383 protein-coding genes, 5 tRNA genes, 4 pseudogenes and 1 riboswitch are annotated in these 418,856 nt (G+C 73.1%); of the genes and pseudogenes, 165 read left to right on the top strand and 227 right to left on the bottom strand.

What is annotated here, in order from left to right:
- Positions 1 to 593: 593 nt before the first annotated feature.
- Entirely contained in the window at positions 594 to 1,592 is a 999-nt protein-coding gene (trpS, locus tag ACF09E_RS24610; protein ID WP_392207062.1) for a tryptophan--tRNA ligase, read from the top strand.
- Here trpS and ACF09E_RS24605 read toward each other — a convergent pair.
- Positions 1,559 to 2,623 (bottom strand): GlxA family transcriptional regulator, encoded by a 1,065-nt coding sequence (locus tag ACF09E_RS24605; RefSeq protein ID WP_392207060.1) that lies wholly within the window; start codon positions 2,621 to 2,623, stop codon positions 1,559 to 1,561. The two genes, trpS and ACF09E_RS24605, sit on opposite strands and share 34 nt — an antisense overlap.
- Before the next feature lie 45 nt (positions 2,624 to 2,668).
- Between ACF09E_RS24605 and ACF09E_RS24600 the strand changes: the two genes are divergently transcribed.
- On the top strand, positions 2,669 to 3,259 hold the full coding sequence (locus ACF09E_RS24600) for a cysteine hydrolase family protein (RefSeq protein ID WP_392207058.1): 591 nt from the start codon (positions 2,669 to 2,671) through the stop codon (positions 3,257 to 3,259).
- 16 nt (positions 3,260 to 3,275) lie between these two features.
- Here the strand turns inward: ACF09E_RS24600 and proC are convergent, their stop codons facing one another.
- The 5 genes from proC to ACF09E_RS24575 all read right to left on the bottom strand — a co-directional run bounded on the left by proC (position 3,276) and on the right by ACF09E_RS24575 (position 6,874).
- Positions 3,276 to 4,085 carry a pyrroline-5-carboxylate reductase gene (gene proC / locus ACF09E_RS24595; RefSeq protein WP_392207056.1) on the bottom strand — a complete coding sequence of 270 codons (810 nt, stop codon included), beginning with the start codon at positions 4,083 to 4,085 and terminating at the stop codon, positions 3,276 to 3,278.
- An 85-nt stretch (positions 4,086 to 4,170) separates the two neighbouring features.
- Positions 4,171 to 4,908, bottom strand: coding sequence for an ABC transporter permease (locus tag ACF09E_RS24590; RefSeq protein WP_392207053.1), 738 nt, complete (start codon positions 4,906 to 4,908; stop codon positions 4,171 to 4,173).
- Positions 4,905 to 5,771: an ABC transporter ATP-binding protein gene (locus ACF09E_RS24585; RefSeq protein ID WP_392207051.1), complete on the bottom strand. Its 867-nt coding sequence runs from the start codon at positions 5,769 to 5,771 to the stop codon at positions 4,905 to 4,907. The genes ACF09E_RS24590 and ACF09E_RS24585 overlap by 4 nt, the downstream gene beginning before the upstream one ends.
- A 204-nt stretch (positions 5,772 to 5,975) precedes the next feature.
- Positions 5,976 to 6,515 (bottom strand): hypothetical protein, encoded by a 540-nt coding sequence (locus ACF09E_RS24580; RefSeq protein WP_392207049.1) that lies wholly within the window; start codon positions 6,513 to 6,515, stop codon positions 5,976 to 5,978.
- A gap of 35 nt (positions 6,516 to 6,550) precedes the next feature.
- Positions 6,551 to 6,874 carry an SH3 domain-containing protein gene (locus ACF09E_RS24575; protein WP_392207047.1) on the bottom strand — a complete coding sequence of 108 codons (324 nt, stop codon included), beginning with the start codon at positions 6,872 to 6,874 and terminating at the stop codon, positions 6,551 to 6,553.
- A 157-nt stretch (positions 6,875 to 7,031) separates the two neighbouring features.
- On the opposite strand from ACF09E_RS24575, the gene ACF09E_RS24570 reads away from it, so the two are divergent.
- A complete protein-coding gene (locus tag ACF09E_RS24570; RefSeq protein ID WP_392207045.1) occupies positions 7,032 to 9,233 on the top strand; it encodes a PQQ-binding-like beta-propeller repeat protein in 2,202 nt (733 codons plus the stop codon).
- 76 nt (positions 9,234 to 9,309) lie between these two features.
- Here ACF09E_RS24570 and ilvD read toward each other — a convergent pair whose 3' ends face one another.
- From ilvD to ACF09E_RS24550, 4 genes are all read right to left on the bottom strand, one after another.
- Positions 9,310 to 11,163 carry a dihydroxy-acid dehydratase gene (gene ilvD / locus ACF09E_RS24565; RefSeq protein WP_392207043.1) on the bottom strand — a complete coding sequence of 618 codons (1,854 nt, stop codon included), beginning with the start codon at positions 11,161 to 11,163 and terminating at the stop codon, positions 9,310 to 9,312.
- Positions 11,164 to 11,289: 126 nt separating this feature from the next.
- Positions 11,290 to 11,901 carry a TetR family transcriptional regulator gene (locus tag ACF09E_RS24560; protein WP_361861160.1) on the bottom strand — a complete coding sequence of 204 codons (612 nt, stop codon included), beginning with the start codon at positions 11,899 to 11,901 and terminating at the stop codon, positions 11,290 to 11,292.
- On the bottom strand, positions 11,898 to 12,734 hold the full coding sequence (locus ACF09E_RS24555; protein WP_392207041.1) for a sugar phosphate isomerase/epimerase family protein: 837 nt from the start codon (positions 12,732 to 12,734) through the stop codon (positions 11,898 to 11,900). Before ACF09E_RS24555 ends, ACF09E_RS24560 begins: the two co-directional genes overlap by 4 nt.
- Positions 12,735 to 13,015: 281 nt before the next feature.
- Positions 13,016 to 13,948 (bottom strand): Ppx/GppA family phosphatase, encoded by a 933-nt coding sequence (locus tag ACF09E_RS24550; RefSeq protein ID WP_388801297.1) that lies wholly within the window; start codon positions 13,946 to 13,948, stop codon positions 13,016 to 13,018.
- 41 nt (positions 13,949 to 13,989) lie between these two features.
- On the opposite strand from ACF09E_RS24550, the gene ACF09E_RS24545 reads away from it, so the two are divergent.
- Positions 13,990 to 14,817 carry a hypothetical protein gene (locus ACF09E_RS24545; protein ID WP_392207039.1) on the top strand — a complete coding sequence of 276 codons (828 nt, stop codon included), beginning with the start codon at positions 13,990 to 13,992 and terminating at the stop codon, positions 14,815 to 14,817.
- Positions 14,818 to 14,875: 58 nt separating this feature from the next.
- On the opposite strand, the gene ACF09E_RS24540 is transcribed toward ACF09E_RS24545, so the two are convergent.
- On the bottom strand, positions 14,876 to 16,675 hold the full coding sequence (locus ACF09E_RS24540) for a hypothetical protein (RefSeq protein WP_392207037.1): 1,800 nt from the start codon (positions 16,673 to 16,675) through the stop codon (positions 14,876 to 14,878).
- Positions 16,676 to 16,836: 161 nt separating this feature from the next.
- On the opposite strand from ACF09E_RS24540, the gene radA reads away from it, so the two are divergent.
- Together radA and disA are read left to right on the top strand one after the other, a co-directional pair.
- Entirely contained in the window at positions 16,837 to 18,237 is a 1,401-nt protein-coding gene (radA, locus tag ACF09E_RS24535; RefSeq protein ID WP_388801306.1) for a DNA repair protein RadA, read from the top strand.
- Between the two features lie 410 nt (positions 18,238 to 18,647).
- The gene (disA, locus tag ACF09E_RS24530; RefSeq protein WP_073907793.1) at positions 18,648 to 19,772 is read left to right on the top strand and encodes a DNA integrity scanning diadenylate cyclase DisA; all 1,125 of its coding nucleotides are present in this window, start codon (positions 18,648 to 18,650) and stop codon (positions 19,770 to 19,772) included.
- Between the two features lie 171 nt (positions 19,773 to 19,943).
- Here the strand turns inward: disA and ACF09E_RS24525 are convergent, their stop codons facing one another.
- On the bottom strand, positions 19,944 to 20,792 hold the full coding sequence (locus tag ACF09E_RS24525; protein WP_392207035.1) for a hypothetical protein: 849 nt from the start codon (positions 20,790 to 20,792) through the stop codon (positions 19,944 to 19,946).
- Between the two features lie 248 nt (positions 20,793 to 21,040).
- Here ACF09E_RS24525 and ACF09E_RS24520 point away from each other — a divergent pair, with 248 nt between their 5' ends.
- The 6 genes from ACF09E_RS24520 to cseC all read left to right on the top strand — a co-directional run bounded on the left by ACF09E_RS24520 (position 21,041) and on the right by cseC (position 26,376).
- Positions 21,041 to 21,712, top strand: a complete 672-nt coding sequence (locus tag ACF09E_RS24520) for a phosphatase PAP2 family protein (RefSeq protein ID WP_392207033.1) — start codon at positions 21,041 to 21,043, stop codon at positions 21,710 to 21,712.
- A gap of 33 nt (positions 21,713 to 21,745) precedes the next feature.
- The gene (locus tag ACF09E_RS24515; protein ID WP_392207031.1) at positions 21,746 to 22,690 is read left to right on the top strand and encodes an A/G-specific adenine glycosylase; all 945 of its coding nucleotides are present in this window, start codon (positions 21,746 to 21,748) and stop codon (positions 22,688 to 22,690) included.
- Positions 22,691 to 22,946: 256 nt separating this feature from the next.
- Positions 22,947 to 23,519 carry a SigE family RNA polymerase sigma factor gene (locus ACF09E_RS24510; protein ID WP_361858215.1) on the top strand — a complete coding sequence of 191 codons (573 nt, stop codon included), beginning with the start codon at positions 22,947 to 22,949 and terminating at the stop codon, positions 23,517 to 23,519.
- On the top strand, positions 23,507 to 24,268 hold the full coding sequence (locus tag ACF09E_RS24505) for a hypothetical protein (protein ID WP_392207029.1): 762 nt from the start codon (positions 23,507 to 23,509) through the stop codon (positions 24,266 to 24,268). Before ACF09E_RS24510 ends, ACF09E_RS24505 begins: the two co-directional genes overlap by 13 nt.
- 42 nt (positions 24,269 to 24,310) lie before the next feature.
- Positions 24,311 to 25,015 (top strand): two-component system response regulator CseB, encoded by a 705-nt coding sequence (cseB, locus tag ACF09E_RS24500; RefSeq protein ID WP_392207027.1) that lies wholly within the window; start codon positions 24,311 to 24,313, stop codon positions 25,013 to 25,015.
- Between the two features lie 44 nt (positions 25,016 to 25,059).
- Positions 25,060 to 26,376, top strand: coding sequence for a two-component system sensor histidine kinase CseC (gene cseC, locus ACF09E_RS24495; RefSeq protein WP_392207025.1), 1,317 nt, complete (start codon positions 25,060 to 25,062; stop codon positions 26,374 to 26,376).
- Positions 26,377 to 26,499: 123 nt separating this feature from the next.
- On the opposite strand, the gene ACF09E_RS24490 is transcribed toward cseC, so the two are convergent.
- Positions 26,500 to 28,083: an MDR family MFS transporter gene (locus ACF09E_RS24490; protein ID WP_392207023.1), complete on the bottom strand. Its 1,584-nt coding sequence runs from the start codon at positions 28,081 to 28,083 to the stop codon at positions 26,500 to 26,502.
- A 101-nt stretch (positions 28,084 to 28,184) separates the two neighbouring features.
- Between ACF09E_RS24490 and ACF09E_RS24485 the strand changes: the two genes are divergently transcribed.
- The gene (locus ACF09E_RS24485; protein WP_361858119.1) at positions 28,185 to 28,742 is read left to right on the top strand and encodes a helix-turn-helix domain-containing protein; all 558 of its coding nucleotides are present in this window, start codon (positions 28,185 to 28,187) and stop codon (positions 28,740 to 28,742) included.
- 16 nt (positions 28,743 to 28,758) lie between these two features.
- Here ACF09E_RS24485 and ACF09E_RS24480 read toward each other — a convergent pair whose 3' ends face one another.
- Positions 28,759 to 29,463, bottom strand: a complete 705-nt coding sequence (locus ACF09E_RS24480; RefSeq protein WP_392207021.1) for a M23 family metallopeptidase — start codon at positions 29,461 to 29,463, stop codon at positions 28,759 to 28,761.
- A 474-nt stretch (positions 29,464 to 29,937) separates the two neighbouring features.
- On the opposite strand from ACF09E_RS24480, the gene ACF09E_RS24475 reads away from it, so the two are divergent.
- Positions 29,938 to 32,964, top strand: coding sequence for an NACHT domain-containing protein (locus ACF09E_RS24475; protein ID WP_392207019.1), 3,027 nt, complete (start codon positions 29,938 to 29,940; stop codon positions 32,962 to 32,964).
- A gap of 85 nt (positions 32,965 to 33,049) precedes the next feature.
- Here ACF09E_RS24475 and ACF09E_RS24470 read toward each other — a convergent pair whose 3' ends face one another.
- Entirely contained in the window at positions 33,050 to 35,572 is a 2,523-nt protein-coding gene (locus ACF09E_RS24470) for an ATP-dependent Clp protease ATP-binding subunit (RefSeq protein WP_388801337.1), read from the bottom strand.
- A 495-nt stretch (positions 35,573 to 36,067) separates the two neighbouring features.
- Between ACF09E_RS24470 and ACF09E_RS24465 the strand changes: the two genes are divergently transcribed.
- Positions 36,068 to 36,658, top strand: coding sequence for an SCO3374 family protein (locus ACF09E_RS24465; protein WP_392207017.1), 591 nt, complete (start codon positions 36,068 to 36,070; stop codon positions 36,656 to 36,658).
- Here ACF09E_RS24465 and ACF09E_RS24460 read toward each other — a convergent pair.
- From ACF09E_RS24460 to ACF09E_RS24415, 10 genes are all read right to left on the bottom strand, one after another.
- Positions 36,637 to 36,972 carry an Lsr2 family protein gene (locus ACF09E_RS24460; RefSeq protein ID WP_030324199.1) on the bottom strand — a complete coding sequence of 112 codons (336 nt, stop codon included), beginning with the start codon at positions 36,970 to 36,972 and terminating at the stop codon, positions 36,637 to 36,639. The two genes, ACF09E_RS24465 and ACF09E_RS24460, sit on opposite strands and share 22 nt — an antisense overlap.
- Before the next feature lie 186 nt (positions 36,973 to 37,158).
- Positions 37,159 to 37,704 carry an amino-acid N-acetyltransferase gene (locus ACF09E_RS24455; protein WP_361858104.1) on the bottom strand — a complete coding sequence of 182 codons (546 nt, stop codon included), beginning with the start codon at positions 37,702 to 37,704 and terminating at the stop codon, positions 37,159 to 37,161.
- A gap of 29 nt (positions 37,705 to 37,733) precedes the next feature.
- The gene (locus tag ACF09E_RS24450) at positions 37,734 to 38,165 is read right to left on the bottom strand and encodes a BlaI/MecI/CopY family transcriptional regulator (protein WP_392207014.1); all 432 of its coding nucleotides are present in this window, start codon (positions 38,163 to 38,165) and stop codon (positions 37,734 to 37,736) included.
- Positions 38,166 to 38,286: 121 nt separating this feature from the next.
- A complete protein-coding gene (locus ACF09E_RS24445; RefSeq protein ID WP_198955885.1) occupies positions 38,287 to 38,460 on the bottom strand; it encodes a hypothetical protein in 174 nt (57 codons plus the stop codon).
- Positions 38,461 to 38,474: 14 nt separating this feature from the next.
- The gene (locus ACF09E_RS24440; protein WP_392207106.1) at positions 38,475 to 39,047 is read right to left on the bottom strand and encodes a hypothetical protein; all 573 of its coding nucleotides are present in this window, start codon (positions 39,045 to 39,047) and stop codon (positions 38,475 to 38,477) included.
- A 145-nt stretch (positions 39,048 to 39,192) separates the two neighbouring features.
- Positions 39,193 to 39,999: a type III pantothenate kinase gene (locus tag ACF09E_RS24435; protein WP_388801350.1), complete on the bottom strand. Its 807-nt coding sequence runs from the start codon at positions 39,997 to 39,999 to the stop codon at positions 39,193 to 39,195.
- A complete protein-coding gene (gene nadC / locus ACF09E_RS24430) occupies positions 39,999 to 41,024 on the bottom strand; it encodes a carboxylating nicotinate-nucleotide diphosphorylase (RefSeq protein WP_392207012.1) in 1,026 nt (341 codons plus the stop codon). Before nadC ends, ACF09E_RS24435 begins: the two co-directional genes overlap by 1 nt.
- Positions 41,025 to 42,719, bottom strand: coding sequence for an L-aspartate oxidase (locus tag ACF09E_RS24425; protein ID WP_392207010.1), 1,695 nt, complete (start codon positions 42,717 to 42,719; stop codon positions 41,025 to 41,027). It abuts the gene before it with no gap.
- Positions 42,716 to 43,801, bottom strand: a complete 1,086-nt coding sequence (panC, locus tag ACF09E_RS24420; RefSeq protein ID WP_392207008.1) for a pantoate--beta-alanine ligase — start codon at positions 43,799 to 43,801, stop codon at positions 42,716 to 42,718. Before panC ends, ACF09E_RS24425 begins: the two co-directional genes overlap by 4 nt.
- Positions 43,798 to 44,763 carry a Rossmann-like and DUF2520 domain-containing protein gene (locus tag ACF09E_RS24415; protein WP_392207006.1) on the bottom strand — a complete coding sequence of 322 codons (966 nt, stop codon included), beginning with the start codon at positions 44,761 to 44,763 and terminating at the stop codon, positions 43,798 to 43,800. Before ACF09E_RS24415 ends, panC begins: the two co-directional genes overlap by 4 nt.
- Before the next feature lie 125 nt (positions 44,764 to 44,888).
- Between ACF09E_RS24415 and ACF09E_RS24410 the strand changes: the two genes are divergently transcribed.
- Positions 44,889 to 46,100, top strand: a complete 1,212-nt coding sequence (locus tag ACF09E_RS24410) for a threonine aldolase family protein (protein WP_392207004.1) — start codon at positions 44,889 to 44,891, stop codon at positions 46,098 to 46,100.
- Between the two features lie 91 nt (positions 46,101 to 46,191).
- Here the strand turns inward: ACF09E_RS24410 and ACF09E_RS24405 are convergent, their stop codons facing one another.
- Complete coding sequence (locus ACF09E_RS24405; RefSeq protein WP_392207002.1) at positions 46,192 to 46,404, bottom strand: hypothetical protein; 213 nt, start codon at positions 46,402 to 46,404, stop codon at positions 46,192 to 46,194.
- Between the two features lie 137 nt (positions 46,405 to 46,541).
- On the opposite strand from ACF09E_RS24405, the gene ACF09E_RS24400 reads away from it, so the two are divergent.
- On the top strand, positions 46,542 to 47,624 hold the full coding sequence (locus tag ACF09E_RS24400; protein ID WP_392207104.1) for a DUF5937 family protein: 1,083 nt from the start codon (positions 46,542 to 46,544) through the stop codon (positions 47,622 to 47,624).
- Between the two features lie 64 nt (positions 47,625 to 47,688).
- Here the strand turns inward: ACF09E_RS24400 and ACF09E_RS24395 are convergent, their stop codons facing one another.
- Together ACF09E_RS24395 and ACF09E_RS24390 are read right to left on the bottom strand one after the other, a co-directional pair.
- Complete coding sequence (locus tag ACF09E_RS24395) at positions 47,689 to 48,366, bottom strand: response regulator (protein WP_392207000.1); 678 nt, start codon at positions 48,364 to 48,366, stop codon at positions 47,689 to 47,691.
- A gap of 18 nt (positions 48,367 to 48,384) precedes the next feature.
- Positions 48,385 to 49,593 carry a sensor histidine kinase gene (locus ACF09E_RS24390; RefSeq protein WP_392206998.1) on the bottom strand — a complete coding sequence of 403 codons (1,209 nt, stop codon included), beginning with the start codon at positions 49,591 to 49,593 and terminating at the stop codon, positions 48,385 to 48,387.
- A 97-nt stretch (positions 49,594 to 49,690) separates the two neighbouring features.
- Here ACF09E_RS24390 and ACF09E_RS24385 point away from each other — a divergent pair, with 97 nt between their 5' ends.
- Positions 49,691 to 50,833 (top strand): SAM-dependent methyltransferase, encoded by a 1,143-nt coding sequence (locus ACF09E_RS24385; RefSeq protein ID WP_392206996.1) that lies wholly within the window; start codon positions 49,691 to 49,693, stop codon positions 50,831 to 50,833.
- A 4-nt stretch (positions 50,834 to 50,837) separates the two neighbouring features.
- Positions 50,838 to 51,980, top strand: a complete 1,143-nt coding sequence (locus tag ACF09E_RS24380; RefSeq protein WP_388801375.1) for an NADH-quinone oxidoreductase subunit D — start codon at positions 50,838 to 50,840, stop codon at positions 51,978 to 51,980.
- A gap of 47 nt (positions 51,981 to 52,027) precedes the next feature.
- Here the strand turns inward: ACF09E_RS24380 and ACF09E_RS24375 are convergent, their stop codons facing one another.
- The 5 genes from ACF09E_RS24375 to ACF09E_RS24355 all read right to left on the bottom strand — a co-directional run bounded on the left by ACF09E_RS24375 (position 52,028) and on the right by ACF09E_RS24355 (position 56,155).
- The gene (locus tag ACF09E_RS24375; RefSeq protein WP_392206994.1) at positions 52,028 to 52,516 is read right to left on the bottom strand and encodes a GNAT family N-acetyltransferase; all 489 of its coding nucleotides are present in this window, start codon (positions 52,514 to 52,516) and stop codon (positions 52,028 to 52,030) included.
- Positions 52,513 to 53,586, bottom strand: coding sequence for a hypothetical protein (locus tag ACF09E_RS24370; RefSeq protein ID WP_392206992.1), 1,074 nt, complete (start codon positions 53,584 to 53,586; stop codon positions 52,513 to 52,515). The genes ACF09E_RS24375 and ACF09E_RS24370 overlap by 4 nt, the downstream gene beginning before the upstream one ends.
- Before the next feature lie 130 nt (positions 53,587 to 53,716).
- Complete coding sequence (locus ACF09E_RS24365; protein ID WP_392206990.1) at positions 53,717 to 54,721, bottom strand: ABC transporter substrate-binding protein; 1,005 nt, start codon at positions 54,719 to 54,721, stop codon at positions 53,717 to 53,719.
- A 17-nt stretch (positions 54,722 to 54,738) separates the two neighbouring features.
- Positions 54,739 to 55,467 (bottom strand): ABC transporter permease, encoded by a 729-nt coding sequence (locus ACF09E_RS24360; RefSeq protein WP_392206988.1) that lies wholly within the window; start codon positions 55,465 to 55,467, stop codon positions 54,739 to 54,741.
- A 1-nt stretch (position 55,468) separates the two neighbouring features.
- Positions 55,469 to 56,155 carry an ABC transporter permease gene (locus tag ACF09E_RS24355; RefSeq protein WP_388801390.1) on the bottom strand — a complete coding sequence of 229 codons (687 nt, stop codon included), beginning with the start codon at positions 56,153 to 56,155 and terminating at the stop codon, positions 55,469 to 55,471.
- Positions 56,156 to 56,298: 143 nt separating this feature from the next.
- On the opposite strand from ACF09E_RS24355, the gene ACF09E_RS24350 reads away from it, so the two are divergent.
- Positions 56,299 to 57,300 carry an ABC transporter ATP-binding protein gene (locus ACF09E_RS24350; protein ID WP_392206986.1) on the top strand — a complete coding sequence of 334 codons (1,002 nt, stop codon included), beginning with the start codon at positions 56,299 to 56,301 and terminating at the stop codon, positions 57,298 to 57,300.
- A 6-nt stretch (positions 57,301 to 57,306) separates the two neighbouring features.
- Here the strand turns inward: ACF09E_RS24350 and ACF09E_RS24345 are convergent, their stop codons facing one another.
- Complete coding sequence (locus ACF09E_RS24345; RefSeq protein ID WP_392206984.1) at positions 57,307 to 58,419, bottom strand: alpha/beta hydrolase; 1,113 nt, start codon at positions 58,417 to 58,419, stop codon at positions 57,307 to 57,309.
- Positions 58,420 to 58,584: 165 nt separating this feature from the next.
- Here ACF09E_RS24345 and ACF09E_RS24340 point away from each other — a divergent pair, with 165 nt between their 5' ends.
- The 6 genes from ACF09E_RS24340 to ACF09E_RS24315 all read left to right on the top strand — a co-directional run bounded on the left by ACF09E_RS24340 (position 58,585) and on the right by ACF09E_RS24315 (position 63,447).
- Positions 58,585 to 60,438: a phosphatidylglycerol lysyltransferase domain-containing protein gene (locus ACF09E_RS24340; RefSeq protein WP_392206983.1), complete on the top strand. Its 1,854-nt coding sequence runs from the start codon at positions 58,585 to 58,587 to the stop codon at positions 60,436 to 60,438.
- A gap of 28 nt (positions 60,439 to 60,466) precedes the next feature.
- Positions 60,467 to 61,327, top strand: a complete 861-nt coding sequence (gene folP / locus ACF09E_RS24335; protein WP_392206981.1) for a dihydropteroate synthase — start codon at positions 60,467 to 60,469, stop codon at positions 61,325 to 61,327.
- The gene (locus ACF09E_RS24330) at positions 61,324 to 61,800 is read left to right on the top strand and encodes a nuclear transport factor 2 family protein (protein ID WP_392206979.1); all 477 of its coding nucleotides are present in this window, start codon (positions 61,324 to 61,326) and stop codon (positions 61,798 to 61,800) included. The genes folP and ACF09E_RS24330 overlap by 4 nt, the downstream gene beginning before the upstream one ends.
- Before the next feature lie 144 nt (positions 61,801 to 61,944).
- Complete coding sequence (folB, locus tag ACF09E_RS24325; protein ID WP_015034453.1) at positions 61,945 to 62,304, top strand: dihydroneopterin aldolase; 360 nt, start codon at positions 61,945 to 61,947, stop codon at positions 62,302 to 62,304.
- Positions 62,301 to 62,900, top strand: coding sequence for a 2-amino-4-hydroxy-6-hydroxymethyldihydropteridine diphosphokinase (gene folK, locus ACF09E_RS24320; protein ID WP_361853721.1), 600 nt, complete (start codon positions 62,301 to 62,303; stop codon positions 62,898 to 62,900). Before folB ends, folK begins: the two co-directional genes overlap by 4 nt.
- A 61-nt stretch (positions 62,901 to 62,961) precedes the next feature.
- Positions 62,962 to 63,447, top strand: a complete 486-nt coding sequence (locus ACF09E_RS24315; RefSeq protein ID WP_392206977.1) for a DUF3180 domain-containing protein — start codon at positions 62,962 to 62,964, stop codon at positions 63,445 to 63,447.
- Position 63,448: 1 nt separating this feature from the next.
- Here the strand turns inward: ACF09E_RS24315 and ACF09E_RS24310 are convergent, their stop codons facing one another.
- The 8 genes from ACF09E_RS24310 to dacB all read right to left on the bottom strand — a co-directional run bounded on the left by ACF09E_RS24310 (position 63,449) and on the right by dacB (position 71,995).
- The gene (locus tag ACF09E_RS24310; RefSeq protein WP_392206975.1) at positions 63,449 to 63,979 is read right to left on the bottom strand and encodes an SMI1/KNR4 family protein; all 531 of its coding nucleotides are present in this window, start codon (positions 63,977 to 63,979) and stop codon (positions 63,449 to 63,451) included.
- Between the two features lie 85 nt (positions 63,980 to 64,064).
- Positions 64,065 to 64,574 carry a hypothetical protein gene (locus ACF09E_RS24305; RefSeq protein ID WP_392206973.1) on the bottom strand — a complete coding sequence of 170 codons (510 nt, stop codon included), beginning with the start codon at positions 64,572 to 64,574 and terminating at the stop codon, positions 64,065 to 64,067.
- A 72-nt stretch (positions 64,575 to 64,646) separates the two neighbouring features.
- Positions 64,647 to 65,252, bottom strand: coding sequence for a GTP cyclohydrolase I FolE (gene folE / locus ACF09E_RS24300; RefSeq protein ID WP_392206971.1), 606 nt, complete (start codon positions 65,250 to 65,252; stop codon positions 64,647 to 64,649).
- 98 nt (positions 65,253 to 65,350) lie between these two features.
- Positions 65,351 to 67,369, bottom strand: a complete 2,019-nt coding sequence (ftsH, locus tag ACF09E_RS24295; protein WP_392206969.1) for an ATP-dependent zinc metalloprotease FtsH — start codon at positions 67,367 to 67,369, stop codon at positions 65,351 to 65,353.
- 172 nt (positions 67,370 to 67,541) lie between these two features.
- Positions 67,542 to 68,081 carry a hypoxanthine phosphoribosyltransferase gene (hpt, locus tag ACF09E_RS24290; RefSeq protein WP_392207102.1) on the bottom strand — a complete coding sequence of 180 codons (540 nt, stop codon included), beginning with the start codon at positions 68,079 to 68,081 and terminating at the stop codon, positions 67,542 to 67,544.
- Positions 68,082 to 68,122: 41 nt separating this feature from the next.
- On the bottom strand, positions 68,123 to 69,142 hold the full coding sequence (gene tilS, locus ACF09E_RS24285; RefSeq protein WP_388801419.1) for a tRNA lysidine(34) synthetase TilS: 1,020 nt from the start codon (positions 69,140 to 69,142) through the stop codon (positions 68,123 to 68,125).
- 209 nt (positions 69,143 to 69,351) lie between these two features.
- Positions 69,352 to 70,500 (bottom strand): zinc-dependent metalloprotease, encoded by a 1,149-nt coding sequence (locus ACF09E_RS24280; protein ID WP_392206966.1) that lies wholly within the window; start codon positions 70,498 to 70,500, stop codon positions 69,352 to 69,354.
- Positions 70,501 to 70,591: 91 nt separating this feature from the next.
- On the bottom strand, positions 70,592 to 71,995 hold the full coding sequence (dacB, locus tag ACF09E_RS24275; protein ID WP_392206964.1) for a D-alanyl-D-alanine carboxypeptidase/D-alanyl-D-alanine-endopeptidase: 1,404 nt from the start codon (positions 71,993 to 71,995) through the stop codon (positions 70,592 to 70,594).
- A 102-nt stretch (positions 71,996 to 72,097) separates the two neighbouring features.
- Between dacB and ACF09E_RS24270 the strand changes: the two genes are divergently transcribed.
- Together ACF09E_RS24270 and ACF09E_RS24265 are read left to right on the top strand one after the other, a co-directional pair.
- Positions 72,098 to 72,589 carry an inorganic diphosphatase gene (locus ACF09E_RS24270; RefSeq protein WP_024758444.1) on the top strand — a complete coding sequence of 164 codons (492 nt, stop codon included), beginning with the start codon at positions 72,098 to 72,100 and terminating at the stop codon, positions 72,587 to 72,589.
- Positions 72,590 to 72,779: 190 nt separating this feature from the next.
- Positions 72,780 to 74,462 carry a threonine/serine exporter ThrE family protein gene (locus ACF09E_RS24265; RefSeq protein ID WP_388801430.1) on the top strand — a complete coding sequence of 561 codons (1,683 nt, stop codon included), beginning with the start codon at positions 72,780 to 72,782 and terminating at the stop codon, positions 74,460 to 74,462.
- 160 nt (positions 74,463 to 74,622) lie between these two features.
- On the opposite strand, the gene ACF09E_RS24260 is transcribed toward ACF09E_RS24265, so the two are convergent.
- A complete protein-coding gene (locus tag ACF09E_RS24260; RefSeq protein WP_392206962.1) occupies positions 74,623 to 75,336 on the bottom strand; it encodes a DedA family protein in 714 nt (237 codons plus the stop codon).
- A 151-nt stretch (positions 75,337 to 75,487) separates the two neighbouring features.
- On the opposite strand from ACF09E_RS24260, the gene ACF09E_RS24255 reads away from it, so the two are divergent.
- The 3 genes from ACF09E_RS24255 to ACF09E_RS24245 all read left to right on the top strand — a co-directional run bounded on the left by ACF09E_RS24255 (position 75,488) and on the right by ACF09E_RS24245 (position 78,980).
- Positions 75,488 to 75,856, top strand: a complete 369-nt coding sequence (locus ACF09E_RS24255; RefSeq protein ID WP_148003620.1) for a YbjQ family protein — start codon at positions 75,488 to 75,490, stop codon at positions 75,854 to 75,856.
- Between the two features lie 371 nt (positions 75,857 to 76,227).
- Positions 76,228 to 77,514, top strand: a complete 1,287-nt coding sequence (locus tag ACF09E_RS24250) for an ion channel protein (protein WP_392206960.1) — start codon at positions 76,228 to 76,230, stop codon at positions 77,512 to 77,514.
- Between the two features lie 44 nt (positions 77,515 to 77,558).
- On the top strand, positions 77,559 to 78,980 hold the full coding sequence (locus tag ACF09E_RS24245) for a glutamate decarboxylase (RefSeq protein WP_392206959.1): 1,422 nt from the start codon (positions 77,559 to 77,561) through the stop codon (positions 78,978 to 78,980).
- A 50-nt stretch (positions 78,981 to 79,030) separates the two neighbouring features.
- On the opposite strand, the gene ACF09E_RS24240 is transcribed toward ACF09E_RS24245, so the two are convergent.
- The 7 genes from ACF09E_RS24240 to ACF09E_RS24210 all read right to left on the bottom strand — a co-directional run bounded on the left by ACF09E_RS24240 (position 79,031) and on the right by ACF09E_RS24210 (position 86,201).
- Positions 79,031 to 80,407 carry an exo-alpha-sialidase gene (locus ACF09E_RS24240; RefSeq protein WP_392206958.1) on the bottom strand — a complete coding sequence of 459 codons (1,377 nt, stop codon included), beginning with the start codon at positions 80,405 to 80,407 and terminating at the stop codon, positions 79,031 to 79,033.
- Positions 80,408 to 80,498: 91 nt separating this feature from the next.
- Positions 80,499 to 81,263 (bottom strand): ABC transporter permease, encoded by a 765-nt coding sequence (locus ACF09E_RS24235; RefSeq protein WP_392206957.1) that lies wholly within the window; start codon positions 81,261 to 81,263, stop codon positions 80,499 to 80,501.
- Complete coding sequence (locus tag ACF09E_RS24230) at positions 81,260 to 82,240, bottom strand: ATP-binding cassette domain-containing protein (RefSeq protein ID WP_392206956.1); 981 nt, start codon at positions 82,238 to 82,240, stop codon at positions 81,260 to 81,262. Before ACF09E_RS24230 ends, ACF09E_RS24235 begins: the two co-directional genes overlap by 4 nt.
- 193 nt (positions 82,241 to 82,433) lie before the next feature.
- Positions 82,434 to 83,048, bottom strand: coding sequence for a PadR family transcriptional regulator (locus tag ACF09E_RS24225; protein WP_392206955.1), 615 nt, complete (start codon positions 83,046 to 83,048; stop codon positions 82,434 to 82,436).
- A gap of 74 nt (positions 83,049 to 83,122) precedes the next feature.
- Positions 83,123 to 83,665: a DinB family protein gene (locus tag ACF09E_RS24220; RefSeq protein WP_361861789.1), complete on the bottom strand. Its 543-nt coding sequence runs from the start codon at positions 83,663 to 83,665 to the stop codon at positions 83,123 to 83,125.
- A gap of 104 nt (positions 83,666 to 83,769) precedes the next feature.
- A complete protein-coding gene (locus tag ACF09E_RS24215; RefSeq protein WP_388801450.1) occupies positions 83,770 to 85,227 on the bottom strand; it encodes an aldehyde dehydrogenase family protein in 1,458 nt (485 codons plus the stop codon).
- Positions 85,228 to 85,328: 101 nt separating this feature from the next.
- Entirely contained in the window at positions 85,329 to 86,201 is an 873-nt protein-coding gene (locus ACF09E_RS24210) for a helix-turn-helix transcriptional regulator (RefSeq protein WP_148003630.1), read from the bottom strand.
- A gap of 306 nt (positions 86,202 to 86,507) precedes the next feature.
- Here ACF09E_RS24210 and ACF09E_RS24205 point away from each other — a divergent pair, with 306 nt between their 5' ends.
- Complete coding sequence (locus ACF09E_RS24205) at positions 86,508 to 87,005, top strand: ATP-binding protein (RefSeq protein WP_392206954.1); 498 nt, start codon at positions 86,508 to 86,510, stop codon at positions 87,003 to 87,005.
- Between the two features lie 96 nt (positions 87,006 to 87,101).
- Here the strand turns inward: ACF09E_RS24205 and ACF09E_RS24200 are convergent, their stop codons facing one another.
- From ACF09E_RS24200 to ACF09E_RS24170, 7 genes are all read right to left on the bottom strand, one after another.
- Complete coding sequence (locus tag ACF09E_RS24200; protein WP_173861569.1) at positions 87,102 to 87,314, bottom strand: DUF397 domain-containing protein; 213 nt, start codon at positions 87,312 to 87,314, stop codon at positions 87,102 to 87,104.
- Between the two features lie 231 nt (positions 87,315 to 87,545).
- Positions 87,546 to 88,358 (bottom strand): hypothetical protein, encoded by an 813-nt coding sequence (locus ACF09E_RS24195; protein ID WP_392206953.1) that lies wholly within the window; start codon positions 88,356 to 88,358, stop codon positions 87,546 to 87,548.
- Complete coding sequence (locus ACF09E_RS24190) at positions 88,355 to 89,086, bottom strand: SigE family RNA polymerase sigma factor (protein ID WP_392206952.1); 732 nt, start codon at positions 89,084 to 89,086, stop codon at positions 88,355 to 88,357. The genes ACF09E_RS24195 and ACF09E_RS24190 overlap by 4 nt, the downstream gene beginning before the upstream one ends.
- A gap of 121 nt (positions 89,087 to 89,207) precedes the next feature.
- The gene (locus tag ACF09E_RS24185; protein WP_392206951.1) at positions 89,208 to 89,849 is read right to left on the bottom strand and encodes a hypothetical protein; all 642 of its coding nucleotides are present in this window, start codon (positions 89,847 to 89,849) and stop codon (positions 89,208 to 89,210) included.
- 233 nt (positions 89,850 to 90,082) lie between these two features.
- Positions 90,083 to 92,152 carry an FUSC family protein gene (locus ACF09E_RS24180; protein ID WP_392206950.1) on the bottom strand — a complete coding sequence of 690 codons (2,070 nt, stop codon included), beginning with the start codon at positions 92,150 to 92,152 and terminating at the stop codon, positions 90,083 to 90,085.
- A 430-nt stretch (positions 92,153 to 92,582) separates the two neighbouring features.
- The gene (locus tag ACF09E_RS24175; protein ID WP_392206949.1) at positions 92,583 to 93,812 is read right to left on the bottom strand and encodes a DUF2786 domain-containing protein; all 1,230 of its coding nucleotides are present in this window, start codon (positions 93,810 to 93,812) and stop codon (positions 92,583 to 92,585) included.
- Positions 93,809 to 94,198, bottom strand: a complete 390-nt coding sequence (locus ACF09E_RS24170; protein ID WP_148001339.1) for a helix-turn-helix domain-containing protein — start codon at positions 94,196 to 94,198, stop codon at positions 93,809 to 93,811. The genes ACF09E_RS24175 and ACF09E_RS24170 overlap by 4 nt, the downstream gene beginning before the upstream one ends.
- Before the next feature lie 291 nt (positions 94,199 to 94,489).
- Here ACF09E_RS24170 and ACF09E_RS24165 point away from each other — a divergent pair, with 291 nt between their 5' ends.
- From ACF09E_RS24165 to ACF09E_RS24155, 3 genes are all read left to right on the top strand, one after another.
- Positions 94,490 to 95,101, top strand: coding sequence for an NAD(P)H-binding protein (locus ACF09E_RS24165; protein ID WP_392206948.1), 612 nt, complete (start codon positions 94,490 to 94,492; stop codon positions 95,099 to 95,101).
- A 159-nt stretch (positions 95,102 to 95,260) separates the two neighbouring features.
- Positions 95,261 to 96,166: an ABC transporter ATP-binding protein gene (locus ACF09E_RS24160; protein WP_392206947.1), complete on the top strand. Its 906-nt coding sequence runs from the start codon at positions 95,261 to 95,263 to the stop codon at positions 96,164 to 96,166.
- The gene (locus ACF09E_RS24155) at positions 96,160 to 98,313 is read left to right on the top strand and encodes an FtsX-like permease family protein (protein WP_392206946.1); all 2,154 of its coding nucleotides are present in this window, start codon (positions 96,160 to 96,162) and stop codon (positions 98,311 to 98,313) included. Before ACF09E_RS24160 ends, ACF09E_RS24155 begins: the two co-directional genes overlap by 7 nt.
- A 147-nt stretch (positions 98,314 to 98,460) precedes the next feature.
- Here the strand turns inward: ACF09E_RS24155 and ACF09E_RS24150 are convergent, their stop codons facing one another.
- Together ACF09E_RS24150 and ACF09E_RS24145 are read right to left on the bottom strand one after the other, a co-directional pair.
- Entirely contained in the window at positions 98,461 to 99,054 is a 594-nt protein-coding gene (locus tag ACF09E_RS24150) for a GNAT family N-acetyltransferase (RefSeq protein WP_392207100.1), read from the bottom strand.
- Between the two features lie 178 nt (positions 99,055 to 99,232).
- On the bottom strand, positions 99,233 to 99,457 hold the full coding sequence (locus ACF09E_RS24145; RefSeq protein WP_392206945.1) for a zinc-binding dehydrogenase: 225 nt from the start codon (positions 99,455 to 99,457) through the stop codon (positions 99,233 to 99,235).
- A 1-nt stretch (position 99,458) separates the two neighbouring features.
- Here ACF09E_RS24145 and ACF09E_RS24140 point away from each other — a divergent pair, with 1 nt between their 5' ends.
- Complete coding sequence (locus ACF09E_RS24140; protein ID WP_392206944.1) at positions 99,459 to 99,752, top strand: response regulator transcription factor; 294 nt, start codon at positions 99,459 to 99,461, stop codon at positions 99,750 to 99,752.
- A 194-nt stretch (positions 99,753 to 99,946) separates the two neighbouring features.
- Complete coding sequence (locus tag ACF09E_RS24135) at positions 99,947 to 101,647, top strand: bifunctional 3'-5' exonuclease/DNA polymerase (RefSeq protein WP_392206943.1); 1,701 nt, start codon at positions 99,947 to 99,949, stop codon at positions 101,645 to 101,647.
- 115 nt (positions 101,648 to 101,762) lie between these two features.
- On the opposite strand, the gene ACF09E_RS24130 is transcribed toward ACF09E_RS24135, so the two are convergent.
- Together ACF09E_RS24130 and ACF09E_RS24125 are read right to left on the bottom strand one after the other, a co-directional pair.
- Positions 101,763 to 103,055, bottom strand: coding sequence for a hypothetical protein (locus tag ACF09E_RS24130; protein WP_392206942.1), 1,293 nt, complete (start codon positions 103,053 to 103,055; stop codon positions 101,763 to 101,765).
- Between the two features lie 149 nt (positions 103,056 to 103,204).
- Positions 103,205 to 103,714, bottom strand: a complete 510-nt coding sequence (locus ACF09E_RS24125) for a SigE family RNA polymerase sigma factor (RefSeq protein WP_392206941.1) — start codon at positions 103,712 to 103,714, stop codon at positions 103,205 to 103,207.
- Positions 103,715 to 103,877: 163 nt separating this feature from the next.
- Between ACF09E_RS24125 and ACF09E_RS24120 the strand changes: the two genes are divergently transcribed.
- Positions 103,878 to 104,258 (top strand): DUF6479 family protein, encoded by a 381-nt coding sequence (locus ACF09E_RS24120; protein WP_361847712.1) that lies wholly within the window; start codon positions 103,878 to 103,880, stop codon positions 104,256 to 104,258.
- Between the two features lie 43 nt (positions 104,259 to 104,301).
- Positions 104,302 to 105,171, top strand: coding sequence for an RNA polymerase subunit sigma-70 (locus ACF09E_RS24115; RefSeq protein ID WP_392206940.1), 870 nt, complete (start codon positions 104,302 to 104,304; stop codon positions 105,169 to 105,171).
- Positions 105,172 to 105,193: 22 nt separating this feature from the next.
- Here ACF09E_RS24115 and ACF09E_RS24110 read toward each other — a convergent pair whose 3' ends face one another.
- The 5 genes from ACF09E_RS24110 to ACF09E_RS24090 form a co-directional block, all read right to left on the bottom strand.
- A complete protein-coding gene (locus tag ACF09E_RS24110) occupies positions 105,194 to 105,886 on the bottom strand; it encodes a pyridoxamine 5'-phosphate oxidase family protein (RefSeq protein ID WP_392206939.1) in 693 nt (230 codons plus the stop codon).
- Positions 105,887 to 106,050: 164 nt separating this feature from the next.
- Positions 106,051 to 106,124 (bottom strand) — tRNA-Thr (locus ACF09E_RS24105).
- 85 nt (positions 106,125 to 106,209) lie between these two features.
- A complete protein-coding gene (locus ACF09E_RS24100) occupies positions 106,210 to 107,760 on the bottom strand; it encodes an alpha/beta hydrolase (RefSeq protein ID WP_392206938.1) in 1,551 nt (516 codons plus the stop codon).
- 93 nt (positions 107,761 to 107,853) lie between these two features.
- On the bottom strand, positions 107,854 to 109,056 hold the full coding sequence (locus ACF09E_RS24095) for a DNA polymerase III subunit delta' (protein WP_392206937.1): 1,203 nt from the start codon (positions 109,054 to 109,056) through the stop codon (positions 107,854 to 107,856).
- A gap of 82 nt (positions 109,057 to 109,138) precedes the next feature.
- The gene (locus ACF09E_RS24090) at positions 109,139 to 109,312 is read right to left on the bottom strand and encodes a hypothetical protein (protein ID WP_388801502.1); all 174 of its coding nucleotides are present in this window, start codon (positions 109,310 to 109,312) and stop codon (positions 109,139 to 109,141) included.
- A gap of 162 nt (positions 109,313 to 109,474) precedes the next feature.
- Between ACF09E_RS24090 and ACF09E_RS24085 the strand changes: the two genes are divergently transcribed.
- Both ACF09E_RS24085 and ACF09E_RS24080 read left to right on the top strand, forming a co-directional pair.
- Entirely contained in the window at positions 109,475 to 110,692 is a 1,218-nt protein-coding gene (locus ACF09E_RS24085; RefSeq protein WP_392206936.1) for a histidine kinase, read from the top strand.
- Positions 110,680 to 111,324 (top strand): response regulator, encoded by a 645-nt coding sequence (locus ACF09E_RS24080; RefSeq protein ID WP_392206935.1) that lies wholly within the window; start codon positions 110,680 to 110,682, stop codon positions 111,322 to 111,324. Before ACF09E_RS24085 ends, ACF09E_RS24080 begins: the two co-directional genes overlap by 13 nt.
- Positions 111,325 to 111,524: 200 nt before the next feature.
- On the opposite strand, the gene ACF09E_RS24075 is transcribed toward ACF09E_RS24080, so the two are convergent.
- From ACF09E_RS24075 to ACF09E_RS24030, 10 genes are all read right to left on the bottom strand, one after another.
- Complete coding sequence (locus ACF09E_RS24075; protein WP_392206934.1) at positions 111,525 to 113,930, bottom strand: FtsX-like permease family protein; 2,406 nt, start codon at positions 113,928 to 113,930, stop codon at positions 111,525 to 111,527.
- The gene (locus ACF09E_RS24070; RefSeq protein ID WP_392206933.1) at positions 113,927 to 114,883 is read right to left on the bottom strand and encodes an ABC transporter ATP-binding protein; all 957 of its coding nucleotides are present in this window, start codon (positions 114,881 to 114,883) and stop codon (positions 113,927 to 113,929) included. The genes ACF09E_RS24075 and ACF09E_RS24070 overlap by 4 nt, the downstream gene beginning before the upstream one ends.
- 98 nt (positions 114,884 to 114,981) lie before the next feature.
- Positions 114,982 to 118,341 carry a dTMP kinase gene (gene tmk, locus ACF09E_RS24065; RefSeq protein WP_392206932.1) on the bottom strand — a complete coding sequence of 1,120 codons (3,360 nt, stop codon included), beginning with the start codon at positions 118,339 to 118,341 and terminating at the stop codon, positions 114,982 to 114,984.
- Between the two features lie 145 nt (positions 118,342 to 118,486).
- Complete coding sequence (gene topA, locus ACF09E_RS24060; protein WP_392206931.1) at positions 118,487 to 121,330, bottom strand: type I DNA topoisomerase; 2,844 nt, start codon at positions 121,328 to 121,330, stop codon at positions 118,487 to 118,489.
- Positions 121,331 to 121,567: 237 nt separating this feature from the next.
- The gene (locus ACF09E_RS24055; RefSeq protein ID WP_361860285.1) at positions 121,568 to 121,765 is read right to left on the bottom strand and encodes a hypothetical protein; all 198 of its coding nucleotides are present in this window, start codon (positions 121,763 to 121,765) and stop codon (positions 121,568 to 121,570) included.
- Between the two features lie 696 nt (positions 121,766 to 122,461).
- Entirely contained in the window at positions 122,462 to 124,036 is a 1,575-nt protein-coding gene (locus ACF09E_RS24050) for a methyltransferase (RefSeq protein ID WP_392206930.1), read from the bottom strand.
- Positions 124,037 to 124,327: 291 nt separating this feature from the next.
- Positions 124,328 to 125,032, bottom strand: a complete 705-nt coding sequence (locus tag ACF09E_RS24045) for a small secreted protein (RefSeq protein ID WP_392206929.1) — start codon at positions 125,030 to 125,032, stop codon at positions 124,328 to 124,330.
- Positions 125,033 to 125,232: 200 nt separating this feature from the next.
- Positions 125,233 to 127,542: a sodium-translocating pyrophosphatase gene (locus tag ACF09E_RS24040; RefSeq protein ID WP_392206928.1), complete on the bottom strand. Its 2,310-nt coding sequence runs from the start codon at positions 127,540 to 127,542 to the stop codon at positions 125,233 to 125,235.
- 296 nt (positions 127,543 to 127,838) lie between these two features.
- On the bottom strand, positions 127,839 to 128,297 hold the full coding sequence (locus ACF09E_RS24035; protein WP_361860570.1) for an ATP-binding protein: 459 nt from the start codon (positions 128,295 to 128,297) through the stop codon (positions 127,839 to 127,841).
- Positions 128,298 to 128,312: 15 nt separating this feature from the next.
- Positions 128,313 to 128,666, bottom strand: coding sequence for an STAS domain-containing protein (locus ACF09E_RS24030; RefSeq protein ID WP_361860573.1), 354 nt, complete (start codon positions 128,664 to 128,666; stop codon positions 128,313 to 128,315).
- Between the two features lie 82 nt (positions 128,667 to 128,748).
- On the opposite strand from ACF09E_RS24030, the gene ACF09E_RS24025 reads away from it, so the two are divergent.
- The gene (locus ACF09E_RS24025; RefSeq protein ID WP_392206927.1) at positions 128,749 to 131,454 is read left to right on the top strand and encodes a DEAD/DEAH box helicase; all 2,706 of its coding nucleotides are present in this window, start codon (positions 128,749 to 128,751) and stop codon (positions 131,452 to 131,454) included.
- A gap of 40 nt (positions 131,455 to 131,494) precedes the next feature.
- Here ACF09E_RS24025 and ACF09E_RS24020 read toward each other — a convergent pair.
- From ACF09E_RS24020 to ssd, 7 genes and pseudogenes are all read right to left on the bottom strand, one after another.
- Positions 131,495 to 131,722: pseudogene (locus ACF09E_RS24020) on the bottom strand (Rv3654c family TadE-like protein); the annotation flags it as partial.
- 104 nt (positions 131,723 to 131,826) lie between these two features.
- Positions 131,827 to 132,213, bottom strand: coding sequence for a TadE family type IV pilus minor pilin (locus tag ACF09E_RS24015; protein ID WP_392206926.1), 387 nt, complete (start codon positions 132,211 to 132,213; stop codon positions 131,827 to 131,829).
- Positions 132,200 to 132,337, bottom strand: coding sequence for a DUF4244 domain-containing protein (locus ACF09E_RS24010; RefSeq protein WP_392206925.1), 138 nt, complete (start codon positions 132,335 to 132,337; stop codon positions 132,200 to 132,202). Before ACF09E_RS24010 ends, ACF09E_RS24015 begins: the two co-directional genes overlap by 14 nt.
- A 251-nt stretch (positions 132,338 to 132,588) precedes the next feature.
- Positions 132,589 to 133,347 (bottom strand): type II secretion system F family protein, encoded by a 759-nt coding sequence (locus tag ACF09E_RS24005; RefSeq protein WP_392207098.1) that lies wholly within the window; start codon positions 133,345 to 133,347, stop codon positions 132,589 to 132,591.
- Positions 133,348 to 133,361: 14 nt separating this feature from the next.
- Complete coding sequence (locus tag ACF09E_RS24000; RefSeq protein ID WP_392206924.1) at positions 133,362 to 134,255, bottom strand: type II secretion system F family protein; 894 nt, start codon at positions 134,253 to 134,255, stop codon at positions 133,362 to 133,364.
- Positions 134,252 to 135,418 (bottom strand): TadA family conjugal transfer-associated ATPase, encoded by a 1,167-nt coding sequence (locus tag ACF09E_RS23995; protein ID WP_392206923.1) that lies wholly within the window; start codon positions 135,416 to 135,418, stop codon positions 134,252 to 134,254. Before ACF09E_RS23995 ends, ACF09E_RS24000 begins: the two co-directional genes overlap by 4 nt.
- The gene (gene ssd, locus ACF09E_RS23990; RefSeq protein ID WP_392206922.1) at positions 135,415 to 136,560 is read right to left on the bottom strand and encodes a septum site-determining protein Ssd; all 1,146 of its coding nucleotides are present in this window, start codon (positions 136,558 to 136,560) and stop codon (positions 135,415 to 135,417) included. The genes ACF09E_RS23995 and ssd overlap by 4 nt, the downstream gene beginning before the upstream one ends.
- A gap of 451 nt (positions 136,561 to 137,011) precedes the next feature.
- Here ssd and ACF09E_RS23985 point away from each other — a divergent pair, with 451 nt between their 5' ends.
- Positions 137,012 to 137,878, top strand: a complete 867-nt coding sequence (locus tag ACF09E_RS23985) for an HAD-IB family hydrolase (RefSeq protein WP_392206921.1) — start codon at positions 137,012 to 137,014, stop codon at positions 137,876 to 137,878.
- Between the two features lie 360 nt (positions 137,879 to 138,238).
- Here ACF09E_RS23985 and ACF09E_RS23980 read toward each other — a convergent pair whose 3' ends face one another.
- Positions 138,239 to 139,057 carry an oxidoreductase gene (locus ACF09E_RS23980; RefSeq protein ID WP_361847559.1) on the bottom strand — a complete coding sequence of 273 codons (819 nt, stop codon included), beginning with the start codon at positions 139,055 to 139,057 and terminating at the stop codon, positions 138,239 to 138,241.
- A gap of 102 nt (positions 139,058 to 139,159) precedes the next feature.
- Between ACF09E_RS23980 and ACF09E_RS23975 the strand changes: the two genes are divergently transcribed.
- Positions 139,160 to 140,146, top strand: coding sequence for an ATP-binding protein (locus tag ACF09E_RS23975; RefSeq protein WP_392206920.1), 987 nt, complete (start codon positions 139,160 to 139,162; stop codon positions 140,144 to 140,146).
- Here the strand turns inward: ACF09E_RS23975 and ACF09E_RS23970 are convergent.
- The gene (locus ACF09E_RS23970; protein ID WP_392206919.1) at positions 140,134 to 141,465 is read right to left on the bottom strand and encodes a hypothetical protein; all 1,332 of its coding nucleotides are present in this window, start codon (positions 141,463 to 141,465) and stop codon (positions 140,134 to 140,136) included. The genes ACF09E_RS23975 and ACF09E_RS23970 overlap by 13 nt on opposite strands.
- Before the next feature lie 313 nt (positions 141,466 to 141,778).
- Between ACF09E_RS23970 and ACF09E_RS23965 the strand changes: the two genes are divergently transcribed.
- The 6 genes from ACF09E_RS23965 (at position 141,779) to ACF09E_RS23940 (ending at position 149,847) form a co-directional block, all read left to right on the top strand.
- Positions 141,779 to 144,133 carry a SulP family inorganic anion transporter gene (locus ACF09E_RS23965; RefSeq protein WP_392206918.1) on the top strand — a complete coding sequence of 785 codons (2,355 nt, stop codon included), beginning with the start codon at positions 141,779 to 141,781 and terminating at the stop codon, positions 144,131 to 144,133.
- A 243-nt stretch (positions 144,134 to 144,376) separates the two neighbouring features.
- Entirely contained in the window at positions 144,377 to 146,332 is a 1,956-nt protein-coding gene (gene acs, locus ACF09E_RS23960) for an acetate--CoA ligase (protein ID WP_361847571.1), read from the top strand.
- Between the two features lie 265 nt (positions 146,333 to 146,597).
- Positions 146,598 to 147,992 carry a Na+/H+ antiporter NhaA gene (gene nhaA, locus ACF09E_RS23955; RefSeq protein ID WP_392206917.1) on the top strand — a complete coding sequence of 465 codons (1,395 nt, stop codon included), beginning with the start codon at positions 146,598 to 146,600 and terminating at the stop codon, positions 147,990 to 147,992.
- Between the two features lie 57 nt (positions 147,993 to 148,049).
- Positions 148,050 to 148,547, top strand: a complete 498-nt coding sequence (locus ACF09E_RS23950) for a phage holin family protein (RefSeq protein WP_073908084.1) — start codon at positions 148,050 to 148,052, stop codon at positions 148,545 to 148,547.
- Positions 148,544 to 149,482, top strand: a complete 939-nt coding sequence (locus tag ACF09E_RS23945; protein WP_361847578.1) for an alpha/beta hydrolase — start codon at positions 148,544 to 148,546, stop codon at positions 149,480 to 149,482. The genes ACF09E_RS23950 and ACF09E_RS23945 overlap by 4 nt, the downstream gene beginning before the upstream one ends.
- A 167-nt stretch (positions 149,483 to 149,649) precedes the next feature.
- Positions 149,650 to 149,847, top strand: coding sequence for a hypothetical protein (locus ACF09E_RS23940; RefSeq protein ID WP_392206916.1), 198 nt, complete (start codon positions 149,650 to 149,652; stop codon positions 149,845 to 149,847).
- A 65-nt stretch (positions 149,848 to 149,912) separates the two neighbouring features.
- Here the strand turns inward: ACF09E_RS23940 and ACF09E_RS23935 are convergent, their stop codons facing one another.
- The 3 genes from ACF09E_RS23935 to nth all read right to left on the bottom strand — a co-directional run bounded on the left by ACF09E_RS23935 (position 149,913) and on the right by nth (position 153,021).
- Positions 149,913 to 151,112: a MarP family serine protease gene (locus ACF09E_RS23935; protein WP_361847584.1), complete on the bottom strand. Its 1,200-nt coding sequence runs from the start codon at positions 151,110 to 151,112 to the stop codon at positions 149,913 to 149,915.
- A gap of 87 nt (positions 151,113 to 151,199) precedes the next feature.
- The gene (locus ACF09E_RS23930) at positions 151,200 to 151,901 is read right to left on the bottom strand and encodes a CoA pyrophosphatase (RefSeq protein WP_361847587.1); all 702 of its coding nucleotides are present in this window, start codon (positions 151,899 to 151,901) and stop codon (positions 151,200 to 151,202) included.
- A 79-nt stretch (positions 151,902 to 151,980) separates the two neighbouring features.
- Positions 151,981 to 153,021, bottom strand: a complete 1,041-nt coding sequence (gene nth / locus ACF09E_RS23925) for an endonuclease III (protein WP_392206915.1) — start codon at positions 153,019 to 153,021, stop codon at positions 151,981 to 151,983.
- A gap of 359 nt (positions 153,022 to 153,380) precedes the next feature.
- Between nth and ACF09E_RS23920 the strand changes: the two genes are divergently transcribed.
- Positions 153,381 to 154,055, top strand: coding sequence for a Crp/Fnr family transcriptional regulator (locus ACF09E_RS23920; RefSeq protein ID WP_015034542.1), 675 nt, complete (start codon positions 153,381 to 153,383; stop codon positions 154,053 to 154,055).
- Positions 154,056 to 154,131: 76 nt separating this feature from the next.
- Here the strand turns inward: ACF09E_RS23920 and ACF09E_RS23915 are convergent, their stop codons facing one another.
- The 5 genes from ACF09E_RS23915 to ACF09E_RS23895 all read right to left on the bottom strand — a co-directional run bounded on the left by ACF09E_RS23915 (position 154,132) and on the right by ACF09E_RS23895 (position 157,575).
- Complete coding sequence (locus tag ACF09E_RS23915; protein WP_361847593.1) at positions 154,132 to 155,016, bottom strand: prohibitin family protein; 885 nt, start codon at positions 155,014 to 155,016, stop codon at positions 154,132 to 154,134.
- A 114-nt stretch (positions 155,017 to 155,130) separates the two neighbouring features.
- Positions 155,131 to 155,961: an MBL fold metallo-hydrolase gene (locus tag ACF09E_RS23910; RefSeq protein ID WP_392206914.1), complete on the bottom strand. Its 831-nt coding sequence runs from the start codon at positions 155,959 to 155,961 to the stop codon at positions 155,131 to 155,133.
- The gene (locus ACF09E_RS23905) at positions 155,958 to 156,824 is read right to left on the bottom strand and encodes an NUDIX hydrolase (RefSeq protein WP_392206913.1); all 867 of its coding nucleotides are present in this window, start codon (positions 156,822 to 156,824) and stop codon (positions 155,958 to 155,960) included. The genes ACF09E_RS23910 and ACF09E_RS23905 overlap by 4 nt, the downstream gene beginning before the upstream one ends.
- Positions 156,825 to 156,949: 125 nt before the next feature.
- Positions 156,950 to 157,420, bottom strand: a complete 471-nt coding sequence (locus ACF09E_RS23900) for a RidA family protein (RefSeq protein ID WP_361847602.1) — start codon at positions 157,418 to 157,420, stop codon at positions 156,950 to 156,952.
- Positions 157,417 to 157,575: a DUF4177 domain-containing protein gene (locus ACF09E_RS23895; RefSeq protein WP_015034547.1), complete on the bottom strand. Its 159-nt coding sequence runs from the start codon at positions 157,573 to 157,575 to the stop codon at positions 157,417 to 157,419. The genes ACF09E_RS23900 and ACF09E_RS23895 overlap by 4 nt, the downstream gene beginning before the upstream one ends.
- A 122-nt stretch (positions 157,576 to 157,697) precedes the next feature.
- Between ACF09E_RS23895 and ACF09E_RS23890 the strand changes: the two genes are divergently transcribed.
- Positions 157,698 to 158,660 carry an ArsA family ATPase gene (locus tag ACF09E_RS23890; RefSeq protein WP_388801578.1) on the top strand — a complete coding sequence of 321 codons (963 nt, stop codon included), beginning with the start codon at positions 157,698 to 157,700 and terminating at the stop codon, positions 158,658 to 158,660.
- A 218-nt stretch (positions 158,661 to 158,878) separates the two neighbouring features.
- Positions 158,879 to 160,186, top strand: a complete 1,308-nt coding sequence (locus tag ACF09E_RS23885; protein ID WP_392207096.1) for an ArsA family ATPase — start codon at positions 158,879 to 158,881, stop codon at positions 160,184 to 160,186.
- 88 nt (positions 160,187 to 160,274) lie between these two features.
- On the opposite strand, the gene ACF09E_RS23880 is transcribed toward ACF09E_RS23885, so the two are convergent.
- Positions 160,275 to 160,619 (bottom strand): WhiB family transcriptional regulator, encoded by a 345-nt coding sequence (locus ACF09E_RS23880; protein ID WP_015034550.1) that lies wholly within the window; start codon positions 160,617 to 160,619, stop codon positions 160,275 to 160,277.
- 416 nt (positions 160,620 to 161,035) lie between these two features.
- Between ACF09E_RS23880 and ACF09E_RS23875 the strand changes: the two genes are divergently transcribed.
- The gene (locus ACF09E_RS23875; protein ID WP_392206912.1) at positions 161,036 to 163,282 is read left to right on the top strand and encodes a transglycosylase domain-containing protein; all 2,247 of its coding nucleotides are present in this window, start codon (positions 161,036 to 161,038) and stop codon (positions 163,280 to 163,282) included.
- Between the two features lie 79 nt (positions 163,283 to 163,361).
- Here the strand turns inward: ACF09E_RS23875 and ACF09E_RS23870 are convergent, their stop codons facing one another.
- Positions 163,362 to 163,826, bottom strand: coding sequence for a GatB/YqeY domain-containing protein (locus ACF09E_RS23870; RefSeq protein WP_361847611.1), 465 nt, complete (start codon positions 163,824 to 163,826; stop codon positions 163,362 to 163,364).
- A gap of 74 nt (positions 163,827 to 163,900) precedes the next feature.
- Between ACF09E_RS23870 and ACF09E_RS23865 the strand changes: the two genes are divergently transcribed.
- Both ACF09E_RS23865 and ACF09E_RS23860 read left to right on the top strand, forming a co-directional pair.
- On the top strand, positions 163,901 to 164,839 hold the full coding sequence (locus tag ACF09E_RS23865; RefSeq protein ID WP_388801586.1) for a metallophosphoesterase: 939 nt from the start codon (positions 163,901 to 163,903) through the stop codon (positions 164,837 to 164,839).
- A 134-nt stretch (positions 164,840 to 164,973) separates the two neighbouring features.
- Positions 164,974 to 165,047 (top strand) — tRNA-Pro (locus ACF09E_RS23860).
- A 178-nt stretch (positions 165,048 to 165,225) separates the two neighbouring features.
- Here ACF09E_RS23860 and ACF09E_RS23855 read toward each other — a convergent pair.
- Together ACF09E_RS23855 and ACF09E_RS23850 are read right to left on the bottom strand one after the other, a co-directional pair.
- Complete coding sequence (locus tag ACF09E_RS23855) at positions 165,226 to 165,927, bottom strand: class I SAM-dependent methyltransferase (protein ID WP_392206911.1); 702 nt, start codon at positions 165,925 to 165,927, stop codon at positions 165,226 to 165,228.
- Between the two features lie 104 nt (positions 165,928 to 166,031).
- The gene (locus tag ACF09E_RS23850) at positions 166,032 to 166,496 is read right to left on the bottom strand and encodes a glycine-rich domain-containing protein (RefSeq protein WP_392206910.1); all 465 of its coding nucleotides are present in this window, start codon (positions 166,494 to 166,496) and stop codon (positions 166,032 to 166,034) included.
- 187 nt (positions 166,497 to 166,683) lie between these two features.
- Here ACF09E_RS23850 and ACF09E_RS23845 point away from each other — a divergent pair.
- A pseudogene (locus ACF09E_RS23845) lies at positions 166,684 to 167,975 on the top strand (helix-turn-helix domain-containing protein).
- Positions 167,976 to 168,092: 117 nt separating this feature from the next.
- Here ACF09E_RS23845 and ACF09E_RS23840 read toward each other — a convergent pair.
- Positions 168,093 to 168,971: a glycosyltransferase family 2 protein gene (locus tag ACF09E_RS23840; protein ID WP_392206909.1), complete on the bottom strand. Its 879-nt coding sequence runs from the start codon at positions 168,969 to 168,971 to the stop codon at positions 168,093 to 168,095.
- A 278-nt stretch (positions 168,972 to 169,249) separates the two neighbouring features.
- Here ACF09E_RS23840 and ACF09E_RS23835 point away from each other — a divergent pair, with 278 nt between their 5' ends.
- Complete coding sequence (locus tag ACF09E_RS23835) at positions 169,250 to 170,455, top strand: protein kinase (RefSeq protein WP_392206908.1); 1,206 nt, start codon at positions 169,250 to 169,252, stop codon at positions 170,453 to 170,455.
- Between the two features lie 41 nt (positions 170,456 to 170,496).
- Here the strand turns inward: ACF09E_RS23835 and ACF09E_RS23830 are convergent, their stop codons facing one another.
- From ACF09E_RS23830 to ACF09E_RS23820, 3 genes are all read right to left on the bottom strand, one after another.
- A complete protein-coding gene (locus ACF09E_RS23830; RefSeq protein WP_392206907.1) occupies positions 170,497 to 170,775 on the bottom strand; it encodes a hypothetical protein in 279 nt (92 codons plus the stop codon).
- Between the two features lie 206 nt (positions 170,776 to 170,981).
- Entirely contained in the window at positions 170,982 to 172,001 is a 1,020-nt protein-coding gene (locus ACF09E_RS23825; RefSeq protein ID WP_392206906.1) for a YdcF family protein, read from the bottom strand.
- A gap of 20 nt (positions 172,002 to 172,021) precedes the next feature.
- Entirely contained in the window at positions 172,022 to 173,605 is a 1,584-nt protein-coding gene (locus ACF09E_RS23820) for a tetratricopeptide repeat protein (protein ID WP_392207094.1), read from the bottom strand.
- A 153-nt stretch (positions 173,606 to 173,758) separates the two neighbouring features.
- Here ACF09E_RS23820 and ACF09E_RS23815 point away from each other — a divergent pair, with 153 nt between their 5' ends.
- Positions 173,759 to 174,790, top strand: a complete 1,032-nt coding sequence (locus ACF09E_RS23815) for an Lrp/AsnC family transcriptional regulator (protein WP_392206905.1) — start codon at positions 173,759 to 173,761, stop codon at positions 174,788 to 174,790.
- 57 nt (positions 174,791 to 174,847) lie between these two features.
- On the opposite strand, the gene ACF09E_RS23810 is transcribed toward ACF09E_RS23815, so the two are convergent.
- On the bottom strand, positions 174,848 to 175,681 hold the full coding sequence (locus tag ACF09E_RS23810) for a class I SAM-dependent methyltransferase (protein WP_392206904.1): 834 nt from the start codon (positions 175,679 to 175,681) through the stop codon (positions 174,848 to 174,850).
- 62 nt (positions 175,682 to 175,743) lie between these two features.
- Between ACF09E_RS23810 and ACF09E_RS23805 the strand changes: the two genes are divergently transcribed.
- Both ACF09E_RS23805 and ACF09E_RS23800 read left to right on the top strand, forming a co-directional pair.
- Positions 175,744 to 177,588: a prolyl oligopeptidase family serine peptidase gene (locus tag ACF09E_RS23805; RefSeq protein WP_392206903.1), complete on the top strand. Its 1,845-nt coding sequence runs from the start codon at positions 175,744 to 175,746 to the stop codon at positions 177,586 to 177,588.
- A gap of 56 nt (positions 177,589 to 177,644) precedes the next feature.
- On the top strand, positions 177,645 to 178,385 hold the full coding sequence (locus ACF09E_RS23800; RefSeq protein WP_361847638.1) for an SURF1 family protein: 741 nt from the start codon (positions 177,645 to 177,647) through the stop codon (positions 178,383 to 178,385).
- Positions 178,386 to 178,562: 177 nt separating this feature from the next.
- Here the strand turns inward: ACF09E_RS23800 and ACF09E_RS23795 are convergent, their stop codons facing one another.
- The 7 genes from ACF09E_RS23795 to ACF09E_RS23765 all read right to left on the bottom strand — a co-directional run bounded on the left by ACF09E_RS23795 (position 178,563) and on the right by ACF09E_RS23765 (position 185,406).
- Positions 178,563 to 179,954: a hypothetical protein gene (locus ACF09E_RS23795; RefSeq protein WP_392206902.1), complete on the bottom strand. Its 1,392-nt coding sequence runs from the start codon at positions 179,952 to 179,954 to the stop codon at positions 178,563 to 178,565.
- A complete protein-coding gene (locus tag ACF09E_RS23790; protein WP_392206901.1) occupies positions 179,951 to 180,775 on the bottom strand; it encodes a SigE family RNA polymerase sigma factor in 825 nt (274 codons plus the stop codon). The genes ACF09E_RS23795 and ACF09E_RS23790 overlap by 4 nt, the downstream gene beginning before the upstream one ends.
- A gap of 261 nt (positions 180,776 to 181,036) precedes the next feature.
- The gene (locus ACF09E_RS23785) at positions 181,037 to 182,095 is read right to left on the bottom strand and encodes an aspartate-semialdehyde dehydrogenase (RefSeq protein ID WP_392206900.1); all 1,059 of its coding nucleotides are present in this window, start codon (positions 182,093 to 182,095) and stop codon (positions 181,037 to 181,039) included.
- Positions 182,092 to 183,372 carry an aspartate kinase gene (locus tag ACF09E_RS23780; RefSeq protein WP_015034573.1) on the bottom strand — a complete coding sequence of 427 codons (1,281 nt, stop codon included), beginning with the start codon at positions 183,370 to 183,372 and terminating at the stop codon, positions 182,092 to 182,094. The genes ACF09E_RS23785 and ACF09E_RS23780 overlap by 4 nt, the downstream gene beginning before the upstream one ends.
- Positions 183,373 to 183,668: 296 nt before the next feature.
- A complete protein-coding gene (locus ACF09E_RS23775) occupies positions 183,669 to 184,331 on the bottom strand; it encodes a DUF5063 domain-containing protein (protein ID WP_361847648.1) in 663 nt (220 codons plus the stop codon).
- A gap of 35 nt (positions 184,332 to 184,366) precedes the next feature.
- Complete coding sequence (recR, locus tag ACF09E_RS23770) at positions 184,367 to 184,966, bottom strand: recombination mediator RecR (protein WP_041662562.1); 600 nt, start codon at positions 184,964 to 184,966, stop codon at positions 184,367 to 184,369.
- A gap of 104 nt (positions 184,967 to 185,070) precedes the next feature.
- Positions 185,071 to 185,406 (bottom strand): YbaB/EbfC family nucleoid-associated protein, encoded by a 336-nt coding sequence (locus ACF09E_RS23765; protein ID WP_015034576.1) that lies wholly within the window; start codon positions 185,404 to 185,406, stop codon positions 185,071 to 185,073.
- A gap of 267 nt (positions 185,407 to 185,673) precedes the next feature.
- Between ACF09E_RS23765 and ACF09E_RS23760 the strand changes: the two genes are divergently transcribed.
- Positions 185,674 to 186,378 (top strand): SLATT domain-containing protein, encoded by a 705-nt coding sequence (locus ACF09E_RS23760; protein WP_392207092.1) that lies wholly within the window; start codon positions 185,674 to 185,676, stop codon positions 186,376 to 186,378.
- 114 nt (positions 186,379 to 186,492) lie between these two features.
- Here ACF09E_RS23760 and ACF09E_RS23755 read toward each other — a convergent pair whose 3' ends face one another.
- The 3 genes from ACF09E_RS23755 to ACF09E_RS23745 form a co-directional block, all read right to left on the bottom strand.
- On the bottom strand, positions 186,493 to 187,143 hold the full coding sequence (locus ACF09E_RS23755) for a hypothetical protein (RefSeq protein WP_361847652.1): 651 nt from the start codon (positions 187,141 to 187,143) through the stop codon (positions 186,493 to 186,495).
- Positions 187,144 to 187,372: 229 nt separating this feature from the next.
- On the bottom strand, positions 187,373 to 188,080 hold the full coding sequence (locus ACF09E_RS23750; protein ID WP_392206899.1) for a GntR family transcriptional regulator: 708 nt from the start codon (positions 188,078 to 188,080) through the stop codon (positions 187,373 to 187,375).
- Positions 188,081 to 188,170: 90 nt separating this feature from the next.
- Positions 188,171 to 189,535 (bottom strand): aspartate aminotransferase family protein, encoded by a 1,365-nt coding sequence (locus tag ACF09E_RS23745; RefSeq protein ID WP_361847658.1) that lies wholly within the window; start codon positions 189,533 to 189,535, stop codon positions 188,171 to 188,173.
- Between the two features lie 187 nt (positions 189,536 to 189,722).
- Here ACF09E_RS23745 and ACF09E_RS23740 point away from each other — a divergent pair, with 187 nt between their 5' ends.
- Together ACF09E_RS23740 and ACF09E_RS23735 are read left to right on the top strand one after the other, a co-directional pair.
- A complete protein-coding gene (locus tag ACF09E_RS23740; RefSeq protein WP_392206898.1) occupies positions 189,723 to 190,346 on the top strand; it encodes a DJ-1/PfpI family protein in 624 nt (207 codons plus the stop codon).
- A complete protein-coding gene (locus ACF09E_RS23735; RefSeq protein ID WP_392206897.1) occupies positions 190,343 to 190,798 on the top strand; it encodes a MarR family winged helix-turn-helix transcriptional regulator in 456 nt (151 codons plus the stop codon). The genes ACF09E_RS23740 and ACF09E_RS23735 overlap by 4 nt, the downstream gene beginning before the upstream one ends.
- A 14-nt stretch (positions 190,799 to 190,812) precedes the next feature.
- On the opposite strand, the gene ACF09E_RS23730 is transcribed toward ACF09E_RS23735, so the two are convergent.
- The 3 genes from ACF09E_RS23730 to ACF09E_RS23720 are packed head-to-tail and all read right to left on the bottom strand — an operon-like array spanning position 190,813 to position 191,977.
- Positions 190,813 to 191,256 (bottom strand): PIN domain-containing protein, encoded by a 444-nt coding sequence (locus ACF09E_RS23730; protein ID WP_209495575.1) that lies wholly within the window; start codon positions 191,254 to 191,256, stop codon positions 190,813 to 190,815.
- Positions 191,253 to 191,519, bottom strand: a complete 267-nt coding sequence (locus ACF09E_RS23725; protein ID WP_392206896.1) for a CopG family transcriptional regulator — start codon at positions 191,517 to 191,519, stop codon at positions 191,253 to 191,255. The genes ACF09E_RS23730 and ACF09E_RS23725 overlap by 4 nt, the downstream gene beginning before the upstream one ends.
- A 41-nt stretch (positions 191,520 to 191,560) precedes the next feature.
- Positions 191,561 to 191,977: a hypothetical protein gene (locus tag ACF09E_RS23720; RefSeq protein ID WP_392206895.1), complete on the bottom strand. Its 417-nt coding sequence runs from the start codon at positions 191,975 to 191,977 to the stop codon at positions 191,561 to 191,563.
- A 157-nt stretch (positions 191,978 to 192,134) separates the two neighbouring features.
- Between ACF09E_RS23720 and ACF09E_RS23715 the strand changes: the two genes are divergently transcribed.
- Positions 192,135 to 192,971, top strand: coding sequence for a helix-turn-helix domain-containing protein (locus ACF09E_RS23715; RefSeq protein WP_392206894.1), 837 nt, complete (start codon positions 192,135 to 192,137; stop codon positions 192,969 to 192,971).
- A complete protein-coding gene (locus tag ACF09E_RS23710; RefSeq protein WP_392206893.1) occupies positions 192,968 to 193,147 on the top strand; it encodes a DUF397 domain-containing protein in 180 nt (59 codons plus the stop codon). The genes ACF09E_RS23715 and ACF09E_RS23710 overlap by 4 nt, the downstream gene beginning before the upstream one ends.
- A gap of 4 nt (positions 193,148 to 193,151) precedes the next feature.
- On the opposite strand, the gene ACF09E_RS23705 is transcribed toward ACF09E_RS23710, so the two are convergent.
- From ACF09E_RS23705 to ACF09E_RS23690, 4 genes are all read right to left on the bottom strand, one after another.
- Positions 193,152 to 194,072: a glycoside hydrolase family 19 protein gene (locus ACF09E_RS23705; RefSeq protein ID WP_392206892.1), complete on the bottom strand. Its 921-nt coding sequence runs from the start codon at positions 194,070 to 194,072 to the stop codon at positions 193,152 to 193,154.
- A 197-nt stretch (positions 194,073 to 194,269) separates the two neighbouring features.
- Positions 194,270 to 195,115 (bottom strand): VCBS repeat-containing protein, encoded by an 846-nt coding sequence (locus ACF09E_RS23700; RefSeq protein WP_361861762.1) that lies wholly within the window; start codon positions 195,113 to 195,115, stop codon positions 194,270 to 194,272.
- Positions 195,116 to 195,251: 136 nt separating this feature from the next.
- Positions 195,252 to 196,223 carry an FG-GAP repeat domain-containing protein gene (locus ACF09E_RS23695; RefSeq protein ID WP_392206891.1) on the bottom strand — a complete coding sequence of 324 codons (972 nt, stop codon included), beginning with the start codon at positions 196,221 to 196,223 and terminating at the stop codon, positions 195,252 to 195,254.
- Between the two features lie 241 nt (positions 196,224 to 196,464).
- Positions 196,465 to 197,406 carry an NADP-dependent oxidoreductase gene (locus ACF09E_RS23690; protein ID WP_392206890.1) on the bottom strand — a complete coding sequence of 314 codons (942 nt, stop codon included), beginning with the start codon at positions 197,404 to 197,406 and terminating at the stop codon, positions 196,465 to 196,467.
- Positions 197,407 to 197,594: 188 nt separating this feature from the next.
- On the opposite strand from ACF09E_RS23690, the gene ACF09E_RS23685 reads away from it, so the two are divergent.
- Both ACF09E_RS23685 and ACF09E_RS23680 read left to right on the top strand, forming a co-directional pair.
- Positions 197,595 to 199,238, top strand: a complete 1,644-nt coding sequence (locus tag ACF09E_RS23685; protein WP_392206889.1) for a substrate-binding domain-containing protein — start codon at positions 197,595 to 197,597, stop codon at positions 199,236 to 199,238.
- Positions 199,239 to 199,242: 4 nt separating this feature from the next.
- Positions 199,243 to 201,129: a serine/threonine-protein kinase gene (locus tag ACF09E_RS23680; RefSeq protein ID WP_392206888.1), complete on the top strand. Its 1,887-nt coding sequence runs from the start codon at positions 199,243 to 199,245 to the stop codon at positions 201,127 to 201,129.
- Positions 201,130 to 201,201: 72 nt separating this feature from the next.
- On the opposite strand, the gene ACF09E_RS23675 is transcribed toward ACF09E_RS23680, so the two are convergent.
- On the bottom strand, positions 201,202 to 202,485 hold the full coding sequence (locus tag ACF09E_RS23675) for an adenylosuccinate synthase (RefSeq protein WP_361856546.1): 1,284 nt from the start codon (positions 202,483 to 202,485) through the stop codon (positions 201,202 to 201,204).
- Positions 202,486 to 202,627: 142 nt separating this feature from the next.
- Between ACF09E_RS23675 and ACF09E_RS23670 the strand changes: the two genes are divergently transcribed.
- On the top strand, positions 202,628 to 203,425 hold the full coding sequence (locus ACF09E_RS23670; protein ID WP_392206887.1) for a diacylglycerol kinase: 798 nt from the start codon (positions 202,628 to 202,630) through the stop codon (positions 203,423 to 203,425).
- 144 nt (positions 203,426 to 203,569) lie between these two features.
- On the opposite strand, the gene ACF09E_RS23665 is transcribed toward ACF09E_RS23670, so the two are convergent.
- The 18 genes from ACF09E_RS23665 to ACF09E_RS23580 form a co-directional block, all read right to left on the bottom strand.
- Positions 203,570 to 204,757: a cytochrome P450 gene (locus ACF09E_RS23665; RefSeq protein ID WP_392206886.1), complete on the bottom strand. Its 1,188-nt coding sequence runs from the start codon at positions 204,755 to 204,757 to the stop codon at positions 203,570 to 203,572.
- 122 nt (positions 204,758 to 204,879) lie between these two features.
- Positions 204,880 to 205,542 (bottom strand): response regulator transcription factor, encoded by a 663-nt coding sequence (locus ACF09E_RS23660; RefSeq protein WP_361856555.1) that lies wholly within the window; start codon positions 205,540 to 205,542, stop codon positions 204,880 to 204,882.
- On the bottom strand, positions 205,539 to 206,852 hold the full coding sequence (locus ACF09E_RS23655) for a sensor histidine kinase (RefSeq protein WP_392206885.1): 1,314 nt from the start codon (positions 206,850 to 206,852) through the stop codon (positions 205,539 to 205,541). Before ACF09E_RS23655 ends, ACF09E_RS23660 begins: the two co-directional genes overlap by 4 nt.
- Before the next feature lie 86 nt (positions 206,853 to 206,938).
- On the bottom strand, positions 206,939 to 209,161 hold the full coding sequence (locus ACF09E_RS23650; protein WP_392206884.1) for an FG-GAP repeat domain-containing protein: 2,223 nt from the start codon (positions 209,159 to 209,161) through the stop codon (positions 206,939 to 206,941).
- 92 nt (positions 209,162 to 209,253) lie between these two features.
- Positions 209,254 to 210,123, bottom strand: coding sequence for an alpha/beta hydrolase (locus ACF09E_RS23645; RefSeq protein ID WP_392206883.1), 870 nt, complete (start codon positions 210,121 to 210,123; stop codon positions 209,254 to 209,256).
- Between the two features lie 114 nt (positions 210,124 to 210,237).
- Positions 210,238 to 211,491 carry a kynureninase gene (gene kynU / locus ACF09E_RS23640; protein WP_392207090.1) on the bottom strand — a complete coding sequence of 418 codons (1,254 nt, stop codon included), beginning with the start codon at positions 211,489 to 211,491 and terminating at the stop codon, positions 210,238 to 210,240.
- A 43-nt stretch (positions 211,492 to 211,534) separates the two neighbouring features.
- Entirely contained in the window at positions 211,535 to 212,395 is an 861-nt protein-coding gene (locus ACF09E_RS23635; RefSeq protein ID WP_388801666.1) for a tryptophan 2,3-dioxygenase family protein, read from the bottom strand.
- A 119-nt stretch (positions 212,396 to 212,514) separates the two neighbouring features.
- Positions 212,515 to 213,441: a DUF3152 domain-containing protein gene (locus ACF09E_RS23630; protein WP_392206882.1), complete on the bottom strand. Its 927-nt coding sequence runs from the start codon at positions 213,439 to 213,441 to the stop codon at positions 212,515 to 212,517.
- A 111-nt stretch (positions 213,442 to 213,552) separates the two neighbouring features.
- Positions 213,553 to 213,966, bottom strand: a complete 414-nt coding sequence (locus tag ACF09E_RS23625) for a DUF3151 domain-containing protein (protein WP_361856576.1) — start codon at positions 213,964 to 213,966, stop codon at positions 213,553 to 213,555.
- A 57-nt stretch (positions 213,967 to 214,023) separates the two neighbouring features.
- Positions 214,024 to 215,478, bottom strand: a complete 1,455-nt coding sequence (locus ACF09E_RS23620) for an MFS transporter (RefSeq protein WP_392206881.1) — start codon at positions 215,476 to 215,478, stop codon at positions 214,024 to 214,026.
- Between the two features lie 185 nt (positions 215,479 to 215,663).
- Positions 215,664 to 216,851: a MalY/PatB family protein gene (locus ACF09E_RS23615; protein ID WP_392206880.1), complete on the bottom strand. Its 1,188-nt coding sequence runs from the start codon at positions 216,849 to 216,851 to the stop codon at positions 215,664 to 215,666.
- Between the two features lie 86 nt (positions 216,852 to 216,937).
- A complete protein-coding gene (gene fbaA, locus ACF09E_RS23610; RefSeq protein WP_187621791.1) occupies positions 216,938 to 217,960 on the bottom strand; it encodes a class II fructose-bisphosphate aldolase in 1,023 nt (340 codons plus the stop codon).
- Between the two features lie 222 nt (positions 217,961 to 218,182).
- Positions 218,183 to 218,722, bottom strand: a complete 540-nt coding sequence (pyrE, locus tag ACF09E_RS23605) for an orotate phosphoribosyltransferase (protein ID WP_209495598.1) — start codon at positions 218,720 to 218,722, stop codon at positions 218,183 to 218,185.
- Between the two features lie 23 nt (positions 218,723 to 218,745).
- On the bottom strand, positions 218,746 to 219,531 hold the full coding sequence (locus tag ACF09E_RS23600; protein ID WP_392207087.1) for an aldose 1-epimerase: 786 nt from the start codon (positions 219,529 to 219,531) through the stop codon (positions 218,746 to 218,748).
- A gap of 24 nt (positions 219,532 to 219,555) precedes the next feature.
- Complete coding sequence (locus ACF09E_RS23595; protein WP_392206879.1) at positions 219,556 to 220,536, bottom strand: SRPBCC family protein; 981 nt, start codon at positions 220,534 to 220,536, stop codon at positions 219,556 to 219,558.
- 120 nt (positions 220,537 to 220,656) lie between these two features.
- On the bottom strand, positions 220,657 to 222,333 hold the full coding sequence (locus tag ACF09E_RS23590; RefSeq protein WP_392206878.1) for a polyamine aminopropyltransferase: 1,677 nt from the start codon (positions 222,331 to 222,333) through the stop codon (positions 220,657 to 220,659).
- A gap of 75 nt (positions 222,334 to 222,408) precedes the next feature.
- Positions 222,409 to 222,927 (bottom strand): DUF2617 family protein, encoded by a 519-nt coding sequence (locus ACF09E_RS23585; RefSeq protein ID WP_361856279.1) that lies wholly within the window; start codon positions 222,925 to 222,927, stop codon positions 222,409 to 222,411.
- A gap of 355 nt (positions 222,928 to 223,282) precedes the next feature.
- Positions 223,283 to 223,534 (bottom strand): hypothetical protein, encoded by a 252-nt coding sequence (locus ACF09E_RS23580; RefSeq protein ID WP_392206877.1) that lies wholly within the window; start codon positions 223,532 to 223,534, stop codon positions 223,283 to 223,285.
- A gap of 100 nt (positions 223,535 to 223,634) precedes the next feature.
- On the opposite strand from ACF09E_RS23580, the gene ACF09E_RS23575 reads away from it, so the two are divergent.
- Positions 223,635 to 224,804, top strand: a complete 1,170-nt coding sequence (locus tag ACF09E_RS23575; RefSeq protein WP_392206876.1) for a pyridoxal phosphate-dependent aminotransferase — start codon at positions 223,635 to 223,637, stop codon at positions 224,802 to 224,804.
- A gap of 79 nt (positions 224,805 to 224,883) precedes the next feature.
- On the opposite strand, the gene ACF09E_RS23570 is transcribed toward ACF09E_RS23575, so the two are convergent.
- A complete protein-coding gene (locus ACF09E_RS23570; protein WP_361856286.1) occupies positions 224,884 to 225,417 on the bottom strand; it encodes a YbjN domain-containing protein in 534 nt (177 codons plus the stop codon).
- Positions 225,418 to 225,590: 173 nt separating this feature from the next.
- Positions 225,591 to 228,182: an ATP-dependent chaperone ClpB gene (gene clpB, locus ACF09E_RS23565; protein ID WP_392206875.1), complete on the bottom strand. Its 2,592-nt coding sequence runs from the start codon at positions 228,180 to 228,182 to the stop codon at positions 225,591 to 225,593.
- A gap of 122 nt (positions 228,183 to 228,304) precedes the next feature.
- Between clpB and ACF09E_RS23560 the strand changes: the two genes are divergently transcribed.
- Positions 228,305 to 228,709, top strand: a complete 405-nt coding sequence (locus ACF09E_RS23560) for a pyridoxamine 5'-phosphate oxidase family protein (RefSeq protein ID WP_392206874.1) — start codon at positions 228,305 to 228,307, stop codon at positions 228,707 to 228,709.
- Between the two features lie 113 nt (positions 228,710 to 228,822).
- On the opposite strand, the gene ACF09E_RS23555 is transcribed toward ACF09E_RS23560, so the two are convergent.
- Entirely contained in the window at positions 228,823 to 229,143 is a 321-nt protein-coding gene (locus tag ACF09E_RS23555) for a hypothetical protein (protein ID WP_030323603.1), read from the bottom strand.
- A 367-nt stretch (positions 229,144 to 229,510) separates the two neighbouring features.
- On the opposite strand from ACF09E_RS23555, the gene ACF09E_RS23550 reads away from it, so the two are divergent.
- Positions 229,511 to 230,515 (top strand): helix-turn-helix transcriptional regulator, encoded by a 1,005-nt coding sequence (locus ACF09E_RS23550; protein WP_361856302.1) that lies wholly within the window; start codon positions 229,511 to 229,513, stop codon positions 230,513 to 230,515.
- 43 nt (positions 230,516 to 230,558) lie between these two features.
- Positions 230,559 to 231,032: a hypothetical protein gene (locus ACF09E_RS23545; protein WP_392206873.1), complete on the top strand. Its 474-nt coding sequence runs from the start codon at positions 230,559 to 230,561 to the stop codon at positions 231,030 to 231,032.
- Positions 231,033 to 231,120: 88 nt separating this feature from the next.
- Here the strand turns inward: ACF09E_RS23545 and ACF09E_RS23540 are convergent, their stop codons facing one another.
- The 4 genes from ACF09E_RS23540 to dnaK are packed head-to-tail and all read right to left on the bottom strand — an operon-like array spanning position 231,121 to position 235,299.
- A complete protein-coding gene (locus ACF09E_RS23540; protein ID WP_015034631.1) occupies positions 231,121 to 231,564 on the bottom strand; it encodes a heat shock protein transcriptional repressor HspR in 444 nt (147 codons plus the stop codon).
- A 4-nt stretch (positions 231,565 to 231,568) separates the two neighbouring features.
- Positions 231,569 to 232,750: a molecular chaperone DnaJ gene (gene dnaJ, locus ACF09E_RS23535; RefSeq protein WP_361849674.1), complete on the bottom strand. Its 1,182-nt coding sequence runs from the start codon at positions 232,748 to 232,750 to the stop codon at positions 231,569 to 231,571.
- Between the two features lie 57 nt (positions 232,751 to 232,807).
- Entirely contained in the window at positions 232,808 to 233,452 is a 645-nt protein-coding gene (grpE, locus tag ACF09E_RS23530) for a nucleotide exchange factor GrpE (protein ID WP_361849676.1), read from the bottom strand.
- The gene (dnaK, locus tag ACF09E_RS23525; RefSeq protein WP_388801709.1) at positions 233,452 to 235,299 is read right to left on the bottom strand and encodes a molecular chaperone DnaK; all 1,848 of its coding nucleotides are present in this window, start codon (positions 235,297 to 235,299) and stop codon (positions 233,452 to 233,454) included. The genes grpE and dnaK overlap by 1 nt, the downstream gene beginning before the upstream one ends.
- A gap of 254 nt (positions 235,300 to 235,553) precedes the next feature.
- On the opposite strand from dnaK, the gene ACF09E_RS23520 reads away from it, so the two are divergent.
- Both ACF09E_RS23520 and ACF09E_RS23515 read left to right on the top strand, forming a co-directional pair.
- A complete protein-coding gene (locus ACF09E_RS23520) occupies positions 235,554 to 236,042 on the top strand; it encodes a sugar transferase (RefSeq protein ID WP_361849680.1) in 489 nt (162 codons plus the stop codon).
- A 129-nt stretch (positions 236,043 to 236,171) separates the two neighbouring features.
- The gene (locus tag ACF09E_RS23515) at positions 236,172 to 238,448 is read left to right on the top strand and encodes a (Fe-S)-binding protein (protein WP_392206872.1); all 2,277 of its coding nucleotides are present in this window, start codon (positions 236,172 to 236,174) and stop codon (positions 238,446 to 238,448) included.
- Positions 238,449 to 238,540: 92 nt separating this feature from the next.
- Here the strand turns inward: ACF09E_RS23515 and ACF09E_RS23510 are convergent, their stop codons facing one another.
- A complete protein-coding gene (locus tag ACF09E_RS23510; protein WP_392206871.1) occupies positions 238,541 to 239,389 on the bottom strand; it encodes a hypothetical protein in 849 nt (282 codons plus the stop codon).
- Positions 239,390 to 239,625: 236 nt separating this feature from the next.
- Between ACF09E_RS23510 and ACF09E_RS23505 the strand changes: the two genes are divergently transcribed.
- Positions 239,626 to 240,519, top strand: coding sequence for a Yip1 family protein (locus ACF09E_RS23505; protein WP_392206870.1), 894 nt, complete (start codon positions 239,626 to 239,628; stop codon positions 240,517 to 240,519).
- Between the two features lie 210 nt (positions 240,520 to 240,729).
- Positions 240,730 to 242,163, top strand: a complete 1,434-nt coding sequence (locus ACF09E_RS23500; RefSeq protein WP_392206869.1) for a recombinase family protein — start codon at positions 240,730 to 240,732, stop codon at positions 242,161 to 242,163.
- A 123-nt stretch (positions 242,164 to 242,286) separates the two neighbouring features.
- Here the strand turns inward: ACF09E_RS23500 and repSA are convergent, their stop codons facing one another.
- The 9 genes from repSA to ACF09E_RS23455 form a co-directional block, all read right to left on the bottom strand.
- Positions 242,287 to 243,687 (bottom strand): replication initiator protein RepSA, encoded by a 1,401-nt coding sequence (gene repSA, locus ACF09E_RS23495; RefSeq protein ID WP_392206868.1) that lies wholly within the window; start codon positions 243,685 to 243,687, stop codon positions 242,287 to 242,289.
- 5 nt (positions 243,688 to 243,692) lie between these two features.
- The gene (locus ACF09E_RS23490) at positions 243,693 to 243,872 is read right to left on the bottom strand and encodes a hypothetical protein (RefSeq protein WP_392206867.1); all 180 of its coding nucleotides are present in this window, start codon (positions 243,870 to 243,872) and stop codon (positions 243,693 to 243,695) included.
- A 92-nt stretch (positions 243,873 to 243,964) separates the two neighbouring features.
- Entirely contained in the window at positions 243,965 to 244,516 is a 552-nt protein-coding gene (locus ACF09E_RS23485) for a GGDEF domain-containing protein (protein ID WP_392206866.1), read from the bottom strand.
- A 5-nt stretch (positions 244,517 to 244,521) separates the two neighbouring features.
- Positions 244,522 to 244,833 carry a SpdD-like protein gene (locus tag ACF09E_RS23480; protein WP_392206865.1) on the bottom strand — a complete coding sequence of 104 codons (312 nt, stop codon included), beginning with the start codon at positions 244,831 to 244,833 and terminating at the stop codon, positions 244,522 to 244,524.
- 11 nt (positions 244,834 to 244,844) lie between these two features.
- Positions 244,845 to 245,000: a hypothetical protein gene (locus ACF09E_RS23475; protein ID WP_341624572.1), complete on the bottom strand. Its 156-nt coding sequence runs from the start codon at positions 244,998 to 245,000 to the stop codon at positions 244,845 to 244,847.
- A 19-nt stretch (positions 245,001 to 245,019) separates the two neighbouring features.
- The gene (locus ACF09E_RS23470) at positions 245,020 to 245,208 is read right to left on the bottom strand and encodes a mobile element transfer protein (RefSeq protein WP_392206864.1); all 189 of its coding nucleotides are present in this window, start codon (positions 245,206 to 245,208) and stop codon (positions 245,020 to 245,022) included.
- Between the two features lie 20 nt (positions 245,209 to 245,228).
- Complete coding sequence (locus tag ACF09E_RS23465; RefSeq protein ID WP_392206863.1) at positions 245,229 to 245,921, bottom strand: DUF2637 domain-containing protein; 693 nt, start codon at positions 245,919 to 245,921, stop codon at positions 245,229 to 245,231.
- Between the two features lie 77 nt (positions 245,922 to 245,998).
- Positions 245,999 to 247,348 carry an FtsK/SpoIIIE domain-containing protein gene (locus tag ACF09E_RS23460; RefSeq protein ID WP_392206862.1) on the bottom strand — a complete coding sequence of 450 codons (1,350 nt, stop codon included), beginning with the start codon at positions 247,346 to 247,348 and terminating at the stop codon, positions 245,999 to 246,001.
- A gap of 2 nt (positions 247,349 to 247,350) precedes the next feature.
- Complete coding sequence (locus tag ACF09E_RS23455; RefSeq protein WP_392206861.1) at positions 247,351 to 247,683, bottom strand: hypothetical protein; 333 nt, start codon at positions 247,681 to 247,683, stop codon at positions 247,351 to 247,353.
- A 151-nt stretch (positions 247,684 to 247,834) separates the two neighbouring features.
- On the opposite strand from ACF09E_RS23455, the gene ACF09E_RS23450 reads away from it, so the two are divergent.
- Together ACF09E_RS23450 and ACF09E_RS23445 are read left to right on the top strand one after the other, a co-directional pair.
- Positions 247,835 to 248,701: a GntR family transcriptional regulator gene (locus tag ACF09E_RS23450; RefSeq protein WP_392206860.1), complete on the top strand. Its 867-nt coding sequence runs from the start codon at positions 247,835 to 247,837 to the stop codon at positions 248,699 to 248,701.
- A complete protein-coding gene (locus ACF09E_RS23445; protein WP_392206859.1) occupies positions 248,688 to 249,380 on the top strand; it encodes an HAD family hydrolase in 693 nt (230 codons plus the stop codon). The genes ACF09E_RS23450 and ACF09E_RS23445 overlap by 14 nt, the downstream gene beginning before the upstream one ends.
- 1,067 nt (positions 249,381 to 250,447) lie before the next feature.
- On the opposite strand, the gene ACF09E_RS23440 is transcribed toward ACF09E_RS23445, so the two are convergent.
- Both ACF09E_RS23440 and dcd read right to left on the bottom strand, forming a co-directional pair.
- Positions 250,448 to 250,957 carry a phosphoribosyltransferase gene (locus ACF09E_RS23440; protein ID WP_392206858.1) on the bottom strand — a complete coding sequence of 170 codons (510 nt, stop codon included), beginning with the start codon at positions 250,955 to 250,957 and terminating at the stop codon, positions 250,448 to 250,450.
- A 13-nt stretch (positions 250,958 to 250,970) separates the two neighbouring features.
- Positions 250,971 to 251,546: a dCTP deaminase gene (gene dcd / locus ACF09E_RS23435; RefSeq protein ID WP_017240230.1), complete on the bottom strand. Its 576-nt coding sequence runs from the start codon at positions 251,544 to 251,546 to the stop codon at positions 250,971 to 250,973.
- A 401-nt stretch (positions 251,547 to 251,947) separates the two neighbouring features.
- Between dcd and ACF09E_RS23430 the strand changes: the two genes are divergently transcribed.
- Positions 251,948 to 252,018, top strand: a tRNA-Gly gene (locus ACF09E_RS23430).
- 62 nt (positions 252,019 to 252,080) lie between these two features.
- On the opposite strand, the gene ACF09E_RS23425 is transcribed toward ACF09E_RS23430, so the two are convergent.
- A complete protein-coding gene (locus tag ACF09E_RS23425) occupies positions 252,081 to 252,914 on the bottom strand; it encodes an L-threonylcarbamoyladenylate synthase (protein WP_392206857.1) in 834 nt (277 codons plus the stop codon).
- A 231-nt stretch (positions 252,915 to 253,145) separates the two neighbouring features.
- Here ACF09E_RS23425 and ACF09E_RS23420 point away from each other — a divergent pair, with 231 nt between their 5' ends.
- From ACF09E_RS23420 to ACF09E_RS23405, 4 genes are all read left to right on the top strand, one after another.
- Positions 253,146 to 254,156, top strand: coding sequence for an aldo/keto reductase (locus ACF09E_RS23420; protein WP_392206856.1), 1,011 nt, complete (start codon positions 253,146 to 253,148; stop codon positions 254,154 to 254,156).
- Between the two features lie 38 nt (positions 254,157 to 254,194).
- Positions 254,195 to 254,614 (top strand): SRPBCC family protein, encoded by a 420-nt coding sequence (locus ACF09E_RS23415; protein WP_392206855.1) that lies wholly within the window; start codon positions 254,195 to 254,197, stop codon positions 254,612 to 254,614.
- A 115-nt stretch (positions 254,615 to 254,729) separates the two neighbouring features.
- Positions 254,730 to 255,674 carry an RNA polymerase sigma-70 factor gene (locus ACF09E_RS23410; protein ID WP_392206854.1) on the top strand — a complete coding sequence of 315 codons (945 nt, stop codon included), beginning with the start codon at positions 254,730 to 254,732 and terminating at the stop codon, positions 255,672 to 255,674.
- An 81-nt stretch (positions 255,675 to 255,755) separates the two neighbouring features.
- A complete protein-coding gene (locus tag ACF09E_RS23405; RefSeq protein ID WP_392206853.1) occupies positions 255,756 to 256,949 on the top strand; it encodes an NAD(P)/FAD-dependent oxidoreductase in 1,194 nt (397 codons plus the stop codon).
- Positions 256,950 to 257,017: 68 nt separating this feature from the next.
- On the opposite strand, the gene sigJ is transcribed toward ACF09E_RS23405, so the two are convergent.
- Positions 257,018 to 257,965 carry an RNA polymerase sigma factor SigJ gene (sigJ, locus tag ACF09E_RS23400; RefSeq protein WP_392206852.1) on the bottom strand — a complete coding sequence of 316 codons (948 nt, stop codon included), beginning with the start codon at positions 257,963 to 257,965 and terminating at the stop codon, positions 257,018 to 257,020.
- A 150-nt stretch (positions 257,966 to 258,115) separates the two neighbouring features.
- On the opposite strand from sigJ, the gene ACF09E_RS23395 reads away from it, so the two are divergent.
- From ACF09E_RS23395 to ACF09E_RS23370, 6 genes are all read left to right on the top strand, one after another.
- A complete protein-coding gene (locus ACF09E_RS23395) occupies positions 258,116 to 258,595 on the top strand; it encodes a hypothetical protein (protein ID WP_392206851.1) in 480 nt (159 codons plus the stop codon).
- Between the two features lie 109 nt (positions 258,596 to 258,704).
- Positions 258,705 to 259,115, top strand: a complete 411-nt coding sequence (locus tag ACF09E_RS23390; RefSeq protein WP_392206850.1) for a VOC family protein — start codon at positions 258,705 to 258,707, stop codon at positions 259,113 to 259,115.
- Between the two features lie 31 nt (positions 259,116 to 259,146).
- Positions 259,147 to 259,587 carry a helix-turn-helix transcriptional regulator gene (locus ACF09E_RS23385; RefSeq protein WP_392206849.1) on the top strand — a complete coding sequence of 147 codons (441 nt, stop codon included), beginning with the start codon at positions 259,147 to 259,149 and terminating at the stop codon, positions 259,585 to 259,587.
- Between the two features lie 98 nt (positions 259,588 to 259,685).
- The gene (locus ACF09E_RS23380; protein ID WP_392206848.1) at positions 259,686 to 260,177 is read left to right on the top strand and encodes an iron chaperone; all 492 of its coding nucleotides are present in this window, start codon (positions 259,686 to 259,688) and stop codon (positions 260,175 to 260,177) included.
- A 364-nt stretch (positions 260,178 to 260,541) separates the two neighbouring features.
- The gene (locus ACF09E_RS23375; protein WP_148002268.1) at positions 260,542 to 260,745 is read left to right on the top strand and encodes a cold-shock protein; all 204 of its coding nucleotides are present in this window, start codon (positions 260,542 to 260,544) and stop codon (positions 260,743 to 260,745) included.
- A 134-nt stretch (positions 260,746 to 260,879) separates the two neighbouring features.
- Positions 260,880 to 261,293 carry an SCO5918 family protein gene (locus ACF09E_RS23370; RefSeq protein ID WP_392206847.1) on the top strand — a complete coding sequence of 138 codons (414 nt, stop codon included), beginning with the start codon at positions 260,880 to 260,882 and terminating at the stop codon, positions 261,291 to 261,293.
- Here ACF09E_RS23370 and ACF09E_RS23365 read toward each other — a convergent pair.
- Both ACF09E_RS23365 and ACF09E_RS23360 read right to left on the bottom strand, forming a co-directional pair.
- A complete protein-coding gene (locus tag ACF09E_RS23365) occupies positions 261,278 to 261,637 on the bottom strand; it encodes a hypothetical protein (protein WP_388801774.1) in 360 nt (119 codons plus the stop codon). The two genes, ACF09E_RS23370 and ACF09E_RS23365, sit on opposite strands and share 16 nt — an antisense overlap.
- Positions 261,638 to 261,676: 39 nt before the next feature.
- Positions 261,677 to 262,276 carry an MBL fold metallo-hydrolase gene (locus ACF09E_RS23360; RefSeq protein WP_361849713.1) on the bottom strand — a complete coding sequence of 200 codons (600 nt, stop codon included), beginning with the start codon at positions 262,274 to 262,276 and terminating at the stop codon, positions 261,677 to 261,679.
- A 221-nt stretch (positions 262,277 to 262,497) separates the two neighbouring features.
- Between ACF09E_RS23360 and ACF09E_RS23355 the strand changes: the two genes are divergently transcribed.
- Positions 262,498 to 263,460: a GlxA family transcriptional regulator gene (locus ACF09E_RS23355; RefSeq protein WP_392206846.1), complete on the top strand. Its 963-nt coding sequence runs from the start codon at positions 262,498 to 262,500 to the stop codon at positions 263,458 to 263,460.
- Positions 263,461 to 263,470: 10 nt separating this feature from the next.
- On the opposite strand, the gene ACF09E_RS23350 is transcribed toward ACF09E_RS23355, so the two are convergent.
- The gene (locus ACF09E_RS23350) at positions 263,471 to 263,998 is read right to left on the bottom strand and encodes a hypothetical protein (protein WP_392206845.1); all 528 of its coding nucleotides are present in this window, start codon (positions 263,996 to 263,998) and stop codon (positions 263,471 to 263,473) included.
- Positions 263,999 to 264,266: 268 nt separating this feature from the next.
- Between ACF09E_RS23350 and ACF09E_RS23345 the strand changes: the two genes are divergently transcribed.
- From ACF09E_RS23345 to ACF09E_RS23335, 3 genes are all read left to right on the top strand, one after another.
- Positions 264,267 to 265,730 carry an APC family permease gene (locus ACF09E_RS23345; RefSeq protein ID WP_392206844.1) on the top strand — a complete coding sequence of 488 codons (1,464 nt, stop codon included), beginning with the start codon at positions 264,267 to 264,269 and terminating at the stop codon, positions 265,728 to 265,730.
- Positions 265,727 to 266,164: a hypothetical protein gene (locus ACF09E_RS23340; RefSeq protein ID WP_392206843.1), complete on the top strand. Its 438-nt coding sequence runs from the start codon at positions 265,727 to 265,729 to the stop codon at positions 266,162 to 266,164. Before ACF09E_RS23345 ends, ACF09E_RS23340 begins: the two co-directional genes overlap by 4 nt.
- 99 nt (positions 266,165 to 266,263) lie before the next feature.
- Positions 266,264 to 267,223 (top strand): D-2-hydroxyacid dehydrogenase family protein, encoded by a 960-nt coding sequence (locus ACF09E_RS23335; protein ID WP_392206842.1) that lies wholly within the window; start codon positions 266,264 to 266,266, stop codon positions 267,221 to 267,223.
- 88 nt (positions 267,224 to 267,311) lie between these two features.
- Here ACF09E_RS23335 and ACF09E_RS23330 read toward each other — a convergent pair whose 3' ends face one another.
- From ACF09E_RS23330 to ACF09E_RS23320, 3 genes are all read right to left on the bottom strand, one after another.
- Entirely contained in the window at positions 267,312 to 267,668 is a 357-nt protein-coding gene (locus ACF09E_RS23330) for a GntR family transcriptional regulator (RefSeq protein ID WP_392206841.1), read from the bottom strand.
- A 2-nt stretch (positions 267,669 to 267,670) separates the two neighbouring features.
- Complete coding sequence (locus tag ACF09E_RS23325; RefSeq protein ID WP_392206840.1) at positions 267,671 to 268,663, bottom strand: hypothetical protein; 993 nt, start codon at positions 268,661 to 268,663, stop codon at positions 267,671 to 267,673.
- Positions 268,664 to 268,853: 190 nt separating this feature from the next.
- Positions 268,854 to 269,729, bottom strand: a complete 876-nt coding sequence (locus tag ACF09E_RS23320) for an alpha/beta fold hydrolase (protein WP_392206839.1) — start codon at positions 269,727 to 269,729, stop codon at positions 268,854 to 268,856.
- A gap of 248 nt (positions 269,730 to 269,977) precedes the next feature.
- On the opposite strand from ACF09E_RS23320, the gene ACF09E_RS23315 reads away from it, so the two are divergent.
- The gene (locus tag ACF09E_RS23315) at positions 269,978 to 271,579 is read left to right on the top strand and encodes an ABC-F family ATP-binding cassette domain-containing protein (protein ID WP_392206838.1); all 1,602 of its coding nucleotides are present in this window, start codon (positions 269,978 to 269,980) and stop codon (positions 271,577 to 271,579) included.
- Here ACF09E_RS23315 and cobN read toward each other — a convergent pair.
- Complete coding sequence (gene cobN, locus ACF09E_RS23310) at positions 271,576 to 275,190, bottom strand: cobaltochelatase subunit CobN (protein ID WP_392206837.1); 3,615 nt, start codon at positions 275,188 to 275,190, stop codon at positions 271,576 to 271,578. The genes ACF09E_RS23315 and cobN overlap by 4 nt on opposite strands.
- Before the next feature lie 39 nt (positions 275,191 to 275,229).
- Positions 275,230 to 275,355: riboswitch (cobalamin riboswitch) on the bottom strand.
- Between the two features lie 101 nt (positions 275,356 to 275,456).
- On the opposite strand from cobN, the gene ACF09E_RS23305 reads away from it, so the two are divergent.
- Genes ACF09E_RS23305 through cobJ form a run of 3 tightly spaced genes read left to right on the top strand, consistent with a single transcriptional unit; the run spans position 275,457 to position 278,901 of the window.
- Positions 275,457 to 276,761 carry a cobalamin biosynthesis protein CobG gene (locus tag ACF09E_RS23305; protein ID WP_392206836.1) on the top strand — a complete coding sequence of 435 codons (1,305 nt, stop codon included), beginning with the start codon at positions 275,457 to 275,459 and terminating at the stop codon, positions 276,759 to 276,761.
- Positions 276,758 to 277,411 (top strand): precorrin-8X methylmutase, encoded by a 654-nt coding sequence (locus tag ACF09E_RS23300; protein WP_361856619.1) that lies wholly within the window; start codon positions 276,758 to 276,760, stop codon positions 277,409 to 277,411. The genes ACF09E_RS23305 and ACF09E_RS23300 overlap by 4 nt, the downstream gene beginning before the upstream one ends.
- Positions 277,408 to 278,901 (top strand): precorrin-3B C(17)-methyltransferase, encoded by a 1,494-nt coding sequence (gene cobJ / locus ACF09E_RS23295; RefSeq protein ID WP_392206835.1) that lies wholly within the window; start codon positions 277,408 to 277,410, stop codon positions 278,899 to 278,901. The genes ACF09E_RS23300 and cobJ overlap by 4 nt, the downstream gene beginning before the upstream one ends.
- A gap of 21 nt (positions 278,902 to 278,922) precedes the next feature.
- On the opposite strand, the gene ACF09E_RS23290 is transcribed toward cobJ, so the two are convergent.
- The 4 genes from ACF09E_RS23290 to ACF09E_RS23275 form a co-directional block, all read right to left on the bottom strand.
- Positions 278,923 to 279,441, bottom strand: coding sequence for a hypothetical protein (locus ACF09E_RS23290; protein WP_392206834.1), 519 nt, complete (start codon positions 279,439 to 279,441; stop codon positions 278,923 to 278,925).
- Between the two features lie 26 nt (positions 279,442 to 279,467).
- Complete coding sequence (locus tag ACF09E_RS23285) at positions 279,468 to 281,096, bottom strand: alpha/beta hydrolase (RefSeq protein ID WP_392206833.1); 1,629 nt, start codon at positions 281,094 to 281,096, stop codon at positions 279,468 to 279,470.
- Between the two features lie 7 nt (positions 281,097 to 281,103).
- Positions 281,104 to 281,403, bottom strand: a complete 300-nt coding sequence (locus ACF09E_RS23280) for a hypothetical protein (RefSeq protein WP_392206832.1) — start codon at positions 281,401 to 281,403, stop codon at positions 281,104 to 281,106.
- Between the two features lie 205 nt (positions 281,404 to 281,608).
- Positions 281,609 to 283,132, bottom strand: a complete 1,524-nt coding sequence (locus ACF09E_RS23275; RefSeq protein WP_392207085.1) for a serine hydrolase — start codon at positions 283,130 to 283,132, stop codon at positions 281,609 to 281,611.
- A 248-nt stretch (positions 283,133 to 283,380) separates the two neighbouring features.
- Between ACF09E_RS23275 and ACF09E_RS23270 the strand changes: the two genes are divergently transcribed.
- A complete protein-coding gene (locus ACF09E_RS23270) occupies positions 283,381 to 285,792 on the top strand; it encodes a PA14 domain-containing protein (RefSeq protein WP_392206831.1) in 2,412 nt (803 codons plus the stop codon).
- Positions 285,793 to 285,799: 7 nt separating this feature from the next.
- Here the strand turns inward: ACF09E_RS23270 and ACF09E_RS23265 are convergent, their stop codons facing one another.
- Positions 285,800 to 286,522, bottom strand: a complete 723-nt coding sequence (locus ACF09E_RS23265) for a cobalt-precorrin-6A reductase (RefSeq protein ID WP_392206830.1) — start codon at positions 286,520 to 286,522, stop codon at positions 285,800 to 285,802.
- Here ACF09E_RS23265 and ACF09E_RS23260 point away from each other — a divergent pair.
- Complete coding sequence (locus tag ACF09E_RS23260) at positions 286,517 to 287,662, top strand: cobalt-precorrin-5B (C(1))-methyltransferase (RefSeq protein WP_392206829.1); 1,146 nt, start codon at positions 286,517 to 286,519, stop codon at positions 287,660 to 287,662. The genes ACF09E_RS23265 and ACF09E_RS23260 overlap by 6 nt on opposite strands.
- 113 nt (positions 287,663 to 287,775) lie before the next feature.
- Here ACF09E_RS23260 and ACF09E_RS23255 read toward each other — a convergent pair whose 3' ends face one another.
- Entirely contained in the window at positions 287,776 to 288,489 is a 714-nt protein-coding gene (locus ACF09E_RS23255; protein ID WP_392206828.1) for a hypothetical protein, read from the bottom strand.
- 63 nt (positions 288,490 to 288,552) lie between these two features.
- Between ACF09E_RS23255 and ACF09E_RS23250 the strand changes: the two genes are divergently transcribed.
- Positions 288,553 to 288,627 carry a 50S ribosomal protein bL37 gene (locus ACF09E_RS23250; RefSeq protein ID WP_383431233.1) on the top strand — a complete coding sequence of 25 codons (75 nt, stop codon included), beginning with the start codon at positions 288,553 to 288,555 and terminating at the stop codon, positions 288,625 to 288,627.
- A gap of 57 nt (positions 288,628 to 288,684) precedes the next feature.
- On the opposite strand, the gene cobM is transcribed toward ACF09E_RS23250, so the two are convergent.
- Both cobM and cbiE read right to left on the bottom strand, forming a co-directional pair.
- On the bottom strand, positions 288,685 to 289,434 hold the full coding sequence (gene cobM / locus ACF09E_RS23245) for a precorrin-4 C(11)-methyltransferase (RefSeq protein WP_392206827.1): 750 nt from the start codon (positions 289,432 to 289,434) through the stop codon (positions 288,685 to 288,687).
- Positions 289,431 to 290,657: a precorrin-6y C5,15-methyltransferase (decarboxylating) subunit CbiE gene (gene cbiE / locus ACF09E_RS23240; RefSeq protein ID WP_392206826.1), complete on the bottom strand. Its 1,227-nt coding sequence runs from the start codon at positions 290,655 to 290,657 to the stop codon at positions 289,431 to 289,433. The genes cobM and cbiE overlap by 4 nt, the downstream gene beginning before the upstream one ends.
- A 172-nt stretch (positions 290,658 to 290,829) precedes the next feature.
- Between cbiE and ACF09E_RS23235 the strand changes: the two genes are divergently transcribed.
- From ACF09E_RS23235 to ACF09E_RS23220, 4 genes are all read left to right on the top strand, one after another.
- A complete protein-coding gene (locus tag ACF09E_RS23235; RefSeq protein ID WP_392206825.1) occupies positions 290,830 to 291,918 on the top strand; it encodes an LLM class flavin-dependent oxidoreductase in 1,089 nt (362 codons plus the stop codon).
- Between the two features lie 4 nt (positions 291,919 to 291,922).
- Entirely contained in the window at positions 291,923 to 292,546 is a 624-nt protein-coding gene (locus tag ACF09E_RS23230) for an FMN reductase (protein WP_392206824.1), read from the top strand.
- Between the two features lie 61 nt (positions 292,547 to 292,607).
- Entirely contained in the window at positions 292,608 to 293,033 is a 426-nt protein-coding gene (locus ACF09E_RS23225) for a universal stress protein (protein ID WP_392207083.1), read from the top strand.
- A gap of 50 nt (positions 293,034 to 293,083) precedes the next feature.
- A complete protein-coding gene (locus tag ACF09E_RS23220) occupies positions 293,084 to 293,455 on the top strand; it encodes a VOC family protein (protein ID WP_392206823.1) in 372 nt (123 codons plus the stop codon).
- A 44-nt stretch (positions 293,456 to 293,499) separates the two neighbouring features.
- Here ACF09E_RS23220 and ACF09E_RS23215 read toward each other — a convergent pair whose 3' ends face one another.
- From ACF09E_RS23215 to ACF09E_RS23185, 7 genes are all read right to left on the bottom strand, one after another.
- Positions 293,500 to 294,363, bottom strand: a complete 864-nt coding sequence (locus ACF09E_RS23215) for an ABC transporter permease (RefSeq protein ID WP_392206822.1) — start codon at positions 294,361 to 294,363, stop codon at positions 293,500 to 293,502.
- Positions 294,360 to 295,394 carry an ATP-binding cassette domain-containing protein gene (locus tag ACF09E_RS23210; protein WP_392206821.1) on the bottom strand — a complete coding sequence of 345 codons (1,035 nt, stop codon included), beginning with the start codon at positions 295,392 to 295,394 and terminating at the stop codon, positions 294,360 to 294,362. The genes ACF09E_RS23215 and ACF09E_RS23210 overlap by 4 nt, the downstream gene beginning before the upstream one ends.
- Before the next feature lie 142 nt (positions 295,395 to 295,536).
- Positions 295,537 to 295,941, bottom strand: coding sequence for a hypothetical protein (locus ACF09E_RS23205; protein WP_392206820.1), 405 nt, complete (start codon positions 295,939 to 295,941; stop codon positions 295,537 to 295,539).
- A 111-nt stretch (positions 295,942 to 296,052) separates the two neighbouring features.
- Positions 296,053 to 296,484, bottom strand: a complete 432-nt coding sequence (locus tag ACF09E_RS23200; protein WP_392206819.1) for a RidA family protein — start codon at positions 296,482 to 296,484, stop codon at positions 296,053 to 296,055.
- On the bottom strand, positions 296,481 to 297,833 hold the full coding sequence (locus ACF09E_RS23195; RefSeq protein ID WP_392206818.1) for an MFS transporter: 1,353 nt from the start codon (positions 297,831 to 297,833) through the stop codon (positions 296,481 to 296,483). Before ACF09E_RS23195 ends, ACF09E_RS23200 begins: the two co-directional genes overlap by 4 nt.
- A 49-nt stretch (positions 297,834 to 297,882) precedes the next feature.
- Entirely contained in the window at positions 297,883 to 298,356 is a 474-nt protein-coding gene (locus ACF09E_RS23190; RefSeq protein ID WP_392207082.1) for an RrF2 family transcriptional regulator, read from the bottom strand.
- A 65-nt stretch (positions 298,357 to 298,421) separates the two neighbouring features.
- Positions 298,422 to 299,768, bottom strand: coding sequence for a PLP-dependent aminotransferase family protein (locus ACF09E_RS23185; RefSeq protein ID WP_392206817.1), 1,347 nt, complete (start codon positions 299,766 to 299,768; stop codon positions 298,422 to 298,424).
- A 195-nt stretch (positions 299,769 to 299,963) separates the two neighbouring features.
- On the opposite strand from ACF09E_RS23185, the gene ACF09E_RS23180 reads away from it, so the two are divergent.
- The 8 genes from ACF09E_RS23180 to ACF09E_RS23145 all read left to right on the top strand — a co-directional run bounded on the left by ACF09E_RS23180 (position 299,964) and on the right by ACF09E_RS23145 (position 308,058).
- Positions 299,964 to 300,806 (top strand): alpha/beta fold hydrolase, encoded by an 843-nt coding sequence (locus ACF09E_RS23180; RefSeq protein ID WP_392206816.1) that lies wholly within the window; start codon positions 299,964 to 299,966, stop codon positions 300,804 to 300,806.
- A gap of 37 nt (positions 300,807 to 300,843) precedes the next feature.
- The gene (locus ACF09E_RS23175) at positions 300,844 to 301,275 is read left to right on the top strand and encodes a hypothetical protein (RefSeq protein ID WP_388801853.1); all 432 of its coding nucleotides are present in this window, start codon (positions 300,844 to 300,846) and stop codon (positions 301,273 to 301,275) included.
- Between the two features lie 13 nt (positions 301,276 to 301,288).
- Entirely contained in the window at positions 301,289 to 301,726 is a 438-nt protein-coding gene (locus ACF09E_RS23170) for a hypothetical protein (RefSeq protein ID WP_392206815.1), read from the top strand.
- A 4-nt stretch (positions 301,727 to 301,730) separates the two neighbouring features.
- Positions 301,731 to 302,852, top strand: coding sequence for an endonuclease/exonuclease/phosphatase family protein (locus ACF09E_RS23165; RefSeq protein WP_392206814.1), 1,122 nt, complete (start codon positions 301,731 to 301,733; stop codon positions 302,850 to 302,852).
- 18 nt (positions 302,853 to 302,870) lie between these two features.
- Complete coding sequence (locus ACF09E_RS23160) at positions 302,871 to 303,107, top strand: DUF2630 family protein (protein ID WP_319315630.1); 237 nt, start codon at positions 302,871 to 302,873, stop codon at positions 303,105 to 303,107.
- A 105-nt stretch (positions 303,108 to 303,212) separates the two neighbouring features.
- Positions 303,213 to 305,174, top strand: coding sequence for an FUSC family protein (locus tag ACF09E_RS23155; protein ID WP_392206813.1), 1,962 nt, complete (start codon positions 303,213 to 303,215; stop codon positions 305,172 to 305,174).
- A gap of 197 nt (positions 305,175 to 305,371) precedes the next feature.
- The gene (locus ACF09E_RS23150; protein WP_392206812.1) at positions 305,372 to 306,847 is read left to right on the top strand and encodes an APC family permease; all 1,476 of its coding nucleotides are present in this window, start codon (positions 305,372 to 305,374) and stop codon (positions 306,845 to 306,847) included.
- Positions 306,848 to 307,068: 221 nt separating this feature from the next.
- On the top strand, positions 307,069 to 308,058 hold the full coding sequence (locus tag ACF09E_RS23145) for a hypothetical protein (protein ID WP_392206811.1): 990 nt from the start codon (positions 307,069 to 307,071) through the stop codon (positions 308,056 to 308,058).
- Positions 308,059 to 308,095: 37 nt separating this feature from the next.
- On the opposite strand, the gene ACF09E_RS23140 is transcribed toward ACF09E_RS23145, so the two are convergent.
- Positions 308,096 to 310,162 carry a PhoX family protein gene (locus tag ACF09E_RS23140; RefSeq protein ID WP_392207080.1) on the bottom strand — a complete coding sequence of 689 codons (2,067 nt, stop codon included), beginning with the start codon at positions 310,160 to 310,162 and terminating at the stop codon, positions 308,096 to 308,098.
- Between the two features lie 257 nt (positions 310,163 to 310,419).
- Here ACF09E_RS23140 and ACF09E_RS23135 point away from each other — a divergent pair, with 257 nt between their 5' ends.
- From ACF09E_RS23135 to ACF09E_RS23125, 3 genes are all read left to right on the top strand, one after another.
- Entirely contained in the window at positions 310,420 to 312,534 is a 2,115-nt protein-coding gene (locus ACF09E_RS23135; protein WP_392206810.1) for a VWA domain-containing protein, read from the top strand.
- A 234-nt stretch (positions 312,535 to 312,768) separates the two neighbouring features.
- Entirely contained in the window at positions 312,769 to 313,956 is a 1,188-nt protein-coding gene (locus ACF09E_RS23130) for a 4-hydroxybenzoate 3-monooxygenase (RefSeq protein WP_392206809.1), read from the top strand.
- A 326-nt stretch (positions 313,957 to 314,282) separates the two neighbouring features.
- The gene (locus tag ACF09E_RS23125; RefSeq protein ID WP_392206808.1) at positions 314,283 to 316,001 is read left to right on the top strand and encodes a methyltransferase; all 1,719 of its coding nucleotides are present in this window, start codon (positions 314,283 to 314,285) and stop codon (positions 315,999 to 316,001) included.
- Between the two features lie 4 nt (positions 316,002 to 316,005).
- Here the strand turns inward: ACF09E_RS23125 and ACF09E_RS23120 are convergent, their stop codons facing one another.
- Positions 316,006 to 317,118 carry an ATP-binding protein gene (locus ACF09E_RS23120; protein WP_392206807.1) on the bottom strand — a complete coding sequence of 371 codons (1,113 nt, stop codon included), beginning with the start codon at positions 317,116 to 317,118 and terminating at the stop codon, positions 316,006 to 316,008.
- A complete protein-coding gene (locus ACF09E_RS23115) occupies positions 317,115 to 317,771 on the bottom strand; it encodes a response regulator transcription factor (RefSeq protein WP_392206806.1) in 657 nt (218 codons plus the stop codon). Before ACF09E_RS23115 ends, ACF09E_RS23120 begins: the two co-directional genes overlap by 4 nt.
- 88 nt (positions 317,772 to 317,859) lie before the next feature.
- Between ACF09E_RS23115 and metG the strand changes: the two genes are divergently transcribed.
- Positions 317,860 to 319,464 carry a methionine--tRNA ligase gene (gene metG / locus ACF09E_RS23110; RefSeq protein WP_392206805.1) on the top strand — a complete coding sequence of 535 codons (1,605 nt, stop codon included), beginning with the start codon at positions 317,860 to 317,862 and terminating at the stop codon, positions 319,462 to 319,464.
- Positions 319,465 to 319,533: 69 nt separating this feature from the next.
- Here the strand turns inward: metG and ACF09E_RS23105 are convergent.
- The 4 genes and pseudogenes from ACF09E_RS23105 to ACF09E_RS23090 form a co-directional block, all read right to left on the bottom strand.
- Positions 319,534 to 319,755, bottom strand: a pseudogene (locus tag ACF09E_RS23105) (DoxX family protein); the annotation flags it as partial.
- A gap of 136 nt (positions 319,756 to 319,891) precedes the next feature.
- Positions 319,892 to 320,458, bottom strand: a complete 567-nt coding sequence (locus ACF09E_RS23100) for a Uma2 family endonuclease (RefSeq protein WP_361850649.1) — start codon at positions 320,456 to 320,458, stop codon at positions 319,892 to 319,894.
- 167 nt (positions 320,459 to 320,625) lie between these two features.
- Positions 320,626 to 320,835, bottom strand: coding sequence for a DUF397 domain-containing protein (locus tag ACF09E_RS23095; protein WP_388801887.1), 210 nt, complete (start codon positions 320,833 to 320,835; stop codon positions 320,626 to 320,628).
- A complete protein-coding gene (locus ACF09E_RS23090; protein ID WP_392206804.1) occupies positions 320,832 to 321,707 on the bottom strand; it encodes a helix-turn-helix domain-containing protein in 876 nt (291 codons plus the stop codon). Before ACF09E_RS23090 ends, ACF09E_RS23095 begins: the two co-directional genes overlap by 4 nt.
- Before the next feature lie 154 nt (positions 321,708 to 321,861).
- On the opposite strand from ACF09E_RS23090, the gene ACF09E_RS23085 reads away from it, so the two are divergent.
- The 8 genes from ACF09E_RS23085 to ACF09E_RS23050 all read left to right on the top strand — a co-directional run bounded on the left by ACF09E_RS23085 (position 321,862) and on the right by ACF09E_RS23050 (position 327,156).
- Positions 321,862 to 322,293, top strand: a complete 432-nt coding sequence (locus ACF09E_RS23085; RefSeq protein WP_392206803.1) for an ATP-binding protein — start codon at positions 321,862 to 321,864, stop codon at positions 322,291 to 322,293.
- A gap of 341 nt (positions 322,294 to 322,634) precedes the next feature.
- Positions 322,635 to 323,510, top strand: a complete 876-nt coding sequence (locus ACF09E_RS23080) for a helix-turn-helix domain-containing protein (RefSeq protein ID WP_392206802.1) — start codon at positions 322,635 to 322,637, stop codon at positions 323,508 to 323,510.
- A gap of 54 nt (positions 323,511 to 323,564) precedes the next feature.
- Complete coding sequence (locus tag ACF09E_RS23075; protein ID WP_392206801.1) at positions 323,565 to 324,449, top strand: hypothetical protein; 885 nt, start codon at positions 323,565 to 323,567, stop codon at positions 324,447 to 324,449.
- Positions 324,450 to 324,641: 192 nt separating this feature from the next.
- Positions 324,642 to 325,037 carry a hypothetical protein gene (locus tag ACF09E_RS23070; RefSeq protein ID WP_361850666.1) on the top strand — a complete coding sequence of 132 codons (396 nt, stop codon included), beginning with the start codon at positions 324,642 to 324,644 and terminating at the stop codon, positions 325,035 to 325,037.
- Positions 325,038 to 325,157: 120 nt separating this feature from the next.
- On the top strand, positions 325,158 to 325,598 hold the full coding sequence (locus tag ACF09E_RS23065; protein WP_392206800.1) for a hypothetical protein: 441 nt from the start codon (positions 325,158 to 325,160) through the stop codon (positions 325,596 to 325,598).
- Positions 325,599 to 325,695: 97 nt separating this feature from the next.
- On the top strand, positions 325,696 to 326,202 hold the full coding sequence (locus tag ACF09E_RS23060; protein ID WP_392206799.1) for an Imm50 family immunity protein: 507 nt from the start codon (positions 325,696 to 325,698) through the stop codon (positions 326,200 to 326,202).
- Entirely contained in the window at positions 326,189 to 326,608 is a 420-nt protein-coding gene (locus ACF09E_RS23055) for an Imm50 family immunity protein (protein WP_392206798.1), read from the top strand. Before ACF09E_RS23060 ends, ACF09E_RS23055 begins: the two co-directional genes overlap by 14 nt.
- A gap of 14 nt (positions 326,609 to 326,622) precedes the next feature.
- Positions 326,623 to 327,156 carry an SMI1/KNR4 family protein gene (locus tag ACF09E_RS23050; protein WP_392206797.1) on the top strand — a complete coding sequence of 178 codons (534 nt, stop codon included), beginning with the start codon at positions 326,623 to 326,625 and terminating at the stop codon, positions 327,154 to 327,156.
- 153 nt (positions 327,157 to 327,309) lie between these two features.
- Here ACF09E_RS23050 and aspS read toward each other — a convergent pair whose 3' ends face one another.
- Complete coding sequence (gene aspS, locus ACF09E_RS23045; protein ID WP_392206796.1) at positions 327,310 to 329,118, bottom strand: aspartate--tRNA ligase; 1,809 nt, start codon at positions 329,116 to 329,118, stop codon at positions 327,310 to 327,312.
- A 171-nt stretch (positions 329,119 to 329,289) separates the two neighbouring features.
- On the opposite strand from aspS, the gene ACF09E_RS23040 reads away from it, so the two are divergent.
- Entirely contained in the window at positions 329,290 to 331,419 is a 2,130-nt protein-coding gene (locus tag ACF09E_RS23040) for a SpoIIE family protein phosphatase (RefSeq protein WP_392206795.1), read from the top strand.
- Positions 331,420 to 331,476: 57 nt separating this feature from the next.
- Here ACF09E_RS23040 and ACF09E_RS23035 read toward each other — a convergent pair whose 3' ends face one another.
- From ACF09E_RS23035 to ACF09E_RS23020, 4 genes are all read right to left on the bottom strand, one after another.
- Positions 331,477 to 333,690, bottom strand: a complete 2,214-nt coding sequence (locus ACF09E_RS23035; protein ID WP_392206794.1) for an FG-GAP repeat domain-containing protein — start codon at positions 333,688 to 333,690, stop codon at positions 331,477 to 331,479.
- 305 nt (positions 333,691 to 333,995) lie between these two features.
- The gene (locus ACF09E_RS23030; protein WP_392206793.1) at positions 333,996 to 335,087 is read right to left on the bottom strand and encodes an AI-2E family transporter; all 1,092 of its coding nucleotides are present in this window, start codon (positions 335,085 to 335,087) and stop codon (positions 333,996 to 333,998) included.
- Between the two features lie 425 nt (positions 335,088 to 335,512).
- Positions 335,513 to 336,475: a pirin family protein gene (locus ACF09E_RS23025; protein ID WP_392206792.1), complete on the bottom strand. Its 963-nt coding sequence runs from the start codon at positions 336,473 to 336,475 to the stop codon at positions 335,513 to 335,515.
- Between the two features lie 138 nt (positions 336,476 to 336,613).
- Positions 336,614 to 337,117: an SseB family protein gene (locus ACF09E_RS23020; RefSeq protein ID WP_361861887.1), complete on the bottom strand. Its 504-nt coding sequence runs from the start codon at positions 337,115 to 337,117 to the stop codon at positions 336,614 to 336,616.
- Positions 337,118 to 337,326: 209 nt separating this feature from the next.
- On the opposite strand from ACF09E_RS23020, the gene ACF09E_RS23015 reads away from it, so the two are divergent.
- From ACF09E_RS23015 to ACF09E_RS22990, 6 genes are all read left to right on the top strand, one after another.
- Positions 337,327 to 337,758 (top strand): hypothetical protein, encoded by a 432-nt coding sequence (locus ACF09E_RS23015; RefSeq protein WP_392206791.1) that lies wholly within the window; start codon positions 337,327 to 337,329, stop codon positions 337,756 to 337,758.
- 5 nt (positions 337,759 to 337,763) lie between these two features.
- On the top strand, positions 337,764 to 339,548 hold the full coding sequence (locus ACF09E_RS23010) for an alpha/beta hydrolase (protein ID WP_392206790.1): 1,785 nt from the start codon (positions 337,764 to 337,766) through the stop codon (positions 339,546 to 339,548).
- Positions 339,545 to 340,117 (top strand): hypothetical protein, encoded by a 573-nt coding sequence (locus ACF09E_RS23005; RefSeq protein WP_392206789.1) that lies wholly within the window; start codon positions 339,545 to 339,547, stop codon positions 340,115 to 340,117. The genes ACF09E_RS23010 and ACF09E_RS23005 overlap by 4 nt, the downstream gene beginning before the upstream one ends.
- A 223-nt stretch (positions 340,118 to 340,340) precedes the next feature.
- A complete protein-coding gene (locus tag ACF09E_RS23000) occupies positions 340,341 to 342,170 on the top strand; it encodes an acyl-CoA dehydrogenase (RefSeq protein WP_392206788.1) in 1,830 nt (609 codons plus the stop codon).
- Positions 342,171 to 342,392: 222 nt separating this feature from the next.
- Positions 342,393 to 343,700, top strand: a complete 1,308-nt coding sequence (locus ACF09E_RS22995) for a M18 family aminopeptidase (protein ID WP_392206787.1) — start codon at positions 342,393 to 342,395, stop codon at positions 343,698 to 343,700.
- Positions 343,701 to 343,773: 73 nt separating this feature from the next.
- Positions 343,774 to 344,118 (top strand): hypothetical protein, encoded by a 345-nt coding sequence (locus ACF09E_RS22990; RefSeq protein ID WP_392206786.1) that lies wholly within the window; start codon positions 343,774 to 343,776, stop codon positions 344,116 to 344,118.
- Here the strand turns inward: ACF09E_RS22990 and ACF09E_RS22985 are convergent, their stop codons facing one another.
- A complete protein-coding gene (locus tag ACF09E_RS22985) occupies positions 344,119 to 345,924 on the bottom strand; it encodes an NHL domain-containing thioredoxin family protein (protein WP_392206785.1) in 1,806 nt (601 codons plus the stop codon). It abuts the gene before it with no gap.
- Between the two features lie 57 nt (positions 345,925 to 345,981).
- Between ACF09E_RS22985 and ACF09E_RS22980 the strand changes: the two genes are divergently transcribed.
- Complete coding sequence (locus ACF09E_RS22980; protein WP_392206784.1) at positions 345,982 to 346,473, top strand: LURP-one-related/scramblase family protein; 492 nt, start codon at positions 345,982 to 345,984, stop codon at positions 346,471 to 346,473.
- A gap of 55 nt (positions 346,474 to 346,528) precedes the next feature.
- On the opposite strand, the gene ACF09E_RS22975 is transcribed toward ACF09E_RS22980, so the two are convergent.
- Positions 346,529 to 347,773, bottom strand: a complete 1,245-nt coding sequence (locus ACF09E_RS22975; protein WP_392206783.1) for a trans-sulfuration enzyme family protein — start codon at positions 347,771 to 347,773, stop codon at positions 346,529 to 346,531.
- Positions 347,774 to 347,836: 63 nt separating this feature from the next.
- Here ACF09E_RS22975 and ACF09E_RS22970 point away from each other — a divergent pair, with 63 nt between their 5' ends.
- The 5 genes from ACF09E_RS22970 (at position 347,837) to ACF09E_RS22950 (ending at position 352,924) form a co-directional block, all read left to right on the top strand.
- A complete protein-coding gene (locus ACF09E_RS22970; protein ID WP_392206782.1) occupies positions 347,837 to 349,321 on the top strand; it encodes a PLP-dependent aminotransferase family protein in 1,485 nt (494 codons plus the stop codon).
- A 115-nt stretch (positions 349,322 to 349,436) separates the two neighbouring features.
- A complete protein-coding gene (locus tag ACF09E_RS22965; RefSeq protein ID WP_392206781.1) occupies positions 349,437 to 349,880 on the top strand; it encodes a hypothetical protein in 444 nt (147 codons plus the stop codon).
- A 14-nt stretch (positions 349,881 to 349,894) separates the two neighbouring features.
- Entirely contained in the window at positions 349,895 to 351,352 is a 1,458-nt protein-coding gene (locus ACF09E_RS22960) for a hypothetical protein (RefSeq protein ID WP_392206780.1), read from the top strand.
- A 48-nt stretch (positions 351,353 to 351,400) separates the two neighbouring features.
- Positions 351,401 to 352,009: a hypothetical protein gene (locus ACF09E_RS22955; protein WP_392206779.1), complete on the top strand. Its 609-nt coding sequence runs from the start codon at positions 351,401 to 351,403 to the stop codon at positions 352,007 to 352,009.
- Between the two features lie 66 nt (positions 352,010 to 352,075).
- Positions 352,076 to 352,924, top strand: coding sequence for a histidine kinase (locus ACF09E_RS22950; RefSeq protein ID WP_392206778.1), 849 nt, complete (start codon positions 352,076 to 352,078; stop codon positions 352,922 to 352,924).
- A gap of 193 nt (positions 352,925 to 353,117) precedes the next feature.
- Here the strand turns inward: ACF09E_RS22950 and ACF09E_RS22945 are convergent, their stop codons facing one another.
- Positions 353,118 to 353,915, bottom strand: a complete 798-nt coding sequence (locus tag ACF09E_RS22945; RefSeq protein WP_392206777.1) for a carbon-nitrogen family hydrolase — start codon at positions 353,913 to 353,915, stop codon at positions 353,118 to 353,120.
- A 155-nt stretch (positions 353,916 to 354,070) separates the two neighbouring features.
- Here ACF09E_RS22945 and ACF09E_RS22940 point away from each other — a divergent pair, with 155 nt between their 5' ends.
- A complete protein-coding gene (locus tag ACF09E_RS22940) occupies positions 354,071 to 354,898 on the top strand; it encodes a maleylpyruvate isomerase family mycothiol-dependent enzyme (RefSeq protein ID WP_392206776.1) in 828 nt (275 codons plus the stop codon).
- Positions 354,899 to 354,931: 33 nt separating this feature from the next.
- Here the strand turns inward: ACF09E_RS22940 and ACF09E_RS22935 are convergent, their stop codons facing one another.
- The 5 genes from ACF09E_RS22935 to pdhA (ACF09E_RS22915) form a co-directional block, all read right to left on the bottom strand.
- Positions 354,932 to 356,248, bottom strand: a complete 1,317-nt coding sequence (locus ACF09E_RS22935; protein WP_392206775.1) for a nitrate/nitrite transporter — start codon at positions 356,246 to 356,248, stop codon at positions 354,932 to 354,934.
- Entirely contained in the window at positions 356,245 to 356,886 is a 642-nt protein-coding gene (locus ACF09E_RS22930; RefSeq protein WP_361848803.1) for a GntR family transcriptional regulator, read from the bottom strand. Before ACF09E_RS22930 ends, ACF09E_RS22935 begins: the two co-directional genes overlap by 4 nt.
- A gap of 138 nt (positions 356,887 to 357,024) precedes the next feature.
- Positions 357,025 to 358,434: a dihydrolipoamide acetyltransferase family protein gene (locus tag ACF09E_RS22925; RefSeq protein ID WP_392207078.1), complete on the bottom strand. Its 1,410-nt coding sequence runs from the start codon at positions 358,432 to 358,434 to the stop codon at positions 357,025 to 357,027.
- 31 nt (positions 358,435 to 358,465) lie between these two features.
- Positions 358,466 to 359,446: an alpha-ketoacid dehydrogenase subunit beta gene (locus ACF09E_RS22920; protein ID WP_361848805.1), complete on the bottom strand. Its 981-nt coding sequence runs from the start codon at positions 359,444 to 359,446 to the stop codon at positions 358,466 to 358,468.
- 2 nt (positions 359,447 to 359,448) lie between these two features.
- Positions 359,449 to 360,627, bottom strand: a complete 1,179-nt coding sequence (gene pdhA / locus ACF09E_RS22915; protein WP_361848808.1) for a pyruvate dehydrogenase (acetyl-transferring) E1 component subunit alpha — start codon at positions 360,625 to 360,627, stop codon at positions 359,449 to 359,451.
- A 339-nt stretch (positions 360,628 to 360,966) separates the two neighbouring features.
- On the opposite strand from pdhA (ACF09E_RS22915), the gene ACF09E_RS22910 reads away from it, so the two are divergent.
- The 3 genes from ACF09E_RS22910 to ACF09E_RS22900 all read left to right on the top strand — a co-directional run bounded on the left by ACF09E_RS22910 (position 360,967) and on the right by ACF09E_RS22900 (position 363,383).
- Positions 360,967 to 361,626: a response regulator gene (locus tag ACF09E_RS22910; RefSeq protein WP_392206774.1), complete on the top strand. Its 660-nt coding sequence runs from the start codon at positions 360,967 to 360,969 to the stop codon at positions 361,624 to 361,626.
- Positions 361,627 to 361,799: 173 nt separating this feature from the next.
- Entirely contained in the window at positions 361,800 to 362,252 is a 453-nt protein-coding gene (locus tag ACF09E_RS22905; RefSeq protein ID WP_361848814.1) for a pyridoxamine 5'-phosphate oxidase family protein, read from the top strand.
- A 132-nt stretch (positions 362,253 to 362,384) separates the two neighbouring features.
- Complete coding sequence (locus tag ACF09E_RS22900) at positions 362,385 to 363,383, top strand: phosphotransferase (RefSeq protein ID WP_392207076.1); 999 nt, start codon at positions 362,385 to 362,387, stop codon at positions 363,381 to 363,383.
- Positions 363,384 to 363,419: 36 nt separating this feature from the next.
- Here the strand turns inward: ACF09E_RS22900 and ACF09E_RS22895 are convergent, their stop codons facing one another.
- Positions 363,420 to 365,030 carry a protein kinase gene (locus tag ACF09E_RS22895; protein ID WP_392206773.1) on the bottom strand — a complete coding sequence of 537 codons (1,611 nt, stop codon included), beginning with the start codon at positions 365,028 to 365,030 and terminating at the stop codon, positions 363,420 to 363,422.
- A 275-nt stretch (positions 365,031 to 365,305) separates the two neighbouring features.
- Here ACF09E_RS22895 and ACF09E_RS22890 point away from each other — a divergent pair, with 275 nt between their 5' ends.
- The 6 genes from ACF09E_RS22890 (at position 365,306) to ACF09E_RS22865 (ending at position 373,399) form a co-directional block, all read left to right on the top strand.
- Positions 365,306 to 366,961 (top strand): protein kinase, encoded by a 1,656-nt coding sequence (locus ACF09E_RS22890; RefSeq protein ID WP_392206772.1) that lies wholly within the window; start codon positions 365,306 to 365,308, stop codon positions 366,959 to 366,961.
- Positions 366,962 to 367,381: 420 nt separating this feature from the next.
- On the top strand, positions 367,382 to 368,116 hold the full coding sequence (locus ACF09E_RS22885; protein ID WP_392206771.1) for a hypothetical protein: 735 nt from the start codon (positions 367,382 to 367,384) through the stop codon (positions 368,114 to 368,116).
- Positions 368,117 to 368,212: 96 nt separating this feature from the next.
- Entirely contained in the window at positions 368,213 to 368,938 is a 726-nt protein-coding gene (locus ACF09E_RS22880; protein ID WP_392206770.1) for a PadR family transcriptional regulator, read from the top strand.
- A gap of 219 nt (positions 368,939 to 369,157) precedes the next feature.
- Positions 369,158 to 369,892 carry an ABC transporter ATP-binding protein gene (locus ACF09E_RS22875; RefSeq protein WP_392206769.1) on the top strand — a complete coding sequence of 245 codons (735 nt, stop codon included), beginning with the start codon at positions 369,158 to 369,160 and terminating at the stop codon, positions 369,890 to 369,892.
- Positions 369,889 to 372,753, top strand: a complete 2,865-nt coding sequence (locus ACF09E_RS22870; RefSeq protein ID WP_392206768.1) for an FtsX-like permease family protein — start codon at positions 369,889 to 369,891, stop codon at positions 372,751 to 372,753. The genes ACF09E_RS22875 and ACF09E_RS22870 overlap by 4 nt, the downstream gene beginning before the upstream one ends.
- Positions 372,754 to 372,850: 97 nt before the next feature.
- Positions 372,851 to 373,399 carry a bacterial proteasome activator family protein gene (locus tag ACF09E_RS22865; RefSeq protein ID WP_015034799.1) on the top strand — a complete coding sequence of 183 codons (549 nt, stop codon included), beginning with the start codon at positions 372,851 to 372,853 and terminating at the stop codon, positions 373,397 to 373,399.
- A gap of 181 nt (positions 373,400 to 373,580) precedes the next feature.
- On the opposite strand, the gene ACF09E_RS22860 is transcribed toward ACF09E_RS22865, so the two are convergent.
- The 7 genes from ACF09E_RS22860 to pdhA (ACF09E_RS22830) form a co-directional block, all read right to left on the bottom strand.
- The gene (locus ACF09E_RS22860; RefSeq protein ID WP_392206767.1) at positions 373,581 to 374,567 is read right to left on the bottom strand and encodes an NAD(P)H-quinone oxidoreductase; all 987 of its coding nucleotides are present in this window, start codon (positions 374,565 to 374,567) and stop codon (positions 373,581 to 373,583) included.
- Positions 374,568 to 374,604: 37 nt separating this feature from the next.
- Positions 374,605 to 375,666: a potassium channel family protein gene (locus ACF09E_RS22855; protein WP_392207074.1), complete on the bottom strand. Its 1,062-nt coding sequence runs from the start codon at positions 375,664 to 375,666 to the stop codon at positions 374,605 to 374,607.
- A gap of 20 nt (positions 375,667 to 375,686) precedes the next feature.
- On the bottom strand, positions 375,687 to 377,177 hold the full coding sequence (locus tag ACF09E_RS22850; RefSeq protein WP_392206766.1) for a molybdopterin molybdotransferase MoeA: 1,491 nt from the start codon (positions 377,175 to 377,177) through the stop codon (positions 375,687 to 375,689).
- Positions 377,174 to 378,196: an NTP transferase domain-containing protein gene (locus tag ACF09E_RS22845; RefSeq protein ID WP_392206765.1), complete on the bottom strand. Its 1,023-nt coding sequence runs from the start codon at positions 378,194 to 378,196 to the stop codon at positions 377,174 to 377,176. The genes ACF09E_RS22850 and ACF09E_RS22845 overlap by 4 nt, the downstream gene beginning before the upstream one ends.
- Positions 378,197 to 378,332: 136 nt before the next feature.
- On the bottom strand, positions 378,333 to 379,763 hold the full coding sequence (locus tag ACF09E_RS22840) for a dihydrolipoamide acetyltransferase family protein (RefSeq protein WP_392206764.1): 1,431 nt from the start codon (positions 379,761 to 379,763) through the stop codon (positions 378,333 to 378,335).
- Positions 379,763 to 380,827: an alpha-ketoacid dehydrogenase subunit beta gene (locus ACF09E_RS22835; RefSeq protein ID WP_392206763.1), complete on the bottom strand. Its 1,065-nt coding sequence runs from the start codon at positions 380,825 to 380,827 to the stop codon at positions 379,763 to 379,765. Before ACF09E_RS22835 ends, ACF09E_RS22840 begins: the two co-directional genes overlap by 1 nt.
- Complete coding sequence (pdhA, locus tag ACF09E_RS22830) at positions 380,827 to 381,987, bottom strand: pyruvate dehydrogenase (acetyl-transferring) E1 component subunit alpha (RefSeq protein ID WP_392207072.1); 1,161 nt, start codon at positions 381,985 to 381,987, stop codon at positions 380,827 to 380,829. The genes ACF09E_RS22835 and pdhA (ACF09E_RS22830) overlap by 1 nt, the downstream gene beginning before the upstream one ends.
- Before the next feature lie 177 nt (positions 381,988 to 382,164).
- Here pdhA (ACF09E_RS22830) and ACF09E_RS22825 point away from each other — a divergent pair, with 177 nt between their 5' ends.
- Positions 382,165 to 382,755: an Lrp/AsnC family transcriptional regulator gene (locus ACF09E_RS22825; protein WP_392206762.1), complete on the top strand. Its 591-nt coding sequence runs from the start codon at positions 382,165 to 382,167 to the stop codon at positions 382,753 to 382,755.
- A gap of 56 nt (positions 382,756 to 382,811) precedes the next feature.
- On the opposite strand, the gene ACF09E_RS22820 is transcribed toward ACF09E_RS22825, so the two are convergent.
- Both ACF09E_RS22820 and ACF09E_RS22815 read right to left on the bottom strand, forming a co-directional pair.
- Positions 382,812 to 383,402: a TetR/AcrR family transcriptional regulator gene (locus ACF09E_RS22820; protein ID WP_361853537.1), complete on the bottom strand. Its 591-nt coding sequence runs from the start codon at positions 383,400 to 383,402 to the stop codon at positions 382,812 to 382,814.
- Positions 383,399 to 385,018, bottom strand: coding sequence for a 3-hydroxyacyl-CoA dehydrogenase (locus ACF09E_RS22815; RefSeq protein ID WP_392206761.1), 1,620 nt, complete (start codon positions 385,016 to 385,018; stop codon positions 383,399 to 383,401). Before ACF09E_RS22815 ends, ACF09E_RS22820 begins: the two co-directional genes overlap by 4 nt.
- Before the next feature lie 124 nt (positions 385,019 to 385,142).
- Here ACF09E_RS22815 and paaN point away from each other — a divergent pair, with 124 nt between their 5' ends.
- Positions 385,143 to 386,840 (top strand): phenylacetic acid degradation protein PaaN, encoded by a 1,698-nt coding sequence (paaN, locus tag ACF09E_RS22810; protein ID WP_392206760.1) that lies wholly within the window; start codon positions 385,143 to 385,145, stop codon positions 386,838 to 386,840.
- A gap of 74 nt (positions 386,841 to 386,914) precedes the next feature.
- On the opposite strand, the gene ACF09E_RS22805 is transcribed toward paaN, so the two are convergent.
- From ACF09E_RS22805 to ACF09E_RS22795, 3 genes are read right to left on the bottom strand one after another with little or no spacing between them, the layout of a single operon-like run.
- Positions 386,915 to 387,592: a TrmH family RNA methyltransferase gene (locus ACF09E_RS22805; RefSeq protein WP_392206759.1), complete on the bottom strand. Its 678-nt coding sequence runs from the start codon at positions 387,590 to 387,592 to the stop codon at positions 386,915 to 386,917.
- Positions 387,589 to 388,884, bottom strand: a complete 1,296-nt coding sequence (locus ACF09E_RS22800) for an HTTM domain-containing protein (protein ID WP_392206758.1) — start codon at positions 388,882 to 388,884, stop codon at positions 387,589 to 387,591. Before ACF09E_RS22800 ends, ACF09E_RS22805 begins: the two co-directional genes overlap by 4 nt.
- On the bottom strand, positions 388,881 to 389,762 hold the full coding sequence (locus tag ACF09E_RS22795; protein WP_392206757.1) for a DUF5819 family protein: 882 nt from the start codon (positions 389,760 to 389,762) through the stop codon (positions 388,881 to 388,883). The genes ACF09E_RS22800 and ACF09E_RS22795 overlap by 4 nt, the downstream gene beginning before the upstream one ends.
- Before the next feature lie 112 nt (positions 389,763 to 389,874).
- Here ACF09E_RS22795 and paaA point away from each other — a divergent pair, with 112 nt between their 5' ends.
- From paaA to ACF09E_RS22765, 6 genes are all read left to right on the top strand, one after another.
- Positions 389,875 to 390,942 (top strand): 1,2-phenylacetyl-CoA epoxidase subunit PaaA, encoded by a 1,068-nt coding sequence (gene paaA, locus ACF09E_RS22790; protein WP_392206756.1) that lies wholly within the window; start codon positions 389,875 to 389,877, stop codon positions 390,940 to 390,942.
- Positions 390,939 to 391,226 carry a 1,2-phenylacetyl-CoA epoxidase subunit PaaB gene (gene paaB / locus ACF09E_RS22785; protein WP_148003385.1) on the top strand — a complete coding sequence of 96 codons (288 nt, stop codon included), beginning with the start codon at positions 390,939 to 390,941 and terminating at the stop codon, positions 391,224 to 391,226. The genes paaA and paaB overlap by 4 nt, the downstream gene beginning before the upstream one ends.
- Entirely contained in the window at positions 391,223 to 391,963 is a 741-nt protein-coding gene (gene paaC, locus ACF09E_RS22780; RefSeq protein WP_392206755.1) for a 1,2-phenylacetyl-CoA epoxidase subunit PaaC, read from the top strand. The genes paaB and paaC overlap by 4 nt, the downstream gene beginning before the upstream one ends.
- Positions 391,957 to 392,454: a 1,2-phenylacetyl-CoA epoxidase subunit PaaD gene (paaD, locus tag ACF09E_RS22775; RefSeq protein ID WP_388802024.1), complete on the top strand. Its 498-nt coding sequence runs from the start codon at positions 391,957 to 391,959 to the stop codon at positions 392,452 to 392,454. The genes paaC and paaD overlap by 7 nt, the downstream gene beginning before the upstream one ends.
- Positions 392,455 to 393,558: a 2Fe-2S iron-sulfur cluster-binding protein gene (locus ACF09E_RS22770; RefSeq protein ID WP_392206754.1), complete on the top strand. Its 1,104-nt coding sequence runs from the start codon at positions 392,455 to 392,457 to the stop codon at positions 393,556 to 393,558.
- 118 nt (positions 393,559 to 393,676) lie between these two features.
- The gene (locus ACF09E_RS22765; protein ID WP_392206753.1) at positions 393,677 to 394,810 is read left to right on the top strand and encodes an acyl-CoA dehydrogenase family protein; all 1,134 of its coding nucleotides are present in this window, start codon (positions 393,677 to 393,679) and stop codon (positions 394,808 to 394,810) included.
- Positions 394,811 to 394,902: 92 nt separating this feature from the next.
- On the opposite strand, the gene ACF09E_RS22760 is transcribed toward ACF09E_RS22765, so the two are convergent.
- The 5 genes from ACF09E_RS22760 to ACF09E_RS22740 form a co-directional block, all read right to left on the bottom strand.
- Positions 394,903 to 395,247, bottom strand: coding sequence for a rhodanese-like domain-containing protein (locus ACF09E_RS22760; RefSeq protein ID WP_055599075.1), 345 nt, complete (start codon positions 395,245 to 395,247; stop codon positions 394,903 to 394,905).
- Positions 395,248 to 395,304: 57 nt separating this feature from the next.
- Positions 395,305 to 396,048, bottom strand: a complete 744-nt coding sequence (locus tag ACF09E_RS22755; RefSeq protein ID WP_392207071.1) for a J domain-containing protein — start codon at positions 396,046 to 396,048, stop codon at positions 395,305 to 395,307.
- A gap of 339 nt (positions 396,049 to 396,387) precedes the next feature.
- On the bottom strand, positions 396,388 to 397,878 hold the full coding sequence (locus ACF09E_RS22750; protein ID WP_392207068.1) for a DUF2252 domain-containing protein: 1,491 nt from the start codon (positions 397,876 to 397,878) through the stop codon (positions 396,388 to 396,390).
- A gap of 348 nt (positions 397,879 to 398,226) precedes the next feature.
- Positions 398,227 to 398,886 carry a response regulator gene (locus ACF09E_RS22745; protein ID WP_392206752.1) on the bottom strand — a complete coding sequence of 220 codons (660 nt, stop codon included), beginning with the start codon at positions 398,884 to 398,886 and terminating at the stop codon, positions 398,227 to 398,229.
- Positions 398,887 to 398,923: 37 nt separating this feature from the next.
- The gene (locus ACF09E_RS22740) at positions 398,924 to 400,702 is read right to left on the bottom strand and encodes a sensor histidine kinase (RefSeq protein WP_392207066.1); all 1,779 of its coding nucleotides are present in this window, start codon (positions 400,700 to 400,702) and stop codon (positions 398,924 to 398,926) included.
- A gap of 193 nt (positions 400,703 to 400,895) precedes the next feature.
- Between ACF09E_RS22740 and ACF09E_RS22735 the strand changes: the two genes are divergently transcribed.
- Positions 400,896 to 400,969, top strand: a tRNA-Met gene (locus ACF09E_RS22735).
- Between the two features lie 487 nt (positions 400,970 to 401,456).
- Positions 401,457 to 402,152 (top strand): response regulator transcription factor, encoded by a 696-nt coding sequence (locus ACF09E_RS22730; protein ID WP_392206751.1) that lies wholly within the window; start codon positions 401,457 to 401,459, stop codon positions 402,150 to 402,152.
- A 5-nt stretch (positions 402,153 to 402,157) separates the two neighbouring features.
- Here the strand turns inward: ACF09E_RS22730 and ACF09E_RS22725 are convergent, their stop codons facing one another.
- Positions 402,158 to 403,786, bottom strand: a complete 1,629-nt coding sequence (locus tag ACF09E_RS22725) for a sensor histidine kinase (protein ID WP_392206750.1) — start codon at positions 403,784 to 403,786, stop codon at positions 402,158 to 402,160.
- A 352-nt stretch (positions 403,787 to 404,138) separates the two neighbouring features.
- Between ACF09E_RS22725 and ACF09E_RS22720 the strand changes: the two genes are divergently transcribed.
- Positions 404,139 to 404,489 carry an SH3 domain-containing protein gene (locus ACF09E_RS22720; protein ID WP_392206749.1) on the top strand — a complete coding sequence of 117 codons (351 nt, stop codon included), beginning with the start codon at positions 404,139 to 404,141 and terminating at the stop codon, positions 404,487 to 404,489.
- 139 nt (positions 404,490 to 404,628) lie between these two features.
- On the opposite strand, the gene ACF09E_RS22715 is transcribed toward ACF09E_RS22720, so the two are convergent.
- The 5 genes from ACF09E_RS22715 to ACF09E_RS22695 all read right to left on the bottom strand — a co-directional run bounded on the left by ACF09E_RS22715 (position 404,629) and on the right by ACF09E_RS22695 (position 408,961).
- Entirely contained in the window at positions 404,629 to 405,867 is a 1,239-nt protein-coding gene (locus tag ACF09E_RS22715) for an ABC transporter permease (protein WP_392207064.1), read from the bottom strand.
- 71 nt (positions 405,868 to 405,938) lie between these two features.
- A complete protein-coding gene (locus tag ACF09E_RS22710; RefSeq protein ID WP_392206748.1) occupies positions 405,939 to 406,649 on the bottom strand; it encodes an ABC transporter ATP-binding protein in 711 nt (236 codons plus the stop codon).
- On the bottom strand, positions 406,646 to 407,929 hold the full coding sequence (locus tag ACF09E_RS22705) for a peptidoglycan-binding protein (protein WP_392206747.1): 1,284 nt from the start codon (positions 407,927 to 407,929) through the stop codon (positions 406,646 to 406,648). The genes ACF09E_RS22710 and ACF09E_RS22705 overlap by 4 nt, the downstream gene beginning before the upstream one ends.
- Before the next feature lie 2 nt (positions 407,930 to 407,931).
- Entirely contained in the window at positions 407,932 to 408,525 is a 594-nt protein-coding gene (locus tag ACF09E_RS22700) for a hypothetical protein (RefSeq protein ID WP_392206746.1), read from the bottom strand.
- A 349-nt stretch (positions 408,526 to 408,874) separates the two neighbouring features.
- A tRNA-Leu gene (locus ACF09E_RS22695) sits at positions 408,875 to 408,961 on the bottom strand.
- Between the two features lie 775 nt (positions 408,962 to 409,736).
- On the opposite strand from ACF09E_RS22695, the gene ACF09E_RS22690 reads away from it, so the two are divergent.
- From ACF09E_RS22690 to pknB, 6 genes are all read left to right on the top strand, one after another.
- Positions 409,737 to 410,597 (top strand): FhaA domain-containing protein, encoded by an 861-nt coding sequence (locus ACF09E_RS22690; protein ID WP_388802038.1) that lies wholly within the window; start codon positions 409,737 to 409,739, stop codon positions 410,595 to 410,597.
- A gap of 10 nt (positions 410,598 to 410,607) precedes the next feature.
- On the top strand, positions 410,608 to 411,132 hold the full coding sequence (locus ACF09E_RS22685; RefSeq protein ID WP_148003379.1) for an FHA domain-containing protein: 525 nt from the start codon (positions 410,608 to 410,610) through the stop codon (positions 411,130 to 411,132).
- Between the two features lie 179 nt (positions 411,133 to 411,311).
- Positions 411,312 to 412,793 carry a Stp1/IreP family PP2C-type Ser/Thr phosphatase gene (locus tag ACF09E_RS22680; RefSeq protein ID WP_392206745.1) on the top strand — a complete coding sequence of 494 codons (1,482 nt, stop codon included), beginning with the start codon at positions 411,312 to 411,314 and terminating at the stop codon, positions 412,791 to 412,793.
- A 26-nt stretch (positions 412,794 to 412,819) separates the two neighbouring features.
- Positions 412,820 to 414,259 carry an FtsW/RodA/SpoVE family cell cycle protein gene (locus ACF09E_RS22675; protein ID WP_388802046.1) on the top strand — a complete coding sequence of 480 codons (1,440 nt, stop codon included), beginning with the start codon at positions 412,820 to 412,822 and terminating at the stop codon, positions 414,257 to 414,259.
- Positions 414,256 to 415,722 carry a peptidoglycan D,D-transpeptidase FtsI family protein gene (locus ACF09E_RS22670; RefSeq protein WP_392206744.1) on the top strand — a complete coding sequence of 489 codons (1,467 nt, stop codon included), beginning with the start codon at positions 414,256 to 414,258 and terminating at the stop codon, positions 415,720 to 415,722. The genes ACF09E_RS22675 and ACF09E_RS22670 overlap by 4 nt, the downstream gene beginning before the upstream one ends.
- Before the next feature lie 155 nt (positions 415,723 to 415,877).
- Positions 415,878 to 417,917 carry a Stk1 family PASTA domain-containing Ser/Thr kinase gene (gene pknB, locus ACF09E_RS22665; protein WP_392206743.1) on the top strand — a complete coding sequence of 680 codons (2,040 nt, stop codon included), beginning with the start codon at positions 415,878 to 415,880 and terminating at the stop codon, positions 417,915 to 417,917.
- A gap of 132 nt (positions 417,918 to 418,049) precedes the next feature.
- On the opposite strand, the gene ACF09E_RS22660 is transcribed toward pknB, so the two are convergent.
- Complete coding sequence (locus ACF09E_RS22660) at positions 418,050 to 418,724, bottom strand: class E sortase (RefSeq protein ID WP_392206742.1); 675 nt, start codon at positions 418,722 to 418,724, stop codon at positions 418,050 to 418,052.
- Between the two features lie 37 nt (positions 418,725 to 418,761).
- Positions 418,762 to 418,856, bottom strand: a pseudogene (locus tag ACF09E_RS22655) (class E sortase); the annotation flags it as partial.

Raw genomic sequence — 418,856 nt, 5'->3', positions numbered from 1 at the left:
TGGCGTTGATTTTTGGCACGCTGTTGAGTTCTCAAGGAACGGACGCTTCCTTCGTACTCACCCTCTCGGGCTTTCCTCCGGGCTTTCCCTTCGGTCTTGCGTTTCCGACTCTATCAGATCCTTTCGGCGTCTGATTCCCAGTCAGCGGGATTCGTCTTTCCGGCCGTTGGGCCGTTCCGACGAGTGAGACTTTAGCGGATTTCCTGCCTCCGACGCTAATCGGGGGCTGCGTTCGGGTTTCGAACGCGGATTCCTCATTTCGCAGAAACACACGGAAAGCACGACGGCACGGCAAAGCACCGTCAGCTTCTGTGGATCTTGCGGAATGGCTGTCCGGGGCCGACCGGGGTCGGTGCTCACGTCGGACAACTCGGAGAACCTTACGGATCCGTGAATCCCGTGTCAACCCAGGTCCTCGGGCGTACGCTCCCCGTATGACTACGCGTGCGCACACCACCCAGTGGTGGGCCGCCTGACGGCGGCCCACCACTCGCGCATGCAGCAAGCGGCCGCCGACTCGGCGGCCGTTCGCGTATCCCCCTCCGGGATCCGGCCGTCCGGTCGGCGCACGGAGAAGAGGGAGAACGAACGCGATGACGAGGATCTTCAGCGGGGTCAAACCGACCGGGCACCTGACCCTGGGCAACTACCTCGGGGCCGTCCGGCGGTGGGTCGAGGTCGATCAGTACCGGGCGGAGGCGCTGTTCAGCGTCGTGGACCTGCACGCGCTGACCGTGGAGCACGATCCGGCGCGGGTGCGGCGGCTCAGTCGGCAGGCGGCCACGCTGCTGCTGGCGGCCGGGCTGGATCCGGAGCTCTGCACCCTGTTCGTACAGAGTCATGTGGACGAGCACGCCCGGTTGTCGTACCTCCTGGAGTGCACCGCCACGGACGGCGAGCTCCGGCGGATGGTCCAGTACAAGGAGAAGAGCGTCCGGGCGCGGGGTGCGGGGCAGGGGGTGCGGCTGTCCCTGCTGACGTATCCGGTCCTGATGGCGGCGGACATCCTGGCCTACGGGGCGGACGAGGTGCCGGTGGGTGAGGACCAGACGCAGCACGTGGAGCTCACCCGGGACCTGGCCGTGCGGTTCAACCAGCGCTACGGGCACACCTTCACGGTGCCGCGGGCGACGCGGCCCGAGGTGGCGGCGCGGGTCATGGACCTTCAGGACCCCCGGTCGAAGATGGGGAAGTCGCACGAGAACGGGTCGGGGATCGTCTATCTGCTCGACGATGCGGACACCGTGCGGCGGAAGGTCATGCGGGCCGTCACCGACAGCGGCCGGGAGGTGGCGTACGACCGGGAGGGCCGGCCCGGGGTCGCCAACCTCCTCGACTTGCTGGCGGCGGCGACCGGGGGGAGTCCCTCGGTGCTGGCCGGTGCGTACGGGTCGTACGGATCGCTGAAGAAGGACACGGCGGACGCGGTCGTCGAGCTGCTGCGGCCCGTGCGGGAGCGGCACGCCGAGCTGGCGGCGGACCCCGGTCATGTGGATCGGGTGCTGCGGGACGGGGCGCGGCGGGCCCGGGAGACGGCGCGGCCCCTGGTGGACCGGGCCTATCGGGCGATCGGGCTGCTGCCCGCCGGGTGACGGAAGGCGTTGCGGTAGTCGCGCGGGCTGGTGGCGAGGTGCGAGGCGAAGTGCTGGCGCATCGTGACCTCGCTGCCGAAGCCCGCGCGGCGGGCCACCTCGGGGAGGGGGTGGTCGGTGCGTTCGAGGAGTCTCTGGGCGGCGGCGACGCGCTGGGTGATGAGCCAGTGCAGCGGGGTGGTTCCCGTGGTGGCCTGGAAGTGGCGGGCGAAGGAGCGGGGGGACATGCCGGCGCGGGCGGCCAGGGTCGCGACGGTGTGGGGCTCGTCGAGGTGGGCGAGGGCGTACGCCCGGACGTCGGCCAGGGCGTCCGCGTCGCGGTCGGCCCGGGGGGTGGGGTGCTCGATGAACTGGGCCTGGGTGGCGGCGCGGAAGGGGGCGGTGACCATCGCGCGGGCGATGGCGGCGGCCGCTTCGGCTCCGTGGGCGGTGCGGACGAGGTGGAGGCAGAGGTCGATGCCGGCGGCGGTGCCGGCGGAGGTCCAGACGCCGGTGTCCTCGACGAAGAGGGCGTCGGGTTGGACGCGGACGGCGGGGTGGCGGTCGGCGAGGGTGTCGGCCAGGTGCCAGTGGGTGACGGCGCGGCGGCCGTCGAGGAGTCCGGCGCGGGCGAGGACGAACGCGCCGGCGCAGAGCGAGGCGACCGGGATGCCGGCGGTGTGGGCGCGGCGGAGGGCGTCGAGCACCCGGGGCGGGACGTCGGCGTCGGGGTCCTCGATGCCGGGGACGAGGACGAGGTCGGTGGGGGTGAGGTCGTCGAGCCAGTCGAGGGGGCGGTCGGGGGTGAGGGAGAGGCCGCCGCGGAGGGGGAGGGGGGTGTAGGGGTCCGTCGCCGTCCTGCGGAGTTCGAAGGGCGGGACGCCTCGGGGGGTGCGGTCGTTGCCCCAGACCTCGGTGACCACGGAGACGTCGAAGGCGCGGACGCCCGGGAAGCAGAGGAGGGCGATGCGCTGGGGGCGGGGTGCGGGGGTCTGGGAGGGCGGCACGGTTGGCAGCGGCACGGTTGGCAGTAAACCATCGATCGCTGTCATTCACCCCTCTGGGTGGGTGTGCCGGTCGGCGGCAGGATCGTGGGCATGGAGATCAGGGAGAACGCAGCGCTGGTGGTCGTCGACGTGCAGAAGGGCTTCGAGGAGGAGTACTGGGGGAGGCGGAACAACCCGGCCGCCGAGGAGAACATCGCGGCTCTCATCGACCTGTGGCAGGAGACGGGGCGGCCGGTGGTGTTCGTGCGGCACGACTCGGTGGAGAGCTCGCGGCTGCGGGCCGGTCACGTGGGGAACGACTTCAAGGACTTCGTCGAGGAGCGGCGGGGGAAGGGCAGCGGGCCCGAGCTGCTGGTGACGAAGACGGTGAACTCGGCGTTCTACGGTGCTCCGTCGCTGGACGGGTGGCTGACCGGGCTCGATGTGGTGCAGATCGTGATCGTGGGGATCCAGACGAACATGTGCAACGAGACCACGGCGCGGATGGGCGGGAACCTCGGGTACGAGGTGGTGTTCCCGCTGGACGCGATGCACACGTTCGATCTGGAGGGGCCGTTCGGCTGGTCGCTGGACGCGGACGAGCTGACGCGGGCGACGGCCGTGTCCCTGCACGGGGGGCGGTTCGCGGAGGTGGTGACGACGGAGGACGTCGTGCGGGGGGCGGGCGCCGGGGTCCGGTGACCCCGGCGGGCGGTGGTCAGCCGTTGCCGGAGGCGAGTTCGCGGCTGCGGTCGCGGGCGGCTTCGAGGGCGGCGATGAGGGCGGCGCGGACGCCGTGGTTCTCCAGCTCGCGGATGGCGCTGATGGTGGTGCCGGCCGGGGAGGTGACGGCCTCGCGGAGCTTGACGGGGTGTTCGCCGCTGTCGCGGAGCATCACGGCGGCGCCGATGGCGGCCTGGACGATGAGGTCGTGGGCCTGGGCGCGGGGCAGGCCGAGGAGGATGCCGGCGTCGGTCATGGCCTCGACGAGGAAGTAGAAGTACGCGGGGCCGGAGCCGGAGAGGGCGGTGGCGGCGTCCTGCTGGGACTCGGGGACGCGGAGGGTCTTCCCGACGCCGCCGAAGATCTCCTCGGTGTGGGCGAGGTGCGCGGGGGTGGCGTGGCTGCCGGCCGAGATGACGGACATGCCCTCGTCGACGAGGACGGGGGTGTTGGGCATGACGCGGACGACGGGGGTGCCGGTGGTGAGGCGTTCCTCGATGAAGGAGGTGGGGATGCCGGCGGCGGCGCTGACGATCAGGCGGTCGGCGGTGACGTGGGGGGCGAGCTCGTCGAGGAGGCGGCCCATGTCCTGGGGCTTGACGGCCAGGATGAGGGTGTCGGCGCGCTTGGCGGCCTCGGCGTTGGTGACGGTCTCGACGCCGTAGCGGGCGTGGAGCTCCTCGGCGCGCTCGGAGCGGCGGGCGGTGACCAGGAGGTTCGCGGGGCGCCAGCCGGCGCGGATCATGCCGCTGAGGAGCGCTTCACCGATCTTGCCGGTGCCGAGGACTGCGACGGTCTGGGTCATGGCTCTGTTCACCTCGCCGGAGGGGGGTACGTGTCGTCATCCTCGCACCGGCGGGCGGGGTGGTGTGCGGGTGTCCGAGGGGCGGTCACGCGGTGCGGCGGCGGAGGGTGGCCGCGCCGAGGCCGAGGACGAGGAGCGCGCAGCCGGCGACGACGAGGACGTCGCGGACGAAGTCGCCGGTGGCGTCGGGGTGGTGGAGGACCTGGTTCATGCCGTCGACGGCGTACGACATGGGGAGGGCGTCGGAGAGCGCTTCGAGGGCGGGGGCCATCCGGTCGCGCGGGGTGAAGAGTCCGCAGAGGAGCAGCTGGGGGAAGATCACGGCCGGCATGAACTGGACGGCCTGGAACTCGGAGGCGGCGAAGGCGGAGACGAAGAGGCCGAGGGCGGTGCCGAGGAGGGCGTCGAGGAGGGCGACCAGGAGGAGGAGCCAGGGGGAGCCGGTGACGTCGAGGCCGAGGAGGGCGACGGCGAGGCCGGTGGCGAGGGCGGACTGGACGACGGCGAGGAGTCCGAAGGCGAGGGCGTAGCCGGCGATGAGGTCGGCCTTGCCGAGGGGCATGGCGAGGAGGCGTTCGAGGGTGCCGGAGGTCCGCTCGCGGAGGGTGGCGATGGAGGTCACCAGGAACATCGTGATGAGCGGGAAGATGCCGAGCAGTGAGGCGCCGATGGTGTCGAAGGTGCCGGGGCTGCCGTCGAAGACGAACCGCAGCAGGAAGAGCATGGCGCAGGGCACGAGGAGCATCAGGGCGATCGAGCGCGGGTCGTGGCGCAGCTGGCGCAGGACGCGGGCGGCGGTGGCGAGGGTGCGGGCGGGGTTCATGACCGGGGCTCCTCGTGGGCGGCTCGGGCTGCGGCGGCGTCGACGAGGCGGAGGAAGGCCTCTTCGACGGTGGCGGTGTCGTTGCGTCGGCGGAGTGCCTCGGGGGTGTCGTCGGCGAGGATCTCGCCCTCGCGCATGAGGAGGAGCCGGTGGCAGCGTTCGGCCTCGTCCATGACGTGGGAGGAGACGAGGAGGGTGGTGCCGCGGTCGGCGGCGATCCGGTGGAAGAGCTCCCACAGGTCGCGGCGGAGGACGGGGTCCAGGCCGACGGTGGGCTCGTCGAGGACGAGGAGGTCGGGGGTTCCGAGGAGGGCGACGGCCAGGGAGACGCGGCTGCGCTGGCCGCCGGAGAGCCGGCCGGCGAGGGAGTCGGCGTGGGGGGTGAGGTCGACGTCGGCGACGGCCCGGTCGACGAGGTCGCGGCGGTCGTGGCGGTGGCCGCGGCCGGGGAGGAGGACGGCGGCGAAGTAGTCGAGGTTCTGCTGGACGGTGAGGTCGTCGTAGACGGAGGGGGCCTGGGTGACGTAGCCGATGCGGGAGCGGAGGGCGGGGTCTCCGGCGGGGTGGCCGAGGACCTGGAGGGTGCCGTCGACCTTGGCCTGGGTGCCGACGACGGCGCGCATGAGAGTGGTCTTTCCGCAGCCCGAGGGGCCGAGGAGGCCGGTGATGCGGCCGGCCGGGACGGTGAAGTCGAGGCCGCGCAGGACGGTGCGGTCGCCTCGGACGGCGGTGAGTCCGCGGGCGGCGATCGCCGCGGGCGGGGGTGGGGCGGGGTCGGTGGGGGGTGTCCGGTGCGGGGCGGGGGCGGTCGGGGACCTGGTGCCGCCCGGGTCGGCGGCCTCACCCGCCGAGTAATTCATCATGCGATGAATAGTGCTCCCGGTGCCACCGGGCGTCAAGCGTCCGGCGGCCCCCGCGCGGGCGGTCGCGCGGGCCGCACACGGTCGCAGCCGTTGCGCGGGGCGCGCGGGCCGCACACGTCGTGCGGGGCGCGCAGGTCGCGCGGGTCACGCGGGAACGGCGAAGCCCCCGCGGCGGTGGGCGTCGCGGGGGCTCTTGTCCGGTGATTACTTGCGCTTGGGCTTCTTGCGGGCGGCCGGGTTGCCCGTACGGGAGCCGCGGCGCTTCTCGTACTGGGCGCGGGCCGTGTCGTACTCGGCGCGGCGGAGCCCCTCCCCCGGGGCCTCGACGAAGCAGCGGACGCCGTAGGCGAGGAGCGAGCCGATGAAGCCGATCGCCTTCAGGCTGCGCAGGGACTCCTCGCGGGCCGGGTCGGCGGGCCTGCGGCCGAAGCCCTCCCAGGTCTTGCGGAACGCGATGGGGCTGCAGACCGCGAACATGAGGACGACCAGCATGTTGACGATGCCGCCGACGTCCGCGATCTGCAGTCCCTGGTACGCGAAGCGCAGGACGAGGCAGGCCGCGGCGGCGGCGGCCAGCGAGCCGGCGGCCAGGCCGACGCGGCGGAGCGTGTAGCCGCCGCTGTGGTCGACCCAGGTGGTGCCGAAGAAACGGATCTCCTCGGGCCGGGGCCCGGCCGGGGTGCCGCCCTTCGGGCCGCCGGCCGGTCCGCCGGTGGTGCTGGGGGTCTGCTCGTCGTCGCTCACGCTGTCGATTATCCCCGGGGCGCCGGAGAAGGACCTCAGGCGCAGCGCGGTGCGACGAACCCGTCGCTGCCCGTGCGGACGTACGCGTCGGAGATGTACTCCCCCGGTGCGATGCTGTCCCAGATCTTCGTGGTGCCGTACGGGCCGCTGACCCACTCGCCGTACTTCTGGCAGGAGATCGACACCGTCGCGCCGAGCGGCAGCGTCCGGACGATCGGGTACTGGGTGCTCGGGCCGGAGCGCACGTTGACCCGGTAGCCGGGCGCGACCGTGTAGCGGGTGGCCGCGGCCGTGACCGCCGTCGCGGTCGTCGGGGCTCCGTCGGGCTCGTCGTTCCGGTGGTTCTCGTCCATGATCATGGTGTCCTCCCCCTTGGCGCGAAAGCGCTCTGCGGAGCTTCACTCTCCGCGACGCGCAGGCTAGCAAGCCCCGCCGACATCACGGGGGTCATCGACTAGGCTCCGTCGGGTTCGCGCGGGTGCGCGCGAGTGACGGGGAACCACACGGGGGTGGGCGATGCCGCCGCTGCGCGACACCGGTGCCGACCGGAATGCGGAGCAGCCCGAGTACGCGGGCGGCTACCGCCTCCAGGCATGTCTGGGCGCCGGCGGCATGGGGGTCGTGCACCTGGCCGCCTCCGCCTCGGGGCTGCGGCTCGCGGTCAAGGTCGTGCACGCACGGTACGCGGAGGACCCCGAGTTCAGGGCGCGTTTCCGCCAGGAGGTCGCGGCCGCCCGCCGGGTCAGCGGGGCCTTCACCGCACCCGTCGTCGACGCCGACCCCGATGCCGTGCGCCCCTGGATGGCGACCCTCTACGTCCCCGGGCCCACCCTCGCCGACCAGGTGAAGCGGAACGGTCCGCTGGCCCCGGCCGAGCTGCGCCGGCTCACCGCCGGGCTCGCCGAGGCCCTGCGCGACATCCACCGGGCCGGGGTCGTCCACCGCGACCTGAAGCCCAGCAACGTCCTGCTCACCGACACCGGCCCGAAGGTCATCGACTTCGGCATCTCGCGGCCCGTCGACAGCGACCTGCACACCGAGACGGGCAAGCTCATCGGCTCGCCGCCGTTCATGGCTCCCGAGCAGTTCCAGCGGCCGCGGGAGGTCGGGCCCGCCGCGGACGTCTTCGCACTCGGCTCGGTCCTGGTGCACGCGGCCACCGGCCACGGCCCCTTCGACTCCGACAGCCCGTACATCGTGGCGTACCAGGTCGTCCACGACGAACCCGACCTGACGGGCGTCCCGGCGGAGCTGGCGCCGCTCGTCGCGCGCTGCCTCGCCAAGGAGCCGGGCGACCGCCCGACCCCGGCCCAGATCATGTCGGCGCTGCTGCCGCCCTCGTACGCGGCCGAGGCCTTCATACCGGCGCAGCGCCGCCGGCCCGCGCTGCCGTACGGCGAGGAGTCCGGCCGCGGCGGGCCCGGCCGCGAGGAGCCCGGCCACGCGCCCGCGTGGGACGCCGACACCCCCGTACGCGCCACCGCGCCGGCCCCGCCCCGCCGGCGGCCGCGCCTCGGCCGGGTGCGCCCCGGGTCGCGCCTCGCGCTCGCCGTGGCGGCCGCGGTCGCCCTCACCGGGGCGGGCCTCTACGCGGCCACGAGCCCCCCGGCCGACGCCGGTTCCGACCCGCCCGCGCGGCCCGCCGAGGTGGCCACCGCCTTCGCGGGCTGGCACACCGTCCTCCAGACGCACGGCCCGACCGCCGCGCCCGCGTGCGCGCACGGCGGCGGCGCGCTGTACTGCACGGCCCGGGGCGTAGCGCTCGCCCGGCTCGACCCCGTCACCGGGAAGGCGGCCTGGTCGCGCACCGGGCCGGTCGAGGCGGAGTCCCCCGTCGCGCCCTTCCTCCTCGCCGACGGCCTGGTCGGCGCGGCGGCTCCGGCGGACCGGCTGCGGTCCTACGCCTCCGCCGGCGGAGCGCCGGGCTGGACCGCCGGACGGGCCGGGGTGCCCGAGCTGTCGACGCCGGCCGGTCCGGCCGTCGTGCTGACCGACGGGCGGGGCGGGGTGCGGGCCGTCGGGAGCCGTGACGGCAAGGAGCTGTGGCGGCACGGCCTGGCCGGCTTCGGCGTCCCGCGCACGGGACCGTACGACGCCCCGTCCGGACTCCTCACCGTCTCCGAGACCTCGGCCGACGGAACGCACACGCGCGTGGCCGCGATCCGGCCCGGGACCGGCGAGCAGGTCTGGCAGCGGAACCTGGCGGGGGACCTCGACCCGCTGGGCGGCACCGGCGACGGCGCGCTGCTCCTCGCCTCCCGCTACCAGGGCTCGCTCTTCGACCGCCTGGTCGTGCTCGACCCGGGCAGCGGCGAGGTGCGGACGCTGTCCCTGCCGCACCGGATCGACGTCCGGGGCACCGCCGTGCGCGGGGCGGTCGTCCATCTCCTCGACGCCGACGGGCATCTGACCGCCTTCGACACCGCGGCGCCCAAGGGGCGGGTGCTGTGGGAGCTGGAGACGGGGGCGGGGAACGTGTCCACGCCCGTGACGGGTCCCGGCGACCGGCTCTACTTCTCCGTGCAGGACGGCCGGCTGCTCGCGGTCGACACCGTCCGCGGGTCGCTGATCGGCCAGACCCGGCCTCGACTGCTCAACGGGCGGCTCGCGTACGCGCCCCTGGTGCCGCCGCCGGTGGTCGCCGGCGACCGGGTCTTCGGGACGGCCCCGGACGGGTCGGTGTTCGCGGTGGACGCCCGGGATCCCGCCGCCTGGTGAAGCCCGGCGCACACGAGGACGGCGAGGTACGGGCGTCCGCGCCCGCTCCCCGCCGTCCCTTCGCGTATCTCCGGGCTCAGCCCAGCTTCGACACGTCCCGGACCGCGCCCTTGTCGGCGCTGGTCGCCATGGCCGCGTAGGCCCGCAGCGCCGCCGACACCTTGCGCTGCCGGTTCTTCGGCGCGTAGACGCCGTTCAGCGCCGCGCGGCGGGCGGCGAGGGTCGCCTCGTCGACGAGGAGCTCGATGGAGCGGTGGGGGATGTCGATGCGGATCCGGTCGCCGTCCTCGACGAGGGCGATCGTGCCGCCCGAGGCGGCCTCGGGCGAGGCGTGGCCGATGGACAGGCCGGAGGTGCCGCCCGAGAAGCGTCCGTCGGTGACCAGGGCGCAGGTCTTGCCGAGGCCCCGGCCCTTGAGGAAGGAGGTCGGGTAGAGCATCTCCTGCATGCCGGGGCCGCCGCGCGGACCCTCGTAGCGGATGACGACCACGTCGCCGTCCGTGACCTGCTTGTTCAGGATCTTCTCGACGGCCTCGTCCTGCGACTCGCAGACCACGGCGGGGCCTTCGAAGGTCCAGATGGACTCGTCGACGCCGGCCGTCTTCACGACGCAGCCGTCGGCGGCGAGGTTGCCGTGCAGCACGGCGAGGCCGCCGTCCTTGGAGTACGCGTGGGCCGCGTCGCGGATGCAGCCGCCGGCCGCGTCCACGTCGAGGTCCTCCCAGCGCTCGGACTGGGAGAAGGCGGTCGCCGAGCGGACGCAGCCGGGGGCCGCGTGCCACATCTCGACGGACTCCTCGGTCGGGGAGCCGCCGCGCACGTCCCAGGCGCCCAGCCACTCCTTGATGGAGCGCGCGTGGACGGAGTGGACGTTCTCGTTCAGGAGGCCGGCGCGGTAGAGCTCGCCGAGGATGGCCGGGATGCCGCCCGCCCGGTGCACGTCCTCCATGTAGTACGTGCGGTCCTTGGCGACGTTCGGCGCGACCTTGGCCAGGCAGGGCACCCGGCGCGAGACCTCGTCCATGTCCGGCAGGCCGTAGTCGAGCTCGGCCTCCTGGGCGGCGGCGAGCAGGTGCAGGATCGTGTTGGTCGAGCCGCCCATGGCGATGTCGAGCGCCATGGCGTTCTCGAAGGCCGCGCGGGTCGCGATGGAGCGCGGCAGGACGGAGTCGTCGTCCTCGTCGTAGTAGCGCCGGGTGATGTCGACGACCGTGCGGGCCGCGTTCTCGTACAGCGCCCTGCGGCCGGTGTGGGTGGCGAGCAGGGAGCCGTTGCCCGGCAGGGAGAGGCCGATGGCCTCGGTCAGGCAGTTCATCGAGTTGGCGGTGAACATGCCGGAACAGGAGCCGCAGGTCGGGCAGGCGTTCTCCTCGATGCGGGCGATGTCCTCGTCCGAGATCTTCGGGTTCACGGCGTCGGAGATCGCGTCGACCAGGTCGAGCGTGCGGACCGTGCCGTCGACCAGGGTCGCGCGGCCGGACTCCATCGGGCCGCCGGAGACGAAGACCGTCGGGATGTTGAGGCGCAGGGCGGCCATCAGCATGCCGGGGGTGATCTTGTCGCAGTTGGAGATGCAGATCAGGGCGTCGGCGCAGTGCGCCTCCACCATGTACTCCACGCTGTCCGCGATCAGGTCGCGGGAGGGCAGCGAGTACAGCATGCCGCCGTGGCCCATGGCGATGCCGTCGTCGACGGCGATCGTGTTGAACTCGCGCGGGATGGCGCCGGCGGCCGTGATGGCCTCGGAGACGATCCGGCCGACGGGCTGCAGGTGGGTGTGGCCCGGGACGAACTCCGTGAAGGAGTTGGCGACCGCGATGATCGGCTTCCGGCCGATGTCCGCGCCGGGTACACCGGAGGCGCGCATAAGGGCGCGTGCGCCCGCCATGTTGCGGCCGTGGGTGACTGTGCGGGACCTCAGCTCGGGCATCGTCGCTCGCTCCTCAGTGATGGGGGTGCTTGCTTTCGAGCGTACGCCGACGGACCAAGATCTGGACAGCGCGTCCGTATGACGGACAGGCTGTTCAGCTTTCGGTCACCCGCGGCGGGGTGGGGCTCAGGCCTCGGTGAGGTAGCGCTGGAGGGTCGGGGCGACCATGGCCACGATCTCCTCCGGGTCCACCGAGGCCATCGGCTCGACCTGGATGACGTACCGCAGGATCGCGATCCCGATCATGTGCGAGGCGGCGAGCTCCGCGCGGAACCGGGGGTCCGGTACGTCGAGCTCGTCCGCGATCCGCTCCAGGAGCCGGCGCAGCACGAAGGTCCTGAGCACCTTGGCCGCGGCCTCGTGGGTGAGCGCGGAGCGGACGATCGCGAGGAGCGGGGCGCGGCTGACCGGGTTCTCCCAGACGCCGATGAAGAAGCGGGCGAGGCGTTCGCCGATGGTCTCGCGGGGGCCGCCGACGATGGCGGGGACGACCGTGGCGGGCTCGAAGGAGACCTCGATCGCCGCGGCGAAGACCTCGTCCTTCGTGCCGAAGTAGTGGTGGACGAGGGCCGCGTCGACCCCGGCCGCCTTGGCGATGCCGCGGACGGAGGTCTTGTCGTAGCCGCGCTCGGCGAACTGGGCACGGGCCGCCTCCAGGATGCGGTCGCGCGCGCCGGGCCCGCTCTCCTCCTCGGTACGGGACGGGCGGCCGCGCCTGCGGGGGGCCGGCTCGGTCACCGGGGCGGCACCCGGGACGGGCGGGTGGCCGCGGAGGCGAGGTGGAGGCGGGTGAAGGCGAGGGCCTCGGCGAGGTCGGCCTCGCGTTCGGCGGCTGACATCGCGCGGCGGGTGTTGACCTCGATGACGACGTGTCCGTCGAAGCCGGTGCGCGCGAGGCGTTCCAGGAGTTCGGCGCAGGGCTGCGTGCCGCGGCCGGGCACGAGGTGCTCGTCCTTGGCGGAGCCCTTGCCGTCGGCGAGGTGGACGTGGCCGAGACGGTCGCCCATGCGGTCGATCATCGCGAGGGCGTCGGTGCGGGCGGTCGCGGTGTGCGAGAGGTCGACGGTGAAGTGCCGGTAGTCGTCCTTGGTGACGTCCCACTCGGGGGCGTACGCGAGCATCTCGCGGTCCTTGTACCGCCACGGGTACATGTTCTCGACGGCGAACCGGACGTCGGTCTCCTCCGCCATCCGCCAGATGCCGGTGACGAAGTCCTTGGCGTACTGGCGCTGCCAGCGGAACGGGGGATGCACGACGACCGTGGAGGCGCCGAGGTGCTCGGCCGCGGCACGGGCGCGCTGGAGCTTGACCCACGGGTCGGTGGACCAGACGCGCTGGGTGATGAGGAGGCAGGGGGCGTGCACGGCCAGGACCGGGACCTGGTGGTAGTCGGAGAGCCTGCGCAGCGCCTCGACGTCCTGGCTGACCGGATCGGTCCACACCATGACCTCGACGCCGTCGTAGCCGAGGCGCGCGGCGATCTCGAAGGCCGTCGCCGTCGACTCCGGATAGACCGAGGCCGTCGACAGGGCGACCTTCGCATCCGGGATGCGCACCACTGGTTCTGCCACGGGGACAGGGTACGGGGCCCGCCGGGCGGCAGGGGGGTGGTTCCGGTCACGCCGGGGGCGGGGCACGCGCGCGTGCGCGGGCCCACGGGGGGCGCGCACGCTGGCCCGTCCGCGGGACGGGGGGACGGCGGGGGGCCGGGGCGGCGGGGCCTCGGAAACGGAGGAGGACTGCGGGGGCCCGGGGAGGGCGGAGGACGGCGGGGTCCCCGGGACGGCGGAGCTTCCGGCGGAGTCCCGGGGACGGCGGCTCCGGGGCCCCGGGCCCGTCGGGGGCTCCGCCGCTACTGCTCCGGCAGGTGGTCCAGGCGGCGGAGGATGACGCCCTCGCGCAGCGCCCACGGGCAGATCTCCAGCTCCTCCACGCCGAGCAGGTCCATCGCGCCCTCCGCGACCAGCGCGCCCGCGAGGAGCTGCGCCGCCCTGCCCTCCGAGACGCCCGGCAGCGCGGCCCGCTCGGGGACCGACATGCCGGCCAGCCGCGGGACCCACTCCTCCAGGGAGGCGCGGGTCAGGATCCGCTGGGCGTACAGCCCCTCCCCCGAGCCGGGGGCGCCGGCGATCCTCGCCAGCTGCTTGAAGGTCTTGGAGGTGGCCACGACGTGGTCGGGGCGGCCGGAGCGGCTGAAGTCCCCGACCGTACGGGCGATCTGCGCGCGCACGTGGCGGCGGAGCGCCTTCACGTCGGCGGCGTCGGCCGGGTCTCCCGGGAGCCAGCCGGCGGTCAGCCGGCCCGCGCCGAGCGGCAGGGAGACCGCCGTGTCGGGGTCCTCGTCGATGCCGTACGCGACTTCGAGGGAGCCGCCGCCGATGTCGAGGAGGAGCAGCTTGCCCGCCGACCAGCCGAACCAGCGGCGGGCCGCGAGGAAGGTGAGCCGGGCCTCCTCCTCGCCGGTGAGGACCTGGAGGTCGACGCCCGTCTCGTCCTTCACGCGCGCGAGGACGGCGTCCGCGTTGGTGGCCTCGCGGACCGCGGAGGTCGCGAACGGGAGCACCTCCTCGCAGCCCTTGTCCTCGGCGGCGTGCAGCGCGTCCCGGACGGTCGCGATGAGCCGCTCGACGCCGAAGGGCGCGATCGCTCCCTTCTCGTCGAGGAGTTCGGCGAGCCGCAGCTCGGCCTTGTGCGAGTGCGCGGGCAGCGGCCGGGCGCCGGGGTGGGCGTCCACCACCAGGAAGTGCACCGTGTTCGAACCGACGTCGAGGACTCCGAGTCTCATGGGCGGAACGCTACTGCGCCGACCCGCATACGCTTGGACCTGTGCCAAAGACGAAAAAGGCGAAACCGGGCAAAGACAGTGCGGTCAAGAGCGCCAAGAAGCAGGGCAAGAGCGTGGAGCCGGACGAGAAGGGCCTCGACTTCGCCCGCGCGTGGGTCGAGTTCCCCGACCCGGCGGACGAGGAGCAGATCTTCCGCTGCGACCTGACCTGGCTGACCTCGCGCTGGTCGTGCGTCTTCGGCAGCGGCTGCCAGGGGATCCAGGCGGGCCGGGCCGACGACGGCTGCTGCACGCTGGGCGCGCACTTCTCGGACGAGGACGACGAGAAGCGGGTGGCGACGCACGTGGCCCGCCTCACGCCGGACCTCTGGCAGTTCCACGAGGTCGGTACGGCCTCGGGCTGGACCCAGCTCGACGAGGACGGCGACCGGCAGACCCGCCGCTGGGAGGGCTCCTGCATCTTCCAGAACCGCCCGGGGTTCGCGGGCGGCGCGGGCTGCTCGCTGCACATCCTGGCCCTGCAGGAGGGCCGGGAGCCGCTGGAGACCAAGCCGGACGTCTGCTGGCAGCTGCCGGTGCGGCGCACGTACGACTGGATCGAGCGGCCGGACGACACGAAGGTCCTCCAGGTCTCGATCGGCGAGTACGACCGGCGGGGCTGGGGTCCCGGCGGCCACGACCTGCACTGGTGGTGCACCTCGGCGACGTCGGCGCACGGAGCGGGCGAGCCGGTCTACGTCACGTACCGGCCGGAGCTCACCGAGATGATGGGCGCGGAGGCGTACGAGGTCCTGGCCGGGCTGTGCGAGGCGCGGCTCGCCTCGCAGCTGCCGCTGGTGGCCCCGCACCCGGCCGACCCGCCGCGCTGACGCCCCGGGGCCCTGCCGTCGGCGCCCGCCCGGGGAATCCCCGGGCGGGCGTCCGGTCTCACGAGGAGGACGGCGGCGGTTCCTCCGTCGCCGGCGGCGGCGTGGTCGGCTCGGTCGGGCCCGGGTCCGTCGTGGTCGGCGGGGGCTCCTCCGTGGTCGGCGGTGTCGTCGGCTCGGTGGTCGGCGGTGTCGTCGGCGGTTCGGTCGGCTCGGTCGTCGGCGGTTCGGTCGGCGGCGGTGTCGTCGGTTCCGTCGTCGGCGGGCTCGTCGGCGGCGTGGTGGGTTCGGTCGTCGTCGGCGGGGGTGTTCCGGGGTCGACGGAGACCGGGGGCGGCGGGGTCTCGCCCTGCCCGTCGATCCTGACGACCGCGCCGGAGGGGTTCACCCCGACGCGGGCGCTCCACGCGCCGTGCGGTTGGCGGCGGTGGTCGACGCGGACGGTGACGGTGATCCGCTCGCCCGGGCGGAGGGTGCCGGAGGCGCGGCTCACGTACAGCCAGGGCGCGTCCGTCCACAGCGACCAGTCGACGGGGGACCCGCCGGCCGCGGTGAGGGTGAGCAGCGTCAGGTCGCCGAGGCCACGGGCGGTCACCGTGACCCAGCCCGCGGCGGGGTCGCCCGGTGTCGAGGGGCCGGCGGAGCCGCCGGGACCGGCGGGGCCGCCGGGGCTGAGCACCTCGACGGAGACGTCGGGGGCGCGGCTGCCCCGGGTGAAGCGCGGTTCGGGGGTGGTGCGGGCGTTGCCCGCGTTCTCGTAGCGGTCGTAGGGGCGGCCGTCCGGTCCGGTCGGTTCGTCGGCCTCGCTCGCGCTGACCCGGGAGCCGTCGGAGGCGCTCGGGTCGGCGACGGGGGCGCCCCGGTAGGAGGTCCACAGGGCGAGGACGGGTGCGGCGACGACGGCCGCGACCACGGTGGTCGTCACCGCGCGGGCGCGGAGCCGGTCGCGGCGGGCCACGTGGTCCTTCGGGTCCATCGGGAAGCCGGTCGGCGAGAAGCGCGGGGCGCCCGCACGCGCGCGCGGGACGTGCAGCATCGCCATGTACGCGGCGGCCCTGGGCGCCTCGACCAGCGGGAGCCGGGCCTGCGGGAGCGCTCCGGCGCCGGGCCAGGGCCCGACGGCGCCGACCCGCTCGGCGGCCTTGCGGCAGCGGGGGCAGTCGTCGACGTGCCGGACGAGCTCCGCCCGCAGGGCCGCCGAGAGCAGCACCTGCTGGTCGCCGGTGAGCCGGGCGACGGTGGGGCAGCTGCCGGTCTCGACGACGGCGAGGGCGGCGCGGGTGCGCTCGACCTCGCAGCCGGCGGTGGCGAGGAGTTCGCGGGCGGCGAGCGGGTCGAGGGAGAGGACGGCGGCCACCTGGCGGTGGCTGAGGCCGTGCCGGACGGCGAGTTCGAGGGCCTCGCGCTGCTCGGGGGTGGTGCCGGCGGCCTCGGGCCAGGCGAGCCGGGCGAGCTCGGCGCGGCGCCGCTCGGCGGTCTCCTCGGGGACGCGGGGCGGTTCGGGGGCGGTGACGGCGGGCCGCCCGGTGTGGGCCCCCTGGCGTCGGCGGCGCTGCTCGCCGAGGCTGCGCAGGCAGGCCCAGCGGGCGAGGGCGTACAGCCAGGCCGTGCGGCCGTCCTCGTCCGAGGGGCAGCGGCCGTGGTGGCGCTCGGCGACGGCGAGGACGTCGCCGAGGACGGCGGTGGCGGTGTCGTGGTCGCACAGCACGGAGAGGCAGTACGTGAAGAGGCCGTCGAGGGCGGCCTCGTAGCGGGCCGGGGGCCTCCGGCCGAGCGTGCGCGGTCCCTGGTCCGTGGCGCGGCGCGCGGCCCGGTGTGCGCCGGTGGTGCGTGCGGGGGAGTCCAGCCTGCTGCTCGTCACCGTTCGACCGTAGGCAGCGCGGGGGGCGCTTTTCGTACCGGTCGCGTTCTTCTCATTCTTACGGGTGAAGCTATCGCTCGAAAGGGGACAGGAATCCGGGGTTCCGCTCCGCTGGGGAGACCCGGCGGTCGTTGTCGGTGGGGGCCGCTACGGTGGGCGCCATGGCTGCCCGTACGAAATCGACCAAGGAACGGCCGTCCTACCGCTGCACCGAGTGCGGCTGGCAGACGGCCAAGTGGCTCGGCCGCTGCCCCGAGTGCCAGGCCTGGGGGACCGTCGAGGAGTACGGCGCGCCCGCCGTCCGGACGACCGCGGCGGGCCGGGTCTCCACCGCCGCGCTGCCCATCGGCCAGGTCGACGGCCGGCAGGCGACCGCCCGCTCGACCGGGGTCGACGAGCTGGACCGGGTCCTCGGCGGGGGCCTGGTGCCCGGCGCGGTCGTGCTGCTCGCGGGCGAGCCGGGCGTGGGCAAGTCCACGCTGCTGCTCGACGTGGCGGCCAAGGCGGCCGGGGCCGAGCACCGCACGCTCTACGTCACCGGCGAGGAGTCCGCGAGCCAGGTGCGGCTGCGCGCCGACCGGATCAACGCCCTCAGCGACCATCTGTACCTCGCCGCCGAGACCGACCTGTCGGCCGTCCTCGGCCATCTCGACGCCGTGCAGCCGTCGCTGCTGATCATGGACTCGGTGCAGACGGTCGCCTCCCCCGAGATCGACGGCGCCCCCGGCGGCATGGCCCAGGTCCGCGAGGTCGCGGGCGCGCTCATCCGGGCCTCCAAGGAGCGGGGCATGTCGACGCTGCTCGTCGGGCACGTCACCAAGGACGGCGCGATCGCGGGTCCCCGCCTCCTGGAGCACCTGGTCGACGTCGTCCTCAGCTTCGAGGGCGACCGGCACGCGCGCCTGCGGCTGGTCCGCGGCGTGAAGAACCGGTACGGGGCGACCGACGAGGTGGGCTGCTTCGAGCTGCACGACGAGGGGATCACGGGTCTCGCCGACCCGTCGGGACTCTTCCTGACCCGGCGTGACGTGGCCGTGCCGGGCACCTGCCTGACGGTGACCCTGGAGGGCCGCCGGCCGCTGGTCGCCGAGGTGCAGTCGCTGACCGTGGACTCCCAGATCCCCTCGCCGCGGCGGACCGTCTCCGGCCTGGAGACCTCCCGGGTCTCGATGATGCTGGCGGTCCTGGAGCAGCGCGGCCGGATCAGCGCGCTCGGCAAGCGGGACATCTACAGCGCGACCGTGGGCGGCGTGAAGCTCACCGAGCCCGCCGCCGACCTGGCGATCGCGCTCGCGCTGGCCTCCGCGGCGAGCGACACCCCGCTGCCGAAGAACCTCGTGGCGATCGGCGAGGTCGGGCTCGCCGGCGAGGTCCGGCGGGTGACCGGCGTCCAGCGGAGGCTGGCCGAGGCGCACCGGCTCGGCTTCACGCACGCGCTGGTGCCGTCGGACCCGGGCAAGGTGCCGGCCGGCATGAAGGTGACGGAGGTCGCGGACATGGGCGACGCCCTGCGCGTGCTGCCGCGCGGCCGGCGTGCGAAGGCGCCCGAGGGCGCGGAGTAGGAGGAGGGCCGAGGGGCACGCCGGGAAGACCGGAGGGCGCGCGCCGGGACGGCCCGGTCGGCGCGCTTCGGGACGGCCGGGCCAGCGCCCGCCGGGAGGAGGCCCCGGTCGGCGCTCGCCGGGATGACCGGCAGGCATGCTCCGGGACGGCTCGGTCGGCGCGCTTCGGGACGGCTCGGCCGGCGCTCGCCGGGACGGCTCGGTCGGCGCTCGCCGGAGGGTCGGCGGCGGTCGTTCACACCGCGCCGACGGTTCGCTCCGTACGCTTCGCAAAGACGCGGAGGGTTAGGTCCGCGTCGGGGCGGGGACCCCTTTCGGACCACCGTGATCCATCGGGGGCGGAGGGCGGCGGGGTGGTGTCGCTAGACTTTGCCCTGGTCTCGCCCATCCGTACGAGCCGGAGGAGTGCAGTGGCAGCCAAGGACGGGGCAGCAGCTCCCGGAAAGTCCGGCGCGGGCTCCGGCAACGAAGCGCTGATGCGCGCCGCCCTGAGCGCCGTCGCGCCCGGCACCGCGCTGCGGGACGGCCTGGAGCGGATCCTCCGCGGCAACACCGGCGGTCTCATCGTGCTCGGCCTCGACAAGACGGTCGACTCCATGTGCACCGGCGGTTTCGTGCTGGACGTCGAGTTCGCCGCCACGCGCCTGCGTGAGCTGTGCAAACTCGACGGGGCACTCGTCCTCGACAAGGACATCACCAAGATCCACCGCGCGGGCGTGCAGCTCGTTCCGGACGCCTCCATCCCGACCGACGAGACCGGCACCCGGCACCGCACGGCGGACCGGGTCTCCAAGCAGTGCAACTTCCCCGTCGTCTCCGTCTCCCAGTCGATGCGGCTGATCGCGCTGTACGTGGACGGTGAGCGCCGGGTCCTGGAGGAGTCGGCGGCGATCCTGTCCCGCGCCAACCAGGCGCTGGCGACCCTGGAGCGGTACAAGCTCCGGCTCGACGAGGTGGCCGGCACGCTCTCCGCGCTGGAGATCGAGGACCTGGTCACCGTCCGGGACGTCACCGCGGTCGCCCAGCGCCTGGAGATGGTCCGCCGGATCGCCACCGAGATCGCCGAGTACGTGGTCGAGCTCGGCACCGACGGGCGGCTGCTCTCGCTCCAGCTGGACGAGCTGATCGCGGGCGTGGAGCCGGAGCGCGAGCTGGTCATCCGGGACTACGTGCCGGAGCCGACGGCCAAGCGCTCGCGGACGGTCGCGGAGGCGCTGACCGAGCTGGACGCGCTGACCCACACCGAGCTGCTCGAACTTCCGGTCGTGGCCCGTGCGCTGGGCTACAGCGGTTCGCCCGAGACCCTCGACTCGGCCGTCTCGCCGCGCGGCTACCGCCTCCTGGCCAAGGTGCCGCGGCTGCCGGGCGCGATCATCGAGCGGCTCGTGGAGCACTTCGGCGGGCTGCAGAAGCTGCTCGCGGCCAGTGTGGACGACCTCCAGACCGTGGACGGCGTCGGCGAGGCCCGCGCCCGCAGCGTACGCGAGGGCCTGTCCCGGCTGGCGGAGTCCTCGATCCTCGAACGGTACGTCTGAGTCCGTCCGCGGCGGTCCGGACCGCGGGCGCCGCGGCGGTCCGGCCCGCGGCCGCGGTGCCGGACGGCACGGATCCCGCCGCCGGGCCGGATCGGGTCTCCCGGCGCTCCCCCGGGGGCCGCGGAACGGGTCCCGGTGCGTCCGGGACGCCTCCCCCGCTTCCGGCGCGGCTCAGTCCTTGGCGAGCGTGAACGAGGCCGGCAGCACCTTCGTGCCCGGCATCGTGGCCTCGACGAGGTAGGTCCCGGGAGCGGCCTGGCCCGCCGGGGCGGTGGCGCACCGCGGGGCGCTGCGTCCGCGGTCCCACTCCACGGTGTGGGTGACGGTGGCGCCCGCGGGGACGCGCAGCAGGACCGGGGCGCCGGGGCGCGGGCAGTCCGCCGAGGACCAGACCTCGTCGTCCTGCTTGTCGCTGATCGTCAGCACGGCCGTGCGGGGCCCGAAGTCGGCCTTGCAGTCGGCCTTCGAGGTGTTCCTGGCGACGAGCTGGAAGCGGGGCCGCTCCCCCGCCTCGTAGCTGACCTGGACGCTGCGGAGGGTCAACTGCAGTGTGCCGGAGGGGCAGTTCGGAAGCGGGGAGCCGGCCGGGACCTGCTGTCCCGCGCCGGTGCCCGCGCCGCCGTCGCCGCCCGCGCCGTCGGTGTCGCCGTTCTTGCCGCCGTCGCCGCCGGCGGTCGCGCCCGCGTCCGTACCGGAGTCGGCGCCCGAGCCCGGGTCCGTACCGGAGCCGCCGGAGCCGCCGCTGCCTCCGGTGGCGTCGCCGGAGTCGTCCGACTCGTCGCGTCCGCCCGGCTGTTGGGTGATCGCCTCACCGGTGCCGGAGGGTCCCGGGGTGATGGAGGGAGGGGTGGGAGAGGAGCCGTTGGCCCCGTCGTTCGGCTTCTTCCCGCCCCCGCCGCCGGAGGTGACGGCCCACACGGCGAGGAGTGCGAGAAGCGCCACCAGGCACGCCGCCACCGCCCTCCGTCGCCAGTAGATGGTGGAGGGAAGCGGCCCGACCGGATTGCGCAAAGATCCCACGAGCCGAACCTTACGAGAGATCCGGCCCAACTCCCGCCCCACCCGCCGCTCCAGGCATCAAGTTTTGCCGATGATCACATCCTTCGGTACGGGGAACTTTTCTCGCGGCACCGCCCCGGGAGCCATCCCACGCCACCCGAAAACGGTGCCAACCATGCCGAATCCCCGGCACCCCCACTTTCGTCGGGGGTCGGTGTGGCCGTTGGCCCGGGGCGGGGCACTCCGGATTCCGGTTAGCGTCATGCACCATGAACACCCTCCTCGACCTCTCCGACCGGCTCTACCTCGATGTCGCCGACTTCGCCCATGCGACCCCCCACTGGTTCCAGTGGCTCGCCGAGGTCTGGACCGAGGCCGGACTGCTGTTGTTCGGCGCGCTGTTCCTGGCCGGCTGGTGGCGCTCCCGCGAGGGTTCGAGCCGGGCGATGGCCCTCGCGCTCCTCGCTCCGCTCGCCACGGCGTTCGGGTACGTGGTGAGCGAGTCCCTGAAGTCGCTGGTCGACGAGGAACGCCCGTGCCGCGCCGTCGTCGGAGCGCCCGACGCGCTCATCACCTGCCCGCCGTACGGCGACTGGTCCTTCCCCAGCAACCACTCGGCCATCGCCGGGGCGGCCGCGATCGCCCTCGCGCTCTCCTGGCGCGGGATCGGGTGGCTGACCGTGCCGATGGCGCTGCTCATGGCGTTCTCCCGGGTCTTCGTCGGGGTGCACTACCCGCACGACGTGACCGTCGGCCTGCTCCTCGGCGCCCTGATCGCCTTCCTCGTCATGCGGGCGGCGGTCCGGCCGGTGGGCGCGCTCGTGGAGACGGCCCGGTCGAGCCGGAGCTCGGCCGTGGCGTGGTGCGCGGGGCGCGGACCGTCGGCTCACGCCCCCGCGCGCGCCGAGGACACTCCGCGCGCCCGTCACGGCGCGTACTGATCACCTCGGGGACGTGCCAGGATCGGAGACGCCATGACTTCCATCGACGCTCCCCTCACGCCCGCCGTCCCCGCCGCCGCCGGGGCCCCGGACCTCCCGACGCCCCCCGCCGAGCTGCACGGGCCCGTCCTCGCCTGGTTCGACCGGCACGCCCGCGACCTGCCCTGGCGCCGTCCCGAGGCGGGCGCCTGGGGCGTCATGGTCAGCGAGTTCATGCTCCAGCAGACGCCCGTCGTCCGGGTTCTGCCGGTGTACGAGCAGTGGCTCGCGCGCTGGCCGCGGCCGGCCGACCTGGCCGCCGACGCCCCCGGCGAGGCGGTCCGCGCCTGGGGCCGGCTCGGCTACCCGCGCCGGGCCCTGCGGCTGCACGCGGCGGCCGTGGCCATAAAGGAACGGCACGGCGGCGACGTACCCAGCGATCACGGGCAGCTGCTCGCACTGCCCGGCATCGGCGAGTACACGGCGGCCGCGGTGGCCTCCTTCGCTTACGGACAGCGGCACGCCGTCCTGGACACCAACGTGCGCCGGGTCTTCGCGCGCGCGGCCACGGGCGTCCAGTACCCGCCGAACGCGACGACGGCGGCGGAGCGGCGGCTGGCCCGCGCGCTGCTGCCGGCGGACGAGGCCACGGCCTCGCGCTGGGCCGCCGCCTCGATGGAGCTGGGCGCGCTCGTCTGCACGGCGAAGAACGAGGACTGCGGGCGCTGCCCGATCGCGGAGAACTGCGCCTGGCTGCTCTCGGGGAAGCCCGCGCACGACGGCCCGCCCCGCCGCGGCCAGGCGTACGCCGGGACGGACCGGCAGGTCAGGGGCCGGCTCCTCGCGGTGCTCCGGGAGTCCGCCGACCCGGTGGCGCAGGCGGTCCTGGACGAGGTCTGGGACGAGCCGGTGCAGCGGGCCAGGGCCTTGGACGGCCTGGTCGCCGACGGCCTGGTCGAACCGCTGGACCACGGGCTCTACCGGCTCCCCGTGTCCTGAGCCGAGGGCCCCGGGCCGGCGCCGCGGCCGTCGCCGGGGCCGGGTCCGGGGGTGTCCTCCCGCCGCCGAGCCGGTGGGCGTCCGCCCAGCACCCGGGGGTGCCCGGGCGGCCCCGCCGCCTCCCAACCGCTGTTACACAACCGATGGGTAGCCGTGCGTCCACCGACGGCTGCCCCGCACAACCCCGTGACAAGCGCTCCGTACGGTCGTCGACGACACGAGGAAAAGCTGGTCACGGGGTTCGGAGGCGGTTCGGATGAGGCATGGCGAGGTGCTCGACTTCGAGGAGTACGTACGCACGCGGCAGGACGCGCTGCTGCGCAGTGCGCGTCGTCTCGTGGCCGACCCCGTCGACGCCCAGGACCTCCTGCAGACGGCCCTCGCCCGCACGTTCGGCCGCTGGGACGGCATCGCCGACAAGTCCCTGGCCGACGCCTACCTCCGCCGGGTCATGATCAACACCCGGACCGAGTGGTGGCGCTCCCGCAAGCTCGAAGAGGTCCCCACCGAGCAGCTGCCCGACGCCTCCGTCGAGGACCCGACCGAGCAGCACGCCGACCGGGCCCTCCTCATGGACATCCTGAAGGTCCTCGCCCCCAAGCAGCGCAGCGTCGTCGTCCTGCGGCACTGGGAGCAGATGAGCACCGAGGAGACGGCGGCGGCGCTCGGCATGTCGACCGGTACCGTGAAGTCGACACTCCACCGGGCGCTCGCCCGGCTCCGCCAGGAGCTGGAGAGCCGTGATCTGGACGCCCGCGCCCTGGGCCGGACCGGAGAGCGGACGACCGTACGAGGCGACGAACGGGGGCGGGAGCGGTGCGCGGCCTAGACGGCGAAGCCGACGGCAGAAGACACGACGGCGACGGCGGCATCGACAGCGGTGGCGGCTCCGGCGGCGACGACCGGTACGGAACCGGCCGGCGCCGCCGGCGCCGTACCGCCAAGGCGGCGAGCATCACGGCGGCGGCCGGGCTCGTCGCCGTCGGGCTGTCCATGGCCGCCTGCTCCACCGGCGGAACGGGCTCCCGGGACGAGGGGGCGGCCTCCACCAAGGACCTGGCCGCCGCCGCGCCCACCCCGTCGCCCTCGGCCGACGGCGAGCAGCGGTCCGCCGAGCGGGTGGATCCGATCAAGCTGCTGAAGGCCGACCCGAAGATCGGGGAGCGGTTCAAGGCCGATCTCAAGCCCTGCGTCGCCGACGCGTACCCGGTGGACGCCTCGTACGGGAACCTGACGAACGCGTCCGCGCCGGACGTCGTCGTCAACGTCATGACCTGCGGTGACGCCGTCGGCATCGGCACGTACGTCTACCGGCGGCAGAGCGGCGCCTACGAGAACGTGTTCATGGCGGAGGACGCCGCCGTCTACGCCACGATCGACCGCGGCGACCTCGTCGTCACCAAGCAGGTGTACGCGAAGGGCGACCCGGTCGCGTACCCCTCGGGCGAGGACGTGATCACGTACCGCTGGTCGGGGAACAGGTTCACCCAGCACGACTGGGTGCACAACGACTACAGCCGGGCCGTGGGCGACGGCGAGGTGACCGACCCCGCGCCGAGCGCGCCCCCCGCCGACTGAGCCGTACGCCCCCCACCCGCTGAGATCGTAAGGACACGCACGATGGCCGAAACCCATGTCCTGTTCGTCGAGGACGACGACGTCATCCGCGAGGCCACCCAGCTCGCCCTGGAGCGGGACGGCTTCCGGGTCACGGCCATGCCCGACGGACTCTCCGGACTGGACGCCTTCCGCGCGCAGCGGCCGGACATCGCCCTGCTCGACGTGATGCTGCCGGGCATGGACGGGGTCAGCCTCTGCCGCCGCATCCGCGACGAGTCGACCGTTCCGGTGATCATGCTGTCCGCGCGCGCCGACTCGATCGACGTCGTCCTCGGTCTGGAGGCCGGCGCCGACGACTACGTGACCAAGCCCTTCGACGGGGCCGTGCTCATGGCCCGGATCCGCGCCGTCCTGCGCCGCTTCGGGCACGCGGGCGGCCTCGGTCCCGGCGAGCACGAGGAGGACGGGGCGGACGGCGGCGGGCTGCTCGCCTTCGGCGACCTGGAGGTCGACACCGACGGCATGGAGGTCCGCAGGGGCGGGACGCCGGTCGCGCTGACGCCGACCGAGATGCGGCTGCTCCTGGAGTTCTCGTCGGCGCCGGGCACCGTCCTGTCCCGGGACAAGCTCCTGGAGCGGGTCTGGGACTACGGCTGGGGCGGCGACACCCGGGTCGTGGACGTCCACGTCCAGCGGCTGCGGGCCAAGATCGGCCAGGACCGGATCGAGACGGTCCGCGGCTTCGGCTACAAGCTCAAGAGCTAGGACGGCATGACCCACACGACACCCCCCGAGACGGGCGGGTCCCGGTGAGGCCGTTCCCCCTCCGCACCGGCGTCCGCTGGAAGATCGCCGTCGCGATCGCGGCCGTCGGCGCACTGATCGCGATCACCCTGAGCGTCGTCGTGCACAACGCCGCCCGCATCTCGATGCTCGACAACGCCCGCGAGGTGCAGATGGAGCGGCTGCTCTTCGCCCAGCGGCTGTACGAGACGTCGAAGCCTAAGGAGCCCCGCTTCGGCACGAAGATCAACGACCCGGCGCTGCCCGGCCAGCTGGACCAGCTGATGCGGGACAAGCGCCGCGGCACGTACGTACAGGAGCACCGGCACGGCGGGCCGCCCGACGTGTGGGCGGCGGTGCCGCTCGCCAACGGCGACGTGCTCTCGCTGCACATCCCGTTCGCCGACCGCAGCGCGACGATCATGAACGATCTGGACCGCGCCCTCGTCGTCGGCTCGGTCTCGGTGGTCTTCGGCGGCTGCGCCCTCGGCGTGCTCATCGGCGGCCAGCTCTCGCGGCGGCTGCGGAAGGCCGCCGTCGCGGCCGGCCGGGTCGCCCAGGGGAACACGGACGTGCGGGTCAGGGAGGCCGTCGGCGGGGTCGTACGGGACGAGACCGACGACCTGGCGTGGGCGGTCGACGCCCTGACCGACGCCCTCAACGAGCGGATCGAGGCCGAACGCCGGGTCACCGCGGACATCGCGCACGAGCTGCGCACCCCGGTGACCGGGCTGCTCACGGCGGCCGAGCTGCTGCCGCCGGGGCGGCCGACCGAGCTCGTGCGGGACCGGGCCCAGGCGATGCGGACGCTGGTCGAGGACGTCCTGGAGGTCGCCCGGCTCGACAGCGCGTCGGAGCGGGCGGAGCTGCAGGAGATCGCTCTCGGCGAGTTCGTGGAGCGGCGGGTGCGGGCGCTGGACCCGGAGGTCGTCGTCCGGGTCGTCCACGACTCCTGGGTGAACACCGACCCGCGGCGTCTGGAGCGCGTCCTCGGCAACCTCCTCGCCAACGCCGCCAAGCACGGCAGGCCGCCGGTGGAGGTCACCGTCGAGGGCCGCGTCGTACGGGTCCGGGACCACGGCCCCGGCTTTCCGGGGGCGCTGCTCCGGGAGGGGCCGAGCCGGTTCCGCACGGGGACGAGCGACCGGGCGGGCCAGGGCCACGGGCTGGGCCTGACCATCGCGTCGGGCCAGGCGCGGGTCCTCGGCGCCCGGCTGACCTTCCGGAACGTGGCGTCCGAGGCCTCGCCGAACGGGGTGGGCGGGGCCATCGCGGTGCTGTGGCTGCCGGATCACGCGCCGACGAACACGGGCAGCTTCCCGATCCTGCGGCCGGCGGACTGAGGGACGGCCGGAGCGGTCGGCCGCCGGCGGTCGTGCGCGGGCGAAGGTGTGGACGTGCGGAGGTGGGGCCGGTCCCGACTCGGGACCGGCCCCACCTCCGTACGCGCGTGTCCTCCCCGAGGGTCAGACCTTCTCGGCGACCTTCACCGTGCCGTCGTCCCCGGCGGCCGTCGGGGACGCGGCGGGGCCGGCGCCGCGGAGCGCCACCTCCTTGACGAAGAAGGCGAGGACCAGACCGAGGACGGAGACCGCGGAGGCGACCAGGAAGGCGCCGTGCGTGCCCGTCGCGACCGCGTGCTGGTAGGCCCCGCGGAGCGCCTCCGGCAGCTTGGCCAGGCTGGCCGCGTCGAGCTGGGCCGTCCGCTCGGTGAGGCCGGACCCGCCGCGCGCCGCCATCTCGTCCTGGACGCGGCTCGTGAAGAGCGCGCCCATGATCGCGACGCCGAAGGAGGAGCCGAGCGTCCGGAAGAGGGTGGTGGAGGACGAGGCGACGCCCATGTCCTTCATCTCCACGCTGTTCTGGGCGACCAGCATGGTGATCTGCATCAGGAAGCCCATGCCGGCGCCGAGGACCGCCATGTGGACGCCGGAGACCAGCCGCGAGGTGTCGGTGTCCATCGTGGAGAGCAGGAAGAGACCGACCGTCATGAGCGCGCCGCCCACGATCGGGAAGATCTTGTACTTGCCGGTGCTGGTGGTGAACCGTCCGACGACCAGAGAGACGACCATCATCGACAGCAGCATCGGCAGGAGCAGCAGACCGGAGTTGGTGGCCGAGGCGCCCTGGACGGACTGCTGGAAGATCGGCAGGTAGAGGACCGCGCCGAACATCACGAAGCCGGTGATGAAGCCGATCAGGGACATCAGGGTGAAGTTGCGGCTGCGGAAGATGTGCAGCGGCATGATCGGGTCGCTCGCGCGGGTCTCCACGTAGAGGAACGCGGCGAGGGCGAGCGCTCCGCCGACGGCGAGGCCGACGATGGTGGCCGAACCCCAGGCGTACTCGGTGCCGCCCCAGGTGGTGACCAGGACGATCGCGGTGATGCCGAGCGTCAGCAGCCCGGCGCCGAGGAAGTCGATCCGGGTGCCCGTGGCGCGCTGCTTCTTCGGCAGGTGCAGGACGGTGGTGACCATGGCGAGGGCGACGGCGCCGAGCGGCAGGTTGATGTAGAAGGACCAGCGCCAGCCCCAGTGGTCGGTGATGGTGCCGCCGACCAGCGGTCCGCCGATCATGGCGAGGGCCATCACGCCGGCCATCATGCCCTGGTACTTGCCGCGCTCGCGGGGCGGGATGAGGTCGCCGATGATCGCCATGACGCCGACCATGAGGCCGCCGGCTCCGAGGCCCTGGATGCTCCGGAAGCCGATCAGCTGACCCATGTCCTGGGCCATGCCGCTCAGCGCCGAGCCGATCAGGAAGATCACGATCGAGGTGAGGAAGACGCCCTTGCGGCCGAACATGTCGCCGAGCTTGCCCCAGAGGGGGGTCGAGGCGGCGGTGGCCAGGGTGTAGGCGGTGACGACCCAGGAGAGGTGCTCCAGGCCGCCGAGCTCGCCGACGATGGTCGGCATCGCGGTGCCGATGATCATGTTGTCCAGCATCGCGAGGAGCATCGCGATCATCAGGGCGAGCAGGACGACGCGGACGCTGCGTGGCTGCGGTTCCGTCTCCCCCTGTGCCGGTGTCGCTGTGGCTTGCGTCGTCATGTTCTTCCCTTACTTGCCGCCCGGCTAGTTACTACACTGGGGACGGTAGACCTGTAACTTGCCGGTCGTCAAGTAAGTTCTTTGGAAAGTGGAGGGCAGTCATGGCCCGAGGCAACACCCGCCAGCGCATCCAGGACGTCGCCCTCGACCTCTTCGCGGAGCAGGGCTACGAGAAGACCTCACTGCGCGAGATCGCGGAACGCCTCGACGTCACCAAGGCGGCGCTCTACTACCACTTCAAGACGAAGGAGGACATCCTCGTCGGGATCTTCGAGGACCTGACCCGGCCCATGGACGACCTGATCGCCTGGGCCGAGGAGCAGCCCCGGACCCTGGAGACCCGGCAGGAGGTGCTGCGCCGCTACCAGGTGGCGCTGCGCGCGGCGGCCCCGCTCTTCCGCTTCATGCAGGAGAACCAGGCGACGGTCCGCGAGCTGAGCGTCGGCCTGACGTTCAAGGAGCGGATGCTCGCGCTGACCGGGCTGATCCAGGAGCCGGACTTCCCGATGGTGGACCAGGTGCGCTGCGTCAGCGCGATCTTCACCCTGCACGCGGGCACGTTCTTCATGCAGAACATCGAGGGCGACCCCGAGGAGAAGCACAGGGCCACCCTCGAGGTCGCCCTCGATCTGCTCAACCAGGCCCACCGGGCCTCGTGATGCCGGTTCGTACGGCTCAGATGGAGACGCCGTGGGACCGCAGGAAGGAGGCCGGGTTCACGGCGGAGCCGTAGTTCGGGGTCGTACGGATCTCGAAGTGCAGGTGGGGGCCGGAGGAGTTGCCGGTGTTGCCCGAGAGGGCGATCTGCTGGCCGACGAGGACCTTCTGGCCGATGTGCACCTTGATCTTCGACAGGTGGGCGTACTGCGAGTACGTGCCGTTGGCGTGCTTGACGACGATCGCGTTGCCGTACGCGGGGCCGTCGCCGCCGCCGTTCGGGCCGGCCTTCACGACGGTGCCGGAGCCGGCGACCTTGACGGGGGTGCCGACCGGAACGGCGAAGTCCTGGCCGGAGTGCTTGTGGGCCCACATGGCGCCGCCCTGGTTGTAGCTGGCGCTCAGCGTGTACCCGGAGACGGGCTTGACCCAGGCGGCGGCCTTCTTGGCGGCGACCGGCTTCACGGTCACGGCCTTCTTCGCGGCCGCGGCCTTCGTGGCGACGGCCTTCGCGGCAGCGGCCTTCACCTGGGCGGCGGCGTGCGCCTGGACGTCGGCCTGCTTGGCGACGGCGGCGGACGCGGTGACCGCGACCGGGGCGGCGGCGGCCTTGCCCTCGGCGGCGAAGGCGGACCCGGCTCCGGTCACCATCGTCGCTCCCAGGCCGGCGGCGGCGAGAGCGACGACGGTGACACGGGCGGCGGGGTTCATGCGCTTCGACATACGGGGGAAACCTCCGGGAAGTACGGGACCCGACGCGAACGGTGCGCTGCGTCGGGCTTGCTCATCCTTGGTAACCCGGACCCCGAGCCATCCCAAAACACCCCATCTACGACATCGGCTCGTAGCGATCTCCCGGGAAGTTCAGCTCTTGACGGCCCCGCGGGCCACCTTCGAAATCGGACATAACGGCACAAGAGAACCGGTTTATCCGCATGTCACGGACCGCCGAACCGAGCAGAACGCCGTCTGCCGTCCGGTTCGGGACCCTCGGGGACCAAGGTCCCGCCGGTTCTCTCCCGATCGTCCCGAATCGGCACCAATGGTCAGCACTATTCCGGTTAGTACCCCTCGAAACCCCTGTGCGCCTTGTCACCAGCCGCGGGCCGCCGATGGGATCTGGGTCACGCGGCCCAGCCGTGCGGAGGGCCGTCCCGCACTACGCTGACCGCTTCGGGGAACCACGGGGGGACACACATGGAACCGGCACTCATCGGCACACGGCTCGCCTCGGCCGCGATCGGCCCGATCCTGAAGAAACTGCTGGTCAGCGAGGGTCCGGGGGCAGGACTCACGGGCCGCTCGGAGAAGGTCAGGCTCTCCTCCCTGGTCTCCTTCCGCGGCGAGAGGCGCACGCTGACCGAGAAGGACGTCCGGAAGCTGGCGGACACGCTGGTCCGCCGGTCCGCGGAGGGGCCCGGCGAGCGCCCCTTCCCCGCCGACGAGACCGAGGCCGTCACCGACGCCCTCGCCGCCACCCTCCTCGCCCTCGGCGACCTCGACATGGACGACGTCCAGGCCGTCCGGCTCGGCCACACCGCCCTCGCCCGCCGCCTGCGCGCCGCCGCCCCGGCCCCGGACGGCCTGTCGGCGGACTCGGTCCGCTACCTGGAGTCGCTGACGGAGTGGGCCTGCCTCCACATCCTGGAGTTCTTCACCCAGCGCTCCACGTTCATCGCCCGCACCCTGGTGGAGCAGTCCCGCGGGCAGGGCGAACTCATCGCCAAGATGGACGAGGTCATCCGCCGGGTGCCCCGGGCGGACGGCCGGGACGCCGAGTTCGAGCGGCGCTACCTGACCCACCTGGCGAAGAAGCACGGCCGGCTGACCATCTACGGGGTGGACCTGCGGGACGCACCGGAGAAGTGGCCGCTGGACGTGGCGTACCTGTCGCTGGAGGCGACGGGGGGCCCGGGGCGGACGGGCATGGGCATGGCGGCGGCAGGGGCCGAGACCGCGAGCGCCGGAGCACACGCCTTCGGTGTCTCCTCCGTCGGCGCCCTGTCCGCCGACCCCACCGCGCCCTACCGCCGGGGCGATCCGGTGGACGGCCGCGCCGACCGGATCCTCGCCCACCACGACAGGGTCCTCCTGCGCGGCGCGGCCGGCTCGGGCAAGACCACGCTCATCCAGTGGCTGGCGGTGTCGGCCACCCGTGAGGACCCCGCGGACGACATGGCGTACCTCCGCGGCCGGATCCCCTTCGTCCTCCCCCTGCGCGCCCTCACCCGCCACGGCGAGCGCCTCCCCGCCCCCGACCGCTTCCTCTCCGCCGCCGGCTGCCCGCTCTCCCCACCCGACGGCTGGACCGACCGCGTCCTCACCGCCGGGCGCGGCCTGGTCCTCGTCGACGGCATCGACGAGATCCCCGAGGCCGAACGCGACCGCGCGCGCCGCTGGCTCCGCGACCTGCTCGACGTCTACGACGGCAACCGCTGGCTCGTGACCTCCCGGCCCACCGCCGTGCGCGACGACTGGCTCGCGGCCGACGGCTTCGCCGAACTCACCCTCGCCCCCATGTCCGCCGCCGAGGTCACCACGTTCGTCCAGCGCTGGCACCGGGCCGCCGGGCCGGCCGCGGCGCCGTACGAGCAGCCGCTCCTCGACGCCCTGCGCACGACGGCGGACGTCGCCCGGCTCGCCACCAGCCCCCTGATGTGCGGGCTGATCTGCGCCCTGCACCACGGGAGGCGCGGCTTCCTGCCCCGCGGCCGCAAGGCGCTGTACGAGGCGGCCCTCGCGATGCTGCTGTCGCGCCGGGACCGGGAGCGGGACATGGGGACCCCGTACGGCGTCGAGCTGGGCGACGCGCCCCAGATCCAGCTGATCCAGCGCCTCGCCTACTGGCTGACCCTCAACGGCCGCACCACGATGGACCGCGCGCACGCGGAGTCGGTCGTACGGGAGGCGGTGCCGGCGATCACCGAGGCGGCCGGGTACGACCCCGGCGCGGTCTTCACCCACCTCCTCCACCGCAGCGGTCTGCTGCGCGAGCCGACCGCGGACACGGTCGACTTCGTCCACCGCACCTTCCAGGACTACCTGGCGGCCAAGGCCCTCGTGGACCGCTGGGACATCGGCGTCCTCGTCCGGCACGCGGCGGACGACCAGTGGGAGGACGTCATCCGCATGGCCGTCGGGCACGCCCGCCCGCGCGAGTGCGCGGAGATCTTCGACGAGCTGCTGAAGGCGGCGGAGGCGGCGCCCGACCGCCGCATCCGGCTCCGCGTCCTGGTGGTGGCGGCGACGGCGCTCGACCACGCGACGGAGGTGGCACCGGAGATCAGGGAACGGATCCTGGCCCTCACCGCGGAGGAGATCCCGCCGCGCGGCTCGGAGGAGGCGCGCGAGCTGGCCTCGGCAGGCCGGGCCGTCCTGGACCTGCTGCCAGGGCCGGAGGGCCTCACCCACGAGCAGGCACTGGACGTGGTGATCACCGCGACGCACGTAGCCCACGACGCGACGCTGCCCTACCTCGCCCGCTTCACCGACCACCCCGACCTGGCGGTCCGCTCACAGCTGATGTGGGGCTGGTCCCGCTTCCCGAGCGCGCCGTACGCGGAGGAGATCATCGCGCGGCTCGACCCCCGGCTCCTCGACTTCACGCTCGTCTCCGACGCGCAGGCCTCGGAGATCGTCCGCCTCGGACTGCGCCCGATCAGCCTCGACCTGCGGCCGGGCCTCTCCCCCGACGGCATGGCGGTGCTGCGCGAGGTGATCGCCGGGGCCCGGAGCCTGCAGATCTCGGGGTCCCTCACCCGGCACCTGGGGCCGGCCGCCGCCGAGAGCCTGCTGGAGTCCCTCGTGGTGATCGGACACCCCCGAGGGGGACTGGCCGGGCTCCGCCCTCTCACGCGTCTCCGCGCGCTGGAGCTCTACGGCGAGACGACGGTGGACGAGGCGGACTGGGGCGTCCTGGCCTCCCTGCCGGAGCTGTCGTTCCTCTCGCTGCACGCGCAGACCCTGGCGGGCCTCCCCGCGGGCCTGCGGCTGCCGCGGACGGAGGTGCTCCATGTGCACTGCGGCGAGGAGCCGACCCCGCTCGGCCTCGTCGCGCGGGCCTTCCCGGGCCTGAGCGCGCTGCGGCTGGTGGGAGCCGGTGACGAGGGACCCCACGACCTCACGCCGCTGGCCCCCCTGACGGGGCTCCGCGCCGTCGTGGGCACCCTCAGCCGCTTCACCGGCACCGAGGCTCTCTCCCCCGACGTGGAGATCCGCGGCTGAACCACCGGGCATACGAAAGGGGCGGCCCCGGAACCGTTCAGGTTCCGGGGCCGCCCCTTGGCGCTACCGCTCAGTCGCGGGACGCCTACGCGTCCTTGGACAGGTTCGGGCCCGTGCCGCCCGTCGCCTCGATCGGCGGGGCGTCCGGCAGAGCCGTCTTCTCCTCGCCGCGGAAGGTGAAGGTGCGCTCGTCACCCTCGCCCTCCGTGTCCACGACCACGATGTGACCGGGACGCAGCTCGCCGAAGAGGATCTTCTCCGACAGCGAGTCCTCGATCTCGCGCTGGATCGTCCGGCGCAGCGGCCGGGCGCCCATCACGGGGTCGTAGCCCTTCTTGGCGAGCAGCTCCTTCGCGGACTGGGAGAGCTCGATGCCCATGTCCCGGTCCTTGAGGCGCTCGTCGACGCGGCTGATCATCAGGTCGACGATCTGGAGGATGTCCTCCTGCGTCAGCTGCGGGAAGACGATGATGTCGTCCACACGGTTGAGGAACTCCGGGCGGAAGTGCTGCTTCAGCTCGTCGCTGACCTTGGCCTTCATCCGCTCGTAGTTGGACTTCGTGTCGCCCTGGGCGGCGAAGCCCAGGTTGAAGCCCTTCGAGATGTCCCTGGTCCCGAGGTTGGTCGTCATGATGATGACCGTGTTCTTGAAGTCCACGACCCGGCCCTGGGAGTCGGTCAGGCGACCGTCCTCCAGGATCTGGAGAAGGGAATTGAAGATATCGGGGTGGGCCTTCTCGACCTCGTCGAAGAGGACGACGGAGAACGGCTTGCGGCGCACCTTCTCGGTGAGCTGGCCGCCCTCTTCGTAGCCGACGTATCCGGGCGGCGAACCGAAGAGGCGGGAAACCGTGTGCTTCTCGCTGAACTCCGACATGTCGAGGGAGATCATCGCGTCCTCGTCGCCGAAGAGGAATTCGGCGAGCGCCTTCGAAAGCTCGGTCTTACCGACACCGGACGGACCGGCGAAGATGAACGAGCCACCGGGACGCTTCGGGTCCTTCAGACCGGCACGCGTACGGCGGATGGCCCGCGAGAGGCCGATGACGGCGTCCTTCTGCCCGATGACGCGCTTGTGGAGCTCGTCCTCCATGCGGAGCAGGCGGCTGGACTCCTCCTCGGTCAGCTTGAAGACCGGGATGCCCGTGGCGGTCGCGAGGACCTCGGCGATCAGATCGCCGTCGACCTCGGCCACGACGTCCATGTCGCCGGCCTTCCACTCCTTCTCGCGCTTGGCCTTCGCGGCGAGGAGCTGCTTCTCCTTGTCGCGGAGCGAGGCGGCCTTCTCGAAGTCCTGCGAGTCGATCGCGGACTCCTTGTCGCGGCGGACGCCGGCGATCTTCTCGTCGAACTCGCGGAGGTCCGGCGGCGCGGTCATCCGGCGGATGCGCATCCGGGAGCCGGCCTCGTCGATCAGGTCGATCGCCTTGTCCGGGAGGAAGCGGTCCGAGATGTACCGGTCGGCCAGGGTCGCGGCCTGGACGAGGGCCTCGTCGGTGATGGAGACCCGGTGGTGCGCCTCGTACCGGTCGCGCAGACCCTTGAGGATCTCGATGGTGTGCGGCAGCGACGGCTCGGCGACCTGGATGGGCTGGAAGCGGCGCTCCAGGGCCGCGTCCTTCTCCAGGTACTTCCGGTACTCGTCCAGCGTGGTCGCACCGATGGTCTGGAGCTCACCGCGGGCCAGCATCGGCTTGAGGATGCTGGCGGCGTCGATCGCGCCCTCGGCGGCACCCGCACCCACGAGGGTGTGGAGCTCGTCGATGAACAGGATGATGTCGCCGCGGGTGCGGATCTCCTTGAGGACCTTCTTCAGGCGCTCCTCGAAGTCACCGCGGTAGCGGGAGCCGGCGACCAGCGCGCCGAGGTCGAGGGTGTAGAGGTGCTTGTCCTTGAGGGTCTCGGGCACCTCGCCCTTGACGATGGCCTGCGCCAGGCCCTCGACGACGGCGGTCTTGCCGACGCCGGGCTCGCCGATGAGCACCGGGTTGTTCTTGGTGCGGCGGGACAGCACCTGCATGACCCGCTCGATCTCCTTCTCGCGCCCGATGACCGGGTCGAGCTTGGATTCGCGGGCGGCCTGGGTGAGGTTGCGCCCGAACTGGTCGAGCACCAGGGACGTCGAGGGGGTGCCCTCGGCAGGACCGCCGGCCGTGGCGGCTTCCTTGCCCTGGTAGCCGGAGAGCAGCTGGATGACCTGCTGCCGCACCCGGTTGAGGTCGGCGCCCAGCTTCACGAGGACCTGGGCGGCGACGCCCTCGCCCTCGCGGATCAGGCCGAGCAGGATGTGCTCGGTGCCGATGTAGTTGTGGCCGAGCTGGAGGGCCTCGCGGAGCGAGAGCTCCAGGACCTTCTTGGCACGAGGGGTGAAGGGGATGTGCCCGGACGGGGCCTGCTGGCCCTGACCGATGATCTCCTCCACCTGCTGGCGGACCGCCTCGAGCGAAATCCCGAGGCTCTCCAGGGCCTTAGCGGCGACACCCTCACCCTCGTGGATAAGGCCCAGAAGGATGTGCTCGGTGCCGATGTAGTTGTGGTTGAGCATCCGGGCTTCTTCCTGAGCCAGGACGACAACCCGCCGCGCGCGGTCGGTGAACCTCTCGAACATCGTTAATCGCTCCTCAGAGCGGTCAGTCAGTTAGGGGTCGATCCCCTCCCTGTCCTTCCGCAGCTTAGTCCCGCAAGCGGGGACCGCTCATTCCAACTGCCGACATCCGTCCGGATCACCCCCTCTTCCGCGGGGAGACCTGCTGCCGAACAGCCGACAAATGCTCCAACCCGATGGTGCGAGACGATGTTCCCGCAGGCCAAGTAGTTACCTGCGCCTTCACTACGCCGATGGCGAACGTGAGACGCCGTGGCCCGCGAGTCGCCCCTCTCCACTAGGAATGTCTTACCCGTAAGGACGGACACTCCATGCGGCGCCCCCCGGTTCCCTCCGCTACCAGCGAACACCCTTGCGCGGCCGAATGCACTCGTACGCCCCATCTCGGACACCGTGCGTGCCCGGAACGCGACGCAGGGTCATCGTGGACCGGGATCCGGACGCCCGTCGCATCCGCCCCGGCCGTAACCGATGCGTCCCCGGAGGAGTTCCCCGGGCATGCCCCTCACCGTGCCGCTCCCCCGTACGCCGCTCGATGACGGTGTCGCCCGGTGGTACGAGGACGGGCTCGGCTGGGCGACGGTGCCCGGGCCGCCGGTGCGGCTGGTCACGGGAGTGCGCTTCGACGTCCTGGAGCTGCCCGCCGCAGCCGGCCGCGGTGTACTGCGCAGGGTGGGTCCGGCGACCGGTCCGGTGGCCCTGCTGGGGCGCCGGATGCTGCTGCTGGTGGCCGCGGGGAGCGCGGAGGAGGTGCCCGGCCTGCTCGACTGGCTCGAGTGGGGCGGGATCGCGCTGGACCTCGCCGTACTGGGCACCGACGGCCGGATGACCGCGCCCCTTCCCCCGGGGCGGGGCGGATCCGGCGCGCCGGGCGCCGCCGTGTGGCTGCGGGCCCCGGCACCGGGCCACGAGGTCGAGTCCTCGCTGCCGGCGCTGCGGTCCGCGCCGTGGGGCGAGGGGGCCGCCCCGTGCCTGGTGCGTCTCGTGGCCGCCGCGGCCGCGGAGTGCCACCGGGCGCGGCTGCTGAGTGCCCGGACCGGGGGCCCGGCGGCTCAGCAGCTGACGCCTCAGCGGTTCGCGTCCTCGTAAGCGGCCTTGATGTCGGCGGGAACGCGACCGCGGTCGTTCACGTTCATGCCGTTCTCCTTGGCCCACGCGCGGATCTTCGCGGTGTCCTGGCTGCCCGTCGCCACGGCGCGGCCCTTGCCGCGTCCGCCGGTGGTGCGGCCACCGGTACGACGTCCGCTCGTGGTGTACGGCTCGAGCAGGCCACGGAGCTTTTCCGCGTTGGCGGTGGTGAGGTCGATCTCGTAGGTCTTGCCGTCCAGCGCGAACGTCACGGTCTCGTCCGCCTCGACGCCGTCGAGGTCGTCGACAAGAAGGACCTGAACCTTCTGTGCCACCGGATTTCCTTTCATCGAAAATGCAGTACGCGGAAAGGAAACCGCTTTTCCCGGAAAAACACAAACCCCTGGGAGAGGTTCAGAACCCCGGCACCGCGGGAAACGTGCGCGATTCGGACATAGGGTTCCGCCGGGGTTCCGTCCGGCGTTCCGCGGGGTTCCGCCCGGCGTTCCGCCGGTTCCGGCTCACAGGTGCAGAAGCATCCGGCTGTTGCCCAAGGTGTTCGGCTTCACTCGTTCGAGACCGAGGAACTCGGCGACTCCCTCGTCATAGGAACGGAGGAGCTCGCTGTAGACATCTCCGTCCACCGGGGTCTCACCGATCTCGACGAAGCCGTGCTTCGCGAAGAAGTCGACTTCGAAGGTCAGGCAGAATACCCGCCGCACCCCGAGCCATCGGGCCGTGTGCAACAACTTGTCCAGCACCTGATGTCCTACGCCGGCGCCCTTGAAGTCGGGATCGACGGCGAGAGTGCGGACTTCCGCGAGGTCTTCCCACATCACGTGGAGAGCGCCGCAGCCGACGACCTCGGCGTCCTCGTCGCGTTCCGCCACCCAGAACTCCTGGATGGACTCGTAAAGGGTGACGGTCGCCTTGTCGAGCAGGATCCCGCGCCGGACGAAGGGGTCGACGAGACGGCGGACCGCGGCGACATCTCCGGTACGGGCCCTGCGGACGGTGACGGCTTTGGCGGAGGCCGCGGAGGCGGCCGGGGAAGCGGACGGCGACATGGGGGGACGCTATCGCCCCGGCGCCGCGGTTATCGCTCCTGGCCCCCGGTTTCGCCGGGGCCCTCCTCGGGCGGCGCGGGAGCGGGCGCGGGCAGCGGGTTGTCGCGCTGGACGATGCGGATGGCGTCGTTCAGCGCCTCGCGCTGGTTCGGCGACATCATCCCGAAGAAGGCGACGAGCGCGGCGGCGGGGTTGTCGCTCTGGGCCCAGCCCTCGTTCATCAGCGCGGCCGCGTATGCGGCGCGGGTGGAGACCGCCGTATATCGATAGGCACGGCCTTCGACTTCTCTGCGGACCCAGCCCTTCTGATGGAGATTGTCCATGACGGTCATGACGGTGGTGTAGGCGATGGACCGTTCCTGCTGAAGGTCCTCCAGAACTTCCCGGACGGTCACCGGGCGGTTCCATTGCCAGACGCGCGTCATGACGGCGTCTTCCAGCTCTCCCAAAGGACGGGGCACAACGTCATTTTAGTGCGCAAAGCGGCGACAACAGGTCATTGACCGAAGGAAAACCAACAAAAAGGACGTACGACCTCGAAGGGTCGTACGTCCCGGGTGCCGCGGTGGTCCGTGCGGGCGGTCAGTCCTTGTCCGAGGACTGACGGACGGCCTCGGCGCGGGCGATCGCGGCGTCCACGATCGCGTCCTCCTTGGCCTTGTTCGGGCCGCCCTGGCTCTTGATGATGATGGCCACGATGCCGAAGAAGAACACGGCCATCACGACGGGGGGCACGAGCGCGGATACGTAGTCCATGGCGACCAGACTAGCTATCCGGCGACACGCTCCTCCGGCGGGGGCGGCGGAACGGGCCTCCGGCGCGGCGGGAAGACCTCGGACGGCTTGGGCACCGGGCGCTCGGTCGGCACCGGCGGCCGCGGCTTGGGCTCGTCGGCCGCCGCGCGCCCGCCGGGGAGGGCGAGCAGCCGGGCCCGGGGGGCGGCGGCCGCGGGGGTGGCGGTGGCCTGGGAGACCCGGGCCAGGCGCGCGCGCACCGAGCGCTCGGCGAGGATCTGGCAGCGGGCCAGCAGCGCGGCGGCGGCGGGATTGCGGCGCAGCGCGCGCAGGGCGGCGAGGTCGTCGGCCGCGGGGTCGTACCCGGCGGCGAGGGCGTCCTGGAGGAGCTCCAGGTAGCCGCTGAGCGAACCGGGCAGCGCCTCGCGGTACCGGGCCAGGTCGTCGAAGAGGAAGGCGCGCAGCCGGCCGGCCTCGCGCACCGCCTCGTCCACGGATTCGGCCAGGCGCAGCGCGTCCCGGACGTCCTCGTCCTGGAGGGGGGCGGGGTGGAGGGCGACGGCGAGGGCACGGCGGAGCACACGCAGCTCGTCCGCGCTGAACGCCATGCCGCCGCGGGATCCGTATGGCGTGGGCATGGGCCGACGATACGCGCTAATCGGACAATTTCCTCTTAGCGATCATTCCGGCGCGCCGATGCCGGCGGGGGCGGCGGGGTCGCCCCCGGCCGGGTCGTCCGGGGTGGTGCCGGGCTCACATGCGGGACACGTTGCGCTCGTACACCAGGCGCAGGCCGATCAGGGTCAGCCAGGGCTCGTGGTGGTCGATCTCCTTGGAGTCGGCGAGGACCATCGGCGCGAGGCCGCCGGTCGCGATCACGGTCACGTCCGACGGGTCGCCGGCCGGACCGGCGAGCTCGCGCTTCATGCGGGCGACGACGCCGTCGACCTGGCCCGCGTAGCCGTAGACGATGCCGGACTGCATCGCCTCGACCGTGTTCTTCCCGATGACGCTGCGCGGACGGGCCAGCTCGATCTTGCGGAGCATGGCGCCCCGGACGCCGAGCGCCTCGACCGAGATCTCGATGCCGGGCGCGATCGCCCCGCCCGCGTACTCCCCGCGCGCGGTGATCGCGTCGTACGTCGTCGCGGTGCCGAAGTCGACGACGATCGCCGGGCCGCCGTACAGCTCGACGGCGGCGACGGCGTTGATCACCCGGTCCGCGCCGACCTCCTTGGGGTTGTCCGTGAGGACCGGGACGCCGGTCTTGACGCCCGGCTCCACCAGGACCGCCGGGACGTCCCCGTAGTACCGCCGGGTGACCTCGCGCAGCTCGTGCAGCACCGACGGGACCGTCGCGCAGATGGCGATCCCCTCGATGCCGTCGCTCAGCTCGACGCCGAGCAGCGGGTGCATGCCCATGAGGCCCTGGAGCAGGACCGCCATCTCGTCGGCGGTGCGGCTCGGATCGGTGGAGATCCGCCAGTGCTCGACGATCTCGTCACCGTCGAAGAGACCGAGGACCGTGTGCGTGTTGCCGACGTCGATGGTGAGCAGCATCAGGCCCGCACCTCGCGCAGGTCGAGGCCGATGTCGAGGATCGGGGAGGAGTGGGTGAGGCCGCCGACGGCCAGGTAGTCCACCCCGGTCGCGGCGTACGCGGCGGCGTTCTCCAGGGTCAGCCGGCCCGAGGACTCCAGGACGGCGCGGCCCGCGACGAGGGCGACGGCCTCCTCGGTCTCCAGCGGGGTGAAGTTGTCCAGCAGGATCAGGTCGGCGCCCGCCTCCAGGACCTCGCGGACCTGGTGCATCGTGTCGACCTCGACCTCGATGGGCAGCTCGGGGAACAGCTCCCGCACGGCCTTGAAGGCCTGGGCCACGCCGCCGGCCGCCACCACGTGGTTGTCCTTGACGAGGGCCGCGTCGGAGAGCGACATGCGGTGGTTGACGCCGCCGCCGCAGCGGACCGCGTACTTCTCCAGGGCGCGCAGCCCCGGGGTCGTCTTGCGGGTGTCGCGGACCTTGGCCTTCGTGCCCTCCAGGGCGTCCGCCCACGCACGCGTGGCAGTGGCGATGCCGGAGAGGCGGCACAGGATGTTGAGCGCGCTGCGCTCACCGGTGAGCAGGTCGCGGGTGCGGGCCGTGACGCTGAGGAGCACGGCCCCGGCCTCGACGCGCTCGCCGTCCTCGACGTGCCGCTCGACCTCGAACGCGTCGTCGCAGACGATCGAGAGGACGGCCTCGGCGACGCGCAGGCCGGCCACGACACCGGCCTCGCGGGCGGTGAAGTCGGCGGTGGCGACGGCGTCCTCGGGGACGGTCGCCACGGTCGTCACGTCGACGCCGCCGTCGAGGTCCTCCGCGATCGCGAGGTGGGCGATGTCCTCGACCTGCACGGGGTCCAGGCCGGCCGCCGCCAGGAGCTCGGCGAGCGCCGGGTCGAGCCCGCACTCGAACTCCTCGCCGCCGCCGCAGCCGCAGCCGTCGCCGCAGCCGCCGGCCTCCTCCTCCTCGGAGGACACCGAGTTGATCTGGATGAGAGGGACGTCCACGGGCTGCGGACGGGCTTCCTCGGGCGTGCTCACTTACGGCTCCCTGGGGGCATCGGAGGTGGGGGGAAAGTCGTGCGTGCCGGTCGTCCGGACGTCGAGGGCCCGCTCCGGGGTGAGGCGGACGACGAGGTGCCGGCGCCAGTGCGGATCGTCGCGGTCGGGGCGGTCCTCGCGCCAGTGGCAGCCGCGGGTCTCCTCGCGGCGGCGGGCGGCGGCGACCAGGACGCGGGAGACGCACAGCAGGTTGGTGGTCTCCCAGGCGTCGACGCCGGGCTCGCCGGCCTTGGTGTCGTCGCTGCCGCCCGCGAGGGCGTCGCTGTGCAGGGCGTCGAGGGCCTCGGCGGCCTCCCGCAGGCTGGCCTCCGAGCGCAGGACCCCGGCCCCGGCCGTCATGATCCGCTGGATACGGGTCCGGGCGCCGGCCACCGGCAGCGGCAGGGTCACCGGGGCCGCGTGCAGCACCGGGGCGCCGGCGGCGCGGGGGGCGGCCGCGGTGATGTCGTCGGCGATCCGCTCGGCGAAGACCAGGCCCTCCAGGAGCGAGTTCGAGGCGAGCCGGTTGGCGCCGTGGACGCCCGTACAGGCCACCTCGCCGCACGCGTACAGGCCGGGCACGGTCGTCCGGCCCCGCAGGTCGGTACGGACGCCGCCGGAGGCGTAGTGGGCGGCGGGGGCGACCGGGATCGGCTCCGTGACGGGGTCGATGCCGTGCGAGCGGCAGGCCGCGAGGATCGTGGGGAAGCGCTCCTCCCACATCTCGGCGCCGAAGTGGCGGGCGTCGAGGTACATGTTCTCGGTGCCGCGCTCCTGCATCCGGCGGGTGATCGCCTTGGCGACGATGTCCCGGGGCGCCAGCTCGGCGAGCTCGTGCTGCCCGACCATGAAACGGACGCCGTCGGCGTCGACCAGGTGGGCGCCCTCGCCGCGCACGGCCTCGGAGACCAGCGGCTGCTGGCCCTCGGAGCCGGCGCCGAGGAAGAGCACCGTGGGGTGGAACTGGACGAACTCCAGGTCGGAGACCTCGGCCCCGGCACGCAGCGCGAGCGCGACTCCGTCCCCGGTGGAGACCGCCGGGTTGGTGGTCGCGGAGAACACCTGACCCATGCCGCCGGTCGCGAGGACCACCGCGGGCGCGTGGACGGCGCCGACGCCGTCGTGCTGGCCCTCGCCCATGACGTGCAGGGTCACGCCCGCCGTGCGGCCCTCGGCGTCGGTGAGGAGGTCCAGGACGAGGGCGTGCTCGATGGTGCGCACGCCCCGGTCGCGTATCGCCTCGACCAGGGCGCGGGAGATCTCGGCGCCGGTCGCGTCGCCGCCCGCGTGCGCGATGCGGCGGCGGTGGTGGCCGCCCTCGCGGGTCAGCGCGATCTCGCCGTCGGCGGTCTTGTCGAAGTCGGCGCCGGTCGCGATCAGCCGGCGGACGGCGTCGGGGCCCTCGGTGACGAGGGCGCGGACGGCCCGCTCGTCGCAGAGGCCGGCGCCGGCGACCAGGGTGTCGTCCAAGTGCTGCTCGGGGGTGTCGCCGTCGCCGAGGGCGGCGGCGATGCCGCCCTGGGCCCAGCGGGTGGAGCCGTCGTCGAGCCGGGCCTTGGTGACGACGACCGTGCGCAGCCCGGCGGCGGTGCAGCGCAGGGCGGCGGTGAGGCCGGCGACGCCGGAGCCGACCACGACGACGTCGGCTTCGATGGCCCAGCCGGGCGCGGGGGCGTGCAGCCGTATTCCGGTCACTGGGCGGCTCCGAACGTGGTGGACATGGGGGCTCCGAGGAGGAGGGGGGTGTTGTCGATCAGCCGCGTGGCGCCGACGCGCGCGGCGACGGCGAGGACGGCCTCCCCGTCGTGGTCGTCGGGCACCTCGGTGAAGTCGGCCGGGTCGACCAAGGCCAGGTAGTCGAGGACGAGCGGCGGCCGGGCCCGCGACGCGTCGTCGAGGACGGCGCGGGCCGCGGCCCGCACGGCGTCGGCGCCACAGCCGTCGGCGGCCTGCGCCACCGCGTGGGCGTCGGCGGCGGCCCGGGCCTCGCCGAGCCGGGAGAGGGCGTCGGCGCGGCTCTGGGCGCCGGGCAGGGCCTCGGCACGCGCGCGGAGCGCCTCCTGGGCGGCGAGCCGGTCGCGGGCGGCGAACAGCGCACCGGACAGCGCCAGGGCGGTGCGGCGCTCGTCGGCCGACAGGTAGCGGTTGCGGCTGGAGAGGGCGAGCCCGTCGGTCTCGCGGACCGTCGGCACGCCGACGATCTCGACCGGGAAGTTCAGGTCGCGGACCATCCGGCGGATCAGGGCCAGCTGCTGGGCGTCCTTCTGGCCGAAGAAGGCCAGGTCGGGGGCGGTGAGGTGGAGCAGCTTGGCGACGACGGTCAGCATCCCGTCGAAGTGGCCGGGCCGGGAGGCGCCTTCGAGGAGCTCGCCCATGGGACCCGCGGCGATCCGGACCTGGGGCTCCCCGCCCGGGTAGACCTCGTCGACGGCGGGTGCGAAGACGGCGCTCGCGCCCGCGGCGAAGGCGACGTCGAGGTCGGCGTCGAGGGTCCGGGGGTAGCGGTCGAGGTCCTCGCCGGCGCCGAACTGGAGCGGGTTGACGAAGACGGTGACGACGACGAAGCCCTGGTCGCCGACCCGCTCGCGGGCTGCCCTGACCAGGGAGGCGTGGCCTTCGTGGAGTGCGCCCATGGTCATGACGACGGCGTTCCCGCCGGGGGTCCCGAAGCGGGCCGCGGCGGCGTGGAGCTCCTCGGCCGTGCGGAGGAGCCCGGCCGGCTGGTGGCGGCGGTCGGGCCGGGCGCTCGCGGTGCGGTCGCGGTCGAGCGGGCTCATCGGTCGTCTCCTTGCGGCCCGTCGGCCGCTCCCGCGGCCCCGGTCGTGCCGGCTGGGGGCTCGGCGAGCACGCCCAGCAGGTCCTCGGCCAGCTCGGGCTTGAGCAGGCCGTGCGCGAGCGCGCGGTCGGCGGTCGTGCGGGCCATCGCCAGATAGCCGGCGACCGTGCCGGGGGCGTGCTTGCGCAGCTCGGTGACGTGGGCGGCGACCGTGCCGGCGTCGCCGCGCGCGACGGGGCCGGTGAGGGCCGCGTCCCCGGACCGCAGCGCGTTGTCGAGGGCGGCGCCGAGCAGCGGGCCGAGCATGCGGTCCGGGGCGGCGACGCCGGCCTTGTGCAGCAGTTCCATCGACTGGGCCACCAGGGTGACCAGGTGGTTCGCGCCGAGCGCCAGGGCCGCGTGGTAGAGCGGGCGGGCGTCCTCCGCGATCCACTCGGGCTCGCCGCCCATCTCGATCACCAGTGCCTCGGCCGCCAGCCTCAGCTCGTCCGGCGCGGTGACCCCGAAGGAGCAGCCGGCCAGGCGCTGGACGTCGACGGCGGTGCCGGTGAAGGTCATCGCGGGGTGCAGGGCGAGCGGCAGGGCGCCCGCGCGCCGGACGGGGTCCAGGACCCGGGTCCCGTACCGCCCGGAGGTGTGCACGATCAGCTGTCCCGGCCGGACGGCCCCGGTGTCGGCGAGGCCCTCGGCCAGGCCGGTCAGCGCGTCGTCCGGCACGGTCAGCAGGACCAGGTCGGCGAGGGCGAGGACGCGGGCGGGCTCCACGACGGGGACGTCGGGCAGGAGCTCCGCGGCGCGGCGCCGGGAGGCGTCGGAGACCGCCGAGACGGCGACGGGCCGGTGCCCGGCGAGCCGGAGGGCGGCGGCGAGGGCGGGGCCCACGCGGCCCGCGCCGACGACTCCGACGGTCAGCCGGGCGGGTCGGTCCTCGGCTCGGGGCTCTGGCGCTGCGGGTGCGTTCACGGTGGGGGTGGCCTTCCGTTCCAGTCCTCGGCGGGTACCGGACGATTTCTGGTCATGCTACGCCAGCGTTTCGCGGTGCTCCGTGGCTGTCCACAGGGTGTGGGCGGTGGTGTGATGATCGCTCCATGGAACCTGTGGACGAGGGGGGCACCGTGGACCCGGCGAACGCCGCGGAGGCGGACGAGGAAGCGGCCCGGCTGTACCGGGCGAGGGTCTGGGGCGGCGCCCGGCGGAAGCTGTGGCACACGTCGGTGGACGGCACCGTCGGCACGCGCCTGCGTGAGCTGGCCGACTGGGCCGAGGTCACCGGCCGGGCCGACGGACCGGTCGACACGTACGGGAACGGCCCGGTGGAGGAGCTGGAGGAGCGCGTCGCCGCGGAGCTCGGCCTCCCCGCCGCCGTGTTCTTCCCCACCGGGACGATGGCCCAGCAGGTGGCGCTGCGCTGCTGGGCCGGGCGGACCGGCAGCCCCGTCGTCGCGCTCCACCCGCTCGGCCACCCCGAGGTCCACGAGGGCGGCGCGCTCGGAGCCGTGTCCGGGCTCCGCACCGTCCACCCGACCGACGCCCCGCGGCTGCCGACGGCCGAGGAGGTGCGGGACCATCCGGAGCCGTTCGGGACGCTGATGCTGGAGCTTCCGCTGCGGGACGCCGGTTTCGTGCTGCCGTCGTGGGAGGAGCTGACCGCGGTGGTGGAGGCGGCCCGTGAGCGGGACGCCGTGGTCCACTTCGACGGGGCGCGGCTCTGGGAGTGCCCGACGCACTTCGGGCGCCCGCTCGCGGAGATCGCGGGACTCGCCGACAGCGTCTACGTCTCGTTCTACAAGTCGCTCGGCGGGCAGTCCGGCGCCGTGCTCGCCGGGCCCGAGGACGTCATGGCCGAGGCGCGGGTGTGGCGGCACCGGTACGGGGGTCTGGTCTTCCAGCAGTACCCGGCGGCGCTCTCCGCGCTCCGGGGCCTGGACGAGGAACTGCCCAGGCTGCCCTCGTACGCGGCCCACGCGCGCGTGGTGGCCGCGGCGGTCCGGGAGGCGCTCGCGGAGGCGGGCACCGGATGGTTCCGGGTCCACCCGGAGACTCCGCACACCCACCAGTTCCAGGTCTGGCTGCCGTACGGGGCCGAGGCCCTGACCGCGGCGGCCCTGGCCCAGACCGAGGAGACGGGCACGGTCCTCTTCCGCCGCTGGTTCGCCCCGGGCGCGGGCGGCCCGCCGGGGGTCGCCCTGACGGAACTGACGGTGGGGGAGGCGGGCCTGGAGTGGACGGCGGAGGACGTCCGGGAGGCGGTGCGGGAGTTCTTGTCGAGGGTGGGGCAGAGCGGCTCGAAGGTGGGGTAGAGCGGCCCACCGCGGTCCCGCGCCCGGCGGTCCGGGGCGCCCCGGGGCGGCGCGGTCGGTCCGTCAGCGCCCCTGGGGGCGCGTCGAGCCGTCAGCAGGCCCGGGCCCGGAGGCGCAGCAGCCGGCGCAGGACGGTCCGGAGGCCGCCCCGTACCGGCCGGCCCGCCAGGACCCGCTCGAAGCGGCGCCGGTCGCGGACCGCCCGCAGCACGGCGACGTCGTGGGTGCCGGGCGCCGGCGGGGCCGGCTCGCCGAGCTGCTCGGCGCGGTACGTGTCGAGGAGGTACTGATGCAGCGCGTTCATGGCCCCACCGTGCGCCGCGGCCCGGCACCGTGACCCGTCGTTTGACGGGGGCGGTCAAACGGCGCCCGTCGATTGACGGGGGCCGTCAAACGACACGACAGCTCCGCCGGGCCACCCCGCACCATAGGGGGGTGAGCGTGACCATCGACATCACCGGACTGCCGCACGAGCGGATCACCTTCTGCCCCTCGCCGCTGGCGGAGCTCGGCAACGCCCTGCACGCCCTCGCCGAGCCCGCGCACCACGCCCGGCTGCACGCCTGGACGACCGCCACCTCCGCGGCCCTGAAGCCCGAACTGGCGGACCGGCTGCACGAGGCCGACTTCATGTGGCGGTCCACCCGGTCCGACATCCTGCTGCCCGCCCGGCCCCGCGCGACCCTCGCCGAGGAGCTGGACGACCTCGACCGCATGGACGACGAGAAGTACGTGGGCTCGGCCCTGGAGATCTCCTGCGCGAGCCGCTACTCCGACGGCGCTCCCTCGCCCCTCGTCGACGAGGGGATGCGGCGGCGGGCGCTCGAACTGGCCACCGCGCGCGGTCCGCGCCAGGCCGCGTTCGTGGAGCGGATGCTCGCCGACCCGCCCGGTACGCGCGCGTGGATCCGGCGTCTCCTGGAGGACTGCGACGAGGCGTTCTTCGCCGACACCTGGCGCCGGGTCCAGGTCCAGCTCGCCGCCGACGCCCGCCACAAGACGGAGCTGATGCGCCGCAAGGGCCTGGCCGAGGCCGTCGCCGACGCGTCCTCCGCGATGGTCCTGGAGGAGGACGCGGCGGGCTCCCGGATCGTCGTCGACAAACTGGCCCAGGCCCGAACCAGCGCGGAGGGCACCGGGGTGACGTTCCTGCCGACCGCCTTCGGCTGGCCGCACCTGTTCGCCCTGCACACCCCCGGCTGGCAGCCGGTGATCCAGTACCCGCTGCCCGCCCGCGACCTCGGCGGCGGCGCCCCCGTCGACACGGTCAAGCTGCGCCTGGAGGCGGTCGCCCACCCGATGCGGATCCGGCTGTGCCGCAGCCTGGCCCGCGGCTCGTACTCGACGAGCGAGCTGGCCGACACGTACGGCATCACCGCCCCCGAGGTCTCCCGGCACCTCGCGGTGATGCGGAAGGCCGGCCTGATCACCACCCAGCGGCGCGGCCGGTACGTCCTGCACCAGCTGGACGTCGCCGTCGTCGCCCGCCTCGGCAGCGACTTCCTGGAGAGCGTCCTCCGCTAGCGGCCGCCCGGCCGATGCCCGGCGGGCCCCGGCCGGCCCAGCCGGAGCGGAGCACCCCGCCCGCTCAGCCCGCCGCGCCGCCGCCCGCGCGGACCAGGCCCGTCTCGTACGCCAGGACGACGACCTGGACCCGGTCGCGCAGGCCCAGCTTGGTCAGGATGCGGCCCACGTGGGTCTTCACCGTCGCCTCGGACAGGACGAGACGGGCGGCGATCTCGCCGTTCGACAGGCCCTGCGCGACCAGCATCATCACCTCGCGCTCCCGGTCCGTGAGCCGCCCCAGCTCCTTGTGCTCGGGCTCCTTGCCCGAGGACGGCAGCATCGGCGAGAAGCGGTCCAGGAGCCGCCGGGTGGTCGAGGGGGCCACCACCGCGTCGCCGCTGTGCACCGAGCGGATCGCGCCGAGCAGCTCCGCCGGCGGCACGTCCTTCAGCATGAAGCCGCTCGCCCCCGCCTTCAGTCCCGAGAACGCGTACTCGTCGAGGTCGAACGTGGTCAGGATCAGCACCTTCGGCGCGTCCGGCTGCGAGCAGATCCGCCGGGTCGTCTCCACCCCGTCCAGCCTGGGCATGCGGACGTCCATCAGCACCACGTCGACCGCCGTCGCGCGCAGCACCTCCAGCGCCTCGACCCCGTCGCCCGCCTCCGCGACGACCTCCATGTCCGGCTGGGCGGCCAGCACCATGCGGAAGCCGGTGCGCAGCAGCACCTGGTCGTCGACAAGCATCACGCGGATGGACATCAGTTTCCTTCGGGGTCGTCAGTGAGCGGGCTTGAGAGGGAGCAGGGCGCTGATGCGGAAGCCTCCACCGGGGCGCGGGCCCGCGTCCAGCGTGCCGCCGACCATGCCGACCCGCTCCCGCATGCCGATCAGGCCGTGGCCTCGGCCGTCGGCTCCCCCGTCCTCGTACATCTCCTGCGGCGCTCCCCGTCCGTCGTCCTCGACGAGCAGGCCGAGGCCGTCGTCGAAGTACACCAGCCGGACGCTGGCACCGACGTCGGGACCGCCGTGCTTGCGCGTGTTGGTGAGGGCCTCCTGCACGATCCGGTACGCGGTGAGCTCGACGCCGCTGGGCAGCGGACGGGGGCTCCCCTCGACCGCGAAGTCGACGGTCAGCCCGGCCCCCCGCACCTGCTCGACCAGGTCCTCGATCTGCTTCACGTCGGGCTGCGGCACGTACTCTCCGGCCTCCTGGTGCTCCCCGGTCCGCAGGATGCCGAGGAGCCTGCGCATCTCCGCGAGGGCCTGCCGGCCGGTGGTGGAGATGGTGTCCAGGGCCTGCTTGGCGGTCTCCGGGGAGGAGTCCATGACGTACGCCGCGCCGTCGGCCTGCACCACCATCACCGACACGTTGTGCGCGACGACGTCGTGCAGCTCGCGGGCGATCCGCGCCCGCTCGGCGGCGACCGCGACCTTGGCCTGGGCCTCGCGCTCCTGCTCCAGCCGGGAGGCCCGCTCCTCCAGCTGCGCGAAGTAGGCGCGGCGGGTGCGGAGCGAGTCGCCGAGGACCCAGGCGAGCGCGAACGGGACGGTCATGATGACGGTGAAGAAGACCTGGGCGGGGCCCGACTGCGGGCCCTCCGCCGGCCATCTCAGCTGGGAGAGCGTCGCGGCGCAGAGCCCGCCGGCCAGCGCGAGCCGGGACGCCCAGCGGGGTCCGTCGTGCGCGGCGACGGTGTAGATGATCACGAGCATGGCGAAGTCGGCCGGGAAGGGCTGGAGGCCGAAGGCGAGCTGCGCCAGACCGAGGCCGACCGAGAGGAGGAGCATCTTCTCCGGGGCACGTCGCCGCAGGGCGACGACCAGCGGGAAGAGCACCGCCACGAGGGCGTAACCGGCGGGGTGGCCCCCCACCGAGGCGCCCCCTGACGACACCACCCACAGCATGGAGAACCCCAGGAGGACGACCGCCCAGAAGGTGTCGACGCCCGTGGGGTGTCTGCGGATGAAGTCGTAAAGGCGCTGCACGTCACCCAGAGTAGGGAAGGGAGAAAGGTGCAGGGATCAACCGTGGGGTCGATCCTTGGCGCGGGACCCGTACTCCCCGAGGTGGAGACTGGGGCGCGTGACGGATGAGACGTGTCAGTGGCAGGGGTGGCGGCAGGCCACGGAGCGGGCGCTGTACGGCCCGGGGGGCTTCTATCTGCGGCCCGAGGGGCCCGCGGGGCACTTCCGCACCTCGGTGCACGCCTCCCCGCTGTTCGCGGGGGCGGTGGCCCGGCTGCTCGCGGAGGTCGCCGAGGAGCTGGGGACGTCCGAGGTCGACCTCGTCGACGTGGGCGCCGGGCGCGGGGAGCTGCTGACCGGCGTCCTCGCCGCGCTCGCGGACGGCGACGGCACCCCGGGCGGCTCCACCGGCGGTGCCCGGCGCGGCCCGCACGACCGCGCCCCGGGCGGCACCCCGGGCGGCGGGGCCGCCGGCCGCGTGCCCGCGGGCACGCCCGGCTTCGTCCCCGGCGGCCTCACGGTGCGGGCGTACGCCGTCGAGCGGGCACCGCGGCCCGCCGGGCTCGATCCGCGCGTCGTCTGGACCGATCGGCTGCCCCGCGGCGTGCGCGGGCTGGTCTTCGCCAACGAGTGGCTCGACAACGTGCCGGTGGACGTGGCCGAGGTGGACGCCGCGGGCACGGCCCGGTACGTGGAGGTGCGCGAGGACGGCTCGGAGCGGCTCGGCGGTCCGGTCTCCGGCGCGGACGCGGAGTGGCTGGCCCGCTGGTGGCCGCTGGCGGAGCCGGGGGCGCGGGCCGAGATCGGCCGGCCGCGCGACGAGGCCTGGGCGTCGGCGGTGGCCTCGCTGGCGGCGGGCCGCGCGGTCGCCGTGGACTACGCGCACGTACGGGAGACCCGGCCGCCCTTCGGGTCGCTGACCGGCTTCCGGGCGGGCCGCGAGGTCCCGCCGGTCCCGGACGGCGGCGGCGACCTGACGGCGCACGTGGCGCTCGACGCGTGCGCGGCGGCCGGCGGCGGGGACGGGCGGCACCCGGCCGAGCTGGTCACGCAGCGGGAGGCGCTCGGCCGGCTCGGGGTGTCCGGCGGCCGGCCGCCGCTCTCGCTCGCCTCCGCGGATCCCGCCGCCTACGTCCGCGCCCTCTCCTCCGCCGGGGAGGCCGCCGAGCTCACGGCCCGCGGCGGTCTCGGCGACTTCCTGTGGCTGACCCAGCGGGTCCCGGGCGGGGCGACGGAGCCGCCGGGGCAGGGGGGATACTGACCGCATGACGGAGACGACGGTCGGCATCGGCGGCGCGGCGGAGAGCACCGACATGGTGCTGAACATCGGGCCGCAGCACCCCTCGACGCACGGCGTGCTCCGGCTCCGGCTCGTGCTCGACGGAGAGGTCGTGCGGGAGGCCGAGCCGGTCGTCGGCTACATGCACCGCGGTGCCGAGAAGCTCTTCGAGGCCCGGGACTACCGGCAGATCATCATGCTGGCCAACCGGCACGACTGGCTCTCCGCCTTCTCGAACGAGCTCGGCGTGGTCATGGCCGTCGAGCGGATGCTGGGCATGGAGGTCCCGGAGCGCGCGGTGTGGACCCGTACGCTCCTCGCCGAGCTGAACCGGGTCCTGAACCATCTGATGTTCCTCGGCTCCTACCCCCTCGAACTGGGCGGCATCACCCCGGTCTTCCACGCCTTCCGGGAGCGCGAGGAGCTCCAGGCCGTGATGGAGGAGGTCTCCGGCGGCCGGATGCACTACATGTTCAACCGGGTCGGCGGCCTCAAGGAGGACCTGCCCGCCGGCTGGCTCGGCCGGGCCCGGCAGGCCGTCGCCGACGTCCGCTCCCGGATGGACGTGTACGACCGGCTCGTCCTCGGCAACGAGATCTTCCGGGGCCGTACCCGCGGGGTCGGCGTGCTGTCGCCGGCGTCGGTCCACGCGTACGGGGTGTCGGGGCCCATCGCGCGCGCCTCGGGCGTCGACTTCGACCTGCGCCGCGACGAGCCGTACCTGGCCTACGGGGAACTGAGGGACACCCTGCGGGTCCCGGTCCGCCAGGAGGGCGACTGCCTGGCCCGCTTCGAGTGCCTGCTGGAGCAGACGCACAACGCGCTGGACCTCGCGGACGCCTGCCTGGACCGGATGGCCGAGCTGCCGCCGGGGCCCATCAACCAGCGGCTGCCGAAGGTGCTCAAGGCGCCGGAGGGCCACACGTACGCGTGGACCGAGAACCCGCTCGGCGTCAACGGCTACTACCTGGTGTCCAAGGGCGAGAAGACCCCCTACCGGCTGAAGCTCCGGTCGGCGTCCTTCAACAACATCCAGGCGCTGGTGGAACTGCTGCCGGGGACGCTGGTGGCGGACATGGTGGCGATCCTCGGGTCGCTCTTCTTCGTCGTCGGCGACATCGACAAGTAGCCCGACAAGGAGCCACGTGGCTCGACAGGCGGCGGGGAGCCCGGCGGTCAGCGCTCCCGGCGCATCACGACGTACTCCCGCTCCTCCCGGCCGGGGCGGCGCCGGTCCGCCACCGTCCACCCCCAGCGGGCGTACCGGCCCGTCAGTTCCGGTACGTCGAGGGTCATCAGGAGGGCCGGTCCGGGCGCGGCGGCCGCGAGGAGCGCGTCGTGGAGGCCGCGGCCGATGCCGAGGCCCTGGTGTCCGGGGGCGACGACGAGTTCGGCGAGTTCGAAGGCGGGCTCGGCGCCGGTCAGCACGGTGTCGGTCCAGCCGGCCGCGAACCCGAGGAGGGCGCCGTCGGCGTCGAGCGCGGCCACCGCGGTGAAGTCGTCCCGGCGGTCCGCCGAGTCGAGCAGCCGGTCCACGGTGCGCACCGCGCCGCGCGGCGGCTCGTGCCAGGGGGCGCCGCAGAAGGCCTGGGCGCACAGGGCGAGCAGTTCGTCGCGGTGGCCCGCGGCCTCACCGGCCGGGAGGTCGGCGAGGCGGTGGGTCACGAGTTCACCGCTCCGCGCAGCTCGGCCACGTCGAGCTGCTCGGTCTCGTCGTGCGCGGTCAGGTCGATGACCTGGCCGACCGCCTGCGCCGGGGTCTGCGGGGTGCCCGTGGGGCCGATCGGGGTGAGGAGCGGGGCGCCGAGCGCGGCCTGCGCCGCCAGGGCCTCCTCCAGGACCTCCTCGCCCACGACGTCGGCGAGGTCGGTGTGCTGCACGGCCTCGATCGCGGCCGCCGCCTTCTGCGTACCGAAGAAGTCGAAACCGCCCTCGGGGCGGGCGACGGGCCTGCGGGCCGCGTACGGGACGATCGCGGACGCCGTCGGCACCGCCGGGACCCGCGGGGAGGCGGGCGCGGCCGGCGGGAGCGCGAGGGCGGAGGCGGCCGGGCGGCTGTGCTCGGTTCCGGCGGCCGCCGCGTGCTTCCCCTGCGGTTCCTCCGTCTCCCGGGCCCGCTCGGCGAGGTCCCGCGCGCGGGCGGCCTCGGCGGTACGGCGGGCGTGCTGCGCGGCGGCGTTGCGCGGCAGGTCGCGCAGGGCCAGGGCGGCGCGCCGGTAGGCCTCGGGCGTGGGCGCGGAGCTGCCGGCGGGCAGCGCCTTGACGTCCTCGGCGGCCGCGCCGGACTCCAGCGCCAGGACGCGGGCGCCCTCCAGCGCGCTGGCCCGCTCGGTCTCGGCCGTGGCGTACCGGCGGAGCAGGTCGGCGTGCTCGCCGCGCAGCCCGGCCAGCTCGACGCGCTTGGCGCGCAGCTTCGTGTCGAGCCGGGAGCGCAGCGCGCGGGCCTCTTCGAGGTCGGACTCCAGCTCGGCGACCCGCTCCTCGGCCTTCCACTGGTCGGCGGTGCGGGCGCGGTCGAGCTCGGCGACCCGCAGTCCGGCGCTCCGGTCCCAACTGCGCATGAGGACGGCACCGGTGACGGCGGCGGCCGCCGCCGCGGCCGCGAGCAGCCGGACGACGATCAGGTCACCGGGCAGCCAGGCGGCCGCGGCGCACACGACCGCGGCGCCGGCGACCGCGGAGGGCGGCAGCAGCTTGTGCAGAGGCGGGGAATGGCGGTGGCGTCCACGTGGCATGGCCTGAAATTTACCGTGCGTAGGCGTCGTGTGGGGCGTCGGCCCGGTAATCTCTTGGCCACTTCTCGCCACCGGAAGTGGATATCCGCCGTTCCGGTTCCGTTTCGAGCCGACGCCCCCCGCCCGAGCGCTACTTGTTGAGCAGCCCCTTCGTCTCCAGATAGGCCTTGGCGACGTCCTCCGGCTTCGCCCGCTCGGCATCGACCTTGCGGTTGAGTTCGGCGAGATCCGCTGTGGTGAGCACCTTGGTGATCTTGTCCAGGGCAGCGGCTATCTCGGGCGAACCCGCGTCCTCGGCGTTGACCACGGGCAGCACGTTGTCGGCGTTCTGCAGCTTCTTGTCGTCCTCCAGGAAGACCAGGCCGTAGCTCTCGACGGTGGCGTCCGTGGTGGTCGTCAGGACCAGCTGGTCGACCCCGTCCTTCACGGCCTGCTTGGCCTGCGGGGTGCCGACGCCCTTGGGGTCGACCCCGGTCACGTCGATCCCGTACGTCTTCTTCAGGCCCGGGGCGCAGAAGGGCCGTACGGCGCATTCGTCACCGGCGGCGATCTTCACCTTGAGCTTCGACGCCCCGAGATCGGAAAGCGTCTTCAGCTTGTTCTTCTCGGCGAATTCCCTCGTCACCGCGAACGCGTTCTGATCGACCGCCCCGCCGACCGCGAGCACCTTCAGACCGCGCGGTTCGGCGAGCTTCCGCAGCGCCTCGACGGTGGCCGCCGCATCCCCGGAGGCGACCGGCTTCTCCTCGGGCGCCTTCGGCCCGTTCACCTTCGCGTTGAGGAATTCCGCGATGGTCGCCGCGTATTCGGGGACGACGTCGATCTCGCCCTTCTCCAACGACGGCTCGTACAGCTCGCGATTCTTCACGGTGGTGATGGACACGGAGTATCCGGCGTCCCGCAGCGCCTGGGCGTACAGCTCGGCGAGCACCTTGGCCTCGGTGAAGGCGGCGGCGCCGACCACCAGCGAGCCCTTCCCGCCGCCGGAGGCGTCCGCGTCCCCGGCGCCTCCCGAGCCGTTCTTCTTGCCCTCCTCCAGGCTGTCACCGCCGCACGCGGCCAGTGCGACGGTCAGTGCCGCCGTCCCCAGCACCGCGCCCGCGATACGCGAGACCCTGTTCACGAGATCACCCATCCCCAGTCAGCTTCTGCTCAGTTGCTCGGTTGCTCTTGCCCGGTTGCCCGGTTGCCAAGCCGCTCGGATCGTTGGTCGCGCCGTCGCTCGACGCGCGGGAAGAACAGCCGGTCGGCGCCGACGAGGACGCCCTCCACCAGGAGGGCGAGCAGGGCCACGAGGACCGCTCCCGCGACGACCTGCGCCGTGTCGTAGGTGGCGAAGCCGGCCGTGATGATCCGGCCGAGGCCGCCCTGGCCGACCATCGCCGCGATCGTCGCCGTGGCCACCACCTGGACCGCGGCCGACCGGACCCCGGTCATCACCACCGGGCGCGCCAGCGGCAGTTCGACCTGCCGGAACAGCTGCCCACCGGTCATCCCCATGCCCCGCGCGGCCCGCACCGCCGCCGGGTCCACCTCCCGCATCCCCACGTAGGCGTTGGTGAGCAGCGGGGGTATCGCGAAGAGCACGAGGGCCACGACGGTCGGCACGTACCCGGCGTTCCGCAGGGGGGACACCATGAACAGGGCGAGGACGGCGAAGACCGGGATCGCCCGCCCGACGTTCGACACGTTCACCGCGAGGGCCCCGCCCCGGCCGAGGTGGCCCAGCCAGAGGCCCAGCGGCAGCGCGATCGCCGCGGCGATCAGCAGCGCGGCCCCGCTCACGTACACGTGCTCGGCGAGGCGCTGCCCGACCCCCTCCTCGCCCGTCCAGTGCGCGCCGGTGGTGAGCCAGCCCCAGGCGTCCGTCACCACGCCCATCTCACCCACCCCCCGGCGCGGTCCGTATCCGGGTCCACGGCGTCAGCAGCCGCTGGAGTCCCAGGAGAAGCAGGTCGGCGAGGACGGCGAGGAGCACGCACAGCACCGAGGCGGCGAGCATCTGCGCCTTGAAGAACGTGGGCAGGGCGTCCTCGATGAGATTGCCGAGGCCGCCGCGGCCGACGACCGAGCCGACCGTCGTCAGCGCGATCGTGGAGACCGTCGCCATCCGTATCCCCGCCATCAGCACCGGCAGCGCCAGCGGGAGTTCGACCTCCCACAGCAGGCGCAGCGAGCCGTACCCCATGCCCCGCGCGGCCTCCCGGGTCTCGGCCGGCACGGCGGCGAGCCCCGCGAGCGTGTTCCGCACGAGGATCGTCAGCGCGTAGAGCACGAGGCCGGTCACCACCAGTGCCGAGGACAGCCCGAAGAAGGGCAGCAGCAGGGAGAACATGGCGAGCGACGGCACCGTGTAGAGCAGGGTGGTCAGTCCGAGGACGGGGCCCGCGAGGCGGGGTCTGGCCCGGACGAGCAGCGCGAGGGGCACGGCGACGGCGAGCGCGATCAGCACGGAGGCGACCGTGATTCCCACATGCTGGAGCGTGGCGTCGGTCAACTCCGCGGTGCGCGAGCGCAGGTACTCGCCGCAGATCCAGTCGTTCGTGACCAGACAGTTCGGTGCGCTCATCCGTCCCTCCCCCCGGGTCGCCTATCGTCCGAACGCGTGTCTGACGACCCTAACCCCCGGCACCGACAATCCCCGAGACCCGCCACAATGCGGCAACACGCCCTTCACACACCCCCGGCATCCAGGGGCCAGAATGGGGAACCATGATCCGGTTCGAGCACGTGACCAAGCGGTATCCGGACGGCACGACCGCCGTCGACGACCTCTCGTTCGAGGTGGCGGAGGGCGAACTCGTCACCCTGGTCGGGCCGTCCGGCTGCGGCAAGACGACCACGATGATGATGGTGAACCGGCTCGTCGAGCCGACCTCCGGCCGCGTCCTCGTCGACGGCGAGGACATCGCCGGCGTCGACCCCGTCGCCCTGCGCCGCAAGATCGGCTACGTCATCCAGCAGGTCGGGCTCTTCCCGCACCGCACGGTCCTGGACAACACCGCGACCGTCCCCGCCCTCCTCGGCTGGAAGAAGGCCGCCGCACGCGCGCGTGCCGCCGAACTCCTCGACCTCGTCGGGCTCGACCCGGCCGTCTACGGCTCCCGCTACCCCGCGCAGCTCTCCGGCGGGCAGCGCCAGCGGGTCGGCGTGGCCCGCGCGCTCGCCGCCGACCCGCCGGTCCTCCTCATGGACGAACCCTTCGGCGCCGTCGACCCGGTGGTCCGCGAGCGCCTCCAGAACGAGTTCCTCGCGCTCCAGGCCACCGTCCGCAAGACCGTCCTCCTCGTCACCCACGACATCGAGGAGGCCGTCCGCATGGGCGACCGCATGGCGGTCTACGGACAGGGCCGCATCGAGCAGTTCGACACCCCGGCGACCGTCCTCGGCGCCCCCGCCACCCCGTACGTCGCGGACTTCGTCGGCAGCGACCGCGGGCTCAAGCGGCTCGCCGTCACCCCCGTCACGGAGGCCGACCTCGACCCCGTACCGGCGAAGGAACCCACGGCGGCCGGCGGGCCCGGGAGGGCGGACGGCGACCCCGACCCCGTACCGCTCGGCACCTCCCTCAAGGACGCCCTCGCCGTCCTCCTCCAGCACGACACCGGCCGCCTCACGGTCACCGGCGCGGACGGCCGCCCGCTCGGCGTCCTCACCCCCGAGGGCGTCCACCGCGCCCTGCGCCGCGCGTCGGCCCCCGCCCCGGCCCCCTGAGCGGGCTCAGGTCGCGCTGAGCTTGCCGCTCATCCAGACCAGACCCGGCGGGATCTCGCGGTTCCAGGTGTTGAAGTTGTGGCCGCCGCTCTCCAGCGTGATCGACGAGACCCTCGCCGGGCTCTTCACCCGCTTGATGAACTCCAGCGTGCCCCGCCGGTTGCCCTCGCCCTGCTTCGACGTCGTCACCAGGAACGACGAGGCGCCCGGCGGCCGGTGGTCCAGGCTCCACAGCAGGTCACCGCGCTTGCGCAGCCGGTCGTCCCCGTGGAAGAGGTCACCGGTCGTCACGTCCTCCGCCGCCCGGTAGTACGCCGAGAAGCCCGCCCCCGCGGCGAACCGGCCGGGGTGGTGCAGTGCGATCTTCAGCGCGCAGTACCCGCCCGTGGAGTTCCCCATGAACCCCCAGTTGCGGGGCTTCGTGCCCACCCGGTAGGCCTCCGAGACCGCCTTCGGCAGGTCCTCGGCGAAGAAGGTCTCCGTCTGCGGGCCGCCCGGCACGTCCACGCACTCGGTGTCCCGCGGCGGCGCCACCGTCGGCCGCAGCATCACCAGGATCATCGGCTGCATCCGGCCCTCCTTCGCCTGGAGGTACGCCGTCTTCGGGTACTTGAGGCCCTTGATCAGGTTCTCCGCCGTGCCCGGATACCCCGTCAGCACCACCGAGGCCGGGAAGGTGCGCTTCGCGTACGCGGGCTGGAAGTACTCCGGCGGCAGGTACACGTACGCCGGCGAGACGATCCCCGAACGCTCCCCCGCCACCACGACCTTCTGTATCTGCCCCGCCGTCGCCGGACGGCCACCGCCCGGCACGTCGAGCCCCTGCCTCCCCACCACCCGCAGGTCCTTCGAACCGGCCGCGTGGTCGACGACCACGCCCATGTCCTGCTCCTGGCCGAACAGGTCCGCCCACGAGCCGTAGAACAGGAAGGAACGGTTCGCCGCGAGGCCCACCGCGGCGAACAGCGCGACCTGCGTCACCAGCAGCAGCCCGACCCGCCCCACCACCGCACGCCAGCCGCGACGCGCGAGCCGCGGCCACAGCCAGACCGTGACGAGGAACAGCACCACGGCGAGCACGACCGCCACCACGAGAACTTTGTTGCTGGTGAGACCCATGGGACGACCGAGCCCTCTTTCCGAGATTTTCCTGTGAACCGATGAACCCGACCCCGTACGGCTCCGTCCTAGAAGGCGCACCAACCGGAACGGCCCGCCCGACGCGCCGCAGGGCCCGACCGGAGTCAAGGACCCTTCGCAGGACCACGGGAAGCACGGGAAGCCATGTCTGTCACAGTAGATGGGGACAAATCAGGATTGGTTCCGGTTCGGGTACGCCGGATTCTCCGCGGCCCCCGCCCCGAGAAGGTCCCCGCCCTCGTCGGCACCGCCTGCACCCTGATCGGCCTCATCGACATCGCGGCCGGTGTCTTCCCCCGCTTCCGCGCCAGCCGCATGCACGCCGTCGCCGAAGTCCTCCCCGGCACCCTCGGCCCCCTCTCCGCAGCCCTCTCCCTCAGCGCCGGCGTCCTCCTCCTGCTCCTCGCCCACGGCCTCAAGCGCCACAAGCGCCGCGCCTGGCGCGCCGCCGTCGTCCTGCTCCCCCTCGGCGCCACCGCCCAGTTCATCTGGCGCCACTCCATCCTCGGCGTCCTCCTCTCCCTCGCCCTGCTCGCCCTCCTGCTCCGCCACCGCGGCGAGTTCGCCGCCCTGCCCGACCCCCGCAGCCGCTGGCGCGCCCTCGCCAACTTCGTCGTCATGGGGGCCGGCTCCCTCGCCCTCGGCCTCGTCATCGTCAGCGCCCACCCCCGCCGCGTCATCGGCAGCCCCAGCCTCACCGACCGCCTCGAACACGTCCTGTACGGACTCTTCGGCGTCGAAGGCCCCGTCGGCTACAGCAACGGCGTCGACTGGACCGTCGGCTACTCCCTCGGCGCCCTCGGCATGCTCACCGCACTCACCACCATCTACCTCGCCTTCCGCCCCGAGCACCCCGCCGCCCGCCTCACCGACGAGGACGAGGTCCGCCTGCGCGCCCTCCTCGACCAGCACGGCGGCCGCGACTCCCTCGGCCACTTCGCACTCCGCCGCGACAAGGGCGTCGTCTTCTCCCCCAGCGGCAAGGCCGCCGTCTGCTACCGCGTCGTCTCCGGCGTCATGCTCGCCAGCGGCGACCCCATCGGCGACGTCGAAGCCTGGCCCGGCGCCATCGAACGCTTCATGGACGAGGCCAAAGCCCACTCCTGGACCCCCGCCGTCATGGGCTGCTCCGAGACCGGCGGCCAGGTCTGGACCCGCGAGACCGGCCTCGACGCCCTCGAACTCGGCGACGAGGCGGTCGTCGACGTCGCGGATTTCTCCCTCTCCGGACGAGCCATGCGCAACGTCCGCCAGATGGTCAAACGCATCGAACGCAACGGCTACACCACCCGCGTCCGACGCGTCCGTGACCTCGACCCCGACGAACTCGAAGCCGTCCGCCACGCCGCCGCCGACTGGCGCGGCACCGACACCGAACGCGGCTTCTCCATGGCCCTCGGCCGCATCGGCGCCCCCGGCGACGGCGACGCCGTCATAGCGACCGCCCACAAGACCGACGCCACCGACGCCACCGACGCCACCGGCACCCCCTACGGCGACCTCAAGGCGATCATCCACTTCGTCCCCTGGGGCCCCGACGGCATGTCCCTCGAACTCATGCGCCGCGACCGCTCCGCCGACCCCGGCATGAACGAGCTCCTCATCGTCGCCGCACTCCAGGCCTCCCCCGCCCTCGGCATCGCCCGCGTGTCCCTCAACTTCGCCATGTTCCGCGCGGCCCTCGCCCGCGGCGAGAAGATCGGCGCCGGCCCCGTCCTGCGCGCCTGGCGCGGCCTCCTCGTCTTCCTCTCCCGCTGGTTCCAGATCGAATCGCTGTACAAGTTCAACGCCAAGTTCCGCCCCCGCTGGGAACCCCGCTTCGTCGTCTACCGCACCAGCCGCGACCTCCCCCGCATCGGCTTCGCCGCCATGCAGGCCGAAGGATTCGTGAACCTCGCACTCCCCCGCCCCTTCACCCGCAGGCGCCCCGCCCCGACCCCCCGCCCCTGCGCCCACATCGTCCCCACCCCCTCGGAGCGCGAGGTCCGAGCCGCCTGACCCGGCCCCCGGGCCCTACGCTGGACACATGAGTACGACGATCGACCGGGGTACCGCCCGAGGCCTTCCGGAGTGGGACCGCTGCGCGGTCATGGGCGTGGTCAACGTGACCCCCGACTCCTTCTCCGACGGCGGCCGCTGGTTCGACACCACGGCCGCCGTCAAACACGGCCTCGACCTCGTCGCCCAGGGCGCCGACCTCGTCGACGTCGGCGGCGAGTCCACCCGGCCCGGCGCCAGCCGCGTCGACGAGGACGAGGAACTCCGCCGCGTCGTCCCCGTGGTCCGCGGCCTCGCCGCCGAAGGCGTCACCGTCTCCGTCGACACCATGCGCGCCCGCGTCGCATCCCGCGCCGTCGACGCCGGCGCCGTCCTCGTCAACGACGTCAGCGGCGGCCTCGCCGACCCCGGCATGGTCCCCGCCGTCGCCGCCGCCGAGGTCCCCTTCGTCGTCATGCACTGGCGCGGATTCAGCCAGGACATGAACAGCCTCGCCGTGTACGACGACGTCGTCACCGAGGTCGTCGGCGAACTCCGCACCCGCCTGGAGGCCGTCGTCGACGGCGGCGTCGACCCCGACCGCATCGTCGTCGACCCCGGCCTCGGCTTCGCCAAACTGGCCCCCCACGACCTCGCCCTCGTCGCCCGCCTCCCCGCACTCCGCGCCCTCGGCCGCCCCCTCCTCGTCGCCGCCTCCCGCAAGCGCTTCCTCGGCCACGTCCTCACCCGCGAGGGCTCCGCACCGCCCCCCGCCCGCGAACGCGACGCCGCCACCGCAGCCGTCTCCGCCCTCGCCGCCCACGCGGGCGCCTGGGCCGTCCGCGTCCACGAGGTCCGGGCCACCGCCGACGCCGTACGGGTCGCCCGCGCCGTCGAGGGAGCCGCGTGACCCGCACCGCCGACGAAGCCGCCGTCGAAGCCGCCAACACCGCCTTCTACGAGGCGATGGAGACCGGCGACTTCGAGGGCGTCTCCGCCCTCTGGCTCGACGACGGCGCCACCCCCGTCACCTGCGTCCACCCCGGCTGGCCCGTCCTCACCGGCCGCGGCGAGGTCCTCCGCTCCTACGCCGTGATCATGGCGAACACCGAGTACATCCAGTTCTTCCTCACCGATCTGGAGATCTCCCTCGCCGGCCCCACCGCCGTCGTCACCTGCACCGAGAACATCCTCAGCGGCGGACCCGCCGAGGACGGCGCCGAACTGGGCCCCCTCGTCGGACAGCTCGTCGTCGCCACCAATGTGTTCCGCCACACACCCGAGGGCTGGCGGATCTGGTCCCACCACGCCTCCCCCGTCCTCGCCGACACCACCGACACCGCCGGGACACCGGACGAGGAGCCCGACGGCGACACCCCGTGACCCCGCCGCCACACCCGCCCACGGCGCCGCCCACGCCCCCGCAGGCAAGCCCTGTCGGCCCCCGCAGGTAGATTCGAGACCGGACACCCGGCCGTCCGCACCCGGCTGCGTGCCCACCGAACTACGACAGCAGGAGTGATTCGCGTGGATCGTGTCGCGCTGCGCGGCCTCAAGGCCCGGGGCCACCATGGCGTCTTCCCCAAGGAGCGCGAGGAGGGCCAGACCTTCATCGTGGACCTGGTCCTCGGCCTGGACACCCGCCCGGCGGCCGCCGACGACGACCTGACGAAGACCGTGCACTACGGCGTCGTCGCCGAAGAGGTCGTCGACGTCGTCCAGGGCGAGCCCGTCGACCTCATCGAGACGCTGGCCGAACGCATCGCCCAGCAATGCCTCAGCCACGCCGGGGTACAAGAGGTGGAGGTCGTCGTCCACAAACCGGACGCGCCCATCACCGTGCCGTTCGACGACGTGACCATCACGATCACCCGGAGCCGACGATGAAGCCGATGCAGAGCGACCCCACCGTCCAGCCCGTACCGGCATCCGTCGTCGCCACCGTCGACGCCGCCGACTCGACGCTGTCCAACCCCCGCTGGGCCGTCGTGGCCCTCGGCTCCAACCTGGGCAACCGCCTGGAGACCCTCCAGGGGGCCGTCGACGCCCTCGCGGACACCCCCGGCCTCCGGGTCAAGGCCGTCTCCCCCGTGTACGAGACGGAGCCCTGGGGCGTCGACCCCGACACCCAGCCCTCGTACTTCAACGCCGTCGCCCTCGTGAAGACGACCCTGCCGCCCTCCTCCCTCCTGGAGCGGGCCCACGCCGTCGAGGAGGCCTTCCACCGCGTCCGCGAGGAGCGCTGGGGCGCCCGCACCATCGACGTCGACATCGTCGCCTACGCGGACGTCGTCTCCGAGGACCCCGTCCTCACCCTCCCGCACCCGCGCGCCCACCAGCGCGCCTTCGTGCTCGCCCCCTGGCACGACGTCGACCCCGAGGCCCAGCTCCCCGGCCACGGCACCGTCGCCGCCCTCCTCACCACCCTCGGCCACGACGGCGTCGCCCGCCGCACCGACCTGGAACTCCGTCTGCCCGAGTAGTCGTTACGCTCGGGGCAGACCGCCCCGCGGATCACGACCGACGACCAGGAGAAGGACACCGGTGAAACAACTGCGGCTGAAGGTGCTCGCCGGACTGTTCCTCGTCGCCGGCATCCTCTCCTGGGGTGCGGCACGGCTCTGGGACTCGGTCGGCACCCTGCCCAGCGTGCCCATCGCGGCGCCCATCGTCCTGGCCGTGATCGCGGTCGTCCTCACCGCGACGGCCCTGTCGATCCGGGCCCGCCTCAAGGCCCAGCGCGAGCGCCGCCCCGGCGCCAAGGGCGTGGAGCCCCTGATGGCGGCCCGCGCCGTGGTCTTCGGCCAGGCGAGCGCCCTGGTCGCCGCCCTCGTCGCCGGCATGTACGGCGGCACGGGCGTCTTCCTCCTCGGCTTCCTCGACGTCCCCGCCCGCCGCGACCAGGCCCTCTACGCGGCCCTCTCGGTCGCGGCGGGCATCGCCGTCATCGCCGCCGCCCTCTTCCTGGAGCGGGTCTGCAGGCTCCCGGAGGACGACGACGAGAACGGCCCGGGCAAGGCCCGGGCCTAGCTCAGCGGCAGAGCGCGTCGAGACCCGCCGAGAAGCCCGCGAACTCGGCCTGCGCCTCTCCGACGATCTCCCGAGCACCCCGGCGCGGCGTCGTCGCGAACCGCCCGGCCAGCTCGGCCAGGCCCGCGTCCGGGCGCGGCTCCCGCTCCACGTACAGAGCGGCCTCCATCGGCCCGTAGCCGTCGGCGAGCACCCACAGGAAGTCGGACAGGTTCCCGGCGACGACACCGCGCTCGCCCTCCGACCCCATGAACACCACGGGCTGCTCGGCAAGCGGCTGCCCGGGCCGCACACACCAGATCGCCGCGAGACCGCCGGTCCCGTCCTGTCCGAAGACGCGGTAGTCACCACCGTCGAGCGCGTGGTTGCCGGTCCAGTGCCGGAGCCAGTCGGTGGTCTCCTCGGCGGAGTCGAAGGCGCTGTACGGCTCGAAGTCGACGCCCTCGCCCTCGTCGCCGTAGTCGAACTCGACCCGGGCGACGGCGGCCAACGCGTCAGGAAAGCGGCGGTCGCCGCCGAACGTCTCGATCATGGGCGCAGGCTAGCCGCCCCCACTGACACCACCGGGCGCCGGCCCCGATCCGAGCCCTACCGGGGCTCACGCACGAGGTGCCCGTTCACCAGGAAGGTCGGGTACGGGGCGAGCCGGTACGTGTAGAAGTATCGATGTCCCGGAGAACCACTCGTGGAAAGGCCTGCCGCATGTGGTGAGCGTCCCCACCCGCGTAGTGCCGCAGCGCGTCGGAGAGGTACGAGGAGACCACCCGTACTCGGAAACCGGGCAGGTCCCGTTTCAGAAAGCCGGAAGGCCGAGTGACGGCCTCAAGACGGGCGAGGAGCCCTGTGCACGCCGTCAACGCTGTGGCGTACCGGGCTGCCACGTCCGCCGCGTGCTCCCAGCCGTCCGGTGTCGTCAGCAGCAGATCCGGACTGGCCGAGAACGTCATGTGCTCCGTGACCACGTCGACGGCTGCACGCGCCTTTACCGCCGTCACGTTCACGACCGAGGTCCGCACCGTCCGGTCCCCGTCCAGCGTCCACATGATGCTGCCCGGAGCGACGTTCTTCGCCTGGACACATCCGCCCACCAGGTTCACCAGCATCTTGCTGGTCAGCCCGTACCCCATACCGGTCCCCCCTTGATCAGCGATTCACTCCACTGATCGGGGACGGTATGGAGCAAGGGGGACAGCTCGCTACTAACGGGCCAGTATCAGGGACATAGCCTCAGCACGGGTGCTAGCGTCACGAAGTTGACCGCGTACCGCTGAGGTCGTCGTCTTGGCGCCCGGCTTGCGGATGCCTCGTACCGACATGCACATGTGCTCGGCCTCGATCACGACGATCGCGCCGCGCGCCTCGAGGATCCGCATCAGCGAATCGGCGATCTGCGTCGTCAGACGCTCCTGGACCTGCGGGCGCCGTGCGAAGACGTCGACGAGACGCGCCAGCTTCGACAGGCCCGTGATCTTGCCGGTTTCCGCCGGTATGTAGCCCACATGGGCCACGCCGTGGAACGGGAGCAAATGATGTTCACAGAAGCTGACGAGTTCGATGTCCTTCACGAGCACCATCTCATCGTGCCCGAGATCAAAAGTCGTGGTCAGGACATCCTCGGGCTCCTGGCGCATCCCGGCCAGCAGTTCGCGATACGCACGTGCAACGCGCGCAGGTGTCTTCTGCAAACCCTCGCGGTCCGGGTCCTCGCCGACCGCGATGAGGAGTTCGCGTACGGCTGCCTCGGCGCGCTTCTCGTCGAACTCGCCGATCGTGCCCTCGCCGTCCAGCGTCACCGGGTCGGTCATCTCTGTGCCTCGTTCCGTCTGACTGATGTGCGCGAAATGCCGCGCCCCCACAGGCTAAAACCTGTGGGGGCGCGGCAGCCATTCCGGATCCGGAGGGGTCAGTCCTCCGGGTTGTCCACGGGGGCGATCTCGATGCCCTTCGTGGTGTCGACCGCGGGGGCCGCCGAGCCGTTCGCCGTGTTCGTCAGGGCGAGCTCCTTGGGGGAGAGCACCGGCGGACGCGTGGACGGGGTGCGGCGGGAGGAGCCGGTCCAGGCCGGGCGGGCCGGGCGCTTGACGATGGGGGTGAAGATCTCGGCGATCTCCTCCTTGCCCAGCGTCTCCTTCTCCAGGAGGGCGAGGACCAGGTTGTCGAGGACGTCGCGGTTCTCGACGAGGATCTCCCAGGCCTCGTTGTGCGCGGTCTCGATGAGCTTCTTGACCTCTTCGTCGACCAGCGCCGCGACCTCTTCCGAGTAGTCGCGCTGGTGCGCCATCTCGCGGCCGAGGAAGGGCTCGGTGTTGTCCCCACCGAACTTGATCGCGCCGAGGCGCTCGGTCATGCCGTACTGGGTGACCATCGCGCGGGCCGTGGCGGTGGCCTTCTCGATGTCGTTGGCGGCGCCGGTGGTCGGGTCGTGGAAGACCAGTTCCTCCGCCGCACGGCCGCCCAGCATGTAGGCCAGCTGGTCGAGCATCTCGTTGCGGGTGGTCGAGTACTTGTCCTCGTCCGGCAGGACCATCGTGTAGCCCAGGGCGCGGCCGCGGGACAGGATGGTGATCTTGTGGACGGGGTCGGAGTTCGGCGAGGCCGCCGCGACGAGGGCGTGGCCGCCCTCGTGGTACGCGGTGATCTTCTTCTCCTTGTCCGACATGATCCGGGTCCGCTTCTGCGGGCCCGCGACCACTCGGTCGATCGCCTCGTCCAGTGCCGCGTTGTCGATCAGCTTCTGGTCGCTGCGGGCGGTGAGGAGCGCCGCCTCGTTGAGGACGTTGGACAGGTCCGCGCCGGTGAAGCCGGGGGTGCGTCGGGCGACGGCGCCGAGGTCGACGTCCGGTGCGACCGGCTTGCCCTTCTGGTGGACCTTGAGGATCTCCAGCCGGCCCTGCATGTCGGGGCGGTCGACGGCGATCTGCCGGTCGAAGCGTCCGGGGCGCAGGAGCGCGGGGTCGAGGATGTCCGGCCGGTTGGTGGCGGCGATCAGGATGACGCCGCCCTTGACGTCGAAGCCGTCCATCTCGACGAGGAGCTGGTTGAGCGTCTGCTCGCGCTCGTCGTGGCCGCCGCCGAGGCCGGCGCCGCGGTGGCGTCCGACGGCGTCGATCTCGTCGACGAAGACGATGGCCGGCGCGTTGGCCTTGGCCTGCTCGAAGAGGTCGCGGACCCGGGAGGCGCCGACGCCGACGAACATCTCGACGAAGTCGGAGCCGGAGATCGAGTAGAACGGGACCCCGGCCTCGCCGGCGACGGCGCGCGCGAGGAGCGTCTTGCCGGTTCCGGGGGGGCCGTAGAGCAGGACGCCCTTGGGGATCTTGGCGCCGACGGCCTGGAACTTGGCCGGCTCCTGGAGGAACTCCTTGATCTCGTGGAGTTCCTCGACGGCCTCGTCCGAGCCCGCGACGTCGGCGAAGGTGGTCTTCGGCGTGTCCTTGGTGATGAGCTTGGCCTTGGACTTCCCGAACTGCATGACGCGGGAGCCGCCGCCCTGCATCTGGTTCATCAGGAAGAGGAAGACGACCACGATGAGGACGAAGGGGAGGAGGGAGAGCAGGATCGAGACGAAGGGCGACTGCTTCGTCGGGGAGACGGTGTAGCCCTTCTCGATCTGCCCGGCCTCGAACTTCTCCTGCAGCTTGTCGGCGACGTCGACGCCCTGGGAGCCGATGTAGCTGGCCTGGACCTTGCTGCTGTTGTCGATCTTCTGACCGTCGACGAGCTCGATCTTGATGATCTGCTCGTCACCGGTGGTGACCTTTGCCTGCTTGACCTGGTTCTTGTCGATCGCCTGGACGACCTTGCCGGTGTCCACCGTCTTGTAGCCCTCGGACGAGCCGACGACCTGCATCAGCACGACCACGGCGAGGACGGCCAGCACGATCCACATGACCGGCCCACGGAAGTATCGCTTCACGTCCATCCATACGGAGCGAGATCGCTCCGTCCCTCCTGCCCGTAGGAAAATGCTGCTGTGGGAGCTGCTAGGTGAAAAAGCTGTTCTTCGGACGGTACCTCAGCATCGTCGCCCGCGACCGCCTTCCCGTGGTTCAACGGGGGGAAGGCGGTGCGGGTTCCCCGAACGGCCCTGGCGTTCAGCCGCCGTAGACGTGCGGGGCGAGCGTGCCGACGAACGGAAGGTTCCGGTACTTCTCGGCGTAGTCGAGGCCGTAGCCCACGACGAACTCGTTGGGGATGTCGAAACCGATCCACTTGACGTCGATCGCGACCTTGGCGGCCTCGGGCTTGCGGAGGAGCGTGCACACCTCGAGGGTGGCGGGCTCGCGCGAGCCGAGGTTCGACAGGAGCCAGGACAGGGTCAGGCCGGAGTCGATGATGTCCTCGACGATCAGGACGTGCTTGCCCTTGATGTCGGTGTCGAGGTCCTTGAGGATCCTGACGACGCCGGAGGACTGGGTGCCCGCGCCGTACGAGGACACGGCCATCCAGTCCATGGTGACGGGGGTGGACAGGGCGCGAGCCAGGTCCGCCATCACCATCACGGCGCCCTTGAGGACGCCGACGATGAGCAGGTCCTTGCCCGCGTACTCCGCGTCGATCTTCGCGGCCAGCTCTGCCAGCTTGGCGTCGATCTCTTGCTTGGTGATGAGCACCGACTGGAGGTCGGTGCCCATGTCCTTCTCGTTCACCCGGGTCACTTTCGTTGCAGCGTGCGTCAGCCTTGCCGGATGACCAGTCTGCCACCCTGGCGGCGGGCTTCGACGCGGCCGGGCAGGTTGATGGCCCCCTGGCCGCGCCAGCCGGTGATGAGCCGGTCGACTTCCTCGATGTGGCGGGCGAAGAGCGAGCCGGCGGGGGCGCCCTCGGCGATGACGGCGCGGCGCAGGACGCGGCGGCGTACGGCGGGGGGCAGGCCGTGGAGTTTGGCGCATTCCAGGGCGCCCGCCTCGTCGCGCACGCGGGTCTCGGCGTCGGCGGCCCAGGTGTCGAGGGCGTCGGCGTCGTCGCGGGAGAGCTGGGCCGTTCGGGCGAGGGCTTCGACGACTCCCTTGCCGAGGGCCTTCTCGAGGGCGGGGAGGCCTTCGTGGCGGAGCCTGGAGCGGGTGTAGGCGGGGTCGCTGTTGTGGGGGTCGTCCCAGACGGCGAGTTCCTGTGCGACGCAGGCCTTGCGGACGGTCTGGCGGTCGAGCTGGAGGAAGGGGCGGCGGTAGCGGCCGGAGGCGCCGGAGATGGCGGCCATGCCGGAGAGCGAGCGGATGCCGGAGCCGCGGGCGAGCCCGAGCAGGACGGTTTCCGCTTGGTCGTCGCGGGTGTGGCCGAGCAGGATCGCGGCGGCTCCGTGGCGCTCCGCGGCGTCGTCGAGGGCCGCGTACCGCGCGTCGCGTGCGGCGGCCTCGGGGCCTCCTTCGCGGCCGACGGTGACGGCGACGGCCTCGGAGGGGGTGAGGCCGAGGGCGGTCATGCGTCCGACGACTTCGTCCGCGCGGGTGGCGGAGCCGTCCTGGAGTCCGTGGTCGACGGTGATGCCGCCGGCGCGGACGGGGAGTTTGCGGGCCTCGAAGGCGAGGGCGGAGGCGAGCGCCATGGAGTCGGCGCCTCCGGAGCAGGCGACGAGCACGAGGGGGGTGTGTGCGTCGCGTGCGGGGGCGGGGTCGGTCTGGTGCTCGGTGAGGACGTCGTGGAGTACGCGGCGGACCGCCAGGCGTATCGCCGCGACCGCAGGATGGGGACCCATGTCCGGTGCCCTTCGTGAATGGGGTTGGGGTGCCTCGGTCGGAGTCTTAACGGTCGGAAAGGGGGGTTCGGTCACTCAGAGTGCGTCGATGGTGACAGAAACCCGGCCGTTACCCGAGCATTGCACGCCTCACCCTTGGTCCAGGGTCCCTCGGATGGGTGATTGGCCGGGCGTTCCGACGTGTTCCTGCGTCGTGTGCCGCTCCAGTCTCACGAGTCTGCCTTACGGTGCACCCTCGCGATCCAGTCGGCGGGTGCGGCGATCTCGCTCTTGGTGGGGAGTGTGTTGGGGGAGGTCCACACGCGGTTGAAGCCGTCCATGCCGACCTGGTCGACGACGGCGCGGACGAAGCGCTCGCCGTCGCGGTACTGGCGGAGCTTGGCGTCGAGGCCGAGGAGCTTGCGCAGGGCGAGGTCGAGGCGGGAGGCGCCGCGGGCCCGGCGCTGCTGGAACTTCTCGCGGATCTCGGCGACGGAGGGCACGACCTGGGGTCCGACCCCGTCCATGACGTAGTCGGCGTGTCCTTCGAGGAGGGACATGACGGCGGTGAGGCGGCCGAGGATCTCGCGCTGCTCGGGGGTCTGGACGAGTTCGACGAGGGAGGGGGCGGGTTCGCCCTCCTCGCCCTCGGGGCGTCCGCCGGCGAGGGTCTGGGCGGCTTCGCGGAGGCGTTCGACGACGGTGCCGGGGTCGACGTCGGTGGCGGCGAGGAACGACTGGATTTCGCCCTGGAGGTGGTCGCGGAGCCAGGGGACGGCGGTGAACTGGGTGCGGTGGGTCTCCTCGTGGAGGCAGACCCAGAGCCGGAAGTCGTGCGGGGAGACTTCGAGTTCCCGTTCGACGTGGACGATGTTGGGGGCGACCAGGAGGAGGCGTCCGCCGCCGTCGGCGCCGGCGGGGAGGTCGCGGGTCGCGGGGGCGAAGGTCTCGTACTGGCCGAGGATGCGGGAGGCGAGGAAGGACAGCAGCATGCCGAGTTCGACGCCGGTGACCTTGCCTCCGACGGCGCCGAGGACGGCGTTGCCGGGGGTGGTGGAGCGGCGGTCCTGCATCTTCCCGAGGAGGGGGGTGAGGAGTTCGCGGAAGCCGGCGACGTTGGCCTTGATCCAGCCGGCCCGGTCGACGACGAGGACGGGCGTGTCGGCGATGGTGGCGGGGTCGGTGCCCTCGGGGAACATCCGGGTGTAGGCGCGGACGTGTTCCTCGGAGGCCTTGGCGTGCCTGCGGAGTTCGGCGACGACCTCGCGGGCCTCGTCGCGTCCGACTTCGGGTCCGGGCCGCACGAGGCGGGTCGCGGTCGCGACCGCGAGGTTCCAGTCGACCATCCCTGATGTGCCTGCGCCACCGATGCTCGTCATGCGTCAACCGTACGGTCTCGAAGGCTGTTCGGGGTGGGTTCGGGACGGCTTCGGTGCGGGTCGGGCGGGGGCCGCGCGGGGCCGGGGGCGGTCAGTCCCGTGCGGCGAGGGCGGCGGAGAGCCGGTCGAGGGCGGGCTGGGCCTCGTAGGGGGAGGGGGTGCCGCCGGCGAGGAACGCGAAGGCGAGGAGACGTCCGTCGGCGGTGACGACGGTTCCGGCGAGGGTGTTGACGCCGGTGAGGGTGCCGGTCTTCGCGCGGACGAGTCCGGCGCCCTCGGTGGCGGGCGCGGTGTCGAAGCGGCCGGCGAGGGTGCCGGTGAAGCCGCCGACGGGCAGTCCGGTGAGGAGGGGACGCAGGGCGGGGCGGGCCGGGTCGGCCGCGCGGGTGAGGAGCCCGGTGAGGAGGGCGGCGGAGACGCGGTCGCGGCGGTCGAGTCCGCTGCCGTCGGCGAAGCGTGCTCCGGTGACGGGGAGGCCGAGGCGGGCGAGTTCCTCGCGGACGGCCGTGGCGGCGCCGTCGAAGCCGGCGGGCTTCTTGCGGGCGAGGGCGGTCTGACGGGCGAGGGCCTCGGCGAGGTCGTTGTCGCTGTGGGTGAGGGTGCGCTCGACGAGGTCGGCGAGGGGGGCGGAGAGCGTGCGGGCGAGGGGGGCGGTCCCGGGGGCGCGGCCGGGGGCGGGGGTGCCGGTGACCTTGACGCCCGCGCGGGTGAGGAGGTCGGCGAAGGCGGCGGCGGTGTCGCCGGCGGGGTCGGCGGTGCGGGGGGCGGGGCCGCTGTCGCTGCCGTCGAGGCGTCCTTCGTCGGTCATGAGGGCGACGACGGGGGCGATGTTCTCGTTGGGGCCGATGGGGTGGATGGCGGGGCCCTGGTAGAGGTGCGTGTCGTAGGTGAGGCGTACGGAGGTGTGGCCGCGGGCGGTGAGGGCGCGGGCGGTGGCGGTGGCGAGTGCCGTGAGGCGGAGCCGGTCGAGGGTCGGGTCGCCGCCGCCGGTGAGGGTGACGGTGCGGCCGTCGGCGGTGGCGGTGACGGTGGTGGCGATGCGGTGGTCGGGGCCGAGGGCGGAGAGCGCGGCGGCCGCGGTGGCGATCTTGACGGTGGAGGCGGGGGTCATGGGGGTGGCGGCGCCCGCGCCGTAGAGCTGCTTGCCGGTGGCGGTGTCGACGACGGAGGCGGTGCGCAGCGGGCCGAGGCCGGGGTCGGCGAGGAGGGGTCCGAGGCGGGCGGCGAGGTCCGCGGGGGGTGCGGCGGGGGCCGGGGCGTGCAGGGCGGCGAGGACGCCGGGGGCGCTGGGGGCCGGGGCGGGACGGCGGGGCGGGGCGGGTGCGGGGACGGGGGCGTGATGTGCGCCACCCGCCGCCGGGGCGGCGGCGCGGGCCCGCTCCGCCGTACGCTGACCCGAGTCCCACGGACCGGCCGCGGCCACCGCCACGGCGGCCAGGGCCAGTCCGAGGGCGGCGGAGCCCGCCGTGAGCTGCCACATCCTCGGCTCGGGCATTGCTGACCAGCCCCTTTCGCGATCACACACGTGCGTGAGGGACACTTAATCACCGCGCGTCGTCGCGAGCATTCACTTGTGTTGATTCAGGAGGAGCCACCCGTGGAGTTCGACGTTCTCATCGAGATCCCCAAGGGATCGCGTAACAAGTACGAGGTCGACCACGAGACGGGTCGCATCCGTCTGGACCGTCGTCTGTTCACGTCGACGGCCTACCCGACCGACTACGGCTATGTCGAGAACACCCTGGGTGAGGACGGCGACCCGCTGGACGCGCTCGTCATCCTCGACGAGCCCACCTTCCCGGGCTGCCTGATCAAGTGCCGCGCGATCGGCATGTTCCGCATGACGGACGAGGCCGGCGGCGACGACAAGCTGCTGTGCGTGCCGGCGACGGACCCGCGCATGGAGCACCTGCGGGACATCCACCACGTGGCCGAGTTCGACCGCCTGGAGATCCAGCACTTCTTCGAGGTCTACAAGGACCTGGAGCCGGGCAAGTCGGTCGAGGGCGCCGACTGGGTCGGTCGCGCCGAGGCCGAGGAAGAGATCGAGAAGTCGTACGCGCGGGCCAAGGAGCAGGGCGGCCACTGAGCCGGTCGCCCGGCCGGTGACGAGCTGTCGCTGTGCCGGTGACGAGCCGGTCGCTCGGCTGTTCTCCGGCCGAGCCGGTCCTGTAGTGAACGCGTGAAGGCGGTGCACCCCTTGGGTGCACCGCCTTTCGCACATCCGCCGCACACTCATACTGGAATCCAAGATTCCCGGAGAAGGCGAGGCGGACAGAGTGGTGGCGGAGCCGGACGGCTCGAAGAACGGTGCGCGGAGGGTCGCCGAGGGGGCCCCCGAGGACCGGAAACCGCAGTCGGACGAGGCACGGAGCGCGTTCGTGCCACCGGCGGGGGTGGAGCAGCCCGCCCCGCCGGAGGAGGAGCATCCGACCTCCGAGTTCGCCCTTCCCTCGGGCTTGTCGCCGGAGCCGCCGGCGGAGCAGGAGGGTTCCGCGTTCGCGACGCCGGCCACCTATTCGGCGAAGAACTCGCCGCCGGCCTTCACCCCGGCGTACGGGGTGCCCCTGGTGCGGTTGTCGCAGGACGCGCCGTGGCAGGACCGTATGCGGACCATGCTGCGGCTGCCGGTGGGCGAGCGGCCGGTCCCCGACGCAGCCCGCAAGGAGGACGAGAGCGGCCCCTCGGTGCCGCGCGTGCTCGACCTGACGCTGCGTATCGGCGAGCTGCTGCTGGCGGGCGGGGAGGGCGCGGAGGACGTCGAGGCGGCGATGTTCGCGATCTGCCGCTCGTACGGTCTGGACCGGGTCGAGCCGACGGTGACGTTCACCCTGTTGTCCGTCACGTACCAGCCGTCGCTGGTGGACGACCCGATCACGGCGAACCGGACGGTACGGCGCCGGGGCACGGACTACACGCGGCTGGCGGCGGTATACACGCTGCTCGCGGACATCAACGCGCAGGCGCACGAGGTGACGCCCGAGGAGGCGTACCGGCGGCTCGCGGAGATACGGCGCAACCGGCACCCGTACCCGGGCTGGGTGCTGACGGGTGCGGCGGGCGTGCTCGCGGGCGCGGCGTCGGTGCTGCTGGGCGGCGGTCCGACGGTGTTCTTCGTGGCGGCGCTGGGCGCGGTGCTCGGCGACCGGCTGGCGTGGCTGTTCGCGGGGCGCGGTATGCCGGAGTTCTACCAGTTCCTGGTGGCGGCGATGCCGCCGGCGGCGATGGGTGTGCTGCTGACGATGCTGCACGCGGACCTGAAGCCGTCGGCGGTGATCACCGGTGGCCTGTTCGCGCTGATCCCGGGGCGGGCGCTGGTGGCGGCCGTGCAGGACGGTCTGACCGGCTTCTACATCACGGCCTCGGCCCGGCTCCTGGAGGTCGCCTACTTCTTCGTCGCGATCGTGGTGGGCGTGCTGTCGGTGCTGTACGTCGCCGTGCAGTTCGACGCGCAGCTGAACCCCGAGGGGGTGCTGCAGGCGGAGGAACGGCCGGTGACGCAGATCCTGGCGTCGATGGTGCTGTGCGCGACGTTCGCGGTCCTGTTGCAGCAGTCGCGGGCGACGGTGCTGTTCGCGACGCTGAACGGCGGTGTGGCGTGGGTGATCTACGCGTCGATAGCGGTGACCGCGGACGGGTCGACGGTGATGGCGACCGCGGTGGCGGCCGGTCTGGTGGGTCTGTTCGGGCAGCTGATCGCCCGGTACGAGCACACCTCGTCACTGCCGTACGTGACGGCGGCGATCGGCCCGCTGCTGCCCGGTTCGGCGACGTACTTCGGGGTGCTGGCGATCGCCCAGAACAACCTGGACCAGGGGTTCGCGTCCCTGGCGAAGGCGGCGGCGCTGGCCCTGGCGATCGCGATCGGGGTGAACCTGGGAGGCGAGCTGGCGCGTCTCTTCATGCAGGCTCCGGCCACGGCCGCGGCCCGTCGGGCGGCCAAGCGGACCAGGGGCTTCTAGGGTCCGGGGCGGCGGTGGTCCCTGGGCGGCGGGTCCGGGCCGGTGGCGGGTGCGGGCCGGCGGCGGGTGCTCCGTTGCGCGGGCCGGGCTTACGGACAAGAAGAAGGGCCCCGCACGTCGTGCGGGGCCCTTCTTCTTGTCCGGCCGGTGCGGTCCCGGCTCAGCGCTTGGCGTGCCGGCCGCGGGGCGGGTTGGGGGTGCCGGGGGCGTCGTGGTCACCGGAGGTGCCCTGCTCGCCCGCGGCCTGGCTCTTCTTCGACTGGGAGCGGGCCCGGAGGAACTCGATCACGATCGGGACCACCGAGATCAGGACGATGCCGACGAGGATCATCTCGATGTGCTCGTGCACGAAGTCGATCTTGCCCAGGGAGGCGCCGAGCAGGGTCACGCCCGCACCCCAGAGCACACCGCCGATGATGTTGAACGTGATGAACGAGCGGTAGTTCATCCGGCTGACGCCGGCGATGATCGGCGTGAACGTCCGGACGATGGGCACGAAACGGGCCAGGACCAGGGACTTCGGGCCGTGCTTCTCGAAGAACTCGTGCGCCTTGGTGACGTTCTCCTGCTTGAAGAGCTTGGAGTCCGGCCGGGTGAAGAGCGCCGGGCCCACCTTGCGGCCGAAGAGGTAGCCGACCTGGTCTCCGATGATCGCGGCGGCCACGATCAGCGTGCACACCAGCCAGAGCGGGGTGTCGAGCTTCCCGGTGGTCACGAGGAGGCCGGTGGTGAAGAGCAGCGAGTCGCCGGGGAGGAAGAACCCGATGAGGAGTCCGGACTCGGCGAAGACGATGACGAGGACACCGATCAGACCGAACTCTCCGATCAGATAGTCCGGGTCCAACCAGCTCGGTCCGAGGGCAAGCGTGTTCACGGGTTCCGGGCTCCTGCGATCGGTGGGGGCATGGGGGACGGCTGGCCCCAAGCTATCAACGCGGGTCGGACGCGGCCGGTTCCACCCGGGGCCCACGGGATGCGAAGAAGTCCCGCTCCCCCGAGGCTGGGGGGCCAGGAGGTGTATGCCGATGGGCATCGAGGAGTACGGAGGCGGCCAGGGGTCGCACCCCGACGTACTGGTCGTGACGACGAACGACGTGCCGGGTTTCGAGGTGCGTCAGGTGATCGGTGAGGTCTTCGGGCTCACCGTCCGCTCCCGCCATCTGGGCAGCCAGATCGGCGCGGGGCTCAAGTCGATGGTCGGCGGGGAGCTGAAGGGTCTGACGAAGACCCTCGTGCAGACCCGCAACCAGGCCATGGAGCGGCTGGTCGAGCAGGCGCGGGCGCGGGGCGCCAACGCCGTGCTGATGTTCCGCTTCGACGTGACGGACGCGGCGGACGTGGGCACGGAGGTCTGCGCGTACGGCACGGCGGTGGTCATCGCCCCGCGCGGCTGAGCCCCGGGGCCGCGCCGGAACCTCCCGGGCGCCCCGCGGGGCGCCCGGAGCCGGGGAGCCGCGGGGCGCCCGGAGCCGGGGGGCCGCGCCGGGCGCACGGGTGCGGAGCCCCCGTTCGGAGTACGCCGGTCCGACCGGAGGCGCGGGTGGCTCCACCGGCGTACGCGCCTCCCGTCATGGGCGCGGACACCCCGACCGGCCTATGCCGCTCCGGTCATGGGCGCGGGTACCCCCCGACCGGCCTCACGCCGGCGCGCGCCCGCCCGGCCCGGGTCGCGGGGTCCGCCGGTGCCTGACGCGTGGCGAGCTGCACGTCCGTTCGACCTGAATTTCGGGATGTTGTGCGGCATTTGCTCACTTATGGTGGGTCGGTGGCCACCGATCACGCTTCGCCCACTCCCCCCGCCGCCGACCCCACCCCGCTGCGGATCCTGCTCCCCCAGGTGCTTCCCGCGCTGGCGGTCGGCGTCATGGCGGCCCTGGTGTTCCTGGGGATCAGCGCCCTGGCGGACCAGCTGAAGGACGTCCTCTGGGACGACCTGCCGAGCGCGCTCGGGATCGGTGACTACTCCGCCCTCTGGATCATCGTCATGCTCACGGCGGCCGGCGTCCTCTCCGGGCTCCTCATCTGGAAGTTTCCCGGACACGCCGGGCCGGACCCGGCGGCCGAGGGCCTCGGCGGGAAACCCCTCGCCCCCGGGATCGTCCCCGGGCTCCTGATCGCGGCCACGATCACGCTCGCCGGCGGGGTCAGCCTCGGCCCCGAGAACCCGATCATCGCGTCCAACATCGCCCTGACCTACTGGCTCGGCCGGAAGGCCGCCCCCGCCGTCCCGGGCGCCGCCTGGGTCGTCCTCGCCTCGTCCGCCACCATCGGCGCCCTCTTCGGCACCCCGGTGGCCGCCGCCCTCGTCATCTCCGAGGCCCTCGCCGGCACCCCGGGGCCCGGCTCGCTCTGGGACCGGCTCTTCGCCCCGCTCGTCGCGGCCGGAGCCGGGTCCATGACCACCCAGCTGCTCGCCGAGCCCACCTTCGACATGGGGCTCCCGCCGCTCACCGACCCCGGCTGGGGCGATCTGCTCTCCTCCCTGGTGATCGCCTCCGCCGCGGCCGCCTTCGGCCTCGCCGCCTGCTACCTCTTCCCCTACGTCCACGCCGCCTTCCGGCGCCTGCGCCACCCCCTGCTGATGCTGCCGCTCGGCGGACTCGTCCTCGGCCTGCTGGGCGCCGTCGGCGGACAGCTGACCCTCTTCAAGGGCCTGGACGAGGTCAAGGAGCTCGCCTCCTCGGTCGGCGGATGGTCCTCCGGCGAGCTCGCCAAGCTGGCCGTGGTCAAACTCCTCGCCCTCCTCGTCGCCGCCTCCTGCGGCTTCCGGGGCGGCCGGATCTTCCCCGCCGTCTTCATCGGCGCCGCCTTCGGACTGCTCGCCCAGGCCCTCGTCCCCGAGGTCAGCCCGACGGTGGCCGTCTCCGCCGGGGTCCTCGGCGTCCTGCTCGCGACCACCCGGCAGGGCTGGATCAGCCTGTTCACCGGGGCGGTCATCGCCGGCTCCCCCGCCGTGATCGCCCTCCTCTGCCTGGCCTCCCTCCCTGCCTGGCTGATCGTCACCGGCCGTCCCCAGCTGCAACTCGACGAGCAGGGGCACGCCCTGCGCTGACCCGGCCCCTCTCGACGCGTCCCACCGCACAGAAGGAGTCCCCCATGCCGCTCCACCAGGGTCCCGCCGCCTCCCCCGCCGAGCCCACCCGCCGCCTGGCTCTGAACCCCTTCTTCGGGGAGGCCGCCAACCCGGTCGGCGGCATGACCGAGGCCCCGCCCCACCACCGGCTCCCGGAGAACCCGCTGCCCCCGGCCAGCGCCTACCAGCTCGTCCACGACGAGCTGATGCTCGACGGCAACTCCCGGCTCAACCTCGCCACCTTCGTCACCACCTGGATGGAACCCCAGGCGGGCGTCCTGATGGCCGAGTGCCGCGACAAGAACATGATCGACAAGGACGAGTACCCGCGCACCGCCGAACTGGAGCGCCGCTGCGTCGCCATGCTCGCCCAGCTGTGGCACGCCCCCGACCCGTCCTCCGCCGTCGGCTGCTCCACCACCGGCTCCAGCGAGGCCTGCATGCTCGCCGGCATGGCCCTCAAGCGCCGCTGGGCCAAGCGGAACGCCGACCGCTATCCCGGCACGGCCCGCCCCAACCTGGTCATGGGCGTCAACGTCCAGGTCTGCTGGGAGAAGTTCTGCAACTTCTGGGAGGTCGAAGCGCGGCTGGTCCCCATGGAAGGCGACCGCTTCCACCTCGACGCCGAGTCCGCCGCCGCGCTCTGCGACGAGAACACGATCGGCGTCGTCGCCGTCCTCGGCTCGACCTTCGACGGGTCCTACGAGCCCGTCGCCGAGATCTGCGCCGCCCTCGACGCCCTCCAGGAGCGCACCGGTCTGGACATCCCCGTCCACGTCGACGGCGCCTCGGGCGCCATGGTCGCCCCCTTCGTCGACGAGGACCTGGTCTGGGACTTCCGGCTCCCCCGCGTCTCCTCCATCAACACCTCCGGTCACAAGTACGGCCTGGTCTACCCGGGCGTCGGCTGGGCCCTGTGGCGCTCCTCCGCCGAACTCCCCGAGGACCTCGTCTTCCGCGTCAACTACCTGGGCGGCGACATGCCCACCTTCGCCCTCAACTTCTCCCGGCCGGGCGCCCAGGTCGTCGCGCAGTACTACACGTTCCTCAGGCTGGGCCGGGAGGGCTACCGGGCGGTGCAGCAGACCTCCCGCGACATCGCCCGCGGCCTCGCCGAACGGATCGAGGCGATGGGCGACTTCCAGCTCCTCACCCACGGCGACGAACTCCCCGTCTTCGCCTTCACCACCGCCCCCGACGTCACCTCCTTCAACGTCTTCGACGTCTCCCGGAGACTGCGCGAACAGGGCTGGCTGGTCCCCGCGTACACCTTCCCCGCCAACCGCGAGGACCTGTCCGTCCTGCGGGTGGTCTGCCGCAACGGCTTCTCGGCCGACCTCGCGGGACTCCTCATCGAGGACCTGAACCGCCTGCTCCCCGAACTCCGCAGCCAGTCAGAACCGTTCACCCAGGACCTGGCCGCGGCAACGTCCTTCCACCACTGACCCGCGCCGCGCCGGGACCCGCCGCGCCCGGAGCAGCCGCCCCCCGCCCGTCAGGCGCCCGGCCGGGTTTCGCAGGCCAGGTGGAACGTCGACCAGCGGGCCCCGTCCTCGGTCAGCGCGTAGCCGCAGGGTGAGTTCTCGCGCAGAAGGCCCAGGGGGGTGCGGCGGGTGTGGTGGGAGCCGTCGGCGAGCCGGGCGAACGTCCGGCCCCCGTCGGTGCTCCGGTACCCGGAGAGCTCCGCGCCGATCTCCACCCGCGCGCCGGGTCCGGGCACCGGCAGGCCGAGCAGCGTGCGGGGCTGCTCGCTCGGTCCCGTCGTCCACATCCGCAGCCAGGTCCTGCCGCCGTCCACCGAGCGGTGCAGCGCCCTCATCGGGTTCTTGACGGGCTCCCCGCCCCTCAGCTCCCCCATCTCCGCCGCGTACACCGCGTCCCTGCCCACCGCCACCGCCGTGTACCGGCCGGGCTCCGCGGTCGGGCCGGGCAGCCGGGCGACCGTCCAGCCGCGGCCCCCGTCCCGGGAGACGGCGACCGCCGCCCGCCCCGACCGCGGGTCCGTGCCCGAGACCCACCAGGAGCCGTCGGGCTCCGGCTGCTCCTGGGGGCGGGGGCGGTCGCCGAGGAGCGGCACCCGGGCCAGCGCCCGCCTCCGGCCGTCCTCCGGGGAGACCACCACGAGCCGGTGCCGCCGACAGTCGTCCGGCAGCGCCCCGGCCGGCTCGGCGCAGTCCGTGCCGAGCACCGCCCCGGCGGGTATCTCCGGGGTGGTCCCGACCGTACGGGTGTCGCCCGCCCGCCAGGTCCGTCCGCCGTCCTTCGTGAACCACGTCCGGTCCCGGGGTCCGGCGCCGCCCTCCTCGACGAGCGCCCGCCCGGGGCCGAGGGCCGTCAGCTGCGACGAGACGCCGTCGGTCCCCGTCACCCGGGGCAGCGGGGACCGCCGCAGCACCCATTCCCCCGCTCCGGCGTCCAGGACGGCCACGTGCTGGCGGCAGAAGCCGTTCTCCGGGGCCGCCGGGTCACCGACGCAGGAGGCGAGCAGCGCGAAGCCGCTGCCGTCCCGGGCGAAGCCCAGACTGTGCGCCCGGCCGGGCAGCCCCTCCGTCGAGGGGATCCGGGGCGGCGCCCCGAAGAGCCCCGCATCCGGCTCCCCCGCCGGCCGTCCGCCCGCCGCTCCCGAGGAACCGGGGCCTTCAGGGAATCCCTGCTCCGCCGACGGCCCCGCCCCCTCCGAAGAATCCCGGCCCTCCGGGAAGGCCGAGTCCGACGCGGCGCCCGCTCCCTCCGGTGACCCCCGTCCCGCCGCGGCCCCCGGCCTCCCCGAACCCCCGTCCTCCCCTCCCGACTTCGCTCCCGCGCACCCGCTCAGCACCGCCAGCACCAGCGCCACGACGGCGCCGACGGCTCCTCCCACGCCCCTGCGCATCGCACGTCCCCCTGTCCTCCCCGGGCGGTCCGCGGTGAACCGCTGCCTTCAATACACCGCTCACCGCCTCCGGGTTCCCACCTGCGCGCCACTACTTCCCCAGCCGGCCGAACCTCCGTACCGCCAGCGGGAAGAAGACCGCGACCAGCGCCAGCGGCCACACCACCGCCGCCCAGACATGGCCCGGCTCGCCGCCGGGCCCTCCGAAGAGGTCGCGGACCGCCGTCGCGGTCGCCGACATCGGGTTCCACTGCACGAACGTGCCGAGCCAGCCCGGCATCGACTCGGGCGAGGCGAAGGCGTTGGAGAGGAAGCCGACGGGCCAGACCAGGATCTGCACCGCCTGCACCAGTTCGGCGCGCCCCGCGACCAGCCCGAGGAAGATCCCGATCCACAGCATCGCGAAGCGCAGCAGGAGCAGCAGTCCCAGCGCCCCCAGGGTGTTCCCGAGGCCGCGGTCGGCCCGCCAGCCGATCGCGTAGCCGACGCCGACCATCACGAGCAGTCCCACCGCCGACTGGAGCATGTCGGCCGCCGCGCGCCCGACGAGGACCGCCCCGCCGGTCATCGGCATGGACCGGAACCGGTCGATGACGCCCTTGTTGAGGTCCTGCGTGACCGCCGTCATGGTGCCTTCGAGCCCGAAGACCATGGTCAGCGTGAGCATGCCGGGCACCAGGAAGTCGACGTAGTCCCCGTCGACGCTCCGGCCGCCGCCGACCAGGTAGCCGAACATCAGCAGCATCATCACCGGGAACACGAGCCCGACCAGGACCTGCACGGGCTGGCGCGCCCAGCGCGCCAGCTCCCGGCGGGTCATGGTCCAGCAGTCGCCCACCACGTACGCGGCGCTCATGCCGTCACCTCCTGTGCCACGGCCCGTCGCGGGGCCTCGTCCCGGTCCGTCAGGTGCAGGAAGACCTCGTCCAGGGTCGGTCGCCGCAGGGCGATGTCCTCCGCCTCGATCCCGGCCTCCCCCAGGGCCCGCACGGTCTCGGTGAGCGAGGCCATCCGGTCCGCCACCGGCGCGCTGAGCAGCCGCCGGTCGGCGTCCACGCGCACCCCCGCGCGCGGGACGGGCAGCAGCCCGGCGGCCTCGTCGAGCCGTGCCCCGTCCCGTACGACCACGTCGATGCGGTCCGCGCCGACCAGCGCCTTGAGCTCGCCGGGCGTGCCGTCGGCCACGACCCTCCCCTGGTCCACCACGGAGATCCGGTCGGCGAGCTGGTCGGCCTCCTCCAGGTACTGCGTGGTCAGCAGCACCGTGGTGCCCCCGCCGACGAGCGAGCGGACCGACTCCCAGACCTCACCGCGCCCGCGTGGGTCGAGTCCGGTCGTGGGCTCGTCGAGGAAGAGCACCTCGGGCTCCGTGATGAGCGAGGCCGCCAGGTCGAGGCGCCGCCGCATGCCGCCGCTGAACTGCTTGACCGGCTTGCGGCCGGTGTCGGTGAGGCCGAAGCGCTCCAGGAGCTCGTCGGCCCGCGTGCCCGCGCGCCGCGCGCCCAAGTGGTGGAGCCGCCCGAACATCTCCAGGTTCTGCCGGCCGCCCAGTTCCTCGTCGAGGGCCGCGTGCTGCCCGAGCAGCCCGATCCGCCGCCGCACCTCCCGCGCCTCGGTCCGTACGTCGTGCCCCGCCACCCGCACCAGGCCCTCGTCGTGGCGCAGGAGGGTGGCCATGATCCGTACGGTCGTCGTCTTGCCCGCGCCGTTGGGCCCGAGCAGGCCGTGGACGGTGCCGCGCCGGACCGTGAGGTCGAGTCCGGCCAGGGCCTCCTTCTCGCCGTACCGCTTGCGCGCGCCCTCCACGAGGATCGCGTCCCCGGTCGTTCCCATGTCGTTTCCTCCGTGAATCGACTTAGTCAAATTTGATCAGCCTCCGCCGCCGGAGCAAGGTATGCCCTGCGGGAGGGTTAGTCAAACTTGATTAGCTGTCTTCCTGATCAGTATGTCTCGCCGGCACTTGACCGCGCCGGCTCCCGACCTCTCCGGCACCCGACCGAGCCGCCCCCGACCGCGCCGCACCCGGTCAGGTCGCGTAGGGGTTCTCCTCGCCCTCCGCGAGGACCCCGACGAAGGGGTCGCCCTCGCCGGCGAACACGTACGCCCCGGACTCGATCCGCTCGATCAGCCCGAGCGTCCACTCCTTGCCGGCGTCCGCCGAGTGGACCCACATGTGCATGATCTCGCCGATGTGCCCGAGCTGACCGGGACCGCCCTCCGGCGTGTAGTACTCGGTCACCGCGGCCCGCCACTCGTCCAGCGCCCGCACCCGCCGCCGCAGCAGTTCCGCGGCCTCGTCCCGGGGCAGGTCCACGATGAAGCCGATGCCCGCCGACAGGACGTCCATCTTCTGGTCGTACGTGGTCAGCGCCTCCCGCAGCAACGCGAAGTACTCGTCGAGCCCCTGCTCCGTCAGCTCGTACTCGACGCGGGGCGGCCCGCCCACCGCGCTCGGCGCCACCTCGTGCGCGTGCAGCAGTCCCTGCTTCGCCATCTGCTTGAGCGCGTGGTAGATCGAGCCGGGCTTGGCGTGGGACCACTCGTGCGCGCCCCAGAACTCCAGGTCGTTGCGGACCTGGTAGCCGTGGGCGCGCCCGTGCTGCTTCACCGCACCCAGGACCAGCAGCCGGATCGCCGACATCGCCGTACCTCCTAGTCAATTTTGACCAGGGTACGCGCGCGGTGGCGCCGGGTGGCGGCGCCGACCGCGAGGCCTCAGCCCCGGCCCTGCTCCGCCGCGATCAGCTCGAAGGATCCCTTGCCGTCCAGGGACTCGCGGATGACGTCGGCGTGCCCGGCGTGCCGGCCCGCCTCCTGGACCAGGTGGAGCAGCATCCAGCGGATCGAGACCCGTCCGCCCGCGGGGAACCAGGGCGCCTCGGGCAGCGGGAAGGTGTCGTCCAGGCTCGGCACCGAACGGACGAACTCCTCGGTCTCCTTCGCCACGCCCGCCCAGAACTCCACGATCTCCGGGACCGTCTCCCCCTCCACCAGCCGGAAGCCCTCGCTCCAGGTCTCCTGGCTGCGCTGCCGCTCGTTCGGCTTCTGCTGCGCCAGCCGGAGCCAGTTCAGCTCGACCTCGGCGACGTGCTTGAGCAGCCCGGAGAGGCTGAGCTCGCTGGCACTGGGCCGGCCGGCCGCCTGCTCCTCGGTGAGGCCGAGGAGTGAGCGGCGGATCGCGGCACGCTGGGCCTCGACGAAGTTGAGGAGCGCTCCGCACTCGTCGCCGTGGGTCTCCGTGGGAACGAGAGCCACCATGATGTCCGCCTTCCGTCGCCGAATCGCCGATGCCGTCCGGCCCGGGTGACCCCGGACCTTCTCGACACCCCTCACGCTACGGACCCTTGCGGACAACCACTGTCCTAGAAGGGGAACCGGCTCCGGCCGTGCTGGATCGAGATCCACTTCTGGGTGGTGAAGCTCTCCACCATCGCCTCGCCGTTGAGCCGTCCGATGCCCGAGTGCTTCTCGCCGCCGAAGGGCACGATCGGCTCGTCGTGCACGGTGCCGTCGTTGATGTGGATCATGCCGGTGTGGATGCGCTTGGCCACCCGCACGCCCCGCTCGACGTCCCCCGTGTGGACGGCGCCGCTGAGGCCGTACGGGGTGTCGTTGGCGATCCGGACGGCCTCCTCCTCGCCGTCGAAGGGGACGATCAGGGCGACCGGCCCGAAGATCTCCTGGCCCAGGACCGCCGCGTCCGGGGCGAAGCCGGTGAGGACGGACGGGGAGACGAGGTTGCCGTCGACCGTGCCGTGCAGCAGGGCCGTCGCGCCGCCCGCGACCGTCTGGTCGACGAGCGTGGAGACGGCCTCCGCCTGCTGGGAGTTGATGAGCGGGCCGATGTGGGTGGCGGGGTCGGCCGGGTCGCCGACACGCAGGGTCTTCACCTTCGCCACGAACTTCTCGGTGAACTCCTCCTCGACCGTCCGGTCCACGAGGATGCGGTTGGCGGCCATGCAGACCTGGCCCTGGTGCACGAAGCGGCTGAAGACGGCCGCGTCGACGGCGTAGTCGACGTCGGCGTCGTCGAGGACGATGAGGGCGCTGTTGCCGCCGAGTTCGAGGACGGCGTGCTTGAAGTTCTGCGCGCAGACCGTGGCGACGTGCCGGCCGACCTTGTCGGAGCCCGTGAAGGAGATGACCTTCGGGACCGGGTGGGTCAGGAGCGCGTCGCCGATCTCGGCGATGTCGGTGACGACGACGTTCAGCAGGCCGGCCGGCAGACCGGCCTCCTCCAAGACCTTCGCGACGAGGGTGCCGCCGCAGATCGGGGTGTTCTGGTGCGGCTTGAGGACGACGGCGTTGCCGAGGGCCAGCGCGGGGGCGACCGACTTGATCGACAGCAGGAAGGGGAAGTTGAACGGGGAGATCACACCGACGACGCCGACCGGGACGCGGTAGACGCGGTTCTCCTTGCCGTCGACCGGGGACGGCAGGATGCGGCCCTCGGGACGCAGTGCGAGCTGCACCGCCTCGCGCAGGAACTCCTTCGCGAGGTGCAGCTCGAACGCGGCCTTGAGCCGGGTGCCGCCGAGCTCCGCGACGATCGTCTCGGCGATCTCCTCCTCGCGGTCCTCGACGATCCGCAGGGCCCGCTCGAAGACGAGCCGGCGGGTGTACGGGTTGGTCTCGGCCCACTCCGTCTGGGCGCGCTCCGCCGCGCGGTAGGCGCGGTCGACCTCACCGGCGGTGGCGACCGTGATCGACGCGAGCTTCTCCCCGGTGTACGGGTTGAAGTCGATGATGTCCCAGGAGCCGCTGCCGGGCTTCCACTCGCCGTCGATGTACTGGTGGGCCAGGTCGGTGAAGTGCGACATGGATCGAGACCCCTCTACCCGCTCTACTTCCGCACGGATGACAGAAGTGACGCCGAAACGCCGAATCGTCGGAACTGATGTCACGTCATCGTACTGATGTGTCAGATGAGTTGGAGGAGCCCTCGCAGAAGATCACGGCTTTCGGCCGGATCGGGCCCTTCCTTCTGCAGTCGCTCCATCACCCGCTGGTACTGGCCGACCTCCTCGCGCTTGTCGAGGTAGAGGGCGCTGGTGAGCTGCTCCAGGTAGACGATGTCGGAGAGGTCGGACTCGGGGAAGCTCAGCATCGTGAAGGCGCCGCTCTCGCCGGCGTGCCCGCCGAAGCTGAAGGGCATCACCTGGAGCGTGACGCCCGGGTGCTCGGAGACCTCGATGAGGTGCCTCAACTGGCCGCGCATCACGGACCGGTCGCCGTAGGGGCGGCGCAGCGCGGCCTCGTCGAGGACGGCGTGGAACTGCGGGGCGCGCTCGGAGACGAGGACCTTCTGGCGTTCGAGGCGGAGCGCGACGCGGCGGTCGATCTCGGCGGCGGGGGCGTCGGGCATGCCCCGGGTGACGACGGCCTGGGCGTAGGCCTCGGTCTGCAACAGGCCGTGGACGAACTGCACTTCGTAAACGCGGATGAGGGAGGCGGCGCCCTCCAGGCCGACGTAGGTCTGGAACCAGCCGGGCAGGACGTCGCCGAAGCTGTGCCACCAGCCGGCCACGTTGGCCTCGCGGGCGAGCCCGAGGAGCGAGCCGCGCTCGGCCTCGTCCCCGACCCCGTACAGCGTGAGCAGGTCCTCGACGTCCCGCGCCTTGAAGCTCACCCGACCCAACTCCATACGGCTGATCTTGGATTCGGACGCGCGGATCGAGTAGCCGGCCGCCTCGCGGGTGATCCCGCGCGACTCGCGCAACCGCCTCAGCTGTGAGCCCAGCAGGATGCGCCGCACCACACTCCCGCTCGCTCCGCCCGATTCGCCTGCGGTCACGGCTCCCAGCCTCCCCTTACGGTGTCGAGCCCCCGTCGAGCCCCGGATTCTGCCACCAAACGCTTCAGCGCGTACACATTCGATTACGGAAAGACGGCGAGTTCCGGGCAGTCGCGGAAAGTTCCCCTCCGGCACCGGACGACTTATGCACAGATTAGGCACGTGGACGGACAGGTCCGGCGCGTGCACGTGCATCTGCCCTTGCATCCAGTGGTCGCATTCGGAACCATGGACCCCGCGCAGCCGCGTACTCGTTCGTGTTGTCGTGTTGTCGCACCACAGTCGCGATTCCCGGGAGTGCCTCGCATGGGGACGAATGGATCGACCGTGCTCGAGCCGTTACGGCAGGGCCTTCCGCCGATCGATCCCGGCGCCGTCTCCACCTCCGCCTCCTGCGCTCTGCCCGCGCGGTACGAAGCCGTCCGCGGGGCCCGCAAGTTCACCAGCGCCACGCTCGACCGCTGGGAGCTGACCGAGCGCTTCGACGACGTGGCCCTGGTCGTCTCCGAGCTCGTCACCAACGCGCTGCGGCATGCGGTGCCCTCCGACGCGCCACAGGAGGAAGGCCAGAATCCGCCGGTTCGCCTGCATTTGATGCGCTGGTCCTCACGCCTGGTGTGCGCCGTGCGCGACCCCAGCCGGGAGAGCCCGGAGGCGCGCGGCGGTGAGGAGGACTTCTCCGCCGAGTCGGGCCGGGGGCTGTTCCTCGTGGACTCGTTCAGCGACAGCTGGGGGTGGCATCCCCTGGCCGGCACGCTGCGGGGCAAGGTCGTGTGGGCGCTGTTCCGGGTCGGCCCGGAGTAGCCGCACGCGTCCGCGTACCGACGCGAAAGGGCCCCGGCGGCGAGACCGCCGGGGCCCTCTCCGTGCGGGTACGTGGTCCGCGCACCCGCGACGCACTCACACTAGGTGGTCGAACTCCCCGTCCTTGACCCCGAGCAGGAGAGCTTCGATCTCCGCGGGCGTGTAGACGAGGGCGGGCCCTTCGGGGTGGCGCGAGTTGCGTACGGCAACGTTTCCCCCGGGCAGTTTCGCGAACTCCACGCACGATCCCTGGGAGTTGCTGTGCCTGCTCTTCTGCCACACGACGCCCCGCAGCTCCGTGGCCGCCATGCCGTTGTACGCACGATGCGCATGATGCACTGGTAGCTCCCCGAGTTGCTTGGTGCAGGTGTCAACTTCCTCGGATCATAGCTGTGTTCATATGCCGGTGCATGAGCAGATGCACGTGCACGGGGGGTGGCGTAGCGGCTACGCGACAGAGCGTGCTACCAGCGGGTACAGCGTCCCGGCCGCCCCTCACCCTACGGGTCGCGGCCTCCCGCCGGACGCCCCGCCGTGCCGTCAGGGCCGGTCGCCCCGCGGCAGCAGGGGCAGCTCGGAGAGGACCTTGCCCGCGCGGTCGTACAGCACCGTGGCGACCTCGCCCATCCCCGGCCCGGTGTGCGCGTACCAGACGCCCCAGCCCGGCCGGCCCGGCAGTTCGAGCAGGGTCGCGACCGCCGTGCGGCCCCCGGCGTTCCTCAGCTCGACGCGGCCCGCGGAACGGGTGCCGTAGTAGAGCCCCGAGTGGAAGGCGCCCTTCGGGCCCCCCTCGCTCTGGTGGCTGACGCCCGGAGCGCCCAGGCCGACGTTCCCGTCGGTGACGCTGCGCGTGTTCTCGTAGCCGTCCGGCCCGGTCCAGTGCTTGCCCTCCGCCGTCAGCCAGACCCGCCAGCCCTTCCCGGCGTCCACCCGCTCGCCGGAGGCGACGGTCCTGACCGGGGTCGGCGCGGGCGGACGCGGCGTCGCGCTCGTGCGGACGGGCGGCGAGGAGGTCGGGACCACGGCCGGCGGGACGACGACCCTGGCCGGTCCGCCGGCCGGCGGGGACGGCAGGACGGGGGTCAGGACGACGACGGCCACCACGGCCGTCGCGACCGCGAGCACCGAGCCCGCCGACAGCGCGGTCGTACGGCGCCGCCGGCGCGCCCGGCCCGCACGCCGGACGGCCGCCAGCGGCAGCGGACCCGGGACGACCTCCGCGGCCGCCCGCGCGAACGCCGCGCGGACGTCGGAGTCGGGACGGGGATCGGGGTCCGGACGGGGGTCGGAATCCGGACGGGGGTCGGGATCCGGACGGGGATCGGGAGGCGTCGTCGGCCGTGCGGGGGTCATCGTCGGGCTCCGGTCGGGGCGGGGAGGGGCGGGGCGGGGGCGGCGGCGAGCCCGGGGTGGGCGCGCAGCGCGGCCAGGCCGCGGCGGGCGTGGGTCTTGACCGTGCCGATCGAGCAGTTGAGGACGCTCGCGATCTCCTGCTCGGTCAGATCCTCCCAGTAGCGGAGCACCATGACCGCGCGCTGGCGGGCGGTCAGGTCGGCTAACGCGGCCAGCAGCGCGGTGCGCTGCTCGACCGTCTCCGCGTGCCCCGCGGAGGTGTGGCGCAGCGACTCCGGCAGGACCGGGGTCAGGAGGTGGACGACCCGCTTCCGGCGGACCCGGCTGAGGTTGTTGTTGATCAGCGCCCGGCGCACGTAGAGGTCGACCTCCCCGCGGGGGATCCGCCGCCACCGCGCGTACACCTTGGCCAGCGTCGTCTGCACCAGGTCCTCGGCCTCGTGGAAGTCCCCGGTCAGGAGCCGGGCGGTGCGCACGAGACGCGGCCAGGCGCCGACGGCGAACTCCGTGAAGCCGTCGTCCTCGACGGGGCCGCCGCCCTCGCCCGTACGGCGGGCGGTCCCGGTTCCGGTTCCGGTTCCGCCGGTCCTGTGGCGCGTCCCGGCGGGCCCGCCGATCCCGGTGGCGGAGGCGCCGCGCGCCCCTGCGGCGGCCGGGGTCCCGGTCGGGCCGCCGGCTCCGGGCGTGCCGGTGGCCTCGGTGACCTGGGGGGCGGACTCGTACGGCACGGTGCCGGACCTCGCGATCGGTCGGTGGGCGGTGGACGGTGGAGCGGTCGGCCGCCGGACGGCCGGAAGGGGGTGGCGGGGCCCGCCCCGTGCCGGGCCCCGCCACGTCTCGCTGCCGCGGTCAGCCGCGGCCGGTCGGGACGTCGAAGCCCGGGAGCTCGGCCAGGAGCCGGCCCGCGCGGTCGTAGAGGGTGACGCCGAGGCTGCCGCCGCCGTTCCCCGCCGACGGCCCGGTGTGGGCGTACCAGACGCCCCAGTCCGGCCGGCCCGGGAGCGCGAGGAGGGTGGCGACGGTCCGGTGGCCCTCGGCGTCGCTCAGCTCGACGCGGCCCGCCTTCCGGGTGCCGTAGTAGACCCCGGAGTGGAAGACGCCGGTCGCGTCGCCCTCGCTCTGGTGGCTGACACCGGGCTCGGAGCGGTCGATGTTGCCGTCGACGACGCTGCGGAAGTTCTCGTAGCCGTCCGGGCCCGTCCAGTGCTTGCCCTCGCGGGTCAGCCAGACGGTGAAGCCGCGTCCCGCGTCCACCCGCTGTCCGGGGCGGACGGTGCGGACCGGGTCCCTGTCCGGCGCGACGGCGGCGGCCGGGGTGGCCGCGGGGGCCGCGGGGCGGACCGCTGCGGAGGCGGTGGCGGCCGTGGAGGCCGCGCGGGTCCCGGTCTCCGCGCGGATCCCGGTGGGCGCTCCCACGGCCGACGGTGCCGCGATCGCCACGGCGGCCACGACGGCCACGCCGCCGACGGCCGCCGGCCAGTGCTTCTTCATGCGGTTGCTCCCCGTGATGCGATGTCGGTGGAGGACCGCGTGTGCCGCGCCCCTCTTCCCTCATCAACTCCTCCGGGCCGTATGCCGGATGACATGCTCGCGAAATTCATACGGGGCGGGGCGGGCCGGGCCGGGTGGGCAAGGGTCGGCGGGCCGAGGCGGGGAGCGGGGAAGGGTCGGCGGGGCGAGGCGGGGCAGGGGAGGCCTGGCAGGGGAGGCGGGGCGGACCGGGGCTACCGCGCACGCGCCCGCGTGGAGTCGGTCAGCGCCGTCGTGACCTCGTCCAGGGCCTCCAGGACGAGCACCGCGCCCTTGTGCAGCAGGAAGTGGTCCGGCGCCTCGTCGGACCAGGCGTCGAGGGTCTCGCGCAGCTCGTCCCACTCCGGCGGCCTGCGCTCCCGTACCTGCTTGGCGCCCCGCTCCGTCGCGTGCCGCAGCGCCTCCGCCAGGGTCGCGGCGGCCGGCACGGGCGGGGCGCCCGGCTCCGGCAGGTGCGCCTCCATGAGCATCGCCACCCGCCCGAACTCCGCGAGCGCGTGGTCGGCCTGCTCGGCCGCCGCGTGCGAGAGGCCCCGGTGCCGCACCGGCTCGTGCGTCGCGCGCTCCACCGCCTCCTGCCAGGCGACGCGCGCCGCCCGGGTGTCGAGGAGCGCCTCGCGCACGTCGGGGCTGCCGGGCCCCATCGGGTCGGCGTACCGCGCGACGACGACGGCCGCGTACCGGCCGACCGAGGCCAGCCAGTCCGCGAGCCGGCCGCGCAGCCGGGGCGTCTCCCAGGCCGGGTAGACGGCGTACGCCAGCATCGCGAGGAGCCCGCCGATCAGGGTCAGCGTCACCCGGTCCCGCACGGTCTGGCTGATGCCCACGCCCTCCATGCCGAGCAGGAAGACGACGTACGCGGCGACGAAGACCTGACTCGCGGCGTATCCCGTGCGGATGAACAGGTACATCCCGAAGGCGCAGACGACCGCGAGGCCCGCCGACAGGTACACGCCCGGGTGGGAGGACTGCACGACCGCCGTCGCCAGCGCCACCCCGACGAGGGTGCCGCCGAACCGGGCCACCGAGCGCGCGTACGTCTGGGAGAAGTCCGGGCGCATCACCATCACCGAGGCCATCGGCGCCCAGTAGCCGTGACCGAGGGGGAGGACCGCGCCCAGCAGGTAGCCGGCGGCCGTGACCGCGGAGACGCGGATCGCGTGGCGCAGGACCGGTGAGTCGCGGCGCAGTTCGGCGCGTGCCTTCACCAGGACGAGCGGCGCGAGGCGGACCAGGGAGGGGCGGGTCCGGGCGGTGGCGCCGGGCCCCGAGGTCTCGGTCCTCGGCTCGGCCGTGTCGACCACGTCGCCGAGGAGCGCGACGAGGCGGATCGCGGCGCGGCGCGGCGGCCCGTGCAGGAGCGAGAGGGTGTCGCGGCTGTGGAGCGCGGCGAGGGCGGGTTCGGGGAGGTCGACCGGCTCGCCGTGCCGGATCGCGTGCGCGGCGGCGTCCAGGACGGAGCCCGTCGCCCCGAGCATCTCCCGCACGTGCGCGCGTGCGGGGCCTTCCTCGGGGACGCCGACGGCCGGGTCGGCGAGCGAGGCGAGGACCGGGCGGATGCGTTCGGCGAGGCCGCGGGCGCCGTGCAGCTCCGCGGGGCGGCGGCGGGCCTGCCCGGGCGTCACGGCGGCCGCGCTGCGGGCGTGCATGAGGGGCAGGGGGTCGAACGGGGCGACCGGGTCGTGGCGGAGGCGGCGCGCGTAGTCCGCCTCGGCGGCGAGCGCGTCCGCGAGGGCGTCGCGCTGGGCGCCCCAGGGGCGGACGGGGAGCAGCACGACCAGGGCCGCCTGGACCACGCCGCCGGCGAAGATCATGGCGGCGTGGCCTGCGGCGGTGGCGACGGAGGAGGGGAGGGTGACGGTCACCAGCATGATCGCCACGTTGGAGGAGGCGATCATGCCGGCGGTGGGGCCGGCGGCCCAGGCGAGCCCCGAGAGGAACGTCCAGAGCATCAGCAGGGCGAGGAAGAGGGGCTCGTGGGAGACGGTGAGGTAGCCGAGGAAGGTCGACACGGCGAGGCTGGCGCCGGAGGCCAGGGCGAGGGTGGGGCGGGGGCGCCAGGAGCGCTGGAAGGTGGCGATGGCCGCCTGGAAGGCGCCGAAGGCGGAGGAGGCGGCGACGGCCGGCCCGAAGACGGCGAGCGAGAAGCCGACGACGAGGGCGAGACCGAGGGCGGCGCGGGCGGCGATCACGGGGTCCAGCCGCTGCCGCTCGACGGTGAGCCCGGAGCGGGCGGTCTCCCTCAACGCCCGGAGCCAGCTCATGCCCCGAGCGTATCCGCGATCGGGCATAACCGGGCATTCCGCCCGAGCGCCGGGGTCGCGTGGGCCCGGATCCCGCCGGATCCCACTGGACCTCACCGGGTCCCGCCGGATCCCATCGGGTCCCACCGGATCCGCCACGATCTGGCTGCCGCGCCCGGCCGTCCAGCCCGCCCGACCTGGCGCACCGGCAACCAAGACCAGCCCGGCCCGGCTCACCCGATGTCCAAGGCCAGCCCGGCCTGCCTGCCGCGCCCGGCAACGCAACCCCGCGGCCCCCAAGCCGCGCCAGACCGCCCGGCCCCCGGGCCCGCCCGGCCCCCAGGTCGTGCCGGACCACCCGGCCCTCCCGACCCGTCCGGGCCGGACCGGACCGGACCGGGCCGGGCCGGGCCGGACCGGGCCGGGCCGGGCCGGGCCGGGCCGGCCCGGTTCAGCCGCGGCCCTCCACCCCCCGGCGTCCCGGGTGGAGGCCCGCCCGGTCCGCCGCCGAGGCGCCGTGGTTCCAGCCGTCCTCGTCCCAGGCCGCACGCACGCGCGTGGCGCGGGTCTCCGGGAAGAGTTCGTCCGTGCGGGTGGTGACCGCCAGGTCCCGGGAGGCGAGCGCGGGCAGCAGGGTCGGGGCCTCGGACGCCACCCGGCGGGACGTCGCCGCGAGCCGCGCGCCGAGCCGGTTCGCGTACGCCAGCAGGAACGACTGCCGGAACGACTTCGTGCGCTTCCGGCCGCCCGCCCGCTGCTCGGCCTCCGCCCGCGTCATCGCCGCCGTCCCCTGCACGAGGAGCGACGTGTACAGCAACTCCACCGGGTCGAGGTCGGCCTCGAAGCCGACCACCGTCGAGAAGCCGTACGCCTCGTTCCACACGGCCCGGCAGTGGTTCGCCGTCGCCACCGCGTCGAGCAGGATCGCCTTGGCCTGCTCGTACGGCGGCTCCGCCCCGATCCGGACGGCCCCCGGCGTCTCCGGGGAGGGCGCCCCCGCCGCGAGCGTCGCCCCGTCCAGGCTGTGCCGGGCCATCAGCTCCTGCGCCTTGGCGGTGAGCGCCTCCGCCTCCTCCGGGTACCCCGTCGCCTCCGCCTTCGCGAGCAGCGCCCGGATCCGGGTCAGCATCCGCGGCTCCCCGGCCGCCGCCGGCGGCAGCGCCTCCCCCGGCACCGGGCCGACCGCGTCCAGCCGCGGCAGCCGCACCAGGAGCCGGTACACCTCCAGGACCGTCGTCGCGGACGAGAAGCGGTCCGTCGGCCGGCCGGGCGTCCCGTCCAGTTCGTCGAGCTGGGCCCGCCAGCGGTGCGGCAGCGTCTCGTAGCGGGCCGTCTCGGCCAGGACCAGGCCGCTCAGGAACCGGAGGTGCTCGTCGGAGAGGTCGCGGCGGGCGATCCGTACGAGGTCGGCGGGCTGCCAGCCGCGCGTCCAGAGGGTCCGCAGGAACTCCTCGCCGCGCCGGGTCAGTTCCGCGTCGGCGCCCCGGTCGGCGGCCAGCAGCGACGCCGCCGTGTCGAGGGACGCGTCGTCGTGTGCGTACAGCGCCTCGAAGGCCCTGCCGATCGTGCCCCCGGTGTCGCCGGTGCGGCCGGCGCCGCTCCTGCCGTCGGCGCGGCCGGCACCGCGGGCGTCGCCGGTACCGCGGGCGTCGCCGGTACCGCGGGTGTTCCTGGTGTTCACGCCGTCCTCGCGTCCCATGCCTCGCGCGACCGGGCGATCACCGAGCGGTGATCGAGCGACCAGTCGACGAGCTGCTTGATCAGGTGGGTCATGCTGTGGCCGGTCTCCGTCAGGGCGTACTCGACCTGCGGAGGCGTGGTCGGGTACACCGTCCGCGAGACGAGGCCGTCGCGTTCGAGCCGGCGCAGGGTGAGGGTCAGCATCCGCTGCGAGATCCCGGTGACGAGCCGCTGGAGCTCCCTGAACCGCCGCGGCCCCGCGGCGAGTTCGACGACCACGTGCACGGTCCACTTGTCGCCGAGCCGGTCCTGGACGTCCCGCACCCCGCAGTCCTCCGCGCAGCTCACCAGGGGTTCCGTGGTTACCTCCGTGTGCCCCTCGGACATCGATGTGCCTCCTTACGCGATCTGCCCCGTCCCCCCACGATGGTCTCAGCCACCACGTCCTCACCACGTTCCCAGGGGGAAGCATGCTGCTCGTCACCGGTGTCTCCGGAGCCCTCGGCTCGCTCGTGGCCGACCGGCTCGCGGGCCGGCCGGACGTCGTCCTCGGCACGCGCGCCGGGCTGCTCGGCACCCGCCGCCTCGACTTCGACGCGCCCGGGACGCTGCCGGAGGCCTTCTCCGGCGTGGAGACGCTGCTGCTCGTCCGCGGGCTACGGCGAGGACGACACGGTCGTGGCCCGCCACGAGGCCGCTCTGTCGGCCGCGGAGGCCGCGGGCGTCCGCCACGTCGTCTACACCAGCCTCTCCGGCGACGGCGACCACCTCACGTACGCGCTCGCCCACCGGTGGACCGAGCGGCGGCTGCGGAACTCCCCCGTCCTCGACTGGACGATCCTCCGCAACGGCCTCTACGCCGAGCTCCTGGCCTGGATCGCCCCGCCCGACGCGGAGAACCGGATCACCGGCCCGCTGGGCCGCGGCCGCCTCGCCGCCGTCGCCCGCGCGGACCTCGCCGACATCGCCGTCTCGGTCGCGACGGCCCCGGCCGCCCACCGGAACCGGGTGTACGAGCTGGTCGGCGAGCGCGCCCTCGGCGGCGACGACCTCGCGGCGGCCCTGGGCGCGGTGTACGCCCCCGGCACCCTCGCCGACGCCCGCGCCGCGCTCGCCGCGTCCGGTGCGGCGCCGTTCCAGGTGCCGATGCTGGCGAGCACGTACTCGGCGATCGCCCACGGCTTCCTGGACGGCACGGGGGTGGAGAGCGACCTGCGCGCCCTCCTGGGCGGACGCGAACCGCTCGGCGCGCTGGACGTGTTCGTGAAGGCGGTGCGGGCGGACGGCTGATCCGGCCCGCGGAGGGACGGGGTCGCCGGGGGTGACGTGGGCGTACAGCGTCCGCTCGAAGGAGGGGGACGGGGGACCGGGGGGGGTAGGGCCAGGCATACCCCCGGGACACCCGGCAGTGGTCGTGATCGGCAGACGCGGAAACGGTTCGCTGGAGGCATGACCTCGACGCTCCCGAACGCTCCCACCACACCCGTCACACCGGCCACCACCATCGCCGTACGACTCCGCCGACTCACCCGCCACCACCGGGACGTCCGGGCCCTGGACGGCGTCGACCTCGACTTCCGTGCCGGGACCTTCACCGCCGTCATGGGCCCCTCGGGCTCCGGCAAGTCCACCCTGCTCCAGTGCGCGGCCGGGCTCGACCGGCCGACGTCCGGGCGGGTGGAGGTCGGCGGGGTCGCGCTGGAAGGGCTGAGCGAGCGGCGGCTGACCCTGCTGCGGCGCGACCGGATCGGCTTCGTCTTCCAGTCCTTCAACCTGCTGCCCGCCCTCACCGCCGCGCAGAACGTCGCCCTGCCCCTCCGGCTCGCGGGCCGCCGCCCGGCCCGTGCGGAGGTGCGGGAGGCGCTGGCCCGCGTGGGGCTCGCGGGGCGGGAACGCCGCAGGCCGGGCGAGTTGTCGGGCGGACAGCAGCAACGGGTGGCGATCGCACGGGCGTTGATCACCCGGCCGGCGGTCCTCTTCGGCGACGAACCGACCGGCGCGCTCGACTCCACGACGAGCCGCGAGGTGCTCGACATGCTGCGGGAGCTGGTCGACCGGGACGGTCAGACGATCGTCATGGTCACCCACGACCCGGTGGCGGCGGCCCGCGCCGACCGCGTGGTCTTCCTGGTCGACGGGCGGGTGGCGGGCGAGCTGCCGGGGCCGACGGTCGAGACGGTCGCGGCGCGGATGACCGCGCTGGAGACGACCGCGCCGATGGCCGAGCCGGCGGCCCGCCCGGCGCCGGCTCGCACCGCCGCCACTGGCACCACCGCCGGGAACGTCACCACAGGAAGCAGCACCGCCGGAAGCAGCACCGCCGGAAGCGTCATCCCCGGGAGCGCCGCGTGCTGACCGTCGTCCTCTCCGGCCTCCGCGCCCGCTGGGCCTCCTTCCTCGGCGGGTTCGTCGCCCTCGCCCTCGGCGTCGGTCTGCTCGCCACCACGGGCCTCGGGCTGTCCGCGACCTTCCACGCCCCCGAGCGCCCTCCGCAGCGGTTCGCCTCCTCGCCCGTCGTCGTCCAGGGTCAGGACCGGCTGACGCTCGACGTGCGCCGCGGGCCCGGCACGGCGTCCGTGGCACAGCGACTCGACCGTCCACAGCCTGTGGACGGAGGACTGCTGCGCGAGCTGCGGGCCCGCTGGACCGTCACCACCGGTGACCGGAACCCCTCGGATCCCGCCCCCACCGCCCGCACCGATGCGCCCGACGCCGTCGGCGTCGACGCCCCGGCCGCCGAGGTCAGGGCCCTCGTCGGAGATCGTGCCCAGGTCCTCACCGGTGACGAACGGCGACGCGCCGACCACGACCCCGACCGGGACGCCGACGCGCTCGTCGGCGTCAACGCCCTCCTCGGCACCGCGGGAGGCGTCACCGCCTTCGTCTCCGTCTTCGTCGTCGCCTCCACGTTCGCCTTCGCCGTCGCCCTGCGCCGCCGCGAGTTCGGCCTGCTGAGAACCGCCGGAGCGACTCCGGGACAGATCCGCAGGCTCCTGCTCGCCGAGGCCGCGGCGCTCGGCGTCCTGGCCTCCGCGGCCGGGTGCGCGCTCGGCGCGGCCGGTGCGCCGCTGCTCGCCCGGCTCCTCGTCGACGGCGGCCTCGCGCCCGCGTGGTTCACGGTCGGCGGCCCGGTCTGGCCGTTCCACGCCGCGTTCTGGACGGGCCTGACGGTCGCCCTTGCGGGGGCGCTCGCCGCGTCCCGGCGGGCCGGGAAGGTCGGCCCGACGGCCGCGCTCCGCGCCGCGGACGTCGACACCGACACCCTGCCCGCGGGCCGGGCCGTGCTCGGTACGGGGCTGCTCCTCGGCGGTCTCGGCCTTCTCGTCTGGACGTACGTCACGGACCCGTCCGCGCTGCTCAAGCGGAAGACGTACACGACCCTCCCGATGCTCCTGATCACCGGCATCGCGCTGCTCTCGCCGCTCCTGGTCCGCCCGGTGGCCCGGCTGTCGCGGCTGCCGGGTGCGGTGGGGACGCTGGTGCGGGAGAACAGCGCCGCCTCGGTCCGCCGCACCGCCGCTGTCGCCGCCCCCGTCCTCGTCACCGTGGCGCTCGCCGGAACGCTCTTCGGCTCGGCGACCGGCGTCACGCGCGCGAAGGGCGCCGAGGCGCGCGAGCAGACGACCGCGGAGTACGTGGCGGCCGGCCCCTCGCTGCGGCCGGTGACGGCGCCCCCCGGGGCCGTCGTCTCCCCCACCGGGCCGACCTCCGTCTTCGTACGGGACGGGGACGCGGCGGTCGTGAAGTACGGGGCGCGGGCCGTCGGCGACCCGGCGGCCTTCGCCGCGCTCACCCGGCTGCCCGTGGTCGCCGGCGATCCGCGGGACCTCGACGACCGGTCGATCATCGTCAACGAGGAGTTCGAGAGGCACCGGGTCGGCGAGACCGTCGAGGTCTGGCGGGCCGACGGGACCGGCCCGGTACGGCTCCGGGTCGCGGCCGTCCTCGCGCTCGGCACCGGCGACAACGGCCCGTACGTCACCCGGGCGAACGCCCCGGGCTCCGTCCCCGACCGGATCGACGCGCGCGGCGGCGGTACGGCCGTGATGCACGCCCTGGAGGCGAGCGGCGGCACCGTCGGGACGGCCGACGCGTGGGCCGAGGCCGCGCGCCCGGCCGGCGGCAGCCCGCAGGCCCGGCTCGGCATGGTCCTGGTCCTCGGCATCGCCCTCGTGTACACGGTGATCGGCCTCGCCAACACCCTGCTCATGGCGACCTCCGTGCGCGGCGCGGAACTGGCCTCGCTCCGGCTGGCCGGGGCCACCCGGGCCCAGATCCTGCGGGTGGTGACGGGTGAGGCGGTCCTCGCCGTGGCGATCGGCACCCTGCTGGGCCTCGCGGTGACCGCGCTCGTCCTGGGCACCCTGGGTGCGGCCCTCGCCGCCCTCGCCGCCCCGGTGGTCGCGGCCCTCCCCTGGGGCACGGTCGGCGCGGCGGCCGGTGCGTGCGCGACGGTCGCGGTCGCCGCGTCGGCCCTCCCCGCGTGGCGCCTGACGCGCTGAGCGGCGATGGTGGGACGGACGGGGCGGTGACCGGGGTCGGAGCCGGGTCACCGCCCCGTCCACCGCGGGACGCACCGCCCCGTCCACCGCGGGACGCCCGGATCCCCGGGGACCGGCCGCGCTGCCCGGGGCCGCCCCGCCCCCGGCTCAGACCGTGCGGTCCAGCCCCGGTTCGTCCCCCGCGGACGCGGTCTTCGCCGCTCGCCACTCCGGGGCGAGGACCGACCAGACCTCCTCGTCGTGGCGGCGGCCCCGGTACGGGTGGCTGTCCCTCAGGACCGCGTCCCTGCTCATGCCGAGGCGGCGGGCCACCGCGATGCTCGGCGCGTTGTCGGAGGAGACCACCCACTCGACGCGGTGGATCCCCCGCACCTCGATCGCCCAGTCGATCAGCGTCCGGGCCGCCCGGGTCACCAGGCCCCTGCCGACCGCCGCCGGCTCCAGCCAGCAACCCGCCTCGGCCGTGCCGCGCGCGGTGTCGAGCTGCCGCAGGATCACCGCGCCGACGAGGGTGCCGTCGCTCCAGATGCCGTGGATGCGGCCCGCGTCGGCGGCCGCCTTCTCCGCGTACAGCCGGAGGAACGCCCGGCTGGACTCCAGGTCGGTGACGACGTCCGGCAGGCCGTTGCGCGCGCCGACGAACGCGCGTCCGCGGTCCATGTGCGCCAGGAACTCCTCCGCCTGCCACGGTTCGAGCGGCCGCAGCTCCGCGCCGTCGTCGCCCAGGGATATCGCGTACATCGTCGTCGCCCTCCGGTTCGGGACCGCCACGCGCGGCGGAGGGATCCTCCCACCGTCGGCCCGCCCCCCACCGGGAATTACGCCCGCCCCGACCAGGCCCACCGGCCCACGGCCCACCGGCTCACGGCCCACCGGCTCACGGCTCACGGCTCACGGCTCACGGCTCACGGCTCACGGCTCACGGCAACAGGATCCGCTTCCCGCGCGCGTGCCCCGACTCGCTGAGCTCCTGGGCGCGCGCCGCCTCCTTCAGGGGCAGGGTCCCGGCGTGCCGGACGGCGAGGGTGCCGGCCGCCGCCGCGCGCGCGTGGGCGGCGAGTCCGGCCCGTACGGCCTCGGGGTCGCCCGACGCGCCCGAGAACACGATCCCGTGCTTCTCCGCGTCGGCGTCGGCGATCGTCACGATGCGCTCCCTCCTCGACGTGGACGCGGTCCCCGGCTGGGGCACGACGCTCACGGCGGTGATCCCGCTGGCCGCGCCGGCGGCGCCGGTCGAGGCGGCGCACCCGCTGACGGGCCTCGGCGAGCGGGAGGTGGAGGTCCTGCGGCACCTGGCCCTCGGGCACCGCAACCGGCGGATCGCGGAGGAACTGCACATCAGCGAGTCGACGGTGAAGTTCCACGTGGCCAACATCCTGAACAAGCTGGGCGTCGACTCCCGCGGCGAGGCGGCGGCCCTCTTCCACGCGGCGGCGTGACGCCCGGGCCCCCTCACCCGCCCCCGGGCCCCCTCACCCGCCCCCGGGCCCCCTCGCCCCGCGCCTGGGCCGCTTCTGCCGCCCCGCGCCCGGGCCGCCTCCTGGCCCTACGCCCGGAGCCTCCTCCCTCGCCCCGCGCCGCGCGGCGCGGTGGTTGCCGGGGGCTGTCAGTGGGGGGTGCCAGACTCGCACCCATGACCGAGCGGACCGAGCGCTGGGCACTCGCGCCCGAGGCGGAGGGGGACGGAGCACTGCTCGTGCCCCTCGGCCCGGACGGGCTGCCCGTCGGGGACGTGCGGCGCGAGCCGGACCTGGTCGCGGCCGTACGGGCCAGGCCCGACGTGGCGCGCTGGGTGTGGCGGTCGACGGCCGAGGTGTACCCGCGGCTGCTGGCCGGCGGCGTCAGGGTCGAGCGGTGCTACGACGTGGAGGACGCCGAGCAGCTGCTCCTGGGCCACGAGGGACGGCTCGGCGAACCCCGCTCCGCGGCGGCGGCCTGGGCGCGCCTGCGGAACGCCCCGGTGCCTCCCGACCCTCCGATGCGGCTGGCCGAGCCCGGATCGCAGGACTCGCTCTTCGAGCCGCGGCCGGTCGTCTCCGTCCCGTTCGACGGGCTCCTCGCCGTCTACGCCGAGCAGCTGCGCCGGCACGGCCGGGCGGAGCACCCCGGCAGGATGCGGCTGCTCACGGCCGCCGAGTCCGCGGGGATGCTGGTGGCCGCCGAGATGCACCGGGCGGGCCTGCCCTGGCGGGCGGACGTGCACCGGGACCTGCTGCACGAACTGCTCGGCGAGCGGTACGCGGGCGGGGGCGAGCCGCGCCGCCTGGCGGAGCTCGCCGAGGAGGTCTCGGCGGCGTTCGGGCGCCGGGTCCGGCCGGACCTGCCCGCCGACGTGGTGAAGGCCTTCGCGCAGGCCGGGGTGCGGGTGAGGTCGACCCGCCGCTGGGAGCTCGAAGAGCTCGACCACCCGGCCGTGGCACCGCTGATCGCGTACAAGAAGCTGTACCGGATCTGGACGGCGCACGGCTGGTCGTGGCTCCAGGACTGGGTGCGCGACGGCCGGTTCCGGCCGGAGTACCTGCCCGGCGGCACGGTCAGCGGCCGCTGGACGACCAACGGCGGCGGAGCCCTGCAGATCCCGAAGGTGATCCGCCGGGCCGTGGTCGCGGACGGGGGCTGGCGCCTCGTCGTGGCCGACGCCGACCAGATGGAGCCGCGGGTGCTCGCCGCGATCTCCCGGGACCCGGGCCTGATGGAGGTCGCGGGGCATCCCGACGACCTGTACACCCGGCTGTCGGACCGGGCGTTCTCCGGCGACCGCGACCACGCCAAGATCGCGCTCCTGGGCGCGATCTACGGGCAGACCAGCGGCGACGGCCTCAAGAACCTGGCGGCGCTGCGCCGCCGCTTCCCGCGCGCCGTGGCCTACGTCGACGAGGCGGCGAAGGCGGGCGAGGAGGGCCGGCTCGTCCGGACCTGGCTCGGCCGGACGAGCCCGCGGGCGGTGGGCGCGGGGGACGACGAGGAGGCGGGCCTGCCGCAGGAGGGTGGCGAACCGGCAGTGGAGGAGGCCGAGTTCACCCCGGGGTACGCCTCGGGGAACGCCCGGGCCCGCGGCCGCTTCACCCGGAACTTCGTGGTGCAGGGCAGTGCGGCGGACTGGGCGCTGCTGATGCTGGCGGCGCTCCGGCGCGCGCTCTCCGGCATGCGGGCGGAGCTGGTCTTCTTCCAGCACGACGAGGTGATCGTGCACTGTCCGGCGGACGAGGCGGAGGCGGTCACGGCGGCGATCCGGGCGGCCGGGGACGAGGCGGGCCGGATCGCGTTCGGGGACACCCCGGTGCGGTTCCCGTTCACGGTGGCGACGGTCGAGCGGTACGCGGACGCCAAGTAGGGGCCCGCGGGGGGACGCCGGAAGGGCCCGCGGGGGGCGGAGGAAGGGCCCCGCGGGGGGAGGCCGAAAGGGCCCCGCACGCGGGTGCGTGCGGGGCCCGGGCCGGGTGCGGCGGTCACTTCACGGGCAGGACCTGCCACCTGAGGCTGAGCGCGATCGACCTCAGCTGGTCCATCGTCAGCGCGGGCTCGGGGCGGGTGGCCGCCTCGTGCTGCGTTCCGGCGTTGAAGGCGGACACGACGACGCGGAAGCCCTCCGGCGTCATGGTGTCGGCGGTCCACCAGACGACGCCCTCGCCGCCCTTCTCGCCCGGCTGCTGGGTGAGCTTGACCCGGCGGCCGTCGGGCAGCGTCGTGACGTCGCCGCTGCCGAAGAGGTCGTCGGCCGCGTCCGCCATGTTCTGCTGGACGTTGACCTGGACGAGGCTCTTCCCCTTGCCGTCGTCGACGACCAGGTGGGCGGACTGCCCGCCGCCGTCCCCGTCCGTGACCTGCAGCCCCTGGGGGAGGAGGGAGCGCAGGGTGCTCTGGACGGCGCCGGACTCCGGCTCCCCGTGCCGCCGGGGTGCGTCCGTGCCGCCCGTGCCGCCGTCGCCGGACATGTCCACGTGGGCGGGGAGCTGCGCGGTCAGCGGGGCCCAGCCGTCGGCCGTGACGAGCGCCTTGAGCTGGGCGGGGGTGAAGGGCGGGTTCTCGCGGCTGACGGGAGCGCCCTTCTCGGCGGCCGCGTTGTACTCGCTGACGTCGAGGAGGATGCCGTCCCGGGTGAGCAGGACCGCGCGCCAGGCCTTGGTCTCCTCGCGCTTGTCGGGGTACTCGTACCCCTGGAGGATCATGAGCCGGTCGCCGCCCTGCACGGTCTCCTCGGTGCAGTCGTCATAGGGGACGGCGACCTTGTCGGGGCAGGCGATCTGGTCCTCGCCCGCCTCGCCCGGGCCGGCGCGGAAGAGACCGACGGTGACGGCGGCCCGGCCCTTGCCCTCGTCGTAGACGGCCGTGAGCGACTGGCCGAAGCCGTCGAGCCCGTCGATCTCCCACTTCCCCTCCGGGAGGTTGGACTTGAGGACGGCGGCGATGTCCACGACCGGGATCCGCGCCTCCCCGGGCTTCTGCTTCCCGGGGACGGGGTCGACGCTGGGGGTGGGCCGGGGCGCGGCCACGGAGGAGGCGCCGTCGGAGGGCGACAGCAGCGAACCGCCGTAGACACCACCGACGGTGACGGCCGCGAGCGCGAGGACCCCCGCGCCGACCGCGAGCCGGCGGCGGACCAGCCGGCGCCTGCCGCGCCGCACGCCGCCCTCGACGAGTTCGCGGCGGTCGTCGGCGGCGAAGCCGTCGCCGGTGCGGTGCAGGATCGCGCCGAGCGCGTCCTCGAACCTTTCGTGCTGGGGGCTTTCGTTCTGGGGCATGTCGAACTCACCGTCTCCGGTCAGGGGATGGGGAAGCGTTGCGGGTGGGGGTGCCCGGCTCGGAATGGCAGAGAAGGGACGGGGGGCAGACGGCGAGGCGGGAGCGGAGGGCGGCCGGTGGTCGGTGGTCGCCGGCCGGCGCTCGCGCCTCAGCGGGCGGCGAACTCGGTGATGCTGCCGCCGAGTCGTTCCCGCAGCCTGGTGAGGGCGCGGACGGAACGGGTGCGGACAGCGGCGGAGCTGACGTGCAGGGCGTCGGCGGTCTCCTCGATGCTCCGGTCCTCCCAGTACCGGAGCACGACGACCGCCCGGTCCTTGGGGGCGAGTCCGGCCAGTGCGTCGAGCAGGGCGATCCGGAGCGCCGGGTCCCCGCCGTCGTCGGGGGCGCGGTCGGGGAGCTCGCCGAGCGGACGCTCGGTGGCCGAGCGGCGCCGCTGGTGGCTGAGGAACGTGCGGACGAGCACGGTCTGGGCGTACGCGGCCGGGTTGCCGATCCGGTTGACGCGGCCCCACAGGGCGTACATCCTGCCGAGGGTCTCCTGGGTGAGGTCCTCGGCGAGATGGGTGTCTCCGCTGGTCAGCAGGCATGCCGAGCGGTATAGCGGGCCCGTGCGTGCGGCGGCGAACTCCAGGAACCCGTCCGCGCGGGACTTTCTCATGCCCCTCCCTCCCCTCGCGGCCGCGGGGTGCGGCCGTCGTACACCTCATTGACGCGACGGGGCGGAGGAAATGTTTCAGCGGATCCCGCGGGATTCCCCGGGGATCCCGGGGGCCTGCGCACCCCGGACGTCCAAACCGGCAGAAAAGGGGTAATGCTGGAGTATGAACACTCTCAGCGCAGCCCAGACCCTGGCCGCGGGAGTCTGGCAGTCGGGCCTCGGCCAGGTCATCGGTGGCCTGGTCCTCGTGGCCGTACTGATCGCGGCGTTCTGGCTGGGGACCCGGGTCCGCAACCGCGAGTCCAACCCGCCCAAGCCGGAGGACCAGCCTCACCGGCCGGAGGACGGCGGTCTGCCGGGTGAGGCGTCCGGGTACCGCAGGCCCACCGAGATGCCCCTGACCGACGGCGAGCACCGGCTCATGCCGTACCAGCTCAAGGACGGATCGGAGGCCTCGCCCGACCCGCCGAGCGAGGAGAAGCGCAAGTGGGGCGGAATCTCCAGCGGAGGCTTCGGCAGCGGGGGCACCGGACACGGCGACTGACCCCCCTTTCCGTCCGACCGCGGCCGCGCACGTGGAGGAGAACGTGAACGAGAGCGCCGCCCCGGCACCACCCCGGGACGTCTTCGCCGCAGCTCCCTTCGAGGAGCACCGGGCCCGTCTGCGGGCCGTCGCGTACCGCCTCCTCGGCAGCTCCGAGGAGGCGGACGCGGCGGTGGAGGACGTCCGGAGGACCTGGCCCGACATCCACACCCCGGTCGCCCCCGGCCCGGTGCCGACCCCCTACGACCCCGTCGAGGTCCTGGCCCGCGGCTGCCTGGACCGGCTCCGGTCCCGCGAGTCCCGCCGGGAGCGGCCCTGGGACCCGTGGGATCCCTGGGCGCCGGGCGGACCGCACCACCCCCGCGCCCCGGGCGAACCCCCGCCGCCGACGGCGCTCGACGGACTGACACCGCCGGAGCGCCTCTCGTTCGTCCTGCACGACGAGTTCTCCGTGCCGTACGAGCGGATCGCACCGCTCCTGGAACGCACCCCGGCCGCCGCCCGCAGGCTCGCGGGCCGGGCCCGCTACCGGCTGCGGGAGGCCGAGGAGATGCCGGAGCCGGACCCGCCGCGGCAGCAGACCGCCGTCGCGGCGTTCCTGGCGGCCGCCCGCGCCGGGGACACCGCCGCGTTGCGCGCCCTCCTCGACCCCGACGCCGCCCTGCGGGCCGACGCCGAGGCGGAGCGGACCGGCACGGCGGCCGCGCACGGCGCCGGGGCGGTCGCCGGGGCCGTCGGCCCGCTCGCGGGCACGGCGCGGAAGGCACTGGTGGACGGGGCGGCGGGACTCGCGTGGCCGGCGGAGGGCGAACCACGGCTCGTGCTCGTCTTCACCGTCCTGGAGGACCGGATCACGGCGATCGACGCCCTGGCGGACGAGGACCATCTGAACCGTCTGGAGATCCACGTCTGAACGCCCCGGGCGCCGTCCGCGCTCACTCCCCGAGGACGCGCCCCGCGCGGGAGGCCACATGGCCCGGCGGGACGACGCCGGCGGGCAGCACGGGATCGGTGACCGGCTCGCCGAAGCTGGTCACCACCGGCAGCACCCCGGCCCACAGGCCGAGCGCCGCGTCCTCGGAGTCGCCGTCGTCCGGCGGCCCGCCGCGGGTCTTCACGGAGGCCTCGGTCAGATCGAGCGCGAGCACGGACGTCGCGGCCAGCTCCTTGCGGCTGGGCTGCCGCGCGTACTCCCACTGCCCGGGCGAACTCTGCTCGGTGAGCGCCCGCAGGCCGCGCAGCTTCTCGTCCGGGTCGGTCACGAGACGGGGGACGCCGTAGATCATCGCGCAGCGGTAGTTGACCCCGTGCTCGAAGACGGAACGGGCCAGCACCAGCCCGTCGACATGGGTGACGGTGACGCAGACGGTGGTGCCGGGCGCCTGGACGAGACTGCGGCTCGCGACGGACCCGTGCAGGTACAGCCGGTCGCCGTCGACGCCGTACGCGGTGGGCACCACCATCGTCGTCCCGTCCACGGGCACCCCGAGATGGCAGAGGAACCCGGCCGCGAGCACCGCGTCCAGATCGGCCCGCCGGTGACTGCCCTTCTCCCGCATCCGCCGCAACCGGGTCCGCTCGGTGACCCCGAGCACCCCGTCCCCGCCGACGTCCTCGCCGCCGCCCATGCTTCCCCCAGGTTCCTCGACCGCCTCGGATGATCTCCCCGAGTTCTACGTCCCCGGCCCAACGCCCCGCCACCCGCGCCCACCTGTCGGACCACAGGCCGCCTCCGAGGCCCCCGACAACCAGAAAGCCCAGGTCAGACAATGTCTGACCTGGGCTTGATCTGAGCCGCCTTCGGGATTCGAACCCGAGACCTACGCATTACGAGTGCGTTGCTCTGGCCAACTGAGCTAAGGCGGCACGCCGTCCGGACCCATGGTGGGTGCAGCAGCGACGCCAAGTCTACACAGTTTCCAAGAGTGCTCCGACCACCCCCCGAGAGGGCCTATGAGCAGCGCTTTCCGTCGGCGGGAGGGGTTCCTTCGAGGAGGTAGGTGTTGATCGCCGTGTCGATGCAGTCGCTGCCCCGGCCGTACGCCGTGTGGCCGTCGCCCTCGTAGGTGAGGAGGGTGCCGGAGGAGAGCTGGCCGGCCAGGGACCGGGCCCACTTGTACGGGGTCGCCGGGTCGCGGGTGGTGCCGACGACGAGGATCGGCGCCGCGCCCTCGGCGGTGATGCGGTGGGGGCCGCCGGTGGGCGGGGTGGGCCAGGAGGTGCAGTTCAGGGCCGCCCAGGCCAGGCCCCGGCCGAAGATCGGGGAGGCCTTCTCGAAGGAGGGGACGGCCTTCGCGACGTCGGCGGGGCCGCGGTAGGCCGCCGGCAGGTCGAGGCAGTTCACGGCCGCGTTGGCGAACATCAGGTTGGCGTACGTGCCGTCCGCCTCCCGCTCGTAGTAGCTGTCGGCCAGGGCGAGCAGCCCGGACCCCTCGCCGTCGATCGCCCGGGCGAGGGCCTCCCGCAGCTGCGGCCAGGCGCCCTCGTCGTACATCGCCGCGATCACGCCGGTGGTGGCGAGGGACTCGCCGAGCCGCCGGCTCTCGCCGGTGGGCACGGGCCGGGCGTCCACGTCCCGGAAGAACGTCCGCAGCGCCTCGCCGGCCGCCTCCACGGACCCGGTCCCCAGCGGGCAGTCCGGCTGGGCCACGCAGTCCGCGGCGAACGCCCGGAAGGCGGTCTCGAAGCCGGCCGTCTGATCGCGGTTGAGGTCGATCGCCGGCAGCGACGGGTCCATCGCCCCGTCGAGGACGAGGCGGCCGACCCGGTCCGGGAACAGCTCGGCGTACGTGGCCCCCAGGAAGGTGCCGTACGACGCCCCGACGTAGGTGAGCTTCTCGTCGCCGAGGACCGCCCGCAGGACGTCCATGTCGCGGGCCGTCTCGACGGTGGAGACGTGCGGCAGGATCTCCCGCGACTTCTTCGCGCAGCCCGCGGAGAAGTCCTTGAACGCGGCGCTCAGCGCATTGACCTCGGCGGGGTCGTCGGGGGTCTGGTCGACCTGCGTGAACGTGTCCATCTGGGGCCCCGTCAGGCACTCCACGGGCTCGCTGCGCGCCACGCCGCGCGGGTCGACGGCCACCATGTCGTAGCGGGCGCGGACGGGAGCGGGATAGCCGACGCCCGCGTACCCCTGCAGGTAGCCGACGGCGGAGCCGCCGGGGCCGCCCGGGTTGACCAGGAGGGAGCCGAGCCGCTTGCCGGGGCCGGTCGCCCTGACCCGGGAGACCGCCAGGTCGATCTGCTCGCCGTCCGGCTTCGCGTAGTCGAGCGGGACGCGCAGGGTCGCGCACTGGAAGCCCGTGACGCCGCAGTCGCGCCACGTCGGCTTCTGCCCGTAGAACTTCTTCAGCGCCTGGGAGGAGGAGGAGGGCGAGGCCTGCCGGACCGCCGCCGTGGTGCGGGACGCCGCCGCGTCGCTTCCGCCCGAACAGCCGGAGAGGATCAGTCCGGCGGCCGCGAGGGCCGTGGCGGACGTACGGAGCAAGCGCCTGGAGTCCATTCCCGGAGCGTATCCGGAGCGGTACGCACCGTGTCCAATCGGCGGTCCCGACGGCTCCCCCGCACGTGTGCGCGGGGCCCGTGGAGGCAGGTGTCAGCCCCGCAGGGCCATCGTCATCGCCTCGACCGCGAGCAGCGGGGCCACGTTCCGGTCGAGGGCCTCGCGGCAGGACAGGACCGCCTCGATGCGGCGCAGGGTGCGCTCCGGGGTCGTGTCCCGGGCGATCCGCTCGATCGCGTCCTGGACGTCCGCGTTGGCCAGGGCGGTGCGGGAGCGCAGCTGGAGGGCGAGGACGTCGCGGTAGAAGCCGGTCAGGTCGGTGAGCGCGAGGTCCAGGCTGTCGCGCTGCGTACGCGTCCTGCGCCGCTTCTGCCGCTCCTCCAGCTCCTTCATGGCCCCGGCGGTGCCGCGCGGCATCCGCCCGCCCTGCGCGGCGCCGAGCGCCGCCTTCAGCTCCTCGGTCTCCTTGACGTCGACCTCCTCGGCGACCTGCTTCGCGTCCTCGGCCGCCGCGTCCACCAGCTCCTGGGCCGCCTTGAGGCAGCCGCCGACGTCCTCGACGCGCAGCGGCAGCTTGAGGACGACGGACCGGCGCGCGCGGGCCCGCTCGTCGGTGGCGAGCCGCCGGGCCCGGTCGATGTGGCCCTGGGTGGCGCGGGCCGCGGCGTACGCCGTCTCCGGCTCGATGCCGTCCCGCCGGACGAGCATGTCGGCCACGGACTCCACGGGCGGGGTGCGCAGGGTCAGGTGACGGCAGCGGGAGCGGATCGTGGGCAGCACGTCCTCCAGGGAGGGCGCGCAGAGCAGCCAGACCGTCCGGGGCGCGGGCTCCTCGACGGCCTTCAGGAGGACGTTGCCCGCGCCCTCGGTGAGCCGGTCGGCGTCCTCCAGGACGATGACCTGCCAGCGGCCGCCCGCCGGGGAGAGCTGGGCGCGCCGGACCAGGTCGCGGGTCTCCTTCACACCGATGGAGAGGAGGTCCGTACGGACGATCTCCACGTCCGCGTGGGTGCCGACGAGGGTCGTGTGGCAGCCGTCGCAGAAGCCGCAGCCCGGCGCGCCGCCCAGGGCGCGGTCCGGGCTCACGCACTGGAGCGCGGCGGCGAACGCCCGCGCCGCCGTCGCCCGGCCCGATCCGGGCGGCCCGGTGAAGAGCCAGGCGTGCGTCATCTTCGAGGCCTCGGGGGCGGGCTCTCCGGCGGCATGGGCGGTCACGAACGCGTCGGCGTCCCGCGCGGCCGCGGCGAGCTGCTCCTCGACCTTCGCCTGTCCGACCAGGTCGTCCCATACGGCCATGTCTGCCCCTCCTCAGGTACGCCCTCCATTGTGGGGCAGTCCTCTGACAACCCTCGCCGGGCCGAGGGGGCGCCGACCGGCGTCAGGCCTCCGTGCCGCGGCGGGTGAGCCACAGGCCCGCGGCGGAGCCGAGCAGGACCGTGCCCGTGGCGACGCTCGCCGCGACGTGGGCGCCGCCGGTCAGGTCGGCGACGGTGTTGACGTAGAGGTTGGCGAGGACGCTCGCCGTGAGCAGCAGCCAGAAGAGGACGCGCATCGGAGTCTCCGGGGGTCGAGGGGCGGGGGGGCGGGCCGGATGGCCTCTCCTGTCTCCGATCCTGGTCGCCCCCGCGTCCCCGCACAGCGGTGCCCGCTCCCGGAGCGAGGGTGGAGCCTGCTCCACCGCGTCCCCCCGGGCCCTCCGCATAACCTGGCGGGCATGCGCGACGCGATCAGGGAATCCGGCCGGGCGTCGCTCCACCTGCTGGGCGGGGCCGCGCTCGCGATCCTCTGCTACCTGATGGTGGGCGTCGCCCTGTTCACCGCCTTCCTCACCCTCACCGTCATCGGCGCCGGCGTGCTCCCCGAGAGCGTGCTGCTGCTGCGCCGCCTGGCGGGCCGGGAGCGGCGGCGGACCGCCGCCCGGTCCGGGACGCCGGTCCCGGAGGCGTACCTCCCGCTCGACGGCGCCCTTCCCGCGCGCGTGCGGACGGCCGTCGGCGACCCCGGCACCCGGCAGGACCTGGTCTGGGCGGCCGCGCAGCTGGTCTACGGCCTGGTCCTCTGGTTCGCCTCGCTGGTGCTGTGGGCTCCCGCGCTGCTCGTCGACGGGGTGGTCGCCGGGCTCGCGGGGCGGCGGCCGGTGCTCCTGCCGCTGATCGGGCGGCTCGCCGACCTGGACGCCGCGTGGTCGCGCGCGCTGCTCACTCCGACGCCCGCGGCCGCGCGGGCCGCCGGGCTCGCCGCCCGCGTCGAGGAGCTCACGGCCACCCGGGCGGGCGCGATCGCCGCGCACGGCGCGGAGCTGCGCCGGATCGAGCGCGATCTACACGACGGCACGCAGGCCCGTCTCGTGGCGCTCTCCATGCGCATCGGGCTGGCGAAGCGGGTGTACGACACCGATCCCGCGGCCGGACGGAAGCTCCTCGACGACGCGCAGGCGCAGGCCGAGGAGGCGCTGGCCGAGCTGCGGCACGTGGTGCGGGGCATCCATCCGCCGATCCTCACCGACCGGGGCCTGACCGGGGCGGTGCGCGCCCTCGCCGCGAGCAGCGGCCTGGACGTGGAGGTGTCCGTGACGGGCCTGGCCGACCACGCCCCCGGCGACCGCGCGGGCCGCCCCGAGGACGTGCCCCCCGGTGCCCGCGCCCCCGCCGCGGTCGAGGCCGCCGCCTACTTCGTGGTGGCCGAGGCCCTCACCAACGCCGCGCGGCACAGCGGCGCCACGCGCGCCTCCGTCGCGCTCTCCCGCGAACCGGCCGCTCTCCGCGCGCGCGTGGCGGACGAGGGCCGCGGCGGCGCCGAGGCCGGCGAGGGCGGTGGATCCGGACTCCTCGGCATGCGGCGCCGGGTCGCCGCGCTGGACGGCACCGTACGACTGACCAGCCCCGAAGGGGGCCCGACCGTGATCGAAGTGGAGCTTCCGTGCGTGTGGTGATCGCCGAGGACAACGCCCTCCTGCGGGAGGGCCTCGTGCTGCTCCTGACCTCGTCCGGCCACGAGGTGGCCGGGGTCGCGGCCACGGGCCCGGAGGTCCTGCCGCTGCTCCTGGAGCACCGGCCGGACGTGGCCGTCCTCGACGTCCGCATGCCGCCCGGCTTCCGCGACGAGGGGCTCCGGGCGGCGCTCGCGGCCCGCGAGCGGCTGCCCGGCCTGCCGGTGCTCGTCCTCTCCCAGTACGTGGAGGAGACGTACGCCGCCGAGCTGCTGGGCGGCGGCGCGCGCGGGGTCGGCTACCTCCTGAAGGACCGGGTGGGCCGGGTGGACGAGTTCCTGGGCGCCCTGGAACGGGTCGCGGCCGGCGGCACGGCCCTGGACCCCGAGGTCGTCACCGAGCTGCTCGCCCGCCGCCGCGACGATCCGCTGGACTCCCTGACGCCCCGGGAGCGCGAGGTGCTGGAACTGATGGCGCAGGGGCACGACAACGGCACGATCGCCCGCTCGATGGTGGTCACCGAACGGGCCGTGCACAAGCACATCGGCAACGTCTTCCTGAAGCTCGGTCTGCCGCCGACCGACAGCGGCGGCCACCGCCGGGTCCTCGCCGTCCTCGCCTACCTGAACGCCTGAGCCGGGCGGCGGGCGGCCGGGCCGACCCCTGGCGTGCGGAGCGGAGCCCGGGCGTTCGGAGCCGGCGGTCGTGTCGTACGGAGCCGGCGGCGGTCGTGTCGTACGCAGCGGACCCCGGGAGTACGGAACAGGCCCGGGCAGCCCCGGTCTCCCGGGCCGCCCCACGCCCGGACGCTCATGTCCCGGCCCCCGCCCCGCTCTCACGCGCCGAGCCGCCTGACCGGCGCCGGCAGGAACACCCCCGCGAGGACCGTGGCCACGACCGTGCCGGCGATCAGGGCCGCCTGCCCGGGCGGCAGGTAGGGCGGTCCGCCCGTGAGCGCCCAGGCGAAGGCGGTCAGCGGCAGGGTGGCCACCGCGAGGCCGACGAGCAGGCCGGTGGCGGTCAGGAAGCCCGCCTCCAGGCCGAGCATCCGGCGCAGTTGGCCGGCCGACGCGCCGACCTGGCCGAGGAGGTGGAGTTCGCCGCGCCGCCCGGCCCCGATCAGCGTGAGGGTGCTGAGGACGGAGAGCAGGGTCAGGCCGCCGACCGCGGAGACGATCACGGCCGAGACGATGCCGTTGAGTTCGGCGCCCGGCGGGCTGATCCGCTCGGGCGCCACGGAGGCGTCCGCGGCCCGCTTCCCCGTGGACGCCAGGACGCGCGCGGGGTACGGATCGCCTACGTGCGGGGCGAGTTCGGCCTTCGGGAGCAGGAACTCGCCCAGGGCGAGGGAGCGTTCGTACACCGCCACCACCCGCAGCCGCCTGGGCGTGCCGTCGCCGAGCCGCAGGTCGACCGTCGAACCGGGGCGTACGTCCAGCGAGTCGGCCATGTCGGCGCCGACCGCGACCGTGCCGGTGCGGGCGAGTCCCGCCAGGTCGCCCGCGACGACCCCGGGGTCGAGCGTGCCGGCGAGGCCGGCCGCGTCCACTCCGAGCACCGGCAGCCGGTCGAGGCGCGGGTCTCCGGCCTGGGTGCGGGCCAGGACGACCGTGGAGCGCAGGACGTCCGTGGCCGATACGATCCCCGGCCGCAGCCGCACCCGTTCGGCGGTCGTGCCGGAGAACGCGAGGTCCGCGGTCGTGGCGGCCCGGGCCTGTTCCTCGGCGGCGCGGCCCATCGTCGTGCCCGCCGAGAGCTGCACGAGCGCGAAGGCGGTGACGAGGACGACCGGCACGAGCGCCGCTCCGAGGCGGCGCGAGTGGGCGCGCGCACCGGCGGCGGTGAGCCGCCCGGCCGCGCCGCCGGGCCGCCGGAACGGCAGGTCCAGGACCTTCGCCGCGGCTTCCGCGATCCACGGCCCGAGCACCGCGCACCCGGCGACCAGGGTCACCGTGGCCGCCCCGGCCGCGGCCCCCGCCGCGTCCCCGCCCTGGGTGGTGGCGGTGGCCGCCGATCCCGCGCCCAGGACGAGCAGCGCGGTGCCGACGGCCTTGCGCACACCGCCCCGGCCCGGCTTCCCGGGCTGCCGGGCGGCGAGGAGGACCACGAGCCGGGCGATGCCCGCGACCAGGGCGGCGGTCACGAGCACACCGGCGAACAGCCAGGGCGGGGCGGGGAGTTCGAGCCCCTCGGGGACGACGCCGGTGCGGTCCCGCAGCGCCGACCACAGGACGGTGAAGGCGGGGACGGCCAGGGCGGCGCCGCACAGGGCCGCGAGGCCCGCCACCCGGGTCACCTCGCGGCCGGCCGCGACCCGCACCTGACGGGCCGTCGCTCCGACGGCGAGCAGCAACTCCCTTTCGCCGGTGCGCTGCTGGAGCGCCTGCGCGACCAGCGAGGCCAGGACGAGGACGGCGACCAGCACGACGGTCCCGGAGACGGCCGCGAGCAGCTGGAGGAGCTCCGTGCGCGCGGGCGCCGCGGCGAGGTGCTCGGCCCCGCCCCGGCCGTCGCCGGTGAGCGCCCGGAGCGGCTGTCCCGAGGCGGTGTCCCGGAGTCCCGCCCCGTCCAGGGCCGCCCGCACGCGCGCGTGGAGCGCGTCGGCGGGGACGCCGGGGTCGGCGAGCACACCGACGGCGTCGACGGAGCCCGGCCGGCCGGCGAGCCGCCGCGCCTCGGCGGCCGTGACGTACAGCGCGGCGGGCCCGTCGGCGAGGCCGACGACCTTCCGTCCGGCGACGGTGTCCCCGACCCGCGCACCCGTGCCGGAGCCCAGGACGGCCTCCCCGGCGGCGCGCGGCTCCCGGCCGCCGGTCAGCCGGTACGGGGCGAGCCGGGCGGCTTCCCAGGACCGGCCGGCGTGGACCGTGCCCGCGTCGCGTACGACGAAGGTGCGGTCGGGCACGGCGGCCCGGACGCCGGGGACCGCGCGCAGCACGTCGACGGTCGCGGCGGGGATCCGGACCCGCTCGGTCAGGCCCGCCGTGGTCGTCGTCGTCTCGCTCCCCCACGGCTTCGTCGTCCACCGGACCTCCTGGTCGCCGGCGACGACGACGGCCGCGGCGGCGTACCGCTCCACGCGCGCGTGGCCGAGTGCCGCCGAGCCGGCGGCGAGGGCCAGGGCGCCGAGCAGCGCGGAGGTGACGACGACGGCGGCGAACACGGCCGCCCATGCCTTCCGGTGCGCCCGCAGGGAACGGGCGGCGAGCAGCCGGACGGCGGGATCCCCGGACGTCCTCATCGGCCCGCCCCCGCCGTACGGCGGCCCGCGAGGCCCTCGGGCGAGCCGGGGGGACGCATCCCCGCCGCCCCACCCGCACGGTCCGCACCCACCGCCCGGCCCGGGTCGTACGCACCCGCCACCCGGCCCGGGTCGTACGCGCCCACCGCCCGGCCCTCGTCGTACGCGCCGGCCCGCAGCCCGCCCGGGGCGCCCGCGCCCAGCATCTCCCGTACGCGCGCCTCGTCCGGCCGGTGCAGGCGACCGGTGAGCCGGCCGCGGTCGAGGAAGACGGCCTCGTCCGTCCACGCGGCCGCCACGGGGTCGTGGGTGACGAGGACGACCGTGGTCCCCCGTTCGTCGACCGCGCGCCGCAGCAGGGCGAGGACGCCGGCCGCGGTGACCGGGTCGAGGGCGGCGGTCGGTTCGTCGGCGAAGACGACCTCGGGGTCGTTGACCAGGGCGCGGGCGACGGCCACCCGCTGGCGCTGGCCTCCGGACAGGTGCTCGGGCCGGTCGCCGGCCCGGTCCGCGAGTCCGACGGACGCGAGTCCCGCGAGGGCGCGGGCGTCGAGTTCCCGGCCCGGGTGGGCTCCGGCGAGGAGCAGCGGCAGGGTGACGTTCTCCCGCACGTCGAGAGCGGAGACGAGGTTCAGCGACTGGAAGACGAAGCCGACGCGGTCCCGGCGGAACCGGGTGAGGGCGGCGGCCTTCAGCGTGGCGAGGTCGGTGCCCCCGATCCGTACCGTTCCGGTCGTCGGCCGTTCGAGTCCCGCGGCGCACTTCAGGAGGGTGGACTTGCCGGAGCCCGAGGGGCCCATCACCGCCGTGAACCGGCCGCGCGGCACGGACAGGCTCACCCCGTCGAGTGCGGGCGCCCCGCGCCCGTAGGTCCGGCCCACCCCGTCGAGGGAGAGGGCCGCGTCCGGGGTGCGCGGGGTGGCACCGCTTCCCGCCATCGCAGTCGTCGTCATGCCGACAACGCTAGGAAAGTGCAGCTCGGAGCGGTATGGGGCGGGCTTCCGGCCGGAGGGTGGAGCCGGCTACACCCTCCGGCCGGACGGCGGCGTGGTCAGCGGCGGCGCCGCGGGCCCTCGTCCTCGTCCTCGTGCGGGCCGAACAGCTCGTCCGCGAGCGTCGGCAGATCGTCGAGCGGGGTGTCCTCGGCCCAGTCGGAGCGGCGGCGGGGCCGGCCGTTCTCGTCGAGCTGCGGCAGCTCGCGGGTCCGGTCGTTCGCCCCCTGCGGCTGCTGCCCGGAGGGCTTGGTGTCCCGGAAGATGCCCTGCGGGACCCGGTCGACCGGGTCGGACGGGGTGTCGCGCACGGAGGGCAGTACGGCGGTCTCGTCGGCCTCCCGCACGGCGCGCAGGACGGTGGTCTCCTCGGAGGAGGAGGAGGAGCGCTCCTCGCCGATCCGGGGCAGGACGCTCGTCTCCGCCTCCGGCTCCGGCTCCGCCTTCGTCATCTTGACGATCGGCGTGGCGACGGTGACCTCCTCGGGAGAGACGGTCGGGGCGTCCGGCTTCACGATCGGCGTCGGCCGGGTGATCTCGTTGGCCGAGAGCTCGACCGCCTCGGCCCGCTGCCGGGCCGCCTCGGCCTCGGCCTCCGCCTTGGCGCGGGCCGCCTTGGCCTCCGCGGCGGCCTTCGCCTCCGCGGCCGCCTTCCTGTCGGCGGCGGACCGTTCGGCGGCGGCCTTCGCCGCTTCGGCGCGGAGGGCCGCGGCGGCCTCCGCCTCGGCGCGCTCGGCGGCCGCCCGCTCGGCCGCGGCCTTGGCCGCCGCCTCGGCGGCGCTCTTCTCCGCGGCGGCCCTCGCCGCGGCCTCCTCCGCCGCCTTCGCGGCGGCGGCGGCCTCGGCCATCCGGCGGGCCTCCTCGGCGCGGAGCAGGGCCTCCTCGGCCTTGCGCTGCTTCTCCAGGCGGCGTTCCTCGGCCTCGGCCCGCAGCCGGGCCTCCTCCTCGGCCTCCTTGCGGAGCCGCTCCTGCTCCTCCAGACGGGCCTTCTCCTCTGCCGCGAGGCGCCGGCGCTCCTCCTCGGCGGCGACGCGGGCCTCCTCGGCCTTGCGCCGGGCCTCCTCCGCCTGGCGTTCGGCCTCCAGGCGGCGGGCCTCCTCCTCCTCGCGCCGCTTGCGCTCCTCCTCCTCGGCACGGAGCTTGGCGAGCTGCTCCTGGCGCTCGCGCTCCAGCCGCTCCTCCTCGGCCTTGCGGGCGGCCTCCTCCTCGGCGCGGCGGCGGGCCTCCTCCTCGGCCTTGCGGCGGGCCTCCTCGACGGCCTTCACCTCGGCCTCGGAGAGCGGCAGCATGCGGTCGAGCCGGTGGCGCACGACGGTGGTGACGGCCTCGGGCTCCTGGCCCGCGTCGACGACGAGGTAGCGGCCGGGGTCGGCCGCCGCGAGGGCGAGGAACCCGGCGCGCACGCGCGCGTGGAACTCCGGCGGCTCGGACTCCAGGCGGTCGGGCGCCTCGGTGAACCGTTCCCTCGCGGTCTCCGGGGAGACGTCGAGGACGACGGTCAGGTGCGGGACGAGTCCGTCGGTCGCCCAGCGGGAGATGCGGGCGATCTCGGTCGGGGAGAGGTCCCGGCCGGCGCCCTGGTAGGCGACGGACGAGTCGATGTAGCGGTCGGAGAGGACGATCGCGCCCCGCTCCAGGGCCGGCCGGACGAGGGAGTCGACGTGCTCGGCGCGGTCGGCGGCGTACAGCAGGGCCTCGGCGCGGTTCGAGAGCCCCGCCGACGACACGTCGAGGAGGATCGAGCGGAGGCGCTTGCCGATGGGGGTGGCGCCGGGCTCGCGGGTGACGACGACCTCGTGGCCCTTGGCGCGGATCCATTCGGCGAGCGCCTGGACCTGGGTGGACTTGCCGGCGCCGTCGCCGCCCTCCAGGGCGATGAAGAAGCCGGTCGGGGAGGGCGCCTGCACCGGGTCGGAGCCGCGGAGCGCGTCGCGGAGGTCGCGGCGGAGCGGGACGCCCGACCGGTCGTCCGTCTTCGCGAGGACGAGGGCGGCGACCGGCAGCAGCAGGGCGCCGACCAGAGCCAGCGTGAAGGCGGCGCCGCCGTGGTCGAAGACGAAGTCGCCGGAGTCGGAGGCGAGCCGGTGGGGGCCGATCGCGGCGGCGAGCAGCGGCGCGGCGAGCGCGCCGACCGCCATGCCGACGCGGGCGGTGGCCTGGAGGTGCTCGGTGGTGCGGGCCCGGCGGGGCTCCTCGGTCTCCTGGTCGACGAGGGTGTGCCCGGTGTTCGCGGCGACGCCGGCCGCGTAGCCGGCGAGGACGGCGAGGAGCAGCACGGTCGCCGTGTCCGGCACGAGGCCCATGGCGATCAGGGCGACGCCGGTCACGGCGGTCACGAGGGCGAGCAGCCGGCGCCGGGACAGAACGGGCAGGACGGAGCCCGCGGTCCGGATGCCGACGGCGGTGCCGCCGCTGAGCGCGAGGACGAGCAGCGCGTAGGTGACGGGTCCGCCGCCGAGGTCGTCGGCGTGGAGGACGGCGACGGACGCGGCCGCGGCGATGGCACCGGCGACGGTGGCGCAGGTCAGGACGAGCAGCGAGAGGGCTCCGGTGCGGCCCTTCTCGACGCCTCCCTCGGCGCCCTTGCCGGCCGGCCGGCGCAGCCCCTCCAGGGGGGAGCGGGGCCGGGGCGTCTCGCCGCCGGGCAGCGCCATGGCGTACAGGACGGTGACGGAGGCGGCGAACAGGCCGGCGGCGACGTACGAGCCGAGGGCGGCCTGGTGCAGCGAGAACCAGTCGAGCCCGGTGCCGAGCAGGTTGCCGATCAGGGTGGCGACGAGCAGGACGACGGCGGCGGCCGGTACGGCGAGGAAGGTGGTGCGCTGGGAGAGCCGGCGCAGCGCGCCGAGGTGGTCGGGCAGCGGCCGGACGGCTCCGCCCTCGATCGGCGGGGCGGGCAGCAGCGCGGGCGCGGCGCCCTCGCGGCTGATCGTCCAGAGCCGCTCGGCGGCGCCGGTGACGAAGACGGTGCCGAGCAGGTACCAGAGGGCACTGCTGGGGGTCCAGTCGATCCAGAGCGGCGCGATGACGAGGAGCGCGATCCGGACGCCGTCGGCGCCGATCATGGTCCAGCGCCGGTCGAGGGCGCCGCCGGGGCCGGTGAGCGCGGTCAGCGGGCCGAGGAGGACGGCCCCGAAGAGGACGGAGGCGAGCAGCCGGGCGCCGACGACGGCGGCCACGGCGAACGCGGCCCCGCGGTAGTCCCCGCCGAACGCGTCCTCGGCGACGGCCGCCTGGAAGCCCAGGAGGACGAGGGCGAGGAGGGCGAGCGCGTCGCCGGTGCTGCCGACGAGCTGGGCGCTCCACAACCTGCGCAGTGGCTGATGGCGCAACAGGGCGCGTACGGCACGCTCCCTGGAATCCGCGACGAGTGCGGCGTCGGAATCGACGAGGCGGTCTGGCTGCTCTGCGCGCGTCATCCGTCCACCCTATCCGGACGCCCTCGGTCCCCGTGGTCTCCGTCCGAACATCCGGACGAGCCTGTGACAGGACGAACACACGGACGAAAAGCGGGGGTGGAGGCAGTCGCCTCCACCCCCGCCGGAACGTTCGTCCGCGGAGCCGCTACTCCGGCTTCGCCGCCGCCGTCTTCTTCGCGGCGGTCGTCTTCTTGGCCGTCGTCGTCTTCTTCGCGGCGGTCTTCTTCGCGGCGGTCGTGGTCTTCTTCGCCGCGGCCTTGGTGGCCGTCTTCTTCGCGGTGGTCGCCTTCTTGGCCGGGGCCTTCTTGGCGGCCTTCTTCGCCGGCCCCTTGGCCCGCTTCTCCGCGAGGAGCTCGTAACCGCGCTCCGGCGTGATCTCCTCGACGCTGTCGCCGGTCCGCAGGGTGGCGTTGGTCTCGCCGTCCGTCACGTACGGGCCGAAGCGGCCGTCCTTGACGACCACGGGCTTCTCGCTGACCGGGTCGGTGCCCAGCTCCTTCAGCGGCGGCTTGGCCGCGGCCCGGCCCCGCTGCTTCGGCTGGGCGTAGATCGCGAGCGCCTCTTCGAGGGTGATCGTGAAGAGCTGTGCCTCCTCGGTGAGCGACCGCGAGTCCGTGCCCTTCTTCAGGTACGGGCCGTAGCGGCCGTTCTGCGCGGTGATCTCGACGCCCTCGGCGTCGGTGCCGACGACCCGGGGCAGGGACATCAGCCGGAGCGCGTCCTCCAGGGTGACGGTGTCGAGGGACATCGACTTGAAGAGGGAGGCGGTGCGCGGCTTGACCGCGTTCTTGCCGGTCTTCGGGGTGCCCTCGGGCAGGATCTCCGTGACGTACGGGCCGTAGCGGCCGTCCTTCGCGACGATCTGGTTCCCGCTGACCGGGTCGGCGCCCAGCTCGAAGTCGCCGCTCGGCTTGGCGAGCAGCTCCTCGGCGAGCTCGACGGTCAGCTCGTCGGGGGCCAGGTCGTCCGGGACGTCGGCCCGCTGGTGGCCCTCCGCGTCCTTCTCGCCGCGCTCGACGTACGGGCCGTAGCGGCCGACGCGGAGCACCACGCCGTTGCCGACGGGGAACGAGGAGATCTCGCGGGCGTCGATGGCGCCGAGGTCGGTGACGAGCTCCTTGAGGCCGCCGAGGTGGTCGCCGTCGCCGTTGCCGGCGTCCGCGGCACCGCCGGGCGCGGCCGTCCCGGCCTCGCCCTCGCCGAAGTAGAAACGCTTCAGCCACGGCACCGACTGGGCCTCGCCCCGCGCGATGCGGTCGAGGTCGTCCTCCATGCGGGCGGTGAAGTCGTAGTCGACGAGCCGGCCGAAGTGCTTCTCCAGCAGGTTGACGACGGCGAAGCTCAGGAAGGACGGCACGAGGGCCGTGCCCTTCTTGAAGACGTAGCCGCGGTCGAGGATGGTGCCGATGATCGACGCGTACGTCGACGGGCGGCCGATCTCGCGCTCTTCGAGCTCCTTGACCAGCGAGGCCTCGGTGTAGCGGGCCGGCGGCTTCGTCGCGTGGCCGTCCGCCGTGATCTCCTCGGCGGTCAGCGCGTCGCCCTCGGCGACCTGCGGCAGGCGCCGCTCGCGGTCGTCGAGCTCCGCGTTCGGGTCGTCGGCGCCTTCGACGTACGCCTTCATGAAGCCGTGGAAGGTGATCGTCTTGCCGGACGCGCTGAACTCGGCGGCACGGCCGTCGGCGGCCCGGCCGCCGATCTTGACGGTGACCGAGTTGCCGGTGGCGTCCTTCATCTGGGAGGCGACGGTCCGCTTCCAGATCAGCTCGTACAGCCGGAACTGGTCGCCGGTCAGACCGGTCTCCGCCGGAGTGCGGAAACGATCACCCGAAGGACGGATCGCCTCGTGCGCCTCCTGGGCGTTCTTGACCTTGCCCGCGTAGACGCGGGGCTTCTCGGGCAGGTAGTCGGCCCCGTAGAGCTGCGTGACCTGTGCCCGCGCCGCCGCGACGGCGGTGTCGGAGAGGATCGTGGAGTCCGTACGCATGTAGGTGATGAAGCCGTTCTCGTACAGCTTCTGCGCCACCTGCATGGTCGCCTTCGCACCGAAGCCCAGCTTGCGGCTCGCCTCCTGCTGGAGGGTGGTGGTCCGGAAGGGGGCGTACGGGGAGCGGCGGTACGGCTTCGACTCGACCGAGCGGACCGCGAACGCGGTGTCGGCGAGCGCGGCGGCCAGCGCGCGGGCGTTCGCCTCGTCCAGGTGGAGGACGGCGTCGCTCTTCAGCCGGCCGTCGGCGCCGAAGTCACGGCCCTGCGCGACGCGCTTGCCGTCGACCGTCGCGAGGCGGGCGACCAGCTGCGAGGGGTCGGAGGCGTCACCGGCGCGGCCGGTGCCGAAGGTGCCGGTGAGGTCCCAGTACTCGGCGGAACGGAACGCGATGCGCTCGCGCTCCCGTTCGACGACCAGGCGGGTGGCGACGGACTGGACACGGCCGGCGGAGAGCCGGGGCATGACCTTCTTCCACAGGACCGGCGAGACCTCGTAGCCGTACAGGCGGTCGAGGATGCGGCGGGTCTCCTGGGCGTCGACCATGCGCTGGTTCAGCTCGCGCGGGTTGGCGACGGCCTCGCGGATCGCGTCCTTGGTGATCTCGTGGAAGACCATCCGGTGGACCGGGACCTTGGGCTTGAGGACTTCCTGGAGGTGCCACGCGATGGCCTCGCCCTCGCGGTCCTCATCGGTGGCGAGGAAGAGCTCGTCGGAGTCGGCGAGAAGCTCCTTGAGCTTCCTGACCTGCGCCTTCTTGTCGGCGTTGACGACATAGATGGGCTGGAAGTCGTGCTCGACGTCGACGCCGAGGCGGCGCACCTCGCCGGTGTACTTCTCGGGTACCTCGGCGGCGCCGCTCGGGAGGTCTCGGATGTGCCCGACGCTCGCCTCGACGACGTAGCCGGGGCCGAGGTAGCCCTTGATCGTCTTCGCCTTGGCAGGCGACTCGACGATGACGAGTCGGCGGCCGCCGTGTGCGGCTTCGCTGGTCGGGGACAACTTCGCTCTTCTCTCCGGATCGACACTCTCGGGCACGTACGGCGCTGGCACGCACGGCAGCGGCACGGACGGTGACGCTCCCGTCGCTGCGGAGTGTGACGGTACAACCCGCCCCCGTGTCAAACGGCGAAAGCCCGCAACGGCCACTCGAACGGTAACCCGAGTCCTGGCATTCCTGCCGCCCGGACTCCCGCTCGGGCGGGGCGCGGCAAGATCAGGACGAGAGGGATCGGGGGGTCAGAGGCGACCGAAGCACCAGACGCCGAGGAGCAGCGAGGCGGCTCCGAAGAGGCTCGTCAGGGCGACGGCGGCGCGCGGGGCGACCCCGTGCGCGACGGGCTCGCGGTGCAGGGTCCGGACGGTGGTCCACAGCAGCAGCGCGCCTCCGAACAGCGTGAACGCCGCCCCCGCGAAGATCGCCGGCCCGCTCTCCATGCCCGTACCCCGTTCCGTTCGCGTGCGGTGTGTTCTCCCGCTGCCGAGGCTGACACCTCACGGCGTCATGCGTGCGAATTCGGGGTGAACGACGCGGAGCATCCCGTACGGTTTCACGAAGATGGCCGGTAGTGAGCCACTCCTCACTCCTCGCCCGTCCCGCACGTCCCCGGGTTCTCACACGTCCCGGGGTTCTCAGGGGGCGCGGCCGTCTCGGTGCGCCCGGCCGTGCTCGGTGTGCTCGCCCCGCCGTGCTCGGTGTGCTCGCCCGGCTGCTCCCTCCGGGTGCCGGGGCGGGAGCGGGAGCGGGAGCAGGGGCGGCGCTCGCCGTCGACGGCCGCCGTGCCGCCGTCCGCGCAGGAGGCGGAAGCCGCGGGGACGGCGCCGCCCACGCGGTGGAGGCGGTCCTCGGCGACCCCGGCTCACGGCCCGGGCGGACGAGGAGGAAGAGCCGGAGGGGCGGTCCGACCAGCGGCGTCCCGACGGACGCCGACGGGTCGTCCCCTTCCACGGGGCCCGGCGGAAGATCGCCCCGCCGACGGCCACGGGCCGCGCGGTGCCGAGGAAACGGAACACGCGCGCCGGACGCCCGAGCGGGGCCGCCTGCTCGGCGCGCATCAGGCCCGCCCGGCTCGGCGCGTATGCAGGCCCCGCCCGGCTCGGCGCGTATGCAGGCCCCGCCCGGCTCGACGCGTATCAGGCCCCGTCCCCCTCGGCGGCCGGCGTGCCGTCCTCGTCTCCGACGGGGAGCAGGAAGCCCTCCTCCACGAGCAGCCGGATCGCCTGCGGCGTGCGGTCCCGCAGTATCACCGGGTCCTCGCCCATCAGCTGACCGATCGCGTCCAGGATGCGGCCCGCGCTGAGGGTTCCGTCGCAGACCCCGGCGAAGCCGGCGCCGACGTGGTCGACCCGGGTGGCGCGCCGCATGCCCCGGTTCTGCCGGAGCACGACGTGCTCCGGGTCCTCGGCCCCGGGCAGACCGACCTGCTCCTGCACGACCTCGGGAGCGAGTGTGAACCGGTCGGCGAGCAGGGCGGCGTCGTCGTGGGCGCGGAGGTAGTCCTGGCGCTCGAAGTGGGCGCGGACGGTGGGGCCGAGGGGCTGCTCGACCGGGTGCGGCCACTCCTCGACGACGATCGACGGCTCGACGGCGCCGGACGCCACGGCCGCGTTCCGCCGGACGGTGATCCAGCCGAAGCCCACCGCGCGCGTCTTGCGGGCCTCGAACTCGTCGAGCCAGCGCCCGTACGCGGCGGCGTACGCGTCCGGGTCCCCGTGGTGGTCGCCGCTGTCCCGCAGCCACAGCTCCGCGTACTGGGTGACGTCCTGGACCTCGCGCTGCACGATCCAGGCGTCGCAGCCCGCGGGCACCCAGGAGCGCAGCCTGTCCTGCCACTCCTCGCCGTCGACGTGCTGCCAGTTGGCGAGGAACTGGGCGTACCCGCCGTCGTTCAGCCGGTCGCCGGCCTGCTGCACGAGCGTGCGGCACAGGTCGTCGCCGCCCATCCCGCCGTCCCGGTAGGTCAGTCGGGCGCCCGGGGAGATCACGAACGGAGGGTTGGAGACGATGAGGTCGTACGTGTCCCCGTCGACCGGCTCGAAGAGCGAGCCGGTCAGCAGCTCGGCCTCCCGGGCCCCGGAGAGCGCGAGGGTGAGCCGGGTGAAGTCCAGGGCACGCGGGTTGAGGTCGGTGGCGGTCACCAGGGTCGTGTGCTGCGCGGCGTGCAGCGCCTGGATGCCGGAGCCGGTGCCGAGGTCGAGCGCGGAGGCGACGGGCGTGCGGACCGTGATGCCGGCGAGCGTGGTGGAGGCGCCGCCGACGCCGAGGACGACGGCCTCCTCCGCCTGGCGGCCGTTCCTGCCGCTGCCGCCCGCGCCGCCGACGGCGCAGCCGAGGTCGGAGACGATGAACCAGTCCTCGCCGTCCGGGCCGCCGTAGGGACGGATGTCGACCGTGGCGGAGACGGAGTCGTCCTCGCGGACCACCCAGCCGTCGGCGAGGGCCTCGTCGAGCGGGAGCACGGCGGCCGCCCGCTCGTGCCCGACGGGCCGCTGGAGCAGGAAGAGCCGGACGAGGGTCTCCAGCGGGGAGTCGCCGCGGGTGGCGCGCAGCGCGGGCACGGTCTCGCTGCGCGCGAGCGCGGCGTAGGCCGGGGCGCCGAGCAGGTCGAGGAGTCCGTCGGCGGTGAAGTCGGCGGCGAGCAGCGTCTCGCGCAGACGGGCGGCGTGCGCGGGCACCGGGAGGCGGGGAGGCAGGCTGGTCGTACTCACCGCTCCATTGTGACCGCCGACCGGGCTCGCCGGGCGGCCGACCCGGCGGGTGCCGGGCGGTCGGGGTGGGCGGGTGGCGGTCCGGCCGGGGTGGCGGGTGGTGGTAGGGCCGGTCCGGGAACGCCGTCGGCCCGGCGGCGTGCGGCGGTTCGCCGCGGCCACCGGGCCGACCTAAGCGGACGGAAGACCGGGCGGACACCTCCCGGGACCTGCCCGGGGCCGAAGGGTCCCGGGGCCGAAGCGTCCCGGAACCGAAGGGTCCCGCGGCCGGTCGGCTCCCGCTCCGGACCGCTACTCCTCGGTCTTGGCCGGCGCGGTCTTCTTGGCGGCCGCCTTCGTCGTGGTCTTCTCCTTGGGCTCGGTGGACTCCGAGCCCTTGTCGGAGGAACCCGAGGCGGTGGAGCCCGGGTTCGGGGAGGCGGAGCCGGTGCCGGAGCCGTTCGGCGGGGTCGAGGCCGTGGGCTTCTGGCAGCCGGGCTGCTTCGCCATCGCCTGGCCCAGCTCGCCCTCCTCCAGCTTCGACAGCGCGTTCTGGTCCATCTTCTCGATCTTGGTCAGACCGTCGGCGACACCCTGGAGGCCGTCCGCGAACTTCTGCTGGTTCGTCGGGTCCAGCGCGTCGACCTGCTTCTTCAGGCCCTCGTAGGCCACCGCGGTCGCGTTGAGCTCCTTGATCGCGTCCTGCTGGACCTTCTCGCCGTTCTCGACGGGCGGGGCGCCGGCGCTCTCGACGGCCTTCGCCAGCGCCCGGTCGGCGTTGGCGATGTCCTGGAACGCCTTCGAGTCCGCGGCCTGGATCTCGGCGGGCTTGCTGTCCGCGGCCGTCGAAATGATGATCTGGTGGGCGTCGGCCCGCTTCTGGATCTGGGGCTTGGCCTGGTCGCAGAACGTCTTCGCCCAGTCGTCCACCTTGTTGCCCTCGTCGTCGCTGCAACCGGACAGCGCGAGCACCAGTACCGCGCCGCCGGACAGTGCGGCCGCAAGCTTCTTGTTCACCGGATCGGTCCCTTCCAAGGCTCTCGGCCCCGGAACATACACGCCGAACGGGCTACTTCCACCTTTCGTGCGACGGATTCGTCCCGTATTGCAGTCTTTTGACCCAAGGGAGAGACGCCTCACGCATCCCGGACACGCCCGGGAATGAGACGGACACCACGGACGAGCGGGCCACGCGGAGCCCGGTTCCGGACGTCACGTCAGGACATCGTCACCGAGCGCCTCTTGGACATCCTCACGGCGGCGACCACGACCAGCAGCGCGAGCACCGCGACCGCCGCGCGGAGCCCGGCGCTGGCGTCGTCCCCGTAGCCGAACTGCACGACCGCCGGCGCGATGAGCAGCGCGACCAGGTTCATCACCTTCAGGAGCGGGTTGATCGCCGGCCCCGCCGTGTCCTTGAACGGGTCGCCGACCGTGTCCCCGATGACCGTGGCCTCGTGCGCCTCGCTGCCCTTGCCGCCGTGGTTACCGTCCTCCACCAGCTTCTTCGCGTTGTCCCAGGCGCCACCGGAGTTGGCGAGGAAGACGGCCATCAGGGCGCCCGTGCCGATCGCGCCGGCGAGATACGCGCCGAGCGGGCCGACGCCCAGTGAGAAGCCGACCGCGATCGGGGCCATCACCGCGAGCAGCCCGGGCGTGGCGAGTTCGCGCAGCGCGTCCTTGGTGCAGATGTCGACGACCCGCCCGTACTCGGGCTTCTCGGTGAAGTCCATGATTCCGGGGTGCTCGCGGAACTGCCTCCGCACCTCGTGGACCACCGATCCCGCCGACCGCGAGACGGCGTTGATCGCGAGCCCGGAGAAGAGGAACACGACGGCGGAGCCGAGGATCAGGCCGAAGAGGTTGTTGGGCCGGGAGATGTCCATCGAGAGGGTCAGCCCGTCCGCCCGCGCGCCGACCTCGGCCACCGAGGTGGCGATCGCGTCCCGGTACGAGCCGAACAGCGCCGCGGCCGCGAGGACGGCGGTGGCGATGGCGATCCCCTTGGTGATGGCCTTCGTCGTGTTGCCGACGGCGTCCAGGTCGGTGAGGACCCGCGCCCCCGCGCCCTGCACGTCCCCGGACATCTCCGCGATGCCCTGGGCGTTGTCGGCGACCGGTCCGAAGGTGTCCATCGCGACGATCACGCCGACGGTGGTGAGCAGGCCCGTCCCGGCGAGGGCGACGGCGAACAGCGCGAGCATGATCGAGGTGCCGCCGAGCAGGAACGCCCCGTAGACGGTCAGGCCGATCAGGAGCGCCGTGTAGACGGCCGACTCCATGCCGAGGGCGACGCCCGCGAGGACGACGGTCGCGGGGCCGGTGAGCGAGGACTTGCCGATGTCCCTGACGGGGCGTCGGCTCGTCTCCGTGAAGTAGCCGGTGAGCTGCTGGATGAGCGCGGCGAGGACGATGCCGAGGGCGACGGCGACCAGGGCGAGGACCCGCGGATCGCCGGCGTGCTCGCGGATGCCCGGCTCGGTGACGCCCTGGAGCTCGGCGTAGGAGGAGGGCAGGTACGTGAAGGCGGCGACGGCGACTCCGGCGAGCGAGATCACGGCGGAGACGAGGAAGCCCCGGTTGATCGCGCTCATCCCGCTGCGGTCGGCGCGCCGCGGGGAGACGGCGAAGATGCCGATGACCGCGGTGATCACGCCGATCGCGGGCACGATCAGGGGAAACGCCAGGCCGTGGTCGCCGAAGGCCGCCTTGCCCAGGATGAGGGCGGCGACCAGGGTGACGGCGTACGACTCGAAGAGGTCGGCCGCCATGCCCGCGCAGTCGCCGACGTTGTCGCCCACGTTGTCGGCGATGGTGGCCGCGTTGCGCGGGTCGTCCTCCGGGATGCCCTGCTCGACCTTGCCGACGAGGTCGGCGCCGACGTCGGCCGCCTTGGTGAAGATGCCGCCGCCGACGCGCATGAACATGGCGATGAGCGCGGCGCCGAGGCCGAATCCCTCCAGGACCTTGGGCGCGTCGGCGGCGTAGACGAGCACGACGCAGGCCGCGCCGAGCAGTCCCAGCCCGACGGTGCACATGCCGACGACCCCGCCGGTGCGGAACGCGATCCGGGTGGCCCGGTGAGCCACCTCCGTGAGGCTCTTCCCCGGTTCGCCCTCGGCCGGGGTGGCCTCCCGGGCGGCCGCGGCGACCCGCACGTTGGCCCGTACCGCGAGCCGCATGCCGATGTACCCGGTGACCGCCGAGAACAACGCCCCGACCAGGAAGAAGAGGGAACGTCCGGCGCGCTGCGACCAGGTGTCCGCGGGCAGCAGCATCAGCAGCAGGAACACGGCGACCGCGAAGACGGCGAGGGTCCGCAGCTGCCGCGCGAGGTAGGCGTTGGCCCCCTCCTGCACGGCGGCGGCGATCTCCCTCATCCGCTCGGTGCCCTCACCGGCCCTGAGCACCTGGCGGACCAGCAGCCGTGCGACGACCAGCGCGGCGAGGGCGACGGCGCCGACGACGTACACGATCGTCCGGTTCCCGCTCGTGAGCACCGCCGCGGCGAGAGAAGTGGGATACATGGGGAGGGATCATAGGGAGACAAACCAGTACGAACGGGGATGCCGGAGCGCCCCCGCGCGGATGCACCAACCGAACCCCGGAATCCGTCCCGCACGGCGCGTCGGCGCCCCGGGCCGGGCCCGCGCGCGCAGGCCACGGGCGGGCGGGGACGGTGAGGACCGACGGGAGGGCACGGCTCGGCCCCGGGCCCGCGTCCCAGCCCCGGCCGCCTCCGCGAACGAGAACGAGAACGAGAACGAGAAGAGGCCCTGCGGGGCAGGGCCTCTTCTCGTTGCGCTTCGCGTCGTCGCGCGGGTCAGGACAGCAGGTCCGCCGCACTCACCGGCCAGCTCATCCGGATGGTGCCGCCGTCCTCGCCGGCGCTCACCTCGACGTCGTCGACGAGCCCGCGGATCACCGCGAGGCCCATCTCGTCCTCACCGTCGGCGTCGTCGAACTCCTCGGCCGGGGCCGCGGCCCGCGCGCCGGGGACGCCGACGGCATCGGCCGCCGCGACCCCCGCACCCGGGACCTCGTCGCCGACCTCGATGGAGAACGTCTTCTCCTCCTCGGTCAGCACGACCCTGATGGGCGTCGACACGTCGTTGCTGCGGTGCAGCCCGACGGCGCGCGAGCACGCCTCGCCGACGGCGAGCCGCACCTCGTCGAGGACCGCCTCGTCCACCCCGGCCCGGCGCGCGACCGCGGCCGCCACCAGGCGGGCCGTCCGGACGTGCTCGGGCTGGGCGCTGAAGCGGAGTTCAACGGTGGCCATACGAACCCCCTGGGCTCAGTCGACGGCGTTGACGGCCTCGTCGACCGAGTTGTGGATCGGGAACACCTTGGTGAGACCCGTGATCCGGAAAATCTTCAGAATGCGCTCCTGGTTGCAGACCAGACGCAGCGAGCCCTCGTGGGCACGCACGCGCTTCAGGCCGCCGACGAGCACGCCCAGGCCGGTGGAGTCGAGGAAGTCCACGCCCTCCATGTCGACGACCAGGTGGTAGCTGCCGTCGTTCACCAACTCGACCAACTGCTCGCGCAGCTTGGGCGCGGTATACACATCAATCTCGCCACCGACCTCGACGACCGTACGGTCGCCACCAGCGCCGGACACATTGCGAGTCGACAGGGACAGGTCCACGGATCCTCCAGCACCTTGCTATCGAACGATCGTTCTCCACTGGGTCTCCCGGGCGGAGTCAGGGAACTGATCGCCAGCCGCGATGGCATTCAATCACTTACCAGCAGCCATGCACGACGCCTTAGAGGCATTGTCCGTCATGGCAGTGACACACTCGGTGCCGATGGCAACCAATCAGCGCCCCCGCCGACCGGCCGGGGAGACGGGCAGCCGCCCCTCCCCCGGCATGGTCCTCGACCGGCTCTCCTCGGGCGAGAGCCGGGCCGCGCGCATCACTCATACGGAGCACATGCCCGCCCGGGAGGGTCGGCATGCCGTCTGGCCGCACCGCATCCGTCCGGAAGTGATCGCGGCGATCGAGTCGGCCGGAATCGACCATCCGTGGGCGCACCAGGCCGAGGCCGCCGAGCACGCCCTGGACGGCGAGCACGTGGTCATCGCCACCGGCACCGCCTCCGGCAAGTCGCTCGCCTACCTCGCCCCCGTCCTGAGCACCCTCCTGGACGGCTCGGAGGCACCGAACGGCCGCGGGACCACCGCCCTGTACCTCTCGCCCACCAAGGCCCTCGCCGCCGACCAGCGGCGCGCCGTGCGGGAACTGGCCGCCCCGCTCGGCAACCGGATCCGCCCCGCCGTCTACGACGGCGACACCCCCGTCGAGGAACGCGAGTGGGTCCGCCAGTACGCGAACCACGTGCTGACCAACCCCGACATGCTGCACCGGGGCATACTCCCCTCCCACCCCCGGTGGGCCTCCTTCCTGCGCGCCCTGCGCTACGTCGTGATCGACGAGTGCCACACCTACCGGGGCGTCTTCGGCTCCCACGTCGCCCAGGTGCTGCGACGACTGCGCCGGATCTGCGCCCGGTACGGCTCCGAGCCGGTCTTCCTCCTCGCCTCGGCGACCTCCGCCGACCCCGCCGTCGCCGCCGGCCGCCTCACGGGCCTGCCGGTCACCGAGGTGTCCGACGACGCCTCCCCGCGCGGCGAACTGGTCTTCGCCCTGTGGGAGCCGCCGCTGACCGAGCTGCACGGCGAGCGCGGCGCGCCCGTGCGCCGCACCGCCACCGCGGAGACCGCGGACCTGCTGACCGACCTGACGCGCCAGGGCGTCCGCTCGGTCGCCTTCGTGCGCTCCCGGCGCGGCGCCGAGCTGATCTCGGTCATCGCCCAGGAGCGGCTCGCCGAGACCGACCGCTCACTGGCCCGCCGGGTCGCCGCCTACCGCGGCGGCTACCTCCCCGAGGAGCGCCGGGCCCTGGAGCACGCCCTGCACTCCGGCGAACTCCTCGGCCTCGCCGCCACGACCGCCCTGGAACTGGGCGTGGACGTCTCCGGCCTCGACGCCGTCCTGATCGCCGGCTACCCCGGTACCCGGGCCTCCCTGTGGCAGCAGGCGGGCCGCGCCGGCCGCTCGGGCGAGGGCGCCCTCGCGGTCATGATCGCCCGCGACGACCCGCTCGACACCTACCTGGTGCACCATCCCGAGGCGATCTTCGACCAGCCGGTCGAGTCGACCGTCCTCGACCCCGACAACCCGTACGTCCTCGCCCCCCACCTCTGCGCCGCTGCCTCGGAGCTGCCGCTGACCGGGCCCGACCTGGACCTCTTCGGCCCGGCCGTCCCCGACCTGCTGCCCCAGCTGGAGGGCGCCGGGCTGCTGCGCCGCCGCTCCACCGGCTGGTACTGGACCCGCCGCGAGCGGGCCGCCGACCTCGCCGACATCCGGGGCGGCGGCGGCAGCCCCGTGCGGATCGTCGAGGCGGGCACCGGCCGGCTGCTCGGCACCGTCGACGAGGCCGCCTCCCACGCGGCCGTCCACGAGGGCGCCGTCCACCTCCACCAGGGCCGCACCTACCTGGTGCGGGAGCTCGACCTCAAGGACTCCGTGGCACTCGTGGAGGAGGCCGTCCCGCCGTACTCCACCACCGCCCGCGACACCACCTCCATCGCCGTCCTGGACACCGAGACCGAGATCCCCTGGGGGGCCGGCCGCCTCTGCTACGGCTCCGTCGAGGTCACCAACCAGGTCGTCTCCTTCCTGCGCCGCCGTCTCATCACGGGCGAGGTGCTCGGCGAGACCAAGCTCGACCTGCCGCCCCGCACCCTGCGCACCCGGGCCGTGTGGTGGACGGTCACGGAGGACCAGCTCGACGCCGCCCGGATCACCCCCGAGATCCTCGGCGGCGCCCTGCACGCCGCCGAACACGCCTCCATCGGCATGCTGCCGCTCTTCGCCACCTGCGACCGCTGGGACATCGGCGGCGTCTCCGTACCGCTGCATCCCGACACCCTGCTGCCCACCGTCTTCGTGTACGACGGCCATCCGGGCGGCGCGGGCTTCGCCGAGCGGGCCTTCCACACGGCCGAGGCCTGGCTGAAGGCCACCCGCGAGGCCATCGCCTCCTGCGAGTGCGAGGCGGGCTGCCCGTCCTGCATCCAGTCCCCGAAGTGCGGCAACGGCAACGACCCGCTCCACAAGCGCGGCGCGGTCCGCCTCCTCACGGAGATCCTCCGGGAGGCCCCGGAACCGCCGCCCACGGACCCGACGCCGGAACCGACCCCGCAGACCCCAAAGCCGAGCTCGGAGGCCCAGGAGGCCCAGGAGGCCCAGGAGGCTCCCGGGGCCCCAGAGGGTCAAGGTGCTCAAGGGGCCCCCGGGGCCACCGAGGGTCCTGGTGCTCCGGAGGCTCCCGGGGCCACCGAGAAGCCGGAGAAGCCCGAGGAGGCCCGGAACCCGTCCGAGGCGTCCCGGAACCCGCCTGCCGCGGCCCCGCCCGGGACCTGACCTCCGGCCGGTACGGGCCGCCCACGACCCGGGCGGCCACCTCCGCGAGCTCGCCCCGCACCGCGCAGCCCACCAGCTCGGCGCCCTGCGCCGCGGCCACCCGCGAGGCCGCCGCACAGGCCTCCGCCTCGCCCCACAGCGCCCGGTCGGCGGCGGCGAGCGCCGCCAGGTCGGCCGCCCCGCCGGCCCGGTGCCGGGCCGCCACCGCCTGCCCGAGCGCGAGCACCGCCCCGAAGACCGCACACAGCGCACAGGCCGCGAAGGCCACCCAGACGGTCGCCGCACCCCGCTCCCGAGCCCGAGCACGGCCCCGGAACCGTCCCCCGGCCCGCGCCGGGCCACGGGCGCGGCCGCCGAGCGTGGCTCCGGGCGTCACGACGTGACGCCGGCCGCCGGGACGGGCGGCGCCGAGGCGCCGGCCGCCGTGTCCTCCGCGAGCGCCGCCGCCTCCGCCCGGAGGGTCACTCCCATGCCTCCGGGACCCGGGGCCACGGCCTCCACCGTGACCCGCCAGAGGTCCCCCGACCGCGTCACCGCGATCCGCGCGCCCTCGGGCGCCGCGGACCGCGCGGCCGACTCGGCCGCGGCCGGGGGCTCGGCGCGGGCCGCGACCCGCGCACCCGCCCGCGCCGCGTCCACACAGCGGATCTGCGCGGCGGCGGCCGCGAGCCCCCAGAGCAGGGTGACCGTGAAGAGGGCGAGGACGGGCAGCGCCAGCGCCGCCTCCACGGTCACGAACCCCCGGTCAGAACGGCGCATCGAGAGCCTTGCCGATCATCGACTCGAGCGCCCCGGAGACCGCCCCGCTGGTCACGATCTTGTACAGGACCGCGGCGAACCCGGCCGCCGCGATCGTCCCCACCGCGTACTCGGACGTGGTCATCCCCGCGTCCCGGCGCGCCGCCTCCCGCCGCACCCTCCGCCGACGCCCCATCGCCGCACTGACTCCCATGCCGACCTCCTCAACTCGTCGTTCTCGTCGTTCTCGTTGGCTTCGTTGGCTTCGTTCGCTTGGTTCGCTTGGTTCGCTTCGTTTGCTCGGTTCGCTGCGATCGCTCGGATCGCTTCGTCCGCGCCGTCCGTCCCGTCCTCGGCCCACCCGCACCTCACGTCCTGCCGTGCCGGGCGTCCGGCTCATCCGGCCGGTCCGTCCAGGAGTCCCGTCGCCAGGCCGATCACCACCGGGGCCACTCCCACGGCGAGGAAGGCCGGCAGGAAGCACAGCCCCACGGGCCCGCTGATCAGCACCTGCGCGCGGCGCGCCCGGGTCGCAGCCGTCCGGGCCCGGGCCGAGCGGAGCGCCGCCGCGTGCCGGGCGACCGCCTCCGCCGCGGGCGCGCCCGAGGAACCCGCCCGCTCCAGGCACCGCGCGAGGCCCGCGGCGCCCGGCAGAGCGCCGAACCTCCGCCACACCTCGGCCGGTTCGCCACCGAGCCGCAACTCGGCCGCGGTGCGGGTCAGCCGCTCGCCGAGCGGCCCACCCAGGGACCGTCCGACGGCCTCCGCCGCCTCTCCCGGCCCGGCTCCCGCCGAGGCGCAGGCCGCCAACAGATCGGCGGCCAGCGGAAGGTGACGCGCCGCGTCGTCCTCGGTCCCACCCGGCGCCGCGGACCGGCCGGCGGTGCGCCGACGTACCGCCACGGCCACCGGACCGGAGGCGGCCAGCGCGCCCGGCACCCCGAACAGCACCCAGCCGAGCCCCGCCGCCCCGAGGGCAGCGAGCCAGTGGCCCAGCCACCGCGGCGGGCCGGCGCGGGCCTTCCGCCGCGGCGGCTCCGGGGCGGGTAGCAGGTCCCTCCAGCGCCGCCGCACCCCGCGCGCCCTGCGGCGGCGCGCCAGCTCCCGCACCGCCGGCTCGCAGCCGACGAGCACCACGACGGCCAGCGCGACCATCCGCACGGCCCCGGTCACGTCCGCTCACCTCCTCGCACGATCCGCGCGGCCCACCACAGTCCGGCCGCTTCCAGGGCCCCGCCCACGACGAGGCAGCCCAGACCGGCCGGTGTGTGCAGCAGCACCCGCAGCGGATCCGCACCCAGAGCGGCGCCCAGGGCGACACCCGCCAGCGGCAGCACCGCGAGGACGACCACCGTCGCCCATGCCCCGGCCAGTTCGGCACGCAACCGCTCGCGCTGCTCGCGGTGCTCCCGCAGGGCCGCCTCGAGCCGGTCGAGCCCGGCGGCCAGGCCCGCGCCGCCGTCCACGGCCACCTGCCAGCAGGCCGCCATGCCCGCGAGCCCGTCGGCGCCGTCCTGGACGGCCGCCCTCCGCAGGGCCGCCGGCACGTCCCCGCCGAAGCGGGCGGCCGCGAGCACCGCCGCCTCCTCCGGCCCCAGGGCGCCCGTCTCACGGGCCGCGAAGGCCAGTGCCTGCGCCGGCTGCCAACCGGCCCTCAGCTCCCCCGCGACGGCCCCGCACAGGGCCACCACGCGCTCGGCCCGCGCCTCGCGCTCCCGCCGCCGTCCGGCCTCCCTCAGCCGCCGTCCGACGAGCGGCACGGCGACCGCACCCGCCACCAGCGGAAGCGGCGACTCGCCGAGCACCGCGACGACTCCTCCCGCCGGCAGGCACAGCCAGGCGCGACGCCCCCGGAGCACCGCCCACCAGCGGGCGCCCAGGACCGCCGGTCCCGCGCGGCCGCCGACCGCCCCGGGGCGCACGGCGGGCCCCCCGGCGAGCACCGCCCGCGCCCGGCCCGTGACCCGTCGCCGCTCGGCCGCCTCCCACAGCGCCACCAGCGCGCAGAGCGCCACCGCCGCCCGGGCCGCCTCCCCGGCGGACACCACCACCGTCGTCGTCACGCCCCTCCTCCGATCAGTGCGCTCAACCGCTGCCAGCCCCGCTCCCGGACGAATCCGGCCGGGCCCCAGCGCAGCGCGGGAACCGTGCGCACCAGGCCGTCCCGGTCCCGCTCCAGTACGTGCACCTCGGCGATCCGCCGCCGCCCGTCCCGGTCCCGCGCCAGATGGAGGACCACCGAGAGGCCCGCGCCCAACTGGCTGTGCAGGGCGGCCCGGTCGAGCCCGGCCGCCGTGCCCAGGGCTTCGAGCCGTGCCGGCACGTCCGCCGCCGTGTTGGCGTGGAGCGTGCCCGAGCCTCCCTCGTGACCGGTGTTGAGGGCGGCGAGCAGGTCGACCGCCTCGCCGCCGCGGACCTCGCCGACCACCAGCCGGTCCGGCCGCATCCGAAGCGCCTGCCGGACCAGGTCCCGCAGCGTCACGAGCCCCGCACCCTCCTGGTTCGCCGGCCGCGCCTCGAGGCGCACCACGTGCGGGTGGTCGGGCCGCAGTTCCGCCGAGTCCTCCGCGAGGACGATCCGCTCCCGCTCCCCCACCAGGCCGAGCAATGAGGCCAGCAGCGTGGTCTTCCCCGTGCCCGTGCCACCGCTGACCAGGTACGACACGCGGGCGTCGATGAGAGCGCGCAGGACGGGGGCGCCGCCGGGCGGCACCGTGCCCGCGGCCGCGAGTTCTTCCAGGGTGAAGGCCCGCGGGCGGACCACCCGGAGCGACAGGCAGGTGGAGCCGACGGCCACCGGGGGCAGCACCGCGTGCATCCGGGTGCCGTCGGGCAGGCGCGCGTCGACCCAGGGCCGGGCGTCGTCGAGTCGGCGTCCGGCCACCGCCGCGAGCCGCTGCGCGAGCCTGCGCACGGCGGCGGCGTCGGTGAAGGACACCGGGGCCCGCTCCAGGCCGGCGCCGCGGTCCACCCACACCCGGTCGGGTGCGGAGACCAGGACGTCGGTGACGGCCGGGTCGGCGAGGAGCGGTTCGAGGGGGCCGGTGCCGATCAGTTCGCACCGCAACTCCTCTGCGGCGCCGAGCACTTCCGTGTCGCCGAGGAGGCGTCCCTGCGCCCGCAGCGCCGCCGCGACCCGTGCCGGGGTGGGATCGGACCCGCTGGCCGCGAGCCGCTGCCGGACGGCGTCGAGCAGCCCGGCACCACCGGCCTGGGCCCCGGTCACGCCGCACCACCGGGTGCGAGGGCACGCGCCCAGAAGGCGTCGCAGAACCGGCCGAGCGGTCCTCGCGGCTCGGCGCCCGGCGGCACGCCCGCGTCCTGATCGGCCACGATCCCCGGGTCGTAGGGGAGTTCGCCGACGAGCGGCAGCCGGAGCGCGTCGGCGACCCAGCGCTCGTCGAGTCCGGCCGCGTACGGCCCGCGGACCACGGCCCGCAGGTCGCGCACCCCCGTCGCGAGGGTGGCGACCACGCGGTGGGCGGCCGCGACGGCCCTCAACTCGCCCGGCACGACGAGCAGTCCGACGTCCAGCTGGGCCTGCGCCTCGACGGCGGCCGGGTCGGCGCCGCGCGGCAGGTCGACCACGACGACCCCGCCCCGGCGGCGGGCCGCGGCGAGCACGGACCGCACCGCCTCGGGCGGCACCGGCGCCGCGGGCTCCCGGCCCCAGCTGAGCACCCGGACGCCCCGCACGGAGGGCAGGGACTCCTCCAGGGCCCCGCCGGCCAGCCGCCCCTTGGAGGCGGCGAAGTCGGGCCATCGTCTGCCCTCCTCGCGCTCGCCGCCGAGCAACACGTCCAGGCCTCCGCCCAGAGGGTCGCCGTCGACGAGCAGGGTGGGCCGCCCGGCGCGCGCGGCGGCCAGCGCGAGGCCGCAGGCCAGGGTGGAGGCGCCCGCGCCGCCACGGCCGCCGACGACCCCGACGGTCGGCGCCGGCCTGCCCGCCCCCTCGGCAGCGTCGGCGATGCGGTCGACGAGGACGCCCTCGGCGTCCGGCAGCCGCAGCACGCACTCGGCCCCGATCTCGACGGCGAGCCGCCACACCCCGGGGTCGTCCCGGTCCCGTCCGACGAGGACGGTCCCCGGGCGGCGCGCGGCCCCCCGGCACCGCGCCGCGGCGTCGTCGCCGACCAGGACGAGCGGCGGGTCGGTCCAGCCCGCGCGCCCCTCCGGCACCCGGTGGTGCACCTCGGGCTCGACCCCGGCCGCGGCGCACAGCCGCAGCAGGTCGTCGAGCAGTCCGAGGTCCTCGGTGACGATCAGCGGGCCCGCGCGGCGCTGCTCGCGCTCCCCGGTCCCGTCCGCCCCGCCCGGCGCCGGACCCCGCCTCGCGCTCCCGGCCCGGGAAGTCCTGGTTGCCTCCACGGCGCACACCCCTCTCGTGATTCCTGCCGTTCGCGAACTTCGCGACAGGAATCACCGTGGGGCCGAACCGGAAATCCTGGTGATCTTGCTGAAAAACCGGGGATATCCGAAGCCCTGTGAATAACTTCGTCACCCCTGCGGGGACTGCCCGGAACGCAGCCCGCCGGTTACTGTGGGTGAGGAATCGAGGCATCCGGCACGGCGCCGGACGAGGGCCGTACGACGGCCGGAAAGAAGGGAGCGGACGATGTCCCAGCGCACCGAAACGGCTCCGGACATGCGACGACCCCCGCCGGGGGGGAGAGCGGGGGTCGTCTCTCCGGCCGACTCGGGGGGGGAGGAGCCGGACCGGGTTAGCACGGTCGCGAACGATCCGTGACTTCCATGGTGTACCCGAGAGCCTTCTCAGGCAAACCCACGCGCCCCAGCGTACGCCGAATGGCGGGCACCTATGCTCAGGCTTGTGGAAAACCACTCCTTGCCGCGCACAGCCGCCTTCTTTGACCTGGACAAGACGGTCATTGCGAAGTCCTCGACGCTGACCTTCAGCAAGTCCTTCTACCGGGGCGGACTGATCAGCCGCCGTGCCGCCCTGCGGACGGCCTACATCCAGTTCGTCTTCCTGGCAGGTGGGGCCGATCACGACCAGATGGAGCGGATGCGCGAATACCTTTCCGCGCTCTGCAGAGGCTGGAACGTGGCCCAGGTGAAGGAGCTCGTCGCCGAGACCCTTCACGACCTGATCGACCCGATCATCTACGACGAGGCCGCCTCCCTCATCGAGGAGCACCACGCCGCCGGGCGCGACGTCGTGATCGTCTCGACCTCCGGCGCCGAGGTCGTCGAGCCGATCGGCGAGATGCTCGGCGCCGACCGGGTCGTCGCCACCCGGATGGTGGTCGGCGAGGACGGCTGCTTCACCGGTGAGGTGGAGTACTACGCCTACGGGCCGACCAAGGCCGAAGCCGTCCGCGACCTCGCGAAGTCCGAGGGCTACGACCTCGCGCGCTGCTACGCGTACAGCGACTCGGCGACCGACATCCCCATGCTGGAGGCCGTCGGCAACCCGTACGCGGTGAACCCGGACCGGGCGCTGCGCCGGGAGGCGGCGGCTCGGGAGTGGCCCGTCCTCGCGTTCGAGAAGCCCGTGCGGCTCAAGCAGCGGCTGCCCGAGTTCCGCATGCCGCCCCGACCCGCGCTCGTCGCCGCGGCGGCGGTGGGTGCGGCGGCCGTCGGCGCCGGACTCGTCTGGTACGCGGCCCGTCGCCGGCAGGCCGCGGGAGCCCATCGGCTCGCCGATGGCTTTGCCCGGATTTGAGCAATACGCAGAGAAGTGGATCCAGCACTTTCGCTTCCACCCCGACAGGAGTAGAAAGGAATCAGGCCCGCGAGACCGAGGACATCCGAGAGGATCACCTGTTGAGCATGAAGGCCCCACGGACCTAGCACAGAAACCGAGCACCCACGCGACGTCGACCCGTCGATTACGGGCCAGCCGCACCAGGCCACGGGCAAAGTTCCCGGCCTGATGGGCACATTTTCGAGGACGCATGGTAACTGGGTGGACGTGCCAGCGGCGGTACCAGAACTGGTGCCGCCGCAACCCGTTCCGGGCCCCGCGAGGGGCCCGGACTCGTCTGTGAGGCCCGGTCCGGCAGCCCTCCGACGGGGTGGTGGCTCAGGCCGCGCCGCGCTGGAGCGCCTCGCAGACCGCGGTCGACTCGCGGACGCCGAGCTCGACCGAACGACCGCAGTGCGCGATCCAGCCGCCGACGCCCTCCGGGGTGCCCGACAGGTACCCCTCGAACGCGGCGAGGTACGCGGCCCGTCCCTGCTCCGCGTGGCCGACCTCCGCCGGGCAGATCGCCTTCGGGTCGAGCCCGCTGCCGACCAGCGCGATCCGCTCGGCGGCGCGCGCGACCAGGCCGTTGTACGAGGTGAAGGGGCGCAGCGCCAGCAGCTCGCCGTGGACGACGGCGGCCGTGACGAGCGCGGGCGCCTCGCCGCCCGCGACGATCAGCTCCGCCAGGCCGTCGAGTCGTCCGCCGACCTCGGCGGGCGTCGGAAGGGGGGTCGTGACCAGCGGTTCGTCCACGGTCTCGCCGTCCAGCCGGGGCCGGCCCACCGAGTCGCCCGGGTCGCCCGCGGCGACGAGGTGGAGGCGGGCGAGGACCCGCAGCGGCGACTGGCGCCAGATGGAGAGCAGCTGCCCGGCCTCGGCGCCGAGGCGCAGGGCGGCGCCGACGGTGCGGGCCTCGGCGTCGGCGCCGAAGTCGGTGCGGCGGCGGACCTCTTCCAGGGCCCAGTCGGCGCCGGAGAGGGCGGCGGAGCCGCGGGCCCCGCGCAGTGCGGCCTCGGAGGAGATCTCGTTGCTGCGGCGGCGCATCACACGGTGGCCGTAGACCCGGTCGACGGCCTTGCGTACGGAGTCCACCGCGTCGGCGACGCCCGGCAGGGAGCCGAGAGCGGCCAAGGGGTCAGAGGCGTGCGTACTCATAAGTAGGGAGGCTACGCGTCCCGGCGGCCCGCCCCACGATGGAGTGGTCTTCTTCACGCATCGCGACCACGCGCCGCGTTCATGCCACTACGCTAGGTGAACATGAAGATCGCTTTCGTGGGGAAGGGCGGCAGCGGCAAGACCACGCTGTCCTCGCTCTTCATCCGTCACCTCGCCGCCAACGAAGCCCCCGTCGTCGCCGTGGACGCCGACATCAACCAGCACCTGGGCGCCGCGCTCGGCCTGCCCGAGGCGGAGGCCGCCGCGCTGCCCGCGATGGGGGCGCACCTGCCGCTGATCAAGGAGTACCTGCGGGGCAGCAACCCGCGGATCGCCGACGCCGACACGATGATCAAGACGACGCCGCCCGGGGAGGGCTCGCGGCTGCTGCGGGTCAGCGAGGAGAACCCGGTCTACGAGGCCTGCGCGCGGCCGGTGACGCTGGACGACGGCGAGATCCGGCTGATGGCCACGGGTCCGTTCACGGAGTCGGACCTCGGGGTCTCCTGCTACCACTCGAAGGTCGGGGCGGTGGAGCTCTGCCTGAACCACCTGGTCGACGGCGCGGACGAGTACGTGGTCGTCGACATGACCGCCGGCTCGGACTCCTTCGCGTCCGGGCTGTTCACCCGTTTCGACATGACCTTCCTGGTGGCGGAGCCGACCCGGAAGGGGGTCTCGGTGTACCGCCAGTACAAGGAGTACGCGCGGGACTTCGGGGTGGCGCTCAAGGTAGTCGGGAACAAGGTGCAGGGCCAGGACGACCTGGACTTCCTGCGCGCGGAGGTCGGCGACGACCTGCTCGTCACGGTGGGCCACTCGGACTGGGTCCGGGCGATGGAGAAGGGCCGCCCGGCCCGCTTCGAGCTCCTGGAGGCCGAGAATCGGATGTCGCTCCAGGCCCTCCAGGACGCGGCGGACGACTCGTACGCCGACCGCGACTGGGACCGCTACACCCGCCAGATGGTCCACTTCCACCTGCGGAACGCGGAGAGCTGGGGGAACGCGAAGACGGGGGCCGACCTGGCCGCCCAGGTCGACCCCGACTTCGTCCTCGCCGAGAGTCTCGGCGCCGTTCAGCCCGTCTGACGCCCGTCACCGGGGCGGGCGGCGGCCGGGGCGCCGGCGGCCGTGGCGGGGGCGGCCGGGACCTTCGCCGGCTGGGGGGCGAGGAAGGCCTTCCAGCCGGCCGCCGGGGCCTCGCCGACCTTGAGGGTACGCATCTTGGCGATGACGTCGGGGTCCTGGGCGTCGAGCCAGTCGGCGAGCTGCCGGAACGACACGCACTTGACGTCCTTCTGGACGCAGACCGTGGCGATGGTCTCCTCGATGGCGCGCATGTACACGCCGCCGTTCCAGGACTCGAAGTGGTTGCCGATGATCAGCGGCGCGCGGTTCCCCCGGTAGGAGCGCTCGAAGGCCTGCACCAGGCCGTCCCGCATCTGGTCGCCCCAGTACTCGCGCTGGGACGGGTCGCCCTGGGTCGTGCCCGGGGACTGGTTGACCATGAAGTTGTAGTCCATGGACAGGGTCTGGAAGGCCCGGCCCGGGACCGGCACGAGCTGGAGCGAGAGGTCCCACAGGCCCAGGTCCTTCTTGGGCCAGATGTGGTCGTTGACGCCGCTCGTGTCGTAGCGGAAGCCCAGCTGCGCGGCGGCCTGGACGAAGTTCGTCCGCCCTTCGAGGCAGGGGGTGCGGGCGCCGACGAGCTCCTTGTCGTAGTCGAAGGGCAGCGGCTGCTCGGCGCGCAGCCCCGCGTTGGTCTTCCAGTTCTTGACGAAGGACTTCGCCTGCTTGATCTCGCTCTTCCACTCCTCGACGGACCAGGTGCCGACGCCGCCGTCGGCGCCGCAGAAGTGCCCGTTGAAGTGGGTGCCGATCTCGTTGCCGTCCTGCCACGCGCCGCGCAGCTCGCGGACGGTGGCGCGAATGCCCTCGGTGTCGTTGAAGCCGATGTCGGAGCGGCCGGCGCTGTGCTGGGGCGGGTCGTAGAGGTCCCGCTTCTCCTCGGGCAGCAGGTACACGCCGCTGAGGAAGTACGTCATCGTCGCGTCGTACTTCTTGCCGACCTTGCGGAAGTGGGAGAACAGCTTCTGGCTGTCCTCACCGGCGCCGTCCCAGGAGAAGACGACGAACTGCGGCGGGGTCTCGCCCGGCTTGAGGCGCTGCCAGACGGGCTGGTGGGGCTGGGCGCCGGTGAAGGCGGTGGAACCGTCGCCGATCAGGCGGACCGCGTTCTGCGGGGCGGCGGCGGGCTTCTCCTTGGCGCCCGCACCGCCCGGCGCACTCTTCGCGCCCGTGCCGTCGGAGCCCGAGCAGCCGGCGAGGCCGCCGATCAGGGCGACGGCGAGGGCACCGGCGGCGAGCGCCTTCCTCTGGGCAGTGGTCCTTCTCCCGGCGGCTGTCATGCGCGCACCTCTCCTCGGTTCCGTACGAGCGGCGTCAACGTCGCACCGCGACAGCCGGAGAGATGAAACGACAAGCGGTATTTCGTTCGCCCTTCACCGGAACCGGTGAATCATTGCCCTGTTTGCCCCGAAAATAATGCCGCAGACTTTACTCTCCATTACTATTCGATTACCGAGCGTTGATCCTCGCCTGGCGGGGATCCCGCCTTGCCGCCGCAACGCATCCCGCCGCTGCACGCCGTGACCCACGGCCGCGAGCCCCCCATGTTCGTCCCGCACGAACCGCGACCGCGCCGCCCCGGAGGAGACGGGAATGACCCTCTGCACCCCTGCCCGCACGCCCAACCGACCCCGCGTCCAGCGACCGCACAGCCCGCCGGACGGGCCCCGCCGCTTCCGTGTCGCCGGCGTCGACCTGTCGGCGTCCATCGCCGTCTTCCTGATCGCGCTGCCGCTCTCGCTCGGCATCGCGCTCGCCACCGGAGCCCCGCTCCAGTCCGGCCTGGTCGCCGCCGCCGTCGGCGGTCTGGTCGCCGGCCGCTTCGGCGGCTCCCCGCTCCAGGTCAGCGGCCCCGCCGCCGGCCTCACCGTGGTCACGGCCGAGCTGATCCAGCTGTACGGCTGGCGCACCACCTGCGCCATCACGGTGCTCGCGGGCCTCGCCCAGCTGGGGCTCTCCGTCCTCCGGGTGGCCCGCTCGGCCCTCGCCGTCTCGCCCGCGATCGTGCACGGCATGCTCGGCGGCATCGGCGTCACCATCGCCCTCGCCCAGCTGCACATCGTGCTCGGCAGCACCCCGCAGAGCTCCGCCGTCGACAACTTCCTCGGGCTGCCCGCCCAGTTGGCGCACCTCCACCCGGCGGCCCTCGGCATCAGCGCCCTCACCGTGGTCGTGCTGCTGTGCTGGCCCCGGCTGCCCGGCCGGGCGGGGAAGCTCCTCCGCAAGGTCCCGGCCGCGCTCGTCGCGGTGGCGGGGGCGACCGCGGTGGCGACCCTCGCCGGACTCGCCGTCCCGCGCGTCGACCTGCCCTCCTGGAGCAGCCACGCGCTGCCCGGTCTGCCCGAGGGCCCGGTGCTCGGCATCGCGGCCGGCGTACTGACGATCACCCTGGTCACCAGCGTGCAGTCGCTGCTGTCCGCCGTCGCGGTCGACAAGCTGGTCGCCGCCCGCCCGGACGGCGGCCTCGGCATCCCGCGCACCGCTCTCGACCGCGAACTCGCCGGCCAGGGCGCCGCCAACGTGGTCTCCGGCGCGCTCGGCGGGCTCCCGGTGGCCGGCGTCGCGGTCCGCAGCGTCGCGAACGTCTCGGCGGGCGCGGTGAGTCGCGCCTCCACCATGCTGCACGGCCTGTGGATCGTGCTCGCGGCCCTGTTCCTGGTGCCCGTGCTCGACCTGATCCCGCTGCCCGCGCTCGCCGCCCTGGTCATGGTGGTCGGCATCCAGATGGTGAGCATCACCCACATCCGCACCGTCACCCGGCACCGCGAGGTCGTGGTCTACGCGGTGACGCTGTCCGGCGTCGTCCTCGTCGGCATCCTGGAGGGCGTCGCCCTCGGCATCGCCGTGGCCATCACTGTCGCCATGCAGCGGCTCGCCCGCACGCGGATCACCCGGGAGGAGCGGGACGGACGCCAGTTCCTGCACGTCCGGGGCCAGCTGACCTTCCTCGCGGTACCCCGGCTGAGCCGGGCCCTGCACCAACTGCCCAGGGGGTCGGACGTGGTGGTGGAGCTCGACGGCTCCTTCATGGACCACGCCGCCTACGAGACCCTCAGCGACTGGACCGCGGGACACCTGGCGCACGGCGGGACCGTCGAGACCACCGGCCCGTCGGGGGCGAGGATCGCCGAGTCCACCCCCTCGGACGTCGCCGCGCACGCCTGCTGCCGGCCCTGGACGCCGTGGCACAACCACCAGTGCGGCGAGCAGCCGGCCGAGCGGCCCGACGAGTCCGTGGAGCCCCCGCGCACCACGGGTCTCCAGCTGGCCCGCGGCATCGGCACGTTCCAGCGGAACACGGCGCCGCTGGTCCGGGACGAGCTCGCGCGGCTGGCCCGCGAGGGCCAGACCCCCTCGCAGCTCTTCCTGACCTGCGCGGACTCCCGTCTCGTCACCAGCATGATCACGTCGAGCGGCCCGGGTGACCTGTTCACCGTGCGGAACGTCGGAAACCTCGTCCCGCTGCCCGGCGAGGAGAGCGGGGACGACTCGGTGGCGGCGGCGATCGAGTACGCGGTCGAGGTGCTGCGAGTGGACTCGATCACCGTCTGCGGCCATTCCGGCTGCGGCGCGATGCAGGCCCTGCTCAACGCCGGCCCGGACGACCCGCCGACCCCGCTCCGCCGCTGGCTGCGCCACGGCCGGCCGAGCCTGGAGCGGATGGCGAGCAGCAGACACGCCTGGGCCCGGATCTCCGGCCGCCTCCCGGCGGACGCGGTCGAGCAGCTCTGCCTCACCAACGTGGTGCAGCAGCTGGAGCACCTCCGGGCGTACGAGCCGGTGGCGCGGCGGCTGGCCGAGGGCACGCTCTCGCTGCACGGCGTGTACTTCCACGTGGGCGAGGCGCAGGCGTACCTCCTCTCCGGGACGGACGAGGCGCACTCGTACGACGACGTGTTCACCCAGGTCATGCCGACGGAGGCGCGGGAGGCGGCCCGGGCGTCCTGACCGCGCACAGGTCGGCGCCGTCCCGACCGCGGCCGGGGCAGCGCGTCCTGAACCTTCCGCTCCCCCGGTCCGTGAGACTGTGTGGCCCCTTCTCCCACCGCTCGGGAGGAGGGGCCCCCGCACGCCGGACGGCTCACAGGTCTAAACCAATTGCCCGGAGGCCCTTGTCACCCGGGCCTTCGACTGATGAGCTATGACGCGGGACACATACGCACAGAGGACGCCCTGGGAAAGGGAGATGTCGTGAGCAACGAAAGCCTGGCCAATCTGCTTCGGGAAGAGCGACGGTTCGCGCCGCCCGCCGAGCTGGCCGCGGACGCCAACGTGACGGCGGAGGCGTACGAGCAGGCCAAGGCGGACAGGCTGGGCTTCTGGGCCGAGCAGGCCAAGCGCCTGACCTGGGCCACCGAGCCGACCGAGACCCTCGACTGGTCGAACCCGCCGTTCGCCAAGTGGTTCGCCGACGGCGAGCTGAACGTGGCGTACAACTGCGTCGACCGGCACGTCGAGGCCGGCCACGGCGACCGGGTCGCCATCCACTTCGAGGGCGAGCCGGGCGACAGCCGCTCGATCACCTACGCCGAGCTCAAGGACGAGGTCTCCAAGGCGGCCAACGCCCTGACCGAGCTGGGTGTCCGGAAGGGCGACCGCGTCGCCGTCTACCTCCCGATGATCCCCGAGGCGGCCGTCACGATGCTGGCCTGCGCCCGCGTCGGCGCCGCCCACTCGGTGGTCTTCGGCGGCTTCTCGGCCGACGCCGTGGCCTCCCGCATCCAGGACGCCGACGCCAAGCTGGTCGTCACCGCCGACGGCGGCTACCGCCGCGGCAAGCCGAGCGCCCTCAAGCCGGCCATCGACGAGGCCGTCGCCAAGTGCCCGCAGGTCGAGCACGTCCTCGTGGTCCGTCGCACCGGCCAGGACACCGCCTTCACCGAGGGCCGCGACGTCTGGTGGGACGACATCGTCGCCCGCCAGTCCGCCGAGCACACCCCGGAGGCCTTCGAGGCGGAGCACCCGCTCTTCATCCTCTACACCTCCGGCACCACCGGGAAGCCCAAGGGCATCCTCCACACCTCCGGCGGCTACCTCACCCAGGCCGCGTACACCCACCACGCCGTCTTCGACCTCAAGCCGGAGAGCGACGTCTACTGGTGCACCGCCGACATCGGCTGGGTCACCGGACACTCGTACATCGTCTACGGCCCGCTGGCCAACGGCGCGACGCAGGTCATGTACGAGGGCACCCCGGACACCCCGCACCAGGGGCGGTTCTGGGAGATCGTGCAGAAGTACGGCGTCACGATCCTCTACACGGCGCCCACCGCGATCCGCACGTTCATGAAGTGGGGCGACGACATCCCCGCCAAGTTCGATCTGTCCAGCCTCCGGGTCCTGGGCTCGGTCGGCGAGCCGATCAACCCCGAGGCCTGGGTCTGGTACCGCGAGCACATCGGCGCCGGCAAGACCCCGATCGTGGACACCTGGTGGCAGACCGAGACGGGCGCGATGATGATCTCGCCGCTGCCGGGCGTCACCGAGACCAAGCCGGGCTCCGCCCAGCGCCCGCTGCCGGGCATCTCCGCGACCGTCGTCGACGACGAGGCCAACGAGGTACCGAACGGCGGGGGCGGCTACCTGGTCCTCACCGAGCCGTGGCCGTCGATGCTCCGCACCATCTGGGGGGACGACCAGCGCTACATCGACACGTACTGGTCCCGCTTCGAGGGCAAGTACTTCGCCGGCGACGGGGCCAAGAAGGACGAGGACGGCGACATCTGGCTGCTCGGCCGGGTCGACGACGTCATGCTCGTCTCCGGTCACAACATCTCGACCACCGAGGTCGAGTCGGCGCTCGTCTCGCACCCCGCCGTCGCCGAGGCGGCCGTCGTGGGCGCGGCCGACGAGACGACCGGTCAGGCGATCGTCGCCTTCGTCATCCTGCGCGGCACGGCCAGCCAGGACGAGAGCCTGGTCGCCGAGCTCCGCAACCACGTCGGCGCGACCCTCGGCCCGATCGCCAAGCCCAAGCGGGTCCTGCCGGTGGCGGAGCTGCCCAAGACCCGCTCGGGCAAGATCATGCGCCGGCTCCTGCGCGACGTCGCGGAGAACCGCGAGCTGGGCGACGTGACGACCCTGACGGACTCGTCGGTGATGTCGCTCATCCAGACCCAGCTGCCGAGCGCCTCCAGCGAGGACTGAGCCCGGCCCGTACGCCGCGGACTCCCCGCGGGTACGCCGCGCACGCCCGCCCCGATCGAACGGGGCGGGCGTTCGCCGTTCCCGGACGCCCCGCCCCGGGGGACGAAAGCCGCATACTTCCCTAAAGTGATTCTCGCCGGACACACCCCACGCGCGTTGGGTACGGTAAGGGGCGCGTCAACGACGCGACAAGAAAACCTAGGTGCGCCGGGAAGTCTGGTCGGCATGTGCTCAGTCCTGCCCACCCGACCGGAGGTTCTCCCCCGTGCCCGCGCCCGCACCCACCGACCGCAAGTTCCTCGGCCGGCTCCCCCTGCCCGAGCGCCGGTACCTCACCGACGCCCTGCGGACCGAGACCGTCGGCGGTGTCCTGCTCCTCGTCGCCGCCGTCGCCGCCCTGGTCTGGGCCAACACCCTGAGCGGCAGCTACGAGGCCGTCAGCGACTTCCACCTGGGCCCCGCCGCCCTCGGCCTCGACCTCTCGATCCAGCACTGGGCGGCCGACGGCCTCCTCGCGATCTTCTTCTTCGTCGCCGGCATCGAGCTCAAGCGCGAACTCGTCGCCGGTGAACTCCGCGACCCCAGGGCCGCCGCCCTCCCCGTCATCGCCGCCCTCTGCGGCATGGCCGCGCCCGCCCTCGTCTACGCCCTGGTCAACACCCTCGGCGACGGCTCGATGGACGGCTGGGCCGTCCCCACCGCGACCGACATCGCCTTCGCGCTCGCCGTCCTCGCCGTCATCGGCACCTCGCTGCCCTCCGCGCTGCGCGCCTTCCTGCTCACCCTCGCCGTCGTCGACGACCTCTTCGCCATCCTGATCATCGCGATCTTCTTCACCAGCGACCTGAACTTCGCCGCGCTCGGCGGCGCCTTCGCCGGACTGCTCCTCTTCTGGCTGCTGCTCCGCAAGGAGGTCCGCGGCTGGTACGTGTACGTCCCGCTGGCCCTGGTCATCTGGGGCCTGATGTACAACAGCGGCGTCCACGCCACCATCGCCGGCGTCGCCATGGGCCTGATGCTCCGCTGCACCACCCGCGAGGGCGAGGAGCACTCCCCCGGCGAGCACATCGAGCACCTGGTCCGCCCCCTCTCGGCCGGCCTCGCCGTCCCGCTGTTCGCGCTCTTCTCGGCCGGCGTGAGCATCTCGGGGGGCGCGATCCACGACGTCTTCACCCAGCCCGTCACCCTCGGCGTCGTCCTCGGGCTCGTCGTCGGCAAGACCATCGGCATCTTCGGCGGCACCTGGCTCACCGCCCGCTTCACCCGTGCGGAGCTCAACCCCGACCTGTCTTGGCCCGACGTCTTCGCCGTCGCCACCCTGGCCGGCATCGGCTTCACCGTCTCGCTGCTCATCGGCGAGCTCGCCTTCGCCGGGGACGAGACCCTCACCGACGAGGTGAAGGCCGCGGTCCTCGTCGGCTCGCTCGTCGCGGCCGTCCTCGCCTCCGTCCTGCTGAAACTGCGGGTGCGGAAGTACCAGGCGCTCGTCTCCGCCGAGGAGCGCGACGACGACGAGGACGGCATCCCCGACATCTACGAGGAGGACAACCCGGAGTACCACCTCCGGATGGCCGCGATCTACGAGAAGAAGGCCGCGGAACACCGCGAGCGCGCCCGACTGGCGGGGGCACCGCGCGACGGGGCCGACCGTCCGGCATGATCTGAGTCGGACCGTGCAGAAGAGAACGCGGACCGCAGAAGAGAAGAGGGAGCAGCGATGAGCGACCCGTACGACGGAACCGAGCGCAGTCTCGGCCAGCTGGTCGCCTCGGCGACCGCCGAGATGTCCGCACTCGTGCACGACGAGCTCGCCCTGGCCAAGGCCGAGATCAGGCAGGACGTCAAGCGCGGTGTGATCGGGAGCGCCGCCGGCATCACGGCCGCGGTCGTCCTGCTGTTCTCGCTGCCGATGCTGAGCTTCGCGCTCGCGTACGCCATCAACACCTGGACCGGCGGGCACAACGGCAACGGGGGCTGGAACCTCGTCTGGTGCTTCCTGCTCTCCTTCGCGGCGAACGTGCTGCTCGCGGTGCTGCTCGGCGTGATCGCGTACGCCAAGTTCAAGAAGGTCAAGCCGCCGGAGAAGTCCATCGCCTCCGCCAAGCAGACGGCCGCGGTGATCTCCACCGTCAAGCCGCACCCGCGCCCCGAGCCCGCCAAGGCCCTGGACAAGGCGCTGGACAAGGCTCCGGCTGTGGCACGCTCGTCGGTATGACCCTCCCCGAGAGCAGCAACGGCGGGCCCGTCCGGCTCGACGGGCCGTGGACCCATCGCGACGTGGCCGCCAACGGCGCCCGCTTCCACATCGCCGAGATGGGCGACGGCCCCCTGGTGCTGCTCCTGCACGGCTTCCCGCAGTTCTGGTGGACCTGGCGCCACCAGCTGCCGCTGCTCGCCGAGGCCGGTTTCCGGGCCGTCGCGATGGATCTGCGCGGGGTCGGCGGCAGCGACCGCACCCCCCGGGGCTACGACCCCGCCAACCTGGCGCTCGACGTCACCGGGGTGATCCGGTCGCTGGGCGAGCCGGACGCGGCGCTCGTCGGGCACGACCTGGGCGGCTACCTCGCCTGGACGGCGGCCGTCATGCGGCCCAAGCTGGTGCGCCGGCTCGTGGTGTCCTCGATGCCGCACCCGCGCCGCTGGCGCTCGGCGATGCTCTCCGACTTCGCGCAGTCGCGGGCCGGGTCGCACATCTGGGGCTTCCAGCGGCCGTGGCTGCCGGAGCGTCAGCTCGTCGCGGACGACGCGGCGCTGGTGGGCGAGCTGATCCGGGACTGGTCGGGGCCGAAGCCCGTACGCGCCTCCGAGGAGCAGGCGATCGAGGTGTACCGGCGGGCGATGCTGGTGCCGTCGACGGCGCACTGCTCGATCGAGCCGTACCGCTGGATGGTGCGGTCGCTGGCCCGCCCGGACGGCATCCAGTTCAACCGGCGCATGAAGCGTCCGGTGCGGGTGCCGACACTGCATCTGCACGGCTCGCTGGACCCGGTGATGCGGACCCGGAGCGCCGCGGGGTCCGGCGAGTACGTGGAGGCGCCGTACCGCTGGCGGCTCTTCGACGGGCTCGGGCACTTCCCGCACGAGGAGGACCCGGTGGGCTTCTCGACGGAGCTCGTCAACTGGCTGAAGGACCCCGAGCCCGACCGCTGACGGGCGTCGGGGACCCGCTCCGGACGGGTCTCCGCGGGCCGCTGACGGTCCCTCTGGCCGCCCTGATGCGTACAGACTTCCTTCGAACGGCCATGTGCCTCGCGCATACTCCAATTGGCGGGCCCCGGGGAGGTTACCGACCTTGGGCCACGGGCAGACGTCGAGGTATGGGCTGGACGCACGACTACAGTGACACGGCAGCACGCAACCGCCGCTCGGCCGTCGGGCAGGGCTCCCGCGAGGGGGCCGGACCGCCGGACCCGGCCGGTCGGCACGCCACGCAGGGGGTGGGGATCTCGCGCATCATCCGCCGCCGGGCCCGCTGGGTGTCCGCCCGGCTCCGGCACCCCCGCGACACCCCGTAACAGCACCGCAGACGTGTGGGGCCCCGACCGACGGTCGGGGCCCCACACGTCTGGCATGCGGCGGGCTACAGCGCGCAGGCCTCCGTGTCGACCTGCTGGTTCGCGGTCCTGCCGCGCTCGATGTCCTCGCGGATCTCGTCGACGGTCAGGGCGTACCCGGTGTTCGCGTCGTCGAGGGAGCGGGCGAAGATCACGCCGTACACCTCGCCGTCCACGGTGAGGAGCGGGCCGCCGGAGTTGCCCTGGCGGACGGTCGTGTACAGCGAGTACACGTCCCTGCGCACCTCGCCCCGGCGGTAGATGTCGGGTCCGTCGGCGTTGATGCGGCCGCGGACGCGCGCCGAGCGCACGTCGTACGAGCCGTTCTCCGGGAATCCGGCGACGATCGCGCTGTCGCCGCTGCGGGCGTCCTCGTCGGTGAAGGCCAGCGGGGTGGCTTCGAGGTCGGGGACGTCCAGGACGGCGATGTCGCGCTGCCAGTCGTAGAGGACGACCTTGGCGTCGTAGAGCCTGCCCTCGCCGCCTATCTGGACGGTCGGCTCGTCGACCCCGCCGACGACGTGGGCGTTGGTCATGATCCGGCGGTCGGCGAAGACGAACCCGGTGCCTTCGAGGACCTTGCCGCAGCTCTGCGCGGTGCCGACGACCTTCACGATGGAGCGCTGGGCTCGCTCGGCGACGGGGCTCCGGGCGAGCTCCGGGTCCGGGGGCACGACGGGAGTGATCGGTTCGTCGGCGAAGGGGCTGAAGACCGGCGGGAAGCCGCTGCGGGCCAGGGTGGAGCTGAAGTCGTCGAACCAGCGGGACGCCTGAGCCGGCATCACCTGCTCGACGCCGAGCAGGACCTTGGAGGTCCGCACCTCCTTGCCCAGGGTGGGCATGGTGGTGCGGGCGAGTCCGGAGCCGATCAGCCAGGCGACGAGCAGCATCGCGACGACGTTGACCAGGGCGCCGCCGGTGGCGTCGAGGGCGCGGGCCGGCGACCAGGTGATGTGCCGGCGCACCTTGTTGCCCAGGTGGGTGGTGAAGGCCTGGCCGACGGAGGCGCAGACGATGACCACCATCACGAAGACGACCGTGGCCGTGGTCGAGACCTCGCTGTTGTCGGTGAGCTGGTCCCAGAGGACGGGCAGCAGCAGGACGGCGACGAGGCCGCCGCCGAGGAAGCCGATCACCGACAGGATGCCGACCACGAACCCCTGGCGGTAGCCGATGATCGCGAACCACACGGCGGCGAGCAGCAACAGGATGTCCAGCACGTTCACCGTCAAATGCCTCGCAGATTCGTTTCCGGAGTCCGGCGTTCTCGCCGGTCCGCCGGGGTTCAGCCGTCTTCGCCGGGGTTCAGCCTGTCATGAGCGCCAGTCGAGCGGGACCTGCCTGGAGCGGTCCCAGGGGCGCTCCCAGCCGGAGAAGTGCAGGAGTCTGTCGATCACTCCGGCGGTAAAACCCCAGACCAGGGCGGACGCGACCAGGAAGGCGGGACCCTGGTGGCCGCTCGGGTGGACCGCGGTCGCGCGGTTCGCCGGGTCCGTGAGATCGGCCACGGGCACGGTGAAGACCCGGGCGGTCTCGCCGGGGTCGACGACCCCGACGGGGCTGGGGGCGCGCCACCAGCCGAGGACGGGGGTGACGACGAAGCCGCTGACCGGGATGTAGAGCTGGGGGAGGACGGCGAAGAGCTGGACGCCGGCCGGGTCGAGGCCGGTCTCCTCCCGCGCCTCCCGCAGGGCGGCGCGCAGCAGCCCGCCGTCCGCCGGGGCGCCGTCCTCGGGGTCGAGGGCGCCGCCGGGGAAGGAGGGCTGTCCGGCGTGCGAGCGGAGGCTGCCGGCCCGCTCCATGAGGAGGAGCTCGGGGCCCTGCTCGCCCTCGCCGAAGAGCACGAGCACGGCGGACTGCCGCCCCGCGCCGCTCGCGGGCGGCAGGAAGCGGCTCAGCTGCTCGGGCCGGACCGTGCGGGCGGCCCGGTCGACGGGCCCGAGCCAGTCGGGCAGCCCGTCCCGGCTGAGCAGCCCGGTGCCGGGCCCGTGGATCTCTTCGTCAGTGCGCGTCATTGGCACCCCCGGCTTTCACAACGCCATCGATGTACGGGTTCGTTCCCTCTGGAGCTCTCGCGGTGGGCCGGGAGCGGGTTCAGCCGCTGTTCGCGCCCAGCGGGGGCGCCGGGCGGCCCGGGTAGCCGGGCGGCGGGTCGAGCCGCTGGCCGGGGAGACCGCCCATCTCGTACTTGAGCAGCTTCCTCGCCTTCTCGGGGTCGGTCTCCCCCTCGCCGTACGACGGGCAGAGGTGGGTGATCGGGCAGGCGCCGCAGGCCGGCTTGCGGGCGTGGCAGATGCGGCGGCCGTGGAAGATCACCCGGTGGGAGAGCATCGTCCACTCGCTCTTCGGGAAGATCGTGGCGACCTCGGCCTCGATCTTCACGGGGTCCTCGGACTCGGTCCAGCGCCAGCGCCTGACGAGCCGCATGAAGTGGGTGTCGACGGTGATGCCGGGGACCCCGAAGGCGTTCCCGAGGACGACGAAGGCGGTCTTGCGGCCGACGCCGGGGAGCTTGACGAGGTCCTCCAGGCGGCCGGGGACCTCTCCGCCGAAGTCGTCCCGGAGGGCCGCCGCGAGCCCCATGATCGACTTGGTCTTAGCGCGGAAGAAGCCGGTGGGGCGGATGAGCTCCTCGACCTCCTCGGGCACGGCGGCGGCGAGGTCCTCGGGCGTGGGGTACTTCGCGAAGAGGGCCGGGGTGGTCTGGTTGACCCGCAGGTCGGTGGTCTGGGCCGAGAGGACCGTGGCGACGAGCAGCTCGAAGGGACTGCGGAAGTCGAGCTCCGGATGGGCGTACGGGAAGACCTCGGCGAGCTCGCGGTTGATCCGGCGGGCCCGGCGGACCATCGCGAGCCGGGACTCGGGCTTGGCGGGCTTCGCGGGCTTCGCCTGGGCGGCGGCCGTGGAGGCCTTCTTGGAGGCGGTGGGGGCCTTGGAGGCGGCAGAGGCCGCGGAGCCCTTCGCGGACCCGGCGGCCTTCGCGGACGCGGCGGACCCGGCGCCCTTCGCGGACCCGGCAGGCTTCGGAGTCTTCGCGACCTTCGCGGCCTTCACAGGCTTCGCGGCCCCAGTGGCCTTCGCGGCCCTCGCGGCCTTCGCCTCCTTGGCCGGCCCGGTCTCCTTCGCCGCCTTCACTCCCGCGGCGGGATCACCGGACCCCGCCGGTTGCCCCGGCTCCGTAGACCCGGAAGGCTTCCGATTGGCGGCTTTCGTCCGTTTCGACACGCCGCGTTCGCCCACAGCGGAATTACCTTCGACCGCCACTCTTTCAGCCCCCTTGGCCTGCGCTCTCACCGGCGAGTTGGACACCCGGCCAGCCTAGGGGCCGTCGCCGACATCCGCCCCGGGCGTGGCCGATCAGACCCCGATCGGGCCCCTGACGTACGGTCGGGCGGCTCGGTACGTCAAACTTGTTGTGATTGATCGCACTGTTTTGTACGTCCGGCATCATGGGACGCAGGTCCCTGAGCAGGTCGACAGTATGGAGAGAACTCGTGGACGACGTTCTGCGGCGCGCCCCGCTCTTCGCGGCGCTCGATGACGAGCAGGCCGCCGAGCTGCGCGCCTCGATGAGTGAGGCGACGCTCGCCCGTGGCGACGCGCTCTTCCACGAGGGCGACCCCGGCGACCGCCTGTACGTGGTCACCGAGGGCAAGGTGAAGCTGCACCGCACCTCCCCCGACGGCCGGGAGAACATGCTGGCCGTCCTCGGCCCCGGCGAGCTGATCGGCGAGCTGTCGCTCTTCGACCCGGGCCCGCGCACCGCCACCGCCACCGCGCTGACCGAGGTCAAGCTGCTGGGCCTGGGCCACGGCGACCTCCAGCCCTGGCTGAACGCCCGCCCCGAGGTGGCCACCGCGCTGCTGCGCGCCGTCGCCCGCCGGCTGCGCAAGACCAACGACCAGATGTCCGACCTGGTCTTCTCCGACGTGCCGGGCCGTGTCGCCCGTGCCCTCCTCGACCTGTCGCGCCGCTTCGGCGTGCAGTCCGAGGAAGGCATCCACGTCGTCCACGACCTCACCCAGGAGGAGCTGGCCCAGTTGGTCGGCGCCTCCCGCGAGACGGTCAACAAGGCGCTCGCCGACTTCGCCCAGCGCGGCTGGCTGCGCCTGGAGGCCCGCGCCGTCATCCTGCTGGACGTGGAGCGCCTCGCGAAGCGCTCGCGCTAGTCGTCACCGACGAAGGGCCGCCCCGGCCGACCGGCCGGGGCGGCCCTTCGCGTTGCGCCCGCCGGACGGGCGACCGTCAGCGCTTCGAGCCGTCCACGATCACCGGCGCCGAGGAGCCGTTCGCGCAGGGCACGGTGTAGACCGGGTTCTTCGCGGCGGCCTCCTTGTACGCGTCGATGCACTGGTTCATCAGGACCTTGTCCGTCAGCGAGTCGTTGAGGATCTTGTTGGCGCGGGCGATGCCCTCCGCCTCGATCCGGCGCCGGTCCGCCTCGGCCTTGGCCGTCCGGGCGGCCTCGGTGGCTCGCTCGGTGGCCTGCTGCTGCTGGATCTTGCGGTCGATCTGGGCCTGGAGCGAGTCCGAGGGCTTCACGTTGCGCAGGTTGACCGTGGTCACGGCGATGCCGCGCGGGGCCAGCCGCTCCTTGATCAGCGAGCCGATCTCGGCGTTGATCTTCTCGCGGTCGGAGGCGTAGCCCTGCTCGCTGGTGTAGCGGGCGAAGACGTTGCGGACGATCTCCCGGCTGTCCGGGTAGACCAGCCGCTGCTGGATGGCGTCCTCGCTGCCCGCGAGCTTGTACAGCTCGACCGACTTGGTCGGGACGACGGCCCACTTCACGGTGACCTCGGCGTACATGACGCCGCCCTGCGAGGAGCGGACCTCGACCACGTCCTTGTCGGACAGGTTGAGGTCGACCGGTCGGGTCGAGAAGGTCGTCACGTCGGTGAAGGGAGACTTCACGTGCATGCCGGAGGTCATGGGCGTGCCCACCTTGCCGAAGGCGACCGGCACGCCGACCTCGTAGGCGCTGATCACGTACGTCATGCTCACGATCAGCGAGAACACGCCGGCCAGGACGGCGCCGAGGGCGCCGAACCGCAGCCCCTTGGAGTCGTTGGCGCGGCCGACGAAGAAGAGCACCACTGCGGCTATGAGCAGCAGGATGGCGATGACGAACACGGGCGTTCCCCCCGGAGCTAGGTCAGAAGTAAGCGGAGCGTAAAGCACAGGTCAAGACGACCGACGCGCCGGGGGGCCGCTCGGTTCCGGATCGTGACCACTCGGGCCCTCCGCTCAGACCAGACCGCGCTCCCGCAGGTACTCCAGCTGCGCCCGCACGGACAGCTCGGCCGCGGGCCAGAGCGAGCGGTCCACGTCCGCGTACACGTGGGCGACCACCTCCGACGACGTCCGGAGGCCGTTCTCGACCGCCGTCTCCACCTGGGCGAGCCTGCTCGCGCGGTGGGCGAGATAGAACTCCACGGCCCCCTGCGCGTCCTCCAGGACCGGTCCGTGGCCCGGCAGGACCGTGTGCACCCCGTCGTCGACGGTGAGCGAGCGCAGCCGCCGCAGCGAGTCCAGGTAGTCGCCGAGGCGGCCGTCCGGATGGGCCACCATCGTCGTCCCGCGGCCCAGGATCGTGTCGCCCGTGAGGACCGCCCCGTCGGCCGGCAGGTGGAAGGAGAGCGAGTCGGAGGTGTGGCCGGGGGTCGGGACCACCCGCAGCTCCAGGCCGCCGACCGCCACGACGTCGCCCGCGCCGAGACCCTCGTCGCCCAGCCGCAGCGCCGGGTCGAGGGCCCGCACGGGCGTCCCGGTCAGCTCGGCGAAGAGCCCGGCGCCCTCGGCGTGGTCCGGGTGGCCGTGGGTCAGCAGCGTGAGCGCCACCCGCTTGCCGAGCTGCTCGGCGGTGGCGATCACCCGCCGCAGGTGGCCCTCGTCGCGCGGTCCGGGGTCGACGACGACGGCGAGGCCGGAGCCGGGCTCGGAGAGCAGCCAGGTGTTGGTGCCGTCGAGGGTCATCGCCGACGGGTTCGGCGCGAGGACGTTCACGGCGCGCTCGGTCGCGGGCCCGGAGGTCACGACTCCGCGCGGCTGGCCGGGCAGGGCGGCGGCGTCGCTCATCGGGCGCCTCCCGTCGGGATGGTCTTGGTGAACTCCTCGTGCCCGGGCCAGCTCAGGACCAGCGCGTCGCCCTCCAGGCGCGCCTGGGCGAGGACGGGGGTCATGTCCTGCTCCCGCGCCCCCGCGAGGGCCTCGGCGGCCGTGCCGTACGGCTCCAGGGTGCGCAGGGTCGAGATGGTCGGCGGCATCATGGTCAGCTCGCCCCGGTCGTAGCCCGCCGCCGCCTCCGCCGGGCGGATCCAGACGGTCCGGTCGGCCTCCGTGGAGGCGTTCCGGGTGCGCTGCCCGGCCGGCAGGGCGGCCACGAAGAACCAGGTGTCGTACCGGCGCTGCTCGAACTCCGGCGTGATCCAGCGGGCCCACGCGCCGAGCAGGTCGGAGCGGACGACGAGCCCGCGCCGGTCGAGGAACTCGGCGAAGGAGAGCTCCCGGGCGACGAGCGCCTCCCGGTCCCGCTCCCAGTCCTCGCCGGTCGTGTCGCCGACGACCGCGTCCCCGGTCTCCCCGGCGAGCAGGACGCCCGCCTCCTCGTACGTCTCGCGCACGGCGGCGCAGACCACGGCCTGGGCCTGGGCCGGGTCGTCGAGGCCGAGCCGGGCCGCCCAGGTCTCCAGGGAGGGGCCCGCCCAGCGCACCGGGTGCTCGTCGCGCGGGTCGACCCCGCCGCCGGGGTAGGCGTACGCGCCGCCCGCGAAGGCCATGGAGGCGCGGCGGCGCAGCATGTGGACGTCGGGACCGGCGGCCCCGTCCCGCAGCAGCAGGACGGTGGCGGCGCGCCGCGGGGCCACCGGGGTGAGCTCACCGGCGGCGAGGGCGCGGATGCGGTCGGGCCACTCGGGCGGGTACCACTGACCATTCGACATGGCCGGATGGTATGCGCACGTACGTGAATGCACGAGAGCCGGTCCTCGCCGGGCGGGCCCACGCGGGCCCGTACGGGAGGACCGGCTCCACGGTGTCGTACGGAGGACGGCCGGGGTCGTGCGGGTCAGGCGTCGACGAGCTCGACCTGGACCTCGACCTCGACCGGGGCGTCGAGCGGCAGCACGGTCACGCCGACGGCGCTGCGCGCGTGCACGCCCTTGTCGCCGAGGACCGCGCCCAGCAGCTCGCTGGCGCCGTTGACGACGCCCGGCTGCCCGGTGAAGTCGGCGGCGGAGGCGACGAAGCCGACGACCTTCACGACCCGCTTGATCCGGTCGAGGTCACCGGCGACCGACTTCACGGCCGCGAGGGCGTTCAGCGCGCAGGTGGCGGCGAGCTTCTTGGCCTCCTCGGCGGTGACCTCGGCGCCGACCTTGCCGGTCAGCGGGAGCTCGCCGCCCACCATCGGGAGCTGGCCCGAGGTGTAGACGTAGACGCCCGACTGCACGGCCGGCTGGTAGGCGGCGAGCGGCGGCACCACGGCCGGCAGCGTCAGGCCGAGTTCGGCGAGCTTCGCCTCGACGGCCCCGCTCACGACTTGGCCCGCTTCAGGTAGGCCACGAGCTGCTCGGGGTTGTTCGGCCCGGGCACGACCTGGACGAGCTCCCAGCCGTCCTCGCCCCAGGTGTCCAGAATCTGCTTGGTCGCGTGCACCAGAAGCGGCACCGTGACGTACTCCCACTTGGTCATGGGCCCGACTGTATCCGCTGGCGCGGGGCGGCTCTCCGAGGCCGTCCTGGAGCCGCCCCCCGCGGGCTTCTCGGAGGCGGCCTCCTGATTGGGCGGCGCCGCCAGTGGTTAGGCTCGACAGCGTGAGCAGGCTCCAGGTCGTCAGCGGCAAGGGCGGTACCGGTAAGACGACGGTCGCCGCCGCCCTCGCGCTCGCCCTCGCGACGGAGGGCAAGCGCACCCTCCTCGTCGAGGTCGAAGGCAGACAGGGCATCGCACAGCTCTTCGAGACGGAGGCCCTTCCGTACGAGGAACGCAAGATCGCCGTCGCCCCGGGCGGCGGCGAGGTGTTCGCGCTGGCCATCGACGCCGAGCGCGCGCTCCTCGACTACCTCCAGATGTTCTACAAACTGGGCAGCGCCGGACGCGCCCTCAAGAAACTCGGCGCGATCGACTTCGCGACGACGATAGCGCCGGGGGTGCGGGACGTCCTGCTGACCGGCAAGGCGTGCGAGGCCGTCCGGCGGCGGGAGAAGGACGGCCGGCCGACCTATGACCACGTGGTGATGGACGCGCCCCCCACGGGCCGCATCACCCGCTTTCTCAACGTGAACGACGAGGTGGCGGGCCTGGCCAGGATCGGCCCGATACACAACCAGGCGCAGGCCGTCATGCGGGTCCTGAAGTCGCCCGAGACGGCGGTGCACCTGGTGACCCTGCTGGAGGAGATGCCCGTCCAGGAGACCGCGGACGGCATCGCCGAGCTCCGGGCGGCCGAACTGCCGGTGGGGCGGGTCGTGGTGAACATGGTCCGGCCGCACATCCTCGACGAGGCCGCCGTACGGGCCGCCGCCGGCGACCACCGGGACGCGATCGCCAGGACGCTGGCCGCGGCGGGCGTCGCGGGCGGCACGACGCTCGTCGAGCCCCTCCTGGAGCAGGCGACCGAGCACGCCCGGCGGGTGGAGCTGGAGCGGGCGCAGCGCGCGGTCCTGGAGGGCGTCGGCGTACCGACGTACGAGCTGCCCTTCCTCGGCGACGGGGCGGACATCGCGGGGCTCTACCGGCTGGCGAAGGAACTGCGGAAGCAAGGGGTGGGCACGTGACGGAGAAGTCCCCGGGCCGCGGCACGTCCCCGGCCCCGGCCCACGACGGCCGCGGCACGTCCCCGACCCGCGACGGCCGCGGCACGTCCCCGACCCGCGACGGCCGGGGCACGGGCCCGGCCGCCGGCGCCCCCTCGGCGCCCGCGGCGCCCGGCGGCGGCGCGACCCCGGACGAGCGCGACACGGCGCCCGGGGCGCACGGGCTCGACGCCGTTCCCGTGCTGGAGCTCGACCCGCTGATCGACGACCTCGGCACCCGCATCATCGTGTGCTGCGGCGCCGGCGGGGTCGGCAAGACGACCACGGCGGCGGCGCTCGGGGTGCGCGCGGCGGAACGCGGCCGGAGGGTCGTCGTCCTCACCATCGACCCGGCCCGCCGGCTCGCCCAGTCGATGGGCATCGACTCCCTCGACAACACCCCGCGCAAGGTCGACGGGATCAAGGGCTCCGACGGCGGCGAACTGCACGCCATGATGCTGGACATGAAGCGGACCTTCGACGAGATCGTCGAGGCGCACGCGGAGCCCGACCGGGCGCGGGCGATCCTGGAGAACCCCTTCTACCAGTCCCTCTCGGCCGGGTTCGCCGGTACGCAGGAGTACATGGCGATGGAGAAGCTGGGCCAGCTGCGGGCCCGCGACGAGTGGGACCTGATCGTCGTGGACACCCCGCCGTCCCGCTCCGCGCTGGACTTCCTGGACGCGCCCAAGCGGCTCGGGTCCTTCCTCGACGGGAAGTTCATCAAGCTGCTCATGGCCCCGGCGAAGGTGGGCGGCCGGGCCGGGATGAAGTTCCTGAACGTCGGCATGTCGATGATGACGGGGACCCTGGGCAAGCTGCTGGGGGGTCAGTTCCTCAAGGACGTGCAGACGTTCGTGGCGGCGATGGACACGATGTTCGGCGGGTTCCGGACCCGCGCCGACGCCACGTACAAGCTGCTCCAGGCGCCGGGCACGGCCTTCCTCGTGGTGGCCACGCCGGAGCGGGACGCGCTGCGGGAGGCCGCGTACTTCGTGGAGCGGCTGGCCGCCGAGGAGATGCCGCTGGCGGGTCTCGTCCTCAACCGCGTGCACGGCAGCGCCGCCGCCCGGCTCTCGGCCGAGCGGGCGCGGGCCGCGGCGGAAAATCTTGACGAGGGCCGCATTGTGGATCAGGGCGCCGGGAAGACTGACCGAGGTGGCTCCCCGGCCACCGAGCCCGAGCCGTCCCACCTCGCCACCGCCGCCACCCCCGCACCTCCCGTACCCCAGGCTGCCCCCACAGCCGACCCGGCACAGGAACCAGCAGGAGACGACGCACCGCACGAAGAGCACGAGGACGACACCGACGTACGGCACCTCACCGCGGGACTTCTGCGCCTGCATGCCGAGCGCATGCGGGTGCTCTCGCGCGAGCAGCGCACGCGCGACCGCTTCACCGCGCTCCACCCGGAGGTGGCGGTGACCGAGGTGGCGGCCCTGCCCGGCGACGTGCACGACCTCGCCGGGCTGCGGGCGATCGGCGACCGGCTGACCGCCGGGCGGTGATCTCCGCCGTACGCGCCTCCGCCGGGGCCCGCTCCCGCGGCGGCCGGTCCCTTCGGGTCCGACCCGCCGGGCCGCGGCCCGCCGGGATCTAGCCGACCGCGGCGTACGCCTCGTACGTGGCGTCGTCCTCGATGGCCACGGGCAGCAGGCCCGCTCCCCGCTCGTACTCCGTGCGCGCGGTCTCCAGGAGCCGGCGCCACGACGTGACCGTCGGCCTGCGGCGCAGCAGGGCACGGCGCTCGCGCTCCGTCATCCCGCCCCACACACCGAACTCCACGCGGTTGTCGAGGGCGTCGGCCAGGCACTCGGTCCGCACCGGGCATCCGGTGCACACCGCCTTCGCCCTGTTCTGTGCCGCACCCTGCACGAAAAGTTCATCCGGATCGGTAGTGCGGCAGGCCGCCTGCGCACTCCAGTCAGCTACCCAGCCCATACCGGCGCCGTCCTCTCCCGAATCGAGGCTCCCCCACGGCGGAAGCGGCATATTCACCGCTGCCAGTTGGGACGTTACGGAAGGTGGGCACAGCGCAACACCCCCTTCGGGCCCAATCTTGGATGGCCCGAACGGACTATGCGTGCGCGTCAGATCACCCAGGGGAGTGATCGAAGGACATGCGTGAGCTATCGGACATATCACCTGGATACGCCCGTCTACGGCGGGGCCACTTCGGGCACCGTGTGACGCATGAGCCGGAATCGGACACGAGCTTCCCGTGTTTCGGGGTCACGGGAGTTCATGCCTCAGTCACACCCGGGTCTTGATGCCAGACCACACTGCTGTGACAGTTGGGAGCAGCTTAGGCCAAGGCATATACGCGTGTCCGGCGAATGAGAACGTAGGCTGCCCCCATGGCAAAGAAGCGCTCCGGCGGTGGTCTGACCGGGACCCAGCAGGCCGCCAAGTTCCTCGGTGTCAGTGTGCTCGCGGGAGCCGTGCTGGCGGGCATCGCCCTGCCCGCGGCCGGCGCACTGGGACTGGCCGCGAAGGGGACGGTCGAGGGGTTCGACGAGATCCCCTCCAACCTGAAGACCCCGCCGCTGAGTCAGCGCACCCGGATCCTCGACTCCGAGGGCGGCCTGATCGCCACGGTGTACTCGCGGGACCGGACGGTCGTCCCGCTCGACAAGATCTCGCCGTACATGCAGAAGGCGATCGTCGCGATCGAGGACGGCCGCTTCTACGAGCACGGGGCGATCGACCTCAAGGGCGTGCTGCGCGCGATCAACCGCAACGCCCAGTCGGGCGGCGTCGCGCAGGGCGCGTCGACCCTCACCCAGCAGTACGTGAAGAACGTCTTCGTCGAGGAGGCGGGCGACGACCCGGAGAAGGTCGCCCAGGCCACCCAGCAGACCATCGGCCGCAAGGTCCGCGAGCTGAAGTTCGCGATCCAGGTCGAGGAGGAGCTGGGCAAGAAGAAGATCCTGGAGAACTACCTCAACATCACGTTCTTCGGGCAGCAGGCGTACGGCATCGAGGCCGCCTCCCAACGGTACTTCTCCAAGCACGCCGCCGACCTGAGCCTCGGCGAGGCGGCGATGATGGCCGGCCTCGTGCAGTCGCCCAGCCGCTACGACCCGATCAACGACATCCAGGAAGCCACCAAGCGCCGCAACGTGGTCCTCCAGCGGATGGCCGACGTGAAGGACATCAGCCAGGCCGAGGCGGACGAGGCGAAGGCCAGTCCGCTCAAGCTGAAGGTCAAGACGCCGAAGAACGGCTGCATCACCGCCGTCGACGGCGCCGGCTTCTTCTGCGACTACGTCCGCAAGACGATCCTCAACGACCCGGTGTTCGGCAAGACGGCCGAGGAGCGCACCAAGCTGTGGAACCTGGGCGGTCTCACCGTCAAGACCACGCTCGACCCGCGTGCGCAGGCCGCGGCCAACGAGGCCGCCGTCGCGAAGATCAACAAGGACGACCCGGTCGCCGCCTCGGTCGTGCAGGTCCAGCCCGGCACCGGCAAGATCCTCTCGATGGGCCAGTCCCGCCCGTACGGCCTAGACCAGAAGCAGCACCAGACGACGCTGAACCTGGCCGTCGGCAGCAAGATGGGCGGCACGACGTACGGCTTCCAGGTCGGCTCGACCTTCAAGCCGATCACGGCCGCGGCGGCCCTGGAGAAGGGTCTGAGCCCGGCGCAGACCTTCGACACCCCCTGGAAGATCAACATCCCGGAGGGCGACTTCACCCGCTGCGACGGCAAGCCGGCCGGCTACGCGAACTGGGAGATCGGCAACGAGCTCAAGTCGGAGGAGGGCTCCTTCGACATGACCGGCGCCCTGGGCAAGTCCATCAACACGTACTTCGCCAAGCTGGAGCAGATGGCCGGCCTGTGCGAGACGATCACGATGGCCAAGAACGTCGGGTACGAGCGCGAGCTCGGCAAGAAGGTCAAGGAACTCCCCTCGATCACCCTCGGCGCCCAGGAGAGCACCCCGCTCGACATGGCGGTCGTCTACGCGACCTTCGCCAACCGCGGTCTGCACTGCACCCCGGTGGCCATCGAGTCCGTGAAGGCCGCCAACGGCGACAAGCTCAACGTGCCGGACACCAAGTGCACCCGCGCGATGAGCGAGCGCACGGCCGACATGATCAACCAGATGCTCAAGGGCGTCGTCGAGGACGGCACCGGCACCAAGGCCGGCCTCAGCGACCGCGACAACGCGGGCAAGACGGGTACCACGAACGACCGCAAGGACGCCTGGTTCGTCGGCTACACGCCGAACCTGTCCACCGCCGTCTGGGTCGGCGACGACGTCGGCGAGAAGAAGTCGATGTACGACATCACCATCGGCGGCGTCACCTACGACAAGGTCTGCGGCGGTTGCCTCCCCGGCCCCATCTGGAAGATCGCGATGACCGGCGCGCTCGACGCCTCCGAGACGCCCGGCTTCGCCCCCATCTCCGTCCCACGGGCCGAGAAGCCCAAGGACAAGGAGGGGGACGAGGGCCCCAACAAGCCCAACAAGCCCCGTAAGCCCGGCAACAACAAGCCCGGCGACACGAAGCCCCCGAACAACCCGTTCCCGGGGATCACGCTCCCGGGGGACCTGCTGGGCGGCGGCGACGGCGACGGCGGCCGCGGAAACCGCTGACGGCCCGCGGACACGAGGAAGGGCGCCCCACTCCGGTGGGGCGCCCTTCCTCGTACCGCCGTGTCCGCGGCTCCCGTCGTCAGCCCGCGAGGAGCCGCTTCACGGAGGCGGCGACGCGCCCGCCGTCCGCCTGGCCGGCCACCTTCGGGTTCACGATCTTCATGACGGCGCCCATGGCACGCGGGCCCTCGGCACCGGCCGCCTTCGCCTCGGCGACGGCCGCCGCGACGATCGCGTCGAGCTCCTCGTCGCCGAGCTGCTTCGGCAGGTACGCGTCGAGGAGGATCCCCTCCGCCTTCTCCCGCTCGGCCGACTCGGGGCGGCCGCCCTGGGCGAAGGCCTCCGCCGCCTCGCGGCGCTTCTTCGCCTCCTTGGCGATCACCTTCTGCACCTCGTCGTCGGAGAGTTCGCGCTTGGTCTTGCCCGCGACCTCCTCCTTGGTGATCGCGGTGATGGTCAGCCGCAGGGTCGAGGAGCGCAGTTCGTCGCGCTCCCGGATCGCGGCGTTGAGGTCGTCCTGGAGCTTCGCCTTGAGCGTGGTCATGCGCTCAAGTGTGGCAGGTGCGCCGCCCCGCCCGCCCGCGCATTTACGCCCCGCGGGTCTGCGACGATGGGGGGATGCGCGCACGGTACGGGATCCCCCTGAAGATCACGGCAGGCCTCACGGCGACGGCAGCGGCCGGAATCGTCTACGCGGCGGGCTTCGAGGCCCGCTCGTTCCGGCTCCGCCGCGTGACCGTCCCGGTGCTCCCGCCCGGCATGGCCGACCTGCGGGTCCTCCAGGTCTCCGACATCCACATGGTGAGCGGCCAGCACAAGAAGCGCGCCTGGCTCCAGTCCCTCGCCGGGCTCCGCCCGGACTTCGTCGTCAACACCGGCGACAACCTCTCCGACCCGGAGGCGGTGCCGGAGGTCCTGGACGCCCTGGGCCCGCTGATGGAGTTCCCCGGCGTGTACGTCTTCGGCTCCAACGACTACTACGGCCCCCGGCTCCGCAACCCCGGCCTGTACCTCCTGGAGCGGATGCAGGGCCGGCACGGACTCAACGGCAACAAGCCGGTCGTCGGCGCCGTCCACAACCCGTGGGAGGGACTGCGGGACGCGTTCGACGCGGCGGGCTGGGTCAACCTCGGCAACACCCGGGGCCGGCTCAAGCTCCCCCAGGCGGACCTCGCGTTCACCGGCCTGGACGACCCCCACATCAAGCGCGACCGGTACGAGCGGGTGGCCGGCGGCCCCGACGCCTCGGCCGACTTCTCGGTGGGCGTGGTCCACGCCCCCTACCTGCGCGCACTCGACGCCTTCACCGCCGACGGGTACGAGCTGATGCTCGCCGGTCACACCCACGGCGGCCAGCTGTGCATCCCCTTCTACGGGGCGCTCGTCACCAACTGCGACCTGGACACCGACCGGGTGAAGGGCCTGTCCACCCACACGGTCGGCGACCGCACGTCCTACCTCCACGTCTCCGCGGGCTGCGGCACCAGCCGCTACACCCCGGTCCGCTTCGCCTGCCCGCCCGAGGTCACCCTCCTCACCCTGACGGCCCGCCGCTGAGCGCCCCCGGCCACCCGCGCCACGGACCGCATCCGACCTGCGCGGCGACCCCCCGGAAACCGGATTTCGCCTCAGCGCGCGCGTGGGCTAAAGTAATCGATGTCGCCGCGACGTGAAGAACAGAGCAGCGACATCGGGGTGTAGCGCAGCTTGGCAGCGCGCTTCGTTCGGGACGAAGAGGTCGTGGGTTCAAATCCCGCCACCCCGACAGCCGAAACAGCAGGTGAGGCACTTACGGATCTCCGTAGGTGCCTCACCTGTTTCTGTCTGCGTGGCCCGTGGCACGGGCAGTCTCGTGCCCTTGATCGCCATCCAGCACGCCTCAGCGCGAACGCCCCGGGCCGCCGGAGACTCGACCCGGAGCAGCGGCATCCCCCTGCCCGGTCTCAGGGGGCGGGGCGCTCGGCCGTGCCGAGGAGGGTGGCGGCGGGCCGGGGGCCGGCGCCCGCGGGCAGCTCCTCCACACGGATGTCGGTGAACCCTGCCTGGTCCAGGATCTTGGTCCACACATGCTCCTGCAGCACCCACCGGTACATGGTGGCGCTCTCACCCTCCGGGGTCTTCGCGGGCACCTCGGCGGCCGTGACGTCCGGCTGCGCGGGCTTGCCGGACAGGTAGTGGGCGAGGGTGGAGAAGACCAGGCGCCCCGCGGGGCGGAGTGCTTCGGCGGCGGCCGGGAGCAGCTCGCGGGGGTCGGTGAAGTCCACCGCACCGAAGTGGCTGTACAGCACGTCGTACGCGCCCGGGTTCGCGCGGAGGTGGGCGACGGCGTCCGCCTGCACGAGGTGCAGGCGGGGGGCGAGGTCTGCGTACAGGGCGGTGGCCATGCTGTGCTGCGCCGGGGAGGCGTCCACGGCGTCGATCCGGTTCGGGGCGTGGTGCACGGCCAGGTGCGCGGCATGACGGGCGGCACCGGCACCGAGGTCGGCCACGGTCTTGCCGGTGAGGTCGCCGAGGACTTCCGGGCCCGGCCCGTCCTGCTGGTCCCAGGCCCAGCGGAAGGAGCCGGGGACCGCGAGGTCCTGCGCGGCGCGGGCCCGGCCGTAGTGGTGCCAGAGGTCTGGGGTCGTGGTCGTCACCCGGGTCATCCTGGCGGCACCGCGCGGGGGCTGCTGCAGGTTCGGGCGAAAGTCGCCCGGGCGTGCCTCGGCGGCCCGAGCCGCGCCCCGGACCGCCGAGGGCGTCATGCGGGTCAGTGCGAGTCGTTGCCCGGGTGGCAGGGGCCGCAGTCGGCGGCGTCCTCCCACAGCGGGAGGTCCACCTCCCAACCGGCGCGGGCGACGAGGTGGACGGTCCTGACGACCGACCCGTCGTTCTTCGTCTCGACCTTGGGCACGTGGTGCAGGAAGTGCCCGCCGTTGTACTCGTCGCACAGTTCGGCGTAGGCGACGGTGTCCAGGATGATCGTGTGGACGCCGATGTCGACCAGCCGGCTCGGGGCGAGTCCCAGGCCCAGCCCCCGGAGGGACATGGCGGTGAGCAGGTAGGCGTAGCCCTGGCCGAGGACGCGGGTGGCCATGACCGAGTCGTACGGGTGGTCCCTCATCAGCAGGCCGACCTGCTTCTCCCAGAGGTCCGCCGGCACGATACGACGCGGGGAGCGGGCCGGTCCGGTCACCGGTTCGGTGGCGACGGGGATATCGGCTGCGGTTGCCATGGTGCCTCCCTTGGAAGGTGCCCCACGCGGTGCGGGGCGTGGTGACGAGAACACCGCGCCCGGCACCCGACCGGTGATGAACCGGCTTTCTCTGCAAGCCGTTTGCACGTTGTGCAAACGGCTCGACGGGCTCCGTCCCGCGCCCGTACCGTGGTGGCCCCCGATCGTGTAGCAGGGGGAGGGACCCGTGCCCGGTGACCCGCTGTGGAACAGCGCGAAGGTCAGGGAGTTAGTCGCCCGGCGCCAAGCGGGCGGACTCGTACGGTTGGGCCGTGAGCACCGAGGATGGACACTCGCCGAACTAGGCGGGCACCTGGGGTGCTCGGCGGCGACGGTCTCGCGGATGGAACGCAGGACCCGGGTATCCGACCTGACGCTCATTCACCGGGCCGCCTCCACGGTGGGCGTGCCTCGACACGTCCTGGTGAGTTCTCTGGCGCCCCCCGCTCCGACCGGATCGGCCAGCACTAGAGTGTCGGCCAGTCCGCACGCCGAGGAGGACCCGATGCGCCGCCGCTCGTTGCTCGCCGCCACGGCGACCGTCCCGGCCGCCATGATGCTCGGCATGGACCGGGCCTTGGCCGACACCCCGCCGCCGACGGGCAGGGGTGCCCTGGACGCCCGTGTGGCCTCCGCCCGCGACCTCTACGACAAGGGGGGGCCCACACGCAGCTCCTCGCGCTGCTGCCGGGCCTCCTGGCCGACGGGCACGCTGCCGCCTCCTCACGCCGCGAGCTGGACCAGGCCCGGTTGTCCTCCGTCTACAGCCTGGGCGCCGCCCTGCTGATCAAGCTCGGCTCCTACGAGCAGGCCCGCCTCGCCTCCGACCGGGCGCGCACCTGGGCAGAAGTGTCCGGGTCCCCGCTCGCCGCCGCTGCCGCCTCCCGCGAGCTCGCCATCGTGCTGCGCCACCAGGACCGGGGCGAGGAAGCCCAGACCCTCATGGAGGGCGCTGCCGCCCGGGTGGAGTCGACAGGACTGCGGACAGACGCGGCCTCGTCGGCCTATGCGCAGATGCTGTGCACCCTTGCCTACACCGCCGCCCGAGGAGGCCGGCGCGCGGATTCCCTGGCCATGGCCGAGGAGGCACGGCGGGCCGCACGGCGCCTACCGCTCCGGGCGCCTGCCGGGCGTCTCTTTCCCATCAGCCCGGCCGCCGTGGATCTCTACGCCGTCGGCGTCCACTGGGCCCTCGGCGACGCCGGCGCAGCGTTGGAGGCGGGGCGGAACCTTCGGCCCGAGCACTTTCCGACGGCTGAACGGAAGGCGCGCCTGGGCACGGACATGGCCCGTGCCTGGTGGGCATGGGGCCGCCCCGAGCAGACCGCCCGCGCCTTGCTCGACGCCCACCGTGCGAGCCCCGGCGAGGTGAGGGACCGGCCCGCGATCCGCGGCATCGTGACCGAGTTGGCGCGACGCCACCCTCGTGCCGTCGGCGTGCGGGAACTGCACGCCGCCGTGTCCGCCCCGGCGAGCTGAGACAGCCTCCTGCCCTGAGTGGTTTCCGGGTTCAGGCACGCGTGCGCCTCGCCGTCGGCGGGGCGCAGAGCCTTCCCGCAGGGCGGACGCCGCCCCGGGAGGGGCGGCGGGCTCCGGTCAGATGACGGGCGGGCGGCCCAGGCTCGTCATGCGGCGGACCGTCGACCAGCGCATGGGGCGGCGGGGGCCGCCGGAGCGGCGGACGCCCTCCGCGAAGCCGGCGAACCAGGACGCGAGGCCCGGCAGGGAGCGGGTGCGGGCCAGGGTGAGGAGCGTCCACACGCCCAGGTAGACGGGGACGAGCAGGACCGGCAGGTTGCGCTTGGCGAGCCAGACGCGGTTGCGGGCCGTCATCCGGTAGTAGACGGCGTGCCGGGCCGGGCTGGTCTTCGGGTGCTGGAGGAGGAGTTTCGGCTCGTAGACGACCTTCCAGCCCGCGTCCAGGGCACGCCAGGCCAGGTCGGTCTCCTCGTGGGTGAAGAAGAAGTCCTCCGGCCAGCCGCCGATCTCGTCGAGCATCGCCATCGACAGGCCGTGGCCGCCGCCCAGGAAGGTGGTGACCTCGCCGCCGCGCATCGGGTCCTTCGCCCCCAGGCGCGGGACGTGGCGGCGCTGCGTCTCGCCCGTCTCGTCGGCGATGCGGAACGACACGACGCCCAGCGCGTCGTCGCCCTCGTACAGGTCCGCCAGGCGCCGGAAGACGTCCGTGTCGACGAGCAGGCCGTCGTCGTCGAGGTCCACCACCACGTCGACGTCGCCGAACGCGCGCAGGGTCTCGATCGCGACGTTCCGGCCCCCGGACACCCCCCGGTTCTCCGGCAGTTCGACGCCGGTGACACCCTCGGGGAGCTCCGGCAGGGTCCCCGTGCCGTTGCCGACGACCACGATCCGGGCGGCGGGCTCGTCCTGCGCCGCCACGGCGCCGAGCAGCGCCCCCAGCTCGTCCGGGCGCGTGCCCATCGTCAGTACCGCCACACCCACACGAGGTCGCGCCACGACTCTCTCCGTTCCACGGTCCCCGGCGTCCGCCGGCCCTCACTTCCGGACTCACTCCGGCCCGCGATGCTAACCGGACGACGCCACCCCCCGTTCACCCGAGGCTCGGCCGCCGTCCATCACCCCGCCCGGATTCCCGGGACGCGGGCGCCCGACGTGGGCTTCCTCACGGGGGTCGGCGGACGCCCCGGGGGGAGCGCGGCGAAGTGCGTCGCCGGGCGGCTCTACGCTGGTTCCCTTCCGTCAAGTTGATCGATCGTCGAAGGGGTGGTCTCCAGGTGCTGGTCGCGGACCGATATCGGCTTCATGTGTGTATCGGCCGGGGCGGCATGGGCGAGGTGTGGCAGGCCACCGACGAGGTGCTCGGCCGGGACGTCGCCGTGAAGCTGATGCTGGCGCACGGGACCGACCCCTCCGCCGCCGACCGGTTCCGGCTGGAGGCGCAGACCGCCGCCCGGCTGAGCCACCCGCACGTGGTGGGCGTCTTCGACTTCGGCACCTGGGACGGAAAGCTGTTCCTGGTCATGGAGTTGGTGGAGGGCGACAGCCTCGCCGGGAACCCCTCCGACCCGCTGGTGCTGCCCGCCGAGCGGGTCGCCGTGGTCGCCGCGCACGCCGCCGCCGGGCTCGCCGCCGCGCACCGGCAGGGCGTCGTGCACCGGGACATCAAGCCGGGGAACCTGCTGGTCGACGCGGACGGCACCGTCAAGCTCGCCGACTTCGGCATCGCCCGGTTCGTCGACGACCCCTCCGGCGCGCTCACGACGACCGGTCAGATCGTGGGCACGGGCCTCTATCTGGCCCCCGAGCGGGCCCTCGGACAGTCCGCCTCGCCCGCCTCCGACGTCTACTCGCTCGGCTGCGTGCTCTACCAACTCCTCACCGGACGCACGCCCTTCCGCGCGGACACCGCCACCGCCCTGCTCTACCAGCACATCGACAGCGCCCCGACGCCGCCGACCCGGCTCGGGGTGGCGCTGCCGCCCGAGTTCGAGGCGTACCTGCTGAGCCTGCTCGCCAAGCAGCCCGAGCAGCGGCCCCCGGCGCAGGCCATCGCCGACTGGTTCTCCTCCGGCGCCTGGCGCGCCTACGCCCGGCCCGCCCCCGCCCAGCACGCCCCGCACCACACCGTCGGCCTGCCGGCCGGCACGGCGACCCGTCCGGCTCCCGCGACGGGCGGCCGGACCGTGGGGGCCGGCCCGATGCCCGGCACCGGCCCGATACCGGGGAGCGGCGGGCTTCCCGCCGCCTCGCCCCTGCCCGGGGCGTCCCCGATGCCCGCGCAGGGCCGCAGACCCGCGCCCGCCCCGTCCCGCAGATCCCCGTCCGCCGGTGCGCCCGGCTCCCGGCGGCGCGAGCGGCCCGGCAGCGGCACCGGCGGCCTCGCCGAGCTCTCCCGGCGCCGCCCCCGCAAGACGGCCGCCGTCGCCGGCGCCATCGCCTTCGTCGTCTTCCTGGTCATCGGGATGGCCTGGCTGTCCTGACCGCCCGGGCCGCGCACGGTCCCGGGCCCGCGGACCCGCCCTCAGTACGGCCTCGGCTCCATCGCCCGCGGCTCCCCGTCCGCCGCCACGATCAGCGTGCAGCCCGGCTCTCCGGGCCCCGCGACGGCCCGTACGGTCACCGGCGTGGGAGGGTCGGTCGGCAGCTCCACCGCGACCGTCACCGCGTCGTCCTTGGTCGTGGCATGGCCGGTCTCCTTGCCGTCGACGAGGACCTCGACGACGAGCCTGTGCCCCGTCTGGACGGTCGCGGAGACCGAGTGCCCCAGGTGGTCGGTGTGGAAGTGGTGCCGTCGGCTCATGGGTCACCTCCGTACCTCCAGAGTAGGTACGGACCGCCGGTCCCGCCCGCCGCCGCCCCTGCGGCGGCGGACACACCGCCCGGGCCGGCCGGGCGGCGCCGGCGCCGCGACCGGCGTGCGGCCCCGCGGGCCCGGTGGTCAGATGGAGCGGTACGCCGGCCGGCGCCCCCGCGGAACGGAGCAGCCCCGATGACCGAGCACCGGCCTCAGCGGCTCGCCCACACGAGTGCCCCGAGCAGGATCAGGGCCCCCAGGGTCCCGAGGTTGACCACCTTGTACTGGAGGAAGACCGCGGCGAACTCCCTCATGGTCGCCGACGGCAGGAAGTAGCCGGCGGTCGGCGCACCCACCACCTGGCCGTCCACGCCCGTCCGACGGGCCAGGATCGCGGCCCGGAAGGCGTGGTAGTTGTTGGTGACGATCACGCACGAGGAGCCGGGCCGGTCCCGCTCCATCAGCTCCCTGCTGAACAGCATGTTCTCCTCGGTGGTCCGCGAGCGGTCCTCGCGCACCAGCGCGTCCGCCGGGAAGCCGCGCTCCAGGAGGTAGTCGGCCATCGCGTGGGACTCGGGCACCTCCTCGTCGGGCCCCTGCCCCCCGGACACGATGAGTACCGGGGCCGCGCCGTCGCGCCGCCCGTGCGCCGCCAGCCTCGCGTGCACCTCGCGCCCCCGGTCCAGGCGGCTCGCGAGGAGCGGGGGCACCCTGCTGCCGCCCGTCAGGCCGGACCCGAGGACCACCACGTAGTCGGCGTCGCGGCGGAGCCTCAGACGGCCGTACAGGAACGCGTAGCCCACGAAGCAGACGAAGAGGAACGAGACGTAGCCGAGGACCAGGAGAAGGGTGACGACGGCTATCCGCAGCGCCCACGAGTCCGTCGCGGCCGCCGTCACCGCCAGGACCATCACCGCGAACATGCCGAGCCCGGCGAGGAGCGACAGCAGGTTGGCCGGGCTCCTGCCCTCCTTGCGGACCATCTTCACGCCGTTCGCCGTGAGCAGCCCCGCCAGGACCACCGGGCCGACGCCGAGCACGAGCAGCCCGCAGATCATCACGGTCTCGGCGACCCCCGGCGGCGCGTCCTCGACGCCGGCGAGCAGCCCGATCCCGAGGAACGTCACGGAGAGACCGAGGAGCACGGCGTTGCCGAAGCGGCGCCGGTCCCGCCCCACACCGATCGCGAACAACAGCAGGAAGACCGCGGCGACGGCGAAGGCGTACGACATGACCGCATCGTAGGCGGAGCTCAGGCCTCCCCCGCCAGCGCGAACAGACCGCGCCGCGCCCCCTCCTCGTAGGCGCACCGCAGCTCAGGGCCGTCGAGCAGCGACCGGAGGGCCCGCTCGCTGCGGTCGCGGGTCGCCACGCAGAACTCCGCGGGCCGGTACGAGGACTCGAAGACGGAGGTCCGCAACAGGTCGACCGCGCCCAGCAGATGGGCCGCCTCGTCCCGCCGCCCCGCCGACAACCGGATCTGGGCGAGGAGTTCCGCCGCACCGGCCGCCCCCGCGGCCGAGCCCAGGCGCAGGTGCTCACGGAGCGCCCACCGGGCGTGCTCCGCGGCCCGCTCCGCGTCCCCGTCCCACGCCGCGAGCTCGGCCCGGGCCATGGCGGACCAGGCCTCGGCGTTCATGTCCCGGGCCGCCCGGCCCCACCGGCTCTCGCGGTCCAGGTCGGCCCGGTCGAGGGCCTCCTGCGCGGCCTCCGGGTCCGTACGGCACAGGGCGAGCGCGAGACCCGCCCAGCAGGCGTGCCGCGTCGGGCCGAACTCCGGGTACTCCTCGGTCAGCGCGAGGGCCTCCCGGTACTCGTCCGCCGCCGCACGCGTACGCCCCTGATAGAGGGCGGTCGAACCCCGCAGGTGGGCCAGCAGCCCGAGGGCCCCGCCGTCCCCGTCCCGGACCGCCGCCGCCCAGGCCCGTACGAGCAGCGGGTCGGCCTCCTCCGGGCGGCCCGACTCCAGCTCCAGGAACGCGGCGAGCCACAGCGCCCGCGCCGACGGCTCCCCGCCGAGCAGCGCCAGGGCGTGCCGCAGCCGGGTCCGGCCCTCGGCGGCCCGCCCGCAGACCACCCACAGGAACCACAGCGATACGGCTATCTCGACGGCGGCGTCCGCCTCGTCGCCCCGCGGCGGCGACGAGGTCGTCGGGTCCATGGCGGCGGCCAGGTCCGGCAGTTCCCGCAGGGCGAGGTCACGGGCGTCGAGCTGGCGGCCGCTCTGCCAGCGGTCGGCGGCCGTCCGGGCGAGCTTCACGCACCACCGCCGGTGCCTCAGGACCAGATCGGGCCGGTCGCCGCGTTCGGTCAGCCGGCGGGCGCCCACGGCCCGCATCGCGTGCGGCATCCAGTAGCGGGGAACGTCGTCCTCACCGGCGAACAGGTCGTCGACGCGGAGCAGGGCGACCGGCACGAGCCGGTCGAGGACGCCGAGGACCGCCGCCGGGGGCAGCGCCCAGGACGCGCACACCTCGCGGACGGCGTCCGGGCCGAAGGTCCCCTCGAAGACGGACAGCCGTTCCCACAGGAGCCGCTCGACGGGCCCGCAGCGGTCGTATCCGCGCTCCGCTGCGGCGAGCTGGTCCGCGCTCACCGGCTCGCCCCACAGGAGCCGCTCGTCGGCCGCAGGACCGGCCCACGGCGCCGGGTCCGCGGCCCCCGCGCCCTCCCGGAACCGCCGGTCGGCCGCGGTGTCGTCGCGGAGGCACCGGTCGGCCGCGGTGGCGTCGTGAAGCCGTCGGTCAGCCGTCGCGTCGTCGCGGAACCGCCGGTCCGCCGCAGGGTCGTCCCGGAGCCGGCGCTCCGCCGTCGCGGGTGGGTCCTCGCTCCCCATGTGCACCGCCCCCGTCCTCTCCGTGTGTGAGGTGTTGCCGACTCCATGGCGAACCGACGCCGTTGCGGCTTGAATGCATACGCCTCGGTTCACCATCCTGGGGCGCCCCGCAAGCCGCACCCCTGGTTTGCCGGGGATCGACCAGGGAGGGAAATGACGACCGGGGAATCCGTCCTGGGAGAGGCGGATCTTTCGCTGATCCACGCACTGCAGATGGCCCCGCGCGCCAGCTGGACCCAGCTGTCGGCCGTACTGGGCACCAGTCCCGACACCCTCGCACGCCGCTGGGAGCACCTCACGGCCGGGGGGTACGCCTGGAGTTCGCTGCTCGCCGCCCGCCACGGCACGGACGAGATGCTCTACGCCTGGGTCGAGCTGGAATGCGCCGCGGGCACCTCCGAGGCCACCGCCGCCGACGTGGCGGGCGATCCGTACACCCTCGGCGTCCACCAGGTGACCGGCGACGCCGACCTCGTCCTGCTCGTGATCTCCCCCGACCTGCACGCCCTCGACGGCTACCTCGCCGGACGCGTACGGCGGCTGCCCGGAGTGCTGCGCTGCCGCACCCAGGTCGTCACGCGGATGCACAACCGCCCCTACCGGTCCCGGATCGAGCAGCTCACCCCCGGCCAGGTCCAGCACCTCACGGAGCTCACCGGCGGGGACCGGCGGCCGCGCACGCACGCGCGTGCCCTCCCCCACCTCAGTGCGCTCGACCGCCGGCTGATCGCGGAACTGGCCGGGGACGCCCGCCGGAGCGCCGCCGAGCTGGCCCGCCAGTGCGGTACGAGCGAGTCGACCGTACGGCGGCGGCTCGACGCCCTGTCGGCCGGCGGCACCCTCCACCACCACTGCCTGCCGGCCCCGAGGTTCTCCGGGCGTCCGATGTGGGCGATGGTCACCACCGACGTACCGCCCCTGGAGGTGCCGGCGACGGTGGCCGCGCTCGCCCGGCTCCCGCAGACCCGGCTGGTCACCTCCGTCACCGGCCCCCACAACCTGGCCGTCGCCATGTGGCTCCGCACGGTCGACGAACTGCACGAGGTCACGGCGGCGTTCGTACGGGCCGCTCCGGCCCTGCGGATCGCGGGCACGGCGCTCGCCCTGCGCACCCACAAGATCGGGGCGCAGGTCCTCGGCCCCGACGGGCGGCGGACCCATCACATCCGCCCCGACGCCCCCTGATCCGGCTTCCGCGGCGGCCCGCGCTCTCCGCGGCGGCGGGCTCCCCGGCGCGGTGGGTCAGGCGGCCGGGCGGGTCGCCTTGATCGAGTACATCATCGGGATGCGGGGCCGGTCCGACGGGAAGCGGTAGTAGCCGTCCTCGTGCCGCTGCAGCGCCCCGTACCGCGGGAACAGCGAGGCGTCGTGCTCGTGCAGGAACTCGATCCGCAGGCCGGCCCCGGCGAGCGCGGTGACGACCTCGCCGACCGGATGCACCCACTCCACGCTGCGGTTGTGGACCGTCGCGGCGTCCAGCTCGGCGTACGTGCCCGGAGTGGTGTCCACCCAGGGCTCGCGCACGAAGTAGTCGTTCACGATCCGGCTGCCGGTCTCGTCGTCCAGCGAGTCGGTCAGCGGATGGAACTCCGCCACGTACAGGAAGCCGCCGGGAGCGACGAGCGAGGCCGCGGTCTCCGCCCAGCGCACGATGTCGGGCAGCCAGTTCAGCGCGCCGCAGCCGGTGTAGACGATGTCGTACGCGCTGTCCGGGACGGCCTCCGCGGCGTCGTACACGTCGGCCGCGACGAACGCCGCCCGGTCCTGGGTGAAGCCCAGGTCCGCGGCGAGCGAGCGGGCGGTCTCGACGGCCGGCTCGGAGAAGTCCAGGCCGACGACCTGCGAGGCGCCGTGGCGGGCCCAGGACAGGGTGTCGAGGCCGATGTGGCACTGGAGGTGCAGCAGGGACCGGCCGGTGACGTCCCCGACCTCCGCGAGCTCGAAGTCGCGCAGGGCGTCCTTCCCGGCGCGGAAGGCGTCCAGGGCGTAGAAGTCGCTCGCGGCGTGGATCGGGACGCGCTCGTCCCAGCGAGCGCGGTTGACCTCGTGCCAGTCGTCGGGCGTCGGCGAGTACATGCCCGCGAGGTTATCCACAGGTCCAGGGGGACGCGACCCGATTGTCCTCCGCGCGGAGCATCATGGGTGCCATGACTGAGAGCAAGCGCCCCGAGCCCGGAACCGAGCCCACCGACCAGGCCCCCGCCTGGCAGCGACGCTTCCGCGCACCGCGGGTCTCCCTGCCCGAGTGGGCGGAGGAGGCCCCCGACCGCTCGCTCTTCGTGTCGAACGCGACGGGCACGTACGAGCTGTACGCCTGGGACCGGACGACCGGGGAGCAGCGTCAGGTGACGGACCGGCCGAACGGCACGACCGACGGCACGCTGTCGCCCGACGGCGCCTGGATCTGGTGGTTCGCGGACACCGACGGGGACGAGTTCGGGGTGTGGATGCGCCAGCCGTTCGCCGGCGGCGCGGACGAGCCGGCCGTTCCGGGTCTCGACGCCTCCTATCCCGCGGGCCTCGCCATCGGCCGGGACGGCACCCTCCTGGTGGGCCGCTCCACGGACGAGGACGGCTCGACGGTCCACCTCGTGCGCCCCGGGGCCGACGCACCGGTCGAGATCTACCGGCACCGGGAGTCGGCCGGGGTCGGCGACCTGTCGTACGACGGCGCCCTGATCGCCGTCGAGCACACCGAGCACGGGGACGCCATGCACTCGGCGCTGCGGGTGCTGCGCTCCGCGGACGCGAGCGTCCTCGCCGAGCTCGACGACACCAAGGGCGGCACGGAGGAGCTGGGGCTCGCGGTCCTGGGCTTCGCCCCCGTGGACGGCGACAGCCGGCTGCTCGTGGGACACCAGCGGCGCGGCCGCTGGGAGCCGATGATCTGGGACGTGGCGGAGGGCACCGAGCAGGACCTCCGGCTCGACCTGCCGGGCGACGTGTCGGCCGAGTGGTACCCGGACGGTTCGGGCCTGCTGATCGTGCACAGCTTCGAGGCCCGCAGCGAGCTGTGGCGGTACGAGATCGCGACCGGCGCCCTGGTCCGGGTGGACACGCCGGCCGGGTCGGTGTCGAGCGCCACGGCCCGGCCGGACGGCAGCGTGGAGTACCTGTGGTCCTCGGCCGCCGAGCCGCCGGTGGTGCGGTCCACGGACGGCGGCGTCGTCCTCGACCCGCCCGGCCCCAAGGCCCCGGCTTCGGTGCCGGTGGAGGACGTGTGGGTGGAGGGCCCCGGCGGCCGGGTCCACGCGCTGGTGCAGCGGCCGGACGGCGAGGGCCCCTTCCCGACGGTCTTCGAGGTCCACGGCGGCCCCACCTGGCACGACAGCGACGCCTTCGCGTCGGGCCCGGCGGCCTGGGTGGACCACGGGTACGCGGTGGTCCGGGTCAACTACCGGGGCTCGACGGGGTACGGCCGGGAGTGGACGGACGCCCTCAAGCACCGGGTCGGCCTGATCGAGCTGGAGGACATCGACGCGGTCCGCGCCTGGGCGGTGGCGAGCGGTCTCGCCGACCCGGCCCGGCTCGTGCTGTCCGGCGGCTCGTGGGGCGGCTACCTGACGCTCCTCGGCCTCGGTACGCAGCCGGAGGCCTGGGCGGTCGGGCTGGCCGCGGTCCCCGTCGCGGACTACGTCGCGGCCTACGAGGACGAGATGGAGGCGCTGAAGGCCCTGGACCGGACGCTGCTCGGCGGCTCGCCCGAGGAGGTGCCCGAGCGGTACGCGGCCTCGTCGCCGCTCACCTACGTCGACGCGGTGAGGGCGCCGGTCCACATCTCGGCCGGGGTCAACGACCCGCGCTGCCCGATCCGCCAGATCGACAACTACGTGGAGCGGCTCGCGGCCCGGGGCGCGGTCCACGAGGTGTACCGGTACGACGCGGGCCACGGCTCCCTCGTGGTGGAGGAGCGGATCAAGCAGGTCGGCCTGGACCTGGCGTTCGCCGCGAAGCACCTGGGAGGTGGGCCGGTGCGGGGCTGAGGCGGGCGGGGACCCGGCCGACGGGCCGCCGGGGCGGCCCCCGTACCGTGGGGGGCGTGTACCGGTTCCTGAGAACGCCCCGCTGGTGGGGGATCAACGTCTTCGTCCTGCTGGCGATCCCGTTCTGCGTGTTCATGGGGACCTGGCAGCTGGGCAAGTTCGAGGATCGCGTCGACTCCCACGAGGAGGCCGAGAAGCGGCCCGCCGTGAGCACGATGAAGACGGCGCCGCTGGACTCGCTGCTCCCGGTGGACCAGGAGACCTCGGGCCGCTCGGCGGAGGCGCGCGGCCGGTTCGGGGCGCAGTTCCTCGTCCCGGACCGTGACCTGGGCGGCCGGACCGGCAGCTACGTCCTGACGCTGCTGCGGACGGACGGGGGCCGCTCGCTCCCGGTGGTCCGCGGCTGGCTCCCCACGGGTGCGAAGGTCCCGGCCCCGCCGTCCGGCGAGGTCACGGTCGTGGGCGCGCTCCAGGCCTCGGAGAACGGCGGCACCAAGGGGGTCAACGCGGCGGGCGGGCTGCCCGAGGGGCAGCTGGGGATGATCAGTGCGGCGTCCCTGGTGAACGTGGTGACGGACGACGTCTACGACGCCTGGATCACCCTCGCCGACTCCCCCGCCGGCCTGACCCCGGTCCCGGCGGCGGCCGCGGCGGGCACGAGCCTGGACGCGAAGGCCTTCCAGAACCTGGGCTACACCGCGGAGTGGTTCGTCTTCGCCGGGTTCGTGCTCTTCATGTGGTTCCGCCTGGTGCGCCGCGAGGCGGAGGCGTCCCGCGACGAGGCGCTGGGTCTGTAGGAGACGGGGAGGGGCGGGGAGGGGCGGGGAGGGAGGGGGGCGGGGAAGCCCCCCTGATGCCCGCTCCCTCATGACCGCTCCCGGGGTACTCGCCCCCGGGGTACTCGCTCCCGAGGTAACTCGCTCCCGGGCGCCCGGGACCGGGCGCCCGCTCCCGCCTCAGGGCTCTCGGGCCTCTCAGGGCCCCGCCAGGACCCCGGTCCGGTAGATCGTGCCGGCGCAGGCGTCGGGGATGGTGGCGGACGCCGCGGGGCCGCCGGGCTCGGCGACGTGGCTGACCAGGACGCTGCCGTCGGCCGGGCCGCCGTCCTCGCGGAGCAGCTGGGGTGCCGCGCCGGAGCCGGTGTCGGGGCCGGTGCCCGGATCCGTGCCGCTTCCTCCGGAGCCCGTGCCCTCGCTGGGGTCGGGGCTGCTCGTTCCGCCGGTCGGGGTGGGCGTGGGCGGCGGGGTGGTCGGCGGTTCGGTCGGCGGCACCACGGTCGGGGGCGGCGTGGTGGGGGTGGTCGGGCAGGTCTCGCTCGGCACCCAGACGAACTTCACCTCGTAGGAGCCGCTGGGCTTCAGGGCCATCGCGGAGAACTCCTGGGAGGGGTCGGGCAGTCCGCTGCCGCCGTCTCCCGAGGTGTGCCGGATCACGGAGATCCGCGCCGGGTCGGCGGCGCCGCGGGCCTCGAAGCCGACGACTCCGGCGCCTTCCACGACGCACGCCCGGTCGGAGATGTTGGAGATGCGGAAGGTGCCGTGCACCTTGCCCTCGCCGTCGGGTCCGCCGGCGCCCGCCGAGCTGACGCCGAGTTGCGCGGCCGTGCAGGCGGGGAAGGCTCCGGGGAGGGCTTCCGCTCCGCGTCCGCTGCCGGACGAGGTGCCGGGGCCCGGTTGCTGCGGCTTGCCCCCGGAGCCTTCGGAGGCGCCCTGGCTGGGCGATCCGGTGCTCGTGGGGGGCTGGGCGCTCTGGCCGCCCTCGATGCCGGTCTCGGCGCCGGTGCCGCCCTGGGCCTCCTCGCCGTGGCCGGCGTTCACGGGGTTCCCGGCGGCGGAGACGCCGCCGGAGGAGGCGACGTGCACGAAGGCGGGTACGGCGGTCCCGATGAGGACCGCGGCGGCGGCGGCGCCGACGACGGCCTGCCGCTTGCGGGCGCGGCGTGCGGGCACGGCGCGGCGCAGGTGCTCCAGCGAGCCCTGGGAGGGCTCCAGTCCGGAGACGGCGCTCTGGAACAGTCTCCGCAGCGCGAGTTCGTCGTCCCCGTCGCCCTCGCCCGGGCCGGGCTCGATCTTCACCATGCGCTGTCCACTCGGTTCGTCGCGTTCTTCGGGGACGTCGCTCCGGACGTCGGCGCCCTCGGCGGCGCCCTGGTCGGCGGCGCCGGGCCGCGCCGGCCCGGTCGTGCCGCCGCTCTCGGCCTCGGCGATGTTCTCGGCGACGCCGCCGCACTCGGCCTTGCCGCCGCTCTCGGTCCCGGCGGTGCCGTCGGCGTCGACGCCGCGCTCGGCCCTGCCGGCGCTCTCGGCTCCGGCGGTGTCGTCGCCCGCGGGTTCGCCGGCGGGGTCCTTGCGGGGTGCCTCGCTCACGACGTCGCTCCCATCGCGACGCGCAGCGACGCGATGCCCCGCGAGCCGTACGCCTTCACCGAGCCCAGGGATATCCCGAGGGCCTCGGCGACCTGAGCCTCCGTCATGTCGGAGAAGTACCGCAGGGCCAGGACCTCGCGCTGGCGGCGCTGGAGTCCGCGCATCGCCTTGATGAGATCCTCGCGCTCCAGCTGGTCGTAGGCGCCCTCCTCCGCGCTGGCCATGTCCGGCATCGGCTTGGACAGCAGCTTGAGTCCGAGGATGCGGCGGCGCAGGGCGGAGCGGGAGAGGTTGACGACGGTCTGGCGGAGGTAGGCGAGCGTCTTCTCGGGCTCGCGCACCCGCTTGCGGGCCGAGTGGACGCGGATGAACGCCTCCTGGACGACGTCCTCGCAGGAGGCCGTGTCGTCGAGGAGGAGGGCGGCGAGGCCGAGGAGCGACCGGTAGTGGGCGCGGTAGGTCTCGGTGAGGTGGTCGACGGTGGTCCCGGCCGCCGCGCCGCCTTCGGCGCTCGTGCGGGGCGAGGGGATGCCGTCGACGGCGCTCGTGCGGGATCCGGTGGGCACGGGGGCGATCACCGGCATGCCGCCGAGCGGGCGCGGCCGGCGGTAGGGGACGGGCGTCGCGCCGCGGGCGGGAACGATCGCGGTGCCGCGGGCCGGTACGGCCCTGGTGCCGCGGGCCGGGGCGACCGCGGGGCCGCGGGCGGGGACGGCTGTCGTGCCGCGCGCGGGGACGACGGCGACGCTCCGCGCGGGGAGCACTGCTGTGCCCGCGCCGCGCAGCGGAGCGATGGTCGCGATGTCGAGTACGTCTGCCACGCAGGTTGGACACGCTTCCCCCCGGCAGGGTTGTACGCGTACGCCACCGTTTTTGACGGTGAGTCGTTTGTCCTCATGCGTAACCGTTCTCCCCCGATGCCCCGCTTTCACAGCGCGCCACGCCACACATGGTGAGTGCACGCAGAGACGCCGTCCACCCGACCGCTGGTTGCAGGAGGGGGGAAGAGCATCGTCGACCACGGAATCATCGCAGTTCAAGAGGTATCTGACGCCTAATTGCTCACAGGTCGTTCACAGATCCTACAAATATGTGACAACCGATTCCGCGATCTGGAGGGCGTTGAGGGCGGCGCCCTTGCGGAGGTTGTCGGCGCAGACGAAGAAGTCGAGGGCCCGCTCGTCGTCCATGGAGCGCCGTACCCGTCCGACCCAGGCGGGGTCGGTGCCGACGACGTCGGCGGGGGTGGGGAAGTCGCCGGCGGCGGGGTCGTCGTACAGCACGACCCCGGGTGTGGTCGCGAGGATCTCGTGCGCGCGGTCGAGCGGCACGGGGTGCTCGAAGCGGGCGTGCACGGAGACGGAGTGGCCGGTGACGACGGGGACGCGGACGCAGGTGGCGGCGACCCGGAGGGCGGGGAGTCCGAGGATCCGCCGGGTCTCGTCGCGTACGTGCTCCTCCTCCGTGGAGGCTCCGTCGGCGCCGGCCGTGCCGGACCAGGGCAGGACGTTGAGCGCGAGGGGGCCGGGGAAGGGGCCGGTGTCCTCGCCGACGGCCCGGCGTACGTCTCCGGGGTGGGTGCCGAGGTCCTGGCGGCCCGCCAGGAGGCCGAGCTGGGTGCGGAGCGCCTCGACGCCGGCCTGTCCGGCGCCGGCGCCGCTCGCGGCCTGCTGGGCGGTGACGACGAGTTCGGTGAGTCCGAACTCGGCGTGCAGGGCGCCGACGGCGACGACCAGGGCGAGGGTGGTGCTGCCGGGGCTCGCGACGATGCCGCGGGGGCGCAGGCGGGCGGAGTGGGCGTTGGTCTCGGGGACCACGAGGGGGACGTCGGGGTCCGCGCGGAAGGCGGCGGAGGTGTCGACGACGACGGCGCCCTTGGTGGCGGCGATGGGCGCCCAGCGGGCGGCCACCGTCTCGGGCACCAGGAAGAGCGCCAGGTCGACGCCTTCCAGTGCCTCCTCGTCGAGTGGGAGGATCTCGCACTCCTCCCCGCGCACGGCGGCCTTGCGGCCGGCCGAGCGCGGGGAGGCGAGGAGGCGTATGTCGCCCCAGACGTCCGCGTGGTGCGTGAGCATCTGGAGCATCACCGAGCCGACGGCTCCGGTCGCACCGACGACCGCGAGTGTCGGCTTCGGGGTCATCGTCCGGTGCCTCCGTAGACGACGGCCTCGTCCGAGTCGCTGTCCAGGCCGAAGGCGCTGTGGACGGCGCGGACGGCCTCGTTGACGTCGTCGGCGCGGGTGACGACCGAGATGCGGATCTCGGAGGTCGAGATGAGCTCGATGTTCACGCCGGCGTCGGAGAGGGCGCGGAAGAAGTCCGCGGTGACGCCCGGGTTGGTCTTCATCCCGGCGCCGACCAGGGAGATCTTGCCGATCTGGTCGTCGTAGCGCAGCGAGTCGAAGCCGATCGCGGTCTTCGCCTTCTCCAGGGCGTCGATGGCCTTGCGGCCCTCGGCCTTGGGGAGGGTGAAGGAGATGTCCGTGAGGCCCGTCGAGGCGGCGGACACGTTCTGCACGATCATGTCGATGTTGATCTCGGCGTCGGCGACGGCCCGGAAGATGGCCGCGGCCTCGCCCGGCTTGTCCGGCACGCCGACGACGGTGATCTTCGCCTCCGAGGTGTCGTGGGCGACACCCGAGATGATGGCCTGCTCCACCTTCTGGTCCTTTGCGTCGGAGAGCGGTTCGTTGCTGACCCAGGTGCCCTGCAGTCCCGAGAAGGACGAGCGCACGTGGATCGGGATGTTGTAGCGGCGCGCGTACTCGACGCAGCGGTGCAGCAGCACCTTGGAGCCGGAGGCGGCGAGCTCCAGCATGTCCTCGAAGGAGATCCAGTCGATCTTCTTCGCCTTCTTCACCACGCGCGGGTCGGCGGTGAACACGCCGTCGACGTCGGTGTAGATCTCGCAGACCTCGGCGTCCAGCGCGGCGGCGAGCGCCACGGCGGTGGTGTCGGACCCGCCGCGGCCGAGCGTGGTGATGTCCTTCTTGTCCTGGGACACGCCCTGGAAGCCGGCGACGATGGCGATGTTGCCCTCGTCGAGGGCGGTGCGGATACGGCCCGGCGTGACATCGATGATGCGCGCTTTGTTGTGGACCGAGTCGGTGATGACACCGGCCTGGCTGCCCGTGAACGACTGGGCCTCGTGGCCCAGGTTTTTGATCGCCATGGCCAGCAGGGCCATGGAGATCCGCTCTCCGGCGGTCAGCAGCATGTCGAATTCACGCCCGGCAGGAATGGGGGATACCTGCTCGGCGAGATCGATCAACTCGTCCGTCGTGTCGCCCATCGCGGAAACCACGACGACCACCTGGTGGCCGTTCTTCTTGGCGTCCACGATCCGCTTGGCGACCCGCTTGATGCCTTCGGCATCGGCAACGGAGGAGCCTCCGTACTTCTGCACGACAAGGCCCACGTGCGCTCCTCGATCAGTCTCTGCCGCAGTCATTACTGCGGTCGGCTCAGTTTAACGAGCGGCCCGGAATCGCCGACCGTATATCGCATCCTGAGATGTCCCGCTCAGTCAGTGATCACGGCCTGGACGGTCCGGACCGCCCGGTGGGTCTGCCTGCCCGGGAGAGCCGGGGGTACGCGGCGGGAGCCCGAGATGTGCGCGGGCTCACACGCCGTCGAGGAGCCGGGCGCTGCCTGCTCAGCGCGCGCAGGCCGAGCCTGGCGCTGCTTCCCAGCGTGCGCAGGCCGGGCCGGGCGCTACTTCCTCAGCGTGCGCAGGCCGAGCGGGGCGCCGATCTCCTCGGCCATCACGCGGCCCGCCTCCTCGGCGAGGTCGTCCTCGGTCAGGTCCTCGTCGGTGTCGAGGCCGTCGAGCGCCGCGAGCGGCTGGTCGAGGCGGACGTGGGCGACGAGCGACTGGAGGGCGCGGAGGGTGGCGGAGGCGGTGGGTCCCCAGTTGGAGAAGTACGAGAACTGCCACCACCAGAGGGCCTCGCTGGTGCGGCCCGCGCGGTAGTGGGCCTGGCCGTGGCGGAGGTCGGCGACGATGTCGGCGAGGTTGTCGGAGATGCGGGCCGGGACCGGGGCCTTGCGGGGCTCGTACGGGTCGAAGACCTCGGAGAACACGTCGACCGGTTCGAGGAGCACGGCGAAGCGCTCGCGCAGGTCGTCCATGTCGGGCTCGGGGCCCGTGTCCGTCTCGTAGCGCTCGTCCGGGACGATGTCCTCGTGCGCGCCGAGCCGGCCGCCCGCGAGGAGCAGCTGCGAGATCTCCAGGAGCAGGAAGGGCACGGCGCTGTCCGGCTCGTCGCCCTTGGCGACCTCGGTGGTCGCGACGATGAAGCTCTCGATGGAGTCGGCGATCTGGACCGCGAAGTCGTCGGGGTTCTGCGTGATCGCGTGCAGCGTGGGGTCAGACATCGAGGAGCCTCCCTGAGAGCGCACCGGCCCGGTCGTCATACATCTAGCAGCCTCCGTCCCTCGAAGGCACGGCCGAGGGTGACCTCGTCGGCGTACTCGAGGTCGCCGCCGACCGGGAGTCCGCTCGCGAGCCGCGTCACCTTGAGCCCCATCGGCTTGATCATCCGCGCCAGGTACGTCGCGGTGGCCTCGCCCTCCAGGTTCGGGTCGGTCGCGAGGATCAGCTCGGTGACCGTGCCGTCGGCGAGCCGGGCGAGCAGCTCGCGGATGCGGAGGTCGTCCGGGCCGACGCCCTCGATCGGGCTGATCGCGCCGCCGAGGACGTGGTAGCGCCCCCGGAACTCGCGGGTCCGCTCGATCGCGACGACGTCCTTGGGTTCCTCGACCACGCAGATGACGGTCAGGTCGCGGCGGGGGTCGCGGCAGATGTTGCACTGCTCCTGCTGTGCCACGTTGCCGCAGACCGCGCAGAACCTGACCTTCTCCTTGACCTCCAGGAGCGCGTGCGCGAGACGCCGTACGTCGGTCGGCTCGGCCTGGAGGATGTGGAAGGCGATCCGCTGCGCGCTCTTGGGACCGACGCCGGGCAGCCTGCCCAGTTCGTCGATGAGGTCCTGCACCACGCCTTCGTACACGGAACGCCCTTCCAAGGGAGTGCTTGATTCTTACGGTAGTGGCTTAAAGCGGGGCTAAGAAGTCCGCGGGCGGCGGGGGCTCGAAAGCCCCCGGTCCGGCGGGGTCAGAAGCCGAGGCCGGGCATGCCGCCCATGCCCTGGGCCAGCGGGCCGAGCTTGGCCTGCTGGAGCTGCTGCGCGTTGTCGTTGGCGGCCTGGACGGCGGCCACGATCAGGTCGGCGAGCGTCTCGGTGTCCTCCGGGTCGACCGCCTTGGGGTCGATGACCAGGCCGCGGAGCTCGCCGGAGCCGGTCACGGTCGCCTTGACCAGGCCGCCGCCCGCCTGTCCGTCGACCTCGGTCGCCGCCAGCTCCTGCTGGGCGCGGGCGAGGTCCTGCTGCATCTTCTGGGCCTGCTGGAGAAGCTGCTGCATGTTGGGCTGACCACCACCGGGAATCACGGTCACTCCTGAGGTTCGGTACGTCCGTATGTCGGTACGCCGAGCCTACGTGGTCCCCGCCCGCCCTGCTCCACCACTCTTTCGAGTGAGAAACGCCGGACTCCTCTACCTGATCAAGACCCCCTTGCGGGCGGAAATCCTGGGATTCCGGGCCCGCCGCCCACCATTCGGCGGTAGGAAGGGCAGGCACCACGTGCACCGCACGTCACAGAAGGACACGAGCACTGAGCTGAACAGAGGAGTCCCCCGGTGAGCCAGCAGCCGGAGATGCAGCCACCGGGACCCCCCGGGGGAGACGTTCACCGCGATCTGACCGGGACGCCGTTCCCCCTGGGCGACTGGGGCGAGCCCGCCGAGCGGCTCGACGAGCTGTACCGCTGGGTGGAGTCCCATGCCCTGCGCATCGCCGAGTGGTACCTCTCCGACCGGGTCTGGAAGCGCCGCAACGCCCGGATGCTGCGGATCGGCACGGCCGCCGGGGTGATCGCGGGTGCCGCGCTGCCGCTGCTCGACCTGACCGGTGTGGCCGAGGGGGCCGCCGGCTGGGGCTACCTCTCGCTGCTGCTCGGGGCCGCCTGTCTGGGCTGCGACCGGTACTTCGGTCTGACCGCGGGCTGGATGAGGGACGTGGCGACGGCACAGGCCGTGCAGCGCCGTCTCCAGGCCCTGCAGTTCGACTGGGCCTCGGAGAGCGTCCGGGAGGTCCTGGGGCCCACGGAGGGCACCGCCAGCGAGGCGGCCGAGCGCTGCCTGGGCGTGCTGCGGCGCTTCTCGGAGGACGTGACGGAGCTCGTCCGGGCGGAGACCGCGGACTGGATGGTCGAGTTCCGCTCGGGTCCGGCGCCGCTGGCCCTCCAGTCGGTGGGCGTGGGGCCCGCGCGGGCGGAGAGCCACCATCCCTCGGGCCGCTTCCCGCTGCCGCCGGGCACCCGGCCGAACATGCCGCGGCAGCGGCCCCCGGAGACCCGCTGACGGGGACCTCCGGGACCCCGCGGCTGCCGCCGGCCCCGGGCCGCCCGGGTCCGCGGTCGGCCGGGCCTGGTGTGCGGACCCCGGCCGGGCCGGTGCGGGCGGGGCCGGCGGACCTCAGCTCAGGATGATCATCGAGCCCTGGGCCAGGCTCCGGGTCGCGGCCGCGTGCAGCCCCAGCCACACGTGGCGCTCCCGGGCGAAGGGGCCGCCGTCCGGTGCGACCGCGGCGGCCGGCTCCTCCAGGGTGGTGGGCCGCTCCGGCGGGAGCGGGGGCGCCGGGGGGTTGGCGGGGTCGATGCCGATGGAGGGCGCCACGAACTCCAGCTCGCGCAGCAGCCCGTACGAGGAGCCGAGCGGCCCGCCGCCCTCCAGGAGCTCGTCGTTGGCGAGCGGGACCGGGAAGTCGACCGGGACGTAGGCGCCGGCGTGGTCGTAGTGCCAGACGAGGTGCGACTGCTGGGCGGTCGCCTCGAACATCTCCAGGAGCTGCTCGTAGTCGCCGCCGAGCTCGCCGACGGGCTCGACGGGGAGTCCGCACATCTGGAGGAGGTAGGCGCGCCGCAGGAAGTGCAGGGCCTCGTAGTCGAAGCCGGCGATCGGGGCGACGTCGCCGGAGAGCCCGGGCATGTAGGCGTAGACCGGCACGGTCGGCAGACCGGAGGCGGTGAGCACGGCGTCGTACGCGGCGATCTCTTCGGCGAAGGGGTTGTCGGGGCTGTGGCACAGCACGTCGACGAGGGGGACCAGCCACAGGTCACAGGCCAAGGGAGGCTCGCTCTCCGTCAGTTGCGGGGGACGCTCGCAGGGCGTTCGCCAGGCTTTTGCAGGGACGGCCAGGTTAGTCGGCGCCCCACGGACACCGTCCACCCGCTGAGGAACTGCCCGGGGAGCCGGGCCCTCAACCCGGGGAGGGCGTCCCAACCCGGCGGCGGTCCTGCGGTCCGGTGGCGGTCGGCGGCCCGTTCCGGCCCGGCCGGTCGTGCCGGGGGCCCGGTCAGCGGGCCCGGCGCTCCAGCCGGTCGGCCCAGTCCATCGAGTGGGCGTTGTACTCCCGGACGACCGCGACGGCCGCCTGCGCGTCACCGCGGGTGATGGCGTCGACGAGGTCGACGTGTCCGCTCCACAGCCAGCCGAGGACGTCCCGCTCGGAGCGCAGGTAGGGGACGGAGAACACCCAGGCCTGGACGCGGAGCCGGTGGAGGAAGTCGGCGATGTAGTCGTTGGCGGCGACGAGCCGGCCGAGTTCGCGCCAGTACCGGATGTCGTAGCCGATGAGGATGTCGAGGTCGCCGGCGCGGGCCGCGCGGGCCGCGGCCTCGCCCCTGCGGCGGACGGAGACGAGGGCGACGCCGATCCCGAGGTCGGGTTCGGTGGCGGCGGAGCGGGGCGGCACCATGGCGGCGTCGCGCCGGAAGATGCCGTCGACGACGAGCATCCGGGCCTCGACCATGCCCCGGTAGTCGTCGACCGAGTACTGGTGGACGCGGAAGCCGCGGTGCTGGTCGGAGTCGAGGAGGCCCTGGGCGCAGAGGTCGACGAGGGCTTCGCGCACGGGGGTGGTGGAGACGCCGTACTGGTCGGCGATCTGCTTGACGGTGAATTCCTCGCCGGGTTGGAGACGGCCCGCGAGCACCTCGTCACGCAGCGCGTCCGCGATCTGCTGTCGCAGGGTGTTGCGGGTGACAGCTCCGCTCGCGGGCATGGGTGCGCCCCCTCCGTCCGGCTCCGGACACCCTAGTCCAGACGGAAGGGGCGCCCCCGTTTCCGATGTCACACGGTGATCACAGGGGGGTCACACGGTGTGCTCGTCGGCGACCGCGAGGGCGGCGTCGAGGGCGGCGAGGCCCTCCTTGGCCTCGGCCTCGGTGACGTTGCAGGCGGGGACGGCGTGGGTGCGGTTCATGTTGACGAAGGGCCACAGGCCGTTCTTCTTCGCCGCGGCGCCGAAGGCGGCCATCGGCGCGTTCGCCTCGCCGGCCGCGTTGTACGGGACGAGCGGCTCGCGGGTCTCGCGGTTCCTGACCAGGTCGAGGGCCCAGAAGACGCCGAGGCCGCGGACCTCGCCGACGGACGGGTGGCGCTCGGCGAGCTCGCGCAGGCCGGGGCCGAGGACGTGCTCGCCGATGTGGGCGGCGTTCTCGACGACCTTCTCGTCCTCCATCACCTGGATGGTGGCGACGGCGGCGGCGCAGGCCAGCGGGTGACCGGAGTAGGTCAGTCCGCCCGGGTAGGGCCGCTTGTCGAAGGTGGCGGCGATCTTCTCGCTGATGGCGACGCCGCCGAGGGGCACGTACCCGGAGTTCACGCCCTTGGCGAAGGTCATCAGGTCGGGCACGACGTCGAAGTGCTCGGCGGCGAACCACTTTCCGGTGCGGCCGAAGCCGGCCATGACCTCGTCGAGGACGAAGACGATGCCGTACTTGTCGCAGATCTCGCGGACGCCGGCGAGGTAGCCGGGCGGCGGGGTCATGATGCCGGCGGTGCCGGGCACGGTCTCCAGGATGATCGCGGCGATGGTCGCCGGGCCCTCGAAGGCGATCGTGTCCTCCAGGTGCTGGAGGGCGCGGGCGCTCTCCTCCGCCTCGGTGGTGGCGTAGAAGGGCGAGCGGTAGAGGAACGGCGCCCAGAAGCGCACGACGCCGGCGGAGCCGTTGTCGGAGGCCCAGCGGCGCGGGTCACCGGTCAGGTTGATCGCGGTGGAGGTGGCGCCGTGGTACGAGCGGTAGGCGGAGAGCACCTTCGTGCGGCCGGTGTGCAGACGGGCCATGCGGACGGCGTTCTCGACGGCCTCGGCGCCGCCGTTGGTGAAGAAGATCTTGTCCAGGTCGCCCGGGGTGCGCTCGGCGATGAGGCGTGCGGCCTCGGAGCGGACGTCGATGGCGAAGGCGGGCGCGAAGGTGGTGAGCTTCGCGGCCTGCTCCTGGATGGCGGCGACCACGCGGGGGTGCTGGTAGCCGATGTTCGTGTAGACGAGGCCGCTGGTGAAGTCCAGGTAGCGGTTTCCGTCGTAGTCCCAGAAGTACGAACCCTCGGCGCCGGCGACGGCGAGCGGGTCGATCAGGCCCTGAGCGGACCAGGAGTGGAACACGTGCGCGCGGTCGGCGGCCTTGACGGCGGCCCCGGCCTGGGGATCGGGTTCGACGACATGAGGGGTCATGGCGTCGAGGGTAAGGAACCGCAGGTAGGGCGGGCCATGGCCATCTTGTCCACCGAGACCGGGGCGGACGCGACACCTTGTTCCGTCATGCGGAATTCCCTCCCTCATTGACAGCATACTGTCCTCATGACAGTCTCCTGTCATCAGGGGTACCAAGGGATCGACCACACCGACCAAGGGGTCAGCCATGGGAACGCACGCCGGAACGAAGACCGTCCACCTCGCCGTCTACGACACGCTCGCCGACTGGGAGACGGGCCACACCACCGCCTGGCTGGCCCGCGCCGGGTACACGGTCAGGACGGTCGGCCCGGTCGCCGGGGAGCCCGTCACGACCATCGGCGGCCTGCGGATCGTGCCCGACCTCGCGCTCGCCGACCTGCGGCCCGAGGACAGCGCGCTGCTGATCCTCCCCGGGGCCGAGAAGTACGACGAGGGCGACGAGCTGGCCCCCTTCACCGACCGGGCCGCCGCCTTCCTCGACGCCGGGGTCCCGGTCGCCGCGATCTGCGGCGCCACCGCCGGCCTGGCGAAGGCGGGGCTGCTCGACCGGCGGCCCCACACGAGCGCGGTCTCCTTCTACCTGGACGCCACCGGCTACAAGGGCGGCGAGCACTACGTCGACGCGGACGCGGTGACGTCGGAGGGCGAGGCCGGCACGGGCGCCCTGGTCACGGCGGGCCCGACCGAGCCGGTCGCCTTCGCCCGCGAGGTCTTCGCGGTCCTCGGCGCCTACGAGGGGAAGCGGGACGCCTGGTACCGCCTCTTCCACGACTCGGACCCGGCGGCCTTCGCCGAGCTGAACGCATGAGCCGCACGGAGCAGGACGCGCTCTCCCGGACCGCCCTGGGCGTCTTCCGCCTCAACGGCCAGTTCCTCGCCGTCTCGGAGAAGCTGGCCGAGCCGGCGAGCCTGACCGCGGCCTGGTGGCAGGTCCTGGGAGCCGTCCTCCCCGAGCCCCTGCCGGTCGCCGGGATCGCCCGGACCATGGGCATCACCCGGCAGAGCGTCCAGCGGATCGCGGACCTGCTCGTCCGGGAGGGACTCGCGTCGTACGAGCCGAACCCGGCCCACCGCCGGGCCAAGCTCCTCGCCCCCAGCGAGGCGGGCCGGGCGGCCATCGCCCGCATCGACCCGGGCCACGCGCAGCTGGCGGCCGCGCTCGTCCGGGAGCTGGGCGGCCAGGAGGCCTTCGACGAGACGGTACGGGTCCTGGAGCGGCTGTCGGCGGCGCTGGAGGCGGTCGAGGCCGGTCACCGGTAGGCAGCCGACAGCGCTCAGAGCGGAAGGTCGTCGGGCAGCACCCGGAACGCCTTGTGGCGCCCGAGGGGGCGGACGGCACGGAAGTCGCGACGGTCGAGCGTGAGGATCGCGTCCGTGTCGTACTCGGCGGCCAAGGCGACGTTGACGGCGTCGGCCAGGTCGAGGTCGAGCGCCGCGTAGCGCAGCCGGACCATCTGGGCGGCGCCCAGATGGTCCTCGGTGATCTCCGGCATGGAGACGCGCCCCCGGCGCATCCAGTGCCGGATGTCGTCCACCGCGCTCAGCGCGGCTTCGCGGCCGAGTTCACGCGTGGCCACGTGGTCGAGCTCGGCCAGCAGCAGCGGGGACATCACGAGCAGCCCCGCCGCCTGGATCGCCTCGGTGGCGGCCGCGTTCTCGGGGTGGGTGGAATCGAGAGCGGCCAGCAGCCCGGAGGTGTCGGCCACGACGATGATCACGCAGCCGTCCCCGATTCGGTGTCCGCCTCGCGCCGGGCCGCGTCGGCCACGACATCGCGGACCTCGGCCTTGGCCAAGGTCCGGCCGCGCCCCTCGAACGTGCGCGAGAACAGAGGCTCGTCCCAGATCCGGTTGGCCATGGCCGCGAGGTGGATCCCCTGCCGGATGATCTCGGCCTCGCTTATGCCGCGACGCTTGGCGGCCTCCTTGATGATCGCCAGGTCCTCGGGGTCGGCGTACACGTTCGTGCGCTTCATGGACATGTACCAACCTTAACCCATGTACCAGAGTGATGTACGTGACCTCAGGACACACCGTTGAACTGCTCGGTCACGGCGCTCCTCAGCAGCAGCGGATGGACGAAGCGGTCCGGCGACGACGGCGGGAAGCGCCAGGACAGCGGCCAGGTCCGCCCGGTGAGCGCGGGCACGGGCACGTAGCTGACGTGGGCGGGCCCGGCGTTGAACCGGGTCACCCCGCGCGGCCACGGCTTCCGCGCCGTCGACCCCGGCGGCACGAGGAAGTAGACCCCGCGCCGCCCGTTCGCCTCGATCACCACCGGACCCGGGTCGCCCCCGGTGAGCACCTCCATCCGGTCGGCGAGCAGCCGCCCCTCGTCGCCGTCGACACGGACGGCGTCGAATTGCACCCCCGCCTTGCGGAGTTGGAATCCGGAAAGAGGAATCCAATCAGCGTTTACTTCCCGATTCTCTTCATTCACGAGGACATGTTCCCGCGCCGACGCTAGCGTTTTCCACGACTGTGCCGGGCGCGTCGGCAACCCCTTGACCTGCGTCAACGCGCCTCGGAGCCAGTCGAATTCGGCGGGGAGCAGTTGAGACCGGTTGAGATCGGTTGAGTCCGGATGGGGAGCGGGAATGGCGCGAGCGGAGAACAGGGAATCGGTCGGCCCTGCGGCCAGGATGGCGGCGGCGGTGGCCAGGAAAATGCGGCTGAAGAAGGGACTGACCCAGGACCGGCTGGGCACGGAGATGGGCTTCACCGGAGCGGCGGTCAGCGCGATGGAACGGCTCATCCACCCGGTGAGCGACGACATGCTGGTTCAGTTGGAGCGGGTTCTCGCCGGCGGTACGGGCATCTTCGAGGAGATGCGGGAGCTCGTACGGCTGGAGAAGCTTCCGGAGCAGTTCCGCGGGTACGCCCCGATCGAGCAGAAGGCGGTGGCGCTGTGGCTGTACGCGAACCACGTCGTCCACGGGCTGTTCCAGACGGAGTCGTACGCGCGGGCGCTGATCGCGGGAAGCTATCCAGAGCCCACGTCCGAACGGGCGGAGGAGCTGGTGGTCGGCCGGATGGCCAGGAAAGCCCTGTTCGAGCGGAAGCCGGTCTGCGAGATCGAGCTCGTACTCGATGAGTCGGTGCTGCGGCGAGCGATCGGGAATGAAGAGTTCGCGCGGGAACAGTTGCTGTATCTGGCGGAGTGCGCGCGGAGGCGGAACGTGAACCTTCAGGTACTGCCGCTGGATGCCGGGTTGGGGGGTGAGTACTCCGGCGATCGCGGTGACCTGAACATCGTGGAGACACCGGCTCACGACCACGTCACCTACCTGGAGATCCAGGGTGAGAGCCTGCTGATCACCGACCGGGCCAAGGTCAGTACGCACCGGCAGCGGTATGCGAAGATCCGGGCACAGGCCCTGGATCCGCGCAGGTCGCTGGGTCTCATCGAGCAGTTGGCGGGAGTACGGAGATGAACGACAACACCCTGCACTGGTTCAAGTCCAGCTACAGCGATGGGGGCGGCGGCAACTGCGTCGAGGTCGCCACCTCCCCCCACGCCGTCCACCTCCGTGACTCCAAGCAGCACGACGGCGGGCCCACGTTCACCGTGGAGCCCGCCGCGTGGAGCGCGTTCGTCGCCTGGCAGTAGCCGGTCAGCAGGAGAGGTTCGACCCCGCGGGGACGCCGAGGATCTGGGTGAACTGCTGGTACTTGGTGACGCGGCTCTGGACCTGGGCCGGGTTGCGGCCGTTGCACTCCAGGCTGCCGTTGATCGCCCAGATCGTCTGGCCGAAGCCGGCGCCGTTGACCATGGCGTTGTGCGCGGTCATCGTGCCGGGGCCGCTCTGGGTGTTCCAGTACCAGAGGCCGGTCATCATGGCGACGGCCGGGTCCTGCTCGACGCGCCAGGGGTTGTTCAGCAGGTCGATGCCGAGGGCGTCACCGGCGGCCTTGTAGTTGAAGTTCCAGGAGAGCTGGATGGGGCCGCGGCCGTAGTAGGCGGCCTGGCCGGCGGGGCAGCCGTAGGGCTGGCCGGCGTCGCAGTAGTGCGGGTAGTTCGCGGTGTTCTGCTCGACGATGTGGACGAGGCCGCCCGTCTCGTGCGAGACGTTCGCGAGGAAGGCCGCGGCCTCCTGCTTCTTCACCGTGTCGCTGCCGGTGTTGGCGAAGCCGGGGTACGACTTGAGGGCGGCGGTGAGGCCCGCGTACGTGTAGAAGGGGTTCCGGTTCGGGAACATCTGGTTGAACTGGGCCTCGGAGACCACGAATCCGGAGGTCGGCGGCGTGGTCGGCGGGGTGGTGGGCGGGGTGGTGGGTCCGCCGCCGCAGACGCCCTGGTCGGCCCAGACGCCCCACTCGCCGGTGGTGCCGGGGGTCTCGTTCTGGGTCCACCACTTGGCCTGCCAGTTACGGCCGTTGTGCGAGGCCGTCATGCCGCCCGTGTAGACGCTGGAGGAGTTCCAGGCGGCCGCGCAGGCGGCGGCCGCACCCGCCGAGGCGGCGGGGACGAGGAGGACGGCGAGTCCGACGGCCGTACAGAGCGCGGCCAGCGAGGTGACCAACTTACGCAGCATGCGTGCTTCCTTCCGGGTGGGGCCGGGTCGGGGAAAGCACAGCGAATCGCTATTGGTCTGGACCTGTCAAGGTCTAGACCAGAAGTTGCGACAAGGGGAATTCCTCATGCCCCGGACACGCAAGAGGCGGCCCCGGGCCCGGAGTTCGGGCCCGGGACCGCCGTCATGCGGTCCCCACGCAGGTGGGACGGGTGCGACTAGAAGAGGTTGTACTTCTGGAAGCCGCTGCCGGCCTTGACCGGCGCCTTGAACGGAGCCGCGGCGTTGCCCGTGCCCAGGTACTTGAGCAGGTCGCCGTTCGACTTGCGGGCGAGCAGGTCCGCCTTGCCGTCGAGGTTGATGTCACCGGTCGACAGGATCCGGTCGTACGCGTTCCAGCCGGAGCCGACCTTCGTACGGCCGGTGAAGGGGGCCTTGTAGTTGCCCGTGCCCTTGTAGAGCCACAGGACGCCCGTCTTGTCGCGCGCGACGACGTCCGGCTTGCCGTCACCGGTCAGGTCGCCCTGGCCGGCGATCTGGGTGTACGCGTTCCAGCCGCCACCGACCCGCACGCGGGGGGTGAGGGTGCCGTTCGGATAGGAGAGGTAGCTCCACAGCACGCCGGTCTTGTCGACGCCGAGCAGGTCGGCCTGCTTGGCACCGCCGACGTTGCCCGGCGAGAGGACGGTCGTGTAGATGTTCCAGCCGCGGCCGACGGTGTTCCCGTCGATGTCGCCGCTGTCCGGCGAGTAGAAGTCCAGACGGCCGTTCTTGTAGACGGTCCAGTCGGCTTCGCCGTGACCGTCGTTGTCGTTGTCCGCGACGATGATGTCGGCGACGTCGGCGACCTTGTCCAGCGGACCGATCGTGTCGATCTCGTTGCCGACCGGGAACCAGACCTGCAGTTCCTGGGTCGTCTTGTTGGCCCCGTACATCTCGAACGTGGGCTGCACCGGCAGCTCGGTGCCGGCGGCGGAGGCCGTGCCGGCCACGGTCGCGGTCGCGACCGCGACGGCGGTGGCGACGAGCGCGCCCCTGAGCGCACGGCGACGCATGATGGTCATCAGGTTCCCCCCTGGGACTCTTCGGCGGCGCGCTCCACGCGCCGCTGATCTTGAAATATTGCCACAGACATTCGAAATTCGGCGAAATTTCGAAGAGCCCGTGGGCATGACGTGAAGACGCCCAAGCGGCCTGCGGCTACAGGATGTTGTAGATCTGGAAGCCGTGGCCGATCTTGACGGGCTTCTGGAAGACGGCCGCGGCGCTGCCGGAGCTCGGGTACCGGAAGAGATCGCCGTTCGGCGTGCGGGCGATCAGGTCCGTCCGGCCGTCGCTGTCGAGGTCGCCGACCGACAGCAGCCGGTCGTACATGTTCCAGCCGGAGCCGATCTTCGTACGGCCCGCGAAGGGGGCCTTGTAGTCGCCCGTACCACGGTAGAGCCAGAGGACACCGGCCTTGTCGCGGGCGACGATGTCGGGCCTGGCGTCACCGGTCAGGTCGCCCTGGCCCGCGATCTGGCCGTACTGGTCCCAGCCGCCGCCGACCCGGGTGCGGGCCGTGAGCGAGCCGTCCGGGTAGGCGAGGTACGACCACAGGACGCCGGTCTTGTCGACGCCGAGCAGGTCGGCCTCCTTCGCGCCGCCGATGCTGCCGGGCGAGAGGACCGTGCGGTAGGTGTTCCAGCCCTTGCCGACCTGCTTGGAGTGCTGCTGCATGTCGTCGGTGAACCAGTGGTAGTCGACCCGCCCGTCCTTGGCGAAGTACCAGGTGCCGTCCCCCCGCCCGTCCTTGTCGTTGTCGACCTGGATCGTGTCGGCGAGGTGGTCGTAGGAGATCTCCAGGTGGTAGCGGGGTTTGAAGCCGCCCTCCCCGTCCGGGAAGTAGAGGTAACCCTCGGTCGTCTGCTTGTGGACGCCGAACATCGAGAAGGTGGGCGTCTCCACCGGGGTGTCCGCGGTGCCGGACGCACCGGCGCGCGGGGCGTCCGCGGCACGGCGCCCGGTCGGGTCCTGGCCCTGGTGCCCGGCCTCGGCCGCGGCACGCGCCCGGTCGGCGGCGGCCGGGTCGCCGGAGGCGGCGGCGGTGGTCGCGGTGGCGGCCAGGGCGATCACGGCGGCGGTGGCGGCGAGGGCACCGCGCAGGGCACGCCGACGTCGGATGGCGGTCATGAAGGTTCCCCCCTGGGATCCACACGGCTGTCTACGGGCTCGACGGCAGGCGCACGTGGTCGTGCGGGGCCGCCGGAGGCCAGAAGCCTCTCACGAGGGTGCGACAAGGCCCGGACCAGGGGTCCGGGCCTTCTCCTTCGGGGGATCCTGCGCGCGGGCGGGAGCGGCGCCTCGGATCGGGTGCCTCGGATCGGGTGCCTCGGATCCGCAATTTCGGATCCGCCGTCCCGGATCCGCCCTCTCAGATCAGGAGCACGATCCGGCCCGGCCGGTGGCCGGCCTCCGCACGGCGGTGCGCCTCCGCGACCTCCTCCAGCGGGAGAACGTCGGCCACCCGCGTGATCACCTCGCGGGCCGCCACCTTCTCCAGGGTCTCCTTGAGCCGGTCCGCGTCCGGCGCGGCCCGGACCGCCTCGACGCGGATGTCCCGCTCGGAGACCGGGATCCGGTCGGGCGCGATCGCCACGAACACCCCGCTGTCCTTCACCGCCGGGAGCAGCGCCTCGCCGACGAGCGCCCCGTCGAAGACCCCGTCGACCCCGTCGGGCGCGACCTCGGCCACCCGGGCGAGCACCAGACCCGGCATGCCGCGGGGGACGGCGTGGTCCGCGCCGAGGATCCTCAGCTCGCTCTCGTCGCCCTCGTGGGCGACGGCGACGACCCGCAGCCCGGCCGCGTGGGCGTACTGGACCGCGAGCCGGCCCACGACGGCGCTCGCTCCGGTGACCAGGAGCGTCGCCCCCGGCGGCAGGGCGAGCCGGTCGAGGCCCTGCTGGGCCGTCGCGGAGGCCAGCGGGACGGACGAGGCGACGGTGAACTCCACGTCGTCCGGGATCGGGGCCAGCCACGCGGGATCGACCCGGACGATCTCCGCGTAGGTGCCCTCGCCGGTCAGCTCCTCGTACCAGGGCACGTAACCGGCCACCCGGGTGCCCTCGGGCATTCCGGGCACCGGGTCGAGGAGCTTCCCCGCGAAGTCCGTGCCCAGCACGAAGGGGGGCTTGAGCGCACCGACCGCGTCGGCGTACAGGCCGGCCCGGATCCGCAGGTCCGCCTGGTTCACACCGACGGCCTTGAGCCGCACCCGCACCCGGCCGGGCACGTCCCCGGCCACCGGCTCGGGCCGGCGCGCCATTCTGAGGACCTCGGGTCCGCCGTAGGCGGTCACTTCGACGACACGCATGGGGTTCTCCTCAGACTGAAGGCCCCCTCGTGGCCATTACACCCACGCTCCCCGGCACCGGCAACCTCTGATGAGCCGTCCGCGCCGGGCCCCCGGGACGGCGGGCCCGGTTGGCGGAGAGACGAATTCCAGGAGGCGGGACGCGAGGTGTCCGCCGCTCCCGCACCCGGGTCCGTACCGTCGCGCGGGTGGACTGGCTCACCGCTGAGAACGTCATCGCCGTGGTCACCGCGCTCGTCGGTGTCCTCGTCTCCGTCGCCGCCGTCTGGGTGCAGTGGTGGGTCCCGCGCCGCCGCCGGATCGGCTACCGCGTCCAGCTCGACACGTCCATCGCGGCCGGCGCGGCCGCCAGCACCGCCGTGACCGGCCCCGGCGCGACCGTGCGCCGCGGGTTCTTCGACACCACGCAGGAGCTGACCGACGCCACCATCGTCCTCCTGCGGATCGAGAACGACGGCGGCCTCGCCATCGGCGGCGACGACTACACCGACGGCGGCGGCACCGGGCTCACCGTGCGGTTCGGCGACCCGGACGGCACCGGCCCCGGCCGCCGCATGAAGGCGATCGTCGTGACCGCGCCCGAACACCCCGGGCTCCTGACCCACTTCGACGCCGCCTGGCAGCCGACCGTGGGCGCCGGGTCCATCCGGCTGCCCAAGGTGCCGCTCAACCGGGGCGCCCACTACAAGCTGCTCGTCCTGCTCACCGGCGGCCCCACCGGCGCCCCCGTCACCGTCGACGGCACCCTCGACGACGGAGTCGTGCACGTCAACCACAGCACCACGCCCGACGACAAGACGCCCCTCTTCAGCCGGGTCGCGCGGACCGTCACCCTCACCCTCACCCTCTGCGTGATCGCGCTCGCCGTGATCATCGTCCGGGACCGGACCCCGCCGCCGATCGGCTGCGCCGAGGGCCGCCTGACCGTCATCGGATCGACGGCCTTCGCCCCCGTCGTCCGGGACCTCGCGAAGAACTACGAGAAGGACTGCCCGGGCGCGACCGTGACCGTGGAGGCCCGCGGGTCGACCTCCGGGATACGGCGGCTGGCCGAGGAGGGCGCGAGGACGGCCAAGGGCTCCCCCGCGCTCGTCGCCCTCTCCGACGGGCGCAAGCCCGACGGCTTCCCCGAGCTGCGGGAGAGCATGGTCGCCGTCTCCCTCTACACGCTCGTCCTCAACGACGAGGTGCCCGTGCACGACCTGACCCTGGACCGGATCCGCCGGATCTACCGGGGAGAGATCACGAACTGGGGCCAGCTGGTGCCCGGCCTCGACCTGCCCGTGCTCCTCGTCAGCCGGGACGCCAACTCCGGTACCAGGGAGGTGTTCCAGCGCCGGGTCCTCGGACGCAACGAGCCCGCCAACTCCTCCCTGGACTGCCGGACCAGCAACGACCCGGAGTCGCCGGTCGTCCGCTGCGAGCTGGACTCCACGGAGCAGGTCCTCTCCACGGTGGCCAGGCTGCCCGGCGCCATCGGCTACACCGAGGTGCGCGAGGGCACCGGACTCACGGGGCTGCACCGGGTGGCCGTCGACGGCCGCCGGCCGGTCCTGGACGAGCTGGGCTCGTCGAGCTACCCCTACCGGGAGGTCGAGTACGCCTACACCTGGCGCGAGCCGCGACCGGACTCGCTGACCGCCGCCTTCCTCACCTATCTGCGCTGGGGCGGCGGCCAGGACGTCGTCCGCGGCCACGGGCACCTGCCCTGCTCGACCCCCAAGGGGCTGAGGATCTGCGGCGAGGACGCGCCGCCCGCGCCCGCGCCGCCGGCCCCCTCGTCCGGCGGGCGAACGGGCGGGACGGCCGTCCCGAGGTCTGGCATGCTCTGACGACGTGGAGCCATTGAACGCGGAAGACCCGGTCAGCATCGGCCCGTTCCGTCTGCTCGGCCGCCTCGGCGTCGGGGGAATGGGCCGGGTGTTCCTCGCGCGATCGGCCGGCGGACGGACCGTCGCGGTGAAGGTCGTGCACGCGGAACTGGCCGCCCAGGACGAGTTCCGGCGCCGCTTCGCCCGCGAGGTCGCGTCCCTGGAGCGGGTCGGCGGCACGGGCACCGCGCCCGTCCTCGGCTCGGACACCACGGCCGGCGCCCCGTGGGTGGCGATCGGCTACGTCCCGGGCCCGTCCCTGCGGACCGTGGTCGGCGACGAGTTCGGGCCGCTGCCGCCCGCGACCGTGAAAGCACTGGCCGCGGGCCTGGCCCGCGCCCTGGTGCACATCCACGCGGCCGGGCTCGTCCACCGCGACCTCAAGCCGTCCAACGTGCTGCTCACCGTCGACGGCCCGCGGATCATCGACTTCGGCATCGCACGGGCCGTCGACACCGTCGCCGAGGGCGGCAACCTGACCACCACCGGCGCGGTCGTCGGCTCCCCCGGCTTCATGTCGCCCGAGCAGGTGCGGGGCGACCGGCTCACCCCCGCGTCGGACGTCTTCTGCCTCGGCTCGGTCCTCGCGTACGCGGCGACCGGCCGCTCCCCCTTCGGGACGGCGGACAGCGGGGTGCACGCGACCATGTTCCGCATCGCCCACGACGAACCCGACCTGACGGATCTGGCACCCGAGCTGACCGGGGTGATCCGGGCCTGCCTCGCCAAGGACCCGGAGGCCCGGCCGACGGCCGCCGAGATCGCGGAGACCCTGCCGGCCCCCGACCCCTGGCTCCCGGCGGACGTCCTCGCCCGGCTCGGCCGCCACGCGGCGCGGCTCCTGGAGGCGGAGACGGAGAGCACGACGGGCACCGGCGGCGCCGTCCGGGCCGCCGGCGACCCGACCCCGGCGACGCCCCTCCCGTCCACCGCCTCCACGGCGTCCGGGCCGCGGCCCGGACGCCGCCGCCGGACGGCCCTCGTCGCCGGGCTCGCGGCGCTCGCGGTGGCGGCCGCGGCCTCCGTCGCGTACACCTTCCGGCCCGACCCGGACGTCGGCCGGGACGACCAGCGCAACCGCGCCCCGGGCAGCACCGGCGACGTGGCGGCCCGCCCCGCCGGCATCGTGCCCGCCGCGTTCCTCGGCGCCTGGGAGGGCGTCGTCCAGGGCTCGCAGGACCACCCGCGGGAGACGGCCCGGTTCGAGATCGGCCAGGGGGCGGTGGGCGCCAAGAACGCGGTCTACGTCCAAGTCACCGAGAACCGTCTGTGCATGGGCCGCTCCCGGCTGGTCTCCGCCGACGAGGACAAGGTGGTCCTCGGCGAGTCCGACGTGACGACCAGCGTGCCCGCCGAACGCTGCGTGCCCGCCCCCCACCAGACGCTCACCCTGCGCTCCCCCGACGTCCTGGAGTGGACCTCGGGCACCGCGAAGGCCACCTTCCGCAAGGCCCCCACCGGCACGGAGGTCGTCCCCGCCCGGTTCCTCGGCTCCTGGTCGCGGATCCCCGCCCCGGAGGTCTACGGGGAGAACGACGACCGCTACACCTCGCGGGTGACGATCACCCAGGGCCCGGTCGGGTCCCCCGTGATCAGCGTCCTCGACGGCTATCCGCGGACCGTCGACGGCGTCCTGATGGACGAGGACTGGTCCTGCGGCACCACGGCCGTCCTCGCGGGCGTCGGCGACCTGCTGGTCGTCGGCCCCGCCACCCGGGACACCGACGCCTGGGACCGGGAGTGCCAGGAGGGCCTCTCCCGCTACCTCCGCGTCGACAGGCTGAACGGCAAGGAGCGGCTGCTCGTCTACCCGATGCTCGACGGCGAACCCAACGAGTACTACCGCTTGTAGCGCCGGACGGGGCCGTGAAACCGTCGTGGGCGGCCCCCCGAGGGGGACCGCCCACACCAGTGCCGCTGACCGCTAGAGGAACGAGTTGATCTCGATCGTCTCGGTGCGGCCGGGGCCGACGCCGATCGCGGAGATCGGGGCGCCCGACATCTCCTCCAGGGCCTTCACGTACGCCTGCGCGTTCTTCGGCAGGTCGGCGAAGGTCTTCGCCTTGGTGATGTCCTCGGACCAGCCCGGCAGCATCTCGTAGACCGGCTTCGCGTGGTGGAAGTCGGTCTGCGAGTACGGCAGCTCCTCGACGCGCTTGCCGTCGATCTCGTACGCGACGCAGACCGGGATCTGCTCCCAGCCGGTCAGCACGTCGAGCTTGGTGAGGAAGAAGTCCGTCAGGCCGTTGACCCGGGTCGCGTACCGCGCGATGACCGCGTCGAACCAGCCGCAGCGGCGGTCGCGGCCGGTGGTGACACCGCGCTCGCCGCCGATGCGGCGCAGGTCCTCGCCGTCCTGGTCGAACAGCTCGGTCGGGAACGGGCCGGCGCCGACGCGGGTCGTGTACGCCTTGAGGATGCCGATGACGCGGCTGATCTTCGTCGGGCCCACGCCGGTACCGGTGCAGGCGCCGCCCGCCGTCGGGTTCGAGGAGGTGACGAAGGGGTACGTGCCGTGGTCGACGTCGAGCAGCGTGCCCTGACCGCCCTCGAACAGGACGACCTTGTCCTCGTCGAGCGCGTTGTTCAGGATCAGCGTGGTGTCCGCGACGAACGGCTTGATCTGCTCCGCGTACTGGAGCATCTCCTCGACGATCTGCTCCGCCTCGATCGCCCGGCGGTTGTACAGCTTGGCGAGCAGCTGGTTCTTGCCCTCCAGCGCCGCCTCGACCTTCTGGGTGAGGATCGACTCGTCGTACAGATCCTGGACCCGGATGCCGACACGGTTGATCTTGTCGGCGTAGGTCGGGCCGATGCCGCGACCCGTGGTGCCGATCTTGCGCTTGCCGAGGAACCGTTCCGTCACCTTGTCGAGGGTGACGTTGTACGGGGTGATCAGGTGGGCGTTGCCGCTGATCAGGAGCTTCGACGTGTCGACGCCGCGCTCGTTCAGTCCCCTCAGCTCGGAGAGCAGGACCGCCGGGTCGACGACGACACCGTTTCCGATCACCGGGGTGCACCCCGGCGAGAGGATTCCGGAAGGGAGAAGATGCAGCGCGTACTTCTGGTCGCCGACGACGACGGTGTGGCCGGCGTTGTTGCCGCCCTGGTAGCGCACTACATAGTCAACGGATCCACCGAGGAGATCGGTGGCCTTTCCCTTGCCCTCGTCACCCCACTGAGCACCGAGCAGCACAAGTGCGGGCACAGGCGTACACCCCTTCCGGGTGGGGCATGTCCAAGGTCAGGGGCCGAGGCCGCCTCACCGGTGTGCCCCGGAATAGACGAAGCCCCTGGCGCAATAGCGCAAGGGGCTCTTGCACAAAGATGCTACCCGAGGAAGGACCGAGGTGTCGGATCACGACCAGCTGCTGGTCATCGTCGACCCGGTCGCCCGCCGAAGTGACGGCGAGTCCGTGCGGATCGCGAAGGATGTGCTGTCCGCGGGCGCGGAGGCGAAGATCTGCCTGCCGGGCAGCCCGGAGGAATTCGCCCGCGCCCTGGCCCGGCGGGGCTCCCGCCGTCCCGTGGTGCTCGGCGACGACCGCGCGCTGCTGCGCACGGTGGCCCTCCTCCACCGGGAGCGGGAGCTCGCCGCGGGCGCCCTCTCGCTCGTGCCGATCGGGGCGCCCGGCGCCCTGGAACTCGCCCACGGGCTCGGCGTGCCGCGCGCCACCCCGGCGGCCGCCCGGGCCGTCCTCGACGGGTCCGTGCGCCGCCTCGACCTGCTGGTCGACGACAGCGACGGCGTCGTCCTCGGCGACCTGGAGGTGCCGGCCCCGGTCGCCTCCGCCGCGGGCTCGCCGACCGTCTGGGGCACCTGCCGCTCCCTCGTCCGCACCCTGGTCCGCCCGGCCCCGACAGCCCTCGCGGTCCGCACCCACCGGCTGCGGGTGGAGGCGGACGGGGTGCTGCTCAGTGATGTCGACACCCCGCTGGAGAACGTCACGGTCCGGTCCATCGGCGGGGCGGCCGAGGTGGTCGTCCACCCCCCGGCGGCCCCCGCCCGGCACGCGACCGCCCGCATCCTCACCGTCTCGGGCCCGGACTTCCGCTACCGGGCGGACGGCCGCGTCGCGGGCCCGGTCCGCCGCCGGACCTGGACGGTCCTGGAGAAGGCGTGGGGGCTGACACTGCCCCGGGGCTGACACCGGCACGCACCACGGGAGGAAGGTTCCTGCGCGCGTCCGCCCGGCGACCTGGGGTTCATGGCGAGCTCGTCCTCGCCTCCCGGGCACGCGCGGGCGCGCGGGAGTGCGCCGACCTCGCCGACCGCCTCGCGGCGGCGGTCCTCACACCTCCACCAGCAGCTCCTCGAACCCCCTGATCACGTACCCCGGCTTCCGTACGGGTTCCGCCGCGAGCCGCAGGTCCGGGGCCTGGCGGAGCAGTTCGGCGAAGACCGCGGTCAGTTCGAGGCGGGCGAGCGGGGCGCCGAGGCAGTAGTGGATGCCGGCGCCGAAGGTGAGGTGGGGGTTGTCGGCGCGGGTGAGGTCGAGGGTGTCCGCGGTCGGGCCGAAGCGGGCGGGGTCGCGGTTGGCGGAGCCGAAGAGCAGCGCGACCTCGGAGCCGCGCGGGATGACCCGCCCGCCGACCTCGATGTCGTCGAGGACCCAGCGCTCGAACATCTGGAGCGGAGTGTCGTAGCGGAGAAGTTCTTCCACAGCTGTGGACAACTTTCCGGGATCCGGACGGACGCCGTGCTCCAGGAGGGTCCGCCAGCCGTTGACCGTCGTGTTCACCGTGGCCTCGTGGCCGGCGTTCAGGAGCAGGACGCAGGTGGAGACCGTCTCCTGCTCGGTCAGCCCCTCGACCGCGACCAGCGAGGAGATCAGGTCGCCCCCCGGCTCCTTCCGCCGCCGCGCGATCAGCTCCCGCAGGTAGGCGGAGAACTCGACGGAGGCCCGCACCGCCCGGCGGGCCGTCTCCTCCGAGGGGTTCAGCTCGAACATCCCGCAGATCGCCGCCGACCAGGGCCTCAGCCGCCCCCGCTCCTCGTCCGCCTCGGGCACGCCCAGCATCTCGGCGATCACCGCGACCGGCAGCGGCTCCGCCACCGCGGCCTGGAGGTCACCGCCGCCGGCCGCCACCAGTCCCCCGACCAGGTCGGCGGCGAGGCGGCGCACCGTCGGCGCCAGGTCCTCCACGGTCCGCGGGGTGAACGCCTTCGACACCAGCCGCCGTATGCGGCTGTGGTCGGCGCCCTCCAGATCGAGGAGCCCGTGGTCGTTGAGGGTGTGGAAGGGCTCGTGCGCGGCGTCCGGAGCCTCCCGCCCGAACTCCTCGTGGGTGAAGCGGTGGGTGTACGTGCGACCGAGGCGGCGGTCCCGGAGGAGCGCGGACACGTCCTCGTGGTGCGGGATCAGCCACTGGCGCGTGGGCTCGTACCAGTGGGCACGGCCGGCGGCGCGGAGCCGGGCGTAGGCGGGGTAGGGATCGGCGACGAACTCCGGGGACCAGGGGTCGAAGGCAGCGTCCATGACCGGACGCTACCCGCGCCTCCGGAAGGCTTCCAGGCCCTGCCGCCGGGCTCCGGCGGCAGCGGGAGGCTCTACCAGGGCCCCGCCGGGCTCCCCGCCCGCCCCGCGCCTCCTGGGGCTTCCTAGCCGCCGACGCGGACCAGGCCCGCCTCGTAGGCGAAGACCGCCGCCTGCGTGCGGTCCCGGAGTCCCAGCTTCACCAGGATGCGGCTCACGTGCGTCTTGATCGTCGACTCGGCGACCACGAGGTGCTCGGCGATCTCGGAGTTCGACAGGCCCTGCGCGATCAGCACCAGGACCTCCGTCTCCCGTTCCGTCAGCTCCCCTATCTGCGCCATCGCGGGCGGGCGGGGGGAGCTTCCCGGGGCCTTCGCGAACTCGTTGATGAGCCGCTTGGTGACGGTCGGCGCGAGCAGCGCCTCGCCCGCCGCGACGACCCGCACCCCGTCGGCGAGCTGCCGGGCGGAGGCGTCCTTGAGCAGGAAGCCGGAGGCTCCGGCGCGCAGCGCCTGGTAGACGTACTCGTCGAGGTCGAAGGTGGTCAGGACGAGCACCTTCGCCTCCGCGTCGGCGGCGACGATCTCCCGGGTGGCGTCGATGCCGTTCAGCTCGGGCATCCGGATGTCCATGAGGACCACGTCGGGGTGGAGGGCGGCGACCTGTGCGACGGCCTCCCGGCCGTTGACGGCCTCGCCGACGACCTCGATGTCGGGCATCGCGCCGAGCAGCACGGAGAAGCCCTCGCGGACCATCACCTGGTCGTCGACGATCAGGACGCGGATCACTGGTCACTCTCCTCGCGGTTCACGGGGACGAAGGCCGTCACCTCGTAGCCACCGTCCTCGGTCGCCTCGGCCGTCATCTCCCCGCCCAGCATCGTCACACGCTCCCGCATGCCCGTGATGCCGTGGCCGGCGCCCGGGGAGGGCTTCACGAGCCCGCGCGCCGGACCGTTGGCGACGCGCAGGCCCAGCCCGCCGAGGACATAGCTGACCTCGACCTTCGCGGCGGCGCCCGGCGCGTGCCGCAGCACGTTCGACAGGGCCTCCTGGACGATCCGGTAGGCGGAGAGCTCCACGCCCTGGGGCAGCTCGCGCACGGCGCCGGTCACCGTCTTCTCGACGACGAGCCCGGCCTCCTGCACGTTGCGGACGAGGGAGTCGAGGTCGGCGAGGGTGGGCTGCGGGGCGTCGGGGGCCTCGTAGTCCTCGGCGCGGACGACGCCGAGGATGCGGCGGAGCTCGGTGAGCGCGGCGACCGCGTTCTCACGGATGGTGAGGAAGGCCTGCTCCAGCTCCGGCGGCGGGTTCTCGACCCGGTAGGGGGCGGCCTCGGCCTGGATGGCGACCACCGACATGTGGTGGGCGACGACGTCGTGCAGCTCGCGGGCGATGGTGGTGCGCTCCTCCAGGAGGGTCCGCCGGGAGCGCTCCTGCGCGGTGACGGTCTGCTGGGCGGTGACCTCGCGGTCGGCCTGGCGGCGGACCTGGAGGACGGTGACGAAGAGCAGGAGGAGGGCGGCGACGAAGAGCAGCGGGACGGAGTCGGAGCTGCGTCCCACCCCGAGCGCCATCTCGGTGAAGAGGCAGAAGGCGGCCGTCACGAGCCACATCCAGGCCGCGGTCCGGGGCCGGGTGCGGGCGGCGACGACGCCGAGGACCACCAGGTGGGAGAAGAAGGTGATGTGCGACCAGGGCCAGCCCGCGTCGAAGCCGGTGAGGTAGCCGATGACCGGCGCGGAGACCAGCGAGGCCCAGAAGGCGAGGACGGGCCGCACCAGGGTGAGGAGCACGATGGCGGGCGGGACGCACGCCACGAGCAGCGCCAGCGGCGCGAAGCCGGCGTCGAACTCCTCGTACGCCATGGCGAACACGATCAGGGCGAGGAAGCCGACGACGGCGTGCGGGAACAGGCCGAGGTGGGGGCGTATCCCCTTGGGCACGAAGCGCGCCACCTTGGGGTTCACCGCGATCGGCTGGAGCGGCCGGTAGGCCGACGCGTCACGGAAGAGTTCCTGCCGCAGCCCGCCGAGGACGACCTGGACCAGGTGGAACTCGGGGGCGCGACTCGTCTCGGGGGTCTGTGTCTGGGTCACCCGGACAACGGTACGGGCGGCGGGGAACCCGGTCGTCCCGCTCGATGCGGATCCTTCCGGGTCCCCCTTGAGGATGAGGCGGGTCCTCAGACCACGCTGGTGAAGGTGCTGCCCTGGCCCTGGTACAGGTCCGTGGTCAGGCGGGTGAAGGGGGCGGTGGCGGAGCCCGTGGAGTGGTAGACGTACGTGCCGCCCGCCCCGTACGCGATCAGGTCGGGGCGGCCGTCGGCGTCGACGTCGCCGGCGCCGACCAGCTGGGAGAAGGCGCCCCAGCCGCCGCCGACCTTCACCCGGCCCGCGAACGTGCCGTCGCCCTTGCCCTGGTAGAGCCAGAGGACCCCGGTGGTGTCGCGGGCGACGAGGTCGCCGGCGGCCGAGCCGGCGATGTTCCCGACGGCGGTCAGCTGGTTGTAGACGTCCCAGCCGCCGCCCACGCGGGCGCGGGTCGCGAACGGCTTCGCGGCCTCGCCCGTGCCCTTGTAGAACCACAGCACGCCGGAGGTGTCCGTGGCGAGGAGGTCGGTGCGGCCGTCGCCGTCGAGGTCCGAGCCGCCGGTGAGCTTGTTGTAGACGCCCCAGCCGCCGCCGACCTTCACCCGGCCCGCGAAGGTGCCGTCGCCCTTGCCGAGGTAGTGCCAGAGCACGCCCGTGCCGTCGAGGGCGACGAGGTCGCCGACCTCGTCGCCCGCGAGGTCGCCGACGGCCTCGATCTGCTTGTACGTGTTCCACCCGGCGCCGACCCGGGCGCGCCCGGCGGTCTCGACGCGGCCGTCCACCGGGCGGTCCCGCAGGTCGTCGCGCCAGAGCACGCCGGCGGCGTCCCGGGCGAGGACGTCGGTGGAGCCGTTGTTCGTGTAGTCGTGCGTGTTGACCGTGCGGACGACGTCCATGCGCCAGCCCTGGTAGACCGGGTCTCCGGTGCCGTCGAGCAGCATCGCCTCGGCCTCGACCGCGTACGAGCCGTTCGGCGCGTCCGCCCCGTCGATGACGGCGTCCCAGGTGAAGGTGAAACGGTTGCCCTCGGCAGGGGCGTACACGCGGGTGCGGTAGACCTGCTCCGTGAGCATGTGCGTCAGGGTGACGTCCACGTAGGCCTCGCGGTGCGACAGGGTCCAGCCCAGCGTGACCTGGCCGCGGGTCTGGTCGAGGTTCACCCGGTCGGGGACGTGGACCTGCTCGATCTCCAGGTCGACCAGCGGGGCCTCGTCGGCCGTCTTGGTGACCTTCGGGGTGCCGTCCTCCGCGATCTCGACCCGGAACAGTCCCTTGCCGTCCGCGGCCGTCGCTCCGCGCACCACGCCGGTGCCGTCGCCGGGCGACCCCGCGCCGGTGCCGGAGTCCATGAGCCGCCGGGTCTCGCCGGTGGCCAGGGAGACGGCCCGGACGGGGTTGGAGGGGTTGCCGTAGACCAGCCAGTCGCCGACGAGCGTGGAGAACCACTCGCCGTCGTGAGCGCCCAGAACGGTCCGCTTCTCCTGCCGGGTGGCGCGGTCGACGGACGCGATGTACCCGCCGGTGCCGGCCTCGTAGGCGTACCAGGTCACGTAGTCGGCGTTGAACTCCAGGCCGCCGAAGCCGTATCCGGACTCGGGGGAGGCATAGGTCTCGACGGCCTGGCCGGCCGCCAGGTCGATCACGGCCCGGCCGCCGGTCCGGGCGCCCTGCGGTCCGGTCTCGTAGCCGACGAGGACGGAGCCGTCGTGGGCCGTGGAGCCGAAGTAGTCGGTGGCGCCGGCCGGCAGTCCCGCGATCTTGCGGCTGCTGGTGGTGGTGCCGTCCTTGGTCACGACGTGGAGCTCGGACTGGCCGACCGCGTTCGTGATCTGCGCGAGGACGCTCGTCGGGCTCAGCACGGCCACGTAGCTGCCGTTCAGCGCGCCGAGGTCGATGGTGACGCCCGGGGCGGCGGGTGTGGCCATGTTCCGCAGGGTGAGCGACCGCATCTCGGCCGTCCAGTTGGCGTCGCCGAGGACGACCACGTCCCCGGCCCCGATGGTCCAGCCGCCGTGCTCGGGCGTCTGGAGGGAGGTCGCGGCGCCGCCGTCGTACGGGGTCCAGAGCAGCTTCCTCGTGGTGTCCTCGGCGAAGGAGTAGGTGAGGAAACCGGAGGTGCCCAGGCCCGCGAGGTCCATGCCCTCCGGGTAGACGGGAAGGACGGCGTCGTTCTGCTGGGCCGGTGCCGCGACCGCGGCCGGGGCTGCCGCGAGGGCCGCCGGTGCGGTGGCCAGGGTGCCGGCGCCGAGGGCGGTGACGGCGAGGACGACCGTGACGGCCGTGCCGAGGCGGGTGCCGGTGGAACGGAGCTGCAAGGTGAAACCCCCCACGAGGATGAGCGGGCACGGGAGTGCCGTGCCCGCTCAGACCCCCCACCCCGTCGAATGGTTGTACGGATGTGCGGGGCTCACCAGGCCAGTTGGGCGATCTCCTCCGCCACCACCGCGCACGCGTCGGCCGCCGGGTCGATCAGCGGGAAGTGGCCGACCTCCTCCAGGAGCGTCACGCCGACCGTCTCGCCCGCCTGCGCGGCCGCGTCGGCGTAGGCGTCGGCGACGGCGTACGGCACGTCGACGTCCGTACGGCCCTGGACGACGGTGGTCGCGATCCCGGTCGGCAGCAGCACCGCGGGGTCGGTGTGGGCCGCCCGCTCCTCGTACGAGGAGGCGCCGCCGAGCAGTTCGGCGACCGCGCCGCCGCACACCCCCAGCTCGGTCGCGCGGCCGAAGTGGGCGATCGGCGCGAGGGCGACGACCCCGCGCAGCGCCGGCGGGGCGGGCAGCCGCCACGGGGAGCCGGGCGGCAGCACGTGCCGGGCGGCGGCCCAGAGGGCGAGCTGGCCGCCCGCCGAGTGACCGGTGAGGACGATCCGGCCGACGTCGGCCTGCGGCAGGTGCGCGGTGGCGAGTCCGGGCAGGGCGTCGAGCGCGGCCGCCACGTCGTCGAAGGTCTCGGGCCAGCGCCCGGCGACCGGGGCGGCACCACCCTGCCGGGGGATGTCGCTGCCGCGCCGGTACTCGACGTTGGCCACGGCGAAGCCGCGCCGGGCCAGGTAGTCCACGAACGGGGTCAGGTGCTGCCGGTCGTACGGTGCCCGCCACGCCCCGCCGTGGAGCGCGACGACGAGCGGCGCCCGGGTCCGCCCGTCGCGCGGGGCGTAGAAGTCGATCACCTGGTCCGGGTGCCCGCCGTACGCGGCGGAGGCGTCCGGGGGGACGGCCGGGTGCGAGAAGGCCGACGCCTCTTCGGCGGCCGCGCGCGCGGCGGGATCCGGCATGCTGTTCCACCCTCTCGGATACGCGGCCGACTCGGCCTGACCTGCGGGGACGGTACCAGCACCGGAGCCCCCGCAGATCAGGCGATCATCGGACGGTACGCGGCCGCCGGAGCCTCAGGCGGACAGGTCCGCCAGCACCTCGGAGAGGACCCGCGCCGCCCGCTCCGCGTCCGCGAAGCCGACGTACAGCGGGGTGAAGCCGAAGCGCAGGATGTCGGGGCGGCGCAGATCGCCGACGACCCCCCGCTCGATCAGCTCGGCCATCACGGCGGGCGCGTTCGCGCAGGCGAGCGCGGCCTGACTGCCGCGCTCCGCGTGCGCCTCCGGCGTCACCGAGGTGACGCGGCCCGCCGGGACGTAGGCGCGCACGCACTCCAGGAAGAAGTCCGTCAGCGCCAGCGACTTGGCCCGCACGACCTCGACGTCGACCCCGTCCCAGACGTCGAGCGCCGCCTCCAGCGCCAGCATCGAGAGGATGTCGGGCGTCCCGACCCGGCCCCGCACGGCGCCCGCGGCCGCCTCGTACCCGGGGGTCATCGCGAACGGGTCGCTGTGCGAGTTCCAGCCGGGCAGCGGCGAGTCGAAGGAGGCCTGGTGGCGCTCGGCGACGTACAGGTAGGCCGGCGAACCGGGCCCGCCGTTCAGGTACTTGTACGTGCAGCCGACCGCCAGGTCGACCCCGTGCGCGTCGAGCCCGACCGGCAGGGCGCCCGCGCTGTGGCACAGGTCCCAGACGGCGAGCGCGCCCGCCGCGTGCAGCGCGGCCGTGATGCCGGGCAGGTCGTGCCGCCGGCCGCTGCGGTAGTCGACGTGGTTGACGAGCGCGGCGGCCGTCCGCGGGCCGGCCGCCGCGGCCATGCCGGCCGGGTCGACGGGCACGATCCGGTGACCGGTCATCCGCGCCGCGGACTCCGCGATGTACCCGTCCGTGGGAAAGGTCGTCGCGTCGACGAGGATCTCGTCGCGGTCGCCTTCGCTCAGCCGGGCCGCCGCGACGACCGCCTTGAAGACGTTCACGCTGGTCGAGTCGCCGACCACGATCTGGCCCGGGGCGGCACCGACGATCGGGGCGATCCGGTCGCCGATCCGCTCCGGCGCGGTCCACCAGCCGGACTCGCCCCAGGAGCGGATCCGCAGTTCGCCCCACTCGCGGGTGATGACGTCGGCCATCCGGGCGGGGACGTGGGCGGGCAGCGCGCCGAGCGAGTTGCCGTCGAGGTAGACGGTCCCGGCGTCGAGGGCGAACTTCTCCCGGTGCCCGCCGAGTTCGTCGGCGGCGTCGAGGGCGCGCGCCCGCTGGGCGAGGTCGGTCGTCACGTCGTCGGTCGTCACACCGGTCGGCACGCCGGTCGTCACCTCGCTCGTCATGTCGGTCGGCACGCCGGTCGTCTCGTCGGTCGTCACCTCGGTCTCAGACATGGCTGCGCGCCGTCCACAGCTCGGGGAAGACGTTCTTCTGGGCCCGCTTCTCCAGCCAGGCCACGCCGGCGGAACCGCCGGTGCCGGTCTTGGAGCCCATCGCGCGGCGGGTCGCCACCAGGTGGTCGTTGCGCCAGCGCCAGACCAGTTCGGCGACGTCGCTGAGCGCCTCGCCGAGCCGCACGAGTTCGCCGTTCTGGTCGGACTCGGCGTAGATCCCGGCCCAGACCGCCTCGACCTCGGCGGAGGGCTCGTACCGCTGCGCCAGGTCGCGGCCGAGGACGGCGGCCGGCACGGGCAGGCCGCGGCGGGCGAGCAGCCCCAGGACCTCGTCGTACAGGCTCGGCTCGGTCAGCGCCTTCTCCAGCTCGGCGTGGACGCGGGGCGCGCCCCGGTGCGGGACGAGCATGGACGCGGACTTCTCGCCCAGCAGGAACTCCATCCGCCGGTACATCGCGGACTGGAAGCCGGAGCCCTCGCCGAGGGCGGCCCGGTAGGCGTTGAACTGGGCGGGGGTGAGCTGGGCGAGCGGCCGCCACGAGTGGTTGAGCGCCTCCAGCTCGCGCACGGAGCGCTTGAGCGCGTCCATGGCGACGGGGACGCGGTCCTCGCGCAGGGCGCGGCTCGCCGTCTCCCACTCGTGGACGATCACCGTGAACCACAGCTCCATGACCTGGGTGGTGACCAGGAAGACCATCTCGCCGGGGTCGTCCGAGCGGAGGTGCTGGAGATGGGTGAGGACGTCCGCCTGGACGTAGTCCTCGTAGGGCGTCGTGCCGGCGAAGTCGAGGTTCGGGGCGGCGGTGGCGGCCGAACCTGCTCCGGAATCGGGAGAACCCGGGGAGAGTGACATTGCTGTCTCCTCGATGCGAACTACCGGGTAGCGGTCTGCTCCACCGCACGCACGTCGAGTGCCACGGGAGCCCCGGTCCCCTCGGGAGGCGGGCTTCGTCGCGCGCCGTCCCAAGCGCATCATGACACGATCGGCCCGGTGATGTAGCTCCCGTCTTCGTCATACGGAAATGCGTTCGACCTGCATCCGTCGAGGCCCTTGATCTGCTGCATCATCGCCGGCGCGAGCCTGCCCGGTCCCGGGCAGCCCATGTGCTGCCGGATGCCGATCTCGTGCCCGACCTCGTGGTTGACGATCAGGTGCCGGTACTCGGCGGGCTCACCCGCGAAGGTCGGCGAGCCCAGCATCCACCGTCTGAGGTTCACCACGACCCCGTCGGTGGTCTCGCAGTTCAGCTCGCCCCCCGTGTCCAGGCCCTGCCGCAGGCAGAGCGCGTCGGCCGTGTCCGGGGTGGCGATCCGGATGACGAAGTCCGCCTCCCCCTCCGCGACCAGCTGGAAGCGGCCCCGGCCGTGCGCGGCCCAGCCGCGCGGATGCGCCAGGATCCGCTGGATCTCGGCGGCCGTCTCGCGCGCCGACAGCGCGATGCCCTTCTCGACCTGCACCCGGTAGCGGCGCAGCTCGCCGCCCTCGCCGACCGGAGCGCCGGAGGCGTCCGCGGTGACGAAGGTCCCGGCACCCGACCTCGGCACGGCGGGCGGCTCCTTCGGGTCCGCCTTCGACGCGGGCGGCTTCCCGGTGCTCGCCCTCGGTCGCGGCGGCGGGGTCGTCGCCCTCGGTTCCGGCGGCGGTTCCGGCCGTGCCGTCGTGGGCCGGGGTGCGGGCGCGGACGACCTCGGCAGCGGGCTCACGGTGGTCTCCACCGGCACCGGAGTGGCCGCCGGGGCCGCCGCGACCTCGACGGGCGGGCCGTGGAAGTGGGCGAGGGCGACTCCCGCGCCGAGCGAGCCCGTCACCAGGACCAGCACCGGCAGCGCGAACCCGCGTCCGGACCTGCGTCTCCCGCGGGTGCGTCGCCGTCCGGCGGTCACGCCTCGCTTGCCCACGACAGACTCCCCCCTCGGGCCCTGCGGTCCCGGGGATCGTACCGGCGAATCGAACGCCCTTTCACCCGTACGGGCGAAAGGGCGTGCGTCGGGTACGAGGGTCGGGGAGCGTCAGCCGAGCGTCTCCGCCGCGGTCTCCGAGGAGTCCCGCAGGAAGGTCGTGCAGCGCTCGTACTCGTCCTTCTCGCCGATCTCGCCGGCCGCGCGGGCGAGCGAGTGCAGGGCGCGCAGGAAGCCGCGGTTCGGCTCGTGCTCCCACGGCACCGGGCCGTGGCCCTTCCAGCCGTTGCGGCGCAGCGCGTCGAGGCCGCGGTGGTAGCCGGTACGGGCGTAGGCGTACGACTCGACGACCGAACCGCGCTCGTACGCGTCGTCGGCGAGCTGGGCCCAGGCGAGCGAGGAGGTCGGGTACTTCGCGGCGACGTCCGCCGGCGCGGCACCGCTCGCGAGCAGGTCGCGCGGACCCGGGTCGTCGGGCAGGTGGGTGGGGGCCGGTCCCCCCAGCAGGTTCTCATGCATGGCCATGGGGCCAGTCTGCCTCAGTCCCGCCGGCCCCAGGGCCCGCGGCGGACGGCGGGCAGCTCAGGCCGACGTGTCCGACCGCCCCGGGTCGAGCGGCGGGGCGGACACCCCGCAGTGCACCTTGCACTCCGGGTGGCAGCCCGCGGCCGGCGGCGTCCGCATCGTCGTCCAGGCCAGCACCGCGCCGACCACCAGGATCCCCGCGCACATCGGCATCGCCCGCCGGAACGTCGCCCCGAACTCCTCCGCCGACAGATACGCCCCCGGCCCCATCCCGGCCAGCATCGGCAGCGCGGCCACCGCGAGCAGCCCGGCGGCCCGCGCGGCCGCGTTGTTGATGCCGCTGGCCAGACCCGCCCGGGACACGTCCACCGAGGCGAGGACGGTCGCGGTCAGCGGCGCCACCAGGGCCGTCATCCCGAGGCCCAGCACCAGCAGGGCCGGCAGCACGTCCCGGACGTACGAGGCGTCCGCACCGACCCGCAGCATCAGGAGCATCCCCGCGGCGCACAGCAGCGGGCCCACCGTGAGCGGGATCCGGGGGCCGATCCGCTCCCCCAGCTCCCCCGACCTCGCCGACAGCAGCAGCATCAGGACGGTGGTGGGCAGCAGGGCGGTACCGGCGCCGAGCGCCGAGTAGCCGGCCACCACCTGGAGCTGGAGCGCGGCCAGGAAGAAGAAGCCGCCGAACGCGGCGTACACGCACAGCGTGACCAGGTTGACCGCGGTGAACATCCGCGACGCGAAGATCGACGGCGGCACCATCGCGCGCTCGCCGCGCCGCCGCTCCACGACCACGAACCAGGCGCCGACGAGGACCCCGGCCGCCCCGGCCCACCAGGCCTCGCCGATCAGCGCATAGGTCACGAGCGCGAGGGCCGCGGCGCCGAGCACCGCGCCGAGCACGTCGAAGCGCCCGTGCGCGGTCTCGTCGCGCGATTCGGGGACGTGCCGCAGCGCCACCGGGACGCAGAGCGCGGCGAGCGGCACGTTCAGCAGGAAGACCCACCGCCAGCCCGGCCCGTCCACCAGCCAGCCGCCGACGAACGGCCCGATCGCCGCCCCCACGCCGCCGAAGCCGGACCACAGCCCGACCGCCCTGGCCCGGTCGTCCTCGTGGAAGCTCGCCTGGATCAGCGCCAGGGACCCGGGGGTCAGCAGCGCCCCGCCCACGCCCTGGAGGGCGCGGGCGGCGATGAGCACCCCGGCGTTCGGGGCCAGCCCGCACAGGAGCGAGGCGAGCGCGAACCACACGACGCCGATCACGAAGACCCGGCGCCGGCCGAACCGGTCGCCCAGCGATCCGCCGAGCAGGATCAGACCCGCCAGGGTGAGCATGTAGGCGTTCACCGTCCACTGGAGGACGGCCAGGTCGGCATCGAGATCGGCACCGATGTGCGGCAGGGCCACGTTGACGACGGTGGAGTCGAGCAGCGCCATGCCGGAGCCGAGGACGGTCGTGAACACGATCCATCTCCCGGCCCCCGATGCCATCCGCACATCGCGCACGCCCATGCCAGCCATCGTCCTCGCGGAGACGGCCGCCTGCACCCCGGTGCGCGCATCCGCGCGGGGCGGCCCGCCCGCACGGGGCGGCACCCGGCCTCCGCGGCGGGCCGTACGCGACCGCGGGCCGCCCCGCGCGGCGGGCGGCGCTCCGTACCCGGCTCGACCCGCCCCCTCGGCCGCCGGCGTCCGCGTCAGGCGGTACGCAGCCGTCCCGCCGCCCGGACCAGCGCGGCCACGCCCCGCTCGGCCTTCGCCCGCGGGCAGCCCACGTTCAGCCGGACGAAGCCGGGCGTGCCGTACACCCCGCCCGGCATGATCGCGACCTTCTCGACTCTGATCAGCTCCTCCTGCAGCCGGGTCTCCTCGATGCCGAGGGGCCGCAGGTCGATCCAGGCGAGGTAGCCCGCCTGCGGAGGCGCCCAGTCGACTCCGGGAAGGCCGTCGGCGAGCTGCTCCCGGACCGTGCTCATCGTGCCCGCCACATAGGCCCGCAGTGCGTCCAGCCAGGCCGCGCCCTGCCGGTAGGCGGCGATGTGCGCGGTCAGCGAGAGCACCGCGGGGGAGGCGAGCCCCTCCCCGGTCTCCATGCGCCGGACGAAGGCCTCGCGTTCGTCGGGGTCGCCGATGATCCCGTACGAGCCCGAGAGCGCGGGGAAGTTGAAGGCCTTGGTGCCCGAGGTGATCAGCGCCCAGCGGCGGCCCCGGCCCCGCTCGGCGATCCGGGTCCACGGGACGTGCCGCAGGCCCTCGACGGTGAGGTCGGCGTGGATCTCGTCGCTGACGACGGCCGCGCCGTGGCGCTCGGCGAGCGCGGCGAACTCCCTGAGCTCGTCCTCCGTCCACACCCGGCCGGTCGGATTGTGCGGGGAGCAGAGCAGCAGCATGGTGCTGTCCGGCCGGGCCAGCTCCCGTTCCAGCGCCTCGGTGTCGCCGACCGGGACACCGCGCAGCTCGCGCCCGAGGCCGGTCACGGCCTTGCGGAAGCCGTCGTAGGTGGGGGTGTGGACGACCACGCCGTCGCCGGGCTCGGTCCACATCCGGAGCAGCTGGGAGAGCTGGTTGAGCACCGACGGCGCGTACACCAGGGAGTCCGGGTCGATCGCGGCGGCGTACCGGGTCGCGTACCAGTGGCGTATCGCCTCGCGGAACTCGCCGAGCCGCCAGTCGGTGTAGCCGAAGACACCGTGGTCGACGCGCTCGCGCAGAGCCGCGAGGACCTCGGGCGGAGAGGCGAAGTCCATGTCGGAGATGGTGAAGGGGAGCAGGTCGGGGACGCCGAAGCGGTCCGCGATCCCGTCCCACTGGACGGACCAGGTCCCCTGCCGGTGCGTCTCCCGGTCGAAGTCGTACGTCGTCACCGCTGCCTCTCCTCCGGACATCCCTCTCCTCCCGACATGCCGAGGGCCCGGCACCCCCGCACCAGGGCGGGGGTACCGGGCCGCTCGTCCAACGCCTGACTCGGCGCTTACTTGAGCTTGGTGCCGGTCGAGCGCAGCGCAGCGCACGCCTCGGTCACGCGGACGGCCATGCCGGCCTCGGCCAGCTTGCCCCAGGTGCGGGGGTCGTAGGTGGACTTGATGCCGACCTCGCCGTCGACCTTCAGGACACCGTCGTAGTTCTTGAACATGTGGTTCGCCACCGGACGCGTGAAGGCGTACTGGGTGTCGGTGTCGAGGTTCATCTTCACGACGCCGTTCTCCAGGGCGGTCGCGATCTCCTCGGCCGTGGAGCCCGAGCCGCCGTGGAAGACGAAGTCGAACGGGGAGGCCTTGCCGTACTTCTCGGCGACGCCGGCCTGGAGGTCCTTGAGGAGCTCCGGGCGGAGGACGACGTTGCCCGGCTTGTAGACGCCGTGCACGTTGCCGAAGGAGGCGGCGAGCAGGTAGCGGCCCTTCTCGCCCAGGCCCAGGGCCTCGGCGGTGCGGAGGGCGTCGTCGACGGTGGTGTACAGCTCGTCGTTGATCTCGTGGCTGACGCCGTCCTCCTCGCCGCCGGTCGGGGTGATCTCGACCTCAAGGATGATCTTGGCGGCGGCGGCCTTCGCGAGCAGCTCCTGGCCGATGGCCAGGTTGTCGGCGAGGGTCTCGGCGGAGCCGTCCCACATGTGCGACTGGAACAGCGGGTTCTCGCCGCGGGCGACGCGCTCGGCGGAGACGTCGAGCAGCGGACGGACATAGCCGTCCAGCTTGTCCTTCGGGCAGTGGTCGGTGTGCAGCGCGACCGTGATGTCGTACTTCGCGGCGACGATGTGCGCGAACTCGGCCAGGGCAACGGCGCCCGTGACCATGTCCTTGTTGTACTGGCCGCCCAGGAACTCGGCTCCGCCGGTCGAGATCTGGATGATGCCGTCGCTCTCGGCCTCAGCGAAACCGCGCAGGGCGGCGTGCAGGGTCTGGGACGAAGTCACGTTGATGGCCGGGTAGGCGAACTTGCCTGCCTTCGCCCGGTCGAGCATCTCGTTGTAGACCTCGGGGGTTGCGATGGGCATTCGTCCGCTCCTTGTGATGTGCGGGGTGTGTGCGTTGCTGTCCCTGACCTGGGGGCGACGTCATCGTCGACGCCCATCCTTCCAGACTCTCCCCCGGGCTCCCACGGGCCCGGCACGCCAAGGGGCGGGGTGTTTCACGTGAAACACCCCGCCCCTTGGTAAAAACGCAGGTCAGGACGGCAATCACCATCGTCCGGGACCTAAGTCACGACTTCGCGGCGGTTACGCCAGGTCGAGATCGGCCAGCTGGTAGCCCGTGAGGTAGGCCAGGCCCGCCCCGGCGATGGCCTCCGCGGCGCCCCGGTCGACGATCGTCGCCACGGCGACGACCTCGCCGCCGGCCTCACGGACGGCCTCCACGGCGGTCAGCGGCGAACCGCCGGTCGTCGAGGTGTCCTCGACGACCAGGCAGCGACGGCCCTTGACGTCGGCGCCCTCGATGCGGCGCTGCATGCCGTGCGCCTTCTGCGCCTTCCGCACCACGAAGGCGTCGAGGCGCTGCCCGCGCGCGGCCGAGGCGTGCAGCATCGAGGTCGCCACCGGGTCGGCGCCCAGGGTCAGACCGCCCACGCAGTCGAAGTCCAGGTCGGCCGTCAGGTCGAGCATGACCTGACCCACCAGCGGCGCGGCCTCGCCGTCCAGCGTGATCCGGCGCAGGTCGATGTAGTAGTCGGCTTCCAGACCCGAGGAGAGGGTCACCTTGCCGTGCACCACGGCCTTGTCCTTGATCTGCTGGAGCAGCTCAGCGCGTACGTCAGTCATGCCCCGAGCTTAAAGGCCGCCGCTCAGAGGCGGCGCCAGCGCCAGGTGCTCTCGACCTCCAGGGGGTCGATCGGGGTGACCAGGCGGGGGAGGGTGTTGAGCCCGTTGGGCGGGCCGGACTGCGGCTCGACGCAGACGGCCTCCTCCTGCTCGTCGTAGATCACGACCCACTCGGCGCGGCTGGTGACCTTCAGCTCCAGCTCCTCCGGCCAGGTGAGGGTGGCGTCGACGCCTCCGGGCATGCCGAAGCAGTCGTCCCAGGGGCCGGGCACGGGGTCGATCCGGCGGCCGGTCGGGAGGTGGTCGTCCCCGCGCTCCTCCTGCCAGGCGGGCGCGAAGTCGAGCACCGCGTCCCGGCCGCCCCGGCCGAGGTTGCGCAGGAACCAGGGGTGCCAGCCCGCCTGGGCCGGGAAGGAGTCGTCGTAGGTCTCCACGCCGAAGCGCAGGGTGAGGGCGTCCTCGGTCAGCTCGAAGACCTGGGTGACCTTGCCCTTGTACGGCCACGGGTCGCCGAGGTCGCAGGTGAGGACCGCCTCGGTCGCGGAGACCCGCGCGGTCTTCCAGGCGAGGTCACGGACGGTGCCGTGGATGGCGTGCGGGGGTGCGTTGACCGGCAGCTGGTGGCTGGTGGCCCCGTTGCGGAAGCGGCCGTTCTCGGTCCGTCCGCACCAGGGCACCATCGGGAAGGCCCCGAACCGCTCGCCCTGGCGCAGCAACTCGATGCCGCCGATGCGCAGGCTCTCGATCCGGCAGCCGTTCTCGGGGGTGATGGTCAACTCGGCGTCGCCCGCCGTCAGTCGCGTCTGCATGCTCACGCCCCGACCCTAATCGTGTCAGCGGCGTCGGCGCAGGGCGCGGCCGACGACCACGGCGGAGGCGAGGGCGAGGGCCGCGGCCGGGGCGACCCAGCGCAGGGTGGCGCCGGCGCTCGACGCCTGCGGTGCGGGCACGGGGGCGTACCGGCCGCGCGGCGGCGCGTGGTCGACCTCCTCGGCGCTCCGTCCGATCATGGTCCGACGGGCGTGGGCGGCCTCGGCGGCGGGCTGCGGAGCGGGGAACTCGATGGGCGTGTCGCCGAAGTCCCCGCCGAGGACCGGGTCGAGGGAGGGCGGCGGGACGGGCGCGTCGAAGACCGAACCCCGGCGCGGCTCCTCGGCCCCGTCGTCGATCCCGTCGTCGATCCCGTCGTCGTTCTCGTCGGCGGCGGAGTCGAACGCGACGACGGCGTCGGAGTCGGTGCCGTCGACGGAGGTGGAGTCGGCGTCGGCTCCAGCTCCGGCATCGGCGCGGGCGTCGGCTCCGGCGCCACGGCCCTCGGCGGCGGTGCCGTCGCTCGGCCGTCCCGCCGCGTCCTGCTCCGCCGCCGCCGTCTCCAGCCCCGCCACGAACCTGCCGAGAAGCTTGGCGCCCGCCGCGGCCCGGTCCTCCTCCGTCACCTCGGCGAGCCGGCCGCCCGCCGTCAGAGCGCCGGTGAAGGTCAGCCGGGTCCCCTCGGCCACCGGAGTGAGGACGACGGTGAGCGACAGCTCCGCCGTGCCCTTGCCGCGGGCCTCGGCCCCCTGCCCCTCGTACGTGATCGCGTCGTCCCGCTCGACGATCCGCAGGGCGCCCCGGTAGGTGATGGTGTGGCCGCCGACCCGCACCTTGAGCCGGCCGGTGAGCGCGCCCTCCTCCTGGGCCGCCCCCTCGGCCGGCGCCGCGGCCGCGCCGGCGTCCCGCTGGAGGCCGGGCACGCAGCGCACCACCCGGGCCGGGTCCCTGAGCGTCGCACGCAGAACCTCGGCCGGGACCGGGACGAACACCTCATGCTCCATGGAAGCCGAGCCTACTCAGACGGGACGGCGGCGTCGCCCGTTCGGCGCGGATCCCGGCGTCCGCGCCGCCCGGCCGCCGGGACGCCCGCCCCGCCCCGGCGGCTCCTCCTGCCGAAACCTTCAGCCTCCGTACCGCGGGTGGACCAGCGTCGACGGGGGCAGGGCGGTCCCCCGCGCGCGCTCGGCGCGGCGGGCCGCGGCCGCCAGGGTGTCCTCGCCGAGCGAACGCAGCCGCGGCGCGTCGGGGGCGAGGCCGAGGGCGGGCGGGCGGCCGCCGCCCGGCGCGGCCAGCAGGAAGCCCCAGTCGCCGGGCCCCCGCCCCGTGGCGGCGGTCCGGTCGGCGCGGTCGGGTCCGGCGGCGAAGCCCGGGGTGCGGCCGCTCGCGCTGTAGGGGCGGGTCGCGAAGCCCGCGGCCCGCAGGGTGGCGTCCACGGTCCAGTAGGTGCGGGGCCGGTCGGCGACGGAGCCCGCGTGCACGGCGAACCGCCCGGTGGGCGTGAGGACCTGGGCGACGAGCCCGTAGAACTCCTGCGCGTACAGCTTGGCGCTGGGGGTGATCCCGGGGTCGGGCAGATCGGAGATCACCACGTCGTACCGTTCCTGCAGACGGCCGGTGGCGCCCCGGAGCCAGTGGAAGGCGTCCGCGTGGACCACCCGGACGCGCGGGTCGCGGAACGCCTGGGCGTTCAGCCCGGCGAGCGCCGGGTCCGTCCGGGCGAGGCGGACGACCCCGGGGTCGAGCTCGACGACGGTGACGGAGCGGACGCCGGGGTAGCGCAGGACCTCGCGGGCGGCCATGCCGTCCCCGCCGCCGACGATCAGCACGCGGCCGTGGCCGCCGTTCATCGCGGGGTGGACCAGGGCCTCGTGGTAGCGGTACTCGTCCCGGCCGGCGACCCGCAGGCGCCCGTCGAGGAACAGGTCGGGCGGGCCCTCCGGACTCCCCGTCACGACGATCTCCTGGAGGTCGGTGTGGACGGCGACCCGCACCCTCTCCCCGTACACCGCGCGGCGGGCGGCCTGCTCGAAGTCGTCGACGAGCACGGTCGCGGTGGCGAGGACCGCGAGCACCGCCACGTTCACCGCGACGAGCAGCGCCCGGGAGCGGGCGGTCAGGTCGCGGCGGAACACCCAGAGGACGAGGCCGCCGCCCGCCACCGCGTTGACCGCGCCGGTGACCAGGGCGCCGGTGAGCTGGCCCAGCCAGGGCAGCAGCAGGAAGGGGAAGGCGAGGCCGCCGACGAGCGCCCCCACGTAGTCGGCGGCGAAGAGGTCGGCGACCGTCCCGGCGGCGTCGTCCTGCTCGCCGAGCGAGGCCTTCCGCCCGGACCGGCCCGAGCGGTCGCCCCGCTGTATGAGCGACATGAGGAGCGGGATCTCCGCCCCGACGAGCACCCCGATGGCGAGGGAGAACGCCACGAGGACGTACCGCGACTCGCCGAACCAGGCGAAGGCCGCGTACAGCACCATCGCCGAGGTGCCGCCGACCAGCGCGAGACCGGCCTCGACCAGGCCGAAGCCCACGGCGGCGCGGCAGCGCAGCGCCTTGGCGAGGAGCGATCCCACCCCCATGGCGAAGACCATGACGGAGAGCACCACGGAGGCCTGGGTGACCGAGTCGCCGATCAGGTAGGAGGCGAGGGCGACCAGTTCGAGCTCGTAGACCAGGCCGCAGGCGGCGCAGACGAAGACCACCGCGAGCACCGGGAACCGGACCGTTCCGCCCGGTGGATCGGGCCGCCGCGCGGGCGCCCGCCGCACCTCCTTGGGTGGCATGGTCACGGTCGGCTCGATCATGACCGTAACGCTACGTCACGACCCGGATGCCCCCTGTCACCCACACGAGTGGATCTGGGGCGCCGAGAGGGCGTATCAGAGCGTTGCGGGCATACGTACGCCGATACGCGTCCTGGTCACCACCAACTGCCCCTCCTGCGGGTAGGCGTGCCAGGTCCGCCAGCGCACCTGGCCCTCGTGGCGCTGCGCCAGCATCGCCGTGAAGGCGTGCGGGGAGCCGGGAAAGGTCCCCGCCAGCCCCTGCGGATGGTCGGCGACGAGCGCCAGCAGCTCCTGCGCACGGCCCGCGAAGGAGCCGTGCGAGAGCGTCTCGACGCGGGCGGCGAACTCGTACTCCCATCCGCCGACGCGCTTGGAGACGCCGAGCGGCAGCGGGGTGCTGCTGCCGGGCATGCAGGCCACCGTCTCCGAGCAGCTGCCGCCGTCCTCTTCCAGGAGCACCTGATGAGAGGCACCGAGCAGCCTCAACTGCAGTTTTGCGCCCGTGAGTTCGAGGTCGAGCACGGCCAGGGCGGGAAGCGGCTCGCGCCCGAGGGCCCAGGCGAGGTCGGCCGCGCGGGTGTCGGTGTAGGAGGTCTTCAGGGTGGTGAGCATGGGTCGGCTCCGCAAACACGGTTTGACGGGTGGGCCGGGGGCGCCCCGGAGAATCCACGGAAGTGGGGAATCGCAGGCTCGGGTCCACACACGGTCCGAGGGCTGTCTCTGTCAGGAGCGAGAGAACCACGGACCCGGACGACTCGCAGCGTTTTTACCCAACTTGCTGTGTTTTCCAACCCCTTCGGGGAGCCCACAGTTCACTTGTTCAAACAGAACCGGTCGACGGGTACCGGCCGCTTGCCCACGTCACGTGCCAGACGCCTGCGGAGCCGCCGGGGCGCCGCGCGGGCGCCCCGGGTCCTGGTGACGACCGACCGGCCACCCGCTGCCCGGCCCGTCGCCGGGTCCACGCTCAGCTGCCGCCGCCGCAGCCGCCGCCGCCCCCGCAGCTGGACGAGCCGCCGCCGCAGGAGCTGGAACCCCCGCCGCAGCCGTGCCCGCCGGAACCGCCGTCCACCCAGGCGCCGCCGCCGCTCGCCCCGGCACGCCGTCCGCGCGACCGGGACCGCGACCGCGACCGACCGCTCCCGCCGCCGAGACCGCCCCGCACGGCCATGACGACCGCCGCGACGACCAGGACCCCCATGACGATGAAGAATTCCATCTGTACTACCCCCGTTCGGTTGTGCGAGGGGGATTCCCGTCCCGACACCCCGTCAAAGCGCACTTGAGGAACTCCAGAGCTTCGCCGCAGGATGGCCGTCATGACACGACCGCCGCTCAACCGCCGCCTCGCCGAGTTCGGGACGACGATCTTCGCCGAGATGTCCGCGCTCGCCGCCAGGACCGGGGCGATCAACCTCGGCCAGGGCTTTCCCGACACCGACGGCCCCGAGGAGATCCGGGAGGCGGCGGTCCGCGCGCTGCGGGACGGCCGCGGCAACCAGTACCCGCCCGGCCCCGGCGTCCCCGAGCTGCGGTCGGCGATCGCCGACCACCAGCGGGACCGGTACGGCCTCGGGTACGACCCGGACACCGAGGTGCTCGTGACCGCGGGCGCCACCGAGGCGATCGCGGCGTCGCTGCTCGCCCTCGTCGAGCCGGGCGACGAGGTCGTCGCCCTGGAGCCGTACTACGACTCGTACGCCGCCTGCATCGCCATGGCCGGCGGCACCCGGGTCCCGGTCACCCTCCGTCCGCACGAGGGCGCGTACGTCCTGGACCTCGACGAACTGCGGGCCGCCGTCACCGACCGGACCCGGCTGGTCCTGCTCAACACCCCGCACAACCCCACCGGCACCGTCCTCACCCGGGCCGAACTGACGGCCGTCGCCGAGCTCGCCGTCGAGCGGGACCTGCTCGTCGTCACCGACGAGGTGTACGAGCACCTGGTCTTCGACGACGCCGAGCACGTGCCGATCGCGAGCCTGCCGGGCATGCGGGAGCGCACGGTCACCATCGGCTCGGCCGGCAAGACGTTCTCCTTCACCGGCTGGAAGGTCGGCTGGATCACCGCGAGCGCCGAGCTGACCTCGGCGGTCCGCTCCTCGAAGCAGTTCCTCACCTACGTCTCGTCCGGCCCGTTCCAGTACGCGATCGCCGAGGCGCTGCGCCTCCCCGCCTCCTACTTCGACACCCTCCGCGCCGAGCTCTCCGCCAAGCGGGACCTGCTCGGCGAGGGCCTCGCCCAGGCCGGCTTCGCGGTCTACAAGCCCGCCGGCACCTACTTCGTCACCACCGACATCCGCCCCCTCGGCGCCGAGGACGGCTTCGCCTTCTGCCGCTCGCTGCCCGAGCGCGCCGGCGTCGTCGCCATCCCGAACGCCGTCTTCTACGACCACCGCGAGGCCGGCGCTCCCTTCGTCCGCTTCGCCTTCTGCAAGCGGACCGAGGTCCTGGAGGAGGCCGTCTCCCGCCTGAAGCGCCTGGGCTGAGCCCGGGCCGCGCACCCGGACACGCGAAAGCCCGGCCCCCGTGAAGGGGGCCGGGCTCCGGTGGTGCGGTGGGGGAGGCTCAGGCCTCCTCGTCGCCGGCCTTGTCCTCGGGGGACTCCAGGCCGAACTGCTCGACGATCCACTTGTCGAACTCGATCGAGGCGCGGACCCAGCTCACCGTGGAGGACACGAAGTGCTCCAGGGCGACGCCGGTGCCGATCAGCATCTGGGCCTCGCCGATGAGGCGGAGGGTGGCGGAGCCGTCCTCCTCCTCGTGCAGGTGGGTGTAGACCTTCGGCCACAGGGTGCGGCGGTTCCAGTCGTCGATCGCGTCGAGGATCTTGGCGCGGTCGTCGGCCGAGTGCGGACGGTCGTAGAACGTCCGGACCGAGAAGACCTGCTGCTCGTCCTCGCCGCGGAACATGAAGTACGTGCGGAATTCCTCCCACGGCGCGGCGAGGTCACCCTCGTCGTCGATGACGTACTTCAGTTCCATCTGCTCGAGGAGCTGCTTGACGAGGTCCTGGTCGGGGACGACGGGGCCCGCCGGTCCTGCGGCCTGAGGCTGGGGCTGGCCCCCGAAATTCGGAATCGAGGACGGGTCGATGCTCACCGTGTATTTCCCTTCGTACGGATGCTCGCCATCCTCCCCCATGCCGGGCGGTACGTGGCAAGTCCCGCCTCCCGCGATCCGCTGCGGGCTGACAAGATCCGGCCCCCCGGGGGAGGAGACGGCGGTCCCGGACCGCGTACCGGGACGGCGCGCCGCCCCCGTACGCCCCCGGGCTACTGCGCCGCCCCCACGATCAGGCCGTCCTCGACGCGGTCCACCCGGACGGTGTCGCCGTCCCGGATCTCGCCCGCGAGGATCTCCCTGGCGAGCCGGTCGCCGATCGCCGTCTGGATGAGACGGCGCAGCGGCCGGGCGCCGTACGCCGGGTCGTTGCCCTCCTCGGCGAGCCACTCCAGCGCCTCCGGGGAGACCTCCAGGGTGAGCCGCCGGTCGGCGAGCCGCCGGGCGAGGCGGTCGATCTGGAGCCGGGCGATCCGGCCCAGCTCCGCCCGGTCGAGGGCCGAGAAGACGACGAGGTCGTCGAGGCGGTTGAGGAACTCCGGCTTGAAGCTCGCCCGGACCACGTCCAGGACCTGCTGCTTCTTCACGTCCGCCGGGGTCGCCGGGTCGACCAGGTACTGGCTGCCCAGGTTCGAGGTCAGGATCAGGATGGTGTTGCGGAAGTCCACCGTCCTGCCCTGCCCGTCGGTGAGCCGGCCGTCGTCCAGGACCTGGAGCAGGACGTCGAAGACCTCCGGGTGCGCCTTCTCCACCTCGTCGAGCAGGACCACGCTGTACGGGCGGCGGCGGACCGCCTCCGTGAGCTGGCCGCCCTCCTCGTACCCCACGTAGCCGGGGGGCGCGCCGACCAGCCGGGCGACGCTGTGCTTCTCGCCGTACTCCGACATGTCGATGCGGATCATGGCCCGCTCGTCGTCGAAGAGGAAGTCCGCGAGCGCCTTCGCCAGCTCCGTCTTGCCGACGCCCGTGGGGCCGAGGAAGAGGAAGGAGCCGGTGGGGCGGTCGGGGTCGGCGATGCCCGCGCGGGTGCGGCGGACGGCGTCGGAGACGGCCTGGACGGCCTCGGACTGGCCGATCAGGCGCCGGCCGAGCTCGTCCTCCATGCGCAGCAGCTTCTGCGTCTCGCCCTCCAGGAGGCGGCCCGCCGGGATGCCGGTCCAGGAGCCGACCACGTCCGCGATGTCGTCGGGCCCGACCTCCTCCTTGACCATGGTGTCCTTCGAGGACTCCTGCTGCGCCTCGGCCTCGCTCGCCTCCGCCAGCTCCCGCTCCAGGGCCGGGATCTCCCCGTAGAGCAGCTTGGAGGCGGTGTCGAAGTCGCCGTCCCGCTGGGCGCGCTCGGCGCGGCCGCGGGTGTCGTCCAGGCGCTCCTTGAGCTCGCCCACCCGGTTGAGGGACTGCTTCTCCTTCTCCCAGCGGGCGGTGAGGCCGCGCAGCTCCTCCTCGCGGTCGGCGAGGTCGCGCCGCAGCTTCTCCAGGCGCTGCCTGCTCCCCGCGTCGGTCTCGTTCTTGAGGGCCAGCTCCTCCATGCGGAGCCGGTCGACCGAGCGCTGGAGCTCGTCGATCTCGACCGGCGAGGAGTCGATCTCCATGCGGAGCCGGCTCGCGGCCTCGTCGACGAGGTCGATCGCCTTGTCGGGGAGGAAGCGGGAGGTGATGTAGCGGTCGGAGAGGGTCGCGGCGGCCACCAGCGCGGAGTCGTTGATCTGCACCTTGTGGTGGGCCTCGTACCGGCCCTTGAGCCCGCGGAGGATCGCGATGGTGTCCTCGACGGTGGGCTCGGCGACCAGCACCTGCTGGAAGCGGCGCTCCAGGGCGGGGTCCTTCTCGATCCGCTCGCGGTACTCGTCGAGGGTGGTCGCGCCGACCATGCGGAGCTCGCCGCGGGCCAGCATGGGCTTGAGCATGTTGCCCGCGTCCATGGCGGAGTCGCCGCCGGCGCCCGCGCCGACGACCGTGTGCAGCTCGTCGATGAAGGTGATGATCTGGCCGTCGCTCGCCTTGATCTCGGAGAGCACGGTCTTCAGCCGCTCCTCGAACTCGCCGCGGTACTTCGCGCCGGCGACCATGGCGCCGAGGTCGAGCGAGACCAGCCGCTTGTTCTTGAGGGACTCGGGCACGTCGCCCTTCACGATCCGCTGCGCGAGGCCCTCGACGACGGCGGTCTTGCCGACGCCGGGCTCGCCGATGAGGACCGGGTTGTTCTTGGTGCGGCGGGACAGCACCTGCACGACGCGGCGGATCTCGTGGTCGCGGCCGATGACCGGGTCCAGCTTGCCCTCGCGCGCGGCGGCGGTGAAGTCCGTGCCGAACTTCTCCAGCGCCTTGTACTGCCCCTCCGGGTCGGGTGTGGTCACCCGGCGTCCTCCCCTGCTCTTCTCGAACGCGTCGAGCAGCTTCGAAGCGCTCGCGCCCTGCGCGTCGAGGATCTCACCGGCCTGGCCGCCCTTGGCCGCGATCGCGACGAGGAGGTGCTCGGTGGACAGGTAGTCGTCGCCGAGCTCCTTGGCCTGCCGGTCGGCGTCGGCGATGACGGCGAGGAACTCGCGGCTGGGCTGCGGGGGCGCGACCGTGGACCCGGTGACGCTGGGCAGGGCGGCGAGCAGCCGCTCCGCGCCGGCCCGCACGACCGCCTGGTCGGCCTCGACCGCGGCGAGCAGGTCGGTGATGTTCTCGTTGTCCTGACCGGTCAGCAGCGCGAGCAGCAGGTGCGCGGGGGTCAGGTCGGCATGCCCGAGGGACACGGCGCGGCTGCTGGCCGCGTTGATCGCGTCCCGGCTCCGGTTGGTCAGTTCGGCGTCCACGTGCGGTGCTCCTCCTGGATCGTTCGGGGTCCTCTCCCTTTATGACTCTTCTAGCGTACACAAAGTTGAGTCGATTCCGCTCAAGGTGTCGGAGGGAGCTCCGCCCCCGGTACGTTCCGTGCATGGCGACCGACCCGAGGAACCCCTCCGACTCGTACCTCAGCTTCTGGCGCGAGTACCACATGTGCACCCTGACCACCCCGCGCCCGAACGGCACCCCGCACGTCGTGGCGGTGGGCGTCACCTACGACCCCGAGGGCGGTCTCGCGCGGGTCATCACCAATCGGCACAGCCGGAAGGTGGCGAACGTGCTGGCGGCGGGCGCCGCGGGCGCGCGGGTCGCGGTCTGCCAGGTCGACAAGGGGCGCTGGGCCACCCTGGAGGGCGTCGCGCGCATCCGCACCGAGCCCGAGGTGGTCGCGGACGCGGTGGCGCGCTACGCGGAGCGCTACGGGCGCACGCCGGCCGAGAACCCGGACCGGGTGGTCGTCGAGATCACCCTGACCCGGGCGATGGGGCGCGCCTGAGAGAGGCCCCGACCGTACGGGGGCAGCACAGCGGCGCCATCGCGTTTCAGGTCCGCGATGGCGCCGCTGTGTGGGGGAAGTGCCGGAGCGATCTACAACGACGGGGGAATCGCTCAGGCACTGCGGGGGGTGGCGGTGATGGTCTCGGGTTCGATCAGCTGGTGGTCCCGCTGGTCGAGGTTGACGAAGATCATGCCGTACCGGATGGCACAGCGGATGGGCTGTGGGGCGCCGCGGGGACGGCGGAGGCAGCGGTAGGCGCGGACGTCCTCGTCCTGCTCCCGTGCCACCACGATCGGCTCTCCGAAGAGGGTGATCTTCAGCGCGTCGCCACGGTGGGGGATGGCCGTGGCGAGGTCGACGAAGTGCCACCCGGACCGGTAGGCCGAAGCCATCTCCCGGCGGAACCTGGGGTCGTCCGGCGGCACGGTCACGCCCCCGCGCCCCTCGAACCGATCTCCCAGGACGGCTCGTAAGGAGCAGCGAGCACGACGTCCCGGGGAGAGCTCTCCCACGAGGGTTCGCCGGGTCCCGCGACCACCTCGTGCGCCGGGGTGCTCTCCCACGAGGGCTCGTCCGGCCCTGCCACGGAGTGCGCCGGGGTGCTCTCCCACGAGGGCTCGCCGACGGCGAGTGCGCCGAGAGCAGCCGCCGCAACGGCTATGGCGCTAAGTGCACGAACCATCCTGGTCATGGCCGATCTCCACCTCTTTTGATCACTACCTCCCCCCCGCGAGTAAGACGATGGCTCACTCCCGACCCTTTCCACCAGCCAACCCGGGCATCATGTTCCTGTAATTCATGACCCTGAGGGGGGTGCAAATGAGGCGAGAATGCGACGAGTCCGTTCATAAGCACAGTCACGGTGAACTATGCGACGTGGGCAAGGAGCTCTATGCGAGTGCCCTCCGCACCGGCCGGATAGCCCGTGCGGACGCCGAAGCCGCCCCCTGCCTGAGGGAACTCTCCCTCCTGCACCCGGACCCGGACGACAGCGAGTGCCTGCGTCCCGTGCCGCCCTCGATCGCCCTGAACCAGCTCGTGCACCCCATCGAGCAGGAGATACAGGTCCGGCGCCAGCACGCGCTGGCCCTCGCGGACGCTTTCGAGCCGTTCATGGCGATCCACACCCAGGACCCCACCGGCACCCAGGCCATCACGGTCCTCGAAGGCCTCAGCGTCATCAACGCCGCGCTCGACCGCGCGATCAACGAGTGCACCGAGGAACTCCTCACCATCCAGCCCGGCAGCGGCCGCCGCCCCGAGACCCTCGAAGCGGCCCTCCGCCGCATGGAACCGCTGCTCGACCGCGGGGTCCGGATGCGGACGCTCTACCAGCACACCGCACGGCACCATCCCGCCACCCTGGCCTACGTCGAACGCGTCGCGCCGTACGGGCTCGAACTGCGCACCCTCGAGGAGATCGTCGACCGACTGATCATCGTCGACCGCAAGGTCGCGTTCGTGCCCGCGCGCAGCGACCGCCAGGTCGCCCTCGAACTCCGCCACGAGGGCCTCGTGCAGTACCTCGTCGGCGTCTTCGACCAGTTCTGGCTGCACGGGGTGCCCTGGGAGGACGAGATCCCCTACAGCCCCTCCGTGGACGGCATCGGCGGCGTCCAGCGCTCGATCGCCAAACTCCTCGTCGAGGGCCACGTGGACGAGGCCATCGCCCGCCGCCTCGGCATGAACGTGCGCACCTGCCGCGCCCACATCGCCAAACTCGCCGCCGCCCTCGGCAGCGGCAGCCGGGCCCAGCTCGGCTACCTGATCGCGCAGTCGGGCATCCTCGAGGGAGACACCTGACCACCAGACACCTGACCAGCGTCGAACGGGACAACTCACCACCGTGTACGTACAGATCGACCTCGACGGGCCCGCCGGGACCCTCCGCGTCTCCGGGCACGACCTGCCCACCGTGGAGCTCGTACGGGCCCCCGGGACCCGCCCGGACACCCATACGCCGATCGGCACCCGCAAGCCCGCCCTGCTCGCCCTGACGGTGGCCGGGGAACCCGCCGTCGTCAAGCCGGCCCGCGCGCGGCTGCTGCGCCGCTCCTACCGGGTGGACGTCCGCGTGGACGGCCTCCGCTACCGGCTCGTCCCCAGCTCGTACGTGGACAGCCGGTTCACCCGGAACGGGAAGGCGCTCGGGACACTGGAGTCCAAGGGGGACGGCACGGTGTACCCCGACTGGGACCCGGCCGCCGCCCCGACCCCGCTCGACCACGCCGTCGGCACCGCCCTCGCCGCCGCGTTCGGCACGGGAGCGTCGCCCTGGTGGGAGACCGTCGGCGACATCGTGGCGGAGCTCATCCCGTAGCCCCGGCGGGGCCGTCCTCGTGCGAGGCCCCGAGAACGTCTGAGGCCCCCTCCACGGCTGTGGAGGGGGCCTCAGACGGTGCCGGGGGCTACTCGCCGCGCTTGGGGCGCCAGACGACCAGGGCGCTCGCCTGCTGCACGTCCTGGTACGGCACCAGGTCGCGCCGGTACGAGGCGTGCACCTGGGCCTCGCGCTGCCGCATCGCCGCCGCCGCGCCGTCGACGGCCGCCGACAGCTCCGCGATCCGGCTCTGCAGCGCCGCGACCTGGTTCTCCAGCTCGATGATGCGCTTGATCCCGGCCAGGTTGATGCCCTCGTCCTGCGACAGCTGCTGCACCTGCCGGAGCAGCTCGATGTCACGGGCCGAGTAGCGCCGGCCACGGCCCGCCGTGCGGTCCGGGGAGACCAGACCGAGGCGGTCGTACTGACGGAGGGTCTGCGGATGCAGACCGGAGAGCTGGGCCGCCACCGAGATGACGTACACCGGCGACTCGTCGGTCAGCTCGTACGGATTGCGTCGGCGCCCGTCCACCGGGTCACGCTCCCTTCGCTGCCTGGAACAGCTCCGCCCGCGGATCGTCGGAGGCGGTCGCCTCGCGATAGGTCTCCAGGGCGTCCCGTGCCTTGTCGTCCAGCTCCTTCGGCACCGCGACCTCGACCGTCACGAGGAGGTCGCCGCGGGTGCCGTCCTTGCGGACCGCGCCCTTGCCGCGGGCGCGCATGGTCCGGCCGTTGGGCGTGCCCGCGGGCAGCTTGAGGGTGACCGCGGGGCCGCCGAGGGTCGGCACCTTGATCTCGCCGCCGAGCGCCGCCTCCGTGAAGGAGACCGGCACCGTGACGGTGAGGTTGTCGTCCTTGCGGCCGAACACCGGGTGGGAGTCGACGTGCACCACGACGTACAGGTCGCCGTTCTGCCCGCCGCGCTCGCCCGGCGCCCCCTTGCCGCGCAGCCGGATCTTCTGGTTGTCGGAGACACCGGCCGGGATGCGGACCTGCATGGTGCGGGAGGACTTGGCCCGGCCGCTGCCCTTGCAGACCTCGCAGGGGTTCTCGGCGATCAGGCCGCGGCCCTTGCAGTCCACGCAGGGGTCGGTGAGCGAGAAGCCGCCGCCGCTGCCGCGCGAGACCTGTCCGGTGCCGACGCAGGTCGGGCACACCCGGGGGGTGCCGTTCTTGTCGCCGGTGCCCGAACACGCCGTGCACGGCTGCTGGCTGGACATCCGCAGCGGTACGGTCGCGCCCTCGATGGCCTCGGTGAAGCTGAGCGTCACCTCGGACTCGATGTCCTGGCCGCGCCGGGGCTGGGTGCGGGCACCCGCGCCGCCGCCGCGGTTGAACAGGCCGCCGAAGACGTCCCCGATGCCGCCGCCACCGCCGCCGAAGCCCCCGCCCGCGCCGCCCTGGGTGCCTCCGAAGAGGTCGCCCAGGTCGAAGTTGAACGAGCCGCCCGCCCCGGGACCGCCGGCCCGGAAGCCGCCGTTCCCGAAGAGGGCGCGGGCCTCGTCGTACTCCTTGCGCTTCTTGGGGTCGCCGAGGATGTCGTTCGCCTCGGAGATCTCCTTGAAGCGCTCCTCGGCCTTGGCGTCGTTCTTGTTGGCGTCCGGGTGGTTCTCGCGGGCGAGCTTCCGGTACGCCTTCTTGATCTCGGCCTCGGTGGCGTCCTTGGGGACGCCGAGAACCTTGTAGTAGTCCTTCTCGACGAAGTCCTTCGTGCTCATCGACGTCCCTCCTTCCGGACTGCTCCGGGGTCTGTCACCGCTGTGCGGCCGGTCGCGCTACCCCTCCTCGGGGGCACCGCTCTCCTCGTCCGTGGACGACTTCGCGTCGTCCTTGGCCGGTGCCGCGCCCGGCTGGGGCTCGGCGACGGCCACGCGGGCGGGCCGGATGGTCCGCTCGCCGATCCGGTACCCCGGCTGCAGGATCGCCACGCACGTCGTCTCGGTGACGTCCGGCGCGTACGAGTGCATCAGGGCCTCGTGGATCGTCGGGTCGAAGGGCTCGCCCTCCTTGCCGAACTGCTGCAGACCCATCTTGGCGACGACGGTCTCCAGCGATTCGGCCACCGACTTGAACCCGCCCACGAGCTCGCCGTGGTCCCGGGCCCGGCCGACGTCGTCGAGCACCGGGAGCAGGTCGCTCAGGAGGCTCGCGACGGCGATCTCCTTGACCGTGACCCGGTCCCGCTCCACGCGGCGGCGGTAGTTCTGGTACTCGGCCTGGAGCCGCTGGAGGTCCGCGGTGCGCTCCTCGAGCGCCTTGCGGGCCTGGTCCAGCTGCGCCAGCAGAGCCACGTCAGTCGTGTCCCCGGCCGGGGCCGCCCCCTCCGCCTTGTCGGCGGAGGCGGCGGTCTCGGGCTCCTCGGGCGTGCCGTCGGCGGGGACTTCGGGCTTCTCCTCGAAGCCCGGGGTCTCCTCCGACATCAGGCAGCGCCGCCCTTCGGCTTGTCCTCGTCGACGATCTCGGCGTCGACGACGTCGTCGTCGGCCGGGGCCTGCTGGCCGGCGCCGGCGTCGCCGCCCGCGGCCTGCGCGCCCTGGGCGTCGGCGTAGAGCGCCTGGCCGAGCTTCTGCGAGACGGCCGCGACCTTCTCGGTGGCGGTGCGGATCTCGGCGGTGTCCTCGCCCTTGAGCTTCTCCTTCAGCTCGCCGAGCGCGGCCTCGACCTCGGCCTTGACGTCGCCGGGGACCTTGTCCTCGTTGTCCTTGAGGAACTTCTCCGTCTGGTAGACGAGCTGCTCGCCCTGGTTGCGGGACTCGGCGGCCTCGCGGCGGCGGTGGTCCTCGTCCGCGTACTGCTCGGCCTCCTGGCGCATGCGGTCGACCTCGTCCTTCGGCAGCGAGGAGCCGCCGGTGACGGTCATCTTCTGCTCCTTGCCCGTGCCGAGGTCCTTCGCGGTCACGTGCATGATGCCGTTGGCGTCGATGTCGAAGGCGACCTCGATCTGCGGGACGCCGCGGGGCGCCGGCGGCAGACCGGTCAGCTCGAACATGCCGAGCTTCTTGTTGTACGCCGCGATCTCGCGCTCGCCCTGGTAGACCTGGATCTGCACGGACGGCTGGTTGTCCTCGGCCGTCGTGAAGATCTCGGACCGCTTGGTCGGGATCGTGGTGTTGCGCTCGATGAGCTTGGTCATGATGCCGCCCTTGGTCTCGATGCCGAGGGACAGCGGGGTCACGTCGAGGAGCAGGACGTCCTTGACCTCACCCTTGAGGACACCGGCCTGGAGCGCGGCGCCGATGGCGACGACCTCGTCCGGGTTGACGCCCTTGTTGGCGTCCTGACCGCCGGTCAGCTCCTTGACGAGCTCGGCGACGGCCGGCATACGGGTCGAACCGCCGACGAGGACGACGTGGTCGATCTCGGAGAGGTTGATCCCCGCGTCCTTGATGACGTTGTGGAACGGCACCTTGCAGCGGTCGAGCAGGTCCGAGGTCAGCTGCTGGAACTGGGCCCGGGTGAGCTTCTCGTCCAGGTGCAGCGGGCCCTCGGCGGAGGCCGTGATGTACGGCAGGTTGATGGAGGTCTCGGTCGAGGACGAGAGCTCGATCTTCGCCTTCTCCGCGGCCTCGCGGAGACGCTGGAGAGCCATCTTGTCCTTGGCCAGGTCCACGCCGTGGCCGTTCTGGAACTGCGTCACCAGGTAGTCGACGACGCGCTGGTCCCAGTCGTCGCCACCGAGGTGGTTGTCACCGTTGGTGGCCTTCACCTCGACGACGCCGTCGCCGATCTCCAGGAGGGACACGTCGAAGGTGCCGCCACCGAGGTCGAAGACGAGGATCGTCTGGTCGTCCTTGTCGAGGCCGTACGCGAGGGCGGCCGCGGTGGGCTCGTTGACGATGCGCAGGACGTTGAGGCCCGCGATCTCACCGGCCTCCTTGGTGGCCTGGCGCTCCGAGTCGTTGAAGTACGCCGGCACGGTGATGACCGCGTCGACGACCTTCTCGCCCAGGTAGGCCTCGGCGTCGCGCTTGAGCTTCTGCAGGATGAAGGCGCTCATCTGCTGCGGGTTGAAGTTCTTGCCGTCGATCTCGATCTTCCAGTCGGTGCCCATGTGGCGCTTGACCGACCGGATGGTCCTGTCGACGTTGGTGACGGCCTGACGCTTGGCCACCTCGCCGACGAGCACCTCGCCGTTCTTCGCGAAGGCGACGACGGACGGCGTGGTCCTGGCGCCCTCGGCGTTGGTGATGACGGTGGGCTCGCCGCCTTCCAGAACGCTGACGACGGAGTTAGTCGTGCCCAGGTCGATGCCGACCGCACGTGCCATTTCGATTCCTCCAGCTGACGTACTTGAGTGGATCTGACTCAAGGATGCACGACGACGCCGATCGCGTCAACAGACCTGAGCGGAGGGGGCTCAATTTCTCGCCCTTTATCTCACTCATACGGGGGCGGGGGCGCGTCGATCCCGGGTCGGGACGGGGAGCGCGTGAGAGAGTCCGGATGCCCCTTGCCGGGCAAAGCAGGCATATCCCACGAATATCCCATGATGCTCACACGGTCCCTCGGAAGGGTGTGGGAATGACGGCCAAGCGCACGTTCGACCTCATGGGCGGGCTCGCCCTCCTGCTCGCGCTCTCCCCGCTCCTCGCCGCCGTCGCCCTCTCGGTCGCCCTCGGCTCGGCGACCCCGGGCCGGGGCGTGCTGCGCCGGCGCACGGTGGCCGGCCTGGAGGGGCACCCCTTCACGATGCTGACCTTCCGCACCCGCGGCCCACTGGCCGCCCTGCCCCTGCTGCTGCACGTCGTCGAGGGGCGGATGTCGCTCGTCGGGCCCTGCCCCCTGTCGCCGTCGCACCGCGAGTGCGCGGGCGAGGGGCGCCGCCGGCTCTCCGTCCGCCCGGGGCTCACCGGACCCTGGCAGATCAGCGGACGCTCGGACCTCCCGTGGGAGGAGCGGGAGCTGCTCGACCTCCACTACGTGGACCACCACTGGCTGGGGATGGACCTGCGGATCCTGGCGCGTACGCTTCCAGCAGTCCGCAGACGGCGCGCGGCAAGGTTTGCCTGAGCGACACAGATCACCGCGAGCGCCGCTGCATCACGAGGCCCCGAACGGGTAATCTCAGCACGGACTAGATAAGTTACCGCTTAGTAGGCTCGGCTCAGGCACTGAGCGGGCCCGCCCGAGGAGCCCGTCATGCAACTCGCCGCGATCATTGTGTCGCTGACGCTGACCGTGGTCGGCGTTGCCCTGCTCGCTCGCGCCGTCGGCCAGTTCGTCTCGTACTTCAAGCTCGGACAGCCGGTCCCGGCCGGGAGCCGTACCGACAACCCGTACCAGCGCAGCGTGACGCTCGTCCGGGAGTTCCTCGGCCACACGCGCATGAACCGCTGGGGCATCGTCGGCTTCGCCCACTGGTTCGTCGCCGTCGGCTTCCTCACCCTGCCGCCCACCCTGGCCCAGGCCTTCGGCCAGCTCTTCCAGGCCGACTGGACGCTGCCGGTCATCGGCGGCTTCCTCCCGTTCGAGCTGTACATCGAGTTCATCGGCGTGATGACCATCCTCGGCATCGCCGTGCTGATCGTCATCCGCCTGCTGAGCCTCCCGGGCCGGGCCGGACGCAAGTCCCGCTTCGCCGGCTCCAAGGCGGGCCAGGCGTACTTCGTCGAGTACGTCATCCTCACCATCGGCCTCGCCATCTACGTGCTGCGCGGCCTCGAAGGCGCGATCCACCACGTCGAGCACTACGAGGCCGCGTACTTCGCCTCGTACCCCCTGGTCCTGGCCTTCAAGGGCCTGAGCGTCCCGACCCTCCAGACGCTCATCTACTTCACCGCCATGGTGAAGATCAGCACCTCGTTCATCTGGATGATCGTCGTCTCGCTCAACACCAACATGGGCGTCGCCTGGCACCGCTTCCTCGGCTTCCCGAACATCTGGTTCAAGCGGAACGCCGACGGCTCCACCGCCCTCGGCGCGCTCCAGCCGATGACGACGGCCGGCAAGGAGATCGACTGGGAGGACCCGGCCGAGGACGCCGTCTTCGGCGTCTCCCAGGTCGAGCAGTTCTCCTGGAAGGGCATCCTCGACTTCTCCACCTGCACCGAGTGCGGCCGCTGCCAGTCGCAGTGCCCCGCCTGGAACACCGGCAAGCCCCTCTCCCCCAAGCTCCTCATCATGTCGCTGCGCGACCACGCGCACGCCAAGGCGCCGTACCTGCTCGCCGGTGGCGGCAAGGACATGGAGGGCAACGAGAAGGCGACCGAGGAGCAGCTCAAGGACGTCCCCGCCGCCGCGATCGCCGAGGCCGAGCGCCCCCTCATCGGCACCGCCGAGGAGAACGGCGTCATCGACCCCGACGTCCTGTGGTCCTGCACCACCTGCGGCGCCTGCGTCGAGCAGTGCCCGGTCGACATCGAGCACATCGACCACATCGTCGACATGCGCCGCTACCAGGTCATGATCGAGTCCGCGTTCCCGTCCGAGGCGGGCACGATGCTCAAGAACCTGGAGAAGAAGGGCAACCCCTGGGGCCTGGCCAAGAAGCAGCGCGTCGAGTGGACCAAGGAGGTCGACTTCGAGGTCCCGATCGTCGGGAAGGACGTCGAGGACCTCTCCGAGTTCGACTACCTGTACTGGGTCGGCTGCGCCGGCGCCCTGGAGGACCGGGCCAAGAAGACCACCAAGGCCTTCGCGGAGCTCCTGCACATGGCGGGCGTCAAGTTCGCGATCATGGGCGGCGACGAGAAGTGCACCGGTGACTCCCCCCGCCGCCTCGGCAACGAGCCGCTGTTCCAGCAGCTCGCGCAGGAGAACGTCGCGATGCTGAACATGGCGTTCGGCGAGTCCCTCGACGAGGACGGGGGCGTGGACGAGTCGACGAAGAAGCCCAAGTCGGCGAAGAAGATCGTCTCCACCTGCCCGCACTGCTTCAACACCATCGCCAACGAGTACCCGCAGCTCGGCGGCGAGTACGAGGTCATCCACCACACCCAGCTGCTCCAGCACCTCATCGACGAGGGCAGGCTGGTCCCGGTGACCCCGGTCGAGGGCCTCATCACCTACCACGACCCGTGCTACCTGGGCCGTCACAACAAGGTCTACACGCCGCCGCGCGAGATCATGTCCGCCGTCCCCGGCCTGCGCCAGCAGGAGATGCACCGCCACAAGGAGCGCGGCTTCTGCTGCGGCGCCGGCGGTGCCCGGATGTGGATGGAGGAGCGCATCGGCAAGCGCATCAACAACGAGCGCGTCGAGGAGGCCCTGTCCCTCAACCCGGACATCGTCTCCACCGCCTGCCCGTTCTGCCTGGTCATGCTGACCGACTCGGTCAACGGCAAGAAGAACGACGGCAAGGCCAAGGAGTCCGTGACGGTCGTCGACGTGGCGCAGCTGCTCCTGGAGTCGGTGAAGACCCCGGTGGACCCGGAGCCGGAGCCCGCCGAGAAGCCGGAGCCGGAGCCGGCGAAGTAGCACCACCCGGTGCGTGAGAGAGGGCCGCCCCGCGCGTGAAGCGCGGGGCGGCCCTCTCCGTGTGCGGGGCGTCGTGCGTCGGGCCGGCCCGGTCAGGCCTTCGTGGCGACGTACTTCCCGACGAGGCTGCCCCGGAGGTCGTAGACCCAGCTGCCGGCGCCCTGGCGGGGGGTGTCGATCGCGGCGAGCCGGTAGTGGTGCCGGCCGTCGTCGACGAGCCGGTACGTCCAGCCGTGGTGGACGGCGGTCGGGTGTCCGGCGTCGAGGGTGCCGAGGCGGCGGCCGTCCTTCCCGGTGAGCTCGACGTGGGGGCGGCCCGTGCCGGTGAAGAACCGGGCGACGTCCCCGGCGGGGAGGGTGACCTTGGCGTCGGGGAGCACGCCCCTGGCGTCGGCCTGCCGCGCCGTGTGCTTCCGCTGGTCCGGCGCGGGCTTGGGAGCGGGCTTCGGGTCCGGCTTGGGGGTGGGCTTCGGGTCCGGCTTGGGGGTGGGCTTCGGCGTGGGCGTCGGGTCCGGCTTCGGCGCGGTCTCGATCCAGGAGCGGACGGTGCCGTCGGGCCGGAGGACGACGTGGAGGCCGTTGTGCTGCCCGTACGCGGGCCTGCCGCCGGTGCTGACGAGGGTGTCGATCAGGGAGCCGCCGGCGTAGACCTCGGCGGAGAAGCGGCCCGGGCCGTCCTGGTAGACCCGCGCGAGCGAACCGTCGGCGAGGTCGACGTTCCGCCAGAAGACCGACTGGTCGCCGCCGGCCGAGGCGGCGTCGGCCGAGGCGGCGTCGGCCGAGGCGGCACCGGTCCCGGCGGTGGCGGCGGGGGTCGCGTCCGCGGCGGGCCCGTCGGGGGCGGGGCCGGCGGCGAAGGCTCCCGCGGCCGGCAGGAGGAGGGCGGCGACGGCCCCGGTGGCGACGGCTGCGGTACGGGCGGAACGACGGGTGACACGCATCGGAGGGACTCCTTGCTCGACTCGCTGACGTCTCCGAAGCTACGAGTCCGACATTGAGGCGATACGTCGGATTTGTAACAGTGACCGCGCGTCTGTCCGCCGGCCGTGTCACACCGCGCGGGGCCCGGCCCGACCGGCGCGACACCCCCGGCGGGCCCCCTAGGGGATGTCACAGCTCAGTGGCAAGGACCGGTCCGGGGAGCGCCCGGACGGCGGAAGCGGGTACGTTCGACGACGTGGCTGGATTCAGGAACGGACGCGGCCGGGACAACCGCCCCCCGCACAATCAACCGCAGCAGGCGCCGTACGGGTACAACGCGGCCCCGCCGCCGCACCCGCAGCAGCAGTGGCAACAGCAGCCACCGCAAGGGCAGCAGGGGCAGCAGGGACGCCAAGGACCCCACGGGCACCAGGGGCAGCAGCCCTACGGCGAGCCCGAGTACTTCGGCGACCCCTACGGCCAGCCGCAGCACCCGCACGCGGCGACGGCGAACAACCCGGGCCACACCCAGATGTTCAGCGTCGACGACCCCTACCCGTACGGCGACGCCGCGACCCACCACGCCGGTGCCGCGCCCGTCCCCACGGGCCCCCGGCTGCCCTGGAAGGCGCTCCTGAGCGGCATCGTGCTGCGTCCGGCGGACACGTTCCTCCGGATGCGCGACCACGCCGTGTGGGGCCCCGCGCTGATCGTCACCTTCCTCTACGGGCTCCTCGCGATCTTCGGCTTCGACAAGGCGCGCGACGAGGCGATCAACGCGACCCTGTCGACGGCCATCCCGTACGTCCTGATGACGGCCCTCGGCTTCGTCGTCGGCGGACTGATCCTGGGCTCGGTGACGCACACGCTGGCGCGCCAGCTGGGCGGCGACGGGGCGTGGCAGCCGACGGTCGGCCTGTCCATGCTGATCATGTCGATCACGGACGCGCCGCGGCTCGTCTTCGCGCTCTTCCTGGGCGGCGAGAACGGCCTGGTGCAGGTGATCGGCTGGCTGACCTGGCTGGCGGCCGGGGCGCTCTTCACGATGATGGTGAGCCGCTCGCACGACCTGCCGTGGCCGAAGGCGCTCGGCGCGTCGGCGATCCAGCTGGTGGCCCTGCTGAGCCTGATCAAGCTCGGCACGCTCTGACGGCCGGGCCCACGGAACGCGAGGAGGCCCCCACCGGGTGCGGTGGGGGCCTCCTCGCGTACGGGCGCGGCGCGCGGGCCGCACGGGGTCAGGCGTCGAGGACCTGGCCCTCGCGCTTGACGACGGGCGGCTCGACCGACCAGGCTTACTTGACTCAATGACGGTAGTAGCCTTGCTGTGCTCTAAGACGCAGGGGGAGGCACGTACATCGTGGCGCGCAAGGTGGGGATCTACACCCGAATCTCTCGGGACGACGAGGGTGACGCGCTCGGGGTTGCCCGGCAGCAGCAGGACTGCGAGCGACTGGCCGACCTCAGGTCATGGCAGGTTGTGAAGGTCTACGAGGACAACGACGTCTCAGCGTTCAAGCGGAACGTCGTGCGCGACGAGTTCGAGCTGATACTGAAAGACCTGCGTGTCGGCCTGATCGACGGCGTCGTCGCGTACGACCTGGACCGGCTTGCCCGACAACCGCGCGACCTGGAGCGGCTCATCGAGATCTTCGACGAGCGGCCGAAGTCGGAGTTCGCCACCGTCACCAACGACGTGAACCTCGGGACGCCGGACGGGCGGACGATGGCACGGATCATGGTTGCGTTCGCCAACAAGGCGTCGCACGACGCGTCTCGCCGCACGAAGCGCAAGCACCTGGAGTTGGCCCAGCAGGGCAAGGACAGCGGGGGGCCGGCGCCGTACGGTTGGCGCAAGGACGAACGGACGAAGGTCGACCCGGATGCCGCGCGAGCGATTCGCGAAGCTCAACAGGAGATCTTGGCCGGGGTTCGCATCGGCACGATCCGCACCCGCTGGCAGGAACAGGGGCTGGGCAACCCTCGCATGGGCACGAAGCGCATGGCTCACCACCACGTCGAGCACATCCTGACCAACCCGCGATTGGTCGGCTACCGGACCTACCACGGCGAGGTCCTGACCGGCGATGACGGGGAGCCCGTCAAGGGCGAGTGGGAGCCGATCAACACCATCGCGGAGTGGGAGGCGGTGTGCGCGACCATCGCCGAGCGGAAGCAGCAGAGGCCGGGAAAGTCCCTGGCCCGGAAGTACCTGCTCTCAGGCATCGCGCGCTGCGGCCTGTGCAAGACCAAGATCCGGGGACAGGTCAACGCCCGATGGAAGCCCGGTTCGAAGGCCGCCAAGTTCACGTATCAGTGCTCGGTGGTCAACGGCGGATGCGGCAAGGTCGGGCGTACTGGTGAGCCCGTGGACAAGCTGATCGCGGAACTCGTCCTCGAAGAGCAGCGCGAGAAGGCGGCCGCGCGAGGAGTCCCGATCGATCAGCAGTGGCCGGGGGAAGCGGAGTTGGAAGCAGTCCGGACGGACATTGGCCAGCTCTTGGATGCGGAGAAGTCCAAGCAGATCAGCGTGTCCACCCTGCTCCAGCTCCTCCCCGCGAAGGAGCGGGAGCGCGACGAACTCACGTTGGCACGGGCGCGATTCTTCAAGAAGCAGAGGCAGGCCGAGGCCCAAGACGGGGCGAGTGAGCTGTCGTTGACCGAATTCTTCGATCTTCCAGTCGAGCGTCAGCAGGAGATCGTGTTGCACAGCCTCACAGCCGTGATGGTCCATCCAGCGGGCCGAGGCAGTCGGATCTTTAATCCCTCGCTGATCGAACCTGTCTGGCGGTAGCCCTACGGGCGCCCCTGGAGCAGGCGAGCACGGCGCACCCACTCCTCATCCCGAACGGGTGCCCGCCGCAGGTGCTTCCGCAGCCACTCTTCGGTGGACATGACCTTGGGACGCTCCTTGGGGTCAGCACTCGGTGGCATCCGACTCTCCCCCTTCACAGCCTTCCCGGGCGATCTCGCGGTTGTGCTGGATGTCGCGGCGGATGTTGGCGGCGAGCCAGGACTCCCCGGGGGTGGTGCCGTGGCCGGCGTAGGTCCAGTGGGCGACGACGAGGAGGGTGGACTCCGGGTCGTCGTCGGGGTCGGGCAGGCCGAGGGCGGTGCGTTGCTGTGCTGCGCGGTACTCGGCGCGGACCTGGCGTAAGGCGCCGAGGGTGGTGGAGTAGGCGCGGGATTTGGTGGAGAAGTGGCCGCGGAACCCGAGCATGTGAGCCCAGGCGCGCAAGCGCCGGTCGGGGTAGGCCGGATCGAGGTCCATGCAGGCTTCCATCAGGCGCCGGGGGTGGTCGGGGACGTTGAGGAGGATCAGGGCTTCCTTGTTGCCGATGCGGTGGTCCACAGAGCCGGTCGTCTCGGCGGCTTTGGTGGCGTACTTGGCGACGTAGGCGGCGACGGCCTGTTCGGTGAGGTCCTCGCCCTGGCCGAAGGCGCCGATGGGCTGCACATCGAGCTGGGTGCCCCACGTGAGCGTGAGCTCCTGGCCGACGCCGTACGCGGGGGCCGCCGGGACAACCACTTGGACGCGGGCAGCGGCGGCGTGGATGGCGTCGGTGAGGAGGTCGAGGGTGGCCCAGGCCGGGGGCGGGGTATGCGGTCCGTCAGGGCCGTCGAAGCGGATGACGGCGTGGAAGTGGACGGCGCCGCGTTTCTGGTACTCGGCGACCTTGCCGAAGGAGACGCGGGACTGTTCGCGGGCGGCTTTCTGGGTGAGGCCGGCGCGGGCGGCAATCTCCCGGCGCAGGTAGATCGTGAAGTACCGCCACAGCTCGGAGGCGTGGTTGTTCCAGAGGACGGCGCCCGCGTAGTCGTACGTGGCCGGGTCGAGCGGGGTGCCGAGTTCGGGCGCGTCCTCCTGGTGCAGGGTCCCGCAGCGGCAGGACCGGGCGCCGGGCCGGTTGTGGACCGGGCCGAAGGAGGGGGCGGTGAGGGTGGCGAAGACCCGGGGGTGATCGCGAATCGTCTCCGGGGTGCCCTTGTCCAGGTTGCCAACGAGTCCAGCACGGATCAGGTGGTAGGTGTCGCCTGCGTAGGTCCAGGCGCAAGAGGGGCAGCGGGAGGCGCGTCGGTTGCCGCAGGCGACGCGAAGGACTCCGCCGGGTTCGGCGTCGGTGTTGTAGGCGTGGAGCACGGTCTTGGTGGCGGGATCGAGAAGCTTGGTGCCGCCGGTGAGGCGGATGGGGGCGGTGCAGCCGCCGGTGCGGCGGAGCTGTTCGGTGAGGCGGTCGAAGCCGGGAGACCCGGCCAGCCGGAGCAGATCGCTCAGGGTGGCCGGGTCCAGGCCCGCCGCAGTGGCGGAGTCGGTCAACGCGGTCACTTCCCCACGCGGGCGAGGGCGGCCGGGGCGGTGCGGGTGCCGGTGCCCTTGCAGGCGGGGCAGGTGGCGGCGAGGGTGCGGCGCTGCCCGTCCGGCGTGATGCCGGTGGTGATGTGGACGACGGGGAAGCCGTCGCAGTGGGAGCAGACGCGGACGGGCGGGGTCTGGGGCATCATGAGGCTTCCCTTTCGGGTCCGTTGGATCTGGGAGGGGTTGAAGGCGCCCGGGGCGGCGGAAGTTTGGCGACAGAGGCCGCTCCGGGGGCCGCTTAGCGTGAGTTGTTGCGCCTGCCGTGGCCCTTGGATGCGTACATCGCCGCGTCGGCGGCCGAGAGAGCGTCGGTGAGGGTCGGGACCGGGAGCTGGTCGCGGTGGCAGCGGCCGACGGAGGCCGAGACCGGCAGGACGTGACCGTGGTGGTGGACCGGCTCGTCGAGGGTGATCCGGAGGGCGTAGAGGCCGGCGGTGTGGCCGGGGTCGGTGACGACGGCCGCGAACTCGTCTCCGCCGAGGCGGGCGGCGATCCCGTGACGTCCGCACCACTCGGCCAGACGCTCCGCGGTGGCGGTGAGGACGGCGTCTCCGGCGGCGTGGCCGTGGGTGTCGTTGATGGCCTTGAAGTCGTCCAGGTCGACCAGGAGCACGAGCGCGTTCGCATGCTTGGCCAGCATGTGCTCGGCGCGGGTGGTCCACCCCGAGCGGGTGTGGAGGCCGGTGAGGGGGTCGCGGCGGGCGGTGGCCAGGCGGCGCCAGAGCAGACCGCCGTGCAGGGCCCAGCCGAGGGCGGGTAAGCCAGCCGCGGCGATCGTCTGCGTGTCCACGGGGGTCACCGGCCCTTCTGCATGTCGCGGACGACCAGGCGCAGGACGACGGCGATCAAGGCGACGGACACGCCGGTGATGGCGACCGCGAGGAGCATGGAGACCAGGACCGTGCCGACGACCAGGACGACGGCGCCACCGCCGGCGGCGAGGGCGAGCGCGCTGCCCGGGGTGAGCTGGACCGTGGTCCGGGCCGGGGCGACCGGAACCGGGCCGGTGGTCTGGGTCGGCTCGGTGTCGGTCAAGGGGGTGGGCTGGGTGAGCGGGATGGTGTGACCGGTGGGGAGCGGGTTGACCGGGATGCGGGGCTGGAGCATGGCGGTTCTCCCTACTTGATCGTGGTGTCGATGACGGGGGCGAGGAGGCTGTCGGCGAGGAGGTAGCCGCCAAGGAGGAGGACGGCGACGAGCCACCAGGGCGGGCGGATGAGCTTGATGCCGAGGCCGCCGACGACGATCAGGGCGAGCCAGAGCGGGACGTCCACGAGACGGGTCTCCTTCGGGTCAGCGGGGGTTGCAGCGGTGGGTGCGGGCGGCGAGTTCGGCGGCGGCGCGGGTGTTGTAGTCGGCGGAGAAGTCGCAGCGCGGGGCGGTGCACACGGCGGTGTGCTTGGTCCGGCCCCGGCCGTCGCGATGGGTGCCGACCTGCACCGGACCGATGCGGATCACGTGCTGGAAGCGGTTCGGGCGCATGGGTCTTACCTCCTGTCTGGTCAGGCGAGTTGGAGGGCGATGGAGTCGGCCAGCGGTGCCGGGATGCCGAGGCGGGCGCGGAGGGTGACCGCGTCGATCGGGGCACCGGTCTGGGCGTGATGGGCGTCCGCGATCTTCCGGGCGTGGTCGAGCAGCGCGGGAGGCACGGATGCCGCAGGCGCCGGGGTGGCGGGCTCCGGCATGGTCTCGGGTGTCGACGGCGGTTCCTGCGAGGCAGGTTCGGCCGGCGGCAGTTCGGGAGCCGGTTCCGGGACACGCTCCACGACCAGGTCCTGTACGGCGGCTTCGTGGTCAGGCTCGGCTGCGGGATCCGAGGCCACTTCGGGCTCGGGGGTGGGTGCGTGGGCGAGGAGGGTGCCGCCGAGGAAGGCGAGGGCGGGCCATCCGGCAACGAGGATCCGCAGCCAGTCGGGGACGTCGTTCATGTCAAGGAGTCCGGCAGTGGCGACGTTCGCGCCGAGCGATGCGATGAGGGCGATGGCGAACCAGAGCCAGGCATCGCGGTTGCCGCTGTTCTTGCGCATCCGGCGCCAGGCAGCGACCAGCAGCAGGTCGACGGAGACCGGGTAGGCCCAGGCCTTCCATCCGTCCTGCCCGGCCGCAGCCGCCAGGTCGTGCAGGTGGGCGAAGGACAGGGCACCGGCGATGACGGCCTGGATGAGTACAGGGTCGAGGCGGAGGGCACGGAACACGAGGTCACCTCCTTTCAGGCATGGGTCGGGTAGGGACCTGGCGTAAGACGGTCACGCCAACCGAGGGAATACAGGTGTCAGCTCGTCGCCGGGATCGGCTTCACCAGGGGGGCAGGCCCGGAAAGGCCGACAGGGGCGGGGATCGCAGGTTTGTACGAATGGAGGCGCGGGACGTCCGGGGTGAGGTGCGCGTGCTCGGCGCAGATAGCGGCCGCTTCGGATGCGCTCAGCTCGGGGGTGCGGATGCGGGACCAGCCGCCGGAGGTGTCACCGGCCACTGCGAGGCCGGGCAGGTCGGGCGGGATCGACGTCACGGCGACGACCGCGTCCGGGGCGATGTCGCCCAGGCCCATTTCGGCGGTCTGCTTGTCGTTGACCCGGTGCACTACGCGTCCGGTGAGCTGGGCCCGCAGTGCGGTGGCGCCCTTGCCGAGGTCGGAGCCGAACCGCTGCCCGCACACCTCCAGGAACATGCCGGCCGCGCGAGCCATCTGCCCAAGCCGGATCAACTGCGTGACCATCCGGTCCCGCCGTTCCTCATCCTTCTTCGTCGCCACGAGGAACAACTCCGCTACCTCGTCCACCAGGAGCACGACCGGCACAGGGCGGACGGCATCAGGGAGTTCCCACACGTCGGCGGCGCCGTGGTCGCTCAGCAGGTCGAACCGGTCCTCCATCTCCTCCACCAGCGCGTCCAACAGCCCCGACGCTTCCTCGGGCGTGATCGCGAGCCCGGACAGGCGGGGCGCGTATCGCTGCTGCTCGACACCCCGCTTGCAGTCGATACCGACCAGGGCGACCCGGAGCCGGGCGAGTCCTGCGATCAGGTTGCGCTGATACATCGACTTGCCCGACTGATTCGCCCCGAGGGTCAGCGCGTGCGGGACCTTGAGGTAGTCGCGGACGAACGCGGTGCCGTCCTCCCGCAACGCGACCGGCACGGACATCGGGCCGACCGGGATGCTCCGGGGCATCTTCACCTGCCGCAGGACGTTGTAGCCGGTCATCCTCAGTTCGACGAACCCCGGCTTGGTCTCCGTCACGTGGACGGAGTGGACGCCCCAGGCGTGCCGCAGCCGCTCGGAGGCCGCCATCACGTCGGCAGGCTCCAGACCGGCCGGAAGGCGGAGGGTGACCCGCAGGCCGGTCGAGGAGGCCCGCACCCGGCGGACCTTCGGCGCAACCGGCTGGACGTCGGGGCGGCGGGCGACGTTACGGACCATGAACGCCCGCAGGCGGGACGGCTGAACCGTCAGCCCGCACACGTCCATCGTCGACCGGTACGTCACCGCGAACCGCACGGTGGCCACCGGTAGACCCGCCAGCGACCAGAACACACGCGGCGCACGGACCTTCGCGTACCCGAGGCCGCCACCGGCCCCGGCGAGCGGGAGGCCGACCTCCCATAACGTCGACAGATCCGTCATCGTCAGACCCCGACCGGGGTGACCGCGACCGCGCGGAACGAGATGCCGTGACGGGTCTGGCCGTTGAACGTGTTCTCCCAGTCGCGGGCCTTGAGGCCGATGACCGAGACCGGCATGCCCGGCGCGAGCCCGTCGGGGAGACCGGTCTCCGGGACGGTCACCTGGTAGAGGTTGCCCTCCCCCTCGTCCGAGATCAGCAGGCCCACCGTGGACAGCCCGGCACCGGTCTCCCGGTCCATCGCGCGCTCACCGGTCTGCTTGCTCACGAGCTTCGGCATGGGAGCCGTGGCCACGAACACCACGGCAGTAGACGTGTCCACCTTGAACGACGGCATGGCTTTCTCCTTCGAGAAGCAGGAAGGGGCTAGATGACCAACTTGGCTAACCCGGTTGGTCACATCTCGAAGTTAGGGGAGATGGCTAGCCATGTCAACGACGTGACTGCCATGACTGTCCTGACCTAGCCCGGTCGCCTACGATCGACTCATGACCTTTGTCCCCGAACCCCTCGACCCAGACGACGAGCGTTCCCCCTATGAGCAGGTGGCCAGCAGCCTCAGCGCGGCCATCCGAACGAGGCGGCTGGCGCCGGGCGAGAAGCTCCCGTCCCACAAGGAACTGACGGAGCTGTTTGGGTTCGCGCGGGCCACGATCCAGCGGGCGCTACGGGACCTCGAAGACGATGGGCTCGTGGTCTCCCGCAAGGGCAGCGGCGTCTACGTGCGCAACCGGACCGAAAGGCCGGCGGGACTGCGGCCGTACGTGGAGCAGGCTTTCGCCAAGGACCACGTCACCATCGACTTCGCCGGATTCTCCAGCGAGACCCTGCACGGGGCCCTTCAGGAGCCGCTCGACAAGATCCGGATCGGCAGGCTCACCCCGTCGAGCATCACCATGCGGATACTCGTCCCGGACATGTCCGTGCCGCAGGCCGCGCCGGTGCGCATGGAGGACGGCGCCGACGACAAGCGGCTCCGCGACCGCATGCACGACATCATGGTCGGCTACACCCGCAGCATCCGGGACGCCATCACCGAGCTGGAGCACCTCGGCCTGGTCGCCGAGACCAGGATCAGCGTCCGTGTCCACAGCGGAACGCAGTTCTTCAAGCTCTACGTAGTGAACAACGAGGACGCGTTCTTCGGGTACTACCCGATCCGCCCCAACAAGGTCGTCGCCCAGGGCGAGACGATCGAGATCTACGACCTCGTGGGCAAAGACACTGTCCTCTTCCATCACTCGATCAACGACGGCGAGTCCTCGGGCGGAGCCCAGCAGGTCCAGCAGGCCCGGATGTGGTTCGACAGCGTCTGGGAGACCATCGGAAGGGACTTCGACCTTGACGCACGCTGAACCGCTCGCCGAGACCCTGGCAAACGCCCGAGTCATCCTCTTCGACTTCGACGGACCCGTGTGCGACGTGTTCGCGGGGCTGCCGGCGCCCGAGATCGCGCGGGAGCTGACCGCTCTCCTCTCAGCTGAGGATGAAGCCGCGGGCACGAAGGCCTCTCAGACGGACGACCCCATCGAGGTCCTGCGCATCGCGCATGAGGCCGACACCGAACTGGGCCAGATGATCGAGCAAGCTCTCACGGCCGCCGAGGTCCGAGCCGTTGCCGTGGCAGGCCAGCCGACGCCAGGAGCAGCCGCAGCACTCCAGGCAGCCCGATCGGCGGGTCGAGGCGTAGCCGTGGTGAGCAACAACTCCGCAGAGTGCGTGCGGGTCTTCCTCGAGCTTCACGGCCTGGAGGAGTACGTCACGAAGATTGTGGGTCGACCCTCCGAGCAGCCGCACCTGATGAAGCCGAACCCGTTCCCGCTCATCACGGCAGCCGAGCAGATGCACATCGACGTCACGAGCTGCACCTTGATTGGCGACTCGCTCACGGACATCCAGGCAGCCCACGCAGCAGGCGCAACGGTCATCGGCTACGCCAACAAGCCGCACAAGGTAGACCAGTTCACCGAGGCGCAGGCCGATGTCGTCACCGAGGACATGCAGGCCATCGCCGACGCACTCACCACGGAGTAGTCGCAGGGCCAAGGGGAGCTGTTACAGGTTTCTCTACCTCATCAAGGCACCCGCCGCGCACAGCGCGGCGCGCGCGGCCCGTCACCCGGGCCTGCGCTCCTGTCTCCGCCCCGCTCCAGCCCGGCCGCCGGCCGCACGCCTGACAGCTCGGGTTGATGGGTTACGAACCACCACGCGGTCGAGGCGGTACGAGGGTGCAGCTCAAAACGATGCCTCCGGCGGGGGCGCTCCGACTCCGGGATGGGAGGGGACCGTACGCGGGTACCGGCCGGTGGGGTGTGGAGGTGGGGAGCTCCCATCCCGTCTGTCGTCGACCCAGGCAGAGCCGAGCAGACACGGCACCGGGCGTCCAGGTCGTTCGTCCAGTGGGGCGCTCCACCTGGACGCCCGGCACCGCGCCTGCTCCACGGTGTTGTGGGTCGACGGCAGACGGGATGGGAGCTCTGGGGAGGAATGTGGCAGGGGAGGCCGGCCAGCATCACCTGAGTGGGTCAAGGAGGGGCGGGGCCAGCCAGGACCAGCTAGTACCACCTAGGGCCGGAAGCTATAGTCTGGGCTATAGACCTAGGAAATTGGCTTTCACACTTTCACTGAGATCGCCAAGAAACACCAGGTCAGAAGACTGGCTCCAAGCAGAGGAGCCTGACCCCGGTGTGGAGACCAGGGCCAGGCTCATGCGTGGAGTCGTTAAGCGGGTCCGGCCGACTTCGCAACGGCCGGGCCCGCTTTGCTGCCCCGCCACATCGTCCGGTTCACCGCCCTCCGTTTGACGCGCTACCGCGTCAGCTGCTCCACACAGCCTGCGACCGCCGCGATCGCGGAGAGCACTGCGACGAGGATCTCAGCCTTGGTAGGCCCTCTCCTCGGTTCGCGGTCCTGCTCTCCTTGATCCTCGGGCTTCCGCAGATCTGCCATGTCCGCATCCTGTCGGTCGTGCAACCTTCGCACAGCGAAGATCTTCGGCCCTTTGGTCCGAAGCGAGATGGACCGGAAGTGGACGGCAGAAGCATATCGGTTGGGAGTGACAACAGCCGGGCACTGCGAACGTACCCGGCCCCACGACTCACCTACAGAGCCTCCCTGTTGGCCTTGGGCGCCTCACCAGACCTACTTACTGGAGGCAAGACCGACCAGGGGAAGTTGATCCACTCGTCGGTCTTCTTCCACACGTACTCGCACTTCACGAGGGAGTGGGACTTCTCGTAGACGACGGCGGAGCGGACCTCGGCGACGTGGTCCACGCAGAAGTCGTGGACGAGCTTGAGGGTCTTGCCGGTGTCGGCGACGTCGTCGGTGATCAGCACCTTCTTGTCGCTGAAGTCGATTGCGTCGGGGACGGGCGCCAGCATGACCGGCATCTCCAGGGTGGTGCCCACGCCGGTGTAGAACTCCACGTTCACGAGGTGGATGTTCTTGCAGTCCAGGGCGTAGGCCAGGCCGCCGGCGACGAAGACGCCGCCCCGGGCGATGGAGAGCACGATGTCGGGCTCGTAGCCGTCGTCGGCGATGGTCTGCGCCAGCTCGCGGACGGCCCGCCCGAATCCCTCGTACGTCAGGTTCTCGCGTACTTCACTCATGCCTGCGACCGCCTCACACCTGGGTCCGATGGAAGTTCATGAAGGACCGGGAGGCCGTCGGCCCCCGCTGGCCCTGGTACCGGGAGCCGTACCGCTCGCTCCCGTACGGGAACTCGGCGGGCGAGCTCAGCCGGAACATGCACAGCTGCCCGATCTTCATACCGGGCCAGAGCTTGATCGGCAGCGTGGCGAGGTTCGACAGCTCCAGGGTCACGTGCCCGGAGAAGCCCGGGTCGATGAAACCGGCGGTCGAGTGCGTCACGAGCCCGAGCCGCCCGAGGGAGCTCTTCCCCTCCAGACGGGACGCGATGTCGTCCGGGAGGGTGATGACCTCGTAGGTCGAGGCGAGCACGAACTCGCCGGGGTGGAGGATGAAGGCCTCGTCACCCTCCGGCTCGACCTCACGGGTCAGGTCGAGCTGCTCGACGGCGGGGTCGATGTGGGGGTAGCGGTGGTTCTCGAACACCCGGAAGAAGCGGTCGAGCCGCACGTCGATGCTCGAGGGCTGCACCATGGATTCGTCGTACGGGTCGATGCGCACCCGGCCGGCGTCGATCTCGGCCCGGATGTCCTTGTCTGAGAGAAGCACGCCCCCACGATACGCAGAGGGCGCGGACCTGCCCCAATCGGCAGGCGTCCGCGCCCCGGGCGCCGGTCAGCGCCGTCCGGTCTCCACCGGTACCGCGTGCCGCAGCCGCGCACACCGCGGACACCGGATGAGCCGCCCCGGCCCGATCCGCCCGGCCCCGAGCTGCTGCAGCGGGAACGAGGCGGTACTGAACACATGCCCTTCGGCACAACGGACGACGGTGCGCTCCATAGGACCCATCAAGTCCCTTCCCCTACACATGCGGTGGACGGGAAGCCACATTAGGGGATGAACGGGACACCTCGCAGACGGCACTCCGCCACGAAACCCCCGAAGCTCCGCCGGGGGTGGCCCATGGGGTACAGTGTGCAACGATGCGGCACCGTTCACCGGCCCGCTGTGCGGATGTAGTTTAATGGTAGAACATGAGCTTCCCAAGCTTATAGCGCGGGTTCGATTCCCGTCATCCGCTCTTCTACGAAGCCCCAGGTCAGCGACCTGGGGCTTCGTCGTTGTCCGGCGCCGCCGTCCCGTTCAGGACCCGTACGTGCGGGTCGGGAGACGGTGTTCTGCTCGGGGGTGGATCACCAGGGCGAAGCCGTGGTTCGCGGCGATCGAGCGGGTGTGGTCGGCGGAGAGGGAGCCGTGGCGTTCGAGGGCCAGGGCGGGGAGGCCCGAGCGGCCGTGGCCGGCCGTGCGGTGGAAGGACAGCACCGTGGTCGAGGTCGACGCGTGGTGCGGGTGCCGGCGGCGGGCGGCGGCCTCGTCCTCGTGGGCGAGGAGGCGGACGTCCGGCTCGGCGCCGAAGTCCTCCGCCACCCCCTCGGCCCGCCAGTGGGCCGGTTCGTGGGCCGCGCCGGTCAGATGGCGGGAGCGGTTGACCGAGGTGATGGAGAGGAAGCCGCCGCCGGTGCGCTCCAGCGCCTCGTCGAGGAAGCCGTTGGAGGGGCAGCGGTAGCCGGGGCCGATCAACTGCACGGTGTTCACGCCGTCCTGGACGGTGGTGAGGTGCGGCGGGACGTGCGGCGCCGCGGCGCCGCGGAAGCCGAACGGTCCCAGCGTGAACAGTTCCTCCATCAGGTCCTCGATCTGTCTGCGGGGCAGCTGGTCCGGCAGGCGGGTCCAGTCGAAGACCGAGCGCACCCGGGCGCGGACGGTGGTGACGCTGCCGACCTGGGCGGCCGGGCGGCCCTTGATCCGGTTGATCCGCTCGACGACGTCCCGGTCGGCGCGGGCCGTCATCGCGTAGAAGTTGCCGAAGCCGTGTGCCACGGCGGCGCCCTCGCCGAGTGCCTCGACCGCCCTCCGTACGTCCTCCGCCCGGCCCAGGACCAGTTCCCGAGCCGTACGCGTCCGCTGTCCGCCCACCGCACACCTCCCGCAAGTATTCGTCGATGCTCCGGCAACGAGCCGTGCCCCCGGCGGTCACCCGATGAGCGGCCACCCGGGGAGCGGCCCACGCGGCGACGGAGGAGATTAGGGCGCGTGCGCCTTCATGCCGCTCTTGCATTAGTGCGCGCCTGCAAGTAATGTCTTCTTCTGTCAGGTGTTCTCGCAGGACCCGACCTCCCCCACCCCCCACACAGGCAAGGCACTTCCATGTCTCTCACGCACCTCCTGCCCGGCCGGCTCGGCTTCGGGACCGCCCCGCTCGGCAACATGTTCCGCGCGATCCCCGACGACGAGGCCCGCGCCACCGTCGAGGCCGCCTGGGACCACGGCGTCCGCTTCTACGACACCGCCCCCTTCTACGGCGCCGGACTCGCCGAGGAGCGGCTCGGCGAGGTCCTGGCCGCCAAGCCCCGCGACTCCTACGTCCTGTCGACCAAGGTCGGCCGGGTGGTCCTCGACGAGCACGAGACGGACGTGCCGGACTTCGGCGAGAAGGGCGGGCTGTTCGAGCACGGCAACCCGAACCGGATCCTCCACGAGTGGACGGCCGACGCCACCGAGCGTTCCATCGAGGGCAGCCTCAAGCGCCTGGGCACCGACCGCCTCGACATCGTCTGGGTCCACGACATCGCCCAGGACTTCCACGGCGACGCCTGGCTGGGGAAGTTCGAGGAGGCCCGCACCGGTGCCTTCCGGGTCCTGTCGCGCCTCCGCGACGAGGGCGTCATCAAGGCCTGGGGCCTCGGGGTGAACAGGACCGAGCCCGTCGAGCTGACCCTCGGCCTGGACGAGCCGCGGCCCGACGGCTTCCTCCTCGCCGGCCGCTACACCCTCCTCGACCACGAGCACGCCCTCACCCGCCTGCTGCCGCTGGCCCAGGAGCAGGGCGTCGACATGGTCGTCGGCGGCCCGTACAGCTCCGGCGTCCTCGCCGGCGGCACCCACTTCGAGTACCAGCAGGCCCCGGCCGGGATCGTCGAGCGCGTCGCCCGTCTGAAGGCGCTGACCGAGGAGCACGGCATCGGCATCAAGGCCGCCGCCCTGCAGTTCTCCCTCGCGCACCCCGCGTCCGCCGCCGTCGTCCCGGGCGCCACCCGGCCCGGCCGGATCGCCGAGGACGCCGCCGCGCTGGACGAGAGCGTCCCGGCCGCGTTCTGGACCGACCTCCGCGCGGCCGGCCTGGTCTCCCCGGCGGCCCCGCTCCCGCACGGCGCCTGACGCCCGCATCCCCCACACCCGCACCAGGAGAGACGACCATGGCCTCCACGTCCGTATCCCGCACCGTCCCCGCACCGCCCGACGCGGTGTGGCGCCTCGTCGGCGGCTTCGGCGCGCTGCCCGACTGGCTCCCTTACATCCCGGAGAGCACCGCGCTCGAAGGCGGCCGGGTCCGCCGGCTGACCAACCCCGACGGCGACGTCATCGTCGAGCGCCTGGTCTCCTTCGACGAGGCCGCCCGCCACTACAGCTACGCCATCCTCGAAGCGCCGTTCCCCGTCGAGGGTTACGTCTCCACACTCCGGGTCCACGCGGTCCCCGGCCGCGACGACCTCGCCGAGGTCCAGTGGTCGGGCCGCTTCACCCCGCGGGGCGCCACCGAGGAGGAGGTCGTCGACCTCTTCACCGGCATCTACGCCGACGGCCTCGACGCCCTCCAGCGGACGCTCGCCGCCTGAGCCCCGGCCCGCACGGCCCGGACACGCCCCCGCGTGCCCGGGCCGCGGCCGTCCCGGCCTCCGGCCCGTCCGTCGGCGGTGGACGCGGCACGGGGGCAGGCCCGATCATGGGGCGATGTCGCTCCGTACGTACGAGGCCGATCTGTTCGAGCGTTCCAGGGGACGCCTGGAGGCGATCGCCTACCGCATGCTCGGCTCCGCCGGCGACGCCGAGGACGCCGTACAGGAGACGTACCTGCGGTGGCACGCGGCGGACCGGGAGCACATCGAGACACCCGAGGCGTGGCTGACGAAGGTGCTCACCAACCTCTGCCTCAACCAGCTCACCTCCGCGCGCGCCCGCCGCGAGACCTACGTCGGCCAGTGGCTCCCCGAGCCCGTGCTGGCCGGCGACCGCATGCTCGGCCCGGCCGAGTCCGCCGAGCAGCGCGAGTCGGTGTCCCTCGCCGTCCTCACCCTCATGGAGCGGCTGACGCCCAACGAGCGCGCCGTGTACGTCCTGCGCGAGGCCTTCGGGCACCCGCACCGCGAGATCGCGGACATCCTCGACCTCACCGAGGCCAACTGCCAGCAGATCCACCGGCGCGCCAAGCAGCACCTCGCCACCGACCGGGCCCGCACCGAGGTCGACGCCGCCGCCGCGCGTAAGGTCGTCGAGGAGTTCCTCGCCGCCGCCCTCAGCGGCGACACCGAGCCGCTGATCCGGCTGCTCACCGTCGACGCGGTCGGCGTCGCCGACGGCGGGCCCAAGGTCCCGGCCCGCCGGACCCCGGTCCTCGGCGCCCTCGGCATCGCCCGCTACCTGCGGGGACTGTTCCGGCCGAACGCCGCCAAGCGGGCCGTCGCCGGCGGCCAACCCGTGGTCCACTCCGCCGTCGTCAACGGCGGCCCGGCCGCGCTGGTCGCCGTCGACGACCGCATCATCGGCGTCATCTGCCTCGACCCGACGCCCGAGGGCGTCGAGGCGGTCCACCTCCAGGTCAACCCCGACAAGCTGGAGCGCATCACCCGCCGGTGGGCGGCCGAGGGCCCCCACGAACCGGCCACCAGGATGTGGTGACCCACGTCACACCCGACGGGTGTCAGGGATCGCGCGGCTGTCCGGTTCAGGAGGTGAGTCCAACCGGATAGGGAGCCCGCCATGAAGCACCGCATCGTCGTCCTCGGAGCCGGATACGCCGGAGCGATCGCCGCCGGCCGCCTCGCCAGGCGGCTGCACCGCGACGACGTCGAGATCACCCTCGTCAACGCCGAGACCGACTTCGTCGAGCGGGTGCGGCTGCACCAGCTCGCCACCGGACAGGACCTGCCCAGCCGCCCGCTCCGCGACATCTACGCGGGCACCGGCGTACGGCTCCGGCCGGCCCGGGTCACCTCCGTCGACGTGGACCGCAGGACCGTCGACGTCACCGGCGAGCAGGGCGCCGAGACCCTCGGCTACGACAGCCTCGTCTACGCCCTGGGGAGCACCGCCGGAGCCCTCGACGTCCCCGGCGCCGCCGAGCACGCCCACGGGGTCTCGGGCCGGCAGGACGCCCTGCGACTGCGGGCGCGTCTGGCCGGGCTGGAGCCGGGCGCCACCGTCCTGATCGTCGGCGGCGGCCTGACCGGCATCGAGGCGGCCACCGAGATCGCCGAGGCCCGCCCGGACCTCGACGTCGCCCTCGCCGCCCGCGGCACCGTCGGCGGCCGGCTCGGCGAGAAGGCCCGGAACCACCTGCACACCGTCTTCGAGCGGCTCGGCGTCACCGTCCACGAGAACGCCGACGTCGCCCGCGTCGAGGCCCACCGGGTCCTCACCGGCGAAGGCCGGGAGATCCCGGCCCGGTTGACCGTGTGGACCGCGGGCTTCGCCGTCCACCCGATCGCCGCCGCCACGACGCTGGAGGTGTCCGACACCGGACGGATCGTCGTGGACGCCGGCATGCGCTCGGTCTCCCACCCCGATGTGTACGCCGTCGGCGACGCCGCGCTCGCCGAGGGGCCGGGGGGCAGGCCGCTGCGGATGTCCTGCGCCACGGCCAGCCCGATGGCCTGGCTGGCGGCGGACACGCTCGCCGCGCGGCTGACCGGCCGCAAGGTCCCCGAGAACACCATCGGCTACGCCGCGCAGTGCATCAGCCTGGGACGCCGGGACGCGGTCTTCCAGAAGGTGACCCACGCGGACGAGGTCACCTCCACGGTCGTCACGGGCCGTCTCGGCGCCCGGATCAAGGAGTTCATCTGCTCGGGCGCGGCCTGGAGCGTCTCCCACCCGACGATGCTGATGCCGAGCCGCCGCCGGCGGCTGGTGCCGAGCGCCGCGACGGCCGCGCCGCGCCTCGCCACCCGGTGACGCGGCCGCTCCGTCGACCGCCGGGCGGCCCGGCCCGCCGCCGGGGCGCGGACCCCGGACCGCCCGGCTCACTCCGTCCAGGCCTGGAGCTTCTCCGGGTTGCGGACCGCCCAGATGCGCGTGATCCGGCCGTCCGCGAGGGCGAACGCCGCCACCGTCACGACCGTGCCGCCGCGGCGGGCCACCAGGCCGGGGCGGCCGTTGACCGACTGGAGCCGGAGGGTCGTGCCGGGCGCCATGCCGCCGACGGCGACGAGGTACCGGGCGATCTCCCCGGCGCCGGTGATCGGACGCAGCGCCGCGCCGACCAGTCCTCCGCCGTCCACGACCACGGTGGCGTCGGGGGTGAGCAGGCCGACGAGGGCCGCGATGTCCTGGGCCTCCCACGCCTGCTTGAAGTCCTTGACGACTCGGGCCCGCAGCCCCGTCGGCGGCTCGGGCGTCCGGGCCGCCCGCACCCTGCGGCGGGCCGAGGAGGCGAGCTGCCGGCACGCCGCCGGGGTGCGGCCGGTGATCGTGGCCAGCTCGGCGAAGGGGTAGCGGAAGACGTCGTGCAGGACGAACGCCACCCGCTCGGCCGGGGTCATGGCTTCGAGGACGACGAGGAACGCCATGTCGAGCGACTCGTCGAGGGCGATCCGCTCGGCGGGGTCGGTCCCGCCGTCGTCCGCCCGGCCGCCCAGCCACTCCACCGTGTCGGGCAGCGGCTCCGGGATCCACGCGCCCACGTACCGCTCCCGCCGCGCCCGCGCCGAGCCGAGGACGTCGAGGCAGATGCGCCCGACCACCGTCGTCAGCCAGGCGCCGGGCACCTCGACGGCCGCCCGCTGCCGGTCCGGCAGGGCGTACCAGCGGACGAAGGCCTCCTGGACGGCGTCCTCGGCCTCGGCGAGGGAGCCCAGCAGCCGGTAGGCGACGTGGATCAACTGCCGGTACTCGCCCTCGGGTCGGGCGGTGGCGGGTCGGGCGGTGGCGGGCGGGAGCCCGCCTGTCGGTTCCGTACGGCCGCTGCTCATGGTGGTGGTGTCCCCCTCGTTCGTTCCCGCGCCCGTCATGATCGGCGAGACGCACGTCACTCCGTAACCCCGCCGCGGCGCCTCACATTCTCGGGGGCCGCGTCGTCGGACCGTCGAGAGAGCGACCGACGGCGGAAGGACGGGATCATCATGGCCACGCGGACGACGGAGCAGACGGCGGGCACGGCGGGCACGGCAGCGGCGGTGACCGCGGCGGCGGGGCGGGAGGACGGCGGCCGGTTCGCGGGGTTCGTGCGCGTCTCGGTCGGCCTGCAGACGGTGAGCATCCTCCTCCAGGCGGTCACGGCCGGGATGGCGATGTCCTCGCAGGTCGGAGCGACCCTGCACGACATCGGGTCGCGCGGCATGTACGCGATGTCGATGCTCTACCTGCTCGCCGCGGTGCTGGCGTGGCGCACCGGCGGCGCACCGGCCCGGCCGGTCCTCCACGCGACCGGCTTCCTGGTCCTCGGCACCCTCCAGGTGGTGGCGGGCGTCCTGCACGTGATGGAGGTCCATCTGCCGCTGGGCGTCCTGATGTTCGGCCTGAGCATGCTCGACCTCGGCCGGGTCGCGCTCCGGCGGATACGCCCGGAGGAGACGCGGGCGGAGGCGGCGCGGGCGGAGTAGGAGGGCCGCCGCGGGGGCCCGCGGGCCGGGGGACGGGAGCCGCCCCCCTCCGCCGTACACGTCAGGAATCGAGAAGCGGCGCCGTTCGACCCCAACTAGCGTGGTGGGCATGGACATCACCATTCACACCACCGTCCTCCCGCACGAGGATCCCGACGCCTCCCTGGCCTTCTACCGGGACGCCCTCGGCTTCGAGGTGCGCAGCGACGTCGGCCAGGGCCGGACCCGCTGGATCACCGTCGGGCCCGTCGGGCAGCCCGGTACGTCGATCCTGCTCGCACCGCCCGGCGCCGACCCGGGGGTCACCGAGGCCGAGCGGCGCACCATCGCCGAGATGATGGCCAAGGGCACCTACGGATGGATCCTGCTCGCCGCCCCCGACCTCGACGCCGTCTTCGAGAAGGTGCAGGCCGGGGACGTCGAGGTGGTCCAGGAGCCGACCGACCAGCCGTACGGCGTGCGGGACTGCGCCTTCCGCGACCCCGCGGGCAACCTCGTCCGCATCCAGCAACTCCGCTGAGGAGGCTCCCGCCATGTGTCATCCTGCGTGGATGAGCGCACTGACCGAGGCGCAGCGCCTCAGCGACCTGGCGCGACTGCGCCGCGTTCGCGACCGGATCGACCGGGAGTACGCCGAACCGCTGGACGTCGAGGCGCTCGCCCGCGGGGTGAACATGTCGGCCGGGCACCTCAGCCGGCAGTTCAAGCAGGCCTACGGCGAGGCCCCGTACTCGTACTTGATGACCCGGCGCATCGAGCGCGCCATGGCGCTGCTCCAGCGCGGCGACCTCAGCGTCACCGACGTCTGCTTCACGGTCGGCTGCTCGTCGCTCGGCACCTTCAGCACCCGCTTCACCGAGCTCGTCGGCGTCTCGCCCAGCGTCTACCGGCGCCAGGTCGCCGACGGCGAGGCCGGGCTGCCCTCGTGCGTGGCGAAGCAGGTCTCGCGACCGGTCAGGAATCGAGAAGCGGCGGTCACCGCCCGCGCCTAGCGTGGTTCCCGTAGACGCCCTCCGCCCGGCCGCCCTTGAGGGGGCGGCCCGGAGGTCGCGTCTCCCTCCCCACCCAGCCCTGCGAGAGGAACCCCGTCATGGCGAACACGCGGTCGTCCACCAAGAGCACCGGCAGCGCCGCCGAGGCCGGGAGCGGCGCGACGTACGACGGCTTCACCGAGGAGGAGCGCGCGGCGATGAAGGAGCGCGCCTCGGAGCTCAAGAGCACCGCGCGGCGCGCCTCCCGCTCCTCCAAGGCCGACGGCGAGGCCGACGTCCTGGCGAAGATCGCCGAGATGACGGAGGCCGACCGCGTGCTGGCCGAGCGGATCCACGCGCTCGTCAAGGAGCACGCGCCCGAGCTGGCGCCGAAGACCTGGTACGGGATGCCCGCGTACGCCAAGGCCGGCAAGGTCGTCTGCTTCTTCCAGGCCGCGGAGAAGTTCAAGGCCCGCTACGCCACCCTCGGCTTCAGCGACCTCGCCCGGCTCGACGAGGGCAGCATGTGGGCGACCAGCTTCGCCCTGACCGAGCTCTCCCCCGCCGACGAGACCCGGATCGCCGCGCTCATCGCGCAGGCCGCCGCCTGACCGCGCGGGCCCCCGGGGCCGTGACCGTCGTCGCGTACGGCGCGGCCGCGGCGGGACCCGCGTCCGCCGCGGGCGAATGCCCGGCCCCGGGCCGGGGGAATTCCGGGCTACGCGCGGTGAATATTCGTCGTGTAAACACACGGGATAACACCGGGGGAATTCTTCGCCCCGCACGCCCCGGCGCACCGTGCTAGTGTCGATATCAGTTGCAGTTGTGGGTCCCGAACGTACGAGTGCCCGTCCGGTCCTTCCGGCGCCGGGCACCCTTTTTCTTTTCCGGGCTTTTTCCGGACGGGGCGATCATCGCAGCACGACGGGGCGCACACGAGGTGCGTTCCGCGCAAAGCCCCAAGGAGCGTCTGGCATGGCGACCGGTACCGTGAAGTGGTTCAACTCTGAAAAGGGCTTCGGTTTCATCGAGCAGGACGGCGGCGGTCCCGACGTCTTCGCGCACTATTCGAACATCGCCGCCTCCGGCTTCCGTGAACTGCAGGAGGGCCAGAAGGTGTCGTTCGACGTCGCACAGGGCCAGAAGGGCCCGACCGCCGAGAACATCGTCCCCGCCTGACGTCCGGCGCCGACGCACAGACACGTACACGGACTGGGGCCCGCACCTTCGGGGTGCGGGCCCCAGCCCTTTGCAGCCCGGCTGCGGGAATCGCCCGCCGGCCCCTTCCGGCCCCTCCATCCGCAGGAGTCACCATGCGTTGTGTCATCGCCCGCTTCCCGTTCGAACTGACCAAGGCGGGCGTCATCGCGTCCATGAAGGGGATCAAGCCCGAACCCGCCGTCGGCGACGTCGTCGTCATCGGACGGCGCCAGTACCCCGTGAAGCAGGTCGGCGAGGCCGTCACCCGCCAGGACCGCCGCGACTTCAGCGCGGGCGAGGTCGTCCGGGCCATGACGAAGCTCGGCTTCACCTGCACCACGGTCACCGCGGGCGAGCAGGCCGCGGCCGCCGCCGGGCCGACGGGGACCGCCGACACGGCGGGGATCACCGCCGCGACGGCGACGCCGGCGACGTCAGGAGCCACGGGGGCGGCCGGGACGACGGGGACGGCCGAGGCGGCCGACGCGACGGGGACGGTCTTCTCCGACCCTCAGTGGTCGGAGTAGCTGAAGTCGCCCACCGTCCAGGCGCTGACGTCGTCGAGGGCGACCCGGTACATGCCGCCGGTCTCCGGGATGCCGACCGTGCCCTGGAGGATGCGGGCGAGGTGGAAGTGCAGGTGGGTGGGCGGCCCGTCGGCGCGGGCGGAGGGGCTGAAGACACCGGAGAACTCGCCCAGCCGGGCGGAGTCCGTCAGGACCTCGGACACCCGCTGCCGCCACAGGGCTTCGGGGGCCAGCCGGCCGGTGAGGACGACCCCTCCCACGACCACCGTCAGGGACATCTGATTGCTCTGCCCGGACTCCACCGTGGCGGCAAGGTCGACGAGCAGCTCGTCAGGCTTCGACATGGAAGTCCATTCTAGGCGGCCGCCCGGGCGGGGCCCCCGCTACAGCGGCGCCGACTCGTCCGCCGGGAACGCCGGGCCGTGACCGGGCACGATCACGTCGGCCGCGGCCAGGACGCGGAGCCGGGAGTCCTTGAGGAGCGTGTGGTCGGGGGCCACCGGGTCCTCGACCGGGCCGTTCGGCCGCCACCACAGGTCGCCCACGAAGGCGACGACACCCTCGGCGGTGCCGGCGAGCAGGGTGATGTCCTCCGGGCTGTGTCCGGGGGTGCGGATCAGCCGCAGCGAGGGGGACAGTTCGTGGCCCTCGGCGTCGCGGTCGGTCCACTGGTCGTTCCGGTAGATCGCCTTGTGGTCGTGGACGCGGGCCCGGCCGAACAGGCCGACGTTCATGGTGTTGTCGGGGTGGTGGTGGCTGAGCACCACGTCGGTGATGTCGTCCGGCCCCAGGCCGAGTTCGGCGAGCGGGCCGAGGATCCGGTCGCGGCTCGCCACCATGCCGGGGTCGACGACGACGTGCAGGTCGCCGTCCCGCACGTACGAGACGGTGGCGGCGACCCCGGGCCCCGTGGACAGCGTGTAGCCGGTGGTCAGGACGGTGTGGGCGGCGGTGCGGGCGGCGGGTGCGTCGTGGTTCGTCATGACCCCGAGTCTTCTGTGGGCGGCGTCCGTTCACGAGTGGCCGTGCTGCCACTGATCGCGGGAATCGTGCCAACCCCCGGAACGGGCGGCCGCCGCCGCTTCGGGCGTACGGCAGGGCCGGACGCGCAGCGGGCCCGCACGGACGTACTCCCGCCCCGCCCCCCGGACTCCGCCCCGGACGCGGCCCGTCGGCGTGCGGACCCGCGTGCCAGACTCGGCCCATGCCGCCCTTCGTCACCGTCGCCGCCTACGCCCCGCACGGGGTCGGCATGCTCGGCGCGGGCATCGTCTCCGAGGTGTTCGACGCGCGCGGCGGGGGACTCCCGCTCTTCGACTTCGCCCTCTGCACCGACCGGCCGGGAAAGGTCCGCACCGACGTCGGCCTGCCCCTCGTCGTGGAGCACGGACTGGACCGGCTGGCCGCCGCCGACCTGGTGATCGCCCTGCCCTGGGCGGAGTTCCGCACGCCCCCGGCTCCCGCCGTGCTCGACGCGCTGACCGCCGCCCACGCGCGCGGGGCGCTCGTCGCGGCCCACTGCGTCGGGGCCTTCGCGCTCGCCGCGGCCGGGCTGCTCGACGGCCGGCGGGCGACCACGCACTGGCGGTTCGCCGGGCTCCTGGCCGAGCGCCACCCGGAGATCACCGTCGAGCCCGACGCCCTCTACGTGGACCAGGGCGCCGTCGTCACCGGCGCGGGCGCCGCCGCGGGCTTCGACCTCTGCCTGCACCTGCTGCGCCGGGAGTACGGGGCCACCACGGCGAACGCCATCGCCCGGGACCTGGTGCTGCCCTCCCACCGGGACGGCGGCCAGGCCCAGTACCTCGCCACGCCCGTGCCCGAGGACAGCCGGGACGAGCGCCTCACCGACGTCCTCGCCTGGGCCCGGGAGCACCTCCACGAGCCGCTGCCCGTCGCCGAGCTGGCCCGCAGGGCGCTGATGAGCCGCCGCTCCTTCGCACGCCGGTTCGCCGCGTCCACGGGCACCACCCCGCACGCCTGGCTGCTCTCGCTGCGCCTGAGCCGGGCCGAGGAGCTCCTGGAGACCACGGACCTGCCCGTCGAGGAGATCGCCCGCGCCGTCGGCTTCGGCAGCGCCGCGGTGCTCCGCGCCCAGTTCGTCCGGCGCCGCGGCGTGCCGCCCCGGTCGTACCGACGCTCGTTCACCCGCACGCCCACCCGCTGAGCCACCGGGCTCAGACCAGGGCGGCGGCCGTCAGGGCCAGGGCCGAACCGGCGAAGACCACGGTGTGGCGGACGTTCTGGAGGGTGCGGGTCCAGGCCGGGAACGCGCCCTCGGCGGCCGTGAGGAAGGCGGGCACGTCGACCCGGAGGAGTTCGGCGTCGCCCTTGCGCCGGAAGGCGGCGCGGACGGACTTCACGGCGCCGAGCTGGCTCTGCAGGATCGCGATGTTGGCGAGGAAGGCGATCGTGGAGAAGACCCAGGTGAGGGTCGTTCCCCAGGGGCTGCCGGCCAGGTTGAGGACGGCCGCGGCCAGCGAGGCGGCACCGAAGGCGCCGGGCGCCCACCACTCGTGGCCGCTCGCGTCGAAGCGGAGCCTGTTCTCCTCCAGGACGGCCGGGCGGACGCCCTGGCGCTCCAGTTCGGCGACGGCGGCGGCCTTGGCGACGGCGCCGAAGCGGTGGCGGAGCAGCGGGATGCTCACGAAGGCGGCGGCGACCAGGATCTGAGCGGCGGCGGCGAGAACGGTCAGGGTGTTCACGGAGGGCTCCTTCGGCTCGTTCGGCTCGTTCGATGGACTTGCACTTTGCTCAAGTGGGGCGATGACGAGAACTGTAGAGGGGTACTTGAACTAAGTGCAAGAGGGAATCGACGGCACCTCGACCGCGACCGCCCGGCCCCGGACTCCCCCGTCCGGCCCGGGAGTACCCCGTCCGGATCAGGGCTCCCCCGTCCGGCCCCCCTCCGCTTGTGACGGACCCCCGTGCGCCCGAGCGTGGGCTCATCGTGCGACCAGAGGGAGGGCTCCGATGAGCAGCATCGACACACCGGCCGAGGTGCCCAGACCGCGGACGGCGGCCCGGCCCGCGCCCACGACCCTCACCTGGGTGACGCTCGCCCTGATGACCACCGCCTCGGTCGCCAGTCTGCGGGCCGCGCCGACCATGGCCGTCTATGGCCTGGCCTGCGTGTTCCTCTACCTCGTCCCGGCCATCGTGTTCCTGCTGCCGACCGCCCTGGTCTCCGCCGAGCTGGCCTCCGGCTGGAACGGCGGTGTGTACCGGTGGGTGTCCGAGGGACTGTCGAAGCCGCTCGGATTCCTCGCCGTGTGGTGCCAGTTCGCGATGACGATCTTCTACTATCCGAGCCTGCTCGGGTTCGTCGCGTCGACCATCGCCTTCATCGTCGACCCGGCGCTCGCCTCCAACGGCCCGTACACCGCGATCGTGATCATGGTCCTCTACTGGACCGGCGTGTGGATCTCCTCGCGCGGTACGAAGGCACTGGCCGGACTCGCCAGCTGGGGGCTGATCATCGGCACCCTGATCCCCGGCACCCTGCTGGTCGTCCTCGGCATGGTCTTCCTCGGCCAGGGCAACCCCTCGGCCGCCCCGATGACCGCCGCGAACCTGTTCCCGCAGTGGACGGGCCTCGCCAGCCTCGTCCTGATCGTCAACAACTTCCTGTCGTACTCCGGCATGGAGATGAACGCCGTGCACGTCTCCTCGCTCAAGAACCCGGCAAAGGAGTACCCCCGGTCGATGTTCCTGGCGATGGGCCTGGTGCTGCTGATCTTCGTCCTGCCGGCGCTCGCCATCAGCTGGGTGGTCCCCGCCGACCAGCTCAGCCTCACGGCGGGCGTGATGCAGGCGTTCGACGCCTTCTTCTCGTACTTCGACATCGGCTGGCTCACCCCGATCGCCGCCGTGGCCCTGGTGTCCGCCTCCCTCGGCGGCATGCTCACCTGGCTCGCGGGCCCCTCGAAGGGCCTGCTGGAGATCTCCCGCCAGGAGGGCTACCTGCCGCCGTTCCTGCAGAAGCTCAACAAGAACGGCATCCAGCAGAACATCCTGGTCACCCAGGGCGTCGTCACCACGGTCATCGCCCTCGGCTACGCGCTGCTCCCGAACGTCTCCAGCGTCTACTGGATCTTCTCGGTCATCACCACGCAGGTGTACCTGATCGTCTACCTGCTGATGTTCGCCGCGGCCCTGCGGCTCCGGAAGACCCAGCCGGACCATCCCCGCGGCTACCGCGCACCGGCGCTGGGCACCCTGTGCGTGGTCGGCCTGCTCGCCTCGCTCGCCGCCCTGTGCATCGGCTTCGTCCCCAGCTCGCAGTTCGGCAGCGGCAGCGTCTGGTCGTACATCGCCATCGTCGGCGGCGGCCTCGTCATCCTGGGCCTGCTCATCCCCTGGGCCTTCCTGAGGTTCCGCAAGCCCAGCTGGAAGACGTCCCCCGCCACCACCCCGAGCGAGGGAGAACAGGCATGAGCCCCACCCGCTTCGCCTCCGAGCACAAGTGGATCTACTGGGGCGCGATCGTGATCCTCGTCGGCCTCGTGATCACCGGCATCGTCCGGTACCAGGCCGTGCGGACGAACAACGAGACCGCGTCCAAGGCCAGGCAGCTCCAGGAGGCCCTGGTGAAGGCCGGATACCCGTCGCCCGACACCGACACCGTCGAGCGGGTGCTCGGCACCGACGGCGGCCCGGTCTGCGACGACCCGGACAACGCCCTGAAGACCGCCCTGTGGAAGATCCAGCAGGCCAACGGCGCCACCGGCCCCGGGATGCGGCCCGTCATCACCGACTCCAAGGCCGTCCAGGCCGAGCGGATCGTCCTCCAGGTCTACTGCCCCGACCAGGTCGACGAATTCGACGACACCGTGGACGACCTCAAGACGGACGACACCGTCCGCCGCTGAGGCGCGGGGCGCCGCACCGCCGGTGAGGCGCGGGGCGCCGCCGGCCCCGGCGGACGGCCCCCCGCGACGGGGCCGGGAAGCGTGCGCGATCATGCCGTCATGAAGCTGCGCTGCGCCGTCCTCGACGACTACCAGGGCGTCGCCCTGACCTCCGCCGACTGGAGCCCGCTCGCCGACCGCGTCGACGTACGCGTCCTGCGCGAGCACCTCACCGACCGGGACGCCCTCGTCGCGGCCGTCGAGGACTGCGAGATCCTCGTCGTCATGCGGGAGCGGACCCCCGTCGACGCCGCGCTGCTGGCCCGGCTCCCCCGGCTCCGGCTGCTGATCACCTCGGGAATGCGCAACGCCTCCGTCGACGTCGCCTCCGCACGCGCGCGCGGGGTCGTCGTCTGCGGCACGGACAGCAGCTCCGAGCCGCCCACCGAGCTCACCTGGGCGCTCCTGCTCGGCCTGGCCCGGCACGTGCCCGCCGAGGCGCGGGCGCTGCGGGAGGGCGGGCCCTGGCAGTCCACGGTCGGGGCCGACCTGTCGGGCCGGACCCTCGGGCTCGTCGGCCTCGGCAAGATCGGCTCCCGGGTGGCCCGGATCGGGCTCGCCTTCGGGATGGACGTGCGCGCGTGGAGCCCGAACCTGACGGAGGAGCGGGCCGCGGAGCACGGCGCGCGGTTCACGGCGGACAAGCGGGAGCTGTTCGCGGGCAGCGACTTCGTCTCGCTGCACATGGCGCTCTCGGACCGCACCCGCGGCCTGGTCGGGGAGGCGGAACTGCGGGCGATGCGCCCGCACGCGTACCTCGTCAACACCTCCCGGGCGGGTCTCGTCGACGGCGGTGCGCTGCTGCGGGCGCTGCGCGAGGGGTGGATCGCGGGGGCCGGTCTCGATGTCTTCGAGACGGAGCCGCTGCCGCTGGACGACCCGCTGCGGTCCCTGCCGAACGTGCTCGCGCTGCCGCACCTCGGCTATGTGACGGAGGGGAACTACGGGCGCTACTTCGGGCAGGCGGTGGAGGACGTCGAGGCGTTCCTGGCGGGTGCGCCGGTACGGGAGCTGGGCTGATCCGACGGGTGAGCCGTGGGCGCTCGGCCGGTCCCGGCCGGGGTCCCGCCGGTCCCGGCTGAGGTCCCGCCGGGCCGAGCGTCGCGGTCTAGGTCAGGCTCGTGCGGGCCAGTTCGACGAACTCCTCGTCCGTCAGGCCCATTTCCCGGGCGTCCGACGCCGCCTCGCGGAGCCTGGAGACCAGGCGGGCGCGGTCGGGGGCGGTGGCGCCGGGGACGATGAGGGCGCCGCGGCCCCGGCGGAGTTCGATCAGGCCCTCCTCGCGGAGCCGCTGGTAGCCGCGGAGGACGGTGTGGACGTTGACGCCGAGGGAGTCGGCGAGTTCCCGGGCGGCCGGGAGCCGCTCGCCGGGCGCGGCGGAGCCGTCGGCGAGGGCGCCCCGGACACAGGCGGCGATCTGGTCGCCGAGGGGCACGGCGGAGGCCGGGTCGACACGGAAGAGCACGGTCAGACCTTCCCATGCCGTTCGGCGAGCGTGTTGAGGAGGGCGGCGGCGGTGTGCGCGTCGGGCACGGTCACCGCGAACTCGCGGCCGTTGTCCCGCCGTACGACGAGGGCCTCGCCGGAGTGCAGCACCACGCCCGTGCGGGAGGCGCGGACCCGGTAGCCCCAGCCGCCGTAGTCGGCGAGCACGGTGGCGGTGTCGAGGTCCCGGACGCTCGCGCCCGTGACCCCGTCGAGCGGCACGCGCACGCGTGGCCGGGAGACGAACGAGGGCCGGACGGTGACGCCGCGCCGGTCGACGGTGACCCGGACCCGGGCGAGGGCGAGCCCCGGTACGCCGATGACCAGGCCGAGCAGCGCGAGCAGGGCGCCGGGCCAGGGCGCGAGGACCAGGCCGACCGGGACGGCGACAAGGGCGAGCACCGCGAGGACGGTCAGCGGCCGTGAGGTGGTGGCGCGGGTCCAGCCGGCGACCTCGCTCGCGCCGAGCGTGAGCCGGGGCGCGTCGGGCTCGCCCGTGGGAGCCCCTGTCGCCTCCTCGGCCGGTACGAGGCGGGTCAGCGCCCAGCCCGCGAGGGCGCACAGGGCGGCGACCGCCGTGGCGACCGCCAGGTTGGTGAGCGGGGAGACGACCCGGGCCGGGTCGGCGGCGTCCAGGTTGTCCCGTACGAGGAGGACGAGCAGCGTGCCGGTGAATCCGGCCGTCGCCCACGCGCCCCAGAGCGCGGTACGGCGGACGAGGGCCGTCCAGCCGGCGCCGAACCCGACGAGCAGGGCGACGCTGATGACGAGGAACGCGGTGCGGCCGGTGAAGCCGTCGGCACGGTCGTCGCCGCCTCCGGAGAAGTGGGTGGCGAGCGTGTCGGGGATCCGGCCGCCCCAGACGGCGAGCACCGTCAGGTAGCCGACGAGAGTGAGGACGAACGGGAACGCGGCGAGCGCGCGAAGGCGGCGCGGGACGGAGACGGCGGGTGTGGACGACATGGCTCGGTTCATGAGAAACCCTCCCTTGTTCGCATCAGCATAGAACAAGTTGTTTGTACTTCGCTAGAACAACTCGTCTTCTTCTGGGATGCGGCCGATCCACGGCACGGCGGCGACGGCACGGCACCGTGGCAACGCGGCAACGCCGAAGCGGCGGCGGCCGTGAAGGCCGCCGCCGCTTCGGAAGGGCTGATGCCGCAGGTCAGTTGGCCTTGTCGTCGAGGACGGCGCGCAGGGCCTCCGCGAACTCCGCCGGAGCACCCTGCTGGCCGAACTCGCCGCCCAGGAAGCCGCCGTGATGGCTCGGGAAGACGGCGAGCGGGGTGCCGACGCCCTCGGCGACGGCGACCGCCGCGCGGGCGGCGAAGGTGCCCTCGGACTCCTTGCCGGCCGCGACGACGATCCGGGTCGGCGCGGCGCGCAGGGCGGTGAAGTCGGGGGTGTGGGAGGTGCAGCCGCGCATGTTCTGGCCGAGCAGCGGGTCGCCGCGCGAGCCGTCGTCCTCGGCGGGCAGGCCGAAGGCGGCCGGGGAGGGGGCGGGCTCCTCGGCCCAGTTCGCCGGGAACTCGCCCTGGCGGGAGGTCAGCGCCAGGAACTTGGCCATCGCCGGCCCCCAGCCGTCCCGCAGATACGTGGCGTGGACGTCCGCGCAGACCTCCAGGGCCGCCTCGCGGTCCGGGACGACCTGGGCGGTCGGCGGCTCGTGCGCGACCAGCGTGTGCACCAGGTCGCCGCGCCCGGCGACCAGCGCGAGGGCGTTGACCGCGCCGCCGCTGCTCGCGAAGACGTCCACGGGGCCGGCGCCGAGCGCCTCGATCAGCCGGGCCAGGTCGTCGGCGTGCTCCTCGGGGAGCGTCTCCGTCGCGCCGTCGGTGCGCTCGCTGCGGGACACCCCGCGCGGGTCGTACGTGACGACGGTCCGGTCGGCGAAGTGGGAGGCGAGCGTGGTGAAGCCGGTGGCGTCCATCGGGGAGCCGATCAGCAGCAGGGGGCGCGCGTCCGGCCCCGTGCCCGGGCGGACGTCGTAGCGCAGGATCGCGCCGGGGGTCTCCAGGACGTGGGTGGCGGTCTCGACCATGGTCGTCTCCTCGGTGGTGGGCGGTTCGCAGGGGTAGACCGCCGGATCCGCCGGAACTCATCGGCCGCACGGGGCCGATGAGTTCCGGCAGGCGCACGGGGAGGAGGAACGGCGGGCGCCCGACCGGCAGCCCACCCCGGCGAGACGGAACGTCTTGCGCAATGCACACGAGTGGAGTACCGTCGACCAAACACAAGACGAGACGTCTCGTCTTGTATGCACTGTCGCCGACACGCGGAGGTCACCCTTTGTTCCGTGCCCATCTCACCGACGTCACCAAGCGCTACGACGACCGGCACGTCCACCACCGGACCGTGCTCGACCGGATCTCCCTCACCGTCCGTCCCGGTGAACGCCTCGGCGTCGTCGGCGACAACGGCTCCGGGAAGTCCACCCTCCTCCGGCTCCTCGCCGGCCTGGAGACCGCCGACGACGGCACGCTGACCGTCGAGTCCCCCGGCGGCCTCGGCCACCTCGCCCAGACCCTGGACCTCCCCCCGACCGCGACCGTCGGCGACGCCGTCGACCACGCGCTCGCTGACGTCCGGGAACTGGAGCGGGCGATCCGCGCCGCCGAGGCGGCCCTCGCCGCCACCGGGGACCTCGCCGGGTACGCGGACCTGCTCGCGGCCTACGAGGCCCGCGGCGGCGACGGGGCCGACCGGCGGGTCGAGACCACGCTGCGCCGGCTGGGCGAAACCGGCCCGCTCGACCGCGCCCGCCGCCTGGGCAGCCTCTCCGGAGGGCAGCGGTCCCGGCTCGCGCTCGCCGCCGTCCTCGCGGCCGAACCCGAACTGCTGCTGCTCGACGAGCCGACCAACGACCTCGACGACGAGGCCGTGGCCTGGCTGGAGGAGCGGCTGCGCGCCCACCGGGGCACGGTCGTCGCCGTCTCCCACGACCGGGTCTTCCTCGACCGGGTCGCCACCGCCGTCCTGGAGGTCGACGAGGACCGCCACACCGTCCACCGCCACGGCAACGGCTACGCCGGCTACCTCGCCGCACGCGCCGCCGAACGGGCCCGCCGGCAGCGGGAGTACGAGGAGTGGAAGGCCGAACTCGCCCGCCACCGGGCCCTCGCCGACACCCACATCGACCGGTTCTCCGCCATCCCCCGCAAGGCACCGGCCGCCTTCAGCGGAGCGGGCGCCTTCCGCGCCCGGTCACGGGCGCACGGCGCGATGAGCCGGATCCGGGCCGCCCGCGAGCGGATCGACCGGCTCACCACCGACCCGGTGCCCGCGCCCCCCGAGCCGCTCCGGTTCCGCGCCCGGCTCGACGGCCGGGGCGCGCCCGTCGACCTGACCGGCGTACGGGTAGACGGCCGACTCCACCTCGACGCCCTGCATCTCGACCCCGGTGAGCGCCTCCTGGTCACCGGACCCAACGGCGCGGGGAAGACCACCCTCCTGCGGGTCCTGGCAGGCGAACTCGCCCCGGACGCGGGCGCGGTCAGCGCACCCGCCCGGGTCGGGCTGCTCCGCCAGGACACGGCCCCGCCCCTCGACCCCCGTACGGTGGGCGAGGCCTTCGGAGAGGGCCGCGAGGACGAACTGCTCGCCCTCGGCCTGTTCGCGGCCCGGGACCTGACGACCCCGGTCCGGCTGCTGTCGACGGGCCAGCGCCGCAAGCTGGAACTGGCCCGGCTGGTGACCGCGCCCGCCGATCTGCTGCTGCTCGACGAACCGACCAACCACCTGGCACCGGGCCTGGTGGAGGAGATCGAGGCCGCGCTCGCGGCGTACGAGGGCACGCTGGTCGTGGTCAGCCACGACCGGCGCCTCAGGCAGGGCTTCCGGGGCCGGCACCTGGAACTGGCCCCGGCCCCGGCAGGGACCGTGCCGGTCTAGTCCTCGTCGGAGGAGCCGCCTTCGAGGTCGCCCTCGGTCTCCAGGAACACCTGGCGCAGCGCGGCCAGGGTCTCCGCGTCCGGCTTCTCCCACATGCCGCGCGACTCGGCCTCCAGGAGCCGCTCCGCGATGCCGTGCAGGGCCCACGGGTTGGCCTCCTTCAGGAAGGCCTGGTTCTCCGGGTCGAGGACGTACTCCTGGGTGAGCTTGTCGTACATCCAGTCGGCGACGACGCCCGTCGTGGCGTCGTACCCGAAGAGGTAGTCGACGGTCGCCGCCAGCTCGAACGCGCCCTTGTAGCCGTGGCGGCGCATCGCCTCGATCCAGCGCGGGTTGACCACCCGGGCCCGGAACACCCGCGAGGTCTCCTCGACGAGCGTGCGCGTGCGGACGGTCTCCGGGCGGGTGGAGTCGCCGATGTACGCCTCGGGGGCCGTGCCCCTGAGCGCGCGGACCGTCGCCACCATGCCGCCGTGGTACTGGAAGTAGTCGTCGGAGTCGGCGATGTCGTGCTCGCGGGTGTCGGTGTTCTTCGCCGCCACCGCGATCCGCTTGTACGCCGTCTCCATCTCGGCGCGGGCCGGGCGCCCTTCGAGCCCGCGGCCGTACGCGTACCCGCCCCAGACCGTGTACACCTCGGCGAGGTCGGCGTCCGTGCGCCAGTCCCGCGAGTCGATCAGCTGGAGGATGCCCGCTCCGTACGTGCCCGGCCGGGAGCCGAAGATCCGGGTCGTCGCGCGCCGCTCGTCGCCGTGCTCGGCGAGGTCGGCCTGGGCGTGCGCCCGGACGTGGTTGTCCTCGGCGGACTCGCCCTCCAGGCCGGCGACCAGCCGCACGGCGTCGTCGAGGAGCCCGATGACGTGCGGGAAGGCGTCCCGGAAGAAGCCCGAGATGCGCAGGGTGACGTCGACGCGGGGGCGGCCGAGCTCGGCGAGCGGGATCGGCTCCAGGCCGTTCACCCGGCGCGAGGCCTCGTCCCACAGCGGGCGGACGCCGAGCAGGGCGAGCGCCTCGGCGACGTCGTCGCCGGCGGTGCGCATCGCGCTGGTGCCCCACAGGGAGAGGCCCACCGAGGTCGGCCACGTGCCGTTGTCGGTGCGGTAGCGCTCCAGGAGCGAGTCGGCGAGTGCCTGGCCGGTCTCCCAGGCCAGCCGGGACGGCACGGCCTTGGGGTCGACCGAGTAGAAGTTCCGGCCGGTCGGCAGGACGTTGACCAGGCCGCGCAGCGGCGAACCGGACGGGCCGGCCGGGACGAACCCGCCGTTCAGGGCGTGCACGGCGTGGCCGAGCTCGTCGGTGGTGGCGGCCAGCCGCGGCACGACCTGCTCGCAGGCGAACCGGAGCACGGACCGCACCTCGTCGCCGTACGCGGCGGCGACCGCCGGGACCGCCTCCGCGGACCAGTCCGCCGCCTCCATCGCCTCGACCAGCTCACGGGCCTTCGCCTCCGCCTCGTCGGCGGTGGTGCGGGTCGCGGCCGACTCGTCGAGGCCCAGGGCCTCGCGCAGACCGGGCAGCGCCTGTGTGCCGCCCCAGATCTGGCGGGCGCGCAGGATGGAGAGGACCAGGTTGACCCGGGCCTCGCCCACCGGGGCGCCGCCGAGGACGTGCAGACCGTCGCGGATCTGCGCGTCCTTGACCTCGCACAGCCAGCCGTCGACGTGCAGCAGGAAGTCGTCGAAGCCGTCGTCCTCCGGACGCTGCTCCAGGCCCAGGTCGTGGTCGAGCTTGGCGGCCTGGATCAGCGTCCAGATCTGGGCGCGGATCGCGGGCAGCTTCGCCGGGTCCATCGAGGAGATCTGCGCGTACTCGTCGAGGAGCTGCTCCAGGCGCGCGATGTCGCCGTACGAGTCGGCGCGCGCCATCGGCGGCACCAGGTGGTCGACGAGCGTCGCGTGCACGCGCCGCTTGGCCTGGGTGCCCTCGCCCGGGTCGTTGACGAGGAACGGGTAGATCAGCGGGAGGTCGCCGAGGGCCGCGTCGGGGCCGCAGGCGGCGGAAAGGCCGGCGTTCTTGCCGGGCAGCCACTCCAGGTTGCCGTGCTTGCCCAGGTGCACCATGGCGTCGGCGCCGAAGCCGCCGTCCTCGGCGCGGGCGGCGATCCAGCGGTAGGCGGCCAGGTAGTGGTGGGACGGCGGGAGGTCGGGGTCGTGGTAGATCGCGATCGGGTTCTCGCCGAAGCCGCGCGGCGGCTGGATGAGGACCAGCAGGTTCCCCCGGCGGAGGGCGGCGAGGACGATGTCGCCCTCCGGATTGCGCGAGCGGTCGAGGAACATCTCGCCGGGCGCCGGGCCCCAGTGCTCCTCGACGTGGGTCCGCAGCTCCTCCGGGAGCGTCGCGTACCAGCGCTTGTAGTCGGCGGCCGGGATGCGGACCGGGTTCCTGGCGAGCTGCTCCTCCGTCAGCCAGTCCTGGTCGTGGCCGCCGGCCTCGATGAGGGCGTAGATCAGCTCGTCGCCGTCGCCGGAGACCACGCCCGGCAGGTCCGCCTCGGGCCCGAAGTCGTACCCCTCGGCGATCAGCCGGCGCAGCAGCGACACGGCGGAGGCCGGGGTGTCGAGGCCGACGGCGTTGCCGATGCGGGAGTGCTTCGTCGGGTAGGCGGAGAGGACGAGCGCCAGCCTCTTCTCGGCGTTCGGGATGTGCCGGAGGCGGGCGTGCCGCACGGCGATCCCGGCGACACGGGCGGCGCGCTCGGCGTCGGCCACGTAGGCGGGCAGGCCGTCCTCGTCGATCTCCTTGAAGGAGAACGGCACGGTGATCAGGCGCCCGTCGAACTCGGGGACGGCGACCTGTCCGGCGGCGTCCAGCGGGGACAGGCCCTCGTCGTTCTCCTCCCAGGCGGCGCGCGAACCGGTCAGGCACAGGGCCTGGAGGATCGGCACGTCGAGCGCGGCGAGCGCGCCCGCGTCCCAGGCCTCCTCGTCGCCGCCGGCCTGCGCCTCGGCGGGCTTGGTGCCGCCCGCCGCGAGGACGGTGGTGACGATCGCGTCGGCGGTGCGGAGCCTGTCGATCAGCTCCGGTTCGGGGGCGCGCAGGGAGGTCACGTACAGCGGGACGGCCCGCGCACCGGCGTCCTCGATCGCGTCGCACAGGACGCCGACGAAGGCGGTGTTCCCGCTCATGTGGTGGGCGCGGTAGTAGAGCACGGCGACGGTGGGGCCGGTGGTCGCGCGGGCGGTGCGCTCCAGCGGGCCCCAGGTCGGGGCGGCCGCCGGGGACTCGAAGCCGTGACCGGTGAGCAGCACGGTGTCGGAGAGGAAGCGGGCCAGCTGCTCCAGGTTCGCCGGGCCGCCGTGCGCCAGGTAGGCGTGCGCCTCGGTGGCGACGCCGACGGGGACGGTGGACGCCTCCATCAGCTGCGCGTCGGGAGCCTGTTCGCCGCTGAGGACGACCACCGGCTTTCCGGCGGCGCGCACCGCGTCGAGGCCGTCCTCCCAGGAGCGGAGGCCGCCGAGGAGACGGACGACGACGAGGTCGGCCTCGGCCAGGAGGCCGGTCAGGTCGGCGAGGGGGAGACGGGCGGGGTTGGCGAAGCGGTACTCCACCGGACCGCCGGCCGCGCGGGCGCTGAGCAGGTCGGTGTCGGAGTGCGACAGCAGCAGGAGCATGGCGAGCTCAGGCCTTCCTCGGGGTTGTCCGCGCCCCGGGTGGTCGTGTGGACGGCGGGAGTTCCTGACTCACCCGCGGATGCGGGCTCACAGTGGCGGGACCGCGCCGGATTCTCACCGGGCTTCCTCCCCGGGGTCCTGGGACCCCATGCCGATCTGCATCCTAGATCGTGGCGTCGGCGGGCCCCAGGGAGCGGCGGAGTCGACCGGATCACACCCGCTGGTCGACCGGATCACACCCGCTGGTCGGCCGGTTCCCCGTCGGTATGCTCGCCGCCATGCCGCCCACCCCGCCCCCGACGCCCGAACCGGGCGAACCTCGCACAAGGGACCGTGGCGACGCGTGCCCCGGGGCGCTGCGCCTGCACTCCGCCGACGACGGCCGCCTCGCCCGACTCCGGCTTCCCGGAGGGCGCCTGACGGCACATCAGGTCGAGATCCTGGCGGCCGCCGCGGAGCGTCTGGGCGACGGACGGCTCAGCGTCACCTCCCGCGGCAACGCCGAGCTGCGCGGTCTCGGCGACGACTGCGGGGCCGAGCTGGCGGCGCTCCTCGCCGAGGCCGGCCTGCTGCCCTCCCCCAGCCACGAACGCGTCCGGAACATCGTCGCCTCGCCGGCCTCGGGCCTCGACGGACTCGGCGCGGCCGACGTGCAGTTGTGGGCCCGGGAGCTCGACACCCACCTGCTCTCCGCGCCCTGGGCGGCGGCGCTCTCCGGCCGGTTCCTCTTCGTCCTCGACGACGGGCGGGGGGACGTCGCCGGACTCGGCGGCGATGTGACCTTGGTCGCAGTGGGCGGCGGGGAGGCGGAGCTGCACGTCGGCGGGCGGGCCGTCCGGCTCGCGGCCTCCGACGCGCCCGCGGCCGCGCTGGCCGCGGCGGGCGGTTTCCTGGCCGCCGCCGCCGAGGCCGGCACCGGCGCCTGGCGGGTCCGCGAGCTGCCTCCGGGGTACGGCGTGGACCTCGCGGAGTGCGGGGTCGCCGGGGAATCCGTCCCCGCGCCGGCGCTCCCGTACGGCCCTCCCCCCGCGCCCGGCGTCCTCGGGCCCGCCGCCCTGTCGGTGCTCGCCCCGCTCGGCCGGCTCACCGCCGGCCGGCTGCGGGCGCTGCTCCCCGCCGACGAGGTACGGCTCACGCCCTGGCGCGGGGTCGTCGTGGCCGGAACGGACCCCGGGCGGCTGCCCCTGCTCGACGCGGCCGGGCTGATCACCCGCCCCGACTCCCCCTGGGCCGGGGTCACCGCCTGCACCGGACGGCCGGGCTGCGCCAAGTCCCTCGCGGACGTCCGCGAGGACGCGACACCGGGACCGACCCCGGGCCCCGGCTCCGGCTCGGGACCAGCCCCGGGCCCCGGCTCGGGCTCGGAACCGGCCCCGGGATCCGGCTCGCGCCGATCCGGCCCGCCCGTCCTCCCCGTGCACTTCTCCGGGTGCGAGCGGCGCTGCGGACACCCGCACGGCGTCTGGACCGACGTCCTCGCCACCGCCGGCGGCGACTACCTGGTGAACGGCGTTCCCACCCCCCGTACCGCCCTGCCCGAAGCCGTGACCGCGGCCCGCACGACGAGATGAGCGAGAGCAACAGGATGTTCGACTACGAGAAGGACGGGGCGGAGATCTACCGCCGGTCCTTTGCCACGATCCGCGCCGAGGCGGATCTGGCGGGCCTGCCCGCCGACGTCGCCCAGGTGGCGGTCCGGATGATCCACGCCTGCGGCATGACCGACCTCGTACGCGACATCGCCTGGTCGCCGCAGGTCGTCACGCGGGCCCGCGCCGCCCTCCGGGCCGGAGCACCGATCCTCTGCGACGCGCAGATGGTCGCGAGCGGCGTCACCCGGCGGCGGCTGCCCGCCGACAACGACGTGGTCTGCACCCTCTCCGACCCGTCCGTGCCGGCCCTCGCCGCCGAGCTGGGCACCACCCGCTCCGCCGCCGCCCTCGAACTGTGGCGGGACCGCCTCGAAGGCTCGGTCGTCGCCATCGGCAACGCGCCGACCGCCCTCTTCCACCTGCTCCAGATGGTCGCCGACGGCGCCGGGAGGCCCGCCGCCGTCCTCGGCATACCCGTCGGCTTCATCGGCGCCGCCGAGTCCAAGGACGCCCTGGCCGCACAGGACCTCGGCCTCGACTACCTCGTCGTCCGGGGCCGGCGCGGCGGCAGCGCGATGACGGCCGCCGCGATCAACGCGATCGCCCACGAAGCGGAGATCCAGGCATGACCACCGTGACCGGAAAGCTGTACGGCGTCGGCCTCGGGCCCGGCGACCCGGACCTCCTGACCCTCGCCGCGGTGAAGGCGATCGCCGCCGCCGACGTGATCGCGTACCACTCGGCCCGCCACGGCCGTTCCATCGCCCGCTCGATCGCCGCCGAGCACCTCCGCGAGGACCACATCGAGGAGCGGCTGATGTACCCGCTCACCGTGGAGACCACGGACCACCCGGGCGGCTACCGGGGCGCCCTGAACGACTTCTACGAGGAGGCCGCCGCCCGGCTCGCCGCGCACCTCGACGCCGGACGCACCGTCGCGGTCCTCGCCGAGGGCGACCCGCTGTTCTACGGCTCGTACCAGCACATGCACAAGCGGCTCGCCGACCGCTACGACACGACCGTCATCCCCGGCGTGACCTCGGTGTCCGCCGCCGCCGCCCGGCTCGGCGAGCCGCTGTGCGAGGCGGAGGAGGTCCTCACGATCATCCCCGGCACGCTGCCGGAGGACGAGCTGACGGCCCGCCTCGCGGGCACCGACTCGGCGGTCGTGATGAAGCTCGGCCGCACCTTCCCCACCGTGAAGCGGGCCCTGGACCGGGCCGGCCGCCTGGACGACGCCCGGTACGTGGAGCGGGCGTTCATGGCGGGCGAGCGGACCGGTGACCTCGTGGACGTCGACCCGGAGACCGTCCCGTACTTCTCGGTCGCCGTGCTCCCCTCCCGCGTCGACCGCGAGCCCGCCGTACGGGAGCGGGGCGAGGTCGTCGTCGTCGGCACCGGCCCGGCCGGCGCACCCTGGCTCACCCCGGAGTCGCGCGGCGCCCTCGTCAACGCCGACGTCCTCGTCGGCTACACCACCTACCTCGACCGGGTGCCGGTGCTGCGGCCCGGGCAGATCCGGCACGGCTCGGACAACAAGGTGGAGTCCGAGCGCGCCGAGTTCGCCCTCGACCTGGCCCGCCGCGGCCACCGGGTCGCGGTCGTCTCGGGCGGCGACCCCGGCGTCTTCGCGATGGCCACCGCAGTCCTGGAGGTGGCCTGCGAGACGGAGTACGCGGACGTGCCCGTACGGGTCCTCCCGGGGGTGACCGCCGCCAACGCGGCCGCCGCCGCCGCGGGCGCCCCGCTCGGCCACGACTACGCGACGATCTCCCTGTCCGACCGGCTCAAGCCCTGGGACGTCATCGAGGCCCGGCTGCGCGCCGCCGCCGGCGCCGACCTGGTCATCGCCCTGTACAACCCGGGCTCCAGGTCCCGCACGCACCAGGTCGCCGCGGCCCGCGACCTCCTCCTCGAACTCCGCTCCCCGCAGACCCCGGTGGTCGTCGCCCGCGACGTCGGCGGCCCCGAGCAGTCGGTGCGGGTGGTCACCCTCAAGACCCTGGAGCCCGCGGAGGTCGACATGCGGACCCTGCTGCTCGTCGGCTCGTCGCAGACACGGGCCGTGGAGCGGGCGGACGGCCGCACGATCACCTGGACGCCACGCCGCTACGGCTGACACCCGGGCGGGCGGACGGGGTCAGAACTCCTGCTGCTCGGCGCCGGGCGGCAGGAGGCAGGGGGTGCGGACGACGAGCAGGATCGACGTGTCGTCCAGGTCCTCGGCCGTGACCGCCTGCCGGTCCTTCGGGTGCCGGGCGTCGACGAGGTTCACCGGCTTGACGGCCGGGTCGGAGCGGTAGCCCTGGATCTCGAAGCCCTGCTTCTCCAGCTCGTCCTTGATCGCACGGATGCCGTCCGCCTGCCGGGCCTTGGGCAGGGCGGCCTTCACGCTGTAGCGCAACGTGAACCGTCCGTCGTCCGCCGACTCACCGCCCTTGCCGAGGCAGTCGGTGAACGAGGCCTTCTCGTCTCCCGCGACGAGCTTCGCCTCGGCCGTACGGGCCATCGACCCCGCCCAGTGCGCGGCCCAGGACTCCGCCTTGTCCTTGCTCATCCGGGGCAGCGGCTCGTTCTTCTCGGCGTCGGACATGCAGCCTCCCAGCAGCAGGACGAGGGTCGGTACGAGGGCGAGGGCCGCCCTCCGCTTGAAGGTCATGAGGCCGGTGCTCCTTACGGTCGCCGTCACGAGCGGGGTGTGTTGTCAGGCGTCAGGCCGGCGATGATGCGGCCCTGGTTCTCCAGGCTCTGGCTGCCGTCGTCCCAGTACCCACTGTGACCGCTGGTGTCGACGTACATCTGCTGTCCGCCGAAGGCGGGGTCGGCCGGGTTCTCGCCGAGGGTCTTGTCCGACGTCCAGTTCACGACGGTGTCGTCCTCCGCCGCGCCGACCCAGAGCCGCGAGGGCGAGACGTTGAGCTGGTCCGCCCGGTCCACGTTCAGCCCGGGGCTGCCGACCACGATCATGTCGTCGGCGCCGAGTCCCTTTCCACCGGAGTCGGCCGTGCCCACCATCGTGGAGCCGTAGCTGTGCCCGATGACCGTGAGATGGGTCGGTTCGCCCTGGTGCGAGGCGCGCAGCCCGCCGGTGAAGTCGCGCAGCGTCTCCGCGTCGTCCTCGGCCCGCCCGGGTGTGGTGACGCCGAGGTTGACGTTGAACTCGGTCGGCTTGCTCGGGTCCACGGTCGCCTCGGGGGCGTCGTAGTCCAGCCAGGCGATCACGGCGACGTCCGTTCCCCGGCCCGGCGTGCGGTCGGACGCGTCCTGGAGCTTCTCCGCCCGCGTGATCGAGTCACCGAAGTTGTCGAGCTGGTTGCTCGTCCCCGGCACCGACACCGCCGTGTGCTTCGCCGTGTCGGGGTTGCCGACGGCGACGATCGCGCGGCCGTCCTTCTCCGTGCTGAAGCCCAGCAGATACAGCTGCTTGTGCTCGGGCGCCGAGTCCGACTTGTCCAGGCGGTCCTTCATCGCCTGGAGGCCCCGGTAGCTGGAGCGGTCGTGGTAGCCGAGGCTTCCCTCGCGCAGCGCGTAGTCGTTGAGGCGCATGTCGAGCACGGTCCGGTTGGCCTGGTCGCGGGTGGTCGTGGGCAGGCCGTCGAGACCGCCGATCTGCTCCGGGTACGCCGCCAGGTACAGCCGCTGCTGCTCCTCGTCCAGGCCCTTCCACCAGTCCGCCGAGCGCTGCGGGTCCGTGCCGTCGGGGATGTCCTTCTTGTCGATGCCCGCGAAGGCGGCGACGCGGGCCGCGTCCTCCTGGGCGTGCGCGCCGCCGTACCGCTTGTCGAGGTCGAAGGGGTCGATCTGGCGCAGGACCTCGGCGCCCTCGTTGCTCGCCGACTCCGCTTCCAGGACGGCCGCGTCGATCCGGGCGCGGAAGCCGCCGAGCCCGGAGTTGGCGTCGCGCTGGATGTCCGCGTAGTCCGGGTCGTTGTGGTACTTGGGGTCCACAGCCTGCTTGGGCTCGACCCAGCCGTCGTCGCGGACCGTGTGGCCGGCGGCCTCCGCGTCGGCGACGGCGGCGCGGAGCTTGCGCTGGGCCGCCTGCATCTTGGTGTTGAGGGTGTCCAGGGTGGTGGCGATCAGCTGGGCGTTGGTGCGGCCCGTGCCCAGCTTGCTCTCCGTGGCCTCCATGGCGTCGAAGCCGTACGAGGCGCTGGTGCCCGACCAGCCCGCCTTGTGCAGCGGCCCGGTGACCCTCCGGCCGCTGCCGGTCTGGGTGTTCGTCAGGGCGCCGGCGAGCTTCTTCCACGAGCCGACGGCACTGTCCAGGTCCGCGAAATCCTGCTTCATCAACTGGGCGAAGTGCTCCGTCACGGCGCCGTCACCAGCCCTGGAAGCAGGAGATGACGTCCTGCTCCATGACGTCGCGTCCGTCGGCGAGGTGGCGCATGCCCTGGGCGTGCTCGGTGAGCCTGCCCCGCAGGGTCTCCAGGGCCGTGCCCCAGCCCTCGCCCGTCTGCGACATGCGCGCGCCGACGGTCCACGGTCCGAAGGCCGCGGCGGCCGACGCCAGATCGGTGCCCGCCTTGCGCAGCGGCTCCTGGAGGTCCGCCGCGAGCGTGTCGGCGGCGCCGGCCGAAGCCCGCAGGTCCCCCGCCGAGACATTGAGATCCCAACCCATGAGTGCCCCCCGATACGCACGCCATGCTTCCGGTACCGGGCGAGCGTAGCCGACGGGCCCCGGCCGTGATCAAGAGCAAAGACGGAACTGTGATCCAGCCGCTCACCATACGGACGGCGGGGATGTCATGGTTCGCAACTGCACCCGGAACGCACGCTCTTCGGGCTGCGGGCTCCGCGCGGCGGATCGCGCCCCGCGGCTCGGGTCAGTCGCGGGTGAAGGTGCCGAGTCCCGTCTCGTCCAGGTACTCGACGCGGACGGTCCGGCCGTCCGCGGAGAAGGTGACGGCGGTGGGGCCGACGGCGTTCTCCCCGCGGGTCTCGAAGCTGAACGTGTCGCCTTCGTAGTGCGTCAGCCGGTACGTCTGCGGTTCCGGCCCCAGGCGCAGCACCAGCCCTCCGTCCGCCTCCGCCACCGTCAGACGGCCGTAGTAGTCGCTCTCGTACGTGCCGGTGTAGGCGCCGTTCGCCTTCGCGGGCGTCGCGTCCGCCGGCTTCTTCGCGAAGTCCGTGTCCGAGCGGCCGGCTTCGGCCTCCTGCTCGTACAGGGCGTTGACGAGCGGCAGCCAGTCCCGGCTGGGCTTCCCGTCCTGCGCGGTGTCGAAGAAGTCGAGGGCGACGGCGTCGGCGACGCCGACCGGGGCGCCGTTGGTGAGGACGACGATGCCGAGCTGCTCGCCCGGCAGCATCGTGACGTTGGTGTGCGCGCCGAGCGCGAACGCGCCCGTGTGGGAGAGGCGCAGGCGTCCCTCGTCGTCGTACGACACGTTCCAGCCGAGGCCGTAGAAGCCGGTCCGCGCGGCGGGCGCCTGGGCCGGGACGGCCACCGCCTCGGGGTGGTGGGTGAGGTCGAGGGCGTCCTCCCCGACGATCCGCCGCCCGTCGAGCGAGCCGTTGGCGAGCTGGAGCCGCAGCCAGGTCGCCATGTCGGTGGCCGAGGAGCTGACACCGCCGGCGGGGGACTGGGCGTCCGGGTCCCGGACGAACTCCGCCTTCCAGGTCCCGTCGGGCTGCTTGACGTGCCCGTGCGCCCGGTCGGGGTTCGCGAGGAAGTCCTGGAAGCGGGAACTGGTGTCGTTCATGCCGGCGGGCTTGTAGAGGGTGTCCTCGGCGAGCTTCGCCCAGGACACGCCCTTCTCCGCGGCGACTGCCTCGGCGGCCGCCGTCAGACCGAAGTTGGTGTACGCGTAGCTCGCGCGGAACGGCGCGAGGGGCTCGTACCGCAGGTGCGACAGGATGTACTCCTGGTCGTAGCCGAGGTCCTCCAGCAGGTCGCCCGCGTGGTCGGGCAGGCCGCTGCGGTGCGAGAACAGGTCGGCGACCGTCACGTGGGACGTCACCCACGGGTCCTTCAGCCGGAACCCGGGGACTTCGGGCGAGACCGGCTTCTGCCAGCCCTCCACGCCGACCGCGCCGGAGACGACGGTGGAGGCGATCGGCTTGGACACGGAGGCCAGCTGGAAGACGGTGTCGGCGTCGACCGCGCCCTCCTTGCCGACCTCGCGGACGCCGTACCCCTTGATGTGGACGACCTCGCCCTTGTAGACGACGGCGACGGAGACGCCGGGCACGCCGGTCTTCCGCATCAGCTCCGCGACGTCCGGGTCGATCCGGTCGACGGCCCGGTCCACGTCCGCCCGGTCGAGCAGGGCGGGCGGCTGCGCCGGGGGAGGCTCGGGGGCGGGGGTCGGCGTGGGCGGCGTCGGGGCGGTGCCGGCGAGGGAGCCCATGCCGAGCACGGCCGCGACCCCCGCTGTGACCAGCCATCGGACGGTAACCACGCTTCCATTGAACGCCCGGGGGAGGCCGCTGTCGCGCCGGGCGGACCGGGGCCCCGCCAATCCGCTGGTCCGGCGCCTGAACCGGCCGGTAGAGTCCGCATCCGGCGGTGCCCCGGCCCCACCCGGACCGCCCGGCTCCCCCACGAGTCCGCGTCCCGTCGCCTGTTCCCCGTAGGTCCGGAAAGGGCCCCTTCTCTGTGACGACTCGTATCCGGCTGAGCGCCCTGGCCACGACGGCCGCGCTCGCCGCCTCCGGCGGTCTGCTGACCGCCTCCCCGGCCGCCGCCGTCAGCTGCACCGCCCCGGCGTGGAAGGCGGAGTACTACGCCAACACCACGCTCACCGGCACGCCCAGGCTGACCACCTGCGACAGCGCCATCGCCGAGAACTACGGCACCGGCGACCCGGCGGGCGTCACCCTGCCCAGGGACCACTTCGGCATCCGCTGGACCCTCACCCGCGACTTCGGCTCCGGCGGCCCCTTCACGTTCACCGCCGAAGCCCAGGACGGCGTCCGCGTCAGCCTCGACGGCGTCCGCAAGATCGACCTCTGGAGGAACAACTCCGTCACCCAGAAGAAGGCGCTCAACCTCACGGTCCCGGCGGGCCGCCACACCATCACGGTCCACTACGCGACCTGGACGGGCGCCGCCAACGTGAAGTTCGGCTACACGCCGAACACGTCGGCCACCGTCGACAAGGTCCGGCCGCTGGCGCCGACCGGGGCGACCGTCGCGTTCGACCGCCCCCTGGGCAGGGCCGCCCTGAAGTGGGCCGCCAACAGGGAGATGGACCACGCCGGTTACCGCGTCTACCGCCGGCCGAGCACGAGCACGACCTGGGCGAGGGTCAGCACCACCGTGCCCTTCACCGGCACCTCGTACGTCAACAGCCCGCCCGCCACCGGCCAGCGCTTCCTCTACGAGATCCGCGCCGTCGACAAGGCGGGCAACGAGTCGCCGGGCAGCGCCGACCTCACCGTCGCCACCGTCGACAAGATCCCGCCGCTCGCCCCGCACGTCATGCTGGACGCCTGCCCGGGCGACCTTCCCTTCGCCGCCCCGCAACTCGTCACCACGGCCGCGAACTCGGCCGACATCGCGTGGTACGAGGCCCAACGCCAGAACCCGGCGACCGGCGCCTGGACCACGGTCCACTCCGGCACCAGGGGCGCCTTCTGCGACACCGGCCAGCCCGCCGACGGCAGCAGGGTCACCTACCGGGGCCGGGCCCGCGACGCCGCCGGGAACTGGTCCGCGTACTCGCCGGCCACCCCCCTCACCACTTCGGACCTGACGCCCCCGGCGCCCGTCACCGACGTCCGCGTGGCATACCGGTCGGGCGTCCCCCACCTCAGGTGGTCCCCCGTGGCCGGCGCCGCCTCGTACCGGGTCGACCAGTACGACCCCGCCACCGGCGAGCACCTGAACGCCCTGCCCACGGGCGACAGCACGACGGCGACCGACGTCGTGCCGCGCCAGTCGGCCGCGGTGGCCGACACCTACCGGTACGCGGTGCGGGCGGTCGACGCGCGCGGCAACGCCGCCGCCCCCGTGGAGATCACCGTGTCGATGGCGGACCGGGCCGAGTCGATCCCGCCCTTCCGGATGGCGGCGAACAGGTTCGACGAGGGCGTGATGCTCTGGTGGCTCGGCGCCGACCCGTGGACCGTCGACCAGGGCCCTCTGCCCGCCTACCGGATCGTGCGGACCGACACCGCGACCGGTGAGACCAGCACCGTCGAGGCGTGCAAGCCGTTCACGTCGGACGACCGGCCCCTGACGGGCCCCGACGTGAGCTGGACCTGGTCCGACGACAGCGCTCCCGCGTACGCCGGACGCACGATGATCGACGGCCGCTGCTGGGACGTCCAGGGCAGGTCCAAGACGACGTACGAGTACCGGGTCGTGACGATCGACCGGTACGGGCGCACCTCGCAGCCCGGCCCCGCCGCCACGGAGACCACACCGGACACCGAGCGCCCGGCCCCGGTCCTGGACCTGACCGCCGAGCAGATCCCGCTCGGCGTCCGGCTCACCTGGACCCCGCCCGCCGACGACGACGTCGAGGGATACGCGGTGTGGCAGGAGGTCACCGACCCCGCCACCGGTGGGACCACGTGGACGAGGAACTGCTGGACGGGTGCCTCCCTGGCCAGGACCGAGATCCTCTGCCCGACGGTCCCGGACGGCCGCGAGCACACCTACCGGGTCGCCGCCATGGACCGGTTCGACCCGGACCCCGTCCTCGCGGAACTCAACCCGGCCGAGATCACCGTCACCCCGGCGGACACCCGGCCTCCGGGCTGGGCCGGCACCCAGGTCCACCAGGCCCAGTACCCCTCCCTCCTCCTGCAGTGCTCCGACGGGTCGTCCGTGCCCTGCGGGACCGCCACGCGGTACCGCGTGGAGCGCTGGAACCCGCTCGCGGGCTCGTGGACGACCCTCACCACGGGCGCCCTGCACGGCGCGCCCTCCGCGTACACGGACTCGGCGGTGGCCGGGGACCTGCTGAGCCTCCAGTACTACCGGGTGGTCCTCACCGACCCCTCGGGCGCCGAACAGTCGGTCCGCACGACGGCATACGGCATCTGGGCCTCCTGGCTCTGACCCGCGCCTACCGCAGCACCCACGCGGCGGCCTCCTCGGGGGTCGCCGCCACCGGGACGCCCTCCGGGGCCGGGGGGCGGCGGACCACGACGACCGGGAGGCCCGCCTCGCGGGCCGCGGTCAGCTTCGGGGCGGTCGCCGCGCCGCCGCTGTCCTTCGTCACCAGGACGTCGATCCGGTGGCGGGCGAGGACCTCCCGCTCGCCGTCCAGGGTGAACGGTCCGCGGTCGAGGAGGATCTCGGCGCGGCCCGGCACGGGGGCCTCGGGGGCGTCGACCGAGCGGATCAGGAACCACTCGGGGCGGTCCGCGAAGGCCGCGAGGCCCATGCGGCCGGTCGTCAGGAAGACCCGGTCGCCGAGGCCGTCGAGGGCCGCGGCCGCCTCCTCCTGGGAGGCCACCGGGTGCCAGTCGTCGCCCGCGACCGGGACCCAGCCGGGGCGGCGCAGCGCGAGCAGGGGAACATGGGCGGTGGCGGCCGCACGGGCCGCGTGGAAGCTGATCCGCTCGGCGAAGGGATGCGTGGCGTCGATGACCGCGTCCACGGCGTGCCCGCCGATCCAGTCGACGAGCCCGTCGACGCCGCCGAACCCGCCGATCCGCACCTCTCCCTCGGGCAGCCGGGGGCTCGCCACCCGCCCCGCGAGGGAGCTGGTGACCCGGGCCTCGCCGTGCAGCAGGGCCGCGAGGGCGCGGGCCTCGGTCGTCCCCCCGAGAATGAGTACGTGCACAGGAGTCCCTTCGTGACGGCAGGCGGCGGGCGCGAGGCCCAACTCAAGCACACGGGTCTGCGCCCGGGGTGGACGACGGGCGCCTGCGCGACGGCGGCGACGACGGCCGCGTACACGGCCCTCCTGACCGGCGGTTTCCCGGATCCGGTGACCATCACGCTGCCCAAGGGGCAGACGCCGGCCTTCGCCCTCACGGCGGAGTCCCTCGACGGCGGTACGGCCATGGCGGCGGTGACGAAGGACGCGGGCGACGACCCCGACGTCACGCACGGCGCCGTGATCCGCTCGACGGTACGGCTGCTGCCGCCCGGCTCGGGCATCGTCTTCCGGGCCGGTGAGGGCGTCGGCACGGTCACCCTGCCGGGCCTGCCCCTGGAGGTCGGGGAGCCCGCGATCAACCCGGTGCCGCGGCAGCTGATGCGGGCGCACGTGGCGGAGGTCGCGGCCCGGCACGGCGGCGTGGGCGACGTCGAGATCACCGTCTCCGTCGACCACGGCGCCGAGATCGCCCGTTCCACGTGGAACCCGCGCATCGGGATCCTGGGCGGCCTGTCGATCCTCGGCACCACGGGGGTCGTGGTCCCGTACTCCTGCTCGGCGTGGATCGACTCGATCCGCCGGGGCGTGGACGTGGCCCGCGCGGGCGGTCTGACGCATGTGGCGGGCTGTACGGGCTCGACGTCGGAGAAGACGGTCGCCGGGCTGTACGACCTGCCGGAGATCGCGCTCCTCGACATGGGGGACTTCGCGGGCGCGGTCCTCAAGTACGTCCGCCGCCACCCCGTCGACCGCCTCACGATCTGCGGCGGCTTCGCCAAGCTCTCCAAGCTGGCCGCCGGCCATCTGGACCTCCACTCGGCCCGCTCCCAGGTCGACAAGGGCTTCCTGGCGGAGCTGGCCCGCACGGGCGGCGCGTCGGAGGCCCTCGCGGCGGAGATCGCCGGGGCGAACACGGGCCTGGCGGCCCTCCGCCTCTGCGAGGCGGCAGGCGTCCCCCTGGGCGACCTGGTCGCCGCGCGGGCCCGCGACGAGGCCCTGACGGTCCTCCGGGGCGCCCCGGTGACGGTGGACGTGATCTGCATCGACCGCGCGGGCACGGTGGTGGGCCGGTCGGCGGTGGCGGGGCCGGGCGGCTCGTAGGCGGCGGGGGCGCTCTGACGGCGCCCTCGGGGGGCTTCTCCGTGACAGTCACGCCCTCGGGCGGCCGCGCGCCGAGCCGGGCGTACGGGTCCGCCGGCGCCGACCGGTCCGCGTCAGGCCTCCGGGTAGCCGATCTCCCGCACGTCCTCGGCGAGGTCCGCGAGCGTCACCGCGGGGTTGAGCGCGGCGACGACCTCCGCCGTCAGGGGGCGCAGGGCGAGCACGTGCCGCACCGCCCCGAGGTCGACGGGGCGCTCGTAGTACTCCTGGGCGAACTCCGCGTACGCCTCGGCCGAGCGGTCCGTCAGCAGCCGCAGGAGGCGGACCGAGCCGTCCGGGTCCTCGTCGGCCTCCAGGTCGCCGAAGTCGACCGGGCCCGTGTGCCAGGCCGTGTCCGCCGGCTCGCGCCACAGGCAGGCGGTGGTCACATGGACCCCGTCCTCGTCCGTGAACGCGGGCTCCGTCAGGTACTCCCGGAACGCCTCCGGGACCCCGTCGATCACTCCGGGCCAGGTCGCCCCGTCCGCGAGCGGGCCGAACGGGCTCATCGGCGACTCGTGGGCGAAGGCGCGCGCGAACACCCCGGCCGGGGAGAGGACGATCGTGTACTCGTCACCGGAACCGTTCTTCATCGACGCCAGCTGCTCGGTCTCCGACCAGTGCGCGTCGAAGGAGTAGTACCGGCTCTCCCACTCCGGGCAGAGCACGGCCTCCACCATCGCGAGCCCCCGGCTGTGGTCGCGCAGTTCCTCGATGCCCGGCAGCGCCCGGGCCACGTCGTAGACAGTCACGTCTCCATGAGACCGCACGCCGCCGACAGCCGACATGCGGCCCCTCGATCACGAACCTAGGCTTACCAGCACATACCGCCCGGAACGAGAGGGAGCCCCATGGCCAAGCGAGGCAACAAGCGGCGCGCCCGCAAGAAGAAGAGCGCCAACCACGGCAAGCGTCCCAACGCCTGACGCCGTCCACGCGCGGGGCCCCGGGGATCGGACTCCCGGGGGCCCCGCGCGTGTGCGTCAGCAGACGTGCCGGTCGCGGGCCGGGTCGTACAGGTGGCTGTCGCGGAACTCCGAGGCCGCCAGCGTGCGGCCGACCAGGATGACCGCCGTCTTCGTGATGCCGGCCTCCTTCAGCTGGTCCGCGATGTCCGCGAGGGTGCCCCGCAGCACGATCTCGTCGGGGCGGGCGGCCATCGCCACGACCGCCGCCGGGCAGTCCTCGCCGTAGTGGGGGACGAGTTCGGCGACGACCCGGTCCGCGTACCGCGCGGCCAGGTGGAGGACGAGAAGCGCGCCGCTGCGGCCCAGGGTCGCCAGGTCCTCGCCCTCCGGCATGGGCGTGGCCTGCTGGGCGACCCGGGTGAGGATCACCGTCTGGCCGACCGTGGGGACGGTCAGCTCCCGCTTCAGCGCCGCCGCGGCCGCCGCGAAGGCGGGGACGCCGGGCACGACCTCGTACGGGATGCCCGCGGCGTCCAGGCGCCGCATCTGCTCGGCCATCGCGCTGAACACCGACGGGTCGCCCGAGTGCAGCCGGGCCACGTCCTGGCCGGCCTCGTGGGCGGCGACGATCTCGGCGATGATCCGGTCCAGGTCGAGCCGGGCCGTGTCGACGAGCCTGGCGTCCGGCGGGCACTCGGCGAGCAGCTCGGTCGGGACGAGGGACCCGGCGTACAGGCAGACCCCGCACGTCGCGAGCGTCCGTGCGCCGCGCACGGTGATCAGGTCGGCCGCGCCGGGACCCGCGCCGATGAAGTAGACGGTCATCGCTCTTCAGAACCTTTCGTTGCGGACCACTGCGTGACCGGCATCGCCTGGCGCCAGCCGGTGAAGCCGCCCACGGGGACGGCCGCGGCCACGGCGAGCCGGACCAGTTCGCCGCCGTGGCGGCGGTGGCGTTCGGCGAGGAGCGCCTCGGACTCCAGGGTCACGGTGTTGGCGACGAGCCGGCCGCCGGCGGGCAGCGCGTCCCAGCAGGCGTCGAGGAGGCCGGGCGCGGTGAGGCCGCCGCCGATGAAGATCGCGTCGGGGGTCTCCAGGCCGGTGAGGGCCTCGGGTGCCGGGCCCGTGACCACGCGCAGGCCGGGGACGCCGAGGGCGTCGGCGTTCCGCTCGATCCGTTCCGCGCGCTCCGCCGCCCTCTCGACCGCGACCGCCCGGCAGGAGGGGTGGCTGCGCATCCACTCGATGCCGATGGAGCCCGAGCCGCCGCCGACGTCCCAGAGGAGTTCGCCGGGGGCGGGCGCGAGGGCGGCGAGGGTGGCGGCCCGCACGTACCGCTTGGTGAGCTGGCCGTCGTGCTCGTACGCCTCGTCCGGCAGTCCGGGCACCGCGCCGAGCCGGAGCGTGTCCGGGTCGCGCACGCAGTCGAGGGCGAGGACGTGGAGCGCGTCGGTCCGCTCGTACGGCCAGTCGGCGGCCGTGCCGTCGAGGAGCCGCTCGCGGTCCCCGCCGAGCTGTTCCAGGACGCGGACGCGGGTGCCGCCCCAGCCGGTGTCCCGGAGCAGGGCCGCGACCCGCGCGGGGGTCTCGGGGCCTTCGCCGAGGACGAGGAGCCGGCGGCCGGGGTGGAGCGCCGCGGAGAGTGCGCCGAGGGGGCGGGCGACGAGGGAGAGGGTCTCGACGGCCTCCAGGGGCCAGCCGAGCCGGGCGGCGGCGTAGGAGACGGACGAGGGGTGGGGGTGGATCCGGAGGCGGTCGGCGCCGACGGTCTCGGCGAGGGTGCGGCCGATGCCGTAGAAGGAGGGGTCGCCGCTGGCGAGGACGGCGACGGTCCGGTCCTGGTGAGCGGCGAGCAGTCCGGGGACGGCGGGGCGGAGCGGGGAGGGCCAGGCGACGCGTGCGCCGGGGCAGTCGGCGGCCGGGAGGAGGCCGAGCTGGCGGGGGGCGCCGATCAGGACCTCGGCGGTCCGCAGGACGCGGCGGGAGCTTTCGGGGAGCCCGTCCCAGCCGTCCGCGCCGATTCCGACGACCGCTATCGCACCGTTCACCTGCGCGACTCTACGGGAGGGCCGTTTTCCGGCGGTACGTGGCGGGCCCCACGCCGACCCCGGCGCGCGGTCCGGCGGTGGCGGGAATAGCGCAGGGGGGTGCCCCGTTGTAGCGGACGGTCCAGGTAGTTTACGATTCAACCAACAGCCCCCCAGGCGAGAGGTGAGCACGATGCAGTTCGGGATCTTCACCGTCGGCGACGTGACGACCGACCCCACCACCGGCCGCACCCCCACCGAGCACGAGCGGATCAAGAACACCGTCGCCATCGCGCTCAAGGCCGAAGAGGTCGGACTGGACGTCTTCGCGACCGGCGAGCACCACAACCCCCCGTTCGTGCCCTCCTCCCCCACCACCCTCCTCGGGCACATCGCCGCCCGCACGGAGAACCTGATCCTCTCCACCTCCACCACGCTGATCACCACCAACGACCCGGTGAAGATCGCCGAGGACTACGCGACCCTCCAGCACCTCGCCGACGGCCGCGTGGACCTCATGACGGGCCGCGGCAACACCGGCCCGGTCTACCCGTGGTTCGGCCAGGACATCCGGCAGGGCATCCCGCTCGCCATCGAGAACTACGCGCTCCTCCACAGGCTGTGGAGGGAGGACGTGGTCGACTGGGAGGGCAGGTTCCGCAGCGCCCTCCAGGGCTTCACCTCCACCCCGCGCCCGCTCGACGGCGTCCCGCCCTTCGTCTGGCACGGCTCCATCCGCTCCCCCGAGATCGCCGAGCAGGCCGCCTACTACGGCGACGGCTTCTTCGCCAACCACATCTTCTGGCCCAAGCAGCACACCGAGAAGATGGTCCGCCTCTACCGCCAGCGGTACGCGCACCACGGCCACGGCACCCCGGAGCAGGCGATCGTCGGCCTCGGCGGCCAGGTCTTCCTGCGGAAGAACTCCCAGGACGCGGTACGGGAGTTCCGCCCGTACTTCGACAACGCGCCGGTCTACGGCCACGGCCCCTCCCTGGAGGAGTTCTCCCGCGAGACCCCGCTGACCGTCGGCTCGCCGCAGGAGGTCATCGAGCGCACCCTGTCCTTCCGCGACTACGTGGGCGACTACCAGCGGCAGCTCTTCCTCGTCGACCACGCCGGGCTGCCCCTCAAGACGGTCCTGGAGCAGCTCGACATCCTCGGCGAGGAGGTCGTCCCGGTGCTGCGCAAGGAGTTCGCGAACCTGCGTCCGGCGGACGTCCCCGCCACCGCCCCGCTCCACCCCGCCGTCCTCGCCGCCCGCACCGACAAGGAGCAGTGACGTCATGCAGACCCTGAAGCTGGTCGCGGTCTCCGCCGGCCTCAGCTCCCCCTCCTCCACCCGGCTGCTCGCCGACCGGCTCCTCCAGGCCGCCCGGTACCGGCTGGCCGAGCAGGAGTACGCCGTCGACGTCCAGGTCGTCGAACTGCGCGACCTCGCCGTCGACATCGCGAACAACCTCGTGACCGGCTTCCCCTCCGGGCGGCTCCAGGACGCGATCGACGCGGTGACCGGCGCCGACGGCGTCATCGCGGTGACGCCGGTCTTCACCGCCTCCTACAGCGGTCTCTTCAAGTCGTTCTTCGACCTGGTCGACCCGGCCGCGCTGACCGGCACCCCGGTCCTGATCGGCGCGACCGGCGGCACCGCCCGGCACTCCCTGGTCCTGGACCACGCGCTGCGGCCGCTCTTCGCCTACCTGCGGGCCCAGGTCCTCCCGACCGCCGTCTACGCGGCGTCGGAGGACTGGGGCACCGGCGGGGACGCGTACACCGAAGGGCTGCCCTCCCGGATCACCCGGGCGGGCACCGAGTTCGCGGACGCGGTCGCGGCCCGGCCCTCGCGGCGCGCCGGCGAGGACGAGGTCGTCCCGTTCGCGCGGCAATTGGCCGATCTGCGGATGGATTGAGCACTTTGTTACGTTGGAGGCGCAGGATTCAGATGTGCCGTACAACGAACGGAGTTCCGTGATGGCCGGCAGGATCGTGGTGGGCGTGGACGGTTCGGAGCCCTCCCTGAAGGCGCTGGCGTGGGCGGCCGGACAGGCCGCCCTCACCGGGGACGCCCTCCAGACGCTGATCGGCTGGGAGTACCCGGCCTCCTGGGCCGGGCTCATGCCGGGCGTGCCGCCGGAGTTCGACCCCGAGCGGCTCGCGAAGCAGATCCTCGACGAGGCGATCGACCAGACCCTCACTCCGTCCCAGGCCGCCGCCGTCACCCGTACGGTCGTCGGCGGCAACGCCCCGCAGGCCCTGCTCGGCGCCGCCGAGGGCGCCACCCTGCTGGTCGTCGGGGACCGCGGCCGCAGCGGCTTCACGGCGGCCGTGCTCGGCTCGGTCTCCCTGCACGTCACCCAGCACGCGCCCTGCCCGGTGGTCGTGGTCCGGGGCGTGTAGGGGCGGGCGCCCGCCGCGCGGCGGGCGGTGGCCGGACGCATGATGCCCTCATGGACATCAAGCTGGAACTGGTCGCCGTCCCCGTCACCGACGTCGACCGCGCCAAGGCCTTCTACGAGCAGGTCGGCTTCCACGCCGACCACGACGTGCCCGTCAGCGAGGACATCCGGTTCGTGCAGATGACCCCGCCGGGCTCCGCCTGCTCGATCGCCTTCGGCAAGGGACTCACCGAGATGCCCCCGGGCTCCCTCGACAACATGCAGGTCGTCGTCACCGACATCGAGGAGGCCCACCGCGAGCTCAGCGCGCGCGGGATCGCGGTCAGCGACATCGCCGACATGCCGTGGGGCTCGTTCGTCTTCTTCGCCGACCCGGACGGCAACCGCTGGGCCGTCCAGCAGACCAAGCCGCGCGGCGCCTAGCACTGCCTCGCGTGGGGTCGCCGTGCGGTGGGGGGGCCGCGCCGTCACTTCCGGTTGTAGAGCCGCATCGTGACCGCCCCGAAGACGAGCACGAGCACCGCCGACCAGCCGAGCGACCAGGCGATGTCCGCGGCCGGCCAGTCGCCCGCCATCAGCTCCCGTACGGCCGTCGCCAGATGGGTGACCGGGCTGTTGTTGACGAAGGCCTGCAGCCAGCCCGGCATCGTGCTGGGGTCGACGAAGACGTTCGACAGGAACGTCAGCGGGAAGATCACCATCATCGACACGCCCATGACGGACTTCTCGCTGCGCAGCAGCAGACCGAACATGGTCCAGATCCACGAGAACGAGAACGAGAAGACCACCAGCAGCGCGACCCCGAGCAGCACGCCGACGATCCCGCCGTCCGGCCGGTACCCGATGATCATGCCGACGGTCAGCATCACGGCCGAGGCGATCAGATAGCGGACGACGTCGCCGAGGAGATAACCGACCATCGGCGCCGGGCGCCAGATCGGCAGCGTGCGGAAGCGGTCGAAGACGCCCTTCTCGATGTCGGTGTTGACCGAGATCCCGGTGTACATCGTGATCATCACGACGCTCATCACCAGGATGCCGGGCAGCAGGAACTGGATGTACGACGAGACGGAGCCGGCCAGCGCACCGCCGAAGAGGTACGTGTACATCAGCACCATCATGATCGGGAACGCGGTCACGTCGAACAGCTGCTCCGGCACGTGCTTGATCTTCAGCATGGCCCGCCAGCCGAAGGTCATCGAGGCGGAGAGCGCGCTGGGGCGCGGCGGGCGGGAGTGGCCCACGAGCAGCGCCGCGAGTTCGTCGGCCTTCGGTGCGACGAAGTCGAGCGTGTCGGCCGTCCGGCCGTCCTTGGTGGTGACGGTGGTCATGCCGCCGGTCCCTTCCGGTCGGTGTCGGTGCCGGTCCGGGGGTCGGTTCCGGTGCCGGGCGCGGGTCCGCCGGACGCGGACCGGTCCGTCAGCGCCAGGAAGACCTCGTCGAGACTGGGCTGGCCCAGCGCGAAGTTGTCGACGGTGATCCCCGCCCGCGCCAGTTCCGCGAGCGCCCGCGCGGCCTGCTCGGCGGCCCCCAGGTCCGTCCCGTGGCCGTCGACGGTGGCGGTGAGCGCGACCGGGTCGGCGTCGAGTGTCACGGTCGCGTTCAGGGCGCCCACGATGACCCGCTCGGCCTCGGGCCGCTGCTCCGGGTCCCGGAGGCGGACGTGCACGGAACCGGAGCCGACGGAGGCCTTCAGCTCGCCCTTCGTGCCCTCCGCGATCACCTTGCCGTGGTCGATGACGGCGATCCGGGAGGCCAGCTGGTCGGCCTCGTCCAGGTACTGGGTGGTGAGCAGGACGGTGGTGCCCTGGGCGACCACCGCGCGGACGATGTCCCAGACCTGGTTGCGGCTGCGCGGGTCGAGGCCGGTGGTCGGCTCGTCGAGGAACAGCAGGTCGGGGGTGTTGAGGATGGACGCGGCGATGTCGATGCGGCGGCGCATGCCGCCCGAGTAGTTCTTGACCTGCTTGTCGGCGGCCTCCGCGAGTCCGAACGCGGCGAGCAGCTGGGCGGAGCGGTCGCGGGCGGCCGGCCGGGTGTGCCCGAGGAGCCGGCCGAGCAGGACGAGGTTCTCGGTGCCGGTCAGGTCCTCGTCGACGGAGGCGTACTGCCCGGTGAGGCTCACCCGGCTCCGTACGGTGTCGGCGTCCTTGACGACGTCCTTGCCGAAGACGCGGGCCCGGCCGGCGTCGGGGCGGAGCAGGGTGGCGAGCATCTTGACGGCGGTGGTCTTGCCGGCGCCGTTGGGCCCGAGGACCCCGTACACGGTTCCGGCGGGCACCCGGAGGTCGATGCCGTCGACGGCGCGGTTGCTGCCGAAGACCTTGACCAGGCCCTCGGTCTCGATGGCGAGGTCGGTCATGCCGTGGATCCTCCTGGAAGAGGGCGCGGAGCAGACGTACGCGGGAGGCGGGCGCTCCTCCCAGTGTCCGCCGCCCACCGCCGGAGCGCCAGGCCGGCGCCGGGACGGCGCGGGAGCAGCTCCGGCGCCGGAACGTCTCCCGTCAGTAGGCCGCGGGACGGCCGCGGCCGTCCTCGTGGGTGTAGAAGAGGTAGTAGGAGGCGGCGCCGTTGAGTGCGCCGAAGGCCAGTCCGAGTCCGCTCGACGACAGGACGCTGGCGCCCGAGAGGCTGTAGAGGAAGCCGGCCGCGATGCCCGCCAGGGCCCCCCAGGCGGCGGCCCGCAGCTCGCGTGGCAGGGCCCGGCCGAAGCGCCGGAGCACGTAGATGCCCGCGCCGAGGACCACCGCGGAGACCAGGCCGAGCCACCAGTCCCCCGCGGTGGTGGTGCCGCCCTGGCGGGCCGTGGTCGCCGCGTAGAGGCCGTAGAAGACGCCGATGACGACCGGGGTGGCCAGGCCGTGCGTGCCGAACGGCTTGCGGACGGGTATCGCTGCGTGTGCGGCCATGGCAGGAGCTCCTTCGTCTCTCGCCCCCCTGCTGCTTCCCGCACCCTCCAGGGCACACCCCCGCCCGGCGCCCCGCAAGTGGATCAGGCGCGGCGAGCGGGGGCGTCCGGGTCAGCCGGCGGGCCGGACGGCGACCGCGTCGATCTCGAAGAGCATCCCCGGCAGGGCGAGCGCCGCGACGCCGCTGAGCGTCTGGGCCGGGAGCCGCTCGCCGAAGTGGGCGTGCAGGCCCTTGCCGAGCGCCTCCAGCTTGGCCGTGTCGTGGTCGACGACGTACGAGCCGAGGCGGACGACGTGCTCCAGGCCGAGGCCTACGCCTTCGAGGGCGAGCCGCAGGTTGGTCAGGGACAGTTCGACCTGGGCGGCGAAGTCGCCGGGGACGGGGGAACCGGACGCGTCGGAGGCGTACTGGCCGCCGATGAAGACGAGCTCGCCGGGCGCGGAGACGGCGTGGCTGTAGCCGAAGGGGGTCGGGTCGTGGAGCGTGTCGGGGTTGGTGATGACCCGCTGGTCGGCGGCGGAGGAGGGGGGCGTGACGGTCATGACGGGGCGTTCCTTCCGGAGAGTGCGGCCACGGGCAGCGCGGCCAGGGTGAGGACGGCGCCCGCGAGGAGCACCGTGCCGAGCGGGTACGCGTCGGCCAGGAGCCCGCCGAGGAGGGCGCCGAGCGCGATCGCGAGGCAGAAGACGCTGACGTTGAGTCCGGTGGCCGTCTCGACCTCGTCGGGGGCGGCGGCCATGAACCAGGACTGGAGGGCGAGGGAGACGCCGCCGTAGGCGAGTCCCCAGAGGAGCAGCAGCACGGCGCCGGCGGCGGCCCCGTCGCCGACGAGGAAGGCGGCGAGGAGGACGGCGCCGAGCATGCCCGCCACGGCCGCGAGCGCCCGGGCCGGGGAGCGGGCGGCCCGGGGTCCGACGAGGAAGTTCCCGGCGACGCCCGCGACCCCGTACCCGAGGAGCAGGACCCCGAGCAGCGCACCGGGGAGCCCGGCCCGGTCGGTGAGCAGCGGGCGGACGAAGGAGTACGCGAGGAAGTGCCCGGTGACGAGGGCGAGCGTGAGCAGCAGTCCGGTCCGCACGCGCCGGTTGCGGCGGGGGAGCGAGAGGAGTCCGGCGGAGCCGCGGCGGGGGGCCGGGCCGCCGGGCGTCCCGCCGTCCGCGGCCTCTCCCCCGGGGCGTGCCGCGGCGGCTGTTCCCCTCCGGCGGCCCTCGGCGGCCGGCCCCCTCCGGCGGCCGCCGCCGGCCGCCTTCCCGCCGTCCGGGCCGGTGCCGGCCGCCGCAGTCGCTCCCGGCAGGCGCGGAAGCAGGGCCCGGAGCGCGGCCGCCGCCAGCAGGGCGAGCAGGCCGGTGGCCGCGAACGCCCAGCGCCAGCCCGCCCGTTCGGTGAGGAGGGTGCCCGCGGGGACGCCGAGGACCGAGGCGGCCGAGACGCCCCCGAAGACCACGGCGGTGGCACGGCCGACCGCACCGGCGGGCACGAGCCGCGAGGCGAGGCCGCCGGCGAGGGCCCAGAAGCCGCCGATGGCGATGCCCAGCAGGACCCGGGCGGCGAGGACGGCCGCGAGGTGCCCGGCGAGGGCCGACACGAGGTTCGCGGCCGCGGCCAGGAGCAGAAGGCCGACCAGGAGCGTGCGGCGGTCGGCGCCCGCCGCCCGGGCGGTGACGAGCGGTGCGGCGAAGGCCGCGACGAGACCGGGGACGGTCACCATCAGCGCGGCGGAGCCCTCGGAGACGGCGAGGTCGGCGGCGGCCGGGGTGAGCAGTCCGACGGGCAGCAGTTCGGCGGTCATGACGGTGAAGATCCCGAGCGTCACGGCGGCGACGGCGGGCCGGCCGCCGCGCGCCGGGTCCCGCGTCCCCGACCGCCCCTTCTCTAACTGGACATCAGACATCCAGAATTACCCCCTTGGGAAGCCTCCCGGACCCGGGAGGCTGCTCGTGTCAGACGGTGGCGAACCAGCGGCGGATGCGCTCGGGCGCGGCCGGCGCCTGGAGTTCGGCCCGCGCCCGGACGTCGTCCAGGGTCTGGGCCATGAGCTCCCGGCGCCAGGCCAGGTCGGCCCGCCCCATGGCCCCGGCGATGGCGCACTCGGCGGCGTGGCTCCCCGGCGCGCCCGCGCCCGGTCCCTGCTGCCGGATCTCGGTGCAGCGGAAGGCCTCGTCGGGCCCCTCGACGGCGGCGACGACATCCATCAGCGTGATCCGGTCGAGGGCGCGGGCCAGCCGGAAGCCGCCCTTGGGGCCCGAGACGGAGCTGACGATCCCGGCGCGGGCGAGCGCCTGGAGCTGCTTGTTGAGATACGCCGGGGGCAGCTCGTGGTAGGCCGCGAGACGCGCGGCGGTGACCGCCCGGCCGGATCCGATCCAGGCCAGGTTCAGACAGCTGTGGAGCGCCCACTCCACGCCCTCGCTCATCCTCATATCCTGGACTCTACATATCCAGAATAGGAAGGGCAAGGGCGTCCCGCGGGCTCCCCCGGTCATTCGGGTCCCGCGGCGGCCAGCGCGGCGAGTCGTCCCAGGGCCTCGTCGAGGACGGCCGGCGGCGGGGAGGCGAGCCCGATGCGGACCGCGTCCGGCGCCGTCCCCGTACCGTCCCGGCCGCCCACCGCGAACGCGCCGCCCGGGGTGACCGCCACGCCCGCGCGGGCGGCGGCAGCCGACGCGAAGGCCTCGGCCCGCCACGGCGCGGGCAGCTCCCACCAGCAGTAGTACGCGTGCGGGGAGGTCCGGACCGCCTGCCCCGCGAGCCGCCGGCGGACCAGGGCGTGCCGGGCCGCCGTGTCCGCCCGCTTCGCCGCGACCACCTCGGCGACCGTCCCGTCCTCGGTCCACCGGGTGGCGGCCGCGAGGGCGAGGCCGCCCGCCGTCCAGGCGCCGGAGCGCAGCGCCTCGGCCACCGCGGCCCGCGACCGGCCGGGCACGACGAGGTAGCCGACGGTCAGCCCCGGGGCGAGCCGCTTGGAGAGGCTGTCGACGAGGAGGACCCGCTCGGGGGCGTGCGCGGCGAGCGGCGCGGGCGCGTCCGGCCGGAGGAAGGCCCAGGTGGTGTCCTCGACGGCGGTGAGGTCCGCGCTCCGCAGCAGCTCCGCGAGGGCGGCCCGGCGGCCCTCGCCCGCGGTCGAGGAGAGCGGGTTGTGCAGCGTGGGCTGGAGGTAGACGGCGGCCAGCGGCGCCGCCCGGTGGGCCGCCGCGAGCGCCTCGGGCCGTACCCCCTCGCCGTCGAGGGCGAGCGGCACGAGGCGGATGCCCAGCGTCTCGGCCACCGCTTTGACCAGGGGATACGTGAGGGCTTCGACGCCCAGCCGGCCGCCGGGCGGCACGAGCGCCGAGAGGGCGGCGGCGAGGGCCTGGCGGCCGTTCCCGGCGAAGAGCACGCCCTCGGGGTCGGGCGCCCAGCCGGGCCGGGCGAGCACGGCCGCCGCCGCCTCGCGCGCCTCGGGGGTGCCGGTGGCGGCGGCCGGCCGGGCCACCGCCTCGGCCAGCACGTCGGACCGCGCGAGGGCCGCGAGGGCCCGGGCCATCAGCGCGGACTGCCCCTCGACGACCGGGTAGTTGAGCTGGAGGTCGACGGGCGCGGCGCCGGTCGCCTCGGCGAGCGCGGGTCCGGGCAGCGGGGGCGCGGCCCGGACGAACGTGCCGCGCCCGACCTCCCCGACGACGAGGCCGCGCCGGGCCAGCTCGCCGTACACGCGGATGGCGGTGGAGTTGGCGATGGCGTGCCGCCGGGCGAAGACCCGCTGCGGCGGCAGCCGGTCGCCGGGCCGCAGCCGGCCGTCCCGCACGGCGGCCTCGACCCGGTCGGCGATCCTCCGGTACTCCTCCACGCCCCGTCCCCTCCGTCTCCGCGGCCCCACCCCGCCCGACGCACCGGGACGGACGCCCCCGGAGGCGCCCGGACCGGAAGCGGCCCGCCCCGGACACACGCCGTCGCCCGGACCGGACAGCGCCCCGATCCCCTCATTGCACCGAGAGCAAAGGAAGTATTGCACCGAGCGATCGGCGCTGCCTAGCCTGCGGACATGCCCGTCATCCACACCCCCGCCACCGCGATCCACTACGCGGAGAAGGGCGAGGGCCCGGCCCTCCTCCTCGTCCACGGCCACCCCTTCGACCACACCATGTGGCAGCCCCAGATCGACCGCTTCGCCCGCACGCACCGGGTGATCGCCCCCGACCTCCGCGGCTACGGCGCGACCCCCCTCCGGGCCGCGCCCGGCCCGGGCGGCGCACCGCGGGACGCGGGAGGGCCCGAGGCGACGGGACTCGACGCCTTCGCCGCCGACCTGGTCGCCGTCCTCGACGCCCTCCACGTCGACGACTGCGTCGTCGCCGGCCTCTCCATGGGCGGCCAGATCGCCATGGAGCTCTACCGAGGCCACCCCGGACGCGTCCGGGGACTCGTCCTCGCCGACACCTTCCCGGCCGCCGAGACCGACGAGGGCAGGGCCGCCAGGAACGCCATGGCCGACCGGCTGCTCGCCGGCGGCGCGGCGGCGATGCGCGGGTACGCCGACGAGGTGCTGGACCGCATGGTGGCCCCCTACAACACCCACGCCGCCCCGCACGTGCACCGGATGATGTGCGCGACCGACCCCGCGGGCGCGGCCGCCGCCCTGCGCGGCCGGGCCGAGCGCCCCGACTACCGGAAGACCCTCACGACCGTCCCGTTCCCCGCCCTCGTGGTGGTCGGCCGGGACGACTCGTACACCCCGGTCGCGGACGCGGAGGAGATGCACGCGCTGCTGCCCCACGCCACGCTCGCCGTGATCGAGCAGGCCGCCCACCTGCCGAACCTGGAACGCGCCGACGCGTTCGACGCCGTACTGGAGGAGTACCTCCGCTCACTCGGACGGCCCCGCTGAAGGTTCGCGACGGAGCGAACGCTCCGACGATGGGGCCATGAGCCAGAACACGGCACCACCCCGCAGACCCGAACCGGCCTCCGCCTCCTGGGCGAGCGGCGGCACGCTCTTCGCGGGCGTCCTCCTGCTCGTCACCGGCTTCATGGACGTCTTCCAGGGCATCGCGGGCATCGCGGAGGACGACGTCTACACCCGCGTCGGCGACTACGTCTTCAAGTTCAACCTCACCACGTGGGGCTGGATCCACCTGATCCTCGGCATCGTCCTCGCGATCGCCGGCTACGGCATCCTCAAGGGCGCGGAGTGGGGCCGGGTCGCCGGCATCGCGCTGGCGTCCCTGAACATCCTGTTCCAGTTCCTCTTCCTGCCGTACCAGCCGTGGTGGGCGCTGTTCTCGATGGCCATCTCGGTCTTCGTGATCTGGTCGCTGGCGACGGACGAGGCGTACGGCCGCGACGATGCGTTCTGAGAGGCGGCGGACGATGAGACGCACGACGGCGGCGGCCCTGTCCCTGGCCGCCACCAGCGCACTCGCCCTCACGGCCACCGGGTGCGACACCGTCAAGGAGACGGCCGGCACCATCGCCTCCTCCGCGACGGCGGCGGTCGCCTCGGCGGCCGAGCAGAAGATGAACGAGGTCAAGGACGGGGTGAACGCCACCGGCGACGTCAGCGCCGGCCCGACGAGCACCGACGGCGACCGGACGGTCGCCGAGATCACCGCGACCAACCCCAAGGACGCGAACGCCGACTACACGGTCATGGTCACCTTCCGGGACGCCGACGGGAACTTCCTCGACTCGGTCGTCCTGAGCATCGACGGCGTGGCCCCCGGGAAGTCCAAGACCGGTACGGCACGCAGCAATCGGACGCTCTCGGGCGACCCCGAGGCGGAGATCGCGCAGGCCCTGCGACACTGACGGAGTGGACCGAGCCCAGACCGCAGCGACCGCAGCGAGCACGGAGACCGAGCAGACCGCGGAGACCGAGCGGACCGCGGAACACGCGGCGCACGGGGAGACGGTGCGACCCGTGAACGACGGCACCGCCGGACCGGCCCCCCGGGCGGACCCCTCGGCGACCCCGCCGCCCCTGCGGCCCAGGCACCCCCTCGCGGCCTGGGCCGCCGGCCTGCTCATGGCGGTCCCCGCCCTGGTCACGGCCTGCCGCGCCCTGGACACCGACGCCATGACCCCCGTCCCCCAACTCCTCTCGCTCCTCCCCTGGCTGACGCTCCCCGCCGGCCTCGCCCTGCTCCTCGCCGCCGCGACCCGCCGCCGGACCCTGACCTTCGTGTCGGTCCTGGTCCTCGGCGCGACCGCGTGGGCCACCGTGCCGTACATGCCGCAGGCCGTCATCCCCTACGGACTGCCGCTCGCACGGGTCAAGGTCATCACCGCGAACGTCGAATTCGGCGAGGGCACCGGGTCGCTGGCCGACGCCGTCCGCCGCGAGCGGCCCCAGCTCGTCTTCGTGTCGGAATGCGACCGCGCCTGCCGCTCCACCCTCGTCCGGACCTTCGCCGAGGAGCTGCCGCACTACGCCTCCGTGGACGGCGAGGGGCCGATCGGCTCGATCCTGCTCAGCTCGTACCCGCTCCGCGACTGGCGGGAGATCCCGGCGACCATGGGCATGCCGGGAGCCACGGCCGAGATCGCGGGCGTACCCGTACGGGTCCAGCTCACGCACCCGATGCCGCCGATCCCCGGACAGGTGTCCCAGTGGAAGCGGGAACTGGGCCGGGTGAAGAGCGCCGTCGCCGCCGCCCCGGCCGGGCCGATGCTGGTCGCGGGCGACTTCAACGCCTCCCAGGACCACGCGGCGTTCCGCGCGATCCTCGCGGCCGGCGGACTCCAGGACGCGGCGCGCCGCGCGAACGAGAGCCGGCTGCCGACCTGGCCGACGGAGGGGCCACTGCCGCCGTTCGTCCAGATCGACCACGTCCTGGTCCGCGACTTCAGCGTCCGCGGGGTACGCGTCCTGGACCTCCCCGGCTCCGACCACCGGGCCGTCGTCGCCGATCTCGACCTGCGCGGGCCGCGCTGATCGGCGACGCTGGAGGACATGGAGAACGAGGAGATCCTGGACGACATCGGCGCCCTCGTCGAGGAGGAACGCGCGCTGCGGCAGCGCACGGGCGGCCTCCTCCCCGAGGAGCGGGCCCGCCTGTCCGAACTGGAGGTCCGGCTCGACCAGTGCTGGGACCTGCTGCGGCAGCGGAGGGCGAAGGCGGAGTTCGGCGAGGACCCGGACACGGCGACCCTCCGCCCGGCCACCGAGGTCGAGTCCTACCGCAACTGACATCCGGGCGCCGCGGGCGCCCGCCACCCCGGGGCGGCTCCCCGGCGCGGCGGCCCGCGTCGTCGCCGGCGGGGGCCGACGCCCCCGGCCGAGTACGTTGGGCGCATGCCCTCGCGCGTCCGTCCCGCCGGCCCCACCCGTCTCACCCCACCCGCCTGGCTGACCGCCGGGCTCCGGCCGGACTCCGCGCCGATCCCCTGGGCCGCCGTCGCCCGCGCCGCCGTCGCGCTCTCCGCACCGCTCGCCCTCGGCCTCGCCCTCGGCCGGCCCGCCTACGGCGCCCTCGCCTCCATGGGCGCCCTCTCCGGCGTCATCGGCGACACCGCCGACGCCTACCGGATGCGGATCTTCAACATCGCCGTGCCACAGCTGTTCGGCGCCGTCGGCGTCACCCTCGGCACCCTCGTCTTCGGGCACGGCTGGGTCGCCGTCGCCGTCCTCACCCTCGTCGCCCTCGTCTCCGGGATGATCTCCTCGATCGGCGCCGTCGCCTCCGTCTCCGGACTGCTCCTCCTCCTGAACGCCGTCGTCGGCGCGGGCCTCCCCATGCCCGACCCCTGGTGGACGGCGCCACTGCTGCTCACCCTCGGCGGCCTGTTCGTCCTCGTCCTCACCCTCCTCGGCTGGCCGCTGCGCCGGGCCGCGCCCGAGCGGTCCGCCGTCGCCGCGACCTACCGCTCCGTCGCCGAACTGTACGAGGCCACCGGCACCGCCGCGTACGACGAGAGGAGGCGGGCCGTCACCGCCACCCTCAACCAGTCCTACGACCTCGTCCTCGCCCGCCGTGCCCGCGAGCACGGCCGCTCGCCCGCCCTCGTCCGGCTCCTCGCGCAGCTCAACGTGGCCGTACCGCTCGTCGAGGCCGCCCCCGCCGCCCACCTCCGCGCACGGCTCTTCGGCCCGCTGCCCGCGTCGGTCCCCGCGGCCGTCCGCGACCTCGCCGTCGCCGTCGAGGAGGGCCGCACCGGAGAACCCGTACTCGACCTGCCGACCCCGGAACGCCCCGCCGAGAAGGCCGTCGACCACGCCCTGCGGTACGCCGCGGCCGTCGTCCACCAGGCGGATCCCGACCCGCACAACGTCGACGACCGGCTCGGCCGGCCCGCCGCCCTGCGGGTCCGCGTCCGCCGGACCACCCGCGCCGTCCTGTTCTCCGAAGCGTCCTGGCGGTACGGCCTCCGCCTCGCCCTCTGCATCGGGCTCGCGCAGGCACTCGTCTCGCTGATCGCCGTGCCCCGCTCGTACTGGGTCGCGCTCACCGTCACCTTCGTCATGAAGCCCGACTTCGGCTCGGTCTTCTCCCGCGCCGTGCTCCGCGCCTTCGGCACCGCCGCCGGGCTCCTCCTCGCCGCCCTGGTCCTCGCCGAAGTCCCCCGCGGCTGGTGGGACGTGCCCGTGATGTGCGTCCTCGCCGCCCTCATCCCCGCCTTCTCCGCCAAGGGGTACGCCTTCCAGACGGCGGCGATCACCCCGGTGATCCTGCTGCTCTCCGACACCCTCAACCAGCAGGGCTTCGACCTCGTCATGCCCCGCCTGTACGACTCCCTCATCGGCTGCGCGATCGCGCTGGTCGCCGGCTACCTCCTCTGGCCCGAGTCCTGGCACTCCCGGATCGGCGACCGGCTCGCGGACGCCGTCGCCGACACCTCCGCCTACGTGCGCTGCGCGTTCGGCGCCGCGGAGGACCAGGACGCCCGGATGCGGGCCCGGCGGAAGCTCTACCGCGACCTGTCCACGGTCCGCTCCGAGTTCCAGCGCGCCCTCACCGAGCCCCCGCCGACGGGAACGCGCGCCGCCGCCTGGTGGCCGCTGGTCGTCGCCGTCGAACGGATCGTGGACGCCACGACCGCCGCCCGGCTCCGGGTCGACCACGGCGCCCCCGGCCCCGACCCCGCCGAGGTCGCCGCCGTCGAACGCGAGCTGCGCGAACTCGCGGAGGGGATCCGCGCGTCGGACACCCTCGTCGAGGTCCGCAGCGAACTCCCCGGGGACGAGAACGGAGTCCTCGCACCCCTCCGCCAGGAGGTCAGCGCGGCCCGTGCGATCGCCGGTCCCGACCTGCGGTAAACCTTCCCCCGGGGGCGTACGGGAGGACTTACCGGCGGTCACGGAACGGAACCCTCCCCACCGCCGTTACCCGGAGCCATCCGGGCGACTACGATGCGCTCGATCTCACCGTGATCCGCGCCCGCCACCGCCGGCAACCGGCCCGGCGGACGGGACACTTCGTCCTGCCTCACCCCCCGCGCCCCGAGGACACCGCCATGCGCACCACCACGAACAGAGGGCTCCAGCCCAATGTCCTCGGCACCTTCGACACGATCGTGATGGCCGTCGCCGGCAGCGCCCCCGCCTACTCGATGGCCGCGACCACCGCCGTGCTCTTCGGGGCCGTCGGCTACGCGGGGCCCGCCGCCCTGCTCTACTGCGCGATACCGATGTTCGGCATCGTCCTCGCGTACGCCCGCCTCGGGCGGATCGACGTCAACGCCGGTGCCGGCTACTCCTGGGTGGGCCGCACCCTCCACCCCTTCCTCGGCTTCCTCTCCGGCTGGGCCCTGGTCTTCGCCGCCACCGTCTTCATGGTGGCCGGTTCGCTGCCCGCCGGCTCCCTCACCCTCGCCCTGATCGACCAGGACCTCGCCGACAGCACCCCGCTCGCGGCGGTCGTCGGCGCCGGCTGGTTCCTCATGATGCTGCTGGTCGTCCTGGGCGGCGCGCGGCTGACCGTACGCGCCCAACTCGTCATGTCGGGCGTCGAGATGCTGATCCTGGTCGGCTTCATCCTGGCGGCCGTCCTGCACCGCGGTCGGGCCACCGCCTTCGACTGGTCCTGGTTCGGCCTCGGCCACTTCGACGGCACACACGGCTTCGCGGCCGGCGCGCTGATCGCCGCGTTCTACTACTGGGGCTGGGACGTCACCAGCAACCTCAGCGAGGAGACCCGGAACAGCCGCAGGACCGCCGGCCTCGCCGCGCTCGTCGGCGTCGGTTTCGTCTTCCTGCTCTTCGTCGCCGTCACCGTCGTCGTCAACGTGCTGCTGACCGCGGAGGAGATCCGCACCGCCGGCCCCAACGTCCTCGCCGTCATCGGCCAGGAGGTCTGGCCGGGCGTCGGCGGCAAGCTCCTCGTCGTCGCCGTCCTCCTGTCCACCGTCGCCACCCTGGAGACCACCCTCCTCCAGGTCACCCGCTCGCTCTTCGCCATGGGCCGCGACCGGACCCTGCCCTCCGCGCTCGGCACCGTGCACCGCCGGTGGAACACGCCCTGGGTCGCCATCGTCGCCGTCGGCGGCGCGGCCCTGCTGCTGTTCGCCGCGGCCGCGGCGGCCGGCTCCGTGCAGCAGATCCTCCGCGACGCCGTCTCCGCGATCGGACTCCAGATCGCGTTCTACTACGGCCTCGCGGGCATCGCCGCCGTCGTCGCCTACAAGTCGCTGCTCCTGCGCTCCGTACGGAACCTGCTGCTCGGCGGCGTCTGGCCGCTGCTCGGCTCCGCGTTCATGCTCTGGACCTTCGTCGAGTCGATCGGCGAACTCTCCACCACCGCCCTCACCATCGGCCTCGGCGGCCTGCTCCTCGGCGTCGTCCCGCTGCTCGTGTACTGGCGCGGGGGCAGCGACTACTACCGCCCGGCCCGCCTGGACGCGGCCCGCGCGATCGCCGCCGCGGAGGGCGCGGGCCCCGCGACCCGCGCCCGCGGCGGAACCAGGGACAAGAGCTACGCAACGGATTTCTGATCCCGGCCGTCACCAAGGGCACAGGGCCACCCGCGCGGAACCGGGAACGGGACGGCGCGAGGGGGCCGCGGCACGACGCACGCAGGACGACGCGACGCGGGACAGGGCGGCGCGAGGCAGCACGACGCGACGCGGCACCGAGTGCGACGCGGCACCACGAGCACGGGAACACCGACGAGTCACCCACTTCTGACGGCAGCCGAACCCGAAGGAGGCCCCCGATGGCCGTACGCCGCCGCTCCGCGCGCCCGGCACGTCCGGAGCGCTTCGTCCCCGACTTCGACCCGGACTTCGGGGACCGCGCACTGACCGAGGCCCGCCACGACATCGTCATCGGCCGCTGGCAGGGCGTGCGGGACCTGCTCGCCGCCACCGGCGACCACTGGGCCCGCCGCACCCACCGGCTGCGGCTCCTCTCGCACGCGGCCGCGGGCAGCTCCACCGTGGAGACCTGGCGGGCCGCCGAACCGGGCAACCCCGACGCGGCCGTCCTGCGGGCCGCGACCGAGGTGGTCCGGGTCTTCGACGCGGCCATCGCGGCCGGCCGGGGCGCGGCCGTCGAACGGGCCCGGATCGACGCCGCCGTCGACGCCTGCCTCGGCGCGGCCGAGGCGGCCCCCGCCGACCCGATGCCCTGGGTGTCGCTGCTCTCGGTCGCCCGGCTGTACGAGGGCGGGGTGCCGCGCCGCGAACTGCGCCACTGGTTCGACGAGTTGCGCCGCCGCGACCCGTACAACACGGAGGGCCACATCCAGGTGCTGCGCTACTGGTCGGCCCGGTGGCACGGGACGCACGGCAGCATGTACGACTTCGCCCGCGACGCGGCCGGGGTGGCACCCCCCGGCTCCCCGCTGCCCGTGCTCGTGCAGGTGGCGCGGGTGGAGGAGTACCGGTACATCGCGGACGGAGCACTCGGCCGCGGCCCGGTCCGCGGCTTCGACCAGCACTGGAAGCACGAGCTGGCGGTGACGGAGCTGCGGCGCACCCACGCGCGGTGGATCGGCGGCCGGGACCCCGCCGCCCCGGTCGCCCCCGAGGAGGTCGGGGACCTCCACTTCCTGGTGCACGCGGCCTGCTACGCCGGGCAGGTGGAGATCGCACGGGAGCTGCTCGGGATGCTCGGCGCCCGGGCGGCGTGGGTGCCGTGGGCGTACACCGGCGAACCCGAGGAGCAGTTCGTGCGGTTCAGGGAGGGCCTGGGGGTGCGGTGAGCGGGCGCGCGGCCGGCCCCCGGGCCCTCCCCGCGGCTCAGACGCCGATGTCGCCGCCGTCCGTGCGCCACACGGCGACGACCGACGGGCGGACGATCCGGCCCGGTCCGTCGGGCCACTCCGACTTAGGGTTCTCGACGGACGCGCCGTCGATCTCGCCCGGGTGCTGCACGGCCACCAGGACGCGACGGTCCTGGATGAGCGGGCCGCAGGTCTCGGCGCCCCTGGGGACGGTCAGGAACTGCTTCAGCTCACCGCGGCGCTCGCCCTGCGTGGCGACGCCGAACAGGCCGTCGTGCGAGCCGAGCTGGGCGCCGTCGGTGGAGATCCACAGGTTGCCGTGCGGGTCGAAGGCCACGTTGTCGGGGCAGGAGATCGGGGAGACCTTGTCCTTGGGGTAGCCCGCGAAGTAGGTGGCCGGGTCGTTCGGGTCGCCGGCGACCAGGAAGAGGCGCCAGGCGAAGCCGTCCGAGGACGGGTCGTCCCAGTGCTCGGCGAGTTCGAGGATCTGCCCGTGCTTGTTGAGGTTGCGCGGGTTGGCCTCGTCGGCACCGGCCTTGCCGGGCTTGCCGCGGTCGGTGTTGTTGGTGAGCGCCACGTAGACGCGACCGGTCCGCGGGGACGGCTCGACGTCCTCGGGGCGGTCCATCTTCGTGGCGCCGACCTTGTCACCGGCGACGCGGGTGAAGACGTACACCTCCTCGGCGGTCATGCCGGGGACGTGCGAGACGTCGCCGGTGGCCAGCGGGATCCACACGCCGGAGCCGTCGAACTCGCCGTCGGCGGGGTGCTTGCCCGTGCCGTCGATCTCGGCGGCCGGGGAGTCGCCGGTCAGCTTGGCGACGTACAGCGTGCCCTCGTCGAGCAGGGTGAGGTTGTGCTCGCGGGCGGCCCGCGAGTCGCCCTTCTTCATCCGCCTGCTGGAGACGAACTTGTAGAAGTAGTCGAACCGCTCGTCGTCGCCCATGTAGACGACGGGACGGCCGTCGGCGGTGAGCCGGGGCTGGGCGGCCTCGTGCTTGAAGCGGCCGAGCGCGGTGCGCTTCCTGGGGGTGGACTCGGGGTCGTACGGGTCGAGTTCGACGACCCAGCCCTGGCGGTGGACCTCGTTCGGCTCCTGCTTGAGGTCGAAGCGCTTGTCGAACCGCTCCCACTTGCGCTCGGTGGCGCCGGTGCCGACGCCGTAGCGCTTGTCGGTGGCGCTGGAGCCGTTGGCGAAGTACTGGTTGAAGTTCTCCTCGCCGTGGAGGGTGGTGCCCCACGGGGTGGTGCCGCCGGCGCAGTTGTTGAGGGTGCCGAGGACGAAACGGCCCCGGGGGTCGGCGGAGGTCTTCAGCAGGTCGCTGCCGGCGGCGGGGCCGGTCAGCTCGAACCGGCTCGTCGTGTGGAGGCGGCGGTTGAGGTGGTGGCGGGTGACCGGGGTGAGCCTGCCGGTACGGCGCTCCTCCTGGACCACGACGACCGACAGGCCGTGCGCGGCCCAGGCGATCTCGACCTGCTCGCGGGTCGGGTTCGCGGCGTCGTAGCCGCGGAACATCAGGACTTCGTCGGTGTACTCGTGGTTGGCGACGAGGACCTGGCGGTCGTGCTCCCCGCGCAGCGGCAGCAGGGAGAGGAAGTCGTTGTTGTAGCCGAACTGCCCGGCCTGGGCCTTCGCCGTCTGCCTCTCGGAGTCGAAGGCCGGGGCGCCGCGGAGGATCGGCTCGCCCCAGCGGATGACCACGTTCTGCGCGTAGCCGGAGGGGACGGTCACCTTGTCGGCGGTGTTGGGGGCGACGGGGGTGAAGCGGAGGCCGCGGGCGCCGTCGGCCTTGCCGTGGCCGTGCCCGTGCCCGTGCCCGAAGGTCTCCTGGCCGGCGACGGCGTCGGGCGCGGTGCCGAGGGCGACGGCGCTTCCGGCGGCCGAGGCGACCGTCACGACGGCGGCGGCGCGGAGCGCCGAACGGCGGGAGAGGACACCGGCTATGACGTCGCCGGCGTACTCGTTGTCGCTGGTGTTCGGGACCTCGTGGAAGCAGGCGTCACCGCAGCGGTAACGGCAGGTGAGAGCGGAACGACCGCTTCCGTGCGGGTTCGTGCTCAGCAGCGGCAGCAGTTTGCGCACTTCGTCCTCCTCCGGCGCACACTGCGCCGACATGGTGTCGGGTAATCCTTCGGCGGCGACGCTAAGTGCGCACATCTGCACAGGGACTGCGCTGGGGTGAACGCCGAATGAATGCACGGCAACCGGGGGCGACCGGGTCACCGAGGAGGGGAGGGGCGGCCGCTAACCTTACGTGTCCGCCCTGGCCAGGGATGAACGTCCCGAAACGCCCAGTACGGACATTCACACGCACCCCACTCATGCGAAAGGGTTCGCCCATGGGTATTCGGAGCATGCTGCGCAAGGTGTTCGGCCGAGACCGCGAGGAATCCCCGGCGACCTCCTCCGTCGTCCCGCCCCAGACGCGTGAGACCACGTCGACGGGGACGGCCGCGGAGCCCGCCGCGGCGACGGTGCCGGAACCGGCGAGGTCGACGGAGTCGTCCGGGACCGGCGACGCGTCGGACGCGGTGGCGCGCCGGGCGGCGGACGACCTGGTGGCGGCGTCGTTCGACAACCCGCAGATCCCGCGGGCACGGGCGAAGACCGCGTCGGCGGCGCCGGAGCCGGTGGCCGCGGCGACCGGGACGGACACGCCGGAGTCCACCGGGGCGGACGCGACCGCTGCCGCCGGGGAGACGGCGCGCACCGAGGCCGACAAGCCCGCGGAGGCGCCCGTCGACACGGCCGAGGCTGCCGCCGGGGAGGAGTCCGCGGAGGCGCCGGTCGACACGACCGAGGTGCCCGCCGCCGACGCGCCCGCGGAGGCGCCGGTCGACACCACCGAGGTGCCCGCCGCCGACGCGCCCGCGGAGGCGCCGGTCGACACCACCGAGGTACCCGCCCGTGACGAGGCCGCGGCCGACGCGCCCGTCGAGGCCGCGGCCGCCGAGAGCGGGAGCGACGCGGTCGAGGCCGTGGCGACCACCGGAGCCGACACCGCCGCAGCCGACGCACGCGGTGAGGCCGCTGGGGACGACACGGCCGCTGACGCGGAGGCGACTCCCGTCGCCGAGACGGAGCCCGAGGCCGCGGCGACCCCCGTCGCCGAGACGGAGCCCGAGGCCGCCGTCGTCGCCGAGGAGACGGAGCAGGCCGGGGCCGCCGCGGTGCCGGAGGCCGGGGAGGAGCCGAAGGGGACGCCGGTCGAGGCCGTCGCCGCCGACTCCGCCCCGGTCGCGGAGCCCGAGGTCGAGGCCGTCGAGAAGCCGCAGGCCGAGGCCGTCGCAGGCGTGGCCGAGCCGGAGTCGGCCGCTGAGGAGCCGCAGGCCGAGGCGGCCGACGCGGTCGCCCCGGCCGACGCCGTCGAGAGCGAGCCCGCCGCGGAGCCGGCCGGGGAGCCCGAGGCCGAGCAGGCGGCCCCGGTCGAGGCCGTCGTCACCGACGCCGCCCCGGCCGAGGAGCCCGAGGGCGAGCAGCCGCAGGCCGAGACCGTAGAGGTCGTCGAGGCCGTCGAGGTCGTCGAGGTCCCCGAAGTCCAGGCCAAGCAGCCCGAGCCCGCCGTCGAGCCCGTCGAGGTCCAGGCCGTCGAGGTCGTCGAGGTCGTCGAGGTTCAGGCCGAGCAGCCCGAGCCCGTCGCCGCCGCACTCTCCGCCGAGCCGCAGGCCGAGACCGTCGAGGTCGTCGAGCCCGTCGAGGTCCAGGCCGTCGAGCCCGAATCCGTCACCGCCGCGCCCGTCGCCGCGCCGCAGCCCGTCACCGCCGCGCCCGTCGCCGCGCCGCAGCCCGCCCTGGCGGAGTCCGTCGTCACGCCGCAGGCCCCCGTTCCCGCGCACCTCGCGGACGCCCACGCCGCCGCCGCCGTGCAGCTCGGGGCGCAGGGGCTCGCCGGGGCGCGGGCCGCCGTGTACCTGGTGGTGGACCGTTCCGGTTCGATGCGCGGGTACTTCAAGGACGGGTCCGTGCAGCGGCTCGCCGAGCAGGTGACCGCGCTCGCGGCGCACCTCGACGAGGACGCCACCGTCACGACCGTGTTCTTCTCCACGGACATCGACGGGACGGTCGACCTGACCCCCGCCGACCTCACGCCCACCCGCATCGACGAGGTGAACGCCACCCTCGGCCGGCTGGGCCGGACCAACTACCACCGCGCCGTGGAGGAGGTCCTCGCCCACCACGAGAAGGCCGATCCGTCCCGTACCGCCCTGGTCGTCTTCCAGACCGACGGCGCGCCCGAGTCGAAGACGGCCGCCGCCCAGGCCCTGGCCGAGGCGGCGGAGCGTCCGCTGCACTGGCGGTTCGTGGTCTGGGGCGAGGAGGGCAACAAGGCCTTCGACTTCGTCCGGAAGCTCGACGGCACGCCCCGTACCGGCACGTACTTCGCGGGCACGGCCCCGTCCGGCACCGCGCACGCGGCCTTCTACGGCGGTCTGCTCGCGGGCCTGGAACTCTGAGGGACCCCGAGCCGTCGGCTCGAACGGCGCGGGCCGGGTCCGGGATCTTCCCGGACCCGGCCCGCGGCCGTACGCGCGGTCCGCCGGCGGCCGGATACGCTCGGGACGGCCCTCCCCGGCAGAATCCTTTTCTCGCTGTGCGGCATTCGGGTGATATTCAGCGCCCGCTGAGTTTCCCCGCCCCTAAGATCCATTCTCGTGACAGAACGTCAAAGCCCTTTACGCGCAACGGACATGACCCGCTCCGCCGACGTGGTCATCCTCGGCGCGGGCCCCGCCGGACTGGTCCTCGGAAACCTCCTCCTCCGCAGCGGCGTCGACTGCGTCGTACTGGAACGGGCGAGCCGCGAGCACGTACAGCAGAGGGCACGGGCCGGCTTCCTCGTCCCCCACACGACGCGGGTGCTGGCCCGGCACGGTCTCGACGAGGGACTGCGGAAGCGCGGGCAGGAGCACGGCGTCTGCGAGTTCCGCACCGAGGCCGGCCGCTTCCGCCTCGACTACGCGCACCTCGGCCCGCGCGAACCGCACACCGTCTATCCCCAGCACGACCTCGTCACCGACCTCGTCCGGCTCTTCCTGGGGGCCGGCGGACGGATCCGCTTCGACACCGAGGCGCTCGACGTGACCGGCCTCGACGGGCCTCGCCCCTCGGTGGCCGTACGGGAGCCGGACGGCGGCACCGTGCACTGGCGGGCGCGGTACGTCGCCGCCTGCGACGGCCGGTACGGCGCGGGCCGCCGCTCCCTGCCGCCGGGCGCGGTCCGGCGCCACCACCGCGACCACGGGGTCTCCTGGCTCGGCCTGCTGGCCGAGGCGCCCCCGAGCCTCGACGCCGTCGGCTACGCCACGCACGCCCGGGGCTTCGCCGGCCACATGGCGCGCTCGCCCGAGGTCACCCGCTACTACCTCCAGTGCCCGCGCGGCACCGTCCCGGACGACTGGTCCGAGGAGCGGGTGTGGGACGAGCTCGACCTGCGCATGCGGGCCGGGGAGTTCGGGCCGCTGACCCGGGGGAGCATCCTCCAGCGGACGGTGGTCGACTTCGAGTCGGACGTCCTCGAACCACTGCGCCACGGGCCGCTGTTCCTGGTCGGTGACGCCGCGAGCCTGATCAGCCCCTCCGCCGCGAAGGGGGCCAACCTCGCCGTACTGGAGGCCGAACTCCTCGCCGAGGCCCTCGCCGACGACCTGCTGCGCGGGGACCCGGACGGGCTCGACGGATACTCGGAGCGGTGCCTCGCGCACATCTGGCGCGCGCAGGAGTTCTCGCACTGGATGATCCGGCTGCTCCACCGGGCCCCCGGACCCGACGGCGCCGTCTCGCCCTTCCAGGAGGGGCTGCGGCACGCCCGGATGGCGGCGCTGCGGAGCTCCCCCGCCCAGCAGGACTGGTTCGCCGAGAACTACGTCGGCGTCTGACCCCCGGGGCAGGGACAGGCCCAGGCCCCCCGCTCCACCCCGGAGACCGGCGCGCGCTCCCGCCCGTACGAGCCACCGGCCCCGCCCCGCGCTGCCCGCACGCGCCCGCGCCCGGGGCCCGCCCCGCCCTGCCCCCTCCACCGCACGCCCCCACTCGGCCCCGCCCTATCCCCCACCGCACGCCCCCCACTCGACCCCGCCCTGACCGGAACCGCTCCGCGACGACCGAGCCCGACCCGCCCCGGGGCCGCGGCTCCCCCTCCCCTGCCCTCCACCCGCCCGACTTCATCCGATTCTTCCGTTTCTCCCTCGAAGGAAGCCCCACGATGACGAGCACCACCCCGGCCCAGGTCGCCGGCGTCCCGACACCCGCCGCCTCCGCGGACGTCGAGCGGCTGCGGGCCGCCGCCGCGTTCGTACGGGAGCAGGAGACGTCCGACCTGCTGGCCCGCGTCCTGCCCGGACTCGACGGCCCCGAGCTGCGGGCGACGACCGAGCGCTGCCGGTTCGCGCACGCCGCGCTGCTCGTCTCCCCGCCCGACGAGCGGGTCCTCCGGGCGGAGCTCGCCGCCGCCGGCCTGTCCCCGGACGGCGAGGCGCGGCCGAGCGTCGTGGTGCGGGAGCGGCTGGCCGCACGGCACGCGCTGGACGCCGGGGAGCTGGACGTCCGGATCGTCCGCCCGGCGGTGCACGGGCCGGGCGGCGAGCGGCGCGCGGTCGAGGTGTTCGTGCTGACGGATCCGGCGGGCACGGTGGCGGCGATCGCCGCCGAGGAGCGGACCGCCGACCGGGAGGCGCACCTGGCCTTCGACGTAGAGCGGCCGGACCCGCTGGTGCTGCGCGGGCTGCGGGCGGGCTTCCTGCGGCACGGCGCGACGCCGGACGGCGGCGGCTACAACCCGCACGAGGACGGCACCGTCTTCTACTTCGCCGCGCCCGAGGAGACGAAGACGCCCTACCGGCGGGTGGAGCTGTACGCGCGGGGCGACCACCGGGACGTGCTGGCCGAGCACCTCGTGGAGCGCCGGGACGGCCACCCGGCGGAAACGCTCCTCCGCCTGCTGACCGGCGCCTGGACGACGCAGGCCCTCGCGGCCTGCGCGGAGCTGCGGCTGCCGGAGGCGATGAGCCCGTCCACCGCGCGGAGGCCCGAGGAGCTGGCGCCGGTGGTGGGGGCGCGAGCGGAGAACCTGGCGACGCTGCTGCGCTACCTCGCGATGTCGGGCGTGGTGGCGGAGGACCCCGGCGCGCGGGGCGCGTTCCGGCTGACGGAGGCCGGGCTGCTGCTGCGCGAGGACGCCGAGGGCTCGGTACGGGCGCTGGCCCTGATGTACGGGGGTCCGTTCTACGAGTCCTTCGGACGGCTGGCGCACACCGTGCGGACGGGGGAGCCGGGATTCGAGGACCGGTACGGCGAGAACCACTTCGACCACTTCGCACGCGACCCCGAGCTGGCCGCCCGCTTCGACCGGTCCATGACGGCGAGCGCCCCGATGTTCGACCCGCTGCCGCGGCACCCGGTCCTCACGGCGGCGGCCGCCGCCCCCGGCGGGCGTACCGTCGTGGACGTCGCCGGCGGCACCGGGGAGCTCCTCGGGCGGCTGCTGACCGCGCACCCCGCCCTGCGCGGCGTCCTCCTCGAACGCGCCCACGTCGTCGAGGCGGCCCGGGACCGGCTCGGCGCGCTGGCGGACCGGTGCGCCTTCCGGACGGGCGACTTCGCGGACGTGCCGTCGGACGGGGACGTGTACCTGCTCTCCCGGGTCCTGCACGACTGGGACGACGAGCGGAGCCGGACGATCCTGCGGCACTGCGCGGCCGCGATGCCGCCGGAGGCCGATCTGCTGATCGTGGAGCGGCTGCTGCCGGTGGACGCCTCGCCGTCCCTGGCGACCGCGTGGGACCTCCACATGATGTGCAACACGGGGGGCCGGGAACGCACGGCCGCCGCGTACGCCGGGCTGCTCGCCGACGCCGGCCTCATCCTCGTCGGCCACAGCCCGCTCCCCCTGGAGGCGCACGTCCTGCACGCCCGGCGGCGGTAGCGCGTCAGGAGGCGGCTGCGGTGGCGGTGACCGGCAGCGTCACCGTCACCACCAGCCCGCCGCCCTCCCCCGCGCCCCGGGCGACCGCCCGGACCCCGCCGCCGTGGGCCACCGCGATCGACCGGACGATGGACAGTCCGAGCCCCGCGCCCGGGCCCATCCGGTCCCGCCCCTCGCCGCGCCGGAACGGCTCGAACAGCCCGGGCACCTCGTCGGGCGGGACGACCGGCCCCGTGTTGGTCACGGTCAGCACCCCGCCCTCGGCCCGTACGTCCACCGTCCCGTCCGGCAGGTTGTAGGCGACGGCGTTCGCGACGAGGTTCCGCACGAGCTGCCCGAGCAGCACCCGGCTGCCCCGGACGAGCCCGCCGTCGCCCACCACGTACGCGTCCGCCCACTCCTCCCCGGCGAGCTCCCCGAGCGGCACGTCCTCCCGTTCGGCGAGTCCCCGCTCGCTGCGGGCGAGCAGCAGCAGGCCGTCGATGAGGCGCTCGCTGCGGCGGTTGGCGTCGAGGAGCACCTGCCGGACGTCGCAGTCGTCGTCGAGGCCGACCTGGATCGCGGCCCGCTGGGTGGCGAGCGGGGTGCGGAGCTCGTGGGAGGCGTTGGCGATGAACCGGCGCTGGCTGTCGAAGGCGGCCTCCAGCCGGCCGAGGAGCGCGTCGATCGTGTCGCCGAGTTCCTTGAGCTCGTCGTCGGGCCCCCGGACGGCGATCCGGTCGTGCAGGTTGCGTTCCGAGAGGCGCCCGGCGCGGGCGGTCATCTCGTGCACGGGACGCAGCACGCGCCCGGCGGTCCACCAGCCCACGACGACGGCGCAGCAGGCGGTGACGAGGAGGGCGAGGCTCGACCACATGAGCATCTGCTCGCCTGCGGCCCGGCCGATGTCCTCGCCCAGCTCGTCCGCCGTCACGAAGGCGGCGGCGTCGCCGGCGCCGCCGGCGCGCGCCACGATCGCGTCGGTCTCGTCGTCCGTGCCGGCGAGCACGAGCAGGTTCACCACGAGCAGCAGCACGGTCCCCAGGACGAGGAAGGCGCCCCCGTACACGAGCGCGATCCGCGTCCGGATGGTGGAGCCGGCCCCCAGGTACCCGGCCGCGCCGCCGCCCGGCGTCACAGCTGGTACCCCACGCCCTGCACGGTCCTGATCAGGGCCGGGGCGCCCAGTTTGGCGCGCAGTTTGCTCATGCAGACGCGGACGGCGCCGGTGAAGGGGTCGGCGTGGGCGTCCCAGGCGCGGTCGAGGAGCTCCTCGGCGGAGACGGTCGCCCCGTCGGCCTCCAGGAGGATCTGGAGGACGGAGAACTCCTTCGGGGAGAGGTCGAGGTCGCGGCCGTCGCGGTGGGCGGTGCGCCGGACGGTGTCCACGCGGAGCCCGTGGCGCTCCAGGAGCGGGGGCAGCGGCGGGCGGGCGGCGCGGCGCCGCAGGGCGCGGACCCGGGAGACCAGCTCGGGGAACTCGAAGGGCTTGCCGAGGTAGTCGTCGGCGCCCAGGTCGAGGCCGGTGACGCGGTCCTCGGTGGCGGTGGCGGCGGTCAGCATGAGGATGCGGGTCGGGGAGCCGTCGGCGACGAGCCGCCGGGCGACCTCGTCGCCGTGGACTCGCGGCAGGTCGCGGTCGAGGACGAGGACGTCGTAGGGATGGAGTCCCAGGTGGTCGAGGGCGGCGTCGCCGCTGTGGACGGTGTCGACGGCGAAGCCCGCGCGCCGCAGGCCGGTGGCGAGGAGCTCGGCGAGGGGGCGTTCGTCCTCGGCTACCAGTACGCGCATGCCTGCCATCCTCCCCGGGCCCGGCCGGACGTCCGCCCCCGGGATATGGATGTGAGTGGATCTTCGTACGACCGTTAGGATTTCGACCATGGCGGCCACTGGATCCGAGAAGCAGGGGGCGAAGGCGTTTTACGTCACGACCCCCATTTACTACGTCAACGACGCTCCTCACCTGGGCCACGCCTACACGACCGTCGCAGGCGACGTGCTCACGCGCTGGCACCGTCAGCGCGGCGAGAAGGTGTGGTACCTCACCGGCACGGACGAGCACGGTCAGAAGATCATGCGCACGGCCGAGGCGAACGACGTCACGCCCCAGGCCTGGTGCGACAAGCTCGTCGAGGAGGCGTGGAAGCCCCTCTGGGAGCACCTGAACATCGCGAACGACGACTTCATCCGCACCACGCAGAAGCGTCACACCGACCGCGTCCAGGAGTTCGTGCAGGACCTGTACGACAAGGACGAGATCTACAAGGGCGGCTACGAGGGCCCGTACTGCGTGGGCTGCGAGGAGTACAAGCTCCCCGGCGACCTCATCGAGGCCGAGGACGGCACGAAGCTGTGCGCCGTCCACAAGAAGCCGGTGGAGATCCTCAAGGAGGAGAACTACTTCTTCAAGCTGAGCGCGTACGGCCCGAAGCTCCTGGAGTTCTACGAGGCGAACCCGGGCTTCATCCAGCCGGAGTCGGCCCGCAACGAGGTCGTGAACTTCGTCAAGCAGGGCCTGGAGGACCTCTCCATCTCGCGCTCGACGTTCGACTGGGGCGTCCCGGTGCCGTGGGACGAGAAGCACGTCATCTACGTGTGGATCGACGCGCTGCTGAACTACGCGACGGCCGTCGGCTACAACGAGAACCCGGAGAAGTTCGACGAGACCTTCCCGGCGAACGTCCACCTCATCGGCAAGGACATCCTGCGCTTCCACGCGGTGATCTGGCCGGCGATGCTGATGGCGCAGGGCCTGCCGGTCCCCGGCCGGGTCGCGGCCAACGGCTGGCTGATGGTCGGCGGCGAGAAGATGTCGAAGTCGAACCTGACCGGCATCAAGCCGCAGGACCTGACCTCGCACTTCGGTGTGGACGCGTACCGCTGGTACTTCCTGCGGGCGATCGCGTTCGGCCAGGACGGCTCCTTCTCGTGGGAGGACTTCTCCGCCCGCTACACGTCCGAGCTGGCCAACGACTACGGCAACCTGGCGTCCCGCGTCGCGGCCATGGTCGGCAAGTACTTCGACGGCGCGCTGCCGGCCTCGACGGCCGACGGCGACGCGGAGAAGGCGATCCACGAGGGCCTGGCCAAGGCCGTCGCGACCGCCGACGCCAAGATCGGCGAGGAGCTCGACTTCCAGGGCGGCATCCTGGCGATCTTCGACTTCGTGAAGCAGGTCAACGGCTACATCACGGAGCAGGAGCCGTGGAAGGTCGCGAAGGACGAGTCGGAGGCGGGCCGCGCCCGCCTGGCGACCATCCTCTACACGGCCGCGGAGTCCCTCCGCGCGGTCGCCGTCCTGCTGAACCCGATCATGCCGGAGACCTCGCAGGCGCTGTGGGACTCGCTGGGCGCCGAGGCGTCCCTGGGCGCCCTGGCCGCGCAGCCGGTGCAGTCCGCCGGCACGTGGGGGCAGCTGCCCGCGGGCGCGACGGTGACGAAGGGCGCGGTGCTGTTCCCGCGCCTGGAGGAGAAGAAGGACTGACGTCCGCAGGTCGTACGAGGAAGGCCGCCACGCCCCGGGTGCTCCGGGGGTGGCGGCCTCTTTCGTCTGTCAGGCGAGGACGAGGGCGGCGACGGCGGGCGCCATGTAGACCAGCGGAAAGGCGGCGTGGCCGTAGGCGCGGGCGCGGAGCACGGTGATCACGGCCCCGGCGAAGTAGAGGACGAGCCCGATCGCGGCGAGGGCCCCGACGACCGGCACGAAGAACCCGGCGACGAGCCCGAGGGCCCCGGCGACCTTGGCGGCCCCGAGCAGGTTCCACCAGGACCGGGGCGGTGACGACGACAGCGGTGGTGGACATCTCGGTGAACATCGCGGGCTCCTCGTCCGGTGAACGTCCGCCTCGACCGAGCCGGACACAGCACTGACGGAACGGGGAGGGGATGTGTGACGGCCCGCGCGAAGAAACTCAGCGAACCCAGTCCTTGAGCGGTTCGGTGTCCAGCTCCATCCCCACCGGCTCCGGCAGGGTGACCGTCTTGCCGAAGGGCACGGTCGCCACCATCTCGTACCGCTCGCCGTCGGGCTGGGAGTGGACTTTGACCTCGCAGGTGGTCCGGTCGATGAGCAGGTAGACGGGGATACCGGCCTCGGCGTAGGCACGCGGCTTCTCGACACGGTCGCGGTGACCGGTGTCGGAGTCGCCGGAGGTCACTTCGACGACCATCAGGACACCGTCGGCACTCGCCCATTCGCCCTGCCCGACGAAGGCGTCCAGAGGAACGAGGCAGCCGTCGGGCCGGGCGTTGCCCTTGCGGTACTTCTCGACCCTCAGCCCTTGATCGGGGTAGAGCCACCGGTCCGGGTCGGCCTGCATGCACAGTCGCGTCAGCCAGGCGATGATCCGCCCGTGGTCGCCATCCGGCACGGCCTTCTCCCCGATCTTCCCGTCGATGAACTCCAGACGCAGAGATTCGTCCACGCGCTCGCCAACACGAGCGAGCTCTTCGAAGCCCTCCTGCGTCAGGACGCTCACGGCAGACTCCTCCCAGATCGGTGGTGCCTTCCACGGTACGTGCTCCCCAGTCCGGGGAGCCGGGTTTGTCGCAGTCGCCATGCCGACACCGTGGCATATGCCAAGAGCCTGAGACCGAGAGATCCGGGCTCCTCACTCATGTGGGTTACGGAGACGGGGTGGCGGGATCAACCGGCCGTCGCGTACGCGACGAAGCCGGCCCAGGTGCCGGGGAGAAACGCGAGCTGCGGGCCGCCGAGGTTCTTGGAGTCGCGGACGTGGACGGTGGCGGGGGTGGTGGCCACCTCGACGCAGGAGTCACCCTCATTGCCATCGCTGTAGCTGCTCTTGAACCAAGCCAGTTCGGAGGCGTCCCCGGCTGCGACCTTGTGGATCATGTCTCTCCCAGCAGTTGCTCAATGAAGGCCAGCGACTCCCGGGGCGGGAGAGCCTGAGCCCGGATCGTGCCATAGCGCAGCTCAAGGATGCGTACCTGCCTCGGATCCGTGACAGGCCGACCGTTGAACGCACCGTCGGAGCGGCCCGTCGCAGTACCGTCCGCGAACTTCAGCAGCTCGATCTTGCCGTCCAGCCCGGGATGGACCTCTACGTGCGTCGGCATCACCTGAAGCGTGACGTTACGCAACCTGCCTACCTCCAGCAGACGTTCGAGTTGTCCCCGCCACGCCATTGTGCCTCCGAGCGGGCGCCGCAGCAGCGCCTCTTCCAGCACGAAGCCAAGCGAAGGCGCCGGGTCCCGCTCGAAGACAGACTGCCGAGCCACCCGAGCCGCCACCAACCGCTCCACCTCAGCCTGTGAGTAGGGAGGTTGCCGCGACTCGAATGCGGCACGAGCATGGTCGGGCGTCTGCAGTAACCCACTGATGCTGTTGCAGACGTACACACCGATCTCAGCGGCTCTCGCCTCGACATGACCCAGATCGCGCACCTTCTTCGGGTACCGAACCTTGGCGATGTCCTCCTTCATGGCCGAGAGCAGGCCACCGGCGCCCAACACCTCGTCCGCCTTGTCCAGGAGCTCCGGGCGGGGGATCCGCTTGCCATTCTCGATCTTGTAGATGAGGTCCTCGCCGTATCCGGTGGCCGTGCCCAGCTCGGCGGCCCGCATCCCGACCGACTCCCTCCGCAGCCGCAGCTGCCGCCCCACGGTGGCAACCACGGCCACACCCCAGTCGTCGTCCGGGTCGACCTCCCACCCCGGCTCGTCCGCCTCGGTCTTGAGCCGCTGTGCCGCACCATCCACCGACATACCGCACCCTTCCCTCGCCCCTTCATGGCGCGACGCCCCTACCCGTGAAGAGGGTCCGGACAGCCCGGACAGCAGTGGACAAGCGCCGGACAGTCACCGTACGCATCGGCGTCGTGACTGTTCAGGCTATGCGGGGGCAGCCACGCTCGGTGATGTGAATCAGCAGAACATCACCCAAGTACACGCGCCTACCCGGCACTTCAGCGTGCCCCTGTCCCCCACGCCCCGAGGGGCCCGGCTCGCGCGGCTGCTTGCCGTCGAGTGGATGCGGGATCAGGAGGTGCCGTACGGCGTGACGGATCCGGCGACACAGGTGATCGCCGAACTGGCCGCGAACGCGGCGACGCACGGCCGGGTCACCGGCCGGAGCTTCCGGCTCGCGCTCCTGTCACGACCGGGGGTGCTCCGGGTGGAGGTGACGGACACCCGGGGCGAGAAGCCGCCCCGGGCTCGACCGGTCGGCGTGGAGGGCGAGTCGGGGCGAGGGCTGCTTCTGGTGGAGGCGCTGGCCGACCGGTGGGGCGTCGAACGCGGCCCCGTACCCCGGAAGACGGTCTGGGCGGAACTCGACCTGCCGCCCCGCTGACCCCGCTGACCCCGCCGACCGCGCTGACCTGCGCGAAGGGCTTGGTCACCGTACCCCGCGATCGCGGTCTCCGGTCGGCTGGACGGTCTCCCAAGAAACGACCACCGGGGGAAAGAAACCGAACCACACCCCACCCCTCCTCCCGCTGGAGCGGGCCTCACTCGCGAGGGTGAATATGCCCAAGTCGGCTGGCTTTGCGGTGGGTTGCTTGATCTACGCTCTGCCCAACAGACCAGGACGCAGACATGCGTCGGCCCTCGCCCGGGACGGCAATCCCGATGCGAGGGCCTCACCAGCAAGGAAGAAGAGGCTTCCCGATGGATGAAGAAAACCGTAGCGCGATGACACCCACCCTGTCCGGTGACGGGGCCAATAACCGACTCTCGCGGGGGATTTCCCGTGGGGTGGTGCACGAGAACGCCCGCCACACCACGCAGTTCACGGTAGTCGGCAACCACCTGGCGCAGCACCTCGCGCTGTCGCTCGTCGCGATCGGACTGGCGACGCACATCCAGTCACTGCCGGCCGGATCGCCGGTGGACATCAGGAGCCTCGCAGCCCGATTCCCCGAGGGAACAACCCGCATCGCCGGGGCGCTCAGGGAGCTGGAGGCCCACGGCTATCTGCGGCGCACGAAGGAACGGACGGCGAGCGGGCGGGTGGTGACGCGCACGGTCTCGTGCAACCGACCGGGCCGAACGGGCGGCGGCCCGCGCCGCACGAGCGGTGCCGCGCCGCGCCCGGCGAAGGGCGACGGCCCGCCGCAGAGGCCCGAGGCGGACCCTCCGCCACGGCGGCGCGAGCAGGGCGCACCGCGTCGGCGGGCGGCATTGCCGGCCGTTCCCCAGCCCGCCTACCCGACGCCCGACCTGCTCAGGACGGCGATCGGCGTCCTCTCCGGCCTGCGCCGCACGGATCCCCGCCTGCTGGTCTCCGCGACCGACGCCGAGCACCTCGCGCCGGGCGTCGTGACCTGGCTGGAACGGGAGTACCCACCCGAAGCCGTCCACCGGGCACTGACCGCCGCGCTCCCCCAGGACCCCCTCCGGCGCCCCGCGGCGCTCCTGGCCCACCGCCTGACGGCCCAACTACCGCCGCTGCCACCGTTCCGCCCACCCGAGCAGCCCGCCGTCCGGCACCCCCTCCAGAACTGCGACACCTGCGACCGCGCCTACCGAGCCCCGGAACCGGGCAACTGCGGCGGCTGCGGCAGATGACCACCCGCCGACCGAACCCCGAGGAACCCCGTGGTCAACCCTCTGCATGAAGCGATGCACCACATCTTCCGGCACGACCTCCACCTCTTCAGCCGTCTGAAGGACGTGCTGGATCTCCCCCTGCCGGTCGTCGTCGATGCGGTCGTCCTGCCGAACGACCTCACCGAGACCCGACCGGTCGAACGCCGCGTCGACACCCTGCTGCGGCTCGACAGCGCCAAGGACGGCTCCCTCCTCCTCGCCATCGAGGCCCAGGGCAAGAAGGACCCGTCCAAGCCCGCGAGCTGGGCGTACTACGTCTCGTACCTGTGGACGAAGTACGCGCTGCCGACCGCGCTGCTGGTCGTCTGCCAGGACCGCGCCACGGCGGAGTGGGCCGCCCGGCCCGCCGCCAGCGGACCGGCGTACATGCCGACTCTCAGCATCCGGCCGATCGTCGTGGGACCGCACAACATGCCCGTCATCACGGATCCGGTCAGGGCGGGCGAGGATCTCGCGCTGGCCACCCTGTCGGCCATTACGCACGCGGGCGATCCGGACATCGGTGCCATACTGAAGGCATTGTCCACCGCTCTGCGGGACGTTCCCGAGAGCGTCGCCGACCCGATCATCGAATTCACCGCACAGGGGCTGAGCAAGCGCCCGGCCCAGGACCTCTGGAGGACGCTGGTGACCGTGGACCTCTCCTTCTACAAGTCGTACCTCTCGGAGGAGATCCGGGACGAGGGGCGGACCGAGGGCCGGGCTGCGGGCCGCGCCGAGGGTCGTGCCCAGGCCAGCGCCGACGCCATACTGCTGGTCCTGGAGCAGCGCGGCATCGCGGTGACCGACGACGTCCGCGGCCGCGTCACCGGCTGCGACGACCCCGACACGCTGCGCGCCTGGCTGATGCGCGCGGTCACGGCGGACTCGGCCGAGGAGATCTTCGCGAACGAGTAGCCCGGCGACCACCCACGCCGCGGCGACATGACGATCCGCGCTCCTCCGGCGCGCTCCGGAAACGAGCGGGCGGGCGTACGACGAGCGGCCCGTGACCGAAGAGCCGGGCCCTCGCGCAGGCGTGTTCCGTGGAGCCGGCGGGAAACTGACGAAGCACCTGAAGGTTCGCCGCACGAAGAGATCAGGGGATACATGCCGCCTAAGCTCGCCAGCACCCTCGAAGCACTGGGAGCCGAGAGCAGCCCGGAGATGTTCGACGAATTCGTTCGGGCCATCGGGGGGTCCTTGAGCGACCTCGTCAGGATTCGCCACGACGCGGAGGGACGGGCCGACCTGTCGGAGGCAACCGTCCCGCAGCTCCGTACCGCCGTCGGGGCTCGTCTCCAGGGGGCCGGCGAGATCGTGCTGGCCGCCTGGCCTGCCGACCGAGTAGCCGCCAGAATCCGCGTCGCGCTCCTGCTTCAGTCGATCGACGACCTCTGGTATCCCGCGATGGACGACCTCGTCGTCCTCACTGACGAGCCCTTGCCCACCGTCGTGGTCCTGGATCACGAAGAGCAGCTCACCTGTACGCGGATTCGGGTCTGACACGGACCTCGGAAGCAACATGCAGACCCACCAAGGATCAAGGGCGCTCGTGGGGCTCTGGAAGGGCCCGGAATCCGTCCGGGATTCGGGCGCAACACGCGCGGAGAGGAGCTACGGCCCGTGATCACACTGACGTTCAGCGTGCGCCCCGAGCAGGGGGAGGCCGACGAGTTCGACCTCGGTGACGTCCTGTGCGAGGGAGAGCGCGGAGCGGTGGGGTCGGCGGGGCATGTTCCCGATCAGGGAATGATGATCTACCTGTCCGTGGCGGTGCTCCTCGACTCGGTCCGGCCGCTCGTCTCCGGGGAGATGACGACGGCCTCGTTCGTGGGCACCGGTTCCTCGTTCCGGCTCGACTTCCGGCGTGACGGCGACGGGGTGGTGACGGTGTCGGCGAACGGGACCCCCGTGGGGAGCTGCCGGCCCGGCGAGTTGGCCGAGGCGGTCCTGCGGTCGGCCGTGGAACTGGAACGGAGCCTCCTCTCACGGCTCCCGGCCGAGAGCGGCGCGGCCCGTGACCTCGCCTCCTCGCTGGAGCGATTCCGGACCGCGTCGGCGTGAGCGTCCGCGGAGACGCGAGCGCCTGAACCCGTCAGGGCGCCGGCTGGGCACGTCCGTCGAGTTGCGCGGTCCGTTCCACACGGAGGAGGCTGCACCGATGTCCGCCATCCCCGTTCCGGTGAATGCCGAGGTCCTTGAGGACCTCTACGGAGCGAACCCGCCCTTGGACACCTTTCGGCTGCGCTCGCTGAACGTGGACTGGCGGGGGCCGACGGTCACGCTCCGCGTGGACCTCTCCTCGTTCCCGGCCTCGGTTCCACCGGAATGGGAGGAGCACGGGGTGGACACGGTCCAGTGCCACCTGCAGTTCCTCGCAGTGGAGGAGCTGTCGCTGACGGAGTGGAACCCGCCCGTGCACCGGGCCGCCCTCGCGGTGGACCTCCAGGACGAGCGGCGGAGAATGCGGGTGCGGGTGACAGGGTCCGGGGTGGACCTCGGGTTCACCAGCAGCGATTCCGTCCTGGTGGGGCACGTGAGCGCGTTCCGGGCCTCGGGGGACGGCGGCGACGACGGCGATCGTCATGTGTTCTCGCGACGGATCGACGCCCTGCGCTTCCAGACCATCCCTGCCACGGAGGAGAAGACCTTCCATGGACGACTCTGACTGGACGGCACTCGTCGACTCCGCCGAGACGATCACCGACCTCTACGCGACGCCGCCGAGCCTCGACGGTGGTGCGTGCGAGGTGTTCTACGTACAGATCGACGAGCGGGGGTCGTCGGTGACGCTGGGCTTCGACACGAACGTCCTGCCCTCGCGTCCACCGGCCGCGTGGGCCGAGAAGGCGTACAACACCGTCGAGTTCCACCTGAAGTTCACGGGAGTGGAGGGCCTCCGGATAGCGGGCTGGGATGCCGGCGCCCGCCACGCGACGGTCGGACTCCGCCGTGCCGCAGGTGCCACCGGCCTCGTGGTCACCCTGGAGGGACCGGGGTCGTTGCTCGGTTTCACGGCGTCCACGTCCGGCGTGTCCCGGGTCCGCCCCTATCTCGCCGCGACGGCACCGTGAGGAGAGAGCACGCCATGACCGACGCCCTTGCCCGTCTCCTCGCCATCGTCCCGGCGCCGGACGAGCCACACACGAAGAGCTGGGACGAGGTGGAGCGCACGATCGGTGCCACGCTTCCCTGTGACTACAAGGAACTCGTCCGCGTCTACGGCGGAGGCCACTGGGACGACTACCTGTACGTCCTCGAACCCGGCTGTCCGAATGACGACTACGACCTCGCCGCATGGGCCCGGAACCAGACCGAGGACCTGGAAGGCCTCTGGGAGTTCGAGAAGAAGCCGGTGGAGCTGGAGGCCGAGGGAGCCCGCGTGATCCCGTGGGCGGTCACGGACAACGGAGAGTGTCTGTACTGGCTCGTCCTGCCCGGCGTTCCCCCGGAGCGGTGGACCGTCATGGTGAACGAGGCGCGTGGCGGGCGGTGGGAGCACTTCCCCGTCTCGTGCACGCGGTTCCTGGCGGCCGCATTGGAAGGAGAGCTGCGCTCGGGCGTTATCTCCTCCTCGTTCCCGCTCGCCACTCATACGTTCCGCCGCCTCCGGGCGGGCTGAGGCCGTGGAGAACCGACGGCCCCTCTGTGGTCCCACCGTGAGCGCCTGGAAACGGGAACGGAATCAGCGCCCTGACACCGCCGCACAAGCGGGCGGGTACGCCGAAGGGCCCGGGATCCGTGAGGAGTCCGGGCCCTCCGTGCGTTTCGGTGACTACCGCGCCGCGTCCGGGTGGACCGCGTCCGTGATGTCGACCGTCTTCTTCTCGACCGGCTTGCGGAGCTGGATGTTCAGCTCGCGCAGGCGGGCCTCGTCCAGTTCCGTCGGGGCGCCCATCAGGAGGTCCTGGGCGTTGCCGTTCAGCGGGAAGGCGATCGTCTCGCGGATGTTGGGCTCGTCGGCGAGGAGCATGACGATGCGGTCGACGCCGGGGGCGATGCCGCCGTGCGGCGGGGCACCGTACTCGAAGGCGCGGAGCATGCCCGCGAACTCCTGCTCGACCGTCTCGCGCGAGTAGCCCGCGATCTCGAAGGCCTTGAACATGATCTCGGGCTCGTGGTTCCGGATCGCGCCGGAGGAGAGCTCGATGCCGTTGCAGACGATGTCGTACTGCCAGCCGAGGACGTCCAGCGGGTCCTGGGTCTCCAGGGCCTCCAGACCGCCCTGCGGCATCGAGAACGGGTTGTGCGAGAAGTCGATCTTGCCGGTCTCCTCGTCCCGCTCGTACATCGGGAAGTCGACGATCCACGCGAAGCGGAAGACGTTCTCCTCGAAGCGGCCGGCGCGCTTGGCGGCCTCGACCCGGACCGGGCCCATGATCTTGGAGACCTCGTCGAACTCGCCCGCGCCGAAGAAGATCGCGTGGCCGGGCTCCAGACCGAGGCGCTCGGTCAGGACCTTGACGTTCTCCTCGGTGAGGAACTTGGCGATCGGGCCGGTCAGCGCGTTGCCTTCGCCGACGCGTACCCAGGCCAGGCCCTTCGCGCCGAGCGAGACCGCGAAGTCGCCGAGCTGGTCGAAGAACTTGCGCGGCTGGTCGCCGGTGTCCGGGACCGCCAGCGCGCGGACGTGCTTGCCGGCGAAGGCCTTGAACTCCGAGGCCTCGAAGACGTCGGAGATGTCGACGAGTTCGAGGTCGGTGCGCAGGTCGGGCTTGTCGTTGCCGTACTTGAGCATCGACTCGCGGAACGGGATCCGCGGGAACGGGGAGGTGACGTGGCGGCCGCCGCCGAACTCCTCGAAGAGCTCCGTCATGAGCTTCTCGATGGGCTGGAAGACGTCCTCCTGCTCGACGAAGCTCATCTCGACGTCGAGCTGGTAGAACTCGCCCGGCGAACGGTCCGCGCGGGCGTCCTCGTCGCGGAAGCAGGGCGCGATCTGGAAGTACCGGTCGAAGCCGGAGATCATCAGCAGCTGCTTGAACTGCTGCGGCGCCTGCGGCAGCGCGTAGAACTTGCCCGGGTTCAGGCGGGACGGGACGACGAAGTCGCGGGCGCCCTCGGGGGAGGTCGCGGCGAGGATCGGGGTGGCCATCTCGTTGAAGCCGAGGGCCACCATCTTGGAGCGGATGGCGGCGATGACGGCGGAGCGCAGCATGATGTTGCGGTGCATGCGCTCGCGGCGGAGGTCGAGGAAGCGGTACTCCAGGCGCCGCTCCTCGTTGACGCCGTCGTCGGCGTTGATGGTGAAGGGGATCTGCTTGGCGGCGCCCAGGACCTCGACCGTGGCGGCCTCGATCTCGATCTCGCCGGTCGACAGCTCGGGGTTGACGTTCTCCGCGCCGCGGGAGACGACCTTGCCGTCCACGCGGACGACGGTCTCCTTCGTCAGCTTGTCGAGGACCTCGGCCGCGGCGGTGCCGGGGCGGGCGACGAGCTGCGTGATGCCGTAGTGGTCGCGCAGATCGATGAAGAGGATGCCGCCCAGGTCGCGCCGATTGTGCAGCCAGCCGCTCAGCCGGACGTCGGTGCCGACGTCAGAGGCGCGGAGCTCGCCGCAGGTGTGGGACCTGTACCGATGCATCGTCGTTCATCCAGTCTTCGGGATCTCGGGTCTGGGGCGACCGCCCTGTGGCCCCTGTCACAGACGTCACAGGACACACGGGCAGACCCACCCAGAGTACCGGCCGGGCCAAGATCGGTTTTCGAATACGCTCAGTGGCGATCTGGTGTCCGATATTCATAAAGTGGGGCAATGCGCACCGAGGACGTCCTGGCCGCGATCGCGACCGGCCTGTGGCGCTGGGACAACGCGTCCGGGATCGTCTCGCTCGACGCCGAGGCCGCCCGGCTGCTGGGGCTGCCCGCGGAACCCGTCCGGCTCACCGAGGCGGCCGTGCGCTCGCGGTTCCACCCCGTCGACTGGAACGAGATCGACGGGGTCGTGAACCTCGCCGTCGCCGAGGGGACGCTCGCCGAGGCCCGGCTGCGGATCATGGACGAGCACGGCCGGGTGATCCGGACCGTGCGGAGCCGGTCGAAGCCGCTCGTCCGGGGGAACGACTACGAGCTGGTCGGCACCCTCCAGGAGGTCGCCGAGCAGGTGCCGGGGACCGCGGCGCGCACCCCCGTCACGGGCGACTGGCGCCGGTCCCGCGAGGCGTTCCTCCTGGACGCGGGACGGGCGCTCGCGGAGGCCCGGTCGACGGCCGAGGTGCTGCGGGTGGCGGCCTCCCTGTCGATGCCGGGGTTCTCGCCGGACGGGCTCGCGGTCTTCGGGGTGGCGGGGGACCGGCTCACGGTGATCGGCCACCACGGGCACAGCGAGGGCGACGAGGGCCCGTTCTCGTCGATGTCGCTCGACACCGACTACCCGGCGGCGGAGGTCGCGCGGACGGGCCGGGCGATCTACCTGCCGAGCCCGGACGAGTACCTGCGCCGCTTCCCCGTCACCTGGCCGCTCGCGCAGCGCTTCGGGCGCCGGTCCTGGGCCTTCGTGCCGCTGGTCGTCGCCGGCCGGACGATGGGGGCCTGGATGGCGGCGTTCGAGCATCCGGTGGCGTTCACCCCCGACGAGCGCTCGGTGCTGACGACGGTCGCCCGGATGCTCGCGCAGGCCCTCGCACGCGCGGGCGTGGCCGAGTCCGAGCGGGAGCTGTCGCTGGGACTGCAGCGGACGATGATGCCGGTCCTGGGGCCCGGGGTCCCCGGCATCCAGGTCGCCGCGCGGTACGTGCCGACCGGCGGCGGGCTCCAGGTCGGCGGCGACTGGTACGACATGATCCGGCTGCCCGGCGGCACCTCCCGCACCGGCGGCCGCGGCTCCGGGCGCATCGCCCTCGTCATCGGCGACGTCCAGGGCCACGACGTGCGGGCGGCCGGGCTGATGGGCCAGCTGCGGATCGCCCTGCGCGCGTACGCCTCCGAGGGCCACCGGCCGGACGCCGTCCTCTCCCGCGCCTCGCGCTTCCTGTACGGGATCACCGACGGCGACGACGGGGACGGCGGGGCCGGGCCGCGCTTCGCCACCTGCCTCTACCTGGAGGTCGACCTGGAGAGCGGGACCGTGGACATCGCGCGGGCCGGGCATCCGGACCCGGCGGTGCGGATGAACGACGGAACGGTTCTCCTCAGGCCGACGGCGGGCGGCCTCCCGCTCGGCATCGACCCCGACACCGACTACCCGACGACGCGGCTCACCCTCGAACCCGGCGAGACCCTGATGATCTGCACCGACGGCCTCCTGGAGACCGGCGGGCACGACCTCGACAGCGGCTGGGAGCGGGTCCGCGGGCTGCTGGAGTCCCACGACGGCGAGGACCTGGAGGCGCTCGCCGACACGCTCGTGGAGGCCGTCCACGGCCCCGGCTCGCACCACACGACGGGGCCGCTGGCGGACCGCCGCGAGGACGACATCGCCGTCCTGCTGCTGTCCCGCCGGCCGGTCGGCACGCTCACGGAGGCCCCGCGCCGCACGCTGATGACGATCGCGCAGGCCGAGCCGGAGCGGATCGCCGCGGCGCGCGAGCAGGTGCGGCAGCTGCTGCACGACTGGCGGGACGAGGAGCAGCTCGACTCGGCGGTCCTGATGGTCTCCGAGATGGTCACCAACGTGCTGGTCCACACGGACGGCGACGCGCTGCTCGTCGCCGAGGTCGCCTGCGGGGAGAAGGCGCGGCGGCTGCGCGTCGAGGTCTCCGACGGGAGCGACGAGCTGCCGCACAAGCGGCACCCCGGCGAGATGGCGTCGAGCGGGCGCGGGCTGGTCCTGATGGAGATGCTCGCGGACGCGTGGGGCGTGGACCCGCGGGGCGAGGGCAAGGCCATCTGGTTCGAACTGAACGAACCGAACGGGCCGGACTCGGGACGGGGCTGCTGCGGCTAGCCCGGGGGCGCCTGAGGGGGACGGGCCGGGCCCGCCCCCCACAGGAGGGTGGTGCGGTCAGGCGATGTCGTTGTAGGCGCTGCCTTCCCCGGGGCCCGCGTAGAGCCGCGTGCTCACCCGCGTGAAGGGGCTCTGCCAGTTGCCGGTGGAGCGGTAGAGGTAGGTGCCCTGCGGGCCGTAGCCGATCAGGTCCGGGCGGCCGTCGTTGTCCACGTCCCCGGCGCCGACGAGCCGGCTGAACATGTTCCAGCCGCTGCCGACGCGGGTCCGCGGGGCGAAGGTGCCGTCGCCCTTGCCGAGGTACAGCCACAGGACGCCGGCGGTGTCGCGGGCGACGAGGTCGCCGGCGGCGGCCCCCGCGATGTTCCCGACGGCGGTGATCTGGTTGTAGACGCCCCAGCCGCTGCCGAGACGCACCCGGGAGGCGTAGGGCTTCGTCCAGTCGCCGGTGCCCTTGTAGAGCCACGCGACGCCGTCGGTGGCGGTGGCGACCAGGTCGGACCGGCCGTCGCCGTCGAGGTCGGAACCGCCCGTGATCTTGTCGTAGGCGTTCCAGCCGCCGCCCACGCGCGCGCGGGGCGCGAAGGTGCCGTCGCCCTTGGCGAGGTAGGTCCACAGATCGCCCTTGGCGTCGACCGCGACGAGGTCGCCGTGGGGGGCGCCGCCGATCTGCCCGACCGCCTCGATGTGCTTGTACCCCGTCCAGCCGCCGCCGACGGCCGACCGGCCGGCCGAGGCGTACTGGCCGTCCACCGGCCCGTCGGACAGGTCGTCCCGCCAGAGCGTGCCGGAGGAGTCCCGCGCGAGCAGGTCGGTCGATCCGTTGTCGTTGAAGTCGTGCGGGTTGGCCTGCCGGGTGACCCGGAACGTGCCGGTGGCGCGCGCGGCGCTGCCGATGCCGTTGGGGATGGCGACGAAGTGCCAGGTGTAGGCCCCGTTCGGGGCGACGACGCCGTCGATGGTGCCGTCCCACTCCATCACCGGCCGCGTGGAACGGTCGTCCGGGCCGGGCAGGGTGATGTTCTTGCCGGTGGCCACGTGCGTCAGCGTCAGCATCGCGAAGGCGGGGCGGGAGATCGTCCACTCCCACCGCACCGGGGTGCCCGGCTGCTGGAGGTCGACCGTCGTGGGGATCTTCGAGTCCAGGACGTGGACGGCGAAGTCGCGGCCCGTGCTCGCGACCCGGGTCACCTCGGGGACGCTGCCCTGGACGCCGCCGAACAGCCGGTAGAGACCGTCGGCGTCGTCCTTGACGCCCCGCACGTGCACGGCGCCGTCCGGAGCGTGGGCGACGCTGGAGAAGCGCTCCAGGAGCTCGTACGGCTGGGCGTCGGCCTTGAAGAGGTCCACGGCGTACAGCGGGCTGATCGACTGGCCGGCCGCCTCGCCCGGGACGCCGTACAGCAGCACGTCGCCGACGATGCCGACGACGACGGCCTTCTGGCTGAAGGTGCCGAGCGGGATCTCCTTGGGGAGCCTGCCGGCCCGGTCGACGATGATCCTGTTGCCGTCGGACCGGGCCTCGACGCGGGCGAAGTAGTCGAAGGTGAGGGCGCCCCCGGCCGCCGTCACGAGCTTGCCGGTGTCCCGCTCGTGCCGGAGGGACGTGCCGTGGACGTGGTCGACGAGCCCGAGCGAGTCCTGGTACCGGAACGTGGCACCGGACTCGTACCGGGTGGTGACCAGGACGAGGGCGTCGTTGCCGGCGGACGCGACGACCTTGAAGCTCACGTGGTTGCCGTATCCGGAGAGCTTGACCTTCCTGGTCTGCTCGCCGTTCGGGGTGTACAGCCACAGGTCGTGGTAGTTCCCCCCGCGGGGGACCTGGACGAACAGGTCCCGGCCGATCACGCCGACCAGCTTGGCGCCGGCGGCGAACTCGGCGGCCAGGTCGACCGTGACGGGCGCGGCGGCGGAGGCCGTCATGTCCCGGACGGTGATCGGGCCGCTTTCCTCGCCCGTGACGAGGAAGTCGGACCTGCTGTCGTGGCCGACGGTGGCGCCGCCGACCGGCTCCACCGAACCGTCCGCCTTCCGCCACTCCATGACGGTCGCGCCGGCGGCGTCCTCGCGGGACGTCAGGTAGCCGGTGTCGCCGACGCTGACGACGTCGGTGCCGACCGGCAGGGTCGCCGCGGCGGCGGCCTCGGCGACGGCCGCGGGGACGACGGCGGCGGCCGGGACGGTGACGAGGGCCCCCGTCACGGCCGTGACCGTGGACAGGGTGAGAACCGCGGCGGCGAGCCGGCGGCCGGAGGTGCGGTGCTTCACGCGTGCAGTGCCTTCCGAAGGTGGTGACATGGGGGGGAGCGGCGCGGGAGGCGTCCGGTCCCTGCCTCGGAGCACGCGACCCGGGGGGGGCGTGGCGGTGAAGGCCTTGCGCGAGGGGACCCGGCGGCGCCGTCTGCGACCGCGCGAGCCCCCGGAAGCGGCGGGAACGGCACGGCTGCCCGCACGCACCGCCTGGTACGACCACCGGGGGGTGCGAACGGTTGTACGGGGAATCGGATCTTCCGCTCGCGGGCCCGTCCCGCCGGCGGATCGTGCGCGGGCGGGCCCGTCCCGCGGCGGCCCCGTCAGGGCGCCGGCGGACGCGGCAGCGCCCCCGGAGGCTCGGGGGACTCGCGGGGAGCCCCGTACCGTGTCCGGAGCTCGCCGAGGATCCCGGTCGCCGCGGCCGTCAGCGGTACGGCGAGGAGCATGCCGAGGATGCCCGCGACGGACGCCCCGGCCGTGATCGCCAGCATCACCGCGGCCGGGTGCATCTGCACGGTCCGGCTCTGCACCATCGGCTGGAGCAGATAGCCCTCGATCATCTGGACGGCGAGGACGATGCCGAGCACCCACAGCGCGATGGCGAAGCCGCGGTCGGCGAGCGCGACGAGGACGGCGATCGCGCCGGAGAGGAAGGCGCCGAGGTACGGGATGTAGGCGGTGACGAAGACGAGCGCGGCGAGCCCCACCGCGCCGGGCACGTCGAGCACGACGAGACCGAGGCCGATGAGGACCGCGTCGACCAGGGCGACGAAGGTCGTGCCGCGCATGAACCCCTCGACGGCCTCGAAGGCGCGGCGCGCCATGGCCTCCACGAGGTCGCCGGTGGCGCGGGGGGCGAGGGCGCGCAGGGCGCCGGCGGCGCGGTCCGAGTCCCGCAGGAAGAAGAAGATCAGCACCAGGGACAGCGCGGCGGTGGCGAGCATCCCGCCGACCACGCTGAGGCCCGTGAGCACGCCCGACGCGGCCGTTCCGCCGAACTGCTTCAGCAGCCCCTCGGCGTTCCTGGCGAGGTCGTCGAGGGAGGTCCCGGCCGGGCCGAGGTGCTCGGCGATGTCGGCGGCGGCCTGCCGGAGCGAGGCGACGATCTGGTCGCCGGTCTCGATGAGGGCGGCGACCACGATGTACGTGGCCCCGCCGACGACCGCGAGGACGGCGACGACGGTGAGCCCGGCGGCGAACGACTTCCGGACCTTCATCCGGAGCAGCCGCCGGTAGAGGGGCCCGAGCAGCGCGGTGCCGAGGATGGCGAGCAGGACGGGCGTCACGACCGTCTCGAAGACGACGCACAGCCAGACGCCGACGGCCGCGACCCCGGCGGCGAGGAGCAGGACGACGCACCAGGCGGCGGCCCGGCGCGCGGGTTCGGGAAGGAGCGGGGACGACGTCTGCACCCGACCACCGGACCACGCTCCCCGGCGTGTCGTCGCGCGCGGACCGACCGTACGGGTGACGGGGCGTCAGCGTCCGCCCCCTGCCCGGGGACGCTCGGTGCGGCGGGGCCGCGTCCGGGTGGGGCGCGTTCACGGGTGGGGCGCGTTTTCGGGTGGACCGCGTCCGGGTGGAGCGCTTAGGGAGGGCCGGGTACGGATGAGGCCCCCGACGCCACGCCCGCGCGTGGACGGCCCTCCCGACGCCACGCCCGCGCGTGGGGCCGGACCCCCGTCACACGCCCGCGCGTGGGGCCGGACCCCCGTCACACGCCCGCGTGGGGCCGGACATCCCGTCCGGCCCCACGCGCGTACCGCTACCGCTCCCGCCCTCTCGCGATCCCGCTCGCCGCTCGCCGCTCGCCGCTCGCGGGACCGCTCTCGGGGAGCTACTCGCCCATTCCGTGCACCGCCGGGACCGTGCCGAGTCGGCCCGCCTGGAAGTCCTCGAAGGCCTGGCGGAGTTCGGCCTGGGTGTTCATGACGAACGGGCCGTAGTGGGCCATCGGCTCCCGGATCGGCTGTCCGCCGAGGAGGACGACCTCCAGGTCCGGGGTGTTCCCGTCCTGCTTCTCGTCGGCGCGGACGGTCAGCGAGCCGCCCTTGCCGAAGACGGCGGTCTGGCCCGTGTGGACCGGGCGCCGGTCCTCGCCCACGCTGCCGCGTCCGGCCATGACGTACGCGAGGCCGTTGAAGTCCTCGCGCCACGGCAGGGTGATCTCGGCGCCGGGGCGCAGGGTCGCGTGGATCATCGTGATCGGGGTGTGGGTGATGCCCGGCCCCTCGTGGCCGTCGAGCTCGCCCGCGATGATGCGGAGCAGCGCGCCGCCGTCGGGGGAGGTGAGCAGCTGGACCTGGCCGCCGCGGATGTCCTGGTAGCGGGGGGCCATCATCTTGTCGGCGGCGGGGAGGTTCACCCACAGCTGGAGGCCGTGGAAGAGGCCGCCGCTGACGACGAGGGACTCCGGCGGCGCCTCGATGTGGAGGAGGCCGGAGCCGGCCGTCATCCACTGGGTGTCGCCGTTGGTGATGGTGCCGCCGCCGCCCTGGGAGTCCTGGTGGTCGAAGGTCCCGTCGATGATGTAGGTGACGGTCTCGAAGCCGCGGTGGGGGTGCCAGGGCGTGCCCTTGGGCTCGCCGGGCGCGTACTCCACCTCCCCCATCTGGTCCATCATGATGAACGGGTCGAGGTACTGGTAGTTGATCCCGGCGAAGGCGCGGCGGACCGGGAAGCCCTCGCCCTCGAAGCCCGAGGGGGCCGTGGTCACGGCCAGGACCGGGCGGGGAGCGGCGTCGGCCCGTGCTGCCACGCGCGGCAGGGTGAGCGGGTTCTCGACAGTCACTGCGGGCATGACGGACCTCCTAGAGCGGCCTTCTCCGACCTTGTACGTCCACTTTAGTTGAACGATGAACTTCTTGCCACCCGGAACGCGGAACGCCCGGGAGGAATTCCTCCCGGGCGCTCTCCCACGTCTCGTCTCCAGCGTGCGTCAGCCGTACATCCGGCGCATCGCGAAGTCGACCATCTGCTCCACGGCCTTCGCGTCGAAGACCATCCGGTGGTCGCCCTCCATGTCGAGGACGAAGCCGTACCCGGTCGGCAGCAGGTCGATCACCTCGGCTCCGGTGATCACGAAGTACTTCGACTCCTTGCCCGCGTACCGCCGCAGCTCCTTGAGCGAGGTGAACATCGGGATGACCGGCTGCTGGGTGTTGTGCAGGGCCAGGAAGCCGGGGTTGTCGCCGCGCGGGCAGTAGACCTTGGAGGTCGCGAAGATCTGCTGGAAGTCCTCGGGCGCGAGCGTGCCGGTCGTGAAGGCGCGGACCGCGTCGGCGAGGGAGGGCGGCGAGGGCTCCGGGTAGAGCGGGGGCTGCTGCCCGTACCCGCCCTGCATGCCTCCCGGCATCCCGCCCTGCATGCCGGCCTGCATCCCGCCCTGCTGCGGCGGGGCGTACTGCTGCTGGGCACCCGGATTCTGCTCGTAGCCGTACATGGGGGCCAGCCTATCGACCCGGGACCGGGCGCAGCACGGCACAGGGGCGACTCCCGGCCCCGCTCCGCCCGGGTCTCCCCTCCACCGCGCGCACACGCCCCCTCCACCCCATGTACGGGTCCCCGCCCCCCGCTCGTACGCCTTTTCGTGCGCACCGCCTCCTCTTGCTAGGTTCGCAGCAGCAATGTCGGGCACCACGGGGGTGGCACATGGCGCTGAACGCCGCTTGGGAAGACCTGTTCGGCGGGACCGCACCGCCCGGACAGACCGCGACGATGACCCTCGCGGGCGTGCCCGCCCCCGACTCCGGCGGCGGCGACGCGAACCTCAAGGCCGACGAAGGGCCCTGGCACCAGGCCGGGAACACCGCCGGCGAGCTGCGCACCTCCACCACCACCTCGCTCACCGACCTCGACACGGCGAACGAGGGCGTCGGCGGCGGGACCGCCGGCTTCGACTCCTCCGGCGCCCTCACCGAGATCCTCGGCACCTGGAAGACCCGCCTCACCGCCGTGCGCGACGAGTGCGGCCGGCTGGAGGGCGCCCTGAAGAGCGCCGGCCGCGACTTCGGCGAGCGCGAGGACGCGAACCGGCGGAAGATCGCCGCCGAAGCGCCCGCACCCACACGCGAGGAAGGCTGAGGCCCGTGCCCACCTGGCAGCAGCTGCGCGACGCGAAGCTCGACGAGTACACGGACGCCGCCGACGGCTGGGGCAGGATCAGCTCCCGCTCGAACGCGGACAAGGACCGGGTCGACAACGGCATGTTCGCGAAGATCCACGAGACGCAGAAGGGCGAGACGGCCACCAAGGCCGGCGGCGACGTCCAGCGGCTCTCGCGCAACTACCAGTACCTGCACACCGAGTGCGGTCTGATCCGTACCGCGCTCAACGGTCTCGCCGGCGAACTCGCGGCACCACAGAAGAAGTTGAAGCAGGCCCTGGAGGACGCCGAGAGCCTGAGGTTCACGGTGAAGCCCGACGGCTCGGTGGAGTACCCGACGGACTCCTTCGTCCTCGCCCCCGGCAGCAACACCGCCCAGCACGGCGCCCCCGTCCCGCTCGCACCCGGCAAGGGCGAGGGGGTCGGCAGCGCCGACGCCAACAAGGGCAAGGCCGAGGACATCGCCCAGCGCATCGGCGACGCCGTCCGCGAGGCGGCCGAGATCGACGGCCGGTACGCCGCCTCCCTGCGCAGGCTCAAGGCCGGCCCCGGCCTGGACGTCAGCTCCGCGGACCTCGTCGACGCCGCCGCCGACACCAAGGCCCTCCAGCAGGCCGCCGGGAAGTACGCCGACGACGACCGGATCCCGCACGACAAGTCCCCCAAGGAGAACGCCGACTGGTGGAACGGGCTCACCCAGGAGCAGCGCGACGAGTACGCCACGCTCTACCCGGCGTCCGTCGGCGCCCTGGACGGCATCCCGTCCTCGGTCCGCGACGACGCCAACCGGACGGTCTTCGCCGAGACCAGGGCGCAGATCCTGACCGACCTGGCCAAGCCCGCGCCGAACCAGTACATCCCGAACCCCAACGGCAGTTACCCCGCCGCGGTCGTCAGCCCCGAATACCGGCAGTGGCAGAAGGACCAGGAGCGGCTGAAGGAGCAGCTCGCCGGAAGCGACTCGATCCAGGCCCGGTTCGACGCCACCGGCCGGGAGGGGCTGCCGGAGGCGTACCTCCTCGGCTACGACGCGGACGGGATCGGCCGGGCGATCATCGCGAACGGCAACCCCGACACCGCCGACCACACCGCCGTCTACGTGCCGGGCACGACGACGAACCTGAAGGACTTCGACGCGGACATCAGCCGGATGACGGACACGTGGCGCGAGACCCAGAAGTGGGCACCGGGTGAGAGCGTCTCCACCATCACCTGGTTCGGCTATGAGGCTCCCCAGTCCATCGTGCCCGACGCCATGGAGAAGGACTACGCGTACGACGGCTCGCCCAAGCTCCTCCGCTTCATGGACGGCCTGGAGACCGCGCAGGGCGGTCCCGACAACAGCCACACGACGATCATCGGCCACAGCTACGGCTCGACGGTCGTCGGCGACGCCTCCAACAAGGGTGATCTGGCCGCGGACGACATCGTGGCGGTCGGCAGCCCCGGCATGCTCACCGGCAGGGCGGAGGACCTCGACGTCGGCAAGGACCACGTGTGGTCCGAGGCGGCGACGAGCGACGTCGTCCCGGCGGGCGGGAAGGTCGCCGGACTGGGCGGCTACACATGGGGGGTCGAGACCTGGAACGGCATTCCGTTCAACGCCGGATACGTACAGACCGTGCCGTCGGACGAGCTGTTCGGGGCACACCGCATGGACGTGGACACCAGCGGCCACACCGACTACTGGACGCGGGACTCGGAGAGCCTCAGCAATCAGGCCAAGGTCGTGGCCGGCCGATACGACAAGGTGAACGAGGACCGATGAGACGCACCCACCACCGCACCAGGACCCACCGGGCGGCGCTCGGCGTCCTCTTCCTCTGCCTCACCACCCTCGCGACGGGATGCTCCATGAACGACACCGGCGGCGCCGACGACCTCGGTTACACCCCGACGACCCTCGACGTCGAAGCGGCGCGGGCGCGCACCAAGGAGGTCTCCAGCGAGATCTTCGACATGATCGGCCTGCCGGGCGCGAAGACCACACCGGCCGGTGCGGGCGCCTCCACCTGCGAGGAGGACCCCGAGCACCTCTTCAGGATCCGGCACCCCTGGTCGGTCTACGACGCCACGGAAGAGGAGCTGAAGGAGGGCTTCGAGCGGCTCCACGAGGCGCTGCCCGCCAAGGGCTGGAAGGTCGTCTCGTACGGCCCGAACAGCAGCAAGGCGAAGAGCCTGGAGCTCACGGCGGAGTCGGGGAAGGAGCGCTTCGCCGTGAACGCCGAGCTGTGGGTCGGCAGCACCGACCCGAAGAAGAAGAACCTGATCGGCGTCTCCGTGGTCTCCGGCTGCTTCCGCGCGCCCGAGGGGACGGACCTGAAGGGCCTGTACTGAGCGTCACCGCCGTGCGCGCCCTTCGGGTGCGCGAGGGGCCCGGGGCACATGCCCCGGGCCCCTTTTTCTGCGGCTCGTGTCACAGATGGCCGGATAGGGGTTGCTCTTATTACCGGTGGGTAGCATCATCGTAGGGAAGCGTGGGCTACTCACCGGTAGTACGAGCACGGCCACGCACGCGTACCCGACATCCTCCTCCCCGAGCCTTTACGGAGCCGTCGCCATGGGGCACTACAAGTCGAATCTCCGCGACATCGAGTTCAACCTCTTCGAGGTCCTCGGCCGCGACAAGGTGTACGGCTCCGGGCCGTTCGAGGAGATGGACGTCGAGACCGCCAAGAGCATCCTCGACGAGATCCGCCGCCTCGCCGAGAACGAGCTCGCGGAGTCCTTCACCGACGCCGACCGCAACCCCCCGGTCTTCGACCCGGAGACCCACACCGCCCCGGTGCCGGCCACCTTCAAGAAGTCGTACAACGCCTTCATGGAGTCCGAATACTGGCGCCTGGGCATCCCCGAGGAGATCGGCGGCACCGTCTCCCCGCGCTCCCTGATCTGGGCGTACGCGGAGCTGCTGCTCGGCTCGAACCCGGCCATCTGGATGTACTCCTCCGGCCCGGCGTTCGCCGGCATCCTCTACAACGAGGGCAACGAGGCGCAGAAGAAGGTCGCGCAGATCGCCGTCGAGAAGCGCTGGGGCTCCACCATGGTCCTCACCGAGCCCGACGCGGGCTCGGACGTCGGCGCCGGCCGCACCAAGGCCACCCAGCAGGAAGACGGCTCCTGGCACATCGAGGGCGTGAAGCGCTTCATCACCTCCGGTGAGCACGACATGGAGGAGAACATCCTCCACTACGTCCTCGCCCGCCCCGAGGGCGCCGGCCCCGGCACCAAGGGCCTCTCCCTCTTCCTCGTCCCCAAGTACGAGTTCGACTGGGAGACCGGCGAGCTGGGCGAGCGCAACGGCGTCTACGCCACCAACGTCGAGCACAAGATGGGCCTCAAGGCCTCCAACACGTGCGAGATGACCTTCGGCGACCAGCACCCCGCCAAGGGCTGGCTGATCGGCGACAAGCACGACGGCATCCGCCAGATGTTCCTCATCATCGAGTTCGCCCGCATGATGGTCGGCACGAAGGCGATCTCCACCCTCTCCACGGGCTACCTCAACGCCCTGGAGTACGCCAAGGAGCGCGTCCAGGGCACCGACCTGGCGAACTTCATGGACAAGGCCGCGCCCAAGGTCACCATCACCCACCACCCCGACGTCCGCCGCTCGCTCATGACGCAGAAGGCGTACGCCGAGGGCATGCGCTCCCTCGTCCTCTACACGGCCTCCGTGCAGGACGAGATCGCGGTCAAGGAAGCGGCCGGCGAGGACGCCAAGCCCCTCCACGGCCTCAACGACCTGCTGCTCCCGATCGTCAAGGGCTACGGCTCCGAGAAGGGCTACGAGCAGCTCGCGCAGTCGCTCCAGACCTTCGGCGGCTCCGGCTTCCTGCAGGAGTACCCGATCGAGCAGTACATCCGCGACGCCAAGATCGACACCCTCTACGAGGGCACCACGGCCATCCAGGGCCAGGACTTCTTCTTCCGCAAGATCGTCCGCGACCAGGGCGCCTCCCTGAACGCGCTGTCCGAGGAGATCAAGAAGTTCCTCGCGGTCGGCACCGGCGGCGAGGAGCTGGCCGGCGCCCGCGACGCGCTCGCCAAGGCCGCCGTCGACCTGGAGAGCATCGTCGGCACGATGATCACCGACCTCACCGCCACCGGCGAGGACGTCAAGAACATCTACAAGGTCGGCCTCAACACCACCCGCCTGCTGCTGGCCTCCGGCGACGTCGTCGTCGGCTACCTGCTGCTGCGCGGCGCGGCCGTCGCCGCCGAGAAGCTGGCCGCCGGCGCCACCGGCAAGGACGTCTCCTTCTACCAGGGCAAGATCGCGGCCGCGAAGTTCTTCGCCGCCAACGTCCTGCCGGGCGTGAGCGCCGAGCGCGCCCTCGCCGAGGCCGTCGACGGCTCGCTCATGGACCTGGACGAGGCCGCGTTCTAGGAACGCGCCGAAGGCGCCCCCGGGCGCTCTCGTCCACACCGGCACGGCCCGTCCCCGGGGAGGGGGGCGGGCCGTGCCCGGTTCCGGGGGAGGAAGGCCGGAGCCCGGACCCGGGGGGGGCGGGCCCGGCCCTCCTCCCCCGGACACCCCACCCACCGCCGCCCGGCGAACGCATTGCGGGGCCCCGTATTCGTATTCCGTGCTCTGCGTAAGGTGGAACCCATGAGCAGCGCAGCCTCCCGTCCGACCGCAGGCCCCTTCGACCGCGGGCACACCGACGACCTGATGGCCTTCCTGACGGCCTCGCCCTCGCCGTACCACGCGGTCGCGAGCGCCGCCGAGCGGCTGGAGAAGGCCGGGTTCCGACGCGTCGAGGAGACCGCGGCCTGGGACGCGACGAGCGGCGGCAAGTACGTGATCCGCGGCGGCGCGATCATCGCCTGGTACGTGCCGGAGGGCGCCGCCGCCCACACCCCGTACCGGATCGTCGGCGCCCACACCGACTCCCCCAACCTGCGCGTCAAGCCGCAGCCCGACATGGGCGCGCACGGCTGGCGCCAGGTCGCCGTCGAGGTCTACGGCGGCACCCTGCTCAACACCTGGCTCGACCGCGACCTCGGCCTCGCAGGACGCCTCACCCTCCGCGACGGCAGCCACCACCTCGTCAACGTCGACCGGCCCCTGCTGCGCGTCCCGCAGCTCGCCATCCACCTCGACCGCGGCGTCAACGACGGCCTCAAGCTGGAGCGCCAGCGCCACATGCAGCCGATCTGGGGCCTCGGCGACGTCCACGAGGGCGACCTGATCGCCTTCCTCGCCGCCGAGGCCGGACTCGACGCCGAGGACGTGAGCGGCTGGGACCTCATGGTCCACGCCGTCGACGCACCCGCCTACCTGGGCCGCGACCGCGAACTCCTCGCCGGACCCCGCATGGACAACCTGCTGTCCGTGCACGCAGCCGTCGCCGCCCTCGCCGCCGTCGCCGGCCGCGACGACCTCCCCTACATCCCGGTCCTCGCCGCCTTCGACCACGAGGAGAACGGCTCCGAGGCCGACACCGGCGCCCAGGGCCCCCTCCTGGGCAACGTCCTGGAACGCTCCGTGTACGCCCGCGGCGGCTCCTACGAGGACCGCGCCCGGGCCTTCGCCGGCACCGTCTGCCTGTCCTCCGACACCGGCCACGCCGTCCACCCGAACTACGCCGAGCGCCACGACCCGACGCACCACCCGCGCGTCAACGGCGGCCCGATCCTCAAGGTCAACGTCAACCAGCGGTACGCCACCGACGGCAGCGGCCGGGCGGTCTTCGCCGCCGCCTGCGAGAAGGCGGGCGTGCCGTGGCAGTCGTTCGTCTCCAGCAACGACATGCCCTGCGGCACCACGATCGGCCCGATCACCGCCGCCCGGCACGGCATCCAGACCGTCGACATCGGCGTGGCGATCCTCTCCATGCACAGCGCCCGCGAACTGTGCGGCGCCAAGGACCCCTACCTGCTGGCCAACGCCCTCGTCGCCTTCCTGGAGGGCTGAGCCCCCGGCCGGGGCCCGTGCCGGGGCCCCGGCGAAACATCCGCGAAAGGCCCCGGACGGCAGCCTCGTCCCCATGCATCGCCATGAAGGACCCTCCCGGGGCCGGTTCGCCGCAGGAGTCGGCACCGCCGTCGTGCTCGCCACGGCGGCGGCCGGCCTGCTGATCCACACCTACGACGACCGGCCCCCGTGGGGCACCGACATCGCCTACGAGGGCGGCTTCATCCTCGCCTCCCGCATCCGCGGCTACGACGTGGACGGCTCACGCACCAAGGCGCTGCTCGCCGGGGAGTGCGCGCTCATGCAGCGGCAGGGCATGGGCGGCGACCGGGCCGTCCACGACCCCGCCGCCTGGGTGCGGGGATGCCTGGACGGGGCCGCGGGGCGCCCGTCCAGGAACCAGGGGATCGTCCGCTGACTACGCGTCCATGCCCGCGAGGATCAGCGGCAGCCGGGACACGCCCGCCTCCGTGACCTTCACCGGCACGCCCCAGTCCTGCTGGTGGACGTGGCAGGCCGGGTACTCGTTCTCGGGATCGTCGTCGCAGGACGCGGCCATCGCCGACACGTGCAGGACGCCCTCGGTCAGTTCGGGATTCAGGTCGAGCTCCCGGAAGAGGTCCGTGCCCGTGCCGCCGCCCGCGAGGAGCAGCTCCGGCGGGGTCGAGGAGACCAGCAGACGGGTCGAGGGGCCGTAGCGCTCGTCCAGCTTCTGGCCCTTCGGGGCCTGGAAGACCACGTCCAGCCGGAGCCGGCCCGGAGCGACCTCGGTGGCCTCGCGCCGGGTGCGGTGGGCGACGGCCTCGACCTGGACGGCCTCCTCGGGCAGGCGCAGCCGGGTCAGCCGGTGCCGGGCCGACTCGACGACCACGATGTCGCCGTCGACGAGGACCGCGTCGCTGGGCTCGCGCAGGTCGGTGGCGAGCGTCGTCACCTCGCCGGACGCCGGGTCGTAGCGGCGCAGGGCGTGGTTGTACGTGTCCGAGACGGCGACCGAGCCGTCCGGGAGGGCGGTCACGCCCAGTGGGTGCTGGAGCAGCGCCTGGCCGGCGTCGCCGTCGCGGTGGCCGAAGTCGAAGAGCCCGGTGCCGACGGCCGTGTGGACCATTCCGTCGGGGTCGATCCAGCGCAGGGCGCTGGTCTCGGAGTCGGCGATCCACAGCCGGTCCCCGGTGGCGGACAGCCCCGAGGGCTGGGCGAACCAGGCCTCGGCGGCGGGCCCGTCGACGAGGCCCTCGTTGGTGGTGCCGGCGGCGACCTCGACGGTCCCGGTGGCCGGGTCGTAGGTCCACAGCTGGTGCACGCCGGCCATGGCGATCCACACCTTGCCCTGCCACCAGGCGACGTCCCACGGCGAGGACAGGTCGACGTCGAGGGCGGGCCCGGAGGTGGGGGAGCCTTGCCACCACTGCTTCCCGGTGCCGGCGATCCGCTCGATCACGCCGGTCGCCGGGTCGTAGCGGCGCAGGGCGTGGTGGACGGTGTCCGCGACGACGATCGACCCGTCGGGCAGCTGCGCGAGCCCCTGCGGCTCCCGGAAGACGCCCTCGCCGATCCGCCGCACGACGGTCTCGCCGTCGGCGGCCAGCTCGACGAGCTGGTGCCGGGTGGTGTCGGAGACCAGGAAGTTCCCGGAGGGCAGCAGGACCGCCTTGCCGGGGAAGCGCAGATCGGTGGCGACGGGCTCGGGCGCGACGTACGGACCGTCCCCGCGCCGCAGGGTCCCCTTGGCCTCGTGCTCGGCCTCCAGCTCCTCGACGAGGGTCCGGATGGCGTTGGCGTGCCCCTCGCCGGCGTGCTGGGCGACGACGTACCCCTCGGGATCGATCACGACCAGCGTCGGCCAGGCCCGCACGGCGTACTGCTTCCAGGTCGCGAGCTCCGGGTCGTCGAGGACGGGGTGGTGCACCTCGTACCGCTCGACGGCGTCGACGACGGCCTGGTGCTCGGCCTCGTGCACGAACTTCGGCGAGTGCACGCCGACGATGACGAGCGTGTCGCGGTGCTTCTCCTCCAGATCACGCAGCTCGTCGAGCACGTGCAGACAGTTCACGCAGCAGAACGTCCAAAAGTCCAAGATCAACGTGCGACCTCTGAAGTCGGCGAGCTTCAGATCCTTCCCGCCGGTGTTGATCCAGCCGCCCTTGCCGATCAGCTCGGGGGCACGGACACGGGCACGGCGGGGCGCGGGCGCGGGGGTGGGCGCCGGGGCAGCATCGTTCATCCTTCAAGCTTGCCATCCGGGGTGAGAAGCGCCGCAGGGCCGGGCAGGCATAGCGGCGTGAAATATCTCGTACGGGACAAGATCTTCGCGATCGGTGACGACTACTGGATCGAGGACGAGGAGGGGCGCCATGCCTTTCTCGTCGACGGGAAGGCACTGCGGCTGCGCGACACTCTGGAGCTCAAGGACCCCGACGGGCAGGTCCTGATCACCCTGCGGCAGAAGATGTTCAGTCTGCGGGACACGATGACGATCGAGCGGGACGAGCGGCCGCTCGCGACCGTGCGGCGCAAGCGTCTGTCGCTGCTGCGCAACCACTACCGGGTGACGCTCGTCGAGGGCACCGAACTCGACGTCAGCGGGCGGATCCTGGACCGGGAGTTCGCCGTCGAGTACGAGGGGGAGCTCCTCGCCCACATCTCCCGGCAGTGGTTCCACGTCCGCGAGACGTACGCGGTGAACGTGGTCCGGGAGGACTCGGACGCCGCGCTGCTCGTGGCCGTCGCGGTGTGCGTGATCCGGATGGCCGAGCGGGAGAGGGAGGACTAGGGGCGGGTCGGGGTTCGGGTGAGGGCCTGGTCAGGCCGTTCGGGTGAGGGCCTGGTCAGGCCGTGCGGGTGAGGGCCTGGTCCAGGTCCGCCCACAGGTCCTCCACGTGCTCGATGCCGACGGAGATCCTGACCGTGCCGGGGCCGATGCCGGCCGCCGTCAGGGCCGCCTCGTCGAGCTGGTGGTGGGAGGTGGACGCCGGGTGCATCACCAGGGTCTTGACGTCGCCGAGGGAGACGCTCAGGGAGGCGAGGCGGACCGCTTCGACCAGGGTGCGGCCCGCCTCCCGGCCGCCCGCCAGGTCGAGGGAGATCACCCCGCCGCCGCCCGCGGGCAGCAGCCGGGCGGCGATCGCCCGGTCCGGGTGGTCCGCGAGGGCGGGGTGGCGCACCGTCGCCACCGCCGGGTGCGCGGCGAGCCGGGCCGCCAGGTCGGCGGCGCTCGCGCACTGGCGTTCCATGCGCAGGGACAGGGTCTGCATGCCGCGCAGGGTGAGCCAGGCGGCGAACGGGTCGGTGGACGCGCCCTGTTCGACGGCGTGGCGGCGGACCCGGCGGTAGAGGGCGTCGTCCTTGAAGACGGCCACGCCGCCGAGGACGTCCGCGTGTCCGGACAGGTACTTGGTCGCGGAGTGGACGACGATGTCGGCGCCGTGGTCGAGGGGCCGGAAGAGCAGCGGTGAGGCGAAGGTGTTGTCGACGGCGACCGGGACGCCCGCCCCGGCGGCGACGGCGGCGAGCGCGGGGACGTCGGAGACCCGGGTGGTGGGGTTGGCGATGGTCTCCAGGTAGAGCAGCCGCGTCCGGGGGCGCAGGGCGGCCCGCACCTCCTCGGGGTCGGTGCCGGAGACGTAGGTGACGTCGACGCCCCAGCGGGTGGCGAGGTCGGTGAGGACGGCGTAGGTGCCGCCGTACAGGCAGGTCTGGGCGATGACGTGGTCGCCGGCGGCGAGCAGGCCGAGGAGGACGCCGTTCACGGCGCCCATGCCGGAGGCGAAGGCCTGGCCGGCGATGCCGCCTTCGAGGCGGGCGACGGCGTCCTCCAGGGTGCGGACGGTGGGGTTGCCGAGGCGGCTGTAGAGGAAGGCGTCTCCTGAGGTGAAGGCGGTGGCGAGGGCGTCGGCGGAGTCGAAGGCGAAGACGTGGCCCTGGTGGAGGGGGACGCCGAGCGGCCGGCTGCCGGTGATCTCGACGTGCGGGGGGTGGACGGCGAGGGTCTCGGCCCGGGGGGTACGGGGGCGGGGCGCCGTGGCGGCGGGGGAGGTCGCGGGGGTGGTGGGGCGGGAGGCGGTGTCGGTCATGAACTCAGTCTGTGGACGGGCCGTTTGCCTTCCCAGGTCCAATCCCGGCAGATTGGTCCGGCCATGAAGCACCTCGCTCCGCCTCCGGCCACCGACGACCTCGTCTCCCGGCTCGGCCGCTGGTCCGCCGGCCGCGGGCCCCTGTACCTGCTGCTCGCGGCCCGGCTGCGTCGGCTGGTCGACGAGGGCGCGCTGCCGCCGGGGGCCCTGCTGCCGCCGGACCGGCGGCTGGCGAAGGCGCTGGCCGTGGGCCGTACGACGGTGGTCGCGGCGTACGACACCCTGCGTCAGGAGGGGCGGCTCGTGCGGCGGCAGGGCAGCGGCACCCGGGTCGCGCGGGCGGCGCTCGCGCCGGAGGAGCCGCGGGTGGTGGAGACGTCCAACCCGTTGTTCCTGCACCTCCTGGAGGCGCCGGACGACGTGATCCTGCTGAGCTGTGCCGCTCCCGTGGAGCCGCCGCCGGAGCTGGCGGAGGCGTACCGCTCGCTGGTGCTGCCGGCTGGGGACCTGGGGTACCACCCGGCCGGACTCGGGGTGCTGCGGGAGGCGGTGGCCGGGCGGTACGCGGAGCGCGGGGTGCCGACGGACCCGGGGCAGGTGCTGGTGACGACGGGTGCGCAGCAGGGGCTGGCGCTGCTGGTGCGGCTGCTGCTGGCGCCGGGGGACGAGGTGCTGCTGGAGGCGCCGACGTATCCGGGGGCGCTGGACCTGTTCCGGGAGGCCGGTGCCGTGCCGCTGCCGGTGGCGGTGGGGCCGGACGGCCTCGACGTGGCGGGCGCGGTGGGGGTGCTGGAGGCCCGGCGTCCGGCGCTGGCCTATGTGGTGGCCCGGTTCCAGAATCCGACGGGCGCGGAGCTTCCGCCGCTCGCGGGGCGGCGGCTGGTGGAGGCGGCGAACGCGTGGGGGGTGCCGCTCGTCGACGACGAGGTGCTGGGCGATCTGGGGTTCGGGACGGCGGGGGATCCGCCGCCGCTGTGCGCGTACGGCGAGGTGATCTCGGTCGGTTCGCTGAGCAAGGTGGTGTGGGGCGGGCTGCGGATCGGCTGGGTGCGCGGTCCCGCGCCGTTGATCGCGCGTCTCGCCCGGTTGAAGGCGGTGCACGATCTGGGCTGTGACGTGGCGTCGCAGCTGGTCGCGGCGCGGCTGCTGGCCGGGTTCGGGTCCGTGCGGGCGGCCCGGCTGCGCGATCTGCGGGCGGGGCACGCGTTCCTGCGGGCGGAGCTGGCGCGGTGGCTGCCGTCCTGGTCGTGTCCGGCGGCGGTCGGCGGTCAGACGGTGTGGGTGCGGTTGCCGCACGGGGACGGGGTCTCGTTCGCGCAGGTCGCCCTCCGGCACGGGGTGGCCGTTCTGCCGGGTGCCACCGCCGACGCCCTCGGGGGGAGTGTGCGGCATCTGCGGTTGCACTTCCTGCTGCCGCCTCCGGCGCTGTCGGAGGCGGTGCGGCGTCTCGCGGCGGCCTGGGCGGAGTACGCGCCGGCGGCGGGGCCGGGTCCGGTCGGGCCGCGGGGTGCGGGGCCGGGTGCCTCCCCGCGGGGGATCACGCGGTGACGGCCGGGCGCTGACCAGGGAGGAGCGCTCCAGCCTTGCATCCGGGGCGCCGTCACGGAAACATACGGTGCACCTGCAAAGCGATGATCATTCTTTTCCATGGGGGCGCAGCGGCATGGGTTTTGACGAGGACTGGGCCGGGATTCGGTCCGGCGCGACCGAACAAGCCCCCGTCGGCACGCGGTTGAACCAGCTGGACGGCGGCGGCGGTGGCGGCGGCACGTCCGGCGGGCCGCCGAACCTCGCTACCGCACCAGCAAAGAAGAAGGCCGCGGCAAACACCATCGAGAACGAGCTGGAGCCGGACACGGCCAAGGCGGCCAAGGTGGCCGACGCCGCCACGACCGCCGCCGTCGGCGGCTTCGAGGGATGGGCGACCGCGGCCGGCCTCAAGACGGTCGAGACCACGTGGGACAGCCAGGTGAAGAACCTCCTCGCCCGCCTCGCCTCCGAGAAGACCGCCCTGCGCAGCACCGCGGTCTCGTTCAGCCAGCAGGAGCTCGACAACCGTGCCCGGCTCGCGGGGGTCCGGCCGACCTCGCGCATCGAGCAGTACTGAGGGGGCGGACGTACATGCTGACGTACTCCGAGATCATGACGACCGACCTGGGCAAGCTGTCCAGCACCGCCGACAAGTGGACGGAGATGGCGGGTGACCTGAAGAAGGTCGAGGAGCGGTACCGCGACAGCGTCGAGTCGCTGACGACCTCGCAGGCCTGGCTGGGCGAGAGCGCGACCGCCGCGCAGACGAACTTCGCGGGCACCCGCTACGAGTACCAGGCCGCGCAGACCCAGGCGAAGGCCACCGCGACGGTGCTGCGCAACGCCCACGAGCAGTTCACCGAGCTGAAGAAGCAGCTGGAGAACGCCCGCGCCGACGCCGTCAAGGCCGGGATGAAGGTGTCCGAGCAGGGCCGGGTGGCCTACGACTACGACCGGCTCTCGGCGAGCGAGCGCAGTGCCCTGCACCACGACCCGGACGGCGCGAAGAGCGTGCGGGAGGCCGAGACGGCCTGGACCGAGCACATCGACGGCTGCGTCAAGGCCTTCGACGTCGCCGACCAGGACCTGAAGAAGGACCTGGAGGCCGTGGTCAAGGACGGCCAGGGCAACAAGAACGACGCCACCGCCGGCACCGGGTTCAACGGTGACGCCGGGAAGGTCGCCGCGGCCGACGACAAGGCCAAGGACGACCGGATGAACCTGGCCTGGCTCAAGATGAAGGACAACGAGACGCTCGACGACTACGTCCAGCGGCTCCAGCGCGACGGCATCGCCAAGCTCACCGGCAACGAGAAACTGGCCGACCTGGTCGCCAAGTTCACCAACGGCACGATCACGGCCGGCGCCTTCGCCGGTGCCCTGACCGCGGCCGGCCTGTACTCGTACAAGCTGTCCAAGGCGATCCGGCCGCCGTTCGTCCACCCGACCGCGCCCGGCACCTTCCTGTCCAAGCACTTCAACATGCGGCTGGCGGGCGCGGCGCCCGGCAGCCTGCTCACCAAGATCCCGCCGGGTCTCGCGACCGCGCTGACCGGCTCGGACGAGGCCGCCATGCTCGGCGGGTTCATGCGCAACGGCGCCTTCTTCATGCCGACCGCCGCCGAGGCGAACCTCCTGAAGGTCGCGCAGAACGGCGGTCTCGCCAACGCCGCCAAGGCGGCCGGCGTGCTGCGGGGCGCGGGTGTCGTCGGCGGGGTCGCGGCCACCGCGTACGGCATCGCCAACCTCACCACGTACAACACGGACATGATCAAGGCGGACCCGGCGAAGTTCGCCTCGGACCTCACGGGGACGGCGTTCAGCGCGTCGATGACGGCGCTGACCGTCGCCCCGAACCCGGTCACCCTCGGCCTCGCCGTCGGTACCGGCGTGGCCTACGGCGCCGCGCTGATCTGGGACAACCACGAGGCGATCGGGAAGGGTATCGAGCAGGCCGGGGACTGGATCGGCGACAAGGCGTCCGACGTGGGCTCCGGCATCGCGAGCGGGGCGAAGAAGCTGGGCAGTGCCCTGAACCCCTTCGACTGACCCGACCGCGACCACCCGAGATCTTCCCGACCGAAGAGGACTGCGTCCATGCACACCCAGGTCAGCCCGTTCGAGCTCCACGCGTGGAAGGAGGGGGACCGGCACCACTACAGCGCGGGCTGGAAGGGTGTCTCGCCGGAGTTCGGCGAGATCACGCTGACGGCTCCCCTCCCCCGTACGAACCCCGAGACGCTCGTCTCGGAGGTGCGCGGCGGGCTGCTGCCGGTGGCCTCGGTCGAGGCCCGCGGGATGCACGCCGAGGGACTCAAGCTGCCGACCCTGAACCGGTTCACGCTGCGCGTCGGCGACCGGATGGTGTACGTGTCGCGGAACCGGTTCGGCGCCACCCGCGACCAGCGGGCCCTCACCATGAAGTACGCGGGCGACCGGTACCGGCTCGCGGCCCTCGACAAGAACGCCTACGTCCTCACCCGCGAGCCCGACGACGAGGATCCGGGGGTCAGGATCACCGTCCGCGAGTCCGGGCGCGGCAAGAACCGCCGGCTGTCCGTGCGGGTCGAGGGGCGCGCCGAGGGCGGGGACCTGGCCCTCGGGCTGATCTTCGCGGGTGTCGACCGGGCGGCCCTGACCCGGATCGGCGCGGTGAAGGCGGGCATCTCCCGCGTGACCCACTTCTGGACCGAGGCGGCGTACTGATCCGCCGCCGCCCCCGGTCCCCCTCCGTCGTACCTGACCTGACCGCCCTACCCGAGTGAGCGACACATGCCTTCCTTCGACGTGACCCGATCCCGTTTCCGGCTGGCCGACGACGAGGTCTTCGTCCTCGCCCAGCTGGCGACCGGTCAGCCGGTCCCGGAGTCCATGGCGCCCGCCGAGGCGCGGCTCCGGGACGCCGGCCTCGTCAACGGGGCCGGGGAGCTCTCCGCGCTCCTGCTGCCCCTCATGCAGACCCTCGTCAACCCGTCCGTGATCGTCTCCCTCGAAGCGGGCGGCCGGCAGGGCACCCTGCACCACGGGCTGCTCGTCGGCGACGAGCACGTCGTCTGCCACGAGACCTGGCCGGGCGAGGAGGAGGCCGTGTACCGGCTCGTCGAGCCGCGGACCGTGGTGTGGACGCTGGCCGACCTGATCGCGCTGCGCCAGTCCGACGCGGCGGGCCGGGACGGGGCGGACGAGGTCGTGGAGACGACCGTCGGCGTCCTGGAGGCCGGGCTGCGGGCCCTGGAGAAGGCGGCGTCGACGCCGGGCGCGGACGAGCGGTCCCTGGTCGTCGAGGCGCTGCGGGCGGCCGGCGCGTCGGAGGTCACCGCCACGCGGCTCTCTCAGCTGATCGTGGAGGTGCGGTCGAACTGGCGGATGACCGCGGCGTGGCAGGGCCGTCAGGACGGGGTGCCCGGCGTGACGGCCCGCGCGGTCGCCGCGTGGGACTGCGGCCCGCACGGCCAGTGGCTGCGCGAGCTGCCCGCCGAGCCGATGGCGGAGGGCGGCGCGACGGCCGGCAGCCCGTTCCGGCTGCGCCGTGTCGCGTCGAAGCGGATCTGGCAGGAGCTGACCGGCCTGCTGCCGGACGAGTCGGAGATCACCCGCCGCCCGGCCCCCGAGCAGGCGTAGCGGGGCGGGGGCCGGGCGCGGTCCGGGGGCCGGTGAGGCGCCGCGACGCCGGGCCTTCGGCGTACGGGACCGGGAGCGGTGGCCGCGGCCGTACGGGCGCGGGGCGCGCGGCCGTACGCGCCCCGTCGTCCCCGCGTCCCCGCGTCCCCGCGTCCCCGCGTCCCCGCGTCCCCGCGTCCCCGTCGTCCCCGGGTCAGCCCCGCTTCGGCGGGGCCGTTCCCAGGACGCGGTCCTTCAGGGCCGGGAACTGCTCCCGGGTCGCCGTGACCTTCGCCGGGTCCAGGACCGCCCGCAGGACCTCCTCGTCCGGGCCGGCCTCGGCGAGGGTCTCGCCCCAGGGGTCGACGACGATCGAGTGGCCGGCCTGCTCCACGCCCGCGTGCGAGCCCGCCGTACCGCAGGCGAGGACGTACGCCTGGTTCTCGACGGCGCGGGCCCGGGCGAGCAGGCTCCAGTGGGCGCGGCGGCGGGCGGGCCAGCCGGCCGGGACGACGAAGGCCTGCGCGCCCGCGTCGACGAGCCCGCGGAACAGCTCGGGGAAGCGCAGGTCGTAGCAGGTGCCGACGCCGACGGCGAGGTGCGGGAGGTCGACGGTGACCAGGTCCTCCCCCGCGGCCATCAGCACCGCCTCGCCCTTGTCGAAGCCGAAGCGGTGGATCTTGCGGTAGGAGGCGACGAGCTCGCCGTCGGGGGAGAGGACCAGCGAGGTGTTGTACAGCGCGCCGCCCGCCGCCTCGACGAAGGACCCGGCGTGCAGCCAGACCCCGGCGTCGCGCGCGGCCGCGGCCATCGCGCGGTGGGTGGGGCCGTTCAGCGGCTCCGACTCGGCGGCGAAGGACTCGTACGCGAAGGCCCCCATGGGCCAGAGTTCCGGCAGGACGACGAGGTCGGCGCGGCCGGACTCCTCCCGTACGAGACGGGCCACGCGGGCCCGTCGGGCGTCGACCGGTTCGTCCGGGTCTACCGCGATCTGGATCAGCGAGGCGCGCACACTACCACCGTCCTGGCATTCGAGCCGTCAACACCGGCCTACGATCGTCACACGAAAGCACTGCCGGGGTGCCTTCGGGCAGCGTAACTTAGCGTCCGAGCCTCCCACCCAGTCGTGTTTTCAGCCCGCGCACCGAAGAACCGCCGAGGGGTCCCGTGACCGTCCATCCCAGCCTCCAGAACTACGCCGACGCCTGGACCCACTCCATCGAGGCGATAGCCGAGCTGGTGCAGCCGCTCGTGGAGGGCGAGTGGAACCGGCCCACACCGTGCCCAGGCTGGTCGGTGCGGGACATCGTGTCGCATGTGATCGGCATGGAGACCGAGATGCTCGGCGACCCGCGCCCGATCCACTCGCTGCCGCGCGATCTCTACCACGTGCGCAGCGACTTCGCGCGCTACATGGAGGTCCAGGTCGACGTGCGGCGGCACCACACCGCGCCCGAGATGACCTCGGAGCTGGAGTACATCCTGATCCGCCGGGCCCGGCAGCTCCGCAACGAGAACCGCTCCCCCGAGCACCTGATCCGCGCGCCGCTGGGCGCCGAGCAGTCACTGGAACTGGCGTACCGGATGCGCGCCTTCGACGTGTGGGTGCACGAGCAGGACCTGCGGACCGCGCTCGGCCGGCCGGGCAACCTGGACTCGGCGGGCGCGCACGTGACGCGCGACGTGCTGCTGGAGGCCCTGCCGAAGGTCATCGCCAAGGACGCGGGCGCGCCCGCCTCTTCGGCCGTGGTCGTCGACGTCAGCGGTCCGGTGGAGTTCCTGCGGACGGTACGGGTCGACGCGGAGGGCCGGGGTTCCATCGACGGCGCGCCCTCGCTGGGGCCCGCGGTGACGCTCGCGACGGACTGGGAGACGTTCGTGCGCCTGGCCTGCGGCCGGGTCCGGGCGGCCGATGCGGCCGACCGGATCAAGACCGAGGGCGACGAGGCGCTGACGCAGGCGATCCTCGACAACTTCACGGTGACGCCGCGGTAGTTCCCCGGACGCGGCGACACCGCGGGTCGTCCCCTAGACGGGGACGTGGACGGCCTCCACCCTGCTGGCGACGAGCCGCTCACGCTCCCTGCGGTGGGTACGGGCCTTGAGCCGCAGGATCTGCACGACGCCCAGGGCCTCCAGGACGAAGACCGACGAGAACGCGATCCGGTAGTCGTCTCCGGTCGCGTCGAGCAGCACGCCCACGGCCAGCAGCGTCGTCATCGAGGCCACGAAACCGCCCATGTTGACGATGCCGGAGGCGGTGCCCTGACGCTCCGGCGGGTTCGCCGGGCGGGCGAAGTCGAAGCCGATCATCGACGCCGGCCCGCAGGCGCCGAGGACCAGGCAGAGGGTGACGAGCAGCCACATCGGGGCGTGCTCGCCGGGATAGGCGAGGGTCGTCGCCCACAGGAGGGCGGTCGCGGCGACCGTGCCCAGGGCGAGCGGGGCACGGGCCGCGTGGTGGCGGGCGATGATCTGCCCGTACGCGAGGCCGACGACCATGTTCGACAGGACGACCAGGGTGAGCAGGGTCCCGGCGGTCGACCGGGACAGTCCCTGCGCCTCCACCAGGAACGGCAGCCCCCAGAGGAGCAGGAACACCATGGCGGGGAACTGGGTGGTGAAGTGCACCCACATTCCGAGCCGGGTGCCGGGCTCCCGCCAGGACTGGGCGATCTGACGGCGCACGTAGGCGGCGCCCGCGTGCTCGGCGGGCTGCGGCGCGTGGCCCTCGGGGTGGTCCTTGAGGAAGAGCAGCAGCAGGACGAGGACGAGGACGCCGGCGAGGGAGCTGCCGACGAAGGTGGCCGTCCAGCCGAGTCCGCTGAGGGCGCGGGCGATGAACACGGTGGAGACGAGGTTGCCGGCCATGCCGAAGAGGGCGGCGACCTGGCCGATGAGCGGGCCCCGGCGGGCCGGGAACCAGCGGCTGCCGAGCCGCAGGACGCTGATGAAGGTCATGGCGTCGCCGCAGCCGAGGAGGGCGCGGGAGGCGAGGGCGGTGCCGTACGAGGGGGAGAGCGCGAAGCCCAGCTGGCCGAGGGTGAAGAGGACGACGCCGAGGACGAGGACCTTCTTGGTGCCGAGCCGGTCGACCATGAGGCCGACGGGTATCTGCATGCCCGCGTAGACGAGCAGCTGGAGGATGGAGAAGGTGGAGAGCGCCGAGGCGTTGACGTCGAAGCGGTCGGCGGCGTCGAGGCCGGCCACCCCGAGGGACGTGCGGAAGATGACGGCGACGAAGTAGACGGCGACGCCGACGCCCCAGACGAGGGCGGCGCGGCGGCCGCCGGGCGGGTCGCCGGGGAGGGTGACGGCCGCGCCGTATCCGTTGCGGTTGCTCATCGGTGGTCCCCCCGGACCAGGACCTTGACCCAGCTGAGGTGCTGGCGCACGCAGTGCGCGGCGCCCTCGGTGTCGCCGGCCTTGATGCGGTCGAGGATCTCGGCGTGCTCGGTGATGTTCTTGGCGACGCGGTCGGGCTGGGACTGCATCACGGCGACGCCCATCCGCAGCTGGCGGTCGCGGAGCTGGTCGTAGAGGCGGGAGAGGATCTGGTTGCCGGCGTGCTGGACGATCTCGGCGTGGAAGCACCGGTCGGTGACCGCGACCTCCGCGAGGTCTCCGGCCGCGGCCCGCAGCTTCTGCTCCTCCAGGAGTTCCTCCAGGCGGGCGATCAGCGAGGCGGGCGCGGGTACGGCCCGCCGGACGGCGAACTCCTCGACGAGCAGTCGGGTCTCGACGACGTCGGCGATCTCCTGCGCGGAGACGGCGAGGACGAGGGCGCCCTTCTTCGGGTAGAGCTTGAGCAGCCCTTCCATCTCCAGCTTGAGCAGCGCCTCGCGGACCGGGGTCCGCGACACCCCTACGGCGAGGGCGAGTTCGCCCTCGGTGAGGAGGGTGCCCCCCTCGTAGCGCCGGTCGAGTACGGCCTGCTTGACGTGCATGTAGACACGGTCGGCTGCGGGGGGTGCGGATGCCATGCACACAGCATAGATACAACAGGGGTGCAACAGAGGGCCCCGTCCACATCGTGGACGGGGCCCTCGGGGTCCTGCCGTCGGCCGGAGGTGGCATCACCCCCGGCCGGGTGTTTCACGTGAAACGGTGCGACTCGGACCTCACGCCCAGGTGATCAGCCTCTTGGGCTGCTCCAGGATCGCGGCGACGTCCGCCAGGAACTTGGAGCCCAGCTCACCGTCGACCAGGCGATGGTCGAAGGAGAGCGCCAGCGTGGTGACCTGACGCGGCTTCACCTTGCCCTTGTGGACCCACGGCTGGAGCTTGATCGCGCCGACCGCGAGGATCGCGGACTCACCGGGGTTCAGGATGGGCGTCCCGGTGTCGACGCCGAAGACGCCGACGTTGGTGATGGTGAAGGTGCCGCCCTGCATCGCCGCCGGGGTCGTCTTCCCCTCGCGGGCGGTGGAGACCAGCTCGCTCAGCGACGCCGAGAGCTCGGGCAGGGTCTGCGCGTGCGCGTCCTTGATGTTCGGCACGAGCAGGCCGCGCGGGGTGGCCGCGGCGATGCCCAGGTTCACGTAGTGCTTGAGGACGATCTCCTGCGCCGCCTCGTCCCAGGCCGCGTTGATCTCCGGGTTGCGCTTGACCGCGACCAGGACGGCCTTGGCGATGAGGAGCAGCGGGTTGACCCGCAGACCCGCCATGTCCGTCCCGGCCTTGAGCTCGTCGACCAGCTTCATCGTGCGTGTGATGTCGAAGGTCACGAACTCGGTGACGTGCGGGGCGGTGAAGGCCGAACCGACCATCGCGGCCGCCGTGGCCTTCCGTACGCCCTTGACGGGCACACGGGTCTCCCGGGCGTCGGTGGACACGGCGGGAGCCGCCTGGACGGGCGCGGGGGCGGCCTCGGGCTCGGCGACGGGCACCGGGGCCTGGACAACCGGCGCGGGCGCCGGGGCGGCCGCCGCGTGGACGTCCTCCCGGGTGATGACGCCGTCCGGGCCGGTCGGGGTGACCGTCGCCAGGTCGACGCCGAGGTCCTTGGCCAGCTTCCGGACCGGCGGCTTGGCCAGCGGGCGTCCGGCACCGGGGCCGTGGCCGTTGAGCTGCTCCGGCACGGTGACGGGCACCGGGGCCGGCTCGACGACCGGGGCGGCCTGCGCGGGAGCGGCCGGGGCCGCGCCCTGCGCCGCCTTGCGGGCGCGGCGCTTGGTGGAGCTGGCGGCCACGCCGTAGCCGACGAGGACCGGCGTACGGCCCTGGGGCGCGGCCTCCTCGGCGGGGGCCGGGGCGGGCGCGGCGGCGACCGGAGCGGCCTCGGCGGCCGGCGACGCGGGCGCCGCTCCGCCGCCGACGTTCACCGAGATGATGACCTGGCCGACATCGACCGTGGTGCCCTCGGGGAACAGCAGCTCGTGGACCGTGCCGTCGAAGGGGATCGGCAGCTCGACGGCGGCCTTGGCCGTCTCGACCTCGCACACGACCTGGCCGTCCTCGACCGTGTCACCGGGCTGGACGTACCACTTGAGGATCTCGGCCTCGGTCAGGCCCTCGCCCACGTCGGGCATCTTGAATTCGCGGATCGTCACGGTGCTCTCCTCAGTACGCCAGCGAGCGGTCGACGGCGTCGAGCACGCGATCGAGACCCGGCAGGTACTCCTCCTCCAGGCGCGCCGGCGGGTACGGCGCGTGGTAGCCGCCGACCCGCAGGACGGGGGCCTCCAGGTGGTAGAAGCAGCGCTCGGTGATCCGGGCGGCGATCTCCGCGCCGGAGCCGAAGAACACCGGGGCCTCGTGGACGACGACCAGGCGGCGGGTCTTCTCCACCGAGGCCTGGATGGTGTCGAAGTCGAGCGGCGAGATCGAGCGCACGTCGACGACCTCGATCGACTTGCCCTCCTGGGCGGCGGCCTCGGCCACCTCCAGGCAGGTCTTCACCATCGGGCCGTAGGCCGCCAGGGTGAGGTCGGTGCCCTCACGGGCGACCCGGGCCTTGTGCAGCTCGCCGGGGATGGCCTCGGTGTCGACGTCGCTCTTGTCCCAGTAGCGGCGCTTGGGCTCGAAGAAGATGACCGGGTCGTCGCTCTGGATCGCCTGCTGGAGCATCCAGTAGGCGTCGTTGGAGTTCGCCGGGGTGACGACCTTGAGGCCCGCGACGTGTGCGAAGAGCGTCTCGGGGGACTCGGAGTGGTGCTCGACGGCGCCGATGCCGCCGCCGTACGGGATGCGGATGACGATCGGCATCTTCACCGTGCCGAGCGAACGGGCCCGCATCTTCGCCAGCTGGGACACGATCTGGTCGTACGCCGGGAAGACGAAACCGTCGAACTGGATCTCCACGACCGGGCGGTAGCCGCGCAGGGCGAGACCGATCGCGGTGCCGACGATGCCGGACTCGGCGAGCGGGGTGTCGATGACCCGGTCCTCGCCGAAGTCCTTCTGCAGCCCGTCGGTGATCCGGAAGACGCCGCCGAGCTTGCCGACGTCCAGACCCATGATCAGGACCTTGGGGTCGGTCTCCAGCGCCTTGCGCAGCGACTCGTTGAGCGCCTTCGCGAGGGGAAGCTTCTGAACAGCCATGATTACTCGGCCTCTCCGCCCTCGAAGGACGCCTGGTAGGCGGCGAACTCGGCCCGCTCCTCGTCGACGAGCGCGTGCCCGTCCGCGTACACGTTGTCGAAGATCGCCATGTGCTCCGGGACGGGCATGGCGCGGACGACCTCGCGGACGTGCTTGCCGAGCGCCTCGCTCTCCGTCTCCAGCTCCTCGAAGAAGGCCGCGTCGGCGTGACCCTCGTTCTCCATGTACGTCCTGAGGCGCTGGATCGGGTCCTTGGCCTCCCACTCCTCGCGCTCCGCGTCCCGGCGGTAGCGGGTCGGGTCGTCCGAGGTGGTGTGCGCGGCCATGCGGTAGGTGTACGCCTCGATGAGCGTCGGGCCCTCGCCACGGCGGGCGCGCTCCAGCGCCGACCGGGTCACGGCCAGGCACGCGAGGACGTCGTTGCCGTCGACGCGGACGCCCGGGAAGCCGAAACCGCGGGCGCGCTGGTAGAGCGGAACGCGGGTCTGCTTCTCGATGGGCTCGGAAATGGCCCACTGGTTGTTCTGGCAGAAGAACACGACCGGGGCGTTGTACACCGCGGAGAAGACGAAGGACTCGTTCACGTCGCCCTGGCTGGAGGCGCCGTCACCGAAGTACGCGATCACGGCGGAATCCACGCCGTCCTTGGCGACGCCCATGGCGTAACCGGTGGCGTGCAGGGTCTGCGAACCGAGCACGATCGTGTACAGGTGGAAATTGTTGGTGCTCGGATCCCAGCCGCCGTTGTTCACACCGCGGAACATGCCGAGCAGGTTCGTGGGGTCGACCCCGCGGCACCAGGCGACCGCGTGCTCACGATAGGTGGGGAAGACGTAGTCGTCGTCCCGCAGGGCACGGCCGGAGCCGATCTGGGCGGCCTCCTGGCCGAGCAGCGAGGCCCACAGGCCCAGCTCGCCCTGCCGCTGGAGCGCGGTGGCCTCGGCGTCGAAGCGACGGCTGAGGACCATGTCGCGGTAGAGACCGCGCAGTTCCTCGGCACTCAGGTCGATGTCGTAATCGGGGTGCTGGACGCGCTCTCCCTCGGGCGTCAGCAGCTGGACGAGCTCGGGCTCCGCGCCCTGCGCCGCCGGTGCCTTCTTCGCGCCTGCGGCGCTGGTGGTGCGCTTGGCGCCGCTGCTGCGTCGCGTCGTCTTGCGCGCGGCAGTGCTCTCCACGGTCACGTGCGTGCTCCTCCGTCGGTCCGGCCTCCGGGTTCGCCGGTAAGACCAGTGCGGCTCCGCCTTATCCGTACCCTTCGCACGGGGTGGGTGCGACGCGGCCGGAGTCGGGCGTGACAGGTGCCCCGGCGAGCGCCGTCATAGGCACGTTACCCATAGTGCGGCATTCCCGCGAAACCCTCCTTGACCTGCGATTTTGCTTGGATTTCCAAGTAAATCGAGAAAAGAGGGACTCGCTGCTGGTCAGCGCGTGGACAACGGCCCGACGCCGTCGTCGGAACATCCGGCACGTTATCCCGCGCACCCCGGGCGCGGGAAGAGCCAATATGTGAGACTGGCAGCGTGCGCGAAGAAGGAAAAATCCGGGTATTTCTGCTGGATGACCACGAAGTCGTCCGGCGCGGCGTCCACGAGCTGCTCTCCGTGGAGGACGACATCGAGGTGGTCGGCGAGGCCGGGACGGCGGCGGACGCGCTGGTCAGGATCCCCGCGACCCGCCCCGACGTCGCCGTGCTCGACGTCCGGCTGCCGGACGGCAGCGGCGTCGAGGTCTGCCGCGAGATCCGTTCGCGGGACGAGGACATCAAGTGCCTGATGCTGACCTCGTACGCGGACGACGAGGCGCTCTTCGACGCGATCATGGCCGGAGCCTCGGGGTACGTCCTCAAGGCCATCCGCGGCAACGAACTCCTGAACGCGGTGCGGGACGTGGCCGCGGGCAAGTCCCTGCTCGACCCGGTGGCGACCGCCCGCGTCCTGGAGCGGCTGCGGGACGGCAACAACCCCAAGGGCGACGACAAGCTCGCCAACCTGACGGATCAGGAGCGCAAGATCCTCGACCTGATCGGCGAGGGTCTGACCAACCGGGTCATCGGCGAGCGGCTCCACCTCGCGGAGAAGACCATCAAGAACTATGTCTCCAGCCTGCTGTCGAAGCTGGGCATGGAGCGGCGCTCGCAGGCCGCCGCCTACGTGGCGCGGCTCCAGGCGGAACGCCACTGACGTCCTCCCGGGGCCGGAGACGGCCGGGGCACCGGTGGCGCCGGGCCGGCCGACCGGCCCCGGCACGCCCCGGCCCGGGTGCGGCCGACGGTCCCGATTCGGGACCTACGTCCCCGCGAACGCGGGGCAGGGGCCCCTTCTCCGACAGCTGGCGGTGGCGGAGAGTGGAGGGCATGTCCACCGACGAGATCCGCGCCATCGAGCTGCTCGGCCGCGTCGCGTACGGCCGGGTGGCGACGAGCATGCGGGCGATGCCGTTCGTCGCCCCCGCCCGCCACATCGTGGCCGACGGCCGCGTGCTGCTCCGGCTGCACCGGGGCCTCGGCTACCACCGCGCCTGCAACGGCAGCGTCGTCGCCTACGGCGCGGACAACTTCAGCTCCGGGTCGGCGAACCTCTGGTCCGTGCAGTTCACCGGCACCGCCGAGATCGTCGAGCCGACCGCCGAGGAGCTCAGGGAGTTCGGCACCGAACCGGAACGGGTGGACGGCGAGGCCTTCGATCCGGTCTACATGCGGATCGAACCGCAGTTCGTGACGGTCCACGCCCTCGACTACGCGAGCGAGACCCCGGTGACCCGTGCCACCACCCACTCCGTCCGGCGACACCTCCACCACGTAGCGTGATCTAACATCTGGCGGGTGCCGCGCTCATCTGAAACGCTCACTCCTCCGGGCGAACCGCCCGCCCCGCGGCCCGGTCACCGACCGGGCGCCGCCCGCCCCGCCGGCGCCCCGCCCGCCCCACCGGTCGGCGCCCTGCTCCGCCGCCACCGGCACGCCGGGGAACCCCTCTCCTGCGTGCCCGTCGCCGAGGGCCTGCTCAACCGCGGCTTCCGCCTCTCCACCACCCGCGGCACCTACTTCCTCAAACAACACCTCGACGCCCCCACCGCCGACCGCGCCACCATCGCCCGCCAGCACCGGGCCACCCAGCGGCTGCACGCCCTCGGCCTGCCCGTCGCCCCGCCACTGCCCGACGGCAGGGGCCGCACCGTCGCCGTCGTCGACGGCCACTGCTACGCCCTGCACCCCTGGGTCGACGGCCGCCACCGCGACGGCGCCCAGCTGTCCACCGGCTGCTCCCGGCGCCTGGGCACCCTCCTCGGCCAGGTCCACACCGCTCTGGACCGGGTCATGGAGCCCCCGGGACCCGACGGGACAGCCGACGAGTCCGCGGACGGCGGGCGCGCCAGCGCCGACCTCCAGGACACCTTCCGGGCCATCGACGAGCTGATCCGCCTGGCCCGCGCGCACCGCCCCCGCGACAGCTTCGACGTCCTCGCCCTGCACCGGCTCAGGGAGCGCCGCCGGCTCCTCGCCCAGTACGCCCACCACCGGCCGCCGCCCGCCGGGGCGGCCGGCTGGGTGCACGGCGACTTCCATCCGCTGAACCTGCTCTACCGGGGCGCCGAGCCCGCCGCGATCGTCGACTGGGACCGGCTCGGGGTCCGCCCGAGGGCCGAGGAGGCGGTCAGGGCCGCCGCCATCTTCTTCGTGCGGCCCGGGGGCGAGCTGGCCCTGGAGAAGGTACGGGCGTACGCCCGGGCGTACCGGCGGGCGAGCGGCGCCGACCGCGCCGAGCTGGCGGCGGCCGTCCACCGGGTGTGGTGGGAGCGGCTCAACGACTTCTGGACCCTGCGGTGGCGCTACCAGCTGCACGACCTGAGGGCCGACCCGCAGTTTCCCGCGATGTCGGCCCTGGCGGTCTGGTGGACCCGCGAGTACGCGGCGGTGAGCGACGCGTTCGCGGGGTGAGGCGGCGTCCGGGCCGGTGCCCGGACCGGGCCCGGGTCAGCCGGACTCGGTGCCGTCCGTCGGCGGCGGGTCCGAGTTGTTGCCGCCGGTGGGATCGGTGGGCGTCCCGGTCTCCGGCGGATCCGTGTTCGTCGGCGGGTCCGTGGGCTCCGTCGGCTCGTCCGTGGGCTCGGTGGGCGGCTCGGTCGTCGTCGACGGCTCGGTCGTCGGCGGAGCCGTCGTGGGCGGCTGCGTCGTCGGCTGGTACGTCGTCGGCGGCGGCCACGGGTCCTGCGTGACGCCCCCGTCGGACGTGCCCGGGTCGGTCGACGGCTGCTCGGACTCCGTCGACGGCGAGGGCGAGGGCTCCTCGGACCGGGTCGACGGCGAGGTGCTGACCGTCGGCGTCGTGCCGCCCGTGGTGCCACCGGGTGCGCCGGCCTTGTCCAGGGCGTAGACGACCCCGGCGACGACCGCGATCAGCGCGAGCGCGGCGAACAGCCAGATCTTGCCGCGGCGGCCGTTCCCGCCGTGCGACCCGTACGAACCGTCCTGGCCGTAGCCGCCGTTGCCGCCCGTACCGCCGTCGTATCCGCCGTACCCGCCGTCCTCCGGGTTCATCGGGGGAAGGATCGGGCCCTGCGAGGTGTCGCCGTGCATGGGGTGGCCCATCGCGGTCGTCGCGGCCACGCCGCCGACCGGGGTGTGACCGCCCTCGTGCGCCTCCACCGGCCCGGTGTTCCACGTGCCGGTGTGGCCGCCCTGCTGCTGAAGCATCTGCAGGCCGTACTGGATGAGGCCGCGCATCTCCTCGGCGCTCTGGAACCGGTCGTCCGGGTCCTTGGCGAGCGAGCGCATCACCAGGCCGTCGAGCTCCGGCGGCACGGACTGCGTGACGTCGGACGGCGGCACCGGCGCGTCCTGGACGTGCTGGTACACGACGGACAGCGGCGTCTCACCGGTGAACGGGGGCCGCAGCGCCAGGAGTTCGTAGAGGAGGCAGCCCGTCGCGTACAGGTCGGAGCGGTGGTCGACGGCCTTGCCGAGCGCCTGCTCGGGGGAGAGGTACTGGGGGGTGCCCATGACCATGCCGGTCTGGGTCATCGTCGACTGCGCGCCGTGCAGGGCGCGGGCGATGCCGAAGTCCATGACCTTCACGGCGCCGCCGTGGGTGATGATCACGTTCGCCGGCTTGATGTCGCGGTGCACGATGCCGTGCTGGTGCGAGTAGGCCAGCGCCTCCAGGACCCCGGAGACGATGATGAGGGCCTGCTCGGGCCCGGGGGCCTCGGCGCTGAGCAGCAGGTCGCGGATGGTGCGGCCCTCGACCAGCTCCATCACGATGTACGGCACGGGCCGGCCGGCCACGATGTCCTCGCCGGAGTCGTAGACCGCGACGATGGCGTGGTGGTTGAGCCCGGCGACCGACTGGGCCTCGCGGGTGAAGCGGGCCTTGGACACCGGGTCCTCGGCGAGGTCGGCGCGGAGGAGCTTGACCGCGACGGTGCGGCCGAGCCGCACGTCCTCGGCCGCGAAGACCTCCGCCATGCCGCCGCGTCCCAGACGGTGCGTCAGGCGGTACCGGCCGTCGCCGACGACCCCGCCGACGCCCCAGGACTCCGCCGACGAGTCCGGCACGCCGCCGCCTGCTCCGGATTCGGGTGCCATCAGTCCTCGCCGTCGTCTGTCGTGCCGTGTCCAGTCGTCACGCTACAGGCTCCGTACGACACCACGGTCCGAGATGGACCGGCCATCCAATCCCTTCCACGTACACCTGTGCAAATTCGACAGGATTCCTCCGCCCCCGCGGAAACGGTTCGGAGAAGCTTCCTGTGCGGAGGGTCACGGAACGGGCACCTGGCTTGACGTGTCACTGCCCTCGGGCAGACTTGGCCGAGAAATTCCGGATCAACGCCGCCTCGCGCGCGTAGGGGGAAGCACAGATGAGCCAGGACGGCGCACAGGGCCGCTATGCGGGCGGTTCGGTCGCGGGCGGCCGGTACCAGCTGCGCGACCTTCTCGGCGAGGGCGGGATGGCGTCGGTCTACCTCGCCTACGACAGCGCGCTCGACCGCCAGGTCGCGATCAAGACGCTGCACACCGAGCTGGGCCGCGAACAGTCCTTCCGCGAACGTTTCCGCCGCGAGGCGCAGGCGGTCGCGAAGCTGTCGCACACCAACATCGTCTCGGTCTTCGACACCGGCGAGGACACCCTCGACGGCGCCGTCATGCCGTACATCGTCATGGAGTACGTGGAGGGGCAGCCGCTCGGCTCGGTCCTCGCCTCGGACATCCAGCAGTACGGCGCGATGCCGGCCGACCGGGCGCTGAAGGTCACCGCGGACGTGCTCGCCGCGCTGGAGGTCAGCCACGAGATGGGCCTGGTCCACCGCGACATCAAGCCCGGCAACGTGATGCAGACCAAGCGCGGCGTGGTCAAGGTCATGGACTTCGGCATCGCCCGCGCCATGCAGTCCGGGGTCACGTCGATGACCCAGACCGGCATGGTCGTCGGCACCCCCCAGTACCTCTCCCCCGAGCAGGCCCTCGGGCGCGCGGTGGACGCCCGCTCCGACCTGTACTCGGTCGGCATCATGCTCTTCCAGCTGCTGACCGGCCGGCTGCCCTTCGACGCCGACTCTCCGCTGGCCATCGCCTACGCGCACGTCCAGGAGGAGCCGGTCGCCCCGTCGACCGTCAACCGGGCGGTGACCCCGGCGATGGACGCGCTCGTCGCCCGCGCGCTGCGAAAGAACCCGAACGAGCGGTTCCCGAACGCGGCCGCGATGCGCGACGAGTGCCTCCGGGTGCTCTCCGCCGGCCAGACCGGTGCTCCGTCGATCGTCCCCGGCAACCCCGTCAGCAGCGGCGCGGGCGTCGGCTCGGCGGTCTTCCCGCCCGTCGGCCAGACCCCGCCGCCGGCCCCGCACACCGGACCGCACGGGGTGCAGCACCCCTACCAGCCGCCGACGCCGGGGCCGTACGGTCCGGCGACCCCGGCGCCCGCCCCCTCGTACGGCTACCCGCAGCAGGCGCCGACGCCCGTTCCCGGGTACCAGACCCATCACGCCCAGCAGAACGCGTACCAGGCGCCCACCCCGGCTCCGTACTCCACCGCGCACACGTCCGCGCCGAGCACGGCGGGCGGTTCGCGACGGAACACCCCGATGATCGTCGGCGCGGTCGTCGTCGCCCTGCTCGCGGTCGGCGGCCTGCTCGTCGCCCTGAACCTCGACAAGGGCGAGGACCCCGAGGCCGGCACCGGCGGCACGGGCACCCAGCAGAGCCAGACCGCGGCACCCGGCCACAAGGGCCCCGACCTCACCAAGACGATCGACCCGAAGAAGTGCAGCCAGCCGACGGAGTCGAGCGACGACCCGGAGAAGTTCGAGGTCCCGAACTTCACGTACAAGAACATCCAGTCGGTGAAGGCCTGCGTCCAGGCCGGCGGCTGGAAGATCATGACGCAGACGCCCGTGGACGAGTCCACGTACGGCGAGGGCACGATCCTGGAGCAGTACCCGCCGGCCGGCGAGGACATCACCGACAAGGACGCCGAGTTCACCCTCAAGGTCTCCACCGGCAACCCGCCGCAGTAGACGGGTCGCCCTCCCCGCTGTCGGACGAGGCCCTCCCCGCCGGACGCGGTCCGGCGGGGAGGGCTTTGCGCGGGGGGCTTCGTGCAGGGGGCTTTGTGCAGGGGGCTTCGTGCAGGGGGCTTCGTGCAGGGGGCCGTGCAGGGAGGCCTCGCGCCGGGAGGCGGCGTCATGCAGGGAGGGCCTCGTGCCGGGAGGGCCTCCTGCCGGGGGCCGTGCACCGGGAGTCCCGTCCAAACGGGGGACCCCTCTGTTCCTCCCCGGATTCCGGCTTCGGAGCCGTTCCTCCTGTTCCCGGGCGTCGCCGTCACCCTTCCTGACGCTCCTTTACGTCGACCGCCCCCGTCCCGGATGCCGGACTCGCCCCGACATGTGACGCTGAGTTCACTATCTCGGCGGCTCGGTACGGGAGGGGGTCACCCGGTGACTCCAGCACTCCGCAGGGCGCGGGCACGGGTCCTCGGATCCGCTCTCACCTGCTTGTTCGCCGGCGCGTGCGCCCTGCCCGGGGGGCCGCTCGCCCACGGAGCCGAGGCACCGGCCGGCTCCACGGTGATCGTGGCGCCGACCACGCCCCCGACCGCCACGCCGCCCCCGCCCTCCACCTCGCCGCCCACCCCGTCGGCCTCCTCCGTCGCACCCTCCCCGACGGTCACCCGCTCCCCTTCCGCCACCTCCCCCTCTCCGGGACGCACCGGCGCCGCAGGCACGCCCGCGCCTCCCGCGCCCGCCCCCGCCGGCACGGGCGCGGCCGCCCCCGCCGCTCCGAGCGCCGAGCCCAGCGACGCGCCCTCGCCCGAAGGCTCCGCCTCGCTGGCGGGCCGGCCCGCGGGTGAGGGGCGACCACGGCCGGGACGCTCCGTGGCCCCGGTGCCCGCGGGCGACGCGCCCCGGCAGCCCGAGTCCCCTCGTACCGAAACTGCAACAGACCCGGAGCGCCCCGAGGCCGTCGAGGAGGAGGCCCGGGAGGTACGCGAGGAGGAGGCCGTCGCACCGGAGGCGGCACCCGCGAGCCGGCCCGGCGCCGCGCCGGGGATGGCCGCCGAATCCGCCGAACCCCTCGTCGACCAGCGGATTCCCGTGCTCACGCTCGGGGTCGGCCTGGCACTGATGGGGCTCGGGATCGGCTTCCTCGGGCTCCGGATGCGGCGCCGCTGAGCCCTCGCGGACCCCCGGGGTCCCCCTTGAGGCGGATGCGGCCCTTCCGTCTCAGGACGGTTGTCCGTCCCGGCATACCCGGTATACATACTGAGTATGTCCATCCGCCACGGGCTTCTCGCCCTCCTCGAACGCGGCCCTCGGTACGGCTCCCAGCTCCGTACGGAGTTCGAGTCGCGCACGGGTTCCACCTGGCCCCTCAACGTCGGCCAGGTGTACACGACCCTCAACCGGCTCGAACGCGACGGCATGGTCGCCCAGGGCGGCGAGGACCCGGCCGGGCACACCCTGTACACGATCACCGACAGCGGCCGCGCCGAACTGCGGACCTGGTTCGAGAAGCCGGTGGACCGCACCAGCCCCGCCCGTGACGAGCTGGCGATCAAGCTCGCCATGGCCGTGGGCGCCCCCAGCGTCGACATCCGCGACGTCATCCAGTCCCAGCGCCGGCACACCGTGAAGGCGATGCAGGACTACACCCGCCTCAAGGCCCAGGCCCTGATCGCCGTCGAGAGCGGCGGAGCGCGGGAGCGGGACGACGTCGCCTGGCTGCTCGTCCTGGAACAGCTGATCTTCCAGACCGAGGCCGAGGCGCGCTGGCTGGACCACTGCGAGTCCCGGCTGATCCGCCTCTCGACGACGGCCGCGGAGGCGGGCGCCGCTCCGGGCGCCGCGGCGCCCCCGGCCCGGAAGGCCCCCGGAACCGCCGACGGACCCGGTGCCGCCGACGGACCCGACACCGTCGCCCGGCCGGGCGCCGACGCGGTCCGCACCGGCACCGCACCGTCCGAGACCACCCCACCCGCGGCCCGGGGACGCTGACCGCGGCCCCACGCCCCACCCGCACCTTTCGCCCCACCCGTACCTCCGGCGACGCGCGCCCCACGTGCGCGCCGCATCCGGCGTACGGCCCGCACACCGCCCGCCGAACGGCCCGCACACCGTCCGCCGAACGGCCCGCGCCACACCGGCCGTACCACCTTTCCACCGCTCGCTCCCGTGTCCGGCCGATCGCCGGACACGCCCAAGGGGGGACCCCTCATGTCCGCACAGCAGCCCGTGCTGCAACTCAAGAACCTGACCCGCGTCCACGGCGCGGGTGCCACCGAGGTGCATGCCCTGCGCGGCATCGACCTCGCCGTGTACCCGGGTGAACTCGTCGCCGTCATGGGCCCGTCCGGCTCCGGCAAGTCCACGCTGCTCACCATCGCCGGCGGCCTCGACGCCCCCACCTCGGGAGAGGTGATCGTCGAGGACACCGACATCACCACGGCGAGCGTCAAGGAGCTCGCGGCCCTGCGCCGCCGCAGCATCGGCTACGTCTTCCAGGACTACAACCTCATCCCGGCCCTCACCGCCGCCGAGAACGTCGCCCTGCCGCGCGAGCTGGACGGGACCTCCTCCCGGAAGGCGCGCGTCGAGGCCCTCAAGGCACTGGAGGAGATGGGCCTCGGCCACCTCGCCGACCGCTTCCCCGACGAGATGTCCGGCGGCCAGCAGCAGCGCGTGGCCATCGCCCGCGCCCTCGTCGGAGAGCGCCGCCTCGTCCTCGCCGACGAGCCCACCGGCGCCCTCGACTCCGAGACCGGCGAGTCCGTGCTCGCCCTGCTCCGCAGCCGCTGCGACGCGGGCGCGGCCGGTGTCCTCGTCACCCACGAGCCGCGCTTCGCGGCCTGGGCGGACCGGGTCGTGTTCCTGCGGGACGGCGCCATCGTCGACCAGACCGTGCGCAGTGAGGCCGATTCCCTGCTGACGGGCCAGGTGGCTGAGGCGTGAAGACCTGGTTCCACTCCTGGCGGGCCGCGATACGCATAGCCCGCCGCGACGCCTGGCGCTCCAAGGGCCGCAGCGCCCTCGTCCTGGCGATGATCGCCCTGCCGATCCTGGGCGTCAGCGCCCTCGATCTGACCTTCCGCAGCTCCGAGCTGTCCCCCGCCGAGCGGGCAGACCGCTCGATCGGCGCGGCCGACGCCCGCTTCAAGGACTCCGGCTACGGCGGGGTGCCGATCCTCCAGGACCCGTCCGGGGACCTGAACACCCCGGCCAAGGACTACGCGGACACGGTCTGGCCGAGCGGCCCCACCGATGTCACCAAGACCTTCCCCGCGGGATCCACGGTCCTCACGGACACCTCCGGCAGCGCCAAGCTGACGACGAAGCACGGTCTGCTCGTCACCGAGGTGCGTGAGCTCAAGGCCGCCGACCCGATGGCGCGCGGCATCACGACCCTGCTGGAGGGCCGCTACCCGGAGAAGAACGACGAGGTCGTCGCGACCTCGCACTTCCTGGAGAGCAGCGGTCTCTCGGTCGGCTCGACCCTTTCCGCACGCAATTTCGACCGCCCGTACCGGATCGTCGGCTCCTACGAGATTCCCGACCAGCTGAAGGCCGACCAGGTCAACGTGCTCCCCGGGGCCTTCCACGCCCCGTACGCGAAGGCCGTCGAGAAGGCCGGTCTGCAGAAGCCCGACACCAGCACCACGTACCTGGTGCGCGCGTCGGGTGGTTTCACGTGGAACATGGTCAAGGAGATCAACACCAAGGGTGTGATCGTCTCCTCCCGTGCCGTGATGATCGACCCGCCGGCCAAGTCCGAGATCCCGCTCTTCCAGAAGGAGGGCTGGGGCGACTTCGAGTCCAGCGCGGTCGGCAACGCCGCCGAACTCGCGGCCGTCGGCACGGTCGTCGGTCTGGCGATGCTGGAGATCTGCCTGCTCGCCGGACCCGCCTTCGCGGTCGGCGCCCGTCGCTCGCGCCGCCAGCTCGGTCTGGTCGGGGCCAACGGCGGCGCCCGCAGCCACATCCGGGCCATCGTGCTGAGCGGCGGTCTGGTCATCGGTGTCGCCGCGGCGATCACCGGTACAGTCCTCGCCCTGATCCTCACCAAGGCGCTCCAGCCCTTCCTGGAGGAGACCATGGGGCAGCGGTTCGGCGCCTTCGACGTCCGGCCGCTGGAGATCCTCGGCATCGCGCTGCTCGCCGTGCTGACCGGTCTGCTCGCCGCCATCGTGCCGGCGATCACCGCCTCCCGGCAGACGGTCCTCGCCTCGCTCACCGGCCGTCGCGGTATCCGCCGCAGCAGCCGTGTCCTGCCTCTGATCGGCCTCGCGGCGCTCCTGATCGGCGGCGCCATCGCGCTCTTCGGGTCCATGGTCAGCCAGCAGTTCATCATCGTCGCCGGCGGCTCCGCGATCGCCGAGCTGGGCGTGGTCGCCATGACCCCGGCGCTGGTCGGCCTGTTCGGCCGGACCGGCCGCTGGCTGCCGCTGTCCCCGCGGCTCGCGCTGCGGGACGCCGTGCGCAACCGGGGCCGTACGGCTCCCGCCGTCGCCGCCGTCCTCGCCGCCGTCGCCGGCACGGTCGCCGTCTCCACCTACATGGCCAGCGAGGAGGCCCAGCGCAGGGCCGAGTACACGGCCCAGCTGCCGCACGGCACCGTCGCCGCGTTCGTCAACGAGGAGGGCGGCCGGGACGTCCCCGCCGTCCGCGACGCCATCCAGCGGTACGTCCCCGTCGACGTCCGCGCCGACGTCCAGCGCGTCGCGGTCGGCAAGCCCAGCTGCATGCCCTGGGACAGCGCCGCGGGCTGCGGCCGCTTCGAGGTCGTCGTCCCCTCGGCGAACGAGTGCCCCATGTACGCCTCGGTCCCCGGCGGCGGCGACCCCGCCGAGAAGTTCACCCCCGATCAGCGCCGCAAGATGCTCAGCGAGGACTGGCGGTGCAAGGAGGGCCGCAGCAACGGCATGTACGTCTCCGAAGGCGGGCTCCTCGTCGGTGACGCCGCACTGCTCCAGGTGCTCGGCCTCGACGACCCCGCGACCGTGAAGGCCCTCGCCGACGGCAAGGTCGTCAGCTTCAACCCGGTCAACGTCGACAAGAACGGCAGGTACGGGATCAAGCAGATCACCGACCTGGCCGCCGCCGACAAGGCCTCCCAGGACGGCAAGCCCGCGCCTGGCAAGGTCACCCTGCTTCCCGCGTACCAGGTCCCCGGGGACACCCAGTCCTACGGCGTCCAGGCCCTGATGACCCCGGCCACCGCCAAGGCCGCCGGACTCACGACGGTGCCGCTCGGCAGCTACGCCAGCACGGACCGGCTGCCCGACACCGAGGCGCGCCAGAAGCTCGACGGCGAGCTCACCAAGCTCGGCAGCAACGTCGAACTCCACGTCGAGGAGGGCTTCGTCAACTCGTACAGCCTCATCCTGCTGTCCCTGGCGATCTTCGCGGGGCTCGTGACCGTCGGCGCCGCCGGCATCGCCACCGGGCTCGCCCAGGCCGACGCCGAGGCCGATCTGAAGACGCTGGCCGCCGTCGGCGCCCCGCCGCGGGTCCGCCGGACCCTCAGCGGTTTCCAGTGCGGTGTCGTCGCCGCGATGGGCGTCCTCCTCGGCTCCGCCGCCGGAGTGCTGCCCGCCGTGGGACTCCGGCTGAACGAGGAACGGCAGCAGTTCCGCTGGCACGAGGAGTCCGTCGCCCAGGGCTGGAGCACGGCCGCCGACGCGCCGTACGTGCCGATCGTCATCCCCTGGGAGACCCTCGCCGGACTCCTCGTCGCCGTACCGGTCGGCGCCGCGCTGCTGGCCGCCCTGGTGACCCGCTCCCGCGGCGCGCTGGCCCGGCGCGAGGCGACCTGACGGTCTTCGTTGTCGTCCCGTGCCCCCGTACGAGGGTGGATCACCCTCGTACGGGGGCACACCCCGTGGTGACGCATGTGTACGAGAGAATGGCGGCATGGAGATGCCGAGGAATGACAGGTCGCAGGAGAGCCCCCAGGTCCTCATCGTGGGACAGGACGGGATGGCGCTCGGCGGCACTCAGGGCGACGACGAACCCCGCGAGGTCCCGGTGACGGAAATGGTCGAGCAGCCTGCGAAGGTCATGCGGATCGGCAGCATGATCAAGCAGCTCCTGGAGGAAGTACGCGCGGCACCTCTCGACGAGGCCAGCCGGGTCAGGCTCAAGGACATCCACGCCAGCTCCGTGAAGGAGCTGGAGGACGGGCTCGCGCCCGAACTGGTCGAGGAACTGGAGCGGCTATCCCTGCCGTTCACGGACGAGGCGATCCCCTCCGAGGCGGAGCTGCGCATCGCGCAGGCGCAGCTCGTCGGCTGGCTGGAGGGCCTCTTCCACGGCATCCAGACGGCGCTCTTCGCCCAGCAGATGGCGGCCCGCGCCCAGCTGGAGCAGATGCGCCGGGCGCTCCCGCCGGGCGCGTCGCACGACGATGACGACGACGACCGCGGCCCCGGCCACGCGGTCCGCTCGGGGCCGTACCTGTAGCCCCCGGCGAAGCACGGACGAGGAGGGGCCCGGCACACCGCGTGCCGGGCCCTTCACGCATCCGTGACGACGCAGCGGGCGAGGCCCCCGGGCCGCACCCCGAGGAACCGGGCGAAGCCCCAGGCCTCACCCCGAGGAAGCGGGCGAAGTCCCCGGGCCCTACCCCGAGGAACCGGGCCCGTCAGGCCCGCGGAGCCAGCAGCAGGACCTTGCCGACGTGGCTGCCCGCCTCCAGCGCCCGGTGTCCCTCGGAGGCGTCGCTCAGCGACAGCGTCCGGTCGACGACCGGCCGGACCGTTCCCGCGCCGATCAGCGGCCAGACGTGTTCCCGGACGGCGGCCACGATCGCCGCCTTCTCGTCCGCTGGACGGGCCCGCAGCGTGGTCGCCATGACCGCGGCCCGCTTCGCGAGCAGCGCCCCGAGGTTCAGCTCGCCCTTGACGCCGCCCTGCAGGCCGATGACGACGAGCCGGCCGTTCACGGCCAGCGCCTTCACGTTCCGCTCCAGGTACTTGGCGCCGACGATGTCCAGGATGACGTCCGCCCCCGCCTCGTCCGTCGCCTTCGCCAGCTCCTCGACGAAGTCCTGCTCGCGGTAGTCGATGAGGATGTCCGCGCCGAGCTCGGCACAGCGCGCCAGCTTCTCGGGGCCGCCCGCGGTGACCGCGACCCGCGCCCCGATCGCCTTGGCCAGCTGGATCGCCATCGTGCCGATCCCGCTCGCCCCGCCGTGCACAAGCAGCGTCTCCCCCGGACGCAGGTGGGCGATCATGAAGATGTTGGACCAGACGGTGCAGGCCACCTCGGGGAGCGCCGCGGCCGTGGCCACGTCGACGCCCTCGGGCACCGGAAGCAGCTGGCCCGCGGGGACGACGACCTTCTCCGCGTATCCGCCGCCGGCGAGCAGCGCGCAGACCTCGTCGCCGACCGCCCAGCCCGCCACGCCCGGGCCGAGCGCGGAGATCCTGCCCGAGCACTCCAGGCCGGGGTACGGCGAGCTGCCCGGCGGCGGGTCGTAGAAGCCCTGCCGCTGGAGCAGGTCGGCGCGGTTGACGGCACTCGCCGCCACCTCGACGAGGACCTCGCCCTCGCCGGGTACGGGATCGGGCACCTCGGCCCAGACGAGGGCCTCGGGACCACCGGGTTCCGGAATCGTGATCGCATACATGCCGGCGAGGCTACTCCCGGCACCGGGCGGGTCGTGCTCAGTCCTCCGGCGGTGTCCTGAGCGGGGTGACCGGCGCGGCCCGGACGATGGTGATCACCCGGTCGGTGAGCTGGAGGGGGCTGGCGGCGGGGTCGTCGTACCCGAGCAGCCGGTGGCCGCGCAGCACGCTCACGACCAGGTCACCGGTCTCGCGGACGCTCTTCCCCACCTCGCTCTTGGTCACCGGGCGCTCCACCAGGTCGAGGCCGGAGCCCTGCTGGATGAGGTCCTCCATGACCGTGCCGGCGCTGGGGCTCAGCACGGACAGGCCGAGCAGGCGTCCGGCGGCGCTGGCGCTGGTGATGACCGCGTCCGCGCCGGACTGGCGCAGCAGCGGCGCGTTCTCCTCCTCGCGGACCGCGGCGACGATCTTCGCGCCTCGGTTGAGCTGGCGGGCCGTGAGGGTGACCAGAACGGCCGTGTCGTCGCGCTGGGTGGCGATGACGATCTGCCGGGCGCGCTGCACCTCGGCGCGGAGCAGCACGTCACTGCGGGTCGCGTCGCCGACGACGCCGACGAAGCCGTCCGCGTTCGCCGTCTCGATCACCTTGTTGGAGGGATCGACGATGACGATCTGCTCCTTGCTGAGACCGGTGGCGCAGAGCGTCTGGATCGCGGACCGCCCCTTGGTGCCGAAGCCGACGATGACGGTGTGGTCACGCAAGGTGGACCTCCAGCGGTTCAGCCGGAATTCCTCGCGGGTCCGCTCCGTGAGGACCTCGAGGGTGGTACCGACCAGGATGATCAGAAACAGCACGCGCAGAGGCGTGACCAGCAGGATGTTGGCGAGCCGTGCCGTGTCGCTGTACGGGACGATGTCGCCGTATCCGGTGGTGGAGAGCGTGACGGTCGCGTAGTAGGCGCAGTCGAGGAAGTCGAGCGTCTCGTTGGCGTTGTCGTGATACCCGCCGCGGTCGACGTAGACGATCATGATCGTCACGGCCAGCACGCCGAGGGCCATCAGGAGCCGCTTGCCGACCTGGCGCAGGGGCCGCTCGACCTCTCGGCGGGGCAGCTTGATCTGCGGGCCGGAGATCCGTTCCTCCGCGTGGCGGGCCATCGCGTCACGACTGGGAAGTTTCACGTGAAACACGCTCCTTGGGCCGGTACGGCCTCCTCTGCCGCCGGCCAGGAAAGGTCGAGGACATCCAGTTCTTGGCCGGGGCGGGCGCCGCCGGGCGGGACGACGGCCAGTCCGTCGGCGGCGGCGATGCCGCGCAGCATGGCCGGTCCGTTGTAGCGCAGGGGTACGGCCCGTCCACCGCGGCGCACGACCGGGACCAGCCGGGTGTCGTACGGGTGGCCGTGCACCTCGTCCCGCACGGGGACCCGCGACGGCTCGGGCACGGCGGCCGCGGCCCCGGTCAGGGCCGCCAGAAGCGGCTCGGCCAGCGTCAGGAGCCCGGAGACCGCCGCGAGGGGGTTGCCGGGAAGCCCGACGAGATGACGGACGCGCGGGGCCGGTGCACCCCCGGCCGTCACGTCGGTGGCCGGACCACCCGCGGCCGGGGCGGCGGCGAGCCCGGTGTCCCCGGACGGCGTGGCAGGGGACGCGGTGGCCCCCGACAGCGTGGCAGGGGACCCGGAGACGCCGGACGGCACGGGCTCGGGCGGCTCGGAGTCCGGTGGGCCGGGCTCGATCGCCTCGGGAAGCGTGTCGAGGCGGGCGAGGAGCATCGGGTGGCCCGGGCGGACCTTCACCCCGTCGACCAGGAGCGTCGCACCGGCCTTCTCCAGGACTCCGTGGACGTGGTCCACGGGCCCGGCGGCGGTCCCGCCGGTGGTGAGCACCAGATCGGCGGCGGAACCGGTGACGGCCGCGTACAGCTCCTCGGCCTCGTCTCCGATGCGGCGGACGCCGAGGACGTCGGCGCCGAGAGCCGCCAGCCACGGGCCCAGCATCGGGCCGAGGGCGTCGCGGATGAGGCCGTCGTGGGGGAGCCCCGCGGCGAGCAGCTCGTCGCCGAGGACCAGGATCTCGACCCGGGGGCGGGGCGGCACGGGAAGCTCGTCGTATCCGGCGGCCGCGGCGAGGCCCAGCACGGCGGGGGTCACGACGCTGCCGGCGGGCAGCAGCTCCTCGCCGGAACGGCACTCCTGGCCGCGGGGCCGGATGTCCTGTCCCGGTACGACCTCGCGCAGGGCGTACAGCAGGGCGCCCTCGGTGCGGGCGTGCTCGCTGCGGACCACGGCGGTGGTGCCGTCGGGGACGCGGGCCCCGGTGGCGATCCGCACGGCCTCGCCGTCGTGCGCGACGGCCTCGGACGCGCGGCCGGCGAGGACGGCGTCCTGGGCCCGTACGGTCCACGGCCCGGGCCCCGCGACGGCCCAGCCGTCCATGGCGGAGGTGTCGAAGGACGGCAGGTCGGTGAGGGCGAGCAGCGGCACGGCGAGGGCCTGGCCGAGGGCCTGAGCGAGCGGTACGCCGAGCGGCGCCCGGACGGCCCGGGCGGCGGCCCCGGCACGTACGGCCGCGGCGCGCGCCTCGGGCCAGGCGGTGGCCCGGTGCGGCTGCCCGGACCGCTTGTCGCCGGTTCCGGGGGTCACCGGGAGGTGCTCCTGCAGGGTCATCCGGCCTCGTCCTGCTCGGCGGCCCAGCGCTGGGCCAGCGCGGCGGCCTTGCGGGCGGCCTCGGCGACCGCCTCGGGGCCGCCCCCGTCGGCCGCGCGCGCGGCCGCGTAGCCCACCAGGAAGGTGGTCAGGGGAGCGGCGGGGCGGGCCACGCCGTGGGCGGCGTCGCGGGCCAGATCGAGCAGCACGCCGGTGTCGACGTCCAGCTCGATACCCAGTTCGTCCTTGACTGCGGTGATCCATTCATCCAGCACGGTCCCATGCTCCCTGATGCGGGCCCGGGCCGTGGCGATGTCCTCCCAGGTGTCGCAGTCGAAGGAGGCGTGCGGCGCCGCGGCGACCCGGACGAGGCTCAGGGCGCCGGTGAGCCGCCGCAGCGGACCGCCGGCGAGGGTGCCGCGTTCCTCGGCGATCCGCGCCAACTCCCGTCGGAGCGGGGTCGTTCGGTAGACGGCGACGAGCGGCTGGTCCCGTTCCTCGGCGTCGGTGAGGAGCGCGGCCTCGGCCTCGGGGTGGTCGGAGAGCGCGCCGAGCAGCCGGTGGACGGTGTCCTCGTCGAGGAAGGGCAGGTCGGCGGAGAGCACGAGCAGCACACGGCCGCCGCCCCCGCCTGCCTGAGCACCACCGGTCGGCGCCCCACCCGCCAGAACACCCCCGGTCGGCGCCCCACCCGCCTGAGCGACGCTCGTTCCCTGGTCATCGGTACCGGCACCGGTACTGGTACTGGTACTGGTACTGGTCCCAGTCGCCGGGCCGTCGGGGTCCGCGTCCATGGCGCGTACTCCCGCGTCCAGAGCGGCGAGCGGGCCCCCGCCGGGCGGGTCCTCCCTGGTCCAGCGGACGGGACGGACGGTCGGGCGGGGGGCGCCGACGACGACCGTCCGCTCCGCGCCACGGCACGCGGCGAGGACCCGGTCGAGCAGCGGCCGGCCGCCGACCCGTACGCCGGGCTTGTCGGCGCCGCCGAGACGCCGGGCGGCGCCTCCGGCGAGCACGACGGCGTCATGGGGGGTGGTCACCCCAGCAGTATGGTCCGTCGCCGCTGCCCGCCGCCGGGTGCGTCTCCCTTGGTGAGACGGCCCGGCCGGCGGGACGGTCGGCGGCCGGGACCGAAGCGGGCCGGCGGGACCGGACGGGTCCCGCCGGAGCGCCGCGTCAGAGCGTGCGGAGCAGGACCGCGGGCTGCTCGACGCAGTCCGCCACGTACCGCAGGAAGCCGCCCGCCGTGCCGCCGTCGCAGACGCGGTGGTCGAAGGTGAACGAGAGCTGCACCACCTGACGCACGGCCAGTTCGCCCTGGTGGACCCACGGCTTGGGGATGATCCGGCCGACACCGAGCATCGCGGCCTCGGGGTGGTTGATGATCGGCGTGGAGCCGTCGACCCCGAACACCCCGTAGTTGTTCAGGGTGAAGGTGCCCCCGGTCAGATCGGCCGGGGTGAGCGCCGACTCCCGTGCGGCCTCCGTGAGTCGGGCGAACTCCGCCGTCAGCGACTCCGCCGTCCGGGTCCCCGCGTCCTTGACCACGGGCACGACCAGGCCCCGCGGGGTCTGCGCGGCGAAGCCGAGGTGCACGTCCGGCAGCCGGACGATCTCCCGCGTCGCGGTGTCCACGGTGGAGTTCAGCTCGGGGAACCGCGCCAGGGCGTGCACGCAGATCCGGGCGAGGAGCGCGAGGAGCGAGATCTTCGGCCCGCCCGCCGCGTTCATCGCCGTGCGTGCGGCCATCAGCTCCGTCGCGTCGGCGTCGACCCAGCAGGTCGCGTCCGGGATCTCCGTGCGGCTGCGCGACAGCTTGTCCGCCACGGCGCCGCGGACCCCGCGCAGCGGGACCCGCTCCCCGACCGGTGCCACGACCGCGGAGGAGGCCGCGGGGGCCGCCGCGCGGGCGGGGGCGGGCGCCGGCGCGGACGCCGGACGGTCGAGGGCCGCGAGGGCCAGCTCGACGTCGGCCCGCAGGATCAGGCCCTCGGGCCCCGATCCCCGCACCTCGCGCAGATCGAGCCCGCGGTCCCTGGCCAGCTTCCGCACCAGCGGCGAGATGACCGGCACCGGCCCCTCGTGGCCCGTGCCGGACCCGGCGACCTGAGCCGACGCGGCCGGAGCCGACGCGACCGGGGCGGCGGGCGCCTGCGCGGCCGGGGCGGCGGGCTCGGGTGCCTTCGCCACGGCGTGGCTCTCGTGGCGCACCCGGCGCCGCCGGGCGGCGGGACCGGCCGTGCCGTACCCGACGAGCACATTGCCCGAGTACTCCGACGACACGGCGGACTCGGCAGCACCCTCCCCCGCCGTGGGCGCGGCGCCGGGAGCGGCCTCGGCGAGCTCCTCCGGCGCGCCCGTCCCGCCCACCGCGACCGTCAGCAGCGGTGCGCCGACGGGCAGTTCGGTGCCCTCCTCGCCGTACCGGGCGGTCACGACACCGCCGTACGGGCAGGGCACCTCGACCATGGCCTTGGCCGTCTCGACCTCGACGACCGGCTGGTCGATGGCGACGACGTCGCCGACGCCGACCAGCCAGCGGACGATCTCCGCCTCGGTGAGTCCCTCGCCGAGGTCGGGCAGCTTGAACTCGAGCACCTGCGCCATCAGCTTCCCGCCTCCCACTGCAGCCGCGCCACCGCGTCCAGGACCCGGTCCACGCCCGGCAGATGGTGCCGTTCCAGCATCGGCGGCGGGTACGGGATGTCGAAGCCCGCGACCCGCAGCACCGGCGCCTCCAGGTGGTGGAAGCACCGCTCGGTCACGCGCGCGGCGATCTCCGCGCCGGGGCCGCCGAAGCCCGCCGACTCGTGGACGACGACGGCGCGACCGGTGCGCCGCACCGAGGCGCAGACGGTCTCGTCGTCGAAGGGGACGAGCGAGCGGAGGTCGATGACCTCCAGGTCCCAGCCCTCGGCCTGCGCGGCCTCCGCCGCCTCCAGGCAGACGGGCACGGAGGGTCCGTAGGTGATCAGCGTGGCACCGGTGCCGCGCCGCCGCACCACGGCCTTGCCGATCGGCTCCACGGCCGCCGGCGCCTCGGGGGACCAGTCGGACTTCGACCAGTAGAGCCGCTTGGGCTCCAGGAAGACCACCGGGTCGTCGGAGGCGATGGCCGCGCGCAGCAGCCCGTAGGCGTCCTCCACGGTGGCCGGGGTGACGACGTGGAGTCCCGGGGTGGCCGTGTAGTAGGCCTCGGAGGAGTCGCTGTGGTGCTCGACGCCGCCGATCCCGCCGCCGTACGGGACGCGGATGACGATCGGCATCGGCATCGCGCCGCGCGTGCGGTTCCGCATCTTCGCCACGTGGGAGATCAGCTGCTCGAACGCCGGGTAGGCGAACGCGTCGAACTGCATCTCGACGACCGGCCGCAGGCCGTACATCGCCATGCCGACCGCCGCGCCGAGGATGCCCGCCTCGGCCAGCGGGGTGTCCGTGCAGCGGTCCTCGCCGAACTCCTTGGCGAGCCCGTCGGTGACCCGGAAGACGCCGCCGAGGGTGCCGACGTCCTCGCCCATCACGTGGACGGTGGGGTCCTCGGCCATCGCGTCGCGCATGGCGCGCTGGAGCGCCTGCGCCATCGTGGCGGGCTTGGCCTTCCCGGCCCCGCCGCCCTTTCCGGGGTTCCCGGCGGTCCTGTCCGCCGTGGATCCGGTCGTCGCCGTCGTCATCACGCCTCACCCTCGGCTTCGAGCTCGGCGCGCAGCTGCGCCGCCTGTTCCCGCAGCTGCGTGGTCTGCTCCGCGTACACGTGGGCGAAGAGGTCCATCGGGTTCAGCACCGGCTCGGCGTTCATCCGCTCGCGCAGCTCCGCGGCCATCGTCTCGGCGGCCTCGGCGGCCTCCCGCCGGCCGTCCTCGTCGAGCAGGCCGCGCTCGGTCAGCTCCCGCTCCAGGATGAGGATCGGGTCGTGCGCCCGCCAGGCCTCGACCTCGGCGGCCGCGCGGTAGCGGGTGGCGTCGTCGGCGTTGGTGTGGGCGTCGATGCGGTACGTGACGGCCTCGACGAGCGTGGGGCCGCCGCCGCGCCGCGCACGGGCCACGGCCTCGGTGAGCACCTGGTGGACGGCGATCGCGTCGTTCCCGTCGACGAGCCGGCCGGGCATCCCGTATCCGACGGCCTTGTGGGCCAGCGAGGGGGCGGCGGTCTGCTTGGCGAGGGGCACGGAGATCGCGAAGCCGTTGTTCTGCACGAGGAAGACCACGGGGGCCTGCCAGACGGCGGCGAAGTTGAGCGCCTCGTGGAAGTCGCCCTCGCTGGTGCCGCCGTCGCCGACCATCGCGAGGGCGACGACGTCGTCGCCCTTGAGCCGGGCGGCGTGGGCGAGGCCCACCGCGTGCGGGAGCTGGGTGGCGAGCGGGGTGGAGAGCGGCGCGATGCGGTGCTCGTGCGGGTCGTACCCGGTGTGCCAGTCGCCACGGAGCAGGGTGAGCGCCTGCACCGGGTCGAGGCCGCGGGCCACCGCGGCCAGGGTGTCGCGGTACGAGGGGAAGAGCCAGTCGCGCTCCTCCAGGGCGAGGGCGGCGGCGATCTCGCACGCCTCCTGGCCGTGGGTGGAGGGGTACACGGCGAGCCGGCCCTGCTTGGTGAGGGCGGTGGCCTGCGTGTTGTACCGGCGGCCGCGGATCAGCTCCGCGTAGAGCCGGAGCAGCAGCGCGGGGTCGGCGTCGGCCACGGCGTCCGTGCCGAGCACGCGCAGCGGCTCGGTGTCGGGCAGCAGCGGGGCGGGGTCGGTCCGCGGCTGCCAGGCCGGCGGCGGGGTCGGCCGGTGGGCGGGAACGGCACCGGGCGGCTCTTGGACTGTCGAACTGCGCTGTTGCAACGAGTCCACCTCCTCGTGGGAGCGGGCATAAGACCCGAAGGCGGGTGGCGCGAGTGTGGCGCGCCTCACCTACCGATTGTTCGGTCGTGGAGGCATTTTGGCTACAGGCACCTTCAGCCTGTGGACAAACGGTTCTCCACAGCCTGGGATGAGTACAGGTCGTCCACCGGAGAGAGGCGGGGGGACATGGCGGATGAACAAATGGCCGTCGACCGGAGCGGGGCTCCGGACGGCGACACGGGCGGCGAGCCCCGCGGGACGGGGAGCGAGGTGCCCGGCGAGGCGCTGAGCGCCCCGATCGGCACGCCGACGGGCGCGCTTCCGGCACGCCCGCTGGACGCGATCGACCGGGACATCCTGCGGTTGCTGCAAACGGACGGCCGCGCCTCGGTGCGCTCCGTGGCCGAGCGGGTGCACGTCTCCCGGGCCAACGCCTACGCGCGCATCAACCGGCTCATCGACGACGGGGTGATCCGCGGCTTCAGCGCCCGGGTCAACCACGAGCGGGCGGGCCACGGCGCCTCCGCCTACATCACACTCAAGATCGTCCAGAACTCCTGGCGCACGGTCCGCGAGCAGCTCGGCGCGCTGCCGGGCGCCACGCACATCGCGCTGGTCAGCGGCGACTTCGACGTCCTGCTGCTGGTGCACACGCCGGACAACCGGACGCTGCGGGAGCTGGTGCTGACCCGCATCCAGGCGATCCCCGAGGTGCTGTCCACGCGCACGCTGCTGGTCTTCGAGGAGACGGACCTCAACACGGACCCGCACGCCTGAGCCCGCCCCCGGGAAGGCGGGCGGGGCCCCGGGAGCCGTAGGCCCCGGGCGGCCTCTCAGCGGGCCGTGCGGAGCCCGTCGAAGGCCAGGTGCGCGACGGTCTCGGCGAGCTGCTCTCGCTCCGCGGAATCCGGGTGGGGCCGGTACCACTCCACGAGTGAGTTGATCATGCCGAAGAGCAGCCGGGTCGCGAGCCGGATGTCCACGTCGGCCCGCAGGTCGCCCTCCTCGGCCGCCGCCTTCAGGAGGTCGGCCACCCGGTGGTCGAACTCGCGCCGCCGCTCCATGGCCCAGCGCTCGGTTCCGGTGTTGCCGCGCACCCGCAGCAGCAGCGTCACGTACGGGAGCTCCGCGATCAGCACCTCGACCGTGCGGCGCGTGACGTACTCGACCCGCTCGACGGCCCGGCCGCGTCCGGCGTCCGGCTCGTCGAGGATGGCGAAGAGCCCGTCGAGCGCCCGGCTGACCGCCCGCCGCAGCAGCTCCTCCTTGCCGGACACGTGGTGGTAGATCGACGACTTGGAGATGCCGGCCGCCTTGGAGAGGTGCTCCATGGACGTGCCGTCGTAGCCGCGCTCGTTGAAGACCCGCACGGCCACCGAGAGCAGCGTCTCGGGGGTGTACGTGTCGCGCTTGGCGGTGGTCATCGGGTGTCCTCCGCATCGGCGTCGGCGCACCGGCGGGCGACGGCCTGGCTCGGCCCGTACCTGCCCGTCGGGTAGCGCTCGTGCAGGCCCCGCAGCAGGTCGCAGACCCGCCGGTGCCCCAGCTTCTCCGCCCACTCCAGCGGTCCGGCGGGGTAGTTCACCCCGAGCCGCATCGCCGTGTCCACGTCCTCGGCGGTGGCGACGCCCCGGTCGACCGCGTCGGCCGCGAGGTCGGCCAGCATCGCGACCGTGCGGGCGACGATCATGCCGGGCACGTCGCCGATCACGGAGACCTGCTTGCCGAGCGCCTGGAAGAGCCCCACGGCCTCGGCGAGGGTCTCGGGCGCGGTGCGCCGTCCGGTGGAGAGCACCATCCGGCTCGCGCGCGCGTAGTCGAGGGCGAGGTCGAAGTAGACGATCTCCTCGGGGAAGAACTCGAAGGAGCTGTCGCCGTCGGCGAGCATCAGCCTGCCGCCGCCCGGCAGCACGATGTGGCCCTCGCCCCGCTTGCGGCGGACCGTGATCCCGGCCTCCTCGACGAGCCCGACCAGCGGTTCGGCCGGGCCGAGGTCGCCCTGGACCACGATCCGCTCGGGCGCCTCCGCAGGCGCCGCCGTGTGCGGTGCGGGCCGCTCCGCGCCGTCCGCGTACGAGAACCAGCCGTGGCCCGTCTTGCGGCCGAGCCGTCCCGACTCCACCAGCCGCCGCTGGGCGAGCGAGGGCGTGAACTTGGGGTCCTGGTGGAAGGACTCCCAGACGGAGCGGGTGACGGCCTCGTTCACGTCCTGGCCGATGAGGTCGGTGAGCTCGAAGGGGCCCATCCTGAAGCCGCCGCACTCGCGCAGGGCCGCGTCGATGGTGGCCGGATCGGCGGCGCCCTCCTCGAAGACCCGCAGCGCCTCCGCGTAGAAGGGCCGGGCGACCCGGTTCACGATGAATCCGGGGGTGTCCGCGCACCTGACCGGGGTCTTGCCCCAGCCCTTCACCGTCTCGTACGCGCGCGTGGCGACGTCCGGATCGGTGGCGAAGCCGCTGACGACCTCGACGAGGGGGAGCAGCGGCGCCGGGTTGAAGAAGTGCAGTCCGACGAACCGGCCGGGCAGCCGCAGGCCTCCGGCGATGGCGGTGACGGAGAGCGAGGAGGTGTTGGTGGCGAGGACGGTGTCGTCGCCGACGACCTTCTCCAGGTCGGCGAAGAGCTGCTGCTTGACGGGCAGCAGCTCGACGATCGCCTCGACGACGAGGGCCGCGTCCGCGAGCTCCGCGAGGTCCCCGGCGGCGTGCAGGCGTCCGATCGCCGCCTCGCGCGCGGGGGCGTCGAGCCGGCCCTTCTCGACGAGCCGGTCGAGGCGCGCGGTGAGGGCGGCCACGGCCTCCTCGGCGCGGCCGGGGGCGCTGTCGTAGAGGCGCACGGGGTGGCCGGCGACCAGGGCGACCTGGGCGATGCCCTGCCCCATGGTGCCGGTGCCGACGACGGCGACGGTGCGGTCCCGCCCGACGGGCTCGGGGACCGGTCCGGACGCGGCCTCCGCCGCGGTCCCGGTCGCTTCCACGGCGGCGGCAGGCTCACTGGCGGTCACGTCGTCGCTCCCCCTGACGGTCACGTTGGCGCTCATAGGAGTGATCCTCCCCGATGGGTTCTCCACAGGATCGACAGGCCCCCTTGTCCCGACCGATCGTTCGGTTACTCTAACTCCGTACGTGTCTCCCTGCCCAGCTCGACGAGGAGTTGGTCCACCCATGGCCACCGCTCTGCCGACCACCGACCGTCTGGCCGAGAAGCACCGGTCCACGCTCGACCAGGCGCTCGACACCATCCGGACCCGCGCCTACTGGTCGCCGTACCCCGAGCACCCGAAGGCGTACGGGGAGGACGGCTCGCTCGACGCGGCGGCCGGCCTCGCCGCCCACCAGGCCCTGCTGAACACCCGGTTCGAGCTCGACCAGCCCGGCACGGACGGCTGGACCGGCGGCGAGACCTCGCCGTACGGCCCGGAGCTCGGCATCGAGTACCCGCACGCCGACATCGACGTCCTGCTCCCCGCGATGCGCGCCGGAACGGCCGCCTGGCGCGACGCCGGGGCCGAGACCCGCGCCCTGGTCTGCCTGGAGATCCTCGCCCGGATCTCCGCCCGCACCCACGAGTTCGCCCACGCCGTCATGCACACCAGCGGCCAGGCGTTCATGATGGCGTTCCAGGCCGGCGGCCCGCACGCCCAGGACCGCGGCCTCGAAGCCGTCGCCTACGCGTACGCGGAGCAGACCCGCACCCCCGCGGGACGGGCCGACTGGTCCAAGCCGCAGGGCAAGCGCGCGCCCCTGGAGCTGAGCAAGGAGTTCACCCCGGTCGGCCGCGGCATCGCCCTGGTCATCGGCTGCAACACCTTCCCCACGTGGAACGGCTACCCGGGCCTGTTCGCCTCCCTCGCCACCGGCAACCCGGTCCTGGTCAAGCCGCACCCGCGCGCGGTGCTCCCGCTGGCCCTGACCGTGCGCGTCGCCCGCGAGGTGCTCGCCGAGTCCGGCTTCGACCCGAACCTGGTCGCGCTCGCCGTCGAGCGGCCCGGGGAGGGCATCGCCAAGACCCTGGCCGTGCGCCCGGAGATCCGGATCATCGACTACACCGGCTCGACCGCCTTCGGCGACTGGCTGGAGGCCAACGCCCGCCAGGCCCAGGTCTACACCGAGAAGGCCGGCGTCAACACGGTGGTGGTCGACTCGACCGACGACTACCAGGGGATGCTCGCCAACCTGGCCTTCTCGCTGTCGCTGTACAGCGGCCAGATGTGCACCACCCCGCAGAACCTGCTGATCCCCCGCGAGGGCATCGCCACCGACCAGGGCCCCAAGTCGTACGACGAGGTCGTCGCCGACCTCGCCTCGGCGGTCGGCGGCCTGCTCGGCGACGACGCCCGGGCGAACGGCCTGCTGGGCGCCCTGGTCAACCCGGACGTGAAGGCGCGCCTGGAGGCGGCCGCGGGCCTCGGCGAGGTGGCGCTCGCCTCCCGCGAGGTCGTGAACCCGGAGTACCCGGACGCGGTGGTCCGCACGCCGGTCGTCGTGAAGCTGGACGGCTCCAAGCCGGACGCCGAGGCCGCGTACTTCTCGGAGTGCTTCGGGCCGGTCTCGTTCGCCGTCTCGGTCGACTCCACCGCCGACGCCCTGGAGCTCCTGCGGCGCACGGTCCGCGAGAAGGGCGCGATGACGGTCGGGGCCTACACCACCTCGCCGGACGTCGAGCGCGCGGTGGAGGAGGTCTGCCTGGAGGAGTCGGCCCAGCTCTCGCTGAACCTCACGGGCGGGGTGTACGTGAACCAGACGGCCGCGTTCTCCGACTTCCACGGCTCCGGCGGCAACCCGGCGGCGAACGCCGCGCTGTGCGACGGCGCCTTCGTCTCCAACCGCTTCCGGGTGGTGGAGGTCCGCCGCCAGGCCTGAGGCACCCGCCCGCGTGGAGGCTCCGGAGAGCCTCCACGCGGGACTCGTCCACGGCCCCCGGGGGCGCTCACGCCCTACGGCGTCTCGATCTCCGCATAGCGCTGGATCCAGGCGTGCATGGCGACGGCCGCGGCCGCCCCCGCGTTGATCGAGCGCGTCGAACCGAACTGGGCGATCGAGCAGACCATCTCCACATGGGCGCGGGCCTCCTCGGTGAGCCCGGGGCCCTCCTGACCGAAGAGCAGCACACACCGGCGGGGCAGCACGGTCCGCTCCAGCGGCACCGCCCCCGGCAGGTTGTCGATCCCGATGACGGGGATGCCCTCGGCCGCCGCCCACGAGGTCAGCGACTCGGTGTCCGGGTGGTGCCGGACGTGCTGGTAGCGGTCGGTGACCATGGCGCCGCGCCGGTTCCAGCGCCGCCGGCCCACGATGTGGACCTCCTTCGCGAGGAAGGCGTTCGCCGTCCGCACCACCGAACCGATGTTGAAGTCGTGGCCCCAGTTCTCCACGGCCACGTGGAAGTCGTGCCGCCGGGTGTCGAGGTCGGCGACGACCGCCTCCCGCGTCCAGTACCGGTAGCGGTCGACGACGTTGCGCCGGTCACCGCCGGCGAGCAGCTCGGGGTCGTACCTCTCGCCCTCGGGCCACGGCTCGGGGTGCGGCCCGACGCCGATCTCGGTGCCGAAGCCCTCGTCGTACTGGACCGGCTCGGACGCCTCGGCCGCTGCCGTCTCTTCGGTGGTGCTCACCCGACGAGGGTACGGGGACCGCGCTCCTCACCCCTACGGCGCTGCTCGGGCAGCGCCCCCTCGGGCGCCCTCCGCCGCAGCCGGCGCCCGACCCGCGCGGCCCGGGCGCCGAGCGCCACCAGGAACGCCGTCGGCAGGAACACGGCGTCCGCGGAGATCATCGCGAGGGAGAAGACGGGCAGTCCGAGGAGCACCGCGATCCCGGCGTGCTCCAGCATCATCACGACGAGCAGGACGTTCTTGACCTTGCGGTGGAAGAGCGTGAACGGGAACGCGACCTGCACGATCACCGTGCCGTAGGTCAGCAGCATCACCATGACCCCGCTGCTCCCGAGCAGCTCGGAGAGTGCGGGCCAGGGCGTGAAGTAGTCGAGGTGGAGCGGGTAGAAGAGCGCGGTGCCGTCCTGCCAGCGCGAGCCCTGGATCTTGTACCAGCCCGCCGTGGCGTAGATCAGGCAGACCTCCGCCATGATCACGACGAGGGCGGCGTTGTGCGCGAGGTTCGCGAGGGCGTCGAGCAGGGTGCGCGGCTCCCCGGGCGCGTACCGGCGGACGAGCCACCACAGGCCGTTCCCCAGCCACAGGACCCACAGCAGCACCGGCAGCCACCACTCGCCGGTGATCTCGCTGAACCAGGTGGTGGCGAGGAGGAAGCCCCCGAGCACCGTCCACAGCAGGGGACCCACGCGGTCCTCGGGCAGCGGCTCGCCGGCGTCCGCCGCGCGGGCCTCCCGGGCGGCCCTCCGGGCGTCCAGCGACCACACGCGGGAGCAGCGGGTCAGCACGAGGTAGATCGCGGCCAGGTGGAGGACGTTGTCGCCGCCGTCGCCCACGAAGACGGACCGGTTCTGCAGCGACAGCACCCCGACCATGAAGACCACGGAGACGGCGCGGGTGCGCCAGCCGACGAGGAGGAGCACGGCCGAGAGCACGGCGAGCCCGTAGACGCACTCGAACCAGAGCCGGCCGTCCGACCACATGAGCACGGTGAAGGACCGGTTGTCGGCGATCAGCCGCCGGGCCATCTCCCAGGACCAGGGCCCGTCGGGTCCGTACAGCTCGTGCCGGAACGGCAGCTCGCGCAGCAGGAAGACCAGCCAGGTCAGCGAGAAGCCGATGCGCACGATCGCGGTCTGGTACGGGCCGAGGGCGTGGGCCGTGACGTTCTGGACGGCGCGGGCGAGCGTGCGGTCGAAGGGCTCGCGGGCTCGGCCACGCGCGGGCGTGCCGCCGGAGGAGGGCGCCGGGGCGGGGCCGGGGGCGGAGGAGGGAGCGGGGCCGGGGGCGGTCATCGGTCCGCCTCCGTACGGCTCGCGCCGGCCGCCGCGCGGCTCCGGTCGGCCCCGGTGGGCCGGTCGGCGTCGGTGACCCGCCACCACGGGAAGTCGCGGTAGGAGGGGGCGGTGTCGGTCTTCTCGGTGCTCCACCGGGGGGCGGGGACCGCCCGGGTGACGGTGCGCAGCTGGATCCGCCGCACGTCGCCCGGCCGGTCGGCGAGGCGCAGCATGGCGATCCGGCGCATGTACTCCTCCGAGAGCCGGCCGCGCATCCCGTTGGGGGCGTGGTCCTCGGTGTGCGAGTTGAGGTAGAAGTCCACGGCCCGGCGGAGCTCGTTCTGCTGGGCGTGGCTGGGCATCGGGTTGTGCCGGACGGCCGCGGCGTCCTCGGCGGTCAGGTCGATCCAGCCGGTCGTGCGGCGGCCGCCGGCCGCGTCCGCCAGCTCGGCGCGCACCTCGACGGAGACGTTCTGCTGGAGCGGGTTGGGCGCGAAGAGCTTCCAGTTCTGTTCGAACTCGGGATAGATCCAGTCGTCGACCGCCTGGCCGTGCCGCTTGGTGAGCGTGTTGGACGGCGCGACGTGCAGGAACACCATCGCCAGATGGACGCAGGCGAAGACGCCGACGACGGCGAGCGCCACGGCGAGGACCACCTGGTAGGGCATCGACAGGGCCATGATCCCGCCCCCCTCGCGCGGGACGGCGGGTGCCGTGTCAGGGGCGCGCGCGGCGGCCGTCTCCGGTACGCGCGCGGCGGCCGTCTCCGGTACGGGAGCGGCGGCCGTCTCCGGTGCCTCGGTCGCGGCCTCGGGGGCCTCCGTCAGCGGGTCGGCCGGGAGTGTCGGACGGCCGTCGTCCGCGTCCGCGGCGCCCTTCTCGACGTATCCGTCCATCCCGCCCCGATCCCGATCGGCCCACCCCGGTTATCCACAGGGTTGACACCATACGGGCCGCCGACTCACCATTGAAGTCATTCAACCGAACGATCGGTCGGTAGGGAGTCCGATGACCGCAGTGACGGCAGGGACGGCAGGGACCACGGGCGCGCCCGGTGTGTCGGACGCGGCCGTGGCGGCGGAGCAGGCCGCCCACGAGACCGTGTTCGACGCCGCAGTGGCCGCCGACGAGCGGATCGAGCCGCGCGACTGGATGCCCGAGGCCTACCGCGCCTCGCTCGTCCGCCAGATCGCGCAGCACGCCCACTCCGAGATCATCGGCATGCAGCCGGAGGCGAACTGGATCACCCGCGCGCCCTCGCTGCGCCGCAAGGCCATCCTCATGGCCAAGGTCCAGGACGAGGCCGGCCACGGCCTGTACCTGTACAGCGCCGCGGAGACCCTCGGCACCAGCCGCGACGAGCTGCTCGACAAGCTCCACTCCGGCCGCCAGAAGTACTCCTCGATCTTCAACTACCCCACCCTGACCTGGGCCGACGTCGGCGCCATCGGCTGGCTCGTCGACGGCGCCGCGATCACCAACCAGGTCCCGCTCTGCCGCTGCTCCTACGGCCCGTACGCCCGCGCGATGGTCAGGGTCTGCAAGGAGGAGTCCTTCCACCAGCGCCAGGGGTACGAGGCCCTGCTCGCCCTCTCCCGCGGCACCGAGGCCCAGCACGCCATGGCCCAGGACGCCGTGGACCGCTGGTGGTGGCCCTCGCTCATGATGTTCGGCCCCCCGGACGACGAGTCGACCCACACCGCCCAGGCGATGGCCTGGAAGATCAAGCGCCACTCCAACGACGAACTGCGCCAGCGCTTCGTCGACATCGCCGTGCCCCAGGCCGAAGCCCTCGGACTCACCCTCCCCGACCCCGACCTCCGGTGGAACGAGGAGCGCGGACACCACGACTTCGGCGCCATCGACTGGACCGAGTTCTGGGACGTCCTCAAGGGCAACGGCCCCTGCAACGAGCAGCGGCTGAGCCGCCGCCGCCAGGCCCACGAGGACGGCGCCTGGGTCCGCGAGGCCGCGGCGGCCCACGCGGAGAAGCACCGCACCCGGAAGCACGACGCGGACCCGCACCGCACCCAGCAGCACCAGCACACCGGCACGCACGGGGAGGCACAGGCATGACGAGCGACGGTTGGCCGCTGTGGGAGGTGTTCGTGCGCTCCCGCCGCGGACTGTCCCACACCCACGCGGGCAGTCTCCACGCCCCCGACGCGGAGATGGCCCTGCGCAACGCCCGCGACCTGTACACCCGCAGGAGCGAGGGCGTGTCGATCTGGGTCGTCCCCTCCGCCGACATCACCGCCTCCTCGCCCGACGAGAAGGACCCCTTCTTCGAACCGGCCGCGGACAAGCCCTACCGCCACCCGACGTTCTACGAGATCCCCGAGGGGGTGAAGCACCTGTGAGCACCACCCCGGCCACCGGCCCCACCACCGCGACCACCGGTGCCGCCCTCGCCCTCGGCGACGACGCCCTCGTCCTCTCCCACCGCCTGGGGGAGTGGGCCGGCTCCGCCCCCGTCCTGGAGGAGGAGGTCGCCCTGACCAACATCGCCCTCGACCTCCTCGGCCAGGCCCGCGTCCTGCTCTCCCTCGTCGGAGACGAGGACGAACTGGCGTACCTCCGCGAGGAGCGCTCCTTCCGGAACGCCCAGCTGGTCGAGCAGCCGAACGGCGACTTCGCGCACACCATCGCCCGGCAGCTCTACTTCTCCACCTACCAGCACCTCCTGTACGGGCAGCTGGCCGCAGGCGACGGACCCTTCGCCGGCCTCGCCGGCAAGGCCGTCAAGGAGGTCGCCTACCACCGGGACCACGCCGAGCAGTGGACCCTCCGCCTCGGCGACGGCACCGACGAGAGCCACCGCAGGATGCAGCAGGCCTGCGACGTGCTCTGGCGCCACACGGGCGAACTGTTCCAGCCCGTCGACGGCATCGACGTGGACCACACGTCCATGGAGAGCGCCTGGCTGGCCTCGGTCACCGACGTCCTCGGCCGCGCCACGCTCACCGTCCCCGAAGGACCCCGCACCGGCGCCTGGGCCGCCGGCGCCGGCCGCCAGGGACTCCACACCGAGTCCTTCGGACGGATGCTCGCCGAGATGCAGCACCTGCACCGCAGCCACCCGGGGGCGACATGGTGACCATGACCGCCCTCGAAGAGGAACTGAGCCGGATCGCCGGCGCCGTCCTCGACCCCGAGCTCCCCGTCCTCACCCTCGCGGAACTCGGCGTCCTGCGCGGCGTCCACGTCACCGGCCCCGGCCGGGTCGAGGTCGCCCTCACCCCGACGTACACCGGCTGCCCCGCCGTCGAGACCATGTCCTCCGACATCGAGCGCGCCCTCCACGAGCACGGAGTGCCGGAGGTCTCCGTCGTCACGGTCCTCGCCCCCGCCTGGTCCACCGACGACATCAGCGAGGAAGGCCGCCGCAAACTCGCCGAGTTCGGCGTCGCACCCCCGCGCCCCCAGGGCCCGGCCGACGGCCCGATACCGCTGACCCTGGCCATCCGCTGCCCGAACTGCGGCTCCACCGACACCGAACTCCTCAGCCGCTTCTCCTCCACCGCGTGCAAGGCCCTGCGCCGCTGCGCCGCCTGCCGCGAACCGTTCGACCACTTCAAGGAGCTGTAGATGGAGTCCTCAGGCGTGGGCGCCCGGGCCGGCGGACGGGCCGGGTTCCATCCCCTCAGGGTGAGCGAGGTCGAACGGCTCACGGACGACTCCGTGGCGGTCGCCTTCACCGTCCCGCCCGAGCTCCACGAGACCTTCCGCCACCTCCCCGGCCAGCACCTCGCGCTCCGCCGCACCGGTGAGAACGGCGAGGAGATCCGCCGCACCTACTCGATCTGCGCCCCCGCCACCCCCGCCGGCGAACCGCCCGTCCTGCGCGTCGGCATCCGGCTCGTCGACGGCGGCGCCTTCTCGACGTACGCCCTCAAGGAACTCGCCGTCGGCGACCTCGTCGAGGTCATGGAACCGACGGGCCGCTTCTCCCTCACCCCGCGCCCCGGCCGCTTCGCGGCCGTCGTCGGCGGCAGCGGCATCACCCCGGTCCTGTCCATCGCGGCCACCCTGCTCGCCCGCGAGCCCGAGGCACGGTTCTGCCTGATCCGCAGCGACCGCACCGCCGCGTCCACGATGTTCCTCGACGAGGTCGCCGACCTGAAGGACCGGTACCCCGACCGCTTCCAGCTGGTCACCGTCCTCTCCCGCGAGGAGCAGCAGGCGGGCCTCCCGTCCGGCCGCCTCGACCGCGAGCGCCTCACCGCGCTCCTGCCCTCGCTCCTGCCCGTCGGGACCGTCGACGGCTGGTTCCTCTGCGGCCCGTTCGGACTCGTCCAAGGCGCCGAGCAGGCCCTGCGCGGACTCGGCGTCGACCGCGGCCGGATCCACCAGGAGATCTTCCACGTCGACGACGGCTCCGCGCCCTCCCCGGTCGCCCCGGCCGACACCCCCGCGCACGCCACCCTGACCGCGACACTGCACGGCCGCTCCGGCACCTGGCCGGTGGACCGCGGCGAGACCCTCCTCGACACGGTCCTCCGCTCCCGCGCGGACGCCCCGTACGCCTGCAAGGGCGGAGTGTGCGGCACCTGCCGCGCCTTCCTCGTCGGCGGAGAGGTCCGCATGGACCGCAACTTCGCACTGGAACCGGAGGAGACCGACGCGGGCTACGTCCTCGCCTGCCAGTCCCACCCGGTCACCCCCGACGTGGAACTCGACTTCGACCGCTGACGCACGAAGCCGGCGCCCCGCCAGGACCCACCACGGCGCCGGCATTCCCTTCCACTAGAACCTGTTCTATCTTGACGGATCGTCAGGACCAGCAGAGGCACAACGGGAGGGCAGAGCAGTGGACTTCACCTTCACCGAAGAGCAGCAGGCGGCCGTCGAGGCCGCCAAGGCGGTCTTCTCGGACGTCGCACCGGACGCCGTACCGAGCCCCGCCCTCACCGCGGGCGCCGTGTCCGATGACCTCGACCGGCCGCTCTGGTCCCGCCTCGCCGCCGCCGACCTCCTCGGCCTCACCCTCTCCCCGGAGCACGGAGGCGGCGGCCTCGACCCCGTCGCCCTCTGCCTCGTCCTGCGCGAATCGGCCCGGGTCCTGGCCCGCGTCCCCCTCCTGGAGACCAGCGCCGTCGCCCACACCATCGACCGGTACGCACCCCCCGAGACGGCCGCCGCCCTGCTCCCCCGGGTCAGCCGCGGCGAACTCGTCCTCACGGCAGCCGCTCAGGGACGCACCGGCCACGACCCGGCCGAGCGGGCCGTCACCGCCCACCGCGACGGCACCGGCTGGGTCCTCGACGGCCTGCAGACCGCGGTCCCCTGGGCCCACGGCGCCGACCTCATCGCCGTACCGGCGCACACCGCCGACGGCACCACCGTCCTCGCCCTGCTACCCCGCGCACACGACGGGCTGACCCTCACCGCCCAGTACTCCACGAGCGGCGAACTCCTCGCGGAGCTACGGCTCGACGCCGTCCGCCTCGACGCCGCCGATGTCATCGACACCGAGGGAGCCTGGGACCGGCTCCGCGGACTCCTCACCACCGGCACCTGCGCGCTCGCCCTCGGCCTCGGCGAGGCCGTCCTCACCATGACGAGCCAGTACACGGGCAGGCGGGAGCAGTTCGGCCACCCCGTGGCCACCTTCCAGGCCGTCGCAGTCCAGACCGCCGACCGCTACATCGACCTGCGTGCCATGGAGGTCACCCTCTGGCAGGCGGCCTGGCGCCTCTCCAGCGGGGCCGACGCGGCACTCCCCTCCGAAGGGGACATCGCCGTCGCGAAGATCTGGGCCTCCGAGGGCGTACGACGGGTGGTGCAGACGGCCCAGCACCTGCACGGCGGCTTCGGCGCCGACACCGACTACCCGCTGCACCGCTTCCACGCCTGGGCCAAGCACCTGGAGCTGTCCCTCGGCCCCGCCGCGGCCCACGAGGACGCCCTGGGCGACCTGCTGGCCACCCATCCCCTCGGCTGAGACCCGGGAGACGGTCCGGGAACCCCGGAGACGTCAGAGCCGGGCCAGGAGCCCCGAAGGACGTCATAGCCGGGCCGGGGCCCCGAAGGACGTCAGAGAACGAAGGCCGGGCTTCCGGTGCCCGTCACCATCGGACGCCCGGCACCGTCCCAGGCGAGCATGCCGCCCTCGACGTTCACCGCGTCGAAGCCCTGCTGCACCAGGTACTGCGTGACCTGAGCGGACCGGCCGCCCACCCGGCACATCACATAGGCGCGACCACGCTCGGCGACCGCCTCGGTCACCTCACCGAAGCGCGCCACGAAGTCGCTCATCGGCACGTGCAGAGCGCCTTCGACGTGCCCGGCCGCCCACTCGTCGTCCTCCCTGACGTCCAGCACCAGGGCATCGGCCGGCACGGAAGCCGCGTCCACCGAGGGCAGAGGGGAGAAATTCATGGGACCGGCCTTCTCTCGATCAGTGGCGCCCGAAGGGTCTCGAACGCACGGAAAAACCTACTGCACCAGCCCGGCCAGCTCGCTCTCCCGCTCGGAGACCTGCGCGAGCAGCTGCTCCGCGATCTCCTCCAGGAGGCGGTCGGGGTCCTCCGGCGCCATCCGCAGCATCGCGCCGATGGCGCTCTCCTCCAGTTCACGGGCCAGCGTCGACAGCATGTCCTTGCGCTGCGCGAGCCACTCCAGGCGCGCGTACAGCTCCTCGCTCTCGCTGAGCCGGTCCTCGGCCGGCACGGGGCCGGCCTCCCATTCGGTGGAGAGTTCGCGCAGGGCGGCCTCGTCGCCGCGGGCGTAGGCGGCGTTCACCCGGGTGATGAACTCCTCGCGTCGCTTCCGCTCGTCGTCCTCGCGGGCCAGGTCGGGGTGGGCCTTGCGGGCCAGCTCCCGGTAGAGCCTGCGGACCTCCTCGCTGGGCCGGACCCGCTTCGGCGGCCGCACGGGACGGTCGGTGAGCATGGCCTCGGCTTCGGGGGAGAAGCCGTCGGAGTCGATCCAGTCGTGGAACAGCTCGTCCACTCCGGGCATCGGCATGACGGCGGCCCGCGCCTCCTGCGCCCGCCGCAGGTCCTCGGGGTCACCGGTCCGCGCGGCCCGCGCTTCGGCGATGCGGGCGTCGAGCTCGTCGAGCCGCGCGTACATCGGGCCGAGCTTCTGGTGGTGGAGCCGCGAGAAGTTGTCCACTTCGACACGGAAGGTCTCGACGGCGATCTCGAACTCGATCAGCGCCTGCTCGGCCACCCGCACGGCCCGCTCGAGCCGCGCCTCGGGCCGCTCGTCCCCGGCCGGCGACGGCTCGTCCTGCGGCCGCTGGCTCTCGGGGCCCTCGTTCGCACCCTGGTCCACGCTCACGTCTCCGCCCGCCCACGTCCTCGTTCCGGCTCGTCCCACCCAGCCTAGGTCCTTCCGAGGGGGCCTCCCCCCTCCCTCCCCCTCCCCACCCTCCCCCTCATGCCCCTCGCCCCCTCGGTCCTCGCCCCCTAGTCCCCTCGACGGGCGCACCACAGCCGCACAGCCGCCTCCCCGCACCGAGGCGACGCCCCGACCGTCGGCCGGGCGCACCGGTCCCCAGCCGGCCCGGTCGGGTCAGACGCCCGATTCGGCGGCTATGCGACCGGCGCGGACGGCGGTGAGCAGGTCGGCGTGGTCGGCCGTGGTGCGGTCCGCGTAGGAGACGGCGAAGGCGGCGAGGGCCTCGTCGAACTCCTCGTTCTTCCCGCAGTACCCGGCTATCAGGCGGGGATCGGCGCTGTGGGCGTGGGCGCGGGCGAGCAGGGCCCCGGTCATCCGGCCGTAGTCGTCGACCTGGTCGACGGTGAGGGCGGCGGGATCGACGCTGCCCTTGCGGTTGCGGAACTGGCGCACCTGGAAGGGGCGCCCGTCCACCGTGGTCCAGCCGAGCAGGATGTCGCTGACGACCTGCATGCGCTTCTGCCCGAACACCACGCGGCGGCCTTCGTGGACGGGTTCCGGCACTGTGAATCCGGCGGTCGGCAGGTGGGGCAGCAGGGCGGACGCCCGTGCCTCCTTCACCTGGAGGACGAGTGCCTCGCCGCGGTGGTCGAGGAGCAGCACGACATAGGAGCGGGTGCCGACGCTGCCGGTTCCGACGACCCGGAAGGCCACGTCGTGCACGGCGTACCGCGCGAGGAGCGGCAGCCGGTCCTCGGACACGGTCTCCAGGTAGGGGCCGAGGGAGGCGGCGACGGCGGCGGCCTCGGCGTCCGGGACCCGGCGGAGGACCGGGGGAGCGTCGACGAAGCGGCGGCCGCCGCCCTCAGGGTCGGTGACGGCTTCGGTGGAGCGGGCGGCGAACCGGGCGCTGGTGTTGTTGCGGGCCTTCGCGGAGACCCGCTCCAGGGTGCCGAGGAGATCGCGGGCGTCGGTGTGGGAGACGAGTTCCTCGTCGGCGATGGCGTTCCACGCGTCGTGGGCGGGGAGCCGGGCGAGGAGTCTCATGGTGCGCCGGTAGGCGCCGACGGTGTCGAAGGCGGCGGCCCGGCACAGGTCCTCGCTCGCGCCGGCTTCCCGGCCGACGAGGACGAGGGAGGTGGCGAGCCGCTTGAGGTCCCATTCCCAGGGGCCGACGACGGTCTCGTCGAAGTCGTTGAGGTCCATGACGAGGCGGCCGCGCGCGTCTCCGTAGAGGCCGAAGTTGGCCGCGTGGGCGTCACCGCAGAGCTGCGCGGCGATCCCGGTGACGGGGGTCGTGGCGAGGTCCTGCGCCATGAGCCCGGCGGCTCCGCGCAGGAAGGTGAAGGGGCTCACCGTCATTCTGCCGACCCGTATCGGTGCGAGCTCGGGGACGCGGTCCCGGTTCGACTCCTCGACCGCGCGGACGGCGTCGGGGCGGTCGGCGGCGAGGGCGGGCCGTGCGTGGGCGGAGCGCGGGACGCGCTCGCGGAGTGCCTTGCCGTGCTGCTTGGGCGAGGCGGCGGAGTCCGTCCGGCTGCCGACGGCGGCGCGGCGGGCGAAGCCCGGTACGTGGGGCACGCGCACGCCGTCCGAGGCGGCTCCGCCCTGCTGTGCTGCGTCCGTGCCGGGCTGTCCCGGCACGGCGACCTGGTTGTCGCCCATGGCCTGCGCTCCCCCGATGTGAACGTCCAACATCATCTGGCCCTGAAGGTACCGCCGTACCCGAGGGGCCGTCTCCCCCTGTGGACAAGCACCTGTGGACAACTCCCCAAGCCGTCCGCAAGCCGTCCTCAGGCCATCCTCCGCTCATCCCGGACCGCCCGCTCATCCCCGGACCGCTCCGGGCGGCTCCGGGCGGCTCCGGGCGGCTCCGGGCGGCCCCGTGCGACGACCCCGGGGCGGTGCCGCACCCGGCGAACAGCCTGTCCGGCCGGCCCCCCGCGCCGGCCGGACAGGCCGCCCTCCCGGTGCGGCACCGCCGCCCCTCCCGGAGCCGCGCCGCCGTCCCTCCTACAGGCCCGCGTCCCGGGCGAGGAGGGCCGCCTGGACCCGGTTCTCGCAGTCCAGCTTGGCGAGGATCCGGCTCACGTAGGTCTTCACCGTGGCCTCGCTCATGTGCAGCCGCTTCCCCGCGTCGGCGTTGGAGAGCCCTTCGCCGAGCAGCGCCAGCACATCGCGCTCCTTCTCACTCAGCCCCGCGACCCGCCCCCGCGCCTCCTCGGCGCGGGCCGCCTCCCGGCCCGTGGCGAGCCGCTCCACGACGTGCCGGGTCGCCGCGGGCGACAGGTACGCGTCGCCCACCGCGGCCGCCCGCACGGCCCGGATCAGTTCCGCGGGAGCGGTGTCCTTCAGGAGGAACCCGGCCCCGCCGTGCTCCAGGGTCCGCAGCACGTTGTCCCGCTCGCCGAAGGTCGTGAGCACGATCACCCGGGCCGCCGGCGCCGCCCGGCGCAGCTCCGGGAGCGCCGAGAGGCCGTCGAGGACCGGCATCTGGATGTCGAGCAGCACCACGTCGGCGGCGTGCGCCCGGGTCGCCTCGACCGCCTCCCGGCCGTTGGCGGCCTCGGCGACGACCTGGATCTCCGGGTCGGAGGTGAGGATCATCCGGATCCCGGCCCTGATCAGCGGCTCGTCGTCGGCGATCACGACCCTGATGGGCTGCCCTGCCACAGCTTCTCCCCACGGCTCCGGTACGGGCGGGTCGGCGCTAGCGCGCCTCGACCTCGTACGACTTCTTCTCGATCAGCTTGCCGTCCTTGAAGCAGAAGCGGAAAACGGGCTCCTTCTCGAAGGAGTCGCTCACCTCCGAGGACATCAGGACCAGGCAGTCGGCGCCTTCCGGCTGCGCGGGTCCCTTGCCGCTGAGCCCGGCCGTGGCGATCGTGTCCCCGGACGGGAGTCGACCGCGCACCTCCTTCTCCGGCGCCCCGACCTTCACCGCGTCGTACTGCGCGGGCTCGATCATGCCCTCCTTCAGCGAGCCCATCAGGAAGTAGATGCCGAAGCCGGCCGCCACCACCAGCAGGACGAGCGCGGCGAACGCGATCCCGCAGCCCAGTGCGATCGAACCGCCCGTGCTTCTGCCTCGGCCCCCATGCACCGCCATGGCCAACTCCCGCTCCGTGAATGTCCAGTCGGCCGGTCCGACCACGACCGGACGACCATCGCCCACGAGCGGTTTCGTGGTCTGCTGCCGGAAGTCGTCGGCCGCATCGACCAAAGGTGCTGCCTCCGCGAGGGGGGCCGCCCCGTACGGCAGCATCCCGGCCACCCGGAAGCCGCCGCCGTCGGCGGGACCGGCGTGGCACATGCCGCCCACCAGCCGGGCCCGCTCGGCGAGCCCGGTGAGGCCCTGGCCGCCGCTCACCACGTCCTTCGCGGGTTCCTCGGTGGGCTTCTCGTTGAGGACCTCGACGACGAAGGTGTCCGGCTCGTACCGCAGGTCGACGCCGATCGGCGCTCCAGGCGCGTACTTGTAGGCGTTGGTGAGGGCCTCCTGGACGATCCGGTACGCGGCGTGGTCGGCGGCCGGTGCGAGTGACCGCTCCTCCCCCGAGCGTCTCAGTCCGACCGAGGTGCCGGCCGTCCGCGCCGCCTCGACGAGCCCCTCGATGCCGGCGATTCCCCGGGCCGCGCGGCCCGTCTCGTCCGCGGTGCCCCCGGGGGCCGTCGCCGTGCCGTGGGGTGCCTCGATGCCGTCGCGGAGGATGCCGACGACCTCCCGCAGCTCGTGCATCGCGGTCACCGACGCGTTCCGCAGGACGCCGACGACCTCGCGCTGACGCTCGCTCAGCTCCCGGTCCACCTCCAGGGCCCCGGTGTGGACGGCGATCAGGGCCAGTTGGTGCCCGAGGCTGTCGTGCATGTCCTGGGCGATCCGCTGGCGCTCGCGGAGCCGGGCCTGCCCGACCACCATGGTCCGCTCCCGCAGCAGCTGGGCGTTGCGCTCCTGGAGCGCGTGCAGCAGGGTCCGCCGCTGGGTCCAGTACCGGTGGGCGAGGCCGGGGGCCAGGGTGGTGCCCAGGTAGTAGAGGGTCGCCGTGAGGGCGATGGTGAGCAGTCGGCTCCCTTCCCAGGGGCCGATGAGGCTCGCTCCGACGTTGACGACGAAGGCGAGGATGAACGCGGCGAGCGCGCGCCCCGCTCCCGCGATGTACCGGCCGGAGGACCAGCCGACGACGAGCAGGAGGGGTCCGAAGCCGGGCACGAGGGGTGCGAGGCCGGCGGTCAGGACGAGGACGCTGGCGGGAAGTCTGCGGCGCACCAGGGACAGCAGGGCCGATCCGGCGGCGACAGCGGCCAGGACCCATCCCTCGCCGCCGAGGAGGTCCTCGGTCCCGGCGCCGAGCAGCGCGAGGACCCCGGCGAGTGCCAGCTCCCCGGTGGTCCTGCGGCCCGACCACTGTCCCGGCACCGCGAACCAGGCCCACCACGCGGCGAGCCTGGCCCCGATCCCGTGCGAACTCCGGGCCCCCGACTTCGACATAACGTCCACGCTCGCACCGTAGGCGGGGGCACGGTCCCGGGTCGTCCCTCTTTCGTCGCACCCTGGGACGACAAAAGTCTCGGCCTCCGGACCGGCACGCGTCCGGAGGGTCCGCGCCCCGCCCTCCGGTGTGACGTCGGTCATGGCGGGCGGGACGGGTCGGGTGGGGACTTGTGTAGAGTGGGATCACCGACGCGGGGTGGAGCAGCTCGGTAGCTCGCTGGGCTCATAACCCAGAGGTCGCAGGTTCAAATCCTGTCCCCGCTACGAAGGGAAGGGGCCCGGCTGATGCCGGGCCCCTTCCGCGTTCCCCGCAAGCGACCGGCGTCGCACAGCCGTACGGGGTCCCGGGCGAAGTCGGCGGCGCGGCCGCGAGGGCGGCTCGGCCCCCATCCTGCTCCGCAGCCCGGCAGCGGGCACTGTGGCGTCCACTCGACCGTCCGGCGGTTTCCCGGCCGCCGGACCGTCACGCGTGCAAGGCGCCCATACGAAAGAGGGTGCGTGTCAACGGCACATCTCACGCTCCGGTTGATCGTTTCCCGGCCAGGTCCTTCGCCGAAGGCAATTCAGATCGACCGGCCGCCCGGCGACCGAAGCCCGATGACCGTTGCCCGAGGCCCGATATCCGATGTCCAAAGCCCGATATCCGTCACCCGAAGCCCGATATCCGATGTCCGATGGCCGACGACCGAAATACTCTGCCGATTCTGTATTACGGTGCTGGAACTCGCAGGGCCTCGTTGGGGGAGAAGCATTGAGCGCTCGGATTTTGGTCGCCGAGGATGACGAGAAACAGTCTAGGCTGATCCGGATCTATCTGGAACGGGAGGGCAATGCGGTCCAGATCGTGGCCGACGGCCGCGCCGCGCTGGAGAAGGCGCGGTCGATTCGGCCGGATCTGATCGTGCTCGACGTGATGCTGCCCTACGTCGACGGACTCGACGTGTGCCGCATCCTGCGAGCCGAGCCGGGCACCGCGGACGTTCCCATCCTGCTGCTGACCGCCCGAACGACCGAGGAGGACATGCTCCTCGGGCTCGACCTCGGCGCGGACGACTATCTCACCAAGCCGTACAGCCCGCGCGAACTGACCGCGCGGGTAAGGGCACTGCTGCGGCGGGCCAGGAAGTCGGCGGCGGCCGGGACGACGCTGCTGCGGGTCGGCGAGGTGGAGCTGGACACCACACGGTTCGAGGCCCGGGTCGCGGGTCGACCGGTGGCGCTGACGGCGAAGGAGTTCTCCATCCTGGAGTCGCTGGCCCGCGAACCCGGGCGCGTCTTCACCCGGCCCCAGATCATCGAGCGGGTCTTCGGCTTCGACCAGGACGTGCTGGAGCGGACGGTCGACGCGCACGTGATGAACCTGCGGCGGAAGCTGGAGGTGCCGGGAGGCCCGAGACTGCTGGAGACGGTGTACGGACGGGGCTACCGGCTCGTCGACCGGACCTGAGCGGTTCAGCGGGGCAGGTCCGGGCGGGCGCCCAGGGTGATCGTGAACGTCGTGCCGGCCCCGACCGTACTGGCCACGTCGATGGTGCCCCTGTGGTCGGTGACGATCTGCCGGGCGATCGACAGGCCGAGGCCGCTGCCGCCCGTCGCCCGCCCTCGTGACGCGTCCGCCCGCCAGAAGCGGTTGAAGAGGTGCGGCAGGTGCTCCGGCGGTATCCCTTTGCCGGTGTCCCGCACCTCGACGACGGCCAGCTCGCCGTGCGGGACGAGGGCCAGTGTCACGCGCCCGCCGGGCGGCGTTGCGCGTAGCGCGTTGCCGACGAGGTTGCCGACGGCCTGACGGAGCCGGTCCGCGTCGGCGGTCACGTACACCGGGTGCGGGGCCTCCACATCCAACGCCACGCCCGCCGTTCCGGCGTGGGCACGGTAGGCGGTGCGAGTGGCTTCGAGGAGATCTCGCAGGTTGACCTCGGAGCGGTGGTACGTGAGCGCGCCGGCCTCGGCGAGCGCGAGGTCCTGGAGGTCGTCCACGATCCGCTGCTGGAGCAGTGCCTCCTCGTGGAGCGAGTCGAGCAGCTCGGGCGTGGGTTCGACGACCCCGTCCCGCAGCGCCTCCAGGTAGCCGCGCAGGTTGGCGAGCGGAGTGCGCAGCTCGTGCGCGATGTCGCCGGTGAGGCGGCGCTGGCGATCCTCGCCGGCCTGGATGGAGTCCGCCATGCGGTTGAACGCCCTGCCGAGGTGGGCGATCTCGTCCCGCCCGGTGACCGGGACACGGCGCTCCAGATCCCCCTCTCCGAGCCCTTCGGCGGCGAGTGTCATGGCCCGAACGGGCCGTAGCACGGCTCGGCTCAGCAGCAGCGCTCCGAGGATCGCAGCGAGCGCGACCCCGATGGCCACGGCGATGGCGGGGGCGGCGACGATCGTGGGTGGGGCCTCGTCCTGGTATCCGAGGCGCACTTCGAGAAGGGGTGGGGCGACGGAGGCGGTGCGCTCGTTGAAGACGCGTTGCAGGCAGGGGGCGAGCGGCTGGACAGCCGCGCACTCCTTGACGGCGGCCAGATCCAGGGATCGCTGAGGATCACGGCCGGGCTGCGGCTCCGCGCACTGGGGCGGCCGACTGCCGACATTGACCACGGGGATGCCCGTGCGGTCGGTCCGGACCGTCACATCCGCCCCTGCCAGGGTCAGACATGCCGCGTCGGCTGCCGCCGCACGGTATTCGACGATCGCCACCGCGGTCAGCTTCTCGACCGCGCTCGGTACCAGGCCCTGGTCGAATCGCAGCACGGGACGCGGGTCGACCAGAACGGGAGGCTGACTGCCCAGGAGACGTGCCTCGCGGCCCGCGAGGGTGTCGGAGTCGGCGAGCAGGACTCCGCTCTCCGTGGCGACCCGCACGCGCTGCCCGGTGTCCTTCGACAGCGCGCCGACCACCGGTGCGAAGCCCTCCCAGGTGCCATGCGCCAAGCCGTACGCGCGCAGCTCTTCGATGATGCGGGAGACGTCCATCCGGCCCGCCACGACGGCCTCCTGGACCTGCCGGTTGGCCTGTCGAAGGGTGAGCCAGGTGGTGGCGGCCGTGGCCGTCACGGCAATGAGCATCAGTACGCCCAGCACCCGAAGCCGAAAGCTCATCGCGCGGCTCCCGTCACGGGATTCGAGACGTGTGCGCTCACCAGGACTCCTTCGGTGTGGTTCACCCGAACCACGGGACCGTTGTCAGGCTGCGGGGAGGGTTCCACACGGGTGTGGAACCGGTCAATGAATCTCAGGAGTGACGAATTTTCACTCCAATCACTTCTAGGACAGTTACATAGCGAAACTAGTCAGTCCGCATCGGAATCATTTCTTCAGGGTCATTGACCGGTAACCGTTGTCGCGGCCGTCGCACTCCGGTTGGTGCGAAGGCTGCTGCATTCAACCTGGCAGTTGTCAGGCTCCTGAGTGCGGCGACGAAGAATGACATCACCAAGTGGGGGGTTTCGTAATGAAGCAACGACTCGCAGCAATTCTTCCCGCCGTCGCCATGGCGGCACTGGCCGTCCCGATGGTCACCGCCACCCCGGCCGCTGCGCACGCCAACTGCGGCACCGGCGCCTCGGACAAGGACGGCGGTTCGTGGGGCAAGTGGGCCGACGGCGCCAACGAGCGCAGCGGCTCCAGCACCAGCTGTGGCATCAACGGTGTGGCCTACTCCACCCACACGCTGGACTACCACTGCTACACGGTGGGCAACGACGGCAACACCTGGACCTACCTGCGCAACGACGCGACCAACATCACCGGTTGGATCCGGGACGACCTGCTGAGCAACGGTGGCAGCTTCACCCCGTGCTAATGACGCGCGAGCGCTGAGCACCTTGCGATAAGCGCGCAGCAGGGGCGGTCTCCCAGGAGGCCGCCCCTGCCTCGTACGGAATTCTCGGCGAAGTCTCGTGCGGGCGTCGCGGCTACTGGACACGCGCCGACTGTTCGGGTCATGTGCCGGACAGTGCCTCCGTCGGTGACAGCCGGCTCGCCCGGACCGCCGGGTACAGGCCGGCGATCACGCCGATGAGCAGTGTCGAGGCGACGCCGGCCGCGCTCGCCCAGACAGGAACGACCGTCGGCCAGTCCCGGCTGAAGGCGTACCCGGCCGTGATCAGCGTTCCGAGTACGGTTCCGCCGAGGCCGCCGATGAGCGACAGCAGCAGGGACTCCGTCACGAACTGGGTGCGGATCTGGCCCTTCGTCGCCCCGAGGGCCCGCCGCAGACCGATCTCCGGCCGGCGTTCCAGGACCGAGATGACCATGGTGTTGCCGACGCCGACCCCGCCGACCAGCAGCGCGACGCCGCCGAGGCCGAGCAGCAGCCCGGTGAACGCCGACTGGGTCGCCTCGCGGGCCGCGAGCGCGTCGGAGGGCCGGGAGATCTGCACCTCGCCGGGCTTCGCCGGATGGGCCGTGGCCGGGAGCACCGCACGCACCGACGTGACCTGGCTGTCCTCCGCCCGGACGTAGACCGTCGACGGATGCCCGTCGAAGCGGAGGTACGTCCTGGCCGCAGGCCAGCCGACCAGCGCGGCGCTGTCGAGTTCCGGCGCGAGCTGCACCTGGTCAAGGACGCCCACCAGCGAGAACCAGCGCCCGCCCAGCCAGACCCGGGTGCCCGGGGTGTACACGTCGAGCCGCTGGGCGGCTGTCGCGCCGAGCACGACGGCCGGGTACTCCTCCGTCGCGGAGTCCAGCCAGCGGCCCTTGCTGACGTGACCGCCGACGGCCGGGAGCAGGCCGGAGCCGACCGCCAGGACGTCGAGTGAGCCGGTGCGGCCGATGGCGATGCGGTCATTGCGGTAGACGTGTGCCCCCGTCGACCCGGTGGCGGCGACCTGCTCCACGGGTGGGATCCGTCCGATCATCGCCACGGACTCCACGGGGAGCTTGGCCTCGGCGCCGTCGAGAGTCTCTCCCGGCGCGACCCTCAGCAGGTTCGTGCCGAGTGCGTCCAACTGGCGGTCCACCTCGGCCTGTCCGGAGCCCGAGATGCCGACCACCGCGATCATGGCGGCAACGCCGATGGCGATGCCGAGCGCGGACAGGAAGACCCGCAGCGGTCGGGTCCGCAGGCCCGTCCCGCCGAGCCGGATGACGTCAGCGGGACCGAGCCGGGCGGCGCGCAGACCCGCCCGCCGCCGTGACGGGTTCCGGGCCCCGTCGGCCGTGGCCCCGGGCGGCAGCGCCCGGATCCGGACGGTCTCGGGGTCCGCCCCGCGGCCGCCCGGCCGGGAGGCGTCGGTCGTGGGGTCCGTCACCGTGGTGCCCCGATCGTCGTGCTCTGCGCGATGTCGGCGACCAGGCGTCCGTCTCGCATCTCGATGCGGCGGGGCAGCTCGGCGGCGATCTCACGGTCGTGGGTGATGACGACCACGGTCGTGCCCGCGGCGTTCAGCTCGCGGAGCAGTGCCAGCACCGCCGCGCCCGACGTCGAGTCGAGGTTGCCGGTCGGCTCGTCCGCCAGCAGCACCGACGGTCCGCCGACCACGGCGCGAGCCACGGCGACGCGCTGGCGCTCGCCGCCGGACAACTGGTGCGGGAGGTGATGGACGCGATGGCTGAGCCCGACCCGTTCCAGGGCGGCCGACGCCTTGGCCCGGCGGCGGCGCATGGGCACGCCCGCGTAGAGCAGTCCGTCCGCCACCGAGTCCAGTACGGGGACACCCACGGCGAGGTGGAACTGCTGGAAGACGAAGCCGATCCGGGTGGCCCTCAACGCGGAGACCTCCCGGTCCGAGAGGCCCGCGACATCGTGTCCGTCCACAAGGACCCGGCCGGAGGACGGGCGGTCGAGGCTGCCCATGAGGTTGAGCATGCTCGACTTGCCCGAGCCCGACGGGCCGACGATCGCGACGAGTTCGCCCCGTCCGATGCGGAGGCTCACGTCCCGTACGGCTGTCACACCGCCCGGATAGGCTTTGGAGACCGCGTCGAACTCGACAACGGTCGTCGCACCGCCGCTCATTCGGGAATCCTCACCTTCATGCCCTCGCGGACCGCGGTCCCGCTGACCTCGACGTTTCCGTCAGCGAACAGCCCGGTCTTCACGGCGACGAACCGGCCGTCCGCGGTCTCCAGGCCGTGTCCGCCCTCGGCGAGGGCGACGAGCGCGGACACGGGGACCGTCAGCACGTCCTTGACCTCCTTGCCCACGTACTCGACCGTGACGGGGCCGCTCTCCAGCCGGCCGACGGCTCCCTGGTCCTCGATGGCGACGGTCACGGGGATCGTGGCGGGCCTGCCCTGCCCGCCACCCTCGCCTCCGCCCTCGGGCGCCGTCGCCTGCTTGCCGATCGCCGCCACCCTGCCCTGCACGGGATCGCCGTTGGGCAGCGTCACCGTGACGGGTGCGTTGCGGACCGCCCAAGCGGCTTCGGCGGCGGAGGCGTTGACGGTCACCTTGCGAGTCGTTCCGGTGTACGTGAGGGTGTTCTCCCCGACGGTGGAGCCGAGCCGGGCGCCGGGCTGACCGATCCGTACCTTGCTCGCGGAGTAGATGACGTCTCCCACGTCGACCGCCCCGGTCTGTGCCACGCCGAGCGACTTCTGCCAACGCTTGACGGCGGCGGCCGTGAGGTTCGTGAACTTCTCGTCCACAGTGAAGCCGGTGTAGCCCAGGGCCGCGAGGTTCGTCTCGAACTGCATGACGTCCATGCCCCTGAGCTCACGTGGCACCTGGGAGGGGGCGGGGTTCCCTTCGGTTGCGGCGCTCCCCGGCGTCTCCGATCCGGAGGGGTTCGGGGACTTGCCGGCCGTCACCCCTCCACTGTCGTTCTGCTGTCGCCGGTCCGGAGCACCGCCGGCGGAGCCCGGCTCGTCCTCCTGGGCGGTCAGCCCCAGGGACCGGTACATGGGCAGGCTCCCGTACATGAGGACCACCGGCCGGTCGTCGACCCGGAGGAGTTCGTCTCCACGCTCGACCGTGGCACCCGTCTCGGGCAGCCAGGTCACGGTCCCCTGTGCCTTGACGGGCAGCGGAAGCTCTGTCCCGTACCCCAACTGGCCTTCCAAGGAGGCGCGTTCGGTCAGCGTCGCCCTGGATACCGAAACGACGGAGCCGGACCGGGGAGGGGCGGTCGGATCTCCGTCATCCCCGCCGCCGAGTCCGAGCGCGCCGACCACGGCGACTGCCGCCACCACGACGACGGCGGCGGCGATCAGCGCCGTACGCCGGCCCCGCGTGCCGCGCGGCGGCGTGGGCGCCCCTGGGGGCTCGTCATCGATGTGCGTCACCGTCTCGGTCATCGTCAGCCCTTGCCCGTCGGCGGGTCGGCCGGAGCGCCGATGATGGGGGCGCAGGTACGCGTCGCCCGCTGGGCACCGGCCGAGCTCTGGTCCCACCCCGGCGTACCGGAGTTGGTCTCGTCGCCGTAGCCGTCGGGGCCCGGGTCGGGGAAGTCCTGAGCACCGTTCTTCTGCATGCACTCGGCGTACTCACGCTTGGTCTTGATCTGCTCAGGGGTCAGCTTGGGGCGATTGGCCGCCTCGACGCTCTCGGGGACGGCGGGCTTCTTCGCGGAGCACTTCTTCGACGCGTCGATGAACTTGGGGTTCTTCTTGAGGGCGAGACCCTGCCCGGAGAGGTCGACCTGCCCGGTCTCGTCCGGGTCGGGGACGTCGACGCCGTTGTCGCGCATGCACGTCACCCACTCGCGCTGGCCCTTCACGTACGCGGTCAGTTCGTCCTCGCCGCCACCCCCGCCGCCGGCGTTCGCCCCCGCAGAGGCGGACGTGCCGCCACCTGCCGCCGAAGGGACCTTCGCGCCGCCGTCATCACTGCCGCAGCCGGTCAGCGCGAAGGCCAGGGCCGTCGCCGTCGCGGCCAGTAACACCCGGTTCATCCTCATCGACGCTCCCACTCCGCCTCTCCCGCCCGGCCGCGGATGCGGCGGACAAGGGGACGGTAGGCCGGGAACCATGAAGAACTCTTGAAGAACCTGTCACGCGATCATGTGACCTCTGAGCGCCCGGGCCCGGCAGACCTCACCGAGGCCGTGGGGTGAGAGGGGTCACACCCGGCAGGTCGGATGGAGGTCCACGACACGACCGAAGCCCCGAACACGACTGCCCGGCGGCTCTCCAGCCGACGGCGGTCGAACGGGTAGGCACCCCACGGACCTGACCAGCAGGGAAAAGCGAAACGGTCGGCATCGTGATCACGATGCCGACCGTTTCCTCGGTTTCCCGAGCTGGTGCGCGAGGGGGGAGTTGAACCCCCACGCCCTTTCGGGCACTGGAACCTGAATCCAGCGCGTCTGCCTATTCCGCCACCCGCGCATTGGGTGTGCTCCGGACTCTCTCACTTTTCGGTGGGAGCGCCTGGCGACATCTGAAGATTAGCACGTCGCAGACCGTGGATTCACATCCGTTGTTCGGCCTCCGCTCAGCCAGACCAAGGTGAGGGAGTGACAGACGGACGGAGGAGGGAAGGAGGGTCCTGGCAGCGCGTGCGGGAAGGCTGCGGGAGGGCCGCGCGAAGGCCGCGCGAAGGCCGTGCGCCGGCGCGGGGAGGACGCGGGCCGCGAGGAGCGGGGAAGCGGGATGGGAAGAGGGATGAAGAGGACGAGCCGGGAGAAGAGCGGACTCGGGAAGGAGCGGGATGTGTCACACCGGCCGATCGCGACCGTGCCGACCCGCCTGCCCGGGCGTCCCCGTCCCGGATCGCCCCGCTCAGCCCCGGGCCCGGCCCCCGGCCCACTCGCCGCAGCCCTGTCACCCACCGCTCGGCCGCTTCGGCCCGCTTCGGCTCGGCTCGTCCCGGCCTCGCGTCGGTCCGATCCGGCCTCGCGTCGGTCCGATCACACCGATCCGGCCCCGGTTCCACCCCGGAACGTCCCAATCCGCGCTCGATCCGCGCGGAGACACCGACCGAGCCCCCGCTCCCACAGCCGGGTGCGGGACACTGTCCACAGGCCGCCTCTACGATCCGTGGGGGAAGCCTGTGAGAGGTGACACTCGTCCACAGGGCAGAGAAGGGGAACCAGCCGATTTCCCGACGCGTGGATACGATCAGTAAGCAGTACCAGGACGACAACGACGGAGGAGGTGCCCCATGGGAGTGATGAAGCGTTTCGAGCAGCGTCTCGAAGGTCTGGTCAACGGCACCTTCGCCAAGGTGTTCAAGTCCGAGGTCCAGCCTGTCGAGATCGCCGGCGCGCTCCAGCGCGAGTGCGACAACAACGCGCAGATCTGGAACCGCGAGCGGACGGTCGTCCCCAACGACTTCATCGTGGAGCTGAGCGCGCCGGACTACGAGCGCCTCAGCCCCTACTCGGGTCAGCTCGGCGACGAGCTCGCCGGCCTGGTCAGGGACTACGCGAAGCAGCAGCGGTACACCTTCATGGGGCCGATCAAGGTCCACCTGGAGAAGGCCGAGGACCTGGACACGGGTCTGTACCGCGTGCGCAGCCGTACCCTGGCGTCGAGTACGTCACAGCCACAGCCGCCCGCGGGCGGCCAGCAGCCACACCAGCAGCAGGGCCAGGGACAGGGCCGCGGCGGATACGGGTACCCCCCGGCCGGCGCGCCTCCCATGCCCGCCTCCCCGCCTCCCGGCGGCCACCGGCCGGCGGCCGCGGCAGGAGGCCGTCCCACGGCCCCCGGCCCCGGTACGCACGGGGGAGCGGGCAGTCAGGTCCGCCGCTGGATCGAGATCAACGGCACCCGCCATCAGATCTCCCGCCCGACCCTGGTCCTCGGCCGCAGCACCGACGCGGACGTGAGGATCGACGATCCCGGCGTCTCCCGCCGGCACTGCGAGATCCGGACCGGAACGCCCTCGACGATCCAGGATCTGGGTTCCACCAACGGCATCGTGGTGGACGGGCAGCACACCACCCGCGCTACGCTCCGCGACGGCTCGCGGATCGTCGTGGGCAGCACCACCATCGTTTACCGGCAAGCCGAAGGGTGAAGCGGGGGCAATGTCAGAGCTGACCCTTACGGTCATGCGGTTGGGTTTCCTGGCCGTTCTGTGGCTGTTCGTCATCGTGGCCGTGCAGGTCATCCGCAGCGACCTCTTCGGTACGCGGGTCACCCAGCGCGGTTCGCGGCGCCAGGAGGCGCGACCCCAGCAGCAGCAGGCGCGGCAGGCCGCCGCGCCTCCGCAGCAGCGCGGCCAGCAGAGCGCGGGCGGTGGGCGGCAGCGCCGCGGCGCCCCGACCAAGCTGGTCGTGTCCGAGGGGACCCTCACCGGCACGACCGTCGCCCTCCAGGGGCAGACGATCACGCTGGGCCGGGCCCACGATTCGACGATCGTGCTGGACGACGACTACGCGTCCAGCAGGCACGCCAGGATCTACCCGGACCGGGACGGCCAGTGGATCGTCGAGGACCTCGGGTCCACGAACGGCACGTACCTCGACCGGGCCCGTCTCACCACCGCCACACCCATTCCGCTGGGCGCGCCGATCCGCATCGGCAAGACCGTCATCGAGCTGCGGAAGTAGTGCTACATCATGAATAGGCGCGAGCGGAGCGAGCGAGTCGGGACGGTCCCCGCCACAGTCCGTGGCGCGGGCCCGACCGGAGCGACTGGAGCGACCGGCGTGACCGGAGCGACCGGAGGGTGGGCAGTGTGGGTCGAGACCGGCTGTACCCCGATGCAGCGTCGACAGGGCAGGTGCGCATGACTCTGTCCCTGCGATTCGCCGCGGGTTCGCACAAGGGCATGATCCGCGAGGGGAACGAGGACTCCGGTTACGCCGGGCCCCGGCTCCTCGCGATCGCCGACGGCATGGGCGGCCAGGCCGCCGGCGAGGTCGCCTCGTCCGAGGTGATCTCCACCCTCGTCACGCTCGACGACGACGTGCCCGGCTCCGACATCCTCACCTCGCTCGGCACGGCGGTGCAGCGCGCCAACGACCAGCTCCGGATGATGGTCGAGGAGGACCCGCAACTGGAGGGCATGGGCACCACGCTCACCGCCCTGCTGTGGACGGGCCAGCGCCTCGGTCTGGTGCACGTCGGCGACTCGCGCGCCTATCTGCTCCGCGACGGTGTGCTGACCCAGATCACCCAGGACCACACCTGGGTCCAGCGGCTCGTCGACGAGGGCCGGATCACCGAGGAAGAGGCCACCACCCATCCGCAGCGCTCGCTCCTCATGCGGGCACTCGGCAGCGGCGACCACGTCGAACCCGACCTGTCCATCCGTGAGGTCCGGGCCGGCGACCGCTACCTGATCTGCTCCGACGGCCTGTCCGGCGTGGTGTCGCACCAGACGCTGGAGGACACCCTCGCCAGCTACCAGGGCCCCCAGGAGACCGTGCAGGAGCTGATCCAGCTCGCCCTGCGCGGCGGCGGCCCCGACAACATCACGGTGATCGTCGCCGACGTCCTGGACGTCGACGGCGGCGACACCCTCGCCGGCCACCTCAGCGACACCCCGGTCATCGTCGGCGCGGTCGCCGAGAACCAGGCCGCGCAGCTGAGCGACGGCGGCGCGATGCAGACCCCGGCCGGCCGGGCCTCGGGACTCGGCCGCCCCGCCCCGCACCAGCAGCCGCCCGCCGGCGGGTTCGGCCCGCCCGGAAGCGGCGAGGGCCACGGCTACGGCGGGATGCCCCCGCAGGGCTCCTTCGAGTCGTACACCGAGGACGACTTCGTGAAGCCGCGCAAGGGCCGCAAGTGGCTCAAGCGCACCTTCTTCCTCGTCCTCGTCCTCGCGATCATCGGCGGCGGCCTCTACGGCGGCTGGCGCTGGACGCAGACCCAGTACTTCGTCGGGTCCAAGGACCAGCACGTGGCCCTGTACCAGGGCATCAGCCAGGACCTGGCCTGGGTCTCGCTGTCGAAGGTCGAGAAGGACCACCCCGAGATCGAACTCAAGTACCTCCCCGCCTACCAGCAGAAGCAGGTCGAGGACACGATCACGGGCGGCAGCCTCGCCAAGGCCCAGACGAAGATCGCCGAGCTGGCCGTGCAGGCCTCCGCCTGCAAGAAGACCGCGGAGCGCCGCGCCGCCGCCGAGAAGGCGGCCGACCAGGCGAGCAAGCCGCCGGCCGACGGCACCACCCCCGACCCCAAGCCCACCACAGCCGCTCCGACCCCGGGTCCCACCCTCACCGCGGAGGAGCAGAAGCTGGCCTCGAACTGCGGCAAGCAGTAAGCACCCGTAGGGGGCCTTTCACCACCATGAGCGTTGTCACCAACACGACCACCATCGGCGCGATCGAAGCGCCGAGCCGCCGCAACACCGAGCTGGCGCTGCTGGCGTTCGCCGTCGTCATCCCGGTGTTCGCCTACCTCAACGTGGGCCTGGCCATCGACGGCAAGGTCCCGGCCGGCATGGCCGGATACGGGCTGGGACTCGCCCTGCTGGCGGGAGTCGCGCACCTGGTGGTGCGGAAGTGGGCCCCGTACGCGGACCCGCTGCTGCTGCCCCTGGCGACCCTGCTCAACGGCATGGGCCTGGTGCTGATCTGGCGACTGGACCAGTCGCCGCGGCTGATCGCCACGTCGATGCGCCGGTACAACTCGTTCAGCCCCGACGCTCCCAGCCAGATGATGTACTCGGCGATCGGCATCGCCATGTTCGTCGGCGTGCTGCTGCTGCTCAAGGACCACCGCGTCCTCCAGCGCTACACGTACATCTCGATGGCGGTCTCCCTCGTCCTGCTGCTGCTTCCGCTCGTTCCGGGCCTCGGGACGGACGTCTTCGGCGCCAAGATCTGGATCAACGTCGGTGGCTTCTCGATCCAGCCCGGTGAGTTCGCCAAGCTGGTCCTGGCCGTGTTCTTCTCCGGCTATCTGATGGTGAAGCGGGACGCGCTGGCGCTGGCAAGCCGCCGCTTCATGGGGCTCTACCTGCCACGCGGCCGTGACCTCGGCCCGATCATCACGATCTGGGCGGTCAGCCTCCTCATCCTGGTCTTCGAGAACGACCTCGGCACCTCGCTGCTGTTCTTCGGCATGTTCGTGATCATGCTGTACGTGGCGACGGAGCGGACCAGCTGGATCGTCATGGGTCTGCTGATGGCCGTCGCCGGCGCCGTGGTCGTCGGCTCCACGGCGAGCCACGTGCAGTCCCGTGTGGCGGCCTGGCTCGACCCCTTCTCGTGCCTGGAGACAGCCACGGACCCCAACATGCTGAACGCCTGTGACCAGATGACCCAGGTACTGATGTCGCTCGGTTCCGGCGGCATCCTCGGCACGGGTCTCGGCCAGGGCAACTCGGACCTCATCGGCTTCGCCGCCAACTCCGACTTCATCTTCGCCACCGTCGGCGAGGAGCTCGGCCTCGCCGGTGTGATGGTCTTCCTGCTCCTCTACGGGCTGATCGTCGAGCGCGGCATCCGCACCTCCCTCGCCGCCCGCGATCCCTTCGGCAAGCTGCTCGCGATGGGCCTCTCCGGCGCGTTCGCGCTCCAGGTCTTCGTCGTCGCCGGCGGTGTGATGGGCCTCATCCCGCTCACCGGTATGACGATGCCGTTCCTCGCGTACGGCGGATCCTCGGTGATCGCCAACTGGGCCCTGATCGGCATCCTGATCCGGATCAGCGACACCGCGCGCCGCCCGGCGCCCGCGCCCGCCCCGTCCCCCGACGCCGAGATGACCCAGGTGGTCCGTCCGTGAACAAGCCCCTGCGGCGGGTCGCCATCTTCTGCGGCCTGCTCATCCTCGCCCTGCTCCTGCGGGACAACTGGGTTCAGTTCGTCCGCGCGGACGAACTGAACTCGCACCCCAAGAACACCCGTGTCCGTATCGAGCGCTACGCCAACGAACGCGGCAACATCATCGTCGACGGCAAGCCGATCACCGGATCCGTGGACTCCAAGGACCCGTACTACAAGTTCAAGCGCACCTACGTCGACGGCCCCATGTGGGCCCCGGTGACCGGCTACGCCTCGCAGGCGTACGACGCCAACCAGATCGAGAAGATCGAGGACGGCATCCTCACCGGCAACGACGACCGGCTCTTCTTCGACCGCACGCTGTCGATGTTCACCGGCGACAAGAAGAAGGGCGGCGACGTCGTCACCACCCTCAACGGGGCGGCCCAGAAGGCCGCCTTCGAGGGCCTCGGTGACAAGACCGGCGCCGTCGTGGCCATCGAGCCGTCCACCGGCAAGATCCTCGCGCTCGCCTCCACCCCCTCGTACGACCCCTCCTCGTTCGCCGGCTACTCCGCCAAGGACGAGAAGGCCTGGGTCGCCCTCGAGAAGGACAAGAACAAGCCCAAGCAGAACCGCGCGATCCGTGAGATCTACCCGCCCGGCTCCGTCTTCAAGGTCGTGACCGCCGCCGCCGCCCTGGAGAACGGCAAGGTCAAGGACATCGACGCGAAGACCGACACCCCCGACGGCTGGAAGATCCCCCTCTCCAACCGGGAGATGATCAACCACGCCCAGGGCTGCGCCAACGCCAGCCTGAAGCGCGCCCTCGACATCTCCTGCAACTCCGTCTTCGCGAAGCTCGGCGACGACGTCGGCGTCGAGAAGATGAACGAGATGGCCGAGAAGTTCGGCTTCAACGCCGAGCAGTTCACCCCGGTCCGCTCCTCCGCCTCCGTCTACGACAAGAAGGCGGACCGCGGCGGCAACGCGCTCTCCTCCATCGGCCAGTTCAACACCGCGACGACCCCGCTCCAGATGGCGATGGTCACAGCGGCGATCGCCAACGACGGCAAGCTGATGAAGCCGTACATGATCGACGAGCTGCGCGCCCCCAACGTCGACCTGCTCAAGAAGACCGAGCCGGAGGAGATGAGCCGCCCGGTCTCGCAGGAGAACGCGCAGCTGCTCCAGGAGATGATGGAGAGCGTCGTCACCAACGGCACCGGCGGCAACGCCGACCTGAACATGGACGGCGTCAAGGTCGGCGGCAAGACGGGTACGGCCCAGCACGGCGACAAGAACGCCAAGCGTCCCTACGCCTGGTTCATCTCGTACGCGAAGACCGCCGAGGGCTCCCCGGTCGCGGTCGCCGTGATCGTCGAGGACTCGGCGGGCACCTCGCGTGAGGACATCAGCGGTGGCGGGCTCGCGGCCCCCATCGCGAAGGCCGTGATGAAGGCGGTTCTGAAGACCCGGAGCTGACGTCCCGGCTCCGTTCATGCCAGGTACCGGTCAGGTATCAGCTACCGGCCCCGGGCGGAACGTCTCCCCGGGGCCGGTACCGTATCCGCGAACAGCACACACCGCCGGACCACCCATGGGTGCGGTCGGGACAGACGGAGAGGGCTGGATTAGCTATGGAAGAGCCGCGTCGCCTCGGCGGCCGGTACGAGCTGGGCTCGGTGCTCGGCCGTGGTGGCATGGCCGAGGTGTACCTCGGGCAGGACACCCGGCTCGGCCGCACCGTCGCCGTGAAGACGCTGCGGGCCGACCTGGCCCGTGACCCGTCCTTCCAGGCCCGGTTCCGCCGTGAGGCACAGTCCGCCGCCTCGCTGAACCATCCGGCGATCGTCGCGGTCTACGACACCGGCGAGGACTACGTCGACGGGGTCTCCATCCCGTACATCGTGATGGAGTACGTCGACGGGTCGACCCTGCGTGAGCTGCTGCACTCCGGGCGCAAGCTGCTGCCCGAGCGCACCCTCGAGATGACGGTCGGCATCCTCCAGGCCCTGGAGTACTCGCACCGCGCCGGCATCGTGCACCGTGACATCAAGCCGGCGAACGTCATGCTGACGCGCACCGGCCAGGTCAAGGTCATGGACTTCGGCATCGCGCGCGCCATGGGCGACGCGGGCATGACCATGACGCAGACCGCCGCGGTCATCGGCACGGCTCAGTACCTCTCCCCCGAGCAGGCCAAGGGCGAGCAGGTCGACGCCCGCTCCGACCTGTACTCCACGGGCTGCCTGCTGTACGAGCTCCTCACCGTCCGCCCCCCGTTCATCGGCGACTCCCCGGTCGCGGTCGCGTACCAGCACGTGCGCGAGGAGCCGCAGCCGCCGAGCAACTTCGACCACGAGATCACGCCCGAGATGGACGCGATCGTCCTCAAGGCGCTGGTCAAGGACCCCGACTACCGCTACCAGTCCGCCGACGAGATGCGCGCGGACATCGAGGCCTGCCTCGACGGTCAGCCGGTCGCGGCAGCCGCCGCGATGGGCATGGGGATGGGCATGGCGGCGCCCTCGTACGGCGGCGGCTACGGCGGCTACCCCGAGGACCAGCCGACGACGGCGCTGCGCCAGGCCGACCCGGCAGGCCAGACCTCGATGCTGCCCCCGATCAACGGGGACGACGGCGGCTACGGCTACGACGACCGTCCGGACCGCCGCCGCGGTGGCCCGAAGAAGTCGAACACCTCGACGATCCTGCTGGCCCTCGCGGGCATCCTGGTCCTCGTCGGCGCCATCTTCATCGGTGTCTCGCTGTTCGACAAGAAGGACGGCACCCGCCAGATCACCGTGCCGCAGCTGGTCGGCCAGACCGTCGCGGTGGCGACGGAACGGGCGACCAACGCCGAGGTGAAGGTGCAGGAGGCCGGCACCGAGCGCTGCGACCAGCCCAAGGGCACGATCTGCCGCCAGGTGCCGGTCGCGGACAACACCGCGAAGATGGACACCGGCAGCACGATCCAGGTGTTCGTCTCCGAGGGCGCCCCGCTGGCCGAGGTCCCGGACGTGCAGGAGCAGTCCCAGGAGCGCGCCGAGAAGACCCTGAAGGACAAGGGCTTCAAGGTGAAGGTCGAGCAGGAGGAGTCCGACGAGGACCCGGGCACGGTCCTGCGCCAGAACCCCGACGGCGGCACCAAGGCGGAGCGCAACTCCGAGGTGACGATCACCGTCGCGAAGCAGAAGCTGCTGCAGCTCCCCGACGTGAAGACGCGGAGCTACGACCAGGCCGTCCAGCAGCTGAACGGGGTCGGCTTCACCAACATCACCAGGGAGGACGTCGACTCCGACCAGCCCGCGGGCACCGTCGTCGACCAGACCCCGCAGGGCCCCTCGGACCAGTCCAAGGAGACCCAGATCACGCTGAAGGTCTCCAAGGGCCCGCAGCAGACGCAGGTCCAGATCCCCGGCGGCCTGACCGGCAAGCCGTTCAAGGAGGTCAGGGACCTCCTGCAGGGCTTGGGCCTGACCGTCGTCCAGAAGGGTTCGGACAAGGAGGACGCCATGGTCCTCAGCACGAACCCGCCGGAGGGCTCCACGGTCCCGACCACGCAGCCGATCACCGTCATGACGCTCGGCGGAGGCGGCGGCAACGGCGGGAACGGTGGGAACGACGGCAACGGAGACAACGGGGACAACGGCGGCGTCGGCGGCATCTTCGGCTGACGCCCGAGCGGTGACCCGCGGGAACGCGGAGGGCCCCGGCAACCAGTGGTTGCCGGGGCCCTCCCCTGTCTCCACCTGCCGGCCCGGGTCGCCCGGCCTCGCCCGGCCCAGGTCCGCCCGGCCTCGCCCGGCTCAGCGCAGTTCGGCCGGCGGCGTCCGGTCGCGGTCGACCTTCTCCGTGCGCTCCAGCTCGCCCCAGACGATGTACCGGTAGTCGGAGGTGTACATGGGAGTGCAGGTCGTCAGCGTGATGAACCGGCCGGGCTTCGTCTTCCCCGACTCCTCGGGGACGGGCTGGAGGACGTCCACGTTGTACTTCGTGGTCTCCGGCAGCGTCTTGTAGACCTTGTAGACGTACCAGGTGTCCTTGGACTCGAAGACGATCGGGTCGCCGTTCTTCAACTTGTGGATGTTGTGGAACTTGGCGCCGTGTCCGTCCCGGTGCGCGGCGAGCGTGAAGTTGCCCTGCTTGTCCTGCGGGAGCGCGGACTTGATCGGATCGGTGTAGTAGCCGGCGACGCCGTTGTTGAGGATGGAGCTCTGGGTGCCCTGCTTGACCAGCACCTCGCCGTTGCCCATCGCCGGCACGTGGAGGAAGCCGATGCCGTCCTTGGTGTCGAGCGCGCCGGGTCCGTCGGCCCAGCGGTCGCGGACCTGGGCGCCGTCCTTGTCGGCGGCGCGGTCGGCGAGGACGTTCGTCCACCACAGCGAGTAGACGACGAAGAGGCCGAGCACCAGGCCCGCCGTGATGAGGAGTTCACCGAAGAGGCTGATGACTCCGGCGATCCGATTACGCACGCGTGCCACTTGGTCGTCCCGTCGTCCCGTCCGGAGGTGTGGGGACTCAGCCTACGAGCGCTTTCGGCTTTCCCTGACTGCGCGGGCGTTCTTCGACGAGCCGGCCCCACACGATCATGCGGTAGGTGCTGGTGAACTCGG

This window comes from Streptomyces sp. NPDC014891 (genome assembly GCF_043081085.1).
Lineage (GTDB): Bacteria > Actinomycetota > Actinomycetes > Streptomycetales > Streptomycetaceae > Streptomyces.
The sequence above is the reverse complement of the archived record's forward strand: the minus strand, read 5'-3'. Positions and strand labels throughout refer to the sequence as shown.

Excerpts from the sequence above, each read along its gene's own strand:
- ACF09E_RS24445 (WP_198955885.1), bottom strand. The coding sequence starts at position 38,460 with ATGGACTACGTATCCGCGCTCGTGCCCCCCGTCGTGATGGCCGTGTTC.
- ACF09E_RS23710 (WP_392206893.1), top strand. The coding sequence starts at position 192,968 with ATGAACGACAACACCCTGCACTGGTTCAAGTCCAGCTACAGCGATGGG.
- ACF09E_RS23340 (WP_392206843.1), top strand. The coding sequence starts at position 265,727 with ATGAGCCCCACCCGCTTCGCCTCCGAGCACAAGTGGATCTACTGGGGC.
- radA (WP_388801306.1), top strand. The coding sequence starts at position 16,837 with ATGGCTGCCCGTACGAAATCGACCAAGGAACGGCCGTCCTACCGCTGC.
- ACF09E_RS23410 (WP_392206854.1), top strand. The coding sequence starts at position 254,730 with ATGTCGCTCCGTACGTACGAGGCCGATCTGTTCGAGCGTTCCAGGGGA.
- dnaJ (WP_361849674.1), bottom strand. The coding sequence starts at position 232,750 with ATGAGCACGAAGGACTTCGTCGAGAAGGACTACTACAAGGTTCTCGGC.
- dnaK (WP_388801709.1), bottom strand. The coding sequence starts at position 235,299 with ATGGCACGTGCGGTCGGCATCGACCTGGGCACGACTAACTCCGTCGTC.
- ACF09E_RS23975 (WP_392206920.1), top strand. The coding sequence starts at position 139,160 with ATGAAGATCGCTTTCGTGGGGAAGGGCGGCAGCGGCAAGACCACGCTG.
- ACF09E_RS23275 (WP_392207085.1), bottom strand. The coding sequence starts at position 283,132 with ATGGGCTCCCTCGCCGGCACCGCCCCGACGCCGCCCACGCCGACCCCC.
- ACF09E_RS23460 (WP_392206862.1), bottom strand. The coding sequence starts at position 247,348 with ATGACGGATCTGTCGACGTTATGGGAGGTCGGCCTCCCGCTCGCCGGG.
- ACF09E_RS23775 (WP_361847648.1), bottom strand. The coding sequence starts at position 184,331 with ATGTCTGACCCCACGCTGCACGCGATCACGCAGAACCCCGACGACTTC.
- ACF09E_RS24550 (WP_388801297.1), bottom strand. The coding sequence starts at position 13,948 with ATGAGACTCGGAGTCCTCGACGTCGGTTCGAACACGGTGCACTTCCTG.
- ACF09E_RS23855 (WP_392206911.1), bottom strand. The coding sequence starts at position 165,927 with ATGACCCGGGTGACGACCACGACCCCAGACCTCTGGCACCACTACGGC.
- ACF09E_RS24600 (WP_392207058.1), top strand. The coding sequence starts at position 2,669 with ATGGAGATCAGGGAGAACGCAGCGCTGGTGGTCGTCGACGTGCAGAAG.
- ACF09E_RS23950 (WP_073908084.1), top strand. The coding sequence starts at position 148,050 with ATGAGCGACCCGTACGACGGAACCGAGCGCAGTCTCGGCCAGCTGGTC.
- ACF09E_RS23215 (WP_392206822.1), bottom strand. The coding sequence starts at position 294,363 with ATGACCACCGTCACCACCAAGGACGGCCGGACGGCCGACACGCTCGAC.
- ACF09E_RS24005 (WP_392207098.1), bottom strand. The coding sequence starts at position 133,347 with ATGGTCGCGCTGGCCGTCGTGGTGCTCGTCGGCTGCGAGCCGGCGGTG.
- ACF09E_RS23480 (WP_392206865.1), bottom strand. The coding sequence starts at position 244,833 with ATGCTCCAGCCCCGCATCCCGGTCAACCCGCTCCCCACCGGTCACACC.
- ACF09E_RS23515 (WP_392206872.1), top strand. The coding sequence starts at position 236,172 with ATGCAACTCGCCGCGATCATTGTGTCGCTGACGCTGACCGTGGTCGGC.
- ACF09E_RS24150 (WP_392207100.1), bottom strand. The coding sequence starts at position 99,054 with ATGTACGCGATATCCCTGGGCGACGACGGCGCGGAGCTGCGGCCGCTC.
- ACF09E_RS22720 (WP_392206749.1), top strand. The coding sequence starts at position 404,139 with ATGAAGCAACGACTCGCAGCAATTCTTCCCGCCGTCGCCATGGCGGCA.
- ACF09E_RS24410 (WP_392207004.1), top strand. The coding sequence starts at position 44,889 with ATGGAACCTGTGGACGAGGGGGGCACCGTGGACCCGGCGAACGCCGCG.
- ACF09E_RS23025 (WP_392206792.1), bottom strand. The coding sequence starts at position 336,475 with ATGCCCGCAGTGACTGTCGAGAACCCGCTCACCCTGCCGCGCGTGGCA.
- ACF09E_RS23745 (WP_361847658.1), bottom strand. The coding sequence starts at position 189,535 with ATGACCCCTCATGTCGTCGAACCCGATCCCCAGGCCGGGGCCGCCGTC.
- ACF09E_RS23455 (WP_392206861.1), bottom strand. The coding sequence starts at position 247,683 with ATGCCGTCGTTCAAGGTGGACACGTCTACTGCCGTGGTGTTCGTGGCC.
- ACF09E_RS22935 (WP_392206775.1), bottom strand. The coding sequence starts at position 356,248 with ATGAGCAACCGCAACGGATACGGCGCGGCCGTCACCCTCCCCGGCGAC.
- ACF09E_RS23980 (WP_361847559.1), bottom strand. The coding sequence starts at position 139,057 with ATGAGTACGCACGCCTCTGACCCCTTGGCCGCTCTCGGCTCCCTGCCG.
- ACF09E_RS23255 (WP_392206828.1), bottom strand. The coding sequence starts at position 288,489 with ATGTCGGCTGTCGGCGGCGTGCGGTCTCATGGAGACGTGACTGTCTAC.
- ACF09E_RS23305 (WP_392206836.1), top strand. The coding sequence starts at position 275,457 with ATGCTCGCCGCCATGCCGCCCACCCCGCCCCCGACGCCCGAACCGGGC.
- ACF09E_RS24095 (WP_392206937.1), bottom strand. The coding sequence starts at position 109,056 with ATGGCCGTATGGGACGACCTGGTCGGACAGGCGAAGGTCGAGGAGCAG.
- ACF09E_RS23135 (WP_392206810.1), top strand. The coding sequence starts at position 310,420 with ATGGGTATTCGGAGCATGCTGCGCAAGGTGTTCGGCCGAGACCGCGAG.
- ACF09E_RS23740 (WP_392206898.1), top strand. The coding sequence starts at position 189,723 with ATGGGAACGCACGCCGGAACGAAGACCGTCCACCTCGCCGTCTACGAC.
- ACF09E_RS24490 (WP_392207023.1), bottom strand. The coding sequence starts at position 28,083 with ATGACGACGCAAGCCACAGCGACACCGGCACAGGGGGAGACGGAACCG.
- ACF09E_RS23225 (WP_392207083.1), top strand. The coding sequence starts at position 292,608 with ATGGCCGGCAGGATCGTGGTGGGCGTGGACGGTTCGGAGCCCTCCCTG.
- ACF09E_RS24520 (WP_392207033.1), top strand. The coding sequence starts at position 21,041 with ATGAACACCCTCCTCGACCTCTCCGACCGGCTCTACCTCGATGTCGCC.
- ACF09E_RS23825 (WP_392206906.1), bottom strand. The coding sequence starts at position 172,001 with ATGTCGTACGCCTTCGCCGTCGCCGCGGTCTTCCTGCTGTTGTTCGCG.
- ACF09E_RS23180 (WP_392206816.1), top strand. The coding sequence starts at position 299,964 with ATGCCCGTCATCCACACCCCCGCCACCGCGATCCACTACGCGGAGAAG.
- ACF09E_RS23115 (WP_392206806.1), bottom strand. The coding sequence starts at position 317,771 with ATGCGCGTACTGGTAGCCGAGGACGAACGCCCCCTCGCCGAGCTCCTC.
- ACF09E_RS23880 (WP_015034550.1), bottom strand. The coding sequence starts at position 160,619 with ATGGGCTGGGTAGCTGACTGGAGTGCGCAGGCGGCCTGCCGCACTACC.
- ACF09E_RS23375 (WP_148002268.1), top strand. The coding sequence starts at position 260,542 with ATGGCGACCGGTACCGTGAAGTGGTTCAACTCTGAAAAGGGCTTCGGT.
- ACF09E_RS24510 (WP_361858215.1), top strand. The coding sequence starts at position 22,947 with ATGAGGCATGGCGAGGTGCTCGACTTCGAGGAGTACGTACGCACGCGG.
- ACF09E_RS22965 (WP_392206781.1), top strand. The coding sequence starts at position 349,437 with ATGGGTTTTGACGAGGACTGGGCCGGGATTCGGTCCGGCGCGACCGAA.
- ACF09E_RS24355 (WP_388801390.1), bottom strand. The coding sequence starts at position 56,155 with ATGAGCGCACCGAACTGTCTGGTCACGAACGACTGGATCTGCGGCGAG.
- ACF09E_RS23580 (WP_392206877.1), bottom strand. The coding sequence starts at position 223,534 with ATGGAATTCTTCATCGTCATGGGGGTCCTGGTCGTCGCGGCGGTCGTC.
- ACF09E_RS23015 (WP_392206791.1), top strand. The coding sequence starts at position 337,327 with ATGGCGCTGAACGCCGCTTGGGAAGACCTGTTCGGCGGGACCGCACCG.
- ACF09E_RS23850 (WP_392206910.1), bottom strand. The coding sequence starts at position 166,496 with ATGGCAACCGCAGCCGATATCCCCGTCGCCACCGAACCGGTGACCGGA.
- ACF09E_RS23585 (WP_361856279.1), bottom strand. The coding sequence starts at position 222,927 with ATGCTCACCACCCTGAAGACCTCCTACACCGACACCCGCGCGGCCGAC.
- fbaA (WP_187621791.1), bottom strand. The coding sequence starts at position 217,960 with ATGCCCATCGCAACCCCCGAGGTCTACAACGAGATGCTCGACCGGGCG.
- ACF09E_RS22795 (WP_392206757.1), bottom strand. The coding sequence starts at position 389,762 with ATGGACGGATACGTCGAGAAGGGCGCCGCGGACGCGGACGACGGCCGT.
- ACF09E_RS24590 (WP_392207053.1), bottom strand. The coding sequence starts at position 4,908 with ATGAACCCCGCCCGCACCCTCGCCACCGCCGCCCGCGTCCTGCGCCAG.
- ACF09E_RS23190 (WP_392207082.1), bottom strand. The coding sequence starts at position 298,356 with ATGAGCGAGGGCGTGGAGTGGGCGCTCCACAGCTGTCTGAACCTGGCC.
- ACF09E_RS22995 (WP_392206787.1), top strand. The coding sequence starts at position 342,393 with ATGAGCAGCGCAGCCTCCCGTCCGACCGCAGGCCCCTTCGACCGCGGG.
- ACF09E_RS22680 (WP_392206745.1), top strand. The coding sequence starts at position 411,312 with ATGACTCTGTCCCTGCGATTCGCCGCGGGTTCGCACAAGGGCATGATC.
- ACF09E_RS22865 (WP_015034799.1), top strand. The coding sequence starts at position 372,851 with ATGGAGATGCCGAGGAATGACAGGTCGCAGGAGAGCCCCCAGGTCCTC.
- ACF09E_RS24070 (WP_392206933.1), bottom strand. The coding sequence starts at position 114,883 with ATGACGACGACTGCGATGGCGGGAAGCGGTGCCACCCCGCGCACCCCG.
- ACF09E_RS23620 (WP_392206881.1), bottom strand. The coding sequence starts at position 215,478 with ATGGGCGTGCGCGATGTGCGGATGGCATCGGGGGCCGGGAGATGGATC.
- folE (WP_392206971.1), bottom strand. The coding sequence starts at position 65,252 with ATGACCGACCCGGTGACGCTGGACGGCGAGGGCACGATCGGCGAGTTC.
- ACF09E_RS22815 (WP_392206761.1), bottom strand. The coding sequence starts at position 385,018 with ATGAGCGCCAACGTGACCGTCAGGGGGAGCGACGACGTGACCGCCAGT.
- ACF09E_RS24440 (WP_392207106.1), bottom strand. The coding sequence starts at position 39,047 with ATGGCGTTCAGCGCGGACGAGCTGCGTGTGCTCCGCCGTGCCCTCGCC.
- ACF09E_RS24040 (WP_392206928.1), bottom strand. The coding sequence starts at position 127,542 with ATGTATCCCACTTCTCTCGCCGCGGCGGTGCTCACGAGCGGGAACCGG.
- paaD (WP_388802024.1), top strand. The coding sequence starts at position 391,957 with ATGGTGACCATGACCGCCCTCGAAGAGGAACTGAGCCGGATCGCCGGC.
- ACF09E_RS23750 (WP_392206899.1), bottom strand. The coding sequence starts at position 188,080 with ATGCCCGCGAGCGGAGCTGTCACCCGCAACACCCTGCGACAGCAGATC.
- ACF09E_RS23830 (WP_392206907.1), bottom strand. The coding sequence starts at position 170,775 with ATGAGCCGACGGCACCACTTCCACACCGACCACCTGGGGCACTCGGTC.
- ACF09E_RS23930 (WP_361847587.1), bottom strand. The coding sequence starts at position 151,901 with ATGACGCGCACTGACGAAGAGATCCACGGGCCCGGCACCGGGCTGCTC.
- aspS (WP_392206796.1), bottom strand. The coding sequence starts at position 329,118 with ATGCATCGGTACAGGTCCCACACCTGCGGCGAGCTCCGCGCCTCTGAC.
- ACF09E_RS24380 (WP_388801375.1), top strand. The coding sequence starts at position 50,838 with ATGACGGAGACGACGGTCGGCATCGGCGGCGCGGCGGAGAGCACCGAC.
- ACF09E_RS22855 (WP_392207074.1), bottom strand. The coding sequence starts at position 375,666 with ATGGCCCGCCACGCGGAGGAACGGATCTCCGGCCCGCAGATCAAGCTG.
- ACF09E_RS23450 (WP_392206860.1), top strand. The coding sequence starts at position 247,835 with ATGACCTTTGTCCCCGAACCCCTCGACCCAGACGACGAGCGTTCCCCC.
- ACF09E_RS23600 (WP_392207087.1), bottom strand. The coding sequence starts at position 219,531 with ATGCAGACGCGACTGACGGCGGGCGACGCCGAGTTGACCATCACCCCC.
- ACF09E_RS23380 (WP_392206848.1), top strand. The coding sequence starts at position 259,686 with ATGGCGAACACGCGGTCGTCCACCAAGAGCACCGGCAGCGCCGCCGAG.
- ACF09E_RS23440 (WP_392206858.1), bottom strand. The coding sequence starts at position 250,957 with ATGAGTGAAGTACGCGAGAACCTGACGTACGAGGGATTCGGGCGGGCC.
- ACF09E_RS24310 (WP_392206975.1), bottom strand. The coding sequence starts at position 63,979 with ATGATCGAGACGTTCGGCGGCGACCGCCGCTTTCCTGACGCGTTGGCC.
- ACF09E_RS23365 (WP_388801774.1), bottom strand. The coding sequence starts at position 261,637 with ATGTCGAAGCCTGACGAGCTGCTCGTCGACCTTGCCGCCACGGTGGAG.
- ACF09E_RS22825 (WP_392206762.1), top strand. The coding sequence starts at position 382,165 with ATGGCGGATGAACAAATGGCCGTCGACCGGAGCGGGGCTCCGGACGGC.
- ACF09E_RS23130 (WP_392206809.1), top strand. The coding sequence starts at position 312,769 with ATGACCCGCTCCGCCGACGTGGTCATCCTCGGCGCGGGCCCCGCCGGA.
- ACF09E_RS22880 (WP_392206770.1), top strand. The coding sequence starts at position 368,213 with ATGTCCATCCGCCACGGGCTTCTCGCCCTCCTCGAACGCGGCCCTCGG.
- ACF09E_RS24025 (WP_392206927.1), top strand. The coding sequence starts at position 128,749 with ATGGCATTCAATCACTTACCAGCAGCCATGCACGACGCCTTAGAGGCA.
- ACF09E_RS24475 (WP_392207019.1), top strand. The coding sequence starts at position 29,938 with ATGGAACCGGCACTCATCGGCACACGGCTCGCCTCGGCCGCGATCGGC.
- ACF09E_RS22990 (WP_392206786.1), top strand. The coding sequence starts at position 343,774 with ATGCATCGCCATGAAGGACCCTCCCGGGGCCGGTTCGCCGCAGGAGTC.
- ACF09E_RS22905 (WP_361848814.1), top strand. The coding sequence starts at position 361,800 with ATGTCCACCGACGAGATCCGCGCCATCGAGCTGCTCGGCCGCGTCGCG.
- ACF09E_RS22925 (WP_392207078.1), bottom strand. The coding sequence starts at position 358,434 with ATGCCCGACGTGGGCGAGGGCCTGACCGAGGCCGAGATCCTCAAGTGG.
- pyrE (WP_209495598.1), bottom strand. The coding sequence starts at position 218,722 with ATGACTGACGTACGCGCTGAGCTGCTCCAGCAGATCAAGGACAAGGCC.
- ACF09E_RS23170 (WP_392206815.1), top strand. The coding sequence starts at position 301,289 with ATGAGACGCACGACGGCGGCGGCCCTGTCCCTGGCCGCCACCAGCGCA.
- ACF09E_RS23520 (WP_361849680.1), top strand. The coding sequence starts at position 235,554 with ATGACGGCCAAGCGCACGTTCGACCTCATGGGCGGGCTCGCCCTCCTG.
- ACF09E_RS23735 (WP_392206897.1), top strand. The coding sequence starts at position 190,343 with ATGAGCCGCACGGAGCAGGACGCGCTCTCCCGGACCGCCCTGGGCGTC.
- ACF09E_RS23560 (WP_392206874.1), top strand. The coding sequence starts at position 228,305 with ATGGCGACCGACCCGAGGAACCCCTCCGACTCGTACCTCAGCTTCTGG.
- ACF09E_RS24085 (WP_392206936.1), top strand. The coding sequence starts at position 109,475 with ATGCGCGACGCGATCAGGGAATCCGGCCGGGCGTCGCTCCACCTGCTG.
- paaB (WP_148003385.1), top strand. The coding sequence starts at position 390,939 with ATGACGAGCGACGGTTGGCCGCTGTGGGAGGTGTTCGTGCGCTCCCGC.
- ACF09E_RS23175 (WP_388801853.1), top strand. The coding sequence starts at position 300,844 with ATGAGCCAGAACACGGCACCACCCCGCAGACCCGAACCGGCCTCCGCC.
- folP (WP_392206981.1), top strand. The coding sequence starts at position 60,467 with ATGAGTACGACGATCGACCGGGGTACCGCCCGAGGCCTTCCGGAGTGG.
- ACF09E_RS23390 (WP_392206850.1), top strand. The coding sequence starts at position 258,705 with ATGGACATCACCATTCACACCACCGTCCTCCCGCACGAGGATCCCGAC.
- ACF09E_RS22770 (WP_392206754.1), top strand. The coding sequence starts at position 392,455 with ATGGAGTCCTCAGGCGTGGGCGCCCGGGCCGGCGGACGGGCCGGGTTC.
- dacB (WP_392206964.1), bottom strand. The coding sequence starts at position 71,995 with ATGCCCGAGCCGAGGATGTGGCAGCTCACGGCGGGCTCCGCCGCCCTC.
- ACF09E_RS24365 (WP_392206990.1), bottom strand. The coding sequence starts at position 54,721 with ATGGGTGATCTCGTGAACAGGGTCTCGCGTATCGCGGGCGCGGTGCTG.
- ACF09E_RS24345 (WP_392206984.1), bottom strand. The coding sequence starts at position 58,419 with ATGGGTCTCACCAGCAACAAAGTTCTCGTGGTGGCGGTCGTGCTCGCC.
- ACF09E_RS23090 (WP_392206804.1), bottom strand. The coding sequence starts at position 321,707 with ATGTCGGTGGATGGTGCGGCACAGCGGCTCAAGACCGAGGCGGACGAG.
- ACF09E_RS22725 (WP_392206750.1), bottom strand. The coding sequence starts at position 403,786 with ATGAGCTTTCGGCTTCGGGTGCTGGGCGTACTGATGCTCATTGCCGTG.
- ACF09E_RS23595 (WP_392206879.1), bottom strand. The coding sequence starts at position 220,536 with ATGGAGCATGAGGTGTTCGTCCCGGTCCCGGCCGAGGTTCTGCGTGCG.
- ACF09E_RS24120 (WP_361847712.1), top strand. The coding sequence starts at position 103,878 with ATGAACACTCTCAGCGCAGCCCAGACCCTGGCCGCGGGAGTCTGGCAG.
- ACF09E_RS23695 (WP_392206891.1), bottom strand. The coding sequence starts at position 196,223 with ATGACCGCCATCCGACGTCGGCGTGCCCTGCGCGGTGCCCTCGCCGCC.
- ACF09E_RS23615 (WP_392206880.1), bottom strand. The coding sequence starts at position 216,851 with ATGTCCGGAGGAGAGGCAGCGGTGACGACGTACGACTTCGACCGGGAG.
- ACF09E_RS24140 (WP_392206944.1), top strand. The coding sequence starts at position 99,459 with ATGCGCTCCCTCCTCGACGTGGACGCGGTCCCCGGCTGGGGCACGACG.
- ACF09E_RS24340 (WP_392206983.1), top strand. The coding sequence starts at position 58,585 with ATGTCTGTCACAGTAGATGGGGACAAATCAGGATTGGTTCCGGTTCGG.
- pknB (WP_392206743.1), top strand. The coding sequence starts at position 415,878 with ATGGAAGAGCCGCGTCGCCTCGGCGGCCGGTACGAGCTGGGCTCGGTG.
- ACF09E_RS23910 (WP_392206914.1), bottom strand. The coding sequence starts at position 155,961 with ATGAGCGACGCCGCCGCCCTGCCCGGCCAGCCGCGCGGAGTCGTGACC.
- ACF09E_RS24090 (WP_388801502.1), bottom strand. The coding sequence starts at position 109,312 with ATGCGCGTCCTCTTCTGGCTGCTGCTCACGGCGAGCGTCCTCGCCAAC.
- ACF09E_RS22835 (WP_392206763.1), bottom strand. The coding sequence starts at position 380,827 with ATGACGACGGCGACGACCGGATCCACGGCGGACAGGACCGCCGGGAAC.
- ACF09E_RS24195 (WP_392206953.1), bottom strand. The coding sequence starts at position 88,358 with ATGACCCCCGCACGGCCGACGACGCCTCCCGATCCCCGTCCGGATCCC.
- ACF09E_RS23360 (WP_361849713.1), bottom strand. The coding sequence starts at position 262,276 with ATGACGAACCACGACGCACCCGCCGCCCGCACCGCCGCCCACACCGTC.
- ACF09E_RS23665 (WP_392206886.1), bottom strand. The coding sequence starts at position 204,757 with ATGGACGCTGCCTTCGACCCCTGGTCCCCGGAGTTCGTCGCCGATCCC.
- ACF09E_RS23415 (WP_392206855.1), top strand. The coding sequence starts at position 254,195 with ATGGCCTCCACGTCCGTATCCCGCACCGTCCCCGCACCGCCCGACGCG.
- ACF09E_RS23635 (WP_388801666.1), bottom strand. The coding sequence starts at position 212,395 with ATGTCACTCTCCCCGGGTTCTCCCGATTCCGGAGCAGGTTCGGCCGCC.
- ACF09E_RS22895 (WP_392206773.1), bottom strand. The coding sequence starts at position 365,030 with ATGGCACCCGAATCCGGAGCAGGCGGCGGCGTGCCGGACTCGTCGGCG.
- ACF09E_RS23895 (WP_015034547.1), bottom strand. The coding sequence starts at position 157,575 with ATGACCAAGTGGGAGTACGTCACGGTGCCGCTTCTGGTGCACGCGACC.
- ACF09E_RS23715 (WP_392206894.1), top strand. The coding sequence starts at position 192,135 with ATGGCGCGAGCGGAGAACAGGGAATCGGTCGGCCCTGCGGCCAGGATG.
- ACF09E_RS22860 (WP_392206767.1), bottom strand. The coding sequence starts at position 374,567 with ATGTATGCGATCACGATTCCGGAACCCGGTGGTCCCGAGGCCCTCGTC.
- ACF09E_RS24130 (WP_392206942.1), bottom strand. The coding sequence starts at position 103,055 with ATGCCCCAGAACGAAAGCCCCCAGCACGAAAGGTTCGAGGACGCGCTC.
- paaN (WP_392206760.1), top strand. The coding sequence starts at position 385,143 with ATGGCCACCGCTCTGCCGACCACCGACCGTCTGGCCGAGAAGCACCGG.
- ACF09E_RS24180 (WP_392206950.1), bottom strand. The coding sequence starts at position 92,152 with ATGAGCTGGCTCCGGGCGTTGAGGGAGACCGCCCGCTCCGGGCTCACC.
- ACF09E_RS23470 (WP_392206864.1), bottom strand. The coding sequence starts at position 245,208 with ATGCGCCCGAACCGCTTCCAGCACGTGATCCGCATCGGTCCGGTGCAG.
- ACF09E_RS24485 (WP_361858119.1), top strand. The coding sequence starts at position 28,185 with ATGGCCCGAGGCAACACCCGCCAGCGCATCCAGGACGTCGCCCTCGAC.
- ACF09E_RS23705 (WP_392206892.1), bottom strand. The coding sequence starts at position 194,072 with ATGCTGCGTAAGTTGGTCACCTCGCTGGCCGCGCTCTGTACGGCCGTC.
- tilS (WP_388801419.1), bottom strand. The coding sequence starts at position 69,142 with ATGGGTCCCCATCCTGCGGTCGCGGCGATACGCCTGGCGGTCCGCCGC.
- ACF09E_RS22800 (WP_392206758.1), bottom strand. The coding sequence starts at position 388,884 with ATGACCGCCCCCGGCCCCGCTCCCTCCTCCGCCCCCGGCCCCGCCCCG.
- ACF09E_RS23550 (WP_361856302.1), top strand. The coding sequence starts at position 229,511 with ATGACCCTGAGGGGGGTGCAAATGAGGCGAGAATGCGACGAGTCCGTT.
- ACF09E_RS22705 (WP_392206747.1), bottom strand. The coding sequence starts at position 407,929 with ATGACCGAGACGGTGACGCACATCGATGACGAGCCCCCAGGGGCGCCC.
- ftsH (WP_392206969.1), bottom strand. The coding sequence starts at position 67,369 with ATGGACGTGAAGCGATACTTCCGTGGGCCGGTCATGTGGATCGTGCTG.
- cobJ (WP_392206835.1), top strand. The coding sequence starts at position 277,408 with ATGACCACCGTGACCGGAAAGCTGTACGGCGTCGGCCTCGGGCCCGGC.
- ACF09E_RS24360 (WP_392206988.1), bottom strand. The coding sequence starts at position 55,467 with ATGGGCGTGGTGACGGACGCCTGGGGCTGGCTCACCACCGGCGCGCAC.
- ACF09E_RS23095 (WP_388801887.1), bottom strand. The coding sequence starts at position 320,835 with ATGATCCACAAGGTCGCAGCCGGGGACGCCTCCGAACTGGCTTGGTTC.
- ACF09E_RS23160 (WP_319315630.1), top strand. The coding sequence starts at position 302,871 with ATGGAGAACGAGGAGATCCTGGACGACATCGGCGCCCTCGTCGAGGAG.
- ACF09E_RS24280 (WP_392206966.1), bottom strand. The coding sequence starts at position 70,500 with ATGACGAGCATCGGTGGCGCAGGCACATCAGGGATGGTCGACTGGAAC.
- ACF09E_RS22710 (WP_392206748.1), bottom strand. The coding sequence starts at position 406,649 with ATGAGCGGCGGTGCGACGACCGTTGTCGAGTTCGACGCGGTCTCCAAA.
- ACF09E_RS23395 (WP_392206851.1), top strand. The coding sequence starts at position 258,116 with ATGGCCACGCGGACGACGGAGCAGACGGCGGGCACGGCGGGCACGGCA.
- ACF09E_RS22760 (WP_055599075.1), bottom strand. The coding sequence starts at position 395,247 with ATGAATTTCTCCCCTCTGCCCTCGGTGGACGCGGCTTCCGTGCCGGCC.
- ACF09E_RS24585 (WP_392207051.1), bottom strand. The coding sequence starts at position 5,771 with ATGATGAATTACTCGGCGGGTGAGGCCGCCGACCCGGGCGGCACCAGG.
- ACF09E_RS24055 (WP_361860285.1), bottom strand. The coding sequence starts at position 121,765 with ATGGAGAGCGGGCCGGCGATCTTCGCGGGGGCGGCGTTCACGCTGTTC.
- ACF09E_RS24215 (WP_388801450.1), bottom strand. The coding sequence starts at position 85,227 with ATGTCGCACTTCACCGACCTGGCCCACCAGTACATCGACGGCGAGTGG.
- ACF09E_RS23280 (WP_392206832.1), bottom strand. The coding sequence starts at position 281,403 with ATGGGTTGGGATCTCAATGTCTCGGCGGGGGACCTGCGGGCTTCGGCC.
- hpt (WP_392207102.1), bottom strand. The coding sequence starts at position 68,081 with ATGGGCACCGACCTCCAGTCGGTGCTCATCACCAAGCAAGAGATCGAC.
- ACF09E_RS23385 (WP_392206849.1), top strand. The coding sequence starts at position 259,147 with ATGAGCGCACTGACCGAGGCGCAGCGCCTCAGCGACCTGGCGCGACTG.
- ACF09E_RS23760 (WP_392207092.1), top strand. The coding sequence starts at position 185,674 with ATGCAGCCACCGGGACCCCCCGGGGGAGACGTTCACCGCGATCTGACC.
- ACF09E_RS23820 (WP_392207094.1), bottom strand. The coding sequence starts at position 173,605 with ATGGGGAGCGAGGACCCACCCGCGACGGCGGAGCGCCGGCTCCGGGAC.
- ACF09E_RS23965 (WP_392206918.1), top strand. The coding sequence starts at position 141,779 with ATGACCCTCTGCACCCCTGCCCGCACGCCCAACCGACCCCGCGTCCAG.
- ACF09E_RS23060 (WP_392206799.1), top strand. The coding sequence starts at position 325,696 with ATGTCCGCCATCCCCGTTCCGGTGAATGCCGAGGTCCTTGAGGACCTC.
- ACF09E_RS22950 (WP_392206778.1), top strand. The coding sequence starts at position 352,076 with ATGCCTTCCTTCGACGTGACCCGATCCCGTTTCCGGCTGGCCGACGAC.
- ACF09E_RS22975 (WP_392206783.1), bottom strand. The coding sequence starts at position 347,773 with ATGACCGACACCGCCTCCCGCCCCACCACCCCCGCGACCTCCCCCGCC.
- tmk (WP_392206932.1), bottom strand. The coding sequence starts at position 118,341 with ATGACGCGCGCAGAGCAGCCAGACCGCCTCGTCGATTCCGACGCCGCA.
- ACF09E_RS23195 (WP_392206818.1), bottom strand. The coding sequence starts at position 297,833 with ATGTCTGATGTCCAGTTAGAGAAGGGGCGGTCGGGGACGCGGGACCCG.
- ACF09E_RS22700 (WP_392206746.1), bottom strand. The coding sequence starts at position 408,525 with ATGAACCGGGTGTTACTGGCCGCGACGGCGACGGCCCTGGCCTTCGCG.
- ACF09E_RS23220 (WP_392206823.1), top strand. The coding sequence starts at position 293,084 with ATGGACATCAAGCTGGAACTGGTCGCCGTCCCCGTCACCGACGTCGAC.
- grpE (WP_361849676.1), bottom strand. The coding sequence starts at position 233,452 with ATGTCGGAGGAGACCCCGGGCTTCGAGGAGAAGCCCGAAGTCCCCGCC.
- ACF09E_RS23815 (WP_392206905.1), top strand. The coding sequence starts at position 173,759 with ATGACGACCGGGGAATCCGTCCTGGGAGAGGCGGATCTTTCGCTGATC.
- ACF09E_RS23875 (WP_392206912.1), top strand. The coding sequence starts at position 161,036 with ATGGCAAAGAAGCGCTCCGGCGGTGGTCTGACCGGGACCCAGCAGGCC.
- ACF09E_RS24245 (WP_392206959.1), top strand. The coding sequence starts at position 77,559 with ATGCCGCTCCACCAGGGTCCCGCCGCCTCCCCCGCCGAGCCCACCCGC.
- ACF09E_RS23725 (WP_392206896.1), bottom strand. The coding sequence starts at position 191,519 with ATGTCCATGAAGCGCACGAACGTGTACGCCGACCCCGAGGACCTGGCG.
- ACF09E_RS23510 (WP_392206871.1), bottom strand. The coding sequence starts at position 239,389 with ATGCGTGTCACCCGTCGTTCCGCCCGTACCGCAGCCGTCGCCACCGGG.
- ACF09E_RS23300 (WP_361856619.1), top strand. The coding sequence starts at position 276,758 with ATGAGCGAGAGCAACAGGATGTTCGACTACGAGAAGGACGGGGCGGAG.
- ACF09E_RS24255 (WP_148003620.1), top strand. The coding sequence starts at position 75,488 with ATGGGCATCGAGGAGTACGGAGGCGGCCAGGGGTCGCACCCCGACGTA.
- ACF09E_RS23700 (WP_361861762.1), bottom strand. The coding sequence starts at position 195,115 with ATGACCATCATGCGTCGCCGTGCGCTCAGGGGCGCGCTCGTCGCCACC.
- ACF09E_RS23345 (WP_392206844.1), top strand. The coding sequence starts at position 264,267 with ATGAGCAGCATCGACACACCGGCCGAGGTGCCCAGACCGCGGACGGCG.
- ACF09E_RS22920 (WP_361848805.1), bottom strand. The coding sequence starts at position 359,446 with ATGGCTGTTCAGAAGCTTCCCCTCGCGAAGGCGCTCAACGAGTCGCTG.
- ACF09E_RS23575 (WP_392206876.1), top strand. The coding sequence starts at position 223,635 with ATGACACGACCGCCGCTCAACCGCCGCCTCGCCGAGTTCGGGACGACG.
- ACF09E_RS24235 (WP_392206957.1), bottom strand. The coding sequence starts at position 81,263 with ATGAGCGCCGCGTACGTGGTGGGCGACTGCTGGACCATGACCCGCCGG.
- ACF09E_RS23205 (WP_392206820.1), bottom strand. The coding sequence starts at position 295,941 with ATGGCCGCACACGCAGCGATACCCGTCCGCAAGCCGTTCGGCACGCAC.
- ACF09E_RS23785 (WP_392206900.1), bottom strand. The coding sequence starts at position 182,095 with ATGACCCCGAAGCCGACACTCGCGGTCGTCGGTGCGACCGGAGCCGTC.
- ACF09E_RS24350 (WP_392206986.1), top strand. The coding sequence starts at position 56,299 with ATGATCCGGTTCGAGCACGTGACCAAGCGGTATCCGGACGGCACGACC.
- ACF09E_RS22985 (WP_392206785.1), bottom strand. The coding sequence starts at position 345,924 with ATGAACGATGCTGCCCCGGCGCCCACCCCCGCGCCCGCGCCCCGCCGT.
- ACF09E_RS23940 (WP_392206916.1), top strand. The coding sequence starts at position 149,650 with ATGGGCTGGACGCACGACTACAGTGACACGGCAGCACGCAACCGCCGC.
- ACF09E_RS23325 (WP_392206840.1), bottom strand. The coding sequence starts at position 268,663 with ATGAACCGAGCCATGTCGTCCACACCCGCCGTCTCCGTCCCGCGCCGC.
- ACF09E_RS22685 (WP_148003379.1), top strand. The coding sequence starts at position 410,608 with ATGTCAGAGCTGACCCTTACGGTCATGCGGTTGGGTTTCCTGGCCGTT.
- ACF09E_RS22930 (WP_361848803.1), bottom strand. The coding sequence starts at position 356,886 with ATGGCATCCGCACCCCCCGCAGCCGACCGTGTCTACATGCACGTCAAG.
- ACF09E_RS24455 (WP_361858104.1), bottom strand. The coding sequence starts at position 37,704 with ATGTCGCCGTCCGCTTCCCCGGCCGCCTCCGCGGCCTCCGCCAAAGCC.
- ACF09E_RS23320 (WP_392206839.1), bottom strand. The coding sequence starts at position 269,729 with ATGGTCGAGACCGCCACCCACGTCCTGGAGACCCCCGGCGCGATCCTG.
- ACF09E_RS23335 (WP_392206842.1), top strand. The coding sequence starts at position 266,264 with ATGAAGCTGCGCTGCGCCGTCCTCGACGACTACCAGGGCGTCGCCCTG.
- ACF09E_RS22820 (WP_361853537.1), bottom strand. The coding sequence starts at position 383,402 with ATGACCACCGCCAAGCGCGACACGTACACCCCCGAGACGCTGCTCTCG.
- ACF09E_RS24160 (WP_392206947.1), top strand. The coding sequence starts at position 95,261 with ATGACCTCGACGCTCCCGAACGCTCCCACCACACCCGTCACACCGGCC.
- ACF09E_RS23490 (WP_392206867.1), bottom strand. The coding sequence starts at position 243,872 with ATGATGCCCCAGACCCCGCCCGTCCGCGTCTGCTCCCACTGCGACGGC.
- ACF09E_RS23210 (WP_392206821.1), bottom strand. The coding sequence starts at position 295,394 with ATGACCGACCTCGCCATCGAGACCGAGGGCCTGGTCAAGGTCTTCGGC.
- ACF09E_RS24605 (WP_392207060.1), bottom strand. The coding sequence starts at position 2,623 with ATGACAGCGATCGATGGTTTACTGCCAACCGTGCCGCTGCCAACCGTG.
- ACF09E_RS23625 (WP_361856576.1), bottom strand. The coding sequence starts at position 213,966 with ATGGCCATGCATGAGAACCTGCTGGGGGGACCGGCCCCCACCCACCTG.
- ACF09E_RS22955 (WP_392206779.1), top strand. The coding sequence starts at position 351,401 with ATGCACACCCAGGTCAGCCCGTTCGAGCTCCACGCGTGGAAGGAGGGG.
- ACF09E_RS23690 (WP_392206890.1), bottom strand. The coding sequence starts at position 197,406 with ATGCGTGTCGTCGAAGTGACCGCCTACGGCGGACCCGAGGTCCTCAGA.
- ACF09E_RS23235 (WP_392206825.1), top strand. The coding sequence starts at position 290,830 with ATGCAGTTCGGGATCTTCACCGTCGGCGACGTGACGACCGACCCCACC.
- ACF09E_RS23005 (WP_392206789.1), top strand. The coding sequence starts at position 339,545 with ATGAGACGCACCCACCACCGCACCAGGACCCACCGGGCGGCGCTCGGC.
- ACF09E_RS23405 (WP_392206853.1), top strand. The coding sequence starts at position 255,756 with ATGAAGCACCGCATCGTCGTCCTCGGAGCCGGATACGCCGGAGCGATC.
- ACF09E_RS23080 (WP_392206802.1), top strand. The coding sequence starts at position 322,635 with ATGACACCCACCCTGTCCGGTGACGGGGCCAATAACCGACTCTCGCGG.
- ACF09E_RS24575 (WP_392207047.1), bottom strand. The coding sequence starts at position 6,874 with ATGATCATGGACGAGAACCACCGGAACGACGAGCCCGACGGAGCCCCG.
- cobN (WP_392206837.1), bottom strand. The coding sequence starts at position 275,190 with ATGCTCCTGCTGCTGTCGCACTCCGACACCGACCTGCTCAGCGCCCGC.
- metG (WP_392206805.1), top strand. The coding sequence starts at position 317,860 with ATGGCGGCCACTGGATCCGAGAAGCAGGGGGCGAAGGCGTTTTACGTC.
- ACF09E_RS22750 (WP_392207068.1), bottom strand. The coding sequence starts at position 397,878 with ATGGGCGACAACCAGGTCGCCGTGCCGGGACAGCCCGGCACGGACGCA.
- ACF09E_RS23075 (WP_392206801.1), top strand. The coding sequence starts at position 323,565 with ATGCACCACATCTTCCGGCACGACCTCCACCTCTTCAGCCGTCTGAAG.
- ACF09E_RS23905 (WP_392206913.1), bottom strand. The coding sequence starts at position 156,824 with ATGTCGAATGGTCAGTGGTACCCGCCCGAGTGGCCCGACCGCATCCGC.
- trpS (WP_392207062.1), top strand. The coding sequence starts at position 594 with ATGACGAGGATCTTCAGCGGGGTCAAACCGACCGGGCACCTGACCCTG.
- ACF09E_RS23040 (WP_392206795.1), top strand. The coding sequence starts at position 329,290 with ATGCGCACCGAGGACGTCCTGGCCGCGATCGCGACCGGCCTGTGGCGC.
- cobM (WP_392206827.1), bottom strand. The coding sequence starts at position 289,434 with ATGACCGTCTACTTCATCGGCGCGGGTCCCGGCGCGGCCGACCTGATC.
- ACF09E_RS23145 (WP_392206811.1), top strand. The coding sequence starts at position 307,069 with ATGGCCGTACGCCGCCGCTCCGCGCGCCCGGCACGTCCGGAGCGCTTC.
- ACF09E_RS22840 (WP_392206764.1), bottom strand. The coding sequence starts at position 379,763 with ATGGCGCAGGTGCTCGAGTTCAAGCTGCCCGACCTCGGCGAGGGACTC.
- ACF09E_RS24110 (WP_392206939.1), bottom strand. The coding sequence starts at position 105,886 with ATGGGCGGCGGCGAGGACGTCGGCGGGGACGGGGTGCTCGGGGTCACC.
- ACF09E_RS23810 (WP_392206904.1), bottom strand. The coding sequence starts at position 175,681 with ATGTACTCGCCGACGCCCGACGACTGGCACGAGGTCAACCGCGCTCGC.
- ACF09E_RS24135 (WP_392206943.1), top strand. The coding sequence starts at position 99,947 with ATGACCGAGCGGACCGAGCGCTGGGCACTCGCGCCCGAGGCGGAGGGG.
- ACF09E_RS24435 (WP_388801350.1), bottom strand. The coding sequence starts at position 39,999 with ATGCTGCTCACCATCGACGTCGGCAACACGCACACGGTCCTCGGTCTC.
- ACF09E_RS23125 (WP_392206808.1), top strand. The coding sequence starts at position 314,283 with ATGACGAGCACCACCCCGGCCCAGGTCGCCGGCGTCCCGACACCCGCC.
- ACF09E_RS24570 (WP_392207045.1), top strand. The coding sequence starts at position 7,032 with ATGCCGCCGCTGCGCGACACCGGTGCCGACCGGAATGCGGAGCAGCCC.
- ACF09E_RS24100 (WP_392206938.1), bottom strand. The coding sequence starts at position 107,760 with ATGGACTCCAGGCGCTTGCTCCGTACGTCCGCCACGGCCCTCGCGGCC.
- ACF09E_RS24305 (WP_392206973.1), bottom strand. The coding sequence starts at position 64,574 with ATGGGGTACGGGCTGACCAGCAAGATGCTGGTGAACCTGGTGGGCGGA.
- ACF09E_RS24185 (WP_392206951.1), bottom strand. The coding sequence starts at position 89,849 with ATGAAGAAGCACTGGCCGGCGGCCGTCGGCGGCGTGGCCGTCGTGGCC.
- ACF09E_RS22690 (WP_388802038.1), top strand. The coding sequence starts at position 409,737 with ATGGGAGTGATGAAGCGTTTCGAGCAGCGTCTCGAAGGTCTGGTCAAC.
- cseB (WP_392207027.1), top strand. The coding sequence starts at position 24,311 with ATGGCCGAAACCCATGTCCTGTTCGTCGAGGACGACGACGTCATCCGC.
- proC (WP_392207056.1), bottom strand. The coding sequence starts at position 4,085 with ATGACCCAGACCGTCGCAGTCCTCGGCACCGGCAAGATCGGTGAAGCG.
- ACF09E_RS23945 (WP_361847578.1), top strand. The coding sequence starts at position 148,544 with ATGACCCTCCCCGAGAGCAGCAACGGCGGGCCCGTCCGGCTCGACGGG.
- ilvD (WP_392207043.1), bottom strand. The coding sequence starts at position 11,163 with ATGCCCGAGCTGAGGTCCCGCACAGTCACCCACGGCCGCAACATGGCG.
- ACF09E_RS23000 (WP_392206788.1), top strand. The coding sequence starts at position 340,341 with ATGGGGCACTACAAGTCGAATCTCCGCGACATCGAGTTCAACCTCTTC.
- ACF09E_RS23870 (WP_361847611.1), bottom strand. The coding sequence starts at position 163,826 with ATGACCACGCTCAAGGCGAAGCTCCAGGACGACCTCAACGCCGCGATC.
- sigJ (WP_392206852.1), bottom strand. The coding sequence starts at position 257,965 with ATGAGCAGCGGCCGTACGGAACCGACAGGCGGGCTCCCGCCCGCCACC.
- ACF09E_RS24015 (WP_392206926.1), bottom strand. The coding sequence starts at position 132,213 with ATGCGCCGTTCTGACCGGGGGTTCGTGACCGTGGAGGCGGCGCTGGCG.
- ACF09E_RS23420 (WP_392206856.1), top strand. The coding sequence starts at position 253,146 with ATGTCTCTCACGCACCTCCTGCCCGGCCGGCTCGGCTTCGGGACCGCC.
- ACF09E_RS23355 (WP_392206846.1), top strand. The coding sequence starts at position 262,498 with ATGCCGCCCTTCGTCACCGTCGCCGCCTACGCCCCGCACGGGGTCGGC.
- ACF09E_RS24075 (WP_392206934.1), bottom strand. The coding sequence starts at position 113,930 with ATGAGGACGTCCGGGGATCCCGCCGTCCGGCTGCTCGCCGCCCGTTCC.
- ACF09E_RS24395 (WP_392207000.1), bottom strand. The coding sequence starts at position 48,366 with ATGTCCATCCGCGTGATGCTTGTCGACGACCAGGTGCTGCTGCGCACC.
- ACF09E_RS24465 (WP_392207017.1), top strand. The coding sequence starts at position 36,068 with ATGCCCCTCACCGTGCCGCTCCCCCGTACGCCGCTCGATGACGGTGTC.
- ACF09E_RS23865 (WP_388801586.1), top strand. The coding sequence starts at position 163,901 with ATGCGCGCACGGTACGGGATCCCCCTGAAGATCACGGCAGGCCTCACG.
- ACF09E_RS23200 (WP_392206819.1), bottom strand. The coding sequence starts at position 296,484 with ATGACCGTCACGCCCCCCTCCTCCGCCGCCGACCAGCGGGTCATCACC.
- panC (WP_392207008.1), bottom strand. The coding sequence starts at position 43,801 with ATGAGCCCGCTCGACCGCGACCGCACCGCGAGCGCCCGGCCCGACCGC.
- ACF09E_RS24205 (WP_392206954.1), top strand. The coding sequence starts at position 86,508 with ATGGGGACGAATGGATCGACCGTGCTCGAGCCGTTACGGCAGGGCCTT.
- ACF09E_RS24200 (WP_173861569.1), bottom strand. The coding sequence starts at position 87,314 with ATGGCGGCCACGGAGCTGCGGGGCGTCGTGTGGCAGAAGAGCAGGCAC.
- ACF09E_RS23020 (WP_361861887.1), bottom strand. The coding sequence starts at position 337,117 with ATGTACGGCTACGAGCAGAATCCGGGTGCCCAGCAGCAGTACGCCCCG.
- ACF09E_RS24470 (WP_388801337.1), bottom strand. The coding sequence starts at position 35,572 with ATGTTCGAGAGGTTCACCGACCGCGCGCGGCGGGTTGTCGTCCTGGCT.
- ACF09E_RS24220 (WP_361861789.1), bottom strand. The coding sequence starts at position 83,665 with ATGGTGGCTCTCGTTCCCACGGAGACCCACGGCGACGAGTGCGGAGCG.
- ACF09E_RS23150 (WP_392206812.1), top strand. The coding sequence starts at position 305,372 with ATGCGCACCACCACGAACAGAGGGCTCCAGCCCAATGTCCTCGGCACC.
- ACF09E_RS22675 (WP_388802046.1), top strand. The coding sequence starts at position 412,820 with ATGAGCGTTGTCACCAACACGACCACCATCGGCGCGATCGAAGCGCCG.
- ACF09E_RS24035 (WP_361860570.1), bottom strand. The coding sequence starts at position 128,297 with ATGGCCACCGTTGAACTCCGCTTCAGCGCCCAGCCCGAGCACGTCCGG.
- ACF09E_RS23805 (WP_392206903.1), top strand. The coding sequence starts at position 175,744 with ATGGGTGCCATGACTGAGAGCAAGCGCCCCGAGCCCGGAACCGAGCCC.
- ACF09E_RS24240 (WP_392206958.1), bottom strand. The coding sequence starts at position 80,407 with ATGCGCAGGGGCGTGGGAGGAGCCGTCGGCGCCGTCGTGGCGCTGGTG.
- ACF09E_RS23590 (WP_392206878.1), bottom strand. The coding sequence starts at position 222,333 with ATGATCGAGCCGACCGTGACCATGCCACCCAAGGAGGTGCGGCGGGCG.
- ACF09E_RS23070 (WP_361850666.1), top strand. The coding sequence starts at position 324,642 with ATGCCGCCTAAGCTCGCCAGCACCCTCGAAGCACTGGGAGCCGAGAGC.
- ACF09E_RS24515 (WP_392207031.1), top strand. The coding sequence starts at position 21,746 with ATGACTTCCATCGACGCTCCCCTCACGCCCGCCGTCCCCGCCGCCGCC.
- ACF09E_RS24170 (WP_148001339.1), bottom strand. The coding sequence starts at position 94,198 with ATGTCCGAGGGGCACACGGAGGTAACCACGGAACCCCTGGTGAGCTGC.
- paaA (WP_392206756.1), top strand. The coding sequence starts at position 389,875 with ATGACCGCAGTGACGGCAGGGACGGCAGGGACCACGGGCGCGCCCGGT.
- ACF09E_RS22850 (WP_392206766.1), bottom strand. The coding sequence starts at position 377,177 with ATGACCCTGCAGGAGCACCTCCCGGTGACCCCCGGAACCGGCGACAAG.
- ACF09E_RS22970 (WP_392206782.1), top strand. The coding sequence starts at position 347,837 with ATGAAGCACCTCGCTCCGCCTCCGGCCACCGACGACCTCGTCTCCCGG.
- ACF09E_RS24370 (WP_392206992.1), bottom strand. The coding sequence starts at position 53,586 with ATGCCACGTGGACGCCACCGCCATTCCCCGCCTCTGCACAAGCTGCTG.
- kynU (WP_392207090.1), bottom strand. The coding sequence starts at position 211,491 with ATGACGAGCGAGGTGACGACCGGCGTGCCGACCGGTGTGACGACCGAC.
- ACF09E_RS24480 (WP_392207021.1), bottom strand. The coding sequence starts at position 29,463 with ATGTCGAAGCGCATGAACCCCGCCGCCCGTGTCACCGTCGTCGCTCTC.
- ACF09E_RS22875 (WP_392206769.1), top strand. The coding sequence starts at position 369,158 with ATGTCCGCACAGCAGCCCGTGCTGCAACTCAAGAACCTGACCCGCGTC.
- ACF09E_RS23645 (WP_392206883.1), bottom strand. The coding sequence starts at position 210,123 with ATGCCGGATCCCGCCGCGCGCGCGGCCGCCGAAGAGGCGTCGGCCTTC.
- ACF09E_RS24230 (WP_392206956.1), bottom strand. The coding sequence starts at position 82,240 with ATGGGAACGACCGGGGACGCGATCCTCGTGGAGGGCGCGCGCAAGCGG.
- ACF09E_RS22740 (WP_392207066.1), bottom strand. The coding sequence starts at position 400,702 with ATGTCGAAGTCGGGGGCCCGGAGTTCGCACGGGATCGGGGCCAGGCTC.
- folK (WP_361853721.1), top strand. The coding sequence starts at position 62,301 with ATGAAGCCGATGCAGAGCGACCCCACCGTCCAGCCCGTACCGGCATCC.
- ACF09E_RS24125 (WP_392206941.1), bottom strand. The coding sequence starts at position 103,714 with ATGAGAAAGTCCCGCGCGGACGGGTTCCTGGAGTTCGCCGCCGCACGC.
- ACF09E_RS23290 (WP_392206834.1), bottom strand. The coding sequence starts at position 279,441 with ATGACCTTCAAGCGGAGGGCGGCCCTCGCCCTCGTACCGACCCTCGTC.
- ACF09E_RS24225 (WP_392206955.1), bottom strand. The coding sequence starts at position 83,048 with ATGTCGGCGATCCGGCTGCTGGTCCTGGGTGCGGTGAAGCAGCACGGG.
- ACF09E_RS24010 (WP_392206925.1), bottom strand. The coding sequence starts at position 132,337 with ATGACCACGTCCGAGTACGCGGTGGGGACGATCGCGGCGGCCGGGTTC.
- ACF09E_RS22960 (WP_392206780.1), top strand. The coding sequence starts at position 349,895 with ATGCTGACGTACTCCGAGATCATGACGACCGACCTGGGCAAGCTGTCC.
- ACF09E_RS23370 (WP_392206847.1), top strand. The coding sequence starts at position 260,880 with ATGCGTTGTGTCATCGCCCGCTTCCCGTTCGAACTGACCAAGGCGGGC.
- ACF09E_RS24405 (WP_392207002.1), bottom strand. The coding sequence starts at position 46,404 with ATGAACGCGCTGCATCAGTACCTCCTCGACACGTACCGCGCCGAGCAG.
- ACF09E_RS23985 (WP_392206921.1), top strand. The coding sequence starts at position 137,012 with ATGCTCAGGCTTGTGGAAAACCACTCCTTGCCGCGCACAGCCGCCTTC.
- ACF09E_RS23055 (WP_392206798.1), top strand. The coding sequence starts at position 326,189 with ATGGACGACTCTGACTGGACGGCACTCGTCGACTCCGCCGAGACGATC.
- ACF09E_RS23970 (WP_392206919.1), bottom strand. The coding sequence starts at position 141,465 with ATGACAGCCGCCGGGAGAAGGACCACTGCCCAGAGGAAGGCGCTCGCC.
- ACF09E_RS23155 (WP_392206813.1), top strand. The coding sequence starts at position 303,213 with ATGCCCTCGCGCGTCCGTCCCGCCGGCCCCACCCGTCTCACCCCACCC.
- ACF09E_RS23230 (WP_392206824.1), top strand. The coding sequence starts at position 291,923 with ATGCAGACCCTGAAGCTGGTCGCGGTCTCCGCCGGCCTCAGCTCCCCC.
- ACF09E_RS22890 (WP_392206772.1), top strand. The coding sequence starts at position 365,306 with ATGAGCCAGGACGGCGCACAGGGCCGCTATGCGGGCGGTTCGGTCGCG.
- ACF09E_RS23050 (WP_392206797.1), top strand. The coding sequence starts at position 326,623 with ATGACCGACGCCCTTGCCCGTCTCCTCGCCATCGTCCCGGCGCCGGAC.